Here is a 455,871-nt window from a genome sequence, read left to right as displayed (position 1 = left end):
AGCCCTTCGAGCCTTCGAGGCCGGCGAGATCGTCGTCGTCATGGACGATAACGACCGTGAGAATGAGGGCGACCTGATCGTCGCTGCCGTCCACTGCACGCCGGAGAAGATGGCCTTCATCGTCCGCCATACGTCGGGGATCGTCTGCACGCCGATGCCGCGCGAGGAGGCCAAGCGCCTGAACCTCAACGCCATGGTGGCGGAAAACGATTCCGCGCATACGACCGCATTTACCGTTTCCGTCGACTTCAAGCACGGCACGACGACGGGCATTTCCGCCGACGACCGCACGCTGACGGTGCGCAATCTCGCCAATCCGAATGTCGGCCCGACCGATTTCCTCCGTCCCGGCCATATCTTCCCGCTGGTCTCGCGGGAAGGTGGGGTGCTGATGCGCTCCGGCCATACGGAAGCCGCCGTAGACCTCTGCAAGCTCGCCGGCCTGCCGCCGATCGGCGTCATTAGCGAGCTCGTCAATGACGACGGCACGGTAACGCGCGGCCAGCAGGTGGTGGAATTCGCCGAGCAGAACGGGCTGAAGCTCATCTCCGTCGCCGACCTCATCGCCTATCGCCAGCGCAAGGAAACGCTGATCGAACTCGGCGCCAGCTTCGATATCGAAACGCCGTTCGGCAAGGCGCGCGCTCACACCTATTCGCTACCCTGGGACCCGATGCAGCATCTCGCAGTCGTCTTCGGCGACATCCGCGACGGCATCGACATTCCGGTGCGCCTGCATCCGGAAAATGTGGCCGAAGACCTGTTCGGAAAGCGCCGTCCGGTCGATTTCTACATGAAGAAGATCGCCGATGAAGGCCGCGGCATCATCGTTTATCTCCGCGAAGGTTCCGTTGGCGTCGGCCATATCGACAATGGCCGCAAATCCCGCCAGGCCGGCCATGAGACCCATGCCGAGGCCCAGGCCCGCGACAGCGAATGGCTGGAAATCGGCCTCGGCGCGCAGATTCTGAAAGATCTCGGCGTCAGCTCGATCAAACTGCTCACCAGCCGCGAACGGCACTATGTCGGCCTGGAAGGGTTCGGCATCGAGATCGCCCGGACGGAGATTTGCTGATCCTGTTAATGGGTCAGCATTCTTGAATAACCGTAGTCAGCTATCTCCAAGTCAGGCCGAACACGCGAAGCCAATTGTCATAGGCGAATTTTCGCAGGGTCAACTCATCGAATTCATTTTTGCGCATGGCGTCTATGAGATGTGGCATGCCGCTTGCCTCCTTGATTTGGCGGGGCACGACCGCGCCATCAAAATCTGATCCGAGAGCGACCCTATCCGCTCCAATACGGGTGATGAGATAATCAATATGACGAACAACAAGGTCGAGCGGCGTGTCGTCTTCAAGGTGGCCATCGGGGCGAACGTCATTGACGGCCAGGTTCAATCCGATGACCCCGTCGGTATCGCGAATGGCATCGAGCTGCCGATCGGTTAGGTTTCGGGTCGATGGGCATAGGGCATGAGCGCAGGCATGCGTGGCGACAAGCGGAGCGGTGCTCAGGGCGGCCACGTCCCAAAACCCACGCTCGTTCAGATGGGAAACATCGATCATTATTCCGAGAGCATTGCATCTTTTGACCAGGCTCTTGCCTAAATCCGTAAGCCCCGGCCCAGTATCGGGAGACCTCGGATAAGCGAACGGGACGCCATAGCCAAAAATATTCGGACGGCTCCAAACGATGCCGAGAGATCGGAGGCCCGCGTCATATAGGGCATCCAGATATCCGAAATCAGGGCCGATGGCCTCTGCCCCCTCTATATGAAGCACGACGGCAAAGGCGGCGTCCATCTGGGCAGTCCGAATATCATTCACGCTTGTGGCGAGGCGGATCTGGCCGTTGGAGCGTTCGATCAAACCCCTCATCGCGGAAAGCTGGCCATCGATTTGTCCACGGGCATAGTCCGGATGGACGGCATCGGCATAACGAACTTCGTATCCATCACGAGTGATAGTAAGGTCATCCACCGGCTCGTGTTCTGGAGAGGCATGCATTGCAAACAATCCGCCAGCCAAGCGGCCTTCACGCGCTCGCGGAAGATCAAGATGCCCCATCTCCGATCGGACCATAAAATCCCGGCCGGTAGATTTATAATCCACCATGAACTGAACCGCATCATTATGCCCATCGAATACATAAATGCTGCTCATGTGATCTCTGCCCCAAGGTTCAAGTGCAGTTTGGCCTACGCAGTCCTCTCGGAAACCAGCGGGAAATCAGGACGGAAGAACAGGCAATTTATCCCCGCCACCCCTCCAGAAACACCACCTTCTCCACCCCGGCAAAACGCGCCACCCGCTCCAATTCCGCTTCCAACTTTTCCAGCCGTCCGGCGGATGCCCGGACACTTGGTTCCAGCCACAGGCGTTTGACGTCCAGCGTGCCCGCCTTGCGGTCGGCTTTCATATCGATCCGGCCGATCAGCCGGTCTCCTTCCAGGAGCGGGAAAACGTAATAGCCATATTCACGCTTCGGCTCCGGCACGAAGACCTCGATCCGGTAGAAGAAGCCGAACAGGCGTTCGGTGCGGTTGCGGTCGCGTATCGTCGGATCGAAGGGGCTGAGGACGCGCATCCGGGCGGGAGCTTCGGGGAAGCTGTCGAGCGTAGCTGGGAAATCGGCAAAGCCGAAGGAAGGGCGCGGTTTGCCGTCCATGGCGGGCTCGATCAATATTTCGGCGAGTTCCGCGCGATGCGTGTCGACCCAGGTCTTCGCTTCCTGCGGCGTCACCAAGTCCCAGAAGGCGGCGATTTCGCCTGACGTGGCAAACCCCAGGCGCTGCAAGGCGCTGCGGCAGGCCCAATCGACGAATTCGTCGTGGCCGACTTCGGGCGTGTGGAAATTTTCCGGCAGTACGCGCTCGACGAGATCGTAGACCTTTTGGAAATTGGTGCGGCCGGCGATCGCGAATTTGCCAGTGCGCCAGAAATATTCGAGCGCGGTCTTGTTCGGATGCCAGTTCCACCAGCCGCCGGAAGTGTGATTCTCGTCCTTGATCTCACGGGCGGTGATGGCGCCGTTTTTCAGGACGCGCTCGTAGGTCTCCTCGAAGGCGGCTTCGAACCCCTCGCCCCGCCATTTGCGCCAGCGCTCAATGATCGCCAGCTCCTCGCGGCGGAACCGGTGCTTCCAATAGACGAAGAAGGCGCTGGGCAGGATGGAGGCATCATGCGTCCAGTTTTCGAACAGCGCGCCGTCCTTTTCGAGCAGTTCCGTCAGATGTTCGCGCCGATAGGTCTGGTTGCGGGAAAACAGAATCTGGTGATGCGCCCGCTCGACAGTCGAGATGCTGTCGACCTGCACGAAGCCGATATCGTGAATCAACTGCAGCAGCCCGGCCTTGGTCAGGGCACGGTTCGGCGGATTGGAAAGCCCCTGCTTGGCGAGGAAGACGCGGCGGGCATCTCGGTTTGAAAGCAGATTCGTCATGCTCAGATCATAGGCATTAATTCCCATGCTTTCAAACGGCGTTGATTTGATAATTCGTCATGATGGGCTATAGGACCGCGATATCACGATGGAACAGGGCCAGCAGCTTGGATATCCGTTTCGACAATGCCGGCGTCAATTTCGGCCCGCGGCTTGCGCTTTCGCCGCTCAGCTTGACGCTGAGCGAGCGGCGCGTCGGTGTGATCGGGCTCAACGGTTCCGGCAAGACGACATTTGCGCGGCTGATCAACGGGCTTGCCAAGCCTACGACCGGCCGGGTCACCGTCAATGGGCTCGACACCGTGACCGACGCCAAGTCCGTGCTCGGCAAGGTCGGCTATATCTTCCAGTCGCCGCAGAATCAGATCATCCTGCCGATCATCCGCGACGATATCGCCTTCGGCCTCAAGGCGCGCGGCCTCGGCAAGAGCGAGATCGAGGCGGCGGTGGACGGCATTCTCGACCGGTTCAGCGTCCGCCATCTGGCGGAGCGGCGCGCACATGAACTTTCCGGCGGCGAGCTGCAGATGGCCGCTCTCTGCTCCGTGCTCGTCACCGGACCTGACATCCTCATTCTTGACGAACCGACCAATCAGCTCGATCTCCGGAACAGGGCGCTGGTGCAGGAAACCATTGCCGGGCTGCCGGAGCATGTCATCGTCATCAGCCATGACCTGTCGCTGATAGAGGATTTCGATCGGGTGCTGCTGTTCGATCAAGGTCGATTAATCGCGGATGCGCCGCCGACGGAGGCGGTTGCCCGCTACAGGGAGTTGGCTGCCTGATGCAGACGCTGCACGTCGATGCCAGTACCTGGATGCACCGGCTGGCGCCGCGTCTGAAGCTTGGCGCGCTGGCGGCCCTCGGCATCCTGCTGTTCCTGACGGACAACCTCGCACTGCTTGGCCTCGCCGTTGCCATCGGCGCCCTCCTCTATTTCAGCACTGGCTTGCCCGTGAGCGAAGCGTTGAAGCGGCTGCGGCCGGTCGTTCTCACCATTATCGTCGTGGCGCTGTTCAGCCTGATCTTCAATCCCGTCCATGTCGCTGCTGTCACCGTGTTGCGGCTGACCGCGCTGGTGTTTTTCGCGGCCGTGGTGACGGCCACGACGTCGATCGCCGCTTTCATCGACGAGATCACGGCGCTTGCCGCGCCGTTGGAAAAGATCGGCCTCTTGAAGGCGGCCGATATCGGTCTTTCGGTCGGCCTCGTCGTGCGCTTCGTTCCGGAAATTCTAGACCGTTACCGCGCCATCCGAGAGGCGCATGAAGCTCGCGGGATCAAAATCCGCATGACAACAGCGCTGGTGCCGCTGATCATCCTGACGCTGCGCGATGCCGATAATATCGCAGCCGCGATTGACGCCAGGGGCATTCGGCGGCATTGAAAAGACACTGTTTTCGACTGGAGCCGTCATGACCACCCGCGACCTCGTTCTCTCCGCGCTTTTTGCCGCCATCATCGTGGCGCTCGGCCTGCTGCCGCCGATCTCGATCGGCATCATTCCGGTGCCGATCACGGCACAGTCGCTCGGCGTGATGCTTGCGGGCGTGGTGCTTGGCGCGAAGCGCGGCGCCATCGCGGTGTTGATCGTCGTCGTGCTGGTGGCGATCGGCCTGCCGGTGCTGTCGGGCGGCCGTGGCGGTCTTGCCGTCTTCGCCGGTCCGACGGCCGGTTTCTTCATCGGCTGGATCTTCGCCGCCTACGTCACCGGCTATCTCTCCGAGCGGCTGGTGAAGGCCGAGCAAACGGCCCTTGCCCAGGGCATCGGCTTCTTCATCGCTTCAGTGATCGGCGGCGTCGTGGTTCTCTACGCCTTCGGCATCGCCTGGCTCGCGATCGGGGCCAATCTCGGCTTCAACAACGCGTTCAAGGGGTCGATGGGCTTCGTTCCGGGTGACCTCGTCAAAGCTGTCGTCGCCGCCCTCGTCGGCCGCGCCGTCATGGTTGGCTACCCCCTGCTGCCGCAGCGAAGCTGAGCATAATGCCCGACCGAAGGGTCACGCAGCGAAAACTGTGACGCGGCTTTCGGGCAAAGAGCTGCTCAGCTAGAAATCAATCCAGGTATTTGTAGAGCCAGTCGCGGGTATCTTCCGGCAGCGGCACAGGATCGTGTTCCTCGCCGCGCACGGCGAGCCAGAGAATTTCCACCTCCGCCGCCACCTCATTGCCGGTTTCGACCAGGACCATGAAGCCGATCGACTTGCCGCCGATCTTGTTGACGCTGACCGAAAAGCGGGCGAGATCGTCATAACGCAGCGCCCGGTGCAGCGCGCACGAAGCCTTGGTGGCGATGTAGACCGGCTCGTCGCTCACCAGCGGCCGGGCGCGCCAAAAATTCGACAGCGCCGTTTCCGCCTGGGAGATGTAGGAGGCGATGAACATCTGCCCTTGCCTGTCGACATCGCGAGGCGGTACCCGCATTTCGATGACATCGGATCGTTCTAGACTCATCATCACGCAAAACCCTGGCCGACGGCTCGCACCTTAATGAAAGCTTAACATCGCGCCTCAAGAAGTAAACGGTTGGTAGCCCAACGTGGTTAAGATGGATTGTTGACATTATGGTGATACTGCCCATGTCCGGTAGCAGATGTCATATCCCGTCTGTAGATTGGTTTCATGAGCACACGTCTTTACGAGCACCCGATTTTTCTGGAACATCTAACCCCCCCGGGTCATCCGGAGAGGCCTGACCGGTTGCGGTCTTTGAATATCGCGCTGGAGCATCCGAACTTCGAGCGACTGGACCGGCGCCAGGCGCCAATCGCCAATGAAGACGCCGTGTTGCTTGCCCATCCGGAAGAGCACCTCACCTTTGTGATGCGCTCGATCCCCGACGGGGGTGACGAGGACGAGATCAACCAGCTCGAAGCCGACACCTATGCCAGCCCGAAGACGCTGCAGGCGATCCTGCGTGGCGTCGGCGGCGCAATGGCGGCAGTCGACGACGTATTCTCCGGCGCGGCCGACAACGTCTTTGTCGCGGCCCGCCCCCCTGGCCACCACGCAGAGAAGTCCAAGGCCATGGGCTTCTGCTTCTTCAACAACGTGGCAATCGCCGCCCGCCATGCGCAGAAGGCCCATGGAGCCGAGCGCGTCGCCATCGTTGACTGGGACGTGCATCACGGCAACGGCACGCAGGACATCTTCTGGGACGATCCCTCGGTGCTCTTCTGCTCCACGCATCAAATGCCGCTTTACCCCGGCACCGGCAAGAAGGACGAGCGCGGCACGCATAATACCATCGTCAACGCGCCGCTTTCGCCCAATACCGGCGGCGACCATTTCCGCGAGGCCTTCAAATCACGCGTGCTGCCGGCACTCGACGATTTTCGCCCCGACCTCATCCTCATCTCGGCCGGCTTCGATGCCCATCATCGCGATCCCCTGGCACAATTGAATCTCACCGGCGAGGATTTCGACTGGGCGACCGGGCGCATTCTGGAAGCCGCCGACCGCAGCGCCAAGAACCGGGTCGTCAGCCTGCTCGAAGGCGGCTATGATCTGGAAGGCCTCGCCGAATCGGCAGGCCTGCATATTCTGCGCATGATGAAGGGTTGATGATGAGCGAAAGCGCCAAAGTGGATGTGTCCGGCTATTCCTTCGAAAAGGCTGTGGCGGAGCTCGAAAGCATCGTCGCGCGGCTGGAACGCGGCGACGTCGCGCTCGACGAATCCATCGCCATCTATGAGCGCGGCGAAGCGCTGAAGAAGCATTGCGAGGCTCTGCTCTCGGCAGCGGAGAACCGCATCGAGAAGATCAGGCTCGACCGCGCCGGCAAGCCCCAAGGCACGGAGCCGCTGGACGGGCAGTGAAGCCCGCGCGCGCAAGATTTGAGTTTCCGACCTATTGCCGTTAGGTTGGCTTTCAACCGAATGGAGCGCTCGTCATGTCCTTCTTCCCTGGAAAAGATCCGCTGCCCGGCGATGCCTTCGCCTGCGACGCGATCGAGCATCTCATCATTCCCCGCACCAGCGATCTCGGCGGCTTCTTCGTCCGTCGTGCGCTTCCGAGCAGTCGGCGGCGGCTGGTGGGGCCATTCATCTTTTTCGACCGCATGGGTCCTGCGGTGCTGCGGCCCGGCGAAGCACTGGATGTCAGGCCGCATCCACATATCGGCCTGTCGACCGTCACCTATCTTTTCGACGGCGAAATCCGTCATAGGGACAGCCTCGGGACGGAAAAGGTCATTCGTCCCGGCGATATCAACCTGATGACGGCCGGGCGCGGTATCGTACATTCCGAGCGCACGCCGGACAATCTGCGCGGCCATCCGCTGGCGATGTCCGGCCTGCAGACGTGGCTAGCCCTGCCGGACGACAAGGAAGAGATCGATCCGGCCTTTACCCATACCGAAAAGAGCGACATGCCGCTGATCGACGACGGCGGAGCGACGGGTCGCGTGGTCATCGGCAGCTTCGAGGGGGTAACCTCGCCGGTCAAAGTCTTTTCCGACACGCTCTATGTCGATCTTCAGCTTCAGCCCGGCGCGAGGTTTCCTTTTGGCGCCGGGCATGAGGAACGTGCGGTCTATATTCTCTCCGGCTCGCTCATTGTTGCGGGCGACCGTTTCGAACAGGATCAACTCCTTGTCTTCCGCCCCGGCGATGCGATTGCCCTGGAGGCGGCTGAAAAAGGCTGTCATTTGATGCTTTTTGGTGGTGCGGCACTCAATTCAAAGCGCTATATCTGGTGGAATTTCGTGTCTTCTTCCAAGGAACGCATCGAAAAAGCCAAGGAAGAATGGCGCACCGGCCGTTTCGATATCGTGCCGGGAGACGAGGAAGAATTTATTCCTTTGCCGGAAAGCTAACGAGTTCATAACAATGCCAAATGTTTCTTGTTCAGGCACTCCTTGAATTCGTCGCCTTTTGTCGCAATCTTTTTTGAGATAAAGGCGGGCCGCTGCCCAAGAATAGTAAGAAAGAGGCTTCAGCCTTGACACATATGCCAGAGACGCCCCTGCTGGACCAGGTCCACTATCCTTCCGACCTGCGAAAGCTGGAGGACCGGGATTTGCCGCAACTCGCCCGCGAGCTCCGCGACGAGATGATCGATGCGGTATCGCGCACGGGTGGACATCTTGGCGCCGGCCTCGGCGTCGTGGAACTCACCATCGCCATCCACAATGTCTTCGACACGCCGAACGACCGTCTGATTTTCGACGTTGGTCATCAATGTTATCCGCACAAGATCCTGACCGGCCGGCGCGACCGCATCCGCACGCTGCGCCAGGAGGACGGACTTTCCGGCTTCACCCGCCGCGCAGAGAGCGAATATGATCCCTTCGGCGCCGCGCATTCCTCCACATCGATTTCCGCCGGTCTCGGCATGGCGGTCGCCGCCGAACTCGACAATACCGACCGCCGCGTCATTGCCGTCATTGGCGACGGCGCGATGTCGGCCGGCATGGCCTATGAGGCACTGAACAATGCCGGCGCGCTCGACGCGCGGCTGATCGTCATTCTCAACGACAACGACATGTCGATTGCCCCGCCGACCGGAGCCATGAGCGCCTATCTCGCGCGCCTCGCCTCCGGCCGCACCTATATGGGCTTTCGTGATTTCGGCAAGAAGCTCACCGCCTATCTGGGCAAGAATGTCGACCGCGCCATTACCCGCGCCGTCGAACATGCGCGGGGCTATGTCACCGGCGGGACGATGTTCGAGGAGATGGGTTTCTACCACATCGGCCCGATCGACGGTCACTCCTTCGACCATCTTCTTCCGGTCCTGCGCAATGTGCGGGACCATGCTCAGGGCCCGGTGCTGATCCATGTCGTGACGCAAAAGGGCAAGGGCTATCCCCCTGCCGAAGCGGCGGCGGACAAATATCACGGCGTCAACAAATTCGACGTCATCACCGGCGCGCAAGCCAAGGTGAAGCCGAATGCACCGAGCTATACCAGCGTCTTCGCCGATGCGCTCGTGCAGGAAGCGATGCTGGACGAAAAGATCGTCGGCATCACCGCCGCCATGCCGAACGGCACCGGTCTCGACAAGCTGCAGGAATTTTTCCCGGCCCGCTGTTTCGACGTCGGTATTGCCGAGCAGCATGCCGTCACGTTTGCGGCCGGCCTGGCCGCCGAGGGTTTTAAGCCCTTCGCGGCGCTCTATTCGACCTTCCTGCAGCGCGCCTATGACCAAGTGGTGCACGATGTCGCGATCCAGGGGCTACCAGTGCGCTTCCCGATCGACCGCGCCGGCTTCGTCGGCGCCGACGGGCCGACGCATGCCGGCTCCTTCGACACGGCCTTTCTCGCCAGCCTGCCCGGCTTCGTGGTCATGGCCGCCGCCGACGAGGCGGAGCTGAAGCATATGGTGCGCACGGCTGCTGCCTACGATCTTGGCCCGATCTCCTTCCGCTATCCGCGCGGCGAAGGCGTTGGCGTCGATTTGCCGGAACGCGGCGAAATTCTTCAGATCGGCAAGGGCCGCATCGTCAAGCAGGGTTCGAAAGTGGCGCTGCTATCCTTTGGCACCCGGCTCGCCGACAGCCTTGCCGCCGCCGAAGATCTCGATGCGGCCGGACTGCCGACAACGGTTGCCGATGCTCGTTTCGCCAAACCGCTCGACCACGATCTGATCCGCCAGCTTGCCAGCCATCATGAGGTGCTGATCACCATCGAGGAAGGCTCGGTTGGCGGCTTCGGCAGCCAGGTCATGCAGTTCCTCGCCACGGAAGGCCTGCTCGACAATGGTTTGAAGATCCGCACGCTGGTCATGCCCGACATCTGGATGGAGCAAGCCAAGCCCGAAGTCATGAATGCCAAAGCCGGTCTCGACCGGGCCGGCATCGTGCAGACGGTGTTCAAGGCGCTGGGCCGCAGCCGGATTATCGAGGTCGTCGGGTAAGCTCGGCTAAACTCGCCATCATCTACCGTCTGTTCGGGTCTCGATCTTCCGGCACTTTTTGCCCTATGCCTATCGATTCGGCTTGGGGCTTGGTCCCTACCCGATGTGCGTCCAGGGCACAGCGCTTTGATTTGAATGCGCAAAGGTCGCTGGCTTTGAAGCCAATGCATCCAGCCCGCTTTTGCTGATTAGAATTGAGCACGACGTTCTTCGCCCTGCATCTTGCGGCAATCAGTCATCTAACTGTCATGAACAAAGCGGAACTTGCAGCAATGCAGGAACGGGCATGTTCGCGTTTTTAAGAGCGATCATGCATCGACTGCTGTCGTTAGCTGCCATCGAGAAGCGGAGAGAACCTTGAACAATTCAGACAAAGAGCACCAGTATTCCGACTGGCTTGAAGCGGAACTGGCCGATACGCTAGACGAAGACTATGAGTTGGAACTCTCGGAACCGGCTCTTTCCGAAGAGATCCGAAAGATTTACCAGAAGGCACATCCGGCTGCGATGCCGCGTATCGACTACTTCCGCACCTTGCTGTCGCTACAGGCCGAACTGATCAAGCTCCAGGATTGGGTGACCTATCACAAGGAGAAGGTCGTCGTGATCTTCGAGGGCCGAGACTCGGCGGGCAAAGGCGGGGCAATCAAGAGGATCACCCAAAGGCTCAACCCCCGTGTTGCCAGGGTCGTGGCGCTGCCAGCGCCATCCGACCGCGAAAAGTCCCAATGGTATTTCCAGCGCTATGTGCCCCATCTGCCGGCGGGCGGCGAGATCGTTCTCTTCGACCGGTCCTGGTACAATCGCTCCGGTGTCGAGCGTGTGATGGGCTTTGCGACGGAAGATCAGGTCGCGCAGTTCTTTCACGACGTACCCGAGTTCGAACGCATGCTGGTTCGCTCCGGGATTCGGCTTGTCAAATACTGGTTTTCGATCACCGACGAGGAGCAGCAGCTTCGCTTCCTCGTGCGCATCCACGATCCCTTGAAGCAGTGGAAGCTCTCGCCGATGGATCTGCAGTCCCGCGTGCGGTGGGAAGCCTATACGAAGGCGAAAGAAGAAACCTTCGCGCGCACGAACATTCCGGAAGCGCCCTGGCACATCGTCGAAGGCAATGACAAGAAGCGCGCCCGCCTGAACTGCATCGACCATCTGCTCAGGCAGATTCCCTATGAGGACGTGCCTCACGAGGACATCACCCTGCCGGAGCGCGTCTTCAACCCCAACTATGAGCGCAAGGTGCTGCCGCCGGAGCTTTACGTTCCGTCCAAGTACTAGGGAACGCTTTCGCGGTAGCGCTGGCCAAGGGTCATAGCCACCCTCGGCAGCTACCGCTAACTGATATCTGTCTCGCCTCGAAACAGGCGAGACAGATCGCCGATCAAAACGGCCTTTCCGTCCAAGCCTCCGATGCTCGTCAGAAAGAGCATCGGAGGTCCGGCGTCATCAAGACGCCAGCCTCAGAACTCCTCCCACTCGTCCTGGGCAACAGCCGCCGCAGCGGCCTTGCCGCCAAATGCCTTGGCGACCGTGCGGCCCAATGCCCTCGCAGGCGAAGCAGCCGGTCGGGACTGGGCAGTAACGGCTGCGGGACGTTTGGATTCACGGGGCATGTCACTCAGACGGAACTGGTGCAGGAGCTCATTGAGGGAGGCTGCCTCGCGGGCGAGTGCATGGCTCGCCGCCGTCTGTTCCTCGACCATGGCGGCATTCTGCTGCGTGCCCTGGTCCATGTTGTTGACGGCAGTGTTGATTTCCTGCAGCCCGGTCGACTGTTCGCGGGTGGCGATGACGATGGCGCCGACGTGGCGGTTGATCTCCTGCACTTCGGAAACGATCAGCTCCAGCGCCTTGCCGGTTTCGCCGACCAGCGACACGCCGGTGTTGACCTGATCGCTCGAGGTGGTGATCAGTGCCTTGATCTCCTTGGCGGCGTTGGCGGAACGCTGGGCCAGCTCGCGGACTTCCTGGGCGACGACCGCGAAACCCTTGCCGGCATCACCGGCGCGGGCAGCTTCGACACCGGCATTCAGAGCCAGGAGGTTGGTCTGGAAGGCGATATCATCGATGACGCTGATGATGTTGCTGATCTCGCCCGAGGACTTTTCGATCTGCTGCATGGCGGAGACCGCCTTGCGCACGACATCGCCGGACTTCTCAGCGCCCTGACGGGCACGTTCGACGAGATGGCCGACATCTTCAGCGCGCTTGGCCGAATCGCGAACCGTCGTCGTCACCTCTTCGAGGGCTGCTGCGGTCTCTTCGACGGCGGCGGCCTGCTGCTCGGTGCGGCGGGCAAGATCGTCGGCGGCCGAACGAATTTCGCCGGCACCGGCATTGATCGCCGAAGCATTGTGGCCGACCGACTGCAGGGCGGCTTCCAGCTTTTCGACGGCATTGTTGAAGTCGACGCGGACGCCGTCGAGCTGCGGTGCGAAGGTACGCTCGAGGCGCGCGGCGACATTGCCGGAGGCCAGGGCGGCAAGCCCGCCGGCCAACGCCTCCATCGCGAAGCGGATCTCGCCCTCTTCCCGCGCCTTCTGCTCGTCGTTCATCTGACGTTGACGCTCGGCATCGCCGCGCATGCGGTCGGTCTCGCCGGCAAGACGCAGTTTCTCGATCGCCGCTTCCTTGAAGACGACGACGGCGTCAGCCATGCGGCCGACTTCATCGCCCCGGCCGATGGCCGGCACGTCGATATTATGCTCACCGCCGGCAAGGCGGGCCATGGCGGCAGTCATGCCGACGATCGGGCGAACGATGGTGCGTGCGAGCAGCCAGGCAAGCACGGCTGCAGCCAGCGAAGCGATGATGCCGCCGGCAATCAATGTCAGGCGCAGTTCGCTATTGGCATCATCCTGGATGGCTGACTGGGCATCTGCCTTGGCGCGGGCAGCCTGCTTGATCTTGGCTGCAGCCTCACGGAAACCGTCGAGCTGACCCTTCGTCTCGTTCTGGCCGATCTTGACGATCTGGTCGAGCGGCATCTCGGTTTCCTTGCGCGCCTTCATCTGCGGCTCGGCGAGCTGATGGAAATAAAGATCGGCCGCCTTCTGCATGCCGGCGATCGCGGCAAGCAGGTCCGGCTCGTCGGCGGCAACCGTCTTGGCGGCCGCCATGCTCTTCAGCATGCGATCGCGATTGGTGCCAACGTCGCCATAGGTGCTATTGCTGCGCAGCAGCAGGAAGCCGCGCAAGTTGACCGCCTGTTCCAGCATGGCCTGCAGGGAATCGTCGATCAGATTGACGAGCTGCTGTGACTTGACCTGTTCGGCGGCGGCCGCGGTCGATATTTCTTCCTTGGCGTAAACGAATGCGGAAACGCAGGCGAAGATAGCGATAAGTGCGGCAAAGGTGATGGCGAGTTTGCCATTCAAGGAAAGGTTCTTCGCAAACATGGGCAAGCGCCTCCTGAGCGCCGGTCCTGGCGAACATCGACGAACCCGCTGGGAGAGCGCAGCCGGATGCTCCAAAATTCTGGGAAGAGGCATGATTGGGCGCGAGAGCCGCGGAGCCGTCATGGCAGGCGATTATCCCCGAAAAGGACAATCGCAATCGCATGCATAACTAGATGCTACAGCTTTAAAATTATTTAACTCTGCTCAGTGCAAGAGGCGCAACAATACTCTAATTCTGAGATCCGGCATTGAGGATCAGAATATCGAGATCGTGCTCAGGAGAAAAATCCTCTGCGGTCATCTGAAAACTCGTGGGGCCGATCTTCTTGACGCCGCTGCCGCAGAAGCTGACGTAGTTCTCCGGGCTGCCCTTATCCACCGTCAGCTGAAAATGCTTGATCGGACCGGACCAGTTGGCGCCCGTGCTCAAAACGTAGGAAATCCAGCTTTCGGTATAGGCGCGGCCGCCCTTGTCGGAGGCAGCGGATAGTTTGGTCGCGGTTTTAAGGAAAGCGTCGTCCACGCAATATTTGGTCTGATAGATCTTGAGCTGCTCCTTCTCGTAGTCCTCGTCGCCGGCAAAGGTGATGGCCACCGTGCCGCCGACACTCGGCTTATAGCGATGCTGCACGCTGATCTTGGCGCGGGCTGGAAATTTGGTGCGCCACCAATAGGTCGTGTGCAGGGTCCACATCGGCGTCGAGTGATGCTTCATGCCCTGGCCGTCACTGTCGTATTCGTCATCGGCAATGAGACCGCGCGCCTTCCAGTCCTCGAGCACATCAGGCGGCAGCTTCGCAACCGCGTTGAACGCGGCTGCGCCGAGCGGTCGCAGCGGAATATTGTGCGCCTTCAGCTCGGCCGTCAGATCGATACCGGAGACTGTCACGCTCTGCTGCAAAGTCGGCGTGATCGGTTTGCCGTCCTGCGTGACGGTGAAATCGAGGAAATTGTCGGCATCGGCGTCCTCGATGGCGACCGTGCTGTCGAGGACGCCCTCGATATCCGGCATGGGGAAGGCGACGACGCTTTCGACATCCTTATCCGATGTGTTCTCAAAGAGGTAATCGACCTTCACCTCCGTCGGAGAAATGAAGAGCTTTTCGTCATCCATGCTGATATCGCCGGTGCGGACATAAGCGAGGCCGCCGGTCTTCAGCTCCGCCATGCTATCGTTCGCCAGGGCCGGCGTGGCAAGCATCGCCAGAGCCGTCGCATAGCCGCAAATCCCGCGCATCCGAGCCCCCATCTACTGCCGGTTTGCGGCGATTATGGCGAGATACCGCATAGCGTCAACGCCGACATTGGCCGCCATCAACACAAAACGCTTGCAACGCAGACCATTGCCCGGCATGGACAGCCCATGTCCGAACCGCAACGCCTCGACCAGCTTCTCGTCTCCCTCTCGCTTTTCGCCAGCCGCTCGCGGGCGCGCGACGCCATTCAGCGCGGCACGGTGACGGTTGACGGCAAAGTAGTGAGCAAGCCGGGCGCATTGTTTACCGAAGATGCGGAGATCGCGATCGACGATCCCGCTCAGGATTACGTTTCGCGGGCCGCGCTGAAGCTGGTGGCCGCGCTGGATCATTTCCAACTCGATCCGAAGGGGCAGCACTGTCTCGACGTCGGCGCCTCGACCGGCGGTTTCACCGAAGTGCTGCTGCAGCGGGGTGCGGCGCATGTCACCGCTATCGATGTCGGCCATGGGCAGGTGCATCCGCGCATATCAGCCGATCCGCGCGTGACCAATATCGAGGGACTGAACGCCCGCTATCTGACGGCCGAAGACATTGGCGAGCCCGTAACCTTCATCGCCTCCGACGTTTCCTTCATCTCGCTGAAGCTGGCGCTGGCACCGGCCCTCGGGCTTGCCGAGCCGGGCTCGCGTTGCGCGTTGCTGGTGAAGCCGCAATTCGAGGCCGGACGCGAGGCGATCGGCAAGGCCGGTCTGTTGAAGGACCCCTCCTCCGCGCCAACGGTTGCGGCGGAGCTGGAACGCTGGCTCATCGAGGACATGGGCTGGCGTAGCCTCGGCCTCATCCCCTCGCCGATCGCGGGTGGCGACGGCAATCAGGAATTTCTTCTCGCAGGGATCAAGCCATGAGCACCGAAACCGTGACCATCCAGAAGCTCGGCGCCCAGGGCGACGGCATTGCGCAAGGCGCCGACGGGCCGATCTACGTACCCTTCACGCTGCCCGGCGAGACCGTTGCCATCGCGCGGGTGAAGAGCCATGGAACGTTGATGTCGATCGCGGCGGCCTCGCCCGAACGGCAGGAGCCACACTGTCGGCATTTCGGCCCCGACGGCGTCAATGGCACCTGCGGCGGCTGTACGCTGCAGCACTATGCCGATGCGCCCTATCGCGCCTTCAAGCGCCAGCTCGTGATCGATGCATTGCGCTCCAAAGGGCTGACGCCAGAGGTGGACGAGCTCATCGCCGCCCATCCGGGCGAGCGCCGGCGCGTGGTCTTTGCCGCACGCAAGACCGAGAAGGACATGCTGATCGGCTTCAATCAGGCCGAAAGCCACCATATCGTCGCTGTTCAGGAGTGTCCGATCGCCTCGGCCGGGATCATGTCGCGACTGCCGGCGATCAGGGCTGTCGGCGCGGCTCTCGCTGTCAGCGCGGAAGCATTTCGCATCTCCGTTCTGGAGACGCTCTCCGGCCTCGATATCGCTGTCGATGAGGTCAAGAAACTCTCCGACAAACAGCGGCGCAGCGCCATCGAAACCGTGCTTGCCCTTCGCGGTATCGCCCGCGTCTCCCTGAACGGCGAGATCCTGGTTGAGCCGATGAAGCCGATGGTCGATTTCGGTGGCGTGCAGGTTTCGCCGCCGCCGGGCGCCTTCACCCAGGCGACAAAGCCGGCCGAAGAGGCTATGGCCGAGCTGGTTGCTGCCCATGTCGGCAAGGCGAAGCGCATCGCCGATCTCTTCGCCGGCAGCGGCACATTCTCGCTGCGTCTGGCGCGCATCGGCCGCGTGCATGCCGTCGAAGGCGAAGACAAGCCTTTGGCCGCCCTCGACTACGCAGCGCGCAACACGCAGGGGCTGAAGCCCGTAACCATCGAACGCCGCGACCTTTTCCGCCGGCCGCTGATGGCGCAGGAACTGAAAGCCTACGACGCCGTCGTCTTCGATCCGCCGCGCGCCGGTGCGGAGTTCCAGAGCAAGGAACTGGCTCGCTCCGCCGTCAAAAAAATCGTCGCCGTCTCCTGCAACCCACTGACGCTCGCGCGCGATCTGGCCCTGCTGGTCGAAAGCGGCTACCGCATCACAAGGGTCACGCCCATCGACCAATTCCTGTGGAGCTCGCACGTTGAAGTTGTGGCGGCGCTGGAGAAGTGACGACACGAGCTTGGGGCCGAACCACGAGGGCGGATGAGGGAAAAGAATATCTCTCACCGCTTCATGAACGCCTCAAACGCCGCCCGAGCCTCCGCGCTCTTCAACTGCGCCGCAAAGTGCCTTGCCTCTTCGTCGATGCGGGCGAGAACGTCTTCGGCGGAGCCGCGTATCAGATCACGTGCGATCCGCAGCGCTTCCGGCGGTTTGGCTGCAAGTTTGGCGGCGAGCGCCAGGGTTTCGGCTTCCAATGCCTCCGGCGTGGTGACCTTCCAGATCAGACCGGCATCCTTTGCTTCCGCGGCGGAAAAGCCCTCGCCGAGGGCGAGCAGAGCGAAGGCGCGCTGATGGCCCATGACGCGCGGCGCGATCAGGCTGGAGGCGGCTTCGGGGACAAGGGCGAGATCGACGAAAGGCGTCTTGAACAGGCTGCGGTCGGAGGCGATCGTCAGGTCGCAATGGAGATGGATCGTGGTGCCGATGCCGATCGCCAGGCCGTCGACACCAGAGATGACGGGCTTCTTCGCCGTGGCCAGCACGCCCAGGAAGTCCAGCACCTCGCGGCCCATGCTGCCGCTCATGGCGAAGGCGAGGAAATCGGCAAGATCATTGCCGGCGGAAAAGCAGCCTTCGCTGCCAAGGAAGGCGGTGACGCGGATATCCGAGGCCTCATCCGCTGCCCGCAAAGCGTCGGTCATCGTCTGATACATGGCGCGGGTGAAGGCATTTTTCTTTTCCGGCCGGTTGAAGCGGATCACCTGCACATGGGGGGCAGTCTCAGGGCGTTCGATCAGGATGTGGTCGGTCAAGTGTATGTCCTTAAGCAAGAGCGATGCGCGCAGCTTCAAGGCTGGAAGCGCCGGCGACGATGCGATCGGTGAGTGCGGTGGTTTCGGCCAGCATGTTTTCCGCAGCGAAGCGGCAGAGCGCAATGCGCTTTTCGCCCTCGCCGTCCGCAACATCCACTAGGCCGCCCTTGGCGAGATAGCAGCCCGTGAGTACGAGGCCGAAGAGCCGCTGATAGGGTGTAGCCCCCGCCAGTGCCTCCGCGATACGGCCCTCCGCCTGGCGCGCGAGAAGCCATTCACTTGCCGCCTCGAGATCGGTGATGGCGGCATAGAGCCGTGTCGCCGTGTCGCCGAAACCGTCCAGATTGGATTTGGCAACGGTATCGGCAATCTCGCGCAGTTCGTGGGTGAAGCCACGCATATGATCACCATTGGTAATTGTCAACTTACGCGTTACGAGATCAATCGCCTGGATGCCGTTCGTGCCTTCATAGATCGGCGCGATACGGGCGTCGCGCAGCAGGCGGGCCGCACCCGTCTCTTCGATAAAGCCCATACCGCCATGCACCTGGATGCCGAGCGAAGCGACATCGACGCCGGCATCGGTGGAAAAGGATTTGGCGATCGGCGTCAACAGCGCGGCGCGCTCCTGCCAGTGCCGTGCTCTGCTGGGATCGCGATGCGACATGTCGATCGCCTCGGCGCAGGCATAGCAGATGGCGCGCGACCCCTGCGTCAGCGCCTTCATCGTCAGCAGCATGCGGGCGATATCGGGATGTTCGATGATCGGGCTCATGCCTGTCGCTGTCGTACCTGGAGCCCGCCCTTGCGTGCGCTCTTTTGCGTAAGCGATGGCTTTTTGTGTCGCGGCCTCGGCGATCGCCACACCCTGAATGCCGACGGCGAGCCGCGCATTATTCATCATCGTGAACATGCAGGCGAGGCCCTTGTTCTCTTCGCCGACGAGCCAGGCAACGGCCCCTTCTTCGGTTCCGTATTTGCCGTCGCCATAGATCATCGTGCAGGTGGGTGAGCCGTGGATGCCGAGTTTATGCTCCAGCGAATGGGCGAAATAATCGTTGCGCGCACCGAGCGAGCCGTCATCGTTGACCAGGAATTTCGGCACCAGGAACAGGGAGATACCGCGCGTGCCTACAGGCGCATCCGGAAGGCGCGCAAGCACGAAATGGACGATATTCTCCGCCGCCTCATGATCGCCCCAGGTGATGAAAATCTTCTGGCCGTATAGGCGATAGGTGCCGTCATCGCGGCGTTCGGCGCGGGTGCGCAGCGCCCCGACATCGGAGCCGGCATGCGGCTCTGTCAGATTCATCGTGCCGGCCCATTCGCCCGAAACGAGTTTTGCCAGATATTTGCGCTTAAGGTCCTCGCTGCCGTGAGCGATCAGCGCCTCGACCGCACCCATGGTCAGCGTCGGCGCGAGACCAAAGGCCATGGAAGCGGAATTCCACATTTCCAGCGCCGCAACGTTCAGCATATGCGGCAGGCCCTGGCCGCCGAACTCCTCCGGTGCCGTCAACCCGTTCCAACCGCCGGCAATCCAGTCGCGATAGAGCTTCTCCCAGCCATCGGGCAACACCACCTTGCCATCGATGAGTTTGGAGCCCTGCCTATCGCCGATCTCCGCCAGCGGTTCCATCACGTCCCCGGCAAAACGGCCGGCCTCGGTCAGAATGGCGTCGACGACATCGCCGCTGAGATCGCCGAGGCGCCCCTCCTCCATCGCTTGCCCCATGCCAGCGACATGCTTCAGCGTAAACGCGATTTCCTCGACCGGCGCCTTGTACATGGTGTCTTCCTCCGTGATGACGATGCCGACAGTCTACCTCACCCAAGCTATCGGCCGCATGATGTTTATAGCTAATTGATTTTTACGTAAACGTCAATTTTGGGCAGGCACCTCAATGTATCGAGACAAATCCGCATTCACTTCCCTGAATGATTTGTGCTAACAATTATCACCTTGGTTATACGCTGGAAGAGGAATGAACATGGCTAGCAGCGCAAATCTTGGCAAGCGGCTCGAAAGCTATGTGGATGAACTCGTAACAAGTGGACGTTACAACTCCCGCAGCGAAGTCCTGCGCGAAGGCGTTCGCTTGGTCGAAGAGCGAGAAAAACGCCTCGCTGCGCTCGATACCGCGATTGCACAAGGCCTTGCGGATGTTAAAGCAGGGCGAGTGGAGCCTCTTGAAGAGGTTGCTGCCAGACTGACTGCAAAATACGAAAATATGGCAAAAGACCGCCGCTCGTGATCGTCGTTTTCTCCGCCAGAGCTCAAGCCGATGTTGAACATATTGGCGACTACATTGCTCAGGATAATCCCCAACGCGCGGCAAGCTTCATCACGGAGCTTGTCAAGCGGTGTAGGCATCTAGCGGACATGCCGTACCGCTTTCCGCTGGTACCGCGCTATGAACGCACAGGCGTCCGCCGCTTCCCGCATGGTGCCTATCTCGTTTTCTATCATGTCAGCGAAGACGCCGTAGAAATTCTGCATATCTTGAATGGCGCCCAGGATTTCGAAGCAATTTTGTTTCCCGAGACCTAAGTTACGTCGAAAACTAACTGGCGATCCTCCAATCGGCCTTGCCCCACCTGCGGCATATCCGCCTTCCTGCGCGATTGTCGCGCCATAGCCGGGACTTGCATAAACAATCGTCATGAACAATGAGTATGGCAACTCCCTTGACGATGCGAACAACTCGGCCATGAACACGATCACATCAGCCACCACGATACCTGGCCTCATCTGGGCCTATCGCCTGCGTCCCGGCGCGAATAAGCCGGAGCGGCTGTCCGATGATACCGATCGCGCCACGCTGTTTGCGGACGATGGTTTCCTGTGGCTGCATCTGAGCCTTGTCGATGCCCGTGTACCTGCTTTTCTTGAGGATGCGCCAGGTCTAAACGAACCTGCCCGTGTGGCGCTGACGACGCATGAGACGCATGCGACCATCACCGTCGACGAGCAGATGCTGTTCGGCACGCTGGTCGATTTCCAGCGCGAATTCGATCAGGATACGCGCGACATCGGCTGGCTGCATTTCGTGCTGACCGACCGCATGCTCATCACCACCCGGCTGCAGCCGCTACGCAGTGTTGAGCGGGCGCGCATGCTGATCGAAAAAAACGCAGCCAAATTCACCCGGCCGCTCGATATATTCGAGCTGCTGGTCGTCGAGTTCCAGCGCACCCTCATCTCGCTTGTTATCGAGATGACCGAGGAGCTCAATCTCATCGAGGATTTCGTCTACGAGAACGCGCCGCGGGACGAACGCCGGCGATTGGCGCCCGTGCGCCGGACGATTGTGCGCCTGCACCGGCATCTGCGCACCGTTTTGACACTGATGCGGCGCGCTGCAGCATCTGACGACGAAGAGATGCCGCTCGGGTTCGAGGATGTCGCCGGCCGATTGACGGGCCGGCTGGAGGCGGTCGATCACGATGTCTACGCGCTGCAGGAGCGCGCCAGGCTGCTGCATGAAGAAATCGACTCGAAGCTTTCCTCCGAGATCAACCGCCATCTCTATATTCTGTCGATCATGACGGCCTTCCTGCTGCCGCCGACGCTGGTCACCGGCTTTTTCGGCATGAACACGTCAAATCTGCCGTTTTCAGGCGGCGGTGCCGGCACGGAATATGCCGTGGCCCTCATCATCGCTTCGATGGTACTCGCCTGGTGGCTGCTGAAGCGGGTCAACATTCTCTGACGGCAGGGCGTTCAACCATGAAAAACCGCCCGGCGAGTGACCGGGCGGCTGGGGCTGATAGGTTCAAATCTCTCGCTCAATAGAAGGGCGAGTAGCACTGCTGCCGGGGACCGCGATTGGGCTGGAACGTATTGTCATAAGCCCGGTAGGAGCGGTAGCGCGCCTCGCACCATTCGACGTGGCGCGGGTTGATACCCCCAGCCGGAGCTACATAACGCGGCTGGCTGGCAATCGCGCCGCCGATGATGGCTCCGGCGCCGAAGGCGGCCAGCGGGTACCAATAGCCATCATAATAGCGATAACCATAACGATATCCCGGATAACCGCGGTAGCCGCCATACCAACCACGGCGATAGTACGGATAGTATCCGCCGTGATAACCGCCATAGCGGCGCCACTGAACCTGCTGAACGTCGGCAGGGGCGGCCTTGTCTGCCGCCGCAACGGGCGCGGCAGGCATCTGCATTGCGAAGGACGGGGTGAAGCTCGTCAGAGCCACAGCGGCCGAAACAGCGATAGTCGCAATTCTTGCACGGAAACCAAGCATTTATATCTCCATTCCCTGGCTTACATTGTGCTTAAGGCAATGAACGTTCCTAATTGGGGAAGGTTCCCCAAACAGGGTTCGAATACCTGCTGCGCCGCGCGTCCAATATGACGCGGCGGGACGTAGCGGCGCATAGTGTTTCCCTTAAATCGGTACAAATTTAAGGGGTTATGCGGACCCAACGGTAAATTTTTAGCGATCCCATCCTTAACCAGGGATTAACCACCGATCCTTACCATTGTTTCATGAAGGGATACCGGCAGACTCACCCTCTGATTTGCAGTTTCCTGATGGTTCTGGCGCTGCTCGGACCGGCTTCCCGGCTTGCGGCCGCTGAGAACCAACCCTGGAACGATCCCCAGAACGCCATCATCGTCGATGCCTATGAATTGAATACCATCGATTGGGATCAGCTTCTGCAGGACAAGCGCATAGCCGCTTTCATCTCCAAGGCTTCCGACGGCCTGCCCGAAAGCTTTAGCTGCACCGGCGATCATGCCGGCGACACCTTTGCGCACTGCAAGACGATGTGGCGCAAATATGCCGTCAGCCGCGAGCTGTATCAGACGCGCCGTATGCTGGCCAAGATGAACGGCCTGCTCTGGGGCGCCTACCACCTTGGACGGCCCGGCAACCCTGTCGACCAGGCCAATCATTTTCTGGATTATGCCGACCCGAAACCGGACGAATTGATGGTGCTCGATATCGACGGCTTGGACGCGACCCAGTTCATGTCGCTCGATGACGCGCAGATCTTCGTCGGTCACATCAAGGTGAGAACCGGCCGCTATCCCATTCTCTATACCAATCACAACACCGCCCGGTATATTGCCGATCATCGCGAGGACTATCCGATCCTGTCGCGGCTGCCGCTGTGGTATGCGCGCTACAAGCCGGATGTAAAAGGCACCTTCCCGCTCGGCAATTGGGACAATTATGCGCTCTGGCAATTCTCCTCATCCGACAATTGCTCGGAGAAGGCCTGTCCTTACCGCGTGCCGGGGACGCTTACCGATATCGATGTCAATGTCGTGGCGATGACGAAGGTGCAGCTCGCCAAGATCTGGCCGCAGGGCGATCTGCTGCCCGCAAAGCCGGAACCTGCACCCATGATCATTGCCAAGGGACCAAGCTGTACCGCGCCGTTGCAGACGCTCGTCTCGCTGATGGTCGACCCAATCGTCACCGCCGCAACGCAGCCGAAGACGGTCGAGATCAACGAGTTGAATTATCAGGATTTCTAGCGCATCCGCTATCGGGCGGGAGCCGCCCGATAGCGGATAAGTAGTCTCGATTCAAAAGGCTTAGGCTTCTATCTGCACATCCGTTTTAGGCCGCGAACAGCAGGCCAGAATGTAGCCTTCGTCGATTTCGTCGTCGAGGATGCCGCCATTATGGTTCATCTCGACCTCGCCCGACAGTTTCATCACCCTGCAGGTGCCGCAGAGACCGGATTCGCAGGCAGCACCGATGCGTACGCCGGCGCCGCGCGCGGCCTGCAGGATCGTCTGGCCTGGGGCGCAGGCGACATCCCTGCCGGCCATGGTGAAGCGGATCGAGGTCGCCGCGTCCGTCGACGCGTCATCGCTGACTTCGGCCAGCGGCGTTGCCGCCTGCGCCGGCTGGAAGCTTTCCTGATGGTAGCGCGCCATGTCGAAGCCGTGGGCTTCCAGCATGGAGCGGACGGCATCCATGAAGACTTCAGGGCCGCAGCAGAAGATGGTGCGTTCCATGAAATCTGGCGCGAGCAGTCCGATCTTTGCCTTGTCGATGCGGCCCTTCAACCCCGACCAGAGATCGGTGCGGCCGCAGCCCTCGACGATGAAGCCGAGATCGAGGTTCGGCATGAAGCGGGCGAGATATTCCAGCTCCGAGCGAAAAATGATGTCGGCGGGGCTGCGCGAGCAATTAACGAAGGTGATGTCCGACAACGGCGCTGTGTCGGCCATGTAGCGCGTCATCGCCATCATCGGCGTGATGCCGGAGCCGGCCGAAACGAAGAGATATTTTTCGCCGGGATGACGGATGTGGCTGAAATCGCCGAGCGGGCCGAAAGCCTTGATGCGCATACCGGGCTTCAGGTTCTCGAACATCCAGCGCGTGCCGATGCTGTCCTTCTGCGCCTTCACCGTGACGGCCACGGAAAAGGGCCGCGACGGCGTGGACGACAGCGTGTAGGTGCGCATGACCGGCTCGGGCGCCGTCGGCAGTTCCAGGGTTACGAACTGGCCCGGCAGATAGCGGAACCAATTATCCTTGTCGGAGCGGAATGTGAAGGTCATCACATCGGGCGCTTCCGGCGTTGCCGACAGGCATTCGAGCAGATGCTGCCTGTCGCTCCATGGCTGCATCTGGTCCAGGTGCTGATGGCGGAGAGAGATGGTCATGTTCATACTCAGGCAACCGCCGACAGCTTGGCCTGGTCGCCCTGCAGCCGGTTGATCATGAAATTCGAGTACCACTCGACGAACTGCATGACGCCCCCCTCGTGGAGTTCCGAATAGGGGCCGGGCTCATAGGCCGGCGAGCGTATGCCGAAGGCATTTTCCTCGACGATGCGACGGTCCTGATCGTTGGTTTCCGTCCAGACATGGGTCAGTTCCTCGAGGTCATAGTCGACGCCCTCGACCGCATCCTTATGCACCAGCCATTTGGTGGTGACCGCGGTTTCCTCGGCGCTGATCGGCAGCACGCGGAAGGAAATAGCGTGGTCGCCGAGAAGATGGTTCCACGTTGTCGGGTAATGGAACAGGATCATCGCACCGATATTGTTGATGGTCACGTCAGGCGATAGCGGCCGCTTGACGGCGCGCTTGCCGGACATGGTGTAGCTTTCAGCCCCTTCGATCAGCGGCATGCGGGCGGCGCGGAACTGACCATCGGGTGCGATCTTGAATTGGCTCGGCAAGCCGGCGGCTTCGCAGCGCTGCCAGTGCTCAGTGATGAGGGGATCGTTCATCGCACCTTGTACACCCGTGATGGTCGGCGCTTCCGGGTAGGTACGGCAGAGCTCCGGATGATTGGCGGCGCAGTGATAGCACTCGCGATTGTTCTCCCATACCAGCTTCCAGTTGCCCTTTTCGATGATGGTGCTCTGGAAGGCGATCTTCGTCTCGCCGATGCGATGCGGCGCCATGTAAGGCTCGATCGCGGCGCGGACCGGGGAGAAATCCGGGGCATTCTTCGCCAGGCAAATGAAGATATAGCCACCGACGCTTTCGCAGTGAATCGGCTTCAGGGAGAACTGGCTCTTGTCGAAATCCTCCGCCATCTGCCGGGCGAAAAGCAGTGAACCGTCGAGCTCGTAGGTCCACTGGTGGTAGGGGCAGACAAGCTTGGCCGAAGAACCGCGCTCGGAGGCGCAGACACGCGAGCCGCGGTGGCGACAGCTATTGTGGAAGGCGCGGATGACCTGATCCCGGCCGCGGACGATAACGACGGGATAATCACCGACCTGGACCGTGAAATAATTGCCCGCCCGCGGCACTTCGCAATCATGGCCGATGAACAGCCAGTCGCGATAGTAGATCATCTCCATGTCGAGCTTGAAATAATCGGGGTCGGTATAGAAGGCCTGCTCCAGGCTGAAACCCTGGCGGCGGTTCTTCAATTGTCGCAAAACGTCGGTGCCGATATCCATGTGTCTATCCTCGTGCAATACCAGGCAGTAGGCAGAGGACATGCACCGGCCGGCCTTAAACGGCCCAACGCATTACCCCCCGACTGCCCGCCGCGGTCAGTGAAATCTATCGTCCCCAAGGCTGGTTTCCGGGCTCTGGAGCGGTCCCCAAGGGGACCCCATGGCGCCTTCCCAGGTTGTTCTCGACCCAGTGGCTTTATCTGCCATGCCTCACTCCACCACCGTTGCGGGGGCAGCGCCGGATTTTGACCGGCTTCCCAATTCTCCGCCTCCCTAATAGACGGCACCTTGAGATTGAGGTCATCATAGCTCCCGCCTCATGCGTCGCTCTGCTGCAATGCGACATCGGCTTCGAAATTGGCGACAGATGAGATGAAGCTTGGAAATGACGCGAATTTTGTCGCGATAATACGAACAAATTCAAGCTATTAGCTTGGTGCCGGCAAAATGCGCGTCCGCGCGAACCATTCTGCGCTCCATGACGCTTTATCTTGATTGCGACAGAGCGATGGGCGATGAATTTTAGGGACGATCTTGTCCGGCGGAGAGCGCCTTCAATGCCGCTATGGCACGCTCGGCATCGGCGATCGGCACGAAGATATGGTCATGATAATAGGCCGCAACGACATTGGCGCTGATGCCCTCGCTTCCGAGTGCCATAGCAAAGGCGGCCGTCAAGCCCACGGCCTCCAGCGAGGAATGGACGTCTAGGCTAATCATTCGCATGGCGGGTTCAGCCGGAAGCCCCGCCTGCCGGGCGGCCTCGATCGGAAGGATCAGCGTCATTCCCTCTTTTTCGTGGAACATTCCGATCGGCTTCAAATGGATATAGTCTGTCAGCATTGAAGGCGGCACGCAGCAAAAGACGAATTCGCCTTCAATGAGATTTGGCTTCATGCTCGCAATCAGCAGTTTGAGTTCGGTGATACCCGGCATGGCTCTGATCCTTCCAAACATCCCAGCGTGGCGCGCTTAAGCCCGGCTCAAGCTAGGCGATCTATCAACTGCTATCCATACCCATACCGTGAGTGCCGCCATGGCCAAGCTCAGATATTTCGACGCCAAGAAGCCCGCCGAACCGGAACCAGAATTGCCGGCGGCCTCCCATAGCGAATTCCTGCGCACCGGCCGCATCACCCGCGACAGGGCGCATTGGCTGGCCGAAGAGCGGCGCTATCTCAGCTATGAGGAAGTGGCCGAGCGCACGGCGAATAAGCTGCGGAATGCTGGCGAAAAGACCCACGATCGGCTGAACAGCTTTCACCAATCGATTCGTTTTCCGAAGCTGATCTTCCATCACACGCTGAAGGACACGCCGCATCTCGGTTATTGCCATGTCACTGCGGCGCGAACGCAATTTGCGCAGTATGAAGAGGTGAGCTGGGCCTTCTACATCGCCAATTTCTTTGCTCGCATCGGGCAGAACGACAACTTCTTCGAAAATATCAGCCTGAGATATTCACGAATGTATTTTGCCGTCGCCGTTTTGCCGGATCAGGAATCGCCGGAAAAGAAGCTGACGATCAACCGCGAGATCCGAGGCAACGGCGTACTCTTCCACACGCATGATCCGCAGATCGCCATCCGCAATGTGCTGCTGCTTGGCGCACGCAACGAACAGCTCCGCGACATCATTCGCCAGCTTTGATCATTGATCCCCAAACTTGAAAAGCATAAGAACGGCCTGAACTGCAACGGTCAGGCCATGGCGCGACACATAGACATTCTCCAGGATCCCGAAACGGCTATAGCTGCGGCGTCGGAAACGCTTGCCGAGGGGCTGCCGATCGGGTTGCCGACCGAGACGGTCTATGGGCTTGCCGCCGATGCCACCAATCCCGCTGCTATCACCCGCATCTATGAGACCAAGGGGCGGCCCCGCTTCAATCCGCTGATCTGCCACATGAGCGATCTTGCCATGGCGGAACGCCATGCGATCTTCGACCCGATCTCGCGGAAGCTGGCCGAAGCCTTCTGGCCCGGTCCGTTGACCCTTGTGCTGCCGCTGCGGCCGGAAAGCGATATCCATCCGCTGGCAACCGCGGGGCTTGATACGATCGGCATCCGTGTGCCGCAGGGTTTTGCTGGCGAGCTGATCCGCGCCTTCGGCCGGCCGCTCGCCGCCCCCAGCGCCAATACGTCCGGCAAGATCAGCGCCACCAGCGCCGATCATGTTCATGACGATCTCGGCGAACGGATTACACTCATCCTCGATGCCGGCGCTTCGGTTGTCGGCGTTGAATCGACGATCGTCAAGGTTGAGGACGGGGAGATGCGCCTGCTGAGGCCGGGGGGCCTCGCGGCTGAGGAGATCGAACGGATCGCAGGTCAGCCGCTCAAGCGCAAGAACGGCGCCTCGCCGGCCATTGAAGCGCCAGGCATGCTTGCCTCGCACTATGCGCCGGGTGCTGCGGTACGGCTCGATGCGACTGCTGTTTTACCGGGCGAGGCGTTGATCCGTTTTGGCCGGCCGGATATTGCCGGTGCGGAGAACGCGGCCATGGTGCTCGATCTCAGCCCGTCCGGCGATCTTGCGGAAGCCGCCGCCAATCTGTTCGATTTCATGAAACGCGCCGATGGCAGCGGCGCGGCAATGATCGCCTTTTCCAGCATTCCCGACGAAGGCCTCGGCGAAGCCATCAACGACCGCCTGCGCCGCGCGGCCGCGCCCAGAGAGTAAATCCGGTCAAAGACACATCGGCAAAGGACACGCCATGAGCAGCTCCGCCCCCTCCTCCGCCCTTCTGGATCGCTTTGCCGCGATCGTCGGCGAAAAGCATGCCGTGCAGGACCCTGCGGAGATCGCACCGCATCTTATCGAAAATCGCGGGCTCTATCACGGCGCATCGCCCCTGCTCTTGAAGCCGGGCTCGGTAGAAGAGGTTTCGGCAATCCTGAAGCTTGCCAGCGAGACCGGCACGGCCATCGTGCCCCAGACCGGCAATACCGGCCTTGTCGGTGGCCAGACGCCACGCGAGGGCGGCTCCGACATCATCCTCTCATTGGAGCGCATGAACCGCATCCGCGACATCGACCCGGTCGGCAATACCATGATCGTCGATGGTGGTTGTATCCTGGCTGACGTACAGAAAGCGGCGGAAGAGCATGGCCGCATGTTTCCGCTGTCGCTCGGCTCCGAGGGCTCCTGCCGCATTGCCGGCAATCTCTCCACCAATGCCGGCGGCACGGCCGTTCTTGCCTATGGCAATATGCGCCAGCTCTGCCTCGGCCTTGAAGTGGTGCTGCCGACCGGCGAAATCTGGAACGGTCTTCGGCGGCTGAAGAAGGATAATACCGGTTATGACCTGCGCGACCTCTTCATCGGCGCCGAGGGAACGCTCGGCGTCATCACCGGCGCAGTGCTGAAGCTTTTCCCGCAACCGCTCGGTCATCAGGTGGCTTTTGCCGGTATCCAATCGACCGAAGACGCACTGACACTGTTCAAGAATGCGGCCAGCCTCTGCGGCCCGGCGCTGACCGGCTTCGAGCTGATGCCGCGCATCGGCGTCGAGTTCACCGCCCGCAACATTCCGGGCGTGCGCGATCCGCTGGAAACAGTGCATCCCTGGTATGTGCTGATCGATATCTCCACATCGGATTCGGCCGAGACCGCCGAGAGGATGATGACGACGCTGCTGGAGCAAGGTTACGAGGCCGGCCTGATTCAGGATGCGACCATCGCCAATTCCGAGGCGCAGCGAAAGACGCTGTGGCACATGCGCGAGAGCATGTCGGACGCGCAGAAGCCGGAGGGCGGCTCGATCAAACACGACGTCTCCGTTCCGGTCGCGCAGATTCCGAAATTCATGCACGAGGCGGAGAAGGCAGTGATGGCCGCCATGCCCGGCGCCCGCATCTGCGCTTTCGGCCATATGGGCGACGGCAATATCCACTACAACATCTCGCAGCCCGTGGGAGCGGACAAGGCGGAGTTCATCGGCCGCTGGCGCGAAATGAACAAGATCGTGCACGGGCTGGTGCTGCAACATGGCGGCTCGATCTCCGCCGAACACGGCATCGGGCAATTGAAGCGCGACGAACTGGCTTCGATCCGCCCTGAAATCGAGATGGATCTGATGCGCCGGATTAAGACGGCGTTCGACCCTGCAGGGATCATGAATCCGGGAAAAGTCCTCAAGATCTGAGAGCCGGTTGGCTGCCTTCAACGGGTAGCAACACGCTATGGAAGGGTTCGGCATGGGCGACAAACGCGTATATGTGACGTCAGTCAGCAGCAGCGGCGTGCATAGTTTCAGCAAGCAGAACAAGGATCACATTCAACTGCTGACGGGGCTCGGCGTGGAAGGCGACGCGCATATGGGGGTGACGGTAAAGCATCGCTCGCGCGTCGCGGTCGATCCGACGCAACCCAATCTGCGTCAAGTGCATATTATCCACGAGGAGCTGTTCGACGAACTCACAGAAAAGGGATTCTCTGTTGCTCCGGGCGACATGGGCGAGAATATAGCGACCCGAGGGATCGACCTACTTTCCCTGCCTCGAGGGGCGCGCCTGCATATCGGCGAGGAAGCGATCGTGGAAGTGACTGGGCTTCGCAACCCGTGCAAGCAAATCGACGATTTCCAGAAGGGCCTGCTGCATGCGGTGCTCGATAAAGATGCCGATGGCGGTCTGATCCGCAAGGCTGGCATCATGGGTATCGTCTCGCAGGGTGGCCGCGTGCAACCCGATGACGCCATCCGCGTCGAGCTGCCGCCGCTGCCGCATATCAAGCTCGAGCGCGTCTGATAAAAAAGAAGCGGCCTTCCGTTGGAAAGCCGCCTCGTTATGCCGCTCTCATGTCGCGTTAGCTTTGCAGCCTGCTTGATCAATCGAAATCGTCTTGGCCCGAATTGCCGCCGCCATTGCGGTTGCCCGAGATGATCTCACGCTTGCCGACATGGTTGGCGGGGCCGACCAGACCGTCCTTTTCCATGCGCTCGACGAGCGAGGCAGCGCGGTTATAGCCGATGCCGAGGCGGCGCTGGATGTAGGAGGTCGAGCACTTCTTGTCGCGCATGACCACCTTGATCGCCTGTTCGTAGAGATCGTCGCCGTCTTCCGAGGCGATGGCGCCCTTGTCGAAGACAGCCGTGTCTTCTTCCTCGTCGTCTTCTTCCTCGTCGGCGGTGACCGTATCGAGATATTCCGGCCGCCCTTGAGTCTTCAGATGTGCGACGACCTTTTCGACCTCTTCATCCGAAACGAAGGGACCATGGACGCGCGAGATGCGCCCGCCGCCGGCCATATGCAGCATGTCGCCCTGGCCGAGGAGCTGCTCAGCGCCCTGCTCGCCGAGGATGGTGCGGCTGTCGATCTTCGAGGTCACCTGGAAGGAGATGCGGGTCGGGAAGTTTGCCTTGATCGTGCCGGTGATGACATCGACCGAGGGACGTTGCGTCGCCATGATCAGATGGATGCCGGCGGCGCGCGCCATCTGCGCCAGACGCTGGATCGCGCCTTCGATTTCCTTGCCGGCAACCATCATCAGGTCGGCCATTTCGTCGACGATGACGACGATATAGGGCATCGGCGTCAGGTCCATTTCCTGCTGTTCTTCGATCGGGGCACCCGTGCCCTTGTCGAAGCCGGTCTGGACCATGACATGGATCGTCTCGCCCTTTTCACGGGCGGAAGCGACGCGGCTGTTATAGCCGTCGATATTGCGCACGCCGAGGCGCGACATCTTGCGATAGCGATCCTCCATCTCGCGCACGGCCCATTTCAGCGCCATGACGGCCTTCTTGGGATCGGTAACGACCGGGGTCAGCAGATGCGGGATGCCGTCATAGACGGAGAGTTCGAGCATCTTCGGATCGACCATGATCAGGCGGCATTGCTCCGGCGTCATGCGGTACAGCAGCGACAGGATCATGGTGTTGATCGCGACGGACTTGCCCGAGCCGGTGGTGCCGGCGACGAGCAGATGCGGCATCTTGGCGAGTTCGGCAATGACAGGCTCGCCGCCGATCGTCTTGCCGAGGCCAAGCGCCAGCTTGTAGCCACTCCTCTCGAAATCCGCGGACTCAATCATTTCGCGGAAATAGACGGTCTCCCGGGTGACGTTCGGCAGTTCGATGCCGATGACATTGCGACCGGGAACGACGGCGACGCGGGCTGACAGAGCCGACATCGAGCGAGCGATATCGTCGGCGAGATTGATGACGCGCGAGGATTTGACGCCGGGGGCCGGCTCGAATTCATAGAGCGTTACCACAGGACCTGGACGGACATGGATGATCTCGCCCTTGACGCCGAAGTCTTCGAGCACGCTTTCTAGAAGGCCGGCATTCTGCTCCAGCGTTTCCTGCGTCATGATCACGCCGGTCCGGGCGGCAGGCTCCTGCAGCAGTTCGCGGGGCGGGAGCTCATATTCACCCTCACCGCTGCGGGCGATCGGCCGCCATTCCGGAAGAGCCAAGGCATTAGCCCTGCGCGGCGTAATCTGCGACGGCGGCGGATCGATCAGACGCTGTTTGGCGGCTTCGACGGCGGGAATGACCGGCTTTGCTTCAACCATGGGAGCGGCCGCAGCCGGCGCCGGCGTGCGAACCGGTATCGGCGCGACGACCATGACCGGAGCCGGAGAAGGCAGGCTCGGAGCCGCAGCCGGCTGAACCTCGACAATGGCCTCTGCCTCACCGGCAAATACTGCGGTGACGAAGGCGGGCGGGATGAACGCGACAGGTTCCGTCACCTTTGCGTCCGCTTCGACCGGCGCTGCGGCCTCGATCGAGGCCGGCACAAAGGGCGCCAGTACCGCAGCTTCGAGCGCGGCAAGCTCGTCCATCACGAATGCGCCGACCGGGGCCGGCTCCATAGCCGGAGCAGGTGCGGCGGAGGCAACGGCCGTTAAAATTTCGGTCTGTAGCGGTGAGTCTACGGCAGGCGACGGGCGGCGGCATTCGACGACGCGGAATTTCGCGACGATCGATTCGACCTCAGATTGGATCTCAGGAACGAGCATCGGCTGGACCGGCTTGCCCTTGATGGCGGAGAGGAATTCACCATCGAAGGGCATGGCGTCCCAGAAGGCGAAATCCGAGAGATGGGCAAGCCGCGATTCGACCACAGGCGCGGCGACTGATTCTTCAACTTTCGGCAGCGACGAGAAGGCATCCAGCGCGATCGCGGGAGCTCTATGGAATGCGGTAGCGATGACGGTCATCTCCAATGCGTCCGGCTGCATCGCCGGAGATTTCTGAATTGCGGTAGGCTTGAAGGTCTCACCCACGAACGGCATGTCTTCCCATGGCGGCAGTTGGAATTCTGCCGACTGGTCCATCTGCGGACGATCGATAGAGCCATGTGATTCGGGCACCGGCGGCTCAATGACGCGCATTGCGGCGTGATTGACGGCTGCGGGCGCCAAGGCGGGCGCAGGTTCCACGGGCGGACGCCGGCTGATGATCTCGGTCTCGCGCGTGCGGGTGAAACGGACGTTCGGTCCCATCAGGAAGGCGTTTTGCCAGCCGGGCGAGGCAAGCTCCTCTGCGGAGATCCCGTGGGGCGTGACAGGCATGATGGGGCCGCTTGCCGCCGTGCTGGCTTGCAACGCCTCCACGACAGGTTTTGGCGCCGCGGCGATTCGCAGGCGAGCTTCTTCGGCAAGCCGCAATTCCTCGGCGCGGCGCTGTTCTTCCGCGCGCCGCTTTGCTTCGCGCGCATTGCGGATCTTTTCTTCCAGGAATGCGCGGCGGGCAGCGATCTGCTCGGCCCGGCGGGCCTCTTCTGCGACCTGCTCCGGGTCCAACTCGCCCTCCTGCTGGAAGCCGGTTGCCGCATTCGAAATGTTCGTTCGAGAAAGACGCATGAGACCTGCAACCCAGTCATTGATATTGCCGATGGCTTCTCAAATCGAATAGGGCAAGGACGGTTAATAAGTTCCTTCTTATCGGCCTCGAACGCACTTATTCCGCCTCTCCAGAACCCGAGGGCGACCCATACCGGCACGGCTGCAACAGGCATGCCGACGGCTTTCGCGCCGCACATCGAAGCGGCGCGAGGCGATCATCATTTTTGGCGCTGTTCGTTATTTATTGGAAAGCTGGGCGATCGAAAGCAGCGTATCGGCACTGATGCCGACGCTCGAGGAACCCGACAGAATCGATAGGGCGGGCGATGTCGACGAAGTGGTGTTGTTCTCGATATCGTACATGGCGGAGAACCGCTGCAGAAGCTTGTTGACCTTGTCCGGGTCCTGCAGGTCGGTGACATCAAGATAGCTGCCCAACACCTTGGCCTGCTGATCGACATCCATCGAGGAGATCGAGCTCGGCAGGTTAAAGGTCGTCGTCATGACCGAATAGAGCGCGCTATCGCCCATGATGTCGTAGATGGAATGGATGTCGGGCGCCTTACGCTGGAAATAAAGCGCCAGGCGAACACCAGGATTGGTCTCTCCCTGCTGATCCTCGAGGGTCTGATGCAGGAAGAGGTCGTTCGTCTGAGAGATCGCGCCTTGGTTTTGCGCCGTACCCTGTTTCGCGTCCGTCAGGTTTCCGTCCGTGTCGAAATTGAACGCCTCGACAATGCTCTTGAACTGAGCGCCATCATCCGTGTTGACGAAGCTCTTGGAGTCGGTCGTATCGGAGGCGAAGGCCTTCTTCAGCGTGGCGGTGGTGACCTTCTTCGGGTCGATGCCATTGGCAGTCAGGATGAAATCGGTAAGCTTGCTGTCAGCGAGAAGGTCACTGACACTGGTGATCTTAACGATATTGGTCGCGAAATAGGTAGCGGCATCCTTGGCGTCGCTGGTGGCCTTCGTGAGCTGAGCGCCCGTCAGTCCGGCGCGCTTGTCGCTGGAATATTCGGAAATGTAATTATTGATCTGCGTCTCCGACAGAGCCTGGACCGGCTGCTTCAGCTTGCCATCGCTGCCGAAGTTGAAGGCCTTGGCGAGATCGGTGAAACGCGAGTCCTTGAGCGAGCTGACATAGCTTTTCGAATCATAGGGATCGCTTTCAAGAACCTTCTTCATCTGCGTCTTCGACATCTCATCCGAGCTGATGCCGTAGGCGCGCAACGCCATTTGGTAGAGCTCGGGAAGATCGTCATTGGAATCGTCGCTGTCGGCGGCCGCATTAGTGGCGAAGAAGTCGTCAATATCCTTCACGCTGGCGATGCGGGTCTTGTAATTGTTGACCGCATCGGTCGTCAGCGACGTCTGCGACGTCGCATAATTATTCATATAGCCGGTCGACGCCGCATTGATCTCGGCCTGAGATTGCGCAACGTCGCCCGACGCCAGCGTACCATCCGACTGAAAGTTGAACGCCGCAACAACGTCGGTGAGGCCAAAAATGGAGGCAGTCTTGGAGTCGGCGAACGCGTTTTTGAATACGATAGCAGGGGTGCTCGCATCGACCCCATACGCTGTCTTGACATAATCGAAGAGCCGCGTGTCCGAGGTCAGTTCGTCGACCGAAGTGATGGAACCGATGTGATCCTTGTAATAAAGATCGTTATCGGTAGCGCCGACCTCGGTCGTGTATGAGGGAACGGTGGAATTGTAGGCGCTCATGACCTCGGCCGTCTGGCCGAGCGTCTGCGGACCGCCCGGATAGTTGGTTGCGTAGGCGGCCGTCGTCGTGCTGAGCTGAGTGGAGGACTGCGCTTGCGAGCCGCTGGCAACCGTGCCGTCGGCCTGGAAATTGAACTGCGCCATCACATCGGTCAGCCCGTTCGTCTTGGCAACACCCGCATCCTCGGCCGAGGCATTGAATTGGTCGGCCGTGATATAGGTCGGGATGTCGAAAGCGATTTTGACATAGTCGAACAGCTTGGGATTGGAGGTAAGCTGGTCGACGGAGGTGATCGAGCTGATCTGGTTCTGATAATAGGTCGTATCGGCGTCCGCCGTCGACGTCTTCACGCTTCCGTCGGAATTGAAATTGAATTCCGCGACGAGCGCCTTGTCGGCGGCGCTGCCGTTCTGATTCACAAAGCTGGTCGAATCGCTGACATCACTCGTCAGCATCTTTTTCAGAGTTGAATTCGACACGTAGGTCGGATCGATCCCGTAGGCCTGCAGCACGTAATTGCGCAAGCGCGTATTGCTAAGGAGATCGTCGACGGTTTTAACGCTGCTAATGTTCTGGCTGTAATAATTGGTTTCAGTCTCGGCGTTGGTTTCCTCAGTCGTAAAGGACTGCTGATAAAGACCGACCAGATCGCCTTCCTGTTCACTGGTTTGCGCCGTCGTATCGCTGCTCGTGCCGAAATTGAACGCGGCGGCGAATTCCTTGTAGCGCGAATCCGTCAGCTTGTTCGCGAAACTAGTGGAGTCGCTGAGGTCGCTGGTCAGCACCTGTTTCATAAAGGCCTTGGCATAGGTCATGTCCGAAAGGCCGTAAGCTTCCATAGCGTAGCTATAGAGCTGATAGTCGTTCATGAAATCGTCGACGCTGGTGACTTTGCCAATATTGGCATTGTAATAGTCGATCGCACGCTTGTTCTGCGTCTGCGATGCCACCTGATTGAGGGTCGTCGCCATGCTTCGGGTCGCGATCGAATAGCCAAGATAGGTGGATATCATCAGCGGGCGTCCAATAAATCTCTAATATATGGCGGCGAATCTATCGGCATTCTCGCAGATAAACCTTACCTGAGACTTACAATACTTCGGCCGCCGCGTGCACCAAATCGGCACGACCGGTTGCGCGCTCCCATTCACGTTATGGAAACCCTGATGCATTCGACTTTGCTAACCATTTGAGGACGCAAAGTTTTCTTAACCGCGATTTTTAAGCTGTCTGGAAGGGGGGCCGCCTAATCTGCACCCAACGAGAGGACATGACGTTCTCCGTAAGAAGACCGGAAAACCGGCTCTCAGGTAAAGCAAGGGTAGAGATTAGATGACAAATACCGTCCTGAAGCCCGATTGGGCTGGAACCACACTGCGGCTGGATCCGACGCGCTTTCCGCAACAGGTCAGCTATGCCATGCGGGGTGCCGCGGGTGATGTCACCATCACGATCGACGAACGCGGCGCGGTGCTGCGCAAGATCTTGCCGTCCAGTGGCCTGCCGCTGTCGGTCGCATTGCCGAAGCGTGCCTTCAAGGGCGTTGCCGCCCGCGCCATCGACCATGGCGACGGCGAAGTCACGGTGACGCTGGAATTGCATCATGAGGATCCCGATCTCTGCATCCCCCTCCTCGTCGCCCATGATTTGAGCGACATCGCCGCCGACTGGCGCTCCTGGTCGGAAGCCTTCCGCATTCCGATGATGATGATCGAAGCCGACGGCGTCGCCCGTCCGCTGGAAGAGCATCTGGGCGGCGTCGCCACCCGCGACATCCAGCCCCGTCGCCGCCACTCCTATTTCGCCAATCGCCGCCCGCGCTTCCTCGTGCGCCGCTCGACCGGCAAGCTCGGCGTCAAGATGAAGATCGAAGGCCGCGAGATTATCGCGCGGCGCTGAGGCGCATTCGTTCGCTTACTAAATTCTCAAGAATCGGCCGCGGGAGAGGCAATCCCGCGGCCGAAATCTTTATGGCGTCAGTGAGCGCTCCATGATGATGGTTCGTTCGTCGCCGTAGAAACTGTCTGAGACACTGTTGAAGCCGAGCTTCTCGTAAAAGCCCTGTGCAGTGATGGACGACGGCACGGACAAGGTGGTGATGCCGCCTGTGATAGCCGCCTGTTCGATTTCAGCCATGAGGCGGGCGCCAATGCCGCGCCTTTGTGCGGAAGGAGCAACGAACACCGTGCGGACAACGGCGCCATCGAGGCTGGCAGTACCAACGATGCTTCCGCCATCGATCGCCACGAAGACCGTTCGGCTGCCTAACAGCTTGCGCACGGCAGCGGGACTGAAACTATCGGCAACGCGATCGATGATATCGGGAGAATAGTCCTTCGCATTGACCTCCCGAAGTGCTGCAAGGATCACGTCGCTGATTGCTTCAGCGTCTACCTTGGCAGCAGGGCGGATTTCACATGCCATGACGCGCCCTTGAGAACCGCATGTGGCAAACCCCCTCCCCTCACGGGACGAGGAACAAGAACGACAGAAAGAGGCCGGCAAAGACGATCAGGCCGACCCGATTGTTGGACTTGAACAGGGCAAGGCACTGCGCGCCATCGTTGATATCAAGCACGGCGATTTGATAGGCGAACATGCAGCCGGCGACGATCAGGCCGAGATAGGCAAGCCAGCCTGCTCCCGCCAAGGCGAAGGACACCAGCATCAGAAACAATGTCGCGCCATAAAGGCCGATCAGCCAGAGGCGGGTCTGATCACCGAAAAGCCGCGCGGTGGAGCGCACGCCGATCAGCTCGTCATCCTCCTTGTCCTGATGCGCGTAGATCGTGTCATAGCCGATCGTCCAGAGAATGGAGGCGGCATAGAGCACGATCGGGGCAAAGGACAGGCTGCCGAAGAGGCCGGCCCACCCCATGAGAGCGCCCCAGGAGAAGGCGAGGCCGAGGAAGAATTGCGGCCAATCGGTAAAACGCTTTGCAAAAGGATAAAGCGCGACGACGGCTAGCGACAGGATGCCGAGAACGACGGCGAACCAATTGAATTGCAGCAGCACCAGCAGGCCGACCAGAGCCTGCAGCGCAATGAACATCTTGGCCTGCCAGCGCGTCACCCGGCCGGACGGCAGCGGACGTGAGCGCGTGCGGGCCACTTCCATGTCGATCTCATGATCGACCAGATCATTATAGGTGCAACCGGCGCCGCGCATGGCGACGGCCCCGATGAAATAGAGGATGAGGTGGTAGATCAGCAGAAAGCCGGGCGAAGGCTGGCCCGCCGCAACAGCAGCATTAGCCGCCAACGCGGCCGACCAGAAGCAGGGCCACATCAGGAGCTGCCAGCCGATCGGCCTGTCCCAGCGCGCGAGCTGCGCATAGGGCCAAAGCGCCGCAGGCAGGATGCGATAAACCCAGTTGCCGGATGATGCGTCTGCGACGCGCCCGTTAATGTCGCCTGTCTTTTGCATAGACGACTAGTAGTGACATCTGGCGGGCGCGGTCAAGCGGCAGGGCTGACGCCCCGCTCTTTTCAGTTCAGCGTGAAATTGAACTTGTAGCTGGCGGAAACGCCGACCAGCAACTGGTTGCGGTCGCCGCGTTCTCGCACGAGGCTGCTATCGGCAGCCGGGCCGGTCAGGCGGGAATATTCGACGAAGGCGCTCGTGGTCCAGTTTTGGCTGGCCTTCCAGGTCAGCGCACCGCCAGCGCCGACGGACTTCACGCCGCCGCCCGGATTATAGCGGCTGAGGCCGGAGGCTGCGGACTGCTTGGCGTTAACGCCATAATAGGTGTCGAAATAATCAGGGGAAGCGAGCGTCATGCGCGGGCCGCCGGAGAGGCGCAGTTCCGGCGTGATGTCGGTGAACGCGTCAATGGCAGCGTCGGCGACGACACCGCTATGCGCGCGAATGCCCTGGCGGACTTCGACACGGGCGCGCAGCCAGTCGGTCGGATAGGCTTCGACGAAGCCGCCCACTTCGGCGCCCCACTTGACCTTCTTCAGGCCCTTCAGCTCGTGACCGTCGCTGGAATCCCGGCTCGGCACGAATTTGCCTACGATACCGGCGCGGATGCCGTCATTGTCGATGAACGCGAAAGAGGGATTATCGTTGCGCGAGGAGAAACGCGGGCCTGGGCCTTGCTTGCCGACGGAGATCAACGGCGCCCATTGCAGCTTGTTGTGTTTGCTGCCTTCGAATTTCGGCGCGGTGAAACCGGCTGCACCGACGCTTAGATACCAATCACCCGACCAAAAGTGCTGACCGTCCCCGGCCGAAGCGGCGCCCGCAGAAACAGCGAGCAGGCCGAAGGTGAAAAACAAACGCGATTTCACAAACACAATCAACTCCATAATACGCAATGCAAAGGGCCATACACGCCCTTAGAGTTGCCGCAAATTATCCCGATCGCGTTACCGCTCTCTTAACCAAATGCGACTGAATTCGGGGGATAAGGCGAAACTTAAAAAGGCAATTTCACCGGCTCCGAGCCTGCGCCGATGTGTCGCGGTGATTTAATTCCGGCACAGGTTACTCAATCATTGGTATTGCCTACGCCGCTATTGGAATTCCGATATCGGCAATTCAAAAAGAGAGCGGAATGAATACTATATCTTTGATTTCTCTCAGTGCATTTCTCGGTATCGGCTTGACGCTTTCAGGCTGTGTCGGCACGCCAATCGATGGCACCAAGCAGAACCAATATTCCCACAGAGCGATCTCCGGCAAAAAGACCGCGCTTGGCATGGTCGCGTCCGTGAAGCGGGATTGTACGTTCGACGCCTACCCCTATACGGGGATCATCAAGCAACCTAGCCACGGCAAGGTTCGGGTTAAATACGATAAGGACAGTGACGCCTATGTCTGCAGCGGCAAGCCGGTCGAAGGTACGACGGTATATTACACGTCCGATCCTGGCTTCACCGGCACGGATCAGTTCACCCTGCGCATGACCGTGTTGTATGCAAATAAAGTCAGCGACGAGAATCTGACCATTCAAGTGGTCAAATAACGGACACGCCGCCCTGTCCGGATGGGCCAAAATCAAAACGCCGAGCCATGGCAATCCACGGCTCGGCGCAACCTCAAAACAGCGGCGGATGTTTAGAACGTCACCTTTTCCAGCGGCGCACGGGTTGCCTCAAATAGCCTGAGCTTCGCTTCCCGCTCGGCAATGTAGTTGCGATTATCAGGAACAGCGAACTGGTTCTTGGCAATCTGGATCTGCATGATGAAGAGTTCATCCCAGCGGAAGCCCATTTCCGAGCCGGCCAGATAGAATTCCCACATGCGGAAGAACTTCTCGTCATAGAGCGCGACAGCCTCGGCCTTGCGCGCCACGAAGCGATTGCGCCAATGCCGCAGCGTATGGGCATAATGCATCGGCAGGATTTCGACATCCTTGACCAGCAACCCGGCCTTTTCCAGCGGTGCCACGGTCTCTCCGACGGATGGAATATAGCCGCCAGGGAAAATATACTTCTCGATGAAGGCGTTCGTTCCAAAACTCGGCTTCGGACGGGCGATGGAGTGCAGCACCATGACGCCGTTGTCGTCGAGCAATTCGTGGACCTTGCGGAAGAACTTGCCATAGTCGCCGATGCCGACATGCTCGAACATGCCGACCGAGACAATGCGGTCGAACTTCCTGCCGGTCATATAGCGATAGTCCTGAAGCTCAAAGCGCATGCGGTCGGACAGGCCGCGCTTGGCGGCGCGATCGCGCGAAACCTTGAGCTGCTCTTCGCTGAGCGTGATACCGGTGAAATCCAGGCCGGGATTGGCTTCGGCTAGATACATGCCCATGCCGCCCCAGCCGGAGCCAATCTCCAGAACGCGCTGCCCTGGCTCGACCAGCAGCTTGGCGGCGATATGGCGCTTCTTGGCCACTTGGGCTTCGTCCAGGCTGATGCCAGGCGGCACGAAATAGGCGCAGGAATATTGCCAGTCCTCATCGAGGAAGAGATCAAACAGCTTGGCCGACAAATCATAGTGATGCGCAACATTGTATCTGTTGCGATTGATCGGCGAGCGGCTTTTGATCTGCTGCCAGGCAATGCGACCGATCAAGAGCGCCGCCATGCGCAGATCAAAGATTTCGTTGGTCGTATTCTGCTTCACCAGCGAGAGGAATTCATAAATATCCCCCTGCTCCAGAATGAAGCGGCCTTCCATGTACATTTCGCCGAGCTTCAAGGTCGGATCGCGGGCAATCGCGTCCTCAGCCTGTTGATCGGCGACGCGGACGGCAACCGTCTCGCCGGACCCATCCCCGATCATATGCGTCTCGCCGGATGCGAGCGTAAGTCTCAGGGAGCCTTTACGGACGATTTTTTTAACAATCGAGAAGAGTGCCGACGCCATGGACGCCTCGCCTATGATGACATGACATTAGCACGGACTTTAACGCGTCACATCAATGTGGCAAGCGCACCTTTTCGCACTCGTTGGCACTCCGGCAACAACTCTGCCAGAGTGTGACATTCTTGCACTGAGTCTCGCTAAGCCCTTATTTTCGCTTGAGTGCATCCGCCAGAGCGGCACCGAAGCTGCCGTGCTGCTCCGGCTTCGGGCCGCTATCACGCCTACCGCCAGCGTTGTGCCCCCCACTTTTTTCGCGCAATTGATGCTGAGGCGCCGCAGCCGCAGTGCTGCCATCCTTGCGCATGGAGAGGCCGATTCGTTTGCGCTTGACGTCTACCTCCACAACTTTCACTTTTACGACGTCGCCGGCCTTGACCACTTCATGTGGGTCCTTGACGAAACGGTCGGCGAGCTGCGAGACGTGGACAAGGCCATCCTGGTGGACACCGATATCGACAAAGGCGCCGAAGGCGGCGACGTTGGTTACTGTGCCCTCCAGCAGCATGCCGGGCTTGAGATCGCCTATCTCGTTGACCCCCTCGGCGAAGGTCGCCGTTTTGAAGCTCGGGCGCGGATCGCGGCCGGGCTTTTCCAGTTCCGCGATAATGTCGCGCACTGTCGGCAAACCGAATTTTTCGTCGATGAACTGGCGCGGATCGACCGCCTTCAGCGCAGCAGCATCACCCATCAGATTGCGCAGATCACGGCCGCATGCCGCCACGATCCGCTTCGCCACGCCATAGGCTTCCGGATGCACCGATGAGGCGTCGAGCGGCTCCTTGCCATCGGGAATGCGCAGGAAGCCAGCGCATTGCTCGAAGGTGCGCTGGCCGAGACGTGCGACCTTCAGGAGGTCGCGGCGGGTCTCGAAACGTCCCTCCCCGTCGCGATGCTTGACGATCGCGTCGGCAATGGACGGGCCTAGACCCGAGACGCGGGAGAGCAGTGGCGCGGAGGCCGTGTTGAGATCGACACCGACCGCGTTCACCGCATCTTCGACGACGGCATCGAGCGAGCGCGACAGCTTCTGCTGGTCGACATCGTGCTGATACTGGCCGACGCCGATCGATTTCGGCTCGATCTTGACGAGTTCGGCCAGCGGATCCTGAAGACGGCGGGCGATGGAGACAGCGCCGCGCAGCGATACGTCGAGACCGGGGAATTCCAGCGCCGCCGTTTCGGAAGCCGAATAGACGGAAGCGCCTGCCTCCGAAACAATCACCTTGGTCGGTTTCGGTGCCGGCAGATCCGCCAGCATGTCAGCCACCAGTTTCTCCGTCTCGCGGCTGCCAGTGCCGTTGCCGATTGCGATCAGCTCGACCTGGTGCTTGCGCACGAGCGCAGCCAACGTCGCCTGCGTGCCGCGCACATCGTTTTTTGGCGGGAAGGGATAGACCGTCGTCGTTTCCAGCAGCTTGCCCGTGCCGTCGACCACGGCAACCTTGACGCCGGTGCGGATGCCGGGATCGAGGCCCATGGTCGCACGCGATCCGGCCGGAGCCGCGAGCAAAAGATCCTTCAAATTGCGGGCGAAGACGTGGATGGCCTCCTCTTCCGCGCGCTCACGCAGCTCTCGCATCAGGTCGAGCGACAGCGACATGGAGAGCTTGACCCGCCAGGTCCAGCTTGCCACCTCCATCAGCCAGCGGTCGCCGGGCTTGCTCGTGCCGATCTCGTAAGCCGTCGCGATCATCCGCTCTACCGGCTTGTTCGGCGAGACGGCCTCGACGTCGACCTCGATGGTGAGCGTCAGCATCTCCTCATTCCAGCCGCGCAGCATGGCAAGCGCGCGATGGCCGGGAGCGGTTGCCCAACGTTCCTGATGATCGAAATAATCGGCGAATTTCGCACCCGCCTCCTGCTTGCCGTCAACGACCCTCGCTTTCAGCAATGCATTCGTTTTCATATAGGTGCGCAGCTTGCCGAGCAGATCGGCATTTTCGGCAATGCCTTCGGCGATGATGTCGCGCGCCCCTTCGAGTGCCGTCTTCACGTCGGGTACGTCAGCGGTGATGAAACCCTCGGCAAGGGAAGCCGGCTCCCTGGAGCGATCGGCAACAATGGTATCGGCAAGCGGGCCAAGGCCGCGCTCTCTGGCGATTTCAGCGCGAGTGCGGCGCTTCGGCTTGTAAGGCAGATAAAGATCTTCCAGCTCAGCCTTGGTGGCGACCACGGCGATCTTGCGCATCAGCTCGTCGGTCATCTTGCCCTGACCGGTAATCGACTCGACGATAGCCGCCCGGCGGGCTTCCAGCTCGCGCAGATAGACGAGGCGCTCCGCCAGCGTACGCAACTGACCGTCATCAAGACCGCCGGTCACCTCCTTGCGATAGCGAGCAATAAAGGGCACCGTGGCGCCTTCGTCGAGAAGCTCGATCGCGGCCTTGGCCTGATCCGCACGCGAATTGATTTCAGTGGCGATGGTTGCGGCAAGGGAGCGGATGTCGGCGGCCATAGGATTCTCTGAACTGAACAAGGGTGAGGAGACCATAAGCATGATCCCAAAAAGTACGAAGCGGTTTTCGGATCAGATAGTGCCGATCCAAGCAACGAAAGCGGACCGACGATTCGAAAACCGACGTCTCGCATTAGCGACATAAAAAGGCGTTGCAATGTTGTAGCCTGCGCCTCCACAGGATTTGCCGCTTGACCTTTGGTCCAGCGGCCCTTAACCGCGCAAATGGACGCAAGAAAAGGGCAAGCCATGAAAGTTCTGTTGATCGGATCGGGCGGACGCGAGCATGCGCTCGCCTGGAAACTGGCGCAATCGCCGCTGATGACGGAATTCTACGCCGCGCCGGGCAATCCCGGCATTGCCGACCATGCCACACTTGCCGCCATCGATATCGAAGACCATGGTGCGATCGTCGCCTTCTGTAAGGAAAAAGCCATCGACTTCGTCGTCGTCGGCCCGGAAGCGCCGCTGGTCGCCGGGCTTGCCGACCGCTTGCGCGCAGAAGGCATCGCCGTGTTCGGTCCATCCGCCGCAGCCGCGCAGTTGGAAGGCTCCAAGGGGTTCACCAAGGATATCTGCGCCCGCTACGATATCCCGACCGGCGCCTACCAGCGTTTCAACAATGCGCCAAAGGCGAAAGCCTATATTCGCGCACAGGGCGCGCCGATCGTCGTCAAGGCCGATGGGCTTGCCGCCGGCAAGGGTGTCACCGTTGCCATGACGGTCGAGGAAGCGCTCGCCGCGATTGACGACTGCTTCGAAGGCGCATTTGGCGCGGCCGGAACCGAGGTCGTGATCGAAGCCTATCTCGACGGCGAGGAGGCGAGCTTCTTCTGCCTTTGCGACGGCAAGCATGCGCTGGCTCTTGCTACCGCCCAGGACCACAAGCGCGTCGGCGACGGCGATACCGGCCCGAATACCGGCGGCATGGGCGCCTATTCCCCCGCTCCGGTCATGACGGCGGAGATGGTCGAGCGCACGATGAAGGAAATCATCGAACCAACGATCCGCGGCATGGCGGAAAGCGGCCATCCCTTCTCCGGCATCTTCTTCGCCGGGCTGATGATCACCGCCAAGGGACCGGAGCTGATCGAATACAATGTCCGCTTCGGCGATCCGGAGTGTCAGGTGCTGATGATGCGGCTGAAGAGCGATCTGCTGCCGCTGCTTCTCGCCTGCGCCAACGGCACGCTGGATCAGGTCAGCGCCGAGTGGAGCGACGACGTGGCGCTGACCGTGGTCATGGCCTCGAAAGGCTATCCCGGCTCCTACGCGAAGAATACGCCGATAGCTGCCCTGCCCGCCGACAGCGAAGGCGCCAAGGTGTTCCATGCCGGCACAGCGCTGAAGGATGGCGCGCTGGTCGCGACCGGCGGTCGGGTGCTGAACATCACAGCGACCGGCAAGACCGTCAGCGACGCGCAAAAGCGCGCCTATGCCCTTGCTGGCGAGGTGCAATGGAAGAATGGTTTTAACCGCAGCGACATTGGCTGGCGCGCAATCGAACGCGAAAAGGTTTGAGGCGAAAAACGTCAGCCTGTGCCGATTTCTGCGGTTCCGCTAAACTTTTATCGAATCTCCTGACAGGATGGAAACAAAGGGACGCTAATCTCTCCAACATGTAAGACGGAGTGGTTTTGTTATGCGTCCCTTTTTCCTGACTTTGGCATGTGTGCTGGCCGCCGGCTCGGCCATGGCTTCGTCGATCCAGCCCATCGACAGCAAGACGGAAACCGGTGGCGATAGCATCATCGACAGGGTCTGCACAGATTGCCCGGCGATCAAGCCGCCAATGGTCAAGAAGGACTACGTGGTGCCGGACCTGGCGCCGGGCACGCAGTCCGTCGTCGTGCGCGACATCGATGGCCAGAGGAAGGTGGTGCGCACCGAGGCCTGGATGGGCGGCTCACCGGTCGTCTTCATTTCGAAACCGACGCCCGAGGCGCTGGCGGCCGCCAATGTTCCGATCGACGGCATCGACCTCACCGCAAAAACCGCTGCTTTGCCCCAATCCGCCAAAGCGAAGACACCCCCGCCACTCGATCTCTCCGGCTTTGAACTTCGCCAGTAACAATAGCTGTTCGACCCCGTTCCCTGCCCCGCCCCGGCCAAAGTTTCGGTCGACGGGGTCTGCCGCAAGGCGGACCAATGCGCCCCTGAAGAGAAGCAGGGGCGCATTTGTTTTGCATAGCAAACTACAGAATTTTTCCCGTCCGCTCCGGATAGTCTTGAAAGCGAGCCTAGTATTATTTATTGCGAGGCAACAAAGTTTACCTCGAGAGTTTTTTAATTTCCGATCACGCTGTTTTGATTAAATCTTTATTAGATATAAAGCGCCACTTTGCTTGCACCGGACAGCAGCATGTCATTTCGAGCAGCGGCAAGCGTATTGGGGTTTCTCCCAGGCGATCGCACAGGCGGTAGGATACCGCGCCGGTATTCATCCTACCCTGTTGCGAGGCATTATGAAGAATCTCAAGATCGCCCATCAACTCTTCGCCCTTCTGGGCGTGCTTATGGCAGCTTTTGCCGTGGCGACCTATTTCGAGATCCGGTCGCAGGCGGACTCGATCTATGACGACCGTTTCGATATGCTCCGCACGCAGGTCGAGTCCGGCATTTCGGTTCTGAATCAATATTATCAGCGCGAAAAATCCGGTGAGATGACACATGAGGCCGCCCAGGCCGAAGCCTTCAAGCTCCTCTCGCATGTCAGCTTCCAACCGGCGGGCTATCTCTTCGGCTTCGACTACAGCGCCACTATGCGCTTTCATCCCAACCCAGCCAATGTCGGCAAGGATATGTCCGGCCAGGTCGACAAGAACGGCACGCATTTCAGCAAGGAAATGGTCGAAAAGGGCATCAAGGGCGGCGGCCGCACCGTTTATTACTGGGTCAAGCCCGGTCATCCTGACAGCGAGCTTTTCCTGAAGGGCAGCTATTCCGCCGCCTTTGCACCATGGCAGATCGTTCTCGGCTGCGGCGTCTATATGGACGACCTCGAAGGCCAGATCCACGCGGCAATGTGGCGCGCGCTGCTGATCTGCGGCATCGTCTTTCTCGTCGGCATTGGTGCTGCGTTCTACTTCATTCGCGGCATCACCAAGCCATTGGCCGATGTCCATACCGCTCTCAAGGCCGTGGCTGATGATGACGTGAAAATCATCATTCCTCACGCCGAGATGCGCAACGAAATCGGCCTGATGGCGCAGGCGACCCGGTCGCTGCAGGAGAAGGTCCGCGAACGTCACGCCCTGGCGGATCGTCAGGCCGCGCAGGAGCTGGAAATCAGCAGTGAGCGCGAACAGAACCTTCGCCAGCAGCAGGACGAGGCCCAGGAACAGGCCCGCGTCGTCGCCACCATCGGCAGGGCGCTCGAAGAGCTTGCCCAGGGCGATCTGACCGTGCGCTGCGGTGATATCGGCATCGGCTATGCCGGCCTGCGCAACAACTTCAACGAGGCGCTGTCGCATCTGGAAGCCGCCATGGGCCGCGTCAATGCCAAGGGCAACGACATCGGCGTCAGCAAGGAAGAGATCCGCCGCGCCTCCAACGAGCTTTCGCAGCGCACCGAACGCCAGGCCGCCAGCCTGGAAGAAACCTCGGCTGCCCTTGACGAGCTTACCGTTGCCGTGCGCCAGACTGCCGAGGGCGCGCATGAGGCCAGCAAACGCGTGCATGCCGTCTCGACCGAGGCATCGCGCAGCGACGCCGTCGTCGCACAGGCGATCGATGCCATGAGCGGTATCGAGAAATCATCCGAAGAGATCAGCAAGATCATCGGCGTCATCGACGAGATCGCCTTCCAGACCAACCTTCTGGCGCTGAATGCCGGCGTCGAGGCGGCGCGTGCCGGCGAATCCGGCAAGGGCTTTGCCGTCGTCGCCCAGGAAGTGCGCGAACTGGCGCAGCGCTCCGCCGCTGCCGCCAAGGAGATCAAGGACCAGATCGCCCGCTCCTCGGGCCAGGTCGACCAGGGTGTCCGCCTTGTCGGCGAGGCCGGCGAAGCGCTGAAGCGCATCTCCGACCAGATCAAGGCCGCCAACGAGATCGTCTCGAAGATCGCCCACAGCGCCTCCGAACAGGATACGACGCTGCGCTCGATCTCGTCTTCGATGAACCAGCTCGACGCCGCCACACAGCAGAACGCCGCCATGGCGGAAGAAACGACGGCATCGGCCGAAACGCTCGCCGCCGACACAGAGGATCTGCTCGGCCTCATCCGCGGCTTCCGCGTCAACGACGGCCGGCCGCTGGCACAACAAAACCGCCGCGCCGCTTAAACTATAACGTAACAGCATCATGAACCGCCGGGCACAAACCCGGCGGTTTTTCTTATGGGGGTGTCGAAGGCTTCAGTCGGCCGCAGCAAGCCGCTCGATCAGACGGTCAATCTCACCGCCGGAATAAACCTCGATACCGGCTTGCTTCAGTAGCGCAGCCGTAACGCCATTGCCCGCATGCCGGCCGCCGGAGAAGGTGCCATCATAGATGAAGCCTGAGCCGCAGGACGGGCTTCCGTCGATCAGGAGAGCGTAGCGGCAGCCGGTTTCTTGTGCGAGCGCCAGAGCATTTTCGGCCGCCTGACGAAATTCCGCCGTGACATCGCCGCCGGTGATCTCCATCACGCGTGCAGCGCCGGCAAGCACATCCTCGCCGGTCGCACCATCGGCAATTTCGGCCGGCGGTCGCGGCACGACCATGCCGGCGGACATTTCCGGACAGATCGTCACCAGCCGCCCCTCCTCGCGCCAACGCTCGATGGCCGGATGCACGAGCGGCTTGGAACGGCCGTCGTAACGGACGGCATGGCCCATGAGGCAGGCGCTGACGAGGATCTTTCCGGTCATCGCGCCTCCATGCTTTATCCCGCGATCTTCGAGAAGTCGGCCACCGTTCCCGTCGCCTCGCGGATCAGGCGCAGCAGCGCCAGGCGATTGGCGCGGATGGCGGCATCTTCATCGTTGACGAGAACATCTTCGAAGAAGCGGTCGACGGGCGCGCGCAGCTTGGAGAGGGCTGACATGGCCGAGCGGAAATCTTCCTTGGCGATCGCGTCGGAGGCTTCGGCGGAGGCTGCCTTGATGGCGGCGAAAAGGTCCTTTTCGGCATCGAGCTTCAGCAACGCTTCCGAAACGCCGTCGGCAACGACGGTGCCCTTTTTCTCCTCGGCTGCGAGGAGCTGCGTGGCGCGCTTGGTACCGGCGAGGAGGTTCTTGCCGTCTTCCGAGGTGATGAAGGCGGTCAGCGCCTCGACACGACGGGCGACCATCAGGAGGTCGTCGGCTTCCGGCGTCAGCACCGAGTCAATAAGGTCGTAGCGGGCGCCCTGATCGCGGAGATAGACCTTCAGGCGATCGTGGAAGAAGGCGAGAAGATCGATGTCTTTTGTCGTCGCCAGCAGCGGCAGCCAAACCTTGCGCTCCAGAAGAATTCTCACCACGCCCAAAGCCGCGCGGCGCAGCGCGAAAGGGTCCTTAGAGCCTGTAGGCTTCTCATCGATCGCCCAGAAGCCGATCAGCGTGTCCAGCTTATCGGCCAGCGCGACCGTGATCGCCACCTTGTCTTCCGGCACGCGGTCTGACGGGCCTTGCGGCTTGTAGTGATCCTCGATCGCAGCGGCGACAGAGGCGTCTTCGCCCTGCAGCACCGCATATTTGCGGCCCATGAGGCCCTGAAGCTCCGGGAATTCGCCGACGGCTTCGCTGCGCAGGTCAGCCTTGGCGAGGACCGCGGCGCGGTCGACCTTGGCCGGATCGGCGCCAGTTATTTTGGCGAGTTCAGCCGCAAGCACGCGGATGCGGGCGACGCGCTCGCCCTGGCTGCCGAGCTTGGCATGGAAAGTGACGTTCAGCGCATCGAGCTTCGCCATGCGCTGATCGAGCGGCTTCTTCAGGTCGAGGCCGAATTTTTGGGCAGAGGCTTCCAGCGTTTCAAGGTCCGGCAAATCGCCCTGGTCGCGCTTCCAGAAATGCAGCGCATCGGAAAGACGGGCGCGCACGACCTTGCCGTTGCCGTGAATGATCTCCTTGCCGCCATCCGTCGCCTGGATATTGGACACGAGAATGAAGCGGTTGGAGAGCGTCTCACCGGCCTGCGGACGGATGACGAAGCATTTCTGATTGGTCTTGATCGTCAACCGGATGATTTCCGAGGGGATAGACAGGTAATCCTCTTCGAAGGAGCCCATCAGCACCTGCGGCCACTCCACCAGGCCAGAGACCTCTTCGAGCAAGCCCTCGTCCTCGACCAGTTCCAGGCCGTTGGCAAAGGCGACGTCGCGGGCATCGTGCAGGATGATGTCCTTGCGGCGCTCGGCGTCGAGAATGACCTTCGCCCTCTCCAGGCTCGCCACATAGTCATCGAAGCGCTTGACGATGATTGCCTGCGGCGCATGGAAACGGTGACCATAAGTCACGTTCGAAGCGACGATGCCGTCGATCTCGAAGGGAATGACGGCGGTCTCCTCGTGCTCAGTGCCGAACAAGCAGACGATCGACTGCAGCGGGCGCACCCAGCGCAGCGAGCCGGGCTTGGCCGACGCCTTGCCCCAGCGCATGGATTTCGGCCAGGGAAAATCCTTGATGATCCCAGGCATGACGTCGGCAATGATTTCCTCGGCGGCGCGGCCGGGCTTGGAAATGACCGCGACGTAGAAATCGCCCTTCTTCGGATCGCTCTGCACTTGCGCTTCCGACACGGAAGACAAGCCGGCGCCGCGCAAAAAGCCTTCGATCGCTTTTTCATTGGCGTCGGTGCGCGGACCCTTGCGCTCCTCGCGCACATCGGCGGAGCGTGCCGTCAAGCCGCGAATGTCGAGCGTCAGGCGCCGCGGTGTCCAATATTCGCGCGCACCCTCATAGGAAAGACCCGCTTCGACCAGCGCGTCGGTGACGAGCTTCTTCAGATCACCGGCAGCCTTGCGCTGCATACGGGCGGGAATTTCCTCGGAGCGGAGTTCGAGAAGGAGATCGGGCATGGGAGCTGTCTTTACGTTGAGGCAAAATGATCCGGGCGGACTTAGCAAGCCCGGCGGCAAAAGTCATCCCGCCAAACGGCGAAATTACCATCCGCCGCCGCCACCGCCGCCTCCGCCACCGCCGACAGCACCACCGCGCTGGTTCGGTGGATCATCGGAAGAATCGTTCCGGCTGGTCGACTCCGACGATTCGTTTCCAGAGAAGGCAGAAGCGGTGGCCGAAACCGGGGTTGGGGAAATGGTGGATGGGATGAATGCCGCGACGGCCGACGGCAGTGCGGCGACATCGCTCACCCAGCCCAACCCATGGTGATGGTGATGGTGATAGTGTTCGTGTCGTCTGCACCATGATGGTTGGTAGGAAGATGCCCGCTCCAGCCCCGCCGAACCGCCGGCAGCCTTCGTGATCCACGTCTCGAACACCTGCGACCACTTCTTTTCCACGCCGAGGGCAACCGCATAAGGCAATAGCTCCTCAAAATGCTCCGGCGACGTGCGGATATCGTCCTGCACCACCATGCGCCCTTCATCGACCAGAGAAAGATACTGCCGCAAACCCTCGATCTTCCCGATCGCCCTGGCACCGAGCTTCGTCCATGTTTCGATGAAGGGAGCAAAGACGAAATTGACACCGACTATGGCCATGATCAACCCGGCCAGCAGAATTCCTTCCGGGCGCACCGTCCCGGGCCGGTCGGACGCGATGGCGCCTACAAACACCAACGCGATAAAGCCGAACAGGACCACAAGGCACCAGATCGCGGAAAGGCGCGTCTGCCGACTGACGCCGCGCCGACGGAGAAACGTGGTGAATCCTCCGATCGTTAATGCAAACAGGCCAAATACTAGCGCCATTGCAAAACCGCCGCTATCCCGGCCGCTCATCGAGACGACACCAAGCGCCGCTAGCGTCAATAGAAGGCTCCCTCCCATATACGAAGCGTTGGACTTGAAGTATCGCCCCTCATGATCCCGCTCGATCACCTTTCGAAACGCCCAGGCGACGCGCTTTACTTCGGCGTCGTTTTTGCGATCTAACACCAGCGGATCACGCGGTCCGACAGCGTTCATTAGTACGAATTCGGAGTTATCAAGCGCTTCCGACAACGGCTTTCCGGTGGAGTGCACCAAAAGCCTCTCGCCGAGATCATCGAGCTTTACGTAACCCTTGACGGCAAGGCCGAGAAGAGCGGCCGACATCGCCGCTCCCACGCCATTGGGGAAGCCCTTGTTGTCGATATAGTTTGCAACGGCAGGCGAAACATTCTCCGGCGGGTCCCAACCCGGCACGAGAACTCTAGGAGAAGACTTTCGCCCGGCGCGGCGCCAGGCCACGAGGTGGTATGCGACGAGGACAAGCAGGCCGAGCGCGGCAGCCGCAATCAGCGCCGGTGCATCGTCCGGCACCACAATAGAGCCTTTCGGCAGCATAACCGAGACCGTCAACCCCTCGCCTTTTGCCAGAGGACGGGTTGTGGAGAAGACAATCTTATCCGGCTGCTGAACTGCCGTTGCGTTCTTGCCGGTCGCATTGGCAACGCCGGTGAAATAGGCAAGCCTCTGTGGCTTCACGCCATCAGGTAGGATGATCGTTGCCGATGCCTGCAGTATAGGAAACTGCCAGCCATTGCCGGTAACGTTCCAATAAAGCTCATCATAATCATCGAAGAAGCGGAACTGCCGGTCCGTCTTATAGGTGACACGGAATGTGTGCTTGCCACGGTCGAGCAAGAAAGTCTTACCATCCTTGTCGGGACGTCCGATGTAGATGCGCGTGCCGCCGTCGATCTCTTCCTCACGCCACTCCTCCGGCTGACCGTCGCGCTCGACGGATATCACGCTGAAATCGACTCGCCTTTTGCGTCCGGCGGCATCAACGAACTCCAGTGGAAAGTCACGAAAATGCCGCGCCGAATGGCTTTTCCCTCAGCGTTGGCAGTGATCGTCTCGACAACCTGCAACGCGCCGCTTCGCGCGACAGTCATCGTCTGATCAAAACAGACAATTGTTTCGGCCGCTATAGCGGCGTGCCACCAACAGACCGACAGAAGTGCAACGAGCAGGCTTCTGACCGAAAACGATATTCTCATGCCCCACCCCGCAATGACGGCTCACCCCCGTGAAGCCGATTTTTAGATAACTACCATCCGCCGCCGCCCCCGCCTCCTCCGCCGCCGCCGGAGGACCCGCCGCCCCCACCTCCCCGCCGTCGAAGGCGGAGGACGAACTCGATACGGGTGCTGGAATCGTGGACGCGATGGTGGATGCCATGGAGGAGGAGAAATCGCCGATCGTTCCGCCGATATTGCCGGGGTGGAAATCGCCGGAGTACCAGACCGGCGCATAGGCTGCCGCTGCCGCGCCCGCAGCGGTGGCAAGCCATGCCTCGAAGGCACTCGACCAGGGCTTTTCGACGCCGAGCGCGACTGCATAGGGCAGCAGTTTTTCGAAATGCTGCGGCGACATCTGCGGTGCGCCCTGCATGTTCATCCGGTCGCGTTCCGCGAGCGTCAGATATTGCCGCAAACCATCGATGCCATCCGTCATCTTGCGTCCGAGTGGCGTCGGCGCGCCCATCAGGAAGAAGAAGACAACATTCAGGGCGAAGATGCCGACGATGCCGGCCACCAGCGGGAGCAAGCCCGCCTCCCATAGTGGCACGACCGCGGCGGCAAAGCCGCTCACGGCAATGGATACGAAGACGAAGCCGAAAAAGGCGAAGATCAAGACCGAAAGAATGCGCCGGGCGAGGCCGGCATCTCGTCTACGGAACCTGCGGCCGATCGAGCTGGCCAAGAGCGTCACGAAAATCGACAGCAATCCCGGCACGATGATGAGCGGCAGGGCATTTTCATGCAGGCGCCCGAAGATGACAATGGCAGCCAAAATCAGGATCGACAAGGCGATGCCGGCAATAACGTAGAGTGAATTCGCCTTGTAATATTCACCGCGATGGTCGCGCTCGATCGCGCTACGGAATTTCGAGCCGAGTGTCTGCACCGCCTCGCCGTTTTCCTTGTCGATGACAAGCGGGGAGAATGGCCCGACGGCCTGCATGAGCACCTTGTCGCCGCCGCTGAGATCACTGCCTGCCTTACCGGTTGGGCGGATGACCACTTTTTCCTTCAGGTTGTCGAGAATGACATAGCCGCGCACCGCAAGATCGATCGCCGTCGCCGACAGCGCCGTCCATCCGGAGCGGACGAAACCCCGGTTGTCGATATAATTGACCAGCGCCGGCGAAATACCTTCGGGCGGATCCCAGCGCGGGACCATGACGCCGGGTGGAGGGTCGCGGCCGACTGCAATCCAGCTCCGCATGTAATAGGCAAACACCAGGATCAATCCGCCAATGGCGATGGTCGTATCGAGATGATCCCGGAGGAACCAGCCCCATTGCTGGCCAGCACTCGGCGGCGCGATCGCCCCCTTCGCGAGCTTGATGGCGATCGTCAGGCCTTCGGCTATGGCAAGCGGCCGGGTCGTGACGAAGGTGACGATGTTGGCCTGCGCGCTGGTGCTGGCGTTCTTGCCGTTGGCGCCGAGCGGCCCGGTGAAGACGGCTAGCTGCTGAGGCTCCACGCCATCGGGCAATGTGACGATCGCCTTGGCATTGAGGATCGGGAACTGCCAGCCATTGCCGGTGACGTTCCAATAAAGCTCGTCATGATCGTCGAAATAGCGCATCTGACGATTGGTGTCGTAGGTGATGCGGAACGTGTGGGCACCTGGGTTGAGGCTTTGGTCGGCCTTGCCGATATAGATGCGCTCGCCGCCCTTGATGCGCTCGCTGTGCCAATCCTCCGGCTGCCCATCCCGCTCGACGGAAACGACCTTGAAATCCACCTCGTTCTCGCGACCGTTGGCATCGGTGAATGTCAGCGGAAAATCCCGGAAGATGCCACGGCGGATGGCACGGCCTTCCGCATTCACCGAAATCGTCTCGACGACCCGCATGGAGCCGTCGCGGTGCAGGGCGATTGCCTGATCGAAATTGGTGATGAGTTCGGCCGCCGTTACTGTCGTTGCGCAAAGCAGCAGGCACAAAGCCAGGAAAAACCCGCAAAGCCGTGTCATCACTCCCCCAAGAGATACCTGCAGCGCCGTTACCGGCGCCGCTTCGCGTCAAGAATGTTTCCGCGCCCAGGCCTCTCTTGAGATGGCAGAGCGTCAGTCTTCGTAGGCAACACCCAGCGAAGCCAGCACGTTCCAATAGGACGGGAAGGTCTTGGCGACGCAATCGGGGTCGAGAATGGTGATGCCGCCGATTTTCAGACCGGCCAGGGCGAAGCTCATGGCGATGCGGTGATCCGCGAAGCTGTCGATCTCGGCCGGCAGGACTTTACCGACCAGGCTTGGATCGGAAGCGACGATAAGATCGTCCCCCTCTTCCGTGCCGAGATTCGGAACGATACGCGACAGGCCGCTCGACAGCGCCCGGATACGGTCGCATTCCTTGACGCGCAGGTTCTCGATGCCGACGAACCGCACCGGCGTCTCGTTGAAGGCGGCGAGAACGGCGAGCGTCGGGATAGCGTCCTGCATCTGCGAGCCGTCGATGACGGCAGGAAGATGCGGGAACTTCGAAATCAGATCATAGGCACGCGCATCCGGCTGCGAGAACTCCGTCGCCGGCGTGCCGAGATCGATCTTGCCGCCGCTCAGCACTTCGGCTGCCCAGAGATAGGTTGCGGCGGAGGCATCCGGCTCGATCAGGAAATCGGCCGCATGATAGCCGGTGGGCTCGACGCGCCAGGCGACCGGGCTGACACGCTCCACCTTGGCGCCGAAGGCGCGCATGGCTGCAACCGTCAGATCGATATAGCCGAGAGCGCCAATATGTTCGCCAAGCAGTACGACATCGACCGGGCGGTCGCCGCCGGCGGCCATCATCAGCAGCGCCGAGACATATTGGCTGGAGAGGCCGCCATCGATCTCAACACGGCTCGCCTCGAAGCGGCCGGTGCCGTTGATGGTCACGGGCGGGCAGCCGGTTTCCGCCGAAGCATCGATACCGAGAGAGCGGAGCGCATCGACCAGCGGACCGATCGGTCGCTTGCGCATGTGGGCGTCACCATCGACGACAACCTTGCCGTCGACCAGCGCAGCAGCAGCCGTCAGGAAGCGTGTCGCCGTGCCGGCATTGCCGAGGAAAAGCGGTGCAGCCGGCGGCTGGAGCTTGCCGCTGCCGGTGACGATGAACGTGGTGTCGTCGGGCTCGTCGATCGTCACGCCCATGGCACGAAGCGCTTCGGCCATATAGCGCGTGTCGTCGCTCTTGAGCGCACCGGTCAGGCGGCTGGTTCCCTTAGCGAGGCCGGCGAGCAGCAGCGCGCGGTTGGTGATCGACTTCGATCCCGGCGGCATGGCGCGCCCGGTCAAAGGCTTGCCCGGCGGGATAATCGTGAGTTTGGCTCTACCCATCATCAATCTCTTTGGTCAGTCCAGAAAGCGGCCAACGGCCTGCGGTCGGCTTCCTTTACCGCCTGGAATGCAAAACCGATAGGAGGAATTTTAGAACTTGACGGACGGAACGGCGCGATCCGCCTCGTTGGTGATTTCGAAGAAGGCGCGCTTGCTGAAACCGAAGGGGCCGGCGAGCAGATTGTTGGGAAAGCTCTCGACCTTGACGTTGAGATCGCGGGCCGCACCGTTGTAGTAGCGCCGCGACATCTGGATTTCGCCTTCGATACCTTCGAGAGAGCGCTGTAATTCGAGGAAATTCGTGTTGGCCTTCAGATCGGGATAGGCTTCGGCAAGCGCGATCACACGGCCAAGGGCCTGTGAAAGCAGGCCTTCCACCTGGCCGCGGGCTGCAATATCGCCCGACGGCACCGCCTGCGCCTTGTTGCGCAGCTCCACGACCTCATCCAACGTCTGACGCTCATGGGCGGCATAGCCCTTCACGGTTTCGATCAGATTGGGGATCAGATCGGCGCGGCGCTTCAACTGCACGTCGATACCAGACCACGCCTCCTCGGCCACCTGTCGGGCACGAACGAGGCCGTTATAAACGAAAATAGCGTAAAGTGCGGCCAGTATGATGACCGCCAAAATAATATACATGGCGAACCCCCGCTGGGACTACAATCGAGGGTACACTATGCGGCTTCGCGGATGTTGTCATCCGCTTTCGCTATTCCGCCAATGTCTTACGCTGCCTGCTTGCCCCAGTTCGCACCGCCGGCATCCGTGAGCAGGAAGGCTTCACCACAGGCTTTCGCCAAAGTGCGGACGCGCAGGATATAGCTTTGGCGTTCGGTGACAGAGATCACGCCGCGCGCATCGAGCAGATTGAAGACGTGGCTGGCCTTGATGCACTGGTCGTAAGCCGGGAAGACACATTTGTGCAGGAGCTGATTGGCATTGTCGCCCGGCGCACCGGCGGCGAGCAGCGCCTGACATTCCTTCTCGGCGTCGATGAAATGGCGGTGCAGCATTTCCGTGTTGGCATATTCGAAGTTATGCCGGGAGTATTCCTGCTCGGCTTGCAGGAAGACATCGCCATAGGTGATCTTCTCGTCGCCTTCGAGACCATTGAAATTCAGGTCATAGACGCTGTCGACGCCCTGGACGTAAGTGGCAAGACGCTCGAGACCATAGGTCAGCTCGCCGGCAACCGGCGCGCATTCGATGCCGCAGATCTGCTGGAAGTATGTGAACTGAGACACTTCCATGCCGTCGCACCAGCATTCCCAGCCGAGACCCCAGGCACCGAGCGTCGGGCTCTCCCAATCGTCTTCCACGAAGCGGATATCATGCAGAAGCGGATCGAGACCGATCGCCGCCAGCGAGCCGAGATAGAGCTCCTGCAGGTTCGGCGGATTGGGCTTCAGGATGACCTGATACTGGTAATAGTGCTGCATACGGTTGGGATTTTCGCCGTAGCGGCCATCGGAGGGACGGCGCGACGGCTGCACATAGGCAGCCTTCCACGGCTTCGGACCGAGGGCGCGCAAGGTGGTCGCCGGATGAAACGTGCCGGCGCCGACTTCCATGTCGTAGGGCTGCAGAACCGCACAACCCTTGTCGGCCCAATAATTGTGCAGCGTCAGGATCAACGCCTGGAACGAGCGCTTCGGATTCATGTTATCGGGCGGGGTCGCGGTCATGGAGATCAGCTACTATCTGCTTGGTGTACGTTGGCGCGACAGGTGCCACGATGGAAGACAAGGGTCAAGAGATGACGTATCGATCGGAAGTTTGCGTCCGAATGATTTCGGTTTCGCTATCATTCATCTTCCCGCTTCACCCGATACTCGCCCGTCTTCGGGTCCTTCACCAGCGTTCCGATGGCGCCCGTGCGCCGTTCGCTTTCGGCGCGGCGTGATTTCTCGGTGAGTTTTCGGGCGTCGCGCAGGAAGCGTCGATAAAGAAGCCAAATACCGCCGACAGCAACGATGAAGAAGATGATCTGCGGCATCACGCAGCGCTCCCGATTACAATCCGTACCGCCCCCACAATGCCTTTTCCTCTGCCACCTCTGCAAGTCCGGAGGCAAGGCCGGCGCCGATGCCGTCCATGCCTGAAAGGGAAATGCCCGGCGCGCGACGGCCGAAGAGGCTGCGCGGCGTGGTGACCAGCTCGAGCTTGATCTTGTCGCCGAAACGCTTCTTCAGCTCCTGGCGCATATCACCGAGCCCGTCGATGAGGCCGAGTTCCAGACCGCGACCGCCGGTCCAGAAGAGGCCGGAGAATACGACCTCATCCGCCGCCAGCTTACTTGCCCGGCGTTCGCGCACCATGTCGATGAAGACCTTGTGGATCTCCAATTGCAGGCTCTTCAGATACTCGATGTCCTTTTCCTTCTCCGGCTGGAACGGATCGAGGATCACCTTGTTTTCGCCGGCTGTATAGACGCGGCGCTCGACACCGAGTTTCTTCAAAAGCTCCGGAAAACCGAAGCCGCCGGAGACGACGCCGATGGAACCGACGATCGAGGTGGCATCGGCAATGATCTCATCGCCGGCGAGCGCGATCATATAGCCGCCGGATGCCGCCACATCCTCGACGAAAACCAGCACCTTCTTCTCTTTCTCGCGGGCAAGATCGCGGATGCGGTTATAGATCATCCGCGATTGCACCGGCGAACCGCCGGGAGAATTGATGACGAGCGCGACGGCCGGGGCTGCCTTCATGCCGAAGGCCTTTTCCAGCGCCTGAGACACGCCCGCAAGATTGAGCGATTGCCGGAGGGGACCGCCGCCGGAGGCGATGACACCACTCAGCCGGACGACGGGAATGACCACCTTTTCCTTGCGAAACCGCTTCGGAAGCATGCGCCTAAAAAATCCAGCCATTCGTCGTCCCTGATTCATGATGTTTGCTGCAGGTGATGTATGCATGGAAACGGCAAACGCAACATCCATCATTGCATTTCGCGCCCGGTTCCTGGCTGGCCACCATGTTTTTTGCCGATCAGCAGAAGGGCAGAGGAAGAGAGTACGGGCTTTCGCTGCAAGAACGGCAGCCGGGAAAAACATTTCTCCGTGTCCGTCAAGATTGGGCGCCACTCCCTCTACATTAGTCGATCAAAAAAATAGATTTATGGGACTGTGATCAGGAGTTCCGTATGTCCGGCCAGGCTGCCAACGTCATCGATTTCCAAGCTTATCGCGATGCCCGCGCCAAAAGTGCGCCGACGCAGCAGGTTCCCGTTTCCGCATGGCCCGCGCAGCCTTTCCTGATGTGGATTCCTTTCATGGGTTTCGTCCCGGTGATGCCGCTTGGTAATCCAAGCTATGGCGCTTGAATCGGTCGAACCCCTGCATGTGGTCTCAAGAGTCGAGACAGTCGACGAAATCTCGGCATTGACCGGCCAGAATCTTCGCCGGTTGCGCACGCGCCGCGGCTATTCGCTGGATCGGCTGGCAAAAATCTCCGGCGTCAGCCGCGCCATGCTTGGTCAGATCGAAACTGGCAAAAGCAGCCCGACGATCAGCATCCTCTGGAAGATTGCCGCAGCGCTGGATGTCCCCTGCGGCTTCCTGATCGCTGAGCCGAACGACACCACCTCGCTGCAGGTGCTGACCCACGCCAAGACGAAGGTCCTGTCCGCCTCCGAAGGCAAATTCCAGACGCGGGCGCTCTTTCCCTATGAAAGCGAACGCAAGGTCGAATTTTACGAGCTGCGCATCGCGCCCTATCACACGGAGACCGCCGAGGCGCATCATCATGGCACGATCGAGAATCTTGTCGTCTCGCGCGGCACGGTGGAAATCGTCGCGGGCAAACACCCGCCGCAGCTCCTTGGCGAAGGCGACGCCGCAATCTTCGACGCCGATGTCGCCCATAGCTACCGCAATATGACCAGCAGCGAAGCCGTGCTTTATCTTGTCACCACCTATGTCGAGGAAGTCCGGGGCTAAGGCAGCGGGGCCAAGATGCCAGCGAATAAAAAGAGGCCGCCCTTGCGGGCGGCCGGAGGCAGATGGAGGTCTGCTTGTTATTCCGGGTTGCGACCGGATGAATCAGGCCGCTTCCATCGTGCAGCACATCATCATGTTGCCGCACATCATCATCATCGGCATGCCGGATGACATCATGGACATTATGCGCTTGCAGCATTCCATGAACATGTCCTTGTCCATGCCTTCCATCGGCATCATCTCGCAAACCATGCCCTTCGGCGTCATTTTGCACGTCATCTTGCTCATCATCATCTGCATCATGGGCATCATCATGCCATTCATCATCGGCATCTGGCCCATCATCGGCATGCCGCCCATCATGGGGTTCATCATCGGCATCATCATACCGTTCATCATCGGGTTCATCATGCCACCCATCATCGGATTCATCATCGGCATCATGTTCATGGCGGGGTTCATATCGGTCATCTCCGGTGCTCAGCCGCGTTTCGGCTCTCGATGTGAGTTTGGATAGAAGAACCAAAAATAGCGTTCAATATAAAAAATTGTTCCAATTATCTTTCCTCCAACAGAATGGAGATGCATCCGCCGCCATATGAAACAATCGTCACTATCGCGGATTTTTCTCCGCTATTACGGATTGCAGGAATGCCACAGCCGAGGCGAATGCGAGCGGGAATGGTTTTTCCTGTTGCGAATGAATTGCATTATCATTCTAAACCGCATACCTCTCGCAGTATCGAAGCCTGCGGAAGCCCTATGGATCTTATGAAACCCAAGCCCGATGCCGGCTGGCGCCATGACCGACAAGAGGCCACTCTTTCCGATGTCTATCGCTCGGTCGAAACCGCCAAGGGTGGCTCGGTGCTGCGTCGCGTCGCGGCCTTCGCAGGTCCGGGCTATCTTGTCGCGGTCGGCTATATGGACCCCGGCAACTGGGCGACCTCGCTCGCCGGCGGATCGAAATTCGGCTATGCCCTGCTGACCGTCGCATTGCTGTCCAACATCATGGCCGTTGTGCTGCAGGCGCTCTGTGCGCGTCTCGCAATCGCCACCGGCCGCGATCTGGCTCAAGCCTGCCGGGACGCCTATCCGCGCTACGTCTCAGTGCCGCTGTGGGCAATGGCGGAGATTGCCATCATCGCGACTGATATCGCAGAAGTCGTCGGCACCGCCATCGGCCTCAATCTCGTTTTCGGCCTGCCGCTCGAACTCGGCGTGCTGGTCACCGCCTTCGACGTGTTTCTCATTCTTTTCCTTCAGCGGCTGGGCTTTCGCTGGGTAGAGGCGCTGATCATCACCCTGCTCGGCGTCATCGCCTTCTGTTTCGGCATCCAGCTCTTCCTTGCCGATCCCAATTGGGGCGAGGTCATCAAGGGCTTCTTCCCGACGACCGAGATCGTCCGGGATCCGAACATGCTCTATCTCGCGCTCGGCATCCTCGGCGCGACGGTCATGCCGCACAATCTCTATCTGCATTCCGGCATTGTGCAGACGCGTGCCTTCGGCCATACGCTGCCGGAAAAGAAAGAGGCGCTGACCTATGCCACGATCGATTCGACCGTTGCACTAACCTTCGCCCTGCTCATCAACGCTTCCATCCTCATTCTCGCCGGCGCGGCGTTTCACGCGCATGGCCACACCGATGTCGTGGAACTCGCTCAGGCGGAATCGCTGCTGGCTCCGCTTCTCGGCCTGGCGATCGCGCCGACACTGTTCGGGATCGCGCTTCTCTGTTGCGGCCTCAACTCCACGGTGACGGCAACGCTTGCCGGGCAGATCGTCATGGAAGGTTTTCTGCGGCTCAAGGTGAAACCGTGGCTGCGCCGCATCGTGACGCGCGGACTGGCGATCGCTCCGGCCGGGGTCGTCACCATATGGTACGGCGATTCCGGTACGGCGGATCTGCTGATCTTGACCCAGGTCGTGCTCAGCCTGCAACTTTCCTTTGCCGTCTTCCCGTTGGTCATGTTCACCGCCGACAAGACCAAAATGGGCGATCTCGTCGCGCCGCGCTGGCTAAGCACCGTCGCCTATATCATCGCCTTCGCCATCGCGGTCCTGAACGTCAAGCTGATCTTCGATGCGTTCCAAGGCATGGCCTGATTTCCGACGACCTGGTCGAAAACCGCGTCATGCTTGCGGGACGGCACACTACTTTCGGGAATAGGCGGCGCGGCCATTGTTGAGGTCGTCGACGAAGTCGGAGAATTTGTGCGTCCCCTCGCCATGCATGATCAGCGGCGCCCGCAGCGCCAGCCGCGCCCGTGAGCCCTTGATCGCCGTCACCAGGATGCGAACGGCGTTTTCACCGTCCCGCGGATGGATGGGCGTGATCTCGATACCGCCGAACCGACGGCCGCAAGCGGCGATGATCTCGCCGATCGATTGTGGCCGGGCGATCAACGACAGTTGACCGCCGGGAATCATGATCGCGCCTGCCGTTCGCACCCATCTTTCGAACAGGCCATCGGTCATGGCATGCGCCTGCGCTTTCAACGCATCCGGTGTCAGCCTGTCGCTGGCATCGTTGAAGGGCGGGTTCATAATGACATGATGGAAGCTGTCATCGATCAGGCCGGCGTCGTTGCGGGCCTTCGCGGTCAGGGTCACATCGGCCTCGACAACAGCGACACGGCCGGCGAAGCGGGCATTTTCCGAAAGCGCCAGGCTCTTGCGGGCGAACTCGGCCATTTCCGGCGAGCGCTCGAACAGCACCACCTCCGCCCGTTCAAGCCGGGAGGCCACGGCCATGCCGGCTGCGCCCGCCCCCGCACCGAGATCGGCCACCCTTATGCTGCGGTCATCGGCCACGAGAGCAGCGAGCAACATGGCGTCCATGCCGGAGCGATGGCCCCTGCCCTTCGGCTGGACGATATGGAACCCGCCGCGATGGAAGGCGTCGATGGTTTCGGAAAGGTCATCGGCCATGACGAACCTCAGCCGCGCGCTGGGCGCAGCTCGTCGCCGAGGCCGGCATCGATGAGAATACGCCGGGCCTGATCGGCGCGCTCATCCTCGACCATGAAACGACGGGGCAGCATGCCGAGCGAGCCCTCGAGAACACTCATGGCCTGATCCGCGACGAAGCAATGAATCCCGGCGTCCTTCATCAGGCTCTCGGCGAAGGAGAGTAAAACGGGATCATTGGTGCGTATCAGCTCGTGCATAAGCCTTGGGTTTCCTGTCAAATTTGCGAGACGAGACAAATCGCCTCTTGCCGCCTCTTTCGCCCCTTCTTATTGTGCTTTGCAGAAAATGAACAGGAGTCCGGATCGTTGGGCGTCGTGATACCGCTTGAAGAAAGCAAGAATAAACTGGCCTCCATCAAGCCATTGGTGGACCTGACCAAGGCGGATATGGAACGCGTCAACCAGCTCATCCTGTCGAAAGCCGGCTCCGATGTGCAGATGATCCCCGAAGTTGCCGAGCACCTGATCTCTTCCGGCGGCAAGCGCCTGCGGCCGATGCTGACCATCGCCTCGGCCGCGCTCTATGGCTACCAGGGCGACAATCACATCAAGCTCGCCACCTCAGTCGAATTCCTGCACACGGCGACATTGTTGCACGATGACGTGGTGGACGAAAGCGATCTGCGCCGCGGCAAGTCCACCGCCCGCATGATCTGGGGCAACCAGGCAAGCGTCCTTGTCGGTGATTTCCTGCTCGGCCAGGCTTTCCGCATGATGGTCGAGGTCGGCTCGCTCGATGCTCTCGACGTCCTGTCCTCGGCTGCCTGCGTCATCGCCGAAGGCGAAGTGCTGCAGCTCTCCGTTTCCAAGAACATGGAAACGACGGAAGACGATTATCTCTCCGTCATCCGCGCCAAGACGGCGGCGCTGTTTGCCGCCGCCGCCGAAGTCGGACCGATCGTCGCCAATGCCGGCAAGGCCGAGCGCAATGCGCTGAAGTCCTACGGCACCAATCTCGGCCTCGCCTTCCAACTGGTCGACGACGCGCTGGACTACGGCGGCAAGGCCGCCGATCTCGGCAAGAATGTCGGCGACGATTTCCGCGAGGGCAAGATCACGCTTCCCGTCATTCTCGCCTATCGCCGCGGCACCGAAAAAGAGCGCTCTTTCTGGCGCGACGCGATCGAGACCGGCAACAACAGCGACGAGAACCTGGAAAAGGCGTTGGGTCTGATCACCAAATATGGTGCGCTCACCGACACCATCGCCCGTGCCGTTCATTACGGCACCATCGCCCGCGACGCACTGGCGCCGCTACCGGAAACGCCGTGGAAATCCGCGCTCATGGAAGTGATCGATTTCTGCATCGAACGCGTGAACTAATCGCCGCCGGCCGAATTTCTTGCAGGAGCGCTTCAAAAAAGCCATCCTGTTGTGAATCAATTGACACGAACGCGTGCCGCCGGCGCTCTCACCGGCAAATCCCTTGATGAAAGGCTTACTAATGCGGCAGAGACTTGCCATTCGTTTCCTCTCGGGCGCAGCCCTGGCGGCGATCCTCTCGATGGCCGCGTTGAACAGCGCGCGCGCGGTGGATGCCCCGGCAACGCCGGAGGCCAGCGCCCCGGTGACCTTCGATGCGGAAAATGTCGATACCTTCGCAGGCGCCTTCCTTGCTGCCCGTACCGCCGATGTAGACCATGACTATGAGACCGCGATTTCGCTTTATAAAAAGGCGCTGATGATCGAACCGGGCAACCCGGAGATCCGCCAGCGGCTGATGATCTCTTTGCTGCTCAACGGCAATCTCGAAGAGGGTGTGAAGTACGCCAACGAGCTGAAGAACGATCCCTCGGTCGAACGCGTCACCACGATCGTACGCGGCATGGACGCCATCCGCCGGCATGACTACAAGGCCGCGCAGGACATTCTCAAATATGACGGCCCGAACGATCTCGACCGCATGATGGCCGGTCTTCTGCTGGCCTGGGCCCGCGCCGGTTCCAACCATGGCAAGGAAGCGATTGCCATGATCGACAAGATGAAGGGGCCGGATTGGTTCAACATCTTCAAGAATTACCATGCCGGTGCCATTGCCATTACCATTGGCGATACGAAGTCCGCCCGCTCGCACCTGAACGACGCCATTCTCGACAAGGCGGGCGGCGCCACGGCCCCCGACACATTCATGCGCGCCGTGATGGCGCTTGCAGCGCTTGAAGCCAAAGCCGGCGACAAGCAGAAGGCGTTGGATGCCGTTTCGGTCGGCGACAACCTCATCAACAATTACGCGCCACTGAACGCGCTGCGCGACAGCATCAACAAGGGCCAAACGCCGGACCAGCAAGTGACCGACAGCACGCAGGGTGCAGCCTCGGTTCTCTTTACCGTCGGCGCGGCGCTCAACCGCGACGGCGCCGAAGATGTCGTTTCGCTTTATCTACAGATCGCCAATACGCTCGATCCCAAGAGTGCCGACACGCTGGTTCTGCTTGGCGGACTTGCGGAGAAGCAGGAGCAGATGGACCGCGCCATCTCCTTCTACAAGAAGGTGCCTAATACCTCGCCGATGGCCCGCATCTCCGAGCTGCAGCTCGGCCTTGCACTCGCCCAGTCCGGCAAGGTCGACGATGCGCGCAAGCATTTGAAGGCGCTGATCGATTCCGACCCCAACGATATCCGCAGCTACCTCGCCTATGGCAGCGTTCTCTCGGACGCCAAGGACTTCCAGGGCATGGCGGATAATTACGACAAGGCCGCGGAAGTCATCGGCGCCGTGCCGAATCGCGGCGACTGGGCCGTGTTCTTCCAGCGCGGCATCGCCTATGAGCGGCTGAAGAAGTGGGACAAGGCCGAGCCGAATTTCAAGAAGGCGCTGGAGCTGAACCCCGACCAGCCGCAGGTTCTGAACTATCTCGGCTACTCCTGGGTCGATATGAACATGAACCTCGACCAGGGTCTGAACATGATCAAGAAGGCTGTCGATCTGAAGCCGGATGACGGCTACATCGTCGATTCGCTCGGCTGGGCCTATTTCCGCCTCAACCGCTTCGACGATGCCGTGAACGAGCTGGAGCGTGCCGCGCAGTTGAAGGCCGGCGATCCCACGATCAACGACCACCTGGGCGATGCCTATTGGCGCGTCAACCGCAAGCTGGAGGCGGTTTATCAGTGGAACCGCGCTCTGGCCTCCAAGCCCGAGGACGTGGATATTCCGAGGATCAAGGAGAAGATCGCCAACGGTCTGCCGGCGCTCGACAACGATCCAAGGACGGTCGACAAGACCAAGCAGCCTGATCCGGCTCCGGCGGTCACCCCGTCGCCCGATACGACAACGCCGCCGCCAGCCGATAAGAAGTCCTAAGACGTTCGATGACGGTGATCTTTGCGGCTGACGATTTCGACGTCACGGAAGAGGCGCCCGCCAAAATCAATCTGGCCCTGCATGTGACGGGCCGGCGGGCCGATGGGTATCATCTGCTCGACATGCTCGTTACTTTTGCGCGGCATGGCGATTGTTTAGGTTTTCGCGCAAGCGAGCGTGACGAATTCAGCCTGTCCGGGCGCTTCTCCCCTCTTCTTACCGATGGGGATGCCGGCGGCAATCTGGTGCTGAAGGCACGCGATCTGCTGCGGCAGGCGGCTCGTGCCGCGGGTTTCGAAGCGCCGCCCGTCCACATCCATCTCGAAAAGAACCTTCCCGTCGCCTCCGGCATCGGCGGTGGCTCGGCGGATGCGGCGGCGACCCTGCGTGGGCTGATGCGGCTCTGGGGGCTCGCCTTGCCTTCCGATGAGGTGACGGCGATTGCACTGAAGCTCGGCGCCGATGTGCCAATGTGCCTGGCCAGCCGCCCGCTGATCGCACGCGGCATCGGCGAAGTGATCGAACTTCTGCCGGACTTTCCATCTTTTGCTATGGTGCTCGGCAATCCCCTCGTCGGCGTTTCGACGCCGGAGGTGTTTCGCATGCTGGCCCGAAAGGACAATCCGCCATTCGTACTCCCCTTGCAGGCAACAAATGGCCGCATGCAATGGATCGAGACCATTGAGGGGTTGCGCAACGATCTGGAGCCGCCGGCACGAATGCTCTGCAACGAAATCGCCACGCTCTCGCAATTGATCGAGAGCCAAGGGGCGCTCGCCACACGCATGTCCGGCTCAGGCGCCACCTGCTTCGGCCTGTTCGATAACCTCGAGCGGGCGACAGCGGCGGCGGCATCGCTTCACAGCTTAAGGCCGGACTGGTATTTCCAGGCGACGGAAACGATCAAGGGAGGCGCGTGATGACCGGTTCAAGTGAAGCAAGGTCCTTCATCCCCGTCGGCATCGCGGTGCTGACCGTTTCCGATACGCGCACGCTCGCCGACGACAAGTCCGGCGATACGCTGGTTGCCCGTATCGCGGAAGCCGGTCATAGGTTGGCTGCGCGCGCCATCGTTCCCGACGACAAGAAGCGTATTCGAAGCCAGGTGGAGGCCTGGACGCAGGACGAAACCATCGACGTCGTCATCACCACCGGCGGCACCGGCTTTACCGGCCGCGATGTCACGCCCGAAGCGCTGGAGCCCTTGTTCGAAAAGCGGATGGACGGGTTTTCCGAGGTGTTCCATCGCATCTCCTACGACAAGATCGGCACGGCGACGATCCAGTCGCGTGCAACCGGCGGCGTTGCCAACGCCACCTTCATCTTCGTGCTGCCGGGCTCCCCTGGCGCCTGCAAGGATGCCTGGGACGGCATTTTAAAGGCGCAACTCGACTACCGCCATATGCCCTGCAATTTCGTGGAGATCATGCCGCGGCTCGATGAACATCTAAAGCGCGGTGCCGGCTCAAAATAAGCTGGCGCTTTATGCCTTCGATCCAGGCAAGGCAGGAATTGATTCCCAATTCTGACCCGTGAGGATCACGCAGCTTCGGCCGGAGACACCGGTGATCATCATTGTCCAACTGCCGCTTTCAGCAGCGAAGACCTCGATAATATTCCTCGGATCGAGCTGACCAATGGCCGAGAGCTTTTCGGAATAGTGCGCTCCCAGGAAAGCGACCATATCGGCGCGTTCAGCGCATGCGAACATCGCTTGCGAAGCTGCAGTACTCGGATGAAGGATTGCCGTTGCCACAAGGGCCGTTCCGATGAGGCGGCAGAGCATCGTGCGTCCCATGACGCACCTCCTTTCGCCGGAAATCCGGCGGAAGAGGAGAGTTCCGCTGACCTGCTCTGCCGCATACCGGCATCTTCATGGTCGGCCGCCTGACGCGACACGCGAGACGTGCCGCCATATGAAAATTATGACAGAAATTCTCTTATTTTCAAATGGAATCTGGATTGATTACAATGCGCTACCGTGCCGCGCGTGCGACCCAAGAGGGAATCAGCTCGCTCGACAGTTTGCGGCTCTTTTGCCCCCTGGCGAATTCGGCAAGCCGCATGCCCGTTTTGGCGGCGGCGATGGCCTGTCGCTTGGAGAGGAGCAAACCCAGTTCCAGAGGCGGCAGGCTGCGGCCGATGCGCTGCAGCAAAGGCCGTCGATAACCCCGCGACGCGGTGAAGCGCGCCGGCACCTTATTCAGCGAGACATATTCGGCAATCTCATCGATCCAGCCGGCTTGCGGGCGGGCGCCGGGCTCGACGAAAAGCAGCCATTCGCCGCGCGCCGAATGCAGTATGTCTCTGATATCCCACTGCGAATAGAAACGGCAGCCGGCAGCGTCGGCCACATGCGAGGTGCCATCACGCGAGCCATGATCGAGCACGACGACGTCGCACACCAAACCTTCGATCGCGCCCGCTACCAGGGCCGCCAATGTCTGCGCCAGCTCAGGTTCTTGATCCTGGCATTCGATGATTACTGTCAACATTGCCCATTTATAAAGCGCCGCACAATTTATTGCCAGCACATAACCCTTTAAACCCGAAGGTTTAGACAAGGCTTATGTGCAGGTTCACAATGCCACCGGGACCTCTGCTCGTCGGCATGTACACGCTGCGCGGCGGAGCGTAATCGCGCATTTTGTTCTTGCAATGTTCTCGTTTGTCGGATAGGAATTTAATCATCTTAGACGCGGCATGCGATGCCATGAACCGCCCCGGAGTTACCGATGAACGAGCAGTCCCTTGCAGGGCAGGTCGCATTTGCGCCTGCCAATACGGCAGATGTTGCCAATGCTTTGATCGCCGACACCGGTCTCAGAGTCGAGATCGACCGCCGGCGCGGTCGCGGCGCCGGGCTGAACCCGAGCGGCCGATTCGAACCGCTGCGACGTGAGACATTCGATGACGGCTGGCAAACACTCGAAGAACTGCCGCCTTTCAAAACCGAAGTCCAGGTGGAGAAGCCGCGTACGGCAATCACACGCAACGAATCGCCCGATATATCCTTCGATCGTTCCATCAATCCCTATCGTGGCTGCGAGCATGGCTGCATCTATTGTTTCGCACGGCCGACGCATGCCTATATGGGCCTGTCGGCGGGACTCGATTTCGAATCAAAGCTCTTCGCCAAGCCGGACGCGGCGCGGCTTCTGGAACGGGAGCTGGCCAAGCCCGGCTACAAGCCGCGCGTCATCGCCATCGGCACCAATACCGACCCCTATCAGCCGATCGAGAAGGAATGGCGCATCATGCGGCAGATTCTCGAAGTGCTGAACAAGGCAAACCATCCGGTTGCGATCGTCACCAAGTCAGCGCTGATCATGCGCGATATCGATATTCTCCAAGAGATGGCCGCCAAGAACCTGGTTCGGGTCGGTATTTCCGTGACCACGCTCGACCGCAAGCTGGCGCGCACCATGGAACCGCGCGCGGCGACGCCGCAGCGGCGGCTGGAGGCGATCCGGGTGCTCAGCGAGGCCGGTATCCAGACGGCAGTCATGGTGGCGCCGATCATTCCGGCGCTCAACGACCACGAAATCGAGCGCATCCTCGACGCCAGCAAGGCCGCCGGCGCCCTGGAAGCAACCTATGTCATCCTGCGCCTGCCGCTGGAGGTCAGCCCGCTCTTCCGCGACTGGCTGCTGCAGAACTATCCGGATCGCTACCGCCATGTCATGTCGCTGATCCGCTCCATGCGCGGCGGCAAGGATTACGATGCCGAGTTCGGCAAACGCATGAAGGGCGCAGGCCCCTATGCCTGGCAGATCAGCCGCCGTTTCGAAATGGCAACCAAGCGGCTGGAGCTCACCCGCCGCAGTATCGCATTGCGAGACGACCTGTTTGTGCCGCCGGATGGCAGCGGCGTGCAGCTTTCGCTGCTCTGAGCGGTTCAGCTTTCGCGGAATCTTAGAACCGCTCTATCTTTTTGTTTTTTCGCAATTCCGGACGGAAAGCGGCTCACGCACTTTTCCCGGAATTGCTCTGACCCTTTCCCGCGGGTTTCCCTACCCGTCGGAAGAGCCCCCTGGTTCGCCGCCTTGATCCACCGGGGGCTTGCAGGAGATCGGATGGTGTGCGAGCTTGCCGCATGCCACGCAGCACACCATCCGATTCTCCCATGCTTTTCGACGAGGGCCCGATCGTTCCAACCTTCGAGTTGGAGCTGATTGCCCGCCGCGCTGGACACTGGCCTGTCGCAGGTGCCGATGAAGCCGGGCGCGGGCCTCTTGCAGGTCCAGTCGTCGCGGCCGCAGTCATTCTCGATCCGGAACGCATTCCCGAGGGATTGAACGATTCCAAGCAGCTTTCGGCCATCAGGCGCGAGGCGCTGTTTGTCGAAATCCTCTCGACCGCGACCGTCTCCATTGCTTCTTCGAGTGCGGCCCGTATCGATATCACTGATATTCGCAAGGCGAGCCTTGATGCCATGCGTCGTGCCATATGCAGCCTGGCCATACCGGCAAGCTACGTCCTGACGGATGGGCTGGACGTGCCTGGCGGCCTCGCTTGCCCGGGAAAAGCCGTGGTCAAGGGCGATGCCCTCTCCTTTTCCATTGCCGCAGCCTCGATCGTCGCCAAGGTGACGCGCGACCGGATGATGGCCCGCGCCGGAGATGTCTTCCCCGCATACGGCTTTGCCGCCCATGTCGGCTACGGGACGCCTGAGCACCGCGCCGGCATCGAGAAGCACGGCCCCTGCTCGCTACATCGCATGAGTTTCCGGCCGCTCCGACGCGATGAGGCCTGACGCCAGCTCTCCTTATCCTGCAAGGCCGGCTGTAATCTCGCTTCGGTGCTCGCTGATATAGGCAACATCGCGCCGATAGATATCAGCATGGCCCTCTTCAATGTTGCGGCGATATCTATCCACACCATTGGCCGCCTCGCTTTCCATGAAGCCGACCAAGGCATTCAGACGGTCGATGATCATCCCCGGCAATGCCGATCGTTGCTCCGAGTGCAAGCCGTAGGCATCAAGGAAACTGCGAGCGCGGAGGATTTGCGTATCGAGCCCGCTGAGAACCTTGACCTCGACGCCAGCGGACAGAGGCGCCCAGCGATAGATGGCGTAAGCGAGATCCCAGCAACGCGGGCCGGGATGGGCCGTCTCGAAGTCGATGATGCCCGTCGCCTCGCTGCCGGTAAGAACAACATTATAGGGCGCGAAATCGCCATGGCAGATCACCTCGAACGGCGGCCGCGGCGACAATTGCCATTTCTGGTCCTCCAGCATCGGCCGCATCAACAGAGCGGTGCAATCGTGATAGCGCCGCAGCAGGCGCGCCGCGGACCGCAGAGCTTCCATCGACCTCATATTCTCATTGTCGTCCAAGTCACCCGTCTCACCTGGGAGAAAGCTCACTCTTTCCCACGCCGCGTCATATCCGGCTGATAATGGCGCATTGGCAAAGCCATGGGTGTGAAGTGTGGTGAGAAGGGCGTGAACACTCGCTGTCCAAGGACGAGTCCGCCGATAGATGAGATCACCCTGGCGAAATGGTCCCTCGCCGCTCTCCCCGTTCGGTATCACCATTTCTCCCCCTAAAACGAGGTCGAAATCTAATTTAGATCCGGAGCTATCGTCAAATGTCACCGTCGCCGAGCGATACCTTTAAAAACAAAAAGCCCAGCCGAAGCCGGGCTTTTCCAAAGATCGATTGCTTGCGCGCTCAGTTCAACCGCGACTTCACTTCGCCAACGGCGTTGCTGAAGAGTTCGGATTGAACCTGGCCGTCGGCCTTCTTGGCGAGCACGGATTCAGCAGCAGCGATGGCCAGATCGACGGCGGCGGAACGGACCGCCTTCATCGCATCGGCTTCCGCCTGCTTGATCTTCTGCTCGGAAAGCGCCGTACGGTTGGCGACGAATTCCTCCGTCTTCTTGCGAGCTTCCGTCGTCAGCATTTCAGCTTCGCGTTCGGCGGCCGCAACGATATGGGCTGCCTCGGCTTCGGCTTCCTTCCGCTTGCGCTGGTATTCAGCCAGAAGATGCTGGGCTTCTTCACGCAGGCGCTTGGCTTCAGCCAGATCGTTACGGATCTGATCGGCGCGGTCGTCCAGCGACTTGGCCATCATGCCCGGCACCTTCAGATAGACGATGAGGCCGAGGAAGATGATGAGAGCGACGAATGCAAAGAAAGTTTCGTCGAGACCGAATTCCATGGATCAACCCTCCCGCTTGGCGGATGCTTCGGCGACAGCCGAAGCGACGTCTGCCTGGCCGGCGACGTTGCCGACGAGCTGCTCGACAACGGCAGCGGCCGTTTCTTCAGCAATGGCGCCGACATCGCCGAAGGCTTTCGCCTTGATCTCGCTGATACGGACCTCAGCGGCCTTCAGCTTTTCCGAAAGGCTTGCTTCGATCGCCTTGCGATCTTCCTCAGCCTTTGCCTTGGCGGCGTCGCGGGCGGTGGCGCCGATCGAATTTGCCTTGGCGCGCGCTGCGGCCAATTCGCTTTCGTAGGTCGCAACGGCAGCATCGGCTTCGGCCTTCAGACGCGAGGCTTCGTCGATATCCTGGGCGATGCGATCGTGCCGGCTTTCCAGAATGCCGCCGACGCGCGGAATAACGATCTTCTGCATGGCCACGTAGAAGATGACGAAGGTGATCACCAGCCAAAGGAGCTGTGACGGATACGTCGTATGGTCAAACGGCGGGAATACGCCTGCGTGATGGCCCTGATCGGGCGCACCCGTCTCCGTATGCACCGCGCCGGCTGCCGGCGGTGCTTCTTCAGCATATGCCGGGGTCACAAACATGCTCACCTCCAGGTGGTCTGCAAATACAAAGAATCACGGCCCGCTGTCCCGCGAACCGTGATCTATCATGCCGTTGATATCAGACGGCGAAGAGCAGGAGGAGAGCGATGAGCAGCGAGAAGATGCCCAGAGCTTCCGTAACGGCGAAGCCGAATACCAGACGGCCGAACTGGCTGTCAGCGGCAGACGGATTGCGAAGTGCGCCGGACAGGTAGCTGCCGAAGATGTTGCCGAGGCCGAGAGCCGTACCGGCCATACCAAAGCAAGCCAGACCTGCGCCGATGAACTTTGCTGCTTCCGCTTCCATGTTGAACTCCTTTGAAATGGTTGTTGCGGCGAATGACTGACGCCCTGCAGACGTCAATGTCGGTAATCCTTAGTGGCCACCCGGATGGATTGCGTCATTGAGGTACATGCAAGTCAGCACCGCAAAGACGTAAGCCTGGAGGAAGGCGACGAGGAACTCGAGACCGGTCAGGGCGACGGTCATGATCAGGGGAAGAATGGCGCCGCCGATGCCAAGCGCACCAAGGGCTCCGAGCGAGGCAACGAAGCCTGCGAACACCTTAAGCGTGATATGGCCTGCCAGCATGTTGGCGAAAAGACGAACAGAGAGTGAAATGGGCCGCGACAGGAAGGAGATGATTTCGATGATCACCACCAGCGGCAGAAGAATGCCGGGAACGCCCTGCGGCACGAAGAGCTTGAAAAAGCCGAAGCCATGCTTGATGACGCCGTAGAGAATGACCGTCAGGATGACCAGAAGCGCCAGTGCAAACGTGACGATGATTTGGCTGGTGACGGTGAAGAAATAGGGAACCATGCCAAGCAGGTTCGCCGTCAGCACGAACATGAAGAGTGAGAAGACCAGCGGGAAGAACTTCATCCCCTTGGTTCCCGCCCCTTCTTTCAGCATCGAGGCGATGAACTCATAAGACATCTCCGCCACCGACTGGGCGCGGCTCGGAATGACGCTGCGATGCGAGGTGGCGAAATAGAGGAAGCCGGCAGAGATAACTGCCGAGGCAACCATGAACAGCGAAGCATTGGTGAACGAAAAATCAATTCCGCCGATATCGATCGGGATAATCTTGAAGATCAGGAACTGATGGGTAGGTCCGTTTGCCACCGCTTGTTCTCTTTCATTTTCCCGCTCGTCAAAGCGGATGCCTCTCACCAGGAAACTGCACCGTAGCGCCGCTTCCGCCTCATTTCTTATCTAGCCCGTGCTTTTCAAGCATCGGTGTCGCCACCTTGCCTGCAGAGCGCAGAACATTCAGAACGCCGGCACAAAATCCGAGAAGCAGAAGAATAATCATGCCCCACGGCGTCGTGCCGACAAAACGGTCGAAGAAATAGCCCAGAACAGCGCCAACGATGATGGCAGCGATGAATTCACTAGAAAGCTTCATCGCCTCGGCATAGCCTTTGCGGCTCTCCTCGGCGCGAACCTCCCCTCGTTCATCCTCTCCCAACGCAGAACGCTTGCTCGCCAGCTCGGCTTCCAATTGCTCTCGTCGCTTTTCCAGACCTTCGTCGCGGTCATCCACCATGGTGATGTCCTCCCATTTTCGTTGCGCGCTATCCCATTACCCCGGTCAACGCATAAACGAACGGCAGGTTTCGCCACCTTTTCGGCCCGTTTGAAGTCGCGCGCAACATAGTTTTAGGAAAAAGCATAGTCAAGGCGTAGACGTCATCTGTCCAGCCATAAATTAGCCGAATTAAATCATAATCTTAGGGCGAATATGCGATGCCGGCGTAAAACTGAGCCGAAGAATCCTCTTCAGGCCGGGTTTTTCTGTGGCCTTTTTATCGCTCACTGGGCCGGATCAGTCCCGCCGCGCAATCGACCGTCAGCTCCAGCCGCCGCCATAGGTCCGATAGAAGATGTGCATGCCGATGCGGCCGACTTTCACCATCTCGGCCGCCCATTTCGGCCGGACGTAGACGGCGTGATAGTGCGTGGCGGAACCGACTTCCGGCAGCCAGATTTTGCCAGCGGTCACCGCCATGGCGACCTGGCGGGCGACCTTCCAATGTTCGGGCGAATTGACCCGATCCTTGACGTTGTCGCAGGCAAAGGAGAACTGGCATGCATTACGCCAATCGTCGTTCTGATAGACGACGCCGCAAATGGTTTTCGGATAGGCTGGATTGCGGACGCGGTTGAGGATGACCTGCGCGACGGCCGCCTGTCCCTTCACCGATTCCCCACGCGCTTCAAAATAGATGCCGGTGGCAAGGCATTGCTGTTCGTCCGAGGAAAAGACCGAGGGCGGCAGAACATTCGCGGCCCAGGCGTGATCCTGAGGACCGATCTGCGGTACGAAACGGCCTGCGTTGTCCTGATCCTTGGCAAGAATCGAATCAAAGGGCGAGACACGGGCGTAGTCCGGTGGCGGCGACGCATAGGCGGCAGCGAGCACATCGGCATCCTGGCTTGTTACCAGGCTCGCAAGATAGGACGGCACGCTATGGTCCGGCTTCGGCGGCTCCTTTCGATAGAAGGCCGTCGCGATCTGAATTTCCTTGCCGCCGATCTTCGGCTTCAGGAAAGCGGTCTTGTCCTTGGTATCCAGTTCCGGGCGCAACAGCATGCTTTCACGCTGCAGCACGGAACCAGCGGAAAAATCCTTCGGGGGCTGCATCGGCGCGACGGCGACTATCCTGCCCTTCTTGTCCTGGCGATTGATGCGGTCTTCGTCCGGCCTGGGATCGCTGCCCTTTTCTTCCGACCGGAACGCAACGCGGCGGCCATCGGGCAGGACGAGACCGGCGTCGCCAATGGCAGCAGCGGTCGAGGCGTCGCCGAAGGCAAGCTCGGCCTGATGAGTCGAACCTGCCGGTGAATTGGTAATGACCATCCGCCAGTTGCTGCTCCCCCTGTCGATGCCCGCCAGCAGACCGGCAAGATCGGCATAGGCCGCCGTCGACGGAAAGATCAGCCATGCGCAAAGCCCGAAGACGGCTGGCGAAGTCCAGTTTTTCGGCACGAGGCCATACTTGCGGGGGACACGACTCGGACGAGACAATACCGGACTCCAAACGGCACTCGGGATAGGAGCCGAAATAATCTCGCATTAACCTTGATGGATGGTTAATTCTGGCCGCCGCTCGGTACGGCATCTATTCATGAACCTACAAGCAAAAGGCCCCGCGGATATCCACGGGGCCTTCGATGCAAGCAAGCTGACTGACCCGCGTCAGATGATGACGTGCGAGCCCAATTCGACGACACGGTTGGCCGGCAGGCGGAAATAATCCGAGGGGTCGGTCGCGGCATTGGCGAGGGCGATGTAGAGCCGGTCCTGCCAATGCGGCATGCCCGATTTGGCGTCCGGAACCAGTTTGCGGCGGCCGAGATAGAAGGAGGTCGACATAATATCGAACTTCAGTCCGGTCTTGCGCAGGGTCGCCAGCGCCTGCGAAACATTTTGCGATTCCATGAAGCCGAAGCGCAGTTCGACGCGCGAGAAGCGGTCGGAGACTTTCTCGACCGAGTAGCGGTCCTCCTGTACGACACGCGGCTTGTTGATCGTCCGGATCGTCAGGATGACGTTCTTGTCGTGCAGAACGTGATTGTGCTTCAGATTGTGCAGCAGCGCCGCCGGTGCCGATTCCGGATCGCTGGTGAGGAAGATCGCCGTTCCCGGGACATGCGCCGGCGAGTGGTCGCTCTTGCGCTCGATCGAGCTGACGAAGGACGACAACGGAATATCCGTATGCCGCGTCTTCTCCATCAGAATCGCCGTACCGCGGCGCCAGGTCCACATGATCACTGTGAAGGCGGTCGCGATCAGCACCGGAACATAGCCGCCGTCGTGAATCTTCAAAAGGTTGGCGCCCAGGAAGACGAATTCCAGCAACAGCAGCGGCGCCAGCACGCCCACCGCCATTGGCAGCGTCCAGTTCCAGCGAACACGCACGAATTCGAAGGCCATGATCGAGGTGACGACCATCGCACCGGTCACCGAGATGCCGTAGGCCGTCGCCAGCGCATCCGAGGTCTTGAAGCTCAACACCAGGAAGATGACGCCGAAGAACAGCACGGTGTTAACCGACGGCAGGAAAATCTGGCCAGTATTGGTCTCGGAGGTGATGAGGATTTCCATGCGCGGCAGGAAGCCGAGGTGAATGGCCTGCCGCGTGAGCGAGAAGGCGCCGGTGATGACAGCCTGACTGGCGATGATCGTCGCCAGGGTGGCGAGAATGACCACTGGCAGGATCGCCCAATGCGGATACATCAAGAAGAACGGGTCGGACATGGCGAGCGGCTGGCGCAGCACCAAGGCACCCTGCCCCAGATAATTCAGCGTCAATGACGGAAACACCAGGGCAAACCAGGCCCATTGGATCGGACGGCGGCCGAAATGCCCTAGATCGGCGTAAAGTGCCTCCGCGCCGGTGACGGTCAGGAAGACCGCGCCAAGCACGACGACACCGAGAAAACCCTCGTTGATCAGGAAGTTGATCGCATACCAGGGGTTCAAAGCGGCCAGAATGCCGAAATCATCCGAGATATGCATGATGCCGACAGCGCCCATGACGATGAACCAGAGGGCCGTGATCGGGCCGAAGAAGCGCGCGACCGCGCCGGTGCCATGCGACTGGATCGCGAAGAGCAACGCCAGGATCGCGACCGAGATCGGCACGATGTAGTCCGCCAGCCTTGGCGTCACCAATTTCAGACCTTCGACAGCCGAAAGAACCGACAGCGCCGGCGTGATCATTGCGTCGCCAAGGAAGAGCGCCGCCCCCAGCAGGCCCAACAGCATCAGAACGGCGGTGTGGCCATTCGCCGTCTTCATCAGCAGCGCCAAGAGCGACAGCGTGCCGCCTTCGCCATCATTGTCCGCTCGCAGCAGAAAAAGGACATATTTGATGGTGACGATGATGGTGAGCGCCCAGAACATCAGCGAAACGAGGCTGATGACTTCGCCGCGCGTCAGGCCATCGGCGGCTACCGGTTTCAGCGCCTCGCGAAAGGCGTAAAGCGGGCTCGTACCGATATCACCATAGACTACGCCAACCGACCCCAAGGCGAGGTAGAAGAGTTTGCGTGGATTCATTTTCCCGTCGGGAGAATGATGGGTTTCGTCAGACATTCAGGATCACTAGACTCTCAGAGCCAGCCTTTCCAGCGAAAAAAGAAAAATGGAACGACGGCAGACACCACCATCAAAAACAATGATGCCGGATACCCATAGGCAAAATGCAACTCCGGTATGAACTCGAAGTTCATGCCGTAGACCGAGGCAACAAGCGTCGGCGGCAAGAAGACTACGGAGGCAATCGAGAAAATCTTGATGATGGCGTTCTGCTCGATATTGATCAGGCCGAGCGATGCATCCAGCAGGAAGGTAATGTTACCGGCGACGAAGGACGCATGTTCGGATAGAGATTGCACATCCCGCGAGACATTGCGGCACAATTCCTTGGCCTCTCGGTCCTGCTGCATGGCGGGGATGGTTTGGAGGAAGGTCAAAACCCGCGACAATGAACTCAGGCTGTCGCGCACCTTGCTGACCGCGCGGTGATAGCCTGCAATGTCTTTCAGCTTCTCTTCCAGATAGTTCGACGGACGACGGATTTTTTTCACACGGTCGCCGAACACATGCACTGACAATATATCGATGCTGGAAACCGTCTGTTCAAGGACCTCGGCCGTGCGGTCGACAATGGTTTCCAGAAGTTTCGCCAGAAGCGCGACACCGGTGCGCCGCTCCTGCGGAATGCGCTGCAGCGCTGCAATGAACAGTGCAAAGGATTTCGGCCGCGCGTAGCGGATGGTGATGAGGCGATGACCCGTCAAAATGAAAGCGACATCGGTCAGCGTCGGCAGGTTGGTATCGGCCTTCCACAGCAGCGAAGCCGTCAGGAAAACCGCGCCATCGTCGACATAGAGCCTGCTTGAGGGCTCTATGTCCTTCATATCCTCGCGCGTCGGCACCTCGAGCCCCAGCAGGCGCTCGATGTTCGTCTCTTCTTCACGCGACGGTTCGACCATATCGATCCAGATGGCGTTGTCCGGCAATTGGGCAACGGTCGAAAGATCTGCCAATTCGAAGGACTTGCAATCGGAGCAATAGGCCGTGATCAACGGATCGTCCTCGGCACACAGGCAAAGCTATAACCACGGCGCCTTGTGCGCTCTCGCCGCAATTTTGCCGATGGCCCTTGAAAAAAATTCATAAAACTCCGGCCGTATCCCGCCGGTCCGGCCGGGAATGCGTGTCCATGCTCCATTGCGCTGCTGTACCAATCCTTCGTCCGTCATGACAAAGCCGATTGCTCAGGCGAGACGAAGTCACCATTTGGCGGATGGCCGTCATCGGATATGGCCGACCAAATTCTCACCGGCGGCGCATATGCAGCAAAGCTCGCAAAGAATCAAGTCACAACCCCTCTAATGCGCGCTTTCACCGCAGATTCACAATCCCGCGAAGTCATAGCACACGGCACGGCCAAGGCAATCGTGCCGATCGCCGCTCAGGTCACGCCATTGTGAATTATTCGAAGACGATGGAGGGTGCGGCGCGCTGAGGTGTGTTACTGACCTGCGCCCAGACTTTGGCGGCGATATCGCGATAAATGCCGGCGATCGTGCCATTGGGGTCGGAAGCGACCAGCGGCGTGCCGGCATCGGACGTCTCGCGGATGCCCATGGTCAACGGCACTTCGCCGAGGAAGGGTACACCGATGCGCTCCGCCTCCTTGCGCGCCCCACCATGACCGAAGATATCATAACGGGTGCCGGTGTCCGGAGCGATGAAATAGCTCATGTTCTCGACAATGCCGAGAACGGGTACTTCCACCTTCCGGAACATGTTGAGGCCCTTGCGCGCGTCGATCAGCGCCAGATCCTGCGGTGTCGAAACGATGATGGCGCCGGCGAGCGGCACCTGCTGCGCCATGGTAAGCTGCGCGTCGCCGGTACCCGGCGGCATATCGACGACGAGAACGTCTAGCTCGCCCCAGGCGACTTCTCGCAGCATCTGCAGCAGCGCCGACTGTACCATCGGCCCGCGCCAGATCATCGCCGTCTCTTCTTCGACGAGGAAGCCCATGGACATGACCTTGAGGCCGTAATTCTCCATGGGGTTGATGATGCGGCCGTCGATCTGGGTCGGCCGGCCGGAAATCTTCAACAGGCGCGGCATGGAGGGGCCGTAGATATCGGCATCCAGAATACCGACGCGCAGGCCATTGGCGAGCAGACCCAGCGCGAGATTGACGGCCGTCGTCGACTTGCCGACACCGCCCTTGCCAGAGGCAACCGCAATGATGGCGCCGATGCCGGGTACGCCGATCTTGCCGGCGCGAGGCGGCTGCTGCGGCGCATGGGCGTGGGAATGGGCATGCGGCTGAGCGGGAGCCGGGCGTGCCGGAGGCGCACCAGCGGCATTGGCCTTCTTGTCCGCGGTCAGCGCGACTAGGGCGCCTTTGACGCCGGGCAATTCCTTGATCACGCGCTCGGCCGCAAGTCGCATCGGTTCCAGCTCCTTGGCGCGCTCTGCCGGAACCGTGATCGAGAAATAGACCTTGTTGTCGGAAATGAAGACATCCGAGACCATGCCGAGCTCAACGATATTGTGCTCCAGGTCGGGGCCGCGAACGGTCCTCAGCGTCTCCAGAACCTGTTCCTTGGTGATGTCTGCCATTCCATCCTCACTGCACGATTTCCATCCGGATGGCGGCGCATGCACGCCCACGCAGCAAACGCTCCGGATCTCTTGAGGCTTAAATAGTGGAGTGAGAGAACTTCGCCAAACGAAATTAAAGGGAATATCGACACGATACTGCCGTTGCGGCCGGCAGGTCCGCCGGGCTTTATAGCCCTACCAGCCGCAACGCTCCCTTGGAGACCAAAATGTCAGCGGCCGCACATAACGCAAAGCTTTGAAAGGAGTAGGGCGAGCGCACGAAAAATCGCTCCTTAAAACCCGTTGATTTTGCGGACGTGCCAAATAAGCAACAGCCGCCACCGATATTGCCGCTGGGAGAAGCAACGACTAAAATATCAGCAGCGGCTGCCCGATCCGCGCGCGTTTATCGGCGCTGTTATCAAAGTCCCCTCTGGACCTCTGCTTATGGAAATGCAGAAAGCGTGCCAGTTTCGCGAAATTAGAAAAATTGTTATTTTTCAGTTCGTTATAGGTTTTCGCAGTCACAGCCTGAAGTCAGTGCGGGATATATCGGCAAATTTTATGTGCAGCGCACAAAATTCACGCAGAAAATTGCCTGGATTTCGCTCGCACTAGCTGCCTGGACTGAACCTCAGCCCGAGGCCGCTGCGGACCGGGATGGTGTCTTATTTTATCAGCCCGACACGCAGCGCCTTGGCGACTGCCTGGGTACGGTTGACGGTATCCAGCTTCTTGGTGGCTCGGTTCAGGTAGTGATTCACCGTATGTTCGGAGAGGCTCAGGATTTCCGCGATTTCGGCGCTGGTCTTGCCGGCCGCCGTCCAGTTCAGGCAATCGATCTCCCGGTCGGTCAGCGCGTCGATGACGCGCACGTCCATATTGCGGATTTCGGCAAGCCTGTCGAAAACATAGATTGCGACATAGCTGAGATCCTTGATCTCTTCCTGGGTAAATGTCTCGCGGTCGCCGGCAAGCGATATCGCGCCGCGAAGACCGGATGCGTCGTGGGTGGGCAAATAGACGCAGCGCGTCATACGAAAGCGTTCGAACAGGGCCGCGATGAGTTGCGCCCTGCTATCGTCGCGATTAGTGCCCACCGTTGTCTCGTGAACGAAAGGCAGCGTGGAGCTGCGCAGGCGTCGCAGCACAGGGCTGTTCGCCATCAATCCTTCCTGGTCGTAGGTCGCCAGGAGTTCGGCAGGCCAGTTGTTGATGACCGAATTGCTCTGCAGTTCGAAGGATGTCACCGGCGGCAGGTTCAGAACCATGAAAGCCCGGCAGCGATAGGCTTCAGTCAGCCGCTTCATGAAACGAAAAACATCAAACTGTGTTTTCAGACCGCTAATTTCATTAATGTAATCTTCCCCCCGAGGGGGCTTTCCCGCCTGCACCAATGCTGCCATCATTAGTCTTCTTTACATAAGGGAGGGGCACAACGCGAAAACGCCGCCTCCAGGCCTCCGGGTCACCACATGAACGCCGACAAACCGGCGTTTGATCAATATAATTTTTTAAAATCTCGCCTGCTGCGACACCATCTACTACGGCGCCGGGTGATCGGGCCGCCATTCTCCTCCGGGCATAGCAGCAGGTACCAGGGAGAACGGCAGTTGGTCCGCGATTCTCACAAGCTTCTCAGAATAAACGTGTAAGTTGGCCAAGGTCCAGCGCACGAAAGGCCAAATTGGTGAATTTCACATGACAGCCGAGAAAAACAGGCGCTTTTAGCGTCTTGGACCGAGCCGACTGTGCATGTCCTGCATGATCGCGGCCGCCGCTGCTTTTACCAATGGCGCCCATTCCTGCAATTTTTCCGGCGTAACGCGGTAGGCCGGGCCTGTCACCGAGACGCCGGCCAGCATTTCATTGTCGTCCGAGTGGATCGGCGCGGCGACACAGCATATGCCGCTCTCGTGCTCTTCACGATCAAAAGCACAACCGCACCTCCTGATGGCATCGATATCGGCCCGGAGATCTGCCACGCTGCGATGGGTATGCTCGGTATAGGCGTGAAACGCGAGCCCAGCGACCCGCGCTTCGAAGCTGACATCGTCGAGCGCGGACAAAGCCGCCTTGCCGACGCCGGTGCAATAGGCCGGCGAGGCATTGCCGATCTGCGAATACATCCGCACGGACTGCCGGCCCTCGACCTTGTCGAGATAGATGACTTCGGTGCCGCGCAGGACGCCGAGATGCACCGTTTCCCCGGTCTGCGCCTGCAGCAGACGCAGATGCGGCTCAGCGACGGTCCGAAATTCATTGCGCGCCCAACTGCGTGATGCGAGGCTCAGGAGCCTGATGCCGGGCAGATAGCATCCGTCGCGATCGGTCTCCAGCAGCCCTTCTTCGACGAGGTGAGACAATTGCCTGTGCAGCGTGCCGCGCGGCTGATCGGAGAGAGACAGGATGTCGGTGAAACGCATTGGACGATCGGCCAGCGCCACGAGATCGATGAGCGCCATCAGTTTGCCGAGCGTGCCGGTCTCCCGGCCGCGACGGATTTCCCTCACCTCGCCCTTCTTCGAATTCACGACTGCCTCGCCCGCGTTGATGTACCTCATGTCCTTGACACGACCGCAGGGTAATCGGATAATTCCACATAGTCAAATTTAGTTCCAAATAATGGAACAAACTGTGTTTTTCAATTCCGGGAGGAAAAGAACTTGACCGAGGCACAGGCACAATTTCCCGATCTTAGAGATCGCACCGTACTCATCACCGGCGGTGGTTCCGGCATCGGCGCTGCACTCGTCGAAGGTTTTGCGCAACAGGGCGCCAAGGTCGCCTTCATCGACATAGCCGAGGAGTCAAGCAAGGCGCTTGCCGCCCGGCTTTCGGCGCAATCGGCCCATCCCGTCTCCTTCTATCATGCCGACCTGCGCGATGTCGGCGCCATCAAAAGTACGGTCGCCGCCGTCGAATCCGATCTCGGCGCCATTCGCGTCCTCGTCAACAATGCTGCCTGGGACGACCGGCACGAGATCGACACCACGACCGAGGAATATTGGGACAACAACCAGGCGATCAACCTCAAGCAGGTTTTCTTCGTCTCGCAGGCGGCAGCGCCGGGCATGCGCGCGGCCGGTGGCGGGGCGATCATCAATTTCTCCTCGATCGTCTTCAAGATGAACCCGCCGCTTCTTTCCGCCTACGCGACCGCAAAGGCGGGTGTCATCGGCCTGACCAAAAGCCTTGCCGGTCGCTTTGGACCGGAAAATATCCGCGTCAACGCCGTTCTGCCGGGCATGGTGGTCACCGAGCGGCAGATGGAGCTTTGGCTGACGGAAGAAGGCATCGCCAAAACGGTCGAGCGCCAATGCCTCAAGCATGTTCTCAAGGCTGCCGATCTGGTTGGCCCGACGCTTTTTCTTGCATCCAACTGCTCGGGCAGCATCACCGCACAGACCATCATTGTAGACGGAGGTATTCTCTAGTGAAAAACCAAGGGTATTTCGATTGAAAAATCAGAGGAATTTTTAAATGGCCCGGCCCGCATACATAGCAGTCGATTGGGGCACCAGCAGTTTCCGGCTGTGGCTGGTCGGCGAAGATGACAGCATTCTCGGCGAGCGCCGCAGCGGCGAAGGCATGACTTCGGCGGCTCAGACGGGCTTTGCCAAGGTGCTGCAATCGCATCTCGATGCCCTCGCGGTGCCGGAAGACCTTCCCGTCATCGTCTGCGGCATGGCCGGAGCGCGCCAGGGCTGGGTGGAAGCCGGCTATATCGATACGCCGACGTCGCTCTCCGCCATCCTGACCGGCGCCGTCTCCGTGCCCGGTCAATCGCGCAACGTCCGCATTCTGCCGGGCCTTGCGCAACGCGACAGGCAAGCGCCCGACGTCATGCGCGGCGAGGAAACGCAATTGCTCGGCACGATCGCTGCCGACGTCAAGGGCGAGCAAGTCGTCTGCATGCCCGGCACGCATTCGAAATGGGTGCGTGTCGCCGACGGCCGAGTCGCCGGTTTTTCGACCTTCATGACCGGCGAACTCTTCGACGTCATCACCAAACACAGCATCCTGTCCCACGCCGTTGCCGGTGCGGCCGACATGCCCGCGGACAGCGCCGCCTTCGCCTCCGCCATCAAAGCTGCCTTCGAGAAGCCTGCCCTCGCCACGAACCTTTTGTTTACCGCCCGTGCCGGCCAGCTTCTGCATGGCCTGACGGCGGCCGGGTCGCAAGCGTTGATCTCGGGCACGCTGATCGGCGCCGAAATCGCCGGCGCTTTGTCGTCTGCTGGGCAAGGGGCCGCGATCACTCTGGTCGCCTCCGGACGCCTGCAGGCGCTCTATGAAGACGCGTTCCGCATCCTCTCCCTTACCTATACGACTGTTGATGCCGATGCCGCCGTCCGCCGCGGGCTCTCCGCCGCAGCGAAGGCGATCTGGCCGAATGATGAAAGAAAAAGCTGATGACGACCCGCATCCCCTTCCCTGCCATGAAGCGCCCGCTCATCGCCATTCTCCGCGGCATCAAGCCCGAGGAGACGGCTGACATTGTCGGCGCGCTGATCGACGCCGGTTTGACGGCGATCGAAATCCCGCTGAACTCGCCGGAACCCTTCCGCTCCATCGAGATCGCCGCCAAGGTGGCGCCCGCCGACTGCCTGATCGGCGCCGGCACGGTGCTGACCGCTGAAGATGTCGACCGGCTGGATGCCGCCGGCGGCAAGCTGCTTGTGACGCCGAATGTCGAGCCCGCCGTCATCAGCCGCGCCCGCGACAAGGGCATGGTGACAATGCCGGGCGTGTTCACCGCGACGGAAGCGCTTTCGGCCACGCGCGCCGGTGCGACGGGGCTTAAATTTTTCCCGGCCGGCGTGCTTGGCGCCTCTGGTATCACCGCCATCCGCGCCGTCTTGCCACCCGAACTCGTCATCGCGGCGGTCGGCGGCGTTTCGGACAAGAATTTCGCCGATTACATCAAAGCCGGCATCCTGGCTTTCGGTCTCGGCACCAGCCTTTACAAGCCGGGAATGACGACAGCAGAGGTTGCCGAACGCGCCAAGGTGACCATTTACGCCTATGATGCTGCCGTAGGAGCCTGACCATATGACCGACATTCATGATTTCCAGGGCAATATTCTCTGCAACACCGCATCTGTCCTGGGCGAAGGACCGACCTATGATCCCGATACGGATACGGTCTGGTGGTTCAATATCCTCGGCAAGGAGCTGCATGAACTGCATTTGTCGTCGGGCAAGAAGGAAGTTCACCCTCTGCCGATGATGGCGAGCGTGCTCGCCCGCGTCGATGCAGAACGGCAATTGATCGCCACCGAAGAGGGGCTGTTTCTTCGCGATATCAAATCCGGAGAATTGACCTTTTATGCTGCGATCGAGGCGGACAAGCCGGAGAACCGCTCCAATGACGGGCGTACACATATCTCCGGTTCGTTGTGGATCAGCACGATGGGCAAGCGCGCCGAATTGCAGGCCGGCGCGATCTATCACGTCGCCGGCGGCAAGGTGACGAAGATCTTCGATCAGCTCAGCATTCCGAACTCCATCTGCTTTTCACCCGACGGCACGATCGGCTATTTCACCGATACCCGCCTCAGCCAGTTGATGCGGGTGCTGGTCGACCCGCAGACCGGACTTCCGGTCGGCGAACCGATCGTCATGGTCGACAGCATGGAGGACCCAGGCGGTCTCGACGGCTCCGTCTGCGATGCCGATGGCTATATCTGGAACGCCCGGTGGGGCTCGGGGTTCGTTGATCGCTACAGCCCCGACGGCTTGCGCATCGAGCGCTACCGTGTGCCTGCCATGCAGCCCTCCTGCCCGGCCTTCATCGGTCAGAACGGTGATCGCCTCGCCGTGACCACGGCTTGGGAAGGTCTCGACGAAGACGCCCGCTCGATGCAGCCGCAAGCCGGTGCGCTTCTCGAACTCGGCCCCACGGTCAAGGGCGTCTTCGATCCGGTCTACAAGATCTGATTGTATTTTATTTTCTTCCCGCGCCGAGGGAGATAATGCGGCCGGCAAAACTTTGCCGGCCTGCTTGGGATCACGCCGTCGTCCTGCGTTGAATGCCGCCCGTTCGTCGTTGTAACCGATCTGCAGGATCAATGGCTTCGGTTGCACAAGGCAGCGTCTCATCCCTTAATTTTTCGCGTTATTTTGGCCCAACCAAAGGCGATATGCAGCCGTTTCCCGCAACTCTTGCCGGAACTAAACCCCCGTTCGACCATTTTCCTTAACGAACCGGCACGGTGATGGTCAGCCAAAGGAGTGGCGCCGCCCGAGCTGGTGAACATGCCCATCAGAATGGAAGGTAGGTTCACGATGACCGGCAAATTGTTCACTTCCGCTGCTGTTGGCGCAATCTTTGCCACAGCATCGGTTCTTTCGCCGATGGCTTTCGCTCAACAGCAGCCGTCAACCGATAATAATGCCGCGCCGATGACGAAGACCGCTCCGGCAACGCCTGACACCACCAAGCCGGCTGTCAAGACGCCGGAAAACGAAGCTAAGGCTCCGGCCCCGGCACCAACGACAAATACGGCTCAGGCCGGATATCTGACCGAGCAGTCGGCCGATCAGATGAGTGCCAAGACCTATATAGGCCAATCGGTCTATAACGGTGAGAATAAAAGCATCGGTAGCATCGACGACCTTATCCTGCAGAAGCAGGGCGGTGTTGTCGCTGCGATCGTTGGCGTGGGCGGTTTCCTTGGCCTCGGCCAGAAGAATGTAGCCGTTCCCTTCGACAAGATCACCGCGACGCAGAACGCCCAGGACGGCAGCATGAAGCTGACGACCACGGAAACGGCTGACTCGCTGAAGGCCGCGCCTGAGTTCAAGACGCTTGCTATGCAGGCTTCTGAGAAGGCCGCAAAAACCCCGGCAACGGCCGCAGTGCCTGGAACGGACACCACGACGACCTCGTCGACGACCAACAAATAACGAAGCTTATCGAGCAACCTTGAAAAAACGGCGGTCTTTACAGGCCGCCGTTTTCGCATCCGTCGCGGCGGTCACGTTCAGACGTGTTCGCGCTCACCGGCAAGTTCATAGTCGTTCTCGTGGAGATATCGCAGCGTCGCGAGACTGTCGGCGGGTTTGCCGTAGTAATAGCCCTGCCCCATGGCGCAACCGAGCGACCGAAGCTTCGCCGCCTCGGCATACTCCTCGATCCCCTCGGCAACCACCTGCAGATCAAGCCCTTCGCACATCGCAAGGATCGCCTTGATGATGTGTTCGGAGGCCCGGTCGGAATTGATGCGCGAGACGAAGGCGCGATCGATCTTCACCTTGTCGAAGATGAAATCGCGCAAGCGGCCGAGGCTGGATTGGCCGGTGCCGAAATCATCCAGCGAGATGCGCACGCCGGCCGCTCTGAGATCGGCGATGATGCGGTTTGCCGTGTCGGCGGAACTCATAACCGCCGTCTCGGTGATTTCCAGTTCCAGGCGATGCGGATCGAAGCCGACGCGGCCGAGAATGGCGAGAATGCTGCTGCTCGTGCCTGGATCCATCAATTGCACGGATGAGAGATTGAAGGAGAGGAAAAGCTCGCGCGGCCACGACAGCGCGGCCTCCGCCGCCTTTCGCAGCAAGGTCTCGGAGAGCGCATCGATGAAACCGCGCTCCTCGGCGAGCGGCACGAAGACCGCGGGCGAGACGAAGCCGAGATCGGCGTCGTTCCAGCGCGCCAACGCTTCGAAACCGACGATCACATTGCTGGTGAGCGAGACGATCGGCTGGAAATGCACGTCGATGGCATTGGAAATGATGGCATTACGCAGCGCCTGTTCAAGCTGCGTCGCACGCTTCATCTCCTGGTCGATTTCCTTGGAATAGACGGTGATCTGGCCACGCCCGCGCCGCTTGGAACGATAAAGCGCCGTCTCGGCGCTTTTCAGCAGATCTTCGAATTCCTCGCCGGCGAAGGGATAGATGGCGAAGCCGAAGGAGGCGGAAAGGCGGACGTTGCGGTCGCCGAGATCATAGGGCGCCGACAGCACTTCGCGGATCATCTGCCCGAACTTTTCCGCACCGACGCGCTCAAAGACGAGCGGCAGCACGAAGGCAAATTCGTCACCGTCATGGCGGGTGACGGTGGCGCCGTCGGGAATGCAGGCCTTCAGGCGGTGTGCGACCTGGCAAAGGATCTCGTCGCCGGCTTCGACGCCGAAGAGGTCATTGATTGGCTTGAAGGAATCGAGATTGGCGATACCGATGGTGAAGGGTGCAGGATCGCTCGCGCGCTCGGCGGAAAGCACGCGCGCGCGGTCGCGCATGCGAAAGCGGTTCCCCAAGCCGGTCAGCGGATCGGTATAGGCCATCGCCTGCAATTCATTGTGACTGACTGGCGCAAGCGGTATTTCAGCCGATTTCATATTCAGTCCCGACACCTTCCTCCACCCGTGAAAGAGAATGACGGCGAAGTCTTAACAAAGGATGGCGGGACGACAGTCATTCCATGGGAGGAAAATCTATTCATTAGAAGTTATATAAGTATGAAATTTATTTGATTTGAGCTTTACGGCTGCTGCGCATGTATTTCTGAAACACAGTCTCAAGAATATCCGGGCTGACAGGCTTCATGATGATATCGTCCATACCGGCATCGAAGCATTGGTTGCGGTCACGCTCGAAAGCCTGGGTGAGCACGCCGATGATCGGGGTGTGCGATCCGCCCCCTTTCTCCGTGCGGCGGATCAGTCTTGCGGCTTCGAAACCGTTGAGGCCCGGCAGAGAAATATCCATCAGGATCAGTTGCGGGCGGTATTCGCTCCACAGCCGCACCGCCTCGTCGCCGCTGGTGGCGATCATGTAGCGATAACCGAGCCCTTCCAGGATCTGCGAGAAGACGATCTGATTGATATCATTGTCTTCGGCAACAAGGATCTGGAAGCCGCGATCCTCGCCGCCGGTCGCGATCTGCCAATCCTCCGCGCTGCCTTCGAGGGGTTCGCCCGGCTTGCCGAGGATATTGCGGTTGAAGTGCCGTGCGATCAGGAAGGTGAGTTCGGTGGCAAGCTGCGAGCCGTCCAGCGACAGAGCCGGCACATTCTGCCGCTCGGCCAATTCCAGGCCACGGTTTCCAAGCTGGTTGTCGATGATGACAAGATCGATCTTGATGCCGAGTGAGCTTGCGACATCCAGAAATGCCGCCTCCTCGCTTTCATTGTGGACCGAACATGCCTCGAAGCCGTATTTGGCGAGCATCTTCAACGCCGCCGATTCCGCTGCAACATCGCTGGTGACCACGAGAATCTTCCGGCCGGAGAAATTCTCGGGAACGAAGGTCTCCATTGTCGGCGCACGACGCGAGGCGGTCTGAAGTGCTGCCATCGGGACGTAGGCGCGCCGATAGGACCGATTGCTGTTTTCCTTGATCTCCGAGACAAGAGCGAATTCGTCGAAATCCGCGCCGTCTTTCGGCAGGTCCTGGATGGTGGCGACCAGGAAATAGCGGCCGGGCTTACCGATACGCTGTTTCCTGGTGACCACATCGCGCTCTATGCCATCGCGGGCGATCTGCCGCTGGCGCGAGATCGATATTTCGCCGGTTTCAATGACATGCCGGTCGTTCTCCTCGAAGCGGTTGGCAATATCCGTGGGGAAGAGATCGATACCCTTGCGGCCCAGCACTTCATCCGCCGAAGTTTGGTATTTATCGCAGAACGCCTTGTTGACCGCGACGTAAGCCATGTTGCGGTCTTTGACGAAGAGTGGAAACGGCAGGTTATCGAGAATATCCTCGGTGAGCTGCACGCGCTCCATGTCGAGGCGCCATTGCTCCTCCCGCTTCTTCACCTCCGAAATATCCGAGAGGATGCAGACGCCGAGACCCGACGGCAGCCGGCGCTTGACGAAGCGAACCCAACGATCCGCGCCGAAATGTTCCGTCGTCTCAAAACGCTCGCGCCAATGCGAGGCAATCCGCTGCGAGATCCAATCGTCGCGTGTTGATGCCGATTTCGTACGAACATCGTGATGCCGGACGCCGCTGTCGAACACAGCGCCGAGAAAATCGCGGAGCCGTGTCGACGGCTGCAGAAATTGCGGCGGAATCGGATAGAAATTCAGGACCTGGCGGCTGGCGAACAGCAGCAGATCGTTCTTGTCATAGATAAGGAAGGCACTGGAGAGCCCATCGCAGACGGCATCGAACAGCGCCGCCTGCAGATTGCCATCAGACGGCACATCCTCGGTCATTGCTGCAAAAGCTGCCTTGTCAATCTCGGCAGTCATTCGTCCGATTCCTACATCTATCCGGTGCTGCGGCACACGGGGCTTGAGAGCGGCGGCAGCTCTCGCGGTAAATTTATGGAAATATCATGCTGGCCTGAACACTTGAAACAGGCGGAAGCCGGCTCCTGTACATGACGGCCGCCAGCCTGCCGCCAAAAGCCGAGACATACGCCGAGCGCGCCACCTGCAATCATTTCAAGTTTTGTGAATGCAACCTGTCATCATTCCCTTAAGCTTTGATTAAATTTCTAAACAAAGTCCTGCTGAATCGGGTGGATGACGAAAGGCAGGCTGCGTTTTCTCTTTCCACCCGCTCACGAATCCACGAAAATGCAGATATGGCCATCAAGCAACTCTCCGAAACCCTGATCAACCAGATCGCCGCCGGCGAAGTCATCGAGCGACCGGCGAGTGCTGCCAAGGAGTTGATCGAGAATGCTTTGGACGCCGGCGCCACACGCATCGAGATTGCGACCGCCGGCGGCGGCAAGGCGCTATTGCGGGTCAGCGACAACGGCGCCGGCATGGAGCAGGCGGATCTGGAGCTGGCAGTCAGGCGGCACTGCACCTCGAAGATATCGGACACGCTGGAGGATATCCGCACGCTCGGTTTCCGCGGCGAGGCCCTGCCCTCTATCGGCTCGGTGGCGAAGTTATCGATCGCCAGCCGGAAGCCCGGCAGCGATGGCGGCGCCGAGATTGCGGTCGCCGGCGGCAGGGTCCTGCACCTGCGTCCGGTAGCGGCCAATCCCGGCACGATCGTCGAGATGCGCGACCTGTTTTTCGCAACGCCGGCGCGGTTGAAATTCCTGAAGACGGAGAAGGCCGAGGCTGCCGCGATCAGCGAAGTCGTCAAACGTATGGCGATCGCCTTTCCGCAGGTGCGTTTCGTGCTCTCCGGCAGCGACCGTTCGACACTGGAATTTCCGGCCACCGGCGACGATCACCTCGCCCGCATGGCGCAGGTGCTCGGTCACGAGTTCAAGGACAACGCCATCGAGCTCGACGCCCTGCGCGAAGATGTGAGCTTGACCGGCTTTATCGGCGTGCCAACCTTCAATCGCGGCAACTCGGCGCATCAATATGCCTTCGTCAACGGCAGGCCGGTGCAGGACAAGCTGATCCTGTCAGCGATCCGCGGCGCCTATGCTGAGACAATACCTTCGGGGCGCTATCCCGTCGCCGTTCTTTCCATCAGGCTCGACCCGGCCCTCGTCGACGTCAACGTGCATCCGGCGAAATCCGATGTCCGCTTCCGCGATCCGGGCATGGTGCGCGGCCTGATCGTCGGCGCCATCCGCGAGGCTTTGGCGCGTGAAGGCGATCGGGCCGCAACGACGGGCGCCGACGGCATGCTTCGCGCCTTCAGCCCCGGTCGTTCAGGCTTCCAGCCCGCATGGCGGCCGTCAACATCAAGCGCGCCATGGACGCCGGAGGCTTCGCCTTCGCGGCCCTATCAGCCCGCGGCAACGAACGGACATGGATTCGGCGAGCGACCTCAGGCCGCCTTCGATGGCCTCGCCATGCCGACCGCACGTGCCGAAACCGCCGCACCCATTGAGCCTGCACGGGCGGAGGAGCCGGCTCGGTTCCCCCTCGGTGCGGCCCGGGCGCAATTGCATGAAAACTACATCGTCGCCCAAACTGACGACGGCCTCGTCATTGTCGACCAGCATGCAGCGCATGAGCGGCTGGTGTTTGAGGAAATGCGCAAAGCGCTGCATTCCAAGCGGCTGTCTTCGCAGGTCTTGCTGATCCCGGAGATCGTCGATCTGCCGGAAGAGGATTGCGACCGGCTGATGGTGTTTGCCGACGAGCTTGGCGAACTTGGCCTTGCCATAGAGCGGTTTGGTCCCGGAGCCATTGCGGTGCGTGAGACGCCGGCGATGCTCGGCGAGGTGGATGCTCAAGGGCTGATCCGACAGTTGGCCGATGAGATTGCCGAGTGGGAGACCGCCTCGGGCCTTGCCGCCAAGCTGGAATATGTCGCCGCCACCATGGCCTGCCACGGTTCGGTGCGCTCCGGCCGAAGGCTGAGGCCGGAGGAAATGAACGCGCTGCTCCGTCAAATGGAGGCAACGCCCGGCTCGGGCCAGTGCAATCACGGCCGGCCGACCTATATAGAGTTGAAGCTCTCGGACATCGAACGGTTGTTCGGACGAAGCTGAGAGCAGATACGATCGAAAGAGCTGGAAAAGTCCAGCCTGCCGGGGTATGGCAAACAGATGACAGAGATCGGGGACGGCATCAGATGAATCTTTTTGAGGGACATGGAAACCGCGAGGCGAAGATTCGCTATCTCGACGGCGACTTCCAAATCCTCATGCCCGGCTCCTATGTCGTCTGCGCCATGACCGGCAAGCACATCGCGCTTGATGAGCTGCGCTACTGGAGCGTCGCCCGGCAGGAACCCTATGCCGACGTCATATCTTCGCTGGAAGCCGAAAAGCGCGCCGGCGCGCTTCCGAACCAGAAGCGCTGATCGCTACGATCGCTATTTCAGTTTCCGTCCTTCCCGTAACCGCCGTTCGCGGGCGGCTGCGATCGCGCGGTCGATGATCAAAGCCGGCGCGCGGCGATCGTCGAAGACCATGTCGATCTCGATGACACGGCTCGCCCGTAACAGCTCGTCGGCCCGGCCGTGATGGCCGATCAGGCGGACATAATCCTTGGAGGTGCTGACGATCTCCAGGCCTTCCCGGGCGGCGATATCGAGAATATCGGCTATCTCGTCTTCGCCCAGATGTTCATGATCGCCGAAGGTGCGACTAACGGCGATGCTGCCCCCCAGCGACTCGACCGTGCGGAAAAACTTGGTGGGGTCGGCAATGCCGGCAAAGGCGAGGACATTGCGCCCGCTCAGATCCTCCTGGCCGCGCACCTTGACCGATGCCGCGAAAAACGGCTTTCCAGCCCTCGCCGCCATGCGCACGAGCCGGTCGGCGGCATTGCCTTGGCCGACTTTCAGCAGCGCCGAGGCATAGCGCAACTGTGTCCTCAACGGCGCACGCACCGGCCCACCGGGAACGAGATGGCCATTGCCGATGCCTCTTGTGGCATCGATGACGACCAGAGCATAGTCGATGGCAAGTTGCGCGCTCTGGAAACCGTCGTCCATGATGATGAGATCCGCGCCTTCGCGCACCAGCCGCTCCGCCCCGTCCAAACGGCGGCGCGAGATCACCGTCAATGCCTCACGGGCAAGCAGCAGCGGCTCGTCGCCGACTGCGGTGGCGTGATGGTGGTCTGGATCGACCACCGTCGTGACATCCAGCGAGCCGCCATAACCACGGCTGAGGAAGCCCGGCTTCAATCCCTTTGCCTTGGCGGCACGGGCTATCGTCAGCGCTGTCGGCGTCTTGCCGGCGCCGCCCACCGTGAAATTGCCAACGCAGATGACGGGTACGGGAACGGAAGCGCGGCGACCATGCGCCATGCGATAGCCGGCGATGCGGCCGTATACAAAGGAAAAGGGCGAAAGCCCCCAAGCGCGCCAATCCGGCTTCCGCCACCAGAACGGCGGTGCTTCCGATACCATAATCTAATCCCGCCTCGCGCCTCTTATGCCCATGCGATATCAGCAAGGCGGCAAGAAAAGGCAGATCGGATGAAAAAGCAAGCCTTCGCCTTGGTTAGACCGGCTGGGGAACGGGCAACAGGCTTTCCAGCTCGGTAATGTCATTGAGGCAATAATCGGAGGCGGCGGCAAGCGATTCACGCGAACCGGTGCCGGTCAACACCCCGATCCTCAGGCCTGCACCGGCATTGTGCCCCATGTGCAGATCGTGATTATTGTCGCCGACGACGGCGATTTGCGCGGGGGAAAGCCCCGTCGCCTCGCAGAAGCCGAGCACCATGCCCGGCTCCGGCTTCGTTCCGAAACCGCTGTCGTAACCGGCGATATAATCGAGATAATCGAGAAAGCCGAAGCGGCGTGCCGTCTGGCGAATAGAGCGCTCATTGTCGCTGGAGGCAACACCGAGCCTGTAGCCGCGCCCGTGCAGGCGATGGAAGAAACCGGCGAGATCGGTGACCGGCGCGGAGAAGTCGGCGGCGTGCGAAAACAGCGCATCGAGTTTTTCCGTCAGCTCCACCACGTCCATCGCAGAGCCGGCGGCAACAAGGCCTTCCGAAATCTGGCGAGTATTGCCGGCGGCGAGCAAGCTGTCGGGAACGATATGGCCGGTGACCGGGTCCATGCCGCAGGCCAAAAGCAAATGATCGGCAAGGACGAGGTCACCCTGGGCCGCAATGCTGGCAAGTTCGCGATTAACCGGCAACCAGCTCGCGTCATAGTCGAGCAGCGTGCCGTCCTTGTCGAAGAGAATGCCCGCGATCGCGTCTAGTTTGAGTGACGTCATGTAGTGCCCTTATCCCTGCGCCATCGTCTTCGGCAGCAACCGTGCCTTTACCGTCAGTGGGTTGATGTAGGGTTCCAATCCCTTGATGGTCGCCGCCAGCGCCCCGCGCATCTCGTGCACGGCGGCGTAACCGGCGTCGATCATGCTGCGCCGCGCCGGATCGTTGGTCAGCAGGTAATGCACGCCCCTCGCCAGCATCTCGGTGTCGCGCACCATGCGGGCGCTGCCGCGGCGGGCGAGCAATTGATAGGAGTCGCGGAAATTCTGGACATGACCGCCGGTCAGGATAGCGCAACCGAGCATGGCCGGTTCCAGAGGGTTTTGTCCGCCCTCATTGTACAGCGACTTGCCCATGAAGGCGACTTCGGTCATGCGCAGATAGAGGCCCATTTCGCCGATCGTGTCGCCGAGGAAGACATCGACATCGGGCGACAGCACATCGTTGCGGGTGCGGCGCGCCACTTTCAGTCCCTGCTCAACGAGCATTGCTTCGATCGCGTCGCAACGTTCGGGATGGCGCGGCACTATGATGGTCAGTTGGCCGTTATGCTCCTTCAGCGTCTTGTGGACGATGCCGGCAGCATTCTCTTCGCCCTCGAAGGTGGAGACGGCAGCCCAGGTCTTGCGCCCGCCGATCTGCTTCATGTAGCGGGCAAGGGTCGGCGCGTCGTAGGGCGGGGCGTCGGTATCCACCTTGAGATTGCCGGACTTGAGCACCTGCCGCGCACCGAGATCGCGATAACGCTCGGCATCAAGATCGGATTGCGCGACAACCAGCGCCAGGTTTTCGAACAGCGCTTCCGAGAGCGACGGATGCTGGCTCCAGCGGGCAAAGGAGCGATCCGACAAGCGGGCATTGACGAGGATCTGCGGGATGCGCCGGCGGCCGAGCTCCATGATGGTCATCGGCCAGATCTCGGATTCGGCAATGATGGTGCAATCAGGCTGCCAATAATCGAGGAAGCGGCTCACGGACGGCTTCAGGTCGAGCGGCACATATTGGTGGATGACCTCGTCGCCAAGGCGCTCCTGCGTCACCTTGGCCGAGGTGATGGTTCCCGTGGTCAAAATAACGTGGATGTCGCGACGGCGGATTTCGCGGATCAGCGGAACGACCGCCGAGGTCTCGCCGACGCTTGCGGCATGAAACCAGACGAGCGGCCCTTGTGGACGATTGGCGCTGGCATAGCCGAAACGCTCCAGCCGACGGGAGCGGTCTTCCTTGCCCTTGGCAGCTCGGACGGTGAGGTAAGTCCCGACAAGGGGATAGACCGCAATCCCGCCAAAGCGATAGGCACCCAAAGCGAGGCGCGCCCTAGCGCTGCTCATCTCGATTGCCTCCGATCCAAGGTGATCGTCATCGATGCCAAATCCCAATTATTTCTCGGCCGAATGTTCGGCCGATTCTTCGTTCTGATTGCGTCAAAAATACTGCGCCATAGCCGGATTAAAAAACGACGATGCCCGTCCGGACGGGAATATCAAATATTAAATGCGACCTCAGGAGGAAGCCTTGTCCTGCGGATCGAGCAAACGATGCAGATGGACGATGAAATAACGCATGTGGGCGTTGTCGACGGTCTGCTGCGCCTTCGACTTCCAAGCGGTCAGCGCACTCGCATAATCGGGATACATGCCGACAATGTCGAGTTCGTTCAGATTGCGGAACTGTACTTCCTCGAGGTTTTCCAATTCCCCGCCGAAGACGAGGTGCAAGAGCTGCTTTTTGTCGCTGGTATCAGTCATTTTCGTCTCTTTCTGCTGTCGTCCCCCTCCACTCTTCCTGTGCGGGATTTTGACCAAAAGGTCAACCGTTTCGTCTGTGGGAGAGCTGGCGTAGGAATTGCGGCAGCCGCGCCGCCGGAGCGCCGCAGAGTTCGTCATGCGAGACCTCGGCGCGATTGTAGTTGAGCGGATGGCCGAAGAGATCGACAAGCGCCCCGCCTGCCCGCTCCAAAATGAGGTCGGCGGCTGCGAGATCCCAATCATGGGAGTTGCGTTTGACGATCGTCCCTTCCAGCCGGCCGTCGGCCACCATGGCGAGGCGATAGGCGAGCGACGGCACATGCTTTGCCCGTTCGATCGTCTTGCGGAAATCCGGATCGAAACCGCTCAACATATCCTCACCGGCGGCGAGCCTGTGGATATCGTGTTCCGGCCTGGCGGAAACCGCGATCGGTTCGCCGTTCTTCAGCGCCGGGCCATCGGCCGTTGCAACGAACAGTTCCTCCAGTGCCGGCGCGTAGAGGACGCCCGCGGTCGGGCGCCCGGCGGTCACCACGGCAACACTGATGCACCAAAGCTCAAGCCCCGACAGAAACCCGCGTGTGCCGTCGATCGGATCGACAACGAAGACGGTCGAATGCGACAGCCGCTCGGCGTCGTCGTCGGTCTCCTCCGAAAGCCAGCCATAGTCCGGTCGCGCGGGACGCAGGATGGAGGCGAGCTTTTCGTTGGCCGCGAAATCGGCGGCGCTGACAGGGGAGCGCCCCTCGTTCTTCCACCAGACCTCAGGCGATTGGCGGAAGAAGCTGAGAGCGATATTGCCTGCCTGGCGTGCCGCTTCAACGATCAGATCGAGATCGCTCAATTGGCCGACTGCGTCTCTATCGCTCATTCCGAATTCCAATCTCCGCCTCAGCGCCCAGCCAGCGTCATGCCCTCGATGGCGAGCGTCGGAGCCGCGACGCCGAAATCGCGGTCAATATCGTTTGCCGGCGTCAGGCGCATGAACATGTCCTTGAGGTTGGAGGCGATCGTCACCTCCGACACCGGAAACGTCAATTCGCCATTCTCGATCCAGAAACCGGTAGCGCCCCGGCTGTATTCGCCAGTGATCATATTGACGCCGTGGCCGATCAGTTCGGTGACGTAGAAACCATTGCCGACATTGCGGATCAGCTCTTCCGGCGAAATATCACCAGGCTCCAGCGCCAGATTGGTGGAGGACGGAGAAACGGCCGTGCCGCCGCGGGCACCGCGCCCATTGGTTCTGAGACCGCCAATCTCGCGTGCCGCCGACGTGGACAGGAACCAATGCTTCAGCACGCCGTCCTCGATCATCACCAGGCGCTTGCCCGAAACGCCTTCGCCATCGAAGGGACGCGAGGCCGGGCCGCGCACGATCAAGGGATCGTCCGTAATCGACAGGCCGGCCTTCAGCACCTGCTCGCCCATCTTGTCGCGCAGGAAGCTGGTCTTGCGTGCGACGGATGCGCCGTTGATCGCGCCGGCGATATGACCAACGAAGCCGCGCGCCACGCGCGGATCGAAAACGACCGTCACATCCTTGCCGGTCGGCACCTGGCGCGGATTGATGCGCTTGACCACCCGCTCGCCGGCGCGGCGACCGATATCCTCGGCTGCGTCCAACTCGGCGAAATAGAGGCGGCTGTCAAAATCGTAATCACGCTCCATGCCGGTGCCTTCACCGGCGATGACACTGACGGAGCGGCTGAAGCGCGAACCCATATAATGGCCGGCGAAACCATGGGACGTGGCAAGCACCATGCCGCCCATGCCGGCGGATGCGCCTGCGCCCGAGGAATTGCTCACGCCGGGAACGGCGAGCGCTGCCTCTTCCATCGCAAGGGCTGCCTCGCGCAGTTGAACCGACGAGACCTCGGTCGGATCGAAGAGTTCGAGATCGGGATAGGTCTTGGCAAGATCGGCTTCATCGGCAAGGCAGGCGAACGGATCTTCCGGCGAGACCTTTGCCATGGCGACGGCGCGTTCAGCCAGCGCCTGGAGGTCGAAGCCGGGATTGGCCGAGACGTTGGCGACACGGTTGCCGACAAACACCCTCAGTGAAAAATCGTCGCTTTCGGAGGATTCGGTGCCTTCGAACTTGCCGAGACGGACGCTGACGGATTGTGCCCGCGAGCGCACGACGACGGCATCGGCCGCATCCGCACCGGCTTTCCGGGCGAGGTCGATCAACTGGCTGGCGCGGGAAAGCAGAGTGGCGGAATCGATTTCTGAAGACATGATTTGGCCTTTCCTTCGCGTTCCATTTATTGTGCACTACATAAAGCATCAAGGGCGGCCACGCCGATTCTTGTCCGAATGTCTTCACGCATGGTTGTTTCTGATGACTATGCGCTGCAACACCGCCTGCCCACAGGAAGAAACAGACGATGTCCGCGCCGAATGCCCTCTTTACCGAAACCCTGATGCTGCTCGGAGGCGCCGTCGTCACGGCGCCAATCTTCAAGAAATTGGGGCTCGGCACCGTACTCGGCTATCTCGCCGCCGGTGTCGTCATCGGGCCGGTGCTGCACGGCATCGGCGATGGCGAATCTGTGTTTGCCGTCGCCGAACTCGGTGTCGTCTTCCTGCTATTCATCATCGGCCTGGAGCTGAAGCCGTCGCGCTTGTGGCAGATGCGGCGCGACATTTTTGGCCTCGGCACCGCGCAGGTGGTCCTGAGCGGACTGGCGCTGACGCTCGCCGCTTATCTCGCTCACATCGCCGGCTGGCGCGGCAGCATCATCGTCGGCTTCGGCTTGGCGCTCTCCTCCACGGCCTTTGCCATGCAGATCCTCGAGCAAGAAGGCGACGTCAACACGAAATACGGCCAGCGTTCCTTCTCGATGCTGTTGCTGCAGGACCTGGCGATCGTGCCGCTGCTTGCCCTGGTCACGGTTCTTGGCGGACCGACGCAGGCTTCCAATCCGGTCCTGGACCTTGCCATCGCCGTCGGCGCTGTCGCGGCAATGATCATTGCCGGCCGTTACCTGCTGACGCCCCTGTTCCAGGTCATCGCCCGCACCGGCGCGCGCGAGGCGATGATCGCCGCCGCCCTGCTCGTCGTCATGGGCTCGGCGACGCTGATGCAGCTTGCCGGCCTCTCCATGGCGATGGGCGCCTTTCTCTCCGGCGTGATGCTGGCCGAATCCTCCTATCGCCATGAGCTGGAGGCGGATATCGAGCCTTTCCGCGGCGTGCTACTCGCCATCTTCTTCATCGCCGTCGGCCTGTCGCTGAAACTGGATGTCATCGCCGACAATTGGGCGCTGATCGTGCTCGCCGTGCCGGTCGTCATGGTCATCAAGGGCGTGATCATCTATGCGCTCTGCCGCGTGACCGGTTCGTCGCATGACGATGCCATCCGCATCGCCTGCCTGCTTCCCCAGGGGGGTGAATTCGGTTTCGTGCTGTTCAGCGCAGCCAGCGTTGGCGGCGGGCTCTTCTCCGCTAGCACCGCCTCGCTGCTGATCGCGATCGTAACGCTCTCCATGGCGCTGACGCCGCTCGGCGCAGCGCTTTCGAAGCGCATGCTGACCGGCGATGGGCATGAGGAGCTGGACGAGGATTTCGAGGGTGCCGGCTCCGACGTGCTGATGATCGGCTTCTCGCGTTTCGGCCAAATCGCCGCGCAGATCCTGCTGGCCGGCGGCCGCGATGTCACCGTCATCGACTTTTCCGCCGATCGCATCCGCCAGGCCTCCAACTTCGGCTTCCGCATCTATTTCGGCGACGGCACCCGCAAGGATGTGTTGCGTTCGGCCGGCATCGACCGCGCCAAGCTGGTCGTCGTCAGCACGCATCAGCGCGAAATCACCGACAAGATCGTCGAACTCGTGCAGACGGATTATCCGCATGCCCGCATCTTCGTCCGTTCCTACGACCGTATTCACTCGATTGCGCTGCGCAACAAGGGCGTCGATTTCGAGCTGCGCGAAACGCTGGAATCCGGCCTGCTCTTCGGCCGCCGCACGCTGGAAGCCCTCGGTGTCAGCGAAGCCGACGCCTTCGAGATCGGTGAGGATATCCGCAAGCGTGACGAACAGCGGCTGGTGCTGCAGGTCAGCGAAGGATTGCAAGCCGGGCGCGACATGCTCTATTCACGGCCAGTCAGGCCGGAACCGCTGGTCAAACCAAAACGCAGCGCCGATATTTTCAGCAACGACGACGATCTCTCCGTGCCGGCGGAGGAGCCGGAGCGGGCTTAGTTCTTCGCAGTGATCACCCGGTCGAGGGCGAATTTGAGCTCTTCCTTGACGCTGGCGGACATGGCGAGGATATCGCGGGCCTTCAAAAAATCGAGCACGCCGGTGCGGCCGATTGGCGGGCGCAGGAATATCTGCGGTGAAAGCAGCCGCAGCTTCAGCGCGATATTGGACTGCATCGTCAGTTGTCCAGCACCGAACAGGCTCTCGATACGGTTCGGGATATGGGTGCCGTCGCCATCCGGCCCACCGACAACGTCGATGCCGATGATGATGTCGGCAAGTCCGGCCAGATGCTCGTAGGGAACCGGATTCATAATGCCGCCATCGATCATGACGCGGTCGCCGACCTTGACCGGCATGAAGACGGCGGGGATGGCGGCGGAGGCAGCAAGGACCGGGAAAAGCTCGCCTTTTTCGGTCACCACCTCGGTCTGGTCATAATAGTCCGTCGTCACCACCTTCAGCGGAATATGCAGCTCGGAGAAATCTTCCGGAAAGGTTGAAGGCAAGAATGCGCGCAGGATGCGTTCGAGATTGAACTGGCCGATCCGGAAGCTGCGCATGTTCGGGGGTCGCAGGCTCCACATCTTGTTGAGCACAGCCGGGCGGTTGCCGACCGTGGCGAGCGTATAATCGCGGATTTCCGCGCCGCTCATGCCAGCCGCCATGGCGGCGCCCATGATCGAGCCTATGGAAGCGCCGGCGATCGCGACCGGGCGGATGCCGAGTTCATCTAGCGCCTCGATGATATGGATATGGGCAAGTCCGCGGGCACCGCCGCAGCCGAAGGCGACCGCGACGCTCGGCGTGCTGGATGTCGCGAGCGTATAATCGCTCCCAACAAAATCGGCATAATCGCCCATGATCCTCTCCTTCCGCCACTAGGCCTGTCGAGGCTGATAACGGAAGAAATGCATCTTGCTGTCGCCGAAGGTCCGCTCTTCCAGGAAGAGAAAATCCGGCGCGACGGAAACCGTGACGTCGGCGCGTTCCTCGAGGATTGCCAAGGCTCCCGGTACCAGCCAGCCGCCGGCAGCGGCAGCGGCGAAGGCCTTCTCGCCCAGACCCTTGCCATAGGGCGGATCGGCGAAGAGAAAATCGAAAGGCTCCAGATTGCCGACGCTGCCGAGATCGGTGGCGTCCCGCCGCAGCATGCGCGTGCGGCCGTGCAGGCCAAGCGCGTCGATATTTTCCCAAAGCAGGCCACGGCCCTCGACGCTGCTTTCGACGAAAAGCACATGGCGGCAGCCGCGCGAAGCGGCTTCGAGCCCGACCGCGCCGGTGCCGGCAAAGACATCCATCATCCGCGTGCCATCGATGGCCTCGGGATAGGCATGGCTCAAGATATTGAAAAGGCTCTCGCGCGTGCGGTCCGCCGTCGGACGAATGTCGTTCGACTTCGGCACCGCAAGCGACCGACCGCGAAATTCACCGCCGACGATCCGCACCGCGCGTCAACCTCTTCCGCCCTTGGGGCCACCCCTGCCGGGGCCGCCACGACCGGGACCGCCGCGACCCGGGCCGCCAGACGGACGGCCTGTGCCACCGGGTTTACCGCCAAAGCCGCGCGAGCCGCCAGGCTTTCCACCCGGTTTGCCGCCAAAGGACTTGCCGCCGCCCGGCTTCTTGCCGAAGGGCTTGCCGGCCGGCCGGTCCCCGTAGGAACGCTCGCCCTGCGGACGGTCACCCATGGGCCGATCACCGCGCGTGGGCCGATCACCACGCGGCGGGCGATCCCCGAACGGGCGATCGCCGCGAGGACGTTCGGAGCGCTGTTCGCCGCCGAAAGACTTGGCCCGCGGACGCTCGTCTCCCTCAGCACGCGGCCGCCGGTCGCCGCGGGGTTTATCGCCATATGGACGATCGCCACGCGGTTTGTCGCCGAAAGAACGCTCTCCACGGGGCGGACGATCTCCGAAGGAGCGTTCGGAACGGCCTTCTCCCTGGAAGGATTTCGTACGGGGGCGATCACCGCCCTCGGGACGCGAGCCGCGTTCACCGCGCGGACGATCGCTAAACGGGCGCTCGCCGCGAGGACGGTCGCCAAACGAACGATCCCCGCGGGCGGGACGGTCGCCCTGCGGCCGATCACCTCGGGGACGATCACCAAAGGTTCGGTCATCCCGGGAGCGCTTGCGATCAAAGCCCTCGTCGTCGCGCGACTTGCGTGGTGCGACCTCGCTCGAACGGATCCACTCGCCATCCCCCTCGTCGACGCGGTTGATCCGAACGCGTGGGCCTTCGTCCGGGCGATCGAAGCCGCTACGCTGCGGGCGTTCCACTTCGCCGCGCTTTGCGGCGGTCCTTGCATTCTTGGCAGCCTTTGCAGCAGCCTTTTCGCCGAGCGGACGGGCACCAGGCGCCATCCAGACATTCGCGCTCCGACGCGGACCCAGCGGCTGGCGCTTCGGCCGGTCGTCGTCCTTGTGGCCGGCTTCGCGGCGCCCCTCATCCCGGCGGTCATCGCGCTTGGTGTCGAGACGGCTCAGGGCGCGCTCGCGCTTATCCTCGGGGCGCTCGCGACGCGGGCGCTCTTCCTTGGCCGCGCGAGCAGGCTTCGCCTCCGGCTCATCCTCGGCGGCAACGGCCGAGCTATTGTAAAGCGGCGCGTCGAAATTCGCCTTGGCGTCTTCCACCAGGCGGGGACCGAGCTGATCGCGCAGCGTGCGCCCACGCACTTCCAACACCCTGCCTTCCGGCAGCTCGCCGAGCTGGAATGGGCCGTAGGAGATACGGATCAGGCGGTTGACCTCGAGGCCGAGCGCGCCGAGCACATTCTTGATTTCGCGGTTCTTGCCTTCGCGCAAGCCCATCGTGATCCAGACGTTGGACCCTTGGGTGCGGTCGAGCGTCGCCTCGATCGAGCCGTAGAGCACGCCGTCGACGGCGATGCCTTCCCGCAGCTTGTCCAGCGCTTCCTGATCGATCTCGCCGTGGGCGCGCACGCGATAGCGACGCAGCCAGCCGGTGGTCGGCAGTTCCAACACGCGGGCAAGGCCGCCGTCGTTGGTCAGCAGCAGCAGGCCTTCGGTGTTGATGTCGAGGCGGCCGATCGACATGACGCGCGGCAGCTCTTCCGGCAGGTTGTCGAAGACGGTCGGACGTCCTTCCGGATCGGCATTGGTGGTCACGAGGCCCGCCGGCTTGTGATAGAGCCACAGGCGCGTGCGCTCGATGCCGCGGATCGGCACGCCATCAACTTCGATCTTGTCGGCGAGCGTCACGTTGACCACCGGCGTATCCAGCAGCACGCCGTTCAGCTTCACACGGCCGTCCATGATCATGCGTTCGATGTCGCGGCGCGACGCCACGCCGGCGCGCGCCATCACCTTGGAAATGCGTTCCGCTTTTCCATCCCCGCCTTCTGCCTCTGCCGCCACTTTGGCGGACACAGCCTTCGTCGGCTTGGCGTCATCGCGCGTCTTCGTCTGCTTGTCGCGGGTAAAGGGTTTGGACCCAGGCCGCTTGGGCTTGTCATTCATTGTCATTTGTTGTTTGCCTGAATTTTTAAGGCGTGTTCCTATCAGGTCACGCCCCCGCGGTTAAGTGGAAAATCTTAAATGGTGAATACAAATCACTTCATGGAGCTGGCGCTCGCCGAAGCGCGAAGCGCCGGCGCGCGCGGTGAAGTGCCTATCGGAGCCGTCCTCGTGGTCGACAATGCCGTTGTCGCCAAGGCCGGCAACCGCACCCGAGAGCTCAACGACGTCACCGCGCATGCCGAAATCGCCGTGATCCGCATGGCCTGCGAGGCACTCGGCCAAGAGCGGCTGACGGGTGCAGATCTCTATGTAACGCTGGAGCCGTGTACCATGTGCGCGGCCGCCATCTCGTTTGCCCGCATCCGCCGCCTTTATTACGGCGCGGAAGATCCGAAAGGCGGCGGCGTCGACAACGGCGTGCGCTTCTATCGCCAGCCAACCTGTCATCACGCGCCGGAAGTCTATTCGGGCATGGCCGAGCGGGATGCGGCCGATATTCTCAGGGAATTCTTCCAACAAAAACGCGTGGAAGACTAAAAAGCGGCTGATTTAACCGCCGCTTCAGCTAGAAAGGCTTATTGGAAAGGCTTCCACCAACTGCTGTTGCTGGACTGCTGCGCGGCCTCGGCGTCCTTCTTGCGCTGCTTTTCCTTCTTGCTCTCGGGGGTGCCGAGATCGTTGAGAGCAGCCTCGTCGGAGACCTGGCGGTATTGCTGCGGCGGATCGATCAGGTAGCGGCGCTGATCGATATAGGTGCCATCCTGATCCTGGCGTGCGGCCCGATAGGCGGCCGTCTGCTGCGCTTCGCTCACCCGGTTGCGGCCACTGTCGGCCTGAGCGAGCGGAGAGCGATAGTTGACGTTGTTCTTGTTCTGATCGGCTTCCTCCGCCAGGCGCTTGCGCGAATCTTCCGGCGATTCCAGCCAGGCCGGATTATCCTTGCTGGCCAGCGACTGCTGCGGCGAGGTCAGGTTTTCCCTGTCGTTCTGGGCCGGAAGCACCAGGCCCGGGCGGTTCGGATATTTTACGCCCTTGTCCTTCGGCGTGGCCGCCGAAACGGATGCGATGTCGCTGATATCATCGAAGAGCTGTTCGCCGGCGGTCTTGTCCGTGCCGTAGCGCGGGCCGCTCATGCAGCCGGACATCAGACCGCAGCCAATCACGAGTGCCGCCAAGCTGACGCCGACACGAATCCTATGTATCGCTCTCATGAATACCCTTCCCAGCTACGCCGGTGCAACTATCGCAGAACCCCATTTCACGGCAACTGCCGCAAAAATCGGGCCATTTTCAGGCAGCTTTTACCGGATGAACGCCTCAAAGGCAATTCACCCGGTAATTTTCTTCAGTTGACAGCCATCAACTCGCGCAGAGCGGCCGCATCACGCGCAGAGACGTCGGGATATTCCGGATCGGAACCGACATCGGTGGTGATGCGCCAGGAGCGGGCGCACTTGCGGCCTTCGGCCAGCTTCGGCACGACACTTACCTTGGCGGCATCATCCAGGCGGAAGGCATCGGCGGGGCCTTCGCCGCCATTGATGGCGATATCGGAGGTGATGCAGATTTCCGAGAAATCCTGTCCTTCCAGCACCTTCAGTAGCTCCGGATCGGCGATATAGACGACGGGCGCGGCTTCCAGCGAGGAGCCGATGCGCTTGTCCTTGCGCTCGATTTCGAGAGCTCCGGTGACGACGCTGCGCACTGCGCGGATCTTTCTCCACTTCTCGGCCAGCGCCTCGTTCTTCCATTCGCCGGGAACGGTGACGAACTGTTCGAGATGCACCGAGACCGCCTGTGGATTACGCGACAGCCATGCTTCTTCCGTCGTGAACGGCAGCATCGGCGCCAGCCAAGTCACCATGCAATCGAAGATCGTGCGGATGACGGCAAGCGCTGCGCGGCGGCGCAGGCTCGACGGCGCATCGCAATAAAGCGCATCCTTGCGGACATCGAAATAGAAAGCCGAAAGCTCGACATTCGAGAAATCGATGAGGGCGCGGGCGATCCGCTTGAAGTCGAAGGCATCATAGCTTTCGCGCACGAGCTCATCGAGTTCCGCAAGACGGTGCAGCATGAGCTGCTCGAGCTCCGGCATCTCGGCACGGGCGATCACCTCGCCCTTGTCATGCGCGAGCGTGCCGAGCATCCAGCGGATGGTGTTGCGCAGCTTGCGATAGGCATCAATATTGGTCTGGATGATCGTCTTGCCGACGCGCAGATCCTCGGCATAATCCGACGTCATGACCCATAGGCGCAGGATGTCGGCGCCGGCGTCCTTCATCACCTCCTGCGGCGAGGTGACATTGCCCTTGGACTTCGACATCTTCTCGCCCTTCTCGTCCATGGTGAAACCATGGGTAAGAACGGTATCGTAAGGCGCACGGCCGCGCGTCGCGGCGCTTTCGAGCAGCGACGAATGGAACCAGCCGCGATGCTGGTCCGAGCCTTCCAGATAAAGGTCCGCCGGCCATTTCAGGTCCGGACGGTCTTCCAGCGTGAAGGTATGGGTCGAGCCCGAGTCGAACCAGACGTCGAGGATGTCCATGACCTGCGTCCAGGGCTCGTTGGCCTTTTCGCCGAGGAAGCGCTCGCGCGCACCTTCGGCGAACCAGGCATCGGCGCCTTCCTTTTCGAAAGCATCGAGGATGCGGGCATCGACGCCCTCGTCTTGCAGGATTTGGCCCTCGTCATCGACGAAGATGCAGATCGGCACGCCCCAGGCGCGCTGGCGCGACAGAACCCAGTCCGGCCGCTGCTCGATCATGGCGCGCAAGCGGTTCTGGCCCGCGGCGGGCACGAAACGCGTATCGTCGATCGCTTTCAGGGCGCGCGAACGCAGCGTCGTGCCGTCAGCAAGGTCCTTGTCCATATAGACGAACCATTGCGGCGTGTTGCGGAAGATGACCGGCTTCTTCGAGCGCCAGGAATGCGGATAGGAATGCTTCAGCCGTCCGCGCGCAAAGAGCGTGTTCGTCTCGATCAGTGCCTTGATGACCAGATCGTTGGCATTGCCCTTCTTGCCGTTGTCGTCCATGACGCGGCCGCCGTCGAAGCCGGGGGCGTCGGCCGTGTAGAAGCCGGCATCATCGACCGGGAACGGGATGCGGGAGGAGATCCCACGCGCTTCAATCTGGCGGGCATGGCTCGTCCAGGCGTCGAAGTCCTCGCGGCCATGGCTTGGGGCGGTGTGCACGAAGCCGGTACCGGCATCGTCGGTCACATGATCGCCATCGAGCAACGGAACCTTGAAGTCGTAGCCGAGCGACGCCAACGGATGGGCGCAGATGCTCGCACCAAGCTCATCAGCGGTCACATCGCGCAGGCGCTTGAACTGCAGCTTCGCCTTGGCGAAGGATTCCTCGGCAAGCTTGTCGGCAAAGATCAGCTTTTCGCCTGGGCGCGGACCGAAATCATTGGCGGCTTCCGTCACCTCGTACAGGCCGTAGGAAACCCGCGACGAATAGGAGATCGCCCGGTTGCCGGGGATCGTCCAGGGCGTCGTGGTCCAGATGACGACGAAGGCATCGGCGAGCGCCGCCGGACCTTCGACGACCGGGAACTTCACCCAGATCGTATCGCTCTCGACATCGGCATATTCGACTTCGGCTTCCGCCAGTGCCGTACGCTCGACCACCGACCACATGATCGGCTTGGAGCCGCGATAGAGCTGACCGCTGCGGGCGATCTTCAAGAGCTCGCCGGCGATGCGGGATTCGGCGTGGAAGTTCATCGTCAGATAGGGATTGTCGAAATCACCGACGATGCCGAGACGGCGGAATTCCTCGGACTGGATCTTGATCCAGCCTGAGGCGAAGTCACGGCATTCCTGGCGGAATTCGTTGACCGGGACTTCGTCCTTGTTCTTGCCCTTCTCGCGGTATTTTTCCTCGATCTTCCATTCGATCGGCAGACCGTGGCAGTCCCAACCCGGAACATAATTGCTATCATAGCCGCGCATCTGGAACGAGCGGGTGATGACGTCCTTGAGGATCTTGTTCAGCGCGTGGCCGATATGGATGTTGCCGTTGGCATAGGGCGGACCGTCATGCAGCACGAATTTTTCGCGGCCGGCGGCGGAAGCGCGCAGCTTCTTGTAGAGGTTCATTTCCTGCCAGCGCTTGACGAGCTCCGGCTCCTTCTGCGGCAGGCCGGCGCGCATCGGGAAGTCGGTCTCGGGCAGGTAAAGGGTTTTCGAATAGTCGATCTTTTCAGCGGTATCGGTCATTGTTCTGACAATTGCCTCGGCGTCTCGGGCGTTTCGCGCCGGAAAGGCGCAGCCATATGGGGATTTTTCGGCGGCGGAAAGCGCCTCGGGAACAGGCGCCCAAAACCCGGACCTTCCGGCCGCTTAAAGCGCGCGGAAGGCCGGGCCAATAATTCGTATCGATAGGCTCAGCCGAAATTGGGTCATGGTTGGCGGTTCATAGGCGTTTTTTGCATGGAAAGAAAGAGGGATCAGCCGCCGCAGGGCATAGAAACCCGCTGATGCTTCCACCCGCGGCCAATCGGAGCCCGCCCAATCAGGCCCGTGCCGCGTGACAATCAAGAAAAGGCGATGAACCGGTCGATATCCCCGAGCGGGCGGACGCCGGCGAGCAGCGCCCTCGCCTCCTCTTCATCCTTCCTGATCTGCGCCACCAGCGGGTCGAGGCCGTCGAACTTCAGTTCGGGCCGGAGATAACCGAAGAAAGAGACGGAACAGATCTGACCATAGAGATCGCCGCTGAAGTCGAAAACGAAGGTTTCGAGCAGCGGCGCCCCGTTGTCGGTCACCGTCGGGCGCCGGCCATAGCTGGCGACACCATCGCGAATGACGCCATCGGCGGCGCGAAAGCGCACGGCATAGATACCAGCCTTCAGCTCCGCTTCCGGTGGCAGCCGCATATTGGCGGTTGGGAAGCCCAGCGAGCGGCCGAGTTTTTCGCCGCCAATGACCTCTGCCTCGACCGTATAGCGATAGCCGAGCAGACCCGCAGCCTCCGCCACCTCGCCTTCCACCAGCAATGCCCGAATGCGGCTTGACGAAACCACTTCGGCATTTTCATCGCGAAAGGCGTCGATCAGCGTCACGCCGAAGCCGTTCTTGCTGCCGGCATTCATCAGGAAGGCCGGACCGCCCTGGCGATCATGGCCGAAATGGAAATCGAAGCCGGTGACCACTTCGGAAGCATGCAGCCAGTCGATCAGAATCGAATGGACGAATTCATCGGCGGAACGCTGCGAAAAGGCCCGGTCGAAGGGATATTCAATGACGGCGTTGAAGCCGATCGCCTCGAGAAGCCGCGCCTTCAGCGGCGCCGGCGTCAGGCGGAAAACCGGCTGATCAGGCCTGAAGACGGTCCGCGGATGTGGCTCGAAGGTTAGGACCAGCGCCGGCACGCCGCGCTCCCTGGCAATCTCCAGCGCGCGATCGAGCACGGATTGATGGCCGCGATGCACGCCGTCGAAATTACCGATGGCAATGACGCCGCCTTTCAGATTGTCCGGCAGCGGTTCGCGGGTCTCATTGCGATGGAAGACGGTCATCGGCTACCACTCTCCTCAGACAAGGCGCGGCATCCACCACTTCGGCGACGCCTGTTCGCGCGCCAGGAAGGCGCCAAGCGCTGCCTCGTTGGTGTGGCCGTCGACGACATATTCGCGGGCATGGATACCATGGCTTATATAAAGAAGATCGAGTCCGTAATCGAGCGCGCCGCGCACATCGGTCGGCATGCCGTCACCGATGGCGACAACGCGCGACATCGGGAATTCGCCGCGCGCTTCGCGGGCGGCTGCGATCGAGGCATCGTAGATCGGCTGATGCGGCTTGCCGGCAATCCGCGTCTCGCCACCGAGCCGATCGTAATAAGCGGCCATGGCACCGGCGCAGGGGATCATGCGGTGCCCGCGCTCGACGACGAGATCGGGATTGGCGCAGATCAGCGGCACATTACGGGCCGACCAGGCCTTCAGCATGTCGGTATAATCGTCGGGGGTCTCGGTTTCGTCATCGAAGAAGCCGGTACAGACGATGCTCTCAGCCTCATCGGCCTCGACGCGCACAACGTCCAGCCCCTCGATGATAGCGATATCGCGCTCAGGACCGAGCAAAAATACTTTCTTCGGGCCCTCGGCAATCAGGCGGCGGGTCACGTCGCCGGAAGTAACGATGCGGTCATAGGCGCTGTCGGGAACGCCGATCTGGCGCAATTGCTCGACCACTTTCGGCGCCACGCGGGGAGAATTGGTGATGAGGACGACGGTCAGCCCGTCGCCGCGCGCAGCTTCCAGCGCAACCGGCGCGTCCTCATATACCGACACGCCGTTGTGCAGCACGCCCCAGACATCACAGAGCGCGACATCATAAAGTTTGCCGATCTCGCGGAAGCTTTCGATACGCTTGCCCATGCAGTCCTCGTGGTCAAAGAAATCACGGGCTGACATTGCAAACCGGCCGGCAAATTACAAGAGCGGAGTGCAGGTTTTTGCACCGCACATAGACCGCTTCCGATTCATCCGGCGAAGCGCAGCAGGCAACCGGCCAAGGCAGATATACCGAGTACGGTTGCCACCCCTGCCCGATGACGGAAGACCAGCACAATGGCGAGAATGAAAAGCAGCAGTGCGGAAACATCAAGCGTAGACCAGGTCGGCCAGGCTATGCCCGCGATCGGAACGTTGGCATAGTCGCCACCCTGAATCTTGACGCGGTGGCTCAAAAGAACGAGCCGCCCGGTATCGGCGAAGAGCACATGCAGGCCAAACCAAACCGACAGATTGGCCATGACGCCGACGATCGCAGCCGTTATCGCGGCAAGAGCCGCCGACAGACCGGCGTGACCGCGCAGACGCTCGATGAAAGGGGCGCCGGCGAAAATGAAAAGAAAGCTCGGTGCGAACGTCGCCCACGCCGCGAGGCTGGCGCCGAGGAACCCTGCCGTCAAAGGATCGAAGCCGAAGGGATTGCGGAAGCCGGCCATGAAGCCGACGAAACAGAGGACCAATACTAGCGGTCCCGGCGTCGTCTCCGCCAGCGCCAGACCATCCAGCATCTCGCCCGGCCGCAGCCAGGCGTAATGCTGGACAGCGGTCTGCGCGACATAGGCAAGCACGGCATAGGCGCCGCCAAAGGTAACCACTGCCATGCGGGAGAAGAAGGAGAAGATGGCGCCGAAGACATTTGTGCCGCCACTTAGCGTTTCGGCGACAATATCCTTGGGTCCATTTATGACATGGATCAGCAACAGCGGCGCCTGCCAGATCGCCAGCCAGCATAAGAGCGTGACCGCAGCAGTCCGCAGGCGGCCACTTCGCAGCGCTCCGATGCCGATATTGGTAATGGCAAGCCGAGGCAGTCGCGGCCGCCAGTGATCATCATGATAAGCGCGATAGAGAACCCGGCCATAACCCGAGAGGCCGGCCAAAAGCACCACCAGCGGAAATGGCAGATCGAAGACGAAAAGCAGAGTGAAGCTTGCGATCGCAACGGCAATATGAAAGCGGGTTTTCAGCGCCCGGCCGCTCAGCCGGATCAGCGCCTGCAGCACGATCGCCAGCACACCGGCCTTAATGCCAAAAAAGACCGTCGCAAGCAGGGTGGTATCGTGAAACAGGGCGTAGAAGGCCGATAGCGCCAGGATAACGGCGAAGCCCGGCACGATGAACAGAAGCCCCGCGATCAGGCCGCCACGGATGCCATGCAGCAGCCAGCCGATATAGGTGGCGAGCTGCTGCGCCTCCGGTCCCGGCAGCAGCATGCAATAGCTCAGTGCATGCAGAAAGCGCTCTTCATCGATCCAACGCTTCTCATCGACGAGGATGCGATGCATCAACGCGATTTGCCCGGCCGGGCCTCCGAAGCTTAATACGCCAACGCGCGCCCATACACGCGTGGCCTCACTGAGGGATGGGGTCGCGGCGAGATCGTCAACCAAAACGGTTTCACTCACGATTTTTTAGCTCCATGCGATACCCAGTCATGCTTTTCCTGCGTCGCGTCGCGCGCCCAGCGATAAAGCGCGTCATAACACAACATCCCTGCATCCAACTGTTCAATATCGTCAGCATACATGCGCGACAATCCGAGCGAGACGGCAAGCAAGCCGGCCGCCTGCGGTTCGAGGTCGAGCCTGTTGGTATCGGCGCCCCTGACGATGCGGGAAAGATGATGAAGCGCCGGGAGTTCGAGCCGGAATTCCTTTACCATCGTATCGAAAGTGCAATCCTCGTCGCGATGGCTCCAAAATACCCCTTCCACGTCGAAGGGCGTCGCGCCGAAACGTTGGGCGACGCCGTCGACTTCCTGAGGCGTGACAAAGAGAAACGACGCATCGGGATCGACGAAGCGGCGGATCAGCCAGGGGCAGGCGATGCGATCGATCTTCGGCCGGGCGCGGGTCACCCACACGGTCGCACCCGACGCATTGGCCCCAGGCAGAATCGAAACCGGGATCAGCGGCAATCCCGCCGCCCGCCAGGCATCGAGGCCACCATCGAGGATTTCCGCCGCAGTACCGGCCAGCCGCAGCCAGGCGGCGACACCTTCGCTGAGCTTGCCGCCATGCTGACAGAGGCAGACGACATTGCGGCCGCGAAATTCGGCGGCCCAAGCCTGAACGTTCTCATGATCCCGACGTCGCGAGGCCGGCAGCAGATAAGGATCGGCCTCAAAATCATCGGCGTCTCGAACATCGAGTATTGCGGGCGCTTTCGGCGTACCCAGCAGACGAAGAAGCTTTTCGGGAGTGATGGCGTTGAACGAAGTCATGTTACGTCCCTTCCAAAAGAGATGGACGCGAAACTCCGGCATGACGCCTCGTGGGGTATTCGCAAACCCCATATTGAAGATTTTCCGGCAAAAGCTGCGGCAAGTCAACGAAGAGCTGTCCGAAAAAATTCACGGACACATTCTTGACTCGTTTAGCGCCCAATCCTAAATCACCGTCCGCTAGCACTCGCTGAGGCAGAGTGCTAACAAAGCCCCATACGGATCCCCCGCTGATCCGTGAATGTCATTTGATCGAGGGATTAGACAATGGCAAGCACCAATTTCCGCCCCCTTCATGACCGTGTCGTCGTTCGTCGCGTCGAGTCGGAAGAAAAGACCAAGGGTGGCATCATCATTCCGGACACCGCCAAGGAAAAGCCGCAGGAAGGCGAAATCGTCGCCGTCGGTTCTGGCGCCCGTGATGAATCCGGCAAGGTCGTAGCACTCGACGTCAAGGTTGGCGATCGCGTTCTGTTCGGCAAGTGGTCCGGCACCGAAGTCAAGCTCAACGGCGAAGACCTTCTGATCATGAAGGAAGCCGACATCATGGGCATCATCGGCTAATCCAGCCGATTTCCCCTTTTCCGATAAAGCTGACGGGCCATAAACCCGGACAACGCGAATTCAGGAGTTTCAAACATGGCAGCTAAAGAAGTAAAATTCGGCCGCAGCGCCCGCGAAAAGATGCTTCGTGGCGTCGACATCCTCGCTGACGCAGTGAAGGTCACGCTCGGCCCGAAGGGTCGTAACGTCGTTATCGACAAGTCCTTCGGCGCTCCGCGCATCACCAAGGACGGCGTCACCGTCGCCAAGGAAATCGAACTCGAAGACAAGTTCGAAAACATGGGCGCACAGATGGTCCGCGAAGTTGCTTCGAAGACCAACGACATCGCCGGCGACGGCACCACGACCGCAACCGTTCTCGCCCAGGCCATCGTTCGCGAAGGCGCCAAGGCCGTTGCAGCCGGCATGAACCCGATGGACCTGAAGCGCGGCATCGACCTCGCCGTTGCCGAAGTCGTCAAGGATCTCCAGGCCAAGGCCAAGAAGATCAACACCTCGGAAGAAGTCGCACAGGTCGGCACGATCTCCGCAAACGGCGAAAAGCAGATCGGTCTCGATATTGCTGAAGCCATGCAGAAGGTCGGCAACGAAGGCGTCATCACGGTTGAAGAAGCCAAGACCGCCGAAACCGAACTCGAAGTCGTCGAAGGCATGCAGTTCGACCGCGGCTACCTCAGCCCCTACTTCGTGACCAACCCGGAAAAGATGATCGCCGACCTCGAAGACGCGTTCATCCTCCTGCACGAAAAGAAGCTTTCGAACCTCCAGGCCATGCTCCCGGTTCTCGAAGCTGTCGTGCAGACCGGCAAGCCGCTCCTCATCATCGCTGAAGACGTCGAAGGCGAAGCTCTTGCTACGCTCGTCGTCAACAAGCTGCGCGGTGGTCTGAAGATCGCTGCCGTCAAGGCTCCTGGCTTCGGCGATCGCCGCAAGGCCATGCTGGAAGACATCGCCATCCTGACGGGCGGCACTGTCATCTCCGAAGACCTCGGCATCAAGCTCGAATCTGTCACCCTCGACATGCTCGGCCGCGCCAAGAAGGTTTCGATCTCCAAGGAAAACACCACGATCGTCGACGGCTCGGGCGCTAAGTCCGACATCGAAGGCCGCGTTGCCCAGATCAAGGCCCAGATCGAAGAAACCTCCTCCGATTACGACCGCGAAAAGCTGCAGGAACGTCTTGCCAAGCTCGCTGGCGGCGTTGCCGTCATCCGCGTCGGCGGCTCGACGGAAGTCGAAGTCAAGGAAAAGAAGGACCGCATCGACGACGCTCTGAACGCGACGCGCGCTGCTGTTCAGGAAGGCATCGTACCGGGCGGCGGCACGGCTCTGCTGCGCTCCTCCGTCAAGATCACCGCAAAGGGTGAAAACGACGACCAGGAAGCCGGCATCAACATCATCCGCCGTGCTCTGCAGGCTCCTTGCCGCCAGATCGCTGAAAACGCTGGTGATGAAGCCTCCATCGTTGTCGGCAAGATCCTCGACAAGAACGAAGACAACTGGGGCTACAACGCTCAGACGGGCGTCTATGGCGACATGATCTCCATGGGCATCGTCGACCCGGTCAAGGTCGTTCGCACGGCTCTGCAGGACGCAGCTTCGGTTGCTTCGCTGCTGATCACCACCGAAGCCATGATCGCCGAGCTGCCGAAGAAGGACGCTCCGGCTGGCATGCCAGGCGGCATGGGCGGCATGGGCGGCATGGACATGATGTGATAGGCTCGCGCCTCATTTCATGATCTATTCCGGCATCCGGAATTGACGAAGGGCGGCCCTCGGGTCGCCCTTTTCATTTATGATGAACCTGCTGCCGCGCAAGGTTCGACAGTTTTTGTAACTGCGCAAATTTACGCAAATTGCCCCATTGCCGTTTTTGTAAAAGCTCCTATAAATCGCAGCGCAATGACGTTCGGGGGGACTGTTGCAGAGCACACAAATTTTACTTGATTTCGGCCCGCCTTATCCGCGAGCAGGCACAGTCATAACCTTTTGGATAGATAGTTCAGGTAGAATCATTACTTGAAGTGACTTGAAGCATTCAATTGACGATCCGGAAGCACGCCCGGGGGGATGGGTTCAGCGAGGATGCCTTCGCGATCCGTAGCTGTGCAATATACGGAGCCACGCTCTGATCAATAAGGCATGGAATTCGATTGAAGCGCGCGCAGGGGAACCCGCGCCTCAAGCTGGGGAATATCTTGTTCAAGATCGCCAAAGCCAATCTTGCTGCACCGTTCGCTCCGGGGTCGTTGGAGTTCAGTGGACATGACCCTGATCTTCTGGCGCAGTTCTGCGTCTCCGAGGAATGGACCGGTGATTTATCGAGCGGCATCATCAAGCTCGGCCAATGGGGCACCATGCTGCACGGGTTGACCTCGTCGGAATGCGGCCTGTTGAGCCTGATGCATTGCTACGACGCCCATGACCGCGCCCGCATCCTCGACCTGTTCGAGCAGGCAGCAACCGCCTCGTCCAGCTTCTGCTACTCCACCACCGCACTCGGCGTCGGGGGCCACCGCCAACCGATCTTCTGCGTCGGCGAATCCATCGGCACGGAAGGAAAACACGCCGGCAGCATGGTGGGCGTCTTCCTGTTTCCGCGTTTCAAGCTCGAGCCGGGCAGCCAGTTGGCGAGCCGGCAGTAGATCCTAAACGCAAAAGGCCGATCCTTTCGGACCGGCCTTGCATCTTGCGCGGAAATACTCGCGATCAATCCCGCTTCGGGATGTTCAGCCCGCGCTGGCTCGCCGGGCGGGCGATGGCGCGTTCAAGCCAATCCGTGACCGACGGGAAACTTGCGAAATCGAGAACTTCCCGGCCGCCGTAAAAGACATCGACGCCCCGGACCCACGGGAAAGTGGCAATGTCGGCGATGGTATATTCGTCGCCCATGATCCACTGACGGCCCTGCAGGCGGCTTTCCAAGACGCTCAACAGGCGCTTGCTTTCATCACGATATCGCTCGACCGGATAGGCGTTGTTGGCGACCTTGTCGGCGGCGAATTTGAAGAAGTGGCCGAACTGTCCGAACATCGGGCCAATGCCGGCCATCTGGAAGAACACCCACTGCAATGTTTCATAGCGCCCGGCCGCATCCCGGGGCATCAGCTTACCTGTCTTTTCGGCGAGATAGACGAGGATGGCACCCGATTCGAACAGGCTCATCGGCTTACCGTCAGGACCGTTGGGATCGATGATCGCGGGAATGCGGCCGTTGGGATTGAGCGAGACGAATTCCGGCGACTTCTGGTCGTTGGTGCTAAAGGAAATCAGATGCGGCTCATAGGGAAGGCCAAGTTCTTCGAGCGCAATCGATACCTTGACGCCGTTCGGCGTCGGCAGTGAGTAGAGCTGGATAATATCCGAATTGCTGGCAGGCCAGCGCTTGGTAATTGGAAACGAAGACAGATCGGCCATGGGGCTTCCTTCTGAAAATCATGATTTGGCGAATGAATTCGCGCCAACATAGTCGATATGGAGCATATGGGAAGATGTCGACCGCAGGGAGATTGTTCAACAATTGTGAACTAATCGTGCGCACTTGTTTATCTTTCCAATCGCACTAAAATCGCGAATAACGGGTTTCAGAAATTGTCGCTCGCGGCACTCACCACCTTTACAGGAGACCGTCATGTCCAACACCAATAACATCATCATCCTTGTGGCGCGCATCCTGCTCGCCTTCATGTTTATCTTCGCCGGCTTCGGCAAGCTTGCCGATCCGTCAAGCACCGCAGGCATGATTGCCGGCGCCGGCATGCCTGCCGCCACGCTTCTCACCTATCTCGCTGGTGCCTTCGAATTCGTGACCGGCGTCTGCGTTCTCGTCGGCTTCCAGATCCGCATCGTGGGCTGGCTGCTCGCCCTGTTCTGCGTCTTCACCGGCATTGTCTTCCACCTGCCGACCGTCAACGTTCCGGATTTCCCGGCTGCCGCCAATGGCTGGATCAACGGCCTGAACTTCGTCAACTTCCTGAAGAACGTCACGCTCGCTGGCGCCTACATCATGCTCGCCACCAATGGCCCGGGCGCCTATTCGCTCGATGCACGCCGCGGCGCCTACGCAGCCGCCTGATCGCTCAAGGCCTCCCAAGCATCAAAAACCCGCCGGAATTTCCGGCGGGTTTTTTGTATCGTCAAACAGATCGGCAAATATCAAAGCGCGCCGCGTACGGCGACGATGATGCGCTGAACCAAGGGATCGCTCTCATGGCTTTCCTTGCGCGCCCGGACGAGGCAGGCCTCGGAGCGCAAGATGATCCCATCAGACAGAACCTTCAGATGGTTCGCCCGCAAGGTCGAGCCGGTGGAGGTGATGTCGACGATGATGTCGGCCGAGCCGGAAGCGGGTGCTCCTTCGGTGGCGCCGAGGCTTTCGACGATGCGATAGAGCTGGATGCCGTGCTGGCTGGAGAAGAACTGCTGCGTCAGCCGCCAATATTTCGTCGCGACCGTCAGCCTGCGACCATGACGGGCGCGGAAATCGGCGGCGACGTCGCCGAGATCAGCCATGGTATCGACATCGAGCCAGATATCCGGCACCGCGACGACGACATCGGCATGACCAAAACCAAGCCTTGCGCAGAATTCGACACGGCGATCGGCCTCCGCCATGCCTTCACGCACGAGATCTTCGCCGGTAATGCCGAAATCGACGCTGCCGTTGCCGATCTCGCGCGAGATTTCCGAGGCCGACAGGAAAGCGATCTCGACGCCGTCCCAGCCTTCGACACGGCCGCGATAGGAGCGATCATTGCCGACGGCGACGATGGGCATGCCGGCGCGCTCGAAGACCGCCGAGCAATCGTCCTTCATGCGGCCCTTGGAGGGAAGCGCTATGGTGATGGTCATCAGGCGGCCCTCGCGGTTTCGATGCGGTCGAGCCAGAGCGCGAAGCCGACGGCCGGAATGTGGTCCTTGGCGCCGAGCAGTGTCAGCAGCCGGTCAAAACGGCCGCCGCCGGCGAGCACTGCCGGCGATCCTTCCACCATCACCTCGAAGACGAGGCCGGTGTAATAGTCGAGCGGACGGCCGAAGGCGGCGCGATACTCGATCTGGGCAGCGTTGACGCCGGCCTTGGCAAGGGCCGCAACGCGGGCATCGAAACGCTCAAGCGCAGTTCCGAGCTTCAGCCCGGCCGCATCGGCAAAGCCGGCCAGCGCGGAAGATGCCTCGGCGAGCGGCAGGCGGAGCGACAGGAATTCCTCCAGGACACCGAAAGCGGCATCATCGAGCCGCGTTTCCGAGAGAACCAGCTTTTCGCGAAGACGGCGGGCGATCTCCTGCGGCGAGCGGCTGGCATTGGTGGAATAGCCGGTCGCCTTCATGGTGCTGTCGATATGCTTGACCAGCCCCTGCTCGTCGCCGCGCGTCAGAAAATCAAACACATGCGGATCAAGGCCAGTGACCGGCTGCGGGCTTGCGAGCCGTGCCAGCAGCGTTTGGAGCTGCGTCATATTGCCGAAGGCATGCACCAGGCGCTTCTGCCAGCCGGAGGGCAGACCGAGCGCCTGCACGACGGCCTCGAAAACGGCTTGATCGCCGAGCGTCACCGATAGCGCCCTGCCCGGCACCAGCCGATTGAGAATGCCGATGGCATCACCGATGAGGCGGGCGTCGGCGCCGGCGATATCGCGGTCGCCAAGATCTTCTATTCCCGCCTGATAGAATTCATTGCCGCCTTCGCGGCGCTGGCGGAAGATCTCGCCAAGATAGGAATAGCGCTTCGGCGTACCGGTCGCGGTCTCGATATGACGCAGGCAGACAGGAATGGTGAATTCGGGACGCAGGCAGAGGCTGGCACCGGTCTCGTTCTCCGTCATGAAGATACGGCGGCGCAGGTCTTCGCCCGCCATGTCGAGAAAGGGCTCGGCCGGCTGGATGATCGGCGTATCCACCCGCTCCGTTCCGCGGGCACCGAACTCGGCTAGGAGATCGCCGGCAAAATCTGGGAGGTTGATCAGGGGCATGGGAGTACCTCCTCCTTCTCCCCGGCGGGGAGAAGGGAATAGACGCATCTTCCATCGCCCTTCAACCTCGTGAAGATCGACAGGGCGCGACACAAGAGGTCGTCCCCTCGCCCCGCTTGCGGGGAGAGGGCTAGGGTGAGGGGCAAGGCCGCACACTCAGACATTGCCGGCCGCCCTCTTGCGGTCTTCCGCCTGCGCCGCCAAAATCTCCTGCACCTTGGTCACCAGATCGGCTTCCGGCGCGGTTTCCTGCGCGACGCGGGCCTCGCGCCAGCTCGCATTGTCCTCGATCTCGCCGGAGAGGCGCTTGCCCTCGATCAGATCCTTGAGTTGCACGACACCTTGCGCGCGCTCGTCGCCGCCCTGAATGATGGCGATCGGGCAGCCGCGGCGATCGGCATATTTGAGCTGATTGCCGAACTTCTTCCAATTGCCCTGAAACATCTCGGCGCGGATACCGGCGGCGCGCAACTGCTGCGTCATCCGCTGATAGCGGCCCATCGCCTCGACATCGCCGTCCATGACGGTGACGAGGACGGGTGCGATCACCTCGTCCTGACCGAGCTTGCCAAGGTTCTTCAAGGCCGTCATCAGGCGCGAGACGCCGATGGAGAAGCCCGTGGCCGGAACCGGCTGCCCCATGAAACGCGAGACGAGTCCATCATAACGGCCGCCGCCGCCAACCGAGCCGAAGACGACCTTTTCGCCCTTTTCATTGGTGACGTCGAACAGGAGCTCGGCCTCATAGACCGGGCCGGTATAATATTCGAGGCCGCGCACGACGGACGGATCGATCTTGATGCGATCGGAATGATAGCCGGCGCTGGTGACGAGCGAGCCGATCAGGTTCAGTTCCTCGACGCCTTCGCTGCCGTTGGACGTGCCGGCGACAAGCTCAGCAAGCCGGACGGCACTTTCGGCATAATCCTTGATGCCGACAAAGAAGAGCACCTTCTCGATCTGGTCAGCGTTGAGGCCTGCACCCTTGGTAAAATCGCCGGACTCATCCTTGCGGCCCGGCCCAAGCAGCAGTGCCACACCTTCGGGACCGAACTTGTCGAGCTTGTCGATGGCGCGCAGCACGTTCAGCCGCTGGCCAGCCTTATCGTCGCCGCCGAGACCGATCGCCTCGAGCACGCCATCCAGAACCTTGCGGTTGTTGACGCGGACGACATAGTCGCCGCGCTTGATGCCAAGCGACTCCAGCGTATCGGCCATCATCATGCACATTTCGGCATCGGCCTGCACGCCCGGCGCGCCGACCGTATCGGCGTCGAACTGCATGAACTGGCGGAAGCGGCCCGGGCCTGGCTTCTCGTTGCGGAAGACATAGCCGGCACGATAGGTGCGGTAGGGAAGCTGGATTTCGTTGAAATTCTCCGCGACATGACGGGCGAGCGGCGCCGTCAGGTCGTAGCGCAGCGACATCCACTGCTCGTCGTCATCCTGAAGCGAAAATACGCCCTCGTTCGGACGATCGCTATCGGGCAGGAACTTGCCGAGCGCATCGGTATATTCGAACAGCGGCGTTTCGACGGGATCGAAACCATAATGCTCATACACGGCCCGGATCTTGGCGGTCATTTCGTTGACGGCGCGAATATCGCTCGCCGAACGATCGACAAAGCCACGCGGCAAGCGGGCCTTGAGCTTCTGCGGTTTCTTTTGTTTATCGCTCATTTGCAGGATAATCCGGTACGGGAACAGTGGCGGTTAACTAGCGGATAGCGCGGGATGCGGCAAGGATTGTGTATGTTCTCATCTGACAAAACTGACAGTGACAGACGGACCTGAAGCATCTATATTTGGGATACACGCATCCCGACTGTTACAGGGACCAACTTTAATGAGCAAGCAGACAGCTATCCGTTTGCCAGATGAGACCTATGAGCGCCTACAGGCTCTGGCCGAACGCACCGGTCGTACAGCAACCTACTATATCCGGCAGGCGATTGAAGCACATCTGCAGGACCTGGAGGACGTGTATTTGGCTGAGCGGGCCATGGAGCGGATTAAGAAGGGCGAAGACGAGATCGTAAGCTCCGAGGAGTTCTGGCGTGGTCTGGACGATTGAGTACGCCCGATCTGCTCGCAAATTCGTTGAAAAACTCGACCCAAAGACACGCAGGAGAATAAGGGACTTTCTGGAAGAGCGTCTTCCGAGCCTGCACGATCCGCGCCAGGTCGGCGACGCTTTGCAAGGTGCAAAACTCGGAAACTATTGGCGTTATCGGGTTGGCGACTATCGGATCATTTGCGATCTGCAGGATAGCCGGCTGGTCGTGTTAGTCGTCGAAATCGGCAACCGTCGCGACATCTATCGTTGAGCGCCCCTTACTGCGGTGTGCGTGGGAATTTGAGCGGACGACCCGGACGTGGAAACCATGCCCTATGCGATCAGCCTGAAATCCACCAACAATACGGCGTTGCCTGTCCTCGATCTCTGGCGGCAGGCCAGCGCCTTTGAAACCGTACCGTCGATGCAAGGGCTGAACTATCCTCCGCATCTGACCTTTGCCATCTACGAAGATATCTCGCCAGACCGTCTCTGCGAGGCCGTTCGCAAGGCTTTTCACGAGATTCCGGCAATGTCCGTGGAATTCTCAGGCATCCGGCACTTCAGGCATGACGTGCTGGTACTTTGGGCGCGTCCCGTCGATGATAGCGCCTTGCGACACGCCCACGAGGCTGTTCACCGAGAAATCGATCCTATCCTATGTGATGAGCACTATCGTCCCGACCATTGGCAACCTCATTGCACGATCGCGATGAAAATCCCGATGGCATCGGCCGAAACAGCGCTGACCTGGGCTGCGGAAACGCCGGCCAGGTTTACCGTGACGTTCGATGTTGCCGATTGCGTGAGATATCCTCCCGTCGAGATCCTGAGCGCGGTCAAACTGGCGCCTCGCTATGCTGCCGGGGGCCCTTGAGCCCAATCAAGTACGGCAAGTAAGTCAGAGAGTGGAGGCGGCTCTATGCCGCTTCTTTCATTGTTCGAGATGCGTACGGCGAAATACAGTATCCAACCAATCGGAAACGGCTCGGATGCGAACGAGGTGGCGAAGCTCGGCGTGTATGAGCAGCCATATCCCACGCGTCGGCGGGTTTCTGTCGCCGCTATCGACGCGACAAAGCCCATCGACATTGTCGGCCAGAATTTTCGGCAGGAGCGCGCGCCCTAATCCTGCAACAGCAGCCTGAAGCAGAGCTTCGGCATCGTTGACCGCAAGCGGACTGGAACGGCCGGATTTTTCCGCCTGCACTCAATTCATAATATCAGGCAGGCGTGCCGCCAGGAGGTCTATGACCGCACGCATCTTCAACGAGAGCTGCGGCACCTGCGGCCAAACCGCGTAGACATTGACGGCTCGACTGGAAACATTCTTCAGCGCCGGCGTGAGCGTGCCGGCAGCCACGTAGTCACGCACCAGCCAGCAAGGCAGCCACGCGATCCCCATCCCGGACGCCGCCGCGTCGGCAAGGACCTCCAGATCATCGAAGCGCAGACGCGTTTCGGGAAAATAATCGACGGCCGTGCCGTTCTCCTGCAGGAAGGTCCATTTCTTCGTTTCGCCCGATCTCGCATAGACGATGAGGTCATGGCCGGCGAGGTCGTCGATGGCCTGCGGCGCACCTCTTGCGGCAAGATAATCCGGCGACGCGCAGAGCGTCATGCGATGAAGGGCGACCTTGCGGGCGGCAAGGCCGGCTTCATCGCGCAGCACGCCGTTGCGAATGGCCAGATCGAACCCCTCCTCAAAGAGATCGACCACCCGATCACTGAAGGAGAGATCCAGTTCGAGCTTGGGATGCATGCGGGCTAGTTCCAGCAGCAGCGGCGCGGCACAGCGGCGGCCAAAGAGGACGGGCATGGAGATGCGCAGGCGCCCCGTGACCTCGCGCTTTCCCGATTCCAGCATGGCCTCGCCCGACTGTATCTCGTCCAGTGCCCGGCGGCAGCGCTCGTAAAAAGCCTGGCCTTCATCTGTCAGGCTCTGCATGCGCGTGGTGCGATGAAACAGGCGAGTGTTCAGGCGCCTCTCCAGTCTTGCGATGGCCTTGCCGATCGCCGAGCGCGACAGATTCATGCGCGCCGCCGCCGCCGAAAAGCCGCCGGCTTCGACTGCCTCCACGAATTCCGGAATGCCGTTGAGCATGTCATTCATGACGATTGCTTCCTCATAGGAACCAGTTAGCGGAATTTATATCGCCACTGACGATCAAGAGGCAACGATATAGTGGCTCCATTGCTTCCAATTCCTCACAGGAGATCATGATGACGAAGATTATGAAGCGCTGGACCCTCGAGACAATCGCCGTCGGCGCCCCCTTGAACCTCACGGAAACAGCGGTTCCCACGCCTGCCCGCGGCGAAGTCCTCGTGCGGGTCAAGGCGGTTTCGCTGAACTATCGCGACAAGCTCGTTCGCGAGACCGGCATGGGCCTGCCGATCCAATTTCCCTTCGTGCCGGCTTCCGACATGACGGGCGTCGTCGAAGCGGTGGGAGACGATGTCACCAGATTTTCGACCGGCGATCGTGTCATTTCGACCTTCCACCCGGGCTGGATCGACGACAAGCCGCTCGGCGATGCCCGCAATCCTCCTTATAAGACGCTTGGCGGCTTCTATCCCGGCGTTCTCTCCGAATATATCGCCGTGCCGCAGGACTGGCTCGTCTCGGCGCCCAAGAGCCTCGATGACGCCGAGGCAAGCACACTGCCTTGCGCCGGTCTGACGGCATGGTTCGCCTTGGTGGAACGCGGCAAGATCAAGCCTGGCGATCGCGTGCTGGTGCAGGGAACCGGTGGCGTGGCGCTGTTCGGCCTGCAGATCGCCGCCGCCCAGGGAGCCGAGGTGTTCGTGACCTCATCAGGGCCGGAGAAGCTGGCACGGGCAAAGGCGCTCGGTGCCCATCACGGCATCGACCGCAATACCAGCGATTGGGTGGAGGAGGTCTATCGCATTACCGACGATCGCGGCATCGACCATATCATTGAAATCGCCGGCGGACCGAACTTCGCTCAGTCGCTGAAGGCGGTGACGCCTCATGGCCGTATTTCCGTCATAGGTGTTCTGGAGGGCTTCGACATTTCCGGTCCGGCGGCGCCGCTGCTTTTGAAGTCTCCCGTCGTGCAAGGCATCAGCGTCGGCCATCGCCGCTCGCTTGAAGATTTCGTACGTGCGGTGGACAGCATCGGCCTGAAGCCCGTCATCGCCCACCGCTATGCTTTCGGCGAGGTTCCGGAGGCCTTCGATCATCTCGATCGCGGTGCCTTCGGCAAGATCGTCATCGAGCTTTGATAGCAGCCGGGCCGCCGCGAAGGGCGGCACGGCCTTCGCAGGATATCAAGCCTTCGGTTCAAAAGGCTGCGGCCGGCGGGCGGCGCCTTGGCGGGGGATCATCCAGCCGGGATATTCCGCAGCCAGCGCGCTGACCTCGTCCAGCTTGGCGAGATCGTCTGCATCGAGCTTCAGCTTGACCGCTGCCAGATTCTGGTCGAGCTGGTCGAGACGCTTGGCGCCGATGATGATGCTGGTGACGAAGGGTTTCGCCAGGATCCAGGCGAGTGCCACGGTCGCGACGCTCGCGCCGTGTTTTTCGGCCACTTCGCGCATGGCGGCAACACAGGCCCAGGCGCGATCCTTGTCGACGGGCGGGAAGTCGAAGCTGGCGCGGCGTCCTTCGCCGTTGCCGGGTGCACCCGGACCATATTTTCCGGAAAGAAGACCGCCGGCAAGCGGCGACCAGACCATCAGCCCAAGCTTCTCCTCAGCCATCAGCGGCACGATTTCGCGCTCCAGATCGCGGCCGGCGATGGAGTAATAGGCCTGCACCGTTTCGAAGCGGGCAAAGCCGCGACGTTCGGAAATGCCGAGTGCCTTGGCGATGCGCCAGGCCTGCCAGTTGGATACACCGACATAGCGCACCAGACCGCGAGAGACGAGATCGTCGAGCGCACGCAGCGTCTCATCGATCGGCGTCACCGAATCCGTGGCATGGATCTGGTAGAGATCGATGTGATCCGTCTGCAGCCGCTCCAGGCTGGCCTGGACCGAATCCATGATATGGCCGCGCGACGCGCCGCGGTCGTTGGGCTTGTCGCCCATGACGCCGTAGACCTTGGTGGCGATGACGACGTCCTTGCGCGGCACGCCAACATTCTTCAAGGCCTGGCCGAGCAGCTTTTCCGAGTTCCCGAGGGAATAGACGTCAGCGGTGTCGATGAAGTTGACACCGGCGGCGAGCGAGTTTTCGACGATCTTGTCGGCCGTCGCCTGATCGACATCGGCGATGGCACCCCAGGTGCTGTTAGGATTGGCTTCGCCGAAGGTCATCGTACCCAGGCAAAGTTCTGAGACGAACATGCCGGTATTGCCGAGTTGGTTATAACGCATTTGAAGAAATCCCTTGTGATCCGCCGGAAGGCGGCTTCCGGCCGGTGAATTCTTGTCTCTTGGCTATTGACCTCGGCATGACAGCCGCTCATCCGCGCTGCCTTGGGGAGGTCCGGAGAAGGTCATCGAGGAGCGGTCTTGGCGCCGCCGTCATCAAGACAACATCGACATAATGCACCGGAATCCGATTTCAACGCGATACCCGGCACCGATCACGATGCAGTTACCAGCGCTTCACTCTTGCCTCCGTTTCGACGCGCGATAGACTCTCACATCCATTTAATCGGCAAGAGCAAGAATTTCGATGACGCAACGACCCTTGACCACGATCGGCTTCGATGCCGACGACACGCTCTGGCAAAACGAACAATTCTATCGTCTGACGGAACGGCAGTTCATCGAACTGCTTGCCGACTATGCCGAGAGCGAGAATATTTCCCAAAAACTGCTGGAAGCCGAAAAGCGCAACCTGCACCGTTACGGCTTCGGCATCAAAGGTTTCACGCTGTCGATGATCGAGACGGCGATCGAGATCACCAAGGGCGAAGTGCCGACGGCAGTGATCGCACAAATCCTCGATATCGGCCGCATTCTGCTCGCCCATCCCGTCGAAACGCTTCCCAATGTGCGGGAGACATTGGAAGCCCTGACTGGCAATTACCTGCTGGTGCTGATCACCAAAGGCGATCTTTTTGATCAGGAGCGCAAGCTTGCGCAATCGGGCCTCGGCGATCTCTTCGATGCCATCGAAATTGTCTCCGACAAGAATGCCTCCACCTATCGCCGTATTTTCTCCAAGGTCGGTGACGGGCCGGAGCGGGCGATGATGGTCGGCAATTCGCTGAAGTCAGACATCGTGCCCGCGCTCGCCGCCGGCAGCTACGGCGTCTTCGTGCCGCACGAACTTACCTGGGCCTTCGAACACATCGACGAACCGACCGAGGCGCCGAGATTTCGGAAGATCGGACATCTTGGAGAATTACATGGAGTGATCGAGGGGCTGTCCTAATCATCCTTCACCACCCCTTATTTTGCCTTCGGTGGAAACAACACGGGCGCTTGACCGGCCGGCTTGTTCGTTTGTTGTGTGGCCGGCGGGTTGGGATCGATGAGGATTTCGTAGGGTGCGCCGAGGCCGCGGCGGCGGGTGACGCGGGAGTAATAGGGCTTGATCAACCAGGTCGTGTCCTCGTTGACGGTGACATCGGCGACCATGCCGTCTTCATCGGTGCCGAAGAAGGATTCGTCATCATTCGAGGAGAGATCGAAGATCGCCATATAGGCGTATTTGCTCTTCGAGCTGAAGGTGATGCGGACGTGCTGGCCCTTCTTGAGCGGCAGCGTGTAGACCTTGCCTTTGCCAAACTTCGTCCAGCCCGTCAATTTCTCCACGACGGCAGGGAAACCGAGCTTTTCCACGGTTTCGCCGCGATCGAGTTGCGGAAGCGGTGTCTGCTCAGCGCCCTGGGTGCTGTCATCGTCCTGAGTATCCTGCGCATAAGCGGCTTGACCGCCGAGCAGGGCGAACGCGAGCAAGGAAAAGGCAAGCATCACGCGTTTCATGGCCGTACCAATGCACTGCGCATCGCCTCCACCTCTTTCCGGCAATAGCAGCCTTCGATGTGATCGTTGACAAGGCCCATGGCCTGCATGAAGGCATAGACTGTGGTGGGGCCGACGAAAGTCCAGCCGCGTTTCTTCAGATCCTTCGAGATGCGCACCGACACTGGCGTCGTCGGATTGGCGACGAGGGTCGGATAATCGACGAAGGCCGGCCGCTCTTCGGCTGATGGCTCGTGGCTCCAGAAATATCGGGCGAGCGAGCCGAATTCCTGGCGCAGCTCGATGGCACGGCGGGCGTTGTTGATGGTGGAGACGATCTTGCCGCGATGGCGAATGATGCCGGCATCGCCGAGGCAGCGTTCGATATCGGCCTCACCGAAATCGGCCACCTTCTCGAAATCGAAACCGGCAAAGGCGGCGCGGAAATTCTCGCGCTTGCGCAGGATCGTCAGCCAGGACAGGCCGGATTGAAACCCCTCCAGGCAGATCTTTTCGAAAAGCCTGATGTCGTCGATGACCGGCCGGCCCCATTCCTGATCGTGATAGCGCTGATACTCCGGCAGATTGCCGTGCCAGAAGCAGCGGTCCTTGCCATCCTCACCGGTGATGATGCCTGTTCCGGCCATTGTTGCAGTTCGTCCCCTGTTTCAGAACCCGATCCCGAAAACTGGCGGGCAGCTCTCGGATAAGATCATGCCAATCAAATACTTAAGATCGAGAGAACGATTCGAAGGCAAGTCATCCCGATTCACGGTTTACCACTTGCAAACCGTCTTTCCAAACCAAGCGGTAACCCTGACAAAGGTTTATCGGCTTCGCGGCATTTTGATGAATAGATGTTTACCATTCGCTGGCGCGCAAGTGGCACCATGTTCCGGACCGGGCGCAATTACGCCCATCCTCGGCCCGTTTGTAGAGAGTTTGTCCGATGATGAAACAATGCATTTTATTTGCCGCCGGCGCTTTGAGCCTGTTCGCCTCCAGCGCTTTCGCCGACGACCGTTACCAGTCGCGCCCGCCTGTCATCGTCAGCCCTGATCTGACCGCCCCTTGGGTGATGCAGCTCGGCGGCGCCGATGTGCAGCCGGCGGTCTATCCCTCTCGCCGCATGGTGCGCCAGGCCGTCAATCCCATGAACAATCCTGCGGAGGACCAGGCCGTCAATCCGCAGGTACGGCGGGTGATCCAGCCGCGCGGACTGTTTTCGCGTCCCGTCGTGCAGCAAGTCGCAGTCGTGCGGCCGCAATATCCGGCGGTCCGCGGCCAGATCGACCCGCAGTTCCTGCCGCAGATCGTCGACTACCCGACCAAGGAAAGGTCGGGCACCGTCGTCATCGACACCAACGATCGCTTCCTCTATCTGGTGATGGACGGCGGCAAGGCGCGGCGCTACGGCGTCGGCGTTGGCAAACCCGGCTTCGAATGGGCCGGTGCCCATATCATCACCCGCAAGCAGGAATGGCCCGATTGGACGCCGCCATCGGAAATGTTGGCGCGCGAAGCCGCAAAGGGCCACTATCTGCCGGCCCATATGGAAGGCGGCGAAGCCAATCCGCTCGGCGCCCGCGCCATGTATCTCGGCTCGACCCTCTACCGCATCCACGGCACCAATGCGCCCTGGACGATCGGCAATGCCGTGTCATCCGGCTGCATCCGTCTACGCAATGAAGACGTGATCGACCTCTACGATCGTGTAAAAGTCGGGACACGCGTTATAGTGATGTGATTGCTACCAAGATTGCTGCGCACGGCACGATCGGGCGCAGCAACCCTGTTGTAAGCATTGATATAACTCGACAATAGCGCTCTTTCGGATGCTGGAACGGGCAGCCGCTCCATCGGCTCGATCTTTGTCATCCGCGATTTCATCTTGATCCTATCGCAAGTTTCGTTAGTTTCCTGCCGGCTAACTCGAGAGGGGAATGACGGATGAAATCAATACTACCGGTCGTGGCGGCGGCGGGCATGGTTATGTCGTGCCTTATGGCGGCATCGGATGCGGCAGCTTTTAGCGCCTCTGCACCGCATGTCGCACAGCTAACGCGAACCGATGTGGTCCGCGTGGCAATGCAGCCGCAGGGACAGGTCAAGCCGCAATTTCAGCGACGGATCGTGCGGCTTGTGACCAATGAGGCACCGGGCACGATCATCATCGATACCAACAATAAATATCTCTACCTCGTCGAAGGCGACGACCGGGCGCGGCGCTATGGCATCGGTGTCGGCCGCGACGGCTTCGGCTGGTCCGGCGTCGTCAAGATCGGCCGCAAGGCTGAGTGGCCAGGCTGGACGCCGCCGCCGGAGATGATCGTTCGCGAAGCCAAGAAGGGCCATAAGCTGCCCGCCTATCAGGAAGGCGGCGAAGGCAACCCGCTCGGCGCCCGCGCCATGTATCTCTATCGCAACGGCAACGACACCGCCTTCCGCATCCACGGCACCAACCAGCCCTGGAGCATCGGGCTCAACATGTCGTCCGGCTGCATCCGCATGATGAACAAGGATGTGGTGGATCTCTACGACCGCGCTCCCGTCGGCACCAAGGTCATCGTCGTCGGCCCCGGCAACAAACAGGGCGAGGTCAGCTACGACGATCGCGGCATCGACCTGTTGCGGACGATATTCGGCGGCTGAGCAGCGCGCACTTCCCAATCACGACGTTTCGGCATGGCGGGACGTCTGATCCCCCTCTATCACTATCGTGACATCTCCCCCACCTCGGGGGGAGATGGTGACGTATGTCGCTCCCTTGTGACCGAAACGTACTCGTCCGACAACACGCACTGTGGCGCAGGTGTAACATCCCCAAACTTATCGCGTCCGGCGCCCGGCAAACTGCCCTTTTGGTTCAGTTTGGTGTCAGCTTTCCCGCCTAAGCCACTCCGATCAGGCGACGTTGCAATAGAACTGTCACATAAGCACGTTTAGATAGCGACACTTTGCCAGTTGGGGATTTTACATGCATCGCGCATTTCGCATCAGGCAGCCGGCTGTGGCCGCGCTTGCGATTTCAGCTTTCGTCTTTGCCGCCGGCTCGGCTTCGGCAGAGATGCAGTTTTCGGCTTACGGCGGCTTCCAGGGCGCAACCGGCAACAACGTCAAGACGTCTGACGGGGCTGATTTCGATCCCAACTGGTCCGGCAAATCCTTCAAGATGCCGCCCTATTTCGGTGTCCGCGGCATCTGGTGGCTGGACGAATTCAACCAGTCGAACTGGGGTGTCTCGCTCGACTACACCCATGCCAAGGTCTATGGCGATCTTGGCAATACGCCCGGCTGGTCGCATTTCGAGTTCACCGACGGCCTCAATATGCTGACGCTGAATGCGCTCTATCGCTTCCAGGATCCGAGCCGCAAGTGGACGCCCTATGTCGGCCTCGGCGCCGGCATCAACGTGCCGCATGTCGAAGTGACCCGCGCCTCCGGCCGCACCTTCGATTACGAGTTCGGCGGCGCATCGCTGCAGGCGCAGGCTGGTATCAGCTACCAGCTCAGCCAGCATTGGGCGACCTTCGTCGAATACAAGGGCAACTACAACTTCGTGAACGTCCCGATCGACAGCGGCGCCAACCTGAAGACCGATGTCTTCACCCATGCCATCGATTTCGGCGTGTCATTCAACTTCTAAATAACGTGGCCACTATTGTTGCCGAAACCCCTAAATCTGTTCCGATTTAGGGGTTTTTGTAGTAGACAATAGGGGCATGAGCTTTTCCTATTACCGATGTGACTGGATCCATCCGGAAAGCGCGGAGCCGGTCGTTGTCTATTACGAAGTCGACACCGAGGGAGACGTTCCTCGGCTTATCGACGTGTTTGCCGACGGCAGCAGGGAATGTCTCTCCATTGCGGATCTCTCCGGCCGGACGTGCGATAGAGCGGGCGTCAGCAGTCTCGTTGAAGGTTCATTCTATGACGGCGTTGCCGGATTGGTCGACGGTGTCTTTATTGAAGAAGGGCAGGACCGAATAAGCCTGACGCTTATCGGCGCCGACAAATTCGAGATGGAATGGCGAGCATATCGGCCGTCGCCGTCGAGCCGGCTACACTAAGCGCCTCGGCTTTTCACCGATCGATCGGCGGGCCGCTTCCCACTTTTCCTGTTGTTGTCCTAACCGGCCGTCAGCTTGAACCCTTTCAGCTTTGCCGGCATCTCGCCGCCATAGGCCCAATCCAGCAATTCGACCGTGTGCAGGATCGGCATGTCCGTTCCCGTCGCGATCTGCGTGATGCAGCCGATATTGCCGGTGGCGATGATATCAGCCTTTGTCGCCTCGAGGTTCCTGACCTTGCGCGCCTTCAGCTCGCCGGAGATTTCCGGTTGCATGATGTTGTAGGTGCCGGCCGAGCCGCAGCAGAGATGCCCTTCCGCCGGATCGCGCACGGTAAACCCCGCTGCCTTCAGCAGCAGTTTCGGCGCCATGGTGATCCTCTGGCCGTGCTGCATCGAGCAGGCGGAATGATAGGCGACGGTGATGCCGCGCGGCATATGCGAGGGCAGATCGAGGCTTGCGAGATATTCGGTGATGTCCTTGGCGAGTGCGGAGATTCGTGCGGCCTTGTCCGCATAGGCCGGATCGAGTCGCAGCATATGGCCATAGTCCTTGATCGTCGTGCCGCAACCTGACGCCGTGATAATAATCGCATCGAGCCCACCGGCTTCGATCTCGCGCATCCAGACATCGATATTGGCGCGGGCACCGGCCAGCGCCTGTTCTTCCCGGCCCATGTGATGCACCAGCGAACCGCAGCAGACCTCGCCCTCCGGCACCACCACTTCGACACCGAGACGGGCGAGAAGCCGTATGGTCGCCTCATTGATGGCGGGATCGAGCACCGGCTGGGCGCAACCGGTCAGGATCGCCACCCGCCCACGCCGCTCCGCCTGCGGCTGGTGCCGTCCGGGCTTGGCAAGAGGTGACGGCGCCGGGATGGAGCGTGGTGCAAGATCAAGCATGGCAACAAAGGGGTTCAACCCCGGAATGCGCTTCATCAATCCCTTGAAGGGTTGGCCCATGCGAGCAAGCTTGAGCGCCAGGCGGAACCGGCCGGGATACGGCAGGACCGCGGCCAGCACGCTGCGTGTCAACCGGTTCATCACCGGTCGCTTGTAGGTCTTTTCGATATGGATGCGGGCGTGATCGACCAGATGCATATAGTCGACGCCGGAGGGACAGGTGGTCACGCAGGCAAGGCAGGAGAGACAGCGGTCGATATGCGTTACGACCTCGGCGTCGGCAGGCCTGCCGTTTTCCAGCATGTCCTTGATGAGGTAGATCCGGCCGCGCGGGCTGTCGAGTTCATTGCCGAGCGTCACATAGGTCGGACAGGTGGCGGTGCAGAAGCCGCAATGGACGCATTTGCGCAGGATCGCCTCGGATTCGGCGACATGTGGATCGGCAAGCTGGGCGGGGGTGAAGTTGGTTTGCATCAGGCTGTCCCTACCTTCGCCCCAGCGGGGAGAAGGGGAAACGTGCCTTCCTCCCTCGTTTTTGCCGGCGAGAGAATCGAGGAATCGCTGCAAACAAGGTCATCCCCTCTCCCCCGCGGAGAGAGGGTCAAAGTGAGGCGGTGCCGAGCAAAAGATTCCATCCACATCATCCCATCTTCCCCGGATTGAAAATCCCTGCAGGATCGAACTTCTCCTTCACACGCGCCGACAGCAAGGCCACGGCCTCGGGCTGCGGCTGAAAAGACGGCGTTGTCGCCCGAGCGGCCGGTGTTGCGCGCAGCAGCGTGGCATGGCCGCCGCCGAGCGCATGGATATAGCGACGCACCAATTCACCCTCCGGCTCTGCCTCCATGCGCATCCAGACCAAGCCGCCTTGCCAATCGTAATAGGCGTCGATGCCGGCTTCGAGGCGCAGCGCCGCGACGAGCTGATGGCCGATGCTTGGAGCGACCGAAACGCGCCAGACAGGGCGCATCGTGTCGTCGGCGTAGGGCTTCACATTGCGGATTTCTCGCCACAGACGGTGGCTCTCCGCTTCGGCAAGCCGCGTCACGGAGCCAAGCCGGCGCATGGCGGAGGCCAGTTTCTCCGCCCTCACCGCGACGGAGCCGGCCAAACCTTCCACGCGCAATACCGTCGCCGCCCCTTCCGGCAATTGGTTGTCCAGAAACGTCCAGGAGACAGTCAGCGGCAGATGCGCCGCACCGGATACGTCGACCGGCAGCGCCATGGCCGCCGCCATGATGTTTGCGGCCTCGGCATCGTTGAGGCCGGAAACGATGATCGTCTCCTCCGTCTTCGGTCGCGGCGGCACGCGGAAGGTGACTTCCGTCAGCAGGCCAAGCGTGCCGTGCGAGCCGGCCATGAGCTTGACGAGATCGAGGCCGGTGACGTTTTTCATCACCCGCCCGCCGGCCTTGACGATCTCGCCTTTGCCATTGACGAAGCGGACGCCGAGCAGGCTATCGCGTGCGGCTCCGCTTACGAAACGCCGCGGACCTGAGACATTTGCGGCGAAGACGCCGCCGATCGTCGGCTCGCCATCGGTCGCCATCAATGGTCTGTGGTCCATCGGTTCGAAGGCCATCATCTGACCGTTTTGGACCAGCGCCGCCTCGATTTCGGCAACCGGCGTCCCCGCTCGTGCAGTCATCACCATCTCACCGGGATTATAGGCAACAATACCGGTAAGCTCACACGAACGTAGCGTGGCCTCTGCGGCGAAGGCATTGCCGAAACCGGCACGGGTGTTGCCGCCGACAATGGACAATGCTGCGCCACGGGCGGCTTGATCGCGGATGATGGCTGCAGCCTCGCCTTCCGTCTTCGGCAGAAATTCTCTCATACGGCGTTGCGCCCATCCAGCGGGAAGACTTTAGAGGGATTGAGGATCCAGCCGGGATCGAACGCCGCGCGCACGGACATCATCTGGGCGAGATCGGCCTCCGCATATTGGTGTCGCATCAGGTCACGCTTCTCGATACCGACGCCATGCTCGCCTGTCAGGCAGCCGCCGGCATCGACGCAGAGCCGGAGAATATCGTTGCCGGCTGCTTCCGCCCTGGCGGCGTCCTCGGGATCATTGGCGTTGAAGAGGATCAGCGGATGCATGTTGCCATCGCCGGCATGGAAGACGTTGGCGACCCGCAGGCCATAGTGATCGATGATTTCAGACGTCTTCTTCAGGACATAAGAGAGCTGGCTGAGCGGCACCGTGCCATCCATGCAGATATAGTCGGCAATGCGGCCGGTGGCGCCGAAGGCGGATTTGCGCCCCTTCCAGATCAGCGCAGCCTCGGTCGCCGACTGGCACTCGCGTACCGTCTTCACCTCATGCGCGCGGGCGATCTCGACGATGCTTTTCAGCATATCGTCCATCTCCGCTTCCGAACCCTCGACCTCGACGATCAGCAGCGCGCCGACATCCAGCGGATAGCCGGCATGGGCAAAAGCCTCGCAGATCTCGATCGCCGGCTTATCCATGAACTCGATGGCGACAGGAATGATGCCGGCAGCAATGACGTCGGCAACGCAGGCGCCCGCCTGCTCCGAGGTGTCGAAACCGAACAGAACCGGCCGCGCGCCTTCCGGCTTGGCAATCAACCGCACCGTCGCTTCGGTGACGATGCCGAGCTGACCTTCCGAGCCGCAGACCAGTCCCAGCAGGTCATAGCCCGCAGCGTCCAGGGCTTTGCCGCCGAGATCGATCACCGTGCCGTCGGTCAATACCAGTTTCACGCCCAATAGATTGTTGGTGGTGACGCCGTATTTCAGGCAATGCGCGCCGCCGGAATTCATCCCGATATTACCGCCGATGGTGCAGGCGAGCTGCGAGCTCGGATCAGGCGCATAGAAGAAACCATCCGCCGAGACGCTTTCGGAAATATGCAGATTGGTAACGCCAGCCTGCACCGTCGCCGTGCGGTTGGCGAGATCGACGTTGAGAATGCGATTCATTTTGGAAAGGCCGAGCACGACGGCATCTTCCTGCGGAATGGCCCCGCCGGAGAGCGATGTGCCGGCACCACGCGGCACCACCGGAATACCATAGCGATGACAATATTTCATCACGGCCGCGACCTCGGCCGTCGAGCGCGGCAGAGCGACGGCGAGCGGCATGCGGCGATAGGAAATGAAAGCGTCCGTTTCGAAGGGCATGAGCTCGCGCGGCTCATGGACCAGACATTCCGGGGGCAGGAGATCAGCGAGGTCTGCGACGATCTCGCGGCGACGGGCAAGGACATCGGCGCGCGGCGCCAGAAATGAAATGGCCTCTGCCATGGCGTTCTCCTCTTGCACCCGAATATGGACGCCCCTCTTTTTAACGCCATATCACGCTTACCACTTACCCGAAATTGGCGTAAATGATAAGCATTTATGCCAAAATAGGAACAAATAGCGCGATGACCAATCTTGGCGATCTTGAAATCTTTGCCAGTGTCGTCACGACCGGCAGCATGTCGCTCGCCGGCCGCGTCCTTGGCTTTTCGCCGGCCGTGATTTCCAAGCGAATCAAACGGCTGGAGGATCGGCTCGGCACACGGCTCTTGCAGCGCACGACGCGGCAGATTTCGCTGACAGAGGCCGGCCAGGGCTTTTACGACCGGGTGCTTGCCATCCTCGCCGGACTGGAGGAAGCCGAGGCCTATATTGCCGGCCGTTCCGCGCAGATGCAGGGCACACTGAAGATTTCCGCCCCCACCTCGTTCGGCCGGCTGCATATCGCTCCGCATCTCAAGGCATTCATGCAGACGCATCCAGATCTCGCGATCAATCTGGTGCTGACCGACGAGTTCACCGATATCGTCGGCGGCGGCTTCGATCTCGCCATCCGCATTGCTGAGCTCACCGATTCCAGTCTCGTGGCACGGCGCCTGGCGCTGGTGCGCCGCGTGCTCTGCGCCTCGCCAGCCTATATCGCTGCCCACGGCATGCCAGAGGATATCGATGATTTGCGGCGCCACACCTGCCTGCCGCCGCACAATAACGATCCCTGGCGGCTGGATGGGCCGAAGGGCGCGCTGACCTTCAGGCCCGAAGGCAAGCTGATCACCAATTCCAGCGAAGTGATCCGCGAAGCCGTCATTGCCGGCCTCGGCATTGCGCTGCGCTCCACCTGGGATGTCGGCCCCGAGCTGCGGGACGGTCATCTGATACAGGTGCTGCCGGCCTATGAAGGCTCGCACAGCGTCACGCTCTCGGCCGTCTATCCCAGCCGCCAGTTCCTGCCAGCAAAGGTACGCGTCTTTATCGATTTCCTGGCGGAACTTTACGGGCCGGTTCCCTATTGGGAGCGATAGGCAATTACTACCTCATTCCAGGAGAGCGTCATCATGCCCGCTTTTGAAACCATCCGCTCCGATCTTTCCGCGGCTTCGAATACGCGCTTCACCATCATTCTCGGCGACATCACCAAGCTCGACATCGATGCCATCGTCAATGCAGCAAACAGCAGCCTGCTTGGCGGCGGCGGTGTGGATGGCGCGATCCATCGTGCCGCCGGACCGGAACTGGTGGCGGAGTGTCGGACGCTGAACGGTTGCAAGACCGGACAGGCAAAGATCACTAGGGGATATCGCCTGCCGGCAAAGCATGTGATCCACACGGTCGGCCCGGTCTGGAACGGCGGCGGGCGCGGCGAAGACGATTTGCTGGCAAGCTGCTATCGCAACAGCCTACGCCTTGCCACCGATCACGGTCTCAAGACCATCGCCTTTCCGGCCATCTCGACCGGCGTCTACCGTTTTCCCGCCGAGCCCGCAGCCATGATCGCGACGCGCAGCGCTGTCGCCGAGAGCATGAGCGGCGATTTCGATGAGATTATCTTCTGCTGCTTTGGCGACGAAATGGCTGAGATCTACGACCAGCTACTGCCTGATGCGCTGGCGAAGACCTAGAGCGGTTCAGCGTTTCGTAGAATCGATTTCCCGCTCTATCCTTTTATTTTACCCATTCCGGACGGGCCCCGGCACTCATCGCGCCAGATCGAGATAGGCAGATGCCACCATGGCGTCGATATCGGTCGGCACGGGAATGACGCAGGCTTCCTTGCCGAGACCGCCCTTTGCCACGCGTTCCAGGCAACGGGCCTGCAGCGCGAAGCCGAGATCCATGGATTCGACTGTATTGCCAAGGGGGCGCGGGCCGGCGAGGTTGGCCATGTGGCCTGCACCGAGGATGTGGAAGGCGCGCCCGTCCCGCATGCGGACGGTCTCGATATGCTCGGCTTCGTAACGATCGATGCCGGCGACATCGGGACTGGTGCGGAAGGCTTCAACATCGATCTCGTGCGGGAAGTGACCACCGTTCATCAGGATCGCGCTATCCTTGATCAGTGGCAGGTCAGCCGCGGTGACGATGCCGGGATAGCCGGTGACTGTGATGAGGATATCGGCAGAGCGAATGGCTTCGGCGCGCAGGGGCGTGACGAAGCCGTCCAGATGCGCTTCAAGCGTCGTCACCGGATCGATATCGACCACGCTGACGGTGGCATAGGCGTTGCGGAAACAGGCGGCCGTGCCCTTACCGCAGGCGCCATAGCCGAAGACGGTGACACGCTTGCCATTGGTCGAGCGGTTGGTGAAGCGCAGATAGCTTTCAAACAGGCTTTGGCCGACCGCATGCTTGTTTTCGGCGAACTGCTTAATCGGACTATCATTGATGACGAGGATCGGCATGGCCAGCCTGTCGCGCATCGGCAGCAAGCGGGTGCGACCTGACGTCGTCTCCTCCGTACCGCCCACGAGCTTGGCATAGGGGCGCTCAGCGGCCCGCGCAAAGAGATCGCCGCCATTGTCAAGCAGCAGGTCCGGCTCTTCCGCCAGGATGGCATCAAGGCTGGCGCCGTGCTCGGCGGCATCGGTGGTCTGGGTGGCGAAAACGGTGGTTCCCTGCGCACGCAGATAATCCACGGTTTCCGGCTGGGTGCTGTTGAGATTGCCGGTGCAGACGAGGCGGGCACCGCCGGCATGCAGCGTCATCAACAGCGCCACCGTCTTCGGCTCAAGATGGATGCCGGTTCCGATCGTCAGGCCGGCAAAGGGCCTAGTCTCTCGGAATTCCGCCGCCGTCGCCGCAAGCAGGCGGCAGCTTCGGGCAACCCAATCGATACGGGAAAGAGAGGAAGGCTGGTTCATAACGCACTCCTGACGGCGGTCTGTCGTGCCTCGATCTCTCATGGGAAATGACAGGCTGTCTATGGACATTGGAATGCGCGATAGGGCAGAAAAAGTGCCATATGCACGAGGTTTATCTCGCCCCTGCTCCAACCAACCAGTCCGCCAGCCTGACAAAAGCCGCGCCCTTGGCGTCGCTACTGCGGATGCTGAGGCTGTATCCGGCGGGTCTTCGAATGAAGCCATAGGGTGCCACCAGCGCGCGGCGATCGATATCGTCAACAACGGCCGTGCGCGGGGCGATGGCGACACCAACGCCGGAGCGGGCGGCGCCGATCGCCAAAAGCAGATCTTCGAATTCGCGAGTGCGGGCGAAGCGAGCTGGCACATGGCCGCTCTCGGCAAACCAATCGTCCCAAAGGCGGGACGCGGAACGGCTGGTCAGGGCGACGGCTCCGGCGAGAGCTTCCACGCCGACGGCAAGGCCGAGGCGGGCGGCAAGGTCCGGCGTCGCCACCGGGCCGAATTCATCTTCCATGAAGCGGATTGCAGTGATGTCCCGCGCCGGCCGATATTCGCCGCCCATGATCACGGCGTCGAAATCCGGATGGAGCGCCAGCGATTCGACTGTCGCCATGGGGATGATATCGACATCGACGTCGGGAAGAGCGGCTTGCAGGTCGGCAATGCGTGGCATCAACCACCAGACGGCGAAGGCGGAGGGAACGCCGAGGCGAAGGGTCCGGCGCTCACCGGCCGCAAACTCGGCTGACGCTCGCGCCAAAATGCCAAAGGCGATGCCGACGGAGTCGGCAAAGGCCCTGCCCTTCTCCGTCAGCACCAGGCGGCGGCCATCACGCTGGAACAAATCAATACCAAAAAATGTTTGAAGTACGGCAAGTTGCTGGCGTACAGCGCCGCGCGCGACACCGAGTTCGTCAGCGGCCTTCAGAATGCTACCGCGACGAGCAACGGCATCGAAGGCGCGCAGTGCGTTCATCGGCGGGAGACGTTGCGGCGGAGAACGTTCGGACATAACGGAGATTTAGCTTATTTGCCGGTATGATAGGAAGAGTTATAGAGCGATTACGCCATCTGCGGCATGGGAATAGCATTCGATGTCGTTTACAGCATAATCACTGGCGAATATCAGGGACCGATTCCTCATATTTTTATCTATTGAGCACTCAACGAAAGTGTGTGGAAATACCATATAAAGTCATATGGAATGCACAATTTTTCCATGTAATGCTAATATGCAGATGATTCTAAACTCGAACTTTTAAAGGTGACCCGACCCTTGGCCATTCTCGCCCGTATCGCAAATGATGTGCAGCTCATGTTCCGGCGTCCGCCGCGACAGCAATATGCCGCGCTCTGCTATCGAGTGAGAAAAAAGACGGGTGAGTTGGAACTGCTGCTGCTGACCAGCCGCGATACCGGCCGCTGGGTCATTCCCAAGGGCTGGCCGATGCCCGGTAAGCTGTCGCATGAAGTGGCCGCCCGGGAAGCCTTCGAGGAGGCCGGCGTGCGCGGCACTGTGGAAACCGAGCCGCTGGGCGCCTTCAGCTATGACAAGGTGCTGAAGGACGGCATCCAGGTGCCCTGCCGGGTTCAGGTCTATGCGCTCGATGTCAGCGATCTCGCCAAGAATTTCAAGGAAAAGGGCGAGCGTGCGATCGAGTGGGTTTCCTGCAGCGAGGCGGCCCAGCGCGTGCGCGAGCCGGAGTTGCGCGACATCATCCTCGCCTTCGAGCGGCGGATGACGGCAAGACTTGTCACAGCAGCGGCCAAATAGGCCGTAACATACTCCCATCACACTATACTGAAATAATTACCAGACATTGCGCGGCCTGCCGGGCAGCGTAAAACTATATATTTCGACTCAGAGAATGGCATGCCCGACCGACCGGCGAAACTGACAAAAAGGACGCTAGACAAGGACCTCGACAAACTCACCTATGTCGAGGATGCGGCCTATCATGTCACGAAACGGCTGGCCGCTCCCGGTATCGGCCTGATCTTCCTCGGTCTCGCCATGATCTTCGCCGGCATTCACGTGCTGAACCAGCCAGGCGCGACGCTGGCCATCGCCGCCGTGGCACTCGCCGGCTACATGGCTATGAATATCGGCGCCAAGGACGTCGCCAACAATGTCGGCGCGGCAGTGGGCGCGCGTGCCATCACCATGACGCAGGCCCTGATCATGGCGGCGATCTTCGAAATTCTCGGCGCCGTCATCGCGGGTGGACCGGTCATCAAGACCATCTCCTCGCATATCATCGATACCGACCGCATCATCACCAGCGGCAAGCTCGCCTGGCTGATGATGGCAGCGCTGCTGGCCGCCGCGCTCTGGATCAACTTCGCCACCTGGCTGAAAGCACCGGTTTCGACCACCCACACGATCGTCGGCGCCGTTGTCGGCGCAGGGGCGGCCGCCGTCGGGCCGGAGATGGTCAATTGGCGCGTGTTGGGAGCCATCTCCGCCGGCTGGGTAGTCACCCCTTTCCTCGGTGGCACGATCGCCGCCGGCATTCTGTTTTTCATCAAGACCTTCATCATCTATCGCGACGACAAGATCGCGGCCGCCAAATACTGGATTCCCATTCTGATCGGCCTGATGGCCGGCGCCTTTACCGCCTATCTGGTGCTGCAGCTCGCGCCTAAAGACACCGTCGCGGGCTTCTCGACCATTGCGATCGGCGTCGTTGTCGGTTTGGCGATCTGGTTTGCTGCAAGGCCGCTGGTGGCGGCGCAGTCCGTCGGTTGCGAAAACAAGAATAGCTCGCTGCGCAAACTGTTCCGCCTGCCGCTGATCTGTTCGGCGGCGCTGATGTCCTTTGCGCATGGCGCAAACGACGTCGCCAACGCCATCGGGCCGCTGGCGGCGATCATACGCAGCGTCAGCCTGGGAGGCAGTCTCAGTGTCGTCGGGGGCGCTGCGGGATATACCGCGCCCTATTGGGTCGTGCTGATCGGTGGCTGCGGCATTTCCGTCGGGGTGCTGCTTTACGGTCCGCGTCTGATCCGCCTCGTCGGCGAGCAGATCACCAAGCTCAATCCAATGCGGGCCTATTGCGTGGCGCTGTCGGCCGCTCTCACCGTCATCGTCGCCTCTTGGTTCGGCCTTCCCGTCAGCTCCACCCATATCGCTATTGGCGCGGTCTTCGGCGTCGGCTTCTTCCGCGAATGGTACACCAGCCACTCGAAGCGCCGCCTCGCCTATATGCGAAGGAAGGCGGAAACCTCGGGCATCGCATGGGGCGAGATGGTAGAAGCCGACGAGCATAATCCGGACGAAATCCATCGCCGCCGCCTCGTGCGCCGCTCGCATTTCATGACCATCATCGCCGCCTGGGCCATCACCGTGCCGGTCTCGGCCACGCTTGCGGCCGCGGTATATTGGGCTATGGTCGCGCTCTTCATTTAAGGGATTACCCATGCGCGCCAATTTCCGCATGCAGCGGCTGTACGTGGTTTCGGATATCAAAGCGAATGCCGGCATCGAAGCCGACCGGGATCAATACAACTATCTTGCCAATGTGCTGCGCATGGAGGACGGCGCCGAGCTGTTGATCTTCAACGGCCGTGACGGCGAATGGAAGGCCGGCGTCTCCTTTCCCTCGCGCAAGCGCATCCTGCTGACGCCGATCGAGGAAACGCGGCCGCAGCCAGCCCCTTCCGACCTCCACTATCTCTTCGCGCCGCTGAAGGTCGGACGGCTCGATTATCTCGTGCAGAAGGCGGTGGAAATGGGCGCCGGCATGCTGCAGCCGGTGATGACGCAGCATGTGCAGGGCAAGATCACCAATCTCGACAAGCTCAAGGCCAATGTCATCGAGGCGGCCGAACAATGCGGCATTCTCGGCATTCCCGACGTGGCGGAGCCCATAAAGCTTGCCGATCTTCTGGCACGCTGGCCCAGGGAACGCCGTATCATCTATTGCGATGAAGGCGATGCCGGACAGAACCCGCTGCCTCTCCTGGCGGAGATCAAAGAGAAACATCTCGCACTGCTGGTCGGCCCGGAGGGTGGATTTTCGGAAGAGGAGCGCGCGCTGCTGCACAGCCTCGATTTCGTCACCGCCATTCCCTTGGGCCCGCGGATACTACGCGCCGATACGGCGGCGGTAGCGGCCATGGCGGTCATTCAGGCGGCGATCGGGGACTGGAACTAGGACCTCTTCGGGTCCAGATCGGCCGTTCAGCCGGCCAGGGCAAGCGCGGTCGTGACAATCAGCATAGCCGCCAGGAAAATGTTTACGATGCGCGAAATGGTCGGGTTCTGAAGAAAGCGCGACAGCGAGGTCCCGACCAGAAGCCAGCATAGATGAATGACGACAATCATCATACTGAGCAGCGTTATCTTGATTACTACGTCGAGCGTGCGCTGATCCTTGAAAAGGCTGACGCCGGCAAAGACGGCGGCGATCGCCAGATAGGCCTTGGGGTTGGCGACCGCCAGCAGAAAGCCGCCGGTGAAGGCAGGCGTGACGGCCGGATCACCGCGGCGGGCGAGCGGCGGAGCCATGGCGATCCTCAAGGCCAAATAGGCAATGTACAGGGTGGAGACGACTGTCAGTGCCGACGCGCCATACGGCACCGAGAACAGGATTGCGACGACGCCGACCGCGACAGCTAGCAGCACGACGACCGTACCGGCAATGAGACCGCTGACGTAACCGATCGACCGGCGGAAACCATAGGCGGCGCCGACTGCCGTGGCGCTGATGGTGGATGGGCCAGGACTGCCCATAATCACCAGGGACGCCAGAAGCAGCGTCAGGATCGGATAAAGGCTGGTCAGCTCGAACATCGATATGCCCTCAGTCATCAATGGAGGGGCAAGACTATTTCCGATGTGGCTAGGCGTCTTGAACGCTTGTGCAAGCGTGTCTGATATCGGCTACCGCTCGAGCTTCACTTCCAGGCCCCAAATCCTATTTTTTTGAACTGCTCTTGAAAGAAATTCACTTGCACCGTACCTCATTCCGCGTCAATCACCCTTCCTATTGGCCTGCGGCTTGCGCGGGCCTCCTTCCGAGATCAAGGTAATACCATGGCGCGCGATACCACCGACCAGACTCCGCTCTCTTCGGTCTCGGACATGACGGCCTATTTGGCGGCCGGCAGCAAGTCGAAGGAGCAATTCCGCATCGGCACGGAACACGAAAAATTCGTGTTCTTCCGTGCCGACAACAGCCCTGTGCCTTATTTCGGCGATGCCAGCATTTCCGCGCTCTTGAAGGGCCTGCAGGAAAAGTCCGGCTGGGACCCGATCATGGATGGCGACAATATTATCGGGCTTGGCGAGCCGACCGGCATGGGTGCGATCTCGATCGAACCCGGCGGCCAGTTCGAACTGTCGGGCGCGCCGCTCGAAACCATCCATCAGACCTGCAAGGAATCGAACCAGCACCTGGCGACATTGCGCGAAATCGCCGAGCCGATGGGCATCCGCTTCCTCGGCATCGGCGGCAGCCCGAAATGGACGTTGGCCGAGACGCCGCGCATGCCGAAATCGCGCTACGACATTATGAGCCGCTACATGCCGAAGGTCGGCACGAAGGGTCTCGACATGATGTACCGCACCTGCACGATCCAGGTGAACCTCGATTTCTCTTCGGAAGAGGACATGCGCCGCAAGATGCGCGTATCGATGAAGCTGCAATCGCTGGCGACAGTGTTGTTTGCCTCCTCGCCCTTCACCGAAGGCAAGCCGAACGGCCTCTCCTCCTGGCGCGGCGACATCTGGCGCGATACCGACAACCGCCGCAGCGGCCTGCTCGACTTCACCTTCCGCGACGATTTCGGCTTTGAAGACTACGTGAAGTGGGCGCTCGACGTTCCCATGTATTTCGTCGTCCGTGACGGACATTATCACGACTGCACCCATGTCACCTTCCGCCAGTTCATGAACGGCGCGCTGAAGGGCGAGATCGCCGCCTGGGAGCCGACGATGGGCGACTGGACCAACCATCTCTCCACCCTTTTCCCCGACGTACGCCTCAAGCGCTTCCTGGAAATGCGCGGCGCGGACGGCGGCCCCTGGCGCCGCATCTGTGCATTGCCGGCCTTCTGGGTCGGCCTGCTCTATGACGATGCAGCCCTTGCCGCCGCCGATGAGCTCACCAAGAACTGGACTTTCGAAGAGGTCAACGCACTGCGCGATGTCGTGCCGGTGCAAGGCCTGAAGGCCGGCATCAAAGGCCAAAGCCTGCTGGATGTGGCACGCGAAGTGGTCGGCATTTCCCGCACCGGCCTGAAGAACCGCGCCCGTGTGAACGGCGATGGCCAGGACGAAGCCGTCTTCCTGGCGCCGCTCGACGAAGTGCTCGCCAAGAAGGGCACGCTCGCCGATGATCTTTTGATGCTCTATCACGGCCGCTGGAACGGATCGGTCGAGCCGGTCTTCGAGGAATATCAATACTGACAGCCGGATTCGGCTTGGATTGTTGCGGCGCACACCGGCAGAAACCGGTATGCGCCGTCTTTTTTCCCGCTATACTATCAGGATTGCATGCCTTCTGATTCCGAAGCGGCATGATTGCGAGGAAAGGGACTTCGATGCTGCCACTCTTCGACATGATGATGCAGGCACAGAACGGCGCCGCCACGGAGGCGATGGCCAAGCAGTTCAATCTCGCGCAGGAACAGGCAGCGAAAGCCATGGCGGCGCTAATGCCCGCCTTTTCCTCGGGCTTCAAGCGCAGCGCGACGAACCCCTATAATTTTATGGGTGTGATGCAGGACATCACCTCCGGCAGCTACGCCAAATATTTCGAGGATATGAGTAAGGCCTTCACGCCTGAGGGCGTTGCCGACGGCAACACCGTGCTGGCCCGCCTGTTCGGCTCCAAGGACGTGTCCCGCGCCATTGCCGAGCAGGCAGCGCAGATGACCGGCATCGGCCAGGAAATCTACAAGCGGATGCTCCCCGCCATGGCCGACACGCTGATGGGCGGCCTCTTCAAGGAAACCAGCGGCCAGATGCCTCAGATGGCCAATCCTTTCCTCAATACGGCGATGGGCGATATGATGCAGAATTGGCTGCAGACCATCGGCTTTGCACCGAAGCAGCAGCCGACGCCGCAGGCGAGCATCTTCGACAACCCGTTCACGCAGGCGATGGAACTGATGTTCGGCGCGCAGCAGGTCGAGCGCGAAAAGCCCGCCGCCGCCAATCCTTTTCTCGACAATCCCTTCGCCAAGGCATTCCAGGATATGATGCGCAACTTCCCGATGCCCTCCGAGCTGCCGAAGGAAGCGCCAAAGGCCAAGCCCGCCACACCCGGCGTCGACATGGCCGCCTATACCGAGATGTTCAACGCCATGTTCGACAGTGGCCTGGAAGTGCAGAAGAGCTATCAGAAGAACATGGAAGCGATCTTCGATCACTATATGCCGGCGAACGATAAGCCTGCACCGAAACAAGGCTGAAGAGCGAAACCCATTCGTAGGCGATCCGTTCGCCACTGTTCGCAATTCCGCACAACCCGTGCGGATTGCACCCCGTTTTCATACACTCCGAGGGCATCTATTTCTATTTCATCTTGAAAGGAGATAGTCATGTCAAACATCGAACGATCTGGCAGCTTTACCCTCGGCGACCGCCGCGTCAAACGGCTCGGCTATGGCGCCATGCAACTTGCAGGCCCCGGCGTGTTCGGCCCGCCGAAGGATCCCGCTACGGCTGTGGCGGTATTGCGGGAAGCGGTTGCTTCCGGCGTCAACCACATCGACACAAGCGACTTCTATGGCCCGCATGTCACCAACCGGCTGATCCGCGAGGCGCTCCATCCTTACCGCGACGATCTCGTTATCGTCACCAAGATCGGTGCCCTGCGCGGCAGCGATGCATCATGGTTTCCGGCCTTTTCCCGCGAAGAAATGACCCAGGCAGTGCACGACAATCTCCGCAATTTGGGGCTGGACGTGCTCGACGTCGTCAACCTTCGCATCATGTTCGATATTCATCACCCAGCCGAAGGATCGATCGAAGCGCCATTGACGATCCTGGCGGACCTGCAGCGGCAGGGCCTGATACGTCATATCGGCCTGAGCCACGTCACGGCCAAACAGGTGGCGGAAGGCCAAGGGATTACCGAGATCGTCTGCGTGCAAAACCAATATAATCTGGCGCATCGCGACGACGACGCCTTCATAGACGAACTTGCCCGCGACGGCATCGCCTATGTGCCGTTCTTTCCGCTCGGCGGCTTTACCCCGTTGCAATCCTCCACCCTCTCGGATGTCGCCGCCCGCCTCGGCGCCACACCCATGCAGGTGGCGCTGGCCTGGCTGCTGCAACGCGCGCCAAACATCCTTTTGATCCCCGGCACCTCCTCTCTCGAGCACCTGCGGCAGAACCTTGCCACCGCCGAGCTCGTGCTGCCGGATCATGAGATCGCGGAGCTGGACCGGATCGCAAGCGTCGGCGCCGCGTGACGGGCAGTGGGAAATGGTTCGGGGACGCCCTCGCTCGTGGGCGGAACAAGGGCGTCCCTACGCCAATCCCACTTCCTCATTCTACGACCGAGATCTCCCTCGACAGTCCCGCAGGCAGTTCCAGCCGCCGCGATATCTTAATGCCCTCCAAAAAAACCTCATCGTGACTGACCACGAGAAGCGCGCCGTCATAGGCGCGCAGTCCGGCTTCGACCGCGGCGATCGAATCGATATCGAGATGATTTGTCGGTTCGTCGAGGATCAGCAACGACGGCGGCGCCGGTCCGCCGAGGACGCAGGCAAGCCCGGCGCGTAGCAACTGCCCGCCGCTCAGAGTGGATACGATCTGAAGTGCGGCATCTGCCCTGAACATGAACCGAGCGAGCGCCGCGCGGCAGGCATTTTCATCCGCTTGCGCGTTTATCCGCCGGAAATTGTCGCGGATCGACAACAACGGATCGAGAAGGCTTACCCGTTGGTCGAGCATGGAAACGGAGGTCATGACCCGAATCGTCCCGGCCCATGGCTGTAGCTCACCCGAGATCAGCCCCAGCAATGTCGTCTTGCCCGAACCGTTCTGACCGGTGACGGCGATGCGATCCGGGCCTGTAATGTCAAAAGAGAGATCGCTGATGATCGGCTGGCCTGGGCGATAGCCGGCGGTCACGCCGTCCATCTTCAGAACGACCTTGTTTGCGGGAAGTCCAGTCGGCGGAAGCCTGACGGACAGGGGCTGGAGGATTTCAATGCGCTCGCGGGCAACAGCGGCGTCTTCGAGCGCCTGGATGCGCCGCCGTTCCGCGAGGCGGGCATTTTCACCACCCGTCATCTCGCTCCGTTCTTGCAGTCCGCCCAGCATGATACGCGGAATGCCGCCCTTGGCAGCCTTCCTTTTACCGGCACCGTCCCTTCGCGTCTGCCGTTCCAAGGTTGCCTGCGCGCTGCGGGCAACCTCGGCGACCCGCTTCTCGGCATCGGCGAGATCGTGTTCGGCCGCCGCAAGCTCCAAGGTTTTGCGCTCGCGATATTGGCTCCAGTTGCCGCCATAGCGCGTAGCGCCGAGCGAGGTCAGCTCGACAATGGCATCCACCGTGTCGAGCAATTCCCGATCATGGCTGACGACGATCGCGCCCGCCCGCCAATTTGCGAGCAGCTCGATCACGGCCTTACGGCCGTCGCGATCCAGATTGTTCGTCGGTTCATCCAGAATGAGAAAATCGGGATTGGTGAAGATCAGCGCAGCAAGACCAGCGCGCGTACGCTGGCCGCCTGATAAAGCTTCGAGGCGGGTCTCGGGTGCGGCAGCAAGACCGGCACGATCGAGGGCGGAAGCGATGCGGGTCTCCAGCGTCCAGTCTGCCGCAGCAAGCTCCTCCGCAGTCGCCTCGCCTGCTTCGGCACGGCAAAGAACCGCCAGCGCTTCGGTCGCCCCGAAGAGATCCGCCACCGTTTCGCCGGCCTCGACCTGGACGCTTTGGCGCAGGATGCCGAGACTACCGCTGAAGGATATCGCCCCGGATTGAGGCTGCCATTCCCGGCCAATAAGCTTGAGAAGCGTGGTCTTGCCGACGCCATTGCGGCCGATGAGGCCCGCACGCTCGGCGCCGAAACTCAGATCAAGATTGGAGAAAAGCGGCCGGCCATCATGCGTCGACCATGAAAGATTGGACAGAGTGATGGATGCAGGCATGGATAGGATATTCCCCGATGGCAAGGCGAGATGACGTTGCGATCGGGTTGAAATCCATTATGGCACACATCCTGTTGGTATGGCTGACGGGAGATAACCTAAGCAGTAACCGCTTCCGGTTCAAGGTGGAGCGTTAGAGAGCGTCGAGGAAATGAATAACGCGGCTCCATGTAAGGTCGGCCGCCTTGGCATCGTAATCGGGCAGGCTGGCGTCGGTATAAAGGTGGCCTGCGCCGGGATAGGTGAAGACATCGGCCGCGAGTTTTGACCGCGCGGCTGCGGATCGCCACGCGGCAACATCTTCCGCAGGCTCGAAACGATCCGGATCGGCAAGATGGACCTGTATGGGCGAGCCCTCGCGGGCGTTTTCCGGGATTTGGGCGATGCTGTGAAGGAAGAGCACGCCGGCGGTCTGGAGCTGCTTCGGCCAAAGACTTGCCGCAACCGCCGCACCCATGGAGAATCCACCCAGAACCGTTGATGGCGGCAGGCCGGCCATTGCCCATTCTGCCCGCTCGCAGATGGTCGGCCAACCGATCTCATCCTTCAGCTCGAAGCCTTCGTCGATCGAGCTGGCGACCCAGCCGTCATAGAGATCGGGCGCGAACGCTTTGTGCCCTGCCGCCTGTAGGCGCTCGACAGCGTCCAGTTCGAGCGGGCGCAAACCATAAACGGAATGGAAGAGGATCACCGTTGCCATTACCACAGCCTCGCATTTTAGCTCGATCGTAACATAAGGCATTCGAAAGACATGGCAATTTCCCCGATCATCTTTCGACGGGGCGAAACAATTCTCCAAAAAGAAAAAACCCGGTGTCGGTTGGGAACCGAACACCGGGTAAGAGGCAGGGCTTATTGGCTATCACCCTGCGGGGAAACGTTTAACCGGCCTCAGCGAGTAAGGCCGAAGAAGCGCGTCCGGCGACGCGCGGAGTTGGTCAGATGGCTGGACGGATCTTCAAAGAAGGTCGACGTGTTGAGCGCCAATGTGACGTCAAGGCGCGTCAAGCCGATGTCCATCAATTGGCTGTCGTTCAGCTCACTCAGATAATTGATCTCGCGGCGGTTGCGGAGCGCGCGCCAGACGGATGCCATCTTATGGAAAGCAAGCGTCAGGCGTGCCGTCAAAGGCAGCGACGGCCTTGCGTGGCCGAGATGTAATGTCTGATCTGTCGTGCGCATTTCCATGGTCCTTTCGTTCAGGCACACGCTGGCCAAGCCCCTTCCCGGAGACCCGGAGAAGGAGCGAGGTTGGGAGGAATTCGGCAGGAGGTCTGTCGATTGGTATGCTGATTTGCATTGGGAAGATGCCAAACCCCTATTGATCAGTCCAACGAATGTTTCTAATGATAATTATCAAACTCTTTTATAGGTGAGATCATGGCCGCGCCGCTTGATATCGATCAGTTGCAGACCTTCATCGCCATCGTGGATTCCGGCAGCTTCACCAAAGCGGCTGACCGGGTCTTCAAGACGCAGTCGGCGGTCTCCATGCAGATGCGCCGGCTGGAGGAGCGCGTCGGCAAGCAGCTTTTCATCAAGGACGGCCGCGGCAACCGGCTGACGGCGGAAGGCGAAAAGCTGCTCAACTATGCGCGCCGCATCATCCGCCTGAACAATGAGGCGATCGCCGCATTCGACGACAACAGGCTCGAAGGCACGCTGCGCATCGGCACGCCGGACGATTATGCCGACCGCTACATGCCCGAGATCATCGGCCGCTTCGCCAAGACGCATCCGAATGTCGAGCTCTATATTGTCTGCGAACCTTCGGTCGATCTCGCCGAACGCATGCATCGCGGCGAGCTCGATATTGCGCTGGTGACCCACAATCCGCGCGAGAGAATGTCCGATGTCGTGCGCACCGAGCCGCTCTGCTGGGTCGGCTCGGCCAACCATCCGCTGCGCGACGATGCGCCGATTCCGCTCGCCGTCGGGCGGCGCGACTGTCAATGGCGTCAACTTGCCTGCTCGGCGCTCGATGCCGGCGGCCGCGACTATCAGATCCTGTTCACCAGTTGGTCCTGCACAGTGGTTGCCGCAGCCGTGCTTGCCGGCATGGCGGTCTCGGTCATGCCGGAATCGGCGCTACGCACCGGCATGAAGGTGCTGAGCCAGGCAGATGGCTTCCCGCCGCTGCCGCCGGTGCAGATCGGCATCATGAAGCGGCCGGGCCTTTCGGTGTCGCTGATGAACGCCATCACCGCCCACATCTCCGCCTGCCTCGACAACATTACGCCGGCAGCGGTCGATGACGATCTCGAGGGCGACGTGAAGACCTTCACGCGCTACTATCCGCGCCTGCGCGCCGGACATATTCTGCCGGGCTGGTGATTTTGGAAGCTGGCCGCGTGCCCTGAGCTTAGTCCAGTAATCGGATGTCCCGCGCGACATCGCTCATATCGTTGTCGAGCTGGTGATCCCTGCCCTCGAACACGCGGACCACAGCATGCGGAAGTGCTTTCGCATAGAGATGAACATGGGCGGTTGGCACGATGTCGTCGTCCGCACCGTGATAGAGATAGACGGGAATGCCGGGCGGGAGGCGTTCTGAGAAATCCTTGCGATCGTCCATGTCATCGCTCGGCCACCCTCCTTCACCGATAAAGGGCGCTGCGATTAAAAACAGTCCGCCAGGCCTGAATTTCGGCGGCTGCTCGGCAAGCACATGGATCAAGATCGTCCCGCCGATCGAGTGGCCCACCAGAATTGCTCCGTCCTCCAATAGGTCGAATTCGCTTATCAGCTCAGCCCGCCAGGCCGCGTAGTCAGGATCGTCCTCTCCAGGCATTTGGGGATAGCGGACGGCATAGCTTTCACCGAGTTCGCGCTCAAGGCTCGCCACAAGCTTGCTGTCCCAGCGAGCGTGAACGCCTTCGCCGGCTCCCTGAACGAAGATGATCTGCTTAGCCATGAAGGTATTTTATTCCTCGGACGCAGACCCGCGCAAGCCGTGTTGTCGTATTCCGAGGAATAGCTTGCCTAGTGCCTCTTGCCCATCGGCTCACCACTCGGCTCGGCAAATAGCGTCGCGCGGATCACCTGTTTCCATTCACTCAGCATGCGGATGGCAAGGCTTCTGTCGCTCATGATCGCGAGGCGAACGGAGGCACCGATCAAGTGGCTGAAGAGTTGGGCGCGAGCCTGCAGGTCGATCTGACTGCCAGCCGGAATGTGGGGTTCGATGCCCTTCAGGAAGATTTCGGCAACGCGGTTGCTGTGCTGAATATTCAGCCTCAAGAGATCCTGGTCCATCTCCGTTCCCAGCCACACGCCCATATAGGTCGGATCGCCGCGGAATTCGCGATAGTACCAGTCGATCACGCCGCAGACGAGATCGATGGCGTGATCAAGAGACTTCACGGCGACAAAAACTTCCGCCGTCTTTTGCTGAACGAGATCGGCGTGGCGGTCGAACAGCGCGGTGACGATCGCAGCCTTCTCGGGAAAATATTGGTATACGGAACCGATCGGCACGCCGGCGACAGCAGCCAGTTCCGTCATCTTCATGGCGCTCACGCCTTTTTCCGCAATCAGTTGGGCAGCGGCCGACAGGATGACATCGACGCGGTGGATGCTGCGTTCCTGCTGGGGTTCCTTGCGGAATTTGATACGGTCGGGTTTGTCCGGGCTCATGCATTTCCCATTTTATTGTCATTCGGAACGACGCCGGGTACGTACGCCAGCTTTTATGCCACAGCCATATTCAATGCGCGTAAATGGGAAAAGTTCAATTTTAAGTGTCATATATTGGGTGCGGCCGCGACAGGCGTCAACGGCCGAAGGAATAGCTGCGGCCGCTGTCTCGTTCAGTCCTTCGTTACCAGCCGCTAGGCCAGATATTTTTTCAGGAAATCGACCGTCCGGCCCCAGGCAAGATCGGCAGCCTTCTTGTCATAGCGGGCAGCCGAGGTGTCATTGTTGAAGGCGTGGTTGGCACCGTCATAGACGAAGATCTCGAACGTCTTGCCGCTGGCTTGCAGCTCTTTCCGATAGGCATCAATACCCGCATTGGTGCGGTCGTCGAGGCCGGCATAGTGCAGCATCAGGGCGGCTTTGATATCGGGTACATCGGCAGCGGCCGGCTGCATGCCGTAATAGGCGACGCCGGCCTGCAGCTCCGGTGATTTGGTGGCGAAGCGGTTGATGACGCCACCGCCCCAGCAGAAGCCGATTGCGCCGACCTTGCCGTTGGAGCCGTCGAGCTTGGAAAGATAGGCCAGGCTCGCTTCGGCATTGGCAACAGCCAGCGCCGCATCGAGCTTGGTGAACATCTCGCGCGCCTTGTCCTCATCTTCCGGCGTGCCGCCGAGCGGCGAGAGGAAATCCGGCGCCAGGGCAATGAAACCTTCCAGCGCCATGCGGCGGGCGACATCGCGGATATGCGGGTTGAGGCCACGATTTTCATGGATGACGATCACGCCGCCAAGCTTCTCGCCCTCACCCCTGGGCCGGGCGAGATAGGCTTTCATGTCACCGCCGCTGCCGGGATAGGTGACGTCCTTCGTGTCGAGACGGCTGTCATCGGCGGCAATGATCTCGGCGCTCGCCTTGTTGGCGGCAAGCAAGGGCACGATCATGGCGGCGGCCCCGGCCGAGCCTGCGAGCTTCGTCAGCTTTTCCATGAAACCGCGGCGATCGAGCGTCAGATGCGTGTATTCGTCATAGGCATTGATCATCGCCTGCGTCACGACGGGCTTGTCCATGCTCATAATGTGTTCCTCCTTGTCTTTCCCCGGCGGCCAGCATCCCAAGGCAGGGCCGCCCGAGGACAAGATAGGTCAAGCGAGCGCTGAGGGACCGTCAGTCAGGAACACAAATACGTTATCGCAGGTTGCTTTCCGCGAAAATGCAAGTCCCGTTAGGAGAACGTCATCCAGATGGCAAGCCAGACCCACATCCCGGCAAGGGCCACATAGCCGAGCGCGAAAAGCGGGCTGCGGTAGCGCAGGTCGTTGCTGGTGACATGTATGTAGGCGTGGGCATAGCGCGAGGCGACAAAGATCCACGCCAGAATGACCGCGGCCAGATTGTCTGCCTGGGCGACGAACAGCGCAATGGAGCAAGCATAAAAGAGAATGGGAAGTTCGAACTGATTGGCGAGGCTGTTGCGCACAACCAGGCTTTCCGCCGGCTCATCGGCAGCATGGTTCTCGCGAAACTGCGATCGTTTGACCTTGCCCGCCTTCACCGCACTTTGGCGGCGCAAGCCTAAAAGCGCGTAGAGAATATAGACAAGCACCGCATGGGCCACCATGGGCCAGAACATTTCATAGCCGGTCACGCCGCCAACTCCTTAGAGCAATTCCAGGAAAAGTGCGAAGCGGTTTTCCGTCCGGAATTGCTTAAAAACAAAGGGATAGAGCGGGAAAGCGATTCCATGAAACGCTGAAACCGCTCTAAGGATTGCTGCGCGGCAGAACCACCGCTCAGGACGGCTTGGAACCGTCCGCAGACAGGTAGCGAAGAATTGCGAAACGGGCCAGTAGAATGATCGTGACGACCAATGAGAGGAATTTTAGCCGCACGACAATCGGCAGCAGACCCGAGAGCAGCGTCACGGTCCCGTCCGACGGCGTGGCCGGCGGATAGAGCAACAGGCCGGCGATATTTTCGGCATAGTCCATCACGCCATAGAAGACCGGTAGAGAAAAAATCAGGCTGACCGCACCAGGCGGGATCGGCCGCCCGAAGAAGATGCCGCTCGGCCGAACCAGCCGCAGCAGGCAGAAGAGCAGACCGCCCAGCACCAGCGGAAAGATGAGCTCCGGCCCGAGATACATGGAATGCAGGATCGCCGCCGGATCGGGATGATCCTTGAGGTAGCGCAGCATGGCTATGACGTCGTCGCGCTCATAGCCGCCGATGCGGACGTCCAGCATTTTCTCGCCGGCTGCGGCATCGCTGAATGCTCTGACGAAGCCGGCATAGATCCAGGCAAAAAGTGCCAGGGACAAGGCTGCCAGGATCGCCGTCAGGCCCTGCAAGGACCTGACGTTGCCCTGAACGCGATCTGCCATCGATCAGCCGCCTGCACCGGGATAGTTCGGGCTTTCGCGGGTGATCGTGACGTCATGGGCATGGCTTTCGCGCAGGCCGGCGCCGGAGATGCGTACGAAGGTGGCGCGCTCCTGGAACTCCTTGAGGTCGGCGCCGCCGACATAGCCCATGGCCGCCTTGAGGCCGCCGGCGAGCTGGTGCAGCACGCCCGAGACCGAACCCTTGTAGGGCACCTGGCCTTCAATGCCTTCCGGCACGAGCTTCAGCGTGTCGCGTACTTCCGCCTGGAAGTAGCGATCGGCCGAGCCGCGCGCCATGGCGCCGACGGAGCCCATGCCGCGATACGCCTTGAACGAACGACCCTGGTAGAGATAGACCTCGCCCGGGCTTTCATCCGTGCCCGCCAGCAGCGAACCGATCATGGCAGCGGATGCGCCGGCGGCGATCGCCTTGGCGAGATCGCCGGAGAACTTGATGCCGCCATCGGCGATAACAGGGATGTTCTGGTCCTGCGCGGCCTGCACCGCCGACATGATGGCAGCAAGCTGCGGCACGCCGACACCGGCGACGATACGGGTCGTGCAGATGGAACCGGGGCCGATACCAACCTTCACGGCATCGGCACCGGCGTCGATCAGCGCCCGCGTGCCGTCATAGGTGGCGACATTGCCGGCCATGATGCGAACCGAATTGGAGAGCTTCTTGACCCGGCTGACGGCATCGAGAACGCGCTGCGAATGGCCATGGGCTGTGTCGACGACCAAAAGATCGACGCCTGCATCGATCAGGCGCTCGGCACGCTCGTAGCCATCGTCACCGACACTGATGGCGGCTGCGGCACGCAGGCGGCCCTGCGCATCCTTGGAAGCGTTCGGATTGAGTTGCGACTTCTCGATGTCCTTGACGGTGATCAGGCCGACGAGGCGGCTATCGCCATCGACCACCAGAAGCTTTTCGATGCGGTGCTTATGAAGCAGACGCTTGGCTTCCTGCTGCTGAACGCTCTCCGTTACCGTCACGAGATTTTCGCGGGTCATCAGCTCGTAGATCTTCTGCGAGGGGTCGGAAGCGAAGCGTACGTCGCGGTTGGTGAGAATGCCGACGAGGCGGTGCGACTTTTCAACGACCGGAATGCCGGAAATGCCGTGCGCCTTCATGAGGTTGAGTGCTTCGGCGAGCGTTGCGTCGGGGCCGATCGTGACCGGATTGACCACCATGCCGCTTTCGAACTTCTTGACCTGACGGACTTCCTCGGCCTGCTGCACCGGCGTCAGATTGCGGTGGATAACGCCCATGCCGCCAGCCTGAGCCATGGCGATGGCGAGACGGCTTTCCGTCACCGTGTCCATGGCGGCGGAGAGGATCGGCAGGTTGAGTTCGATGTCCTGGGCGATGCGGGTGGCGATATTCGTCTGGCCGGGCATGACCTCGGAGTGCCCCGGCTGCAGGAGCACGTCGTCGAATGTCAGAGCATCCAACCCGGTTGACGTTTCAATGATGCGTGCCATGGCCAAATTCCTTCGTCTGTGAAAAGCAGGATGGCTCCGGAACGAATCGTCCGCCGGGCGATCTTGCAAGTGTTGCTTGGAAGTTGGCGAGGGCTGGTAACACGTCTATGACAGGAAGGGAATAGGGAAAACGCTGACATAAGCTTCCCGTCACTAAGCCGGATACCCGACTAATCTCAGCGCTCTTCCGTAGAGGAGGCAATGGACCCGACCTTTCGCTCGAGCGCCTCTACGATGCGCGCCGATAGGGCGGGGTCGGAAACAGCGCGCGCCATGGTTACGCCACCGGACAGAAGCGCCAGGAGCGCGATTGCATTTTCTTCGCGTTCCTCGGCCGAGTTACCAGTCAAACCAGAAGCCGCTTCCTCAATGACCCGGCGCAGTTCGACTTCGTAGGCAATCTTCGTATCGGCGTCGGCACGCATGACGTCGGGGGACAGACTTGGCAGGGCGCAGCTCTGGCCGAGCGCGCAGGTGCGCTTCGGCCCGAGATAGTAGCTTACGAAGGCCGGGAGCCAATTCTTGCCCTTTTGAGCTTTCAAAGTCGATATGCCCAGCCGCAGTTCATCCAGTCCCGACTGAACCGCTGCCCTGAAAGCTTCGCTTTTCGATTTGAAATGCCCGTAGAAGGCGCCGTTCGTGACGCCTGCAGCCTTGGTCAAGGCATCGATGCCGGAACCGCCGTAGCCTTCCTGGCGGAAGAGTTCGCCGGCCGCGTTGAGAACGCGCATCCGCGTTTCGATCTTGTGTTCCGTGCTGTAGCGCATATCAACTTTCTTTAAGAGCGATCACTCTTTATGTTTGCATAGAGAGCGATCGGTGTGTATCAATAGAGAGCAATCAGTATTTATGTAGCATCGCCAACCAAGTTTTCAAACGAGAGGATTTCCCGTTATGCCTATCACACTCACTGTACCCGAAGGTTTGCTGTCGAGCGAAGCCGAGGCCCAAACCTTCGCCGAATTGACCGATGTTCTCTTGAAGGTTTCGCAACTCTCGGGCAACGCGTTCATGACCCCGAACGTCGTCGGCACCATCAATGTTCTGCCGCAGGGACGCGTGTTCTCAGGCGGAAAGGCGGCCGCGGCCGCCTTCATAGAGCTGAAACTGCCAGAGATCGCGCTCGCGACGGACGAGGCCAAACAGGCTTTTATCGAGGCGGCCACAACCATAGTCGAACGCGCTTCGAATGGTCGGATATCCCGCGAACATATCTGGACCAACATCGTTTATGCCGCGGAAGGCTCCTGGGGTATCGGCGGCCAAGTCTACGACAATACCCAGCTTGTCAGTGCGATCCAACGAGCGGCCGCGCTGTAAAACGCTTGCCAAGCGATACGGTCAGTTCCCACCCACTCGTAGCCCGTGACCAGAGCGAGTCTCGCTATGCGACTTTCCAATTATCTATTTTTCACGACGCGCTGCGAGCAGGCGCTTAATTTTTACGAGACCTGCGGCCTTGGAAAAATCGTCGAAATCACGCGCTACGGCGTGAATGGAATCCCGACGCCGCCCGGATTTGTCCAGGGCCAGATCATGCACGCGAAGTTCCAAGGTCCCGGCGTACTTTTCTACGCTTCGGACAATGACGATGCCGAGCCGATGCGCGGATCAGCACATCTGCTTGAGTTCGAAGATACGGAGCGGACGAAAGAGTTATTCGCCCGCTTGGCAAAAGGCGGCACGATTACGACACCGCTCGGCAAACAGCCTTGGAGCAATCTCTACGGGAAGCTCACCGATCAGTTCGGCGTACAGTGGATGCTTAATTGCGTTATCTGAGTCGATTTCGTTTCACTAAATTGATCGAGTCTCTGCCTTACAAATCGAACTGATAGGTTTTCGGCACATAGCGGAACCCCTCGGGCTGCTTTTCGACAAAGCCAACGGCGGGGAACGGCATGTGGAAGCCGAGGAAAGGGATGCGGTCGGTGGCGATCATGTCGAAGACACGGCGGCGGGTCTTGGCGGCCTGCGCCTTATCGGCGTCAAAGCGCACCTCCCAATCCGGGCGCCCGAGAGAGAGGAGATAGTGATTGGCCGTATCGCCGGTCAGGACCAGTTGCTTGCCATCCGATTCGAGATGGAAGACGAGATGACCGGGCGTGTGGCCGGGCGCGAGCATGGCGGTCATGCCGCTGACGATCTGATCTCCGTCCTTGAGGAAGGTCATTTTCTCGGCAAAAGGCGCGACATTGGCGAGCACAGCCTTGTGACCGCCTTCGGCCGGCGTCCCTTCGCGTGACGTGTCGGTCCAGAATTCATATTCGATTTCGCCCGTGACATAGCGGGCGTTCGGAAAGGCCGGAGCGCCGTCCTCCATCAACCCATTGATGTGGTCGCCGTGCAGATGCGTCAGAGCGACGACGGTCACCTGCTCCGGCGCATAGCCGACAGCCATCAGACCGTCGCGAAAACGGCCCAAGCCGCGGGCGCGGCCGGCGGCGCCGAAGCCGGTGTCGACGACGATCACGTCGGCACCTGTGTCGATGATCGCAGGCGCATAGCTATTGAGGAGCTTCTCCGTCGGCAGGAAGTTCTGCGCCAAAAGCTTCCGCACCGTTTCCGGCGTCTGGTTCGATCCGAAGGTTTCCCAGGGATTGTCCAGAATGCTTGCGCCATCTTTGACGACGATGACAGTGCAGGACCCCAGCTTGAATCGATGGGTCTCGGGCGACAGAACTGCGACGGTCATAATCTCATTTTCTCCAATGGGTGCCATCGCCCTCGGCAGCGACACAGCAGATATGACCTTTCATGATCGATAATTTCGCCATGACATATCCGTCCAATTCCGCTAATACACCGAGCGACATTTTATGCGTTTAGCATTTCCATGCGTTTAGCACATGTCAAACTTGGTATCCTATGCTGGGCAGCAAGCGGCATCACGAAGACGTGATCCTCGCGAAGCCAAGGGGCGGATTCGGGGATTGGCGGAGGTTGCGCACAGGACTACAGAGCGGGTGCCCGTCTCAGGCGGACCCCCTTCCCCGAAGACACGACCCACCAAGGCATATGCCTATGAACCGCATCGTTCCCCTGATTCTTGCTGTTGCTCTCTTCATGGAACAGATGGACTCCACCGTGATTGCGACCGCGCTGCCGGCCATCGCGGCGGATCTCCATGTTGGTCCGATCACCCTGAAACTGGCGCTGACGTCCTACATGGTATCGCTTGCGGTGTTCATTCCGATCAGCGGCTGGATGGCGGATCGCTTCGGGGCGAAGAACATCTTCCGGCTTGCCATCTGTGTCTTCGTCATCGGTTCGATCATGTGCGCCGCCTCGGGCGGCCTCTGGGAATTCGTCATTGCCCGTTTCCTGCAAGGTCTCGGCGGCTCGATGATGACGCCCGTCGGCCGCCTTGTGCTGGTGCGCACGACGCAGAAAAGCGATTTGGTCTCGGCCATGGCGCTGCTTACCATTCCGGCCCTCGTCGGCCCGCTTGCCGGACCGCCGCTCGGCGGCTTCATCACCACTTACGCCTCCTGGCACTGGATCTTCCTGATCAACGTGCCCGTAGGCGTTCTCGGCGTCATCCTGTCGACGATCTTCCTGCCGGCGGTCGAAGCATCCAAGCCGCCGAAGCTTGATTTCATCGGCTTCGTGCTGACGTCCGTCGCGGCGGCCGGTGTCGTTTTCGGTATGTCGGTCATCAGCCTGCCGGCCCTGCCGCCGTTCATCGGCATCTCGGCCATCGTCATCGGCTGCATCTGCGGCTACCTCTATGTCGGCCACGCCCGCCACCATCCGGCGCCCATTCTCGATCTGTCTCTGCTGAAGAATATTACCTTTCGCGCTTCCGTCACCGGCGGCACGCTGTTTCGCATCTGCATCGGCGCCATGCCCTTCCTGACGCCGCTGATGCTGCAGCTCGGCTTCGGCCTCAATCCGTTCCAATCAGGCCTGATCACCTTTGCCGGCGCCATCGGCGCCATTACCACCAAGTTCATCGCCCGCCGCGTCTTCACCGCCATCGGCTTCAAGACGGCACTGCTGTCGGCGGCGGGGGTCACGACGATAACGACGATCTGCACCGGCCTCTTTCAGCCCTGGACGTCGCATCTCATCATCGTCGGCGTTCTGCTGATCGGCGGCTTCTCGCGTTCTTTCTTCTTCACCGGCATCAACGCGCTCGCCTATGCCGATATCAGCGACAAGCAGGCGAGCCAGGCCACGTCGATGAGTTCGGTCATGCAGCAGATCAGCCTCGCGCTTGGCGTTGCCGTCGCCGCAATGATCCTGGAAACCTCGACCTACTTCAGCGGTACGGAGCTGCAGGTTCGCGATTTCCATATCGCCTTCTTCTGCATCTCGATCCTGACCGTGGTCGCCACCATTCCCTTCATCCGCATGGACCGCAGCGCCGGCGCCATGGTTTCCGGCCATAAGGCCGGCCTGAAGCGCGTGGCCGCGATGCAGCCGCAGGTACCCCAGCATCAGCAGCCGATGGTGAAGTAGATCGTTCAGGAACGCCGAAAGGTTTATTCGGGCCGCTCGCAGACGGCGCTGAGCTTGTTACCGTCGGGATCGCGCACGTAAGCCGCATAGAAATTGGCATGGAAAGAGCGCAGGCCGGGCTTGCCCTCATCCGTGCCGCCATGGGCAAGGGCTGCGGCATGAAAGGCGTCGACATCGGCGCGGCTTTCAGCATGCAAAGCCACCATCGAGCCATTGCCGATCGTCGCCTTGCGATGATTATAGGGAACCACCACCCAGAAACGGCAGCGCGTGTCGCCATCGGCGGCATAGCCGATTTCCTCATCCGATTCGCGTTGAAGCCGATAGCCGAGGACCGGCAGAACCGCATCATAGAAGCTGCGTGCACGCGGAATATCGTTGGAGCCGAGAGTGACGTAAAGAAGCATGAATGCGCTGCCTGCAATGCCGATGGAACCGTATCATCGGACAAAAGCGACAGCTAAATCAAGCGCTCGTTGCTTCCTCGTCCGTCTTGCGTCCCTTGAAGCCCTTTGCCAGCAGGAACATCTCCACGGATTCTGCCCTGGATGCGCCCGGTTTCACATGAATGACCTGGCGAAAATTCTGCTTCAGCAGCGTCAGCAGGTCGCGCTCCGTGCCACCCTGGAAGGTCTTGGCGAGGAAATGCCCGCCTTCACCCAGGACCTCGACGGCAAAATGTGCGGCAACCTCGCAGAGATGCATGGTTCGCAGATGATCGGTGCGCTGATGGCCGGTCGTCGGCGCGGCCATGTCCGAAATCACCAGATCCGGCGTGCCGCCGACGGCGTCGATCAGCCGCTGCGGTGCGTCCGGATCGAGAAAGTCGAGCTGCAGGATGGTGACGCCCGGCAATGGCGCCATTTCCAGGAAGTCGATTGCCGCAACGCGGATATCCTCCTCCGTCGATCCTGTCACCTTGGCGGCGATCTGCGACCAGCTTCCCGGCGCGGCGCCAAGATCGATGATGCGGCGCGCACCCTTGAGGATATGATGCTTCTCGTCGATCTCCAGCAGCTTGAAGGCGGCACGAGCGCGATAGCCCTCAAGCTGGGCGCGCTGCACATAGGGATCGTTGATGTGCCGTTCCAGCCATTGCCGCGAGGAGGCCTTCAGCTTCTTTTTCTTGACGCGCTGGCCGAGCTTGCGCCCGGTGCGGTTGCCAGCGATCGTTGGCTTGGTCATGCCTGCGGCCCCTTCATATCCTTGGGTCGATGGCCGCGGCGCGAGCGGCCCCGCCGCCACACACCGTCATCCGCCATCATATCGGTCAGCAGTCCTTCGCGCAGACCGCGATCGGCGACACGCATGCGCGGGCTCGGCCAGCGGCGGCGGATCGCCTCGAGAATGGCGCAGCCCGCCAAAACGAGATCGGCGCGGTCCGGCCCGATGCAGGGATTGGCGGCGCGGCCGGCGAAATCCCAGGAAAGCAGCTTCGATTGCATGGCCGTCACCTCATCGTCGGACAGCCAGACACCATCGACCCGGCGCCGGTCGTAACGCGGCAGATCGAGATGGACGCCGGCAAGCGTCGTCACCGTTCCGGACGTGCCGATCAGATGAAAATCGCCGCTGTCGCGGGCAGCGCCCTGGACCGGCGGGCAGTCGAAACGTTCGAGCATGCCCTCGACCTCGCGCACCATGGTCTCGAACAGTTCCGGCGTGACGTCGCGGCCGCCATGGCGTTCGGAGAGCGTCACGACGCCAACCGGCAGCGAGGTCCAATGGGTGATATGATTGGCAAGACGGCTGGAGCGGTTTTCGCCAATGCGGATGACGGCGATTTCCGAGGAGCCGCCGCCAATATCGAACAACACGACCGAACGCGCCTCGGGGCCGACCAGCGACGAGCAGCCGGAGACGGCAAGCCGCGCCTCGGTCTCGCGGTCGATGATTTCGAGCCGCAGGCCGGTTTCTTCGGTAACGCGGGAGAGGAAAGCTTCGCCGTTCTCCGCCGCGCGGCAAGCTTCGGTGGCGATCAGCCGCATGCGGCGGATCTCGCGCGTCTTCAGCTTGCCCGCGCAGATGCGCAAAGCCTCGACGGCCCGGTCCATGGCATCGCTCGACAGCCGGCCGCTGGCGCCGAGTCCTTCACCGAGACGAACGATGCGGGAAAAGGCGTCGACGACGCGGAACTGGCCAGGCCTCGTCGGCTGGGCGATCAGCAGACGGCAATTATTGGTGCCGAGATCGAGCGCCGCGTAGAGATCGACGGGACGGTAATCGCCATCGGCATGATGATGCGGCGCATGGCCGTCACGGCGCTGCGGCGACGCATTCCGGTCGTGATGATCATTGCGGGCAGGCGCGTGTTCAGCGGTGACGGGAGCGGCGGGGGCGACGATCTGCGCCGTCTTTTCATGCACCAGCGGGCGGCCCTGCAAACCGCGCTTGCTGCGGTGCTTGCGCCTGTTCTTGCCGCTCTTGTGTGACGACGCATGGCCGTGTTCGGCTGCGGCGCGGCGTTCCTGCGCGCCGGATGCCTGTTGCTGAGTTGGAGAAGCATGCTGCGCACCATCATGCGTTCCGCCACGGGCACGGCGACGGCGCTTGCGCTTTTTGGCCGGAGAGCCGGCGTCGTTGTCTATTGGGCGTGTCGCCACCGGACTGGACGAACCGGTCTGGTTGGCCTCCGCAGAATAAGCGTTCGGACGGGCGGGACCGCCACGCTTACGCTTACCACGCCGGGAGGATTTACCCTTCCTGCGCTCTGCTACCGACGCCCCGTTTGCCTGCGGCGCTCTGCCGCTGTCGGGGTCACTCACGTATCTTTTCCACCGCGCCGCGCAAGGCCCCAGGGCATGCTGCAGGCGCTCATTCGATTTTCGTTGGGCGGAGAATATCAGCAGGAAGAGTTTTCGCCAAATTCTTTTTGAATCGCGTTATTTGCGGGAGCTAACCCTTCCTGCTCGTTGGAGAAAGCCTCGATCTCAAGCCGCCAAGCTTTGCCGAACACCATCCGCCAGCGCCTTCATCCGGTCGATCGGCGAATGGCCGATCAGCATGAAGGCGTGGGTGGCGTTCGACCAATAGACGACATTCATGCCGCGGCGGTTTTCCATATCCGGTGCGGAAGCGCCCTTGGTCGAGGGGATGATGCAGAGGGCCATCGGACCGCTTTCGGGATCGAGATAGGCGATCTGCGCCAAAGGCTTGCTGTCATAATTCAAGACTTGGGCGCGCTTGAAATCGACACCCGGCAAGGCAATGGTTTCGGGCGTCAGCGTGAGCCCGAGCTTGGAGCCGACTTCGCTCAGTTGCGCGGTCTGTTCCGCCAGATCGCCAGCCGGAGCGCTCAGCGTGTCCGGCGTATAGAGCGACAGATATTCGGCGACGACGGCGCGCCAGTCGCTGCCCTCTTCGGGCTTGGTGAGGCGATGGCTGATGCCGATCGCGGCGCGGTCGATGGCAACGCCCGCGACAAGGCAGGCGGCGAGCGCCGACAGGAAGCCACGGCGGCTGACGCCGGAAGCAGCCTTCTTCTGCTCGCTCGTGGAGGGGATGGCGGCGAGCATAGCGTTCAGCCTGGCGCTTGGGGCGGCGGCAAGCACGGGCTCGAATGCCTCACGAAATGGCAGATCGCTGCGCGACAGGAAATCGAAGCGTTCCGCCACCTGGGCGTCGCTTGCGATCAGTTCTTCTATCCTGTCGCGCTCGGTCGCATTCAGCTCGCCGTCGATGAAGGCGGTAAGCAGCTCGTCCGAGGGCATTTTTTTGTTGTCCAATTCACTCATTCCCGTTCCCCAGTCGCCCACCTCCGGAAAGCCGCGCGCCATCCGCCGACCCGGCACCATCGGCAAGCTTCGCACGCGCTGCCGCCAGCCGGCTCATCACCGTTCCGATCGGCACATCCAAAACCTCCGCCACCTCGCGATAGGAAAGCCCTTCGACATAGGCGAGGAACACGGCGGTGCGCTGCGCTTCCGGCAGCGCCTGCACCTGTTTCAGCACCTGACCAGCGAGAATATGCGTCTCCGTCTCGCGCGCACCATCAAAGACCAGCGTCTCGTCGGCATCGACAAAACCCTGGCCCATGCGCACCCGGCGCGATCGGATCTCGTTCAGCCAGATCGAATGCAGGATCGAAAACAACCATCGATCGAGCCGCGTACCGGCTGCGAACTGACCCGCCCGCTCCAACGCTCTGACGCAGGTCGCCTGCACCAGGTCATCCGCAACATCGCGTTGGTGCGACAGCACCACTGCATAGCGCCAGAGCCGCGTCAGATGCTGTGACAGACCCGCCCTGATATCCTCTTCGCTGGTTATGGCACCCTCCGCGAGGTTCGCGTTTTTGGGAATCGCCGGTCGTGCCGGCGGTTCCGATCTTACCCGACTATAAGCAGAAATTGTGGAATGAGCGACTGACACTCGAATATCCTTTTGAATGCTGACTGCTTATGCCGGCCATCTTAGGTCCGACGCCGAAATCAGAGGCTCGACGGATTCTTGATGGCGTCGTTCAGGTCCTGATATTCCTCGCAGGACGTGTTGCCGCAGAGCGTTTTGATCGTGCTCAACTGGTCCTTGGCGAGGTCGATCTGACCCTTGATGACGTAGGCTTCGCCGAGATATTCGCGAACCAACGCGTATTTCGGGTCCATTGCGACCGACTTCAGGTAATAGGAAATGCCTTCATCCGTGCGGCCAAGCTTGCGGGTGGCATAGCCGCGATAGTTCAATGCTTCTGCCGTGTCGGGGTTCTGCATGGTGTCGAGAACTTCCAGCGCTTCTTCATAGCGGTGGTCCTTCTTGGCGAGCGAATAAGCATAATCGGCGCGATTTTCATCGGTGATATTGGCGCCCTGCTGCTTTACGCACTTCTTCGTCTTCTTGTCGTAGATTTCGCCCTTCTTGCAGGTCGGCGTCGAGCTGCTGTCGTCGCCCATCGCGAAAACCGGAACGGTAAAGGCGCCGAGGGTGAGGCAGGCGCCGAGCGCGACGGAGGCCAGGCGGAAAGCGGTAGTCGTCATGGGATTGCTCCTTGGCAAAAATGAACGTTGCGACGGGAGAACACGCCATCCGTTCATTTTATTCGCGAGCGAGAGATATTTTCTGGCGCTTTGCCCTACGACCGGCCGTCACTCTTTCGTGACCGGCGTCCTGCCGAATAATTCCTGATGCTGGCGTGTTTCTACCTGCGTACCCGCCGAGGGTTACAAGGAGAAACAAGTGTCCGATACCGTCAAGCTTGTCAGTCTGGCCGTCGCCACGCCCGACAACATCATCTATCAATCCGAGGCTGCCGAGACCGCCGGCCGCCTGTTTTCCGATCGCTTCCGCGATTTCAAACATCTCGCCCGCGTGTTCGATAGCGCCGGCATCCGCAAACGCTATGCCGCGCGTCCGCTCTCGTGGTTCGAACAATCGCATGGCTGGCAGGACCGCATGGACGCCTATGCCGAGGTTGCAAGCCAGCTCTTCAGGAAGACTGCTACCGATGCGCTGGAACGCGCCGGTTTGAAGGCAGAAGATGTTGATTGCATCGTTACGGTGTCGTCGACGGGCATTACGACGCCAAGCCTGGAGGCGAGACTTGCGGCTGAGATGGGCTTCCGCTCCGATATTGAGCGCGTGCCTGTCTTCGGTCTTGGTTGCGCGGCCGGTGTTTCCGGCCTTGGCATCGCCGCGCGCATGGCGAAAGCCCGCCCAGGGGCTGTCGTGCTCTTCGTTTCCGTCGAACTCTGCTCGCTGGCCTTCCGGCTGGACGAGCTGACGCGACCGAACATCATCGCGACAGCGCTGTTCGGCGATGGTGCCGCCGCCTGTATCCTGCGCACCGGCAAGGATGGTCTCGCGGAGATCGAATCGACGGGCGAGCATCTCTTTCCCGATACCCTTGGAATCATGGGTTGGAAGATCGACGATACCGGCTTCGGCATCATCCTGGAGCAATCGCTGCCACCCTTTGCCGAAGCGAATATCAAGCCCGCCGTCGCCGGCATTCTCGAACGCGCCGGCCTGGCCATATCCGATGTCGACCGCTTCATCTGCCATCCCGGCGGCACCAAGGTGCTGGTGGCGCTGGAGACTGCCTTCGGTCTCGAACCCGGCTCGCTGGATATCGAACGCGAGGTGATCGGCGATTATGGCAATATGTCATCGCCGACCGTGCTCTTCGTACTGGAGCGAGCGATCAATGCCGGCCTGCCGCGGCGTTCGGCTCTCATCGCCATGGGCCCCGGCTTTGCGGCAAGTTGCGTCACGCTGAAGAGGGCCGCCTGATGCTCTGGCCATCGATCGCGCTTCTGACCTTCGTCACCCTGCAGCGGCTGGCCGAACTGCTGCACGCCCGGCGCAACACCGCCGCGCTCCTTGCGCGTGGTGCCCGCGAGATTGCGCCGGAACACTATCCCTATATGGTCGCGATGCACGCGGCCTGGCTCGCCGGTCTGTGGCTTCTCGCCGCCGGCCGGCCGGTCAATCTTCTCTGGCTCGCCATCTTCATGGTGTTGCAGGGCTTGCGCGTCTGGGTGCTGGCGACGCTGAAAGGACGCTGGACAACGCGGATCATCGTGCTGCCGGGTGCAGCCTTGGTGGCAAGCAGACCCTATCGCTTCCTCAGCCATCCGAACTATGCGGTGGTCATCGGCGAGATCGCCGTGCTGCCGCTCGCCTTCGGCCTGCCGCTCTACGCCTTGGTCTTTTCGCTGCTCAATGCCGCCATTCTCACCATACGCATTCGCGCCGAAAATACGGCTTTGAGACAGGCCGTGGCTTGATTGCATTTTTCATTTGCGCCGCAGCATTTTGGCAGGCATTTTCGATGCTTGAGCATGGTTTCCGGACGGGATCGTGCGCAACTAAAAGAAGAATGCGGATAGCAGGGAACATGACAAAAGACGCAATCGTGCTCGGCGCGGGCATCGTCGGCATATCGACGGCCATCCACCTTCAGCGGCGCGGGCGGCAGGTCATCCTCGTCGACCGCAAAGCTCCCGGTAAAGAGACCTCTTTCGGCAATGCCGGGCTGATCCAGCGCGAAGGCGTCGTACCCTACGGCTTTCCGCAGCAGTTCGGCCTGCTACTGCGCTATGCCTTCAACAACCGCATCGACGCGCATTACCATCTGCGCGCCCTACCGGGACAGATTGCCTTTCTCGCCCGCTACTGGTGGAATTCCAACACCAAGCGGCATGAGATGATCTCACGCGCCTATGCGCCGCTGATCGAGCATTCGATCAGCGAGCACAATGATCTGATTGAAGCGTCGCATGCCGAGGAATTGATCCGCAAGAACGGTTGGATGGAGATTTTCCGCACGAACGAGAAACGCGATGCGGAATTCGCCGAGGCCGAACGTCTCAACCGCGAATTCGGCGTCGCTTACGATGCACTGACCGGCGCTGATATCGCGACACTGGAGCCGCATATCAGGGGCAGCTTCTCGGGCGGCCTGCGCTGGCGCGATCCCTGGTCCGTGCTCGATCCGCATGGTCTGATTGCTGCCTACCGCAACTACTTCGAAAGCATTGGTGGGCGTTTCGCGACCGGTGATGCCCTCTCGCTCGGCCGGTCCGGCGCCCACTGGAAGATGGTGACGTCGGAGGGCTCGATCGAGGCCGAGGATGCCGTCGTCGCTCTCGGCCCCTGGGCTGATCTCGTGACGAAGCGTCTCGGCTATGCTTTTCCGCTGGGCGTCAAGCGCGGCTATCACATGCACTACGCCGCCGAGGGCGATGCCATCCTCAACAACTGGACGCTGGATGCCGAGCGCGGCTATTTTCTGGCGCCGATGAGCCGCGGCATCAGGCTGACGACCGGGGCGGAATTTGCGCTGCGCGATGCGCCGAAAACACCGATCCAGCTCGACCGTGCCGAAGCCGTCGCCCGCACCGTCTTCCCGCTCGGCGAGCGACTCGACCCGGAGCCCTGGATGGGCGCCCGCCCCTGCACGCCGGATATGATGCCGATCATCGGCAAGGCGCCGCGCCACAACGGCCTATGGTTCGCGTTCGGCCACGCCCATCACGGACTGACGCTGGGACCCGTCACCGGGCGCGTGCTTGCCGAGCTGATTACCGGAGAAAAACCGTTCATCGACATCTCGGCTTACGCACCAGACCGGTTCGCGCCCTGATATCCTGGATTTAGCGGATCGCGTCGAGACCCTTGAGTGCGGCCTCGACGATGCCGTCGATCGTATCGTCGATGCCGACCGTAACGACGCCGGGTTCCCCCGTCGGCACTTCCAGCGTTTGTAGCTGGCTTTCCAGCAGCGACGGCGGCATGAAATGGCCCTTGCGCTCGCCCATGCGCTTGGTTAGCAGCTCCTTCGAGCCGTCGAGATAGACGAGATAGAGGTGCCCGCCGGCGGCGGCGCGCAGACGCTCGCGATAAATACGCTTCAGCGCCGAGCAGGTAACGGCGACCCCCTCGCCTTTCGCAAGGCTCGCCGCAATTTCCTGACCGATCTTTTCCAGCCAGGGCCAGCGATCCTCATCCGTCAGGGGAATGCCCTTGCTCATCTTCTCGACATTGGCGGCAGGATGCAGCGCGTCGCCTTCGATGAAACGGATGCCGAGCTTGGCCGCGACACCCTCGCCGATCGAGGATTTGCCGCTGCCGCTCACGCCCATGATGATGACGGCAAGGGGGGATTTCGATACGTCGCTCATAGTGCTTCCAGCCATCAATCCAGCGGAAAGAAACAGGCGAATTTATGCGTGCCCTCGCCGAGCAATTCCGGCGTCACCTGCCGGCACTTGTCCTGCGCACGCCAGCAACGCGGATTGAAGTGACATCCGGTTGGTGGATTGAGGGGAGACGGCAATTCGCCCTGCAGGCGGATGCGATTCTTCTCGCGCTCGGGATCGGCGATCGGCGTCGCCGACAGCAGCGCGGCGGTATAGGGATGGCGCGGACGGGTAAAGACTTCCTCCGCCGTGCCGGTTTCGACCGGCCGGCCGAGATACATCACCATCACATCGTCGGCGATATGGCGAACGACCGAAAGACCGTGGGAGATGAAGAGATAGGCGAGACCCATCTCTTTCTGCAGGTCCATCAAAAGGTTCAGCACCTGGGCCTGGATCGACAGGTCGAGCGCGGAGACAGGCTCGTCCAGCACCAGCACCTTCGGCCGCAGCATCAATGCGCGGGCGATGGCGATGCGCTGGCGCTGGCCGCCGGAAAACATGTGCGGATAGCGGTCGTAATGTTCCGGGCGCAGACCAACGCGCGCCATCATCTCCTCGGCCTTGCGGCGACGCGTGGCGGCATCATCATCGGTGTTGATCTTCAGCGGCTCCTCGAGGATGGAGCCAACCTTCTGGCGCGGATTGAGCGAGCCGTACGGATTCTGGAAGACGATCTGCACGGCGCTGCGCAGGCTGCTGTCGCCAAGCTTAGCCGGCTTACCATCGATCAGCAATTCGCCCGCCGTCGGGTCTTCGATCATCGTCACCAGGCGGGCGAGCGTCGACTTGCCGCAACCGGATTCACCGACGACGGCGAGCGTGCGGCCGGACTGCAGGCTGAAGCTGACGCCGTTCAACGCCTTGACGGTCGCCTCCGGTTTGAAGGCGCCGCGCCTGACGGTGTAAAAACGGGCGAGATCACGCCCTTCGAGAACAGCACCCGTCATCAACGGCCTCCTGCTGCTTGCGTGGCGGCAACGCCGGGATGGCCTAGCGGCTTGCCGTGTTCCAATGGATAGTTGCAGAGTGCCACGCCGAGCTCCGCGCCCTGCCGCTTCACGCCGCGGTCGCAGGCCGGCGTTGCAAACGAGCAGCGTGGCGCGAAAAGACAGCCGGTGGGGCGGTCATGCTGGCCGGGCACGACGCCGGCAATCGACGGCAGGCGCTCGCCGACCACGGCACGCTCCGGCAGAGCCGAAAGAAGTGCCGCAGTATAAGGATGATGCGGATCGCGGAACAGCGCCTTCACCGGTTGCTCCTCGACCTTCTGGCCGGCATACTGCACCTGCACGCGCTCGGCAGTTTCAGCCACCACGCCCATATCGTGGGTGATCAGCACTAACGCCATGCCCTGTTCTTTCTGCAGGCGCGCGAGAAGATCGAGGATCTGTGCCTGGATGGTCACGTCGAGCGCGGTGGTCGGCTCGTCGGCAATCAGAAGCTTCGGATTGCAGGCGAGCGCCATGGCGATCATGACGCGCTGGCTCATACCACCGGACATCTGGTGCGGGTAGTTCGACAAGCGGTCCGCGGGCGCCGGGATACCGACCAGATTCAAGAGCTCGATCGAGCGCTCACGACGCGCCTTGCGGTCGAGACCCATGTGGATGCGCAGGGTCTCGCCGAGCTGGAAGCCGACCGTGAAGCACGGATTGAGGCTCGACATCGGCTCCTGGAAGATCATCGCCATGTCCTTGCCGATGATCTTCCGGCGCTGGCGGGACGAGATGCCGCGCAGGTCTTTGCCGTCGAATGTCATGCGATCGGCGGTAATCTTCGCCGTCCAAGGCAGAAGCCCCATCATGGCGAGCATGGACACCGACTTGCCGGAGCCGGATTCGCCGACAATCGAGAGGATTTCACCCTTGTCGCAGGTGAGCGATACGCCGTCCACTGCCCGGAACAGGCCCGACGCGGTCTGAAATTCAACGGTGAGATTTTCAATATCGAGAAGCGGCATCACGACCTCTTCAGCTTCGGGTCGAAGGCATCGCGCAGGCCGTCACCCATCAGATTGATGGCGAGAACCGTGATCAGGATGCACAGACCGGGAAAAGTGACGAGCCATGGATTGCTCTGGAAGAATTCACGCGAATCCGCGAGCATCGTGCCCCATTCTGGTGTCGGCGGCTGCGCGCCCTGGCCGAGAAAGCCGAGGGCGGCGGCATCGAGAATTGCTGCCGAAAAGGCGAGCGTCGCCTGCACGATGAGCGGCCCCAGACAGTTCGGCAGGATGGTCTTGAACATCAGGCGAAGCGGGCCGGCGCCGGAGACGCGCGAGGCAATGACATATTCCTTGTCACGCTCGGCAAGCACCGAGGCACGTGTCAGGCGGACGAAATGCGGCTGGTTGACGATGGAGATCGCGATCATGGCGTTGGTCAGGCCAGGCCCCAGGATCGCCACCAGTACCAAGGCGAGCAGCAGCGAGGGAATGGCAAGGATGATATCCATGATGCGCATGATGATCGTATCGGTACGGCCACGAACATAGCCGGCAACGAGGCCGATCAGGATGCCGGCGAGCGCCGAAAGCGAGGCAACCACCAGACCGATGAACAGCGAAAACCGCGTGCCGTAGATCAGGCGCGAGAGAAGGTCGCGGCCATTGGCATCCGTGCCGAGGAGAAAGCTGCTATTGCCGCCTTCGGCCCAGGCGGGCGGCAGGCGCTGCATGGCGCTGCCATAGGCGGCATCCGGATTATGCGGGGCGACCACACCGGCGAAGATCGCCAGGAACAGGACGAAGACGAAGATCGCCAGCCCGATGACGGCGCCCTTGTTGCGCGAGAAATAGTACCAGAACTCCGCAAGAGCGGAGGGGCGGTCGGATTTGAGACTTACCGTGCTCATGGGCCGCTCCTAGTGACGAATGCGTGGATTGATGAAGCCGTAGAGCAGGTCGACGGCGAGATTGACGAGCATGACAATGCCCGCGATCAGCAGCAGACCGCCCTGCACCACAGGATAATCGCGCTTGAAGACGGCGTCGATCATCCACTTGCCGATGCCCGGCCAGGAAAAGATGCTTTCCGTCAGGATGGCACCGCCGAGCAGCACGCCGACCTGCAGGCCGATGGTAGTGACGACCGGGATCATGGCGTTGCGCAGGGCATGCACGGAGACGACGCGCAGCGGCGCGAGGCCCTTGGAGCGCGCGGTGCGAACGTAATCCTCGCCCAGAACTTCGAGCATGGCCGAGCGCGTTTGCCGCGCGATGACGGCGAGCGGAATGGTGCCGAGCACGATGGTCGGCAGGATCAGCGAATTCAGAGCAGACCAGAAGGCGCCCTTTTGACCGGACAGGAGGCTGTCGATCAGCATGAAGCCGGTGATCGGCTTGAAGAAGTAGATGAGCCCGATGCGGCCCGAAACCGGCGTCCAATGCAGATAGCCGTTGAAGACGATGATCAGCAGCAGGCCCCACCAGAAGATCGGCATGGAATAGCCGACAAGGGCGACGCCCATCACGCTCTGATCGAACCATGTGCCGCGCTTGACGGCGGCGAAAACGCCGGCCGGAATGCCAAGACAGATCGCCAGGATCATGGCGCAGATCGACAGTTCCAGCGTTGCCGGGAAGAAGGTCAGGAAGTCGGTCAGCACATCGCGCTTGGTGGTGATCGAAGTGCCGAGATCACCGTGCAAAGCACTCCAGATATAGTGGCCGTATTGCACGACCAGCGGCTGGTCATAGCCGAGATCATGGGAGATCTGGGCGTGACGCTCCGGCGACATGACGCGCTCGCCTGACAACAGCATGACGGGATCGCCGGGAAGCAGGCGGATGAAAGAAAAGGCGACGATCGATACGCCGAGGAATGTCGGGATCAGCACTGCAAGGCGGCTGAAAAGAAATCGCAACATGGCAGATGTCCAAAGTTTTCCGGCGGTCAAGCATGTTGCCTGACCGCCGGTTTCACCCGGCTTTCGACCGGGTATTTCAGAGCGTGTCCGTTATTCGGCGATATCAACGCCATCGAAGCGGTGAACGCCGACCGGATCCTGCACGTAGCCGGAAACCTTGGAGCTCATCGGAATGAACTCTTCGGAATGGTCGATGGTCATCCACGGAGCTTCGCGCTTGAAGACGACCTGCGCCTGTTCGTAGAGCTTGGTGCGCTCCTTGACGTCGGCAGTCTGCTTGGCCTTCTTCACGAGATCGTCGAATTCCTTGTTGCACCACTGGGCACGGTTGTTACCGCCGACTGCGTCGCAGCCGAGCAGCGTGTCCAGGAAGTTGTCCGGATCGCCGTTGTCGCCGGTCCAGCCGAGGATGGCCGCGCCATCGCGGTCCTTGGCGGAGGAGAGCTTCAGGTACTGAGCCCAGTCATAGGTGACGATCTCGACCTTGACGCCGATCTTGCCGAGGTCAGCCTGCATCAGCTCGGCAGCGCGGCGAGCATTCAGCATGTAAGGACGCGAAACCGGCATCGCCCAGATTTTCATGCTGAGGTTCTTGACCCCAGCCTTTTCGAGCATCTTCTTGGCTTCTTCGGGGTTGTACGGATCGTCCTTGATGTCCTTGTTGTAGGACCACATGGTCGGCGGGATCGGGTTGGTGGCGACCGAGCCGGAACCCTGGAAGACGGCGTCGACGATCGCCCGCTTGTCGACGGCCATGTTCAGCGCCTTGCGCACTTCGGCCTTATCGAAGGGAGCGACCAGCGTGTTGTAGGCGAGATAGGAGACGTTCAGGCCCGGCTGTTCGAGAACCTTCAGGCTCTTGTCCGTCTGGAGATCCTTGATGTCGGCGGCGTTCGGATAAGGCATGATCTGGCATTCGCCGGACTTCAGCTTCTGCGCGCGAACCGATGCGTCCGGCGTGATCGCGAAGACGAGATCGTCGATCTTTTCCTTGCCCTTGAAGTAGGTTTCATTCGCCTTGTAGCGGATGACGGCATCAGGCTGATAGGCGACGAAGGTGAACGGACCAGTGCCGAGCGGCTGCTGGTTCATCTGTTCCATCTTCTTGTCGGCCTGCAGCTTGTCGCCGTATTCCTTCGACAGGACCGATGCGAAGTCCATGGCGAGGTCGGCGATGAACGGCGCTTCCGGACGGTTCAGGACGAACTTGACCGTGAGGTCATCAACCTTCTCGATCGACTTGATGAGCTTCGGGAAGCCCATGCCCGCAGCGTATTCATAGGAACCGCCGGCGACGTACTTGGCCCACGGGCTGTCTTCCTTGAGCTGACGCTCGAACGAGAAGACGACGTCGTCGGCATTGAGATCGCGCGTCGGGGTGAAGAAATCAGTGGTCTGGAACTTCACGCCCTTGCGGAGCTTGAAGGTGTATTCCTTACCGTCAGGGGAAACAGTCCAGCTTTCGGCGAGGCCCGGCTCAACCTCGGTGCTGCCGTGCTTGAACTCGACGAGGCGGCTGTAGACCGTACGCGAAGAGGCATCGAAGGTGGTGCCGGCGGTATAAATCCCCGGATCGAAACCTTCCGGCGACCCTTCCGAGCAATAGACAAGCGTTTTGGACCAGGCGGACGTCGCCATAACCGAAGTCAGGGCTGTCACTGCCAGCAGGACAGAGATCTTTTTCATGATATCGTTTCCCAGGTTTGTTATTCTTTTGAAGCCGTGGATCCCCATAGGTTCCTATCCGGATCGCGCCGATGGAACGCTATTTAATGTATGAAAGCAACACGCTCCGCCTAAAATTTTTCCAAATTTTGGAGTTTGGAAATTTTAAGCTAAAAATGGTCTGGGATTGGTAATAATCTGACGAAATCGCGCCCCTTTTTGACGCAATCTGGATAATTTTGCGCTTGCCTCTTCGAAAAATATTAAGATTGGCAGCGAATTCCCCTACCCTACAAACGAAAAATCCGCGGTCCGCTCGAAGCGGGCCGCGGATTGAAGAATTGCGCAAATTCAGGCGTCAGGCGGCCGGCGCCGCAATCGCCGGCTTCTTGGCGATCGCCCTATGATCGTTCTCGGTCAGACCGAGCAGGAAATTGATCTGCGGACGAGCCTTGACGAGATCGTCGATGGAATATTCCGTCAGCACGTCGAAGAAGGCATTGAGTGCCTTGCGCAGCGCCGAATTCAGGCCGCAGCTATCGACCAGCGGGCACTCCACGACACCTTCCTCGAAGCATTCCGCCATAGCGAAACTATCTTCGGTCACCTTGACGACGTCGAACAGGCTGATGTTGGCCGCCGGCTTGCCGAGACGCACGCCGCCATTGCGGCCACGCACGGTCTCGACGAGACCAGCCTTGGTGAGCGGCTGCAAAATCTTGAACAAAAACAGCTCGGAAACACCATAGGCTTTTGCGATTTCCGGGATGCGGCTCAAGTTGCCTTCATTGGCGGCGCAATACATGAGCATGCGCACTGCGTAGTTGGTCTGCTTGGTCAAGCGCATGCCGATCTCCTGGAATCAAGGCCGTATGGGACGGTTCGACTGGTATATAGTGCCTTTCGTAGTTTTGAACAATTCCAAAATATGAAAATCACATTCACGTTATTCTGATGGGGATATTCGTCGCCAGTCGTCTTACGGCAAATGCGTATCCGTCGCTCCCTGCCCCGCCCGCAGCTCCCTGGCGTAATCGAGGATAGCCTGCTTGCGTTCCGGCGTGCCGGGATGGGTCGACAGCATGCTGGTGCTGGAATGATCGTCGAGTTTGGTTTCCAGAATGTCGAAGAAGCGCGACAACGCTGTCGGGTCCATGCCCGCTTCCTGCATCAGCTCGACCGAACGGCGATCCGCCTGGGCTTCTGCCGAGCGGGAATAGGAAAGCGCCAATAGGCCACCGCCTTGGGTCAAAACATCCTGCACGCCGGAACCGACATCGCCGGTAATCAGCAAGACCAGACCGGCGACGCCAGCGGCGCGGTAAAGCTGGCGGAGGCTGTGCTTATATTCGACGTGGCCAATCTCGTGGCCGAGAACGGCGGTAATCATTTCCGTATCGCCGTCGGCAAGGTGCACCAACTCGTCCGTCAGGACCAGATTGCCGTCCGGCAACGCAAAAGCATTCGGGCCGATGACACCACCGTCGCGAAAATTCAGCTTATATCGCCCGACGCCGCCTTCCGCATGGGTGGCGATCTTTTCGAATTGATCGGTGATTTCCTTACGCTTGGCTTCCGGCAGCCTGCTCGCGCTGAGCGTTACCTGATCCAGCGTCTTCAACGTGCCCGCAGACATCATCTCCGGCACAACGGGCGGCGTCACCAGCACGGCGACCTCCACCAGCGCCGGCAAGGCGTAGTGGTAGATGGTCGATGCCAGCACGACCGTCGCAACGGCGAAAGCAATCATACGCGGGCGAACGATCTCCAGCCGATGCACGAAACCGCTGCGCCCTTCGCCGCGGCTTTGGAGATAGGCGTCGACGGCATCGTTATCGCGCGTTTCGAACACCGACTCGTTGCCGAAAACGATGCGTCGCGGAATGGAGCCGACACGCGGGCTGATTTCAATATCGGAACGGATGCCCCAGGCGAGGCGCTTGTCCTTCTCGTCATCCTCGTCCGAGAGCACGGTGAGCGAACCGCCGATATCAACCAGCCGGGCGGCAACCGCCCGGCTGGAATGGGGCGGATGCCAGGTGCCCGTGGCAATTGATGCCGGATCAGAAACCAAAGTCGAAACCGTCGACATCGAGATATTCCGCGCTGATGACGCCGCCGGTCGAGCGGATCTGGTCGAAGACGACGCCGATATCGCCGTCGACATGAATGGCGGTGTGCTCGGCCAGATAGCGTTGCAGGCGCACCGCCGCCCAGGGACGCATCAGGCCGAGGGTTGCAAATGTGACGATCACATTGGAGATCGCAATCCACGCATAGCGTCGACGACCGAGATCGCTTTTGAGTTGATGGCGATGATCGACCATTGCGGCCGACCAGATGATGTTGCGCACCGCCGCGCGATAGTAGACGCCGGCGATTATGTAAATCGGGATAATAAGCACAATCATCCAATGCCACAGGCTGATGCTACCCATTCCCCGACCCATCGAGTTGCCGCCGAAACCGGACGCGACAGCACTAAAAAGCCCCAAGATTACGATGCCCGCGATCACAATCGCGACTACGGTGACGAACGCCTCGTAGAGCGCGCCCAATCGCGGCTCGGTGGAGAACTGTCGATCGCCATAGCGCAGATTGTCGAAGATATATTTGTAGAACCACCGGCTTGCTACCGGAGACAGCAACCCAAGCGAGATTATCGTTACCAGAGCACCTAAAAAGATCGCCTTCAATGCGCCGCCATAGGTCCCGACGAAATCGAAGCGCACGTTGCGATAGCTCGTCACACGCGCATTGAACTTCAGGCCGCGCATGAGAAACCATGGGAATACCACCAGCATCACCGGCCAAATCGCCAGGACCGCCAGCGGTGCTACATGCGAAAGGATATTTAATGCGACGAGAAGGCCGAAGACGATCAGGCGGCCGATAAAGATCTGCTTGCCCTTGGCGTGATATTCGAATGTGTGCCCGAGCAGCGCGGTGTTGCCATAGAAATAACGGTTTCGCCGGACTTTCGCCCAGGCCGAATAGATGCCCAAGGTAATGATCGTCAGCAAAACATTGACGATCCAAATACCGAAATACTCAGCGGCACGGCCGGTGAACGATGCACGCTGGAAAACCCGGCTCTCCCCGATCGGATAGCTCTTTTCAACAACTGCCATGCTGAAATCTCCCTGCCCATTATTGCAGTATCGTCGGCTGCATCACGAGGCAAAAAATTCGCCTCATAGCTGCATTTGAGAGCAGGAAAATCAGCGGTAGGCAATGAGAAAATAGACGATCAGAACGGACAGCGCCGGCTCGCCGCAACTAGGGCCAGAACTGCGACTTCAATGCCACACCCAACGGCCCGCCTTCAGCTCACCGAAACCCAGACCGCCATCTCGCAGCCGCCAGGCTCGCGGAAGTGAAAGCGCCGGCCGCCGGGGAAGTCGAAGGCGGGCCGGGTGACGACGCCGCCGGCGAGTTCGACGGCGCGCTGTGCCGCTTCCAAATCCGTCGTGCGAACGACAGGGAGCGGCGCGTCGGTGGCCTCTGCCGCGTTGCCCTGAATGCCGGCGTCAATGCCGGCCGCTTCGATGGCGTGATAGGTCGGACCATAGCTGACGAAGCTCCATTCGAAAGCTTCCTCGAAAAAGCGCCGGGTCTTCAGCCCGTCGGTCGATGGAAATTCGAGATAGTCGATCTGATAGGTCACGGACATCGCTCCGTCCTCCGGTTGTTCTCGTTTTGTTCTAAAACAAAACGCACCATCCAGCAAGATGACTCAGCAGAAAATAACCGCAACAAAAAACCGCCGCCCAAATCTGCCTCAAATCGGCAATTGAGCGGCGGTTCGTATCAGGCGAGACCGGAGAAGCTTACTTCATCGTCGGCATGACGAATTCAGCGCCACCCTTGATGCCGGACGGCCAGCGGGCTGTGATCGTCTTAGTGCGGGTCCAGAACTTGATCGAATCCGTGCCGTGCTGGTTGAGGTCGCCGAAGCTGGAAGCCTTCCAGCCGCCGAAGGAGTGATAGGCGAGCGGAACCGGGATCGGAACGTTGATGCCGATCATGCCGATGTTGATGCGCGAGGCGAAATCGCGGGCGGCATCGCCGTCGCGGGTGTAGATCGCGACACCATTGCCATACTCGTGCTTCATCGGCAGATCGAGCGCTTCTTCGTAGTTCTTGGCGCGGACAACGGAGAGGACAGGCCCGAAGATTTCGGTCTTGTAGATATCCATCTCAGGCTTGACGTGGTCGAACAGCGTACCGCCAACGAAATAACCATCTTCATAGCCCTGCAGCTTGAAGCCGCGGCCATCGACGACGAGCTTGGCGCCTTCTTCGACACCGCGGTCGATGAGGCCGTTGACGCGGTTATACGCATCCTTAGTAACGAGCGGGCCCATATCGGCCTTGTCATCGGTGTAAGGCCCGATGCGCAGCGACTCGATCTTCGGCACCAGCTTTTCGACCAGGCGGTTGGCGGTCTCCTCGCCCACCGGAACGGCAACGGAGATCGCCATGCAGCGCTCGCCGGCCGAACCGTAACCAGCGCCCATCAGGGCGTTGACGGCCTGATCCATGTCGGCATCGGGCATGATGATCATATGGTTCTTGGCGCCGCCGAAGCATTGCGCGCGCTTGCCGTTCATCGCCGCCGTGCCGTAGACGTAGCGGGCGATCGGCGTGGAGCCGACGAAGGAAACGGCAGCAATATCCGGATCGGTCAGGATGGCGTCGACCGCACCCTTGTCGCCATTGACGACGTTGAGGATGCCGGCCGGCAGGCCTGCTTCGATCATCAGTTCGGCGAGGCGAAGCGGCACGGACGGATCGCGCTCAGACGGCTTCAGGATGAAGGCGTTGCCGCAGGCGATCGCTGGTGCAAACATCCACATCGGGATCATCGCCGGGAAATTGAACGGCGTGATGCCGGCGCCGACGCCGACTGGCTGGCGAATGGAATACATGTCGATCGCCGGGCCGGCGCCTTCGGTGAACTCACTCTTCTGCAGATGCGGAATGCCGCAGACGAATTCGCAAACTTCCAGGCCGCGGAGAACATCGCCCTTGGAGTCCTCAACGGTCTTGCCGTGCTCCTTGGAGAGCAAGGTCGCCAACTCGTCCATATGCTGGTTCAAAAGTTCGACGAACTTGAAGAAAACGCGGGCGCGGCGCTGCGGATTGGTGGCGGCCCATTTCGGCTGTGCGGCCTTGGCGTTTTCGACGGCAGCGCGCATTTCCTCGACGCTGGCGAGCGCGACCGTCGCCTGAACTTCGCCGGTTGCCGGATTGTAGACATTGCTCGTGCGGCCGCTGGTGCCGGCGACGTGCTTGCCGCCGATGAAATGACCGATCTCTTGCATGGATGTGCCTCCTCGTTTTCTGGAATGATGACAGGATCGCACTTCAATTTGCACAAATCAATGAGCTGTTATAAGCAACCGTTGTGCAGAAATTAAAGTCCTGGATGTGCATATGGATTGGGATGACGTCCGCATGTTCCTCGCGGTTGCCCGCACGGGACAAATCCTTGCGGCCTCGAAAAGGCTTGGGGTCAACCACGCGACGCTGTCGCGGCGGGTGACGACGCTGGAGGAACGGCTGAAGACGCGGCTGCTGGTGCGCCGCACCAACGGGTGCGACCTGACCTCCGAGGGCGAAATCTTCCTGCATGCGGCAGAGCGCATGGAAACCGAGATGCTGCGCGCCCAGGCGAGTGTCGGTCATCTCGACAGCGCCATCACCGGCACGGTGCGCATCGGCGCGCCCGACGGTTTCGGTGTCTCCTTCCTCGCACCCCGTCTGGGACGGCTGATTGCGCGCTATCCGGAACTGCGCATCCAATTGGTGCCGGTGCCCCGCTCCTTTTCGCTGTCGCAGCGCGAGGCGGATATCGCCATCACGCTGGAGCGTCCGGAACAAGGTCGCCTGATCTCGTCCAAGCTGACGGACTATACGCTCGGCCTTTATGCCTCGAAGGCCTATCTCGACCGTGCGGGCCTGCCCGACAGTGTCGAGGCGCTGAAATTGCACCCCCGCATCGGCTATGTCGAAGACCTGATCTTTACCGCATCGCTGAATTTTTCCGGCGAGATCATGCGGAGCTGGGATGCGTCATTCGAGATTTCTACCTCCATCGGCCAGACGGAGGCGGTACGTTCCGGCGCCGGCATCGGCATCCTGCACGACTATATCGCAAAGCAATATCCGGAGCTGACCCGCATCCTTCCCGATGTCTCCATCAAACGCGCCTATTGGACGACCTATCACGAAAGCGCCCGCGATCTGGTGCGGGTACGCACCGTCGCGGACTTTCTGCAGGAGCTGGTGAGCGAGGAAAGGCGTATGTTTTTCTGAAGCCGCGTCGGGCCTCTAAAGCTCGTCGCGATCTTTCAGATTCGCTCCCACGCTTTAGCTCCTTGTTTTTGCATGTCGTTCGCAAAACCGCCGCACACTTTTGCGCGACATGCATTAGGCGTGCTTCGGCGGCTCTTCGTTCTCATCGGGATTGGGAACGGGAAATTCATCCGGCAGCCTATCGGGATCCGGCTCCTCTATCGGCGGCTCCGGTGTCCAGCCGGGACCCGGCATCGGCGGCTTGTCGGGAATCGGCTCGCGTGGCACGGACATGGCCAGTTCCTTCCGTCTTGTTGCTGACATGAACAGAACGGCGGCGAGCTGGCACGGTTCCAAAGGAAATCCCGCCACTCATCAGGAAGGACGCGACCGGTCTCTCCGGCTCGGCCTGACTGCCGCTTCATTTGCGCATGGCGCCGGTTCGTGCATAAGTAGAGCGGTAGACTTTCGTTTTCATCCAGGCAGAGTCCGAGGGGCGCTTGATGTTGAAAGCCGGAGTATTCTTCGCGGCGCTTGCCGTCGGTCTCAGCGCATGCACGACCATTGATTTTTCTAAGCTCGCTCCGGCAACGCTGACCGGCAGCCTGTTCGTGATGTGGGTCGGAGAGGGAAATTCCAGCGGCGACGGCAAATTCGTTTTCGTGCCGGATCCCGCCGATCCCCTCACCTTTCGCCGCGCTGACAGCTCCCTGCCGGGCGCCGAGATCCAACCCGGCCTGATGTATACGGACGGCGGCTCCATCCCGAAGATCGCCCAGGTCTTCAAGGGCCTGTCGCCATGGGGATATGCCCCGGCCTACATGATCCACGACTGGATGTTCACGGCGCACCATTGCATCGTCGATGGCGAGAACGACAAACGGTTCGACCAAGTGGGCAACGTGTCGTTCAAGGATTCAGCGGAGATCCTCGGTGAAGCCATCCAAGGGATGGTGAAAGCGAACAAGGTTCAGCGCAACGATGTGGCCGGCACGGCCATCACCGCGGCGGTCGGCAGCAGCATTGCCGAGAACCTCTGGAACAAAAAGGAGGCCTGCGCCGCCTCCAAGGTCAGCGCCGAGGATGTCGCGGCAGTCGAAAAAGCCATCCCCGGCGCGGCCCGGCCTGCCGCCAGAAGGACATTCAGGGTTTCCCCCGAGACTCCCGCAATACCACCCCGCGGCCGCGCCACGATCGTATCCCGGATCACGTTCTAGGAACGGGGTGAGGCCGCGCTGGACAAGGGCGGGCCTTGGCCTAGTATTCTTGGAACGTCGAAGGAGCGAAGGTCATGAGCGAGAAGAAGAAGCCGAATCTGACCGAGAAGGAACGCAAGGAACAGGACGATTATCTCGAGGAGGCGCTTGAGGAGACTTTTCCGGCGAGCGATCCGATCTCACCGGGACATGTCGCAAAGAAACCTCAGGACAAGAAATAGCCTGCGGCTAATGTCCGGCTTCCTGCTTTCGTCCAATCAATGGGGAGAAATGGTACGGTTGGGGGGTCTCGAACCTCCGACCTCAGGTGCCACAAACCTGCGCTCTAACCAACTGAGCTACAACCGCACATGCTCGCGTCGCCGCGAACGGGGGTGACATACGAGGACTTTGAAATTATTTCAAGTCCTATCTCCCCGCAATATGAAAAAGCTGGGTATGACGTGTTTCCAAAGATCACATCGCATTCGGACGAATGCACCATGACCCTGAAATTAAAACGTCCCGCTTTCAGTGTTTCACCGAAAGCGAGACGTTCTGGTCTTGGGAGGCTTGGAAAGATTAAGCAACCTTGAAGGAGGACATGGCCTTTTCAGCGGCGTCCTTGGCCGGCTTTGCCAGCTTTTCGGCGACCTTCTTGGTGGTTTCCTGAATGGACTTGGCCTGCTCGACGGTTACTTCAGCCTGCTTGCGGATGAAGGAGGTCTGCAGTTCGAAGAGTTCGGCGACGGACTTGACGCGAAGCAGAGCTTCCATGTGCGCCAGCGAGCTTTCGGCATTGGTGCGCAGGACGTCGATGGTCTTGAGGCCGATTTCCACGGAGCCGGCCTGGGCGGTCTGCACAGTGGCTTCGAGGGTCTTGCCAGCGTCTTCGGCAGCCGTCTTCATCTTGGCGAAGGCTTCCTTGGACTGGGCAGCGCCTTTTTCCGCGAAGTCGCGGAAGGATTCAGAGAGCTTGGAAGGGTCGAATGCAGCCGTTGAAAAAACGTCGTCTTTCTTTACAGTAGCCATGATAGCGCTCCTATATGGGCCCTCCTCAGAGGCGCCCTTGGTGAATTGATTGAGCCCTATATAATATAAACTATTGTGCAGTGCAACATATTTTTTGCGATGCACAACACGTTAACCCTTCCAGTCAAAAACCTGGGCGTTCGCTGGACCTGAAACCGGGGCGCCGTTATTAATAAAGCGTTAAAGTAAGAGAGGCGATCACGCCCGCAAAACAGGTCGGAACATGCCCGCAATTCAGTACCCATTCATTGACATTGCCGTGCACCCCCGCGTTCGGGAGCGTTTTGCGCGCGGCGAAGCCATGGTGCTGTTTTCGACCGGCATGGATCGCGTGCTCTGGGCCAACGGCGCTGGCGCTAATCTTTTCGGCTACGATATCATCTATGATTTCCTCGACCAGGGACCGAAGGCCGGCGACGTCTCCTTCCGCCAGATCGAGGCGACGGCGCGCGGACTTGGCGCGGTCGGCGACCAGCGCACCTTCCTGATCCGCATGGCCTCCGGCTTCCAGCGCGCGGTCGTTAACGCCGCAGTCGAAATCATCCAGGTTCAGGCGGGCGAAGAGGCGATCCTGTTTTCCTCGCCGGTTTCCTCCAAGCCGCTGGCCGCGGCGGAAAGTGCGAAGCGGATGATCGACGGCTTCGACGACCCCGATACGCATATGGCCGTGATCGGCCGCGACGGGGAAATTATCGCCGCTTCCGCTCGCTTCGATGCGTTGGGCGTGACGCCGCAGACCGCAAGGATGTTGACGACCATGGCGGGCGCCCAGGCGGAACGGCTGATCAAGCGGCCGATCCCGACCGGCCACGGCTATCTACCCGCCGCCGTCGGCAAGCTGTCGGAAATCCCTGCCCTGCATCTGCTTTTCGTCGTCGAGACCGCAGCCGACAATCTCGATCCAACGGCAAGCCTCGTGGCTGACGCATCTGCCGCCTCAGCCACAGGCGGCGCGATCGAGCCGGAAGCGGAAGAGGCGCGGAAGGAACTCGAGACAGCCGCGGCTGACGAAACACCTATTACCGAGGCTGCGCCTGCCGAGCATGTGCCCTCCCCCGATGTCATCGATGCGGTGGCGGATATCGAGGAAGTCGAGCACACGCCGGAAATGTCTGGCGCCGACCATGAAGTGGTGCATGCGCACCCCGATGCCCTCGGTCAGGACATCGACGCGTTGGTGACGATGGACGGCGCGACGCCCGAACAGATCGAGGCGGCTGCGCATGCCGACGAGCTTGTCCCGGAGGCCGATGATGATCTGCTGCGCAGCGCCGGAGAAAGCCAAGCGGAGGACGCGGTGGCAGGCACTGAGCCGGTGGCGGCCGAGGCTGACGCTCCGGAAATCGACCAGTCGGAAGAGTTCACCTTCAAGCGCAGCGGCCGCGCTACGCGTTTCGTCTGGCGGATCGACGCCGAAGGCCGCTTCAGCGAAGTCTCGCGCGAGTTCGCCGAAGCCGTAGGGCCGCATGCCACGAAAGTAACCGGCGTTGCCTTCGCTGACATCGCCAGGCATTTCAATCTCGATCCGGACGGCAAGATCGCCGAGCTTCTGGCGCGGCGCGATACGTGGTCGGGCCGGACGATCTACTGGCCGGTGGAAAATACCAGCCTAGTGGTGCCGGTCGATCTGGCCGCATTGCCGACCTATACGCGCAGCCGCGAATTCGACGGCTTCCGAGGCTTCGGCGTCGTGCGCCTCTCCGATGCCATCGAAGATCCGATGAAGCTCGGCCTGACGCTGGACGGCGACGAAAAGCAGGCAGCGCCGACGCCGGGCTTGGCTGAAGAGCCAGCAGTGGAGACGGCTGCGCCGGCGATTGCCGAGGAAGCGCTGCAGGACGCGATGGAGGAAAATGTTGCCGCAGACGAGGAGACTGCTCGCGAAGCAGGATCCGGGGCAACGGAGGAGTTCTCCCCCCGGGATGAGGAGCCGCCGGCCCTGACGATCGCCGAGACGCCGAACCGCCGGGAATCCGACAAGATCATCCGATTGCACGAGCGCCGCGCACAGACGCCAGGCAGCTTGTCGCTGAGCGAACAGGCAGCCTTCCGCGAAATCGCCCGTCAACTCGACCCCTTCGGCAAACGTGCCGAGACATCAGGTGGTCAGCCTGAAAGCATGGAACAGTCCGAAGAGGTGGTAGACATCTCTCCGCAGCCGAATGCGGCGGATGAGGTTTTGTCCGATGCCGTCGAAGCGCCGGCCGACGACCATGCAGCCGAAGAGCGGCCGCATGCCGAAGATCAGCCGGAAAGCGACGAAACCGCACAATCCGAAGCGAACATGCCGGCGGCTACGGCCAAGACGGAAGAGGTTACTGGTTCCGACTTGCAGGAATCGAAAGCTGCCGGCGAGCCGAAAGGGGACGTCGATCCGCTGGAAGTCTTGAGCACCGCCATTCCGCCCCGCGTGAAAATGCGCGATGGGCTGTCGGCCGAGATCGTCGATCAACTGCCCCTCGCCATTCTCATCCATGCCGGCGACTGGCTGATCCACGGCACTCCGGAATTCCTGCGGCTGACCGGCTATGAAAGCCTCACGGACCTGGAGCATGTCGGCGGGCTGGATGCGCTGCTGCAGCGCCATGACCTCGAAGGCAAGGCCGAACGGCCGGGGACGATGATGGTAGTGCGCGCCGACGACACGCTCGTGCCCGTTACCGCGCGGCTGCAGTCAGTCCGTTGGGAAGACGGCACCGCTTTGATGCTGGCGCTGATGCCGCTCGAAAAGAGCGAAGCCCCCGCGCCCGAGCCCGTGCCGGAAGAAGCGCGACCGGAACGCATGGTCGAAAAACTCGCAAAGCTGCAGGTCGAAATCGAAGAGCTGCGTTCGACGCTGGAAACGGCAACGGATGGGGTCGTCATCATTGGGCAGGAGGGCGAGATCCGCTCGATGAACCGCTCGGCCAGCGCGCTCTTCAACTATGACGACCAGGAAACCCGCGGCAAACCATTCGTCATGCTCTTTGCGCATGAAAGCCAGAAGGCGGTGCTGGACTATCTTGGCGGCCTCTCCGGCCATGGCGTGGCAAGCGTGCTGAACGACGGGCGCGAAGTGATCGGCCGCGAGGCATCGGGCGGCTTCGTACCCCTGTTCATGACCATGGGGCGGTTGAATTCCTCGAACGGCTATTGCGCCGTCATCCGCGACATCACGCAATGGAAGCGCACCGAGGAAGAGTTGCGCAACGCCAAGCGCGCGGCAGAGACTGCAAATGCCCACAAGACCGATTTCCTCGCCCGCGTCAGCCATGAAATCCGCACGCCGCTCAACGCCATCATCGGCTTCTCCGACATGATGGCCGGCGAACGCTTCGGGCCAATCGGTCATTCCCGCTATATCGAATATGCCACCGATATCGGCCGCTCGGGTCGGCATGTGCTCGACATCGTCAACGATCTCCTGGACATTTCCAAGATCGAAGCCGGTGAGATGGACCTGGAATTTTCCTCGGTCGGCCTCAACGAAGCGATCGCCGAAGCCGTGTCGCTGGTGCAGCCGCAGGCCAACAGCCAGCGCGTCATCATCCGCACGGCGCTGTCGCAGTCCGTACCGAACGTCGTCGCCGACCTGCGTTCGATCAAGCAGATCGCGCTGAACATCCTGTCGAATGCCATCCGCTTCACGCCGTCGGGCGGCCAGATCGTCGTCTCAACGTCTTACGAGGGGAACGGCAGTGTCGTCATGCGCATCCGCGATACCGGCGTCGGCATGACCCGCAGCGAGTTGGAACAGGCGATGAAACCCTTCCGCCAGGTTTCGACCAATGCCCGCAAACGCGGCGACGGCACCGGCCTTGGCCTGCCGCTGACCAAGGCCATGGTCGATGCCAACAGGGCGACCTTCTCGATCAACTCGGCGCCGAATGAGGGCACGCTGGTCGAGATCACCTTCCCATCGCCGAGGGTGCTGGCGAACTGAGAGAGATCGCCCGCCCTCAAAACCAGAGATCGCGCACGCAGCGCCCTTTGGAAGGAAGGTCTTCAAACGTATCGAGCCCATCGAAATGATCGATCGGCAGGTCAGCGACGAGGTCCGGCGGCGCAAGCCGCAGGTTCACGGCGATACGTCGGCGGCCATCCTTTTGCAGCCGTAGGCCACGCCAGCTCAATACGCAGGCGCAGGACGGGCAGAACAATATTTCGAGAGAGGGATTGTCCCTGCCGGCGCGCGTGTAAGACGAAGTCCGTCCGGTGACGGAAATCCGCTCCCATTCATAGTCATAGGCCCATAGCGCGCCATAACGCCGACAGAGCGTGCAATTGCAGGCCGTGATCGAGCCTGGATCGCCCTCGAGCGTCCAGCCCGCCTCGCCACAGTGACATGAGCCGATCAGCATGTGTACGCCGCTCCATTCCGGTGCCTGTTCGAGGACGGCATTCTGCCTCCAATCAGCTCAACTCGCCAGAGCCAGCCCTCCGTAACGGCTGATTTCGCTTTCGATCTCCGCCACAAGGGTATCGAGCGCGGGATTTCTCACCTTGCGTCCGCGCCGCACCACATAGGCCAAGGCGGGGGGTGCCGGCAGGCCGTTGGTGACGATCTCCATGTCAGGCTGCAGGTGGCGGCCGTTCAGAAGCGCCACGCCCAAGCCTGAGGTAACGGCCGCAATAATCCCAGCCGCGCTCGCACATTCGAACACAGTTTCGAGAACCACGCCGCCATCCTGTCCGATGTCGAGCGCCCAGCGGCGATAGAAGCACTCATCGTCGAAGGACAGAAAAGGAACCGGCCCGTCTTGCGGCAGCGATAGATCAGGATGCTTGACCCAATGAAGCTGTTCCCGAAACAGAACGATATCGGTCGGGCGGACTTCATGCGCGAAAACCTGCACGATGGCGGCATCAAGCTCTCCCCGCTCCAGCATTCCCCGCAGGACCAAGCTCATGCGGACCTTGGTGCGAACAGAGACGTTCGGATGCAGGCGGCGAAATCGCCCCAATATGCGCGCGAGATCGGTGCAGGTGGTATCCTCGGTCAAGCCGAGGGCGACGCGGCCGGCGAGCGACGTCTTCGAGAGGCTCAAGAGCGCCTCGTCGTGCAGGCCGAGGATGCGTCCCGCATAGTCCAACAGATCCTCCCCGGCGGCGGTGAACATCGACGCTCCAGGCTTGCGGCTCAGCAGATCGCAATCGAGGCTCGTCTCGAGCCGCTTGATCTTATGGCTGACGGCGGATTGCGAGAGGCTCAGGGCCTCGGCCGCACGGGTGATGCCCCCGTGATGGCGGATCGCCCACAATGCGCGCAGCGCATCGATTTCCAAACGCCGGCTGGTGAACTCGGTCATGGCAAACTCGGCTTATATGATGATCTTGCAGAGAGAATGCATATTCCGGCGGTATTTGGCAAATATTCATTAGTTTTAAGATTGAGATGTCATGCCATGATCGATATTTGTCATGTGTAATCGGATGGGTCCTGACCTATGGCTGAGGGATAGGTGACATCCAACCGAGAGCCCAATGACCGACCAATCCCTGTCCCGGCCCCTACTGAACAACAGCCGCTTCCTTTGGCCCCTGATGGCTACGCTGCTGATCTTTAGCTGGAGTTCCGGCTTCGTCGGTATCCGCTATGCCAGCCAGGAAGCCAGCGTCATGTTGGTCCTGTTCTGGCGCACGCTTCTGTCGGGACTGGTCCTGCTACCCTTTGCCTTGGCGATCGGGCCGCGCATGCGGCTGCGTGCGATAGCGGAACAGATGCTGTTCGGCGTGATGTCGGTCTTCCTTTATCTGGGCGGCTTTGCACTGGCGATCGAACAGCGGGTGCCGACGGGGCTGGTGGCGCTGATCTCCGACCTCTTGCCGCTGGCGATTGCCGCCCTGTCGCAGCCTGTTTTGGGCGAGCGGCTGAGCGCGCGCCAATGGCTGGGAACGGCGATTGCGGTGGCGGGCGTATTGATCGTCTCGATAGACAGCCTCAGCTTCGGCGCGGCTCCAATCTGGGCCTATGGATTGACCGTCGGCTCGATGCTGGTCTTTGCCTTCGCATCGGTTCTGCACAAGCGGCGGCGGACCAAGCATATGCCCGTTCATCAAGGCCTTTGCATTCATACCCTTACGGCCTCGGTGCTCTTCGGCATCTGCGCCATGATGCAAGGCGATCTTGCGCCGCCGCTGACGCGCGGTTTCGCTATCGGCATGATATGGCTGGTGCTGATCGCAACCTTTGCCGCCTATTCGGTCTATTACACCAGCCTGCGCCTCTTCCCGGTCGCGCAGGTCAGCGCAGCCATCTATCTCAGCCCGCCCGTTACCATGTTCTGGGCCTGGGCCCTGTTCTCCGAACCGCTGACGACGGCGATGTTCGTAGGGTTGGCGGTGACGCTGGTGGGAGTCTGGATGACGTCGCGCAGTCCCTTAGCGGAAAAGGTCTGACCTATCATATTGCCAGAGGCAGACATTCTCTGCCTCTGCTCCACGCGCCACTATACTTTAGCGGTAGCAAACTTACTTTTGGTTGCCTTTCGTGGGATAGTTCCTCCGTGGAGACCGGCTATCCTGGTCGGTCGTTGGCGCATGAGGGGGCTCCAATGTCATCGACGGCAGCAGAAGCAGGCACAGGCGAGATTTCACCCAATCTGATAGTTGACGCGATGTTTGCGTGCCGAAAAACGGCCGCGATCAAGGCCGCCATAGAACTCGATCTTTTTACCTTGATCGGTGACGGCCGCAACGCTGCGTCGTTGGCAGCCGCGACGAATGCGGCCGAACGCGGTGTGCGCATTCTGTGCGACTATCTCGTTGTAAACGGCTTTCTGACTAAGAAAGGCGATCAATATGTTCTCACGCCATCCAGCCGCGTATTCCTCGACCGGCATTCGCCGGCCTATATGGGCTCAGCCATCGAGTTCATCGCCGCGCCGGAAATCCTCAAGCAGGTGCTGGACGACCCGACCTCCTATGTCCGCAACGGCGGGTCCGTTGGATTGGCAAATATGTCGCCGGACAATCCCGTGTGGGTGAAGTTTGCCCGCGGCATGGGTTCATTCACCGGCAGCAGCGCAGTCAGCCTCGCAGCGGAAATGGCCAACCTACGGATATCGCCGAAGAAGATTCTGGACATCGCCGCAGGACATGGGCGTTTCGGGATCGAGATGGCGAAGACTTTTCCTTCAGCCCAGATTGTCGCGGTGGATTGGAGTTCAGTTCTGGAATTGGCTAAATATAATGCGCGACAATTTGGTGTCGCAGAGCGCTACAAGGTCGTTCCCGGCAGCGCATTCGAGGTCGATTGGGGCACGGACTACGATCTGATCCTGCTTCCGAACTTCCTTCATCACTTCGACATAGAAACCTGCGCCGAATTGCTCAGAAAGGTCCGGGCCAGCCTGAGTCGCGACGGCAAGGTGGTCGGGGTGGAATTCGTGCCCAACGACGATCTTGTCTCGCCTCCCTTCCCAGCCGCTTTCTCATGGGAAATGCTCGCCAGCACGCCAAAGGGCGAGGCCTACACGCAGAAGGATCTAGCCGAAATGGCAAGGCGCGCCGGTTTTCAAGACGCCAGGGTCAAACCACTGCCACCATCACCGGCGAGCTTGATCTTTTTCGAGTAACGACGCTTTGGATGGCGATCTCCTCTTGCCGGGATATATGGGGATGGCGACAAGGGGACTGTTCTTCCTTCGATGCCATCCGCCGAAGGTCGAGTATTCGATTACTGAGGAAGGTCGCCTCCTCGCTCCAGTCCGATGAGTTTGCGAGATTGGGAGGATGGATGGATGACGCGACGCAACCTGGTTACTAAGCCGGCGCTTACTTCACGCCGGCCCGGGATGCAACAGACGGGCTTGCTACTTGAGGTGCTCTCGCAGTCCGGAGTTGATTTGGTCCAGCGCAGCCTTCGTCGTAGGCTGGTCGCGCAAAGCGTTCAGCAATACGAAGTCGTGGATTGTGCCGTTGTAACGCGTGGCAGTGACTGGCACACCAGCATCCGCGAGTTTTCGTGCATAGGCCTCACCCTCGTCGCGGAGCGGATCGTTTTCGGCGGTGATCACCAATGCCGGAGGCAAACCCTTCAACTGTTCGACAGAGGCACGAAGCGGTGCCGCATAGGGATTGCCCCGGGTCTTTTCGTCGGGAGCATAGATGTTCCAGCCAAATTCCATGAACTCGCGGGAAAGAAACCGTCCTGTTGCGAATTCTCCATAGGAGTTTGTGTCGAAATTCGTATCCACCGCAGGGATAAGCAGTGCTTGATAGCGGAAGCTGGGGCCACCCCGATCCTTCGCCATAATTGTCAGGGCCGCGGACATGTCGCCTCCGACAGAGTTGCCCGCCACTGCCATCCGAGATCCGTCGACGCCGATTTCATCGCCGTGCGCAGCGACCCACTTGGCAGCCGCATAGCTCTCCTCGATCTGGGTTGGGAAAACGGCATCCGGAATCGGCGTGTATTCTACAAACACCACGGCCGAACCCGAGCCGACGGCGATATCTCGGACGAGCCGCTTGTGGTTTTCAAAGTCGCCGGCGATCCACACGCCGCCGTGAACGAAAAGAACCACCGGAGGCCGGCCTTTCACGTGGTCAGGCTTGACGACATACAGCTTCACGTTCCGTCCGTCTTGCGAAATGGTCTTTTCGGAAACCGCTATCCCGGAAACATCGACCTGTGTCTGCTTTTGCAAGCCAGTCAGCACCGCGCGGACCTGGGGGCCAGGCAATGTCCAGAACGGGCTTGCATTCTTGTTGAGCTCCCCGACAAAGGTACGGACAACGGGTGCCAGGCGATGATCGGTGGCGGCGTCTTGAGCAAAAGTGGTTTGGGTCATGATGCTAACTCCAGCGATAACAGTGGTGAGTTTCAGAACATGCGTAGCGAAAGTCTTCACATAAGATGGTGCGCGGGAACCGACGGTTTCCGGATCGGAACAGGTAGGATTGGCTCTCGGGATCATGGTGTTTCTCCTCTTGGTCGACGCCGTTGTGGCGTGATCGATTAATAGACAGACAGGTCTGTATATGTCAAGCGAAGGATCAATTTTTTATTTCGCCAGGGCACTCGCCGGAGCTGTTGCGTCCGGCATGCTTCTCCGATATAGAAAGACAGGTCTGTCTTATATTGGATAACACGATGACAAAACCTTCAAAGCGCGACGAGCTTGTCGACACCGCCCTGCGCCTGTTCTACACGCGGGGCTTCCATGCCACTGGCATCGACACGATTCTCGCGGAGGCGGGGGTTGCCAAGATGACTCTCTACAAGCACTTCCGCTCTAAAGACGAACTCGTCCTGGCGGCGCTTCATCGACGCGATGAGCTATTTCGGACATGGCTGGTTGGCTCGATCGAACAGGCAAGCGATAGGCCACGCGAGCGACTTCTTGCGCTTTTCGATGCACTCGATGACTGGTTCGGCGAGCGCGCACTGAATGCTCTGGGTTTTCATGGCTGTGCTTTTGTGAAAGCAGCAGGAGAATATGATTCACCTGACCATCCGGTGCACCGGGCTTCGGCCGAGCATAAACAACTGATCGTCGACTATCTGACCGAGCTCGCGGCAGCAGCCGGCGCTGTCGATCCAAAGGCTCTTGCTGAGGAGCTCTCACTGCTGAAAGAAGGCGCGATCGTTACAGCTCAGGTGCGGAATATGCCAAACGCGGCACAGCCCGCGAAAAATATCGCAAAGATACTAATCGACGCTGCTTGTGAAGCGCCTATTCAATGACTTCATATGTCGCAATTTCTGATCGATGGCCAACGTTGAACGGGACTTGAATTTATGCGCCGTCCTTGGTGGCTGCATTGGGCCGCAACCAGACATCTTCAAGCTTCGAAGCTGCCCGGCCAAATCGAGCACTGCACCATCACAGGAACCGGTCTGCGACCTAACTGCACTTTTCCAGAATCTCATCCACGACGCGTTCAATCGGCGCAGTGGCATCGATGACGATACCACCTTTCGGGATATCTTCTTTCGTTGCGTGCAATCGCCTAATAAATTGCCGTTCGGCAGGTCTTCCGCCCCACTCGGTTTCCGGCCTCTCGGCAAGGCGTTGGATCAGCGTCTCCAGATCGACCTCGAGAATGAAAACCCGGTCGAACAAAGCAATGAAGCTGGAGAAATTCCGGGAGCCGCCGCAGAAGAATGACGCAGCATGGCTTTGATCGGCCACCAGCGCTTTCACCTTATCTACGCTCCAAATATGGTGCTGATGGGCAAGGCCATCCACGGGTTGTCCCGTCTTTGGATCACCCTGATAAGCCAACTCAGTATCACCATTGATGGCATGGAAACCGCGCCGCCGCAGTTCATGGCAGACGGACGTCTTTCCGGTGCCGGAAACACCTTCGATCAAATAGTTTCTGATGCCCATCCCATTGCTCTTTCGCAGAAAAACCCCTCACCGCGAAGTTGGGGGAACCCTACGGCAAGTCGGTCGCCTAAGGTGGGACGGCGCGTGCATGGCTGTCGCGGCGACGTACCTTCGGCAGCGACGGGCGCCGCGCTGACGTTGAGCGCGGCGGCGGGATTACTCCCCGCGCGCCTTCGCAGCCTTGCGCTTGGCCCTCGAATTGGGCTTGCCTGCTGCCGGGCCGGCGTCTTTCTTGACGAAATTCGGTTTGCCAGGCTTCTTTGCCCAAGGCTTCTTGTCCGGACGTTCGGAAACACTGCCCTCGCCGGCCTGCGCCCGTTCCGGCTTGCGGTCGGACTTCCATTTCGGCTTGGCGGCGTCGTTCGGGCGGACACCCTTATCCGAGAAGGGCTTCTTCTTGCCGTAGGTTCCTTCCCGCTTGGCCTGCGAAAAATCCGGTACGCCGGCCAGCGGCTTGACGCGGATGCCGCGCTCCAGGCTCTTGTCCGGGCCGATGGTCGACAGGAAGCGTTCGGCGCCTTCTTGCGAAAACTCGACGAAGGTTTCTTCCGGCATCATCTTGATCGCGCCGATGTCGCGCTTGGTGAGGCCGCCGTTGCGGCAAAGCATTGGGATCAGCCAGCGCGGCTCGGCATTTTGCTTGCGGCCGACCGAAAGCGACACCCAGACGCCGTCGGTAAAGTCGTTGCGCCCCGCGGACGGCCCGTCGTGGTGAGTAACGGGGAAATCGTCGTGGCGTGGCTTTCTGCGCTCGCCTTCGGCAGGCACGTCCTGCAACTCCTCAGGCGCGGAGTGGCCGGTTCGATATTGCCGCAGGAATGCAGCGGCGACCTGCTCGGCGCCATGGCGCTCCAGCAACTGCCGCACGATGGACTGCTCGTCTTCGGCAAGGGGGGCCGCGAATACCGGATCGGCGAGAAGACGTTCATCGTCACGCTGGCTCACTTCGTCAGCCGACGGCGGCTTTGCCCAGGTGGCGCGGATGCGTGCGGCTTCCAGCAGGCGTTCGGTGCGACGGCGGGCACTCAGCGGCACGATGAGGGCGCTGACGCCCTTGCGGCCGGCGCGGCCGGTGCGACCGCTGCGGTGCAGCAGCGTTTCCGGGTTGGTCGGCAGGTCGGCATGAACCACCAGCTCCAGGCCCGGCAGATCGATGCCACGGGCGGCGACGTCCGTTGCGATGCAGACACGGGCGCGGCCGTCGCGCATGGCCTGCAGCGCATGCGTCCGCTCGCTCTGGCTGAGCTCACCCGACAGGGCAACGACGGAGAAGCCTCTGTTGTTGAAACGTGCCGTCAGATGGTTGACGGCCGCACGCGTCGAGCAAAAGACGATGGCGTTCTGCGCTTCGTAATAGCGCAGAACGTTGATGATCGCATTTTCCCTGTCGCTCGGAACGACCGTCAGGGCGCGATAGTCGATATCGACATGCTGCTTGGCTTCCGAGGCGGTGGCGATGCGCACGGCGTCGCGCTGGTAGTTTTCGGCGAGCTTTGCGATCGAGCGCGGCACGGTTGCCGAAAACATCAATGTCCGCCGCTCGGCCGGCGCCGTTTCCAGGATGAATTCGAGGTCTTCACGAAAGCCGAGATCAAGCATCTCGTCGGCCTCGTCCAGCACCACGGCCTTGAGCTCGGAGATATCAAGCGAATTACGGCGGATATGGTCGCAAAGACGGCCCGGAGTGCCGACGACGATGTGCGCGCCGCGTTCCAGCGCCCGCTTCTCGGTGCGCATATCCATGCCGCCGACGCAGGAGGCAATGGTCGCGCCGGTCAGTTCATACAGCCATTCCAGCTCGCGCTGCACCTGCAGCGCCAGTTCGCGGGTCGGCGCGATCGCCAATGCCAGCGGCGTGCCGGCGGGGCCGAAGCGCTCGGCACCCTCCAGCAGGCTCGGCGCCAGGGCCAGGCCAAAGGCAACCGTCTTGCCGGAGCCCGTCTGGGCCGAAACCAGTGCGTCCTTGCCGGCCAGGCCGGGATCGAGCATGGCCTTCTGTACCGGCGTCAGCGCTTCGTAACCGCGCTTTGCCAAAGCCTGGGCGATCGCAGGAACGATGCCTTCGAATTCAGTCATTATCCGTGTCTTTCGGAATTCTTCGCGCGCCAGCCGGCGCGGATCATCGTGGCCCGCACGTCGCAGGCCTCTTCTTCAGGCGTGCACATACTTGGTCGGCAGGCCATTGTACAGAGCGGGCGCGTATTTGTGCGACGCACAACGAAAAAAAGGCAGCGAATAGCGCTGCCTTGGAAGTTCATGCTGCCTAACGAAGCTCGAGTCGGTCAACTTCATGTTTCGGGAACCTTTCGGCTCCAAGCCGCCCAAAGTTCAAACGAACGGCCTCAAGTTGGATTTTACCTTTGACCAATCTCTCTTAACGCCAAGTTACCGCCGATAGGCCAGCCTTTGCCCCTCAGTTTTAAGAGGGCATCAGTTCTTGAGCTCCTCCAGCCCGGCAAAGAGGTCCAGCGCTTCGGGATTGGCAAGCGCTTCCTTGTTCTTCACCGGCCGGCCATGCACGACGTCGCGAACGGCGAGCTCGACGATTTTGCCGGACTTGGTGCGCGGAATATCGCGGACGGCGATGATCTTGGCCGGCACATGGCGGGGCGAGGCGCCGGTGCGAATGCGGGTTTTCATCGCTTTCACCAGATCCTCCGTCAGTGCCGCGCCGGCCGCGAGGCGAACGAAAAGCACGACGCGCACATCATCATCCCAATCCTGGCCGATGCAGAGCGCTTCGAGAACTTCGGGCATCTGCTCGACCTGATTGTAGATCTCCGCCGTGCCGATGCGCACGCCGCCGGGATTGAGCGTCGCGTCCGAACGGCCATGGATGATCAGGCCACCATGCTCCGTCCACTCGGCAAAATCACCATGGCACCAGACATTGTCGAAACGCTCGAAATAAGCGGCGTGATATTTGACCCGGTCGGGGTCGTTCCAGAACATCACCGGCATCGAGGGAAAGGCTTTGGCACAAACAAGCTCGCCCTTTTCGCCGTGCACGGGCTTACCCTCCTCGTTCCAGACATCGACGGCAAGGCCGAGCCCGGGTCCCTGGATTTCGCCGCGCCAAACCGGCTGCAAGGGATTGCCGAGCACGAAGCAGGAGACGATATCGGTGCCTCCCGAGATGGAAGCGAGCTGGATGTCGTCCTTGATGCCCTCATAGACGAAGGAAAAGCCTTCCGGCGACAGCGGCGAACCGGTGGAAGTCATCAGCCGCAGGCTGGAGAGATCATGCGAAGTTTTCGGCGTCAGGCCGCTCTTGCGCACGGCGTCGATATATTTGGCCGAGGTGCCGAACAGAGCGAATTTCTCCGCCTGCGCATAGTCGAAAAGGATATTGCCATCCGGCGCGAAAGGCGAACCGTCGTAGAGGCAGAGAGTGGCGCCGGCGGCAAGCCCCGTCACCAGCCAGTTCCACATCATCCAGCCGCAGGTGGTGAAGTAGAAGACCTTTTCGCCGGGGACCACGCCGCAATGCAGGCGATGCTCCTTCATGAGCTGCAGCAATGCGCCGCCGGTCGAATGGACGATGCATTTCGGCACGCCCGTCGTGCCCGAGGAAAACAGGATGAACAGCGGGTGTGAAAACGGCAGCGGCTCGAATTCTACCGCCTTCGCCTCGAAAGATGCAATGAACGTGTCCAACGCCTTTGCATCCGGTGTCGCCGCCGCGACCGCATCGGCATCGCCGGCATAGGGAATGATGACGGCAGGTGCACCGAGGCGCTGCGCGATGGCGCCGACCTTTGCCGTCACATCCTGCAATTTGCCGCCATACCAATAGCCGCTGCAGGCGATGAAGAGTTTCGGCTCGATCTGGCCGAAGCGATCCAAAACGCCCTGCTCGCCGAAATCCGGGGAGCAGGAGGACCAGATAGCGCCGATCGAGGCGGCGGCCAGCATGCAGGCAATGGTTTCCGGCATATTCGGCATCATGGCGGCGACACGGTCACCCCGGCCGATGCCGAGAGCGCGATAGGCCTGTTGCAGGCGCGACACCATGGCCGAGAGCCGGTCCCAGGACCAGCGGTCGCGCACCCTGTCTTCGCCCCAGAAGACCAACGCATCGCCCTCGCCGCTTTTCGACAGCAGGTTCTCGGCGAAATTCAACTCGGCATCGGGAAAGAAACGCGCCTCCAGCATCTGGTCGCCGTTGATCAGCGCCCTTTCGCCACGTTTTCCCTTGATGCCACAGAAATCCCATACTGCCGTCCAGAAGGTTTCCCGGTCGGCGATTGACCAGGCATGCAGGCTGGCGAAATCGGAAAGCGATAGGCCGAAGCGTCGGTTGCAGTCTTCCATGAAGACAAACATCGGGCTTTGCCGGCGAAATTCATCCGATGGCGTCCAGAGCGGCTGAGTATCTCGCATATTATCTCCTCCGGTTTTCGGCTTATATACCATGCTGCAGCGCATTATAAAGTCACTGAGTTGTCGGCATTCCTGCTGTACAATGTTTGCATCCGCCAATCATTTCCTATATCCGGCAAACGGAGGCATATCAGCGCTATCAGTATGAAAGTCTGAGTTGGATCATGAGAGCGTCGAGGAATAAAAAGTGGTGGTTGACGATGCGATCGGCCTCGCGCTGGCTACCTGCCGTTGCGCGCACCACTGGCATCGTCCTTCTCACCATCATCATCGTCTTCGCCGTTTTCAGGGCAACCGCTCCCTTCCTGATTTCCAGCGGCCTTGTGCGTGCCGGCATCGAGAATGCGCTATCGGACTGGACCGGATATCGCGCCCAGATCGAGGGTGCGCCGACGCTGGAATTCTGGCCGACGCCACGCGTGACGCTCAACCAGGTTACCATCCGCGAACCGACGAAAAACGGCAAGGTGCTTGGCCATGTCGACAGCCTTTCGGCGGACTTCTCGCTGTTTGCGGCGCTGCGCGGGCGCGCGCATTTTCATGAATTCCATTTCCTGCGGCCGGTGATCTACATCCGGCGTGACGAGACCGGTCTGATCGACTGGACGAATGAGGGGCTGCTGTCCAAGGCAATCGAGCGGGTGGAGACGTCCTCCAACCAGGGCATGCCGATCAGCAAGGATCAGGATGCCGTCATCGGCATGCTGACGATCGAGGACGGTCGCGTCGAAATGACGGACGATCGCAGCGGCAATCTCTACAAGATGAGCAGCATAAATGCGGACATCTCCTGGCCGCGGCTGTCCGGGGCGATGACTGCCGTCATTCTGGCGCGGCTCAACGGTCAGGACGTCAAGATCGATTTCAATTCTGCCCAGCCTCTGCTGCTCTTTGCCGGCAAGAGCGTCGATGCGAAGATAAGCTTCTCCTCGCCGCTGATCAACTGGACCTATGCAGGCGCCACCAGCATTTCCAATCTCTCCGCGCTCGCCGGAAATCTGGATCTGAGCGTGCCGAATGTGCCGTCTTTCCTGGCCTGGAGCGGAGAACATCTGCCGGCCGCCGATACGCTACGCAACGTCTCTCTCAATGCCGACGTCGCCGCGATCCCGAATGGTCTGCGCTTTAACAATCTGAACTTCAAGGTCAACGAATCCGCGGCGTCCGGCGTCATGGATCTGAGCTATACGACAAGCGGCAAGCCGAAGATTTCCGGAACGCTCGCCTTCGACCAGATGAACCTCAATCCGTTCCTGGCGGCCTTCTCCATGCGGCTGGCCGCGGATACGGCCATCGACGCATTGCTCAACGGCAATCCGCTACAGCGCCTCGATTTGGATATGCGGCTCTCGTCGAACAAAGCCGTGCTCGGTCCCTTCCAGTTCGATAATATCGGCGCCAGCCTGCTGGTTGCGGGCGGCAAGGCAAAATTCGATATCGGCGACAGCGGCTTCGAGGGTGGAGAGCTCACCTCGCATCTGGAGGTCACGCAAGGCGACTTCGATGGCGGCGGCAAATTGCAGATCTCCATCCACGATGCCGATTTCGGCGGGCTTTTCACCAGGCTCAACCTTGCAGGACCTCTACCGCTGACGACCGGATCATTGGATCTTTCGCTCAGCACGTCGAAGCCGATCTGGGCTGCCAATCTCAGCGATGTCGCCGGCAAGATGCATTTCACGTCGGCCACCGGCTCCTTCCGGCAATTCAACATCTCAGCCTTCCGTGCGCTTGCGTCCGAAAAGGCCTTTTTCCGGATGAGCGATATCGCCGACACGGCCTTCGATTTCGACAGCCTCAACGTCGATGCTAGCGTTGCCAAGGGATCGGTCGAGGTTCACAGCGCCCAGATCGTCGGGCGCAACGAAACGGTGATGCTGAACGGCGTCGTTCCCTTCCGCAGCAACGCACTGGCGCTGTCGGGCACGATGCAGGCGAGCAATCCGGCCAATGCGACGGAGCTGCCGATGCTGCCGTTCTTCATCGGCGGCACCTGGCCGGACCCGGTGATCTCGCCGGTCACGACGCTGCTGAAGAAGCCTGACCAGCAGACGCAGCAATAACAGGTTCCGTCTGCGGTTGGCTCTGACCTATGCCGCGGCAGCCGCCTGCTCGTCCCTTTGGCGCTGCACTTCGCGGCGCTTGGTGACGACGGAGGCGCAGATGACGCCGATGGTGACGACGCCGATCAGGATGGTGCAGATGGCGTTGATCTCAGGCGTCACGCCGAGCTTCACCTGGCTGTAGATCAGCATCGGCAATGTCTTTGCGCCAGCCCCCGAAGCAAAAGTGGCGATCACCAAGTCGTCTAGTGACAGCGTCAGCGCCAGCACCCAGCCGGAGAACACGGCCGGCGCGATGATCGGCAGCGTGATCTCGAAGAAGGTGCGCACCGGCGGCGCGCCGAGATCGAGCGCCGCCTCCTCGATCGAGCGATCGAAGCTCAGAAGCCTGGACTGCACGACGACGGCGACGAAACACATGGTCAGCGTCGTATGCGCCATGACGATCGTCCAGAAGCCGCGATCGAGGTCGGCGGTGACGAAGAGCAGCAGCAGCGACAGGCCGGTGATGACGTCGGGCATGACCAGCGGTGCATAAATCATGCCGGAAAACAGGATGCGGCCGCGGAAGCGCGTGTAGCGCACGAGCGTAAGCGCCGCCAGCGTGCCAAGGACGGTGGCGATCGTCGCCGAGAGCAAGGCAATGCGCACAGTCAGCCATGCGGCGTTGAGCATGCTGTCGTTGCTGAGCAGATGGCTGTACCACTGGGTCGAGAAGCCGCCCCAGACTGTGACCAGCCGCGAGGCGTTGAAGGAATAAATGACCAGCAGCAGGATCGGCAAATAAAGGAATGCAAGGCCGAGCGTTACGGAGACGATGTTGAAGCGGGACCAGCGAATCATGACCTATCTCCCCTTCTCATCGGCTTTTGCCTGTATGTGCTGGAAGAAGACGATGGGTATCACCAGCACAAGCAGCAAGATGGTCGCCACCGCCGATGCCAGCGGCCAGTCTGTATTGCCGTAGAACTCGCTCCACAACACTTTGCCGATCATCAGCGTTTCGGAGCCGCCAAGCAGGTCTGGGATGACGAACTCGCCGACCGCGGGGATGAAAACCAGCATGCAGCCGGCGATGACGCCAGGGATCGACAAGGGGAAGGTCACGCGCCAGAAGGCGCCGATCGGCGTGCAGCCGAGGTCCTGTGCCGCCTCGATCAGCGTGCCGTCCATCTTTTCCAGCGAGGAATAGAGCGGCAGCACCATGAAGGGCAGATAGGAATAGACCATGCCGATATAGACGGCGGTATTGGTATTCAGGATCACCAGCGGCTCATGGATGATGCCGAGCGTCATCAGCAATTGATTGAGCAAGCCCGTCGTGCTCAGGATCGACATCCAGGAATAGACGCGGATCAGGAAACTCGTCCAGAACGGCAGGATGACCAGCATCAACAGCGTCGGGCGGATGCTGCGCGGCGCCTGCGCCATACCGTAAGCAATGGGATAGGCGATGATCAGAGTCAGGATCGTCGATATGCCGGAAATCTTCAGGCTTTGGAGATAGGCGTTGAAATAGAGGGGATCGCCGGCCAGCCAGGTGTAGTTGTCGAAGGACATGCTCTGCAGCTTGTCCCACCAATCGCTGAAACTGTCCGACCAACTGAAAGCCGGATCATAGGGCGGAACCGAGAGCGCCTTCGTCGACAGCGAAATGCGGAAGACGATCAGGAAGGGCGCGAGAAAGAAAACCAGCAGCCAGGCATAAGGCACGATGATGACGAGGCGCTGGTAGATGGAAGAGCCGAGCGTCCTCATGATCAATCCTTCAGCAGCACGCCGGCATTTTCATCGAAGGAGACCCAGACGCCTTGATCATAGGAGAAAGGTTCCTCCACTGCGCGCACTGCATTCAGCGACGAAGCCTTGACGACCTGTCCGCTCTTCAGCTTGACGTGGAAGACCGTCATGTCACCGAGATAGGCAATATCCCAGATCTCGCCCTCGGCGGCATTGACCGAGGCGTTGGCCGGCGGGCGCGGCGTGACACGTAGCTTTTCCGGCCGAATGGCGAAGCCCGCGCGGCTGCCCTCAGTGAGCATTTCGCTGGCTGCCGTGCGCAGGGTGAAGCCGTTGTCGACGGCAATCTCGACCGTGCCGCCATTTGCGCGCGTGACATTGCCGTCGAGGATGTTCACGTCACCGATGAAGTCTGCGACGAAGCGGGAATTGGGAGCCTCATAGATCTCCGCCGGCGTCGCCACCTGCACGACCCTGCCATGGCTCATCACGGCAATGCGGTCGGCCATGGTCATCGCCTCTTCCTGATCGTGGGTGACGACGACGAAGGTGAGGCCAAGGCTCTGCTGCAGGTCCATGAGTTCGAACTGGGTCTCCTCGCGCAGCTTCTTGTCGAGCGCGCCGAGCGGCTCGTCGAGCAGCAGCACCTTCGGCCGCTTGGCGAGCGAGCGGGCGAGCGCCACGCGCTGGCGCTGGCCACCGGAAAGCTGGTTCGGCTTGCGATTGGAAAATTGCTCCAGCTTGACGAGCTTCAGCATCTGCGCAACGCGCTCGGCGATCTCCGCTTTCGGCATGCCATCCTGGCGCAGCCCGAAGGCGATATTCTTTTCCACGGTCATATGCGGGAAGAGCGCGTAGGATTGGAACATCATGTTGACGGGGCGGCGATAGGGCGGCGTGCCGGCAAGATTCTGGCCGTCGAGAACGATCTCGCCCGTCGTCGGCTGTTCAAAGCCCGCCAGCATGCGCAGCAGCGTGGACTTGCCGCAGCCGGACGCGCCGAGCAGAGCGAAGAATTCGCGGTTGTAGATATCCAGCGAAAGATTGTCGACGGCGGTGAAATCGCCGAACTTCTTCGTGACGTTCTTGAAGGAAATATATGGCTTTGCCGAAGGATCCGTCCAAGGAGCAAAGGAACGCCGGATATTACCGAGAGACTTCATCATCTATCCCCGAATTGATTCTGTGTCGCTCCGGCTTTCCCCACCCGGTAGCGTTTCAGAATTCGTATTACCCCGTCCGCGACCGCTCAGCGATCTGGACGCATGGTCTAAGGAAAGGCCCGGACGTTTCCGTCCGGGCCTTTGTCTGACTTATTGACCGGTAACAACCTTGGTCCACAAGCGCGTCGCCAGACGCTGCGTCTTCGGATCCCACGGCGTCACCGTGAACAGGTTTTTCATGATCTCATCGGTCGGATAGACCGCCGGATCCTCGAGGACTTCCTTATTCACGAACTGCTGCGAAGCCTTGTTGCCGTTGGCGTAGGCGACGAAGTTGCTGGCCTTGGCGATGACTTCCGGCTTCATGATGTAATTCAGGAATTCATGCGCCTCGGCCACATGCGGCGCATCGGCCGGGATCGCCATGACGTCGAACCACATCTGCGCCTGCTTCGGCATCGAATAGTCGACATGCACGCCGTTCTTGGCCTCTTCGGCGCGATTGCGCGCCTGCAGCACATCGCCGGAATAGCCGAAAGCGATGCAGATATCGCCGTTGGCCAGCGCATTGATATATTCGGACGAATGGAACTTGCGGACGAAAGGCCGGACCGATGCCAGAAGAGTCTCAGCCTTCTTGAAATCCTCCTGCTTGGTCGAGTTCGGATCGAGGCCGAGATAGGCCAGCACTGTCGGGATGACGTCCTTCGGCGCATCGAGCATATAGATGCCGCAATCCTTGAACTTGGCGGCGACCTTCGGGTCGAAGATCACATCGAGCGTCGGCTTGTCGTCGGTGCCGAGGATCTGCTTCACCTTGTCGACATTGTAGCCGATGCCGTTGGTGCCCCACATATAGTCGATGGCATATTGGTTGCCGGGATCGTAAGTGGAGATGCGCTGCATCACCATGTCCCACATGTTGGAGATGTTCGGCAGCTTCGACTTGTCGAGCTTCTGGAACACACCGGCCTTGATCTGGCGTTGCAGGAAGTCCGCCGTCGGCACGACGATGTCGTAGCCGGTCTTGCCCGCAAGGAGCTTGGTTTCCAGGGTCTCGTTGGAATCAAAGGTATCGTAGACAACCTTGATGCCGGTTTCCTTGGTGAAATCGGCCAGGATCGAATCATCGATATAATCCGACCAGTTGTAGATATTGACGACCTTGTCTGCAGCCTGGGCTGCCGTCACCAGCGAAACGGCTGCGAAAGCCGTTGCTGCAAGCCGTGCGAACATGGACTTCATGGTCTCTCCTGTTTTGTTCAAGGGCATCGCGGCGATACCCAACCCTCTGTTTTTCCCGTCAGACTAGAAAGGAATTCCGAAGGCCACAAGGGGGAAAAGCAAGGCAGTATGAGCTTTCACGGATTTGCTGAAAAAGGGAAAGGTCCCGCAGCGGAAACCCCGACGGGCGAGCGCACGCGATTGTGAACGTGAGGCCCGCTTCCTGCGTGAATGCCCGGATGGGCTTTGCTAACATCGCACCGTATCATTCCCACCAATAAACTCCTGCCCTTTTTTCACCGCCCTGCGTCAAGGGCAAACGCAACCCGCCTTTCCAAGGGTTTCCACCATGCAGTATCAAAAATTCGGCAATACCGGTCTCAGCGTCTCGCGCCTCTGCCTCGGCACCATGACCTTTGGCCTGCAGATCGAGCAGGAAGACATTGCGCATGCCATTCTCGACAAGGCGACCGACGCCGGCGTCAACTTCATCGACACCGCCGACGTCTATCCACTCGGCGGCGGCGAAGAGCTTGCCGGCCGCACCGAGGAAATCGTCGGCCGCTGGCTGAAGGGCAGACGCGATCGCTTCATCGTCGCCACCAAGGCGGTCGGCAAAGTCGGTCCCTCCCCTTGGGATCAGGGCGCGTCGCGCAAGCACCTTCTCGACGCCATCGATGCATCCTTGCGGCGTCTCGGCACCGACTATGTCGACCTCTATCAGCTCCATTCCGACGACCGCGACACACCGATCGACGAGACCCTGGAGGCGCTCGACGTCATCGTACGCTCGGGCAAGGCGCGCTATGTCGGGGTATCGAATTTCCTCGCTTACCGGCTGGCTCTAGCGCTCGGCCGCGCCGATTTCCTGCGCACCGCCCGCTTCGTTTCCGTGCAGCCGCGCTACAATCTGCTGTTCCGCCAGATCGAGCGCGAACTGCTGCCGCTTGCGGAAGAACAGCGCCTCGCCGTCATTCCCTACAATCCGATCGCCGGCGGCCTTCTGACCGGCAAACACAGGCACGACGTCGCGCCGACCGAAGGCCGCTTCAGCTCGCAACTGCGCAATGCCGGCACGAACTATCTGCAGCGCTACTGGCATGAACGCGAATTCGCGACGATCGAGAAACTGCGCGGTATCGCCGACGAGGCCGGCCATTCGCTTACCAAGCTCGCCGTCGCCTGGGTGGCCGCCAATCCGGTGATCACCTCCGCCATTATCGGCGCCAGCCGTCCGGAGCAACTGACCGACACGCTCGCCGCCATCGATCTCAAGCTCGATCCGGCGCTGAAGGCGAAGCTGGACGACGCGACAGTGGAATATCGCTGGGGCGACGCTGCTCGCTGAAAAGGATCTAACCGGCAGCCGCTTTGGCTGCCGGTTTTTACGCGTAGGTCGGGCGCTTGCCCGCAAACAGTTCCGCATGGCTTTTCAGCAACTTGGTCATACGATCGACCACGGTGCGGATATCCCGTCGATGACGGTCGGCATCGTTCATGACGATCCACTGCCGATGGCGCAGGGGCACGATCTCCTCGCCGACCCGTTCCAGCCTCGGTTCCTGATCGCCGACGAAGCAAGGCAGAACAGCGATACCTGCTCCCGCGAGCACGAGATCGTGAAGCGAGCGCGGGCGGCTTACGGTGAAGGCGATCTCTTCGCGTCTGTTCTGATGCGGCCAGCGCAGATAGGCCGATACCGCCTCCTCCTCCGCCACCGCGATCCAACGCTGCTGGCCGGAAAAGCGCATGTTGCGCGCCTGATAGGCGGCATAGGCGACGTCGCCGGTCTTGATGGCGGCGAGATTGGTCTCCTCCGGTTCGAAGGCGCGGATGCCGATGTCACTTTGGCGGTGGGCAAGGCTGGCGCGGCGCTCGCCGAGATATAGATCGATGCGGAATCCATCCCGCTCCGAACAGATTGTCGGCATGTTCTGGCTGAGCAGCCAGCCGACCCAGGTTCCGGCGGCAATGCGAACGACGGACATCCCCTGGGCGTCGCGCTGCCAGCTATCCACCTTGCGGGCGGCGGCCTCCATCTCCAGAAGCTGGTCGAAGAGCGCTTGCCCGTCGCCCGTCAACGCATATCCCGTCTGGCTGCGCTGGAAGAGCGTGCGCCCGATCTGGCTTTCCAATTCCAGCATGCGCCGGCCGATCGTCGCCGGGCTCAAACCGCTGGAAGATGCAGCCCCCGTCAACCCGCCGCCGCGGGCGACGTCGAGGAAAAGCTGATAGGAATCCCAGGTCGCGTTTTTCATGATTGAAAAACATATGGCGAAAACGGCTGTTTATAAAGAAGATTTCTCTGCGTAATTGAAGGGATGCTTTTCAATATGGAGACCTCCCATGATCGACTGCATCGCTTTGGCCAGAATTATCGAACTGGAGAATGACGCCCGCCATGCGCTATGGCGCCGCAACGAGGACGCTTTCTACCAAGAATATGGCCGTGATCCCTGGCCACTGTTTACCTGGTTCGGGAACGCTCTCGATATTAGCTATGCATGGCTCAAAACGAAAAAAGCGGACCGGCCCGATACGGACCGATCCGCCTGTGATAGCGACGATTGCAGCGGTCAGGCGGCTTGCGCCCGCATATAGCCCGCACCCTGCCCGCCTTCGATCTTGAACTGCTGGATGAGATAGAGCAGCGCGTCCGCTTCGGTGGCCAGTTCGCGGCTTGCCGCCGTGGTTTCTTCGACCATGGCCGCATTCTTCTGTGTCATCTGGTCCATCTGGTTGACGGAGGAGTTGACACCCTGCAGCGCGCTTGCCTGATCGTGGCTGGCGCGCGCGATCATTTCCACATGCTGGCTGATGGTAACGATCTGACCACTGATCTGGGCGAGCACTGAGCCGGCTTCCTGCACGAACTGCGAGCCGGAATTGACCTCGTGGGTCGATTTGTTGATCAGCCCCTTGATCTCCTGTGCCGCGGCGGCGGAGCGCTGCGCAAGCTCCCGCACCTCCATGGCGACGACCGCGAAGCCCTTGCCGGCCTCGCCGGCGCGGGCAGCTTCGATACCGGCATTCAACGCCAGAAGGTTGGTTTGGAAGGCGATCTCGTCGATGACGCCGATGATCTGCTCGATCTGGCGTGAGGCATCTTCGATACGGCCCATCGCATCGATGGCGTTACCTACGACGACGGAGCTGTCGTCGGCGCTGCGCTTGGCTTCGCGCACGATCGCATCCGCCTCCTTGGCGCGCTCGGCGGACGAGCGAACGGTGACGGTGATTTCATCCACGGCGGCGGCGGTTTCTTCCAACGCGGCCGCTTGCTGTTCGGTGCGCTTCGACAGGTCCTCGGCGGAAGCTGCCATCTGGCTGCCGTTGCTCTGGATCATCTCGACATTGTCGCGCACCTGGCTGAGCGTTTGCTGCAGACGCGACAGCGAGCTGTTGAAATCCTGGCGAAGTTGTTCGAGGCGGCCGATGAAAGGCGTCTGGATGCTAGCAGAGATATCGCCTTGAGCCAGCCGCTCGAGGCCGGCGGCAAGTTCGCTGACGGCGAAGTCGATCTGGCGGTCTAGCTCGCGCTTTTCGGCATCGTTGCGCTGGCGCTCGTGCTCGGCTGCGGTGCGTTCCTCGTCGCTCTGCTCCTCGATGCGGATCTTCGAAAGCGCGTTTTCCTTGAAGATGCCGAGCGCGCGGGCCATGTCGCCGATTTCGTCGTGGCGCTGCTCGCCGGAGATCGCAGTTTCCAGCATGCCGTCGGCGATACGGCGCATGGCGGCGGTGATCTGACCGATCGGACGCTGCAGGGTCAGGACCAGAGCGATGCCGCCGGCGACCGAGAGGATAATGCCAAGCGTGGTGGCGAGGATCGAGATGTAGTTCGCCTGATCACGCTCCGTGCCGGCGCTCTGCTTCTGGGTTTCGGCAAAGGCGGTGAGCTGACCCCAGACCTGATCGAGCTGCTGGCGGGCGCTGGCATATTCGGCGATGCGCTGGGTGATGGTATCGACCAGCTTGCCGCCGGCTTCATCCATCGACTTGATGGCCGGGCGGATGGCCTTGTCGATATCGCCGGCGAAATCCATGTCCTTGGCACTCTGGTTCAGCGTATTCATGTCGCCACCGAGTTTGGCGATTTCCTGGCGCAGACGGACGAGATTTTCCTTGGTGGTGTTGGCGGTGAAGTCGGCAAGCACGAGCTGCAGCGAATAGATCGAACCTTCGAGACGGCGGGTGTCCTGCAGAACGGAATTGGTCTGGACGACACGGGCGTCCAGTTGAACGAAGGTCGTGGTCGCCTGGCGCATCATCTGCGTTGCCGTGAGCTGCGTATAGGTCGACATCTGCCGGAAGCGGGAAAGCAGCCGTCCGATGGCGGTGACGGTATCGTCCGTTGGAACATCAGTGCTTTCGGTGAAAGCGCCGAGATCCTTGATGGTGCCGGCCAGCGACTGCACGACGCTTTTCTGGTTCTGCGGCACGGCGAGATCGATCGCCCGTAGCGCCTTGTTGAGATCAGGCAACCGGTCCTTGAGCAGCTTGACCTTGTCGGCCGGCGTTGCGGCCTTGTTGAAATCTTCGGCGACGGAGACAAGCGCATCGCCGCCCTTCAGCAGGCGGTCGGCGGCGCGCAGCGTCGCGGTCGCGTCGGCCTGGTCCTTGCGCATCTGGTCTTCCAGTTGCTGACCATCGAAATCGACATTGAAGCGGGCGCTGATCAGCGCTCTCTGCGCGTCTTCGATCACCTTGCGAAAGGCGACTTCCTGCTCGTGCAGCGTCCAGAGCTTGGCAACCAGGTTTGCCGTGTCGGCAGTCTTGGTCGTCGCATCCGTCAGATTATCGCGGCCTTCCGCATCCTTACCGAGCTGGTCGAGCGTCGCGTTCAGGACACCCTGCTGCGATTTGATGTCCTGATAGAGCTTGTCGCGCTGCTGTTCGTTGGTGATGCGCAGGAAGTCATCCATCGAAGCGTAGAGGTTCTTGAAGCCCGTCAGCGATTGCAGCACGCTGTTGGAAATTTCCATGCGCCCCTGCAGCAGGCCCGAAGCGTAGAGCCCGGTGAGGCCGACGGCGGAAATGCTGATGACGAAAGGCAGCACGAAGATCAGAACCTTCGTCTTGATCTTGAAACGAGACAGGATCTTGTCAATGAACATGGTGGCTCTGGCCTCTCATACACCGTACTACCCCTGCCGACGCCGCCACGGCGCTGACCGGATGCATAACCATCAAACTTGAGATGTTCGCAGACGGGGTCCCCAACCATGTCGGGAGGCAATCATTGCTTCGGCTCTACGTTGTAGAAGCACGCCCCAGAAAATCTTCGCGGATTGTGAGTCCGATTAATTAATTTTCGGATAAGGCGCCATGGCAATGACCTACAAGGCCATCGATAACTCGGGAAAAGCCTTAAAATGCAGGGAGGTAAGGCCGCGGGCGAGAGGATGCCGGGCGTATGCGCACGTGCTGGCCGCCGGCGAACGGCGGCCGAAGCCGATCAGGCCGATGATATCAGAAGCTGCGCACCGCAAGGTAAGCAATGCAGGCCGCCGTGGCGCCGGTTGCCAGCATCAGCAGCCGAATGGCCACCAATTTGGCATTGTCACGGGTTTGAGCAATTGCAATGGCGCGAGCGCGATGTTGTGTTCTATTCATGAGCCTAAATCCCATTTTCGCACTGACACGATAACCGGCAAAAGGTCGTTCCGGCAACTGCCAATGTGGACAATAAAGATGTAGGAAAGGAAAACGCCGGCACCAGAGCCTAGCCACAATTGTCGCACCCGGCGAATATTTATCCAAAAGGCGTAGGACTTTGCGGCTGGCAGTTCCACTTCCATAGCGGCGCGAGCAAGGGCTCCGTCGCTATGTGGAAATAAGTGTTTTAAGCCGCTTCGCCGGCGACATGGCCCGAGGCCCAGGCCCATTGAAAATTGTAGCCGCCGAGCCAGCCGGTGACGTCGACGCATTCGCCGATGAAAAAGAGGCCGGGGATGGTTTTCACCTGCATCGTCTTTGAATCGAGGCAGGCGGTATCGACGCCGCCAAGCGTGACTTCCGCCGTCCGGTAACCTTCGGAACCCGACGGCTTGACCGGCCAGGCCTGGACGGCGGCGGCAAGCTGCTGCAGGCGCTTGTCGGGCTGATCGGCCATATTGCCCGCTATGCCCTCTCCGTCGGCGAAATGCTGCGCCAGTCGCTTCGGCAATATCTCCGCCAGAGCCGTCTGTGCCGATTGCCGGCCATTGGCTTGCCGGGCCGTCTTGAGCGTGATGAAAATGTCGATATCGGGCTCGATCGCCACCGTGATCTCGTCGCCTTCCCGCCAGTAGGAAGAGATCTGCAGGATCGCCGGGCCGCTCAAGCCGCGATGGGTGAAGAGCAGGGCTTCGCGGAACGCGGTCTTGCCGTGGCGGATTTCGGCAGGCGCGGCGATGCCGGCAAGCGGCGCCAGGCGCTGGAGAAGCTGGGGATCGAGGGTCAGCGGCACGAGGCCGGGACGCGTCTCGACGAGCGGCAGGCCGAATTGCTCGGCGATGCGATAGGCAAAGCCGGTGGCGCCCATTTTCGGGATCGACTTGCCGCCGGTGGCGATGACCAGAGACGCCGCCTCCAAGGTACCCTCCGACGTGGCGACCTTGTAGCCCCCGCCCGCGACCGGCTCGATGGCGCCGATTTCGGTGCGCAGCCGCAACTCCACGCCGGCTGCCCGCATCTCGTCGGTCAGCATGCGGATGATGTCTTTGGCGCTGTTGTCGCAGAAGAGCTGACCGAGCGTCTTTTCATGCCAGGCGATGCCATGGCTCTCGACCATGGCGAGGAAATCCTTCGGCGTGAAGCGCGCCAAGGCCGACTTGGCGAAATGCGGATTGGCCGAGAGGAAGTTCTTCGGGCCGGCATGAATATTGGTGAAATTGCAGCGGCCGCCGCCGGAAATCCGGATCTTCTCCCCCGGCGCTGCGGCGTGGTCGAGCACGACGACGGAACGCCCGCGCTGGCCGGCGCGGATAGCGCACATCATGCCTGCGGCGCCTGCGCCGAGGACGATCACATCATATCTGCCGGCCACGTTTCATTCCTTTATCCATTGCTGCGCCGCACTGTCGTTTTTCCATCATATGGCGAAAGTCCGAACGGTTTTCCCCCTCGCCAATTGGCAAACTGCCGTTATGATGAAATCTTCGATCAACGCAAATACGGTGTTTTATGCCCGCGAAAAAGACCCCGCTGAAAGCTTCCATGCCGGTCTCGAAAATCGCAACAGTTCCCCCAAGCTTACGATCAGCGCGCGGCGTGGCAAATTGGAAGGAAGCGGCTCAGTGGCTGCGGGCGCGGGGAATCGAAGACATAGAATGCATCACACCGGACCTTGCGGGTGTGCCACGCGGCAAGATGATGCCCACCTCGAAATTCACCTCCAACACCTCGCTCGCCCTGCCCTCGGCGATCTATCGTCACACGATTTCAGGCGAATATCCGGAGGAGACCGAAAGCTTCCGTTACGAGCCGCGCGACAGTGACCTGAAGCTGGTGCCCGATCTTTCGACGCTCTCGGTCGTGCCCTGGGAGAGCGATCCGACGGCACAGGTGATTTGTGACATCGTCAATTCCGATGGCGATGCGGTGTCCTACACGCCGCGCAATCTGTTGAAGCGGATCATGGGCCTCTACCGCGAGCGTGGATGGAAGCCGGTGGTCGCGCCGGAGATCGAATTCTATCTCGTCGCCAAGAATGACGATCCGGACTATCCGTTGCATCCGCCGAAGGGCCGTTCGGGCCGCTCGATCCTCGGCGGCCAGGGTTATTCGATTGCCGGCATCAACGAATTCGACGAATTGATCGACGACATCTATCATTTCTCGGAGAAGCAGGGCCTGGAGATCGACACGCTGATCCATGAAGAGGGTCCGGCGCAGCTCGAAATCAACCTGCGCCATGGCGATCCGATCGAGCTTGCCGACCAGGTGTTCATGTTCAAGCGCACCATTCGCGAAGCGGCGATGAAACACGGCATCTATGCTACCTTCATGGCCAAGCCGATCCAGAGCCAGCCGGGCTCGGCGATGCATATCCACCAGTCGGTGGTCGATATCGTGACCGGCAAGAATGTTTTCACCAATCCGGACGGCAGTCCCTCGCCGGAGTTCTTCCACTTCATCGGCGGCATGCAACGTTATGTGCCGAATGCGCTGGCGATGCTGGCGCCCTATGTGAACTCCTATCGCCGCCTGGCGCCGAACATGTCCTGCCCGGTCAACAACGCCTGGGGCTATGACAACCGCACCACCGCGTTCCGCGTACCGGTCTCCGATCCGCAGGCGCGCCGCGTCGAGAACCGGTTGCCGAGCTCTGACGCCAATCCGTATCTGGCGCTCGCGGCCTCACTCGCTTGCGGCTTGCTCGGTATCATGAAGAAGGTGGAGCCGACCGCACCGACCGAGGATTCGGCCAACGAAGGTTCGATCGATCTGCCGCGCGGGCTTCTCGAAGCCATTGCGCTCCTGGAAGGCGAACCGGCTTTCCAAGAGGTCCTCGGAAAGGACTTCATCGACATCTATGTCGGCGTCAAGCGCGGCGAATTCGAAACCTTCATGCAGGTGATCAGCCCCTGGGAGCGGGAATTCCTTCTGCTCAACGTGTGAGGGAGGCCCGCCCATGACATTGCAGGAAGCATGGCAGAGCCCGATTGCGCCGGGCCTTTCCTGGTATCAGGCAACCATCGGCCCTCGCCCCGCCTATCCGAAGCTCGACGGCTCCCGCCGCGCTGACGTTGCCATCATCGGCGGCGGCTACACTGGCCTGCAGGCCGCCTACAATCTTGCCAAGGGCGGCGTCGATGTGGTGCTGATCGATGCCAATCGCTTCGGCGACGGCGCCTCCGGTCGCAATGGCGGCCAGCTCGGCACCGGCCAGCGCTCCTGGCCCGAGGAGCTGGAAGAGAAGATTGGCTACGAGCGCTCAAAGGCACTGTTCGATCTCGCCGAGGACGCCAAACATCACCTTCTCGACTTTGCCGCAGAATATGAAATCGACATCGACTTCATGCCCGGCCAGATGAATGTCACGCATAAGCGGAGCTACAAGCGCGCCTATATGGAGAACGCCGAAATCGCAGCGACGCGCTATGGCTATCCGCATGTGAGCTTCATGGATCAGGCCGAAACCCAGGAGCGGCTTGGCTCGAAGCTCTATCTCTACGGCGTCCGGGATATGGGCACGGGCCATATCCATCCACTGAAGCTGCTCATCGGCCTAGCGCGGGTAGCGCAGGCCGCCGGTGCTTCGATCTTCGAAATGACACCGGCGAAGGCGATCCGGCAATCCGGCGGCAGGACGCTGATCGAGACCGACAGCGGCACGATCACCGCCGACCGCGTGCTGATTGCCTGCAACGGCCACATCGGCAATCTGGAGCCGGTGACCGCGAGCCATGTCATGCCGATTCGCTCCTTCATCGGTGCCACCGAACCGCTCGACAGGTTTCCCGATGTCCTGCCCGGCGGTGAAGCGGTGGCGGATTCGCGATTCGTGGTGCGTTATTTCCGCAAATCGAAGGACGGGCGCCTACTGTTCGGCGGGCGCGAGGCCTATACCGCCGATAACCCGCGCGACATAACGCAGCACATCCGCCGCCAGATCGCCGAAATCTACCCTGCCCTCGGCAATATCAACATCACCCATGCCTGGGGCGGATCTGTCGGCATCACTATGCCGCGCCAGCCTTTCGTGCGCGAGGTCATGCCCGGCGTCACCTCCATCGGCGGCTATTCCGGCCACGGGGTCATGCTGTCAAACTATTGCGGTAAACTCTATGCGAAAACGGTTCTCGGGAACGCCGACGACCTTGCGCTTTTCAAGGCGTTGAACATCCCGCCCTTTCCCGGCGGCGCCCGCATGCGGGCGCCTCTCCTATTCCTGGCGCTCTCGTGGTTTGCGTTGCGCGACAGGTTCTAGAAACAGAACGGATTTCCTCTTCCGGCAATCCGCTCTAAAAAGCCGAGTCTGATTTTTGCGATGCACACTGGCCTTTTTAAATCGATTAGATTAAAAGGGGCCTTAACCAAGACTGATTGAGAGATAGCTCATGAGCAGCCAAATCATTCCCGTTGAACCATTTGACTATGTCGTTTTCGGCGGCAGCGGCGACCTTGCAGAACGCAAGCTTCTGCCCGCCCTCTATCATCGCCAGGTCGAAGGCCAGTTTTCCGAGCCCACCCGCATTATCGGCGCATCCCGCAGCGCGCTCTCGCATGAAGAATACCGCAAATTCGCCGAGGCCGCGCTGAAAGAGCATCTGAAAAAGGGCGAATTCGACGAAGCGGAAGTGAGGAAATTCTGCGCGCGCCTATTCTACGTACCGGTCGACGCCAAGACCGATGCCGGCTGGGATCAGCTCAAGAAGATTCTGGACGAAGGCAAGGACCGCGTGCGCGCCTTCTATCTCGCCGTCGCTCCGGGCATTTTCGGCGACATCTCGCAGAAGATTTCCGATCACAAGCTGATCACCAAGCAGACCCGCATCGTCGTCGAAAAGCCGATCGGCCGCGACCTCGCTTCCGCGCTGCAGCTCAACGACACGATTGGCAAGGTCTTCAAGGAAGAGCAGATCTTCCGCATCGACCACTATCTCGGCAAGGAAACGGTGCAGAACCTGATGGCGCTGCGCTTTGCCAACGCGCTTTATGAGCCGCTGTGGAACGCCAACCACATCGACCATGTACAGATCACGGTTGCGGAATCGGTCGGCCTGGAAGGGCGTGCCGGTTATTATGATACCGCCGGCGCGCTGCGCGACATGGTGCAGAACCACATCCTGCAGCTCCTCTGCTTGACCGCGATGGAAATTCCGTCATCGATGGACTCCGAAGCCGTTCGCGACGAGAAGCTGAAAGTTCTGCGCGCGCTGAAGCCGATCGACGCTTCCAACGTCGAGCAGGCGACCGTTCGCGGCCAGTATCGCGCCGGCGCTTCGGCAGGCGGCCCGGTCAAGGGTTACCTCGACGAACTGGAAGGTGGCGTCTCCAACACCGAGACCTTCGTCGCCATCAAGGCCGAGATCGGCAACTGGCGCTGGGCCGGCGTTCCCTTCTACATCCGCACCGGCAAGCGTCTTGCCGGCCGGGTGTCGGAAATCGTCATCACCTTCAAGCCGATCCCGCACAACATCTTCGATCAGGCCGCCGGCCGCATCGTCGCCAACCAGTTGATCATCCGCCTGCAACCGGACGAAGGCGTCAAGCAGTCGCTGATGATCAAGGATCCAGGTCCGGGCGGCATGCGCCTGCGCAACGTCTCGCTCGACATGAGCTTCGCTTCGGCCTTCAACGTCCGCAATCCGGACGCCTACGAACGCCTGCTGATGGACGTGGTCCGTTCCAACCAGACGCTGTTCATGCGCCGCGACGAAGTAGAAGCCGCGTGGGAATGGGTCGATCCGATGCTCAAGGGCTGGGAAGCCACCAGCCAGCCGGTGCAGGGTTATACCGCCGGCACGTGGGGTCCGAGCCAGGCCATCGCGCTCATCGAGCGTGACGGCCGCACATGGCATGACGATATCTAAACTGGGACGACGACGATGACAGCGAACATGCATGCTTTCGCCAATGGCGCCGAACTCGCCGGCAAGCTCGCGGACAAGGTGGTCGAGGTTCTCACGGCCGCCATCGCCACCCGCGGCTCTGCAAGCATTGCGGTCTCCGGCGGTTCGACGCCGAAGATCTTCTTCCAGACGCTGTCATCGCGTTCGCTCGACTGGAGCAAGGTGACGATTACCCTTGTCGACGAACGGTTCGTGCCGGCAGACAATCCGCGCTCGAACCACCTGCTCGTTCAGGAAAACCTGTTGAAGGACAAGGCGGCGTCGGCACAGTTCTTTCCGCTCTACCAAGCCGCGGCTTCCGTCGAGGAGGCCGCCGTTATCGCCACGGAAAAGACCAAGTGCATCGGCTTTCCCTTTGACGTCGCCATCCTCGGCATGGGCAATGACGGCCACACGGCCTCGTTCTTTCCGGGCGGGAGCAATCTCGCTGCGGCGCTCGATTCGAACAGCCCGCGCGGCATCATCACGATGGAAGCCGAAGGAGCCGGCGAACCCCGGCTGACCTTCACCTTCTCCAGCCTTCAGGATGCCGGATTGCTGGTGCTCCATATCGAAGGGGCAGGCAAGAAGGACGTTCTCGCCAAAGCGGAAGCGCCAGGCGAAGAGACCGAGATGCCGATCCGCGCCATTCTGCGCCGGGCCGCCTCTCTGGTCGAGATTTACTGGGCTCCCTGACAGGCCGGACGGCCGCCATCGGACCCTGAACGACACAGCAATCACCGCTGCGCCTCACGCCCCGAAAAGGCGTGCCGGCATAGCAATGACATTTGAAGTCTGCGCCTAGCCCTTTCCCAAGACGGATCACGTTGATCTTTCGGGGTTATGCGCAAAAACAGACGGAGGCAGATCGACCATGGCCGCTGACGCCCGCATTTCGGCAATCACCACACGTATCATCGAGCGCTCGAAGCCGACGCGCGAGCGCTATCTGGACCGCCTGCGCAATGCCGCAACGGTGGGTGCACAGCGCTCCGTGCTCGGCTGCGCCAATCTTGCGCATGGCTTCGCCATCTGTTCGCCCTCCGAGAAAGAGGCATTGGCGGGGGACCGCGTGCCCAATCTCGGGATCATCACTTCCTATAACGACATGCTCTCGGCGCATCAGCCCTTCGAAACCTATCCCGCCATCATCCGCGAGGCGGCGGCAGAGGCAGGCGGCATCGCCCAGGTTGCCGGCGGCGTGCCTGCCATGTGCGACGGCGTCACGCAGGGCCAGCCGGGCATGGAACTCTCGCTCTTCTCGCGCGACCTGATCGCCATGTCCGCCGGTGTCGGCCTGTCGCACAACATGTTCGATGCGGCCGTCTTCCTCGGCGTCTGCGACAAGATCGTACCCGGCCTCGTCATTGCCGCGCTCTCCTTCGGCCATCTGCCGGCCGTCTTCATCCCGGCCGGGCCGATGACCTCTGGCCTGGCGAACGACGAGAAATCGCGCGTGCGCCAGCTCTATGCCGAAGGCAAGGTCGGCCGCGCGGAGCTGCTGGAAGCCGAATCGAAGTCCTATCACGGCCCCGGCACCTGCACCTTCTACGGTACGGCCAATTCCAACCAGATGCTGATGGAGATCATGGGCTTCCACATGCCCGGCGCTTCCTTCGTCAATCCCGGCACGCCGCTGCGCGAAGCGCTGACCCGCGAGGCGACCAAGCGGGCGCTCGCCATTACCGCCATGGGCAACGAATTCACGCCCGCCGGCGAGATGATCGATGAACGCTCGATCGTCAACGGCGTCGTTGGCCTGCATGCGACCGGCGGCTCGACCAATCACACGATGCATCTCGTCGCCATGGCGCGCGCGGCCGGCATCGTGCTGACCTGGCAGGATATTTCCGAGCTTTCGGACATCATCCCGCTGCTCGCCCGCGTCTATCCGAACGGACTTGCAGACGTGAACCATTTCCATGCCGCCGGTGGCATGGGCTTCCTGATCAAGGAGCTCCTCAAGAAGGGGCTGCTGCACGACGATGTGCGTACCGTCGCCGGCCAGGGGCTTTCGGCCTATTCGATCGAGGTGAAAATCGGCGCCGATGGCGGCGTCGTCCGCGAACAGGCGCCGGAAAAGAGCGGCGACCCCAAGGTGTTGGCGGGCATCGATGCACCGTTCCAGACCACTGGCGGCCTGAAAATGCTGCGCGGCAATATCGGCAAGGCGGTGATCAAGATTTCTGCCGTCAAGCCGGAGCGCCATGTCATTGAGGCGCCCGCCGTGATTTTCCACGACCAGCTCGAGATCCAGCAGGCATTCAAGGACGGCAAGCTCAACCGCGATTTCGTCGCCGTCGTCCGATTCCAGGGCCCCAAGGCGAACGGCATGCCGGAGCTGCACAAGCTGACGCCGGCACTCGGCGTGCTGCAGGATCGCGGCTTCCGCGTGGCGCTGTTGACCGATGGGCGCATGTCCGGCGCGTCCGGCAAGGTACCGGCCGCCATCCACGTCACCCCGGAGGCCGTCGAGGGCGGACCGATTGCCCGCATCAAGGAAGGCGATATCATCCGCATCGACGCGATCGCCGGTACGCTGGAAGTGCTGGTCGACGCTGCCGACATGGCCGAACGCGAACCCGTCGTCGCCGACCTCTCGGCGAACGAATTCGGCATGGGCCGCGAACTCTTCGCCTCGTTCCGCCACGGCGCCGGCCCGGCCGACCAGGGCGCCAGCGTCCTGTTCCATCATTGATGGTTGCGTCGCCGGAATTCGGCAAGACGACGTCGAACATTGATCAGGGAGTGTTCGACGCCGTCTTTTCCGCATTCGCCGGAGCCTTGTCCGTCCACCCCGGCGGGAGGCCGATGCGTGCTCCTATGAAGCCCGTCACGCCCGGCGACTTCCCAAATGCTTTGCAGGCCTCATACTTGGGCGCTCGGCCGACGAGAGCCGCCAAATTCGCTCTGGAAGGGAAAGAGGGCATCGATCCGAAGGGCGTTTTGCCCTTGACCAACAACTTGCTGAAGTCGCCGCCGAATTTGGCGGCGAGACTGTAGGCATCTCCTTCCCTGGCAACCGTTCCTGAATCAAGAAACGCGTTTGCCCCACGTCCCCAGATCATCACAGCTCTCTGCACGCCCTGAGGATTAAGGGCCTCCGCCTCGAGAGAGAGACTGCCCATGCCGATCGGGATGCGGGGGATGGGCACGGGTACATTCGGCAGCAGCACGCTCTTGCCGACAGATGCGACTTTCGAAACGCCGACGGCTGTAGCGTTCGTTGCCTTGACCTGCGTGACGACGGCGCGAACAGTCAGATCCGCCTGATGGGTTAGACCGACAACGACGAATCGTTCACTCAATCCGGAACAAAGCGCCCTGTCGACGGCATTGGTGACGAGGTTGCGCTGCTCGGGCGTGAAGGCGGCGCTTTCAGCCCGCAATGAAAAAGCAGTCGGAATAATCTTCACGGTCTTCGCCGTCAGAACATCGTCCCTGCTCACCCGAAGAAGCGAGTGGGCAACCAGCCCGTCCGATCGGGTCAGGCCGTCATAAGATCGCAAGGATCCCGCGCGATCCAGGGGCGCTGCCGCGCACCCCCCCAAGAAACTTAGCAAAACAGCCATCGACCAAATATCGGACCGCCGACGCCCAGGGGTTTCGGCGGCATATGAACCGTAAGTCTCGCAATTATCGTGATTTGAGATTGCATTGGCTGGCATGGACGTATCGCTCTCCTGCGTTTGGTTAGGGCATCTCGTATCAACATTAAATATTACACTGGATGTAAAAATTAATGTTGGCTACTTTGCGGCAATCCAAAAATGGCGCGCTGGAATTATTTCACCGGGAATTGAGCAGGGTGCGGGACAAGCTGATGGTTTGAGTGGCGCTGCGACTTATGACAGTATGGAGCGATGCATGATCGCCCCTTAAAACCGGAAGGCCTGCGCGAGCAAAAGCGACGCCTGACATTTCAACGCATAGCGGAAGTCGGACTGAAATCCTTTCTAGCGAAGGGTTATCAGGAAACGACGATCGACGAGATTGCGGCCGCGGCTGGTATTTCCCGCCGGACTTTCTTCTATTACTTCAAAAGCAAGGACGACATTCTTCTGGCGCATCAGCGCGGATATATGGACGCTCTCCGGGCAAGCATCACAGAGAACGCATCAGCCGGACGACCGCTCGATGTCATTCATCAGGCAACCCTGAGACTTGTAGCACGCCTTCAGGCTGAGGCTCCTCAGCTTCTTGAGACGGCCCGGCTTCTGCGTCAAAGCGAGTCCCTGCGCGCACGCACGCGCAGCAACTACCTGCAGCTCGAACAGGTTGCCTACGAGACACTGTGCGAACTGTTTCCGACGAGGGACCGCGACGGACTACGGCTGGTTTCAATGATTGCCGTAAGCCCTCTTCGCCTCTCGGTCGACAAGTGGCTGCAGGAAGACGGCAAGCTACCGCTGATTGACTACATGGAGGATGCGCTCAAGAAGTGGCAGGCGGAAATTTGATCCGTCTCTAAATCAAAAAGATAGAGTGGGATGTCGCCCGAAAACCGCGCACAGTCTTCGGCATCCCGCTCTATCCCTTTGTTTTTACGCAATTCCGGACGAAAAACCGCTTCGCACTTTTCCTGGAATTGCTCCAGCGCGTGGATCGTCGCCCAAACCTATTCTTGGCGACGAGATTTAATCAAGCACGGATATCGAGCACGCGGTCGCGGTGCGACGGATGGGTGCTGTAGACGAAGATCTTGTTCATCTCCTTCTCCGACAGCAGGCGCAGGAAACGGACCTCGATGGTGTTGTTGGGGAAGATCTTCATCAGGATGCAACCGACCTTGGTGATGCGGGCATCGGGGATGTCGAGATAGAACTGTTTTGGCAGATTATACTGGGTGAGGATCGCCAGAATCGCGCTGCTCTGCGAGATTCGGATGATATCGCAGCGGCGTGACGCCAAGTTCATGACGCCTTTTTCGGTATATTCGATCCGTGCCGCGTTCATCGTGTCCTCCATTCTGTACCGCACCTCGCGGTCGTACATGAAGGACTCTTCCTTGTTGAGGAAATGCTGGCCTGGGTGAGCGGTGCCGGAAGCTGCCATTATCGTAAATCCCTGAAGTATATTACGAAGCTCAGGCTACCAGCGGGTATTTAACAGAAGGTTTGGAAGCGCTAGACCAAGTTGCATTTTATTGTATTTCTACACCTGGACTAGCGCTCCCGCGCTCTTGGGAGGATGCCTTATTGCTTGCGATAGGTGTGGCCGTCAGCATCGAAAAGATGCAGCTTCTGCCTATCGGCCGCAAAGCGCATCTTCTGCCCGCGCTTAACGTCTGCGATGCCGGGTATCTTGACGATGATCGGCTCACCATCCACCAGGCCCTCGATATAAAGTTGCGTGACCTCGCCGAGGGCTTCCACGATGGAGACCTCGCCTTCGAAGAGGTAGTTCTCGTCCGTCGCGATCCGCAAGTCTTCCGGGCGAACGCCGAAGCTTGCGGTTTTGCCTTGCTCGGATGCCGCCGTCGCAATGTCGAGCGTCACCGTCTTGCCGCCTGTCAGAGTCACTGTCGTCATCGCGCCGGTGCCAGTGACCTTCGACGGGATGATGTTCATGGCCGGCGAGCCGATGAACTTCGCCACGAAGAGGTTGGCCGGATGCTCATAAAGCTCTAGCGGCGCACCGACCTGCTCCACACGACCGGCCGACAACACCACGATGCGGTCCGCCAAGGTCATGGCTTCCACCTGGTCGTGGGTGACATAGATCATCGTCGTCTGGGGCATGGAATCGCTGAGCTTGGCGATCTCGATACGTGTCGCCACGCGCAACGCCGCGTCGAGGTTCGATAGCGGTTCGTCGAACAGAAAGACCTTCGGGTTGCGGCAGATGGCACGGCCGATTGCGACACGCTGGCGCTGACCGCCGGAGAGGGCCTTTGGCAGGCGCTCAAGATATTGCGTGAGCTGAAGGCTCGCGGCGGCGGCGCGAACGCGGCGGTCGATCTCCTGCTTGCTTTCCCCGGCGATGCGCATGCCGAAGGCCATGTTGTCGAAGACCGTCATATGCGGATAGAGAGCATAGGACTGGAAGACCATCGCGATGCCGCGCCTTGACGGCGGCACCTCGTTGACCTTCTGTCCCGCGATGAGCATGTCGCCGGAGGTGATGCTCTCGAGCCCGGCGATCATACGCAGCAAGGTGGATTTGCCGCATCCGGACGGGCCGACGAAGACGATGAATTCGCCCTCCTGGATATCCAGATCGATGCCATGCAGAACATGCACATTTCCGTATGATTTTCGGATGTCCTTTAGAACAAGCCCTGTCATCTATGCTCTCCTCCTCCCAAACACTCAGGCGAGACGCGCGAAGTAAGCGCCCCAGGCCGGAATATCGATCTTGTTGCCGTAGTTGTTGCTTGCAAAACCGTGACCGGCAAGAGCCTGCCAACTCCCCTCAGGCAGGGTTGCGGTCGCCTCTGTCGCGCTCATGTTGAATACGCAGAGAATAGTCTCGGTGCCGTAGTGACGCGTATAAAGCAGCACGTCCCCCTGCGGTTCGGTAAACGCAATCTCGCCCTTGGCGAAAGCCGGGTGCTGCTTGCGGAAGGCGAGGAAGCGGCGATATTGCTCCAGCACCGAACTCTCATCTCCATGCTGCACGCTGACAGCGCGCAGGATATGCTCTACCGGCACCGGAAGCCAGGGTTTCACCGTCGAGAAACCGCCTTGTGCGACCTGGCTGTCCCAGACCATCGGCGTGCGGCAGCCGTCGCGGCCCTTGAATTCCGGCCAGAATTGGATGCCGTAGGGGTCCTGCAGATCCTGATAGGCGAGATCGGCTTCCGTCAGGCCGAGCTCCTCGCCCTGGTAGAGGCAGACCGAGCCGCGCAAGGTCAGGATCAAGGCCGCATATTGCTTGGCAAGCGCATCACGATCGGCAACCAGGCTGCCCCAGCGGCTGACATGGCGCACCACGTCATGGTTTGAAAACGCCCAGCAGGCCCAGCCGTCCGGCGCGGCGGCGGCAAAATCCTTCATGACGTCTTCGACGCGTTCCGGCGACAGCGGGTCCGGCGCCAGGAATTCGAAGGCGTAGCACATATGCATCTTGTCGTCGCCGGACGTATATTCGCCGACGATCTCGAGCCCGCGCTGACTATCGCCGACTTCGCCGACGGCGGCAATCGCCGGATATTCATCCAGCACGGCGCGGAAACGCTGCAGGAACTTCAGATTCTCTGGACGGTTCTTGTCGTAGAGATGCTCCTGGAAATTATAGGGATTGACCGCCGGCGCGGTCGAAGCATTGCGGCGGGACGGCTCCAGCGCGGGATTGTCGCGCAGTTCCCGGTCGTGGAAATAGAAGTTGATGGTATCGAGGCGGAAGCCATCGACGCCACGGTCGAGCCAGAAGCGCACGACGTCCAGCAGCCGGTCCTGAACCTCGGGATTGTGCAGGTTCAGGTCGGGTTGCGAGATCAGGAAGTTGTGCATGTAATATTGCATGCGAGTCGGATCCCAGGCCCAGGCAGAACCGCCGAAGATCGAGAGCCAGTTGTTGGGCGGCGTGCCGTCCGGCTTGGCGTCGGCCCAGACATACCAGTCCGCCTTGGGATTATCCTTGCTCGAGCGGCTTTCGACAAACCAGGGATGGCGGTCGGAACTGTGTGACAGCACCAGATCGATCATCACCTTGATGCCGAGACGATGCGCTTCGGTCACCATCACATCGAAGTCGGCAAGCGTACCGAAGATCGGATCGACATCTTCATAGTTGGAGACGTCGTAGCCGAAATCACGCATGGGCGAGGTGAAGAACGGCGAAATCCAGATCGCGTCGACACCGAGGGCTGCAATATGCGGCAGGCGGACGGCGATCCCCTTGAGATCGCCGATGCCATCGCCGTTCGAGTCCTGATAAGAGCGCGGGTAGATCTGATAGATCACAGCGCCGCGCCACCAGTCCTTGTCAACAGCCGAAATCGATTGAGGGACAATGCTCATGCTAAGTGGGTCCTGTATGAATGGGATAGTCTTGGATCAGCCCCCCTTCACCGACCCGGCGAGCAGACCGCGCACGAGATAGCGCTGCAAACCGAAGAAGACGAGGAGCGGGATAAGGATGGTGACGAAGGCGGAGGCCGTCAGGATTTCCCAATTGCCGCCACGCGAGCCGAGTAGGGCGTTCAAGGCCGCCGTCAGAACCAGATGGTCCTTGTCGGTGCCGAGGAACACCATGGCGATCAGAAGGTCGTTCCAGACCCAAAGGAACTGGAAAATCGCAAAGGAGGCGAGCGCCGGGAAGGACAGCGGCAGGATGATCTTGACGAAGATGTCGAAGTCGCTGGCACCGTCGACGCGGGCGGATTCGATGATTTCCTTTGGCAGACCGGCAATGTAGTTGCGCAGCAGGTAGATCGCGAGCGGCAGGCCGAAGGCGGTATGCGCCATCCAGATGCCGGGATAGGTCTTCGACGGCACACCGAACACCTGGCCGATTTCGTTATAGATGCGCAACAGCGGGATGAGCGACATCTGCAGCGGCACGACGATGAGGCCGACGACAAGCGCGATCAGGAGCGCGCGGCCTGGGAAATCCATCCAGGCAAGTGCATAGGCCGCGAAAGCCGCGATCAGGATCGGGATGATCGTCGCCGGAATGGTGACCGTCAGCGAGTTGATGAAGGACTGGCCGATGCCTTCGCCCGTCAGAACGGTGTGATAATTCTGCAGGGTGAACTGCGGTGGGGCGGAAATGGTCAGATAAATGCGTTTGCCGCGCGTATCTGCGTCGAAAGCAGCATTTTTCTGATAGCGGTAGCTGCCATCGGCATTGACGGTCAGCGTCTCGCCATTGCCGATATCCGCAGGCGCACCGGCCTTGAAAGCGGCCGGGTCCTGCACACGCAGGCCGAAGGATTCGATCTTGCCGTTACCGCCGTTACCGTCGCCGGAGACATTCCCGGTGATCACGTAATTGGGACCATCCTGCGTCGCCTTATCGTTGCCAGCGAGGCGCACTGCCGTCGTCCGCGTCGAGCCGGCGAAGGCCGTCCACCAGCCGGAGACGACGATCTGATCCTTGTCACGCAGGGCCGTGATGAAGATACCGAGCGTCGGCAGCAGCCAGATGACGACGATGAGCACAACCGCGAAATGAACGAAGAGGCGAGCGGGGCCGATGCGGCCAAGGTTTCCGATCATCTTAGCGACCCTTCATTTCTGCGTTTGCACGACGGATGTTCCAGATCATGATCGGTGTGACGGCGACCATGATGACGAGCGCGATGACCGCGCTTCGGCCGGAATCGCCGCCGCCGCGGAACAGCCAGTTGAACATCAGATTTGCAAGGACCATCGTGTTCCACTGACCGTTGGTCATGGTGAGCACGATATCGAACACCTTGAGGACGAGGATGGTGATGGTCGTCCAGACCGTGGCGATCGTGCCCCAGACCTGCGGCACCATGATTTTCCAGAAGATTTGCCAGCCATTGGCGCCGTCGATAACGGCCGCTTCGATGGTCTCCTCCGGAATACCGCGGAGGGCGGCCGATAGGATGACCATGGCAAAGCCGGTCTGGATCCAGATGAGCATGACCATCAGGAAGAAGTTGTTCCAGAAGGGGATGGTGATCCAGACTTCCGGCGTACCGCCGAAGAGCTGCACAACCGCATTCAGCAGACCGATCTGCGTGTCGTTGCCGCCGCGATATTCGTAGATGAACTTCCAGATGACCGATGCGCCGACAAAGGAGATTGCCATCGGCATGAAGATGACCGCCTTGGCGATGTTACCCCACCAGATGCGATCGGTCATGACTGCAATGACGAGACCGAAGAAGGTGCAGGCAGCCGGCACGACGGCAAGCCAAAGGATGTTGTTGAAGATCGACTGGCGGAATTCGGTGTCGTTGAACGCCCAGACATAGTTGGCGCCGCCGACGAATTGATTGCCGTCAGGCCCGTAGAAGGACAGGATGAGCGTCGCCACCACCGGATACATCAGGTAGACGGCGAGGAGGAAAAGCGCCGGTCCAAGGAAAAGCCAGGGGCGGATCAGGCTGCGGCGACGCAGATTGACGGCGGCGCGATGAACATCGCCACCTTCTTTCGCCGGAAAAATCAGGTCCAGCAGCTTGTTGGAAAACAGAAAATAGGCGGCGCAAACGGCAACGCCGAATATCATGGCTCCAATCGCCGTCAGTATCTGCGAAATCATCCTTCCCTCCCGAATAATTGCTTGCACGAAGCGACCTGTCCGGCGTCGTCGGCACCTCCCAAGGCGTCGGCTACGACAGGGTAGAGCGGCGGCGCCGGGAGATACCGGCGACGCCATTCTGCGATGTTATGATTACTTGATGGAGTCCCAAGCCTTCTGGATTGCGTCGGCGGAGTCCTGAGCGGACTTGCCACCGACGAAGTCCACCATGCCGGTCCAGAATGCGCCTGCGCCGATCTTGCCCGGCATCAGGTCGGAACCGTCGAAGCGGAAGGTGGTGGCGGTCGTCAGAATTTCGCCTTCCTTCCTCAGGGTGTCGTTGGCATAGGCCGCCGTGTTGACGCCCTTATACGGGGTCAGGAAGCCCGACTGTGCCATCCAGACTTCTTGAGCGATCGGCGTCTGCAGGAACTCGATGAAGGCGCGAGCGGCCTTCGAGTCCTTGGTGATCGTTGCCAGCGTGCCGGCGCCGAGAACCGGCTTGCCGAGCTCCGGATGCGATGCATAGGGCGGGAAGTAGAAGAAGTCTGCATCCTGGCCGAGCTTCGTGCCCTCAGGGAAGAAGGATGGGATGAAGGATGCCTGCTTGTGCAGATAGCACTTGGGCGGAACCGTAAAGAGGCCCTTCGGGCTATCTCGGAAGTCGGTCGACGCGACCGCAGCGACACCGCCGTTGACGTATTTGGCGTTCTTGGCGAACTTGCCGAATTCATCGATGGCGTTGACGACCTTGTGGTCGTTGAATTTCAGGCTATTGTCGACCCAGCCGTCATAATCCTTCGGAGAGACGGTGCGCAGCATCAGGTCTTCGACCCAGTCGGTGGCCGGCCAGCCGGTGGCTCCGCCAGAACCGAGGCCGATGCACCAGGGAGTGCCACCATCCTTGACGATCTGGTCGGAGAGCTTGATCAGGTCTTCCATGGTGGTGGGGACCTTATAGCCGGCTTCCTCGAAATTTTCCGGCACGTACCAGACGAGCGACTTCAGGTCAGCCTTGTACGGGAAGGCGTAGAAGGCGTCCTTGCCGTCCTTGCCCTTATAGGTGCCGTAGCCAACCCAGCTATCGCCGGCGCCATAGTTGGTCTTCACCCAGTTTGCCAGATCATCGCCGAGCGGCGTCAGATAGCCCTTGCTGGCAAGGTTGGCGAGAAGGCCCGGCTGCGGCAGGATCGCAACATTCGGAGGCGAACCGGCCTGGGTGTCGATAACAATCTGCTGCTCGTAGTTTTCCGAGGACGAATACTTGGCATTAACGCCGGTCGCTTCGGTGAAATAATTCAGGACGCTCGTGAACAGCGCCTCGTCTTCGCCGCGCCATGGGCCGAAGATCGTCATCGTCTCGCCTTTCAAGTCCGCATGAGCGGCCTTGAAGTCGTCATAGCTCTTCCAGTTGAACTTGGAATCCTGACCGGGCTGGAACTTCAAATCTGCAGCCAGTGCGCTACCAGCCGCCAAGGCGGCAACGGCAACGGTCATCAAAAGCAATTTCTTCATGTGGTTGTCCTCCCAAATACAAATCCCACGAGCCCGAACACGCGGCGCGTGCTGCGCGCTCATTTCTCAAAGCGCTTTGGCTACTCACTCATTCCATTGCGGGCAGAGCAAAGTCAAGCGAATTTGTGAATTCGGCTAATATACACCCAAATCTCGCATTGCAGCATTGAATGACATCAATATTTCGCAAATTGTCTTGTTTCGCATGCACCGCCTGCTACATAGTCTAAAGCGCTTTGGAAGCCAGTCGCATGGCAGGAGGAAGCCTTTGCGCGACTGGAATGGGCAGATGGAGGAGCGGAGCCACGTGAATCTGAAGCAGCTATCGCAAATGTTAGGCCTGTCGCAGACCACGGTCAGCCGTGCTTTGAACGGATATCCGGAGGTCAATCGCGAAACCCGCGAGCGAGTGCTCAAAGCGGTGCGGGAGACAGGCTATCGTCCGAACAAGGCCGCGCAACGGCTGGCGACCGGCAAAGCCGGCTCGATTGGCCTGGTCATGCCGACGGCGCCCGGCCACCCGTCCGATCTGCATTTCGGCGAATTCCTGACCGGCCTCGGCGAAGAGGCATTGCGGCATGATTTCCATTTCGTCCTGACGCCGGCCGATCCGAACGACGAAGTCGGTGCGCTGAAGCGGCTTGCCGCCAGCGGCAATGTCGATGCCCTGTTCATCACCTATATGCGCGGCCATGATCCACGCCTCGAAATGCTGAAATCATTGTCCATACCTTTCCTGGTGCATGGACGGTCCTTTGGAACGGAGCCGGATTACCCCTATCTCGACATCGACAACGAGGCCGCCTTCTACGACGCCACAAAGCTGCTGCTGCAGCTCGGCCACAAACGTTTTGCGCTGCTGAACGGCCCGATCTATCTCGATTTCGCCATCCGGCGGAAAAAGGGCGTGGTCGCAGCCCTTGCCGAACGCGGCCTGATGCTGGACGAGGCGTATGTCAGCCATACCGCAATGACCGATGAACAGGGCCTCTATGCCATGGAGCGCATCCTGCAGCTCGACGTGCGGCCAACCGCCATCCTCTGTTCCAGCACAGTACTGGCGCTCGGCGCGGTACGCGCCATCAACCAGGCGAAACTGAAGCTCGGCGAGGATATTTCGCTGATCGCCCACGACGATGTGCTGACACTGTTGAAACCGGAGAATTTCACCGTGCCGCTGACGACCACGCGATCGTCGCTGCGCGCCGCGGGCGTGCGCGTCGCCGAGCGGCTGATCGGCGAGATCAAGCAGCTCGAGACATTTCCCGAGCAGGAGCTTTGGAAGACCGAGCTGATCGTGCGTGCCTCGACCGGCGTGGCACCGGCCGATTGATATGATTTAGGTGGTGTGATCTCAGAACCGCGGCGCTGGCTTGCCGGCAGCACGATGGGCGGCGATCACCGTATTGGCCATCAGCATGGCGATGGTCATCGGCCCGACGCCGCCCGGAACCGGGGTGATGGCAGCGGCCACTTCCGCCGCCTCGGCAAAGGCGACATCGCCGACCAGCCGGCTCTTGCCCTCGCCGCGTTCCGGTGCGGCGATGCGGTTGATGCCGACATCGATCACCGTCGCTCCCGGCTTCACCCAATCCGCCTTGACCATTTCCGGCCGGCCGACCGCCGCCACCAGAATATCGGCACTGCGGGCAACCGCCGGCAGGTCCTTGGTGCGGGAATGGGCCGTCGTCACCGTCGCATTGGCATTGAGCAGCAATTGCGCCATCGGCTTGCCGAACAGGTTCGAGCGGCCGATGACGACGGCATTCAGACCCGACAGGTCCTCGCCATGGATGCGGCGCACCAGCAGCATGGCGCCGGCCGGCGTGCAGGAGATCAGCCCGGTGGCAAGATCGCCGGTCGCCAGCTTGCCGGCATTGACCACATGCAGGCCATCGACATCCTTGTCCGGCCGGATCGACTGGATGATCGCGTCGGCATTCAGATGCTTCGGCAGCGGCAGTTGCACCAGGATGCCGTGAATGGCGGCATCCTCGTTGAGGGACTGGACAAGCTTTGCCAGCTCGTCCTGCGTCGTCTCGGCCGGCAGCGTGTGCTGGATGGAGGTAAAGCCGCATTCCTTGGCCATGCGGCCCTTGGCGCCGACATAGGTGTGGCTCGCCGGATCATCACCGACGATGACGACGGCAAGGCCGGTCTTAACACCCGTCTCTTTTTCCAGTGCTGCGGTCGCCGTCTTCACCGCATCAATTACCGAAGCAGCCACCTGCTTGCCATCGATCACAGTCGTCACGAATATCTCCCGACATAATTTCGGCGGCAATCTACAAGCCATCGGCCCGGCGGATTTGCCTGCCAACGCCCTATGGTGTCTGAAAGCGGTAATTGCAAGGAGAAATCGGCGACACGATCAGCCGCGCCCCGTCTGCCGGCGTGAAGCATAGGTCTGCACCTTCGTGCGCAATAATGCCAATTCGCGCTGGATCTGCGTCAGCTCCTCGGTAACCACTGGACGATCATTGGCGACGGGAATGGTGGCATCGAAGCGCGGTTGCGGCAGCTCGGGCATTGGTCGCCGCAGTGGGCCCGGCTCGGCGACACGGCTGAAAACCGGCTCGGGCGAAACGAAGCGCCCGGCTGTCTGATCCTCCGAAAGCGATCCGCCGCCCATCCATTTCCGCAGGAAGACCAGGCAAAGTGCTGCACCAAGGCCCATGACGAAACCCGCCGCCTGGCTACCCGCAAGATTGTCGTCGAGGGGAGCCTTGGCGGCGACGGCAGGGGCGATGACGGCGATCGGAACCTCGACTTCGGGCGGAGCCGTATCGGCGTTCTGCAGATCGGCGTCGTAGCGGCTCTGGGCGGCCGCGACATCATCCTGAAGCTGACCAAGGCGGGCCATATCGACATCGATGCTTTTCTGGCTGAGAGCGGTCATCCGCGCGGAAAGCGCCGTCCGGTTCTCAAGGGCAGCCTTCAGGACCGTATCGCTGCTGGCGATCAGTCGCTGCAGTTGATTGCGGATATCGGCGGCCAGCCCATCGACCGTCGCCTGTTGCGCCAGCAGACGGGGATGGCGCGGGCCGAGCTGCGTGGAGAGCTGGGACAGAACGACCTTGGCGGCGCTATAGCGGCTGCGCAGATCGTCGAGCCCGGCAGATGACAGGTCGCCCGACAGCGCGCCACTCGTGACGCTGGCGGGCGTGGCGGATTTGGCGGCGAAGACGCGGGCCTTTGCACTCTGCACGGCAGCCTCGGAGGCCTTCATCTCCTCATCCAACTGACGGCGCTGCCGCTGAAGATCGAGCGCAGCTTCGATCTTGCCGTCGCCATACTGCGCCTTGAAATCGGCGAGCGCGGCCTTCGCTTGATCGAGATCCTTGCGGCTCCGGTCGGCAAGCGAGCTGCTTTTGCCAGGGAGGCCAGCGCCTTGCGCAGCGGTGGCGTCATAGATCGTCGCATCGGCCAGACGATTGGCGATCTCGGCCGACTTTGCCGGATCGCTTGTGGTAACGGCAAGATGCAGGGTGCCGCTCGGCGCATCGGTGGTGACGGCGATATCCCCGCGAAGGGCTGCCTGCGCACGCGACGGCGCGTCGGACGCATTGCCGCTGCCGGAGAGCAATTCCATGGCTACGCCGAAAGCGCCGGCCCGATCACCGGTGAATTCCGGATCGCGGTCGAGCTTCAGCCGGGCGACCAGATCGGAAAGCAAGGAGGGCGCGGCGGCGCGTTTGGCGGTGACATCCAGAAGCGCCTGTCGCGCAGCCCCCTGCCCTTTTATCTGCAATACGGTGTGGGAGACATAGCGCGGCGGAGCTGCCAGCATTGTCGGGAGAAAGGCGCCCGCCAGTGCGGCGACAATAACGAAGGCAATGGAGCCGAACCCGAACACCCAGCGCCGCGGCGGCGTAGGCGTCACCGCTGAAACGGCGTGCGGTTCAACCGGAGGCGAAAGCTCGATTTCGACGACTTCGACACTGGGCGAAGCCAATGATTGATCTGCGATCGGTTCCGGCTGCCCATACATGATCGTTTCGCGGGCGACTGGATGGTCTCGCAGGATGCCGCGGATGCGGTCGGGCAACGGTTGAGCCTCTGCAGCCTCGTCCACATCAGGCTTTTTTCGCCCGGAGACCGGATAGGGATCGCCGTCCAGCATCTTTTGAATGAGGGCCAGCAACTCCGCATCGCCCGGGGTCCGGTGGCCGGCAGGCTGGGCGTTGGCGGCTATCAGATAGCCGTCTGCCCCGCGATCGAGATGGGCATGCCGACCTACGCCGCGGTAAGCTCCGAAGGCTTCCGCGTCGTCAGGAAGGTATCTCGTCCTGGCCTTGCTTTCGAACATGGCGGGTTGTCTCGCGCGCATGGTCAGTGACCGATGCCGATGGTTAACCCACTCTAAATTTTCATGGCAAAGAAAAGGTTAACGACAACCGCAATCTGGGGGCGCAATCGGGATCAGCCGGCGAGCTTATCGGGCGAAGGAAGCCGCAGCAGAGGCGCGGGCTGCGGTTCGGCGGCGCGCAGAATGCGCTCCTTGCGGCCGAATTGGTGCCGAACGACCTGGTAGAGGAAGAGCGGCACACCGAGAATATAGCGCCGCCACAGCCTGCTCGGCTCCTGAAGCAGGCGGTACATCCATTCAAAGCGCGTGGCGCGCACCAGCGCCGGCGCACGCGGCACCGTGCCGGAGACGAAATCGAACAATGCGCCGACCGTCAGCACCAGCCTTGCGTGCTGCGGTTCGATATGGTCGGCGACCCATTTTTCCTGAAGCGGCGTCCCCATGCCGACAATCAGAACGTCGATCTTCTGACGGCTGACCTCCGCCGTCACCAGATCGCTTTTCTCCTTGTCGAAAAAGCCGTCCGCAATGACGATGAATTCATGCCATGGCGCATGCTTGCGGAAATTTTCCGCGGCCTTTTCAACAACATCGCGGCGGCCACCAATCAGACCGACACGCTTCGGCCGATCCATAAAGGTCAGCAGAGCCGGCACGAAATCGGTACCGTTCAAATTGGCCGGAAAGGAAACGCCATGGGCGACCCGCGAGGCGATATCCAGGCCGACGCCATCGGGCAGGACAAGATTTTGCGCCAGCACATCGCGATACCTGCCGTCACGCAGCATCATCAGCATATTATGGGCGTTGACGAAGGAGATGACCGTCTGGCCGACCGGGAGGGACGCCAGCTCGTTGATGAAGTTCAGCGCGTCTTCCCAATCGAGGTCGCAGACCGGCAAGTCGAAAATCATTCGACGCGACGTGAGCACGGCAAAATTTGCGACTAGATTCACCCTAGACCTCCTGCCGCAGACGCCTTCATACGCGCGTCGCCGGCAAACTTCTCGACGCAAATCCTCCACCGTCTGTCCGTTCGGTGACATCGGACGCATCGCTGAGGATGCTTATAGCAAGGCGATCCCAAGCTTCCGTTAGGAAAATCGATTGGAATTGCGAAAGAAAAACAGGGATTTGTTAACGCTGTTTCGGGCGACAAACGCAGCAGGCCGCTCCATAAGGGGAGCGGCCATCACCGGTCTCAGCAGGTCTAATGTGCCGGCTTCGGCTCCGCGTCGGGCGCTGCATCGCCCTGGACGATCTTTACCGGCTTGACGGTTCTCTTGCCGCCGCCATCGCCATTGTTGATCTCATCCTTGGAGAGATAGTCGAGCTGTTCGACCAGAACGTCGGCGACATAGTCGCCGCCGAGGCGTTCGTTCATGTTCTTCTTGATATCGCTGCGGAAACTGGCGACATCGAAGCTCCCGGTATGGCTGATGTCGATCGCCTTATTGCCCACCAGCAGCGAATAGAGCTCGTCCGTCGTCAATTCCGTCAGCGGCGTCTGGAGCTGGTTCGCCTTGCCCTTCTCCATCATGAAGGAAATGCGGGTGATGAAATAGCCGTTCACCTGACCGTTGGCGATGACGGGCACGTTGATCGATTCGCCCTTGACGAACTCCTGCTGCGCCTTTTTGGCGTCGTCAGGATTGATCGCGGGCGCCGTCGCCATCTGCACCGAAAAATAGACCGAAGCCAGCGTTACGGCGCAGACCCAGAGGCCGGTGAGGACGAGCTTGATCATCCGGCCTCACGGACGCGGAACTGCTCCTGCGAATAAGTGCCGTCCGCATCGGCGTTCTGCACCGCATTCTTCAAGATATCGGCGACGGCACGCACGGCCTCGAGATGAGCTTCGACGCGCCGTGCGTTCAAGATCAGCTTCTTCTTCAGCCCGTGCAACTGCTCGATATGGGAGATGGCAAGCTCGGCCGGATTGGTATCGCGAAACAGCATCGACAATTCGTAGAGGCAACGGCTCTTATGCGCATTCGATACTTTGAGATCGAATTCCGGATCTTTGCCGATGCGGTTGTTCTCGTTATCGATGATCATTTCCAGGCGGCCAAGGACCGACTTTATCCGGTAGTCATTCGAAATTACTTCCATGTCCTGCCCCCGATCATACTTTCTTGGACGTCAGCGTATCTTGATTGGTGACGGTCGTATCGCTGTCACCATTGGTCTCGGCCGCGGCAAGCGTCTTTCGCTGAAAATCGGTAATTGCACTCAGCGCCATCTTCTTGTCGTTCTCATCGGTCGCCGCATTGACGGCGCCGGTGTTGCGCATCTTGGAAACCTGTTCCTTATACATTTGCTCGGCAATGCCGACGCCGCCATTCTTGGCGAGCGTATTGCCGAGCTGTTCGGCCATCATGCCCTTCCAGATTTCACCGGCGGAGCCCTTGCCGTACAGCGTTTCGCTGTTCGGCAGCATGTTCTTCACGAAGTTCTGCAGCACCATCGCTTCGAACTTATGATAAGTCTGCGGCACCTTTGTCGGCGCCGTATGCGTGTTGGCGTTGCTGAGCCCGGCCTTCGTTGCGGCGCTGTCCAGCGCACTCACGGTCGAGGCGAAACCATTGCCGTTTTCCGCCAGGCTGGTGGCCGCAAAGGCAGCCCTGTTGGCCGCGAGCTTTTCCTGGGCTGCCTGAACGTCGGCCGGATTGGCGGCCTTGACGACATCCAGGACCAAATCACTCGGAGGCGAGATAGCCACGTCACGTTTCCTTTCACTAGAGCATGATCCCGCGACGCGTGAAGCAGCCATCGAGCAAGGTCATGCCGAATCGAGCGGTTAGAGCGTCGTGCATTCATTTGAACGCATGAAGATCGGTCTAATCTTTTGAATCCGGAGCAAGGCGGCGATTCGGGGATATGCCGTCTTGTTCTGAGATCGCGAGGATTATGGTTTTTGAACCTTGCTGGAGGCTGGCGTTGCACCCGCGAAGCGCTGATCGATGATGTCGTAAACGGCATTATCGTCCGCCTCGCGCATTTCCAGTTCGCGGGCGTCCTTCATATGCTCTTCCAACCGCTCCGCCTTGGTGCGCTCTTGCAGCACTTTCGTCTCAATCAGCTTTTGGATGCCGTCAAGCTGCTGATCCTTAAGCGTCAGCCGGCCATAGCGCCCGGCATAGTGCACCGAAAATGCCATATGTATCGGATCGGCCGAGCTGATCGCGTCGATCAGTTTTTCCATCGACTGGCTGACCTCGTTGCGCTGGCGGGTGGTATCCGCAAGCTCGTTTTCCGCTATCCGCTCGAGATGGCGCTGTACGGCGACGAGGCGCTTCAATTTTTCGGACCGGCTTTTTTCCGCCATCGCTTCTGCCCTTAAGCCCGCTAATGCCCGTTGAAGACGCTGAGGAAGGCGCCGGAGAACTGACTGACGATCGCCGCGATACTGAGATAGAGCATGAACAACCCGCCCATCAGCAGATAGGGCGTGGAGATGAAATAGATCGGTATCTGCGGCGCCAGCTTATTGATGAAGCCGATCGACATCTGGAACATCAGACCATAGAGCAGGAAGGGGCTCGCCAGCCGCAGCATGATGAAAAAGGTGGCCTCCAGCGTATCGGCCACCGACACCAGCGAAGCGCGCGCATCGATATGGCCGCCGAAGGGAACGACCGAATAGGAATCGACCAGCGCCTGCAGGACGTGGTGGTGAAAATCCATAATGAACAGCATCATCAGTCCGCAGAAGCTGATCAGGCTGGTGAGCGACGTCTCGTTCGATTCTTCGATGATGTCCATACCGCCGGGCGCATTGAAGCCGATGAGCATCGATATGGCCGTGCCGGCGAATTGTAGCCCGAGCGTATAGAGCCGCGCCATCATGCCGTACATCAGGCCGATCACCGTTTCGGTGAAGATCAGGGCGATATAGGTGGCGCCGCCCTTGGACACTTCCGGATAGATCGTGTTCCAAAGCAGCGGCAGGATTGCCATCGACAAGGCCGCCGCAAGCAGGATCCGAACCTGTTGCGGCACGCGGCCCGACGAAAACCCCGGTAGCACCATGATGCAGCCGCCAATGCGGCAGAAGGCGAGAAACAACGCCAGAATGGTGCCCTGGGGGTCTGTTATCATGAAATGGAACCTAGAATCTTGATCTCGATCCCCTTGGCCAATTCCACATGCGACAAGACCGGCAGAGTCGCGAACAGGCGTTCGATGATCATGCGCACATAGGAGCGCGTTTCCGGCGATGTGACAAGCACGAAGGGCAAGCCGCGGTCCATGTATTCACGGATAACTTTGCCTGCCTGCTCGCTGAATTCTTCCAGATTGCGCGGATCGATGTCGAACTCGACGATCTCGCCCTTCTGGTCGCGCTTCAGCGCCTGATGGAAGATAAGATCCCACTTGCTGCCGAGGCGGAGAACACGCAGCACGCCATTGTCGGCAAGGTCGCCGCAGAGCTGCTGCGCCATGCGCACGCGCACATGCTCGACGATCTGCTCCGTCTTGCGCACATGCGGCGCAAGTTCCGCAACGGCTTCAAGAATGAGGTGCAGGTTGCGGATCGAGACACGTTCGGCAAGCAGCAGCTTGAGCACCGCCTGCAGGCCGGAATAGGACATATGCGACGAGCAGATCTCGTCGGCGAGCTTCTTGTATTCCGGATCGAGGCGCTCGATCAGGATCTTTACATCCTTGTAGGAAAGAAGCGCCGGCAGGTTGTTGCGAATGACTTCGCTCATATGCGTCAGCACGACGGAGACATTGTCGATCGGCTGGAAGCCTTCGCGCTTCAAATCCTCGGTGAAGGCTTCGAGGACCGAGACAGCAGGCATGCCGAAGGCTGGTTCGCGAATCTCGTCGCCCGGAACGGTCGGCTTGCGGCCGGAACCGGTGACGACGAGCACTTCGCCGACACGCAGCATGTTGGAGGCGACCGTCGTGCCGTGAATGCGGATCTGATAAGACTTGTCGGCAATGGCGATGTCGTCCGTCACCTTGATTTCCGGCACGACGAAACCGTATTGCGTCGCGAATTTCTTGCGCATCTTGCCGACACGGAAAGCCAATTCCTGATGCGCGCCGAGCAGGCGGGTGGAGACGATCTTGCCGAGCGCCAATTCGATTTCCGAGGTCGTCAGAACCGACTTGACCGAATCCTTCTCCATTTCCTTCGACTGCATCACCTTCTTTTCCTCCGCATCGCGGCGAAGCTTGTTTTCGGCTTCGGCCTGCCGCGGGATGAACCAGGCGCCGCCTGCCATCAGGCCGCCGAGAATGAGGAAGGGAACGAAGGGCATGCCCGGCATGACGGCCAGGATGCCCATCAGGATCGCGGCAACGGCGAGCGCGCGCGGATAGCCGCTCAACTGATTGATAACGGCCTGGTCGGTGGAGCCGGCGGTGCCGCCGCGCGAAACGAGAAGACCGGCCGCGAGCGAGACGATGAGCGCCGGCATCTGCGACACCAGACCGTCGCCGACCGAAAGCTTGACGAAGACGTCAGCCGCCTGGCCGATCTGCATGCCATGGCGGAAATAGCCGATAATGATGCCGCCGAAGATATTGATGCAGGTGATGAGCAGGCCGGCGACGGCATCGCCGCGCACGAATTTCGAGGCACCGTCCATGGCGCCGAAGAAGGAGCTTTCCTCTTCCAGCTCGCGGCGGCGGCGCTGCGCTTCTTTCTCGTCGATCAGGCCGGCCGACAGGTCGGCGTCGATCGCCATCTGCTTGCCGGGGATAGCATCGAGGGTGAAACGCGCGCCGACTTCGGCGATACGCGTCGCGCCCTTGGTGATGACGATGAAGTTGATGGTGATCAGGATCATGAAGACGATCAGACCGATGACGAAGTCGCCGGACATCACCAGGCTGGAGAAACCGGCGATCACGCCGCCGGCCGCATCATGTCCCTCATAGCCGTGCGAAAGAATGACGCGCGTCGTCGCAATGTTCAGCGATAGACGCGTCATGGTCGCGATCAGTAGGATGGTCGGGAAGGATGAGAATTCCAGCGGCTTCTTGATCCACAGCGCCACCATCAGAATCAGCACCGAGAGCGCGATCGAGAAGGCCAGGCCCATATCGATGAGGAATGGCGGGATCGGCAGGAAGAGCACGCACAGGATGACCATGATACCGAGGGCGAACCCGATATCACGCATGCTGGGATTGGCTTTGGGAAGTGCTATTGCGGGTGGTTGCGCCATCGACCGGTTCCGTCTCTTCATGAGAGGGGGCAAACGGCTGACCCGTTTGCCCTATTCGGTCAGATCATTAAAAGGCGAAGCTTGCGCGAGAATGGCCTCGGGCCGACGCCACCGTCCTAAAGCGCATCGCGATCCCTGGGATCAGCTCTTTGCGCTTTAGCTCTTAACTTGCACATGTCGTTATCGCAAAACCGCTGCGCAGTTTTGCGCGTCATGTTTTAGAATCCCGACTGAATTCGGGAAAAGACGAGGTTGGTGAAGATCGAGATCTGCGAGCCGACGAAGGGGGCCGTGATGCCGACCGTCACCATGACGGCGACGATCTTCGGCACGAAGGTCAATGTGGCCTCCTGCACCTGGGTCAGCGCCTGGATCAAGGCGATGACGAGGCCGACGATCATGGCCGCGAGAACTGCCGGGCCCGCGGAAACGAGCACCGTCCAGATCGCCGCCTGGAAGATATCCAATGCATCGGCTTCATTCATAATATCTTCATCCCTTAGTTCAGCCGGCTCCTCATGAGCTGCTGGTCGAGTCGGTACTGTCAGACGAATCGGTCGTAGTATCGCTCGTTGACGTCGTCGTATCAATCGTCGTGCCTGCCGGCGCGACTGTGACGCCCGCCTGCAGAAGCACTTTGTCGCCGTCTTCGGTTTCGGCAATGATACCGTCCGAATAGACGGTTACTTCCTTGATCGTGCCGGTGACCGTGCCGTCGGCACTCATGATCTCCTTGCCGATATAGTCCGACGCGTTCGAAATCCATTGATTCTGCAGCACTGTTTCCAAGTGCGAGTTCGTCTGGATCTGCTGTTCGACCTGGGAGAAGCTGGCGAGCTGCGAAATCTGCTCGCTGGCATCCATCGGGTCGGTCGGATCCTGTGTCTTCATCTGCGCGATGAGGAGCTGCAGGAAGTCATTGTAGTTCACCGTAGCGCTTGCCGAGGCTGTCGCCGCGTTACTCGAACTGCTGCTGGTCGAAGACGTGGTGCTGGTGACTGCATCTACCGCCACGGCGCGATCTCCCGGCGAATATGCTCGATCGTCGCGGCCGGCATTTCCTGGTTGTGAAGAATGTTGTCTTCGACCGGGTAAAGCCCGCGGATCGCCTTGAGCGCGTCGAAGGCACGGCCGGTGGCGACGAGACCGTCGATCCGCTTCAGCTCGGCCAGCACTTCCTCATTGCGGAAGCAGGAGAGCAGCATGACAATCGACTTGCGGAACATCGCCGTCGATTGTTCCTTGCCTTCCGGATTGATGAGGATCATCTGCGCAATGAAATAAAGCTGGCGCAGGGGTGTCGTCGCATCTTCCGGCTGGAGAACGTGGTTCTCGAGCAGGAAGGTCACATCATTCAGGAATTCCAGGGCGACCTTGCGGTCAACACGCAGCACGGCCCCGTTGATAAAAATTCTTTCCCCGGCTTTAAGCGATATGCGAAGCGTACTTTTCATTTAAGTCCATCCCTGATGATGGTGGTGACATCGATGATGCCTTGATAATTTTCCGACTGGCGCCTACGGATCCGGTCGCATTCCTTCAAAATCCAGATTGCGATGGAGATAAGATTGGCGCGCAGTTCGACGTTAAGCTGGTTCTCCGGACTTTTTAGATCCTCGATAAAGCTGATCCAGACACGTCTTGTGTAGAACAGTGCCTCGATCGCTTCGCGGCCGTACTTCCCCTTGTCACGGGCCGCAGAGAGAAGAGCTACCGACCGGTCCAGAACTTGACGTTCTCGCTCCTTGGCGTCGGCCACTGCATCCTGCATGACTTCCGCATATGAGAACTGATACATTCATGCATCCTTCTTGGTCATTACATGCCTTTGATCATCAAAGGTAATTTACAAGGCTCAGCTGCTGTATCTTGGAGACGATAGTATATGCCGTCTCAAGCTGAGTTTCGAGGCTGTTGACCTTGGTCGAAGCCTCATAAGGGTCGACTCCGGTAAGGTCGCCGATATTAGTGTTAATGATATCCTTCTGTGCGTTCAGCGATGTGTTCGCATCTGAGAGACGCGATTGCGACAGACCGAGCTGGCTCGACTGGTCGTTGATTCCATCGATCGCCTGACGCGTATAGCTGGTTGCCTGGTCGTTGACCGCGTTCAACGCGTCCTGGTTCAAGCCCAAACTCGAATCCATCAGCGAGTTGACGACGGTGGTTGCAAGCGCCAGGTAGCGCATGCCGGGTTCATTGGCGTTGGTCGAGGAATCGATCACTTCCGAGTTGCTGATGCGGCTCGACATGTTCTGATCCGAAGCGGCCGACCAGCTTGCCCAATTGTCCGGCGCAGAAGCAGAGTCCGACGTGAACATCGGCTCGACCTCAGTGGTGATGAAATCCGTCATCTGGTCGCCGGTGAGATCTTCGACGGTCGTGCCGTTGTCGCTGGCATATTGCGCCAGCGCCGTCTGGATAGAGGTCGTCGCATCGGCGGTGTAGTCGGTCATCGGCTGCACGTCGGTATTGGTACCGGCGAAGAGATACTCGCCGTTGACCATGGTATTGGCATCGGAAATGAAGCTCGAAAGCGTCGCACTCGCCGTCTGCTGCGTCAGCGATACGCTGCTTCCATCGGTGTTGCCGCGCAGCGCCACCAACTGATCCATCAGCTTCTGAGACTGGGACGACATGTCGCTCAGAGCCGTCTGTGACGACGACATGCGCTGATCGGCGATCGAGTTGCTGCTGAGCAGGGAATCGATGCGTGTGACTTCCCGCGTGAGATTGACGCTAAGTGCAGTATTGCTCCCCAGCGCGACGCCGATATCCGCATAGACGCCGGTCGTCGCTTCGGTCGAAGCATCCGTCATCTCATTTTGCGACTGACGGATCGTCTGACGCATAGCGTTCTGAATGGCTGCGCTTGAAATGAAGGAAAGTTTCATGGCTTAGCTCGCAATATCCAGTACCGATTGAAGCATCTCGTTCACGGCGTTCAATATCTTCGTTCCCGCCTTGTAGGATTGCTCGATGTCCATCATCAGCGTCAGCTCTTCGTCGAGATTGACCCCGGTCTCGTTCGAATAGACTTCGGATGAGCGCGACAGCGCCGCGGAGGTATTTTCCGCCGCCGTATTTGCCGAGCTGCGCTGGTCTTCCAGCCAGCCGATGGAATCGGACGCGTAATCCATGATGCTGGCCGTCGTGTCGGAGCCTGCCTCGGGATCGAAGTCCATCTTCGTGTCCATGCCGGTGACGTAGGAGTCGAGCAGATCGGAATAGCCGCTGTCGCCGCTGGAATTGACGACATAGTCGGAGCCGTTGATGCCGCCATCGCGCAGAAGGGTCGGATCGCCGCCTTCTGAGGTAATCAGCGCCGGATTGACCGCGATCGTACCGGCCATGCCGGCGACAGCGGTGGTATCGGTCTCCACGGTACCGCCGCTCCAGGTGAAAAGGCCTGGCAACGCATCCTGAGTGGAGTCAGACTGGTTCTTCTCCGAAAACATCGACACGAGGCCGCGTGCGATTTCGTCGAGCTGCTTCTGATAGGTCGGAGCAACGTCGTCACGAACTTGGAGCGCCGCCTGAAGGCTGCCCTGCGCCGTCGTGTCCGCGCCCTCGCCGGGATCGACCGCTACGCCGTCGATGTAAACACTGTTGCCGACGGTGCCATCGGTATAGGAATTCGTTGGCGTGAAGGTGACCTGACGCGGTATCGTCTCGAACAGCGTCGTGCCGCCGCTGGTATAGAGCGCCATGTCGCCGTTCGATCGTGTTACCGTGGTGACACCGACGATCTGGGAAATCTGTTTCAGGACCGCATCGCGCTGGTCCGTCGCATCCGACAGCGCAGAAGACGTGGGACCGGCGGTCGCAGTCGCGGTCTTGACCGCATCGTTCGCCTGCTCGAACTGCGCCAGCAGGCTGTTCAGCGAGTCGACATCCGAGCTGATTTCCTTGTCGGCATCGGTACGAATTCCGTTGACGGCCGTGGTGGCGTTGTTCAGGGAGTTTGCGAGATCCTGGGCAGCGTTGACGGCCGATTGCGCGGCGGTGGTGCTGGCCGGCGAACCGGCATAGGTCTGCATTGCCGTTTGCAGGGCGGCAAGATAGGTAGACGGCGCGATCTCGTTGTCGTTGCCGCCGATCGTTCCGGACTGGATATCCTCATAACCCTTCAGCAGGCGCTGCTGAGCAGCATCGTCAGACGTGCTGCCCAGGAAAGCCTTTTGCAAGGATGGCTCGTCGGCGCGGGCGATCTTTACGACCTGCGCGCCACTCATGTCCGTCGTCAACATCGCCTGGCGGCGGGTGTAATCCGCGTTGCCGGCATTGGCGATATTGTTCGATACGACACTGCTCTGCGTGCCGGTATTGTTGAATATCGCTTGCGCGTTATTGAGTGCTGTTGTGAGGGACATGGCTGGCTCGCTACCCTATCGTACTTATTAACGTTGCAGGTTGACCAGAACGTCCAGAAGGTCGGAACCGGCTTGGAACACCTTGGAGTTCGCGGTGTAGCTTTTCTGCGCCTCGATCATGGTCGTCAGTTCGGTCGCAAGGTCGACGTTGGATTCTTCCAGCGCGCCGGACTGAAGATAGCCAAAGCTGCCGGTCTGCGGGAAACCGGTCACAGTAACGCCCGAGTCACCATTGGCCGAATAGACGTTGCCGCTCTCGAGCGTCAGATTGTCGGGGCTTGCCACCGTGGCGAGCGGGATAACATAGAGGGCCTTGGTGGAGCTGTCCTTATAGACCGCATTGACCGTCCCGTCCTTGCCGATCGTGACGCTCGTCACCGGGTTCGGAGCCTGGCCGTTCATGCTGCCCACCGCGTTGAAGGAGGTGGCGACCTGGGTGAAGCCCGTCATATCCATCGAGATGGTTTGCGTCGTCGATCCGCTGGTGAAGCTGAGATCAAACGTTCCGCCTGACGTCAAAGCGCCGGTATCGTCAAAATCCAGCTCCGTGCTACCGACCGGATCACTGCTATAAAGAGCGGTGCCCGACGTCGGATCGGAGACCAAGTCTGCTTGATTGTAGACCGTTACATCCCAGGTGTTGTCGGCTGTCTTGGTATAGTAGACGTCGAAGGTGGTGGCGTTGCCCTGGCTATCATAACCGGTGACCGAGACCTTGTTCGTGTCGTCGGTTACCGGCGCCAGATTTTCGGACGGCAGATAGCCCGTGGAGCTGCTGGTCGCGATGGTGGCATTGGAATTGAGGTTGCCTGACATCTCGCCGGTCGTCGTGGCGACGGCGGTCACGCCGTTCTGGCTGATATTGACCGGTTCCAGGCCGCTGAAGCCATTGACGACCACAGAAGCCGTCCCGGAGGAGTCTGCGGGATAGCCCATCAGCGTGAAGCCGGCGGAATTAACGAGGTTGCCCGAGGAGTCCGCAGAAAAGTCGCCGGAGCGGCTCAGAAACGTCTGTCCGGACGAGCTCTGGACGACGAAGAAGCCGTTGCCCTGGATGGCGAGGTCGGTGCTGGAGGTCGTGTAGGATATGGTGCCCTGCTGCGAGATCGCGCGGTGCACCGACGTCTGGACGCCGCCGGAACTGTAGCTGCCGGCCGAGGAAGGCAGGACGAGGGAGGAAAAGCTCGTCGACGCTTCTTTGTAGCCGGTGGTGCTGGAGTTGGCGATGTTGTCAGAAACAGTACCCAAACGGTTTGCCTGGGCGTTCATCCCTGAAACCGCGGTTTTCATGCTGCCGAAAATGCTCATCTGGAATCCTCGTTTTCCTCGTAAGGCTGAGAGTATGGGGCGGGCCTTGCGTGAAGCTGTCTGAAAAGAGGAAAAGCCGGTCATCATGAAGCAGCTTTTCGGAGATTGCTGCGACGCGTCATTAGGAGCGCTCGACGGTCGCAGTAAAGGTAAGAGTTGGCGCACCTTCGCATTCGAACACCGCGATCGATGTTCGGGGCCCGCGTATAATCCTGGGAATTTGAAAGAAATTTTGGGAGGGAATTACACGCGGGCTAGCGTTGCTACGCCAAGTCCCGGTCGAAGCATCAATTCCAATCGATGCAGTAGCCAAGGAAGCGCTTGGAATCGACGGGATCGAAACCGAGCTTCTTGCGCAACTTCTTGCGCAGCTTGGAAATATGGCTTTCGACGACGTTCTCTTCGACTTCCTCGTCGAAGATGCCGTAGATCGCGTTGAAGATCTGCGTCTTGGTCACGCGGCGGCCACGGTTGGAAATCAAATATTCCAGAATGCGACGTTCGCGCCGCGGCAGGGCGAAGACATCGCCGTTAATCTCCGGGTCACGACCGTCGGCGAAGACGCGAATCGGGCCGATGTCGGTGTAGCTGGTGATCGCCTTCAGCCTCCGGCGGATCGCAGCCGCACGGGCCAGGATTTCGCGCGGATGCACCGGCTTACGGACAACATCATCGACGCCGCAGTCGAAGAGCGCCAGCGTCGATTCCAACGAGGGCTGATCGCTGACGGCGATGACGGGAGCTACCGACCGGTCGCGAATTGCCCGCGGCAATTCGTGCACATGCTGTCCCTGTCCGATCAGAAACGCCTCGACGGCGGCAATATCGCCGTCCGCAGCGGTCGTGACCCATTCGCCGAATTCCCGGGGATCGAACCCCGTTGACGGGATGCCCTCGCGCCCAAAGAGAGAAGTATAACCATCCTTAACGAGCTCTCGCTCATCAACCACTACGATCATTCGTCCGCCTCCGAATCAGTGTGGTGTTTCGATGGACTATGGGTACGAATCGGGCGAATCACGAACAACTGTCGGAAATGAGTGACGGGAATTAATAATTGATTAAGAATTGGGGGCCGATTTGCACTAGATGTAGTGGGTACCCTTGGTTTTACACCGATAAAAAATTGGTTAGTTAGTATATTACGAATATACGTAGTTCATGGCATCTTCGTGTTGTCAACCATGCCAAATAGGTTAGCGACCGCCTACGAAGAGCCAAATACAACTTTTGGTTAATTCAGTTCTGACAGAAGGTCGCCGCGTTCGGCGTCCATTTTCCATATCCGGTGGCGACCAGATTGGCGATGACGCGGCAAACATAGACCTTTTGGGCGGGGTCGTTGTTCGGGCCGGCATGGTATCTAGCTACCGCCATCGTCCAGGTCTCATGCCTGTCATGGAGGTCGCGGAGGAACTTGGCAGCGTATTCGACATTGCGATGGGGGTCGAACATATCGGCAACGGAGGCGAAGTTTTCGCCGTGAAAATACTGGTTGATCTGCATGCAGCCGATGTCGATCAGCTTCGCTCCGCTCTGTTTGGCCGCAACGAAGGTCTGCAAGGCGGCGCCTTCGGAAGGCGGGAAGATTGGCTTGCCTTCGACATTGAGGGCGTAGGGATACAGCGAGCCTTTGCGTCCGGTCTCCGTCAAACCGACCGAATAGAGGATGCCTTCCGGTATGCCGAATTTCGCCGCTGCCGACTGGATTTCGCGCTCGCACAGGCCGGCTGCGCCGTTATCGGGCGGCGCGCCGTTCGCGGTGGCAAGGGCGTCAGAGGTAAACGTCGCCAGAGCGTAAACGCTGAGCACTGCCAGCAGTGCCGTCTTCCAAGCCGCGTTCGCCCGTGCTGCGATTACCATCATTGCCATTTGCCTGCTGCCCCGAATAGCTCTGCCCCTTTGGTCGTGCGTCCCCACCCTGCCCCTGATTCAATAGGGATTGCTGGGACTGTCCCTGGGAGCCGGATTGCCTGCCGCTATCCGATTGTTGATCCGCGTTCGAGGCCAGGGTCACGGTGATATTGTCGACCTGATATCCTTGGGCGCGCAACGCATCGACCATGTGACTCTGATCGGCATGGAGCTGCCGATAGGCCTCGCTGGTCTGCACCTTGAGATCGACACTCAATTGATCGCCGGAAAGCCGCATGGTCGCGGTGACTTGGCCGAGATCGTTGGGATGCAGTTGGATCTTGAGCGTATTGACGACCTTGCCGGTGCTCGTCCAGCTCGCCGCGTTGGAGAGCGCCGAACTAGGCTGCATCGCACTCGACCATTCTCCATCTCCAGCGAGAGCGCCGGTGACGAGCGTCGCGTTGGAATTGGCCGCAAGACCGAGGTAGCGACGGGAATCGAGCACCGTAACGGTCTCCGCATTGCTGCTGCCCGATGATGCCTTGACGTCGACCTGCGCCGCATCGTCGCTGCCGGTTTTGCTGATCGACATGTCGAGCGAGCCGCCGCGTCCATCGGCACGCACCAGCCTGAACGTCTGCGCCGTGGTCGTGGCGTCGCTGCTTGTCCCAGAAACTGCCGATCCGGTATCCGTGGCATCCGCCGACGCATCCTTCAGCGTCACATCGGCAATTTTCGGCAAAGGCTGATCCGGCTCCGTCTGCGTCTTTGTGTCGGCGCCGGCAAACACATTCGTTGCGCTCTGCGGCGCAGCCGCAACCGCGTTGGCCGCCTGCGGCACGTTCAAAAGCGATAGCGCATCCGACGCTGCGCCGCTGGTCTGGGTGGTTTGCGTCGCCGAAGACTTACTGTCGTCATCCGCTGACGTCGTCTTACCCGTCTTCCCCGGCGCTTGCGTCTTGCCGTCGCCATTGCCAGCGCCTTGTACCGGCTGATTGCCCGCGATCGCGTCCGCCAGTTGCTGCGCGATGTCGTCGAGCTGATCCGAGGTCTGCGCCTGAGCCTGATCTAGAACCTGGGCCGCATCCGTCTTGCCGGCCGGATCAGTCGCCTGAGCCTGATCGGCAGATGCGCCATCTACCTGGGTCGACTTCTGAAGATCCATCAACGATTTTGAAAGATTTGCCGCGTCCGCTCCTTGCGGGAACTTGGCACCGCCGGGCTGCTTGGAGCCTTTGGCAAGCTCAGCGAGGGCGGCAATATTGGCGACGGACGGATCGATCATGCCGGCTCCGGCGTTGCTGCCATCATCCACGACCGGAGCGGTTGCCGTCGGATCGCCAGCCGACGTTTTCGCCGGATCCGCATTCGCATTTGCGTCGGTATCGATATCGGTCGCCGTATCGGTGCTGTCCGTATCGTCGTTCGCGGCCGTGTCAGATCTTCGCCCGTTGCCGCGCGAACTGGTCAATGCATCCAGAAACCCTTTGCCGTCACCATCATCCTGCTTGGCCGAACGCCCGCCTTTGGCAACAGCAACCAGATCGGCCCCGGGCGGGGCACTGGCAATACCGATATCCATCATGATCAATGACTTTCCTGCTTCAACAGGCCGTCGATGGCGTCAAGCTTCGAGCGGCTCGTCGTGACGAATGCTTTAAATGAAGAGTCGGCCTCCTGCCTTCCTTCATCCGGGGCGTGAGCCGCCTTTGCCGGGGCTCCCTCCTCAACACCCGCCGTGCCAGGGGACTGGGCCCCAGGTTGGTTCGTCACAGCAGCATCGTGTTCAGTACTTTCTTGATTAGGCAGATTAGGCGGTGAGACTTGCGTCAGGCTTGTCGGCTCCGGCTCACGCAGAATTTCGTCCGCCACCGCCTTGGCGGCATCGCGCAGAGCGCGATCCTGCGCGTTCAATTCGCCGGCTGGCATCTGGTCTATGTTGCGCACTGCCGCCCCTAAATCGGGTGTCGACACGCCGGCAACACCGCCATAGAAGCCCGCCAGCGCGCCGAACGCATCGCCGCCGTCGTTGGAGATCGCCTGGGCGCGACCGGACGCGAGCGCGGCGAGATCGGCCTTGCCGGCGATCGCGGCGCGGCGCGCCATTCGCAGATAGATTTCCCGCTGCCTCGGCGGATCCATGAACGCGAGGATATCGATAATATCCTGCTGCTTGACGTCGGTGTCATGATCGACGACGAGCTGCACGAAGAGGTTGGCGAACTGGCTGGCATAGGGCGAGTGCAGGAAGCGCCTCGTATACCGCTGCGCATAATCCAGACCCTCCCGCACCATCCCGGTGTCGGCGCACAGCGCAAGGGAGCGGCGCAGCGCCGATTCCTCGACGATAGTGCCTGGCGACGTCAGGCGCGCCCAGTCATAAAACTTCAGCGCCGCCTTCGGGTTTTTGGCGGACATGACGTTGGCGGCAACGAGCGAAAGATAGGGGCCAATCTTCTTGTCGCGATATTCCCTGGCAATATCGGCGAGCGTGTTGACCACCAGCAGCCCTTTGCCGTTCAGATATTTCCTCAAGACGTCGGCGACGCGATTGTCGAAATTGCCGTTGAGGTCGCGCGACATCAGATATTCCAGCGTCGCGGGATTGCCGCCGCTCATCGCGTAGATCAGCGCGGCATCGACATTGCGGCTGTCGTCGAAAGCGGACTTATCGGCGGTACGCAGGCGCTCGTCGATGGTCGAGAGCATGAAACGCTGCATCTCGCCGGCCGAACTATCGCCTGCCACCACGGAGTCCTGAATGAATTCAAGCGAACGCAGCATCTTGTAGGGCGGCAGGCTGTCCGGACCCTCCGCACCAGCGATCCCCGGCATGACCATGCCGAGGGTCAGAGCAAGCGCGACGCGATGACGATGCTGAATGCGCGCCATGGACTATCCCTGTTTGCCTTGGCTCGGCTTGCCCTGGCCCTGTTTACCCTGATTTTGCTTGCCTTGGCTCGGCTTGACCGGGTCCTGATTGCTGCCATCGGTCTGGTTCTTGGCGGCTTGGCTTGAAGCGCCCTGGATCAGGATCTCGATGCGGCGGTTGGCGTCGTTGAAGGGATCGTCAGGCAGCTTCAGCCGGCGGTCGGCAAAGCCCGAAACCTGCGCGATCCGCTTCTCGTCCAGCCCGCCGTTGACGAGCATGTAGTAGGCGCTCTGGGCGCGGTCGAGCGACAGGCGCCAATTGTCGTTGTGGCCATCGACCATATAGGGACGCCCGTCGGTATGGCCGCGGATCAGGATAGACCCTTTCCGATCCCCAAGGATCTTGCCGATCTTTGCCATCGCCAGCACCATTTCCTGACGTGGAACGGCCGAGCCGATGTTGAACATCGGGTCGTTGGTCTGGTCGGAAATCGTCACAAGGAGACCACCCTCTGCCGGCATGACCTGAAGACCCTCGGCGAGCTGACCGGCAACGCCGCCGATCTGCTTCTGGATCGCCTCCTGCAGGTCCTTGGCGTCCTGCTGCTGATCTTTCGTCGGCGCGACGTCCTTGTTCTGCGCCGCCGCAGTATTGTCTTCGGATGTCGAAGCTTCGCTTTGCTCGGCGGCAGCGGCGCTTGCGGTCTGCTGGTTCGGCGTCTGCTTTGCAGCCTGCTTGTTCTGCTGGTCCTTGGTCTGCTGATCCGTCGACGCCTGCGGATCGCTCAGGGTCGGCTGGTCCTCCGGATTCTGCGGCTGGGTGGCCGGCTGACCGGTATCGGCGGCGGTCGCCTTGGAAAGGGCAATGACTTCGCCCTTCGGCGATTTGTCGGATTTTGCGTCCTGTTCTTCGTTCGCCTTCTTCGAGGCGCTGGAGACTTGAACCTGCTTGGTCCAGAAATCCGGATCGAAGGGATCGCGATAGGCCTGGCCGCCATCCGCACCGGTGGCGGGACCCGACTGGGCAGCGCCCCCCTCACCCTTGGCGCTGACATTGGCCTGCTGACCGACCTGCTGAGCGATCTCGGCAAGGACCGAATAGGGATTTTCAAAGAAATCCGCTTCGGAATAATTCGTCTGGTCACCCGACGTCGAGGTCTGGTCCTCGCCGGTCTTGGCGGACTTGCCGTCGTTCGGATTGTCTTCCTTGTTCTTCGACTTCGCCTGGTTCTTTTGCCCGTCCGCCTTGTCGACGGGTTTCTTCAGCCCCTTCTCGGTTGGCTTTTCGTCGGCGAGCTTGATCGGATTAAAATAGGAGGCGACGGAGGCCTTCGTCTCCTCGTTTGCGGCGTTCACCAGCCACATCACCAGAAAGAAGGCCATCATCGCCGTCATGAAGTCGGCATAGGCGATCTTCCATGCACCGCCGTGGCCGCCCTCATGGTCACCGCCGCCGTGCCGCTTGACGATGATGATCTCGTGTTTGCCCTGATTTTGATCGCCGTCGCTCATTTCAGAATCTCTTTCAGGCTAGCGGCCCAGGCAGACATGCGGGTTACGAGCACGCTCTCGCCGATCGTTACGGTGAGATCGACATCGCGAGCCTCGACGTGGCGCAACAAGACGCCGTTTTGGCCGATACTGGCATGCAGGGCCTCGAAGAGATGACGGGGGCCACTGACCGTAATGGGACCTGCCGCGCCATCGAGAATGGCTGCCGTCACCCGTTCGGCGAGATCGGCGACGGCCCTGGCCGTCAGCGCTTCCGTCATGATCGGCGCAAGTGCGACGGCAGCTTCCGCGCTGATCGCCTGTCCGAGCATCGTGGCGACTTTTTTCAATCCGTTGACGATCTTCTCCGCCGCGCGCTCCTCATATCGGGCGCGCAAGGCATCCATTTCGCCTCTATGCGTTTCGGCGATAGTCTCCAGCTCGGCCTGATGCTTTTGCGTCAATTCCTGCGTTGCGGCTTCGTGCCCCTCTGCATAGGCTTCGCGGCGTTCCGCCTCGATATCAATCGGCACCACCACGGGACTTTCTGGAAAGTCCAAAGTCTCTTCGAACGGCATATCCGGTATGGCGGCGGACGGAGGCGGCGGCGGCTCGGCGCTGAAATCCTTGAGATAGCGGGATAGCGTCGGGCTCATGCTGACATCCTCCCGTTTTCATCCGCAGAAGACCGCGAGCTGATTTCCCGACAGGCCCCTTGAATTCCCATGCTCAAAACGTCGATCATCACGCTTCCGGTTTCCGTCCTGCGACCACGCTTTCCGGGCGTGACGCCGAACGTCACCGGAAATAGCGCAGCCATGCCATTGCGATGGACCGTAGGGGGTCAAACTTGTGCGAGGATGAATGCGGCAGGAGCGACCCTCCTGCCCACACGACATGAAATTCACTTTGCCTGCAGCAGGATCAACACCTTGCTCGCCATGGTGTTGGCGATGGACAGCGCCTGAATGCCCATCTGCTGCGCCGTCTGCAGCGCGCTTTGGCGCGCCGATGCCTCTTCCATGTTGGTATCGACAAGGTTACCGACGCTGGTCTTGACGGCATCGCTGAGGTTGGAAATGTAATCAGTCTGATCGTCGATACGCGATTTCATCACGCCCAGCGTCGAATCGGCTGAAGTAACCGACTTCAGGATCGAGTTCGTCACATTGATCATGTCAGTGATTTCATCGTCCGTCGTGCTGTCGGAAATGGAAATTTCGGTGCCGTCGTCAGGCGGCGTACCGGAATCCGCAGCCAGGAGATAATAGTTACGCTCCGTCGACGTTCCACTGCTGTCGAACGTGCTGGCATCGATATTCTTCGTCAGCAGTCCGCGGCTGGCATCGGCCGTGTCGATCATCAGGGTCTGCGAACTATCGTAATCGATCGTCACCAGATTGACTTGACCGCTCGTGCCACGCGTAAAATTGCTGATGACGGATTGCTCGGTATCGGGCTGCGCATCGGTGTTGTAGAGCCAGTTCTCACCGGAAAAGGACGCGGATTGCGTGACCGACTGCAGTTGGTTCTTGAGCTGCTCAATATCCGCATTGACCGCGCTCTTGTCGGTGCCTGGCTCCTTGGCCGAAACCAGTTTGGCCTGGATCTGGGTCACGAGATCGACGACCGAATCCATGGCGGTGGAGGCGGTATCGACCTTCGAGGCCCCGAGGCCGAGCGCGTCGGTAATGGTGGAAAGACTGCTCTGGTCCGACTGCATCGTCTTCGACATCGACCAATAGGTCGGATCGTCACCCGCGTTCTCGACGCGCAGGCCGGATGAAACCTGTTGTTGCACGACACCAAGATCTTTGTTGACGCCGCGCAATACCGTCAGCGCGGCCAAAGAGGCGGGGTTCGTCGTTACACTGCTCATCGGGAGATCCGTAATTCTATTGGAAACGGCAGGCCGGACGGGTCCGGCAGCAACGAACGGCCTCATGCCCGCCAGCGGGAATGATCCCAACGCGGCTCGTCGCTAGATCAAGCCCTCAAATCGGTTCCGACGAAATTGATCGAACACCGGGGCTCTGCGCAGATACTGCAAATCAGTTACCCCGGAACGTTAACAAAAGCTTATGCGCGGCGGCAAGAAAGAAATGCCGCCGCGCTTTCCTAACGTAAGCTCCGGTCAAGGCTCACTTGAAGAGCGCCAGAACGTTCTGCGCGCTGTTGTTGGCGATCTGCAGCGACTGGATCGCCAATTGTTGCTGGGTCTGAAGCGCCGAGAGCTTGCTCGATTCCTCTTCCATATTCGCATCGACCAGCTTGCCGACGCCGGAGTCGATCGTGTCGCTCAGCGTTGAAACGAAGCTTGTCTGCAGGTCGATGCGGGTCGACAGCGAGCCGAGCTGCGAAGCGGTGCTCGTCATCGCGTTGAGAGCCAACTGCACCAGGTTCATCGCCTGGCCGATGCCGCCGCTCGTCATGCCGGTAATGTCGAGACTGAAGACGGAATAGGCGGTGCCGTTGATATTCTGCGTGGTGCCAAGGATACCGGAGCTCGTGTCGATCGTACCATCGGCATTGGCGCCGAACATCACGTTGCCCTGCGATCCCGTATCGAAGCTATAGCTGGTGCTGTTGACCTCGACCGTGCCATCATTGTTGCGGACAAAGGAGGACACGACCGATGCGGAAGCGCCGTTGGCTCCAATCATCCAGTTCTGTCCGGAGAACGAAGCGGACTGCGCAATGCTCTCAAGCTGCTGCTGAAGCTGTGAAACTTCTTCCTGAACATCCGCCTTGTCGACGCTGTTTTCGGTGGCCGCGACAAGCTTGTCCTTGATCTGCTCGACGACATTGATGGAATTGTCCATTGCCGTATAGGCGGTGTCGACCTTGGCGGCACCGAGGCCCAGAGCGTCGGAGACGGCCGAAAGCGCGCTGTTGTCGGAACGCATGGTGGTCGCGATCGACCAATAGGCGGCGTTGTCGGAGGCCTTGGCGACACGATAGCCGGAAGAGACCCGGTTTTGGGTGTCTTCCAAATTATTGTTGATCGAGCGCAGAGTCTGGAGAGCAGACATTGCTGCATCGTTGGTCAAAATGCTGGTCATGGAGAGGTGCCCCTTGTGGCTGAAATTGGAAGGGACATTCCGGTCTTCGGCCGGGAACGGCAATCAGCGTCATGCCTGTTAACTGGCTCTTAAGAGACGTTAACCAACCGTTGCGTTAGCCGCAGATGACACTACTAGGCTTAATAAAAGGTTAACAACAAAACCGGAAAGTTAACAAAATCATATTTCCTGCAGGAGGCCATCGGCGCGTCAGGTCAGCTTCGCGCCACCTTGGGCGGCATAAGATTGTCATGATCGGGCGACTGTCCGGCCGGAATCGGCGTGGTTACAACGTCGGTATATCAGCCCATGCGGGGTCGACATGTTAAGTTTACAAGATGGCGGATCACCGTGGGATGGACCGCGGCAACGGACAAGCCTCGACCCCGACGACTGGCAAAGCCTGCGCAAACAGGGTCACCAGATGCTGGACGATATGTTCGACCATTTGGAAAGGCTCTCCGAAAAACCCGTCTGGCAACCGGCACCGTCGCCTGCGCGCGCCCTGTTTGACGCGCCTCTGCCGGTCGAACCGACGGACCTGGCGGATGTCCATGCCACATTCCGCGACAATGTTCTTCCCTATGGCAGCGGCAATATCCACTCAGGATTTATGGGCTGGGTGCAGGGCGGCGGAACGGTCGCCGGCATGTTGGCGGAGATGCTGGCCGGCGGTCTGAACGCCAATCTTGGCGGACGCGACCATATGCCGATCGAGGTCGAACGTCAGATCATCCGATGGACGCGGCAAATATTCTCATTTCCGGATACCGCTGGCGGCCTGTTCCTGACCGGCGCCTCGCAGGCCAATTTTGTCGCCCTCCTGCTCGCGCGCAGTAGAAAGCTCGGTGCAAATGCCCGCGCTGAGGGTCTATCGAACGAGCCGCGGCTCGTGGGCTACGCATCGAGCGAAGTGCATGGTTGCGTGCCGCGCGCATTCGAGATGTCGGGTGTCGGCAGCGATCAGCTCCGGCGAATCCCGGTCAACGCGGCCGGGCAGATCGATATTGCGGCCCTCGAACGTGCCATCATGCGCGACAAGGAGGCCGGGCACACGCCGTTCCTCATCATCGGAAGCGCAGGGACGGTAAATACCGGAGCGATCGACGACCTCATCGCTTTGCGCGGTATCGCCGACGCCCACGACCTGCATTTTCACGTCGACGGTGCGTTGGGGGCGCTGGGTATCCTTTGCGATGATCTGGCGCATTTGTTCGCCGGCATCGAAACCTGCGATTCGCTGGCCTTCGATTTCCACAAATGGGGCCAGGTGCCATACGACGCAGGCTTCCTCCTCGTGCGCGACAGCACATGGCAGCGCCAGACGTTTGCTTCGGAAGCCGCCTATCTCAGCCGTGCCGCCTCGGGTCTGGCCGGCGGTGACTGGTGGCCTTGCGACTACGGCCCGGACCTGTCACGCGGCTTCCGCGCGCTCAAAACCTGGTTCACCCTCAAGACCTATGGCGTCAAGGCTTTGGGGGATTCGATGGCTGCCAACTGTGTCCTGGCACGCGATCTCGCACGCCGGATCGAACAGGAACCCGCCTTGCGGCTCTTGGCGCCGGTTGCGCTCAATATCGTTTGCTTTGCCTATGTCGGCCCCGACGGTGACGCGCCGCCGCAAGTCAATGCCCGGATCATCGAACATCTCCACGCCGAGGGGCGCGTCGCCCCGTCCCTCACCCACATTAACGGACAACCGGCAATCCGCGCCGCGATCGTGAACCATCGCACGCGGCAGATGGATATCGACGCGCTGATTGACGGCGTTCTGAAACTCGGTTCTCGACAGGATTTGCTCCAATGCTGATGACATCCGGCCTCGTGGCCGCTCGCGCCTCTGACGAAATCGGAGGCGCCAGGCGAATCCTGGGCATGCAGAGGATCGTGTCGCTCATCTATGCCGGCGCCGACGTGACGCCGCTTTGGAACGAGCTGATGCAGCGGATCGGAGCCAATGGCAAAGACGCGGCGGCGATGTTCGACCTGGGGACGATCCTGCAGACGCTTGGCCGCTCCGAAGAGGCTCATCAGGTCCTGCGGGGCGCGGTGGAGCTCAGCCGCAACTTTTGCGTCGTCCACGGGGATGGACAAGGGCCCCGGCTGTTGGCCTTCGTGACGCCGGGCAACTTCATGGCGAACACGCCGCTGGATTTTCTGCTGGCGGATAGCAATTGTGTTCTTTGGCTGCATTACGTGGACGCGGAAACGACCGCGCTCACGGATTTGCCGGACCACGACGTTGCGTTCATGGCGATCGGCGAATCGACCGAAAACGCCCCCGTGCTTGAACGGATGCGGACGCTGCTGGCCGATTTTGACGGCCCGATCATGAACGACGATCCGGAACTGATCAGCCGGCTGACGCGCGATGGCGTCAGCGGCATGCTGGCCAATGAGCCCTCCATTCTGTCGCCGAGCACGTACCGCGTTCCACGCGAGGACCTTGTCGCAGTCGGTGCGGGCACAAAAGCCCTGGACGAATGCGCGCCGGGCCTCTCATTTCCGCTCGTCGTTCGTCCGATCAGTACCCATGCCGGCAATGGAATGGAACGTATCGCCGATATTTCGGGACTGTCCGCATGGCTGGCCACGCAGTCGGCTCCCGAGCTCTACGTCGCGCCTTTCATCGATTTCCGCGGGCCGGACGGGCTCTACAACAAGCAGCGCATCGTATTTATCGAAGGCAAGGCCTTCGCCAGCCATATGGCGCTTTCCGAGCATTGGATCGTGCATTATCTCAGCGCCGGCATGGCGGAAAGCCCGGCGAAGCGGGCTGTCGAACAGGCTTGGATGGAGAATTTCGATACGGATTTCGCGGTCCGCCACAAGGAGAGTTTCGAAGCTCTCTATCGTCACATAGGGCTTGATTATTTCGGTATCGATTGCGCCGAACTTCCCGACGGACGTCTGCTGGTTTTCGAGCTCGACGTGGCGATGGTCGTCCACAACATGGATAGCGCCACCATCTATCCCTACAAGCAGGTTGCCATGCGCAAGTTGTTTGATGGCTTCATCGATGCTGTGCGCCACCGGAAGACCGGTGGAATCTGAAAGATCGCGACGCGCTTTAAGTGGATACCACCCTGAAAAACAAAACCGCGCCTCTTGGAAAGGCGCGGTGAATTTGTTGTTTCGAAATTTGAGCCGGCGCGCCAGGCGCCGGTTCTTCCTATTAACGGAACAGCGACAGGATGTTCTGCGAGGAGGAGTTGGCAATCGAGAGCGACTGGACGGCCAGCTGCTGCTGCGTCTGCAGAGCAGAGAGCTTGCTCGATTCTTCTTCCATGTCGGCGTCGACCAGCTTGCCAACGCCCGATTCGATCGAGTCGGACAGCGACGAAGCGAAGGTCGTCTGCAGGTCGATGCGGGTCGAGATCGAGCCGAGACGCGAACCCATGCTGGTCATGGAGTTCAGAGCGGTCTGAACCATGTTGAGGGCGGTGGAGATCTGGCCGCCGGTCATGCCGGTGATGTCGAGGCTGAATACCGAAGCGCCAACCGTGGAGTCCTGGGTACCAAGGATACCCGCAGACGTGTCGATCGAGCCGTTAGCCTGCGTGCCGAACAGAACGTTGCCCGTTGCGCCGGTGTTGAAGGCGTAGGACGTCGTGCTGACCGAAACGGTGCCGTTGGTGCCGCGGATGAAGGACGAAACGACCGAGGCGGAATCGTTGTTTGCGGCCATGACCCAGTTTTCGCCGTTGAACGAAGCGGACTGAGCGACGCTCTCGAGCTGCTGCTGGAGCTGGCCGATTTCTTCCTGGACCTGGCCTTTGTCAACCGAGCCTTCCATGGCGGTTACAAGCTTGGACTTGATCTGGCTGACGATGTCGAGGGCGCTGGTGACTGCGGTGGTAGCCGTGTCGACCTTGGCGGCACCGAGGCCGAGGGCGTCGGAGACGGCGCCGATAGCGCTGTCGTCAGACTTCATCGTGGTGGCGATCGACCAATAGGCGGCGTTATCGGAAGCCTTGGAGATGCGCAGGCCCGAGGAAACGGCATTCTGCGTGGACTGCAAGTCGCTGTTGATGCCGCGCAGTGTCTGCAGTGCGCCCATTGCAGCGTTGTTGGTAAGGATGCTCGTCATAATATTTGCCCCTTTGGCAGCGGTTAAATAAGGGACATTCCGGACCTAAAAACCGGTAACGGCACTCAGCATCATGCCTGTTAACCCATTCGGTTAAGGTTAACTCGCCGTTTCAATGGTGTTAGAAAACAGCAATATGGTTAAGAAAACCTGAACCGACCCCGGTCTAAAAATATAAAAAAAACCGCGCCTTAGACAGGCGCGGTTAACTTGGTGTTTAGAAATTTCGGCTGGCGTCGAGCGCCAATCCTTCTTCTTAACGGAACAGCGACAGGATCGACTGCGTGGAGGAGTTGGCGATCGAGAGCGACTGGATAGCCAGTTGCTGCTGCGTCTGCAGAGCAGAGAGCTTGCTCGATTCCTGTTCCATGTCGGCGTCGACCAGCTTGCCAACGCCCGATTCGATCGAGTCGGACAGCGACGAAGCGAAGGTCGTCTGCAGGTCGATACGGCTGGAGATCGAGCCGAGCTTCGAACCCATGCTGGTCATGGAGTTCAGAGCGGTCTGAACCATGTTGAGGGCGCTGGAGATCTGGCCGGAGGTCATGTTGGTGATGTCCAGGCTGAAGACCGAAGCGCCAACCGTGGAGTCCTGGGTACCAAGGATACCCGAAGACGTGTCGATCGAGCCGTTATTCGCGCCGAACAGAACGTTGCCCGTTGCGCCGGTGTTGAAGGCGTAGGACGTCGTGCTGACCGAAACGGTGCCGTTGGTGCCGCGGATGAACGAGGAAACGACCGAGGCGGAGTCGCCGTTTGCAGCCATGACCCAGTTTTCGCCGTTGAACGAAGCGGACTGAGCGACGCTCTGGAGCTGTTCCTGAAGCTGGCCGATTTCTTCCTGGACCTGACCCTTGTCAACCGAACCTTCCATGGCGGTGACGAGCTTGTCCTTGATCTGGCCGACGATGTCGAGGGTGCTGGTGACTGCGGTGGATGCCGTGTCGACCTTCGCGGCACCGAGGCCGAGGGCGTCGGAGACGGCGCCGATAGCGCTGTCGTCGGACTTCATCGTGGTGGCGATCGACCAATAGGCGGCGTTATCGGAAGCCTTGGAGATGCGCAGGCCGGAAGAAACAGCGTCCTGCGTGCTCTGCAGGTTGTTGCTGATGCCGCGCAGAGTCTGCAAAGCGGCCATAGCGGAATTGTTGGTTACGATGCTGGTCATAAGTGTGTCCCCTGGAAACTGAATACGAAAAGGAGGACATACCGGACTTCAAATACCGGCGATGACGGAGCGGCTTCATGCTCCTCGGTCCCATTTCCTAGAGGACCAAACCCGTCATGTCGCAGGTAAACTCGCATGCATTGCTTGCGAATTCCTTAAACGCGGAACCCGCAAAAGCATCCGACAACAACGTAGCTAACGATGCGTAAAGGGGTTCAACCATTGCTTCGGTTTCAGGCAAGCTACGCGCGCGATTATCCCCCGAATCCATGATGACGGACTCCGGCCTTTGCCGGAGACCGTCCAAAGTTCGCTCGGAGTTCTCGCTCGTGAATACGAAAAACGCCTATGGGACAGCGTCCAGCTTTTATCAAAAGGGACAATATACGCGCGCGCTCGAAACACTGAACGGGCTGCTCAATGTCGATACATCGCCGAAGACCTATGCCCTGCTGGCAAAGACGCTGCTCAAACTCGGCTTCAGAGCGGACGCGGCGAGATCCTATGAACTGGCGGGCCGGCAGAAGCCTTATCGCGAAGACTATCTGCGGGAAGCCCTGCTGCTGCACTTTGCCTGCGGCAACGAAGATGCAACGCTTTCGATCGGTAGCCTGATTCTCAATCGGGCGCTCAAGGATCCGGATCTTGCCTTTGCCCTTTCCAGCATCTTTCTGAGCCGTCAGCAAAGGGACCTGCTGGCCGGCTTCAGGACCGTGCTCGTGGAAGGGCCGGAGCTCAAACATCGGTTGATGGCGTCAAAACTGTTGACCGATGACCTTTACGACGACGGCAACCGGCACATCGTCGCCACCCTGTTCAAGAAGCATCCCGACAACATCATCTTTCGCACGCTTCATTTGATCTTCGCCCGCGAACTGTCCGATCTTGCGACAGTGGACAAACATATGGCGCCGATCCTGGCGGCGACGGCTGCCGGAAACCTCGACTATATCAGGCCGGACAATCCCTTCTTCCATCTGCACTGGTGCGGTGACGAAGCGATCAACAAGTTCGCGGTGCACGATACGGCACCGCTGCCGGCCGGGCACGCAGAGGCGCGCCGCAAGGCGCCGCATACATGGGGCGACAAGATTCGCATCGGCTATCTATCATCGGACTTCTGGCCGGGCCATGCGACGATGAAGCTCATGCAGCGGACGTTGGAACTGCACGACAAGGATCGATTCGAGATTGTCCTCTTCGACCATTCCAAGCCGTCATCTCAGCAAGAGGAAGAATTCGATTATTCGAAATTGGGTACCATGGTCGATGTCCGCAGCCTCTCCGATCAGGCGGCGGCAGAGGCGATCCGTGCCCATCAGATCGACATCCTGGTTGATCTGAAAGGACATACCAAGGATAGCCGCGTCCGCATCCTCAACCACAAGGCTGCGCCGATTCAGACGGCATGGCTCGGCTTTCCGGGCTCCGCCGTCAACATCGACCTCGACTACATTATCGGCGATCCCTACGTTCTGCCGGATTATTCCAAGCCGCATTTCCACGAGAAGTTCTGCCGCCTGCCCGAATGCTATCAGCCGAACGATCCGATATATCGCCCGAAGCCGCGGCCGACGACCCGTGCGCTGCATGGCCTGCCGGAGGATGCTTTCGTCTTCGCCTCGTTTAACGGCAACCGCAAGATCACCTCGCACATGATCGATATCTGGTGCAACATACTGAAGCGCACCAAGAACAGCGTGCTCTGGCTGCTTTGCAACCCGCGCGCCGAGGCCAACCTGTGGACGCGCCTGGAGGCGCGCGGCATCAGCCGCAAGCGCATCATCTTCACCACGCGTATCCGCTATGAGGATCACATCGACCGCCAGCAATTGGCCGATCTCGGTCTCGATACCTTCCCGGTGAATGGCCACACGACGACCTCGGAACAGCTCTGGGGCGGTTTGCCGGTGTTGACGATGAAGGGCACGAACTTCGCCTCGCGCGTCAGCGAAAGCCTGCTCAACGCCATCGGCGTGCCGGAGCTGGTGGCGGCCGGTGTCAAAGCCTATGAAGACATGGCCGTCGAGCTCGCCAGGCAGCCGGAGCGCATTGCCGCGCTCAAGGAGACATTGGCGGCCAATCGCTACATCAAGCCGCTCTTCGATGCCGAACGCCTTACCCGTTACGTGGAAACCGCCTACGAAATGATGGTCGCACGCGCCAAGCAGGGCCTTGATCCGGATCATATGGACGTGCCGGCACTGCCGGCGCGAGCCGAACCGTTCCTGGTCGAAAGTCAGGATGCTGCAGCGATCGCCGCAGAATAAGGACCTCTCTTCATCGGAAGCTCCGCTCCCGATGACGGTCCCACCGGCTGCAGGCGATTGGAGCATTCCGCTCAGGTGACATCACCTGCAAGCGGATAAGATGCTCTAGATTCAAAAGACTACAGCGACCTTTGTGCGCTCATATGAACGCACGGCGCTCTATCCCTTTGCTTTTACGCATTCCGGACGGAAAGCCGCTTCGCACTTTTCCCGGAATTGCTTTAGTGGAAAGAGCGCACAAGGCTGCCGACCAGCAGGTTCCAGCCGTCGATCAGCACGAAGAAAAGGATCTTGAAGGGCAGCGAGATCGATGTCGGCGGCAGCATCATCATGCCCATCGCCATGACGATGGTCGAGACGATCAGGTCGATGACCAGAAACGGCAGAACGACCAGGAAGCCGATTTCAAAACCACGGCGGATTTCCGAGATCATGAAAGCCGGGATCAGCACGCGATAATCGATCTTGTTGTCGACCACGACCGTTTGCCCGCGCTCCTGCGCCAGATCGACGAAGAGCTTAATGTCCTTGTCGCGCGTGTTGTTGGACATGAAGGTGCGGAAAGGCTCGGCGATGCGCTGAACGGCATCGGCCTCCGAAATCTGATTGGCCATCAGCGGCTGCGCGCCATCCTTCCAGGCCTGATCGAAGGTCGGCGACATGACGTAGAAGGTCATGAACAGCGCGAGGCTCAGCAGGATCGTGTTCGACGGCGTGGTGGACAAGCCCATGCCCGAACGCAGGATCGAAAACGCGATGATGAAGCGCGGAAAGCTCGTCACCATGATGAGGATGCCGGGCGCGATCGACAGGATCGTCAACAGCCCGAAGGTGCGAATGATCCAAGCCGCGACCGAGCCGTTCACCGGGACATTGAAGAGATCCGTCGGGAGCTGTTGCGGCAATTGCTGCGCCATCGCCATTTCAGGCGAAAACGCAGCGAAAACCAATATAAGTAAAGCAAATAATAATCGAATCATTCGATCACGAAAGTTCTGAACATAACTTTCGATACCCGCCCTTCCGAGCGAAGGTCAACACGTTCCTGAACGTCATCCCGAAGATATTGGAAGCCGCGCGGGCCTTCGACCTGCTGCAGCGAAACGGTGCGAACATAGGCGAGGATATCCTGATGGATGGCCTCCGCAAGCTGCGCGTCCGGCTTGCCCTTGAACATCAGCGCGATTTCGAGCCGGATCCAGTTTTGCGAGGGATAGGCAAGATTGGTCGTGATCGGATCGAGTTGAATGATGCCGTTTGCTTCCGCGGCGGCCGCTGCCTGCTTTTCGCCGGTCGGGGTCTGCTCCGCAGCCTTTGCCACGGCCGTCGCCGTCTTGATCTTCGGGGAGACCATGGTGCCGAGGAACCAGCCGCCGCCGCCGCCGAGAACCGTCAGGATCACCAGCCCGACAATCATCATGATCAGCGGCGATCCCTTGCCTTTTTCCGATGCGTCTGCCGCTGCTGCCATGTCTCTGTCCGCCTGTTAGCAAAATACCGTGTGGCTGCCCGGCCGTCAGAGCGGCGACAGCAGGTCGACCGCCTGCTGGCCGCGCGGCGGCTGCTGAATTTCCGTCAGACGGCCGCGGCCGCCGTAGGAGATACGCGCTTCGGCGATCTTGTCGTAGGAGATCGTGTTTTCCGACGTGACGTCCTGAGGCCGGACGATACCGGCGACGTTCAGGATACGAATCTCCTGGTTCATCCGCACTTCCTGCGAACCGCTGATCATCAGGTTGCCGTTTTCGAGAACGCCGGTGACGACCGCGGCAACAAGCAGAGTGATCTGCTCGGAACGCTGCATCTTGCCCTTGGCGTCAGTGCTGGTGTCGGAGCCGGAGGTTGCGTCAGCATTGGTGCTCGGCTGCCAGCCAAAGATCTTGGCGGTGATATCCCAGTTCATATCGCTCTTGTTCGTGCGACTGCGATTGGTCTCGTTATCCCAGTTCGCCTTGTCGTTGATCGAGATATTGACCGTCAGGATGTCGCCGACATTGAGGGCTCGCGAATCCTTGAAAAGGGCCGCCTGCGAATCGTTCCAGAGCGAGTATCCCTGCGCCACCTGATGCGGCCGCTTCGGATACTGCAACATCTGCGGCGTCTGCGCATATTGCAGGCCGCTGCCGATCGGGCTCATGGCAGGCGCCCTGCCGATTTCCTTCAGAGCCTGCGACTGACAACCGGCGAGGAAAACGACGACTGCGCACGTGGCCGTAAGACGCATGTTCATGAGGGGTCCTTCGACTTCGATGTATTCGGATCGGACGCGCTGGAGATGATGTTGGTGACAACAGCGGCCTTCTGCGCGTCCATCTCCGCCAGAATGAGGCTCGACTGGCGCGGTGAGAGTTTCATGATGATCGCAGCCGCTACGGTGACCTTGACCTCATTAAGGCTTGCCGCCGCCGCATCGGGCTTCATGTTTTTGTAGATGTCGACCAGGCCGGAATCGGCGGTCTTCAAGAAGTCGTCGCGCCGCTTCAGCCAGTCTTCGTATTCCGCCTTGCGCTTGTCCATCGTGGCGATGCGCTGGTCGACATCGGCCTGCAGTTTCTCAAGCTCCTGCTTCTGCAGCAGATAGCGCTGGTCGCGGGCCGGGTCCGCGATGTTCGTGCAGAACTGTTTGATCTCGTCCTGGCTCGAAGCCGGGTCGACGACCGGCTTCGGCGCTTCCTGCGCCGTTGCGGCCGAGACCGACAGCAGCAACGCCGTCGCCACGCAGCCGGCGGTCAGCAATTTCCTGGCGATGGCGATCGATGTCATTGCAGCACGAGCTCCGCTTGCAGGGCGCCGGCCGATTTGATGCCTTGCAGGATGGCGATGATGCCGTCCGGCTTGACGCCGATATTGTTCAGCCCGGAGACCAGCGTCTTCAGATCGGGTCCTTCGAGCACAGCGACGCGGCCGCCGCTCTTGCTGGCGGTGATATCCGTCTGATCCTGAACGGCCGTCTCACCGTTCGAGAAGGGCTCCGGCTGCACGATCTGCGGGTTTTCACTGACCTGAACCGTCAAGGTGCCGTAGCTGACGGCGACCGGCGAGACGCGGACATCGGCGCCGATGACGATCGTTCCGGTGCGTTCATTGATGACGACCTTGGCAGGCGTGTCTGTCTGGACGTCGAGATTTTCGATATCCGCCATCAGCCGCGTCAGATCCGCCATCTTCGGCTTTTCGATCGCAACTTCCTGGGAATCCTTGGCCTCGGCGATCGGACCGCCGAAATGCGAGGTCGCCCAGGCATTGACCGTATCGGCGATGCGGATTGAGGTGGAGAAATCCGGATTGCGCAACTGCAGGACAAGATTGACCGAATCCTTGAAACGCGACGGCAGTTCGCGTTCGATGATGGCGCCGCCCGGCACGCGGCCGGCGGTGGTGGTGCCTTCGGTGACGCTCGCGGCCGCCCCCTGGGCCTGGAAGCCAGAGACGATAACCGAGCCCTGCGCCACGGCGTAGATCTGCCCGTCGGCACCGCTGAGCGAGGTCATGATCAGCGTACCGCCGCGCAGCGACGTCGCATCGCCAAGCGAGCTGACCGTGACGTCGATGCGGCTGCCTGGGCTTGCGAAGGGCGGCAGATTGGTCGTCACCATGACGGCGGCGGTATTCTTGGCGGCGGACTGGCCGCCCTGCGTCGAAATGCCGAGGTTTTGCAGCATCGCGCGCATGGACTGTTCAGTGAAGGGCGAGGAACGCAGGCTGTCGCCGGTTCCCTGGAGACCGACGATCAGGCCGTAGCCGATCAACTGGTTGTCGCGGCCGGCCTGCAGCGAGGCTATGTCCTTGATGCGCGATTGCATCGCCAGCGCCGGATCGGCGACGATCAGGCTCGGCAATGCCAGCAAAACCCCGAGGAAATGGCGAAGGCTTCTCATTTTGCGACCACTCGGATCGTGCCGTTTTCGAGAACAGTACCGTTGACGATGATGCCGGAGTCCAGATTGCGGGCTCGTACGCTATCGCCGACCGCGCCGTCATCCAGCGGCGTTCCAGCCGCGGTGATCGTCATGCTGCCCATGTTCATCACCAGACGGATATTGGAGCCACGTGTCACGGCGAAGGGCTGGCGTAGCGCCGAAATGGAGATGGTTCGGCCAGGCAAGAGCGTGCGCTTCGACACCAAGCCGGTTACATCCCGGATCCGCTTGGCGTAATCGCCGGTCAGATTCGGATTGGTGACGTCGACCTCTTCGAGCTGACCGCTGCTGATGATATCTCCTGGATAAATCGTCTCGGTCGGCACGACGGCGGTCCCCAGGCTGGTGCCATCGGTGCCCGTTGCGCCGGCGGGAGCGGCCGACACGAACATGACGGAGAGGCTCGCCGCGGCGAGCCAGGCCATTGCTAAGCTTTTCATCCGGCGAACCCTCATGTTCGGCCCGTCCTCTCGTTACTTCAGATCTTTGCTGACGATCTGCGCCATGTCGTCGGCGGTGGTGATGACCTTGGAATTCATCTCGTAGGCACGCTGCGCGCTGATCAGATCGGTGATTTCCTTGACCGCATCGACGTTCGACGATTCCAGATAGCCTTGCTTCATGTAGGCGAAGCCGTTGGTATTGGGATCGGAGACGACGGGATCGCCGGAGGCCGGCGTCTGGGTGAAGAGGTTGCTGCCCATCGGCTGCAAACCGGCTTCGTTGACGAAGTTGGCGATCTGCAACTGGCCGAGAACGGTCGGCGTCGTCGCGGTGCCGATCGTCGCCGAGACCTGACCGGATTCGTTGATAACGATGTTGCTGGCATTGTTCGGGATCGTGATCCCCGGCTCCAGCACGTTGCCGTCCGCGGTCACCATCTGGCCCGTATCGCTCTTGTTGAACGAACCGGCGCGCGTATAGGCCGTCGTGCCGTCGGGCATCTGAATCTGGAACCATCCGCGGCCGACCAGCGCGACGTCGAGATCGTTCTGCGTCTGCGACAGTTCGCCCTGGATCTGAATGTTGCGCACGGCCGTCGTCTGCACGCCGAGACCGATATTGGCGCCTTCCGGCACCACGGCCTGGTTCGGCCGGTTGGAAATGCCCTTGGCGCGTTCGGTCTGGTACAAAAGGTCCGAGAACTCGGCGCGGGAACGCTTGTAACCCGTCGTATTGATGTTCGCGATGTTGTTCGCGATTACTTCGAGGTTGGTCTGCTGGGCGTCCATGCCCGTCGCGGCAATAGCGAGCGCTCTCATGTCTTCGTCCTTCGAGCTAGAGCGTGATCCCGAAAGCCGCAAAGCGGCTTTGAACAAGATCGCGCCAAATCAAATAATGGGAGCGGGGCCACCCGCCCTAAATCTGCATTTTCGTAATATCGAGAAAGGCGGAGACCATCTTGTCGCGCAGCGCGATCGCCGTCTGCAGCGTCTGATCCGCCTGCATGACCTTGTCGACCACTTCGCGGGTGCTCATCGTGCCCTTGATGCCGGCGAAGGAGGCGTTTTCGGCTTCCTTCAGCGTATTGACCGTGTCTTTCGCCACGTTGGACATTACCGAGGCGAAGCTTGCGCCGGTCGCATTTCCAAGCGTTGTTCCAAGCGTCGGCGCCAGGCTGTTGGACGAAGAGGAGCTTTCGTCGGTGGTAATGTTGCCGAGACCGCGGACTGCGGAAAGGGAGGAGACATTCTTGATAGCGTCAATCATTGTGCATTCTTCAAGAGATCGATGGTGGAATTGATGAGATCGCGCGACTGCTTGATCGTTTGCAGATTGGCCTCATAGGAACGATTGGCTTCGCGCATATCGGCCATTTCAACGAGGACGTTGACGTTGGGCATCTTCACATAGCCCTTCGGGTCCGCCGCCGGATTGTCTGGGTCGTATTCCTCGACGAACTTGCTGGTGTCCTCGCCCAACTTCTTCACACCCACCGTGGTCAGGTTGTTGGCGCGATCGAGCTCGGCGCCGAACGTCACGGTCTTGCGGCGATAGGGATCGGAACCGGGGGTGTCGCCCGTCGAACGGGCATTGGCGATATTTTCGGAAACAACACGCAGGCGGGTCGATTGGGCCTCCAGGCCGGAGCCCGCAATCTTCAACGCGGCTGATAAAGGGTCCATAACATCTTCACTTCATCTATTGTTTTACGGTCATCAACATCATGCGATGAAAGGAGCTGACCAGCGCGGTGTTCAAACCGTACTGGCGCTGGATGTCGCCGGTTTTGGCGAGCTCGTCTTCCAGGCCGACGGTGTTACCCGACTCCTGGACGCCGATTTCCTGATTGAGCGACGCTTCCTCGACGTTGACGTCGCCGCTCTCACTGAATTCATTGCCCGAAAAATGCGCCGGGTTGGTCTTCGCCATGCCGACATTCTCGTTGTCGAGAACGGCTTGAAACGGCGTGACGTCCTTGGCGTGGTACTTCGGGGTATTGGCATTGGCGATATTGCCGGCAACGACCTCCTGGCGAACCTGGAGCCACTCGGCTTGCCGCGAGGCCAGGTCAAAGAGCTGAATGGGTTGCATGGGCTTCTCTCCGTTCTTACAGCAGGACCCTAGAGGGATAATCTTGCGTGGGACTTGCGGGGGATGCGTTCTTGCTAAAGTCTTTACTAAGCCTGATACGCAGGCGATTGCGGGCTCTCAATTGTGGCCGTAGACGTCACCGGTGGAAGTGACGATGACCCACTTTCCGTCGCGCTGCTCGATCGTCGCCAAGCGGCTGTTATCGGGCAGGATCGAGCCGACACGCACGACATACATGCCGGTGTCATCCTCGATGAGCGCCCGGCCGTTTGCGACGTGCAGCAAATGGAACGGCGACTTGCCGGGAAACGGCTGATCTTCGGCCGGCTGGCCCTTGTCGTCCTCGCGTCCAACATTGCTGACCGTTGCCGTCGTCAACGGATCGGGAGCGAAATCTTTCGGCCCGTCGGGATTTTTGTTGACCATGGCAAGCGGCGAGACGTTGACGATCTCGCGTCCGGGCCAGTTCGGCAGATCGCGGGTGCGCTCGCCCTCGGCAACGTGAATGCCGAACTTGTCGGGGTTCAGGAACACATACCAGGGGAAGAAAGCCGAAATACCGGCGAGCAACAGACCGGTGCCGGCCAGGGCCTTATCGGTAAAGGTCCGCCTTTTTGCCGGTTTCAGCGGAGCGACCGGTTCGTCTGCATCGGATTCTCTCACGTCTGGCCTCTCCCTCGGCATAGTCCGAAATGCGTGAAGCGGTTTCGGACGGGATGATGCGAAATCAAATGGTTGGAGCGAACGACATTTCGTGGAAACGTCATTTCGCTCTCGGCTGGATGTTTGCGGCCGAGCCGTTTTTCAACGCGGTCGCAAGGTCGGTGAAGGCGTCGGCCGAAGGCCGTTCGCCGGGGGTCTGTTTCAGAATGTCGTAGATGATCGGCACCTGGCGGACGGCCATGTCGAGATCCGGGTCGCTGCCCTGGCGGTATCCGCCGATCAGGCGCAGGTCGCGGGTTTCTTCATAGCGGTGCACGAGTGCCTTCAGGCGCGAAACCAGCTTTTCCTGATCCGGCGTCCAGGCCTTGCGCGCCAAGCGCGACACCGAGGCCAACGGATCGATCGGCGGATAGCGCCCCTCTTCCGCCAGGCTGCGCTGCAGGACGATATGGCCATCGAGAATGCCGCGGGTGGAATCGGCGATCGGGTCGTTGTGATTGTCGCCGTCGACGAGGATGGAGATGATCGCGGTGATCGTGCCGGTCCCTTCCGGACCTGGTCCTGCACGCTCCAGAAGGCGCGGCAGTTCGGTGAAAACCGAGGCCGGATAACCACGCGCGATCGGCGGCTCGCCGGAGGCCGTCGCCACTTCGCGAATGGCATGGGCAAAGCGGGTGACGCTGTCGACGATCAACAGCACATTGTCGCCCTGGTCGCGGAAATGCTCGGCGATGGTGATGGCAGACAATGGCGCCATCTTGCGCAGCATCGGGCTCTCGTCGCTGGTTGCGACGATGGCGATCGACTTCTGCATGTGCGAACCCAGCGTGTCCTCGATGAATTCGCGGACTTCACGGCCACGTTCGCCGACAAGCGCGATTACCACCTTGTCGAAAGCATTGGCCCGGGCGAGCATCGACAACAGCGTCGACTTGCCGACGCCGGAACCGGCGAAGATGCCGAGACGCTGGCCAAGGCAGAGCGGCGAGAAGATGTCGATGGCGCGCACGCCGGTCTTGAAACCCGTCTCTACGCGTTTGCGCGTCATCGAAGGCGGCGCGGTATTGGAGATCGAGCGCGAATCCAGACCTGCCGCCAGCGGCCCCAGGCCATCGATCGGCTCGCACAGCGAGTTGATCGTGCGCCCGCACCAGCTATCCGTCGGCGCGATACGGAAGGCGCCCTTGCGGATGATGACGTCGTGGATGCCAATCGGCTCGCCCGGCTCGATCGGGCAGACATAGGTCAGCTCCGGCTCGACGCGGACGACTTCGCCGAGATGGATGCCGGTCGGGGAACGGTGGGCGACGAACTCGCCGAGGCGCACATGCCTGGAAAGGCCGGCGACGGTGTAGTGCCCGGCCGCGATGGTGCGTACATGGCCGCCATCGGCAACCGTGTTTTCCGCCATCAAATATTGATCCGCCAAAGCGGCCATCCGCGAGAATCTCGGCGACATCGCGCCCTCGGGCATCCCATCCTCGAACATCATCCGACCCTCTTACTGGCTGCCGCCGAGGGTCTTGATGGCGTCCGTGAGCGTGCTTTCGCTGCTGCTGGTAAGCGTCGAGATATTGTCGAAGGCGCGGCTGACTTCGATAAGCTGGGTCATTTCCCGCATGCCGTTGACGTTGGAATTTTCGAGATAGCCCTGGGCGATACCGATATGGGAGTGGTCGACGACGGACTGCGGGGAGTCCGTCGGTAACACGCCGCTATTGTCATAGCGCAGGAAGCCCTTGCTGATATCGGAGCTATAGAGCCCGATCTTGCCGACCTGCTTGCCGTTTTGAGCGATCGTGCCATCCGAGGAGACGCTCGGCGCGCCGCCGCCGGGGTCGAGCTGGATCGGTGCGCCGCCGGGATCAAGCACCGGATAGCCTCTGGTGGAGACCAGGGCGCCGCTCTCGGTCATGGTAAAGCGGCCATCGCGCGTCAGAACCATGCCAGCCGGCGTGTTGAGACCGAACCAAGCATCGCCCTTGACCGCAAAATCGAAGAGATTGCCGGTGTTTTCCAGTTCGCCGTTGTCGGTAGAGAGATAGTCGTTGCCTTGCGAGACGAAGGCGACTTTGGCGTTGAGCTTGTTTTCGGTATTGCTGAGGACTTGATTGAACTTGACCTCGGTGCCACGAAAACCCGTGGTATTCACGTTGGCCATGTTATCGGCGATCGTCGTCAGACGCCGCTCGAGCGCCATCTGCGATGACAGCGCCACATAAATACCAGACTGCATTTTTCAAGCCCTCCGGACATTGGAGAATAACGGGAAAGGAAACGCCAGATATCGCGGCGCTCCGACATGTCGTTAGCCGGGCATGAATGCCCTTACCCGATACTCTGCCAGCACTGGCTTGTGCGAAGCTGACACGGCGAAAGGCCGCTTCGAAGCGCGCCGAACAGCCTCACGCAAGGCAGGTCTCCTACTTCAACGGAGGAAGCAACGTTCAGGTGTGGACTGGCGATGAATATTATTATCGGATTTGTAGTGACCTGCGGCTGCATCATAGGCAGCTTCATGGCGATGGGCGGGCATGTGGACGCGCTGTTCCAGCCCTTCGAATTTGTCATCATCGCGGGCGCCGGCATCGGCGGCTTCATCATGGCCAATCCGATGAAGGTCGTGAAGGATTCCGGCAAGGCGCTGGGCGAGGCCTTCAAGCATTCGGTTCCGAAGGAGCGCAACTATCTCGATACGCTCGGTGTGCTCTATGCGCTGATGCGCGATCTGCGCACCAAGTCGCGCAACGAAATCGAAGCCCATATCGACAACCCGGACGAATCCGTAATCTTCCAAGCCGCCCCGACGGTGCTGAAGAACAAGGAACTGACGGCCTTCATCTGCGACTACGTCCGCCTCATCATCATCGGCAACGCCCGCTCGCACGAGATCGAGGCGCTGATGGACGAGGAAATCAACACCATCCTGCACGACAAGATGAAGCCCTATCATGCCATCACGATCATGGGCGATTCCTTCCCGGCCATCGGTATCGTCGCCGCCGTTCTCGGCGTCATCAAGGCCATGAGCCACATCAACGATTCGCCGGAAGTACTCGGTCACCTCATCGGCTCGGCGCTGGTCGGCACCTTCCTCGGCATTCTCCTTTCCTATTCCGTCTGCGCGCCTCTCGTGTCGCAGATCAAGATCGTGCGCAGCAAGCAGCATCGCCTCTACGTGATCGTCAAGCAGACGCTGCTGGCCTACATGAACGGCTCCGTGCCGCAGGTGGCGCTCGAATACGGCCGCAAGACCATCTCCTCCTACGAACGGCCGTCGATCGATGCCGTCGAGCAGGAAATGATGAATCCCGGCGGTGAGAGCAAGGCGGCCTGACGACCATGAGCCAGCAATCATCCGCCAAGGCGCATACCATGGACCGCGCCCTCTTCGCCAAGCTGACCGGCGGCCTCGGAGACCAGGCAACCGTCGGAAAGCTCGCCGCCGCCTTCGGCCAGGTCTACGGCGAATTCCTACCCGACTTCATCAAGAGCGAAACGGGCCTCGACGTGTCCGTCGCCTATGCCGGCTGCCAGTCGGGACTGATGAACGATCTCATCGCCGGCCTCGGCGGCAACTGCGCGCTTGTGAACGGTTCGCTACGCAACTGGGCATCGAAATTCGTTCTCGGCTGCGGCACAGGCTTCATAATGACCCTGATGGAGCACATGCTGGGCGCGCTGCCCGAGACCATCGAGGCACCCCTTCCGCGGCCGCTTTCGATCATCGAGCTCGACCTTGCCGTCATGGTGTTCGACAAGATCGCCAACGTGCTGCGCTCGGCGGTCAATGCGGCTGGCGGTTTCGAACCCAATCTCGATCCGCCGTATAATATCGAGAATCGCCCGAAGCCGGCTGCCGACCAGGTCGATGAATTCGCCGCTGCCATCACCATGATGATTTCGCTCGGCAAGACCGTCTCGGAAATCGTCGTCATCATACCGCAGCAGGTTCTGCTGCGGACCGTCGTCAGCCCACCGCGAGCCAAGAACCCGTCCGCAGCGTCGGAAGCATGGACGGAGCAGCTCAGCGAACAGGTGCGTCGCTCGCAGGTGACGCTCGAGGCCCGCATCCAGCTGGAATCGCTGACGCTGAACACAATTTCGAGACTCGCCGTCGGCGATGTCATTCCCTTCATGGACGCAGGCGATGTCCGCGTCGAGGTCAGCGCCAACAGCAAGGACCTCTACATCTGCGAATTCGGCCGTTCGGGCGAAAATTACACGGTGCGCGTCAAGGACAATGTGAATTCCGACGACGAGCTTCTTCGACACCTGATGAATTGACCGGCTGGCGGGTGACTGGGGCACCCACGGCAGCTTGAGGCAAGTTTCAACTGGAATAGTGATTTCATGGCTAGGAAGACGACACAGAAAAGCGGCGAGGAATCGCTGGAAGTTGAAAACAGCGACGCCGCATTGGATGAGGCCATCGACGGCCTGCGCGGCGTGCTGAAGAAAGACACCGACGGTGGCATGCCGGATTTCGGCGCCGATGCATTCGGGGCCGAACCGGGCACGGATCTTTCGGCCTTCGGCGGCGATTTCGGGGACGACAATGCAAGCTCGGCTTTCGGCGCCAGCGATTTCGGCGGTTCCTCCTTCGCCGAACCGTCAGCTCCGGGCAGCGCGCTGACCGCCAATCTCGACCTGATCATGGACATCCCGATCGACGTTCAGATCGTGCTCGGCAGCAGCCGCATGCAGGTCTCCGGCCTGATGAACCTGACCGAAGGCGCGATCATCGCCCTCGACAAGAAGATCGGCGAGCCCGTCGAAATCACTGTGAACGGCCGCAGAATCGGCCGGGGCGAAATTACCGTGCTGGAACATGATGACACCCGCTTCGGTATCAAGCTCATCGAAGTATCGAATACGAAGAAAAACTGAACTCTGTTCAGAATAAGCCCACTCCCTGTTCGGGACGGAGACGAAGACCATGATGGACTTTGACGATTTCAGCGGCGGCGCCCTCGCCGAGCAACCATTATCTCAGGCTGAGAAGGCTGCTGCTGTTCTCCTTGCCATGGGTAAACAGGTTGCGGGACGGCTGCTGAAATATTTCACGCAGCATGAATTGCAGCTCATCATCGCGTCTGCGCAGTCGCTGAGGGTTATTCCGCCGGACGAGCTGGCGCAGCTCGTCGCGGAATTCGAGGATCTCTTCACCGAAGGCGCGGGTCTGATGGACAACGCCAAGGCAATCGAAAGCATTCTCGAGGAAGGCTTGACACCCGACGAGGTCGACAGCCTTCTCGGCCGGCGCACCGCCTTCCAGGCTTACGAAACTTCGATCTGGGATCGCCTCGGCGAGGCGGATCCGATTTTCGTCGCCAAGTTCTTCCTGCGCGAACATCCGCAAACCATCGCCTATGTGCTGTCGATGATGCCGTCCTCCTTCGGCGCCAAGGTTCTGCTGCAACTGCCCGAGGCGCAACGCGCCGACATCATGAACCGCACCGTCAATCTCAAGGATGTCAGCCCGAAAGCGGCGCAGATCATCGAAAACCGCGTGCTGGGGCTGATGGCGGAAATCGATGCCGAACGCAATGCTTCCGGCTCGACGAAGGTGGCGGAGCTGATGAACGAGCTGGACAAGCCGCAGGTCGATACGCTGCTCACATCGCTGGAAACGCTCAACAAGGAATCGGTCGACAAGGTGCGTCCGAAGATCTTCCTCTTCGACGACCTCACGCTCATGCCGCAGCCGAGCCGCGTCATGCTGCTCAACGACATCGCGGCCGACATTCTCACCATGGCGCTGCGTGGTTCCTCGTCCGAAATTCGCGAGATCGTGCTCAGTTCGATCAGCCCGCGCCAGCGCCGCATGATCGAATCCGACCTGCAGATCACCACCGGCATCAATCCGCGCGAAATCGCCATCGCGCGGCGCGCCATCGCCCAGGAAGCCATCCGGCTTTCCAATTCCGGCCAGATCGAACTCAAGGCAAAAGACAAGACGCCTGTGGAAGAAGCCGCGTGATCTCAGCGCGACTCACCTAAATCGTCTTAGACTGTTCAGAACAAGGCCGTGCATGATGCACGGCCTCTTTCCGTTTCATGAAGGACGGCTGCTTTGGCTGACGAAGACAAGGACAGTAAAACAGAAAAACCGACGGAGAAAAAACTCCGCGACACGATGGAGAAAGGCAATGTGCCTCACTCCAAAGAAGCGACGCTCTTTGCGTCGATGCTCGCGACCGTCATCTACGTCACCTTCTTCCTGCCGGAGCGCGTCGGGCGCATGGGCGAGGTACTGCGCGACCTCTTCGAAAAACCCGATCAGTGGCAGCTCGAGACGGGGTCTGACGTCATTTCCTTGTTCATCCGCATCGGCTGGGAAGTCGGCAATCTGCTGCTGCCCGCGGTCGTGCTGTTCTTCGCCTTCGGCATCGGGTCCTCGATGTTCCAGAACCTGCCGACACCCGTTCTCGACCGCATCGCGCCACAGTTTTCCCGCATTTCGCCGGTGGCGGGCTGGGGCCGCATCTTCAGCACGTCGGGTCTGGTGGAATTCGGCAAGTCGCTTGCCAAGATCGTCTTGGTCGGCGTCATCATGTTCTTTGTGCTGCGCGGCCAGTTCTTCCATGCGATCGATTCGCTGGTTTCCGATCCGCAGACGATCTTCGTGCGGCTGACGACCATCATCCAGAAAATTCTGACCATCGTGCTGCTGGCAACCGCCGTCGTCGGCATCGGCGACGTGCTCTGGACCCGCTACCACTGGGTCGATCAGTTGAAAATGACGAAGCAGGAGGTCAAGGAAGAGCACAAGCAATCCCAGGGCGACCCGATCGTCAAATCGAGGCAGCGCTCGATTGCCCGCGACCGTGCCCGCCGGCGCATGATGAAGCAGGTGCCGCGTGCCACGCTGGTCATCGCCAATCCGACCCATTTTGCCGTGGCGCTGCGTTATGTCCGGGAGGAAAACGACGCACCCATCGTCGTCGCCAAAGGGCAGGACCTCATCGCCCTCAAAATCAGGGAGATCGCCGAGGCAAATGGCATCCCCGTCTTCGAAGATCCGCCGCTCGCGCGCTCCATGTTTGCGCAAGTCTCGGTAGATAGTGTCATCCCGTCAGTGTTTTACAAGGCCGTCGCAGAGCTGATCCATAGGATCTATGCCACGCAGTCGAACAGAAAACGGGTACGATAAATCGAATGAAAAAATCCCCCTACTCTGCCCAACGTGAACAAATTCTCGCGGAAGCCATCAGCCCGGTTGCCAGCGAATTGCGGCTCCTCGACGCGGCCGATCTGATTTCGCTGCTGCGCTTCGAGCGCTATGGCAATCTTGCCGACCTCGTGGCGTCGGCGGCCGAGCTTTATTTCCATCCGGGCACCGTCAATTTCGGCCTTGGGGGCGACTACAAGCTTGAATGGGGCGGACCGGCGGAAGTCACCATCGACCTCGAAATCAAACCGCGCGGCGTCACCGTCTATGCCAAGCTCGCGCTGGCCGAACATCATGCCGGCATCGAAATCAACCATATCGCCTTCGACAAAGCCTCGGCCGATCCGGACGAGAACACCGCGCTTCTCGCCCGCAGCCTGCGGGACGCCCGCTACGCCATCGGCGGAACGACGCGCGCAGCCTGAACAAGGCTCAAGCCATCCCCACTTTCATGATGAAGGTCCGCTGAGGCAGCTCGGCATTAGTGCGCTTCGGCTTTCAGTCAGGCGCGGAACCGCTCGCCTTTTGCTTTCTACAATTTCTGGAAGATCTTATCCGCTGGGAATAGCCGATAGCGGATAAGATGCTCTGGATCCAAAGAAGCGCTTTAGCTGATGTAACCGAAACGGATCGCTTTTGCGATTGCCTGAATGCGGTTGACGCTGTCGAGCTTGATCGTCGCTGAACCGAGATAGGCGTTGACGGTGTGCACCGACAGCCCCAGCTTTTCGGCTATTTCCTCGCTGATCCGGCCATCACCTGCAAGCTGCAGGCAGGCGATCTCGCGTTCGCTCAGCGCTTCGGCGGCCGGCGACCGCCGCTCGTCGAGCGACAGGAGATCCATCATGATCTGGCAGCTACGGCCATGCAGCTCGACGATCATATCGCTCGTCAGATCCATGAATTTTGCGGCGAACACGACATAGCCGTTGCCGACCGATCCCAGGCGCACCGGAAAGGCGACGCCGGCAAAAGGCAGGAGATGCGGTTTCAGGCGCTGGGTGAACGAGGCAAAATCGGGCGTCTCGGCGGTGCTGTCGCTATCACGGCCGTTCCACATCAGCGGCAGCAGCGACTTTTCGATATGCTCGATCATCGCCTCGCCATAGGCTTCGACGAAGGCCTTGTTGAGGACGGTATTGGTCGAGCCCCAATTTTCCAGCTCGCAGACTAGGCGCTGCTTGCTCGGCAGGCCGGAGCCGCTGAGGCGATATACTGCAAAATTCTGCGCGTCGATCAGCTTCTGCATCGACACAAGCTTCGGGAAGAGATCAGAACGGCTGGATATCCGATGCGAACGGCCGAGCCTTCCTTCGCTTGGCGTGTCCGTCGTCCTAACCGGCTGATATCGCATTCATCGAGCTTTCAAACGAGGTTGTTTCTGACAGCAAAGGCGATCGCTTCCGATCGCGTCTTGGTCGCGGTCTTCCGCATGACGCTGGTGATATAGTTGTTGATGGTGTTGCGCGAGATGCCGAGGATCATGGCGATCTCGTCGCTTGTCTTGCCTTCGGCAATCCAGAACAAGCATTCCAGCTCACGCTCGGTGAGATCGAAATCGCGCTCGGACTTGCCTTCCACGCAGCGCGTGAAGCTCGCGAAGTAACCCGACAGCAAGCCGGCGTCACGCAGCCGCTCCGGCGACAGCAACAGACCATCATGGGCAAGCAGCATCAGCGAGAAGCGCGTGCGGCCAACATTGAAGGTCAGCGAGCAATATTGGCGGCTGACGCCTTCCGGCAGCTCGACATCATCCGGCAGGAACGCAAAATTCGGCTGGAACAGCGACATGCATTTCTCAAGCTCGCCCGTGCGGCCGTAGCCGCTCGTGAGCTCGGAAGCAAGACGGCGGACAAGATCGAAGGGCCAATCGGAGGACACGACGAAGTCGAGACCGCTTTCCTGGATCAGGTCGCAGCGGGCCAGAAGATAGTGGGAGGCGCCGACATAGTCCGTCAACACGCGCAGGCCGGATTGGAGATAGGCAGGGCCGGCAATGGCGCTCAACTGCTGAACAAGTTGATCGCGCGACATGGCATTGGCGGACGCGGCCAATCGCACATCCTTGTCGCCCTTGCTCCCCTGCAATATCTGCACGTCCATTTTTTGCATTTCCTGCCGCTGTTAGGCGCTCGAACGCCAACGAGAGCATTGCTCGGTCTGGACCCGGCGCATAACCATCGAAGACGGCATCGATCTTCGCAAAAGTGTCTGCACCAACTCAACTTATTGCTCCGCCCCATACGACTCCATACGGACGTATGACGCGATAAGCGCGCTAATATATAAATTCGATTTCGGCAAGCGCATGCGAATCGCCCAAATCGCAATCAACCAACTATAGACTGATTTCTCCGCGTGCTGGCATCTCCAAATTCGCTGAATTCACCAAACACGGATCTCATGCTCTGATTCGCGCCGCTTCGACGCAACTCCGAATAGGTATGATGATTGTAAGTCGATTCTTTCTACCCAGCAACGAAATTTCCGGCCGGGAAATGTCTTGCCAACAGGTTCGGTCACTCGATTTCGGTACGCATACGTGAAGCAAATATTTGCGAAAACCCAGAGTTGGCATGATCAAGCGGCGTTCTTTCCGATGACATGAAAAGACCGGGAATATCTCCCGGTCTTTTCATCAGGCAGCGTTGTCGACGGCCCATTTTCTGAGGATCTTCGCGGCGCGTTCCTCGCTGATTTCCACCATGCGCGAGAGGCGGCGTTCCGGCCCTTCCTTGACGCGGCGGTTGAAGGTGCCGCCGTCTTCGCCCATCGTCAGCAGATCGTCGGTGCTGTCGAAGCCGAAGTCCGAGCCAAAGCCGTCCATCAGGGCGGCACCCGGCCCGCCGACGGCGGGAGCGAAATCCGGCAGTTCCAGGCCCGCCGCTTCCGGCAGAGCCGCGCCACCGGCCACACCGCCGCCGAGCGAGCGGATCAGCGGACGGAAGCCCATCCAGACGATGAGGAAGGCAACCGCGACGAAGGCAGCCGAGTTGATGATGCCAGCCATGTTACGGCTCAGCATATCCATGATGTTGAAGCTGGAAGAGGTGTCCTCGAGCAGTTGATTGTCGAGGAAGTCCATCGCATTGACGGTCACCACGTCGCCGCGGGTGGTGTCGACGCCGGCAGCGGTCGCGACAATCTTCTGCATCTCGGCGATATAGGCGTCGACCTTCGCCTGATCGGCCGGCTGACCGACCATCTGGGCGATGCGGCCCTTGTTGACCACCACGGCCACCGAGAGCTTCTCGACCCTGTAGCTGTTGCGGGTCGTCGCGGTCGTCTTGCTGTTGATTTCGTAGTTGGTCTGTTCTTCGCGCTTGTCGGACTGGTCGTTCGATGTCGGTCCGCTGCCACCAGACTGCGGGGCAGCCTGCGGAATGTTCTGCTCAACGGTCGCTGCCGTATCCGACTGGCGCTGCTGCGATTTCTGCGCTTCCTTGGTGGTGCGTACCGAGCGCTCGACCTTCGAATCCGGATCGTAGGTGGTTTCCTGCACCTGCTGGCTATCGGTATTGAGCTGCGCCGTCACGCTGGAGCGGAAATTGTCCATGCCGAGAAATGGAGCAAGCGCCTTGTTGATGTTCGATTCGACCTCGTCCTGAACATTCTGCACGATGCCGAGATTGCGGTTCAGCGCGCCATTGCCGGGATCGTCACCCGAGGCGAGCAATTGGCCGGTGGAATCGAGGATCGTAACATCGTCGACTTCCAGGCCTGGAACGGCAGAGGCAACGAGATGGCGGATGGCCTGGGCCGCTTTGCGCCCCGCTTCGGCGTTCGCCCGGATCATGACCGAGGCCGTCGGCTTCTGGTCCGCTTTGCGGAAGTTGCCGACATCCTGCATGACAATGTGGACGCGTGCCGCGCTAATGCCGGTGATCGAGGTGATCGTGCGGGAGATTTCGCCTTCGAGCGCACGCACGCGGGTCACTTCCTGCATGAAGGAGGTCAGACCGAGAGAGCCGACATTGTCGAAGAGTTCGTAGCCGGCGGTGGTGCTGTTCGGCAGGCCGCGCTCGGCGAGAAGCAGGCGCGCCTTGCCGGTCATGCCCGCCGGCACGGTGAGGCTGGTGCCGTCCGTACCCACCTGGAAACCGATGTTGGCTTCGGCAAGCGCAATGCTGATCTGGTTCAGATCGGTTGCATCCAGGCCCACATAGAGCGTTTCCTGGGCAGGCTTATTGACGTAGAGAGCTGCAAACAGAATCAGCGCCATGGAAACGACGCCGACGCCCGCCATGATCAGCAGGCGTGTCCTCCCCAGGTTCTGCAGATTCCTGAACAAGGGAACTAATTGATTTAACAGATTCATTCTGTTCTCGCACGATTCGTCAAAGACCTGATGGCTTTGTGCCCTGCAGCGAAGATAGAAATCGAAACTTGTGCGAGCGTTTCGTCCCGGGCAGGAAAAATGAAGAACTCGAAAAATTTATCCGAGATAATATAAGAAAAACAATATCAGGCGCCGGCGCTCCGATCAGAAGAAATCGAAGTCGCCGGCGGCCTTGGCCAAGGGTTGGGAATGTCCATGGCGACCGCCGCCGCCGAGAGCTTTCTGCATTTCGGCGAGCTTCACCAGGCTCAGGGCCGTCGCAACATCGACCATCCAGCCATCCGGTATGTCGCCGGTGATGGTGTCGATGAACTCGGCAATGCCCCGCGTCTTCTGCACGGCGAGATCGATGCCCTGCATGACCTTCATAGAGTCGGGCGATTCCAGCACGTTGACGCCGCTGAGATCGAGCAGTTGCGGTTCGATGCGCTCGATCAGGTAGGCGACGTCGTGCAATTCCGAGACTATGCGCATGAGGATGGCTGGGAGAGCTTCCTGCATGGCGATTGGTTCGGGACGCGGAATGGTGGTCATGAGGTAGTCCTCGTTGATCAGAAAAATTCGATCGTGTTGTCGACCGGCTTCGGGGCGGCAACGGGGCGCTGTTCCAGAGCCACGGTCTTCTGCGTCTCGGCGCCGGTCAACGGGTATTGCCGGGCGCGGCCGGAGATCGGCCAATATTCGATCTTGCGTCCATGCTCGCCGCCGGTGCTGGAGCCGACGACCGGAATGCCTTCATCCCGCAGGAACTGCATAGCGAAGGCAGCGTTCTGTTCGCCGACATTGGAGAAGGTGGCAATCGTCTTCGCACCGCCAAAGATCTTCGCCTCCAGCCGGTCACGACGCGCGCCCTGCTTCAGGAGGCCGTTGATCAGAAGCTCCATCAGGTGCACGCCGTAACGCGTCGCATCACCACCACTCGTCGGCGAAGCAGCCGTTCCCGGCAGCAGAAAATGATTCATGCCGCCGACGCCCGCAATCGGATCACGCAAGCATGCCGCCACGCACGAGCCGAGAATGGTCGACAGCACCACGTCCGGGTCGTTGATGACCTTGTACTCGCCCTGAATGATGTGCACGCGACGGGCAGCACCCTCGACGATCATTTCAATGCTCCGAACACGGCCTCGATCGCCGCTTTCATCTTTTCAATGGTGAAGGGCTTGGCAAGAACGTTGTTGGCGCCGAGCTGGGCGGCCTTCTGCACCAACGCACGGTCGCCCTGCGCCGTCAGGATGATGAAGGCCGCTTTCTTCGTCGTCGGATTGGTGCGCACGGCCTGCAACAGGCCGAGACCATCCATCTTCGGCATGTTGAAGTCGGAGATCACCAGATGATGTGGTTGCTGCTCCATGATCTTCATGCCCTGCTCGCCGTCACCGGCGGCAGTGATTTGCTTGAAACCTAGTTGCGTCAGCGCGTCGCTCAACAACAGACGACTGGTGACCTGATCGTCGACGATCAGAACTTTGATTTTCTCCGCTAGAGACATTATTCGCTCCCTTCCTTGCGGGCGGCTGTTACTTTCAAAATTTCCTCGCCAATGGCGTTCAGCGGAAACTGCTGCTCGACTGCACCCAACTCGAACGCAACCCTCGGCATTCCGTAGACCACGCAGGTCTTTTCGTTCTGACCGATGGTGCGTGCGCCGGCATGGCGCATCTTCAGAAGGCCGGCGGCGCCGTCGCGCCCCATGCCGGTCAGGATCACGCCGACCGCGTTGCGGCCGGCGAGCTCGGCGACTGAATCGAAGAGCACATCGACGGATGGACGATGGCCGTTGACAGGTCCGCGGTCGACCAGGCGGCAATGGGGTGCCGATGTATTGGCGACCTGCAAATGCCGATCGCCGCCGGGCGCCAGGTAGATCTTGCCGATTTCCAGCCGCGCACCATCGGTCGCCTCCTGCACCACGGGTGCGCAGAGGCGGTTGAGCCGTTCGGCAAAACTGCGGGTAAAGCTTGGCGGCATGTGTTGGGTGATGACGGTCGGCGGGCAATTGGCCGGGAATTTCTGCAGGACCGCGATCAATGCCTCGACGCCGCCGGTGGACGAACCGATCGCGACAATCTTGCGGCCGACGCGGAAATCCGCGGTCGCCGGCGGCTGTGCATTGTTGGCGGTAGGCTTGCTATATTGCCGCTGCGAACGGGCGGCCGCCTTCACCTTTTCCGCCAGATCGCCGAAAGGACGCGGCTCGCCCGGAGCAGGTTTACCGACGCAATCAAACGCGCCGATTTCAAGGGCCGTCAGGGTCGCCTCGGCGCCGCGATGCGTCATGGTCGATACCATGATGACCGGCATGGGCCTCAGCGTCATGATCTTTTCGAGAAAATCGAGGCCGTTCATGTTCGGCATCTCGATATCGAGCGTCACGACGTCCGGATTGAGTGCCTTGATCGCCGCACGCGCTTCCATCGCGTCGCCGGCCTGACCGATGACGTCGACCTCCGGATCGGAGCTCAGAACGGCGGTAATCAGGCCGCGCATGGTTGCGGAGTCGTCGACAACAAGAACACGGGCGGGAGCGCTCATGCTTTCCTCCCGGTGGAATTGGCAATGCGGCGATAGGTGGTAATGCCAATATTGTCGAAGACGTGCTTGGCCTCGCCGGAGACGCGCTCGGAATGGCCGATATAGAGATGGCCGTTCTCCGGCAGCAGGCCGGCGAAGCGCGACCAGATCTTCGTCTGCGTCGGCTCGTCGAAATAGATGACGACGTTGCGGCAGAAGATGACGTCGAACAGGCCCTTGAACGGCCATTGCGCCATCAGGTTCAGCTCGTTGAAGGTGATCAGCCGCTTGACGCGATCGTCGATCTGGAACTTGCGGCGCCCCTGGACCTCGACTTCCTGGAACCATTGCTTGCGCATGGCGGGCGAAACCGTCTCGAGCGACGTCTCGTCATAGGCACCCGCGCGAGCAAGGCCGAGGATCTTCGGATCAATGTCCGTTGCCAGAATCTTGAAATCGAGCTCGGCGACGTTCGGCAGCAGTGACAGAACCGTGAGCGCGATGGAATAGGGCTCCTGTCCGTCGGAACAGGCAGCCGACCAGATGCGAACGCGACCGCCACTCTTGGCGCGCGCCAGAAGGCCGGGGAGAACCTCGTCGCGCAGATGATCGAAATGATGGTTCTCGCGGAAGAAGCGGGTGAAATTCGTCGTCAGATGCGACAGCATCTCGCGTCGCGCCGCCGCGCCCGCCGGCGAGGAGACCAGTTGGCAATAATCGCGAAAGCCCGGCAAACTCAGCGCGCGGATATGCTTCGACAGCCGCGAATAGACCAGCGAAGCTTTGGTCTCGTTGAGAGAAATCCCGGCGTCCGAGTAGATCATGGCGGCAATTTCAGAGAGATCGCGCCGTGTCAGCGGATATTCGCCGCTGGCCAGCACCTCGTCCGGGGATGCCCTGAAATCTGTCGCTCCCATAATGCTCATGCAGCTTCGCTTTCGCTGTCCGGGAACAGGGTTTCGAGTTCGATAAGGCAGATCATGCGGCGGTCGATCGCCAGGATGCCGCGTGCAAACTGCCGCTCATAATCGGAAGAGATTTCCGGTGTCGGCTGAATATTGTCGTCGGTGACCGTCAGAATATCGGACACGGCGTCGACCAGCAGGCCGACGACCTTACGCTTGACCTGCGCCACGATGATCACATGACGCGCGGTCGGCTCGGCGCGCTTCATGCCGAGACGGGCCGAGAGATCGACGATCGGCAAGACGGCGCCGCGCAGGTTGATAATGCCAAGGACATGGGCCGGCGCATGCGGCATGGCCGTCGCCGGCGTCCAGCCGCGGATTTCACGGACCGACATGATATCGACGCAGAATTCCTGATCGCCGATGCGGAAGGCGATCAGCTCACGGGCACCCTGGGTCAGGTTCTTGACGGCATATGACATAGGCTCAACCCGCCGCTGCGTACGATATTTCGGCCTTCAGCGACTGCCCGCGGGAGGCGCCGACCACGGCATCAACGTCGAGGATGAGAGCAACGCGCCCATCGCCAAGGATCGTTGCCGCGGCAATCCCGGGCACATGCGTGTAGTTCGCTTCAAGGCTCTTGATGACCACCTGGCGCTGGCCCTGGATGGCATCGACCATCAGAGCACGCTGTCCGCCGCCTTCCGATTCCACCAGCAGCGCAACACCATCGACCGGATTGGCCTGCGTGGCGCGGAAGTTCAGGATGCGGCCGACATCGACCAGCGGGCAGAAGCTGTTGCGGATCGAGATCAGGCGGTGGTTGGCGCCGAAGGAGTGGATGGCGGAAGCCTCGGGCTGCAAGGTTTCGACGATCGCCGTCAGCGGCACGACCAGGGTCTGGCCGGCGACCGTCACCACCATGCCGTCGAGGACGGCCAGCGTCAGCGGCAGGCTCATGGTGAAGACCGAGCCGTGTCCGGGCTTGGAGCTGATATTGATGCGGCCGCCGAGCGCCTGGATCGAGCGCTTGACCACGTCCATGCCGACGCCGCGGCCGGAAATGTCGGAGATTTTATCGGCCGTCGAAAAGCCCGGCAGGAAGATCAGGTTGTCGATCTCTTCGTCCGAAAGGTTGGCATCGGCGGGGATGAGATCGTTGTCGATCGCCTTCTGACGCACCTTTTCACGGTTGATGCCGGCGCCGTCGTCGGCGAGTTCGATCAGGATGCGGCCAGAGCGATGCTTTGCCGTCAGGCGAACCGTGCCTTCCGGGTTCTTGCCGAGCGCCGTGCGCTTTTCCGGTGTTTCAACGCCGTGGTCGACGGCATTGCGGATCATGTGGGTCAGCGGCTCGGCCAGCTTGTCGATGACCGTCTTGTCGACTTCAGTGTTTTCGCCCTCGGTGATCAGGCGGATCGACTTGCCGGTCATGTCGGCGATTTCACGGACGATACGCGACATGCGCTGGAAGACCGGCTTCACCGGCTGGGCGCGGATCGCCATGACGCTGTCCTGGATCTCGCGTGTGAGCTGCTGCAGCTCCTCGAGGCCCATGTTGATCGAGGATGCGCCATTGTTGTCATTCTCGATGACGCTCTGCGACAGCATCGCCTGGTTGATGACAAGCTCGCCGACGAGGTTGATCAGCCGGTCGACGCGGTCGAGATCGACGCGGATGGTCTGACCGGCGCCGGCGGCGGCATTGTTCTGCGCGGCGGCGTTGGCAGCGGCAGCGGCGGCGGCTGCCGCTGCTTCCTTCTTTTCGACACGAGCGGCGGCAGCGGCAAGCTGCGTGACATTGCTGGCCGTTTCGGCAGCGGCAACGGCGGCGGCGGCATCGCTTTTTGGTTTCGGCGCTTCGGCAGTTTCCACAGCCGGCTCGTCGCCGTCCAGAGCGGAGAGATCGAAGGGCACGGGGATCATCGGCAGCTCTTCATCCCCGCCGACAGGCGAGGCAGCATCTTCGATCAGCCGGATATCCAGCTCGCAATCCCATTCGGCAAATTCGAAGACCGTGCGGATGGCGTCTTCGCCCTTGTCCGTCTTGACCGAGATCGTCCACTTGAAATAGGCGCCTTCGGGGTCGAGCTGATCGAGGCCCGGCAGGGCGTCCATGTTGCAATGGATGCTCATTTCGCCGACGCGCGAGAGATCGCGCAGCAGCAGCGTGGCATCGTTGCCCTTGGCGTAGAGGTCGGAGCGCGGCTTGAAGCTCACTTCGTATTCCGGCATGCCCGAAGACGCTTCGTCGCCACCGAAATCATCGTCGAAGCTAAAGGGGATCGGCTGAAAACCGCTGTCATCCGTGGGAGCGGGTGCGGCTTTGACAGGAGCAGGCGCCGGTGCGGGCGCTGCCGCCTTCACGGGCTTCGGCGCAGCTTCAGCGGCTGACGATGCCGAGGGCAATTCGCCATGGGCCAACGCTTCCAGTTCCTTGACCAGGCCCCTGCTACGGGCCTGATCGACACTGCCGCCGTCACGGGCGGCGTTGGTCAGGTCCGCCAGAACATCGGCGGCCTTAAGCATGACCTTCAGGACATCCTGGGTCGGCTCCAGCTTGTTGGATCGAACGCAATCGAGCGTGGTCTCGAAGACATGGGCAAAGGCGACAAGGTCATCCAGACCAAAGGCCCCTGCCCCACCCTTGATGGAATGAACGGCACGGAAGACAGCGTTGACGGTTTCCGGATCCCGGTCGCCATCATTCATTTTCAGGAGACCGGATTCCAGTTCGGCGAGCTGCTCCTCGCACTCCTGGAAGAAAATCTCTTTGATTTCGTTCATATCCATAGGAACAGATCCTGTTTAAGCGGTTACACGCTCGATGGCATCGATCAGCTTGGCGGGATCGAAGGGCTTGACGATCCAGCCCGTCGCCCCGGCCTGACGGGCACGGTTCTTCTTTTCGGCGTCGCTTTCGGTCGTCAGCACCAGGATCGGGATGGCCCGGTACCGGTCGTTGCGACGGACGCCCTCAATGAAGCCGAAACCGTCGAGGCGCGGCATGTTGATGTCCGTGACGATGACGTCGGGATTGGCTTCTTCCAAAACCTCGAGACCCTCGACGCCGTCTTCGGCCTGAATGGTCTCAAAGCCGGCGTTGTTGAGGGTGACGAGAAGCATGTTTCGAATGGTCCGTGAATCATCCACGGTCAGTACTTTTTTCTTCATTGCCGGATCTCCTTGGCAAGCAGGTGATCGATGTCGACGCCGATCAACTGCATCGTTTTTTGAAATGCATCCGACACCTTCGAAAAGGTGAAGGACAGCTTGTCTTCATCCCAAGTCTTGGCGGCTGCCATGATGACCTGGACGCACAAGGCGCCGATCCTCTCGACGCCGGATGCGTCGATCACGACATTGCTGCCGCGCAGCCCCACCAACTTGCCGCGAAGCGTCGAGGCTTCATTGAGGTCCAGCACCGCAGCCAGACTGATTGTCTTTTCGCCCTTCCTGCTCGGCATCGCTTTATTCCTTGTTGCCTAAAATCGGGTCCCACAGCCCGCATGCGCATAAAATAGAGATGTCAGTAAACATTCCGTTCGCCCCCAAGCCCGGCCCTGCGAAGCGGAAATTCGAATTCGGCAGCACTGCCCTCGTCACGCCCGGCAGCCCCTTCGTCGCGCCAGGCGATCGGCAAGCGTTGCGCTGCGGTCACCGGCCGGGGCACAGCCGCGTGGCGGCGCTCGCGCTCGAGGCGGAACTCGCGGATCGTCTGGCCAAGTTCGAGGATGACGGTATGAAGATGATCGGCGCCTTCGTTCGAGCGACGGGCGAGACTTTCGGTAACAGCGGCGCGTTCGCCGAAGCCACCGATATCCGTCGTCACCGTGCGAAGGCCGGCTGCCTGTTCATCGGTGGCGGCTGCGATGCCGGAGATAGCGTCGTTTATTTCGGTCACCTGGCGGACGATGCCGCCGATCGCTTCCTGCGTGCGGCCGACCATCTGCACGCCGGCATCGACCTGCGCCTTGGTGCCTGTCACCAGCACCTTGATCTCCCGGGCCGCATCGGCGGAGCGTTGGGCGAGCGCGCGGACTTCCTGGGCGACGACGGCAAAGCCGCGGCCGCTATCGCCGGCGCGCGCGGCTTCGATACCGGCGTTGAGCGCCAAAAGATTGGTCTGGAAGGCGATCTCGTCGATGACACCGATGATCTGGCCGATCTTTTCCGCCGACGTTTCGATATCGGCCATGGCGGAAATCGCCTGGCCGACGACCCGACCACTGTCTTCGGCTGCAACACGGGTGGAGGCGGCGGCGCGCTCTGCTGACCGGGTGCTTGCGGCATTGCTGCGAACCTGATCGGCCAGTTCGGCAAGCTGCCTTGCCGAGGCGGCAAGCCCCTGGGATTGCTCCATGGAATTCTCGGCGAGAGAACGGGAATCGCGTGCGATGGCATCCGTCGCCGCATCGGCCGCCTGCACTCTGCCGGACAATGCCGCAAATTGCTGGTGGATATCGTCCAGGGCGGCATTCAGCGTCTGCGCCAGTTCGGCATAAGCCTCCGGACCATCGGCAGGCAAGCGGGCGGTCAGATCGCGCTCCGCGAGGCTGCTGATAACATCGGCAAAGAGGCCGGCGGCTTCGGCATGATCGGCGCTGCGCTGTTCGGCAAGCGCCCGCTGATGGTTGAGCCGCAGCTCGTTGAAGCGCAGCGACACGGCGATTTCGACATCGACCATGACGAGGCGGACGGCGGCGGTAATCAGCTCGCTCAATTCACGAGCCCGGCGCTTGGCGCTTGGCAGGATGGCGCGGCCGCCCATCTCGCCGACGATGCCGGCAAGGACATGCTCCAGAACCACGCCATGACCGGCAACATGCCAGCGCGGGTCAAGCCCCATCTTGCTTTCGCTGTCGGAGAGAACCTTGACGCGTTCGGCATAGAGGCTGTCGAAACGAGCGTCTGTCAGTACGCCCCAATGCGAGGATTGCAGGTCCTGCAGCCGTTCGAGCTGGCTTTCGCTGGTAAAATTGCGGGCGGCGTCCGGAAAAGTCTGGAGACGGTGGAAGAGATCGCGCAGGCCGGCTTTCAGATGCGCGTCCAGCATCGGCCGGTTGCGGCGCACGATTTCGCACTGCTCGGCATCGAGACCAGCAAAACGCAAGCGGTCGCGAAGGCTGCCCGCCTGCGCCCGTCCTGCCTGATCTGATGGCGAATCCTGCGCCAAAATCGTCCCCACCGAACTGCCGGGCGTAGACAACGCCGGCGAAACCACTGAATGATCCGGTTCAGATGCGATGAGGAGACGAGGAAAGGCGCACGCCGCCGCCGGTCCGCTATTGACCGGGACGCTGAAGCTCGCTCGTTCATCACAGTCTGTGTTCGGACCGTTTGATGACATGGATACCGGATCTGACCCGGTACGACGGGGCGGCTTCATGCCTGGTGAGAACGAGTGACAGTTTTCCCATTCCGACGTGCTAGTTCAATGTTTATGGTTAATTCCTTGCTTGAAGGTTAATAAGCCCCGTCCGCTATCCCGTTTTGATTTAAACTATTTCGGGTTCGAATTCTGTCGGCGGCCGTTTTGAGTAAAAAGCGAAGTAGCCGCAAGTCACAGGCAAGCTTCATGCTCTAATCCGGTAAGTAGAGACACCTTCGATGTCGATACGGAGAGAGCAATGATTGTTCTTGGTTTGACTGCTTCGTTGACGGCCGGCATGACGCTTGCTGCCTTCGTGTTCCTGAGCCTCATCAACGAGGCCCGCAGCAAAATCGCTCCGCGCGTACTCTGAGCATCCCGCCTCAGCCGTCTACAGACGACCTAATATCTTGTGAAGATACTTGAACGCGCGGTATCGGCCGCGCTTTTACCGTCGTTCTCTCTGCGAGAACTAGCGTCGGGCTCGATACTTCCGTATGAAGCCTGACGACCCGGCACCGAGATCGACCTGTTGATGTCCGACACCACCTATACCGAAACGAGCCACAAGACACTTTCACTGCGGCTTGGTCTTACAATCATCTTCGGCGTCACGCTTTGGCGTGTGGTGATGCTGTTCTTCAATAGAACGGACCTTTTCGTCGACGAGGCTCAATATTGGTTCTGGGGCCAGAACCTCGACTTCGGCTATTATTCGAAGCCGCCGATCATCGCCTGGGTCATTCGCTTCTTCAATGCGATATCGGGATCGGACTCGACTTTCTGGATCCGCGTTTCGGCGCCTCTCTTCCATCTCGCCACCGCCCTGATGCTGATGCGCACGACGCGGCGGCTGATCGAGGGGGATGCCGGGCGGGAGATCGAGCCCTGGGTCGGTGTCATCTTCGTCACCCTGCCGGCGGCCTCGCTTTCGGCCGTGCTGATGTCGACGGACACGATCCAAATCCTGTTCGTCACCATTGCCATCTGGGCCTTTCTCGGCCTCACCAAGCGCTCTTCGATCACCGAGGCGCTGATCCTCGGCGTGAGCCTCGGGATCGCCTTCCTGACGAAATATTCGGTGCTGTTTCTGCTGCCGGGCGTCGGCATCGCCATGCTGACACTGCGTTCGGCACGCATTGCCTGGCGGGACGTGCTCATCGCCGCCATCGCTGGCGCGATCGTCGTTTCCCCGAATCTCTGGTGGAATTTCGCTCATGATGCAGCAACGGTGCGCCACACCGAAAGCATTGCCCATTGGAATGGCGATGGAAAAGGCGGCGGATTGGTGAAGCACCTGCTCGCCGCGCTCGGATTCGTCGGCGCGCAGTTCGGCGTCGTCGGTCCCGTCATCTTCTATGGCATGCTCTGGGCCGCCTGGCGGATGATCCGCGGGCAAAGCGACGACAGGGAAAAGCTGCTCGTCTGGCTGTCAGTTCCGGTCGTGGCGTTGATCACGCTGCAGGCGCTGTTTGCCAAGGCCTATGCCAATTGGGCGGTTACCGCCTATGCCGCCGGCACGATCCTCGCCGTCTGGCTCCTCCACCGCCTGACGAAGAAGGGTCTCGTCGTTTCGCTGGTCATCGGCTCGGTCGTTGCCTTCCTGTTGCCGGTCCTGACCGTGTTTGCCTATGACATCAAGCTGCCGAACGGCGATCTGGTTATGAAACGATATGTCGGCCGCAGCGCCATCAGCCTGGAGATCGCCGATATCGCCGCGCGGGCGAATACCTCAATCATCGTCGCCGATAACCGCGATATTCTCGCCGATCTGTTCTACACGCTGAAGGGCAAGCCCTATCATATCTACGCCCGCAATTCCGGCGGTTTCCCGAAGAGCTATTACGAGCAGAATTTTTCGCTGCCACCCACCGTGACAGACGAGGTGCTTTATATCGACGACGAACCGTTCGATTGCACCGCGGGGCGCTCGGAACTCATCAAGAATTGGTCGCCGGATTTCGGCAATATGAAAGGCAGGGCGCTCTACGCCTACCGTCTCTCGCCAAGCTGCCTGGCGCCCAAGCCTTAGAGCAATTCCAGGAAAAGTGCGAAGCGGTTTTCCGTCCGGAATGCGTAAAAAACAAAGGGATAGAGCGGGAAAGCGATTCCGTAAAACGCGAAACCGCTCTAACCGCGGTCGGAAGCCGGACGGAGGCAGACGCCCCAACCAAGTTCCGGCATTTCCACGAAGACGACCCCGCCATCTTCGAAGGCTAGACGCAGTTGCGCCTCGGTCGCCCGGTGAATGTCGTGGCGCCCGCCCTCGTAATCGCGGATCGTGCTCCGTGACACGCCAGCTCTCTCGGCTATATCCAACTGTGTCCAGTCGAGCAGCCCGCGTGCCGCGCGGCAGAGTGCGGGTGTAAGAATCATCGGGTAGCGGCCTTGATTCACGATAAAAAGTCACCCATATTGGTCAACATAAGCCAAATATGTCATAAACCGCACGGGATTTCCAGTATCGAAGGAGACAGCGATGCCGCACGACACGCCTTTGATTTCGACCATTGTCATGGGCCTTGTGCTGGCATTCATCTTCGGCGCCATCGCCAATCGATTCAAGCTGCCGCCGCTCGTCGGCTATCTCATCGCGGGCGTGCTTGCAGGTCCGCATACGCCCGGCTTCGTGGCCGACCAGAGCCTTGCGCCGGAACTCGCCGAAATTGGCGTCATCCTATTGATGTTCGGCGTCGGCCTGCATTTTTCACTGAAGGACCTGCTGTCGGTGCGCGGCATCGCCGTTCCCGGCGCGATCGTCCAGATCGCCTTCGCCACCCTCCTCGGCTGGGGGCTTGGCGCCTTGATGGGTTGGCCGCTGGGTGGCAGCCTGGTCTTCGGCCTCGCGCTCTCCGTCGCCTCGACGGTCGTCCTTCTGAAAGCCTTGCAGGAGCGGCGGTTGGTCGAAAGCGACCGCGGCAAGATCGCGGTCGGCTGGCTGATCGTCGAGGACCTGGCCATGGTGCTGGCGCTCGTCCTCATCCCGGCTGCAGCCAGCATCTCGGCCGACGGTCATGGCACGGCCGAGCCGCTATCGGCCGGCCTCAGCCGCTTGCTTGGCCTCGATCTCGGCATCACCGGCATTATCGGCATGACGTTGCTGAAGGTCGCCGCCTTCGTCGGGTTGATGCTGGTCGTCGGCCGGCGGATCATTCCCTGGATCCTGCACCGCATCGCCCATACCGGCTCGCGTGAACTCTTCCGCCTCGGTGTCCTCGCGATTGCGCTCGGCGTCGCCTTCGGGGCTGCGAAACTCTTCGGCGTCTCGCTGGCGCTCGGCGCCTTCTTCGCCGGCATGATCCTGTCGGAAAGCGAGCTCAGCCACCGAGCCGCGCAGGAAAGCTTGCCGCTGCGCGATGCCTTTGCCGTGCTGTTCTTCGTCTCGGTCGGCATGCTGTTCGATCCGAACATCTTGATCGACAATCCGCTGCCGCTGCTGGCGACCGTGTTCATCATCGTCATCGGCAAGTCGGTTGCCGCCTTCTTCATCGTGCTCGCCTTCCGCAAGCCGATAAGCACGGCGCTGACCATCTCCGCTAGCCTGGCGCAGATCGGCGAATTCTCCTTCATCCTCGCCGCGCTCGGCTTCGATCTCGGCCTGCTGCCCGGCGAAGGCCGCGATCTGATCCTTGGCGGCGCGATCATCTCGATCATTCTCAACCCGCTTGTCTTCATTGCCTGCGACTGGCTGCGCAAGACGCAGGAAACCAGGCCGCAAAGCGAGATGCCGGAAGGCACGGAGCCGGCGGTGCAAGCAGAACGGTCGACAGCGGGCGAAGTCTCGCCTGTCTCCGCGGATCAGCCAATGGCCCACGAGGTCGGTGAGGAGCTGCACGCCGTTACACTGACGGGCCATGCGGTGCTGATCGGCTATGGCCGCGTCGGCAGCATCGTCGGGGAGAGCCTTAAATCGTCCGGTACGCCCTTTGTGGTCATCGAAGATTCCGACAAGCGGATCGGCGACCTCACCCGGCAGGGAATCGAGGCGATCTACGGCAATGCGGCCTCCGCGGAGGTTCTGGCATATGCCAATATTTCCGGCGCCAGCAGCCTGGTCATTGCCATTCCGAATACCTTCGAAGCTTGCAGTGCCGCCGAGCAGGCACGCGCGGCCAATCCATCGATCCTGATCGTCGCCCGCGCTCATTCCGACGCCGAAGTTGATGTGCTCAAGCAATATGGAGCCGATACGGTGATCATGGGAGAGCGGGAAATTGCGCTGGGCATGGTTGACCGGCTTGCGCAAGTGCATCATGACAGGCCGTACTATGAAGACGCGCAGCGTCCTGATATCATCACCGAACCGTCGGAATCCGCTCCGGCAAAGGAATGAAGGCCTTTTGAACCGTTGAACCCGTTCGAATTCGGCGCTGCCGACAGCGAAGAGAACGATAGCAGGATGACGCGACGCGCCGGAGCGCGTGTGATCGCCTCGCTGTTCGTCGCTTTTTTCGCCTACCTCGGACTGGCGCTCGGCGGCGGCATCAATCTTGCCGCGCGGGCGGATGCGGAGGCCTTCTCCTCCGGCAGGGACAACCCACCGCTTTATGTCGCCGTGCGCGATCCGGTGCGCGGCATAGTCGTCGCCGACCGCACGGTCACGCCGAAAGCCACCTGGCACGATATCGGATCGGCAACGCTTGCGACCCTTCCCTCGCTCGGACTTCTGAGCAATCCGCGGCAGCCGCGCGAACGCGGCACAGCCGCACGGCACGAATCGCTTCCTTTCCGCGCCTATCTCGCCCGCGCGCCGCCGGCTGCATTCGTCTGACCGGTTCCCGCGCTTAACGGCGCATCTCCGACATGACCCCAAGTTCACCAGCGGCAAGCTCCGCTGGCATTAGCGTATTCAAGGATAATATTCATGCGCACCTCACGATGGCTGGTGCTCACCTATACGGTGATCATCGTGCTTGGCTTTCTCATCGCCCTGCCGAACGTGCTGCCGCAGTCGGTCTTAAGCAAAATGCCGTCCTGGCTTCCGCACAGCCAGGTTTCCCTCGGCCTCGACCTTCGTGGCGGTTCCTATCTCGTCCTCGAAGTCGACGAGAAGGACCTGACCAATGGCCGGCTACAATCGCTGCTGCAAGACTCGCGCCGTGTCCTGCGCGACAAGAACATCCTGACCCGTTCGATCGTTCGCAATGGTGATCAGATCGTCGTCACTCTGACTGATCCGTCGCAGAGCGGTGATGCGGTGACTCAGTTGCGGACCCTCGCCAATACGATCGCGTCCGGCCTTTCCGCCGGCCAGTCCGATCTGACGATTACGCCGAATGGCAGCGCGATTGCCATGTCCTTCTCGCCGGCCGGCATCGCCGCCAACGTCGATTCCGCCGTCCAGCAGAGCCTGGAAGTCATCCGCAAACGCGTCGACCAGGTGGGCGTCGCCGAACCGACCATCCAGCGCGTCGGTCCCAACCGCGTCCTCGTGCAGCTTCCGGGCGCACAGGATCCGTCGCGTCTGCGCGAACTGCTCGGCTCGACCGCGAAGATGTCCTTCCATCTGCTTGCCGACAATGTCGATCCGAACAATCCCGGCCCCGGTGTTACCATCCTGAAGGATGACAAGGGCAACAGCTATCCGGTTCTCGATCGCATCGAGCTTGCCGGCGACCGCCTCACCGACGCCCGCGTCAGCTTCGATCCGAATACGCACGAGCCACTCGTCACCTTCCGCTTCGACAGTGCCGGCGCCAACCGCTTTGCGGAAATCACCCGCGAAAACGTCGGCAAGCCTTTCGCTATCGTGCTCGACAACAAAGTGCTGAGCGCGCCGAACATTCGCGAGCCGATCACCGGCGGTTCGGGCCAGATCTCCGGCAATTTCACCGCCGATAGCGCGACGACGCTTGCAGCCCTGCTGCGCGCCGGCGCCCTGCCGGCCAAGCTCACCGTCATCGAAGAACGCACTGTTGGCGCCGACCTCGGCAGCGACGCGATCCAGAAGGGCATCTATAGCGGCCTGATCGGCTTCGTCTTGGTTGCCGCCTTCATCTTCGTGCTCTACGGCGCCTGGGGGATTCTTGCGAATGTTGCACTGCTCATCCACACGGTCCTGACCTTCTCGGCCCTGACGCTGGTCGGCGCCACGCTGACGCTGCCCGGCATCGCCGGCGTCGTCCTTGGTATCGGCCTTGCGGTGGATGCCAACGTTCTCATCAACGAGCGCATCCGCGAAGAAACCCGCAAGGGCCGCGGCGCCTTCGCCGCCATCGATAACGGCTTCAAGAAGGCTTATTCTACGATTATCGACGGCAACATGACGGCCCTGATCGCCGCCGCCATCCTGTTCTACTTCGGCTCCGGCCCGGTTCGCGGCTTTGCCGTGACCATGGGTCTCGGCCTCATTATCTCGATGTTCACCTCCGTCGCCTTCGTGCGCGTCGTGATGATCGCCATCACCCGTCGCCGCAAGCTGAAGGTGCTCAACATCAGGCCGCTGATCCCCTTCAGCCCCTATGACAAGCACATCCAGTTCATGAAGGCCCGCTTCTTTGGCGTCACCGTCTCGGCAATCCTGTCGATCGCCTCGGTGGTCCTGTTCATTCATCCAGGCCTCAACTACGGCGTCGATTTCCGCGGCGGCATCCAGATGTCGGTCAAGACCAAGGACGCGGCCGATCTGGCGACGTTCCGCGAGGGCCTGAACACGCTCGGCCTCGGCGAAATCGCACTGCAGTCCTTCGGCGACAACAGCAGCCTCCTTGTCCGCGCCCAACGCCAGGACGGCGGCGAAGAGGCACAGACAGCCGCGGTCACCAAGCTCAAGGCAGAAATCGTCAAGATCGACCCAACCGCGACCATCGAAGGGACGGATGTCATCGGTCCGAAGGTTTCGGGCGAACTTGCCTGGGCCGGCATTCTGTCGGTCGTGATCGCCAGCCTGGCGATGCTGTTCTACATCTGGTTTCGTTTCGAATGGCCGTTCGCGGTCGGAGCCATTGTCACGCTGGTACTCGACGTCACCAAGGCGATCGGCTTCTTCGCGATCACCGGCCTCGATTTCAACCTGACGGCTATCGCCGCGATCCTGACGCTCGTCGGATATTCGGTGAACGACAAGGTCGTGGTCTATGACCGTATGCGTGAAAACATGCGTCTCTATAAGTCGATGCCGCTGCGCGACATCATCGACAAGTCGATCAACGAGACCCTGGCGCGAAGCCTCTATACTAACGCCACCGCCTTCCTGGCGCTGGTGCCGATGGCGATCTGGGGCGGCAGCGCCGTCTCCAGCTTCGCGATCCCGATGGTGTTCGGCATACTCGTCGCTGGCGCCTCGTCGGTCTTCATCGCCGCTCCGATCCTGCTGTTCCTCGGCGATTGGCGCCGCCGCCATGCCAAGGCGGTCGCCAACGACGCCGAGTCGGACGACAAGTCCGGCAAGGACAACAAGCAGATTCCTGCTGCCGAATAAGCGCGAACGGATATGAACGAGGGCATGCCCAGCTTCCGGGCATGCCCATTCTGCCTCCGGATCAGATGGACGGCATATGCAGCGGCAGCCCTGGGCGCGGCGCCACTATTCTCTCCAAAACACCGTTTTCCTGCTCTGTGATGAGCGCATATTTACCATCGAGGGTGAAAGCGATGTTGCCCGGCCGCGTGCCATTGGTGCGGATACGGCCGGCGATCTTTCCGGCGGGATCGACCATGCAAATCTCGCCTTGCCCATAAATCGTGCAATAGAGCGTGCCGTTGCGATCAAAGGCCATGCCTGCCGGTCCACATAGCGCCTTCACAGCAGGCGCCGGCATCACCTGCGCAAATAGTTCCTGCCGCCCGCCGACGATCTGGCGATAGATTTTCCCGGTCAATGTCTCGCTATAATAGAGCAATCCGTCCGGCCCGAAGGCTATGCCGTTGGCATAGAGCAGACCGGTCGCCAGCACGCGCTGCACCCGGCCTTCCGCCGGATCGATCTGATAGACACGGCCGTTATAGGGCGCCTGGAAGAAACCGGGATTGATATCGGCGCCTTCGAGCAGATCGGAGATACGGACGCCTGAATCGGTCATGTAGAGCAGGCCGTCAGGGCCAAAGGCCAGATCGTTCGGGTAGAGAAACGCGCCGTCATTGCCGCCTTCTATCACCTGCAAGGTGCGGCCTTCCGGAGACAGCCGGACAAGGGAGTTTTCCGGGCCGCCCGCCACCCAGAAACAATTGTCGCCATCGACGGCGAGCCCGGTCGGCCGGCCGCCGGTACGGCAGATTTCACGGCGGATGCCGCCCACAATCATCGTCAGGCAACGACGACTGTCGTCAGTCTCCACAAGCGCGATGCGACCATCGGTCAGGGCAACAGGCCCCTCCGGCAGACGCAATCCGGTGGCCATCGTCTCGTTCATATTCGGGAACCCTACCCAGCGCACCGAAACCCCAAAAATCGTGTGTCACAGATGGTAAATAAGTACCCCAAAAGCTTTTTCGAGCCGGGTATTCGTTAAATCTGAACCAAATTCATGACGGGAGGGTCACATCTTTGTGCAGATCCGCCCGATCTTGACAGTTTTAGCCAATTCAGAACATTCATCGAACATTCGGATATTATTGCGAACATGATTCGTCGCCGATTCCGTGTTCGTGCGCCCGCCGTCCGAAGCCTTCAGGAGAGCCCATGACCGCCGCCTATCTGGAAAAGCTGAACCCGGAGCAGCGGCAGGCGGTGGAGCACGGCACGACGGTCGAAGGCAGCCATATTGCCGGGCCGCTGCTGGTGATCGCAGGCGCGGGCTCCGGCAAGACGAATACGCTGGCCCACCGCGTCGCGCATCTCATCGTCAAAGGCGCCGATCCCCGCCGCATCCTGCTGATGACCTTCTCCCGCCGTGCGGCGGCCGAAATGGGCCGCCGCGTCGAACGCATCTGCCGGGAAGTGCTTGGCGCCAATGCCGGCATCATGGCCGATGCGCTTGCCTGGACCGGCACGTTTCATGGCATCGGCGCGCGGCTCCTGCGCGATTACGCCGAACAGATCGGCCTCGACCCGGCCTTCACGATCCATGACCGCGAAGACAGCGCCGACCTGATGAACCTCATTCGCCACGAACTCGGCTTCTCCAAGCTGGAAAACCGCTTTCCGACCAAGGCAACCTGCCTCGCGATCTATTCCCGCGCCGTCAATTCGGAAGCGCCGCTCGAAGAGGTGCTGCGCGATTTCTTCCCCTGGTGCGCCGCCTGGGACAAGCAGTTGCGCGACCTCTTCGCGGCCTATGTCGAAGCCAAGCAGGCGCAAAACGTGCTCGATTACGACGATCTGCTGCTCTACTGGGCGCATATGCTGCACGAGCCGCTGATCGCCGAGGATATAGGCGGCCGCTTCGACCATGTGCTGGTCGACGAATATCAGGATACCAACCGGCTGCAGTCGTCGATCCTGCTGGCGCTGAAACCTGACGGCCAGGGGCTGACCGTGGTCGGCGACGATGCGCAGTCGATCTATTCCTTTCGCGCCGCGACCGTGCGCAACATTCTCGACTTTCCGACCTCTTTTACGCCCGCCGCCAATATCGTCACGCTCGACCGCAACTACCGCTCGACGCAACCCATTCTCGCCGCCGCCAATGCGGTGATCGATCTTGCCTCCGAGCGTTTTACGAAGAATCTGCGCACAGAACGCCAGAGTGCCGAGCGTCCGCGGCTGGTCACGGTGCGCGACGAAAGCGATCAGGCGCGTTATGTCGCCGATCAGGTGCTGGAAAATCGGGAGAGCGGCGCCAAGCTCAGGCAGCAGGCCGTGCTCTTCCGTACCTCAAGCCATAGCGGACCGCTGGAAGTCGAGCTTACCCGCCGCAATATTCCCTTCGTCAAATTCGGTGGACTGAAGTTTCTCGACAGCGCCCATGTGAAGGACATGCTCGCTGCCCTCCGCTTTGCCCAGAACCCACGCGACCGTGTCGCCGGCTTCCGGCTGATGCAGCTTTTGCCGGGCGTCGGCCCTTCGACTGCCCAGCGCGTGCTCGATCATATCGGCGAACAGGCCAGTCCAATGGCGGCCCTGGCCGATTTTCCGGCGCCGCCGCGCTCGGGAGAAGACTGGACGGCCTTCGTTGCGACCATGCAGGAGTTGAAGGCCGGCAAGGCGGGATGGCCGGCAGAAATCGGCCTCGTACGGCAATGGTACGAACCGCATCTGGAGCGGGCGCATGAGGACGCAGCGACGCGCCAGGCGGACCTGATCCAGCTCGAACAGATCGCCAGCGGCTATGGCTCGCGCGAGCGCTTCCTCACCGAACTGACGCTCGATCCACCCGATGCCACCAGCGACCAGGCCGGCACGCCGCTGCTTGACGAGGATTATCTCATCCTCTCGACCATCCATTCCGCCAAGGGCCAGGAATGGACGAAGGTGTTTGTCCTCAATGCCGTCGATGGCTGCATTCCGGCTGATCTCGCGGTCGGCTCCTCCTCCGAGATCGAGGAGGAGCGGCGGTTGCTCTATGTTGCCATGACACGTGCCAAAGACAGTCTCGATCTCGTCATCCCGCAGCGCTTCTTCATCCATGGCCAGCATGCGCAGGGCGACCGGCATGTCTTTGCCTCGCGCACGCGCTTCATTCCGGCGACATTGCTGCAGTTTTTCGAGGTTTGCGGCTGGCCACAGGCCCGCGCCGAAAGCGCCGCCGCCATCAGGGCGCGGCAGGTGAGAGTCGATGTGGGTGCGCGCATGCGCGGCATGTGGCGGTGAATTGGGGCCTATTTGTCGAGGCCGCTTTTCCGGCGTCGGAGCTTCAACTCACTCGATCATCACGTGTAATATTCAGTCCGCCTCCCGAAACATCTCAATAATGGCCGAAAAATCGCGGCCGCCATTGCCGAGCTTTTCAAAGAGTGCGTAGAGCTGCGCCGCTTCGGCACCCAGCGGCGTGGATGCGCCGGTTGACAGCGCTGCCTCCTGTGCCAACCGCAGATCCTTCAGCATCAGTGCTGCCATGAAGCCCGGTTTGTAGTCGTTATTGGCCGGCGAGGTCGGCACAGGGCCGGGCACCGGGCAATAGGTATTGATCGACCAGCATTGGCCCGAAGAGGTCGAGGCGACGTCGAAGAGCGCCTGATGCGAGAGGCCGAGCTTTTCGCCGAGCACGAAGGCCTCGCAGACGCCGATCATGGAAATGCCGAGGATCATGTTGTTGCAGATCTTCGCCGCCTGCCCGGCGCCTGCGTCGCCGCAATGGACGATCTTCCGGCCCATGACTTCCAGCAGCGGTTTGGCGCCTGCAAAACTTTCCGCCGAGCCACCAGCCATGAAGGTGAGCGTTCCGGCTGCCGCACCGCCGGTGCCGCCGGAGACCGGCGCGTCGAGCGACAGGCAGCCGGCATCGCCTGCCATGGCATGGGCCTTGCGAGCGCTGTCGACATCTATGGTCGAGCTGTCGATCAGCAGAGTGCCCTTCGGCACGGAGCGCAGAATATCGGTCCAAACCGTTAGAACATGCTGCCCCTTCGGCAACATGGTGATGACGGCTTCGGCATCCGCAAGCGCTTCGCTCAGCACGTTTGCGGCCTTGACGCCCGTCGCCTCGGCGGCCTTCAGCATATCATGCGAGAGATCGAAGCCGATGACCTCATGGCCGGCCTTGACCAGATTGGCGGCCATGGGACCACCCATATTGCCGAGCCCGATGAATGCGATCCGTGTCATGATGCTCTCCTCCCATGATCATTTATGCTTCGAAAAGCGGCGGTCGCGCCGGCACGAAGAAGCAGTCGATATCGCTTGCCGCGACCTCGGCAAGGCTTGCCGGCGACCATTTTGGATTGCGGTCCTTATCGATGACGGCGGCGCGGACGCCTTCGTAGAAGTCGGGATTATACAAGATCCGCATGCAGGCGCCGAGTTCGCGATTCAGGCATTCGGCGAGGCTTGCACTGCTGCGTCCGGCACGCAGCAGCCGCAACGTCAGCTTCAGGCTGGTGGGCGAGCGCGTGCTGATTATCTGCCGCGTTTCGGCGGCGAAATCGCCTGCTTCTCGCGCCAGCGCCTCCTGAATCTCCTCGACGGTATCATATGCCAGCGCCCGATCGATCATGTCGCGGTTGGCGGCCAGGCGGCTTTCGCCTACAGCAACCGCCATGCCCGCAATCACCGTATGCACATCGGCCGGCGATGCGGCAACCGGCAGCGCGCCGATCGCCTCGATCAGCGCCGATAGATCAGAAGAAGCAACGCAATGATCGGCCAGCCGCGCGTGAATCGCATCTGCGGCGTTGATGGCAAGGCCGGTCAAGCCCATCCAGGTGCCAGCCTCGCTGGGCGCGCGCGGCAAAAGCCAGGTGGCACCGACATCGGGAAAATAACCGATGCCGGTTTCCGGCATGGCGAAGCGGGTGCGTTCGGTGACGACGCGATGGCTGCCATGGGAAGAGAGCCCGACGCCGCCGCCCATGGTGATGCCGTCCATCAGCGCCACATAGGGTTTGGGATAATCGGCAATGGCGTGGTTGAGGCGGAATTCCTCGCGCCAAAAGGTCTCGGCGTCTGAAGAACCCTGTTTGCCGCTCTCATGCAACAGGCGGATGTCGCCGCCGGCGCAGAAGGCCCGGTCACCCTCCCCCCTGACGATGACGCTGGCGATCGATGGATCGGCGGCGAATTCACGAAGAGCCGCTGCTATCGCCCGGATCATTGGCAGCGTCAGGCTGTTCAGTGCCTGCGGCCGGTTGAGGCGGATAAGCCCCGCCGATCCCTGACGCCCAATGATGACCTCGTCTATGCTCTGCATTCGAAAACTCCCCATACCCGCCTTCCTCAATCAATAGGCGCTCAGCGGTTGTCGGCAAGGATCATCTCGGCGGCTTTCTCGGCAATCATGATGGTCGGCGAATTGGTATTACCCGAGGTGATCGACGGCATGACTGAGGCGTCGGCGATCCGAAGCCTTGCCAGCGCCCGAAACCGCAGGCGCGGATCGACCACGCTTTGCGGATCGCCGCCCATGCGGCAGGTGCCGACCGGGTGAAAGATCGTCGTGCCGATATCGCCGGCGGCGCGCTCGAGGTCGGCATCCGTCTGATAGGACGGGCCTGGCTTGAATTCTTCCGGCTTGAACTTGGCGAAAGACGGCTGCTCAACAATCCGCCGGGTCAGCCGGATGGAGCGCACGGCAATCTCTCGGTCGCGCGGTGCCGAAAGATAGTTTGGGCTGATTGCCGGCTGCATGGCAAAATCAGGGCTCTGGATGTGCACCGAACCGCGACTTTCCGGCCTCAGATTGCAGACGCTTGCCGTGATCGCCGGAAAGGGATGGACGGGATCGCCGAATTTGTCGAGCGAGACCGGCTGCACATGATATTGCAGATCCGGCGTTTCCTTGTCGGGGCCGGAGCGGGTGAAAATGCCGAGCTGGCTCGGCGCCATCGCCATCGGCCCGGAGCGGCGCACGAGATATTCCAGCCCGATCGCCGCTTTGCCGAAGAATTTCGTCGCCTTTTCGTTCAGCGTCGGCACGCCGGTGACTTTATAGGCCATGCGCAGTTGCAAGTGATCCTGCAGGTTTTCGCCGACCGCCTTGACTTCCCGCACCACTTCAATGCCGGCCTGGCTCAACACCTCGCCGCGACCGATGCCGGAGAGTTCGAGAATCTGCGGCGAGCCGATCGCGCCGGCGGAAAGCACAGTCTCCTTGTCGGCATAAGCGCGTTTGGTCACGCCGTCATGCTGGAACTCGACACCGGTGACGGCATCGTCCTGGATGAGCAAGCGACGAACCTGTGCCTTGGTAAGCACTGTGAGATTGCCCTGCTTCAGCGCCGGTCGCAGGAAGGCCTTCGCGGTGTTCCAGCGGATGCCCGAGCGCTGGTTGACATCGAAATAGCCGGAACCTTCATTGTTGCCGCGATTGAAATCCGCAGTCTCCGGAATGCCGGCTTCGCGGGCCGCCGCCTGGAAGGCGTCGAGCACGGCCCAGCGCACGCGGGCTTTCTCGACTCGCCATTCGCCGCCCGCGCCGTGCATTTCATCCTTGCCCCTATAATGGTCCTCGGACTTCACGAAATAGGGCAGCACGTCGTCCCAGCCCCAGCCGGCACAGCCGAGTTGCCGCCAGAGATCGTAATCCCGTGCCTGACCGCGCATATAGATCATGCCGTTGATCGAAGAGCTGCCGCCGAGCACCTTGCCGCGCGGATAGTTCAGCGAGCGGCCGTTCAGCCCCGCTTCCGGCGCTGTGGTGAAGCACCAGTCGGTGCGGGGATTGTTGATGCAATAGAGATAGCCGACCGGGATGTGGATCCAGTGGTAATTGTCGCTGCCACCTGCCTCCAACAGCAGCACCCTGTTGTTGCGATCCGCCGACAGCCGGTTGGCAAGCACACAGCCGGCACTGCCGGCACCGATGATGATGTAGTCGAAGCGATCCATTCCAGAGACTCTATCGTCCCCTCTCCGCGCCTGCGGGGAGAGGGTTAGGGTGAGGGGCTCGAAGGTTCGGCAAATTCCGTATTCGCTGGAAGTCCGTGCAGCCCCTCATCCGCCCTTCGGGCACCTTCTCCCCGCCCCTTCGACAAGCTCAGGACGGGGAGAAGGAAAGTCAAGCAGTCAGCGCCGATACTCGAACCCCAGCTTGCGCCCCAGCCGCGAAGCATAGAATTCGCCGATAATGCCGCGACGGAAGAGCAGGACGCAGACCATGAAGACGATGCCGGTGATGATCGTCACTGGGAATTCCGAGGTTGCGAGATAGTTTTCCAGCGTTGCCACGAAGCCGGCGCCGAAAAGCGGGCCGACCAAGGTGCCGATGCCACCAAGCAAGGTCATCAGGATCACCTCGCCCGACATCTGCCAGGCGACATCGGTGAGCGTTGCGAACTGGAAGACCAGCGCCTTGACCGCACCCGCAAGCCCGGCAAGCGCCGCCGACATGACGAAAGCACCGAGCTTGTAATGGGCCACGGAATAGCCGAGCGAAATGGCCCGCTGCTCGTTTTCCCGGATCGATTTCAGGATCATGCCGAAGGGCGAATTGATGAAGCGCCAGATGATCAGCACGCCGACGATGAACACCGCCAGCACGAAATAGTACATGTTAAAGGAGTTGCTGAGATCGATGACGCCGAACAGGGAACCTCGCGGCACCGACTGAATGCCGTCTTCGCCCTGGGTGAACTTCGCCTGCAGACAGAAGAAATAGAACATGTAGGACAGCGCCAGGGTGATCATGGCGAAATAGATGCCCTGCCGGCGAATGGCGACGAAGCCCATGATCAGGCCGAGCAAGGCTGCACCCGCAACGCCGATCAGGATGCCGAGTTCCGGCGGCACGCCCCATACCTTTACCGCATGCGCGGTGAAATAGGCCGCGCCGCCGAAGAAGGTGGCATGGCCGAAGGACAGAAGACCGGTATAGCCAAGCAGCAGGTTGAAGGCGCAGGCGAACAGCGCGAAGCAGAGCACCTTCATGACAAAGATGGGGTAGATGAAAAACGGTGCCCAGATCAGCAGCACCAGGCCGACGACCAGGAAGCCCTTCTGAACTGATGATGACGGGCGGCGGCTTTCGGACTTCAGCGTTTCGGTCATATCAGCCATGTCACGCATCCCGGCCAAAGAGGCCCGCAGGCCTGAGGAGCAGTACGATCGCCATGATCACGAAGATGACGATGTTGGATGCTTCCGGGTAGAACACCTTCGTCAGGCCTTCCGCGACGCCAAGCACATAGCCGGTGATGATGGCGCCCATGATCGAGCCCATGCCGCCGACGACCACCACGGCAAAGACGATGATGATCATGTTCGATCCCATCAACGGCGAGACCTGATAGATCGGTGCGGCCAGCACGCCGGCAAGGGCGGCAAGCGCGACGCCGAAGGCATAGGTCAGCGTCAGAAGCACCGGCACGTTGACGCCGAAGACCTGTACAAGCACCGAATTTTCCGTTGCGGCACGCAGATAGGCGCCGAGCTTGGTCTTCTCGATCAGCAGCCAAGTGCCAATACAGACGATAAGCGACACGACGATCACCCAGCCGCGATAGATCGGCAGGAACATGAAGCCGAGATTGACACCGCCCACCAGCGCCGTCGGTACGGCGTAGGGCTGACCGGACGAACCATAGAGATAGCGGAACGTGCCTTCGATGGTCAGCGCCATGCCGAAGGTAAAGAGCAGGCCGTAAAGCGGATCGACTTTGTAGAGCCGGCGCAAGCACAGGCGCTCCACGACCGCGCCGAACAGGCCGACAATCAACGGCGCGAGCACCAATGATGGCCAATAGCCGATGCCGGCATAGGCAAGCAGCAAATAGGCGGTGAAGGCGCCGAGCATGTAGAGCGCGCCATGGGCGAAATTGATCACCCGCAGCATGCCGAAGATGATCGCGAGCCCGAGGCTCAAGAGCGCATAGAAGGAGCCGTTGATCAGCCCGATCAGCAATTGTCCGAGAAGCGCCTGCAGCGGGATCCCAAATATCATGGTCATGGCGTCAGACCCCCAGAACCTTGTGCAGCATGCCCATCCGCTCCGGCAATTCGCCGACCGGAAATTCCGAGACCATCTGGCCATGATCCATCAGATAGAAACGATCGGCAATACGGCTGGCGAAGCGGAAATTCTGCTCAACCAGCAGAATGGTCATGCCGCGCTCCTTCAGCTTCTTCAATACCTCGCCGATGCGCTGGACGATGACGGGTGCCAGTCCCTCGGTCGGTTCGTCGAGCAGCAACATTCGCACGCCGGTGCGCAGAATGCGGGCCATGGCGAGCATTTGCTGCTCACCGCCGGAGAGTTTCGTGCCCGGGCTGTTGCGGCGCTCGTATAGGTTCGGAAACAGTTCGAAAATCTCGTCGACCGTCATCCCGCCCTGCGCGACCACCGGCGGCAGCATCAGGTTTTCATGAACGTTGAGCGTCGAGAAGATGCCGCGCTCCTCCGGCACGAAACCGATGCCCCTGTGCGCCGTCTTGTGCAGCGGCACCTGCATCATGTCGGCGCCGGCAAAGGCGATCCTGCCCTTGCGCGCCCGGACGATGCCGACGATGGTGCGCAGCGTCGTCGTCTTGCCGACGCCGTTGCGGCCGAGAATGGTGATGGTCTCGCCCTCGCCAACGTTCATGTCGACGCCATGCAATATGTGGCTTTCGCCATACCAGGCATTGAGACCCTGAACCTCCAGTAGCGCCGCCATCCTATGCCTCCTCCGTGCCCATATAGGCCTCGCGGACGCGTGGATCGCGGCTGACCGTCGCATAGTCGCCTTCGGCGAGGATTTCGCCGCGCTGGAGGACGGTGACGTGGTGGCAAATATCTGCGACGACGGAGAGATTGTGTTCCACCATCAGCACCGCCCGGTCGCGCGCCACGTCGCGAATGATGGCGGAGACGGTGTTGACATCCTCGAGCCCCATGCCGGCCATTGGCTCGTCGAGCAGCAGCACCTTGGGATCAAGCGCCAAGGTCGTCGCAATCTCCAGCACCCGCTTGCGGCCGTAGGAAAGATCGGCAGCGATGGCATTGCGCTCCTTCGTCAGACCGACGGCTGCCAGCAATTGTTCGGCACGATCGTCCAGGCTCGCCAGCGCCGAGATCGGCCGCCAGAATTGATGCGCCAGATTGTTCGGCCGCTGCAGGGCGACACGGACATTGTCCAGCACGGAGAGATGCGGAAAGACCGCCGAAATCTGGAAAGAGCGCACCAGCCCCATGCGCGCGACCTTGTCCGGCCTCGTCCTGGTGATATCGGTGCCGAGAAGCGTGATCGTACCATGCGTCGGCTGCAGGAACTTGGTCAGAAGATTGAACACGGTCGTCTTGCCGGCGCCGTTCGGGCCGATCAGCGCATGCACGCGCGCATGATGCACATCGAGATCGACATTCTTGACGGCCGTGAAGCCGCCAAAATCGCGCCGGAGGCCGCGGGCGGATAACACCACCCGTGGCTCTTCTTGTTTCTCTGCCGCAGAGATCGCCATCGGCTGATCGCAACCTTACTGCTTGACGAGATCGCAGCCGCTCTTGGCCGGATCGATATAGGCTTCCTTGCCGGGAATCGTTGCCAGCACGTTATAATAATCCCACGGCCCCTTGCTCTCCTCCGGCTTCTTGACCTGGAGCAAGTACATGTCGTGGATCATGCGGCCGTTGGGGCCGACAGTGCCGCCGCGGCCAAAAACGTCGTCGACCGGCATTTCATGCAGTTCCTTGGCGACCGCTTCGGTATCGTCGGTGCCGGCCTTCTGCACGGCCTTCAGATATTGCAGCACGGCGGAATAGGTACCGGTGTGGATCATGTTCGGCATCTTGCCGGTGCGATCGAAGAAGCGTTTGCCGAATTTGCGGCTTTCGTCGTCGCGGTTCCAATAGTAGCCTTCGGTCAGCGTCAGACCCTGGGCCGCCTGCAGGCCGAGGCCATGAACTTCGGCGAGCGTGAAGAGCAGCGCCGCCAGATGCTGGCCGCCCTGGGTGATACCGAATTCCGACGCTTGCTTAATGGCGTTGGAAGTATCGAGGCCGGCATTGGCAAGGCCGATGACCTTGGCACCGGACGATTGCGCCTGCAGCAGGAAGGACGAGAAGTCGTTGGTCGACAGCGGATGGCGGACGGAACCGAGAACCTTGCCGCCGTTTGCCTTGACGAAATCAGATGTCTGCTGCTCCAGCGAATAGCCGAAGGCATAATCGGCGGTCAGGAAGAACCAGGTATCGCCGCCCTGCTTGACCAGTGCGCCGCCGGTGCCGACGGCCAGCGCATGCGTGTCATAGGCCCAATGGAAACCGTAGGGCGAGCATTGCTTGCCGGTGAGATCGGTCGTTGCCGCGCCGGTGACGATATCGATCTTCTTCTTTTCCTTGGCGATCGCCTGCACGGCCAGCGCCACCGACGAGGTCGTCAGCTCCATGATGGCGTCGACCTTATCGGTGTCATACCATTGGCGAGCGATATTAGAGGCGATATCGGGTTTATTCTGATGGTCGGCATCTACGATCTCGATCGGCACGCCCAGCACCTTGCCGCCAAAATCCTCGACAGCCATCTTCGCCGCCTCCACCGAGGACTTGCCACCAAAGTCGGCATAGACGCCCGACTGGTCATTCAGGATGCCGATCTTCACCACACCGTCGGACGCGCCAGCGGCGAATGCTGCGGTGCTGCTTGCAAGCAGAAGTGCCAGGGACGCAATGAGACTCTTTCGCATATCCTCTCCTCCCAGAGATTTGGCAAAAATGAATCTGTTCAAAATTGGCCAGTCGTTATCCTCAAAACGACTTTGCTATCCCTCAAGATCATTGAAATCGCGCATTGACGCAAGTGAAGTTTGCAACTAATTCCAAACAGTGTCTGTTCATTTTTGAACAGAAAGGGAGGCATGAAGACCGCGCCGCACTTCACCTGGGACGACCTGCAGTTCTTCCTGGCGGTGGCCCGGACCGGCCAGCTTTCGACCGCCGCGCGGCAGTTGCGCACCAGCCACGCCACCGTCTCGCGCCGCATCGACCGGCTGGAATTTTCGCTTCAGGTCAAGCTCTTCGAGCGCAATCCACGTGGTTATATGCTGACCGGCATGGGCCAGCGCTTCATCGACACAGCCGAGCGAATGGAGCAGGAAACCGAGCGGCTGCGGTCAGACCTGAGGGTCGGCTCGGCGGCACAGCGCGGCGTGGTGCGTATCAGCGCGCCGGAGGGCTTTTCCAATTTCTTCTTCACCACCATGCTTTCGGAGTTCACCGCGCGGTATCCGAACATCTCGCTGGAATTGGTGACGATCCAGCAGATCATGTCGCTGTCGCGCAAGGAAGCCGATATCGTCATCGTGCTCGACCCGCCGAAGGCCGGCCCCTATTTCACCGAGAAATTGACCGACTACCACCTGCAGGTCTATGGATCGCGGGATTACCTCGCCAGCCACCCGCCGGTGGAGAGCCGCGACGATCTGCCGGAGCACGCGTTCGTCGGCTACATCGAGGACATGATCTTTGCGCCTGGTCTCGATTATCTCGGCGACATCCATCCGCGCATCAAGCCGCAATTCCAGAGTTCCAGCATCTTTGCGCAGTTGACGGCGACCAAAAGCGGGCTGGGGCTCTGCGTGCTGCCCTTCTTTATCGCCTGCCGGCATCCGGACCTGCAGATGGTGCTGCCCGATGAAGTCGACCTGAAACGGCACTACTGGATCACCTGCCACCGCGACCTCAGGCAGTCGCCGCGCGTGCGCACCGTCATCGACTTTCTGGTAGAGGCCGTGCATCGTAACGCACCGGCCTTTCTGGGGCATGCATCGGTTTAGGCGCTTGCCACGCGCCCCGCCGCGATGCCGCTCTCGCTCGCCTCGGCAAAGGCGATCGCATCATGCAGACGCAATGGCCTGGAAAAATGATAGCCCTGCGCCAACCGCACGCCGAAAGCATGCAGCGCCTCGGCAATTGCAGCACTTTCGACGCCTTCGGCGACCGATGTGATGCCGAGATTGCGGCAGAGACTGGCGACGGACCGGGTGATATTCATGCAGCGGACATCGCGATCGAACCGCATGACGAAGCTCTTGTCGATCTTGATCTTGTCGAATTCCAGCCGGTGGATATGGCTGAGGCTGGAAAAGCCGGTACCGAAATCGTCGAGCGCGATGGTAATGCCGGCGCCGCGCAGCAGGCCGATGACTTCATAGGCGGTGTTGAAATCCGACAACAATGCCGTCTCGGTGATCTCAAATTCGATGCGGCGCGGATCGATCCTGGCGGCATGGATCATGGCAAGAAGAGCCATCGACGTTTCATGGTCGCAGATATCGCGGGCCGAGAGGTTGAAGGACATGCGCAGCGGAGGCGGCATGATCGACAGCGCCTGCAGCGCCTCCGCGAAGAGGATGCGGGTCATCTTGCCGATCATCGCGGTGCGTTCGGCGGCGGGGATGAAGGCATCGGGGCTGACGCGGCCGAGGCGGGCGCTGTTCCAGCGCGCCAAAGCTTCGAAGCCGACGACATGTCCGTCATCGAGATCGATAATCGGCTGATATTCCAGCGACAATTCCCGGGCGAAATTATCGCCCTGCAATTCCAGCTCGATCAGGTGCCGTTGCTGGAGGATTTCTTCGAGATCGTGGGAGAAGAACTCGACATTGCCGCTGCGGCGGCTCTTGACCTGATAGAGGGCGAAGTCCGCCTTTTCATAGAGCTGCTCGGCGGTGTGGCCGCCGCCCTCCGGAACGACGATACCGCAGGAGCCGGAAATGCGGATGGAGCCGCCGGGCACATCATAGGGTTCGCGCAGCGCCGTACAGAAAGCTTGCCCCATCTCGGAGACACAATCACGGCTGAGATCGCTTGGAAAAATCACACCGAATTCGTCGCCGCCAAGGCGCGCAATTGTGCCCTTGCCGCCCGTCAAAGCCACAAAACGTTCGGCAGTCTGCTTCAACACGAAATCGCCGGCGGCATGGCCAAAGACGTCGTTGACCGGCTTGAAGCCGTCGAGATCGACAAGGCCGATGATAGGCGGCGTCTCCGGCCGTTGCTGCAAGAGATCCTGCAATTCGCGAAAGAAGCTGCGGCGATTGGCGAGACCGGTCAGTTGATCCTACAGCGCGTTGCGGCTGTTGACCAGGTTCAACCGTTCGGCTTCCGCCTGCTTGTCGCCGAGTTCTTCCGTCAGCCGCACCAGCCCGGCAAAATTCCGGAAATAGCTATTGATTACACGAACGAAGGGAAACGACAGGAAGATGACGCTGGTCGCGGTCGCCACGAACACGGAATTGCCCGAGAACATGAAGGTGACGACCATGAAGGAAAAGGTAATGGCCGTCGTCAGAAGGGCTGCGGCCGGCAGATGCATCAGACAGAAGACGCAGGAAATGCCCGTCACCACAAGGAAATAGGAGATTTGCCCCTGCTGATAGGCATTGCCGTATTGATAAAGTGCGACTGCCCAGATGCCGAAAGCAAGGGTCAGCGCGCCGGCGAGCACGACGGTCCGGCGCATCACACTATAGGCTCGATCCGCATCGATGGGATCCTGCCCATGCAACTGCCACCAGACGATACGGAAAACGCAGAGGATGCTCAGGCTGACCGGCACATAAACCGCCAGCCACATCGGCGCGGTGTGGATATGGGTGATCACCACGGCCAGGGCGTTGATGATCAAAAGAATATAAAGGACCGGTATCTGTGACGCCAGCGCCTTGTATTGCGCCACCAGAAACGTCGGATTCTCTTTCTGCAGGCGCAAGCCTGAAAGCAAGTTCCTCATGGCTTCCTTCCCCCACCCACACAAAACCACAAAAAACTTGATTTTCAGTTATTTTTATTGGGAAATATTACCGATGATTGTTGTATACTTTGAGTTTCACCCAAATATCGAAATATATTCATGCATTCCAGCATCAGATGCTGGGTGCTGCGAACACCTTATGCAGGCCACTGACATCGAAACCGGATCTGTGCGCGAGGTAGTTTTCCCACTCCAGTGACGAGCGCACGATCGTCTCCATGCAATTGTATTTCGGCGTCCAGCCCAGTTCGCGATGGGCGAGCGTGGCATCGGCGACGACGCTGGCGGCATCGCCGGGCCGGCGCGGCGCCATGTGAATGCGAAACGCTTGGCCGTAGACGCGCATGACCATGTTCAGGACATCGAGCACGGAATAACCCATGCCATAACCGCAATTGGCAACCAGCGGGCGGCCGCCGCGTCTCAGATGCTGCAGCGCCATCATATGGGCTTCGACGAGATCGGAAACATGGATGTAGTCGCGCACGCCGGTACCGTCGTGTGTCGGATAGTCCGTGCCGTAGATATCCACCTGGCGGCGCCGGCCGAGGGCGGCCTCGCAGGCGACCTTGATAAGGTGCGTGGCGCCGTCGGTCGATTGGCCGGTCCTGCCGTTCGGATCGGCGCCGGCGACGTTGAAATAACGCAGCGCCACATAGCTGAAATCGTAAGCGGCGGCGGCATCGCGCAGCATCAACTCCGACATTAGCTTGGATTGCCCATAGGGTGTTTCCGGCCGCAGCGGCGCGTTTTCCCGCACCAGTTCGTCGGAGGGCTGCGGGCCGTAGACGGCGGCGGTGGAGGAAAAGACGAAGTGGCGAATACCGGCCTTGATCGCCGCGCTCATCAGGATGCGGGTTTTGCCGGCGTTGTTGTCGTAATAGGCTAGCGGATCTTCGATCGACGCCGGCACGACGGCGGAGCCGGCGAAGTGAACGACGGCGTCGATATCATTTTCCGCGAAGATCTTTTGCAGCAACACTTCATCGGCGACATCGCCGAGATAGAAGCGTGCAGCCGGCGCGACTGCCCAGCGAAAGCCGGTGGAAAGACGGTCGATAACCACCACATCCTCGCCAGCGTCGAGCAATTTCCAGACCATATGGCTGCCGATATATCCCGCGCCGCCCGTCACCAACACTGTCATTCTTCGCGCCTCTGCAAAGTAATATGAGAAGCATATGAAGCCCGCTTTCTTACGGATTTGATTAAAAGCAGGGGTTGAGCGGGGTACCGCGCAGGGAAGATTGTTCCTATGGTTAGGCGGAGTTTTCAGGGATTGCTCGAATTTTATCGATCCTAGTCTCACGGACGAAAAACCCGGCACAGAGGCCGGGTTCAGTCAATATATCAGCAAGGAGTCCTGCTCTTACAAACTCAGGATATAGCGGCTTAGGCGTTCAGCGGCATCCGCTACCTGCGCGGGATCACGCAGGAAACAGGCCCGCATGAAGAGTTCGCCGCCCTTGCCGAAGGCCGTTCCGGGTGCCAGGCCAACACCGGTCTTGTCGACGATATCGAGGGCGGCCTTGCGGCTGTCGGTGACACCGTCGATCTTCAGGAAGGCATAGAGTGCGCCATCCGGCTTCAGCGTGTGAACGCGATTCGTCGCGATCAGCGCGTCGCAGAGGATATCGCGTGAACGGGCCGCCTTAGCGATGTTGGCGCGGACGAAATCATCGCCTTCATTCAAAGCGGCAACGGCGCCCTTTTGCATGAACTGCGCCACACCGGAGGTCGAGTACTGCACGAGATTTTCGATGACCTGGCCAAGCTCGGCGGGCGCCACGATCCAGCCGACGCGCCAGCCGGTCATCGACCAATTCTTCGAGAAGGAGTTGACGAACATGATCCTGTCGTCAGCTTGCCGGACCTCGAGGAAGGAGGGCGCCCGGCCGCCGGCATAATAATAGAGCGCATAGATCTCGTCGGCCATGATCCAGAGGCCGTGCTCCCTGGCTAGTGCCAGGATATCGCGGAGGTCCTGATGCGTCGCCGTCCAGCCGGTCGGGTTCGACGGCGTGTTGATGAAGAGGCCTTTGGTTTTCGGCGTGATCGCCGCTTTCAAAAGCTCAAGATCGAGCGTCCACTTGCCGTTTTCGAACTGCAGCGGCACGGCGACCGAGCGGGCGCCGGCGATCTCAAGCGCGGCCGCAATATTCGGCCAGGCCGGCGAGAGATAGATCATCTCATCGCCGGGCGAGGTGATCGCCTGCACCGAAAGCTGGATCGCCTGCATGCCCGAACCGGTGACGTAAAAATGCTCCATCGGCAGAGAGACGCCGAAATGCCGCCCATAATAGTCGGAAAGCGCCTGGCGCAGCTCCGGTATGCCGCGCTGCCACGTATAGAAGGTTTCGCCGGCATTGAGCGAGGCCATGGTCGCACGATTGATGAAATCCGGCGTCGGCAGATCCCCCTCGCCGACCCAGAGCGGCAGCAGGCCATCACGGCCACGGGCATAGTTCACCACTTCCACAATCCCGCTTTCGGGCGCGGCCAGCGCACGCGGGCTGAGGCTATCCAATATCGACATGCAAAGTCTCCGGTTTTTGCTTTCTTAGAGCAATTCGGCGGGCAAATCCCATGACTTTGACTGAGCGACCAATCGATTTTCGTGATGAATGACCCCCGACCGTTGGTAGGCCGGGGGCAGAAAACAAGGGCGGAAAACGGACCTCAGACGGCGGGACGCCTGGCCAGGAGATCGCGGATTTCAGTGAGCAATTGCACGTCGGCCGGCGGCGGTGCTGCTTCCTCGATCTTCTGTTCCTTGCGCTCGACCTGCTTACGCAGCGTGTTCACGCCCTTGACCATCAGGAAGATGATCCAGGCGAGGATGAGGAAATTGATGAGGACGGTGATGAAATTGCCATAGGCGAAAACCGCGCCTTGGGCGCGGGCGGCAGTGAGCGTCGGCGCGTTGACCGCCGAGGAAAGGCCGACGAAGTAGTTCGAAAAATCGAAGCCGCCGAAAATGGCGCCGACGATCGGCATGATGATATCGTCAACCAGCGACTTGACGATACCGCCAAAGGCGCCACCGATGATCACGCCGACCGCGAGATCCATGACGTTGCCGCGGGCGATAAATGCCTTGAATTCATTCAGCATCGAATGTCCCCTTTGCGTTGCCGTTGAATCTATTCAGCAACCATTAGCATCATCTTTAGCTCTGTTCTTCAATAGCGAAATGGCGCGATAGAGACATCGATGCTGCATATCCCAAGGGATTCAGTGGCCGCAGCATTTTCCAAATGTGATCGCCAGCTTACTTGTTGGCCGGTTGCGGCGTAGCGCGACCTAAACCGGCGGAAGAAACAAGCCCGTCGAGGCATCGTCAGGCGCCGGACACATCGGGCGTTATTTCCGCAGTTTTGCGACTTGCCGCATCTTGTGGTATGACCCGCGAGATCAGGCCATGAATATAGTCGCTGCTCGGCACCTGATCGAAGAGAATGCGGTACATGATCGGTGAGATGACGAAGTCCATCACCTCGGTGAGCGTCGGAAAGGCCTCGCCCCGCTCTTCAGCTCGGGCGACGATCATACGCACTTGCTGCTGCGTATAGCCCGAGCACTTCTCCGCATTCGCCGTGCCGGACACTGCCAGGATATCGCGGATCATCTGCCGGCCGGCGCCGGAAGACATTTCGTCAGCATATTGCTCGGCCCAGGCCTGCAGGTCCATCCTGGCGCTACCGATTTTGAGCGGCTCCGTTTCCGGCTGCAGCCGCGAAGCGGCGACATCTGCCAGCAATTCCTGCAAGTCGCCCCAGCGGCGATAGATCGTCGATGGCGTCACATTGGCGCGCTGCGCAATAAGCGGGATCGTCACATCGGCGCGGTCCATCCCGGCCAACATCTCACGAACCGCCTGATGCACAGCGGCCTGCACCCTTGCGCTGCGCCCGCCGGGGCGCGGGTTTTCCTTTGAATTCATTATCTTATGCCAATCTTCCCTTTATTGCGTCTCTTGCATCACAGGTAGCAGCGCGCCACTAACGCAAATTATTTGCTTTTAGCGATACGGCACACTACATGTGCTTAACGCAACTTTTTTGCTTTAAGCCAGGATATAGTCGATGACCGCGATCGAATCCACCGACAATTCACTGCTGCGACGTGGCCGCCGGTTGGCGCCATTTTTCCATGCCGCCACCAGCGCCACTTTCTTTGCCGCCTCGTCTGCGCCGACGCCGCTCTATCGAATCTATCAGCAAGTCTTCGCCTTCTCGCCGGTGCTGATCACGGTGATCTTCGCCGTCTATGCCTTCGCGCTCCTCATTTCGCTTCTGATCGTCGGTTCGATCTCCGATCATCTGGGACGACGGCCGGTGATCTTTGCCTCGCTTATCCTCAATATGGTGGCGATGGCGCTGTTTTTAACGGCCGACGGCCCGAATTGGTTGATTGCCGCGCGCATCGTGCAAGGCTTCGCGACGGGTGCCGCGGCAGCCTCGATCGGTGCCGCACTCGTCGATCTCGATCCGGCCAGGGGTTCGGTGACCAACAGCATCGCGCCGCTTATCGGCATGGCGATCGGCGCGTTCGGAACCAGCGCCCTTGTGCAATATGCGCCGGCGCCGACACTTCTCGTCTATGCAATCGTGCTTGCTCTTCTCGTCATACAGGCCGTGCTGATTTGGATAACGCCTGAAACCACCCGGCGTAGACCGGGCCTTATCGCCTCGCTCAGGCCCGAGGTGGCCATACCGCCGCAGGCACGCCGGACATTGCTGGCGCTGACTCCGATCAATGTCGCGGTCTGGGCGCTTGGCGGCTTCTATCTTTCGCTGGTCCCGTCATTGGTCAGCGCCACGACGGGCAGCACCTTGCCCCTCGTCGGCGGTTCGGTCGTCGGCACATTGACTATCAGTGGAGCTGCCTCCGTGTTTTCGCTGCGCAAAAGACCTGCGGCAACCGCGCTGGCCTTCGGCATATCCACCATGACGCTCGGCCTTCTCGCCGTGGTCGCCGGCGTGCATTTGGCGGAGGTGCCGCTCCTCATCGCCGGCACGATGATCGCGGGCACCGGCTTCGGCGCCAATTTCCTCGGGGCCGTGCGCAGCATCATGCCATTGGCCAAGGCCGACGAACGCGCCGGCCTGCTTTCGGCATTCTACATCCAGAGCTATCTGGCCTTCAGCCTGCCCGCCATTTTGGCTGGGTTCCTGTCGAAGGCGGTTGGGTTCACCGCAACGACGGATATCTATGCTGCCTCCATTCTGGTTCTGGTCGTCAGCGGCGTGCTGGCATTGAGGACCGGCCGGGAGAAGGTCACGGTGTCGGCGTGCACCTGAGACTACGGCTTTAACCTAAGCTCCGCCAACCCACTGCCGTCCATGGCGAAGGGGACCGATGCGTGATCGTGAGCGATCTTCCAGACACCGGCTTCCTTTCTGAGGCCGAGCGTCTCGCGGAACCAGAGGTCGACCTTGGTGCCGTCGGTCTTGGTGCCCAGCATGTGCGTCAGGCCGCTCCAGAAAGCGACATCCCCGCCGATCGTCAGCTTCTGGTCTTCGACATCGCCTTCGATCGGCCCCTGCCAGGTATCGAACCAGCTCTGCAGGCCAGGCTGATCCTTGCCCTTGTATTGCAGCGGCGGCGCAAGGGTGAATTCCACGATGTCGTCGGTCAAATGCGACAGGACGCCGGCGACGTTCTTTTCTCCGATCGCCGTCGCCCAAGCGACAAGCATGGCAAGGATGGCGTCGGCTTCTTCGCGGTTTCCGATAATTTCAGCCATCGTTCGTCTCCTCTGTTTGATGGACTGAGCAGAGGACGAATGGAAAGGGCCGCTCCCGACATGAGCGGCCCGTTATTTCGCAGAATTGTCCGGCGGCTATCTCATAGAGAAGCTCTCTTATGCCGCCGCCTTTACGCGATACGGGTCAAACCGGCCATAAAACGTCTCGCCCTTCGCCGCCATATCCTTCAGCAGCGCCGTGGGTTTAAATTGCGGACCGTAAGTTGTTGCTAACGATTCACAAACATCCACGAAGGTTTTGACGCCCATGCCGTCAATGTAGGACAGCGCGCCGCCTGTATAGGGGGCGAAGCCGAAGCCAAGGATGGAGCCGACATCGGCTTCGCGCGGGTCGATGACGATGCCCTCTTCCATGGTGCGGGCGGCCTCCAGCGCGATGGTGACGAGGAAGCGTTGCTTCAGGACGTTAACGTCGATCTCCTCGGCCTTCTTCTGCGGGTACATTTCCTTCAAGCCCGGCCAAAGCGACTTCTTGGCCGGTTTTGGCGGATAGTCGTAAAAGCCCTTGGAATTCTTGCGACCGAAGCGGCCCTCGTCTTCCACCAAACGCGTGACCAACTGCATGTGCTCGGGATTAACGGCCTTGTCGCCAAGATCGGCCACAGCAGCCTTGAGGATCTTCAGCGACAGGTCGAGGGCGACCTCGTCGTTGAGCGCCAGAGGCCCGACCGGCATGCCGGCCATCTTGGCGGCATTCTCGATCATGGCCGGTGGCACGCCTTCGATCAGCATGTCATAGGCTTCCGACATGTAGCGCAGCACGCAGCGATTGACGAAGAAGCCGCGGGTGTCGTTGACGACAATCGGCGTCTTCTTGATGGCGGCGACGTAATCGAGCGCGACGGCAAGGGCGCGGTCGCCCGTTTCCTTGCCGAGGATGACTTCGGTCAGCATCATCTTCTCGACCGGCGAGAAGAAATGGATGCCGATGAAATCGGCGGGCCGTTTGGAATCCTTCGCAAGCCCTGATATAGGCAGGGTCGAGGTATTGGAGGCGAAGACGGCGCCCGCGGGCAGCACCGCTTCAACAGCCTCGATGACGGCTTTCTTGACGTCGCGATCCTCGAACACTGCCTCGATGACTAAGTCGGCGTCCTTCAGATCGGCGTAATCGGCTGACGGCGTAATGCGGGCAAGGAGTGCCGCCGCTTCGTCTTGCGTAAACCGCCCCTTACCGATGGATTCTTTAACCAGACCTTCCGAAACCGCCTTGCCCTTGCCGGCCGCTTCCATGTCGCGATCGACGAGGGTGACCGCAATGCCGGCGGCTGCCGTGACATAGGCGATCGAGGCGCCCATGAAACCGGCACCGACGACGCCGATCTTCTTCAGCTCCGTCTTCGGCTGACCTGCCGGACGCCGGGCGCCCTTGCCGAGCTCCTGCATGGAGATGAACAGCGAGCGGATCATCGCATAGGCTTCGGTCGTCTGCAGCACCTGGGTGAAATAGCGCTGTTCGATCTTGAGGCCGGTATCGAAAGGCACCTGCAGGCCTTCGTAGACGCATTTGAGGATGGCGAGTGCGGCCGGATAATTGCCCGATGTCTCGCGGCGAAGGATTGCCGGGGCGGCCGGCCAGAGCTGCGCGGCAGCCGGCGTCCAGATGCCGCCTCCGGGCACCTTGAAGCCCTTTTCATCCCAGGGCGCGACAGGCTTCAGACCGTCCTTGATCATCTGCTTGGCGGCAGGGATCAATTGATCCGGCTCGACCACCTGATGGATCAGGTTCATCGCCTTGGCCCGTGCTGCAGTCAGCGACTGGCCCGTCGTCATCATCTGCAGGGCGGACTGCGCGTCCGTCAGGCGCGCGATGCGCTGCGTGCCGCCGGCGCCGGGGAAGATGCCAACCTTAACCTCGGGCAACGCCAGCTTGACGCTCTTGGCATTGGAGGCGACGCGGCCGTGGCAGGCGAGAGACATCTCCAGCGCACCGCCCATGCAAGTGCCGTTGATGGCCGATACCCAGGGCTTGCCGCAAGTCTCGAGTTTGCGGAACAGGCCGGTCATCCGGCCGACAAGATCGAACAGCTTTTGCGCCGCTGTCGCCGGATTCTTCGCCTTCTCGTCCTGATAGACGGAGAAGAGCGATTTGATCATCGATAGGTCAGCGCCCCCGGAGAAGGAGGATTTTCCCGAGGTAATGACCACGCCCTTGGTCGCCTTGTCGGCGACGCTCGCATCGATGATGGCGTTCAGTTCCTCCAACACCTCGCCGGTGAAGACGTTCATCGATTTGCCGGGCATGTCCCAAGTGACGAGTGCGATGCCGTCCGCGTCGGTCTCGACGGTGAAATTCGTGTAAGCCATTGGTTTCCTCCCCCTCAGACGCGTTCGACGATCGTGGCCGTGCCCATGCCGGCGCCGATGCAGAGTGTCACCAGCGCGGTGTTGAGATCGCGGCGTTCCAGCTCGTCCAGCACCGTGCCGAGGATCATCGCGCCGGTGGCCCCCAGCGGATGGCCCATGGCGATGGCGCCGCCGTTGACGTTGATCTTATCATGCTCGATATCGAAAGCCTGCATGTAGCGCAGCACGACAGCGGCAAACGCCTCGTTCAGCTCGAAGAGATCGATATCGGCGAGCGACATGCCGGTTCGCTTCAACAGCTTTTCAGTGACATCGACGGGGCCGGTTAGCATCAGCGCCGGGTCGGAGCCGATATTGGCGAAAGCCTTGATGCGGCCGCGCGGCTTCAGCCCCATGCTCTCGCCGCCCGCCTTGGAGCCGAGCAGCACGGCGGCGGCGCCATCGACGATGCCGGAGGAATTGCCGGCATGGTGCACATAGTTGATGCGCTCGATTTCCGGATGCGCCTGGATGGCGACGGCTTCGAAGCCGCCCATTTCGCCCGGCATCTGGAAGGACGGATTGAGCGAGGCCAGCGCCTGCATATCGGTGCCGGGACGCATATGCTCGTCCCTGTCGAGGATCGTCAGGCCGTTGATATCCTTCACCGGTACGACGGAATTCTTGAAGTAGCCCTTCTCCCAGGCGTTGGCCGCGCGCTTCTGGCTTTCGACGGCATAGGCGTCGACGTCATCGCGGGAGAAGCCGTATTTGGTGGCGATGAGATCAGCCGAGACGCCCTGCGGCATGAAATAGGCCGGGAAGTTCACCGAGGGGTCCATGAACCAGGCGCCGCCGGACATGCCGAGGCCGACGCGCGACATGCTCTCGACGCCGCCGGCAATGACGATATCGTCAGCCCCTTGCGCGATCTTGGCCGCGCCGAAATTCACGGCATCGAGGCCGGAGGCGCAGAAGCGGGAGATCTGCATGCCGGGCGCCGTGGTCGAATAACCCGCTTCGAAGGCAGCCGCCTTCGGAATGACAGCGCCAGCATCCATCACCGGATCGACGCAGCCCATGATGATATCGTCGACCGTCTTCGTATCGAGACCGTTGCGGTCGCGGATCGCCTCCAACGTCTTGGCGGCAAGGCGGACGGACGGCACTTCATGCAGCGCCCCATCCTTCTTGCCGCGTCCACGCGGCGTGCGCACATGGTCGTAAATGAAAACCTCGGTCATGTCTCATCTCCCTGCGGCGGCAAGCCGCCCTTTTATTCATACCCACCTTCTCCCCGTCGGGGGGAAGGTAAGTCTTGTCAAAATGCTTCCGCCGCCAGTTCCATCATCGTGTCGGCGCCGGTTTCGATGCGGGCCTTGCGTAGCGCTGTTTCCGGCATGATGCGCTCCATGTAGAACCGCGCCGTGACAAGCTTGTTCTTCAAATAGTCCTCGCGCTCGCTCTCGCCGCCCGAAAGACCGGCTTGCGCCGCCTTCGCCATCTTCGCCCACATGTAGCCGAGGACGACGAGGCCGAAGAGGTGCATGTAATCCGTGGAGCCGGCGCCGGCATTGTCGGGCTTCGCCATGGCGTTCTGCATGAACCACATGGTCGCGGCCTGGACGTCGTTCAAGCCCTTCTTCAGTTGCTTGGTGTAGAAAGCCATTTGCTCGTCATTGCGGTTCTCCTCGCAGAAATCGCCGATCTCCTTGAACAGCGCCATGACGGCACGACCGCCGTTCAGAGCCAATTTACGCCCGACGAGATCGAGCGCCTGGATGCCGTTGGCGCCTTCATAGATCATGGTGATGCGGGCATCGCGGACATACTGGCTCATACCATGCTCTTCGATATAGCCGTGACCGCCAAAGACCTGCTGCGCCATGACGGCGTGCTCGAAGCCCTTGTCGGTCATGACGCCCTTGAGGATCGGCGTCGCCAGACCAAGGATATCATCGGCCGCCTGACGCTCCTTCTCGTCCGGGGAGCGATGGGCGATATCGGATTTCAGTGCCGTCCACAGCAGGAAAGCGCGGCCGGCCTCGTTGAAGGCACGGATGGTCATCAGCGAGCGGCGGATATCGGGATGGACGATGATCGGGTCGGCCTTTTTGTCCGGCGCCTTCGGGCCGGAGAGCGAGCGGCCCTGGATGCGCTCGCGCGCATAAGCGACGGCATTCTGATAGGCGATTTCGGCAACCGACAGCCCCTGCAGGCCGACGCCGAGGCGCGCCTCGTTCATCATTACGAACATGGCGTTGAGGCCCTTGTTCTCGGCGCCGATCAAGAAGCCGGTGGCCTCGTCATAGTTCATGACGCAGGTGGCGTTGCCATGAATGCCCATCTTATGCTCGATCGCGCCGCAGGAGACCGCGTTGCGCGCGCCCAGCGAACCATCCGACCCGACCATGATTTTCGGCACGATGAACAGCGAGATGCCCTTGGTGCCCTCCGGCGCGCCCTCGATACGGGCGAGTACCATATGCACGATATTGTCCGTCATGTCGTGCTCGCCGGCGGAGATGAATATCTTCTGGCCGGAAATCTTGTAGCTGCCGTCGGCTTGTGGAACTGCCTTGGTGCGCAAGAGGCCAAGATCGGTGCCGCAATGCGGTTCGGTGAGGTTCATGGTGCCGGACCACGTGCCCTCGACCATCTTCGGCAGATAGGTCTGCTTCTGCTCCTCGGAACCATGCACGAGAATGGCGGCGATCGCGCCCTGCGTCAGGCCCGGATACATCATCAGCGACATATTGGCAGCGGATGTATATTCGCCGACAGCGCAATGCAGCGTGTAGGGTAGCCCCTGCCCTCCGAATTCCTCCGGCACCGCCAGGCCCAGCCAACCGCCTTCGTAATAGGCGCGGTAGGCCTCCTTGAAGCCTTGCGGGGTCGATACCGTGCCGTCGCCGTGACGCACGCAGCCTTCCTGATCACCGGAATAATTCAGCGGGAAAAGCACCTCTTCCGCCATCTTGGCCGCCTCGCCGACAATCGCCTCGATCATGTCGGGGCTGGCCTCGGCGAAACCCGGCAGATTGCTATAGCGTTCCAGCCCGAGCACATCGTTCAGGACGAAAAGCGTATCGTTCACCGGGGCCTTATAGACTGGCATCTTTCGAATTCCTCCAATTCGCCGCCGGACTCGCATTCCGGCCTCTGATCTAGCCTTACAAAATATTGACGTTTGCGTAAACGTCAAATTTGCGCGACAAGGCGAATTTTTAGGTAGGGTAACGGACTAAGCCGGCGATCAGGCGAGAGTTTGTTTAAGAGCCCGGCGGCTGAACATGGCATTCAGCGTTGTGCGCAGAGGGCGTTCGATGAGGTAGTAGCTTGCCACACCGCAGGCGATACCCATCATGAGCAGAAAAACGGAAGGGAGCAGATGCAAGCCCGTCAGCTTGAAAAAAGGCTCCTGCCACAGGTAGATCGAGAAGGAGCATTGCCCGAAAAAGCGGAGCACATCGCCCTCAAAACTCCTGCGGAACCATGGCGCGGAATATTCGATCCCGATAACCGCCATCGCCAACAGGATCGTCTTGACGCCGAAAAAGACCGTAGCATCCAGACCAAATATCCGCGCCAAGATCGCGCTCGCCAAAGCGCATGGCGCGATCCATGTCCAACTATCCCGATGCAGTCTCGGTCTGAGAATAAGGTAGAAGGCTGCGGAGATGAAAATCCCTGCCATGGAAACATCGGTACGCAACATCACCAAACCCGGGTCTCCCTCCGTCGTATGGAGCCGAACCACACCGTTGACCAAGGCCATTAATCCGGCCGCGAGAATGAGGCCCGAGGTGATGGATTTGCTCCGCGAGCGAGTGGCGAAAGCGATCAGGCCCAGGAGGATGTAGCTGTGCTCCTCGACGCAGAGGGACCAGATATGATCCAGCAGGGAAAGGGGGAGCCCATAAATGGTGGCATAGTTCAAGGTGAAGGTCAGCGCAAAAGCGGCGACTTTCAGGCCAAATTCACCGATGGTACCGTGAAACGCCAGGCCGGTGATCAATACGAAAACAACCAATGTCGGATAAACGCGCGCAAACCGTCTGGCGAAGAACATCGGAAGCGGCATCTGTTTGACAAACAGAATGTCCGCCATCAATCGCCCCGACAGCACGAAGAACAGATCGACGCCGAAAGTGCTGAAGCCGGGCATATATACGTCGGCTCCGAAATGGCCCATCAACACCATGATGACCGCCAGCCCGCGCCATCCATCCAGGGCCGGGATGTAATGTGCCGGATCCGATTCACGGGCAATGGATGGCGGCACGCGTTCGGCTCCCAGGGAAATTCAAGTCATTCCACGGTCTCACAACTCAATTGAGAAAAGTATAACACCCCTCAATTTTAAGGATTTGCACCGCCAGCCATCGAGCCACGACAACGCCGAGGAATGATTGACGCTCAATGCGCCCATCTCGCTCGCGACAGCGTCGTCGATTTCATAAGAACATGAGCATATTCAATAACAAGACCAAAATAAAAGGTTAAGATTTCGGCAAAACTTAACGGGTTGTTTACTACGTTTCGTGAATTGTGCGGGATGAGCAGCGATGCTTCGCGTTTCTTTCATCTTTTGCTTGATGGAGCGCCGTTTCGCGGTTCAGCCTGAGGAAAGCCTAATAAACTATTTCTTTCCGAACGGTGGGATGCGGTCTGCGCGCGAACCCGCGAAGCTGCCTTTCCACAAGCAAGATGGCCTTTGAGTGGTCCATATGTCGAAGCGAGCAAGAAGATGAGCGGATCGCGATCAAATCCTACCGGCACGGGCGACTGGACGTCGCTGGATGCGTTGAGCCGCACCATCGAGGGGCTGGAAGCGCGCATCGAAGGCCTGATGGGCACGGCTGCAGCCCGGGACACGCACCAGCGTGTGGCAAACGGGTATGCCGCGGTACCTGAGCGGGCGCCAATGCCGGAACGCGCTTCCCTTTCGGACCGCACACCACGCACTGAGCGCGAAGCCTATGCCCCGCGCCCGTATGAACGTCCGCTCCGCACCGAACGCGGGGAAACCGATCTACGGTCCGACCCGCTTGCCGAAATTCGCCAGCGCCAGCGTGCGCTCGAGGCAAGCCGCGAGCGCCTGCACACACGCCGCGAGGAAGCTCCAATTGCCGAACGGCCGCCGCTTGGCGGGCGTGTTGGCGAAAATCCGGCTTCGCGCCAGCCGCTGCCTTCGGCGCTGCGCTCCGCCCCCGAAAACTCCGTCGATATCGCCCAGGCGCTGGTCAATCTACGGCAGGACCTCAAGCGGGACATTGCCGAGAGCGTTACCCGCGAAGTCAGCGCATTGCGGGCTGAAATCCGTGATATCCGCAACAATGCCGAGGACAAGCATTTCGCCGCCGATGTGCGCGAGGACATGGCGCGGCTTGCCGACAGCATCAGCCAACTCGCCGGTCATCCCGGCCAGCCGGAAACGGCCGGCCTGAAGGCAGAGTTCGAAGAACTGCGCTCGCTGATGGACGGGCTCGCCCGCGAGGATTCGCTGCACCACGTCGAACGCCAGGTCCAGGCGATCGACACGACCGGTCTTCAGGACGAGCTGGTATCGCTCGCCTACCGCCTGGACGATATCAAGCAGCATCTGGGCAGCATGAGCGACAGCCCCGCCGTGCACGCGCTGGAAAACAAGCTGCTGTCGATCGCCACCGCCGTTGAAAGCTTTGGCGGCATGATACAGCCGCAGGATCAAGCGATGCAGCGGCTCGAAGGCCGCATCAGCGGCCTCGCCGACCAGATCGACATGATGAGCCGCGACGCGGCGCGGCGCCAGCCGACGGACGATCTTTCCGGACGCCTCGAGGCGCTGGCGATGCGCATCGATGAACTCGGCAATGCCAAAGCGGCTGCCCGGCTGGAAGAGCGCCTGGATCAGCTTTCCTACCTGATGGAGCGCTCGCAGAAGTCGGCGCCGCAACCGGAACTGATCAACCACCTCGCCGATATCTCCCGCAAGATCGATGCGCTGGAACAGGGCTCGGTCGACCATGCACTGGCCGAACGGCTGGATTACCTGGCCCGGCGCATCGACGAAATCGACTTCCATCCGCCGCATCCGGCCGCAAACCTCGACGATGGTGCCGTCCGCCGGCTGGAAGGCCGTCTCTCCGATATCGCCATGCGGCTGGAGGCGAGCACGGCAGCACCGCCGACCGATACACAGGCGCTGCGCAATCTCGAAGAGCAGATCGCCCATCTGTCGACGCTGCTGACGAACGAGCCGCGCGCCGTTGCCGACCAAATTCCCGCTGATCTCGACCGCCGCATGAGCGCGATCGAAGATTATATGGCGACCAATGACGAGTACATCATCGAGGCTGCCCGCCATGCGGCGGAAGCCGTCGTTGAGGCCTACTCGCGTGAAGGCATGCTCGGACACGGCGTAGCGTCCGCCGACATGTCGGCGATGACCGCGCTTGCGGAAGACCTTCGCCATCTCGAAGACCTCAGCCGCAGCAGCGACGAACGCACCCACCGCACCTTCGAGGCGCTGCACGACACGTTGCTGCAGATCGCCGACCGGCTGGACCATATGGAACATCGCCAGCCGGCGTCTGCCATGCCCGCTGCAAATTTCGAGAGCGACGTTTTTGCCCCTTCCGAGACGTCGGCCGTGAAGCCGCCTTTGGCAGCACCGCAGAAGGCCGGGCCGGTCATCCGTACCGTCGCGCCTGCCGAAACCGCAGCATCGCCGGAAGCCGTCGTCGCGCAAGCGGTCGATGCCGTCACCAAGGCGGAGATCAAGGCCGCGGCGAAGAAGGATGCGGGAAAAACCAGCCTGCTCGCCAGCCTCGGCAGACGTTTCTTCATGCCCGAGAAGGCCGAACCCATCTTCCTGCCCGACCGGCCCGTCATCGAGCAGGCGCCGTCGATCGATCCGGTCGACATGATGCCCGCCGAGGAAGCGAATGAGCTGCTCGAGCCGGGCTCGGGCGCGCCCGATATCAAGAAGATCCTGGAGCGCGTGCGTGCGAGCCAGAATGCCGCGCGCAATGGCACCGTCAAACAGCCAAGCGAAAACGAACGCGCCGATTATATCGCAGCTGCTCGCCGCGCAGCGCAAGCGGCCGCGATGGAAGTGGACCAGACGCAGCGCTCGGCTCCCGCCCCCAAGAACGGCGAGAAGAAACGCGGCGCGTTCTCGCGCTTCCGCCGGCCGATCCTGCTCGCCGTCGGTGCGGCCCTGCTCGCCATTATGGCCTTCCCGCTCGTCAACACGCTGACGCGCGGCCAGAAGGCGCCACCACCGGCCGAAGTCTCGGTACTGACCTCGGCTGCCGAAAGTGCGACGACAAGCGGCGCTTCCGCCAATGCAGCTCAGATGCCGGCATCGGCGGCTCAGGCGGCAACGAACACGCCCCCGACCCAGGTACCGGCGACACAGGCTTCGGTCGCCGATGCCGGAGGAGCCGCGCAATCCTCCGCAACGCCGGCAAATCCGGTCGTCGCGCCGACGAACGATCATCTGACGGCCGCAGCACCGCTCGACGGCAACTCCACCAGCGAAACCCTGACGCCGGCCAGCAGCGCCGCACCGGCTCAGCAAACCGCAGCCTTCGTTCCCGCCAACACCACGGCAACCCCGGCACCTGCCGGGGCTGAGGCATCCCCGCCGGCCACCGCGATCACCGTGCCTGACGGCATCCAGCCGCCGACCCTCGTTTCCGCCGCCAAATCCGGCGACCCCGTCGCTCTGTTCGAAATCGGCGCGCGCTACACGGATGGCCGCGGCGTGGCAACCGACCTCAAGCAGGCGGCAAGCTGGTATCAGCTTTCCGCCGACAAGGGTTTCGCGCCGGCGCAATACCGGCTCGCCAGCATGTACGAGAAGGGCAATGGCCTCGAGCGCGATCTCGCCAAAGCCAAGCAATATTACGAGCAGGCCGCCGATCAGGGTAATGCCAGCGCTATGCACAACCTTGCCGTCCTCTACGCCTCGGGTGCGGCCGGTCCACAGGATTATCCGACGGCGGCGAACTGGTTCATCAAGGCGGCCAATCTCGGCGTATCCGACAGCCAGTTCAACCTCGCCATCCTCTATGCGCGCGGCAATGGCGTGAAGCAGGACCTGCAGGAATCCTACAAATGGTTCGCAATCGCCGCCAAGGGTGGCGACAAGGACGCAGCGCAGAAGCGCGACGAAGTGGCGAACGCCATGAAGCAGGACGAGCTTGAAAGCGCCCGCGCCAAGGTCGACCTCTGGAAGGCGCAACCGCTAGACGCCAAGGCGAACGGCACGACTATCCCTGAGGAATGGACGACCGGCAAAGGCGTCAACACCGCCTCGATCGACATGAAGAAGGCGATCCGCAACATCCAGGCGATCCTCAACAATAACGGCTTCGACGCCGGCACGCCGGATGGCAATATGGGCGGCAAGACCGTCGCCGCGCTGAAGAGCTTCCAGAAATCGGTCGGCCTGCCGCAGGACGGCCGGGTGACAGATCAGGTCGTCAAGGAACTTCTGGCCCGCAACAAATAAGAAGGCTTCATTTCCGATCGAGATTGAGCCTTCGAACACGCTGACGCCGCGATGCGCGATCTCGAGCCACGTCTTTCAGGCGAAGGCCCGTTTTGCCTTGATGCTGTTCCCCTTGCGGCTGCCGATTGCGTGATCAAGTCATCGGCACATTTGCGAAATTCGGTAGCAAAATGCCACCGACCCACAAGGGCCGATCGCTTGGCGCCAGTAGCGGCTTTGCCCCGATCTAATACTGTCGTCGCCCTCCTTCGACATCGTGCAGCAACGCTGGCGGACGGTTCGCTGCAGGTCAGCGTCCAAGGCTGCCAGCGGCGGCGATGATCTCCGCCGCGGTCGGGAAGATGGAGAGGCTGTTCGGTCCGTCGAGCGCTTCGATTTGTGCCCAGCCGATGGTGCCGTTCGCATCAACCAGGAAGTGCCCGACGAGCTGGGTAGCGTGGCTCTCGAATATTGCATTATCGGCTTCATCAAGCTCGAAGCGGTCCTTGGCGTTGAGTACCGTGTTGGCTTCCATCGGGTGTAGCGGTTCTGGCAGCTCGCCTGTTGAGTTGATGCGTGCCGCTTGGAATTGTGCCATCGTTACGCGATATGGCCATTCGGGCTGCTCGCTGCTCCCATCGGGCAAGAACTCGGCATGCGGCACGCCGTAGGCGCGATGTGAGCGGCAGTCCGGGTCGCATAGAAGCATTACCGGCGTCGGCCGGTGGCGGAAATATAGCCGGGCGCGTTCCACCGGCGTGTTGATAACGGCCACGGTCTCCACCCCGGCCGCGCGCAGGGTTGGCTGCACGCTGGCGAGCTGTTCTACCTGACGCCGGCAGAACGGGCAGTGCAGCCCGCGAAAGAAGCCGATCAAGAACGGGCGACCGCGCAAGTCGGCGAGAGAGACCGTTCCCTCGAAGTTGGCCGAAGCTAGCGCGAACGCGGGCGCGGAATCTCCAGGCTGCAGCAGGCGCTTCTGGTCTCCCATGGAATAATTCCTTTTTCGTATTGTCCAGGTGAACGACCGAAATTCAACTGTATCACTTGTCGGAAGAAGGCCAAGCGCTCCGGCCACGCGCCGGCTTTGCCTTGCTGTGAAAATCGTCACACAATCGCGGAAAATGCCGCGTTAGAGTGAAATGAACAATGCGATAGCTGAATGACGCCATGGTTTTTCCTAAGGCTCTGGCAATCATTTCAGATTAGAATCGTCTGTTTAAAGGGGAAATTGTTCACAACTATCCGTTCGTTTGGGCTCGGATAGCTGCAACTGGGATCAGACCGTGACGATCTATCTGCCGATCGCAGAACTGTCGGTGAATATCTTTATTATTCTCGGCATGGGCGCCGCCGTTGGGTTTCTCTCCGGCATGTTTGGTGTCGGCGGCGGCTTTCTGATCACGCCGCTTCTGATCTTCTACAACATTCCGCCCGTCGTCGCCGTCGCCACCGGCGCCAACCAGGTCGTCGCCTCGTCAATTTCGGGCGCCATCACGCATTTTCGCCGCGGCTCGCTGGATATGAAGCTCGGCACGGTGCTGTTGATCGGCGGCCTTACCGGCGCCACTGTCGGCATCTGGATCTTTTCGCTGCTCCGGCGCATCGGCCAGCTCGATCTCTTCATCTCGTTGCTTTACGTCGTCTTTCTCGGCACGATCGGCGGGTTGATGCTGTGGGAGAGCCTGAACGCGATGCGTCGTGCCGCCCGCAACGAGCCTGCGATGCCCCGCAGGCCCGGCCATCATAGCTGGGTGCACCGCCTGCCGCTGAAGATGCGCTTCAAGAAGTCGAAGATCTATCTGAGCGTCATTCCCGTAATTGGCCTCGGTTTCGGCATCGGCATCCTGACCTCAGTCATGGGCGTCGGCGGCGGCTTCATCATGGTGCCGGCGATGATCTATCTGCTGCGCATCCCGACCAATGTCGTGGTCGGCACCTCGCTGTTCCAGATCATCTTCGTCACCGCCTACACGACCGTCGTGCAGGCCGCGACCAATTATTCCGTCGATATCGTGCTGGCCTTCCTGCTGATGGTGGCGGGCGTCGTCGGTGCGCAATACGGCGTGCGCGTCGGCCAGAAACTGCGCGGCGAACAATTGCGCGCCCTGCTCGGCCTCCTCGTGCTTGCCGTCGGCCTTCGCCTGGCGATTGCTCTGGTGGTCACGCCGGCCGATATCTATTCCGTCGTGCTCGAAGGAGCGGGCCGATGAGACGTTTCGGCCTGATGCTCGCAGCCGGTCTCCTGCTTGCACCATTGAGTGCAAAGGCGCAGGTGCTGCTCGACCAGCCGACGACCTCCACGACCGCGCGCGAGACGATGGAGATCGGCACTTCAACCAGCGAAATCGCCATCACCTCCGATTTCACCGGTGCCGACCTGACGATCTTCGGCGCGCTTTCCAACACCGACCAATTGCTGCTGGCGATCGGCCAATACGACATCGTCGTCGTGCTGGAGGGACCGCGCGAGAACGCCACGGTGCGCAAAAAGGAACGTGTCTTCGGCATCTGGGTCAATACCCGGTCGATGACCTTCGAGCATGTGCCGCAGGCCTATTCGCTGTCGAGCACGCGCGCCGTCGACAACATCACCGCGCCGCTCGAACTGAACGACCGCGGCATCGGCGTGGATCATATTCAGCTAACTCCGGTCGGTTTCGTCGGCAGCGGCGCGGATGTGCCGGAATTCCGCCAGGCCTTCCGGCGGCTGCAGGAGATTGGCGGCCTCTACGAAAGCGACCCGGCCGGCGTGCGCTTCGTCAGCTCCAGCCTGTTCAGGGCAACGTTGAGGTTGCCTGCGGACGTTCCGAACGGCGTGCATACCGTGCGCGCCTATCTCTTCAAGAGCGGCAAATTCCTGACCGATAAATCCCTGCCGCTGCGCGTCATCAAGACCGGCATCGAGCAAACGATCACCGATGCCGCCCATGAACGCCCCATCGCCTATGGCGCGTTTTCGGTGCTGCTGGCGCTGATTACGGGATGGACGGCGAGCTTCGTGTTCCGGAAGAGTTGATCAGGCGCTCCTCTTCCGCTCCACCACCTCCAGATAGGCTTCCGTCAGCCGGCCGAGCACCGACGGCGTTCCCGGCGGCAACACCTTGCCCAGGTGCTTTGCCCTCAGCTCGTCCATGAAATCCTCCCAGAGCTTCGGCCCGCCATTTTCCAGTAGTTCCGCGCGGATCGACAATTCTTCCGAGACTGGCAGATGCTTGCGGCCCCAGGCCCCCATATGGGCAAAGAGCGGCACGAGGTCGATCGCCATTTCGGTGAGGCTGTAGACGGCCTTCTGCTTGTGGGTCGGGTCGTCGTCTCGGGTCAAAAGCCCGCGCTCGACCAGCCGCTTCAATCGGTCCGCGAGGATGTTGGAGGCAATCCCCTCCTCCGAGTTCTGCAGCAGCTCGCGGAAATGCCGGCGATTGCCGAACATGATGTCCCGGATGATGATCAAACTCCAGCGATCACCCAGGATTTCCAAGGTGAGATTGATCGGGCAGCCGGAGCGATTGAGCGCGTCCATAAGGTTCTCCAAAAACTGCTTGCACTTTGCCACCAGTCGCGCTAATTTTCAACTGATTGCTTTTAGCAACCAGTTTTGATTATGATACGGTTATCACCAAGGAGGAGACCGATGAGAAAGCTTGTTGTCTGGAATCTCATGACGCTTGACGGTTATTTCGAGGGAACGAAACCCTGGGACCTCGACTTCCATATGCTCGCCTGGGGCGACGAGTTGGAAAACTACGCGAAAGAGCTTGGCCAGGAAGGCGATCTGCTGATCTTCGGCCGCAAAACCTATGAAGGCATGGCCGCCTATTGGACGAGTGCGACGGAGACACCCGATATCGCCGCCTATATGAATGGCATCGCCAAGATCGCCGCCTCGCGGACGATGGACACGGCGGAGTGGAACAATACCCGCGTCGTTCGCGACATCGTCGCTGAAGTCAGGAAACTGAAGGAAGAGCCGGGCAAAACGATGTTCGTCTTCGGCAGCGCCGAAGTGACGGATACGCTTCTGAAAGCAGGACTGGTGAACGAAATCCGCATCTGCCTCGTCCCCGTTGTTCTCGGCCGCGGCAACCCGCATTTCAAGCCGGCGGCGGAACAGATTCCGATGAAGCTGCTCGAATCCACGCCGCTGAAGACCGGCGCGGTGATCCTGCGCTACGAGCCCGCGAAAGTGGCTTAGGCAGAGAGATTGCCGAAGCGTACCGAATAGATGCGGTCGCGGCCGAGCACATGGGCAATGAGGCTTTCCCGGTCAAACAGTCCGGTCATGGCCTTGTGGCGCAGGTCCAGGCCTCCGGTCATGATGCCGAAGGCAGGCATCAGCAGGCGGGCGCCGTCGGTGGCGAAACACGGGCGGCGAACGGATCTGTCGCGACGGCGGACAGTGGCAGACGGATGCAGATGGCCGGCGATCTCGCCGGCCTGCTGGCCGCCCCTCGGTTCATGGCGGAAGGTCAATCCACCATAATGCATCTCATCGACGGAGCGACCGGGCAGATCGACCGTGCCATCCGGATCGTGATTGCCGTTGATCCATATCCATTCGCGGCCACGCGCCATATTGATGATCAGGCTGCGGAATTCTTCCGGCAGATGTGCCGAGCCGACGCGGTCATGGAAATTGTCGCCGAGCGAGACGACGAGCTTCGGATCGTAGCGGGAAATGACGGCGGTAAGCACGGTCAGCGTCGCCAGCGTATCGTAAGGCGGCAACAGCATGCCGCGCCGCGCGAAGGCCGCTCCCTTTTCCAGATGCAGATCGGAGACGACGAGGATGCCGGCATCCGGCAGATAAAGAGCCCCGAGCGGATCGCAGACGGCGGCAACACCATGAACGGCGGTCTCCACGCCCGAGGCAGGCGTCAATCCGTTCCTGACTTGGCCGTTCATCTCTCGCGCAAGCGCCAGGCGGTTCATCAACTTGGTCTGCCTTCGTTGTTTGGCATGCTTTATTCCATGGCCTCGCGGATCAGATCGTCAGCCGCCTCCGCCAGCACCACATCATGTGCCTCGCCCGGTACCGGCACCTTGCCGATTTCCAGCATCACCGGCACGGCGAGCGGCGAAATGTGGTCCAGCGCCCGGTGGGTGATGTGCCCCTTGATTCGCTTCAGCATATCCCCAAGACGGCCAATTTCCAAAAGTCCCGTAGCCGCGTCCTGCCTTGTCGCCTGCATCAGAATATGATCGGGCTCGTGGCTGCGCAGCACGTCATAGATCAGATCGGCCGATACCGTCATCTGCCGGCCGGTCTTTTCCTTGCCGGGGTGGCGGCGCTCGATCAAGCCGGCGATGATGGCGCAATTGCGGAAGGTGCGTTTCAGCAGGAAGGATTCATCGAGCCAGGCTTCGAGATCGTCGCCGAGCATGTCTTCATCGAAGAGATCGGAAAGGCTGAGATGGCCATTGGCGATCATCAGCCCCATGTCCTCCAGCCCCCAGATGCCGAGCGAATAATCCGTGGCGATGAAGCCCATCGGCTTTGCGCCGGCCCGCTCGAGGCGCCGCGTCAACAGCATGCCGAGCGTCTGGTGCGCCAGCCGCCCTTCGAAGGGATAGGCGACCATGTAGGCGCGGCTGCCGCGCGGAAAGGTCTCGATCAGAAACTCGTCGCGCTTCGGCAGCAGCGACCTGTCCTTCTGCAGCTCCAGCCAGTCGCGCACCTGATCCGGCAAACGATGCCGGCGATCGGGATCGTCGAGCATCATGCGCACCTGATCGGCAAGGTAAGTGGACAGCGGAAACTTGCCGCCGGCATAGGATGGGATTTTCGGGTCCATGGAGAAGGTTTGCGAGGCCAGGCATTCATTCTCGCGGATACCCTCGAAACGCAGCACCTTGCCGGAGAAGAGGAAGGTATCGCCGGGCGAAAGTTGTTCGAGAAAATACTCCTCGACCTTGCCGAGCGGCGCGCCGCCGCGGCCAAGCGAGCCCAACGCATTGCGCTTCACCAGCCGAATGTTCAGCATTGCCTCTTCTACGATGGTGCCGAGGTTCAGACGATATTGCTGCGCTACCTGTGGATTGGAGACACGCCAGCGGCCGTCCGGCGTCTTGCGGATGCGGGCATAACGCTCGTAGGTGCGCAAGGCATAGCCGCCGGTGGCAACGAAATCGACGATGCGCTCGAACGTCTCCCAGGATAGGTCGGCATAGGGCGAAGCGCTGCGGATCTCGTCATAGAGCTCGAGCATGTCGAAGGGTCCGGCGCAGGCCATTCCGAGGATATGCTGAGCAAGGACGTCGAGCGCGCCGGCGCCGACCGGCGGCGTATCCTGTGCACCGACATAATTGGCGTCGAGCGCCGCCTGGCATTCCATCACCTCGAAACGATTGGCCGGCACGAGGATCGCCTTCGACGGTTCGTCCATGCGGTGGTTGGCACGGCCGATGCGCTGGGCAAGGCGGGAAGCGCCTTTTGGCGCGCCGACATGGATGACGAGATCGACATCGCCCCAGTCGATGCCGAGATCGAGCGTTGAGGTGGCGACGACCGCGCGCAGCTTGTTGGCGGCCATGGCGGCTTCGACCCTCCGGCGCTGTCCGACATCGAGCGAACCATGATGCAGCGCGATCGGCAGATTGTCGTCATTGGCCGACCACAGCTCCTGAAACAGCATTTCCGCTTGCGAACGCGTGTTGACGAAGAGAAGCGTCGTCCGGTGCTCTTTCAGCTCGCGATAGATATCGGGAATGGCGTATTTGGCGGAATGGCCGGACCACGGGATATGTTCATCGGTCTTAAGGATCGAAATGTCGGGCTTGGCGCCGCCGTCGACCATCACCAGGCCGGCGTGCCGTTCCATCCCCTCCTCCTGCGCCACCAGCCATTTTTGCAGGTCCATCGGCTCGGCAACCGTCGCTGACAAGCCGATGGTTTGCAGATCGGGCGCAAGCTTGCGGAGGCGCGCAAGACCGAGCGAGAGCATATGGCCGCGCTTCGACGTCACAAGGGAATGCAATTCGTCGAGGACGATGTATTTCAAATCCTTGAAGAAGCGTTCGGCTTCATGATTGGCGAGGAGCAACGCCACTTGCTCCGGCGTCGTCAGCAGAATGTCCGGCGGGTTGAGCTTCTGACGTTGCCGCTTGCCGCTGGGCGTATCGCCAGTGCGGTTTTCGACGGAAACCGGCAGGCCCATTTCCGTGACCGGTTTCATCAGATTGCGCTCGATATCGACAGCCAGCGCCTTCAGCGGCGAGATGTAGAGGGTGTGGATGCCGGTGAAGGCGGAGCCGGGCGGGATCTTGCCGCGCCTAGTCAGATCGGTGAGCGAAGGAAGAAACCCCGCCAACGTCTTGCCGGCTCCGGTCGGCGCGATCAGCAACGTGCTCTCGCCGGCTTCGGCGCGGGCCAACAATTCAAGCTGATGGGCGCGCGGCTGCCATCCCTTTTCCGTAAACCAGCGGATGAAGGGGGCAGGAAGGGCAAGGCGGCGCTCGGAATCGATCTGGTCCACGAGGCAAATGTAGTCGAATTGCGGAGGATAGGAAGCAGGGGGTTGGTTGAGGGCGCTTTGTGTCATGGGTCTAACCCACACTCCGTCATTTTCACCTCTCTTGACTCTTCACATAATCACGGATAAAAAATATCCACGATATAAAAAGGACGTACCGATGAAACTCGGCGAAGGCGTTGAGCAGGCCATACACAGCGTCGCGATGCTGGCGGGACTGTCTGAGGGCAGCGTGCTCTCGGCGGCGGCGATTGCCGAGTTTCATGGGGTGTCGGTGAGTTATCTCTTGAAGCATCTGCAGGCGCTTTCCGGCGCCGGCATTCTTGACACCGTGCCCGGGCCCAAGGGTGGCTACCGGCTGGCGCGTTTGCCGGCCAAAATCACCCTGCTAGATATCGTGCTCGCCGTCGAAGGGCCGGCGCCTGCCTTTCGCTGCGCCGAAATCCGCCAGCGCGGGCCTAACCCGCTGTCTGGAAAATACTTCGCAAAGCCGTGCGGCATCAGCGCGGCGATGCTGGCAGCCGAGCGGGTGTACCGCGCGGAGCTCGCCAAGACCACCATTGCCGATATCCTCGCCGATGTCGCGGAGACCGACGATGGTGCCATCGCGGCAAGGGGCTGCGCCTTCCTTGCCCTCAATGAACGCAGAACCATCCGATAGATCCAGAACCCAAGGAGAAAACCATGCAACCGCGTTTCAACTTCGGCAAAGCCTCGCCCGAATCCTACAAAGCTGTCGTCGCGCTGGAAAATTTCGTCCAGAGCTGCGGCCTCGAGCGCCGCTTCATCCACCTGATCAAGCTCCGCGCCTCGCAGATCAACGGCTGCGCCTATTGCGTCGACATGCATGTGAAAGAAGCCCGTCACGACGGCCTCAGCGAACAGTGGATCAACCTGATGTGCGTCTGGTGGGAATCGCCCGTTTACGACGACCGCGAACGCTCCCTGCTGCGCTGGGTCGACTCCGTCACCAAGATTGCTCAGACCGGCATACCGGATACCGACTTCGAGCCGCTGAAGCAGCATTTCAGCGAAGAGGAGATCGTCAAGATCACCGTGGCGATCGGTACGATCAACATCTGGAACCGCCTTGCCGTCGGCTTCCGCTCGCAGCATCCGATCGATAAGGACGCGAAGGCGGCCTGACCACGACTACAGAAACGAAAAAAGCGCGGGACCGAAATCCCGCGCTTTTTTGTTTTCCTCAGTCTCGGCGAACCGAGACCGATAACGATCAAGCAGCTTCGGAAGCGAAGCCAGCCGTCGGAACTTCCGAGATGGTCTTCAGAACCTGGGAAGCGATCTGGTAGGGGCAGCCCTGAGAGTTCGGACGACGATCTTCGAGGTAGCCCTTGTAGTCGTTCTTGATGAAGGAATGCGGAACGCGGATCGAAGCACCGCGGTCGGCAACGCCGTAGCTGAACTTGTTCCACGGAGCAGTTTCATGCTTGCCGGTCAGGCGCATGTGGTTGTCCGGGCCGTAGACCGCAATGTGGTCATGCAGGTTCTTGTCGAACTGAGCCATGAGCGCTTCGAAATAGGCCTTGCCGCCGACTTCGCGCATGAACTTGGTCGAGAAGTTGCAGTGCATGCCCGAACCGTTCCAGTCGGTGTCGCCGAGCGGCTTGCAATGGAACTCGATGTCGATGCCATACTTTTCGCACAGGCGCAGCAGCAGGTAGCGTGCCATCCAGATCTGGTCAGCGGCCTTCTTGGAGCCCTTGCCGAAAATCTGGAATTCCCACTGGCCCTTGGCCACTTCGGCGTTAATGCCTTCATGGTTGATGCCTGCTTCGAGGCAAAGGTCGAGGTGCTCTTCAACGATTTCGCGGGCGACATCGCCGACGTTCTTGTAGCCGACGCCGGTGTAGTACGGGCCCTGCGGAGCCGGGTAGCCGGATTCCGGGAAGCCGAGCGGACGGCCGTCCTGGTAGAAGAAGTATTCCTGCTCGAAGCCGAACCATGCATCTTCGTCGTCGAGGATGGTGGCGCGGCTGTTGGACGGATGCGGCGTTACGCCGTCCGGCATCATGACTTCGCACATGACGAGGGCGCCGTTCGTACGGGCCGGATCCGGATAGATCGCTACGGGCTTCAGCACGCAATCGGAGCTGCGGCCTTCGGCCTGCATCGTCGACGAACCGTCGAAGCCCCAAAGCGGAAGCTCTTCAAGCTTCGGAAAATCAGCAAATTCCTTGATCTGCGTTTTACCGCGCAGGTTCGGTACCGGGGTGTACCCGTCGAGCCAGATATACTCGAGCTTAAACTTCGTCATTACGCACCTCATAAGGGTTTAACTACCCGAAGCAGAGAAAATTCGAAGGCGCCCGCCCGGAAATCTTCGCCACCTACGGCCGCCATGTGACATGCATTTGACATGCCAATTTGAGCGAGATGCGCTGCCGTTCGAAGAAAAATGCACAAATCGGAGTCAATTTTTGCCGATTTTCCATCGCCCCAGCTCGGATTCTCTCAAAATCGTGAGCAACTTGGCCGAAAGGTGCTGCCAACTTGTCGCAGTGCGGCAGATTCGAAGCAGCGCAACAATTAGGCGCCCGAAAACCACATTCCAACGCCACAAAACCTCAAAATTGCCTATAAATTCAACCTTTTGCATTTTTTTTGGGCACATCTCTCAAAAATGGCCTCCGACTCTGCTATATATAAGCTGTCTCTTGAAGCGCGCCCGCTGAACACCAAAAAGGGAGAGACATTGCAATGGCAACCAGCCCTCAACACGAAACGGCAAAGATTTTTCAGTTTCCCATCAAGACCCGAACCGTCCCGGCTGCCGGCCAACGCGATCAGGTGAACCTTGATCCCGATATCGGCCCGCGCATCGCGACGGCTGCTTTCGATAGCTGGTATCACGAAGCCGCCATTACGGAGTCCGACCAGACCCGCAAGCAATAGACGTTACCGCTCACCTATAGCGCGATATAGCGATCCGGCCATGGGCCGGTCAGGCGGATTTCTGGGTAACGAACAAAATGCCTTGCACCGGTTTTCCGGCATCCATGCGAATGATGCTGCGCGCGAGACTGAGGACAATAAAGCCACGAGCGGCCAATATCGTCCTGACATAGGCTTCCGAATGGGCAAAACGCAGGGAGTCGCGCAGAATATACCCTTGCTCTTCTCCCGCATCCTCGACGGAAAAAGCGAACACGGCCCCGGAGACGGCTAGTTCCCCGACGATTGTCATGACGCTCTGAAGATTGCCGAGGTACATCAGCACATCGGCCGCGGTGATCAGATCGGCCCGTGCCGGCGTGAGCTCGCCGTCGAAAACGCCAGACTGGGGCGGAGGCAGCGAAAGATCGGCTTGTCCCAGGTGATCATAAATCCCCTTCTCCGCTGCCCTGGCGAGCATGCCTTTCGACAGGTCGAACCCTTCCAGCCGATCGACCCGCGTGCGGATTTCCGGACCGAATAGGCCCGTGCCGCAGCCGAGATCGACGGCAAGACGGAAATGCCCGGAAATGCCGGCCGTGTCGGCGACCAAAGCCGCAAGCTTCTGCGGGACACTGTAGTCGAGTTTTTCGACCAGCGATGTCTCGAAGCGATCGGCATAGTCGTCGAAGAGGCGCTCGACATAGCGGCTCGGCGGTTGGTCGGGCAGTTCGGCCGCTCCCAGAACCGAAAGCTTCAGCCGGGCGCCGAAGACATCGCCGGCATCGAGGGCCAGAACCTTTGTCAGCGCCTCGATGGCACCCTCTGTATTTCCCGCTTTTTCACGATAAGTCGCCAGGGTGAACCAGCCTGCGGCCCAGCCAGGCGTCAGTTCCAGCGCCTGCTCCATCAATTCGGCAGCGCTTGCCGGCTCACCGCTTTCGGCGAGCATCTTCGCATAGTCTGCGCGACGGTCGGCAATGACGTCGCCGGAGGAAAGCTCAGTCGGCAGCATGATCTCAGCCCTGTTTGATACCCGCCTTTGGACGCGGCCACAAAAAAACTCAAGTCCTATTTCAGGCAGACACATGTTTCATGTAAGCACGGTTCGGTGCGCACTGTTTCGGTACGCATCGGGCAAAAGCGCTTGCGAGTCGCAAGCCGCAGCCTTATCTCAAAACCGCTCGACAGGCATTATGGAGACAGCCGCATGTCCGATCAGGTGAACAGGTTCCTCGGCGACTCGCCCGGCCGTACACTCGTGAAGCTTATCATCGTGTCGCTGATCGTCGGTTTCGTGATGAAATTCTTCGGCTGGCGGCCGCTCGACTTCCTCTATGGTCTCCGGCGCTTCCTCCTCGATCTCTGGCACAGCGGCTTTGCTGCGCTCGGCGAGTTCGGCGATTACATGCTGCTCGGCGCCACCATTGTCATTCCGCTCTTCATCATCCTCCGCCTTATCAATTACCGTCGCTGATATGATCCCCAAAATTCCGCTTTCCACGCGGCGCCCCGCGCTGCGCCTCACGGGCCTAGCGCTCGCCGCCGTCCTCGCGAGCTGCGCCACGCAGCCCACCCATGTTTCCAACACGCCGGCCAAAGACGAGACAGCTTCCGCGCTGCCGCTCGTCAACTCCCTGCGCGCCAAGAACGGGCTACCGCCACTGAAGATCGATCCAGCGGCCAGCACGGCGGCGATCTACCAGGCCAAACGGATGGCCGACGCCGGCAGGATGGAACATCTGATGGGTATCGGCGACAACTTCGGCACGCGCGTCAAGGCGAGCGGCGTCAAGTTGCCGGCGGCCGAAAACATTGCCGAGGGTCAGCGCGACGTGAACGCCGCGGTGACGGCCTGGATCAATTCGCCGAAGCATTTGCACAACATGCTCGGCAAATATAACGGTCTCGGCGTCGCCCTCGCCTACACCCCCTCTTCCAATGACAAGCCCTACTGGTCCATGGTGCTCTCTTCGAATTGAAGACGGGCTGATTGGACATGGATCATCGAGAGCATAGCGCAAGGGTTCTGCCTTTCGACGTGACGCACCGGCTGGTGCTGTCCATCGCCGTTCCGATGACGCTCGGCTTCATGACGACACCGTTGCTGGGTCTTGCAGATACCGCCGTCGTCGGGCATCTCGGCCAACCGGAAGCGCTGGCGGGGCTGGCGATCGGCGCGGTGCTCTTCGACCTCATCTTCGCAAGCTTCAACTTCCTGCGCTCTTCGACCACCGGCCTGACGGCGCAAGCCTATGGCCGCCACGACCGGCATGAGCAGCAGGCGGTGTTTTGGCGGGCACTGCTCTCGGCGCTCGGATGCGGTCTGCTGCTCCTCCTAATGTCGCCCCTATTGCTCTGGCTCGGCATCAAGCTGATGGGGCCTGAAGGCGGTATCGCCGACGCGACACGCACCTATTTCTCGATCCGCATGCTGTCCGGCCCGGCCGCACTTGCGAACTACGCCATCCTCGGCTTCGTGCTCGGGCGGGGTCAGGGCCGCATCGGGCTTTTGCTGCAGACCTTGATTAACGGCGTCAACATCATCCTTGCCATCCTGCTCGGCCTATGGCTTGGCTGGGGTGTCGCGGGTGTCGCCTGGGGCACTTTGATCGGCGAGGCTGTCGGCGCGCTCACGGGCCTTGCCATCGTGCTGCGCAGCTTTGCCGGTGAAGCGCGGCCCGCCCGGGCCGAGCTTCTGTCACGCGCCAAACTCACGCAGCTTTTTGCGCTCAACCGCGACATTCTCATCCGTACCTTCGTGCTGATCGGCGCTTTCACGCTGATGACCCGCATCGGCAACACGTTCGGCGCGGTAACGCTTGCCGCAAACGCCGTGCTGATGAACTTCTTTCTGCTTTCCGGCTATTACCTCGACGGGCTGGCGAACGCCGCCGAGCAGATCACCGGCCGTTCGATCGGTGCCAACTATCGTCCGGCCTTCGAGCGCGGGCTGAAGTTGACCGGGCTTTGGTCCTTCGGGCTGGCACTTGCCGCCGCCGTGTTCTTCTTCGCCGTCGGCCCGGCGCTGATCCGCATGCTGACGACCTCGCAGGAAGTTCGGGCCGCTGCTGAAACCTACCTGCCCTGGGCCGCCGTCACCGGGCTCACCGGCGCGCTCGCTTTTCTGATGGACGGCGTCTTCATCGGTGCCACCTGGTCACGCGACATGCGCAACCGCATGCTGATGTCGTTTGCCGGCTACCTTTTGGCACTTGCGGTCTTCGTGCCGACGCTCGGCAATCACGGCCTATGGCTGGCCATGAACGCCTTCCTGCTGTTCCGCGGCATTTTCCTCGTCATGGGGCTGAAAAAGCGCGCCGATCAGACGTTTCGGCTGGCCCAATGATCGAGCTTGCTGTCGCGCAGCTCGCGAATTGAGCCGGCACGCTCGCGGTCGAGCAGCTTCGACAGGCCGGTCACGATACGGCCCGGCAGGCCGGGGCCTTCATAGACCATGCAGGAGTAGAGCTGCACGAGATCGGCACCGGCCTTGATCTTCTCCAATGCCGTCTCTGCCGATGACACGCCGCCGACGCCGATAATCGGCAGGGCTGCGCCGACGCGGCGGCGCATCTTTGCCAGCACGACCGTCGATTTTTCGAAGAGCGGCTTGCCGGAGAGACCGCCGGCTTCCTTTGCCTGGACCTGATCCTTCAAGCCGTCGCGCGAAAGCGTGGTGTTGGAGACAATCAGCCCGTCCAGCGCATGCGCCAAAACTTCGGCGGCGATGTCGTCCATGCCCTCTTCGGTCAAATCCGGTGCGATCTTTAGGAAGACCGGGATTTTTTTGCCTGCCTTTGCCGCCTCTTCGTCGCGGGCCGCGAGGACCGCCGACAACAGCGCGGACAGGCTTTCACGCGCCTGCAGGTCGCGCAGGCCTGGCGTGTTCGGCGAGGAGATGTTGGCGGTGAAATAGCGCGCCACGGAATAGAAACGGCGGATGCCGGCGACGTAATCGGCGATGCGGTCGGCGCTATCCTTGTTGGCGCCGATGTTGACGCCGATGATGCCCTTGCCGCGGATCGGCTGCAGACGCCGGAACGCCGCCTCGTGGCCTTCATTGTTGAAGCCGAGGCGGTTGATGACACCTTCATCCTCGACCAGGCGGAAGATGCGTGGACGCGGATTGCCGGATTGCGGTTTCGGAGTCACCGTGCCGATCTCGGTAAAACCGAAGCCGAGCTTCAACAGAGCCTCGGGCACCTCGGCGTTTTTGTCATAGCCGGCAGCCATGCCGAGCGGATTGGCAAAATCCAGTCCGGCCACGGTCTGGCGCAGGCGCGGGTCGCTACCGGTCCGGCAGGCCGGAACAAGCCCGGATCTCAGCGCGGCGATCGACATTCCATGCGCTGTCTCCGGATCGAACATGAACAGACCGCGCCGGCCGAGATCGCGGAAGGCGCCGATCATTCCGGCATCTCCGGAAAGACATGCGCGCCGTCGGGGCCGAGCAATAGAGGCTTTTCCCAGAGCACGGTCGAAAGCTGGAGCGGCGCGTAGAGATGCGGGAAAAGATCGCCGCCGCGCGAGGGCTCGAATACCAGCTTGTCACCGAGCGCGTCGCCGTCGATCGCCACCAGCAGCAGGCCCTCCTGGCCGGCAAAATACCGCGCAGCCGTTTCCTTTGCCTGCGTCGCCGTCGACAAATGGATGAAATTGTCGGTCAGATCGATCGACGCGCCATTAAAAACGCCGGTTTGTCTGGCTTGCTGCCAGAGCGTATCCGGCACGATCTTGTAAACCACTGGCATCGCGGTCATCATCCTTACATGACTTTTGTCCTTGATAGGGCTTTGCACGAAAACCGTTGCCGATGTCCACGGGGAAAAGTGCAGATGGATGCACAGTAAAGCAGAAAATCCGGAGGATGACATGACGAAGGAAACGATATCGGGCCTTGCGGCCCTCATCCTGCCTGCCGCTCTTCTTCTCGCCACACCCGGCCATGCCACGGAGCCGGACCCGGCGCGCTTCCAGCTCGAGCGCAGCGGCGATCATTTCGTCCGTCTCGACAAGCAGACGGGCGCCATGTCGATCTGCGATGATCAGAACGGCAATCTGGTCTGCCGCATGGCTGCCGATGAGCGCGCAGCCTATGAAAACGAACTCGACCGCCTCTCGGATCGCGTCTCGAAGCTGGAAAAGACAGTGGCCGCAAGCAGTGGATCGAACCTGCCGAGTGACGCTGACATCGATCGAACCCTCGGCATCATGCAGAAATTCATGCGCGGCTTCATGGGGATGGCGAAAGAATTCCAGAAGGAGGCGCCTGACACTCAGGCGCAGCCGCAAAAGACCTGAAGCCACTGGAATCAAAAGCGAAAGCAGGGGGATAAAGGACCTTATTCCTACGCTCCGCTTTACTCGTAAAAAAGCCTCGGTTAACCTTTCTTTTAGGGCCAAACGCCGGACAATCCGGCTTCCGAGTGCTGAACGGCGATGCTGTCACATGAGCAGATATGGAGTGCAATCGACAGGCTTGCCGAACGGCATGCCCTCACGGCATCAGGTCTTGCCCGGCGCGCTGGCCTCGACCCCACTTCGTTTAACAAGTCAAAGCGGTTGAGCCAGGATGGGCGCCTGCGCTGGCCGTCGACTGAATCGATCGCCAAGGTTCTGGACGCAACCGGGGCCAGCATCGAGCAGTTTCTCGGCTTCATGCGGTCGGCGGATGGCGCCAGCGGCACATTCGATCGCTCCTTCCCAATGCCGGCAAGCTCCATACCGCTGCTCGGCTTTGCCCAAGCCGGTTCCGGCGGCTTTTTCGATGACGGCGGCTTTCCGGTTGGCCAGGGATGGGACATGGTGGAATTTCCGGTGCCGCCGGGGCAAAAGGGAGGCGTCTACGCGCTGGAAGTGCAGGGCGAGAGCATGCTGCCGCTCTATCGCGATGGCGACATACTGATCGTTGAGCCGGGCGCGCAGATCAGGCGCAATGATCGCGTCGTGGTCAAGACCCGCGAGGGCGAAGTCATGGCCAAGGTGCTACTGCGACAAACCGCGCGGTCGATCGAACTGCTGTCGCTCAACCCGGAACATCCGAATCGAAGCTTCGATCTTGCGGATGTCGAATGGATTGCACGGATCATTTGGGCCAGCCAATAGGAAAGTTTTCTCGTGATGCGTCGTGATATTTGGCTTGCAAGCGTCGTAGGCGTGGTCCTCGGTTCGTGGCTGACGCTGATTGCCGTGCAAGTCGAGGAGCATGGTTCTGGTTTATCGACCAAAGCCAAAGCGGAAAGCGCACCTGCCGTGAGCACGCCGGCGCCGACGGAAACTGCAAGGGCCGCCGTCCAGGCAACAATCGCTTCAGCCCAGCAACCTGCCGATACGAGCGCAGTACAATCTGCCGCCGTTGCCGCGGCGGCGGACAACAGCCATCAACCGCCTATAACTCCGACGTCGACACTGGAAGAGACGGCGAAAGCTCTTGTCGCCGACAGCGCGGCTCAAATTGACAAAGGCAGCTCCACCGCAGCCGTGCAGCCGGCAATTTTGCCGGAAAGCAGCACGTCCACCGAGTTGGCGCAGCGAAAGACGACGCCGGCAAAGTCGAACGAGACGCAATTGGCGCAGGCAACTGCGGCGGCCTCCGACCAGACCGATATAGGCCAGACGCCGACAAACCAGATGCCGGCCGATCAGGTGGACAGGGAGCGGGAGGCCGCGGCCTACCGGACTGTACCTACGGAACCGCCATCTCAGCAAGCGTCGCCCGACGGTGATCAAAAGCCGAGCGAGCAGGCAAAGCCGGTGGAACTGGTGCGGCCGTTTTCGGACCGCGCCGGCATACTGACCATTGGCGGCAAGAGCGTGCAGCTTCCCGGGATTATTCCCACCGATGTCGACCGGATGTGCACCGGGCCGAGCGGCAAGAACTGGCCCTGCGGGGCGGCGGCGCGCACCGCCTTCCGCATGTATCTGCGTGGCCGCACCATCGACTGCGACCTACCGAGCCCAACCTGGCAGGGTACGGTGATCGGCGCCTGCCGATATGTTCGCGTCGACCTCAGCGAATGGCTGGTGCGGTTCGGCTGGGCCGAGCCGGAGGCCGGATCGCCGCTGGTCGCCCTTGCCGAACAGGCAAAGCAGCAGAAACGCGGCATCTACGGCGACGATCCGCGCGTCGGCGGAAAATCAACGCTCGGGCCGGCCCCGGCCAAGGAAAACCCGCTTAATCCAATCTGACATCACAATCTGATGCCGCGCTTCCGACGCGAGCCCTTGTCATGAGAGGCGCGACTTTCTAGTCTGCTGGCAAATTGAAGGATTTTGATCTGCCATGAACAAGCCGCTTTCCGCCCACGAAGCCCTGATCTACGTCATGGTGATAGCATCCGCCGTCGATCGGACGATGAACGACAAGGAATTGGGGCGGATCGGCGAGCTGATCCACGCGCTCCCGGTTTTCGACGGTTTCGATGACGAGCGGCTGATCTCCGTTTCGCGCGATTGCGCCAAGCTTCTCGCAGGCAGCGAAGGGCTCGATATCGTGCTGGAGACGGTGCGCGACACCCTGCCGGCGCGGCTCTATGACACCGCCTACGCCCTTGCCGTCGAGGTCGCTTCTGCCGATTTCTCGGTCAAGGCGGAGGAGCTGCGCCTGCTCAGCCTGCTGCGCGACCGTCTTGGTCTCGACAAGCTCACCTGCGCCGCCATTGAGCGCAGCGCCATTGCCCGATACCGCAAGGGCTGAGAAACGTCCTCAATAGAGGCCGTAGGGAAAATAGCGCAGGTAGATTTCCTGGAGCCGGCCATCGCGTGACAATGTTGCCAGCGCGTGGTTAATCGCGGCCGTCAGATCGGCGTCCTGCTGGCGCAACATGATGGTCATGCCCTCGCCAAGGAATTGCTGCGAGAGATAGGGTCCGTCGAACAGCGCGCAGCATTTTTCGGCGGATGACGACGATACCCAGAAGGATAGTTGCAACCCATCGGCAAAGGCGGCGTCCACCTTGCCGTCCTTCACTGCCGCCAGGAGCGCGTCCTTGTCGTCGAAGGGCACTTGCTTGATGGCGGGGAAAAAGGCGGCGAGCATCGCCTCATGCGCCGTGCCCTTGACCACACCCACCGGATGACCGGTAAGGGCGGCGGCCGTCGTGCCGTCGATCGACGCTTTGAGATTGCGCACGAAACGGGCAGGCAACATCAGAAAGGGACGCGAAAAGGCAAAGCTCTTGCGCAGCTCGGAGGTCACCGCGACGCCGGCGATCACCGCATCCCCTTGCGAGGCAGCAAGCGCACTCTGCAATTCATCGAAGGGCAGCGCCTGGATCTGACATTTGTCCGATATGCCGAGCTCGTCGCAGATCTCGCGGGCAAGATCGACATGAAAGCCGGCGAGCTTTCCATTCTGATCGGCGAAATTGAAGGGCGGGAAGTCGACGGAGGTCAGGAAACGCAGCCTGACCAGCGACGAAAGGTCCGGCTTCGGCAGCCGCTCGCGCGAATCGAATAAGATCGGCAGGCCGGACGGCGGCGCCTCTTGGGCCGCCAGAGGCATGGCGCAGGACACGGAGATCAGCACCGCGCATGCCAAAAGCCTTGTCAAGGATCCCAACGACGAAAGGCAAACACGCATGATGATAATCCAGCCTCCGGTCGGTTCGCGGTTTCCGATTTCGAAACTGGTGTAACAGAGTCGTGCCGAAGGGAGAATATCCCGCCCTGTCCGTCGGTCGCGACGATCCCTTCAGGCAAAGCCGCCGACGCAATCGCATCGCAGTATTGCGATACTTGGAAAAGCGTGGATACACCGCAGAATCCGGCCTGGAAGATATCGGCGTTAGCGGTCGATTAAGCTCTATCGATTCTATTTGGCACCGACGACGTCGGCTCCGGAAGCCGATTGCATGACGCAGGTCGTCCGAACCTTGCTTGCCAAGGTATCTCATAAAATTCGGCTTCACTTGCGTGCACCGGGCAGCAAGCGCGATGTCCTTCGTTTCTCCAGGGAAAGCGGATCATTGCGCGCTGCCGTCCGGTGCGGCGCGATATCCCTCGGACGGATCGTCATGTTCAGGAACCTGAAAATCAAAACCAAGATGCTCGCCGTGATCCTGTTTTTCGGGATCATCTCCTTCGCCGGCCTGCTCTTCATCGTCAGCGAATTCCGCAAGGCGGATCAGGTCTACAGCGCCTTCCTCGACAACGAGGCGGTTGCGGCGACCCAAGGCACGCGCTCCAGCACTTCCGTTCTGGCCTCCGTGCTGCAGGCAAGCATGATGCTGAATTTCGACCCCGACAGCGACGCCTTCAAGACGGTTGCCGCCAGCAAAAGCCGCTTTGGCGAGGCCAAGGACCGATTGAAGCAGGCCGAAAGTCAGGTTCCTGCCCAAAAAGCACAGATGGATCAGATCCTCGCCGGCATAGACGAGCTGGAAGCGCTGACGAACAAGGTGATCGACCAGCGCAAGAGCGGCGACGTCAAGGGCGCGAATGCGAATATGGCCGCCATCAGCGACAAGCTGACCGCGCTCGTCGCCAAGATGCAGGCCAATAACAATGAGTTGACCGACCGGATGAATGATGGCGGCGATGCCGTGTCCGCCCACGTCAATACCACGATCAACTACACGCTCGGCATTCTCGGCACTCTGACGCTTCTGGCCATGATCCTCGGCGTCTATGTCGCGCAGACTGGCATTGCGACGCCGCTGACGCGCCTGCATCGCCGCATGGTGACGCTTGCCAGCGGTGACACGACGAGCGAGATCGAAGGTCTCGACCGTCGCGACGAAATCGGTCAAATGGCCTCGGCAGTTTCGGTTTTCCGCGACAACGCCATCGAACGCGCCCGGCTGGAAGCGCAAGCCGAAGTCGACCGTAATCTCAGCGACAGCGAGCACGCCGAACGTGAAGCGCAGCAGGCGACCGAAGCCGCGTATCTGCAGCAGGCAGTGCAGGCGCTCGGCGACGGTCTGAAGCGCTTAGCGCAAGGTGATCTAATCACCCACATCAACACGCAGTTCGTCGCCCATCTCGATCAGCTACGGCAGGATTTCAACCATTCGCTCATCAAGCTGAACGAGGCCATGCAGGCGGTGGGTGCCAATGCACGCGCCATCAACGCCGGCGCCAACGAAATCCGCGGCTCCGCCGACGAGCTTTCCAAACGCACGGAACAACAGGCCGCCGCCGTCGAAGAAACGGCGGCCGCCCTCGAGCAGATCACCACTACGGTCAAGGACGCCGCCAAGCGGGCGGAGGAAGCAAGCCAGCTTGTCGCCCACACCCGCGCCGGCGCCGAACGGTCCGGCGAGATCGTCCGCAACGCCGTCAGCGCCATGCAGCAGATCGAGAAATCCTCGTCCGAGATCGGCAACATCATCGGCGTGATCGACGACATCGCCTTCCAGACGAATCTTCTCGCTCTGAACGCCGGCGTCGAAGCCGCTCGTGCCGGCGAAGCCGGCAAGGGCTTTGCGGTCGTCGCCCAGGAAGTGCGCGAACTGGCGCAGCGCTCGGCCAATGCCGCCAAGGAGATCAAATCGCTGATCACCGCATCCAGCACGCATGTGCAGACCGGCGTCAATCTCGTCGACGAGACCGGCAAGGCGCTCGACGTCATCGTCTCGGAAATGCAGGAGATCAACCGGCATGTGCACGCGATCGCAGAGGCCTCGCGCGAACAATCGGCCGGCCTGCAGGAGATCAACACCGCCGTCAACGCCATGGATCACGGCACGCAGCAGAACGCCGCCATGGTCGAGGAAAGCACCGCCGCCAGCCATAGCCTGGCAACAGAAGCCGCCTCGCTGACGGCCCTGCTTGGCCAGTTCCGCATGACCGGAACCGAAGGCAACTATGTTGCGGCCGCGGCCCCCTCGAACCACGCGCCGCGCGCCGTCACCCGCCCCGCGCCGCGGCCGGCGGTTGCTCCGGTTCGCGCCGTCGAGGGGACGAAGGCACGCCCGGCACCCTCCCCTGCCCGCGCGCTCGGCCAAAAACTGATGAGCGCCTTCGGCGGCAGCAGCCAGACAGTGGCGGCTCCCACGAAGGACGCGGATTGGACGGAGTTCTGAGCCCGCAACGCTGCTTGACGCAATAACGCGACACGAAAACAGGCGGGATGCTTCATCGCATCCCGCCTGTTTGTTTGAGGGAGCCTATCGGTCCGCTTTTCTTTTGGAGAGAGAAAACCGTTCGAAATCCGCATGTCTGACGCTGTCGGCTTCGCCCCGCCGCCTGATCAGCTTCGCGGGAGCGCCGACATAGACGCCATAGGGGATGGTTCTGCCCTTGACGACGGAATTGGCGCCGATGACGCAACCTTTGGATATATAAGAACCGCCGAGAATTTTCGCTCCGGCGCCGATCCAGACATCGTCTTCGATGACGACGGGCTTTTTGGTGACGCCCTGCATGCGAATGGGCTGTGTGGGATCATCGAAATTGTGGTCGAACGACACCACCATGGCGTGGGCGGCGATCCGCACGTCATTGCCGATCGTGATGCCGCCGCGTCCCAGCAGAATTGTATAGTCGTTGAGGGAGACATTCCGGCCGATATCGATGCTGCCGCGTTGGGCATCGATAACGATCCCCCTGCGCAGAAAGGCCTTTGGCCCGATGCTGACGCTGCCATCCTTCCAGATGATCGTCGCGCTGCGCGGCACTTTCGTGCGGCGGGAAATCCTCAATGCACCGCGCGCGAAGATCGCCCTCAATCTGTAAAGCAGCGCAACATTGAGCATCGGCATCCCTTCCAGTCGAGGGATGATTTTTGGCAGGAATATCTGGCATTAACCTGAATGAAGATGGGTATTGTTGTGGCGATGACGCCGGCGCCAGCCGTCGTCGAAAATCAGGCTTGTGCGCCCATCGCGTTCGGACCGGACAGGCAAGTGCGTAGGCGCTCGGTAAGGCCGTCTATAAATAGCTGTTTATGAAGGAAGAACTGGAGCGGGTGAAGGGAATCGAACCCTCGTATTCAGCTTGGGAAGCTGCTGCTCTACCATTGAGCTACACCCGCCTGACATTCAGAGATGTCCAACAGTTGGCGGCCTCTGTCAAGGCCGCCAAATAGGCGATCACAGCCGGAAGTGCTTCGACAGCTTGAGGCCCTGCGCCTGATAGTTGGAACCGAGGCCGGAGCCGTAGAGGCTGGAGGGCTGTTCCAGCATGTGCTCGTAGACCAGACGGCCGACGATCTGGCTGTCTTCGAGGATGAAGGGGACTTCGTGGCTGCGCACTTCCAGCACGGCGCGGCTGCCGCGACCGCCAGCGGGGGCGTGGCCGAAGCCGGGGTCGAAAAAGCCAGCGTAATGAACGCGGAATTCGCCGACCAGGGGATCGAAGGGCGTCATTTCTGCGGCATAATGCGGTGGCACATGGACCGCCTCACGCGAGACGAGGATATAGAACTCGTCCGGATCGAGGATCAGTTCGGTGCGGCCGCGGCTATAGAGCGGCTCCCAGAAATCGAAAATATCGTGCTGCGCCTTCTTGTCGACATCGACGACCGCGGTGTGGTGCTTGCCGCGATAACCGATCAGGCCTTCCTTGTCGCCGGCCAGATCGATCGAGAGCGCTATGCCGCCGCCGGTGACGTTCGGCTTCTTGCTGGCGACCAGCGTCTCGCTCTCGTGCAGCGCCAGCAATTCCGGCTCGGAGAGCATGGCCTGGCCGACGCGGAAACGGATCTGCGACAGGCGTGAGCCGCGACGAACGACGATCGGGAAGGTGCGCGGGCTGATTTCGAGATAGAGAGGGCCGGAATAGCCGGCCGGGATCTTGTCGAACTCCTGGGCGCGGTCGGTGATGACGCGGGTGAAGATATCGAGGCGGCCGGTCGAGCTTTTCGGATTGGCGGAGGCGGACATATCGGCCGGCAGGTCGAGCCGCTCCATCAGCGGCACGATGTAGACACAGCCGGTTTCCAACACCGCGCCCTCCGAGAGATCGACGACATGCAGCTTCAGCCGGTCGAGCTTGTCGGCGACAAGATGCGACGGGCCGGGCATGAAGCTGGCGCGGACACGGAAAGCATGGGCACTGAGCCTCAAGTCAAGGCTCGCCGGCTGGATCTGATCGACATCCAGTTCTTTTTCGCTCGTCAGCCGCCCCGCTTCGAAGAGCGCCGCAATTGCGCGATCGGCCAAAATTCCAGTAGTGCGAGCCATCATGCCTCTTCCATAATTTGCCGCAGACAAAACCAAACTCGGGGAATTGACGCAAGCGGTCAACGGCAGTATTGCAACTTATCCCGTGGTGATTTGGCCGGTCGGCTTGCAGCCACGTTAAACAAGTGGCTAAAAGGACCGGGGTTAAACCGGTCTGCTTTCGCGACCGGTTTTTTTGTTTTGAAAGTGGTGATGGCATGAGCAAGACTTGGCGCCCCGCAACCCAGCTCGTTCACGGCGGAACGCTCCGTTCGCAATTCGGCGAGACCTCCGAAGCAATCTATCTGACCCAGGGCTTCGTCTACGACACCTCGGAAGCCGCGGAAGCCCGTTTCAAGGGTGAGACGGATGGCTTCATCTACGCCCGCTACGGCAGCCCCACCAACGACATGTTCGAGAAGCGCATGTGCGCTCTTGAAGGTGCCGAAGATGCCCGCGCCACCGCTTCCGGCATGGCCGCCGTTTCCGCCGCCATCCTTTGCCAGTTGAAGGCTGGCGATCATATCGTCGCGGCCCGCGCCCTGTTCGGCTCCTGCCGCTGGGTGGTCGAGACGCTGGCGCCGAAATACGGCATCGAATGCACGCTGGTCGATGGCCGCTTCATCGAGAACTGGGAAAAGGCCATCCGACCGAATACCAAGGTGTTCTTCCTGGAAAGCCCGACCAACCCGACGCTGGAAGTCGTGGATATCGCCGCCGTCGCCAAGCTCGCCAACCAGATCGACGCCAAGGTCGTGGTCGACAACGTCTTCGCAACGCCGCTGTTCCAGAAGCCTCTGGAGCTCGGTGCGCACATCGTCGTCTATTCCGCGACCAAACACATCGACGGCCAGGGCCGCTCGCTCGGCGGCGTCATCCTCTCCGACAAGCAGTGGATCGACGAAAACCTGCACGATTATTTCCGCCACACCGGTCCGGCCATGTCGCCGTTCACTGCCTGGACGCTGCTGAAGGGCATCGAAACGCTCCCGCTGCGCGTCAAGCAGCAGACGCAGAATGCCGCCAAGGTCGCCGACTTCCTCGCGGAACAGAGCAAGGTCGGCAAGGTGATCTATCCCGGCCGCAAGGACCATCCGCAGGCAGACATCATCGCCAAGCAGATGACCGGCGGCTCGACGCTGGTGGCCTTCGAGCTGAAGGGCGGCAAGGAAGCGGCCTTCAAGCTGCAGAACGCGCTGGAGATCGTCAAGATTTCCAACAATCTCGGCGACTCCAAGAGCCTGATCACCCATCCCGCCACCACCACGCACAAGAACCTCACCGACGAAGCCCGTGCCGAACTCGGCATTTCGCCGGGAACGGTGCGCTTTTCCGCGGGGATCGAGGACAGCGAAGATCTGGTCGAGGATTTCGCCCGCGCTCTGGCACAAGTTTCCGCCTGACTATATCTACCCAAACCCGCCCGAATATTGTTCGGGCGGGCTTACACATCTCGAAAACGAACCGTGCGCCTATACTTTCGACCGCCGACAATTAACCTTTAGAGTTATTCCTAACATCTGAAAATCCGAATGGTTTAATCCGTCAAAGGCGTTTTCACCAATCCATTCCTTGACGGAACAGGTCGCTTTATAGGATACCCCTAAGTATCCCGCTTTCCGTGGGATCATAGAAAGCGGATAAGGTGCCCTAGACTTAAATGCTGGAGCGTCCTTTGTGCGTTCGTTTGAGCGCGCGACGTTTCGGAGTAGTGACCAAGGTGTCAGGCATGTATCGCGCACTAACACACGACATCGAAGTTGTTGTCGAACCCTTTTATCTGGAGGAGCAATCCGATCCGGAAGACGATCGTTACGTCTGGGGTTACCGCATCATCATTTCCAACCACTCGACCGTCACCGTGCGGCTGGTGACGCGCTATTGGCACATCACCGATCAGAACGGCATGGTGGATGAGGTGACCGGGCCGGGCGTCGTGGGCGAGCAGCCCAGGCTGCGGCCCGGCGATACCTATGAATATTCCTCAGGCTGCCCGCTCGACACGCCATCGGGCATGATGTTCGGCCACTATCAGATGGAGACGGATGACGGGAAGCTGTTTCACGTCAAGATCCCCGCCTTCTCGCTGGATACGCCCAACCTGCTGCGGACGCTGAACTGAAGCTCGCTGGAGCGGTCGGCCTTTCACGGCATCGCCTCACCGCTCCATTTTGCTCTTCGCACTTTCCTGAGATTGCTCAGGCGGCCGTCACCTCGGACACCTCGAAGCGATAGGTCGTCGAGCAGAACTCGCAGGTGACGGCGATTTCGCCGTTCTCCTGGCTCGCTTCGACCTCCTCGGCGGAGAACCCCCGCAACACACCCTTCAGCTTATCGCGCGAACAGGTGCAGCGGTCAAAAACTGCCTTGGGCTCATAAACGCGCACGCCGCGCTCATGGAAGAGACGGAACAGCAAACGCTCGGTACCGACCTGCGGATCGGTCAATTCGTCGGCGTCGATGGTCTCGACCAGCGAGCGGGCTTCCGCCCAGGCGTCATCCTCGACGTGTGCGCGCAGGCTGGTGTCGCCGTCGCCGCCGTGGAAGTCCGGCTGGCGCATGCGCTCCGGAGCTTCCGGCAGAAACTGCGCTACAAGGCCGCCCGCCCGCCAGCGATGGCGCGGCTTGCCGGCCTCATCGCGATCGAACAATTCGGCGGCCCCGAGGCGGACACGCGTCGGGATCTGTTCCGACTGGCGGAAATAGGTGCCGGCGATCTCCTCGAGCGACGCGCCGTCAAGCGCGACGATCCCCTGATAGGGCTGGCTGAAGCGACCCTGATCGATGGTGAAGGCGAGGACGCCCTTGCCAAGTAGTTGTTCCGGTTCGGTCTTGCCGGCAGCCACGGCCTTGGCCAGCGCCTCGTCATCGAAGCGGGCATAGGCGCGGACGTTCTCCGGCGTCGAGAAATCGGCGACCAGAAGGTCGACCGGCCCGTCGCTCTTCGTCTGCACGGTGAACTTGCCCTCGAACTTCAGTGACGTGCCGAGCAACACGGTCAGCACCACCGCCTCGGCCAGCAGCCGGGCAACCGGGGCCGGATAGCTGTGCCGGGCGAGAATTGCGTCCAACAGCGGCCCAAGCTGCACGGCGCGGCCACGGACATCAAGACCCTCTACCTGGAAGGGAACGACATGATCGTCGCCGGCAAAATCGAATTGACCCAGCGAGGCTGCACTTTCCGCCATTGCTCTACTCCTACTGCGCCCGCGACATCAAACGCGGTTCTATATCTTCAGATCGCGCCCAGGCACCAAGCAAGAATCGACTTTTGCGCATGAAGGCGGTTTTCCGCCTCATCGAAAACAACGGATTGCGGACCGTCGATCACCTCGTCCGTCACTTCCTCCCCGCGATGGGCGGGCAGGCAATGCATGAACAACGCGTCCTTGCCGGCCTGTGCCATCAAAGCCGCGTTGACCTGATAGGGCTGGAAGACATTGTGACCGCGGGCCCGGTGCTCCTGATTCATGGAAACCCAGGTATCGGTTACCACACAATCGGCGCCGGCGACCGCACGGTCAGCATCATGCGAGAGCATGATTTCGGCGCCCTCGTTGCGGGCCCAGTTCAGATAGTGATCCTTCGGCTCGGAACCAAGGGGTACGGCCATGTTCATGCGATAGCCGAAACGGGCAGCCCCTTCGACCAGCGAATGCAGCACGTTGTTGCCGTCGCCGGTCCAGGCGATGGTCTTGCCCTTGATCGGACCGCGATGCTCCTCGAAGGTCATGATGTCGGCCATGATCTGGCAGGGATGCGTGTCGTCGGTGAGAGCGTTGATGACCGGCACGGTCGCGTGCTGGGCGAGTTCCAACAGGCGCGAATGTTCGGTCGTGCGGATCATGATGGCGTCGACATAGCGCGACAGCACCTTTGCCGTATCGCCGATCGTCTCGGCGCGGCCAAGCTGCATTTCCGTGCCGGACAGGAACAGCGTCTCGCCGCCGAGCTGGCGCATGCCGACATCGAAGGAGACGCGGGTGCGGGTGGATGGCTTCTCGAAGATCATCGCCAGCATCTTGCCGGCGAGCGGCTTGTCGGCCGCACCTGCCTTCAGCGCCTGCTTTCGCACGATGGCATCGTCGATGATGCTGCGCAGATCGGCAGCCGCGACGGCCGAGAGATCGAGAAAGTGTTTCGGTGAAGCCATGTCCCTACCTGTACTCCAAAAATGATAACGCCCGCCGTGGGGCAACAACGCCCCCGATCAGCGGGCGCTGAACTCAAGCCGACTTCTTGACGCGGGCGGCACGCAGGCTTTCGGCGGCACGTTCGATGCGGGCAATGCCTTCGCGCGCCTCCTCGGCCGTGACCACCAGCGGCGGCAGCAGACGGATGACGTTGTCGCCGGCCGGCACACCCAGCAGATGTTCGGCGCGGATCGCCTGCAGCAGGTCCGCCTGGGGAATGGCCGCCTTGATGCCGAGCAACAACCCTTCGCCGCGAACATCCTCGATAATATCCGGAAAACGATCCTTGAGCGAGGCCAAGCCCTGGCGGAACACCAACGCAACATCGCGCACATGCTGCAGGAAACCGTCTGATAGCACGACATCGAGCACGGCGTTGCCGACCGCCATGGCGAGCGGATTGCCGCCATAGGTCGAGCCATGCGTGCCCGCCTTCATGCCTGCGGCCGCTTCCGCGGTCGCAAGGCAGGCACCGAGCGGAAAGCCACCGCCGATGCCCTTGGCGACGGCCATGATGTCAGGCGTGATGCCGGCCCATTCATGGGCAAAGAGCTTGCCGGTGCGTCCGACGCCGGTCTGAACCTCGTCGAGGACCAGAAGCAGGCCATTCTCATCGCAAATCTGACGCAGGCCGCGCAGGAACTCGTTGGTCGCCGGGCGGATACCGCCCTCGCCCTGCACGGGCTCGATCAGGATCGCGGCTGTCGCATCGGTGATGGCGGCACGCACCGCGTCGAGATCGCCGAAAGGCACCTGGTCGAAGCCGGGCGCCTTCGGGCCGAAACCTTCGAGGTACTTTTCCTGGCCTCCGGCGGCGATCGTCGCGATCGTGCGGCCATGGAAGGCGCCTTCGAAGGTGATGATATGGAATTTCTCGGGATGACCCTTGTAGAACTGGTAGCGACGCGCCGTCTTGATGGCGCATTCCAGCGCCTCCGCACCGGAATTGGTGAAGAATACCTTATCGGCGAAGGTCGCCTCCGTCAGGCGCTTCGACAATTTCTCCTGACCCGGCACCTCATAGAGGTTGGACAGGTGCCAGACCTTATCGGCCTGCGACTTCAGCTCTGCAACCAGATGTGGATGGGCGTGGCCAAGCGAATTCACCGCGACGCCCGCGGCGAAATCGAGATAACGCTCGCCGGTCTCCGTGATCAGCCACACGCCCTCGCCTCGCTCGAACCGCAGCGGAGCACGCATATAGGTGTCATAAAGCGGCGCGGTTTCAGCCATGGCGCATTCTCCTCGATCACAACCTTTAGGGCCAATCGTTTCCTTCGAATGAAACGGGCCCGGAAAAATCAAAAATGCCGCCTTGCGGCGGCATGGGCACTATTGATGTTTTGCACTGCGATGTCAACAAAACTGGCGATTTAGCAGGTGCGGCAGAGCGCCTCTCGATGGATGGCATGTCTTCGACAACTTATATTGCATAAATGCCACTCACGTATAGCAAGTTGGGGAAAACCTCGAAATCGATTCCTCAAGATTCCCGCGACTCTTGTCACGGAGTCAGCCTCACACTAGGTTAAAAACCAATTACTAGACTGCATGCGGCGGAACTAGTCACCACAATTTTAAAGCGTTTCACGCCTCGACCCAATTCGAGGCAATGGTGAGGGATTCTGCCATCAGAAACGCGATAGCGGAGACAGGGCATGAATTGGACAGACGAACGCGTCGAGAAGCTGAAAAAGCTGTGGTCCGAAGGTTTGAGCGCCAGCCAGATCGCGGCACAGCTCGGTGGTGTCAGCCGTAATGCCGTCATCGGCAAAGTGCATCGCTTGAGCCTGCCGGGCCGAGCGAAGGCCGGTGGTGCGGCAACCACAGCTCGAGCGCCGAAGCGCAATACCTCGGCCCCACGCGCGCCGAATTACGCCTCGCGCGTTGCAACCCGCACGGTTACCCGCCAGCAGGGTGCGACGATGCTCAAGGAAGAGGTCGAGATCGATACGGTCAGCGAAGTCGAATATCGTCCGGCCGCCAATGTGGTCGTTCCGATCTCGCGCCGCCTCGGCCTGACGGAGCTCACGGAGCGCACCTGCAAGTGGCCGGTCGGCGACCCGCTGAAGGAAGATTTTCACTTCTGCGGCAATGACAGCCCGGACTCTTCGCCCTACTGCACCTACCATCAGCGGCTGGCCTATCAGCCGGTGCATGACCGGCGCCGGGCCGCGCACTGAACCACACCAGACAAAGGAAAAACGGGCCGAAAGGCCCGTTTTCTGTTTCCGCCGCTATGTTGGATGGCCAATCGGGTTGCCCCGATCAGGCCTCCCCCATCAGGCCTCCATGGAATAACCCGCGCCGCGAACGGTGCGGATGACGTCCTGCATGTTGGAGAAATTCAGCGCCTTGCGCAGGCGGCCGACATGCACGTCGACGGTGCGTTCGTCGACATAGATATCATGCCCCCACACGCCGTCGAGCAACTGAGACCGAGAGAAGACGCGGCCGGGGGACGACATCAGGAATTCCAGAAGGCGGAATTCCGTCGGCCCCAACCGCACTTCACGGCTCTTTCGGTGGACGCGATGGGTTTCGCGGTCCAGTTCGATATCGCCGCAGCGCAGTACCGTGGACAGGACCTCCGGGCGGGCTCGGCGCAACATCGCCTTGACGCGGGCCATCAGTTCCGGCGTCGAGAACGGCTTGACGACATAGTCGTCCGCGCCGGTGGAAAGGCCGCGCACGCGCTCGCTTTCCTCGCCGCGAGCGGTGAGCATGATGATCGGCAGGCGCTCCGTCTCCGGCCGCATGCGCAGCCGACGGCAGAGCTCGATGCCGGACACGCCGGGGAGCATCCAATCGAGGATCAGAAGATCGGGGATGCGCTCCTGGAGGCGCAGCTCAGCTTCGTCGCCTCTCAGGATAGTGTCGACCTCGAAGCCCTCGGCCTCGAGATTATAGCGCAGCAGAACGCTTAGCGCTTCCTCGTCTTCTACAACAGCAACTCTCGGAACCATGCGCCTCTGGTCTCCTTCTCTTGGTGTCTACTTTATTCCGTTACCGAACCGACGGTGTTGGCGGTATCGTCCTTCGGGCGCTCGCCTTCGGGCTGGGCACCGGTCGCCATGTAATAGATCGTCTCGGCGATGTTCGTGGCATGGTCGCCGATGCGCTCGATGTTCTTGGCGCAGAAAAGAAGATGCGTGCAGGTGGTGATGTTGCGCGGATCTTCCATCATGTAGGTCAGCATCTCGCGGAAGAGCGAGGTGTACATGGCGTCGATTTCCTCGTCGCGTTCGCGGATCGACACGGCCTTGTCAGGTAAACGGGTCGAGTAGACGTCGAGCACTTCCTTGAGCTGGACGAGCGCCAGTTCGGAGAGGTGTTCGATGCCGCGGGCGAGACGACGCGGAACGCCGGTGCCCTGCACGGCGATGACGCGCTTTGCGGTGTTCTTGCCGAGATCGCCGACGCGCTCCAGATCGGCGGCGATGCGGATGGAGCCCATGATTTCACGCAGGTCCGCAGCCATCGGCTGACGGCGGGCGATGGTGACGATCGCCTTGTCGCCGACTTCGCGCTCGGCGTGGTCGAGAATGACGTCATCGGAGATGACCTTCTGCGCAAGGCTGGCATCGCCGTTTACCAGGGCGCGGACGCTGTCGCTGACCATCTGCTCCGCCAGGCCGCCCATTTCGGAAATGCGGCGCGTCAGGAACTTCAGGTCTTCGTCGTAAGCGGAGAGAATGTGTGTTGAGACCATTTTTTTATCCTCTAGGTGAAAGATGTGAAAGGAACCGCGCGGGGAGCATCATCAGCCAAAACGGCCCATGATGTAATCCTGCGTGCGGTAATCATCGGGATTGGTGAACATCTTATCGGTATCGTTCTCCTCGACCAGATGGCCGAGATGAAACATTGCGGTACGTTGCGAAACGCGGGCTGCCTGCTGCATGGAATGCGTCACGATGACGATCGTGAAGTTTTCCCGCAGCTCATGAATGAGTTCCTCGACTTTGGCGGTGGCGATCGGATCGAGCGCGGAGCACGGCTCGTCCATGAGAATGACCTCGGGACTGACGGCGACGGCGCGGGCGATGCAGAGGCGTTGCTGCTGACCGCCTGAGAGGCTAGTGCCGGCATCATAGAGCCGGTCCTTCACCTCGCCCCACAGCCCGGCCTTCTGCAGACTGGTTTCGACGATATGGTCGAGATCGCTCTTGGACCGATGCAGCCCATGGATACGCGGACCATAGGCCACATTCTCGTAGATCGACTTCGGAAACGGATTGGGCTTCTGAAACACCATGCCGACGCGGGCACGCAGCTCGACGACATCGATTGAGTTGTCGTAGATATCCTGATCGTCGAGCGTGATTTTGCCGGTGACGCGGCAGGTGTCTATCGTATCGTTCATGCGGTTGAGGCAACGCAGGAAGGTGGACTTGCCGCAGCCGGAAGGACCGATCAGCGCGGTGACAGTGTTGGCGCGGATGTTCAGATCCACGTCGAACAGCGCGCGCTTCTCGCCATAATGGACCGAGACGGCCTGACCGATCATCTTGTAGGGGATCGTCATCATCTTCTTGGCCAGTGCTTTTTCGCTCGCGGCTTCCGTCATCATGTTCATTCCATCGCCTCCCGTCACCAGCGCCGCTCAAAGCGACGGCGTAGCAGGATGGCCCCGATGTTCATCGCAACAAGGAAGAAGAGCAGGACGATAATGGCCCCGGAGGTTCTTTCGACAAAGGCGCGCTCGGCTTCGCTCGCCCACATGTAGATTTGCACCGGCAGGGCCGTCGAAGGATCGAGCGGCCCTCTCGGATAGTTGGCGACGAAGGCGACCATGCCGATCAGAAGCAGCGGCGCCGTCTCGCCGAGCGCATGGGCAAGGCCGAGGATCGTACCCGTCAGGATACCCGGCATGGCGAGCGGCAAGACGTGATGGAAAACCATCTGCATGCGCGATGCGCCAAGCCCGAGCGCGGCACTGCGGATCGACGGCGGCACGGCGCGCAATGCCGAGCGGGTGGCGATGATGATCATCGGCAGCGTCATCAGGCTCAGCACCAGCCCGCCGACCAGCGAGGCGGAACGCGGCAGGCCCATAAAGTTGATGAAGACCGAGAGGCCGAGCAGGCCGTAGACGATCGACGGCACCGCGGCGAGATTGTTGATGTTGACCTCGATCAGATCCGTCAACCGGTTCTTCGGCGCGAATTCCTCAAGGTAGATCGAGGCGGCGACGCCGACCGGCAGCGCCAAGACCAGCACGGTCAACATGAGATAGAGCGAGCCGATTAGCGCGACGCCGAGACCCGCGGCCTCCGGGCGACTGGAATTGCCGGACAGGAACAGACCGGTATTAAACGCCTCGTGCAGGGCGCCGGCGGCGGCGAGCTGCCTCATCCAGGCGAGTTGCTGGTCGGAGACCTTGCGGTCCTTTTCGTCCGCCGTCAGGTCGATCTGTCCCTTGTAGGCAGAGTCGATATTGGCACTGGCGAGGAAAGTGACCTTCACCGTCTTTCCGATGACAGAGGGATCGGCCACGACCTTGTCGCGCAATGCAATGCGTGCGCCGTCCGATACCATTTCCATCGCCTGGCGCACGAGCGCCCGATTGGAAGGATCGATGCCCAGCGCCTTCACCACGGCGTCGCGTACCAGCGCCGTATAGTTGGCTGATATCAGGACCTTCGGATCACTGGCCCCCTTGCCTATGGGATCGATGACCTTCTCGGTGAACTCGATCGGCAGGGCGATGGAGGTCTGCACGAAGGCAGTGTAGCCGTTGCGGACAACGGTCGAGACGAGAATAATCAGGAAAACCAGTCCGAAAATGACGGCGGCCATCCCATAGGCACGAAAACGCCGCTCGGCCGCATAACGTCGCTTGATGCCGATATCCCGCCGCGCCGGAGCGCCTGGCGTCAATCCGCGCGACATATTCGGTGCCTGGGAGGATACGACATCGCTCATTCGTATTGCTCCCGGTAGCGGCGGACGACGTAAAGCGCGTAGACATTCAGGCAAAGGGTCAGACAGAACAGCGTTATGCCGAGTGCGAAGGCAACCAGTGTCTGCGGCGATGTGAATTCCGGATCGCCGGTCAACTGACTGACAATCTTCACCGTGACCGTCGTCATCGGCTCAAAAGGATCGAGCTGCATGCGGGCGGCAACGCCGGCGGCCAATACCACGATCATGGTCTCGCCGATCGCCCGTGACGCCGTCATCAGCAGCGCGCCGACGATGCCCGGAAGGGCCGCCGGCAGGAGAACGCGCTTGACCGTTTCCGAGCGCGTGGCGCCAAGGCCGAGCGAGCCGTCGCGCAGCGACCGCGGCACGGCCATGATGATGTCGTCGGACAGAGAGGAGACATAGGGAATGAGCATGACGCCCATGACGAGGCCGGCGGTCAGCACGCTCTGCGCCTCGATGAAATTGGCATAATTGCCGGTCAGCAAGCCATTGAGATCAGCCGAGATATCTCTCAGGAAAGGCCCTACCGTGACGAGCGCAAAGAAGCCATAGACGATGGTCGGAATGCCGGCCAATACTTCGAGCATCGGTTTGGCGACGGAGCGCACTCGCGCCGAGGCATATTCGGCCATGTAAATCGCGGCAAACAACCCGACGGGAACGGCGACCAGCATGGCGACGAAGCCGATATAGAGCGTTCCGGCCAGCAACGGAATGAGACCGAACGTGCCAGACGTTTGTGAGCCGGCGCCGGTGAAGCGCGGGTCCCAGACGGTACCGAAGAAGAACTCGGCAGCCGGGACTATGTTGAAGAAGCGGGCGGCCTCCGACAACATCGAAGCGACGATGCCGACCGTCGTCAGCACGGCGATGGAAGAGGCAATGATCAGGCCGCCGAGAATGACCTGTTCCACCCGGTTGCGGGCGCGAAAACGCGGCGCGATGGCACGCAGGCCGTGGATGGCACCGAACAACGAAAGAATGATGGCCGCCACGGACATGACGACATGGCTCACATGCCGCATGCCGTTATATTTATTGGCGGCGTCTATCATATAGCCGGTCGGCCGGATAGCGAGCGGGATGCCTTTCTGTGCCAGGACCAATTGCAGATCGGCCGAGCCGTTGGCGACGTTGGCAAGGTCCCGGTCATCGAGCTGGCGCATGCCATGGGCTATGCTGCGCACTATGCCGTAGGTGAGCTTAAGTTCGGCGGTCGAGAGGGATTTCACCTCCTCCGGAAAGGATTCGACCACGAAACGGTCGATAACCTGCGGGCTGACCACCAGCCAGGCGCAGATCAACGCCAACGCCGGCAATACCGCCCAGATGGCCGCATAGGCGCCGTGGTATCCAAGCCGCGAATGCATGGCCGAGGATCTGTTGCCCGACAGCGCAGCCGCTCTCGTCCGCCCCAGCACGAAAGCAAAGGCGCCGATGATCGACAGACACAACAGCAGCAGTGACAAACTCATTCCCATTCCCCGGCGAACGCCGGCACGGCGGCAAGCCGCGCCGACGGGCAGTCCTTATGCAATCACATGATCTTCCCGTCCGCGAAATCCTTGCGAATCTGGTCACGCTCGGAATCCGGCGCCGGCACCAGGCCGTATTCGGCAAGCGGGCTGTCCGGTCCGATCATCTGATCGCTCGTGAAGAAGTCGACATATTCCTTCAGGCCCGGAATGACGCCGAGATGCGCCTTCTTGACGTAGAAGAATAGCGGCCGCGACACTGGATAAGTGCCGTCGGCGATGGTTTCGCCCGAGGGCACGATGCCGCTCACCGGCGCGACCTTCAGCTTGTCGGCATTGTTCTGATAGAAGTAGAGGCCGAAGACGCCGATGCCATGCTTGTTGGCGTCGATGCGGGCGAGCGTCTCGGGATAATCGCCGTCGATATCGACCGCTGCCCCGTCCTTGCGCACCGCGACGCATTTCTTGGTCTGCTGATCGGGATCGGAGACGGTCGCCTTGATGACGTCGAGCGCACCGGAGCCCTTGCAGCCGGCGGCGAGCACCTTCTCTTCGAAGACCTCGCGCGTGCCATGCTTCTCACCCGGAATATAGGCTTCAATCTCAAAGGCCGGCAGGGCCGGATTGATCTCCGACCACTTCTTATAAGGATTGGGAACCAACTTGCCGTTCACCACGACTTCGGCCGCCAGCGCCTTATAGAGATCGGCCGGCACGAATTTCATGTCGGGATTGCTTTTGTCGAAAGCGAAGACGATGCCGTCGTAGCCGATCTTGACCTGCTGGATATCGGCAACGCCGGCAGCCTTGCAGGCCTCGACCTCGCTAGCCTTGATGGGGCGCGACGAATTGGCGATATCGATGGAATCGGGGCCGACGCCCTTGCAGAATTCCTTGAGACCGGCACCGGAGCCGCCGGATTCAACGACCGGCGTTTTGAAATTCGTGAAGGTCTCACCAAAACTCTCGGCAACGATCTTGGCATAGGGGAATACGGTGGAGGAACCTGAAATCTGAATCTGATCACGGGCCGCGGCGGCGCCAGCGAAAGCGGCGGATGCAACCAACGCGATGACAGACAGTTTCAACGTGTCCATGGTGAACCCTCCCTGACGGGCTTTGAAGAGCGCGACGGCGAACGGAGCATCCGCCTGTTCAACATCTCTTTTTAGCGGTCAAAGCACCGCCCTTTTATGTCAGGCGAGTGAAACAATTATGACAGATCAACCCCTTGAAATTTATCAATGAAGTTGCGCCGAAAAGGGGTGATTTACGAAGGCGTTCAGAAGCGGACCGTAAAGTCCGTTCCTTTCCCGACTTCCGACTTGACGATAAGCCGTGCGCGGTGACGGGTGAGAATGTGCTTGACGATGGCGAGCCCGAGGCCGGTGCCTTTTTTCGAGCGGCTGTCTTCTACATTGACGCGATAGAAGCGCTCCGTCAGGCGCGGCACGTGTTCCGCCGGGATGCCCGGCCCTCTGTCCGAGATGATGACCTCGACGGCCTGGCCCAGTTCGTTCAAGACGGAAACCTCGACCACCTTCCCTTCCTGACCATATTTGCAAGCATTCTCGATCAGGTTTTCGAAGACCTGCACCAGTTCGTCGCGATCACCCAGCACCTCCACCTTCCCCGGCGGCAGATGCAGATTGATGGTAACGTCGAGATCGTCGGCAAGCGGCAGCAGCGCGTCGCGGACATGGCCGAGCAACGGCACGAGATCGACCTTCTGATCCGGCGCGATGTGCGATTTCAGCTCCAGCCGCGACAGCGACAGGAGATCGTCGACCAGGCGGCTCATGCGCGTCGTCTGGTCGAACATGATGCCGAGGAAGCGCTGCTGCGCCTTCGGATCCGCCTTGGCCGGCCCCTGGATGGTTTCGATGAAACCGCGGAGCGAGGCGAGCGGCGTGCGCAGCTCATGGCTGGCGTTGGCGACGAAATCGGAGCGCATGCGGTCGATATGGCGGAGTTCGGAGATATCGCGGAAAGACAGCGCAAAGAAGGTGCCGGGCTCGATGTCGGTTTCCGGCAGATCGAACGGGGCGATGCGGACGACATAAACGCGCTCGGACGGCAGGCGCTCGGAATGTTCGATCTGGTTCGGCGTATTGGTGGTGATCGTCTCGCGCACCATGTCGAGCACGCCTGGGGAGCGCAGCTTGGCGGAGATATGAGCATTGAGCGGAAAGGCGCCGAACGCCTTCTCGGCGGCGGCATTCTGCATCAGAACGGACGCCTCGCGGTCGATGATCAGCACCGGCACGTCGAGCGCGGCAAGGCCGGAGAACACGGTACGAAGCACGGTTTGCGGATCGGTAGGAACCATCTCGACGGGTGCCGGCGGCGCGGCCTTCTCAATGAGCGGCCGGCGAATCAGCGCGACGATCGCAACGACCACCCAGAGCCAGAAAACGATGCCCGTATTGATACCCTCGATAAGCGCCAAAACGGCGATCAGCGTCGCCAGAATCAGCATGGCGATCTCCTGCCGCAGCCGTGCAGCCAGCTTTCTGAGGAATGACCATTCGTCTTCCAAGTGTACCCGTCCCTTCGCCTGTCATAGCGGAATCCAAGACTCCGGGTCTTAGCGGGGATTCATGACAGAAGTTTTTGGCTCTATCCACACAAGCCCGCAACTGACAACAATAAATGTAGCCGGCGAATGAGGATGTCCGCAAAAGGCTTGAAAATACTGGATAAATGACCCAACTTGCCCGTGAGGCTTTTTTTGCCGCACGGGCAGATATCGTTAAGATGGCGTAAATTGCGGAGGAGCAGAGCACATGGCAGAGGACGTGAAAAGCCGTGCGGTGGAGCTGGATATGCATGGCAAGACGCGCATATTCGATGTCGATGACCCTGTGCTGCCAGACTGGATCGACGACGAGGCGCTTGCTTCCGGCGGCTATCCCTACAAGAAGAAGCTAAAGGAAGAAGAGTATCTGGAAGAGCTGGAAAAGCTGCAGATCGAGCTCATCAAAGTGCAGTTCTGGCTGCAGGCGACCGGTAAGCGGGTGATGGCGCTCTTCGAAGGCCGCGACGCCGCCGGCAAGGGTGGTGCGATCGCGGCAACGTCGGCACATATGAACCCCCGCCTTGCGCGCGCCGTGGCGCTGACCAAGCCGACCGACCGCGAAGCCGGGCAATGGTATTTCCAGCGCTATGTCGCCCAGTTCCCGACAGCGGGCGAATTCGTGCTGTTCGATCGTTCCTGGTATAACCGCGCCGGTGTCGAGCCGGTCATGGGCTTCTGCACGCAGGAGCAATACGAGCAATTCCTGAAGCAGACCCCGCATATGGAAAAGCTCATCGTCCAGGACGGCATTTTCTTCTTCAAATTCTATCTCGATATCGGCAGGGAAATGCAGCTCAAGCGCTTTCACGACCGACGCCACGATCCGCGCGCCGTGTGGAAGCTCTCCTCCATGGATATCGCGGCCCTGACCAAATGGAAGGACTATAGCGAAAAGCGCGACCGGATGCTGAAGGAGACGCATATGGACTATGCGCCATGGACGGTGATCCACGCCAACGACAAACGTCGTGCGCGCCTCAACCTCATCCGTCACATTCTGCTAGCGCTTGATTATGACGGCAGGGACGAGAAGGCGATCGGCGAGATCGACGACAAAATCCTTGGCATGGGATTGCATGTTCTCAAATAGGCAGGATGCACCCTAGCCTTACTGCCCCGGCAGGACGCGGATTGCGTAGATGTTGATACCGCGCGCCTTGCCGTCGACATCGCTGTTGATGATCAGGCGACCCGGTGTCGTGGGCGCAAGCGAACGATCGTAGCGGACCTGGAACAGCGCATCCGTCTTCTGGCGGGTCACGTCGAAACGATGACGGCCGCAAGAGCCGAGCGAGCCGAAATCGCACTCGACGGTGATTTGCGTCGGTGTATCCGAGGTGGACTGGAGCGTAAGCGCGACGGTCGACGATTTTCCGGCCAATTGCTGCAGCACGTTTGCCGGCACTTCGACGGATGCGTTGCCATCGGCACCGCTGGTCTCAGAGGTCAGCCGCACTGCGGGGCCTTCGTTTTCCGAGACATTCTCGGCCTTGGCCTGCGGGCCGCTGGCGACCTTGGCCAAGTCGGTCGGCTTGAAGATCTCGATCCACTCTTCCGAGAAGCTGTTCTGCGGATCGATCGTCGCCAGCCCCGGATTGGCGGGGGGGCCACTGTTATCGTCGTCATCGGACGTATCGTCGGCATTGTTGTTGCCGTTGAAATCCTGGGAATCGACATGCGCGGGCGGATTGGGAACGCTGGTGTCGCGCTGGGCCGCCGTCATGAACACGCCTGAGGTCTTGATCCACCAGGCACCGACACCAAGGAAGGCGAGGAGGATGCAGAAGACCAGCAGGCGGGAGAAGAACTTGCGCGGCTTGCGGCGGACGGCGGCACGCTCGGGCTTGAAATTCATCGACCGCGTTGCGGCCGGCGCGGCGACGGCCTGGCGTTCATCGCTATCGGCGCCGAGATGATCGGCGGGGCCGGCTCGCATGTCGCCAAAATCGCTTTCCGGTGCGGCGGGTTCGACGGGAACGGAGGCTTGGCCGGCAACAGGGTGGTCGCGCGTCTCGCCGCGAACGCTCATGACAGGCTCCTGCTCCTGTCGCTGCTGCATCGGTCGCGGGGCCTGCTGTTGCGGCGGCGCGGGCGGCACATAAGGCGCCTCCACCTCGGGGGCAGCAGACGGTTCCGGCGGGCGGGCACGCTCCTCGCCTTCGATCGCCCGGATGGTCGCCTCCAGGCGTTGGCGCTGAGCCGAAATAATGCCGATATCGGTAATGTCCTGCTTGCGAAGCCCGGCTTCGAGCGCCTGTCGCGCCGATTGATAGATACGAGCCCGGATTTCCGGATTGGCGCGCTCGGATCGCTCCAACGCGCTTCTGATAGCCGTTTCTAATCCGCTCACATCAGGTCCTTTACTCTCACTCGCGATGCGCCCGCATACTCTACCGCAAAACGACCATTTCTTTACTATTCGCTAACCGAATTCGGTAACGCCCCGACCGGCAATGTGCAAGTCTCTCGAAAAGAGGCGCGAACACTCGGGCGGGGATAAATGGCAAAGACGACACAAATGGGGTGGCAGCAGGCAGCAGGGGAAGGCCTCAATCGCCGTCAATCACTATTGCCTATTGCCCATTGCCTACTGCCTGCCATCTTCCCCTCCCGACGCACATCTGCTATCCCTTTGACGTTTTTGTAAACGTCAAATACGGATGATGTTCATGGCCCTTCCCTCCGTCCTGACCGAGCGCCTGCGGCTGCCGGTCGTGGCCTCTCCCCTCTTCATCATCTCGCATCCGGCTTTGACACTGGCCCAATGCAAGGCCGGTGTCGTCGGTGCGTTTCCGGCGCTGAACGCCCGGCCGGAGAGCCAGTTGGACGAATGGCTGGCGATGATCACGGAAGATCTCGCTGCGCATGATGCGACGCATCCCGAACGCCCGTCGGCTCCCTTCGCCGTCAATCAGATCGTCCATGCCTCGAACAAGCGGCTGGAACACGATCTGATGCTCTGCGTCAAATATAAGGTGCCGATCGTCATTTCCTCGCTCGGCGCCGTGCCGGAGGTCAATGCGGCCGTGCATTCCTACGGCGGCATCGTGCTGCACGATATCATCAACAACCGTCACGCCAATTCGGCCATCCGCAAAGGAGCCGATGGGCTGATTGCGGTGGCAGCAGGGGCAGGCGGCCATGCCGGCCAGCTCTCGCCCTTCGCGCTCGTTCAGGAAATCCGCGAATGGTTCGACGGGCCGTTGCTACTTGCCGGCGCGATCGCCAATGGCGGCGCGATCCTGGCGGCCCAGGCGATGGGCGCGGACATGGCCTATATCGGCTCGCCCTTCATCGCCACTGAGGAGGCGCGCGCGGCGGAAGCCTACAAGCAGGCGATCGTCGACGGCGCGGCCGCCGATATCGTCTATTCCAACTTCTTCACCGGCGTCCACGGCAACTACCTGAAACCCTCGATCCGCGCCGCCGGCATGGACCCGGACAACCTGCCCGAAGCCGATCCTTCCAAGATGGATTTCGAAACGGCCACGACCGGCGCCAAGGCCTGGAAGGATATTTGGGGCTCCGGCCAGGGAATCGGCGCCGTCAAGGCAATCGAACCGGTGGCCGCGCTCGTCGATCGGCTGGAGGCGCAATACCGCCAGGCGCGGACCCGCCTGGCGCTCTAAGAACGCTCGAAAGCGCGGTCGCTTTTTCACAGACCCTTCGCTTTTTTTCCAATCGGCAATTTGAGCGCTTGAAATCTCGGCGCATTGACTGTATCAGCGCCATGCAAATCGCAGGGCCATACCGATCGGCCCGGAATGCCGCTTTAGCTCAGTCGGTAGAGCACATCATTCGTAATGATGGGGTCACGTGTTCGAGTCACGTAAGCGGCACCACTCCAATAAACGCAAATACTTGACCCAACTATTCAACAGCGATCATTGGCTCGATGGCGAACCTGGGGCCAAACTTGGGCGCAGTGCCCTCGACCTCGGCCAAGAACAGGTGGTTCCGGTCGTTGACGCGGAGCGCCGTCCGCGCCTTGAGTTGCGAAGTTCAAGTGGGCCCGATGAGTACCTCGAAATCGAAGATCGCCGTCTTCCTCGATTGCGAGCGTCAAATACGCGATGCCGCGGTGACGATCGGGCGTAGCGCCCACGCAGTCGCTCGGATTCGCACCGTTACTGCGATTCCTCGCGCTTTTCTGCGAGATAGAAGAACCGCGTTAATCTCCGCTCTGACGCGAGGTGAGCGGTCATATTCAACATAACCTGTCTACGTCGGAACCAGTCTTCGCCCTCTTCTCTAATCAACGCATTCGCGCGGCGCTCGCGGGCGTCGCGCCAGCGGCCAGCGATCTCGGCGGCAGCTGCAGCACGGTCGACAGTCTGCAACAGCACAAGGCCCGCCGCGGTCATGGCGCTTTCATTAAAGCCGGGCGGTACGAAAAATGCATTGGATGCATCGAGGACCAGAGCGCAACGGCCGTCGATCTCCAGCTTCGAAAGGGCTCCGGTCACGACGAGCGGATCGGTGAAGACCAGGCGCCCGCCAGCTTTCAAAAGCCGTGCCCAATCCCGCAGAGCGGAGTGCCGGTCGGGAAGATGAGAGATAGAGTCGATGCACACAATGGCGTCGAATGTGCCGTCTTCGAACGGGAGTGGTTCTCCGCCGTCGAGCACGACAAACTTGGCTCGATCCGTGAGTCCTCGTTTCACCGCTTCCGCTGTCGCGCTTGACACGCCTTCAGGCACGATGTCGATGCCCAGGAGGCGGCAGCCGGTTTGCTCTACCAAAGCAAGGGATGGGCCGCCGGCCCCGCACGCTACATCGAGAACGCACGCGTCCGGACCTAGCCTCAGGAGGGCGGCGATCTCGGCCTGCTCAGCTGGACCGCGCCAACTTTCCTGCCCGAAATCCTCGCCGAAAGCCTCTCTGCGGATTTCTGACGCAAGTTGGCCGTAGATGCGTGTGTATTGCGAGCCATAGAAGGCATCGCTACTCGCCGGATTGTGCTCGGACATGCCGGATAGTCCCCTTCGCCCGAGCGTAGGTTGCCAGAAAAACGGCTTTCCGTCAAAAATGCGTCGGTATGGATAATCGTACAGTTGTCAGCAGCCGCTGCGGCCATACCATACCCCTGCGGACAAGCCCCTACTGGTCAAGTTCAAGCAATTCGGGGCTTTAGACGGATGGTGGACGTTTGGTCTTGATGGGAGGCGTGCACGGTTTGGATGGATAGTAGTTGACTTATAATAAGCTCAACTTAATGATTTGTGATCTGGTTGGATTTGACCCCTGATCGGATCGTAGAGCAGCTCGACCGTTTGATCGGTCGGGCTGCTTGGCTTCGAGACCGAGAAACCGCGGTTCAGGCGGCAAAGGGTTTGGCGACGGCTGCTACGCCCTGATGAACAGGGCGCCCACCAAGCCAAAAACCACGATCGACTGCAAAATGAACATTGGCCATTCGGCTGACATTGGCTTTCCTCCTGTTTTTATGAACATAGGGAAGCACTAATGTTTGTCGATTGTCATGTAATCACTTTGATTACGAGAGGCAGACACCACTTCGTACGCCGCTGTTATTGTGCGTCGAGGATGAAGTTCATCGATGCATTAAAAGCGCGAAGGTGGGCGGCTTACAAAGCCGCCCTACACCCTTCTATCCTATCTCGGCGTTGCCGCCGCCGAAGCATCTTCTTACACGACTATGACTTTTCGCCATGCGCTGAAATCACGGCGCGTTTTGCCTGCTCGCCTGCTGATTTGCCCAGAGCGCCTCGTCCGTCAGACGTTGCCGAATCTCCTGCTTTTGCTCGGCAATCATCGCGGAAATGAGGAAAGCATCGACGATCCACCAGATGCCCAGCGCAGCTAGGAGGGCGATGCCGATGACAATGAATGTCGTAAGCCAACCGAGTACGAACAGAAGCAACTGCACTACCCCGCTGCCGGTTCTACCGAGGTAAAACCGGTGAGCGCCCAAAGTGCCAAGAAAGAACCAAAGCAAGTAGGCAGCGCCCACCGATTTTGCTTCATTGGTCACACGTTGTTCGACCAATATTTGCTCTTGCGTGGAAAGCCCCATTTTCCCTCTCAAGTGATTTCCGGCGCAAGCCCCCTCACGCCATAATAGATCGGCGCATTAAAACTCACGCCTAGATAGAGAATTGCAACTCCATCGAAGTGAAGTCAAGCATTCGATCGTCGTCTATTTGTGATATTCGTCGAAACCGGCGCGCAATGTGCGCCATCCATCCTTTTGCGTCACCATCATCCGATCCATTCAGAGGAACCATCATGATCCACGTTCTCGCCATCCTCACCGCGCAGCCCGGCAAGCGTGCCGCCGTGCTCGAAGCCTTCCAGGCGAATGTCCCGGCCGTGCATGCCGAAGACGGCTGCATCGAATATACCGCGGTCGTGGATGTCGAAGGCGCGGACCCGGCGTTCGGTCCCGATACATTCGTGGTGGTCGAAAAATGGGAAAGCATGGCGGCGCTTAAGGCACATGCCGCTTCGGCGCATATGGCCGCTTATGGGGAGAAGGTGAAGGACCTTATGGCCGCGCGCGCCGTGCATGTGCTGAGCCCGGTCTAAGTCGCACATTACGACAACGCTCCAACGGCGCCCTTTTGGCGCCGTTTATTATAACCCGCTTGCCTGGGTTAGCTGGTTGCCTGCTCAGTACCAGGGATCGTAGTAGCGGTCACGCCAGTAAGGGCGATAGTACCCATGGCGGTAGCCCCAATAATCCCCACCGCGCCAGTAGCGGTCGCGATAGTAGTAGCGATGGTAGCCGTAGCTTGGGCCGACATAGAAGCCGAAGCCCGGCGAGATCACGACGCTGGGACCGTAGTGCCGATGATGGTGGTAATAGTACCGACGATGAGCATCAGCATTGGTTACTGGCAAAGCGAGGATACCCAGCGCTACTAACGCCGTTGCGATGATCCTCATTTCTCTTCTCCTTACACGCATCCGTAAGGCCGGCGATACCTATGCCGGCCCGGATCACATCATTCCCGCACAAGCGGGGTATGGAGTTAAACGCTCAAGGGGAATGCATGTTCCGGAAGCTAAAGCTATGAGGTATGGGAGAAATACGGCCTGTACGCGCGGGCCTGGCGATTAAGCTCCGTTCCGTATGGACGTCAGGATGCGTCCCGTCAGTCCAAAATCTCCTAAGATGCTGGGCGACTTCGAGCAGCTTCCGTTGCGCCCACCAGCTCGCGCACCGCCTCCTGGATCAGCCGGCAGGCATCGACGGAAGCACGGCGGCCATTGTGGGCGAGGTGATAGGAAAGCGGCAAAATCTGATCCGGATTGACGATCCGCACCTTGTCGGCAATCGGCGCGGCGCTGACGCGGCCGAGAAACGAAACATAGCCATGATTGGCGACAAGGTCGACGATGACGGGAAGCGAGTCGGCCGAAGTGATGTCGCGGCCGCGAAACCGGCGACGGTCGCCGCTGTCGTAGCCGAAGGCCGTGGCCGCATTGCCGATGCCGGTGCGCGAGCTCGGCACGCAGAGCGGATGGTTTTCGACCAGCGCCGTCACCGTCTGTTCCGTGCTGCCAGGCGGCGCGATCGCTACCATGTCGGTTGCCACCAGCTCCATATGCTCGAAGGCATCGAGACCGAAGACGGAATCGACGATGGCGACGTCAATGCGACCGGATCTCAGCGCCTCACGCAAATCGTCGGCGGTCATCAGCATCAAGGACAGCGTGTTGCGGTTGCCGCTGATGTTCCAGCGCGCCACAAGGCTGGCAAGCGAGCGGGCCACCCAGCTCTCCGAGCCGGTCGGGATGATCGACCCGATGCGCACGGCCCGCGCCGCCCGCTGAAATCGCTCGTCCGCCGCCGCCTTCATCTCGTCCCAGGCCTCCGCGATACCGGCAAGGATGGCATAGACCTCGCGACCGACGTCGGTCAGCACCGAACCCTGCGCCTGTCGTTCAAACAGGCGGCAACCGAACAATTCTTCCAGATTGGCGATCTGCAGCGAAAGCTGCGGCTGACCGAGACGCAGGCGGCGGGCGGCGCGATTGATGCTGCCCTGATCGGCGACCTCCAGGAAACGTTCAATGGTGGCGATCCTCAACGGTAGCCGCGCAGCCCATTGGGGATAGTCCTGTGGTGCGGGAGGTTCTTTCGTCAGCACCGAGAGTTGCCGCATGGCGGAGAGGATCGGCTGCAGGCCCTTCTGCACCTTCGAGCTGGCAAGCAGGGTGGCGAGCTCGCCCGATGCTCGCTCGACGAGCTTTATCGCCAGTTCCGTCTCCAGTCGCCGAAGCGCGCTCGACACGGTCGAGGCCGAAAAAGAGAGCCTGCGGGCCGTCTCCCTGACGGAGCCGATCGAGAAAACCGTGTCGGCGATGAACAATGCCCCGAGATACAAACCGGCCATCCTTTCGAGCCTGCCACATACCCTGCCTCGCATGCAGCCGAACCACTATGCCGGCACGATATGATGTGTTCTCAAAAAAAGATATCCCAAACCAAAAGAGCGAGGACTATCGTTCGATGACCGCCTAACTGACCCAACAAAACCCAAGAGATCGGAACGGCGGCGAAACAGGTAGGGGGAACAAAAACAAACGCACTTACCCCCGAAAAAAGAAATCTATTTTCGCGCTTATGCCGGTCACCCTCGTCATAATCGCGCGGCGACTGCAGGTGGCGGACTGGCGTGTCATCGATTTTTCGGTGGCGAGCGCTATCTCCCAGACGCAGACAGGACTTCGCATGCGGGTTCTTCGGCCCGCAGTCATATGTGGCGTGTCCGGGGACCGGATTTGAACCGAACGGATACGCCAGACTAACGGTTCAACGGGGTACAAAGGGAAACATCATGTTCAAGAAGTTCGCACTCGCCGCCGCGCTAACGGCTTTCGTCGCCAGTGGTGCCAGCGCTGCCGACGTCGTGGTCTCCTCAAAGATCGACACGGAAGGCACGCTGCTCGGCAATATCATCTTCGCCGCGCTCAATGCCAACGGCATCAAGGCGAAGGACCGCATCGCGCTCGGCACGACGCCCGTTTTGCGCAAGGCGATCACGGCCGGCGAAATTGACATTTACGCCGAATATACCGGCAATGCCGGCTTCTTCTTCAACAAATCAGACGATCCGGCCTGGAAGAACCTGCAGCAGGGTTATGATCTGGCGAAGAAGCTCGATTACGATGCCAATAAGATCGTCTGGCTGACGCCCTCGCCCGCCAACAACACCTGGGCGATCGGCGTTCGCAACGACGTCGCCGGCCCGGCCAAACTCAAGACCATGTCCGATTTCGGCAAGTGGGTTGCCGGCGGCGGGCCGGTCAAGCTTGCGGCGTCTTCCGAGTTCGTCAACTCGCCGGCGGCTCTGCCGGCCTTCCAGACGACCTACAACTTCCAGATCAAGCCAGAGCAGGAAGTCGTGCTCTCCGGCGGCGACACGGCAGCGACGATCAAGGCCGCGGCCGACCAGACCAACGGCGTCAACACCGCCATGGTCTACGGCACTGACGGCGCCATCGAAGCGGCTGAACTGACGGTTCTCGAAGACGACAAGAGCGTGCAGCCGGTCTATGCGCCGACGCCGATCATCCGCGAAGCCGTATTGAAGGCCAATCCGAAGATCGAGGAAGTTCTGGCCCCGATCTTCAAGGGCCTGACTGCCGACGTGCTGCGCAAGCTGAACGGCCGCATCCAGGTGGACGGCGAGCCGGCCAAGTCGGTTGCCGAATCCTACCTCAAGGAAAACGGCTTCCTGAAGTAAGACTTTACCTATCACCCCTGCGGCTCCGCTTTGATAAGGTGGGGCCGCATGGATATTTGATGAGGCATGATCTTATCCAAAAACCGCCTCGCCGGTTTTGGCATGCGCTGACGGAGCTTGCTTGATGGAAGATGCGCTAGCGGTCCGCAGGGTGGACCGTCTCGGAGTGGTGCTGGTGGCCGGTGGCTGCCTCGCGGCGGCGTCGATGCCGTTCATCATCGTCAAGGCAAACCGCATCGCCGCCGGCAAGCCGCAATTGCTGACGCAGCTCCTCGCCCAGCCCGTCGCGCTGGCACTTCTCCTCCTTCTCGTCGCCACCGCCCTTGCCGCCCTTTTCCTGCGCAACCAGCTCGTCCGCCTCGCCATCGCCACGCTCGCCATTGCCCTTCTGATCGTCACGCTCGGCTTCGTCTCGACTGCGGCCACGCCTGCCGGCAGCACCGTGGCGCGCATTACGCCGGGCGGTGCCTTCTGGGTGCTGCTCGCCGTCATTGGCCTGGTGATCTCGGATGCGCTGGTGAAGCTGCGGCTTACGCCATGGCTTCGGGTCGCCTCGCTCGCGCTCTATGGTGCGATCCTCGGCATCATTCTCAGGTCCGGTCTACTCGACAACCTGTCGATCATGAAGGAATACGCCAACAATGCCGATAAATTCTGGAACGAGGCGCTTGGCCATGTGTTCCTCTCGCTCGGCTCGATCGCCATCGCCATCGTGCTTGCCCTGCCGCTCGGCATCTTCTGCTACTGGCAGCCGAGACTTCGCGCCGTCGTTCTGCGCGGCCTGAGCCTGGTGCAGACCATTCCGAGCCTCGCTCTGTTCGGCATCCTGATGCTGCCGCTCGGCTATATCGCGGCGCACGTCCCTTTCGCGGCCGCGATCGGCGTTCAAGGCATCGGCACCGCGCCGGCCCTGGTGGCGCTGGTGATCTATTCGCTGCTGCCGATCGTCGCCAACACCGTCGTCGGGCTTGCCGGCGTCGACCCGTCGGTGCGCGATGCCGCTGCCGGCATGGGGCTGACACGCCGGCAGATCCTGACCGGCATCGACCTGCCGCTCGCCTTCCCGGTCATCCTGACGGGTATCCGCATCGTGCTGGTGCAGGCGATCGGCCTCGTCACCGTCGCGGCGTTGATCGGCGGTGGCGGTTTCGGTCTCTTCATTTTCCAGGGCATCGGCCAGACGGCCAATGATCTGGTGCTGCTCGGCGCCGTGCCGACGGTCTTTCTCGCATTCTCATCGGCCGTCATCCTCGATGCGGTCATCGACAGCATCCGAGGACAACACGCATGACCACCATGATCGAGCTGAAGGACGTAACCAAGCGCTATGGCAACGCCACCGTGGTCGATAATGTCAGCATGAGCATGGAAAAAGGCACGATCACCGTCATTGTCGGCACCTCCGGCTCCGGCAAGTCGACGCTGGTGCGCATGATCAACCGGCTGGTGCCGATCTCCCTCGGCCAGATTTTGGTCGACGGCCGGGATGTCATGAGCGTGCCGGCGACCGAGCTTCGCCGCCGCATCGGCTATGCCATCCAGGGCCACGGCCTGTTTCCGCATCGCACCGTGGCGCAGAACATCGCAACCGTGCCGCAACTGCTCGGCTGGGACAAGGCGCGCATCGACCGGCGCGTCGAGGAGCTGCTCAATCTCTTCCATCTCGATCCCGGCACCTTCGCGGCGAAATATCCGAGCCAGCTTTCCGGGGGCCAGCAACAGCGCGTCGGTGTTGCTCGTGCGCTTGCGGCCGAACCGGAAGTCCTGCTGATGGACGAACCCTTCGGCGCACTCGATCCCGTCATCCGCGGCAAGGCCCAGGACGACCTTCTGGCCATCCAGAAACAGTTCGGCACGACCATCGTGCTCGTCACCCACGATATGGACGAAGCCTTCCATCTCGGCGACCAGATCGCGGTGATGAGCGAAGGCAAGCTGCTGCAATGTTCGGAACCGGGCAAGATCCTCACCGAGCCCGCCGATCCCTTCGTGCAGCAACTGACCGGTACCTCCGACCGGGCGCTGAAGCTGATGTCGCTGCTGCCGCTCAAGGAAAGCATGCAGCCGCTGCGACCGGGCATTGGCTACAGCCTGCCGCAGACGCTCAATCTGCGCGATGCACTGGCCGAGATGATCTGGCAGGGGGCCGACGAGGCGACCGTGGAAGATGACAGCAGGGTCCCAGTCGGCTCGATCTCCATGCGGCATTTGATCGAACTGGGCCGCAAAGCATGAAGTTTCTGACCGCCAACATCTTCCGGTTTCTGGCGCTGGCGTTGCTGCTGGTGCTGCTATTCCGGCCGGAGTGGCTGATGCCGATCCTGGCACCGCTCACAAAATTCGGAGCATCGCCGATCTATGCGCAGAACAGCCTGGTCGGTCTCGCCATCAGCCATATGGAGCTGATCCTCGTCTCGATCGCCGCCAGCGGCATTCTCGCCGTGCTCGGCGGCATCTTCGTCACCCGCAAGAGCGGCGCCGATTTCCTGCCGCTATCGCGGGCGATCGCCAATGCCGGCCAGACCTTTCCTCCTGTCGCAGTATTGGCGCTCGCCATCTCCACCACCGGCTTCGGCGCGGTGCCGACACTGATCGCGCTTTTCCTCTATGCGCTGCTGCCGATCTTCGAAAATACCGTCGCCGGCCTGCAGCAGGTGCCGGCCTCCGTGCTCGACGCCGCCGACGGCATGGGCATGAACGGCTGGCAGCGGCTGTTTCGGGTCGAGCTGCCGCTCGCTCTGCCGCTGATCATCGAAGGGCTGAAGATCGCCACCGTCATCAATATCGGCACGGCGACGATCGGCTCGACCGTTGCGGCGAAGGGGCTTGGAGAAGTCATCATCGCCGGCCTGATCAACGACAACACCGCCTTCATCCTGCAGGGCGGCTTGATCGTCGGCCTGATGGCGGTGCTGATCTATGACGGCATGGAATTGATCGAAACCGCCGTCACGCGCAAAATCGGTTTGCAGCCACACTGATTTTGCCTTGGCGGCTTCAAGCATGATCTTTGCCCCGGCCTTTAACGACAGGGAGGTGCGCATGGCAAAAATGATCCATTCGATGATCCGAGTGCTCGATGAAGCGCGCTCGGTCGATTTCTACAGCAAGGCTTTCGGGCTCGCAGTCGCCGACCGCGTCACCTTTCCGACCTTTACACTGATCTATCTCAGCAATGCCGAGACCGGTTTCGAATTGGAATTGACCATTAACCAGGGCCGTAGCGAACCCTATGCGCTCGGCGAAGGCTATGGCCACCTTGCCGTTTCGGTCGATGAACTCCGGGACGAGCACGCGCGCTTCACCGAGCTTGGCCTCAATCCCGGCAAGATCGTTGAGCTCAATCGCGATGGAAGACTTTTCGCCCTCTTCTTCTTCGTCAGCGATCCCGATGGCTACAGGATCGAAGTCATGCAGAGAAACGGGCGGTTTCAGTAAAAGCCGCATAAACCAAAGCCCCGTGAAAACGGGGCCAGTTTCTGGCTTTCCTTTATGTGTGCCTACATCCAGTAGGGTGGCACGCCGAAATAGTCATGGCTCTTGTGGCCACTATCCTTGTGGGCGACGATGTCGTCCTTGCTGGCGAAACGGCGGGCTTTTTCGATGTCATTCTTGGTCATATTGATACGATAGCCATCGATGCGAGCATCATAGCGTAGCTTTTCCCACGGCAGCCGGTAGTGATCCTGGCCGATGCCGAAAAAGCCGCCGAAGCTCAGAATGATGAAAGCGATGCGACCATCGCTTTTTTCCAGCATCAGGCGCTCAATATGACCGATCTGCTTGCCATCGGACCCGAAGACCTTGGACCCCTCGACCCGGTCGCATGCGACCAGCATCGACATGTCCTTGACATAGAGTTCGCGGCTAATCGTCTCGGCACTCTCTTTATGCATGTGCGCACCTCCTCTTGGATACGCTTCACATAAAACTCTTGAGCATCCGACCCCGCCCCGGAGTACCGTGCGGGCAGCACGATGCGTTCGGTGAGGTCCTCGCTCACCGCGCATTAACGCGCTGTTGTCACAAAAGTTCCAGTACTTTTTTCAAACTTATTAAAAAATAGTTAACGCTCAGGTATTATTGACGTTTACGTCAAAGTCAGTATAGCTTTCATAGTCGCCCTACGTCTTTAGGTGAGGGCAAAAGCGGCAGCGGTGCGAAAAGCGGGAGACTTTTCCACCAAGCAGTGCCACGCTACAAAGCCGCGGCTCGCCGAAGGCGGGGCGTGATGATGCGTCAAGGAGGAAGTACGCATGAATTCAGTTTCCGCTCCTTCGGATAGACCGCTGGTCAAAAAGATTTGGCTCGCATCTTACCCGGATATCGTGCCGGCCGAACTGCCGCCGCTGGAGCATGCATCGCTCGTTGAATTGCTGGAGGAAAGCTGCGCGCGCTATGGCGACAAGCTCGCCTTCACCAGCATGGGCAAATCGATCACCTATCGCGATCTCGATACGCAAACGCGCAAGATCGCCGCATGGCTGCAAAGCCTCGGCCTTCAGAAGGGCGACCGCGTCGCCGTCATGATGCCGAACGTGCTGCAAAACCCGATCACCGTTTACGGCATACTTCGTGCCGGTCTTGTCGTCGTCAACGTCAATCCGCTTTACACGCCGCGCGAACTGGAACACCAGCTTCGCGATTGCGGCGCCAGGGCGATCTTCGTGCTTGAAAACTTCGCCCATACGGTGGAGCAGGTCCTGGCGCATACGGATGTGCGCCATGTCGTGGTCACCGCACTTGGCGACATGCTCGGCATCAAGGGCCACATCGTCAACTTCATCGTTCGCAAGGTGAAGAAACTGGTACCGGCATGGTCCATCCCCGGCCATCGCAGCTTCAAGGGCGTGCTCTCCGAAGGGGCGCGACTGCCGTTGAAGCCATCCGAGGTCACCAGAAGCGACATCGCCTTCCTGCAATATACCGGTGGCACGACCGGCGTTGCCAAGGGCGCGATCCTGACGCATTCCAACCTGCTCGCCAACCAGCAGCAATTGCTGCTCTGGCTGCAGTCCGCCTACATCAACAAGCCGCGCCCCGAGCAGCTCACCTTCGTCTGCGCCTTGCCGCTCTATCACATCTTCGCACTCACGGTGAATTCGCTGATGGGCATGTCGCTCGGCGGCCATAATGTGCTGATCGCCAATCCGCGCGACATACCCGCCTTCATCAAGGAGCTGGGCAAATACAAGTTCGACATGTTCCCAGGCCTCAACACGCTGTTCAACGCGCTAATGAACAATCCCGAATTCGCCAAGCTCGATCTGTCCAGCACAGCAACGCTCGCCGGCGGCATGGCGGTGCAGCGGCCGGTCGCCGAGCGCTGGCAGAAGATGACGGGGGCCTGGATCACCGAGGGCTACGGTCTTTCCGAGACCTCGCCGGTCGCAAGCGCCAATCGTTTCGACAGTCCGGAATTCAGCGGCACGATCGGCCTGCCGATCACCGGAACTGATTTCGACATTCGCGACGAGAACGGCAAATCGCTGCCGCTCGGTGAGGTCGGCGAGATCTGCATCCGCGGGCCGCAGGTCATGGCGGGCTATTGGAAACAGCCGGCCGAAACCGCGCGCGTGATGACATCGGACGGCTTCTTCCGCAGCGGCGACATGGGCTTCATGAACGAGCGCGGCTATACCAAGATCGTCGACCGCAAGAAGGATATGATCCTGGTTTCGGGCTTCAACGTCTATCCGAACGAGATCGAAGAAGTTGCCGTCATGCATCCCGGCATTCTCGAAGCCGCGGCAATCGGCGTGCCGGACGAACATTCAGGCGAAGCCGTCAAGCTTTTCATCGTCAAGAAGGACCAGGCGTTGACCGAGGCCGATGTCAAGGCGCATTGCATCGCAAACCTCACCAATTACAAGCGGCCGCGCTTCATCGAATTCCGCAGCGAACTGCCGAAATCGAATGTCGGTAAAATCTTGCGCAAGGAATTGCGCGACTGACATAATTCGGTGTCATTATTCCCTGCCAATCGGGAAGCCGCCTGCCTCCATCCGCGGGCGGCTTTTTTCGCTTTTACCTGCGCGCGAACTTGATTTACCCCTCACAAAGCGAATAGTTTCCGCGACTAACTCAGAGTGCCCCCGCCCTCGCCAGACGGCCAGCGGCGCGAACCGCAAGGAGCCCCTCCATGAACGCCCTCGTCGAACAACTGAAGAGCACCGCAGCTGCCACCAAGGCCACCGATATCCGCGCCGCCTTCGCCGCCGACGCCCAACGTTTCTCCCGCTTCAGCACCTCGCTTGACGACCTGCTGATGGACTATTCCAAGACCGCGGTGAACGACGAGATCTTCGCGCTTCTCGAGAAGCTCGCAACCGAAGGCGGCATCGCAGCCAAGCGCGACGAAATGTTCTCGGGCGCTGCCATCAACTTCACCGAAAACCGAGCTGTTCTGCACACCGCGCTGCGCAATCGCTCCAACACGCCTGTTCTCGTCGACGGCAAGGATGTGATGCCCGACGTCAACGGCGTCTTGGCGGCCATGGGCAAATTTGCCGACGGCATCCGCTCTGGCACGCTAAAGGGCGCGACCGGCAAGGCGATCACTGACGTCATCAATATCGGCATCGGCGGCTCCGACCTCGGTCCGGTCATGGCGACCTTGGCACTAGCTCCCTTCCATGACGGCCCGCGCGCGCATTTCGTCTCCAACATCGACGGCGCCCATATCGCCGACATCCTGAAGCTCGTTTCGCCGGAAACGACGCTGTTCATCATTGCGTCCAAGACCTTCACCACCATCGAGACGATGACGAACGCCCAGACGGCGCGCAACTTCATCGCCAAGGCGCTTGGCGAAGCAGCCGTTCAGCATCACTTCGCCGCCGTTTCGACCGCGCTCGACAAGGTTGCCGCCTTCGGCATCGACAGCGAACGCGTCTTCGGCTTCTGGGATTGGGTTGGCGGCCGCTACTCGATCTGGTCAGCCATCGGCCTGCCGCTGATGATCGCCGTCGGTCCGGAGAACTTCGGCAAGTTTCTCGACGGCGCGCATGCGATGGACAACCATTTTCGCAAGGCGCCCTTCAAGGAAAACCTGCCGATGCTGCTTGGCCTCATCGGCTTCTACCATCGCAACGTGCTGGGTTACACGACCCGCGCCATCCTGCCCTATGACCAGCGCCTGTCGCGCTTCCCGGCCTATCTGCAGCAGCTCGACATGGAATCGAACGGCAAGGGGGTCACCATCGACGGCACGCCGGTCGAGGGCAATTCCGGTCCCGTCGTCTGGGGCGAGCCGGGCACCAACGGCCAGCATGCCTTCTACCAGCTCATCCACCAGGGCACGAGCATCATCCCGGCCGAATTCATGATTGCCGCCAATGCCTTCGAACCGGATCTGCGTCACCAGCATCAGTTGCTGATGGCAAACTGCGTGGCACAGTCGGAAGCCCTGATGAAGGGCCGCACCTTCGCGGAAGCCAAGGCCCAGCTCACCGCCAAGGGCATGGACGACAAGAAGGCCGATTTCATCGCGCCGCATCGCGTCTTCACCGGCAACCGTCCGTCGATCACCTTTGTCTACGACAAGCTAACGCCTTATGCGCTCGGCCGCCTGATCGCTCTCTATGAACACCGCGTTTTTGTCGAAGGCGTTCTGTTCCGCATCAACTCCTTCGACCAGTGGGGCGTCGAGCTTGGCAAGGAGCTGGCAACCGGCCTGCTGCCGGTCATCGAAGGCAAGGAAAGCGCTGCCGGCCATGATTCGTCGACACAGGGCCTGGTGGCTGCGCTGGCAAGCCGGGCGAAGTAAGTCTCTTCGACCAAAACAAGATGGCCCCGTCTGCTGCGTCAGGCGGGGCTTTTTTGTTGGTGATAGACTTACGCGGCAATCGCGATGGTTATCCCGCCCGCCAGGGGCGGGATAGGACCCCTTACAGCCCAATCTCACTCGCCCAAGGCGGATTTGCCCCTGCCCTGGAAACCGTAACAGCAGCCGCCTTGGCACCAAGCGCCAGCGCGTCCCGCAGCGCCTTCTCATCCAGCGAAGCGACCTGCGCCTTGGTCAGCAGATCATTCATCTTCAGCGATGCCAGGATGCCGGCGTCGAACGTATCGCCGGCCCCCACGGTATCGACCACGGTGACGCGTTCGCTCGGGACCGTAACCTTCAACGACTTCGTGTACCCTGTCGCGCCCTCGGCGCCCTTGGTAACGACGATCAGCTTGGCGCCCTGGTTCAGCCAGTGAGCAGCAAGCTCGTCATGGTTTCCGGGGATGCCGAACCATTCCAGGTCCTCGTCCGAGAATTTCAGGATATCGGACATGGCGGCCATGCGGCTGATACGGCCCATATGCGCGGCCTTGTCCTTGATGAAACCGGGCCGGATGTTCGGATCGAGCGAAATGACGCGGCTTTGGTGCTCGCGCTTCATCAGCGCTTCATAGGTCGCGCCGCAAGGGTTGGGGATTAGGCTGATGGCGCCGAAATGCAGGGCTTCGCAGTCGTCCCCCAAGGTCGGGAGATCGGCCTCGGTGATCATGCGGCCGGCGGAACCTTCGTCGTAGAAGGCATAGGTCGCCTGACCATTGACGAGCTTGACGAAAGCGATCGTGCTCGGACGGGGAGCGATGGCGCAATAGCTGTAATCCACCTTGGCCGCCGAGAGCGTCTCGCGCAGGATATCGCCCATCATGTCGTCGGCAATGCCGGTGAAGAAACCGGTCGGCACGCCCAGGCGGCCAAGCGCAATCGCAGTGTTGAAGATCGCACCGCCGGCATAGGGCGCAAAGGCCTTTTCACCCAGCGTCGTATCTCGCGGCAGCATGTCGATCAAAGCTTCGCCACAGCACAATATCATTCCGGCCTCCTCGAGCGCACGTCTGTCGTCTAGTTCCGTAAATCGATTAGATAACTTTGCGGCAAAAGCAAAGCGTCACTTTGTTGCCAGTTCCGATACGCCGCCGTTGCGGCCGGACCAGGCGAGCGGAGCGTCGAGAAAAGCTTCAACTTCCTCGAGCGTTTTTTCGTCGAACAGCTTTTGCGCCTTGGCGACGGCGAGCGCGTCACGCCAGGTGGCGATATGGTGAAGCCGAACCTTGCGGTTGGCGAACCGCTCCTCGGCTTCCGGGAAAATGCCGTAGTAAAACAGCGCCATGCCGTGGTCGACTATGCCGCCGGCGGCGCGGATGGCGTCGATGAAGGTGAACATGCTGCCGCCCGCCGTCGTCAGATCCTCGATGACCAGTACGCGGGCACCTTCGGGCATATGGCCCTCGATCTGCGCATTGCGGCCATGGCCCTTCGGCTGCTTGCGGACATAGATCATCGGCAGGTCGAGACGCTCGGCGAGGAAGGCGGCGAAGGGAATGCCCGCCGTCTCGCCGCCGGCAACGCAATCGAACTGCTCGAAACCGGCGTCGCGCATGACGATGCTGGCGGCGAAATCCATCACTGTCGAACGAATGCGCGGGTAGGAAATCAGCTTACGGCAATCGATATAGACCGGGCTCGCCATGCCGGAAGCCAACTTATAAGGCTTCTCGGCGCTGAAATGCACCGCCTTAATCTCCCAAAGCATCTTCGCCACCAGTTCGGCCATGACGGCGCGATCGGAAAATGTCATCTGGGTGGTCATGCAGGCCTCCTTCGCTATTTAAGACATTCCTGCGGCAATAGCAGCAAGTGGCCGAGGTTTCCAGACGGATCGGTCCTCTGCGCGCCTCTTCCAGAGGCTATTGCATCGATTGCGGCGGCTTCTCCGAAACAGCACCGATATCAGCGGGCAGCATTGCCTTAAACAGGGCGATCGCCCTGTCGCCCTCCTCCTTCTCGAGCGAAATCGCATAGCGCACGGCGGCGGCGACCAATTGCATGGTCAGTCGCGCAATCCGAGCCAGCTCCTCGGAATCACGCGCCGGCCAGAGACGATGAAGGACGGCCAGAAAAGCCTGGGAATGCCATTCCATATCCTCGGCATCGATCTCCTGCAGAAGCTTGTCCGCCTGGGTCGCATGCCAGATATCCCGCATGACCGGCTCATCGCGGAACATCGCGTAGTAACCGTCGACGATGCTGCCAAGCGCGCCCTGAAGATCGGCGGTGCTTTGCACGCGCGCCAGTTCGATCTCCACACATTGCCGCCCCTGTTCGTTGAAGCGTTCGGCCAGCACGCGGATGATGGCGGTCTTATCGGGGAAATATTGATAAAGCGAACCGAAGGAGACTCCGGCCTTTTCGACGATCTCGCCCATACGCAATGCGTCGCTGCCGTTCTTTTCGATCAGCTCCATCGCAACCGATAAGATCCGCTCGACACGCTCGCGGCCGCGCTGCTGGCTGGGGATTCGGCGCGGTGTCCCCGCCTCTTCCTTGCTGCGCCTGCGTTTCACAATCGGTTCCTGCGTCATGCCACCGCTCGCCCGTCATTCTTGACAGACGATATAAGAGAGTTTATCACATTTTGCAAATGAGAGAATTTATCACATTTTGAACGATAGGAGGTCCAACATGCAGATATCGACGATCGCTATCTTTGGCGGATTGGGAAAAACCGGCGGCCGTGTCGTCCGACAGGTACTCGGCAGGCCGCCCAGGGATTTTTCCGACTATGCGAGTGAAACCGCCGCAAGCGGCATCTGGAGTGTCCAATCATGACCTACCCGATCACGAACATCGCTCTCATTGCTGCTGCGCTCGGCAGTGGCCTTCTCGCCGGCGTCTACTTTGCCTTCTCGACATTCATTATGCAGGCCTTCGCCCGCCTTACCGTCGATCAGGGCGTCGCCGCCATGCAATCGATCAATACGACGATTGTGCGTTTACCCTTTATCGTATTGTTCCTGTTGACGGCGGCGCTCTCGGTGCTCATAGCGGTCCTGGCCATCGTGTATTGGCGGGGCGGCATCAGCATCCTAATGATTGCCGGCGCGGCGCTCTACCTCGTCGCCAGCCTTCTTTCGACCATGGTATTCAACGTTCCTTTGAATGACGCTTTGGATAAGCTCGATGGCCGTACGGCGGAAGCAGCTCAGCTATGGAGCACCTATCTCACCGATTGGACGAGATGGAACCATGTGCGCACGGTGGCGTCGCTGCTCGCCGCCTGCGCTTTCGTCCGGGCTCTCTTTTAGCAGATTATCACGACGCCGTGCGGGAAACATCCGGTGAGACGGCGTGCAGATAGGCCGTAACCTCGACGCGGTTGCGGCCATTGCGCTTGGCGGCATAAAGCGCCTTGTCGGCGGCGCTGAGGACGCTGTCGAAGCCCATGCCCTCGGGGGTGCCGAGCGCAATGCCGGCGCTGACCGTGCAGGCGAAAGACTTGCCGTCCACGGTGAACTCGCGGGCCGCAAAAGCATCGCGCACCCGTTCGGCGATCTGCTCGGCCCGGCCCGGCAAGGCATTGTCGAGGACAAGCGCGAATTCTTCGCCGCCAAGACGGGCCACCGTGTCGGAGGCCCGCAGTACGGCCGACAATTCCTTGGCAAAAAGCTTGAGAACTATGTCGCCGGTGGCATGGCCGTACTGATCGTTGACGGACTTGAAGCGATCGATGTCGAAGACGATCACCGCCATGGAAGGGCCGAAAGAGCGGTGGCCATAGAGATCGAACAGAGCCCGCCGGTTGAGCAGGCCGGTCAGCGGATCGGTGATGGCCTGCTGACGATGATGCGCCGCCTGACGCCATTGGTGTAGCGCCAGCGACAGGGCGCCGATGCCGGTCATGCCGGCAATGCAGATGGCAAGGCTGACATCTTCGGCCCAATTGTCCGGCGCATGGCCAAGCACGAGTTTGCCGTCCCAGATCAGAACCCCCGCACACAGCGCGAAGGAAATGGCAGTCAATGTGTAAAGCGCGGTGATGCCATAGAGCGGCGTCGGCGCCTCCTGACGACTGAGCCAATATTCGCGCGCCGTTAGCAGGAGGAGCACTGCGACGACGATATTGTCGCACATGAAAGCGAGGCCATCATAACCGGCGAGCATGGCCGGCACGGAAGCGGCAATACCGGTCAGGCTTCCCAACAGAGCGCGGGCCTTGGAAAACCGGCGCGTGCGGAACTGATATCCCGCCGCCCAGATGACCGAAAAGCCGATGAAAAACAGCACGAAGGTAATAATGGCGAGCGTCGGTCGCGGCTGGTCGACATAAGCACCATAGGTGAAAATCCCGACGACGATTGGTACAAGACCGGCAGAACAGGTCAGCAGGAATGTCTCCGGCCGACGGGAAAACCAGCTTCCACCCAGCGTCACCGCAAGACAGGAGGCGGAAACGCCAAGGGCCAGCAGAAGAGAATTATAATCAAGCTCCATGCTCTTCCTTCGACGGTTTCATTCCGCACCGTTAGGGATCGGCATAACGCTACCCCTCAAGGGGTATCAAATTGGTTACGGGATCCGATAAAGATCATGTATTTCAATGAAATATGCCTTCGATATTACGAAAGCAGTTTTCGAACAAAATATTTTCATCGGCGCGCAGAGTTATTTTCTCAGCCCTCGACATCCCAGTGCAAGGGGAACATCGGATCGAAGACGGTAATGGGGCCGGCTCCAGTTTCGATCCTGTCGGGAAAGGCAACCGATTCCGCGCGGCGGATCAGGGTAATGCGATCCTCGTTCGCCGCAAGCCCATACCAGGCGGGACCGTTCAGCGAAGCGAAGGCCTCGAGCTTGTCGAGCGCGCCTTCTTGTTCGAAGACATGCGCCAGGCAGCTCATGGTGTTGAGCGACGTATAGATGCCGGCGCAGCCACAGGCGCATTCCTTCAGCGGATCGACATGCGGGGCGGAATCGGTGCCGAGGAAGAATTTAGCGTCGCCGCTCGTGGCCGCCGCGCGCAGCGCCAGGCGGTGGCTTTCGCGCTTGGCGACCGGCAGGCAGTAATAATGCGGCCGGATGCCGCCGACGAGGATGGCGTTGCGGTTGATGATCAGGTGATGCGTGGTGATCGAGCCGGCGAGATTGGTCTTTGCCGACTTGATGTAGTCGATGCCATCAGATGTCGTCACATGCTCCATGGTGACTTTCAGTTCCGGCAGGCGCTGACGCAAGGGATCAAGCACGGTTTCGATGAAAACCGCCTCGCGGTCGAAAATATCCACATCCGGCGACGTCACCTCGCCATGCACGCAGAGCGGCAGGCCGATCTTGGCCATGCGCTCCAGCACCGGCATGGCCTTGTCCATATTCCGAACGCCGCCATGGGAGTTGGTCGTCGCACCGGCGGGATAAAGTTTGACGGCGGTAATGAGGCCGCTTTTCTTGCCTTCCTCGACATCGTCGGGATCGGTGTGCTCGGTGAGATAAAGCGTCATCAGCGGCTGGAAGCGGTCGCCTGCCGGCAATGCCTTCAGAATGCGCTCACGATAGGCAGCCGCATCCGCCGTGGTGACAACCGGCGGCACCAGGTTCGGCATGATGATGGCGCGGGCGAAATGCCTCGAGGTATCGCCGATCACGCCTTCCAGCACGGCGCCATCCCGCAGATGCAGATGCCAATCGTCAGGGCGGCGGATGGTGAGCTTTTGCATGGCGCGAACCTCTGAATGGTCTCAATTTGTCGCGCTTTCGATAGCACCATAAGCCACCGCAAAACAATCAGCGATGACGTGTAAATGACAGCGGAGTTCAGCCCTGCACGATATCGATGGTAAAATCGGCCGGACGGCGGTTCTCGAGGATCAGCCGGCCGTTCGGCAGGTCGTTGCCGTAGACCTTGGCACCGGCGGCCTCGTCGTCGAGGTCATAGCCCCTCCAGCGCTCCCAGAGCCGTTGCTCCAAGACCTCGATCGGCGGCGCCAGCATGATCGAATAATCGAACATACCTTCCAGCTCCGCCCATTTGCCCTGGCTGAAGAGCAGGTAGTTACCCTCGATGACGATGAAACGGTGATCGGGGGAGACGATGCGGGCCGACGCGATGGCGATCTCGCGCGAGCGATCAAAGACCGGCACCAGCACCTCCTGATCGGCCGCTCGCACCGCTCTGACGATATCGAGAAAGGCGCGGACGTCGAAGCTTTCGGGCACGCCCTTGCGCTTCAGCAGGCCCTTTTCGATCAGGACGGCATTGTCCATGTGGAAGCCGTCCATCGGCAGGACCTCGGCGCTCTCACCCTTGGCTTTGAGCGCCTTGGCCACATTGTCCGCCAGCGTCGATTTGCCGGCGCCGGGCGGGCCGGCAATCGCGACGAGAAACCGTTTTGCGCCAGCGGCGCGCCCGATGATCTCGTCGGCGATTCCCTCAAGCACGGAACTCATGCGGCGACTGTCTCTGCCGGCGGCGCCTTGGCGCCGGTCATGAAGGCAACGGCATCCGACATGGAATATTCCTTGGGATTGATCACGGTCAGACGACGCCCGAGGCGATGGATATGGATGCGATCCGCCACCTCGAAGACATGCGGCATATTGTGCGAGATCAACACGATCGGCAAGCCGCGGGCACGCACGTCCAGAATGAGCTCCAGCACCTTGCGGCTTTCCTTGACGCCAAGGGCGGCCGTCGGCTCGTCCATGATGACGACCTTGGAACCGAAGGCAGCGGCGCGTGCCACTGCCACACCCTGGCGCTGGCCGCCCGAGAGCGTTTCCACCGCCTGGTTGATGTTCTGGATCGTCATCAGGCCGAGCTCGGTGAGCTTGTCGCGGGCGCGCTTTTCCATCGCCGGTCGGTCCAGCATGCGGAACCAAGAGCCAAGGATGCCGGGCTTCCGGATCTCGCGGCCGAGGAACATATTGTCCGCGATCGAGAGCGCCGGCGACAGCGCCAGGTTCTGGTACACCGTCTCGATGCCGGCCTCGCGTGCTTCCATCGGCGATCGGAAATGGACGGGTTTCCCCTCCAGCCTGATCTCGCCTTCATCGGGCGTGGTCGCGCCGGAAATCGCCTTGATCAGCGAGGATTTGCCGGCGCCGTTATCGCCGATAACGGCAAGGATTTCGCCGGGATAGAGGTCGAAATCGGCATTGTCGAGGGCGGTCACGCGTCCATAACGCTTGATGAGGCCGCGGGCTGTGAGAAGGGGTTCGCCAGTCGTGGTCATGCCGACACCTTTCTGATCCATTGATCGATCGCGACGGCGCCGATGATCAGCACGCCAGTCAGAAGAACCTTCCACTGCGGGTCGGCTCCGAGCATGTTGAGGCCCATGGACACCACGCCGACGATCATCGCGCCGAACAGCGTGCCGAGGATCGAACCGCGGCCACCGAAGAGCGAGATGCCGCCGATCACGGTTGCGGTAATTGCCTGAAGATTGAAATCCGTCACGGCCGAGGATGGCGAGATCGAACCGTTGCGGCCGATCGAGACCCAAGCGGCAAACGCCGCGATCAGTCCCGAAACACCATAGACGGCAAGCAGCACCTTCTTGGTCTGGATACCGGACAATTTTGCCGCTTCCGGATCGTCGCCGACAGCATAGACATGTCGGCCCCAAGCCGTGTGATTGAGCACATACCATAGGCCGACTACGAGCAGCACCATGGCGATGACGCCGAGCGTCAGCACCGCGCCGCCAAGGCGGAAGCTGATGGCGAAGAAATGCAGGAGCGGCGCCTGTTCGTCGACATCGGTGTCGCGAATGGTCTCATTGGCGGAATAGATGAAATTCGTCGCCATGACGATGTTCCAGGTGCCGAGCGTCACGATGAACGGCGGCAGCTTCATGGTGGCGACGAGGAAACCGTTGAGCAACCCACAGACGCCGCCCGCGAGCATGCCGGCAAGAACGGCAATCGGCGTCGGCATGCCATAGGTTATGGCGCAGTTGCCCATGATGACAGCGGAAATGACCATGATCACGCCGATCGAAAGATCGATGCCGGCGGTCAGGATGACCAGCGTCTGGGCCGCGCCGAGAATGCCAACGATAGCGATCTGCTGCAGGACAAGCGTCAGCGTGTAGGCGGAGAAGAAACGCCCGCCGATGGCAATGCCGAAGACGATGATTGCCACCACCAATACGATCAATGGCACCGCGGCCGGCGTCGAATGCAAGAAATGCTGTGTGCGTTTGAGAAGTGTGACATCCTGGTGCTCGAACGAGGCAACGTTCTTGTCGCTGCCGTCGAGAACACGCTCGAATTCCTGTGCTCCGGTCATTGTTTTCCTCCGCAACCGCGCCGAACTACGCGGAAACCGCCGGGTGTTGAAACCGGCCGAAGCTCAAGCCCGGCCGGCGTTGGTATGACGAAGGCATAGCCCCAATCCGAAGAGCCGCATCAGTGGATGTGAATACGGCCTTCGGACAGGATCATGCCAAACCCAGGACGGGGTTTAGCCCCAGCACTTCGCGGTGCCTTCCTTGGTGTCGATGGATTTCAGGCCGGTAACCGGCTTGTCCGTCACCAGCGAAACGCCGGTGTCGAAGAAGGACTTGCCTGGGGTCGGCTTCGGCTTCTCGCCGGTGTCGGCGAACTTCTTGATCGCTTCGACGCCGAGGGCGGCCATCATCAGCGGATACTGCTGCGAAGTCGCACCGATCACGCCATCCTTGACCGACTTGACGCCCGGGCAACCGCCGTCAACCGAGACGATCAGGACCTGCTTTTCCAGGCCAACGGCCTTCAGCGCCTGATAGGCACCGATAGCGGCCGGCTCGTTGATCGTGTGGATGACGTTGATGCTGGAGTCCTTCTGCAGAAGGTTTTCCATGGCCTTGCGGCCGCCTTCTTCGTTGCCGTTGGTGACGTCATGACCGACGATACGCGGATCATTCTCGTCGCCGATCTTGTTCGGGTCCTTCGGGTCGATGCCGAAGCCAATCATGAAGCCCTGGTCGCGCAGGACGTCGACGGTCGGCTGCGACGGCGTCAGGTCGAGGAAGCCGATCTTGGCGTCCTTGGCCTTAGCGCCGAGGGTCTTGTTGGCCCACTCGCCAATCAGCTTGCCGGCGAGAAGATTGTCGGTGGCGAAAGTCGCGTCGGCAGCGTCAGCCGGATCCAGCGGCGTGTCGAGCGCGATGACCAGGAGGCCCGCGTCACGCGCCTTCTTGACCGTCGGGACGATGCCCTTGGTATCGGAAGCGGCAATCAGAATGCCCTTGGCGCCTTCGGCGATGCAGCTTTCGACCGCAGCGACCTGGCTTTCGCTGTCACCATCGATCTTGCCGGCATAGGACTTCAGCGTCACGCCGAGTTCCTTGGCCTTGGCGGTAGCACCTTCCTTCATCTTAACGAAGAAGGGGTTCGTGTCCGTCTTGGTGATAAGGCAGGCGGAAACGTTGGCAGCGTTGGCCGGCGCGGCAAAGACGACACCGATCGCCAGAGCGGCGAATGCTGCGGAAACAACTGATTTCTTCATTCAATCCTCCCAAAATTTGAATAGACCGGAACTTTTCCGGTTGCCCCGGCTCGCTCGGAGTCCGGATCGAGACGCACCATGCCTGCTTAGATTTCTTCCAGATTGGCCGCCTCCAAGGCCATGGCACGTCCTCCAACGCCCACATCTGAACCTAAAGATTTCGTCCTGTCAATAAATAAATCGGATTGAATTATTAATTGGATGTGGCATGTTGCTGAAAAATGCGGCATGGCCATGATGGAAGGAGCGGGCCAATGTCTCCCCTACAAGACCCGGCGGATACACCGACATCACCCTCGATTCTCGACCCCAGCGGGGGCGCGAACCAGGTGCGCGTGCGCGCGCATAACGAACGGCTGGTGTTGTCGCTGGTGCGCCGTCACGGCGCGCTGTCGAAGGCGGAGATTGCGCGGCGCAGCGGGCTGTCGGCGCAGACGGTCTCCGTCATTATGCGGGCACTGGAGAAAGACGGGCTGCTGTCGCGCGGTGATCCCGTGCGCGGGCGCGTGGGGCAACCTTCCATTCCGATGCGGCTCAATCCGGATGCAGTGCTCTCCTTCGGCGTCAAGATCGGCAGGCGCAGCGCCGATCTCGTGCTGATGGATTTCGTCGGCCACATACGAATGCAGCTTCACCAGATCTACCCTTACCCACTGCCGCAGGACATTATGTCCTTCGTCACGTCAGGCATTGCGGAACTTGAAGCGCGCCTCAGCAGCGAGGAGCGTCGCCGGCTTGCCGGAGTCGGCATCGCTGCCCCCTTCGAACTCTGGAACTGGGCGGAAGAAGTAGGTGCACCCGATGGAGCGATGGAGGCCTGGCGCGGGTTCGACCTGCAGGCGGAGGTCGCCGCCCGCGTGCCCTATCTCGTCTATCTGCAGAACGACGCCACCAGCGCCTGCGGCGCCGAACTCGTCTTCGGCGTCGGCCCGCGCTATCCGGATTTCGTCTATCTTTTCATCGGTTCCTTCCTCGGCGGCGGCATCGTTCTGAACTCCTCGATTTTCGTGGGGCGGACCGGAACGGCGGGTGCGCTCGGCCCCCTGCCTGTGCGAGGGCGCAATGGCGAAACTCGGCAGTTGCTCGACATCGCCTCGATCTTCGTGCTCGAAAACCTGCTAAGGGATCGCGGCTTCGATCCGAGGCCGCTCTGGTATTCGGCGGACAACTGGATCGACTTCGGCGAGCCGCTGGAGACCTGGATCCAGGACACCGCCAAGGCGCTGGCGCAGGCGATCGTCGCCGCCGCATCCATTATCGATTTCAGCGCTGCCATCATCGACGGCGGCTTTCCCGACTGGGTGCGCGAACGGGTCGTGCGCGCCACCATCAAAGCGGCCTCGGACCTCGACCTGCAAGGCGTCGTCATGCCGGAAATTATCGAAGGCGCAGTGGGGCCGCAGGCGCGTGCCATCGGCGGCGCCAGCCTGCCGATTTTCGCGCGCTATCTCATCGACCAAAACATACTTTTCAAGGAGATAGACCATGTTGAAGGGCATTGACCCGCTGTTGAGCCCCGACCTCCTGGCGACGCTGCGCGCTATGGGACACGGCGATGAAATCGCCCTCGTCGACGGCAATTATCCGGGTCTCGAACATGCCCGCCGCCTGATCCGCCTCGATGGCCACGGCGTCGTCCGGGTGCTCGATGCCGTGCTCAGCGTGCTGCCGATCGACGATTTCGTACCGCAGGCGATTTTCCGCGCGACGGTCAAGCAGGACCGCGATGCCCTCGATCCCGTGCATGTGGAAATGGTCGACGTTTGCGCGCGGCATGTTCCCGACATCAAGGTCGTGCCGCTGCTGCCGGCGGAATTCTACGAGCGGGTGAAGCAGGCGCATGCGCTTGTGCAGACCAGTGAGCCGCGGCTTTATGGGAACATCATTCTGCGCAAGGGTGTGATCTATCCCCGCTAAACTCGGCTATAGTCATGATTCCCAAAATGGAAACTACTCTTGTTTCCATTTTGGGAACACTCTATAGATGAACAATGCGAGTCATTGCCAAATCCGCACTGATCAAATTTTGCGCGCGGCTTCCGAAAGGGCAGCAAGCGACCGCAGAGGCGGCAATGGCAGATTGGCATACGACGACATCGGACGCCGACTGGAACAACTTCTCCGAGTTGAAGGCGACATTCAATTCCGCCGACTATGTGACGAATGGCAAAATCGTCTTCGATGTGGGCGGCAATAAGTATCGGATCGTTGGTCTTGTCGGATTTCGCACAAAGCGCGTGTTTATCCTGTTCGTTGGAACACATGCTGAATATGACGCCATGGACGTGGCAAAATTGTAAGGGAGGCCGCTATGATGGATCTCGGTGCCCTTCGCACCTTGCAGACTGAAGAGGAATATGAAGCCGCGCTGAAGGCGGTACGGCCATATTTCGAAAATGAACCTGAAGCCGATACTCCTGAAGCCGCACATTTCGATGCGCTCGTGCTGTTTATCGAAGAATACGAGGCAAAGCATTATCCAATCCCACGCGCCTCGCCGGTCGATGTGATCAAATCCGTAATGATGACAAACAACTACACCCGCGCGGATCTCGTCGAAATCATTGGCTCAAAGGCCAGGGTTGCCGACCTCCTGAACGGCCGTCGGGAAATCAACCTCGATCAGATCAAGAAGATTAGCCGTGCCTGGCATATTCCAGTGGGCGCGCTTGTGGGCGATCTGGTCGCGTGAGGTGATCCAAAGCGGATCGCTTCGGATCACCGGATATCCAGATATATTATCCCTTGATATCCCCCGCCGACGGCCCCCAGACGTCCGTCATGGCAAAACCGTTCGCCATTGGATCGAAGGGATCGAGCGCCACCTGGCTGAGACCGAAGGTGAAGCCGCGGCCGGTGATGGTGGGGATGATGGCAGGTTTGCCGGCAACTTCCGTGACCGCTTGCAAGCCGACCTCGAATTCCGAGCCGATGATCGAGCGGGATTTGAAGATATCGCCGACCTTGGCCTTGCCGCGGGCATGCAGCGTGGCGAGGTTGGCGGAACTGCCGGTGCCGCAGGGCGAACGGTCGGCGCGGCCGGGCCACATGGTCGTGCAGGTGCGGACCGCGCCATCGGCATCGACATCCCGGAACATGACATAGGCGACGCCGGAGATCGCTGGAATTTCCGGATGCACCACTGGGATTGCGCGATTGATCAGGTCCTTCAGGATCATGCCGGCCTGCACGAGCGATGCGGCGTTGGCCTTCTCGATCGTCAGATTGACCTGACCGACGTCGACCAGCGCGTAAAAAATGCCGCCATAGCAGAGGTCGAGCTTGATCCTGCCCCAATGCGGCGTGTCGATCTGCACGTCCAGCTCATGCACAAAGGACGGAACCATGGTAAGCCGCACCTTCTCGCAGCGGCCTTCACGGCAGGTGGCGGTCGCCCGCACCAGGCCAGCGGCGGTGTCGAGCGTGACCACCGTTTCCGGCACTTTCATCTCGACGATGCCGGATTCGAGCAACGCCGTCGTCACGCAGATGGAGTTGGAGCCGGAGCTCGCATGCGCCTGATCCGGCTGCAGGATGATGAAGCCGGCATCAGCATCGGGATGCTTGGCTGGCAGCAACAGGTTGACGGAGCCGATCGGTGCGCCGCGGGGCTCAAGCACCAGGAAGCGGCGCAATTCCTCGCCCTTCGGATCGGTGTTCAACCATTGTAGCTGCTCGGCGATCGTATTGCCGGGGATCTTCGGCACGCCGCCGATCGCGACCTTGCCGATTTCACCTTCGCAATGAACGTCGAGCAACTGGATCGTGCGCTTCCATCTCATGTCGGTAACTCCAATCAGACGTGACGGGTGATGCCGCCATCGACGCGGATATTCTGACCGGTGATATAGCCGGCGCCGTCGGAAAGCAGGAAGGCCGCGGTCTTGGCGATCTCGCTCATCAGGCCAATACGCTTCATCGGCACCTTGTCGGCGGTTTCCGGCTTGTGATTCAGGCTGTCGATGTAGCCGGGCAGAATGCAGTTCATGCGGATATTATCGGCCGCATACCGATCCGAATAAAGCTTGGTGAAGGCGCCGGCCGCGGCGCGGTAGGTGCAGGAGACCGGGAAAATCAAAGAGGGTTCGTAGGCCGCGAACGTGGTAATGTTGACGAAAGCGCCCTTGCCCTGCTTCAGCATGACCGGCGTGACCAGCCTCGCCATACGCACCAGCGACAGGATCATCATGTCGGAACCAAGCGTCCAGCTCTCGTCCGAGATATCGAGCAGATCGCCCTTCGGCGGGTGGCCGGTATGGTTGACCACGGCGTCGATGCGGCCGTAGCTCTTCATCGTCAGGTCGAAGATCGCCTGGATATCCTCGGCTTTTTCGGCGACGCCGCGCGAAGCGACACCGCCGAGCTCAGAGGCGAGCTTCTCGCAGCTTTCCGAGGGCGACATCAACGCCAGACGATAGCCGCTCGCCGAGAGTTCGCGAGCGATCGCCTCTCCCATGCCGCGGCCGCCGCCGGTGATCAGCGCAACGGGCTTTTCGGTTTCGGACATCTGTTTCCTCCTAATAGCGATTGATACGGAACGGGGTCATGTCGACCTCGGGTGTCACGCCTGTCATCATATCGGCCATCAACCTTGCTGTCGTTGCCGAAAAGGTCAGTCCCAGATGGCCGTGGCCGGTGGCATACCAGACGCCGGGAATGCGCGAGGACGGCGAGATGATCGGGATCGTGTCGGGCAGCGCCGGGCGATGGCCCATCCAGTCCTTGGCATCCTCCACCTGCAGCCCCGGCAGCGCCCGCTGGGCGTGACGGACGAGGATGCGCGGGCGGCGAAAATCCGGGGGCGCGTCAAGGCCCGCCAATTCGACATTGCCGCCGACGCGAATGCCGCCGGCCGTTGGGGTCACCATGAAGGCGCGATGCGGCCAGATGATCGAATAGCGCATGGCAATGCCAGGCTTCATAATCTGCGTGTGATAGCCGCGTTCTGTCTCGAGCGGGATCGGCTCGCCAAGCACCGACGCGATAAAGCGCGTATGGACGCCAGCGGCGAGCACAACATCATTGGCCTCCAGCCGACGCCCGCCTTCGAGAAGCACCGAGACCGCGCCATTTGCCTGGCGCTCGGCGGTCTGGACCGCGCCGGAGGTGAAGGTGACACCGAGCGCCTTTGCGGCATCCACCAGCTTGAGGACGAGCTGATAGGGATCGCGGATCGACTTGTTATCCGGCAGCAGCACCGCCTTGGCGATCTTCGGCGACAGAGCCGGTTCATAGCCGCGGATTTCCGTGCCGGAGAGAACCTTGTGCTCGAAACCATAACGCCGCATCAGCTCGATATGGCCGCGGTCGCCGGCAAACTCCGATTCGGTCTCGTAGATGGCCAGGCAGCCTTCTTCCGTCATCAGGTCCAGGGCACCGATGGCATCGAGCATCGTCCTGAAATCGCCGAGAGCGTGGCGAGACAGGCTCATGCCGGCATCTTCGATCTCCCTCAACCGAGAGGGCCGACCGGCGGCGACGAAGCGCAGGAACCAGGGTAGCATCTTCAGCGCATAGGACGGCCTCAGCCAAACCGGACCTTCCGGGTCCAGCAGCCAGCCCGGAATTTTCGCCCAAGTGGACGGGCCGGAACTGGCAGCGAAATCGAGGGCGATGCTCGCCATATTGCCGAAGGAGGCGCCCTCACCTGGCTCGCCCTTGTCCACGAGCGTCACCTGCCGGCCGCGCCGCTGCAATTCGAAGGCGATCGCCGCGCCAATAATGCCGGCGCCGACAACGACGACCGCCCGCCTGTTTTCGTCCATTCCTCAAATCCACCCGCAGAGCGTCAGCTCGATTTGACGCGATTCCGTGATATATCAGATCAGGAGGTGTGGCTATGAGGTTTTTGCTGGAGAACGACCGGCCACGCGCAAATCCATGGCCGGTGGATACGCGAGAATAACTATTGGCCGATCACCGTGCCGACGCTGCTGCCGGTCGTCTCAACGCTGTCGCCGACAGAGCCGACGGTATTGCCGGCGGATGCGCCAAGGCGGCGGATCTGCTCGCCGTAATTCTGGCGGGTGCGTGGATCGAAGATGGCGATCGGCGCACTGACGGCGACGCTGGCCGCGCTACCGACCGTCTGCGCCGCACCGATGGCAACCGCGCCGACCGCTTCGCCGATGCCGACATCGGAATCGGTGATGGTCTGTCCCTCGATCAGCCGGTCGCCGATCAGCTTGACCACTTCCGGGCTCTCGGCGAATTTGCCGTGGTTCAGACTGTCGCCGGTCTTGAGCTTGGTGAGATCGAGCACGGTGATGCCCTCTTTTTCCAGAGCGCTGCGATAGGGCTCGGCGCTCGGGTCGATCTGGCCAAGGCGGTCGACATTGCCGGAGATGCGGCGCGACAGCGAGAGCGCCCGGTCATCGCGCGAGACGAATAGGGTGAAATGCGGCCTGTCCTTGCCGAGCGCCCTAAATTGCTGGCCGAAGACATCGACGTCGAGGTCGGGAGACGCGAGGATGACATTCTTGATCTTCGGCGCGACACGGCCGTCGCGGATCGCCATCTGCCTCAAGGCCTCGACAGCGAGCCAGGTACCCATGGAGTGGGCCATGACGGTGATATCGCCGACAGAGGGATTGGAGGAGGCGCGACGCAGCAGTTCTTCCAGCGCGTCGCGGGAATAATTGGCGCTTTCCTTGTCGTAGGCATAGTCGAAAATGCTGGCCCGCGACGGCCAGGTGAAAACGACCGGCGCGACATCGGCATGAGAGTCATGGACGATCTGAGCGAAGCGATAGACCGAATCCTCATAGCGGTTGTTGAATCCGTGCACGAAAATCAGCACGCGCTTGTTCTTCGGCAGATGCGTGCGCAGCCAGGCCTGATTGTCGGCCACACTCATCAGCGGCTGGACGGAGGTGGTGACGAAATTCTTTAGGGGATTGCCGGGCAGACGGCTCGGCCATTGTACCTGACCGACCTTGCGATTGGCCTCTGGCGGGATAGAGACGCTGACCGCATCCACCTTCAAGCCAGGGCCGCGCTCTCCTGAAAACAAGATCGCCGGATCCTCATCCGGCAGGCGCGTGGTGGCGACTAGCAGATCGACCTTTGAGGTGCCCGGAATATTGTCGGCGACCGGCTGCATGACGCCGATCGGACGGCCGCCGCAGGCGGTCAGAGACAGCGCCGCAATGACGGCGATCGCCCGGAAGAGGGCCTTCCCCCATTGGCCAGCATCTTCCATGCGCTGCATCGCGCCAACCCTCTTCATCGCAGCTCCAATATCGCCGTTAACATACCTATGGAAGGTAACGGTGCAAGCGGCGTTCGCTGTCTTTGCAACGTGACGAGGCGCTAATTCACAACAGCGAGGCAAAGGCGCAACGGTGGGTTGGAAAGATTGCGGCCGTCAAGACGTCGGCGGGAACCCGAGAAACCCGGAAAATAAAAAGAGCCCGATGCGGGAGGAGGATGCATCGGGCTCTTGATCCTGATTGGCAACTGGGAGGAGGAGGAGTGTTGCCAATCGATGAAGGAGCGCTGGGAGGAGGAGGTGCGCTGCCTTCGAGGTAGTAGATATAACCGTCTGGCAGGCATTAACAGACCGGCTTTCGCAATGCAGCAATGCGCCGAACGCAAAGCTTTTATCCAGAAGGCCCGGAAATGCCGCATATCATGTGCAATTTCGCATTTCTCCGCCTATTTTGCAGTCGTAAAATGGGAACGCATGACATTCACATCGTCGTGATTCGTCACCTTACGGCACGCGCTGCCGAATTTGGTGGCATCGTCGCCGCTGAAATAGCGCGGGCGATCGCTCTCATCCGTCACTGATTCGCGGCGATGGAGCGGCGAGTTTCTACGTCGGGTCGATATGATCAAAAAAGAGCGGCCGCTTCGTCAGCGGCCGCTCTTTCATTCAGTCCAGGCAGCCATCAAGCAGCGGCAAATGCCTTCTTGCCTTCGGCATCCAGCGCCGAAAACTCTTCATCCGACAGCGTGATATTTACCGCCGCCGTGTTCTCTTCTAGATGTTTGACCTTGCCGGTGCCGGGGATAGGCAGCATGACCGGGCTGCGCTTCAGGACCCAGGCGAGCGCGATCTGGCTCGGAGCAGCGCCATGCTTCTTTGCGATGATGTCGAGCAGCGAGCCTTCCTTGGCGAGGTCGCCAGCGGCAAGCGGGAACCAGGGGATGAAGCCGATATTGTGCCTTGTGCAATAATCGAGCACGTCTTCGCTGGTGCGGTCGACGAGATTGTAGCGGTTCTGGACCGTCGCCACCTTGAAACGCTTCGAAGCGGCTTCGATGTCGGCGACCGACACTTCGCTGAGGCCCGCATGACGGATGATCTTGGCATCGAGCAGCGACTTCACGGCGTCGAACTGTTCGGCGGCAGGCACCTTGGGGTCGATGCGGTGAAGCTGCCAGAGATCGATCTGTTCGACACCGAGATTGCGTAGGCTCTTATGCGCCTGCTGAATCAGATATTCCGGGCGGCCCAGAGGAATCCACACGTCGGGGCCGGTGCGGGTCAGACCTCCCTTGGTGGCGATGACTACCTTGTCGCCATAGGGGTGGAGCGCTTCCTTGATCAGACGTTCGGAGACGTCAGGGCCATAGGAATCAGCCGTATCGATGAAGTCTATGCCGAGTTCCGGTAGGCGCTTCAGGGTGCGTATGGATTCATCGTGGTCCGCCGGCTCGCCCCATATGCCGGAACCGGTGATGCGCATAGCGCCGAAACCGAGGCGATTGACGGTGAGGTCGCCGCCGATCTTGAATTGACCGGACTTGGCTGCGTTTAAATCTGTCATGATTTTCGTCCCTATAGTCTGGTTGACGTTATTCGAAATCCGTGGAAGCCGAGACCTGTTCCCAGGCGTCGAACTCGGTCTTGAGCAGGCCGAGCTTTTCGCGAACGAGACTGATGGCGTCGCGACCTAACAGAAGATGGGTCGGTGGGTTTTCCGATGCAATGAGCTGCAGCATAACTTGTGCCGCCTTCTTCGGGTCACCGGGCTGCTTGCCGCTGCGTTCGAGGCGGCGCTGGCGCAGCGGTTCGAAGATTTCGTCGTAATCGGGGATCGAGCGCTCGGCACGCACCATCGAGCGGCCGGCCCAATCGGTGCGGAAGCCGCCCGGCTCGATGGCAGTTACATGGATGCCGAAACTCTTGACCTCTTTGCCGAGGCTTTCGGAAATTCCTTCCAAAGCGAATTTGCTGCCATGATAGAAGGAAATGCCGGGTAGCGTGATGAGGCCGCCCATCGAGGTGATGTTAAGGATATGGCCGGCCCGGCGCTTGCGCATATAGGGCAGCACCGCCTGGATGACGGCGGCAGGACCGAAGACGTTGACCTCGAACTGACGGCGCAGCTCGTCGATGGTCGATTCCTCGACCAGACCCTCATGCCCATAGCCGGCATTGTTGACGAGAACGTCGATTGCGCCGATCTCCTTCTCGACCTCAGCGATGACGGGCGCAATGGCGGCGGTGTCGGTGACGTCGAGCAGTTTGCCGAAGGCGAAGCCCGGCTTCAGCGCTTCGAATGCGGCGCGGTCGGCTTCCTTGCGCAGCGTGCCGACGACCTTGTGGTCGGCAGCAAGGGCGGCTTCGGCGAGCGCCCGGCCGAAGCCGGAGGAAACGCCGGTGATGAAAATTATCTTGGTATCGGACTTTATGTCGGACATGGCGATATCTCCCTGCTGAGTGCGATCAAGATAGGCCGAGACGACATTTTCGATAATCTCATCAATCGAAGATGACCCTTTTAGAAAAACTGATTAATCTCAGACAAAAATGGAGAGTCGTTCGGAGAGCGCAGATGCGTCAGGACGTGTTGGACGGGCTGGTGACCTTCGTCATCGTCGCGGAGGAAAGGAGCTTTTCGGCAGCCGCCGTGCGGCTCGGCGTGTCGCCCTCGGCGGTCAGCCAGTCGATCAGCAAACTGGAAGGCCGAATGCGGCTTGCACTTTTCAATCGCACCACCCGCAGCGTTAGCCTGACCGAGGCAGGCCAGCGCTATCTCGAACGCGTCGTCCCCGCCGTGCACGATCTGACGGCGGCCGCCCAGGAGCTTGGCGAGTCGGTCGACAGGCCCGCCGGACTGCTGCGCATCAATATGGCGCGCGCCGGCTATATGATCGCGCTTCAACCGATCCTGAGGGATTTCCTCGATGCCTATCCGGAAATCGAGCTGGAGGTGCGCATCGAGGGCTCCTTGGTCGATATCGTCGGCCAGGGCTTCGACGCCGGCATCCGCTTCGGCGATCTGGTTCAGCGCGACATGGTAGCCGTGAAGATCGGGCCGGCGATATCAGCCCATATCATTGCGGCGCCCAGCTATCTCGGCCGATACGGAATTCCGAAACATCCGCACGATCTGCTCAACCACAATTGCATCGGCTTTCGCCATTCCTCCAGCGGGCAGGTCGAGCGCTGGGAATTCGAGAAGAATGGCGAGAAGATCGAACTTGCGGTCAACGGCCGGCTGATCCTCAACGATTCCGCCGCGCTGACGCAGGCAGCATTGGACGGTATCGGCATCGCCTATATGATCAACGGCTATATCGACCGCTTTCTGGACGACGGACGGCTGGTGCGCATCTTGTCCGATTGGAGCCCGGCACTGGCCGGCCTGACGCTGTATTATGCCGACCGCCGCCGCGTACCGGCAAAGCTTCGGGCGCTGATCGATTTCCTGCGCCAACGGCGGCAAGTCGAACCACCGCAGACGGCGGGCGCTCTGACCTGAAATCAGCGATCGGGATTGCGTTGCCGCAACAGCGTGCCGAACTCGGCAAGCGCGGTCCAGAGCTCTTCGAACACGCGATGGGCGTAATCATGCAGTGACAGCTCCTGCGGCCGCTCATTCCAGCGCTCACCGCCGACGCGCAGCGTGCTGACGACGATCGCCGACAGCAGGCGCAGACGGAACTGCTCCTCCTCATCGCCGCCGAAGCGGGCACAAAGCGCATCCGTCAGCTTTTGTTCAAGCTTGGCATATTTCAACTGGTCGCGGGCACAAAGCGCCGGCGTCTCGCGGATCAAGGCGGCTATGGCGAAGTTCTGCTGATCCGACGAGGCGGCAAGCACTGCCGAGGTTAAAGCGCCTTCAATGACCTCGACGATCGACGCGTTCTTAGGCTGTGCGGCGATGGCATCGGCCAGTTCATCCGAGAAGCTGTCTTGCCAGGCGAAGACCACCTCTTCCTTGCTCGGGAAATAATCGAAGAAGCTGCGCTTGGAGACATCGGCCGCCTCTGTGATGTCCTCGATCGTCGTGCCGTCGAAGCCGCGCTGGAGGAACAGCGACAACGCCGCCGCTTCGATGCGCTCGCGCGTCTGGCGGCGCTTGCGTTCGCGCCGGCCTTCCTTCACTTCGCCGTCGATCCCGTTCGCGTCCGCCATGAACTACCCCGCTATGCACCCGCTTCCGGCCGTCCCAGATCGGCCGCGCCGGTTTCGGCAGCATAGGCTGCGACTCCGGCATTACCGCTCTGACATTTGGAGCGGTCGATCGAGATCTCCAACGGTTTTCTACGTGAAATCCGGTAGACGCCCGCTGGCGGAATGTTACGCACCGTGCTGCCGATGCGCACCGCTTTCAGGCCGAGACGATCGAGGATCGACCGCGACACCGGGCAACGCGGGCCGTAGGTGAATTGATAGAAAGCGCCGCCGGACCTCATAGTGGCAAAGGCGCCGCCGACGATTGCGGCGATCTTGTCGGGGGACATGGAGAGTAGCGGCAGGCCGCTGATGACGGCGCCGAAGGGCGCGTCGGCAAACAGGCCGCATTGGTCAAGCTGCGCCGCATCCATTTGCACCACGCGCGTCTCGGGAAAGCGGCCGCGCAATCGAGCGGCAAATTCTTCGCCAAACTCAATCAGCGTCAAGTCACTCTCGGAAAGGCCGCGGGCCAGCAGCGCGCGCGTAAAGACGCCGGTGCCGGGGCCAAGCTCGAGGATCGGGCCGTCAAGCGGCTCGATCTCCTGCGTCATCAGCCGGGCTAACCGTTCGCCGGACGGCGCAATCGCTGCGACACGCATGGGATCGCTTACCCAGGACCGGAAGAACTGCACGAAATCAGCGCATGTCGTCTTTGTCGTCATCCCAGGAATCCAATCTAAAGCAAAGAAATCGAATATGCCGCGATTCAGGTCCGAGCAGAGTGGCAATTCGAAGGCACAGCCAGCAATTGCGCGGCCAATATTGCCGATACGCAAACCACAATTGCGATCCCAGGGCAATGCATTTTTTTAATTATTGTATTTTTGCGTTTAGTGCAAATTTATCTGGCGGCGCCTTTAAGAAGTGAAAAAGCTCGAAAGGACTCGACCGCTTGCGCAAGTAGGAAGCGCGGGTTATGTAGATAGGTAGGAAGCCTATCTATCTTTTGGATCGTCATGCGCGACAGCGGACATCTTCCGGAACTTGAAGAGGCAATGGCGCTTGCCGAAGCGCTGCGGCCTGCCCTTCATCGCCTTTATCGACAATTACGACGCGAAAACGACGAGCCCGGCATCTCGCCGCTGCAGGCGCTTCTTCTCGTCGCCATCCTCCAGCAGCCGGGCATTGGCGTCGCGGAGCTGGCGCGGCTGGAGAAGCTGCGCGGGCCGACGATATCGGGACATATCAAGGCAATGGAACGCGAAGGCCTCGTCACCCGCTCCGCGCCCGATCCGGAAGACCGGCGGCGCAGCGGTCTAATCGCCACGGACAAAGGGCGGGCGCTGATTCAAGGCATAAAGCAGCGGCGGACCGACTGGCTCGCCTTCGAACTTGCCAAATTATCACCTGAGGCGCGCGCTGCCATCCGTGCCGCCATCGGCCCGCTCGGAGACATCGGACAATGACCCAACACGTTCAACAGGCCGCTCCGCAGCCGGCAGCCACCGAAGGCGATGCGCCTGACCGCCGTGAAATCCGTGCCGTCATCCTTGGCCTGATGATCGTGCTTGGCCTCGGCGCCATCGATCAGAGCATCGTCGCCACCGCCCTGCCGCGCATCGTCAGCGATCTCGGTGGCGTCACGCATCTCTCCTGGGTGGTCAGCGCCTATGTGCTGGCCTCGACCAGCACCATGCCGCTCTACGGCAAGCTCAGCGACCAGTATGGCCGCAAGCCGATGATCTACGCGGCAATCCTCATCTTCCTTCTCGGCTCGGTGTTGAGCGGCATGGCGCAAACGCTGCTGCAGCTCATCATCTTCCGCGCCATTCAGGGCCTTGGCGCCGGCGGGCTGCTGCCCCTGGCGCAAATCATCATCGGCGACCTCGTGCCGCCTGCCAGGCGCGGCCGCAATCAAGGCTCGATCGCCGCCGTCTTCGCTGTCTGCAGCGTCATCGGCCCGATCCTTGGCGGCCTCATCACCGATCTGCTCTCCTGGCATTGGATCTTCTACGTCAACCTGCCGATCGGCGCAGTGGCGCTCGTCATGATCGGCCGCGCCTTGAAGCGGCGGCATCAAACCCGCAGCCGCCGTATCGACTATCTCGGCGCAGTACTGCTGACCGCCTGCACCACCAGCTTCCTGCTGGCGCTCGCGCTTGGCGGCAATGAATGGGCCTGGGATTCGCCGGAAATTCTCGGTCTTTCCGCCGCAGCCCTTGTCCTTGGAATTCTCTTTGTCTTCCACATCAGGCATGAGCCGGAGCCGGTGCTGCCACCCGATCTCTTCCGCAACCGACTGTTTGTCATCGCCTGCCTCGTACTGGCCCTGACCTTCATGGGCATGCTCGGCGCGACCCTGTTCTTCCCGTTGTTCTTCCAGTTGGTGATGGGCGTCACCCCCTCGCATTCCGGCTTCCTGACGGGACCGCTGATGATCGGCTTCGTCATCTCCTCCATGCTCAACGGCCGCGTGCTGCTGCAGCGTTCCGGTCGCTACAAGCCGGCCCAGCTTTGCGGCCTCGGCCTTGCGACGGCGGCCTTCGCCACGCTCTCTTGGGCCATTGCGACCAGCAAGGGATTCGCGATCATCGAGCCGCCGATCTTCGCGCTCGGCCTGGGGCTCGGGCTGGTGATGCCGACCATGACGGTGGCGGTGCAGAATGCGCTGCCCCTTGCCCATCGCGGCGTCGGCACGGCAACGCTGGCCTTCTTCCGTTCGCTCGGCGGCCTCATTGGTGTCACCGGCTCCGGTGCGATCCTCTCCTATCGCGTGCGGCAGGTGACGGGCTCGTCCGACGGTCTATCGTCGCTGACCGAAGGCGGCCTCAAGCAGCTCGCCACCGCATCGCCGGAAGCCCACACCGCGGCCATAGCGCTTTACCGCCACGCCATCGCCATGACCTTCGCCACCGGAACCGCCATCATGGCGTTGGCCTTGATGGCGCTGTTGTTCCTGCCGGAATTGCCGCTGAAGGCGCATCACGGCGATGGCGCCCAGCCGCCGCGCTGAAACCGACGCACAAGCCCCGGGTAAGTCCTTCGTCCTATAGTCGGCGGCATCTCTGATGCGCCGCCGGTCCGGCGTGCGTTCACCGACCGTCAAAGGCAGCTTCCGGCGCGATGGCCGCCGGGCCAGCCATATTGGGAAGGAACGACTATGGTCTCCGCATTGACCACGACCCGATTACTCTCATCGCAAATGGCGCTGCAATTGCTGCAGACACCAGACGCTTCGCAGGATTCGAGCGACGACCCCCTGCTGGACGATAGCAACAGCAGCAGTGATCTCTCCAGCCTGCCGTCGCAATCACAGGCATCGCTTACGAGCATGCTCAACGGCCTGTCGGCAAATCAAACCGACAGTTCCGCTGCATCGCAATCCGATCCGGACATGACCAGCAGCTCGTTCATGGATCTTTTGAAACAAAACCTGCAGGACGCCGTCAAAAGCGAAGGCAAGGGAGGCCAGGCTCAGGCCATGCTCGACGCCCTCGACAACGGCACGCTGACGGTTTCCGATCCGACGAAGGGCTCTTCGATCCAGGCGTGGGATGTCGATGCCGATAGCGAACAGGGCACGACCAGCAAGACTGCCGACACGATCCCCACCACCGATTGGAATGACTTCCTGAAGGCTCATCTTGAGCGCGGCTCCGACGCAACCTTCGTGAAGAACGCCGACGGCAGTTTCGTCGACAAGACCACCGGCAACGAGGCCTATTTCGGCCAGGTCGGATCGCAGTACTACTACATCACCTGGCCGTCGGCATCAGCCGCTTCGGACACGAGTGCGTCGAACTCGGAAGTATCCGCGTCCGAAGAGACGAGCGCCTAAGCGTCCTTGAGGCAGGGGCGGCGTGATCCAAGGCGCATGGGGTGACCATGCCGCCGGTCATCAGCGGCGGGGGCACCGAGGACCGGGTAAGGACAAGCCTACCTTAGCCACGCCACAGAACTATTCCCCTCCCCGATCATCCGCCTGATATTCTTTAGAAAAATCGAAATGATTGTGTCAGCGCATGGCCTACACCCGATTGGGAATGAGGTGATCCAATCGAAGGATATCCGTCGCCTATTGGACTAGATGACAAAAATGTGAAGGACAATCACAGTTTTGTGAGATTTCCGAGACCTCTGTCATCCCGAAGGATTCCGATCATGCCTACAGCCGTCGTGACGAAGCCCGCTTCCCTCGATACCCGCAATATCGAGGTGAAACCGAACGCTTTCAGAGATGATTTCAATAAAAGGTCATTTCAATTCAGCCACAACTTGGTCGGTCATCGGTTGTTCTCGCTTCCGCGCCTTGCTGAACTTGCGAAATCGTTGCTTGCGGACACGAGCACGAGAAGTGTGCGCTGGCAGGCGGGCGGAGCACCGGTGGACGCCGGCTGGGCCGTGCCGCTGCACGATAAAGTGGAGAGCGTCAACGAAGCGATCTCGAATCTGGCGGAATCAGGATCGTGGGTGCTACTCTACAGCGTTCAGCGCGATCCCGAATATCGGGCATTGCTTGATCAGCTTATGACAGAAATCCTCGCCGACACGGGTTGCTCGCGGGAGGAAGTCACCTGGGAAGACGCCTACATCTTCCTGGCCTCGCCTGAGGCTGTAACACCCTATCACATCGACCATGAAGCAACGTTTCTGTTCCAGATTCACGGCAACCGAACCGCCAACATATGGGACGCAAACGACCGTTCCGTCTTGCCCGACAACGAAATCGAAAAATACTACATCGGCGATCTCAACGCCGCCAAATATACCATCGAGAAACAAAGCAAGGCGACGGTCTATGCCTTGAACCAGGGCACCGGCGTCCACCACCCCTCGAAAGCGCCGCATGCTTTCAAGAACGGTGATATCTATTCGATCGCTCTCGGCATTCATTTCTGCGTGCGCGATTGCGACAGGCAAGCGGCCGTCTACCAGATGAACTATCTCCTACGGCGCTGCGGCCTGAAGCCGACATCGCCCGGCAAGTCCCAATGGCGCGACAAATTGAAGACCTCGATCATCGGAATGTTTTCCGACAAGAACCCTAAGACCAAGCACGACATGCTGCGCTCCGGCTTCAAGAAGCTGACCGCGCCGCTGCGCATCGTTCTGAAGTAAAGGTGGAGGGGCTGGAGAGCGCCGAAGAGTTTTCGGCGCTTCCCAGCCATTCATTTCCGATGGCGTATGACGAAGGGGAATTGAATGCGGGATGAGGGCGTCGCCGCCGACCTCATCCGTTCATGGTTAAGCGGGCACAATCGCAGTATGATGAAGCGCATCTTTATTCCTCAACGGCTTTGTGAGGTGCCCCATGAGCGAAGATACGGCCCGTTTCGTCGGCGATATTCCGCAGCACTACGACACCGGCCTCGGGCCGGTTATCTTTGCCGACTATGCGGCCGATACCGCGCGACGCACCGCCGCCTGCAATCCCCAGCGGGTTCTTGAGATCGCCGCAGGCACCGGGATCGTCACACGCTGCCTGCGCGATGCCTTGCCCGCCGGCTCGTCCCTGACCGCGACTGATTTCAATGCGCCGATGCTGGACATCGCCCGCACCAAATTCGGCGCTGCCGACCAGGTAGACTTCCAGACCGCCGACGCCACGCAGCTCCCCTTTGCAGACGACAGCTTTGACGCGGTCGTATGCCAATTCGGCCTGATGTTTTTTCCCGACAAGGACAAGGCCCACCGCGAAGCGCATCGTGTTCTTTCCTCCGGCGGCACCTATCTGCTCAGCGTCTGGGACCGGATGGACTATAATCCCTACTCCGTCATCGCCCACGGGGTCCTCGGACGCTTTTTCCCCGCCGATCCGCCACAGTTTTACACCGTGCCGTTTTCCTGCGCGCAAATCGACCCGATCAAGGAATCGCTCATCAACGCCGGTTTCTCCGACATCACGATTTCCGTCATAAGAGTGGAAAAGGAAATCGCCGATATCGCCGCCTTCGCCCGCGGCCTCGTCTATGGCAATCCCGCTGCCGAACAGATCCGCTCGCGCCAAGGCGCCGAACCCGAACAGGTCTTCGACGCGATCCTGCAGGAACTTCGCCGCAGCTTCGGCAATAGCGAGCGGCGCATGCCTATGCAGTCCATTATGTTTTCGGCGAGGAAATTGTGATTTGGGCTGCGTTGCGGCTCGCATTCTCCCGTAAACCTTTGCCGGAGTTATCCGATGTCGCTTGTTTACAGACCTGCTCGAGCGGAGGATTTGCCAGCGACCGATGCTCTGGTGGTTGCCAGCATCAATGATCTTACCGTTCGGCATGGCTTCGGCCCGATGGCGGCAGCAAGCCCTCCCAGCTTTCAGATGTTTTCGCTCAAAGACGATCCTGATGGCCTATGGGTCGCAGAAGATGGCGGGGAAATTCTCGGCTTTGCCTGGAGTTGGGTTTGCGGCAATGTTTGGTTCCTCGCCCAACTGTTCGTCGATCCCGCCCGACAGGGCCAGGGCATCGGAAATGAACTATTGGAACGAACCATGGAGCACGCCCGGAAATCGGGGGCGACTCACAAGGCGCTGATTACTTTCACCTTCAATCGTGTCTCGCAGGGCCTCTACATGCGGCACGGCCTCTTTCCCAAGATGCCGATTTACTTTTTCAGTGTGGCACGCGAACGGGTGAGGCAGACGCTGCCGGAACCGCCATTGCGTGCCATCGCGATCGACAACAGCACCGCGACCATGGAAGATCTTGTCGAGATCGATTCCCATGCCATAGGCGTCTCGCGGGAGAAACACCACCGTTACTTGCTCAACGACCCGGCGACTACGGGGGTTTTGCTCTACGCCGGCAGCGATCCTGTCGGCTACAGCTATATTGCCTCCAATGGGCACATAGGGCCGCTCGCGGTCACGCGGCCCGACTTTCTTCATGATGCCTTTGCGACTGCGTTGAAGCTGGCGGCAGATGGTTCCGCTGAGAATATATCGGCGTTCCTTCCAGGCACATGCGACAGCGCCTTGAGCCTTGCGGTCAAGCAAGGCATGCGGATCACCTTTCCGATGCTGTTGATGGCTTCGCCCGGCTATGGAGACTGGACGCAGTATATGCCGCGAAATCCGGGCTTTATGTGATCCGACATCTGCCGACAGCGCAACGGATTCGATTGCTGGCGGGCAGCTCGCCACCATCATCGTGGCTCGCCGCACGTAGCCCACATCTCGGCCGCGAAGAGCGCGTCAGCTCTGCAGCTTACGCTGAGCTTCCGCTTTGCCGTCCTCGGGCAAGTCCATGTTGTGCATGACAGCAATTGACCAGACGTCTTGTTCGCGCACGATCACCATGTTGATCAGCCCGTGGCGCTCTGGCCATTCATTCCCTCTCGGATCACGCGCGCCCGTCATGCTCCAGTGAATGTCGAGCGCGACAACATCGGGCCGGATAGGACGAATTTGCGTTCCGGTTGCTTCGAGCTGACTATCCTTGAACATCGTCTCGAATATGGGCCTGTGAAACTGCTCGATCGATGACCGGCCTCTTGCCTTCATTCCAAATACGTTCGTGAAATCAGCATCTTGAGCAAATATCGCGGAAAAGGCCCTGGCATCGTGGCTATTCCATGCGGCGACGAACGCATCAACGATCTGTTGCGCGGCTTGTCCAACGTCAGGATACAGTGACATCTCAAGTCCCCTATCTTAATATGGCATCCATACTATATGGCAACCGGAATTAATTGGAAATATGGTAACGCCTTACACGCAGTCACTTCTGCTCTATGCCTATCAGGCCTCCGCACACGCGCTCACCGAGACGCTGCACAAGCGCGGCCATCCAGCCATTCGGCCGAAGCATGGCGCAATCTTTGCCAATATTGATGAAGAAGGAACCCGAGCCAGTCTGCTTGCCGAGAGGGCAGGTATGGGCAAGGCCGCGATGGGCGAACTGATTGATGATCTGGAACGCCTTGGCTATGTCGAGCGGGCGCCCGACCCTAAGGACAGGCGCGCTAAGCTCGTCACCGCCGGTCCGAAGGCGCGACAGGTGATGCAGATCGTTCACGAATTTAACGACGGGATCGAACGACGATATCGTGAGCTTTTGGGAGAGCAAGCCTATCAGATATTGCGCACCGCCCTGCGGACCATCGCGGCAAAGGACGACATGCAGCCGAGGATGCGTTGAGGCAAAGCAGCAAGGGATGACGAAAAGTGTGGGCGGTTTTCGACGGAGTTCCGCTCCAACTACGTGATCGAGATCAGGCTGATTTTGGGCCGATCGGGCTTAAAATCATCTCGATCGAGATTGATGCCCGGCTGTTCCGGAATGATGGAGAAAATGGCGCACCCGAAGAGAGACGCCTCAACGGCTCGCAAGGAGCTTCCTAACAATTTGAAATCAAAGCCATCTCGCCACGACCGAAGCAAAGCGATGTGACGTAATGTGAAGGAGCAAAGGTCAGTTGGCAAGAGCGGTTGGTAGGTTTTCCGCGAAAGTTGTGATCAGAGCATTCGCTTCAGTTGTCCACGCGGCGCAAAAATCATAACGATAAGCGGTAAATCGGGGAAAAGCGGTGAGCGACAAAGCAGAGCGACTCCATTCGTTGATAGGTAGGATGCAGACCGCATCTCAGGAGATATCCGTTAAGCAGCCCGGGGGCGGCACCAGCACCGCCTTCAACTTACCACTGTGGCAATCTTTTGGTCTGGTGGCTTCTTCGCTCGGTTATGGGGATTATGGGGAATTTCGTGAGGCGTTCCTTGCCTTGTGTTACTCAATACGCGATGACGTTCGGACTATACCGATGCAAAAGGAAACGGTTCGAGCAAGCTGGCTATCATGTATTGAAGCCTTCTCGAAAGTGTTTGATGCCAACAACTTCGGCAGTCCCACGCATCAAGTCTTTGCGAACCACTTTTCGGGAAGAAATCTCGAAATCCTAGACGCAATCTCTGAGAGATTTCAAATCACTGGCGTAAAGGAAAGCACGCCTGCCGAAATGGAGGAGGCCCTATCGGCTGTCCGAGAAGTTATAAAAGAGTTCCAGAAAGCCGAAAAGCTCGACGCTAGAATAGCCGCCGTACTCAGCCATTACTTGCAGCAAATAGAGACGGTATTCAGACACACTGAGGACTTCGGAGACGAAACCTTCTGGAAAGTCTACAAAGAAATCTTTGCGACTTTTATGCAGGTCCATCCAATAATTGCCGGTTTAGATAATGGTGATGAAATAGCGAGTAAGATAAAGGTTGTGTGGAATAAACTCGCATTAAGATCTATCGCAGGTATTTCTCTGTCGGCAAATCTCGTACAGATCGCGCAAGGTGTTTGGCCTCTCCTTCATTCGTCCCACTAAGTGTCCGTGAACTAGAAAATGGGTCGCACACCTCAGAGGTGATCACGTGGCAGCGGCGGCGAGCACTTCCCCCCGTGCCACCCCCAGGCTTCCCCTTTCTGCAATGAAGAGGCCACCTGCCCCCGGCTGCTGAGTCAAGGCACCTACGAAAGTCCAATGTTTGCTCGAAGCTGAGCGGCTAGGCCCTGTGCCTTTTCCATAAGCTCTGAAACAGCCGAGACGTGCGACCAACTATTTCCCTCAAAGTGCGCTGAGAACTCAGCATCAGCCTGGGCTTGCCGGACTCCGTTCTCAAAGGAAAGTAGCTCGTTCATCAGTGTCACGTCTATCAGCCGCCAATCACAATCGGTTGGCAGTTTTGGAGGCGAGGGTATGTTTATAGAACCTACAGCTTGGTATTGCTCATAGTTTGCTTCCATCATATCCACGAGGTCTTTGCATTCGATGGCAAAGGCTTCAAGCGCTACTGCTGCGCTGACACTTAAGTATCGGGCCTCCCGCCTTTTCTTTCTGTGTCCCTTGACGAATTCAATGAGCTCGCGAAAAGACGCTGAGACAACGCCTGTAGCGATGACTGCGCCTACCACTTTATCCGAAGTCCATAGCTGAAGGTCCAACTCACGCCCCTCCTTAGTGATGTCCATTGGGTCTCATTGCGGCAAGCCTCTCGCCTCCCGCTCTGCATGCCCTAGTCCGCACCGTCCAGCAGAGCGTCAAACACCTCTAGCAGCGCTTCACTTATCGCAGACCCCAAGGCGTTGCCCGCTGCCCTGATGGTCTCCTCATTGCCGCCTTGGGCTGCCAACGCTAGGTCAGCGCCTTCCTCTCCCATGATGGCTCTTGCGCGTTCAATGGCCCACTGCGCGAAGTCGCTGCGATTGGTGATTGTCGTGGTGTCTTCCATCGGCTTGCCTCCTTGCCTGTCGGGGATTGGCTTTAGATCGTGTCGCCCGGAAAGCCAAGCGACAGACTCTTTCTCACCTACTTCGAAAAGGTACACGTTAAGCGAATCGTCCCGCGTGCTTCCAAAGTCCACTTCGATAATACTCATTGACAACTTAAAGCGAAGCGTGAGATACCGAAGCATGTAAAACGAAGCGAGGAGCTTTTCGCATGTTCATTCGGGCATACCTCAGAGCCTCCACAAAGGAGCAAGACGCCAGCCGCGCAAAGACAGACCTCCAGCGCTTTGTTGATGAGCGGGGTCTCAAGATCGCAGCTACCTACATGGAGAACGAGAGTGGGGCATCCCTGAAGCGCCCCGAGCTGTTCCGCCTGCTTGCCGATTGCCAGCCCGGAGACGTGCTGCTGGTGGAACAGGTGGACCGACTAAGCCGCCTCAACGCAGACGACTGGGAAGTGCTGAAGAGGGAGATTGCCCTTAAGCGCGTTCGGGTGGTTGCCTTGGACTTGCCCACCTCCCACCAACTGGCCCAGCAAGGTAGCGATGAGTTCTCGGCACGGATGCTGGACGCGATCAACGGGATGATGCTGGATATGCTTGCTGCGATAGCCCGCAAAGACTACGAGGATAGACGCAGGCGGCAGGCCCAGGGTATCGAGAAGGCAAAGCAGCGAGGAGCCTTTAAGGGACGGCCCGAGGATGAGGAGCGCAATGCTGGCTTGGTGATGATGCTCAAGGCGGGCATGTCCTATAAGACCATCATTGACAGCACCAAGACCAAACGCAAGGACGGCTCAGGTTACGATATGGTCTCCAGCTCCACGCTCGCACGGCTGGCAAGGCGCATGAAGGAAGAGCAAGCCGCAGACGCTTAGCGCTTAACCAGGGAGCCCGTAACGATGGACAAAGGCCCGGCTATAAGTCGGGCTTTTCTGTCTCTTCAGCTTGGCGCTTGGCCACGCGCTCCCGCTTCCTAAGCTCAAGGTCTACAGCACCCCTAACGAGGTCCATGCGGGTCTCGCCCTCTGCCAGCACGTTGTCCATCCGCACGAAGGTCCCTTCCGGAAACCGTGCGGGCATATTGTCGTGATTGATCTTCTTTCTGGCCATTCCCCACTGCCTATCTGATATCTATTTGGGGGTCAAACTGAATTCATTTAGATATCTCCTATTGACAGCAATTAGATATCCAATATGCTGTCAATTAGATATCTAATTTAAGAAACCTAGAGCTACCCTTAGTCCACCAAGACGCGGCGGCCATTGGCTAACCCTAGACCCCCATATGACTGGCGTTAGGCCGGGCGCAAAGCTGTGCCCCGGTGAGGGGAAATCTATGTGCCTCAGGAGGGCAACAAGATCATGAAGATTTTCACCACTCTCAACGACATCCGTGCCCATAAGCCGCTACGTGACGACTTCAAGCGGCTACTCGCATATCTCGGAAATGACCACGCGGATGATGAACCTCTGGACGTGGTGACCGTGCTGCGCTGCAACGGCCTTGATGATGTCCTCTGGACCCTTGCCTGTGAACCGCAACACTGGAAGGCGTACCGAGGGCTGGCCATTCAGTTTATTTGGAGCGAGGTAGACCCCGTAACCGATGCGACGGCTTGGGACTACTTGATGGCCCTGGAGGATATCTTGGCTCAGTCTGCCACCGATGCGGATTTCAGAGCAGCGAGCTTGGCATTGGGCAACGCTCCGAGCTGGACCCAGATGGCGGCTCATCAAGGGGTATGGTCCGCAAGGTGGTCTGTGAGCAATGCCGTGAGCGAAGCGACGTTGACCGGGATAGCAGAGGCGTACCTCTCCTCATCGGCAGAGGCGGCGGGTGGGCCGCTAGTCTGCGCCACAAAAGCACGGGAAGCCTTTGCAAGGGCGGCATGAGGCCAAATCCCGCAGTAGTGGAGAGACAACACTCAATGCATACCAAGAAGCTCGGCACACAGCCGGGCTTTTTCCTATTCCCTTCGTATAGTAGATAGTTCAATCTTGAACTAATATCCTTGAGCAGATGGTATGCCTCGCCAGCTTTAGACCACATCGATTCTCGTTAAGCTGGTCGCATGGTTGCAGCGAGCTACCTTTTCGGAGCTGAAGTTACCGGCTTCCGGTCGCCGTCCGAAGATTTTTTTGCTCAACCGCAGATTTGCGAAATTGGTCTCAATTGATGGCGTTTCGTTCTTACGAAGGGAATTAGCCATTCACCATTTCCGCACATCCCCTTATGCACCCAATACGTGCAATACCACGAAATTTATATTGACACCACAACCTGTAGAATGCTGTTGTTGGCTCACAGAGAGGCGGTGGAAGATCAAAAACCGGCAGAACCGCAGCGAGATAAAGTCGCTAGGCTGCCCGCGCCGTGACCCTCTAAGCCGAAACCCGTTGCCACCAATACGTGGCCGCATCTCAACACATCGCCGCTAACCGCAAGATTTCGCGTGGCTAATCACCAGCCGATGACGCGCGTTCTGTTGCACCCATTCACCCAATTAACTGCTTCGATATTCGAAGACATCACGGAGACCCGCATGGACCCGAAGGAATTCGAGAGACTATTTCCCTCACCGCAGAACGAAACACAAGGGGAGCAGGAAGCCCCGAACACGCAGCAGCCCACCGAGCAGGCCACCCAGCCTCAAGCCCAGCCTGCAAATTCCGAGGCAATCCGCCCCCTGATTCCGAAATGATGTCGCCCCCCAATTCCGAGAAATAGTCGCCCCCTTGTTCCGAGATGATGCCGCCCCCTTGGAGGCGTCTGGCAAGGGTGGGTCTGCAGGTGTGAAGTTTCTTCCTTCGACGTTGACGAGGAAGGAACGGGATGCCAGCGGAGAGATTGGAGATGCGGCGTGTCCGCGAGATACTGAGATATCGTTTTGAGCAAGGACTTGGGCACAAGTCGATTGCGGTGCGGGTTGGAACTGCGCCCTCGACGGTGCGCGAGACGCTACGGCGTGCGGCGGTAGCCGGGCTGTCGTGGCCTCTCGGCGACGACGTCAACGATACAGTCCTGGAGGCAACGCTTTACAAGGCGGCCGGGACGAAGATTGGGCACCGTCGCGCTCCTGAGCCGGAGTGGGCACAGGTCCATCGCGAGCTGAAGCGCAAGCATATGACGCTGCAGATCCTCTGGGACGAATACATCAGCCGTCATCCGGATGGTTATCGCTATAGTCGCTACTGCGACCTCTACCGGGGCTGGGCTCTGAAGCTGCCGGTGACGATGCGGCAGGATCATATGGCCGGCGACAAGCTGTTCGTCGATTATGCCGGCGACACGGTCACGGTGATTGTCGATCGGTTGTCCGGCAAGACCCGACAAGCCCATCTGTTCGTGGCGGTTCTGGGCGCGTCGAGCCTTTCATATGCACATGCCCGGTGGAGCGAGACGCTTCCCGACTGGATCGAATGCCATATCCAGGCGCTGGAGTTCTTCGGCGGTGCGCCAGCCTTGCTGGTTCCCGACAATGCCAAGGTGGCGATCATCAAGGCGTGCCACTTCGATCCCCAAGTCAATCGGACCTATTGTGCGATGGCAACCCACTATGGCAGCGCCGTCCTGCCGACGCGGCCACGCCGTCCTCGCGACAAGGCGAAAGTAGAGGCTGCGGTTCGTATCGTCGAGCGCTGGCTGCTGGGCCGCCTTCGCCACCGCACCTTCCACAGCCTGGCCGAGGTCAATGCGGCGATTGCCGACTTGCTATATGATTTGAACGACAGGCGTGTCCTGCGCCGGGTTGGCGTCACGCGCCGCCAATTGTTCGAAGAGCTCGACCGGCCCGCTTTAAGGCCATTGCCTGTGGAACGCTATGTCTTTGCGGAATGGCGTATCCGGCGTGCCGGGCTGGATTACCACGTCGAGATCGAGCGGCACTATTACTCCGTTCCCTATCGCTTCGCTCGCGAGCAGGTCGAGGCGCGCATCACCGCCAATACGATCGAGATCTTCCACAAAGGCGAGCGAATAGCCGCCCATCGCCGCTCCAGCGGCAATGGCAAACACACGACGATTCCCGATCACATGCCCTCAGCCCATCGCCGCTTTGCCGACTGGACGATCGAACGCATTCAACGCGAGGCCTCTTCCATCGGGCCGGAGGTGGCGTTGCTGTGCGAGAAGATCCTCGCCGACAGGCCGCACCCGGAGCAGGGCTTTCGAGCCTGCATGGGAATTATCCGCCTGAACAAAAGCTTTGGCCGCGACAGAGTGAACGCTGCTTGCAGCCGTGCACTGGAGATCGGGGCCCGGACCTACGGTTCGGTGCGCTCCATCCTCGACAATCATCTTGATCGAACGGCTTCCACCAATGGACCGGCTTCGCATGAACCGATCCATCACGAAAACATCCGCGGACCTCGCTATTACCACTAAGGAGAACGAAGAATGCTTGCGCATCCAACACTCGATAAACTCAATTCCATGGGCCTGGCCGGCATGGCAAAGGCCTTCGGGGAGCTCGTCACCAACGGCGAAGCCGAACATCTCTCGCACGCCGAGTGGCTAGGACTGCTGCTCGAACGGGAGTGGAGTTCCCGCTACGATCGTAAGCTTGCCGCACGCCTCAGGTTTGCCAAGCTTCGCCACCAGGCCACCCCGGAAGATGTCGACTATCGCAGCGAGCGCGGCCTTGATCGCGCGCTCTTCATGAAGCTGCTCGGCGGCGACTGGATCAACGCTCATGACAATCTGGCCATTTGCGGACCCTCGGGTGTCGGAAAAAGCTGGTTAGCCTGCGCTCTCGGCCACAAGGCTTGCCGAGACGATCGCTCCGTTCTCTATCAGCGTGTCCCAAGGCTATTTGCCCAGCTTGCGCTCGCTCGGGGCGATGGCAGGTATGCCCGGCTGCAGCGGACTTTGGGCCATGTTCAAGTCCTGATCCTAGATGACTGGGGCCTCGAACCGCTCAACGAACAAGCCCGGCACGACCTCCTCGAAATCCTCGAAGATCGCTACGGCCGCCGATCAACCATCATCACCAGCCAACTTCCCGTATCGGCATGGCATGGCGTCATAGGAGACCCGACTTACGCCGATGCCATACTGGATCGCCTCGTTCACAACGCTCATCGCATCGAATTGAGCGGCGATAGCCTACGCCGAAACCTGCCCCGAAAAGCTTGACACCCTGCCTAAATGAACTGACAACAATCATCGCCTGCAGACCCCACTAAAAAGGGGCGAGATCATCCCGGAATCAAGGGGCGCAATCATCTCGGAACAAAGGGGCGGCTTCATCGGAATCGGCACCCAGCCCGAAGCATCTGGCGCACAGCTAGACCCTCAAGCTCTCCAGAGCCTCCTTGGCACTGTTCAGGCTGCTGCTAGTGGTGGCAGTTCGGCTCAGGGCGGGACATCCGAGCAGCCATTTGGCGCGGAGCTCGGTATCACACAGAACCCTGATGGCTCCTTTAGCGCCCCGGATGTTGCGCCGGATGACCCGCATGCTTCCCAAGAGAACGCTATGGGGATGGCCGGAATGGTTGCGCCGGTCACAGGTGGCCTCAAGTCTGTCTTTGAGACCAAGGACTTCCTGTTCGGCGATACGCCACCTGAGCGGCAGTCAGCAGCACGCCAGTTCGTAGAGGGCCTGGACCAGCACATCAAGCAGGAAAGCCCGATCATCGGGGGTCTCTCCTCAGGCATCGGGCAGTTCACCGTGGCGATGGTGGGTCTTGGCAAGCTGGGCACTCTGGCAAAGGCTGTGCCGATTGTTGGCGAGTCGCTGGCATCGGGCCAAGCCTTTGTGGAAGCCTATAAGTACGGGAAGCTTGGGCTTGAAGCTGGCAAAGCGGCCCTCGCTGGTGCCATCGCCTTCGATCCCCACGAAGCCCGCCTATCCAATCTCATCCAGGATACCCCGCTAGCCAACCCCTTCAATGAGTGGCTCTCTGCCAAGCCTGGGGATAGTGCCGCAATGGGACGCCTCAAGAACGCCATGGAGAGCCTTGGCATGGATGCGGCCATCATCGGCTCATTCACGGGGGGTCTCAAGATATGGAAGTACCTGAAGGCAGGCGATACGGCGGCAGCAAGTCGGGCTGTGAGCCAGCTTGAAGCCGAGCAGCACGCCCACATAGCGCAGGAGCAGCAAGCCAATGCAGGTGTGGGACAGCAGCCGGGGACGGTTGACCCCCAAAAGTATAACCCCGCTAATCAGAACGCCGTGGCAAGTCCTAGTGTCACCGAGGGGGCAGGCTCCGTGCCAGCAACGGCAGAGGGCAACTCGGCTGGAGCTTCTGGCCAAGAACTGACTGGAGGTTCCGAGGCCAAGCCCCAAGCCGCCTCACCGGAGCAGAGCCCACAGGTAGAACAAACGCCCGCCGCCAACCCCCCACCGTTCAAACCAGTGGTGGACTTCCAGCCCCGCGCCATGCCGAGCCTCCTGGATGAGCTGCCGTCATCCCTTGAGAATGCCCAACGAGATTGGGAAGCGATGGTGAAATTTGGAAGCTGGGAGAAGATGGCCCAGGCTGGCCAACGACTGAGCCCCGACTTGGGAACCCTTTGGGACCGCTTCAAGAATGACAGTGATGTACTAGAGGCAATGGACCTTGCCGTCCACCACAAAGCCGAAGAGCTTCAGGCTCAAGGGTTTCGGGGAACGCTGACAGACCCCAAGCTGCAAGAGCAGATCGCGGCGTTTGCCTCGCTGACTGGAACTGATCCGGCAGGGCTTGCCGGTATCCTTCAGCAGGCTGGAGAGGCATCCACTACGCTGACAGCAAAGATGATCACGGCGGGATCACTTGCGGCAAAGGCCTTTCAGGACGCCTCCTTGCTGGCCATGCGGCGCAAGATTGGGGACTATACACAGCATGGTAGCGTAGAGGCCATGGAGCAGGAGATTGCCAAGCGGTTCTCGATTGCTACCATCTTCCTCAAGATTGCCAGCGATATACGATCCCAGGCCGGTCGCTCTCTTCGCGCTAACAGGGGCAAGCCCTTTGATCCCTCGCTATTCGAAGGCGTGAGTAAGGATCGGCTGTTTGATTTGCTCGTCCAAGCCCAGGCGAATCCGAATGCTCTCAAGACGTTGGCAGACCCCGGCTTAGGCCGAAAGATCATGGACACCGTGAACTACATGCGGGTATCTAGCTTGGTGTCCGGCCCTAAGACCCAGCTCATCAACATGATGACGAACGGGTACATGCTTGGTGTTCGCCCTATGGAGCGTATCCTTGGGTCAGTCCCCGGAGCCGTAGCAGGCAGCGATGCCAGCAAGGCGCTCATCAAGGAGAACCTGAAGCAATACTCCTACATGGGGTCTGCCTTCTACGATGGCTTCTCCCAGGCTGTCAAAGCGTTCGCCAACAATGATGGCGTGCTGCGTCCCCACAATTCGGAGGCATTCGGCCCAGAGGCGAGGTGGCAGGTTCCCGGCACACAGGCCCTCGGAGCCAACTACTTCAAGCCATGGGATAGCATCCCCAATGTCCTCTACAATGCGTTCTCCATTCCGCTCAGCGTGGCGGGTGTGGCTCCTCGCACTCTCGGTGGTGTGGATGAGTTGGTGAAGCAGATTGTCTATCGCTCCAAGCTGGCCGCAAGCGCCAATATGGAAGGCACCGAGCAGGCCGTTAAGGCTGGGCTCACTGGGAAGCCTGCAAAGGATTTCGTCAAGAGCTACGTCTCCCAGCGCCTAGACAATGCGTTTGACGCCGAGGGCCGAGGGCTGGACCCCAATGCCCTCCGTGAGGCCAACATCGCGACATTTCAGCAAGACCTCCTGCCGGGAACATTCGGGAAGAACGTCCAGAACTTCATCTCCAACGACAAGACCCAGCTCACCCGTCTCATCCTGCCTTTCGTGAAGACGCCCACCAACGTCATCCGGTATGGCTGGAAGATGACCCCCGGCCTCAATATGTTCCAAGAGGAGTATCGCCAGATGCTCAGCGGGGCGCTGGGGCAGGAGGCTAAAGCCCAGGCGGTTGGCCAGATGACGATGGGGTCTCTCTTCATGGGGGCCGCTGCGTTCCTCGGTGCTCAGGGCATGGTGACCGGTGGTGGCCCTGCCGATCCGAAGCTTAAAGCCCAGCTTCTTGCCACCGGCTGGCAGCCGTACAGCATCGTGGTCCAGCATGATGACGGCACAAAGTCCTACATCCCGTTCAACAGGTACGATCCCGTGGCGCTGCCTTTCGGCATCATCGCGGACATTCAGGATGCCTACCACATCATGGGTGACGATGCTGCCGGTACGCCCGAGATCGAGAACGCTATCGGGGCTTTGACCGTCTCGCTCGCCAAGCAGTTCACCAGCAGGACATACTTGCTGAGTTTGAACCAAGCTCTGGACGCCATCACAGACCCCGATGCTAGCGGCGTTAGGTTTGCAGGCAGCATGGCTCAGAGCATGGTCCCATTCAGCGGGGCCACACGTCAGCTCTCCACGGACCCGTTCCTTAGGGACGCCCGTACGATCACAGACAAGATGATGCAAGTCATCCCCGGCATGTCGCAGGACCTTCCGCCCAAATACAACTGGTTGGGCCAGCCGGTACTCAATCGCCAAGGCTTGTGGTCTGACGACAATGGCAGCCTAGTGGACCAAGAGACCCTTAGGCTCGGGCTTGAGGGCGGAACGGCGATGGGTCCTCCGTCACCGACCCTCGCAAACAAGGTGGACCTACGCAACATCACCATGACCAACGGTGAGAACGCCTATGTGGCCTACCAGCGCTTGGCCGGTAAGCCTAGCCCCAATGCCAAGTCGCTAAGGGACACCATAGCGGATGCCATGCGGTCAGAAGCCTACCTTAGGGCACCGGACGGCCCGATTGATGTTAGAGGCACCAAGCAATGGCTACTCGCCCTCCGCGTGGAGAAATACCGCGCTGCCGCAATGGCGAGGCTGAAGGCGGACAAGAACGTGCGGGATGCCCTGATGGCGGCTCAGCGCAAAGTCGCAGACCACTATCAGCATTTGAAGGGTGACCCGCAAAGCCCAGAGCAGCGGGCAAACATACAGCGCATCATTGACGGTTTCGGGGCGGGCAACAAGTGATGGAACCCAATCCTACTTTCAAACTCTTCATCCATTCGGCGGGTATTAACTCAAGCAGAAACAGCTTTCCCCAACACGTGTGGTTGGCCTGTCTTGAAAGCTCTAATGGAGAGACCGTTTGGACCAACACGTCAGAGCCTCCCGAAGTCCTAGATGGCTCGGCATCTCATGTGTTGCACCTCGCCATACGGACGACGGTGGACCGTTGCCCCGACAATTGCACTGTCTATCTGCTCTCGCCCCAGGAGAACATTGTCGCGATATACGGGGTGACACGTGAGAGGCGTCGGCAGGATCGATACAGGGGCTCGGACAAAAAGCGCCGTCCAAGTGCAGACCTGATAAAGGACATTGACGATGTGACGGAGGCCCGTGGGATCACTCTTATAGGCCGGAAGCCCCAGGAGAACCATGAGTACGAAATGGTGGACGTAAGGTTAAGAGCGGAAGCTGAAAGCCGCTGGAAAGACGCTTGCGCCGCTGCGGATAGTGATTTCACCTGATGGACCAGCTACCCGCCAACAATAAGGGGAGGTTCCGCGCAAATGCGGAGCCCATCCCCGTGCCCAGCTCCGAAAGCCCAAGGGTACTGCACTGGGACGAATGGCTTTTCGGTGACGCTGGGCGGATCGCTGCCTTAGCTGAGGAGGTCGCCAGTCTGCTCCTACCCCCTGCTGTGACACCGGGAAGAGCGCCCCGCTCAGATGCCGCTCAGCGCCGCCGCCTCGCTGTGGAAACGCTTGTCGCCAACCTAATCGTCGTCATTCAAAGCCCCATGCGTTATGCCAGCTTGGCGGTCCCGATGGCCAGCACCAAAGGCAGCCGATACGACCGCCGCGCGTTCAGCCGGGAGGTCTTGAGAGCATGTGTCATGGCGATGCACGAAGCGGGCTTTCTGACGGTAACCGAAGCGATCTTCCGGCAACAGCGTACGACGGTCTCACCTACCGAAAGCTTCCGGCTACTCGTCCAGAAACACGGGGTCACGCTCGGTGATATCGGCAGGGTGCTGGGCTGCGAGACGATTGAGCTATGGGCGGCAGTGCCCAAACACCAACGGAAAGAGCGGATAGAATATCGCGACACGCAGGAAACCGAGCGGCTACGGGCGGCGATGGAAACCATCAACACGCACCTTTCCAGCGCAGACATTCGGTATGGTGGCCAGCCCCTCCATCCGGTCGGGCACCTCGTCCGCAAGTTCCGCGCCGGGGGCGTGGGCGAGCCGCACGGGTTCAATCTTCATGGCCGGCTCTATGGTGGCGTATGGGAAACACTGCCGAAATCACAGCGGCACTTACTGACTATTGACGGCGAGGAACTATGTGACCTGGACTTTTCCGCGATGTTCGTGAGGCTGGCATACTGTCGGCAAGGCGTGCAACCCCCAGCGGGTGACCTATATGCCATCCCCGGTTTGGCGGGCTTTCGTACTGCTCTTAAGCCTGTGGTCAACTCGCTATTCTTCCGGCAAAAGGAGGCCACGAGGTTGCCCGCTGAGGCGCGGGAAGCATTGCCCGGGGATTGGACCATGGGCCGTGTAAAGGCCGCTGTAGCCGCTCTCCACCCCGCCATAGTGCCGCTCTTTGATACCAACGTCGGCATGGAGCTTTTCGCTGCCGAAGCGGAAATCCTTGTCGCTGTGCTTCTGGCCTTATTCGCGGCGGGTATTACGGCGTTGAATATGCATGATGGCATCTTGGTGGCCCAGTCCAAGCGGAAATACGCAATGGAAACAATGCGGCGTGTGAGCTTTGAGAAGACCGGCTTTGTCTTCGAGGTCTCCGAGAAGTCTGTCATAAGGCCGCTTGGGGAATAACTTCTTGCTATTGGACTAGAGGCGGCGGCTAAGGGGCAAGCGCAGAATGCTTTTATCTCCAGACCACCATTGACGCTGAAAGGGCTGCTAGCGATCTACAAGTGCGAACGCTGTACCATACGGCTGCCCTCAAGGTGATGGACTTCATGCCAACCCCCATGCCTTCGCATATAGCTAGTTTCCGTCCACAAACGACAACTTATTGATATTATTACGTGAATCTGAATTTTGCGCGGGTAAGGCCCGGCGGTTTCAGGTATACTTTGGGCTCATGCCACTGATTCCGAAGCACAATCTGCAACCGCCGGAGCCGACAATGCGCCAAGAACGCACCGTCCAAGCCAGTATATTCGATGTTTTCGCTACGCACGAGATCGGCCACGAACTGAAGGCGATGTCGCAGTGGCTGGACGAGCATCACGATCTGTTTGGCTTGGTGGGTCGGGATCTGGGTCGGCACGGTGTCAAGCCCACCGGACGGCAAGGGCTGCCGGCCGAGGCAGTGCTGCGTTGCGCATTGCTCAAGCAATACCGGCAGCTGAGCTACCAGGAACTGGCGTTCCATCTCGAGGACTCCGCATCGTTTCGGGCCTTTGCGCGTCTGCCGTGGTCATGGAGCCCGCAAAAGTCAGTGCTGCAAAAGACGATCAGCGCGATCCGACCCGAGACCTGGGAAGCGATCAATCGGGCGCTGCTGTCGAGCGCTCGGCAGGCGAAGCTGGAGGACGGCACGGTCGTGCGGCTGGACAGTACAGTGACCTCAGCACTCATACACGAACCGAGCGACAGCAGCCTGCTGTGGGATGCCGTGCGGGTCATGGTGCGCCTGCTGAAGAAGGCAGATACCTTGGTCGGCGCCGGCCTGGCATGGCGCGATCATTGCCGCGCGGCCAAGAAGCGTGCCCGCAAAATCCAGTTCACACGCGGTCAGCCCAATCGGGCCCGGCTCTACCGTGAGCTGATCGCGATCGCCCGCGCGACCTTGGCATATCTGAAGCAGGCAACCGAGCGACTGGGCGTGGCGAGCAATCCGCTCGTCCAACTCTGGCAGGCCCAGGTTTGCCGCTATCGACCGCTGATCGAACGCATCATCAAACAGAGCGAGCGGCGAGTACTGGCGGGAGAGAAGCTGCCGGCGGGCGAGAAGCTGGTAAGCCTGTTCGAACCCCATGCCGATATCATCGTCAAAGGTAGCCGCGAGACCGAATACGGCCACAAGCTCAACCTGACCACCGGCAGAAGCGGCATGATCCTCGATCTCGTGATCGAGGCGGGTAATCCGCCCGACAGCGAGCGGCTGCTGCCAATGCTGGAGCGCCACATCGCCGTCTATGGACACGCGCCGCGGCAGGCGGCGGCCGACGGCGGCTTTGCCAGTCGCGGCAACCTGGCCACAGCCAAGACCTGGGGCGTTCGCGACATGGCATTCCACAAAAAAGCTGGCCTCAAGGTCGAGGACATGGTCAGAAGCAATTGGGTCTATCGCAAGCTGCGCAACTTCCGCGCCGGTATCGAAGCCGGAATATCATGCCTCAAGCGTGCCTACGGCTTGGCACGCTGCACCTGGCGGGGCCTTGACCACTTCAAGACCTACGTCTGGTCCTCCGTTGTGGCTTACAACCTCGTCCTCTTCACCCGCCTCAAACCGACCTGAACTCCGACTAGCTTTTGGAATTACGCCGTCGCTACCAATGCCGGCCTTCATGGCGTACGCCTCAGCGCCGCCAACTGTATACTGTCCAACAACAAGCGCCCATGATCCTGTCGGTCGCCCTAAACTACTCTCTCCTCCAAGCACAAGCCCTTGTAAACGCGCCGAAATACGTATGTTTGTGGACGGAAACTAGCTAGTTTCCGTCCACAAACGACAACTTATTGATATTATTACGTGAATCTGAATTTTGCGCGGGTAAGGCCCGGCGGTTTCAGGTATACTTTGGGCTCATGCCACTGATTCCGAAGCACAATCTGCAACCGCCGGAGCCGACAATGCGCCAAGAACGCACCGTCCAAGCCAGTATATTCGATGTTTTCGCTACGCACGAGATCGGCCACGAACTGAAGGCGATGTCGCAGTGGCTGGACGAGCATCACGATCTGTTTGGCTTGGTGGGTCGGGATCTGGGTCGGCACGGTGTCAAGCCCACCGGACGGCAAGGGCTGCCGGCCGAGGCAGTGCTGCGTTGCGCATTGCTCAAGCAATACCGGCAGCTGAGCTACCAGGAACTGGCGTTCCATCTCGAGGACTCCGCATCGTTTCGGGCCTTTGCGCGTCTGCCGTGGTCATGGAGCCCGCAAAAGTCAGTGCTGCAAAAGACGATCAGCGCGATCCGACCCGAGACCTGGGAAGCGATCAATCGGGCGCTGCTGTCGAGCGCTCGGCAGGCGAAGCTGGAGGACGGCACGGTCGTGCGGCTGGACAGTACAGTGACCTCAGCACTCATACACGAACCGAGCGACAGCAGCCTGCTGTGGGATGCCGTGCGGGTCATGGTGCGCCTGCTGAAGAAGGCAGATACCTTGGTCGGCGCCGGCCTGGCATGGCGCGATCATTGCCGCGCGGCCAAGAAGCGTGCCCGCAAAATCCAGTTCACACGCGGTCAGCCCAATCGGGCCCGGCTCTACCGTGAGCTGATCGCGATCGCCCGCGCGACCTTGGCATATCTGAAGCAGGCAACCGAGCGACTGGGCGTGGCGAGCAATCCGCTCGTCCAACTCTGGCAGGCCCAGGTTTGCCGCTATCGACCGCTGATCGAACGCATCATCAAACAGAGCGAGCGGCGAGTACTGGCGGGAGAGAAGCTGCCGGCGGGCGAGAAGCTGGTAAGCCTGTTCGAACCCCATGCCGATATCATCGTCAAAGGTAGCCGCGAGACCGAATACGGCCACAAGCTCAACCTGACCACCGGCAGAAGCGGCATGATCCTCGATCTCGTGATCGAGGCGGGTAATCCGCCCGACAGCGAGCGGCTGCTGCCAATGCTGGAGCGCCACATCGCCGTCTATGGACACGCGCCGCGGCAGGCGGCGGCCGACGGCGGCTTTGCCAGTCGCGGCAACCTGGCCACAGCCAAGACCTGGGGCGTTCGCGACATGGCATTCCACAAAAAGCTGGCCTCAAGGTCGAGGACATGGTCAGAAGCAATTGGGTCTATCGCAAGCTGCGCAACTTCCGCGCCGGTATCGAAGCCGGAATATCATGCCTCAAGCGTGCCTACGGCTTGGCACGCTGCACCTGGCGGGGCCTTGACCACTTCAAGACCTACGTCTGGTCCTCCGTTGTGGCTTACAACCTCGTCCTCTTCACCCGCCTCAAACCGACCTGAACTCCGACTAGCTTTTGGAATTACGCCGTCGCTACCAATGCCGGCCTTCATGGCGTACGCCTCAGCGCCGCCAACTGTATACTGTCCAACAACAAGCGCCCATGATCCTGTCGGTCGCCCTAAACTACTCTCTCCTCCAAGCACAAGCCCTTGTAAACGCGCCGAAATACGTATGTTTGTGGACGGAAACTAGCTAGGCCCACAGCTACACCAGTGATGAGGGATAGCCGGTAACAGCCCTAGGCACGTAGCCGAACACCCGGCTGGCCATGGTTTAGAAACTCTACGCCCTCAGCCTCAAGTGCCCGCATCACGGCTTGAATCGTATCGAGCCCGCTTGTGAGGACTTCAGCGCCACGCTTCTCCATCGCCACTATGGTGTTCTTGTTGACCCCCGCCGCCTTGGCCAACGTGGTCTGATCCATCGCGACTAACGCACGGGCTGCCCTTAGTTGATTTCCGGTAGTCAGCACGAATTGTCTCCTGGTTATCTCTTGACAGCAGTGTGTGGCCTAGAATCATATCAAGATAGTTATTAATCCTAGTTTAACAGGCAAAGAGATGACTTTCGTATTCCGCCCCACCGAGACCCTCTACACCTTTACGCCCCTTCCAGCAGCACACGGCCTCCCCAAGGGCTGGCTACTACGGATGCCCATGGCGGGACAGTATGTCAGCGTGGAGCTATTCTCCCTACAGCCGGGCGTAAGGGGAGCCTACCGCATTCGTGTGTCCGAAAAGCTCCCGGTTGATGAATGGGAGAAGGCAGCGATGGAGGTCATGCACAGCCTCGCCTGCTTCATGGTGACCGATCGGGACTCCATCACCGAGCACCTAGCGCATGGCATGGCCAGAGAGTTCCACTTCATTTGGACCACAGGGGTTATTGCCCCTGAAATTGCAGTAGTCCACGTACCATACCCAATTGAGGCAGCCGCCAAGGGGATGCGCTGGGTTCGGGCACATCGGCACCCCAACGCGCGAAACCACTACATCAGACAATAATTCCGCTGCATGGCCTTACCCTCAATACCCCCTACGGATGGCCGCAAGGTCCCACCGAGCACAGCTTCCGTCGGTCATGGGGACAGTACAATTGGCCAGCGCCCTGTCTAGCTTTGCCTGCCAAGCGGTGAAGAAGTTATCGTGCATGCTGGGTCTCCTCAAGCAGTCGCAGAAGGCGGAAAGGTTACAAGTGCACGCCAGTAAAATTCAGAGGCACTCTCTTCCAGCCACACAAAATCTCGCCAGCCAGCTCGTATGACAGCTCCTCTAGCGGCTCCTCGGCTGAAGACAGCGATTCACGCTGCTTTTCACGATATGCCTTGATAGCCCGCCATTCCGAGAGCGCTTTGTCTGGCGCAATGCGTGCCCTAATAGGGATTGTATAGGAAGGGAGAACCATAGTCTCAATCGGGCCATCGTCCCCATTAAATACAACGCCAAACAGACCCCCAAAAAGCCAATGCCGCGATATGCCGTCCCAAAAGAAGCGATAAGGCATGGGTTTATCGGTGCGACCGACCCGGAGGAACTTCTTGGACATGCGAGCCGTCATCTCAATGGTCTCATCACATTGCAGGATCATTTCGTCCCACCCAGCCGGTTTGGGTGGCATGTGCAAGCCTAGCTCCTTCACGGCCTTTAGCCGTTTTATCCAAGTCTCAAAGTCGGCTGCGAGCTCCTGCCAACGTATGTCCTTGGCCTGCTTGTCGGCCTGATACGCCTCCTCTTCCTCCATCAGCTCATTCAGCCAAGCCGCGTCTCTCCGGTCTACGGGCAGCCCACTTTCTCGCTGTCGCTCAGCCGCCTCCTGAAGTGTTCGGATGTTGAGCTGTCGTATCGCTGCATCACCCCCTGGATTTGGTCCCCAAGGCTCCTTGGGAACTACCCGCCATCCCTCGCTGCCTTCCGCAGGTTTCGCATAAGGATTTCCCTCTGCCGCTCGTTTGGCTTTCCACTTTTTCGCTACCGCTGCGGGCTGCATGAACGTTGGGCTAATCTCGGCTGAGAGCGGGACCTCTAGTTCTCTCACATCAGCGTCAGCATAGCGGGCCGCCGAAAGGCCATCCGAAAAGTATGCGGTAAGGCGAAACCCGCGCCGTTTCATTGCATCGCTCAGCTCTATCTTCAGATGGTCATCAGGCCGGGTTTCAATCTGAGCGTCAGCAAGTTCCGTGAGCCTACGCGCGATAACCAGCCGCACTTCCAAACTCTCAGCGCAAATGTCGGCAAAGCCTGATGGATACTCGAAGTAGTCTTTCCGATTGTTATAAGCGTTTGCCGCGTTACCGTTCGGCTCGTTCTCTCGGACCCACCGCGCTTTACACTGGGCATCAAGGTCTCTGACCGACTCCGGTGCAACGCCGTGGCAGCCACCGAACCGCTCAATCCAAACCGTTGCCATCACCCTGCCTCCCCCGGCTTGACCTCCATGGCATGCTTGGCCTTCCACTCTGCCAACGCCTTGACGGCCTTAGGCGCTTCGATCTTCGTGATGGCATCATGCAAAGCCCTAAGCCCGAACCCAGCGCCATAGCTCCGGCCCACGCCCCCGACACCTACGTGTCCCGTCAGGGCATCATGAAGCTCTTCGGATAGCTCAGCATCACGGGCGAGACGCTTAAAGGTGTGCCTGAAGCTATGGAACACAATGCTGGGGTCTTTGATGCCTATCGTCACCCGGAGGTAACGGTTGAACCACTTAGACCACGCCGTTGAGCGGTAGGCCGGATCGGCAGAGGTAACCTCAGGCCAGAGCGTGGCATCCTCCTTGGCCGCTTCCTTGAGGCGATGCTCGCGGTATTGCAGCAAGCCCAGCCGAATCAGGTCACCATGTAATGGCACCTGTCGGCGGGAACCGGGTGTCTTGATAGACCTACCGCCTTCGGTCCCGATATCAACGAACCAAATGCTGCTTTCGGGGTCTTGGCGGATATCCTTGATGCGGAGCTGGGCAATTTCGTTGAGGCGAGCACCCGAAAGTAGGGCAATGAGAGGGAACCAGTAAGCCGCCTCCCCGCTCCCGCCCTTGGGCCGGACACCACGCTGGTAAATCTTATCGGTGAAAAGCTTCGTGAGGTCGCCATCGGAGAACGGCTCACGGCGGTTCGGATCGTTCCGCTTATCGATCACAAGACCCAGCTTGGTGAACGGATTGGCAAAACCAGGGACGCTATCTAGCAAGCCTTCTTTCTCCACGGCGCTTACGATGGCCACCAGCAGATTTAGGTACTTGTTGACGCTGGCACCATGGACCAGCTCGCCTTTGCCTTCTGTGGCCTTCAGGAGCGCCCTGAGTGGCAATGCCCGGTGTTCCCCAGCAAGGCGAGTCGGAAGCTTGGCGAGAGCGTTGCGGAAGTCTCTGGCTTTCTCCTTCGTGATGTCAGCAAGGTGCAAATCTCCGTGCCACTCCTTAAAGTACCGGACAACGCGCTCTGCTTCTCGTACCGTGCTCGGTGCTGGCTTCTTGCCGCCGCGTGCCTGAGTGCCGCCCTGCCAGAGCTTAAAGGCTTCCGTGAGCTTCGGCCCTTTACTAATCTTCACGGGGATTGGTGCGACCACCTCCTCCCCACGCTGCCTGCGCTCCACGGCGTCATAGAACTTGACGTAGCTTCTCAGGATCGCGAGGCCCGCCTCATAGTAGAACTCTGATGATGGGTCTATCGGTAGCCGGTTCTCGCTAAGATATCGGTGGAGGTGGCTCCTTACTATCTCGGGGTCACGTCTAGCGTAGGCATCCCGGTAGTCCGGGGCGAGTTCTTCCGCCTCCAGCCCAATCACAACAAGGTGGCTGGGGAGTGTCCCGCGAGACCCAAAGGGTACGTGCTCCAGGAGGTTCCACTGTGTCCGCTCCGCTGCTGTCTGCATTGATCGCCGCGCATCGCCTTCCTTTCGGATCTTCTCGTCATCGGCTAGTAGACCTCCCAAAACTTCAGCCTCGATATCGCTGAAGGACGGTAAAGCGCTGGGCTCTATGGTGGGCGTGATAGATGGGCCGTTACGCACGAGCTCAAGGGCATCGGCAAAGAGGTCTGTCACCCTACCAGCTTCACGGAGGTCTTTGCGCTTGGCCGCGTTGTAATCGCTCGTGTGGAGTGAGATCGAAAGATACTGCTTAAAGTTCCCGGTGGTGGGATTGATCAGCTCAACGAGGCGGCCCTTAGCGTGCTCAGGGACAGGCTTCCCGGCAAGGGCCTGAGGGAGACGCCTGCGGAACTCATATATTCCAGAGGGACGGCGCTGCATGAAACTCAATCCTGCCATCTTGTGACCAACCCTTGTGCAGTAGCCATGTGAAGTACCGGGCTATTGCTAAGGCCTTGGAAGCTTAGATGTTTTGACGTTTCAATGCATTAGGAAAAAATGGCGCACCCGAAGAGATTCGAACTCCTGACCCCCAGATTCGTAGTCTGGTGCTCTATCCAGCTGAGCTACGGGTGCGTGGCCGAAACGGAAGGAACCGTTGGCGTGGGCGGTTCTCTAAAGCGTCCTTCGGGGGAATGCAAGTGGATTTGTGAAAAAGATTGCGATTTTCGCAACGAGTATTGCGAAGAGGCTGAAAACGCTCAGTTTTCGTGAAAGCTGCGGCTGCGGTAGTCGTCGAGCGAGACCGGGCGGTCGGGAATTTCGATGCGGAATTGGGTGCCGGCGGCGGGTTTTTCTACCAGCGCGATGGTACCGCCATGGGCAAGCACCAGTTCGCGGGCGATCGCCAGCCCCAAGCCGGTGCCGCCGGAGCGGGCGGAGCCGCGAAAGGCCGTGAAGAGGTTTTCCCGCGCCTTCTGCGGCATGCCCGGGCCGGTATCGTCGACGGTGATGCTGACGACGCTGCCGATGCGACGCGCAGACACCGTGATTCGTCGGATGCTGTCGGGCGAGGTCTCGGCAAAGGCGACCAGGGCCTGATGGGCGTTGCGGCAGAGATTGTGGATGATGCGGAACAGTTGCTCGCTGTCGGCATCGACCTCCAGATCCGGGCTCATCTGCACGACGAATTCGATGCCGCTATCAGGGTCGATTGCCAAGATATCGCGCACCTCGTCGATGAGTTCGAGCAGATGCACGCGGCGGCGGCGCGGGGCGGATTCGGAGGTCTGGCCGAAGGACAGCACCTCGGTCGTATAGCCGACGGCGCGGTCGATAGTGCGCAGCAGCTTTGGCGCAAAGCGCTTGACCATCGGGTCGTCGACATCGACCAGGCGGTCGGACATCAGTTGCGCGGCCGACAGGATGTTGCGCATGTCGTGATTGATCTTCGACACGGCGAGACCGAGAGCGGCAAGGTTCTTCTGCTGCTTCAGCGTCTTCTGCAACTGCGACTGCATGGAAGCGAGATGGCGGCCGGCCACGGCCAGCTCGTCGCGGCCACCGTCCGGCACCAGGACACGGCCGGGGTCTTCCGGATCATCCGAATAAGTTTGCATGCTGTCGGTCAGGCGCCGGATCGGGCGGATCATCATGCGATTGATGGCAAAGAAGATCAGGGTCGCGGTGAACAGCGAAATCAGGATCGAGACGAAAAGGACACTGCCGGAATAGGCAAGCATGGCGCTGCGCAGCCTTGTGTCCTTCAGCACCACTTCGATGCCGGTGCCGGTGTCGCCGCCAACCGGACCGAAGACGCGGATGATGCGGTTGCCGCCGAACAGCAGCGTGTCCAGCGCATCGCGCATCGCTGTCGGCAGCGAGACGTCGCTCAAATCATATTGCTCGTCGACGGAAGCCGGCATCTCGGCGGTCGCCAACAGCCGCGAGGTGCCGTCCTTGCGCAACACGATGGCACGCGTACCCGTCGCCATCAGCGTTTCCTTCTGAAGCGCGCGGGGCAGTTCGACCGGTTGCAAGCCATCGATGACAATGGCGGCGGCGGCGGCCGTGTTCAGCCGGTCCTCCAGCCAGCGCAAGCGCATGTTGGCGACGGAGGGAACAAAGATCAGCACTTCGGCAAGCAGGATGAAAACGACCGTGAGCATCAGGAGCTTGCCGGAAAGGCCGCCGAAAATGCCAGTGGGGCGGTAGAAACGCGAGTGACCCCGAGCCTCGGCCTTGCTGCCTTCGCCGACGTTTCTGTCTTGCTCACTATCCATTTCGGCTGTCCCGCTTTGTTTCAAAGCGATCTGATGACGACATATCGAAGCAGATAATAGGAGATTGTGACAGTTTTTCCAATCGCCTCTATGGCAGCACGGCGGATCGGTCATGTCAAAAGACAGGAAAGGCGCGTCGCCGCGCCCTTCCAAGGGAACTCAGGCTGGATCAGAATTCCTCCCAGCCCTGCGCTGCCGGTGCTGCTGCCGTAGCGGCACCGCCCGCAAAGGCGCCAGCGACCTTGCCGAGCATTCGGCGTGCCGGCGATGCGACGGGACGATGCGTTTCGGTGCGCGCAGCCACCGGAGCGGAGGTAGCGCCCGTGTCGACCTTGAAGCGGGCAACGAGGCTGACGAGACCATCGGCCTCGGCCGAGAGGCGATGGGTAGCTGCGGAGGTTTCCTCGACCATGGCAGCGTTGCGCTGCGTCACTTCGTCCATCTGATTGACGGCTTTATTCACTTCCGTCAGGCCAGTCGATTGTTCGCGGGCGGCCGTTGCGATCGAATGGATATGATCGTTGATCTTCAAGACCCGCGCCTCAATCGCCGCCAGCGCCTCGCCCGTTGCCTGCACCAGCTTGACGCCCACTTGCACCTGATCGCCCGACTTGCTGATCAGCGCCTTGATATCCTTGGCGGCGGTGGCGGAGCGCTGCGCCAATTCCCGCACTTCCTGGGCGACGACGGCGAAGCCCTTACCGGCTTCACCGGCACGGGCAGCCTCAACGCCGGCATTCAACGCCAGCAGATTGGTCTGGAAGGCGATCTCGTCGATGACGCCGATGATCTGGCTGATCTCGCCGGATGCTTGTTCGATGCGGCCCATGGCCTCGACGGCGTTGCGAACCACCATGCCGGAATGAGCGGCGTTCTCCTTGGCTTCCGTCACCATGACGCTCGCCTCCTGTGCCCGCTCGGTCGAGCTTTGCACAACGGCGGTGATCTGGTCGAGCGCCGCCGAGGTCTCTTCCAGGGCAGCGGCCTGCTGTTCGGTGCGCTTGGAGAGATCGTCGCTGGCGCTGCGCAGTTCGTTGGTATTGGTGTTGATGGAGCCGGTCGTCTCGCGCACTTCGCGCATGGTGCTCTTGAGGGTCGCAAAGGTACTGTTGACGTTTTGCTGCAGCTCGGCGAAGGCACCGTGGAACTCGCCTCGCATCGTCTGGGTCAGATCGCCTTCGGCGAGACTTGCAAGGACGCGGCGGACCTCGCCGACACCGGTGTCGACGCTCGTCAGAAGTTCGTTGATGTTGCCGGCAAAGCGATTGAGGTTGACGTCGCCGTAATCCTTTTCGATGCGGCGGCTGAAATCGCCGGCGGCGGCAGCGGAAACGACGAGCGACATGCTGGACTGCAGGTCGTCGCTCTTGGCGCGCATCGCGGTCTCCTCGGCATTCATGCGGCGCACGGCATTGCCGTTCTGCTTGAATACGTCGACGGCGGCGGCCATCTCGCCGATTTCGTCGGCGCGTCCGGCAAAAGGAACCTCGATATCGAAATTGCCGTCAGCCACTTGCTTGATGGTCTCGGTCACCTTGCGGATCGGCCGGCTCAGATGCGCGGTGCCGATGTACATGCCGAGGCCGGCGCCGGCGCCGATCCCTGCCACCATCATACCAAGCACGGCCCACATGACCGTTTGGCGGAAAGCCGTGACCTCGTCGTCGACAACGTCAAGCGCTGCCTTGTCGGCCTGAACGACCGCATCGATCTCAGCCTGGAATGCCTTGCGATTGGCGCGGTTGGCGTCGTTGTTGCCCTGCTTGTTGGCGGCCTCCGGACTTTCCGCTACACCGAGCCGAGCGGTCTCGGTTCTAAATGTGCGGAATTCCTTCGCGCGATCCTGCAATTTGGTGAATTCGGCTTTCTGCTCTTCGGGGACCAACGGCGACCAGGCGGCAATCACCTTGTCGATCTCGTCAAGATCTTTCATCAATCCATCGGCGAAGTTCTTGGCATCCTTGGTGGTATTGGAAGCATAGATGCCGCGCGATTCCATCACGACCGCGGTGACGTAGCGGTTCAGGCGCTCGCCCATATAGGCGCGGCTTGACGCAAGCTCATAGGCATCGAGCTGCCCGTCATATTGATCGACCGCATAAAGAGCGGTTGCGCCGATCAAAAGCGCGGCACCAGCCATCACGGATACGAGCAGATTGATTTTACCACGAATCTTCAACGATATGCTCCCTAGAAGCGGAAGACCCCCAAAAAGCCAGGGCTTTTCCCGACATATCCCTAGATATCGACTAAAATCATTAATGTTGTCTTGCGATATCTTTAATATAAATTTCGAAACACTTTCAATGAGCTAGCAAACTCCTAGCAACAACCACGTTTAATATTGGAAACTTATTAGTTAATCCGGTTGCCTGCGACTTTCATCGCGCTCACGCACTGGTTGAGCAAAGTATCTTTTGACGAGAGAAGCCGGATTCTGAGAATCTGCGCCGGTATAATTGACTTCCGGGGCCTTGATCCTTATAAGCCCGCGCACGTCCGGTCATGGAGCCTGCCTTTGCAGGCCAAGCCCGTTCGCCATAATCAACAACGCTCCTTGCTTTTAAAGCAAAGCTCAAGAAGGGCCGCACTCCGCGGTGTTTAAATAAATGAAGCGTACCTATCAACCATCCAAGCTTGTCCGCAAGCGTCGTCACGGTTTCCGTGCGCGCATGGCTACCAAGGGCGGCCGCGCGGTTCTCTCCGCTCGCCGTAACCGCGGTCGCAAGCGTCTTTCGGCCTAAGGGCCGGAATGCCCGATAAGATGGCGGGCGAATTGACGAATGAACGACCCAAAAAGACTGTCGGGCGGCTGAAAAGCCGGCCGCAGTTTCTTGCAGTCCGTGAAGGCGAAAAACGCAGGGGAAGCCTCTTCCTCATTGAACTGCTGGACCGCAAGCTCACCGACGCCGAACCTCGCGTTGGTTTTACAGTCACCAAAAAACATGGCAACGCGGTCGAACGCAACCGCATGCGGCGCAGGCTGAAAGAAGCCGTGCGGCTTCATGCGGGGTTTGCAATGCAGCCCGGACACGACTATGTGGTTGTCGCGCGGCGCGATGTGCTGACCGCACCTTTCGAGAAACTGGCGAGCGAACTCGTCAGCCGCATCGAAACCAGGCCGAAACACCGGCGGCCGGAAACGGACCGCTCCAGGAAAGTATGATGGAAAACAACCGCAATTACTTCATAGCAATTGCCCTGTCTGTGCTGATTGTTCTCGCCTGGCAGTTTTTCTACATGAACCCGCGTCTCGACGCGCAGCGCCAGGCCGAGCAGGCCGCCAAGCTGCAGCAGCAGACGCAGCAGGCTCAGTCGACGCAGACGCAGACGCAGACGCAGGCCCCGGCCGCAGGCACCCCGGTGAACGGCTCGTTGCCCGCGAACGACCAGACCGCACCGACGACCCTCAACCGCGATCAATCGGTTGCCAAAACGTCGTCCTCGCGCGTCGCCATCGACACCGCCGCGCTTGCCGGTACCATCAATCTGGAAGGTGCACGCCTCGACGATCTGCAGCTCAAGACCTATCACGAGACGGTCGACAAGAGCAGCCCGATCATCACGCTGTTCAGCCCGGCCGACACCAAGGACGGCTATTTCACCGAGCTCGGCTATATCGGCAGCGACGCGACCGGCGCCGTTCCAGGCCCCTCGACGATCTGGACCCTTTCCGGCGGCGACAAGCTGACCGAGAAGACGCCGGTGACGCTCTCCTACACCAATGACAAGGGCATCACCTTTACCCGCACCATTTCGGTCGACGATCATTACATGTTCACGATCACCGACAAGGTCGCCAATGCCGGTCAGGCGCCGGTGTCGCTGTCGAGCTATGGCCGCGTGACCCGCTACAACAAGCCGACCACGCCGACCGCCTATGTCCTGCATGAAGGCTTCATCGGCGTCATCGGCGACGACGGCCTGATCGAGACCAAGTATACCGCCGCTGAAAAGGAAGCCGTCAATCCGGCGAAGGCGACCGGCGGCTGGCTCGGCATCACAGACAAGTACTGGGCCGCAACGATCGTGCCGCCGCAGTCGACCGCCTACGACGCTCACTTCTCGCATTTCACCGACGGTCAGCCGCGCTACCAGGCCGACTATAAGCAGGATGCCATCACCATCGCTCCTGGCCAGTCGCAGGAACTGAAGAGCCTGGTCTTCGCCGGCGCCAAGGAAGTACCGGTCATCGACCGCTACGAGACGAGCTATTCGATCCCGCGTTTCGACCGCCTGATCGATTGGGGCTGGTTCTATTTCATCACCAAGCCGATGTTCAAGTTGATGGATTTCTTCTTCCACTTCTTCGGTAATTTCGGTGTCGCGATCCTCTGCACGACCATCGTCGTCAAGGCGCTGTTCTTCCCGCTCGCCAGCAAGCAATATGCCTCGATGGCGAACATGAAGCGCATGCAGCCGAAGATGGAAGAGCTGAAGGCCAAGTTCGGCGACGACCGCATGGGGCTGCAGCAGGCAACGATGCAGCTCTACAAGGAAGAGAAGATCAACCCGATCGCGGGCTGCTGGCCGGTGCTCTTGCAGATCCCGATCTTCTTCTCGCTCTACAAGGTGATCTACATCACCATCGAGATGCGCCACGCGCCGTTCTTTGGCTGGATCCAGGATCTTTCCGCTCCCGATCCGACCTCGATCGTCAACCTGTTCGGCCTGCTACCGTTCGCGGCTCCGACCATCCTGCATCTCGGCGTCTGGCCGCTGATCATGGGCGTTACCATGTTCCTGCAGATGCGCATGAACCCGACGCCGCCCGACCCGACGCAGGCGATGATCTTCAACTGGATGCCGCTGGTATTCATGTTCATGCTGTCGAGCTTCCCGGCCGGCCTCGTAATCTACTGGGCCTGGAACAACACGCTCTCGGTCATCCAGCAGTCGATCATCATGAAGCGCCATGGCGTGAAGGTGGAACTCTTCGACAATCTGAAGGGCCTGTTCAAACGAAAACCGGCGCCCTCCAAATGACGATACAAGCCCCGCTTCGGCGGGGCTTTTTCGTTATTGGGTGGCAAGTGCCGTCAACTGCGATCGCCGAGAGGGCGAAAGCGTACGAGAAAGCGCCGCGCTGGGACAGTTTATGCAGTAAAAAGCCGATGCACGTCATACAACATGGTGCTCTTCTCGTCCGCCATCCCGGCGGACGTCACATCCCGCCGAGAAGTTTGAAAGCGATCAGCCACATGACGCAGGCAATGATTGCTTCGAGAATGCGCCATGATGCCGGCCGTGAAAAGATGGGCTTCAGTCGGGTCGCGCCGTATCCCAGTGAAAAGAAGAACAGGAACGACCCTGTCGTGGCCCCTGCGGCAAACTCCGCCTGATGACCTGGAAAGCGCGTCGCGATCGTTCCGAGAAGCACAACGGTGTCGAGGTAGACATGAGGATTGAGCCAAGTCAGTGCAAGGCACATGGCCATGGTCTTACCGAAGCTCGCCGAATTGCTCTTCGCCACCGACAGAGCGCCGGTGGATCGCAGCGCGGATAACAAGCTTTTCGCCCCATACCAGACCAAGAACGCGGTCCCGCCGTAGCGCATGAGGGGATCGAGCCAGGGCAGCACGTCGACGACCTGCTTTAAACTCGTGACCCCGATGACGATGAGGACAGCGTCCGACAGTGCGCAGGCAAGGCAGACCGCGAAGACGTACTCGTGGCGCAAACCTTGGCGAAGGATGAACGCATTCTGCGCGCCAATGGCGACGATGAGACTTAGCCCCATCGTCATTCCGGTAAAATATGTCGAGAAATCCATGCCGATATTGCCCGCCTCAAAAGCCTCGCGGCTCCATAGACCCGATCGCCGATTTAGGATACTTAAACCTCCTTACACAGATTAAGCGCAGCTTATCCATGATAGACTACCCGGCTCTTCGCGTTCTCTTCGCCGTTGTTCAAACCGGCAACTTCGAAAAAGCGGCAGCGGTACTGAACGTTTCGCCGTCGGCCATTTCTCAGCGGATCAAGCAACTTGAAGAACGGGTCGGCACTGCGCTCGTCATCAGGGGGACGCCTTGTATCGCCACGGAACAGGGCGACTGGCTTTGCCGGCACATGGAAAACGTCGGCATTCTGGAAAGCGAATTGCTCGAACATCTCCCCTCGCTCAGCGAGCGTGGAAAACCTCAGCAGCGGGTCACGCTTCAGGTCGCGACGAACGCCGATAGTCTTGGAACCTGGTTTCTGGAAGCGACGGCGCGCTTCGCCAACACGTCGGATTATCTTCTCAATATCTCGGTTGATGATCAGGATTACACTGCGGACTGGCTTCAGCGCGGAAGGGTCATTGCTGCCGTCACCAGCATGGAACAACCGATTTCCGGATGCCGCCGATATTCCTTGGGCGCTATGCGCTACCATGCCACAGCAAGCCCTGACTTTATCCGGCGGTATTTTCCCAATGGCGTGACACCGGAGGCCATAGCCGTCGCGCCATCATTGATCTTCAGTCAGAAGGATCGCCTCCAAATCGATTGGCTCCAACGTGTGTTCGGAGTCCACAGTAACGTGCCAACACACTGGTTGCCCTCTACACAAGGCTTCGTCGAAGCCAGCCTGCTGGGGATGGGATGGGGAATGAACCCGGTTCATCTCATTGAAGACCATGTTCGGGCTGGGCGGCTGGTCGAACTGGTGCCGGACACGCCTCTGGATGTGACCCTCTACTGGCAGATTAGCCGCCTCGCCGCAGACCGGCTTGCCCTCCTTACCCAAACCGTCATTGACGTTGCAAAAAGATCGCTTATTCCGTCCTGACGACTGCTTTGGAACGCCAGCCGCCAACGAAGAGCTGACGATCAAAACTTGACTTTCCCAGCCAAAACCCCGAAGCCAGTCAGCCAGTTGAACCGGAAGACCGCGAGCGCATGGCAGATCAGACGATAAAAGACGACAAGCCGCTTTTCGGGCGCCCATGGATCTTCATCCGCGGCGTGCCGGCGATGAAATTCCTGCCGCCCGAGGGGCCGCTGGAAGTGGCTTTCGCCGGGCGCTCGAATGTCGGCAAGTCGTCGCTGATCAATGCGCTGGTCGGCCAGAAGGGTCTGGCACGCACCTCGAATACGCCGGGCCGCACGCAGGAACTCAACTATTTCGTTCCCGACGGTTTTTCCGGCGAAGGAACCGACCTGCCGCCGATGGCCTTGGTGGACATGCCCGGCTACGGCTATGCCGAAGCGCCGAAGGAGCAGGTGGATGCCTGGACGAAACTGGTTTTCGACTATCTGCGCGGAAGGTCGACGCTGAAGCGTGTCTATGTGCTGATCGACAGCCGCCACGGCATCAAGAAAAATGACGAAGAGGTTCTGTCGCTGCTCGACAAGGCCGCGGTTTCCTATCAGATCGTCTTGACCAAAACCGACAAGATCAAGGCTGCGGGCCTGCCGAAGCTGGTGGCCGATACGGCCGAAAAGATCCGCAAGCGCCCCGCCGCCTATCCCGGCATCCTCGCCACCTCCTCGGAGAAGGCCGAGGGCCTACAGGAGTTGCGTCAGGCGATCGGCCTGACGGTCGGCATCGCCGTCTGACAAAAGAGGCCGCCACCCTCGACGTTAGAAAAGTGGCGGCCATGCTGCCGATGGTCGTTACATTTTCGGCAATAACACCTTGTCGACCACGTGGATCACGCCGTTCGACTGCTTAACGTCGGCAATGGTGATGTGAGCGGTGCCGCCGGCCTCGTCGGTCAACGTCAGCTTGCCGCCCATTTCCGTGGCTTTGATCGTGCAGCCGCCGACCGTTTTCAGATCATATTCGCCGCCATTGCCCATCGACATTTTCCTGATGGCGGCGGCCATGTCATCGCCGGCGACGACATGGCAGGTCAGGATCTTCGTCAGCATCGCCTTGTTCTCCGGCTTCAGCAGCGTCTCGACCGTGCCGGGCGGCAGCTTCTTGAAGGCTTCATTGGTGGGCGCAAAGACGGTGAGGGGGCCTTTGCCCTCCAGCGTATCGACAAGGCCGGCGGCCTTGACGGCGGCGACCAGCGTCGTGTGGTCCTTCGAGTTGACGGCATTTTCGATGATGTTCTTGCTGGCGAACATCGGCGCGCCACCGACGGTCGGGTTCTTCGCATAGGCGAGGCCGGTCGCGGCCGAAAGCGTTACGGCCACTGCGGCGATGCGGATTGCGGTCTTCATCATGGCTTGTCCTCTTCCTCTTTTGCCCCGATCACATGGGGTCAGAGCAAGGTACGGAGGCGCCGAAGGAAGAGTTTCAGCCGCGATTCTTTTTTCGGAAGAAAGATGCTTTCAGGGCAAATGGATCGTGCCGGAGGCAATGACATCGCCCGTGGGCTTGCCCGTCGGCGAACCGCCGAAGGGCTCGACGCTGACGGCGATGATCGCGCCTTCCGTCAGCTTACCGTGGATCTCCTGCGGCAGGACGATCTCGCCCTCGCCGGTCTGCGGCAGGACGCCGAGCGCCTCGGCCGGCTCGCTGCCGCGGATCAGCCAGAGTTCCAATGATTTTTCCTGAGGCTGGCCGGCAGCGACCGGCGTCACCTTCAGTCGTCCGCTTGTGACGTCATAATCCGCCAGCAAATTGATGGGGCTGTTCTGTCCGGTAAGAGATGCGGTGAGCTGCCTGCCCGGCTGCGGCTTCGAGACGTTGTTCGTGACGGTGAAAACCAGAACGCCGGCTGCGAGAAACAAGGAACCGAAGGCGACGGACCGCCAGAGCAACAAAGAATTCCAGAGATTGGCGCCGAAAGCGGCTTCTCCAAAAATGCGCCTTTCGATCTTGGGAAAGACGGAGGCGGCCGGCGGGACCATGTCGTAATCGTCGTTGAATCCCGAAAGATTCTGCTCCCAGCGGCTGACGATGGCGGCGAACTGCCGATCGCTGCGCATGCGCCGCTCTACCTTCTGCCGATCCTCCAATGACAACACGCCGAGCACATATTCTCCGGCCAGGACTTCATCTCGGGAGCGACCTCCCTTGCTTTGATCGGGCGTACTCATCTGTCCATGCACTCTCTCAGTCTAATCAGGCTTCGGCGCAGCCAGGTGCGCATGGTATTCAAAGGCACCGCATATTGCTCGGCAAGTTCCTGGTAGCTCAGGCCATCCACATAGGCGCTGCGAACAGCCCGCGCCCGATCAGCTTCCAACTCTTCCATGCACCTGTCAATCCGCCTTCCCTCTCCCTTCACTATTGCCTGCTCTTCGGGTCCAGGTTCGGTATCAGCAAGATCATAGGCCGTATCAATTTCGTCTGCGACAGGTTTTCGGGCACGGATAGCATCGATCGATTGATTGCGCGCAATCGTGGTCAGCCACGGGATCGCCGGCCCTTCCGAGGCGATAAAGCGCTCCGCCCGCTGCCAGATTTTCACATAAACTTCCTGCAAAATCTCCTCGGCGTCCGTTCTATTGCCGAGGATACGCAGACACACGGCATAGAGTTTCGGACTCGTCTTCTTATAGAGCGCGACAAAGGCTTTCTGGTCGCGCATCGCGACCCGGCCGATGAGCGCCTCTATCTCCTCACTCGCCATCCGATCCCCCGATCGCGGCTTATTCAAGATATCTTAGGGGAAAAGCATCGGGCGGCAAGCTCACTCAAAGGATGATAAAGGGCGGGGCGCGATATGACGCAGGAAAAACTAATCCTGTCACCATTATTCCCTCTGTCAAAAACTTGAGATAAAAGGCCGCGATCAATTTTACGGGGTGCCCCATGTCCGAATCCCAAAGCGAACTTCAAGCCAGCCTGCTCGCTCAGGCCCTGCCCTATATGCAGCGTTATGAAAACAAGACCATCGTGGTGAAATACGGTGGTCATGCCATGGGCAATGCGGAGCTCGGCAAGGCGTTTGCGGCCGATATCGCGCTTCTGAAACAGTCAGGCGTCAACCCGATCGTCGTCCATGGCGGCGGTCCGCAGATCGGCTCCATGCTGACGAAGATGGGCATCGAATCGAAATTCGAAGGCGGCCTGCGCGTGACCGACGCCAAGACCGTCGAGATCGTCGAAATGGTGCTGGCCGGCTCGATCAACAAGGAAATCGTCGCGCTGATCAACCAGACTGGCGAATGGGCGATCGGCCTTTGCGGCAAGGACGGCAACATGGTCTTCGCCGAGAAAGCGCATAAGACCATCAAGGATCCGGATTCCAATATCGAGCGCGTGCTCGATCTCGGCTTTGTCGGCGAAGTGGTCGAAGTCGACCGCACGCTGCTCGACCTCTTGGCAAAGTCGGAAATGATCCCGGTGATCGCCCCGGTCGCCCCCGGCCGTGACGGCGCCACCTACAATATCAATGCCGATACCTTCGCCGGCGCCATCGCCGGCGCGCTCAGCGCCACCCGCCTGCTCTTCTTGACCGACGTTCCGGGCGTGCTCGACAAGCAAGGCCAATTGATCAAGGAACTCTCCGTCGCCCAGGCGCATGCGCTGATTGCCGACGGCACGATTTCCGGCGGCATGATCCCGAAGGTCGAGACCTGCATCGACGCCATCAAGGCAGGCGTCCAGGGCGTTGTCATCCTCAACGGCAAGACCGCTCATTCCGTGCTGCTCGAGATCTTCACCGAACGCGGCGCCGGTACGCTGATTGTCCCTTAAGGAAAAACACGCCCTCCCCAAGTTGGGAAGGCGTGGTTCTCTCATTGTCGGCAACTGCGCGTTCAACCGAAATCAGTGGAGCGCGTGTTTGCGCAGAAAAAGCCAGGATGATCAGGTCTGCTGATAGAGCGCCTCGGCCTCGCTCTTCAGCATTCCCATCACGGCCCTATAGGGCGCGGGGCCGTAGCTGATGCGGCTGACGCCGAGCCTGCCCATGGTGATGTTATCGGGCGTTGTCGGACGCACCATGATGTTGACCGGCAGAGGTGAGCGATCGCAGACGGCTTCGATGAATTCCGCGTCGACGAGCCCCGGCGCGAAAAAGCCGCTGGCGCCTGCCTCGGCAAAAGCGTCGGCGCGGCGGTAAGCCTCCTCCAGCAGAATCTGATGATGGGCCGTATCGCTTTCCTGCAGGAAAAGATCGGTGCGGGCGTTGATGAACAGCGGCATTTCCCGCCGGTCGGCCATCTCTCGGATGGCGCGGATGCGGGCCACCTGCATCTCAATCGGATGAACGCCGCGGCCGCCAACCACCTGATCCTCGAAATTGATGCCGATTGCGCCATGATCCATGATCTTTTCGACATTGGCGGCGACGGCATCCGGCTCTATGGCATAACCGCCTTCGAAATCGACGGAGACCGGCAGGGGGCTCGTGACCGAAATCAGGCGGGTAATGACCGCCAGCAGCGACAGCGGTATTGCCTCGCCATCGCCGAAACCATTGGCCGCGGCGACCGACCAACTTCCCGTTGCCAGCGCTTTGGCGCCTGCTTCGGTGACTACCTTGGCCGAGCCGGCATCCCAGATATTGAAGAGGATCAGCGGATCGCCCTTCCGATGCAGCCTGGCGAACTCTGCCGCCTTTTCCACCTGACTCATACTATCCCCCTCCTGAAAAACCTCACCGGGCGCATTTGTCCTTGGTAACCGAAGAGGCACAGACTCCCCTCTAGCCGGCAAATAGCGCAGAACCTGAAAAATCAATCGGCAAAACCATAGCCTGCATTAGGATAGCCGACAATGTCTGCGATGTTTCTCATATACGCGGCTATACGCGGCATATTTTCCTTTTCCTCAGGCAATAGCACATGCCATAAGGCCGCCATGACCCAAACAAGAACGCTGCCTCAACCCGCCGATTTCTCGGATATCCGCGACTGGGTATTCGATCTCGACAACACGCTCTATCCGCATCATGTCGATCTCTTCTCGCAGATCGACAAGAACATGACGGCCTATGTTTCCACGCTGCTGCAGATGGAGCGGGACGAGGCGCGGAAGCTGCAGAAGCAATACTACCTCGAGCATGGCACGACATTGCAGGGGCTGATGATCCATCATCGCATCGACCCCAATGATTTCCTGGAGAAGGCGCATGCGATCGATTATTCGGCGCTGATGCCCCAGCCGGAGCTCGCCGCCGCCATCAAGGCGCTGCCGGGCCGCAAATTCATTTTCACCAACGGCAGCGTCAAGCATGCGCAGGCGACCGCCGGTGCGCTCGGCATCCTCGATAACTTCGACGATATTTTCGACATCGTCGCGGCCGACTACGTGCCGAAGCCGGCAGGCAGCACCTACGACAAGTTCATGAGCCTCAATCGGGTGGACACGAAGCGCGCTGCCATGTTCGAGGACCTGCCGCGCAATCTTACCGTGCCGAAAGCGCTCGGCATGAAGACCGTGCTGCTCGTGCCGCAGAATCTCGAAGGCACAGTGGTCGAATGGTGGGAGAAGACGAGCGGCGAGGACGATCATATCGACTATGTGACCGACGATCTGACCGCTTTTCTCAAGACCCTCGTTTAATGGTTTTTTAGGATCGGGTTACGAAAGTTTCATCCGCCTTACCGATGTTTAATTGGTCGTTTTTTGCCTTCAGCCGTATCGTTTGACCATTCTTCAGTACGAAAGGAAAAACGATGAACGGGAAAAAACTTCTTCTGGCAGGACTTTCCGCAACTCTTCTGGTCGGCGCCGCCGTCCAGGCAAGTTTTGCCGCTCCGCAGGCCCATGACGGCATGGGCGGCCCCGGCGGTCGCTGGCATCGCCTGGGCTTTTCGCCGGAAGTCGTCTATGTGCGCATGCTCAAGCAGTTCGATACCAACGGCGACATGAAGATTTCCAAGGACGAGGTCAAGGCCGGCGTCGACAAGATCTTTGACCAGATCGACACGAACAAGGACGGCGAGATCACCCCCGGCGAACTGCGCGCCTATCGCAAGGAGCGCATCAAGGAGTGGAAGGCCGAACACGCCAAGGGCGCCGAGGATCAAGCTCAAGCCGATCAGGCCAAGGGGGATCAAGGCAAGGGCGACCAAGCTCAAGCGGGTCAGGCCCCGAGCGGCGACAACCAGGATTCGGGCAAGCATCACGGTCACCACCCGCGCGGCCGCTTCATGCACGAAGCTGCTCTAATGCGCACGACCCTGTTGTTCCAACGCGTCGATACGGATGAAAACGGCCAGATCAGCAAGCAGGAGGCCGAAGACGCCGCCAACAAGCTCTTCGACCACATGGACCGCAACCATGACGGCGTGATCTCACTGGACGACATGCCGAACCGTCCCCTGCTCTGAATGTTCGGTTGGGCACGATCCTATCCGAAAACCGCTTCATAGTTTTCGGGATCATTCCAGGCCATCCCCCTATGCTGAAAAGGCCCGCCTCGCAGATGCGACGGCGGGCCTTTCGTTTCAGTGGCCGTTATCGTGCTCGTAGAAGTCCGCGACGATCTTCCAGGCCTCATCGGCCGTGTCGACGAAGCTGATCAGCTTGACGTCGTCGGGCGCGATGGTGCCGAATTCGGCGAGCGCATCGAAATTGATGATTTCGCGCCAGAACTTTTCACCGAACAGGATCAGCGGCAGGCGTTCCATGCGGCCGGTCTGGATGAGTGTCAAGCATTCGAAGAGCTCGTCCAGCGTGCCGAAACCGCCCGGGAACACCGCGATCGCCTTGGCGCGCACCATGAAATGCATCTTGCGGATCGCGAAATAGTGGAAATTGAAGCTGAGTTCCGGCGTCACGTAGACATTCGGCGCCTGCTCGTGCGGCAGCACGATGTTGAGGCCGATGGAGGGCGCCCCCTCTTCTGAAGCGCCGCGATTGCCGGCCTCCATGACGCCGGGGCCGCCGCCAGTGACCACGACATATTCATGGAAGTCAAAGCCGGCGGAGTAGCGGGCGCAAAGCCGGGCGAATTTGCGGGCTTCCTCGTAATAGACGGATGCCGCCTCGAGATTGGCGCGCTGCACATCATTGCGCGCCGCCCAGGCGCTGGTGCCGGGCGCTGGAATACGCGCGCCGCCGAACATGACCACCGTCGAGTTGATGCCGCGTTCGGTGAGATACATCTCGGTCTTCAACAGTTCGAGCTGCAGCCGGATCGGCCGCAATTCCTCGCGGCAGAGGAAATCCTCGTCGGCATAGGCGAGCCGATAGGACGGCGACATGGATTGCGGCGTCTTCGGCACGGATTCGGCGCGCTTCTTGTCGGCCGAGCTCGACTTCAGAGGGTCCCATACCCCATCCTTGCGTCTCAGCCTGCCGTTCTTCCCCTTGCTCATCTACTGATGCCTTTCAAATCGATCATGACTGGCGTTCCAACAACTGACAGGAAGACCAAGCTCTTGCATATGCCCTACAATGCCTTGAATCCAAGCTCAATCGGCGCGGAAAAGACATTCCATTTTCGAGACCCATGCTATAGGACCAGTCAACTGCTTCCGGACCATTTCCGGAAATTACGATAGGCACCGACGTTTTAAGGAATTCCCATGAGCGCTACCGATCTCGTTTCTCTCGAAAAGACCCTCGAAGCTGCCTTCGAAAATCGCGATAACGTGAACGCGTCGACGCGCGGCGAAGTTCGCGACGCCGTCGAGACGGCGCTCAATCTACTCGATAGCGGCAAGGTCCGCGTCGCCGAACGTGGCTCCGACGGCAATTGGACGGTCAATCAGTGGCTCAAGAAAGCGGTGCTGCTCTCCTTCCGCCTGAATGACATGCAGATCGTCGACGGTGGCCCCGGCGGCTCGACCTGGTGGGACAAGGTGCCGTCGAAGTTCGAAGGCTGGGGTGAGAACCGCTTCCGCGAGGCTGGTTTCCGCGCCGTGCCGAACGCCGTCGTCCGCCGCTCGGCCTATATCGCCCCGAACGCCATCCTGATGCCTTCCTTCGTCAACCTCGGCGCCTATGTCGGCGAAGGTACCATGGTCGACACCTGGGCGACCGTCGGCTCCTGCGCCCAGATCGGTAAGCATGTGCATCTCTCGGGCGGCGTCGGCATCGGCGGCGTGCTGGAGCCGATGCAGGCCGGCCCGACGATCATCGAGGACAATTGCTTCATCGGCGCCCGCTCGGAAGTCGTCGAAGGCTGCATCGTCCGCGAAGGTTCGGTGCTCGGCATGGGCGTCTTCATCGGCAAGTCCACGAAGATCGTCGATCGCGCCACCGGCGAGATCACCTATGGCGAAGTGCCGCCCTACTCCGTTGTCGTCGCCGGCGCGCTGCCGAGCGGCAACACCATGGCGAACGGCCAGCCGGCTCCCAGCCTCTACTGCGCCGTCATCGTCAAGCGCGTCGACGAAAAGACCCGCTCGAAGACTGGCATCAACGAGCTGCTGCGCGACTGATCTTTAAATTTTTTGGAAGCGCGGTTGTCACATCGCGCTTCCCTTATGCTTGCCGGGTGCGCATGCCTGTGCGATTGCTGCAATCGTGGCAAAGATTTTCGACTCATCGCCGATCCTTTGCCATCGCTTTGCCATTTCTCGCCGGATAAGTTGCCTCCGATGACCGTTACCAATCCCGTCACCAATCTGCAGACCCTCATTCGCTGTGCGTCTGTCACACCCGCCGAAGGCGGCGCACTGACCGCGCTTGCCGATATGCTGCTGCCGCTGGGCTTCAAAGTCGAGCGCATGACGGCGAGCGAGCCGGGAACGCCCGATATCGAAAACCTTTATGCCCGCCTCGGCACAGAGGGTCCGCATCTAATGTTTGCCGGCCATACGGATGTCGTGCCAGTCGGCGATGCCGCATCCTGGAGCCATCCGCCCTTTGCTGCCGAAATCGCTGGTGATGAGCTTTTCGGCCGCGGCGCCGTCGATATGAAGGGTGGCATTGCCTGTTTCGCCGCCGCAGTCGCCCGCCATATCGAGAAACATGGTGCCCCTAACGGCTCCATTTCCTTCCTGATCACCGGTGACGAAGAAGGCCCGGCCATCAACGGCACGGTCAAGCTATTGCAATGGGCCGCCGAGCGGGGCGAGCAATGGGACGCCTCGCTGGTCGGCGAGCCGACCAATCCCGACCAGCTCGGCGACATGATCAAGATCGGCCGCCGCGGTTCGATATCCGGTTTCATCACGGTTCATGGCGTGCAGGGCCATGCCGCTTACCCGCACCTGGCCGACAATCCGGTGCGCAGCATCGTCAAATTGACCGAAGCGCTGCTCCATCCGCCCTTCGACGCCGGCACCGACAATTTCCAGCCGTCGAACCTCGAAGTGACGACGATCGACGTCGGCAACGCCGCAACCAACGTCATCCCCGCCAAGGCGACGGCTGTTTTCAATATCCGTTTCAACGACACATGGAGCGTCGAGACGCTGAAGGCGGAAATCCTTGCCCGCCTCGATGCCGCCGCAGCAGACCAAACGTTGCGGCCAGGTCGTGAGCCGACTAAATATGACATTGTCTGGTCCGAGCGTCCAAGCCAGGTTTTCCTGACGCGCAACAATGCCCTGATCGCTTCGCTATCGTCGGCAATCGAAAATGTCACCGGCCGCACACCGAAGCTTTCCACCACCGGCGGCACCTCGGATGCGCGCTACATCAAGGATTATTGCCCTGTCGTGGAATTCGGTCTTGTCGGCCAGACCATGCATATGGTCGATGAGCGGGTGGCGCTATCGGATCTCGAAACCCTGACCGAGATCTACGAGACCTTCATCCAGCGCTGGTTTGCGAATGCCGACCTTTAGGGAAGTCCAATACTATCTGGCGGGCCTGTGGCTTTTGATTCGGATGGACGCCCGCGGTTTCCAATATCTCGACATATCAGACCGCGGCATGCTGCGATCCTTCTGGGCGATCCTCTGGAGCCTGCCGCCGATCGGCATTTCATGGCTCTGGTGGCAGCAGGCCTATCTCACCGCCATGCCGCCGGAAACCTCGACCGGCATGGCCTTCTTCTTTCGCCTGGCGCTGGTCGAGGCAGCAAGCTGGCTGGCGCCGCTGATACTGGCCGGCGTGCTACTGATGATCTTTCGTTTCGGCGACAAATTCGCGCCCATCGTCGTGGTGGTCAACTGGCTCGGCTTGCCGACTTCCTATCTCAATTCCCTGCTGATCGCGCTGCTCGCCTTCGTACCCGGTTCCAATGGGCTGGCGGCCATCCTGTGGCTGGCGTTGATGATGGCGATCGTCTTCTCGCTGGCGCGTATCCTCCGAATGATCTGCGGTGCGCATCCGCTTTTCGTCGGCGCACTGACGCTGATACTGCTGATCCCGACCATGCTGCTGACGGATTTTCTCCAGCGCTTCCTCGGCATCTATCCGCCGGGTTGAGTGGTTAGACATCTCTGACAAAGTGGTGGACGAAAGCCGTCATACGTCGCCACGTGCCATCACTGCCGGGCGATGTAGTCGCGGCAATATATTCACGGGTCATGTCTCGATATTTTCAGTTGCGCTGAATACATTCAATATAAACCATATATTAACCGCAATCTTAATGTATCCCCATAGTAGATGGTCATTGACGCATTCCGGTTTATTATAGCTCGTCTGCATGATGCAGCGATAAATTAGAGAGCTATGATATGCTTGATCTGCCAAAGATGATGCAATTACTATTATTTGCAGCTTTGATTATTTTATTTTTCCGCTGGGTGGTTGAGGACATGAACAGGTGACGCTCTGTTGCACCTGAGGATCTCAGTGCCGCGATAACCTGCTCCCCCCACAGTCTGCTACTCAAGTCGAGTCCCTCCCAAATATTGGCATGGCGCTTGGCCAGACCGCGATGTGTGCGGCCACACTTGATGTGGACGCAATTCGTGGCAATGGCGCGCTCATGTTCAATTTCGGTGGCGCAGCTCAGACGCTGAGTGTGTCAATTGACGGAGGCGGCCGCCGCCCGATGGGCTGGATGCCGCTCTCGGGGCTGAGGAGAGGGTGGAATCGACGCAGAAATGTTGTCGAAGGATAGTGTCGTCGCTGACAGGCATCCCGAGCCATCCAACGGAGGCTAGGAATCGTCCTGTTCGTCATCGGCGTCCACGGGCCCAACGCCGTCGCGATAATCCACCTGCATGAAATAGAGCCCATCCGGCGGAGCGACGGGGCCGCATGCCTTGCGGTCTCGCGCATCCAGCGCAGCGCGCACGTCGTCCACAGTCCACTTTCCCTCGCCTGCAAGCTTCAGCGTGCCGGCGAACGAGCGGATCTGATTGTGCAGGAAACTCTGCGCCGTGGCGCGGATTTCGATGAGCTCGCCATTGCGGGTCACATCCAGCCGGTCGAGTGTGCGCACCGGGCTGTTTGCCTGGCAATGCGCCGAACGGAAGGTGGTGAAATCATGCCGGCCCACCAGCGTCTGGGCCGCCGCATGCATGACCTCATGATCCATATCTTTCGGCACCCACCAGGCACGCCCGGCCTCCAGCGCCAGCGGCGCACGGCGGGTGATGATGCGATAGAGATAGTGGCGGCGGATGGCCGAAAAGCGTGCGTCGAAGTGCTCATCAACCTCGGCGATATCGAGAATGGCGACCCGCTCCTTGGCAAGCCTCAGATGCGCATTGAGCGCATTGCGGAGCGTGTAGGTCTTCCATTCCTTAGAGAGGTCGGCATGCATGACCTGGCCCATCGCGTGCACGCCGGAATCGGTGCGTCCCGCGCCGCGAATGGAGACCTTTTCGCCAGTCAAAGACAAGATGGCGCCTTCTATCGCGCCCTGTACGGAGGGACCATTGTCCTGGCGTTGCCAACCGACATAGGGGATGCCGTCATATTCGACGGTCATGCGGTAACGAGGCATCAGGCTGGTCCCGCCGCCAACATCGTGCCCGGCACAATCGGCGTGCCGCGCAGGAAATCGGCCGCAGCCAGCGGCTTGCCGCCCGCCTTCTGCAATTTCGTCAGCCGGACGGCGCCGGAACCGCAGGCGATGACCAGACCGTCGGTCAGCACTTCGCCGGCCGCGCCCTCGCCTTCGGCAAGTTCGGAGCCGAGAACCTTGATCCGTTCTGGCCGGCCGGCGATCTCGGCCTCGAACCAGGCGCCGGGAAAAGGCGAGAGGCCGCGAATATGGTTGTGAACATCCGCAGCCGGCTTGCTGAAATCGATGCGTGTCTCGCTTTTATCGATCTTGGCGGCGTAGAGGACGCCCTCGGCAGGCTGTGCGGTTAGCGGCAGGTCATCGTGCTCCAGCTTGTTCATCGCCTCGACCATCGCCTTGGCGCCAACCAGCATCAGCTTGTCGTGCAGCTCGCCCGCAGTCATCGTGTCGCCGATCTCCACTTCCCGCGTGAGTGCGACCGGACCGGTATCGAGGCCCTTGTCCATCTTCATCACCATCATGCCGGTCTTCTTGTCGCCGGCCATGATCGCCCGCTGGATGGGCGCAGCACCTCGCCAGCGCGGCAGCAGCGAAGCATGGCCGTTATAGCAGGCGAACTGCGTACCCGAGAGGATTGCCTCCGGCAGCAGCAGGCCATAGGCGACCACCACGGCGACATGGGCATCGAGCTCGCGAAAACGCTGGCGCTCTTCGGGCTCCTTGAAATTGACGGGCGTGAAAACCGGCAGGCCGAGCAGTTCTGCCGCCCGGTGCACCGGCGACTTCTGGAGATCGAGCCCACGCCGCCCGCCGGGCCTTGGCGGCTGCGTATAAACAGCGCAAATCCGGTGTCCCGCATCGACCAGCAACCGCAAAGTCGGCACGGAAAATTCGGGCGTTCCCATAAAGATGATGCTGAGCGACATGCGATCCGTCCGGCTGAGTTCTCTCGTTTGGCATGATCTTGGCCAAAAACCGCTTTGCGATTTTTGGAGATCAGGCCCTAACCGCCTTCAAACGGGTTTACGAGCTTAAGATCAAGCCCCTCGAAGTCTTTTGTGTTCCGCGTCGCCAGCGTCGCGCCTTGTGCTAGGCAGATGGCAGCGATCATGGCGTCCTGGACGGAGATCTGATGGCCGGTCCTTTCACGCCCCGCTCGAATGCGACCGGTTTCGATGGCCGATTGATGATCGAAACGCAGGATCCTGCCGCGAAAAGAAACGAGTTGCTCGTTGAACATTTGAATGTAGCGGTACGATCCCGTTCGAAGTAAGAAGCGTTCCGCCCCATAAGACAGCTCCATCACCACAATATCACAGAGATAGAGATTCATGATGGGTTGCATCTGAAACCATGCTTCGACATTGCGGTCGGTCACAGGCTTCGTCAATTCGGAGAGGATATTCGTATCGAGCAGGATCACTCGAAATCCTCAACTGGTCGGCCGAAATCCTTTTTCCGTTCCGCTTCGATCTCTTTCATGATGCGCCCATATTCTTCGGCAGCAGCAGCATCTTCGGTATAGAAAATAGGACGCAAAACATCCCACGCAGACAATCCGCTGCGACCGGCGTTAGCATCCTCCGCCACTAACGCCGCCCGCAAAAGCTCCTTTGCCTCGTCGGAGAGACTGCGGCCAGTCTGTTTTGCCCGCTCTGCGAGATCATGCTTCATGGCATCCGGAATATCGCGAATCAAAAGGTCGCTCATTCAGCACCTCCATTTGATATCACTGATATCATAGGCCTGCCCGGATGGTTTTTCAACCTTCCCTTCAGAGCGCCTTTGCCTTCGCCGCCTTGGTGAACTTCTTGATCACCATGTCGCGCTTCAGGCGCGAAATGTAGTCGATGAATAGCACGCCGTTCAGGTGGTCGATCTCGTGCTGAAGACAGGTGGCGAGGAGGCCGTCGGCCTCGACGATCTGTTCCTTGCCGTCGCGGTCGAGATGCTTGACGGTAACGCGGGCCGGACGCTCGACCTCGGCATAATAATCCGGAATGGAGAGGCAGCCTTCCTCATAAACCGAGCGCTCATCCGAAGAGGCGACGATTTCGGGATTGATGAAGACCAGCGGTTGCTTGTCCTCGCCCTCGCGCGACACGTCGATCACCAGCATGCGGCGGGCAACGCCGATCTGGATGGCCGCAAGGCCGATGCCTGGCGCATCGTACATAGTCGCCAGCATATCGTCGGCAAGGCGTTGGACTTCGGTATCGACGCGCTCGATGGGCGCGGAGGCCTGGCGGAGCAACGGATCGGGCAAAATGATGAGTGGCTTGATCGTCATGAAGTTTCCCATAACGCATCTTGCAGTGCGATGGAATTATTTAGATGGCGGTTGGAGGGTGTTTTTTCAACGCTTGCGACTTCAGGTCGATCATAACTCCCTAAATTTTGTTCACGTTTTGATCTGGATATTCTCCAAAGTTTTGTTATGGTGCAGGCACGAGTTCCACGAGTATCCGATATCATGTCCTTTATGCTCTTCGGCCAAGAGATTCCGGCAGTTCCGGTTCTGACCGGCCTTGTCATCCTGCTGCTGATCGCCGTTATCGTCCTTGTCCTCAACAACAATGGGCGGCGGGGTGAGGAGGATATGCTGCGGGCCGAGGATGCCGAGCACAATATGGCGGCGCTTCTCCGGGCGCAGGCGGAAATGCAGGGACGGCTCGCCACCATGACCGAAGTGTTCGGTTCGCGGCAGGCGGAGTTCAACCATGCCATCAATCAACGGCTCGACGGCATGTCGCAGCGGGTGACGGCGACGATCGGCGAGCAGACGCGCTCGACGCACGAGAACCTGCGCCGCCTGCAGGAGCGGCTCGCCGTCATCGACGCTGCGCAGAACAATATTCAGTCGCTGGCAAAGGACGTCGTCGGCCTCCAGGCAATCCTTTCCAACAAGCAGACACGCGGCGCCTTCGGCCAGGCACGCATGGAGACGATTATCGCCGACGGATTGCCGATGGGCGCCTATGCCTTCCAGCCGACGCTATCAAACGGATCGCGGCCGGACTGCACCGTGCGCATGCCGAACGGCTCGCCGCCGCTGGTCATCGACGCCAAATTTCCGCTGGAGGCCTGGAACGCCATCCGCAACGCGGCAGCGACAGGCCCCGAGCAGGGCAAGATCGCCGCGCAGCAATTCCGTCGGGACCTCGAAGTGCATATTCGCGATATCGCCGAGAAATATCTCATCCAAGGGGAGACGCAGGATACGGCCTTCCTCTTCGTCCCCTCCGAATCGATCTTTGCGGAAATCCACGAGAATTTCGAAGCGAT

431 protein-coding genes, 4 tRNA genes, 3 pseudogenes and 2 riboswitches (2 of these 440 running past the window's edge) are annotated in these 455,871 nt (G+C 60.3%); of the genes and pseudogenes, 170 read left to right on the top strand and 268 right to left on the bottom strand.

Translation table 11 applies throughout. The features are described from left to right. Positions 1-1,075 carry the 3' portion of a 3,4-dihydroxy-2-butanone-4-phosphate synthase gene (ribB, locus tag QA648_RS02470; RefSeq protein WP_283049450.1) on the top strand. Its footprint begins 29 nt before the window's first position, so 1,075 of the gene's 1,104 nt are visible here — the last part of the coding sequence; its start codon lies off the left edge, out of view; the stop codon is at positions 1,073-1,075. A gap of 40 nt (positions 1,076-1,115) precedes the next feature. On the opposite strand, the gene QA648_RS02465 is transcribed toward ribB, so the two are convergent. After that, complete coding sequence (locus QA648_RS02465; protein ID WP_283049449.1) at positions 1,116-2,165, bottom strand: dipeptidase; 1,050 nt, start codon at positions 2,163-2,165, stop codon at positions 1,116-1,118. A gap of 88 nt (positions 2,166-2,253) precedes the next feature. Continuing rightward, positions 2,254-3,444 (bottom strand): winged helix-turn-helix domain-containing protein, encoded by a 1,191-nt coding sequence (locus QA648_RS02460; RefSeq protein ID WP_283049448.1) that lies wholly within the window; start codon positions 3,442-3,444, stop codon positions 2,254-2,256. 107 nt (positions 3,445-3,551) lie between these two features. On the opposite strand from QA648_RS02460, the gene QA648_RS02455 reads away from it, so the two are divergent. The 3 genes from QA648_RS02455 to QA648_RS02445 are packed head-to-tail and all read left to right on the top strand — an operon-like array spanning position 3,552 to position 5,423. Then, the gene (locus QA648_RS02455) at positions 3,552-4,229 is read left to right on the top strand and encodes an ABC transporter ATP-binding protein (RefSeq protein WP_283049446.1); all 678 of its coding nucleotides are present in this window, start codon (positions 3,552-3,554) and stop codon (positions 4,227-4,229) included. After that, a complete protein-coding gene (locus QA648_RS02450; protein ID WP_283049445.1) occupies positions 4,229-4,831 on the top strand; it encodes an energy-coupling factor transporter transmembrane protein EcfT in 603 nt (200 codons plus the stop codon). Before QA648_RS02455 ends, QA648_RS02450 begins: the two co-directional genes overlap by 1 nt. A 28-nt stretch (positions 4,832-4,859) precedes the next feature. Continuing rightward, positions 4,860-5,423 (top strand): biotin transporter BioY, encoded by a 564-nt coding sequence (locus QA648_RS02445; RefSeq protein WP_283049444.1) that lies wholly within the window; start codon positions 4,860-4,862, stop codon positions 5,421-5,423. 76 nt (positions 5,424-5,499) lie between these two features. Here the strand turns inward: QA648_RS02445 and QA648_RS02440 are convergent, their stop codons facing one another. Continuing rightward, the gene (locus tag QA648_RS02440; RefSeq protein WP_104822211.1) at positions 5,500-5,901 is read right to left on the bottom strand and encodes a thioesterase family protein; all 402 of its coding nucleotides are present in this window, start codon (positions 5,899-5,901) and stop codon (positions 5,500-5,502) included. Between the two features lie 165 nt (positions 5,902-6,066). Here QA648_RS02440 and QA648_RS02435 point away from each other — a divergent pair, with 165 nt between their 5' ends. The 5 genes from QA648_RS02435 (at position 6,067) to ppk2 (QA648_RS02415) (ending at position 11,580) form a co-directional block, all read left to right on the top strand. Then, positions 6,067-7,008, top strand: a complete 942-nt coding sequence (locus QA648_RS02435) for a histone deacetylase family protein (RefSeq protein ID WP_104822210.1) — start codon at positions 6,067-6,069, stop codon at positions 7,006-7,008. A 2-nt stretch (positions 7,009-7,010) separates the two neighbouring features. Continuing rightward, positions 7,011-7,262: an exodeoxyribonuclease VII small subunit gene (locus tag QA648_RS02430; RefSeq protein ID WP_104825003.1), complete on the top strand. Its 252-nt coding sequence runs from the start codon at positions 7,011-7,013 to the stop codon at positions 7,260-7,262. Between the two features lie 74 nt (positions 7,263-7,336). Continuing rightward, on the top strand, positions 7,337-8,260 hold the full coding sequence (locus QA648_RS02425) for a pirin family protein (protein ID WP_283049442.1): 924 nt from the start codon (positions 7,337-7,339) through the stop codon (positions 8,258-8,260). A 125-nt stretch (positions 8,261-8,385) separates the two neighbouring features. Beyond that, entirely contained in the window at positions 8,386-10,302 is a 1,917-nt protein-coding gene (gene dxs, locus QA648_RS02420) for a 1-deoxy-D-xylulose-5-phosphate synthase (RefSeq protein WP_104822208.1), read from the top strand. 357 nt (positions 10,303-10,659) lie between these two features. After that, positions 10,660-11,580, top strand: coding sequence for a polyphosphate kinase 2 (gene ppk2, locus QA648_RS02415; protein WP_283049440.1), 921 nt, complete (start codon positions 10,660-10,662; stop codon positions 11,578-11,580). A 182-nt stretch (positions 11,581-11,762) separates the two neighbouring features. On the opposite strand, the gene QA648_RS02410 is transcribed toward ppk2 (QA648_RS02415), so the two are convergent. Both QA648_RS02410 and QA648_RS02405 read right to left on the bottom strand, forming a co-directional pair. Further along, the gene (locus tag QA648_RS02410) at positions 11,763-13,700 is read right to left on the bottom strand and encodes a methyl-accepting chemotaxis protein (RefSeq protein ID WP_283049439.1); all 1,938 of its coding nucleotides are present in this window, start codon (positions 13,698-13,700) and stop codon (positions 11,763-11,765) included. Positions 13,701-13,929: 229 nt separating this feature from the next. After that, entirely contained in the window at positions 13,930-14,937 is a 1,008-nt protein-coding gene (locus QA648_RS02405) for a DUF4424 domain-containing protein (RefSeq protein ID WP_283049437.1), read from the bottom strand. Between the two features lie 126 nt (positions 14,938-15,063). Here QA648_RS02405 and QA648_RS02400 point away from each other — a divergent pair, with 126 nt between their 5' ends. After that, positions 15,064-15,804, top strand: coding sequence for a TlyA family RNA methyltransferase (locus QA648_RS02400; RefSeq protein WP_104822205.1), 741 nt, complete (start codon positions 15,064-15,066; stop codon positions 15,802-15,804). Further along, complete coding sequence (locus tag QA648_RS02395) at positions 15,801-17,051, top strand: class I SAM-dependent RNA methyltransferase (protein WP_104822204.1); 1,251 nt, start codon at positions 15,801-15,803, stop codon at positions 17,049-17,051. The genes QA648_RS02400 and QA648_RS02395 overlap by 4 nt, the downstream gene beginning before the upstream one ends. 53 nt (positions 17,052-17,104) lie before the next feature. Here QA648_RS02395 and QA648_RS02390 read toward each other — a convergent pair whose 3' ends face one another. Next, positions 17,105-17,857: a crotonase/enoyl-CoA hydratase family protein gene (locus QA648_RS02390; RefSeq protein WP_283049436.1), complete on the bottom strand. Its 753-nt coding sequence runs from the start codon at positions 17,855-17,857 to the stop codon at positions 17,105-17,107. Between the two features lie 10 nt (positions 17,858-17,867). Next, entirely contained in the window at positions 17,868-19,646 is a 1,779-nt protein-coding gene (locus QA648_RS02385; RefSeq protein WP_283049435.1) for an acyl-CoA dehydrogenase, read from the bottom strand. Positions 19,647-19,848: 202 nt separating this feature from the next. Here QA648_RS02385 and QA648_RS02380 point away from each other — a divergent pair, with 202 nt between their 5' ends. The 3 genes from QA648_RS02380 (at position 19,849) to QA648_RS02370 (ending at position 21,570) form a co-directional block, all read left to right on the top strand. Further along, on the top strand, positions 19,849-20,112 hold the full coding sequence (locus tag QA648_RS02380; RefSeq protein ID WP_104825001.1) for a type II toxin-antitoxin system ParD family antitoxin: 264 nt from the start codon (positions 19,849-19,851) through the stop codon (positions 20,110-20,112). Then, positions 20,109-20,408: a type II toxin-antitoxin system RelE/ParE family toxin gene (locus tag QA648_RS02375; RefSeq protein ID WP_283049433.1), complete on the top strand. Its 300-nt coding sequence runs from the start codon at positions 20,109-20,111 to the stop codon at positions 20,406-20,408. Before QA648_RS02380 ends, QA648_RS02375 begins: the two co-directional genes overlap by 4 nt. A 160-nt stretch (positions 20,409-20,568) precedes the next feature. Continuing rightward, a complete protein-coding gene (locus tag QA648_RS02370; RefSeq protein WP_104825000.1) occupies positions 20,569-21,570 on the top strand; it encodes a transporter in 1,002 nt (333 codons plus the stop codon). A 76-nt stretch (positions 21,571-21,646) separates the two neighbouring features. On the opposite strand, the gene QA648_RS02365 is transcribed toward QA648_RS02370, so the two are convergent. After that, positions 21,647-22,117, bottom strand: coding sequence for a BA14K family protein (locus QA648_RS02365; protein WP_104822199.1), 471 nt, complete (start codon positions 22,115-22,117; stop codon positions 21,647-21,649). A gap of 290 nt (positions 22,118-22,407) precedes the next feature. Here QA648_RS02365 and QA648_RS02360 point away from each other — a divergent pair, with 290 nt between their 5' ends. Then, the gene (locus tag QA648_RS02360; RefSeq protein WP_283049431.1) at positions 22,408-23,361 is read left to right on the top strand and encodes a GH25 family lysozyme; all 954 of its coding nucleotides are present in this window, start codon (positions 22,408-22,410) and stop codon (positions 23,359-23,361) included. 60 nt (positions 23,362-23,421) lie between these two features. Here QA648_RS02360 and QA648_RS02355 read toward each other — a convergent pair whose 3' ends face one another. The 3 genes from QA648_RS02355 to QA648_RS02345 all read right to left on the bottom strand — a co-directional run bounded on the left by QA648_RS02355 (position 23,422) and on the right by QA648_RS02345 (position 26,693). After that, a complete protein-coding gene (locus QA648_RS02355; RefSeq protein ID WP_283049430.1) occupies positions 23,422-24,510 on the bottom strand; it encodes a hybrid-cluster NAD(P)-dependent oxidoreductase in 1,089 nt (362 codons plus the stop codon). 2 nt (positions 24,511-24,512) lie between these two features. After that, complete coding sequence (locus tag QA648_RS02350) at positions 24,513-25,757, bottom strand: aromatic ring-hydroxylating dioxygenase subunit alpha (protein WP_283049429.1); 1,245 nt, start codon at positions 25,755-25,757, stop codon at positions 24,513-24,515. Positions 25,758-25,858: 101 nt separating this feature from the next. Further along, positions 25,859-26,063, bottom strand: a riboswitch (cobalamin riboswitch). Positions 26,064-26,279: 216 nt separating this feature from the next. Continuing rightward, a complete protein-coding gene (locus QA648_RS02345; RefSeq protein ID WP_283049428.1) occupies positions 26,280-26,693 on the bottom strand; it encodes an ACT domain-containing protein in 414 nt (137 codons plus the stop codon). Between the two features lie 100 nt (positions 26,694-26,793). On the opposite strand from QA648_RS02345, the gene QA648_RS02340 reads away from it, so the two are divergent. The 4 genes from QA648_RS02340 to QA648_RS02325 are packed head-to-tail and all read left to right on the top strand — an operon-like array spanning position 26,794 to position 30,506. Beyond that, positions 26,794-27,405 carry a DUF6656 family protein gene (locus QA648_RS02340; protein WP_283049427.1) on the top strand — a complete coding sequence of 204 codons (612 nt, stop codon included), beginning with the start codon at positions 26,794-26,796 and terminating at the stop codon, positions 27,403-27,405. A 57-nt stretch (positions 27,406-27,462) separates the two neighbouring features. Next, positions 27,463-28,437, top strand: coding sequence for an L-threonylcarbamoyladenylate synthase (locus QA648_RS02335; RefSeq protein ID WP_104824999.1), 975 nt, complete (start codon positions 27,463-27,465; stop codon positions 28,435-28,437). A 34-nt stretch (positions 28,438-28,471) separates the two neighbouring features. Further along, the gene (locus QA648_RS02330) at positions 28,472-29,902 is read left to right on the top strand and encodes an FAD-binding oxidoreductase (protein ID WP_283049425.1); all 1,431 of its coding nucleotides are present in this window, start codon (positions 28,472-28,474) and stop codon (positions 29,900-29,902) included. 52 nt (positions 29,903-29,954) lie between these two features. Then, the gene (locus QA648_RS02325; protein WP_283049423.1) at positions 29,955-30,506 is read left to right on the top strand and encodes an MOSC domain-containing protein; all 552 of its coding nucleotides are present in this window, start codon (positions 29,955-29,957) and stop codon (positions 30,504-30,506) included. A gap of 79 nt (positions 30,507-30,585) precedes the next feature. Here the strand turns inward: QA648_RS02325 and QA648_RS02320 are convergent, their stop codons facing one another. After that, the gene (locus QA648_RS02320) at positions 30,586-33,570 is read right to left on the bottom strand and encodes a DNA translocase FtsK (protein WP_283049421.1); all 2,985 of its coding nucleotides are present in this window, start codon (positions 33,568-33,570) and stop codon (positions 30,586-30,588) included. Between the two features lie 219 nt (positions 33,571-33,789). Then, positions 33,790-36,294 (bottom strand): DUF1217 domain-containing protein, encoded by a 2,505-nt coding sequence (locus QA648_RS02315; protein ID WP_283049419.1) that lies wholly within the window; start codon positions 36,292-36,294, stop codon positions 33,790-33,792. 319 nt (positions 36,295-36,613) lie between these two features. Between QA648_RS02315 and QA648_RS02310 the strand changes: the two genes are divergently transcribed. After that, positions 36,614-37,180, top strand: a complete 567-nt coding sequence (locus QA648_RS02310) for a DUF6101 family protein (RefSeq protein ID WP_283049417.1) — start codon at positions 36,614-36,616, stop codon at positions 37,178-37,180. Positions 37,181-37,249: 69 nt separating this feature from the next. Here the strand turns inward: QA648_RS02310 and QA648_RS02305 are convergent, their stop codons facing one another. From QA648_RS02305 to QA648_RS02295, 3 genes are all read right to left on the bottom strand, one after another. After that, positions 37,250-37,705 carry a GNAT family N-acetyltransferase gene (locus QA648_RS02305; RefSeq protein ID WP_283049415.1) on the bottom strand — a complete coding sequence of 152 codons (456 nt, stop codon included), beginning with the start codon at positions 37,703-37,705 and terminating at the stop codon, positions 37,250-37,252. A 40-nt stretch (positions 37,706-37,745) separates the two neighbouring features. Continuing rightward, the gene (ubiA, locus tag QA648_RS02300) at positions 37,746-38,708 is read right to left on the bottom strand and encodes a 4-hydroxybenzoate octaprenyltransferase (protein WP_283049413.1); all 963 of its coding nucleotides are present in this window, start codon (positions 38,706-38,708) and stop codon (positions 37,746-37,748) included. A gap of 62 nt (positions 38,709-38,770) precedes the next feature. Further along, positions 38,771-39,592, bottom strand: coding sequence for a MipA/OmpV family protein (locus tag QA648_RS02295; RefSeq protein WP_283049412.1), 822 nt, complete (start codon positions 39,590-39,592; stop codon positions 38,771-38,773). A gap of 248 nt (positions 39,593-39,840) precedes the next feature. On the opposite strand from QA648_RS02295, the gene QA648_RS02290 reads away from it, so the two are divergent. Beyond that, positions 39,841-40,251 carry a hypothetical protein gene (locus QA648_RS02290; protein ID WP_283049410.1) on the top strand — a complete coding sequence of 137 codons (411 nt, stop codon included), beginning with the start codon at positions 39,841-39,843 and terminating at the stop codon, positions 40,249-40,251. 92 nt (positions 40,252-40,343) lie between these two features. Here the strand turns inward: QA648_RS02290 and QA648_RS02285 are convergent, their stop codons facing one another. Together QA648_RS02285 and QA648_RS02280 are read right to left on the bottom strand one after the other, a co-directional pair. After that, positions 40,344-41,603, bottom strand: coding sequence for a cyclopropane-fatty-acyl-phospholipid synthase family protein (locus tag QA648_RS02285; RefSeq protein WP_104822185.1), 1,260 nt, complete (start codon positions 41,601-41,603; stop codon positions 40,344-40,346). A gap of 145 nt (positions 41,604-41,748) precedes the next feature. Beyond that, on the bottom strand, positions 41,749-44,058 hold the full coding sequence (locus QA648_RS02280; RefSeq protein WP_283049407.1) for a Tex family protein: 2,310 nt from the start codon (positions 44,056-44,058) through the stop codon (positions 41,749-41,751). Positions 44,059-44,307: 249 nt separating this feature from the next. Here QA648_RS02280 and purD point away from each other — a divergent pair, with 249 nt between their 5' ends. The 3 genes from purD to QA648_RS02265 all read left to right on the top strand — a co-directional run bounded on the left by purD (position 44,308) and on the right by QA648_RS02265 (position 48,341). After that, complete coding sequence (gene purD / locus QA648_RS02275; protein WP_283049405.1) at positions 44,308-45,579, top strand: phosphoribosylamine--glycine ligase; 1,272 nt, start codon at positions 44,308-44,310, stop codon at positions 45,577-45,579. A gap of 121 nt (positions 45,580-45,700) precedes the next feature. Next, complete coding sequence (locus tag QA648_RS02270) at positions 45,701-46,129, top strand: plant virulence effector HPE1-like domain-containing protein (protein WP_283049403.1); 429 nt, start codon at positions 45,701-45,703, stop codon at positions 46,127-46,129. Positions 46,130-46,523: 394 nt separating this feature from the next. Next, positions 46,524-48,341: a methyl-accepting chemotaxis protein gene (locus QA648_RS02265; RefSeq protein WP_104822181.1), complete on the top strand. Its 1,818-nt coding sequence runs from the start codon at positions 46,524-46,526 to the stop codon at positions 48,339-48,341. A gap of 72 nt (positions 48,342-48,413) precedes the next feature. Here QA648_RS02265 and QA648_RS02260 read toward each other — a convergent pair whose 3' ends face one another. From QA648_RS02260 to QA648_RS02220, 9 genes and pseudogenes are all read right to left on the bottom strand, one after another. Further along, positions 48,414-48,908, bottom strand: a complete 495-nt coding sequence (locus tag QA648_RS02260; RefSeq protein ID WP_104822180.1) for a DUF523 domain-containing protein — start codon at positions 48,906-48,908, stop codon at positions 48,414-48,416. A gap of 14 nt (positions 48,909-48,922) precedes the next feature. Next, positions 48,923-51,037 (bottom strand): glycine--tRNA ligase subunit beta, encoded by a 2,115-nt coding sequence (gene glyS, locus QA648_RS02255; protein ID WP_283049402.1) that lies wholly within the window; start codon positions 51,035-51,037, stop codon positions 48,923-48,925. Positions 51,038-51,121: 84 nt separating this feature from the next. Beyond that, positions 51,122-52,876, bottom strand: coding sequence for a DUF2207 domain-containing protein (locus QA648_RS02250; RefSeq protein ID WP_349254298.1), 1,755 nt, complete (start codon positions 52,874-52,876; stop codon positions 51,122-51,124). Between the two features lie 301 nt (positions 52,877-53,177). Then, positions 53,178-55,114 (bottom strand): annotated as a pseudogene (locus QA648_RS02245) (DUF2207 domain-containing protein). A 93-nt stretch (positions 55,115-55,207) separates the two neighbouring features. Further along, on the bottom strand, positions 55,208-56,464 hold the full coding sequence (locus QA648_RS02240; RefSeq protein WP_283049399.1) for a 3-phosphoshikimate 1-carboxyvinyltransferase: 1,257 nt from the start codon (positions 56,462-56,464) through the stop codon (positions 55,208-55,210). A gap of 87 nt (positions 56,465-56,551) precedes the next feature. After that, positions 56,552-57,103, bottom strand: coding sequence for a LemA family protein (locus QA648_RS02235; protein ID WP_104822175.1), 552 nt, complete (start codon positions 57,101-57,103; stop codon positions 56,552-56,554). A gap of 86 nt (positions 57,104-57,189) precedes the next feature. Continuing rightward, positions 57,190-58,149 carry a glycine--tRNA ligase subunit alpha gene (locus tag QA648_RS02230; RefSeq protein WP_104822174.1) on the bottom strand — a complete coding sequence of 320 codons (960 nt, stop codon included), beginning with the start codon at positions 58,147-58,149 and terminating at the stop codon, positions 57,190-57,192. Between the two features lie 119 nt (positions 58,150-58,268). Continuing rightward, on the bottom strand, positions 58,269-58,460 hold the full coding sequence (locus QA648_RS02225) for a hypothetical protein (protein WP_104822173.1): 192 nt from the start codon (positions 58,458-58,460) through the stop codon (positions 58,269-58,271). A gap of 16 nt (positions 58,461-58,476) precedes the next feature. Further along, entirely contained in the window at positions 58,477-59,337 is an 861-nt protein-coding gene (locus QA648_RS02220; RefSeq protein WP_283049397.1) for a S49 family peptidase, read from the bottom strand. 272 nt (positions 59,338-59,609) lie between these two features. Here QA648_RS02220 and QA648_RS02215 point away from each other — a divergent pair, with 272 nt between their 5' ends. After that, positions 59,610-59,789: a hypothetical protein gene (locus QA648_RS02215; protein ID WP_283049395.1), complete on the top strand. Its 180-nt coding sequence runs from the start codon at positions 59,610-59,612 to the stop codon at positions 59,787-59,789. Next, a complete protein-coding gene (locus QA648_RS02210) occupies positions 59,779-60,405 on the top strand; it encodes an XRE family transcriptional regulator (protein WP_283049393.1) in 627 nt (208 codons plus the stop codon). The genes QA648_RS02215 and QA648_RS02210 overlap by 11 nt, the downstream gene beginning before the upstream one ends. A 102-nt stretch (positions 60,406-60,507) precedes the next feature. Here the strand turns inward: QA648_RS02210 and QA648_RS02205 are convergent, their stop codons facing one another. Then, positions 60,508-60,876, bottom strand: coding sequence for a hypothetical protein (locus QA648_RS02205; protein WP_283049391.1), 369 nt, complete (start codon positions 60,874-60,876; stop codon positions 60,508-60,510). A gap of 291 nt (positions 60,877-61,167) precedes the next feature. On the opposite strand from QA648_RS02205, the gene QA648_RS02200 reads away from it, so the two are divergent. Further along, positions 61,168-62,514, top strand: coding sequence for an Nramp family divalent metal transporter (locus tag QA648_RS02200; protein ID WP_283049389.1), 1,347 nt, complete (start codon positions 61,168-61,170; stop codon positions 62,512-62,514). Between the two features lie 48 nt (positions 62,515-62,562). Here the strand turns inward: QA648_RS02200 and QA648_RS02195 are convergent, their stop codons facing one another. Both QA648_RS02195 and QA648_RS02190 read right to left on the bottom strand, forming a co-directional pair. Continuing rightward, positions 62,563-63,339: a methyltransferase gene (locus QA648_RS02195; RefSeq protein WP_104822167.1), complete on the bottom strand. Its 777-nt coding sequence runs from the start codon at positions 63,337-63,339 to the stop codon at positions 62,563-62,565. 8 nt (positions 63,340-63,347) lie between these two features. After that, a complete protein-coding gene (locus QA648_RS02190; RefSeq protein ID WP_104822166.1) occupies positions 63,348-63,578 on the bottom strand; it encodes a DUF2007 domain-containing protein in 231 nt (76 codons plus the stop codon). 108 nt (positions 63,579-63,686) lie between these two features. On the opposite strand from QA648_RS02190, the gene QA648_RS02185 reads away from it, so the two are divergent. From QA648_RS02185 to moaB, 4 genes are all read left to right on the top strand, one after another. Continuing rightward, positions 63,687-64,703, top strand: a complete 1,017-nt coding sequence (locus QA648_RS02185) for a polyprenyl synthetase family protein (RefSeq protein ID WP_283049386.1) — start codon at positions 63,687-63,689, stop codon at positions 64,701-64,703. 121 nt (positions 64,704-64,824) lie between these two features. Then, complete coding sequence (locus QA648_RS02180) at positions 64,825-66,684, top strand: tetratricopeptide repeat protein (RefSeq protein ID WP_283049385.1); 1,860 nt, start codon at positions 64,825-64,827, stop codon at positions 66,682-66,684. Positions 66,685-66,692: 8 nt separating this feature from the next. Continuing rightward, positions 66,693-67,604, top strand: coding sequence for a 4-(cytidine 5'-diphospho)-2-C-methyl-D-erythritol kinase (locus QA648_RS02175; RefSeq protein ID WP_283049383.1), 912 nt, complete (start codon positions 66,693-66,695; stop codon positions 67,602-67,604). After that, entirely contained in the window at positions 67,604-68,158 is a 555-nt protein-coding gene (gene moaB, locus QA648_RS02170) for a molybdenum cofactor biosynthesis protein B (protein WP_104822163.1), read from the top strand. Before QA648_RS02175 ends, moaB begins: the two co-directional genes overlap by 1 nt. 9 nt (positions 68,159-68,167) lie before the next feature. Here the strand turns inward: moaB and QA648_RS02165 are convergent, their stop codons facing one another. Beyond that, positions 68,168-68,482 (bottom strand): hypothetical protein, encoded by a 315-nt coding sequence (locus QA648_RS02165; protein ID WP_283049381.1) that lies wholly within the window; start codon positions 68,480-68,482, stop codon positions 68,168-68,170. Between the two features lie 178 nt (positions 68,483-68,660). Then, positions 68,661-69,179, bottom strand: a complete 519-nt coding sequence (locus QA648_RS02160) for a glycosyl transferase (RefSeq protein WP_283049379.1) — start codon at positions 69,177-69,179, stop codon at positions 68,661-68,663. A 240-nt stretch (positions 69,180-69,419) separates the two neighbouring features. On the opposite strand from QA648_RS02160, the gene QA648_RS02155 reads away from it, so the two are divergent. Then, positions 69,420-70,577 carry a PA0069 family radical SAM protein gene (locus QA648_RS02155; protein WP_104822160.1) on the top strand — a complete coding sequence of 386 codons (1,158 nt, stop codon included), beginning with the start codon at positions 69,420-69,422 and terminating at the stop codon, positions 70,575-70,577. A 203-nt stretch (positions 70,578-70,780) separates the two neighbouring features. After that, positions 70,781-71,440, top strand: a complete 660-nt coding sequence (locus QA648_RS02150) for a ribonuclease HII (RefSeq protein WP_283049376.1) — start codon at positions 70,781-70,783, stop codon at positions 71,438-71,440. Between the two features lie 12 nt (positions 71,441-71,452). On the opposite strand, the gene QA648_RS02145 is transcribed toward QA648_RS02150, so the two are convergent. The 12 genes from QA648_RS02145 to QA648_RS02090 all read right to left on the bottom strand — a co-directional run bounded on the left by QA648_RS02145 (position 71,453) and on the right by QA648_RS02090 (position 83,562). Then, a complete protein-coding gene (locus tag QA648_RS02145; RefSeq protein WP_283049374.1) occupies positions 71,453-71,998 on the bottom strand; it encodes a phosphotransferase in 546 nt (181 codons plus the stop codon). A 364-nt stretch (positions 71,999-72,362) separates the two neighbouring features. Next, entirely contained in the window at positions 72,363-72,854 is a 492-nt protein-coding gene (locus QA648_RS02140) for a F0F1 ATP synthase subunit B (RefSeq protein WP_283049373.1), read from the bottom strand. 3 nt (positions 72,855-72,857) lie between these two features. Further along, positions 72,858-73,451 carry a F0F1 ATP synthase subunit B gene (locus QA648_RS02135; protein ID WP_104822156.1) on the bottom strand — a complete coding sequence of 198 codons (594 nt, stop codon included), beginning with the start codon at positions 73,449-73,451 and terminating at the stop codon, positions 72,858-72,860. Between the two features lie 79 nt (positions 73,452-73,530). After that, positions 73,531-73,758 carry a F0F1 ATP synthase subunit C gene (locus tag QA648_RS02130; protein ID WP_028750571.1) on the bottom strand — a complete coding sequence of 76 codons (228 nt, stop codon included), beginning with the start codon at positions 73,756-73,758 and terminating at the stop codon, positions 73,531-73,533. 69 nt (positions 73,759-73,827) lie between these two features. After that, entirely contained in the window at positions 73,828-74,580 is a 753-nt protein-coding gene (locus QA648_RS02125) for a F0F1 ATP synthase subunit A (RefSeq protein WP_104822155.1), read from the bottom strand. 79 nt (positions 74,581-74,659) lie between these two features. Next, complete coding sequence (locus tag QA648_RS02120) at positions 74,660-75,004, bottom strand: AtpZ/AtpI family protein (RefSeq protein ID WP_283049371.1); 345 nt, start codon at positions 75,002-75,004, stop codon at positions 74,660-74,662. 303 nt (positions 75,005-75,307) lie between these two features. Next, a complete protein-coding gene (locus tag QA648_RS02115) occupies positions 75,308-76,486 on the bottom strand; it encodes a cell wall hydrolase (protein ID WP_283049369.1) in 1,179 nt (392 codons plus the stop codon). Positions 76,487-76,657: 171 nt separating this feature from the next. Beyond that, positions 76,658-78,559 carry a potassium transporter Kup gene (locus tag QA648_RS02110; protein WP_104822152.1) on the bottom strand — a complete coding sequence of 634 codons (1,902 nt, stop codon included), beginning with the start codon at positions 78,557-78,559 and terminating at the stop codon, positions 76,658-76,660. Positions 78,560-78,576: 17 nt separating this feature from the next. Then, the gene (locus tag QA648_RS02105) at positions 78,577-79,554 is read right to left on the bottom strand and encodes a magnesium transporter CorA family protein (protein ID WP_283049368.1); all 978 of its coding nucleotides are present in this window, start codon (positions 79,552-79,554) and stop codon (positions 78,577-78,579) included. 409 nt (positions 79,555-79,963) lie between these two features. Then, positions 79,964-81,115 (bottom strand): Mrp/NBP35 family ATP-binding protein, encoded by a 1,152-nt coding sequence (locus tag QA648_RS02100; protein WP_283049367.1) that lies wholly within the window; start codon positions 81,113-81,115, stop codon positions 79,964-79,966. A 650-nt stretch (positions 81,116-81,765) separates the two neighbouring features. Further along, on the bottom strand, positions 81,766-82,503 hold the full coding sequence (locus QA648_RS02095; protein WP_104824998.1) for an autoinducer binding domain-containing protein: 738 nt from the start codon (positions 82,501-82,503) through the stop codon (positions 81,766-81,768). Between the two features lie 321 nt (positions 82,504-82,824). Beyond that, complete coding sequence (locus QA648_RS02090) at positions 82,825-83,562, bottom strand: IclR family transcriptional regulator (RefSeq protein ID WP_283051454.1); 738 nt, start codon at positions 83,560-83,562, stop codon at positions 82,825-82,827. A gap of 201 nt (positions 83,563-83,763) precedes the next feature. On the opposite strand from QA648_RS02090, the gene QA648_RS02085 reads away from it, so the two are divergent. From QA648_RS02085 to QA648_RS02070, 4 genes are read left to right on the top strand one after another with little or no spacing between them, the layout of a single operon-like run. Next, a complete protein-coding gene (locus QA648_RS02085; protein ID WP_283049366.1) occupies positions 83,764-84,534 on the top strand; it encodes an SDR family oxidoreductase in 771 nt (256 codons plus the stop codon). 46 nt (positions 84,535-84,580) lie between these two features. Further along, positions 84,581-85,513 (top strand): 2-dehydro-3-deoxygalactonokinase, encoded by a 933-nt coding sequence (locus QA648_RS02080; protein WP_283049365.1) that lies wholly within the window; start codon positions 84,581-84,583, stop codon positions 85,511-85,513. Further along, positions 85,513-86,148, top strand: a complete 636-nt coding sequence (locus QA648_RS02075) for a 2-dehydro-3-deoxy-6-phosphogalactonate aldolase (RefSeq protein ID WP_283049364.1) — start codon at positions 85,513-85,515, stop codon at positions 86,146-86,148. Before QA648_RS02080 ends, QA648_RS02075 begins: the two co-directional genes overlap by 1 nt. A 4-nt stretch (positions 86,149-86,152) precedes the next feature. Further along, the gene (locus QA648_RS02070) at positions 86,153-87,040 is read left to right on the top strand and encodes an SMP-30/gluconolactonase/LRE family protein (RefSeq protein ID WP_283049363.1); all 888 of its coding nucleotides are present in this window, start codon (positions 86,153-86,155) and stop codon (positions 87,038-87,040) included. Positions 87,041-87,198: 158 nt separating this feature from the next. On the opposite strand, the gene QA648_RS02065 is transcribed toward QA648_RS02070, so the two are convergent. Next, on the bottom strand, positions 87,199-87,438 hold the full coding sequence (locus QA648_RS02065; RefSeq protein WP_283051464.1) for a hypothetical protein: 240 nt from the start codon (positions 87,436-87,438) through the stop codon (positions 87,199-87,201). Between QA648_RS02065 and QA648_RS02060 the strand changes: the two genes are divergently transcribed. Beyond that, complete coding sequence (locus QA648_RS02060; protein ID WP_283049361.1) at positions 87,389-88,009, top strand: PRC-barrel domain-containing protein; 621 nt, start codon at positions 87,389-87,391, stop codon at positions 88,007-88,009. The genes QA648_RS02065 and QA648_RS02060 overlap by 50 nt on opposite strands. Positions 88,010-88,086: 77 nt before the next feature. Here the strand turns inward: QA648_RS02060 and QA648_RS02055 are convergent, their stop codons facing one another. Both QA648_RS02055 and QA648_RS02050 read right to left on the bottom strand, forming a co-directional pair. Next, positions 88,087-89,445, bottom strand: coding sequence for an EAL domain-containing protein (locus QA648_RS02055; RefSeq protein ID WP_283049359.1), 1,359 nt, complete (start codon positions 89,443-89,445; stop codon positions 88,087-88,089). Positions 89,446-89,572: 127 nt separating this feature from the next. Further along, positions 89,573-91,306, bottom strand: a complete 1,734-nt coding sequence (locus QA648_RS02050) for a response regulator (protein ID WP_283049357.1) — start codon at positions 91,304-91,306, stop codon at positions 89,573-89,575. 338 nt (positions 91,307-91,644) lie between these two features. On the opposite strand from QA648_RS02050, the gene mutL reads away from it, so the two are divergent. Both mutL and QA648_RS02040 read left to right on the top strand, forming a co-directional pair. Next, positions 91,645-93,474 (top strand): DNA mismatch repair endonuclease MutL, encoded by a 1,830-nt coding sequence (mutL, locus tag QA648_RS02045; RefSeq protein WP_283049356.1) that lies wholly within the window; start codon positions 91,645-91,647, stop codon positions 93,472-93,474. An 83-nt stretch (positions 93,475-93,557) separates the two neighbouring features. Next, positions 93,558-93,788, top strand: coding sequence for a DUF2093 domain-containing protein (locus QA648_RS02040; protein ID WP_104822141.1), 231 nt, complete (start codon positions 93,558-93,560; stop codon positions 93,786-93,788). A gap of 12 nt (positions 93,789-93,800) precedes the next feature. Here the strand turns inward: QA648_RS02040 and lpxK are convergent, their stop codons facing one another. From lpxK to QA648_RS02010, 6 genes are all read right to left on the bottom strand, one after another. Further along, positions 93,801-94,844 (bottom strand): tetraacyldisaccharide 4'-kinase, encoded by a 1,044-nt coding sequence (gene lpxK, locus QA648_RS02035; RefSeq protein WP_283049353.1) that lies wholly within the window; start codon positions 94,842-94,844, stop codon positions 93,801-93,803. A 94-nt stretch (positions 94,845-94,938) separates the two neighbouring features. Then, entirely contained in the window at positions 94,939-95,667 is a 729-nt protein-coding gene (locus QA648_RS02030; RefSeq protein WP_283049351.1) for an HAD family hydrolase, read from the bottom strand. A gap of 9 nt (positions 95,668-95,676) precedes the next feature. Next, complete coding sequence (gene waaA, locus QA648_RS02025; protein ID WP_283049349.1) at positions 95,677-96,996, bottom strand: lipid IV(A) 3-deoxy-D-manno-octulosonic acid transferase; 1,320 nt, start codon at positions 96,994-96,996, stop codon at positions 95,677-95,679. A 171-nt stretch (positions 96,997-97,167) separates the two neighbouring features. Continuing rightward, the gene (locus tag QA648_RS02020; protein WP_104822138.1) at positions 97,168-97,413 is read right to left on the bottom strand and encodes a DUF4170 domain-containing protein; all 246 of its coding nucleotides are present in this window, start codon (positions 97,411-97,413) and stop codon (positions 97,168-97,170) included. Between the two features lie 61 nt (positions 97,414-97,474). Next, positions 97,475-98,284, bottom strand: coding sequence for a 3'(2'),5'-bisphosphate nucleotidase CysQ (locus QA648_RS02015; RefSeq protein WP_283049347.1), 810 nt, complete (start codon positions 98,282-98,284; stop codon positions 97,475-97,477). Positions 98,285-98,304: 20 nt separating this feature from the next. Next, positions 98,305-99,654, bottom strand: coding sequence for a TldD/PmbA family protein (locus tag QA648_RS02010; RefSeq protein WP_283049345.1), 1,350 nt, complete (start codon positions 99,652-99,654; stop codon positions 98,305-98,307). Positions 99,655-99,803: 149 nt separating this feature from the next. Here QA648_RS02010 and QA648_RS02005 point away from each other — a divergent pair, with 149 nt between their 5' ends. Further along, positions 99,804-101,621 carry a monovalent cation:proton antiporter-2 (CPA2) family protein gene (locus tag QA648_RS02005; protein ID WP_283049343.1) on the top strand — a complete coding sequence of 606 codons (1,818 nt, stop codon included), beginning with the start codon at positions 99,804-99,806 and terminating at the stop codon, positions 101,619-101,621. On the opposite strand, the gene QA648_RS02000 is transcribed toward QA648_RS02005, so the two are convergent. From QA648_RS02000 to QA648_RS01990, 3 genes are read right to left on the bottom strand one after another with little or no spacing between them, the layout of a single operon-like run. Then, positions 101,618-102,484 (bottom strand): patatin-like phospholipase family protein, encoded by an 867-nt coding sequence (locus QA648_RS02000; protein WP_104822134.1) that lies wholly within the window; start codon positions 102,482-102,484, stop codon positions 101,618-101,620. The genes QA648_RS02005 and QA648_RS02000 overlap by 4 nt on opposite strands. An 18-nt stretch (positions 102,485-102,502) precedes the next feature. Continuing rightward, positions 102,503-103,069 (bottom strand): 16S rRNA (guanine(966)-N(2))-methyltransferase RsmD, encoded by a 567-nt coding sequence (gene rsmD / locus QA648_RS01995; protein ID WP_104822133.1) that lies wholly within the window; start codon positions 103,067-103,069, stop codon positions 102,503-102,505. A 6-nt stretch (positions 103,070-103,075) separates the two neighbouring features. Next, positions 103,076-105,109: a pseudouridine synthase gene (locus QA648_RS01990; RefSeq protein WP_283049340.1), complete on the bottom strand. Its 2,034-nt coding sequence runs from the start codon at positions 105,107-105,109 to the stop codon at positions 103,076-103,078. 72 nt (positions 105,110-105,181) lie between these two features. On the opposite strand from QA648_RS01990, the gene QA648_RS01985 reads away from it, so the two are divergent. Next, positions 105,182-105,640, top strand: a complete 459-nt coding sequence (locus QA648_RS01985) for a nucleoside deaminase (protein WP_104822131.1) — start codon at positions 105,182-105,184, stop codon at positions 105,638-105,640. A 38-nt stretch (positions 105,641-105,678) separates the two neighbouring features. Here QA648_RS01985 and QA648_RS01980 read toward each other — a convergent pair whose 3' ends face one another. From QA648_RS01980 to QA648_RS01955, 6 genes are all read right to left on the bottom strand, one after another. Next, on the bottom strand, positions 105,679-106,314 hold the full coding sequence (locus tag QA648_RS01980) for a hypothetical protein (protein ID WP_104822130.1): 636 nt from the start codon (positions 106,312-106,314) through the stop codon (positions 105,679-105,681). Positions 106,315-106,448: 134 nt separating this feature from the next. Further along, on the bottom strand, positions 106,449-109,331 hold the full coding sequence (gene ileS, locus QA648_RS01975; RefSeq protein WP_104822129.1) for an isoleucine--tRNA ligase: 2,883 nt from the start codon (positions 109,329-109,331) through the stop codon (positions 106,449-106,451). Positions 109,332-109,648: 317 nt separating this feature from the next. After that, a complete protein-coding gene (locus QA648_RS01970) occupies positions 109,649-110,632 on the bottom strand; it encodes a bifunctional riboflavin kinase/FAD synthetase (protein ID WP_283049336.1) in 984 nt (327 codons plus the stop codon). A 15-nt stretch (positions 110,633-110,647) separates the two neighbouring features. Beyond that, positions 110,648-111,496 carry a TIGR01459 family HAD-type hydrolase gene (locus tag QA648_RS01965; protein ID WP_283049334.1) on the bottom strand — a complete coding sequence of 283 codons (849 nt, stop codon included), beginning with the start codon at positions 111,494-111,496 and terminating at the stop codon, positions 110,648-110,650. A gap of 104 nt (positions 111,497-111,600) precedes the next feature. After that, positions 111,601-113,037 (bottom strand): chromate efflux transporter, encoded by a 1,437-nt coding sequence (gene chrA / locus QA648_RS01960; protein WP_283049332.1) that lies wholly within the window; start codon positions 113,035-113,037, stop codon positions 111,601-111,603. Next, positions 113,034-113,855: a sulfurtransferase/chromate resistance protein gene (locus QA648_RS01955; protein WP_283049330.1), complete on the bottom strand. Its 822-nt coding sequence runs from the start codon at positions 113,853-113,855 to the stop codon at positions 113,034-113,036. Before QA648_RS01955 ends, chrA begins: the two co-directional genes overlap by 4 nt. Before the next feature lie 267 nt (positions 113,856-114,122). On the opposite strand from QA648_RS01955, the gene groES reads away from it, so the two are divergent. The 3 genes from groES to QA648_RS01940 all read left to right on the top strand — a co-directional run bounded on the left by groES (position 114,123) and on the right by QA648_RS01940 (position 117,064). Then, positions 114,123-114,419, top strand: a complete 297-nt coding sequence (gene groES, locus QA648_RS01950; protein WP_004109735.1) for a co-chaperone GroES — start codon at positions 114,123-114,125, stop codon at positions 114,417-114,419. Between the two features lie 75 nt (positions 114,420-114,494). After that, complete coding sequence (gene groL, locus QA648_RS01945) at positions 114,495-116,135, top strand: chaperonin GroEL (protein WP_283049300.1); 1,641 nt, start codon at positions 114,495-114,497, stop codon at positions 116,133-116,135. A 482-nt stretch (positions 116,136-116,617) separates the two neighbouring features. After that, positions 116,618-117,064: a hypothetical protein gene (locus QA648_RS01940; protein ID WP_283051452.1), complete on the top strand. Its 447-nt coding sequence runs from the start codon at positions 116,618-116,620 to the stop codon at positions 117,062-117,064. Between the two features lie 64 nt (positions 117,065-117,128). Here the strand turns inward: QA648_RS01940 and QA648_RS01935 are convergent, their stop codons facing one another. After that, the gene (locus QA648_RS01935; RefSeq protein ID WP_283049298.1) at positions 117,129-117,836 is read right to left on the bottom strand and encodes a glutathione binding-like protein; all 708 of its coding nucleotides are present in this window, start codon (positions 117,834-117,836) and stop codon (positions 117,129-117,131) included. Between the two features lie 214 nt (positions 117,837-118,050). On the opposite strand from QA648_RS01935, the gene QA648_RS01930 reads away from it, so the two are divergent. Next, on the top strand, positions 118,051-118,494 hold the full coding sequence (locus QA648_RS01930) for a DoxX family protein (protein ID WP_104822121.1): 444 nt from the start codon (positions 118,051-118,053) through the stop codon (positions 118,492-118,494). 80 nt (positions 118,495-118,574) lie between these two features. Here QA648_RS01930 and hisG read toward each other — a convergent pair whose 3' ends face one another. The 3 genes from hisG to hisS all read right to left on the bottom strand — a co-directional run bounded on the left by hisG (position 118,575) and on the right by hisS (position 122,068). Then, positions 118,575-119,270: an ATP phosphoribosyltransferase gene (hisG, locus tag QA648_RS01925; protein ID WP_104822120.1), complete on the bottom strand. Its 696-nt coding sequence runs from the start codon at positions 119,268-119,270 to the stop codon at positions 118,575-118,577. Further along, positions 119,270-120,388 carry an ATP phosphoribosyltransferase regulatory subunit gene (locus QA648_RS01920; RefSeq protein ID WP_104822119.1) on the bottom strand — a complete coding sequence of 373 codons (1,119 nt, stop codon included), beginning with the start codon at positions 120,386-120,388 and terminating at the stop codon, positions 119,270-119,272. Before QA648_RS01920 ends, hisG begins: the two co-directional genes overlap by 1 nt. A gap of 156 nt (positions 120,389-120,544) precedes the next feature. Next, the gene (gene hisS, locus QA648_RS01915; RefSeq protein ID WP_104822118.1) at positions 120,545-122,068 is read right to left on the bottom strand and encodes a histidine--tRNA ligase; all 1,524 of its coding nucleotides are present in this window, start codon (positions 122,066-122,068) and stop codon (positions 120,545-120,547) included. A gap of 166 nt (positions 122,069-122,234) precedes the next feature. Here hisS and QA648_RS01910 point away from each other — a divergent pair, with 166 nt between their 5' ends. Genes QA648_RS01910 through QA648_RS01900 form a run of 3 tightly spaced genes read left to right on the top strand, consistent with a single transcriptional unit; the run spans position 122,235 to position 123,321 of the window. Next, on the top strand, positions 122,235-122,462 hold the full coding sequence (locus QA648_RS01910; RefSeq protein ID WP_104822117.1) for a DUF6290 family protein: 228 nt from the start codon (positions 122,235-122,237) through the stop codon (positions 122,460-122,462). Further along, on the top strand, positions 122,446-122,715 hold the full coding sequence (locus QA648_RS01905) for a type II toxin-antitoxin system RelE/ParE family toxin (protein WP_104822116.1): 270 nt from the start codon (positions 122,446-122,448) through the stop codon (positions 122,713-122,715). The genes QA648_RS01910 and QA648_RS01905 overlap by 17 nt, the downstream gene beginning before the upstream one ends. A gap of 57 nt (positions 122,716-122,772) precedes the next feature. After that, on the top strand, positions 122,773-123,321 hold the full coding sequence (locus tag QA648_RS01900; RefSeq protein WP_104822115.1) for a 2'-5' RNA ligase family protein: 549 nt from the start codon (positions 122,773-122,775) through the stop codon (positions 123,319-123,321). Between the two features lie 57 nt (positions 123,322-123,378). Here the strand turns inward: QA648_RS01900 and QA648_RS01895 are convergent, their stop codons facing one another. Together QA648_RS01895 and QA648_RS01890 are read right to left on the bottom strand one after the other, a co-directional pair. Further along, positions 123,379-123,654: a LysR substrate-binding domain-containing protein gene (locus QA648_RS01895; protein ID WP_104822114.1), complete on the bottom strand. Its 276-nt coding sequence runs from the start codon at positions 123,652-123,654 to the stop codon at positions 123,379-123,381. Further along, positions 123,655-124,557 (bottom strand): LysR family transcriptional regulator, encoded by a 903-nt coding sequence (locus tag QA648_RS01890; protein WP_104822113.1) that lies wholly within the window; start codon positions 124,555-124,557, stop codon positions 123,655-123,657. Between the two features lie 110 nt (positions 124,558-124,667). Between QA648_RS01890 and QA648_RS01885 the strand changes: the two genes are divergently transcribed. Further along, complete coding sequence (locus QA648_RS01885; RefSeq protein ID WP_283051451.1) at positions 124,668-125,693, top strand: NAD(P)-dependent alcohol dehydrogenase; 1,026 nt, start codon at positions 124,668-124,670, stop codon at positions 125,691-125,693. 45 nt (positions 125,694-125,738) lie between these two features. Here the strand turns inward: QA648_RS01885 and QA648_RS01880 are convergent, their stop codons facing one another. Then, a complete protein-coding gene (locus tag QA648_RS01880; protein ID WP_283049292.1) occupies positions 125,739-126,788 on the bottom strand; it encodes an aldo/keto reductase in 1,050 nt (349 codons plus the stop codon). A gap of 304 nt (positions 126,789-127,092) precedes the next feature. On the opposite strand from QA648_RS01880, the gene QA648_RS01875 reads away from it, so the two are divergent. Next, on the top strand, positions 127,093-127,797 hold the full coding sequence (locus QA648_RS01875; protein ID WP_104822110.1) for an HAD family hydrolase: 705 nt from the start codon (positions 127,093-127,095) through the stop codon (positions 127,795-127,797). A 17-nt stretch (positions 127,798-127,814) separates the two neighbouring features. Here QA648_RS01875 and QA648_RS01870 read toward each other — a convergent pair whose 3' ends face one another. Both QA648_RS01870 and QA648_RS01865 read right to left on the bottom strand, forming a co-directional pair. Further along, entirely contained in the window at positions 127,815-128,351 is a 537-nt protein-coding gene (locus QA648_RS01870) for a hypothetical protein (protein ID WP_283049289.1), read from the bottom strand. Continuing rightward, positions 128,348-128,977 (bottom strand): DNA-3-methyladenine glycosylase I, encoded by a 630-nt coding sequence (locus tag QA648_RS01865; protein ID WP_104822108.1) that lies wholly within the window; start codon positions 128,975-128,977, stop codon positions 128,348-128,350. Before QA648_RS01865 ends, QA648_RS01870 begins: the two co-directional genes overlap by 4 nt. A gap of 302 nt (positions 128,978-129,279) precedes the next feature. Here QA648_RS01865 and QA648_RS01860 point away from each other — a divergent pair, with 302 nt between their 5' ends. The 4 genes from QA648_RS01860 to QA648_RS01845 all read left to right on the top strand — a co-directional run bounded on the left by QA648_RS01860 (position 129,280) and on the right by QA648_RS01845 (position 132,400). After that, a complete protein-coding gene (locus tag QA648_RS01860; protein WP_283049287.1) occupies positions 129,280-130,077 on the top strand; it encodes a L,D-transpeptidase in 798 nt (265 codons plus the stop codon). Between the two features lie 203 nt (positions 130,078-130,280). Continuing rightward, the gene (locus QA648_RS01855) at positions 130,281-130,982 is read left to right on the top strand and encodes a L,D-transpeptidase (protein ID WP_283049285.1); all 702 of its coding nucleotides are present in this window, start codon (positions 130,281-130,283) and stop codon (positions 130,980-130,982) included. Positions 130,983-131,307: 325 nt separating this feature from the next. Then, positions 131,308-131,976: a porin family protein gene (locus QA648_RS01850; RefSeq protein WP_104822105.1), complete on the top strand. Its 669-nt coding sequence runs from the start codon at positions 131,308-131,310 to the stop codon at positions 131,974-131,976. Between the two features lie 76 nt (positions 131,977-132,052). Further along, entirely contained in the window at positions 132,053-132,400 is a 348-nt protein-coding gene (locus tag QA648_RS01845) for a hypothetical protein (protein ID WP_283049283.1), read from the top strand. 59 nt (positions 132,401-132,459) lie between these two features. Here the strand turns inward: QA648_RS01845 and glcF are convergent, their stop codons facing one another. The 3 genes from glcF to QA648_RS01830 all read right to left on the bottom strand — a co-directional run bounded on the left by glcF (position 132,460) and on the right by QA648_RS01830 (position 136,581). Continuing rightward, a complete protein-coding gene (gene glcF / locus QA648_RS01840; RefSeq protein ID WP_283049281.1) occupies positions 132,460-133,779 on the bottom strand; it encodes a glycolate oxidase subunit GlcF in 1,320 nt (439 codons plus the stop codon). A gap of 166 nt (positions 133,780-133,945) precedes the next feature. Beyond that, a complete protein-coding gene (locus QA648_RS01835) occupies positions 133,946-135,145 on the bottom strand; it encodes an FAD-binding protein (protein ID WP_283049279.1) in 1,200 nt (399 codons plus the stop codon). Next, the gene (locus tag QA648_RS01830; RefSeq protein WP_283049277.1) at positions 135,142-136,581 is read right to left on the bottom strand and encodes an FAD-linked oxidase C-terminal domain-containing protein; all 1,440 of its coding nucleotides are present in this window, start codon (positions 136,579-136,581) and stop codon (positions 135,142-135,144) included. The genes QA648_RS01835 and QA648_RS01830 overlap by 4 nt, the downstream gene beginning before the upstream one ends. Before the next feature lie 122 nt (positions 136,582-136,703). Between QA648_RS01830 and QA648_RS01825 the strand changes: the two genes are divergently transcribed. Continuing rightward, entirely contained in the window at positions 136,704-137,600 is an 897-nt protein-coding gene (locus QA648_RS01825) for a LysR family transcriptional regulator (RefSeq protein ID WP_283049275.1), read from the top strand. Positions 137,601-137,633: 33 nt separating this feature from the next. Next, entirely contained in the window at positions 137,634-138,197 is a 564-nt protein-coding gene (locus tag QA648_RS01820; RefSeq protein WP_283049273.1) for an O-acetyl-ADP-ribose deacetylase, read from the top strand. A 75-nt stretch (positions 138,198-138,272) separates the two neighbouring features. Here the strand turns inward: QA648_RS01820 and QA648_RS01815 are convergent, their stop codons facing one another. Further along, positions 138,273-139,436, bottom strand: a complete 1,164-nt coding sequence (locus tag QA648_RS01815) for an adenosylhomocysteinase (protein ID WP_283049271.1) — start codon at positions 139,434-139,436, stop codon at positions 138,273-138,275. Positions 139,437-139,548: 112 nt separating this feature from the next. Beyond that, positions 139,549-140,451 (bottom strand): LysR substrate-binding domain-containing protein, encoded by a 903-nt coding sequence (locus QA648_RS01810; protein ID WP_104822098.1) that lies wholly within the window; start codon positions 140,449-140,451, stop codon positions 139,549-139,551. Between the two features lie 264 nt (positions 140,452-140,715). Between QA648_RS01810 and QA648_RS01805 the strand changes: the two genes are divergently transcribed. From QA648_RS01805 to QA648_RS01795, 3 genes are all read left to right on the top strand, one after another. Continuing rightward, positions 140,716-141,213 carry an NUDIX hydrolase gene (locus QA648_RS01805; protein ID WP_283051449.1) on the top strand — a complete coding sequence of 166 codons (498 nt, stop codon included), beginning with the start codon at positions 140,716-140,718 and terminating at the stop codon, positions 141,211-141,213. 99 nt (positions 141,214-141,312) lie between these two features. After that, a complete protein-coding gene (locus tag QA648_RS01800; RefSeq protein ID WP_283049270.1) occupies positions 141,313-142,848 on the top strand; it encodes an inorganic phosphate transporter in 1,536 nt (511 codons plus the stop codon). Between the two features lie 10 nt (positions 142,849-142,858). Further along, positions 142,859-143,596, top strand: coding sequence for a 16S rRNA (uracil(1498)-N(3))-methyltransferase (locus QA648_RS01795; protein ID WP_283049268.1), 738 nt, complete (start codon positions 142,859-142,861; stop codon positions 143,594-143,596). A gap of 26 nt (positions 143,597-143,622) precedes the next feature. Here the strand turns inward: QA648_RS01795 and QA648_RS01790 are convergent, their stop codons facing one another. Continuing rightward, positions 143,623-144,234, bottom strand: coding sequence for a LysE family transporter (locus tag QA648_RS01790; protein ID WP_283049266.1), 612 nt, complete (start codon positions 144,232-144,234; stop codon positions 143,623-143,625). Between the two features lie 243 nt (positions 144,235-144,477). Between QA648_RS01790 and QA648_RS01785 the strand changes: the two genes are divergently transcribed. The 3 genes from QA648_RS01785 (at position 144,478) to QA648_RS01775 (ending at position 147,866) form a co-directional block, all read left to right on the top strand. Next, a complete protein-coding gene (locus QA648_RS01785; RefSeq protein ID WP_283049264.1) occupies positions 144,478-145,851 on the top strand; it encodes a glutamate--cysteine ligase in 1,374 nt (457 codons plus the stop codon). 134 nt (positions 145,852-145,985) lie between these two features. Next, a complete protein-coding gene (locus QA648_RS01780) occupies positions 145,986-146,858 on the top strand; it encodes a DUF937 domain-containing protein (RefSeq protein WP_283049261.1) in 873 nt (290 codons plus the stop codon). A gap of 129 nt (positions 146,859-146,987) precedes the next feature. Continuing rightward, positions 146,988-147,866: an aldo/keto reductase family oxidoreductase gene (locus QA648_RS01775; RefSeq protein ID WP_283049260.1), complete on the top strand. Its 879-nt coding sequence runs from the start codon at positions 146,988-146,990 to the stop codon at positions 147,864-147,866. 76 nt (positions 147,867-147,942) lie between these two features. On the opposite strand, the gene QA648_RS01770 is transcribed toward QA648_RS01775, so the two are convergent. The 3 genes from QA648_RS01770 to QA648_RS01760 all read right to left on the bottom strand — a co-directional run bounded on the left by QA648_RS01770 (position 147,943) and on the right by QA648_RS01760 (position 150,738). Next, on the bottom strand, positions 147,943-149,556 hold the full coding sequence (locus tag QA648_RS01770) for an ABC-F family ATP-binding cassette domain-containing protein (protein ID WP_283049258.1): 1,614 nt from the start codon (positions 149,554-149,556) through the stop codon (positions 147,943-147,945). 133 nt (positions 149,557-149,689) lie between these two features. After that, positions 149,690-150,256, bottom strand: coding sequence for a dienelactone hydrolase family protein (locus QA648_RS01765; RefSeq protein WP_283049256.1), 567 nt, complete (start codon positions 150,254-150,256; stop codon positions 149,690-149,692). Positions 150,257-150,447: 191 nt separating this feature from the next. Next, on the bottom strand, positions 150,448-150,738 hold the full coding sequence (locus tag QA648_RS01760) for a DUF1127 domain-containing protein (RefSeq protein ID WP_104824993.1): 291 nt from the start codon (positions 150,736-150,738) through the stop codon (positions 150,448-150,450). Between the two features lie 198 nt (positions 150,739-150,936). Between QA648_RS01760 and QA648_RS01755 the strand changes: the two genes are divergently transcribed. Then, positions 150,937-151,890 (top strand): LysR substrate-binding domain-containing protein, encoded by a 954-nt coding sequence (locus tag QA648_RS01755; RefSeq protein WP_104822090.1) that lies wholly within the window; start codon positions 150,937-150,939, stop codon positions 151,888-151,890. 28 nt (positions 151,891-151,918) lie between these two features. Here QA648_RS01755 and QA648_RS01750 read toward each other — a convergent pair whose 3' ends face one another. The 7 genes from QA648_RS01750 to QA648_RS01720 all read right to left on the bottom strand — a co-directional run bounded on the left by QA648_RS01750 (position 151,919) and on the right by QA648_RS01720 (position 157,831). Further along, entirely contained in the window at positions 151,919-152,470 is a 552-nt protein-coding gene (locus QA648_RS01750) for an alpha/beta fold hydrolase (protein ID WP_283049253.1), read from the bottom strand. 68 nt (positions 152,471-152,538) lie between these two features. After that, positions 152,539-153,192, bottom strand: a complete 654-nt coding sequence (locus QA648_RS01745; protein ID WP_283049251.1) for a TetR/AcrR family transcriptional regulator — start codon at positions 153,190-153,192, stop codon at positions 152,539-152,541. 194 nt (positions 153,193-153,386) lie between these two features. Continuing rightward, positions 153,387-154,262 (bottom strand): dienelactone hydrolase family protein, encoded by an 876-nt coding sequence (locus QA648_RS01740; protein WP_283051447.1) that lies wholly within the window; start codon positions 154,260-154,262, stop codon positions 153,387-153,389. Between the two features lie 155 nt (positions 154,263-154,417). Continuing rightward, entirely contained in the window at positions 154,418-154,840 is a 423-nt protein-coding gene (locus QA648_RS01735) for an MAPEG family protein (RefSeq protein ID WP_283049249.1), read from the bottom strand. A gap of 145 nt (positions 154,841-154,985) precedes the next feature. Further along, on the bottom strand, positions 154,986-155,576 hold the full coding sequence (locus QA648_RS01730) for a hypothetical protein (protein WP_104822086.1): 591 nt from the start codon (positions 155,574-155,576) through the stop codon (positions 154,986-154,988). Positions 155,577-155,579: 3 nt separating this feature from the next. After that, a complete protein-coding gene (guaB, locus tag QA648_RS01725; RefSeq protein WP_104822085.1) occupies positions 155,580-157,064 on the bottom strand; it encodes an IMP dehydrogenase in 1,485 nt (494 codons plus the stop codon). A gap of 176 nt (positions 157,065-157,240) precedes the next feature. Beyond that, positions 157,241-157,831 carry a TetR/AcrR family transcriptional regulator gene (locus tag QA648_RS01720; RefSeq protein ID WP_283049247.1) on the bottom strand — a complete coding sequence of 197 codons (591 nt, stop codon included), beginning with the start codon at positions 157,829-157,831 and terminating at the stop codon, positions 157,241-157,243. Between the two features lie 127 nt (positions 157,832-157,958). Between QA648_RS01720 and QA648_RS01715 the strand changes: the two genes are divergently transcribed. Together QA648_RS01715 and QA648_RS01710 are read left to right on the top strand one after the other, a co-directional pair. Continuing rightward, on the top strand, positions 157,959-158,384 hold the full coding sequence (locus tag QA648_RS01715; protein ID WP_283049246.1) for a Tautomerase enzyme: 426 nt from the start codon (positions 157,959-157,961) through the stop codon (positions 158,382-158,384). 66 nt (positions 158,385-158,450) lie between these two features. Next, positions 158,451-158,846, top strand: a complete 396-nt coding sequence (locus QA648_RS01710; protein WP_104822082.1) for a VOC family protein — start codon at positions 158,451-158,453, stop codon at positions 158,844-158,846. Positions 158,847-158,883: 37 nt separating this feature from the next. On the opposite strand, the gene QA648_RS01705 is transcribed toward QA648_RS01710, so the two are convergent. Further along, positions 158,884-159,759, bottom strand: a complete 876-nt coding sequence (locus tag QA648_RS01705; RefSeq protein ID WP_283049244.1) for an MBL fold metallo-hydrolase — start codon at positions 159,757-159,759, stop codon at positions 158,884-158,886. Positions 159,760-160,088: 329 nt separating this feature from the next. Here QA648_RS01705 and QA648_RS01700 point away from each other — a divergent pair, with 329 nt between their 5' ends. Next, the gene (locus QA648_RS01700) at positions 160,089-161,528 is read left to right on the top strand and encodes an MFS transporter (protein ID WP_283049242.1); all 1,440 of its coding nucleotides are present in this window, start codon (positions 160,089-160,091) and stop codon (positions 161,526-161,528) included. Positions 161,529-161,551: 23 nt separating this feature from the next. Here QA648_RS01700 and QA648_RS01695 read toward each other — a convergent pair whose 3' ends face one another. The 6 genes from QA648_RS01695 to QA648_RS01670 form a co-directional block, all read right to left on the bottom strand. Next, a complete protein-coding gene (locus tag QA648_RS01695) occupies positions 161,552-161,935 on the bottom strand; it encodes a VOC family protein (RefSeq protein WP_104822079.1) in 384 nt (127 codons plus the stop codon). A 58-nt stretch (positions 161,936-161,993) separates the two neighbouring features. After that, entirely contained in the window at positions 161,994-162,713 is a 720-nt protein-coding gene (locus QA648_RS01690) for an RlmE family RNA methyltransferase (RefSeq protein WP_283049239.1), read from the bottom strand. Then, positions 162,710-164,293, bottom strand: coding sequence for a Ppx/GppA phosphatase family protein (locus tag QA648_RS01685; protein ID WP_283049237.1), 1,584 nt, complete (start codon positions 164,291-164,293; stop codon positions 162,710-162,712). Before QA648_RS01685 ends, QA648_RS01690 begins: the two co-directional genes overlap by 4 nt. A 165-nt stretch (positions 164,294-164,458) precedes the next feature. After that, positions 164,459-165,238 carry an anti-sigma factor gene (locus tag QA648_RS01680; protein WP_283051445.1) on the bottom strand — a complete coding sequence of 260 codons (780 nt, stop codon included), beginning with the start codon at positions 165,236-165,238 and terminating at the stop codon, positions 164,459-164,461. Between the two features lie 16 nt (positions 165,239-165,254). Further along, positions 165,255-165,899 (bottom strand): RNA polymerase sigma factor, encoded by a 645-nt coding sequence (locus tag QA648_RS01675; protein ID WP_283049235.1) that lies wholly within the window; start codon positions 165,897-165,899, stop codon positions 165,255-165,257. Positions 165,900-165,958: 59 nt separating this feature from the next. Beyond that, the gene (locus QA648_RS01670; RefSeq protein WP_283049233.1) at positions 165,959-166,501 is read right to left on the bottom strand and encodes a tetratricopeptide repeat protein; all 543 of its coding nucleotides are present in this window, start codon (positions 166,499-166,501) and stop codon (positions 165,959-165,961) included. Between the two features lie 199 nt (positions 166,502-166,700). Between QA648_RS01670 and QA648_RS01665 the strand changes: the two genes are divergently transcribed. The 3 genes from QA648_RS01665 (at position 166,701) to QA648_RS01655 (ending at position 169,608) form a co-directional block, all read left to right on the top strand. Next, positions 166,701-167,753: a type III polyketide synthase gene (locus tag QA648_RS01665; protein WP_283049230.1), complete on the top strand. Its 1,053-nt coding sequence runs from the start codon at positions 166,701-166,703 to the stop codon at positions 167,751-167,753. After that, positions 167,753-168,250, top strand: a complete 498-nt coding sequence (locus tag QA648_RS01660) for an isoprenylcysteine carboxylmethyltransferase family protein (protein ID WP_283049228.1) — start codon at positions 167,753-167,755, stop codon at positions 168,248-168,250. Before QA648_RS01665 ends, QA648_RS01660 begins: the two co-directional genes overlap by 1 nt. A 110-nt stretch (positions 168,251-168,360) precedes the next feature. Further along, the gene (locus tag QA648_RS01655) at positions 168,361-169,608 is read left to right on the top strand and encodes an FAD-binding oxidoreductase (protein WP_104822072.1); all 1,248 of its coding nucleotides are present in this window, start codon (positions 168,361-168,363) and stop codon (positions 169,606-169,608) included. 10 nt (positions 169,609-169,618) lie between these two features. Here the strand turns inward: QA648_RS01655 and QA648_RS01650 are convergent, their stop codons facing one another. The 11 genes from QA648_RS01650 to QA648_RS01600 all read right to left on the bottom strand — a co-directional run bounded on the left by QA648_RS01650 (position 169,619) and on the right by QA648_RS01600 (position 181,026). Continuing rightward, positions 169,619-170,146, bottom strand: coding sequence for a gluconokinase (locus tag QA648_RS01650; RefSeq protein WP_283049226.1), 528 nt, complete (start codon positions 170,144-170,146; stop codon positions 169,619-169,621). A gap of 14 nt (positions 170,147-170,160) precedes the next feature. Continuing rightward, a complete protein-coding gene (locus QA648_RS01645) occupies positions 170,161-171,114 on the bottom strand; it encodes a peptide ABC transporter ATP-binding protein (protein WP_283049224.1) in 954 nt (317 codons plus the stop codon). Continuing rightward, entirely contained in the window at positions 171,114-172,127 is a 1,014-nt protein-coding gene (locus QA648_RS01640) for an ABC transporter ATP-binding protein (RefSeq protein WP_104822069.1), read from the bottom strand. Before QA648_RS01640 ends, QA648_RS01645 begins: the two co-directional genes overlap by 1 nt. Beyond that, positions 172,127-173,020, bottom strand: a complete 894-nt coding sequence (locus QA648_RS01635) for an ABC transporter permease subunit (RefSeq protein ID WP_283049222.1) — start codon at positions 173,018-173,020, stop codon at positions 172,127-172,129. Before QA648_RS01635 ends, QA648_RS01640 begins: the two co-directional genes overlap by 1 nt. Positions 173,021-173,029: 9 nt before the next feature. Then, positions 173,030-174,034: an ABC transporter permease subunit gene (locus tag QA648_RS01630; RefSeq protein WP_283049220.1), complete on the bottom strand. Its 1,005-nt coding sequence runs from the start codon at positions 174,032-174,034 to the stop codon at positions 173,030-173,032. 90 nt (positions 174,035-174,124) lie between these two features. Beyond that, positions 174,125-175,720 (bottom strand): ABC transporter substrate-binding protein, encoded by a 1,596-nt coding sequence (locus QA648_RS01625; RefSeq protein ID WP_104824990.1) that lies wholly within the window; start codon positions 175,718-175,720, stop codon positions 174,125-174,127. Between the two features lie 337 nt (positions 175,721-176,057). Beyond that, entirely contained in the window at positions 176,058-176,546 is a 489-nt protein-coding gene (gene rirA / locus QA648_RS01620; protein ID WP_104822066.1) for an iron-responsive transcriptional regulator RirA, read from the bottom strand. A gap of 132 nt (positions 176,547-176,678) precedes the next feature. Beyond that, positions 176,679-177,791, bottom strand: coding sequence for a M48 family metallopeptidase (locus tag QA648_RS01615; RefSeq protein WP_283049217.1), 1,113 nt, complete (start codon positions 177,789-177,791; stop codon positions 176,679-176,681). Continuing rightward, positions 177,763-178,830, bottom strand: coding sequence for a YjgN family protein (locus tag QA648_RS01610; RefSeq protein ID WP_283049215.1), 1,068 nt, complete (start codon positions 178,828-178,830; stop codon positions 177,763-177,765). Before QA648_RS01610 ends, QA648_RS01615 begins: the two co-directional genes overlap by 29 nt. Before the next feature lie 194 nt (positions 178,831-179,024). Then, positions 179,025-179,372: a VOC family protein gene (locus QA648_RS01605; protein WP_104822063.1), complete on the bottom strand. Its 348-nt coding sequence runs from the start codon at positions 179,370-179,372 to the stop codon at positions 179,025-179,027. Between the two features lie 157 nt (positions 179,373-179,529). Further along, positions 179,530-181,026, bottom strand: a complete 1,497-nt coding sequence (locus QA648_RS01600; RefSeq protein WP_260303356.1) for a CoA-acylating methylmalonate-semialdehyde dehydrogenase — start codon at positions 181,024-181,026, stop codon at positions 179,530-179,532. 112 nt (positions 181,027-181,138) lie between these two features. Between QA648_RS01600 and QA648_RS01595 the strand changes: the two genes are divergently transcribed. After that, complete coding sequence (locus tag QA648_RS01595; protein ID WP_283049209.1) at positions 181,139-182,020, top strand: LysR family transcriptional regulator; 882 nt, start codon at positions 181,139-181,141, stop codon at positions 182,018-182,020. A 114-nt stretch (positions 182,021-182,134) separates the two neighbouring features. On the opposite strand, the gene QA648_RS01590 is transcribed toward QA648_RS01595, so the two are convergent. Beyond that, positions 182,135-182,293, bottom strand: a complete 159-nt coding sequence (locus tag QA648_RS01590; RefSeq protein ID WP_199773519.1) for a hypothetical protein — start codon at positions 182,291-182,293, stop codon at positions 182,135-182,137. Between the two features lie 209 nt (positions 182,294-182,502). Between QA648_RS01590 and QA648_RS01585 the strand changes: the two genes are divergently transcribed. Then, the gene (locus tag QA648_RS01585; RefSeq protein WP_283049207.1) at positions 182,503-183,216 is read left to right on the top strand and encodes a hypothetical protein; all 714 of its coding nucleotides are present in this window, start codon (positions 182,503-182,505) and stop codon (positions 183,214-183,216) included. A 74-nt stretch (positions 183,217-183,290) separates the two neighbouring features. Beyond that, the gene (locus QA648_RS01580) at positions 183,291-183,437 is read left to right on the top strand and encodes a hypothetical protein (protein WP_199773518.1); all 147 of its coding nucleotides are present in this window, start codon (positions 183,291-183,293) and stop codon (positions 183,435-183,437) included. Between the two features lie 50 nt (positions 183,438-183,487). Here the strand turns inward: QA648_RS01580 and QA648_RS01575 are convergent. Together QA648_RS01575 and QA648_RS01570 are read right to left on the bottom strand one after the other, a co-directional pair. Next, positions 183,488-183,564 (bottom strand) — tRNA-His (locus QA648_RS01575). A 213-nt stretch (positions 183,565-183,777) separates the two neighbouring features. Then, a complete protein-coding gene (locus tag QA648_RS01570; protein ID WP_283049204.1) occupies positions 183,778-184,227 on the bottom strand; it encodes a phasin in 450 nt (149 codons plus the stop codon). A 223-nt stretch (positions 184,228-184,450) separates the two neighbouring features. On the opposite strand from QA648_RS01570, the gene QA648_RS01565 reads away from it, so the two are divergent. Further along, positions 184,451-188,149: an ATP-binding protein gene (locus QA648_RS01565; protein WP_283049203.1), complete on the top strand. Its 3,699-nt coding sequence runs from the start codon at positions 184,451-184,453 to the stop codon at positions 188,147-188,149. Positions 188,150-188,165: 16 nt separating this feature from the next. Here the strand turns inward: QA648_RS01565 and QA648_RS01560 are convergent, their stop codons facing one another. Next, on the bottom strand, positions 188,166-188,567 hold the full coding sequence (locus QA648_RS01560; RefSeq protein ID WP_283049202.1) for a GFA family protein: 402 nt from the start codon (positions 188,565-188,567) through the stop codon (positions 188,166-188,168). A gap of 57 nt (positions 188,568-188,624) precedes the next feature. Beyond that, a complete protein-coding gene (locus tag QA648_RS01555; protein WP_104822056.1) occupies positions 188,625-189,515 on the bottom strand; it encodes a LysR family transcriptional regulator in 891 nt (296 codons plus the stop codon). 175 nt (positions 189,516-189,690) lie between these two features. On the opposite strand from QA648_RS01555, the gene QA648_RS01550 reads away from it, so the two are divergent. Beyond that, the gene (locus QA648_RS01550) at positions 189,691-190,605 is read left to right on the top strand and encodes a DMT family transporter (RefSeq protein WP_104822055.1); all 915 of its coding nucleotides are present in this window, start codon (positions 189,691-189,693) and stop codon (positions 190,603-190,605) included. A gap of 155 nt (positions 190,606-190,760) precedes the next feature. After that, positions 190,761-191,783 (top strand): class I SAM-dependent methyltransferase, encoded by a 1,023-nt coding sequence (locus QA648_RS01545; RefSeq protein ID WP_283049201.1) that lies wholly within the window; start codon positions 190,761-190,763, stop codon positions 191,781-191,783. A 237-nt stretch (positions 191,784-192,020) separates the two neighbouring features. Here QA648_RS01545 and QA648_RS01540 read toward each other — a convergent pair whose 3' ends face one another. After that, entirely contained in the window at positions 192,021-193,001 is a 981-nt protein-coding gene (locus QA648_RS01540; RefSeq protein WP_283049199.1) for an alpha/beta hydrolase, read from the bottom strand. 302 nt (positions 193,002-193,303) lie between these two features. Here QA648_RS01540 and QA648_RS01535 point away from each other — a divergent pair, with 302 nt between their 5' ends. Further along, positions 193,304-193,897: a TetR/AcrR family transcriptional regulator gene (locus tag QA648_RS01535; RefSeq protein ID WP_283049197.1), complete on the top strand. Its 594-nt coding sequence runs from the start codon at positions 193,304-193,306 to the stop codon at positions 193,895-193,897. Positions 193,898-194,057: 160 nt separating this feature from the next. Here QA648_RS01535 and QA648_RS01530 read toward each other — a convergent pair whose 3' ends face one another. The 3 genes from QA648_RS01530 to QA648_RS01520 all read right to left on the bottom strand — a co-directional run bounded on the left by QA648_RS01530 (position 194,058) and on the right by QA648_RS01520 (position 198,929). After that, the gene (locus tag QA648_RS01530) at positions 194,058-194,546 is read right to left on the bottom strand and encodes an AAA family ATPase (RefSeq protein WP_283049195.1); all 489 of its coding nucleotides are present in this window, start codon (positions 194,544-194,546) and stop codon (positions 194,058-194,060) included. A 156-nt stretch (positions 194,547-194,702) separates the two neighbouring features. Then, complete coding sequence (locus QA648_RS01525; RefSeq protein WP_283049193.1) at positions 194,703-196,622, bottom strand: DEAD/DEAH box helicase; 1,920 nt, start codon at positions 196,620-196,622, stop codon at positions 194,703-194,705. Between the two features lie 354 nt (positions 196,623-196,976). Further along, positions 196,977-198,929 (bottom strand): acetoacetate--CoA ligase, encoded by a 1,953-nt coding sequence (locus QA648_RS01520; protein WP_283049190.1) that lies wholly within the window; start codon positions 198,927-198,929, stop codon positions 196,977-196,979. Between the two features lie 164 nt (positions 198,930-199,093). Between QA648_RS01520 and QA648_RS01515 the strand changes: the two genes are divergently transcribed. Then, complete coding sequence (locus tag QA648_RS01515) at positions 199,094-200,992, top strand: AsmA-like C-terminal region-containing protein (RefSeq protein WP_283049188.1); 1,899 nt, start codon at positions 199,094-199,096, stop codon at positions 200,990-200,992. Positions 200,993-201,019: 27 nt separating this feature from the next. On the opposite strand, the gene QA648_RS01510 is transcribed toward QA648_RS01515, so the two are convergent. The 4 genes from QA648_RS01510 to QA648_RS01495 form a co-directional block, all read right to left on the bottom strand. After that, entirely contained in the window at positions 201,020-201,835 is an 816-nt protein-coding gene (locus tag QA648_RS01510; RefSeq protein WP_104822051.1) for an ABC transporter permease subunit, read from the bottom strand. A gap of 3 nt (positions 201,836-201,838) precedes the next feature. Next, positions 201,839-202,750, bottom strand: a complete 912-nt coding sequence (locus QA648_RS01505; protein WP_283049185.1) for an ABC transporter permease subunit — start codon at positions 202,748-202,750, stop codon at positions 201,839-201,841. Between the two features lie 2 nt (positions 202,751-202,752). Further along, the gene (locus QA648_RS01500; RefSeq protein WP_283051443.1) at positions 202,753-203,895 is read right to left on the bottom strand and encodes an ABC transporter ATP-binding protein; all 1,143 of its coding nucleotides are present in this window, start codon (positions 203,893-203,895) and stop codon (positions 202,753-202,755) included. Positions 203,896-204,045: 150 nt separating this feature from the next. After that, on the bottom strand, positions 204,046-205,140 hold the full coding sequence (locus QA648_RS01495; RefSeq protein WP_283049183.1) for a polyamine ABC transporter substrate-binding protein: 1,095 nt from the start codon (positions 205,138-205,140) through the stop codon (positions 204,046-204,048). Between the two features lie 328 nt (positions 205,141-205,468). Here QA648_RS01495 and QA648_RS01490 point away from each other — a divergent pair, with 328 nt between their 5' ends. Continuing rightward, positions 205,469-206,467, top strand: coding sequence for an aldo/keto reductase (locus QA648_RS01490; RefSeq protein WP_283049181.1), 999 nt, complete (start codon positions 205,469-205,471; stop codon positions 206,465-206,467). A gap of 37 nt (positions 206,468-206,504) precedes the next feature. On the opposite strand, the gene QA648_RS01485 is transcribed toward QA648_RS01490, so the two are convergent. After that, complete coding sequence (locus QA648_RS01485; RefSeq protein ID WP_283049179.1) at positions 206,505-207,377, bottom strand: LysR family transcriptional regulator; 873 nt, start codon at positions 207,375-207,377, stop codon at positions 206,505-206,507. An 88-nt stretch (positions 207,378-207,465) separates the two neighbouring features. Here QA648_RS01485 and QA648_RS01480 point away from each other — a divergent pair, with 88 nt between their 5' ends. After that, a complete protein-coding gene (locus QA648_RS01480; RefSeq protein WP_283049177.1) occupies positions 207,466-207,720 on the top strand; it encodes a hypothetical protein in 255 nt (84 codons plus the stop codon). Here the strand turns inward: QA648_RS01480 and QA648_RS01475 are convergent. From QA648_RS01475 to QA648_RS01460, 4 genes are all read right to left on the bottom strand, one after another. Further along, positions 207,696-210,233, bottom strand: coding sequence for a HAMP domain-containing methyl-accepting chemotaxis protein (locus QA648_RS01475; RefSeq protein WP_104822045.1), 2,538 nt, complete (start codon positions 210,231-210,233; stop codon positions 207,696-207,698). The two genes, QA648_RS01480 and QA648_RS01475, sit on opposite strands and share 25 nt — an antisense overlap. 355 nt (positions 210,234-210,588) lie before the next feature. Then, a complete protein-coding gene (locus tag QA648_RS01470; RefSeq protein ID WP_199773517.1) occupies positions 210,589-210,732 on the bottom strand; it encodes a hypothetical protein in 144 nt (47 codons plus the stop codon). A gap of 229 nt (positions 210,733-210,961) precedes the next feature. After that, a complete protein-coding gene (locus QA648_RS01465; RefSeq protein ID WP_283049174.1) occupies positions 210,962-212,146 on the bottom strand; it encodes an NAD(P)/FAD-dependent oxidoreductase in 1,185 nt (394 codons plus the stop codon). Continuing rightward, positions 212,130-212,318, bottom strand: coding sequence for a hypothetical protein (locus QA648_RS01460; RefSeq protein WP_199773591.1), 189 nt, complete (start codon positions 212,316-212,318; stop codon positions 212,130-212,132). The genes QA648_RS01465 and QA648_RS01460 overlap by 17 nt, the downstream gene beginning before the upstream one ends. Between QA648_RS01460 and QA648_RS01455 the strand changes: the two genes are divergently transcribed. The 5 genes from QA648_RS01455 (at position 212,284) to edd (ending at position 219,354) form a co-directional block, all read left to right on the top strand. Beyond that, on the top strand, positions 212,284-213,720 hold the full coding sequence (locus QA648_RS01455; protein ID WP_104822043.1) for a glutamine synthetase family protein: 1,437 nt from the start codon (positions 212,284-212,286) through the stop codon (positions 213,718-213,720). The two genes, QA648_RS01460 and QA648_RS01455, sit on opposite strands and share 35 nt — an antisense overlap. 13 nt (positions 213,721-213,733) lie before the next feature. Continuing rightward, entirely contained in the window at positions 213,734-215,032 is a 1,299-nt protein-coding gene (locus tag QA648_RS01450) for an FAD-binding oxidoreductase (RefSeq protein WP_283049172.1), read from the top strand. A gap of 130 nt (positions 215,033-215,162) precedes the next feature. Continuing rightward, complete coding sequence (gene zwf / locus QA648_RS01445; RefSeq protein WP_283049170.1) at positions 215,163-216,638, top strand: glucose-6-phosphate dehydrogenase; 1,476 nt, start codon at positions 215,163-215,165, stop codon at positions 216,636-216,638. A gap of 15 nt (positions 216,639-216,653) precedes the next feature. Then, positions 216,654-217,352 carry a 6-phosphogluconolactonase gene (gene pgl, locus QA648_RS01440; RefSeq protein WP_104822040.1) on the top strand — a complete coding sequence of 233 codons (699 nt, stop codon included), beginning with the start codon at positions 216,654-216,656 and terminating at the stop codon, positions 217,350-217,352. A gap of 178 nt (positions 217,353-217,530) precedes the next feature. Next, entirely contained in the window at positions 217,531-219,354 is a 1,824-nt protein-coding gene (gene edd / locus QA648_RS01435) for a phosphogluconate dehydratase (RefSeq protein WP_283049167.1), read from the top strand. 43 nt (positions 219,355-219,397) lie between these two features. On the opposite strand, the gene QA648_RS01430 is transcribed toward edd, so the two are convergent. Continuing rightward, positions 219,398-220,228, bottom strand: a complete 831-nt coding sequence (locus QA648_RS01430; protein ID WP_283049165.1) for a DUF3313 domain-containing protein — start codon at positions 220,226-220,228, stop codon at positions 219,398-219,400. Positions 220,229-220,313: 85 nt separating this feature from the next. Between QA648_RS01430 and QA648_RS01425 the strand changes: the two genes are divergently transcribed. Together QA648_RS01425 and QA648_RS01420 are read left to right on the top strand one after the other, a co-directional pair. Next, positions 220,314-220,538, top strand: coding sequence for a hypothetical protein (locus tag QA648_RS01425; RefSeq protein ID WP_158704417.1), 225 nt, complete (start codon positions 220,314-220,316; stop codon positions 220,536-220,538). Continuing rightward, positions 220,520-221,116 carry a TetR/AcrR family transcriptional regulator gene (locus tag QA648_RS01420; protein WP_104822037.1) on the top strand — a complete coding sequence of 199 codons (597 nt, stop codon included), beginning with the start codon at positions 220,520-220,522 and terminating at the stop codon, positions 221,114-221,116. The genes QA648_RS01425 and QA648_RS01420 overlap by 19 nt, the downstream gene beginning before the upstream one ends. Positions 221,117-221,297: 181 nt before the next feature. On the opposite strand, the gene QA648_RS01415 is transcribed toward QA648_RS01420, so the two are convergent. The 6 genes from QA648_RS01415 to QA648_RS01390 all read right to left on the bottom strand — a co-directional run bounded on the left by QA648_RS01415 (position 221,298) and on the right by QA648_RS01390 (position 228,332). After that, entirely contained in the window at positions 221,298-221,711 is a 414-nt protein-coding gene (locus QA648_RS01415) for a hypothetical protein (protein ID WP_199773516.1), read from the bottom strand. A gap of 140 nt (positions 221,712-221,851) precedes the next feature. Beyond that, on the bottom strand, positions 221,852-222,943 hold the full coding sequence (gene ugpC / locus QA648_RS01410) for a sn-glycerol-3-phosphate ABC transporter ATP-binding protein UgpC (RefSeq protein WP_104822036.1): 1,092 nt from the start codon (positions 222,941-222,943) through the stop codon (positions 221,852-221,854). Between the two features lie 24 nt (positions 222,944-222,967). Further along, complete coding sequence (locus QA648_RS01405; protein ID WP_283049160.1) at positions 222,968-224,620, bottom strand: alpha-glucosidase; 1,653 nt, start codon at positions 224,618-224,620, stop codon at positions 222,968-222,970. 36 nt (positions 224,621-224,656) lie between these two features. Continuing rightward, a complete protein-coding gene (locus QA648_RS01400; protein WP_283049158.1) occupies positions 224,657-225,820 on the bottom strand; it encodes a carbohydrate ABC transporter permease in 1,164 nt (387 codons plus the stop codon). 1 nt (position 225,821) lies between these two features. Then, positions 225,822-226,838: a sugar ABC transporter permease gene (locus QA648_RS01395; protein WP_104822033.1), complete on the bottom strand. Its 1,017-nt coding sequence runs from the start codon at positions 226,836-226,838 to the stop codon at positions 225,822-225,824. Between the two features lie 132 nt (positions 226,839-226,970). Then, complete coding sequence (locus QA648_RS01390) at positions 226,971-228,332, bottom strand: ABC transporter substrate-binding protein (RefSeq protein WP_283049155.1); 1,362 nt, start codon at positions 228,330-228,332, stop codon at positions 226,971-226,973. 307 nt (positions 228,333-228,639) lie between these two features. On the opposite strand from QA648_RS01390, the gene QA648_RS01385 reads away from it, so the two are divergent. After that, positions 228,640-229,665, top strand: a complete 1,026-nt coding sequence (locus QA648_RS01385) for a substrate-binding domain-containing protein (protein WP_283051441.1) — start codon at positions 228,640-228,642, stop codon at positions 229,663-229,665. 21 nt (positions 229,666-229,686) lie between these two features. On the opposite strand, the gene folD is transcribed toward QA648_RS01385, so the two are convergent. The 24 genes from folD to QA648_RS01265 form a co-directional block, all read right to left on the bottom strand. After that, a complete protein-coding gene (gene folD / locus QA648_RS01380) occupies positions 229,687-230,586 on the bottom strand; it encodes a bifunctional methylenetetrahydrofolate dehydrogenase/methenyltetrahydrofolate cyclohydrolase FolD (RefSeq protein WP_283049153.1) in 900 nt (299 codons plus the stop codon). A gap of 117 nt (positions 230,587-230,703) precedes the next feature. Then, positions 230,704-232,641, bottom strand: coding sequence for a succinoglycan biosynthesis protein exop (locus QA648_RS01375; protein ID WP_283049152.1), 1,938 nt, complete (start codon positions 232,639-232,641; stop codon positions 230,704-230,706). Between the two features lie 113 nt (positions 232,642-232,754). Beyond that, positions 232,755-233,597, bottom strand: a complete 843-nt coding sequence (locus QA648_RS01370) for a WecB/TagA/CpsF family glycosyltransferase (protein ID WP_283049150.1) — start codon at positions 233,595-233,597, stop codon at positions 232,755-232,757. A gap of 254 nt (positions 233,598-233,851) precedes the next feature. Continuing rightward, entirely contained in the window at positions 233,852-234,388 is a 537-nt protein-coding gene (locus tag QA648_RS01365) for a hypothetical protein (protein ID WP_283049148.1), read from the bottom strand. Further along, positions 234,385-234,753 carry a hypothetical protein gene (locus QA648_RS01360; RefSeq protein ID WP_104822027.1) on the bottom strand — a complete coding sequence of 123 codons (369 nt, stop codon included), beginning with the start codon at positions 234,751-234,753 and terminating at the stop codon, positions 234,385-234,387. Before QA648_RS01360 ends, QA648_RS01365 begins: the two co-directional genes overlap by 4 nt. 13 nt (positions 234,754-234,766) lie before the next feature. Beyond that, entirely contained in the window at positions 234,767-235,363 is a 597-nt protein-coding gene (locus tag QA648_RS01355) for a rod-binding protein (RefSeq protein WP_104822026.1), read from the bottom strand. A gap of 186 nt (positions 235,364-235,549) precedes the next feature. After that, complete coding sequence (locus tag QA648_RS01350; protein WP_283049144.1) at positions 235,550-235,969, bottom strand: hypothetical protein; 420 nt, start codon at positions 235,967-235,969, stop codon at positions 235,550-235,552. Between the two features lie 20 nt (positions 235,970-235,989). Continuing rightward, a complete protein-coding gene (fliR, locus tag QA648_RS01345) occupies positions 235,990-236,742 on the bottom strand; it encodes a flagellar biosynthetic protein FliR (RefSeq protein ID WP_283049142.1) in 753 nt (250 codons plus the stop codon). Continuing rightward, positions 236,739-238,826, bottom strand: coding sequence for a flagellar biosynthesis protein FlhA (gene flhA, locus QA648_RS01340; RefSeq protein ID WP_104822023.1), 2,088 nt, complete (start codon positions 238,824-238,826; stop codon positions 236,739-236,741). The genes fliR and flhA overlap by 4 nt, the downstream gene beginning before the upstream one ends. A gap of 218 nt (positions 238,827-239,044) precedes the next feature. Continuing rightward, positions 239,045-239,311, bottom strand: a complete 267-nt coding sequence (fliQ, locus tag QA648_RS01335) for a flagellar biosynthesis protein FliQ (protein WP_104822022.1) — start codon at positions 239,309-239,311, stop codon at positions 239,045-239,047. Between the two features lie 31 nt (positions 239,312-239,342). Next, positions 239,343-239,840, bottom strand: coding sequence for a flagellar hook assembly protein FlgD (flgD, locus tag QA648_RS01330; protein WP_104822021.1), 498 nt, complete (start codon positions 239,838-239,840; stop codon positions 239,343-239,345). Beyond that, complete coding sequence (flbT, locus tag QA648_RS01325) at positions 239,831-240,280, bottom strand: flagellar biosynthesis repressor FlbT (RefSeq protein ID WP_104822020.1); 450 nt, start codon at positions 240,278-240,280, stop codon at positions 239,831-239,833. Before flbT ends, flgD begins: the two co-directional genes overlap by 10 nt. Next, positions 240,277-240,624, bottom strand: coding sequence for a flagellar biosynthesis regulator FlaF (flaF, locus tag QA648_RS01320; protein WP_104822019.1), 348 nt, complete (start codon positions 240,622-240,624; stop codon positions 240,277-240,279). Before flaF ends, flbT begins: the two co-directional genes overlap by 4 nt. Before the next feature lie 37 nt (positions 240,625-240,661). After that, on the bottom strand, positions 240,662-241,720 hold the full coding sequence (locus QA648_RS01315) for a flagellar hook-associated family protein (RefSeq protein WP_104822018.1): 1,059 nt from the start codon (positions 241,718-241,720) through the stop codon (positions 240,662-240,664). Positions 241,721-241,723: 3 nt separating this feature from the next. After that, on the bottom strand, positions 241,724-243,199 hold the full coding sequence (flgK, locus tag QA648_RS01310) for a flagellar hook-associated protein FlgK (protein ID WP_283049139.1): 1,476 nt from the start codon (positions 243,197-243,199) through the stop codon (positions 241,724-241,726). 27 nt (positions 243,200-243,226) lie between these two features. Then, positions 243,227-244,507 (bottom strand): flagellar hook protein FlgE, encoded by a 1,281-nt coding sequence (locus QA648_RS01305; RefSeq protein ID WP_283049137.1) that lies wholly within the window; start codon positions 244,505-244,507, stop codon positions 243,227-243,229. 287 nt (positions 244,508-244,794) lie between these two features. Next, entirely contained in the window at positions 244,795-245,466 is a 672-nt protein-coding gene (locus QA648_RS01300; protein ID WP_104822015.1) for a winged helix-turn-helix domain-containing protein, read from the bottom strand. 280 nt (positions 245,467-245,746) lie between these two features. Next, the gene (locus tag QA648_RS01295) at positions 245,747-246,373 is read right to left on the bottom strand and encodes a transglycosylase SLT domain-containing protein (RefSeq protein WP_245463924.1); all 627 of its coding nucleotides are present in this window, start codon (positions 246,371-246,373) and stop codon (positions 245,747-245,749) included. Beyond that, on the bottom strand, positions 246,282-247,949 hold the full coding sequence (locus tag QA648_RS01290) for a flagellar hook-length control protein FliK (protein WP_283049134.1): 1,668 nt from the start codon (positions 247,947-247,949) through the stop codon (positions 246,282-246,284). Before QA648_RS01290 ends, QA648_RS01295 begins: the two co-directional genes overlap by 92 nt. A gap of 2 nt (positions 247,950-247,951) precedes the next feature. Beyond that, a complete protein-coding gene (gene motC / locus QA648_RS01285; protein WP_104822013.1) occupies positions 247,952-249,256 on the bottom strand; it encodes a chemotaxis protein MotC in 1,305 nt (434 codons plus the stop codon). A 3-nt stretch (positions 249,257-249,259) separates the two neighbouring features. Then, the gene (locus QA648_RS01280) at positions 249,260-250,747 is read right to left on the bottom strand and encodes a MotB family protein (protein WP_283049132.1); all 1,488 of its coding nucleotides are present in this window, start codon (positions 250,745-250,747) and stop codon (positions 249,260-249,262) included. Then, positions 250,744-251,382 (bottom strand): hypothetical protein, encoded by a 639-nt coding sequence (locus tag QA648_RS01275; RefSeq protein WP_283049130.1) that lies wholly within the window; start codon positions 251,380-251,382, stop codon positions 250,744-250,746. Before QA648_RS01275 ends, QA648_RS01280 begins: the two co-directional genes overlap by 4 nt. 248 nt (positions 251,383-251,630) lie before the next feature. Beyond that, a complete protein-coding gene (locus tag QA648_RS01270) occupies positions 251,631-252,605 on the bottom strand; it encodes a flagellin (RefSeq protein WP_104822010.1) in 975 nt (324 codons plus the stop codon). A 262-nt stretch (positions 252,606-252,867) separates the two neighbouring features. After that, complete coding sequence (locus tag QA648_RS01265) at positions 252,868-253,788, bottom strand: flagellin (protein ID WP_283049127.1); 921 nt, start codon at positions 253,786-253,788, stop codon at positions 252,868-252,870. A 322-nt stretch (positions 253,789-254,110) separates the two neighbouring features. Here QA648_RS01265 and QA648_RS01260 point away from each other — a divergent pair, with 322 nt between their 5' ends. Further along, positions 254,111-255,598, top strand: a complete 1,488-nt coding sequence (locus tag QA648_RS01260) for a pyridoxal-dependent decarboxylase (protein ID WP_283049125.1) — start codon at positions 254,111-254,113, stop codon at positions 255,596-255,598. After that, on the top strand, positions 255,592-256,842 hold the full coding sequence (locus tag QA648_RS01255; RefSeq protein ID WP_283049123.1) for a tetratricopeptide repeat-containing protein: 1,251 nt from the start codon (positions 255,592-255,594) through the stop codon (positions 256,840-256,842). The genes QA648_RS01260 and QA648_RS01255 overlap by 7 nt, the downstream gene beginning before the upstream one ends. 121 nt (positions 256,843-256,963) lie before the next feature. Here the strand turns inward: QA648_RS01255 and QA648_RS01250 are convergent, their stop codons facing one another. Both QA648_RS01250 and QA648_RS01245 read right to left on the bottom strand, forming a co-directional pair. Continuing rightward, positions 256,964-257,878 (bottom strand): flagellin, encoded by a 915-nt coding sequence (locus QA648_RS01250; RefSeq protein ID WP_104822006.1) that lies wholly within the window; start codon positions 257,876-257,878, stop codon positions 256,964-256,966. 256 nt (positions 257,879-258,134) lie between these two features. Then, positions 258,135-259,046: a flagellin gene (locus QA648_RS01245; protein WP_104822005.1), complete on the bottom strand. Its 912-nt coding sequence runs from the start codon at positions 259,044-259,046 to the stop codon at positions 258,135-258,137. Positions 259,047-259,375: 329 nt separating this feature from the next. Here QA648_RS01245 and QA648_RS01240 point away from each other — a divergent pair, with 329 nt between their 5' ends. Further along, entirely contained in the window at positions 259,376-261,316 is a 1,941-nt protein-coding gene (locus tag QA648_RS01240; protein WP_283049120.1) for a glycosyl transferase, read from the top strand. A 221-nt stretch (positions 261,317-261,537) separates the two neighbouring features. On the opposite strand, the gene fliP is transcribed toward QA648_RS01240, so the two are convergent. The 13 genes from fliP to flgF form a co-directional block, all read right to left on the bottom strand. Next, positions 261,538-262,296, bottom strand: a complete 759-nt coding sequence (fliP, locus tag QA648_RS01235; RefSeq protein ID WP_283049118.1) for a flagellar type III secretion system pore protein FliP — start codon at positions 262,294-262,296, stop codon at positions 261,538-261,540. Next, complete coding sequence (locus QA648_RS01230; RefSeq protein ID WP_104822003.1) at positions 262,293-262,787, bottom strand: flagellar basal body-associated FliL family protein; 495 nt, start codon at positions 262,785-262,787, stop codon at positions 262,293-262,295. Before QA648_RS01230 ends, fliP begins: the two co-directional genes overlap by 4 nt. Before the next feature lie 45 nt (positions 262,788-262,832). Further along, the gene (gene flgH / locus QA648_RS01225) at positions 262,833-263,546 is read right to left on the bottom strand and encodes a flagellar basal body L-ring protein FlgH (protein ID WP_104822002.1); all 714 of its coding nucleotides are present in this window, start codon (positions 263,544-263,546) and stop codon (positions 262,833-262,835) included. Then, positions 263,543-264,079 (bottom strand): MotE family protein, encoded by a 537-nt coding sequence (locus tag QA648_RS01220; RefSeq protein WP_283049115.1) that lies wholly within the window; start codon positions 264,077-264,079, stop codon positions 263,543-263,545. The genes flgH and QA648_RS01220 overlap by 4 nt, the downstream gene beginning before the upstream one ends. Then, positions 264,076-265,194: a flagellar basal body P-ring protein FlgI gene (locus QA648_RS01215; protein WP_104822000.1), complete on the bottom strand. Its 1,119-nt coding sequence runs from the start codon at positions 265,192-265,194 to the stop codon at positions 264,076-264,078. Before QA648_RS01215 ends, QA648_RS01220 begins: the two co-directional genes overlap by 4 nt. Further along, positions 265,191-265,676, bottom strand: coding sequence for a flagellar basal body P-ring formation chaperone FlgA (gene flgA, locus QA648_RS01210; protein WP_283049112.1), 486 nt, complete (start codon positions 265,674-265,676; stop codon positions 265,191-265,193). The genes QA648_RS01215 and flgA overlap by 4 nt, the downstream gene beginning before the upstream one ends. 33 nt (positions 265,677-265,709) lie before the next feature. Further along, on the bottom strand, positions 265,710-266,498 hold the full coding sequence (gene flgG, locus QA648_RS01205) for a flagellar basal-body rod protein FlgG (protein ID WP_104821998.1): 789 nt from the start codon (positions 266,496-266,498) through the stop codon (positions 265,710-265,712). Positions 266,499-266,595: 97 nt separating this feature from the next. Next, complete coding sequence (locus tag QA648_RS01200) at positions 266,596-266,946, bottom strand: flagellar hook-basal body complex protein FliE (RefSeq protein ID WP_104821997.1); 351 nt, start codon at positions 266,944-266,946, stop codon at positions 266,596-266,598. After that, positions 266,943-267,362 carry a flagellar basal body rod protein FlgC gene (flgC, locus tag QA648_RS01195; protein WP_104821996.1) on the bottom strand — a complete coding sequence of 140 codons (420 nt, stop codon included), beginning with the start codon at positions 267,360-267,362 and terminating at the stop codon, positions 266,943-266,945. Before flgC ends, QA648_RS01200 begins: the two co-directional genes overlap by 4 nt. A 16-nt stretch (positions 267,363-267,378) precedes the next feature. Continuing rightward, positions 267,379-267,771 (bottom strand): flagellar basal body rod protein FlgB, encoded by a 393-nt coding sequence (flgB, locus tag QA648_RS01190; RefSeq protein WP_104821995.1) that lies wholly within the window; start codon positions 267,769-267,771, stop codon positions 267,379-267,381. A gap of 117 nt (positions 267,772-267,888) precedes the next feature. After that, entirely contained in the window at positions 267,889-268,434 is a 546-nt protein-coding gene (locus QA648_RS01185) for a flagellar protein (protein ID WP_104821994.1), read from the bottom strand. A gap of 100 nt (positions 268,435-268,534) precedes the next feature. Next, a complete protein-coding gene (gene fliI / locus QA648_RS01180; protein WP_283051440.1) occupies positions 268,535-269,923 on the bottom strand; it encodes a flagellar protein export ATPase FliI in 1,389 nt (462 codons plus the stop codon). 12 nt (positions 269,924-269,935) lie between these two features. Continuing rightward, the gene (gene flgF / locus QA648_RS01175; protein ID WP_104821993.1) at positions 269,936-270,670 is read right to left on the bottom strand and encodes a flagellar basal-body rod protein FlgF; all 735 of its coding nucleotides are present in this window, start codon (positions 270,668-270,670) and stop codon (positions 269,936-269,938) included. 228 nt (positions 270,671-270,898) lie between these two features. On the opposite strand from flgF, the gene motA reads away from it, so the two are divergent. From motA to QA648_RS01145, 6 genes are all read left to right on the top strand, one after another. After that, complete coding sequence (gene motA / locus QA648_RS01170; protein WP_104821992.1) at positions 270,899-271,771, top strand: flagellar motor stator protein MotA; 873 nt, start codon at positions 270,899-270,901, stop codon at positions 271,769-271,771. Between the two features lie 5 nt (positions 271,772-271,776). After that, positions 271,777-272,721, top strand: coding sequence for a FliM/FliN family flagellar motor switch protein (locus tag QA648_RS01165; RefSeq protein ID WP_283049106.1), 945 nt, complete (start codon positions 271,777-271,779; stop codon positions 272,719-272,721). A 66-nt stretch (positions 272,722-272,787) separates the two neighbouring features. Continuing rightward, positions 272,788-273,324, top strand: a complete 537-nt coding sequence (fliN, locus tag QA648_RS01160) for a flagellar motor switch protein FliN (protein WP_283049104.1) — start codon at positions 272,788-272,790, stop codon at positions 273,322-273,324. 49 nt (positions 273,325-273,373) lie between these two features. Then, positions 273,374-274,417 carry a flagellar motor switch protein FliG gene (gene fliG / locus QA648_RS01155; protein WP_104821989.1) on the top strand — a complete coding sequence of 348 codons (1,044 nt, stop codon included), beginning with the start codon at positions 273,374-273,376 and terminating at the stop codon, positions 274,415-274,417. Positions 274,418-274,510: 93 nt separating this feature from the next. After that, a complete protein-coding gene (flhB, locus tag QA648_RS01150) occupies positions 274,511-275,590 on the top strand; it encodes a flagellar biosynthesis protein FlhB (RefSeq protein WP_104821988.1) in 1,080 nt (359 codons plus the stop codon). A gap of 5 nt (positions 275,591-275,595) precedes the next feature. Next, positions 275,596-276,033, top strand: coding sequence for a hypothetical protein (locus tag QA648_RS01145; protein WP_104821987.1), 438 nt, complete (start codon positions 275,596-275,598; stop codon positions 276,031-276,033). A gap of 182 nt (positions 276,034-276,215) precedes the next feature. Here the strand turns inward: QA648_RS01145 and QA648_RS01140 are convergent, their stop codons facing one another. From QA648_RS01140 to QA648_RS01080, 13 genes are all read right to left on the bottom strand, one after another. Next, positions 276,216-276,962 (bottom strand): helix-turn-helix transcriptional regulator, encoded by a 747-nt coding sequence (locus QA648_RS01140; protein WP_104821986.1) that lies wholly within the window; start codon positions 276,960-276,962, stop codon positions 276,216-276,218. Between the two features lie 11 nt (positions 276,963-276,973). Continuing rightward, entirely contained in the window at positions 276,974-277,711 is a 738-nt protein-coding gene (locus QA648_RS01135) for a LuxR C-terminal-related transcriptional regulator (protein WP_104821985.1), read from the bottom strand. Positions 277,712-278,246: 535 nt separating this feature from the next. After that, entirely contained in the window at positions 278,247-279,926 is a 1,680-nt protein-coding gene (gene fliF, locus QA648_RS01130; RefSeq protein WP_104821983.1) for a flagellar basal-body MS-ring/collar protein FliF, read from the bottom strand. Positions 279,927-280,091: 165 nt separating this feature from the next. After that, a complete protein-coding gene (locus QA648_RS01125) occupies positions 280,092-280,481 on the bottom strand; it encodes a hypothetical protein (RefSeq protein ID WP_104821982.1) in 390 nt (129 codons plus the stop codon). Positions 280,482-280,498: 17 nt separating this feature from the next. Continuing rightward, positions 280,499-281,053, bottom strand: a complete 555-nt coding sequence (cheD, locus tag QA648_RS01120) for a chemoreceptor glutamine deamidase CheD (RefSeq protein ID WP_104821981.1) — start codon at positions 281,051-281,053, stop codon at positions 280,499-280,501. After that, positions 281,050-281,439: a response regulator gene (locus QA648_RS01115; protein WP_004128537.1), complete on the bottom strand. Its 390-nt coding sequence runs from the start codon at positions 281,437-281,439 to the stop codon at positions 281,050-281,052. Before QA648_RS01115 ends, cheD begins: the two co-directional genes overlap by 4 nt. Further along, positions 281,439-282,482 (bottom strand): protein-glutamate O-methylesterase CheB, encoded by a 1,044-nt coding sequence (cheB, locus tag QA648_RS01110; RefSeq protein ID WP_283049095.1) that lies wholly within the window; start codon positions 282,480-282,482, stop codon positions 281,439-281,441. Before cheB ends, QA648_RS01115 begins: the two co-directional genes overlap by 1 nt. After that, a complete protein-coding gene (gene cheR, locus QA648_RS01105; RefSeq protein ID WP_283049093.1) occupies positions 282,479-283,387 on the bottom strand; it encodes a protein-glutamate O-methyltransferase CheR in 909 nt (302 codons plus the stop codon). The genes cheB and cheR overlap by 4 nt, the downstream gene beginning before the upstream one ends. Continuing rightward, a complete protein-coding gene (locus QA648_RS01100) occupies positions 283,384-283,851 on the bottom strand; it encodes a chemotaxis protein CheW (RefSeq protein WP_104821978.1) in 468 nt (155 codons plus the stop codon). The genes cheR and QA648_RS01100 overlap by 4 nt, the downstream gene beginning before the upstream one ends. A gap of 4 nt (positions 283,852-283,855) precedes the next feature. Then, the gene (locus QA648_RS01095; RefSeq protein ID WP_283049090.1) at positions 283,856-286,165 is read right to left on the bottom strand and encodes a chemotaxis protein CheA; all 2,310 of its coding nucleotides are present in this window, start codon (positions 286,163-286,165) and stop codon (positions 283,856-283,858) included. A gap of 15 nt (positions 286,166-286,180) precedes the next feature. Further along, positions 286,181-286,546 carry a chemotaxis response regulator CheY1 gene (gene cheY1 / locus QA648_RS01090; protein WP_104821976.1) on the bottom strand — a complete coding sequence of 122 codons (366 nt, stop codon included), beginning with the start codon at positions 286,544-286,546 and terminating at the stop codon, positions 286,181-286,183. Beyond that, complete coding sequence (locus tag QA648_RS01085) at positions 286,543-286,839, bottom strand: STAS domain-containing protein (protein WP_028751176.1); 297 nt, start codon at positions 286,837-286,839, stop codon at positions 286,543-286,545. Before QA648_RS01085 ends, cheY1 begins: the two co-directional genes overlap by 4 nt. A gap of 62 nt (positions 286,840-286,901) precedes the next feature. Then, complete coding sequence (locus QA648_RS01080; RefSeq protein WP_283049086.1) at positions 286,902-288,548, bottom strand: globin-coupled sensor protein; 1,647 nt, start codon at positions 288,546-288,548, stop codon at positions 286,902-286,904. 730 nt (positions 288,549-289,278) lie between these two features. Here QA648_RS01080 and QA648_RS01075 point away from each other — a divergent pair. Continuing rightward, entirely contained in the window at positions 289,279-290,775 is a 1,497-nt protein-coding gene (locus tag QA648_RS01075) for a glycosyltransferase family 39 protein (RefSeq protein WP_283049084.1), read from the top strand. Between the two features lie 98 nt (positions 290,776-290,873). Here the strand turns inward: QA648_RS01075 and QA648_RS01070 are convergent, their stop codons facing one another. Then, positions 290,874-291,119 carry a helix-turn-helix transcriptional regulator gene (locus QA648_RS01070; RefSeq protein WP_104824980.1) on the bottom strand — a complete coding sequence of 82 codons (246 nt, stop codon included), beginning with the start codon at positions 291,117-291,119 and terminating at the stop codon, positions 290,874-290,876. 103 nt (positions 291,120-291,222) lie between these two features. Here QA648_RS01070 and QA648_RS01065 point away from each other — a divergent pair, with 103 nt between their 5' ends. The 3 genes from QA648_RS01065 to secD all read left to right on the top strand — a co-directional run bounded on the left by QA648_RS01065 (position 291,223) and on the right by secD (position 296,163). Further along, positions 291,223-293,076 carry a cation:proton antiporter gene (locus QA648_RS01065; protein ID WP_283049082.1) on the top strand — a complete coding sequence of 618 codons (1,854 nt, stop codon included), beginning with the start codon at positions 291,223-291,225 and terminating at the stop codon, positions 293,074-293,076. 15 nt (positions 293,077-293,091) lie between these two features. Continuing rightward, positions 293,092-293,514 carry a hypothetical protein gene (locus QA648_RS01060; protein WP_283049080.1) on the top strand — a complete coding sequence of 141 codons (423 nt, stop codon included), beginning with the start codon at positions 293,092-293,094 and terminating at the stop codon, positions 293,512-293,514. 93 nt (positions 293,515-293,607) lie between these two features. Next, positions 293,608-296,163 carry a protein translocase subunit SecD gene (gene secD / locus QA648_RS01055; protein WP_104821972.1) on the top strand — a complete coding sequence of 852 codons (2,556 nt, stop codon included), beginning with the start codon at positions 293,608-293,610 and terminating at the stop codon, positions 296,161-296,163. A 61-nt stretch (positions 296,164-296,224) separates the two neighbouring features. Here secD and QA648_RS01050 read toward each other — a convergent pair whose 3' ends face one another. Further along, complete coding sequence (locus QA648_RS01050; RefSeq protein WP_283049077.1) at positions 296,225-297,094, bottom strand: SMP-30/gluconolactonase/LRE family protein; 870 nt, start codon at positions 297,092-297,094, stop codon at positions 296,225-296,227. Between the two features lie 269 nt (positions 297,095-297,363). On the opposite strand from QA648_RS01050, the gene QA648_RS01045 reads away from it, so the two are divergent. After that, complete coding sequence (locus QA648_RS01045) at positions 297,364-299,433, top strand: ATP-dependent helicase (protein ID WP_283049075.1); 2,070 nt, start codon at positions 297,364-297,366, stop codon at positions 299,431-299,433. Between the two features lie 72 nt (positions 299,434-299,505). On the opposite strand, the gene mmsB is transcribed toward QA648_RS01045, so the two are convergent. The 8 genes from mmsB to QA648_RS01005 form a co-directional block, all read right to left on the bottom strand. Next, entirely contained in the window at positions 299,506-300,387 is an 882-nt protein-coding gene (gene mmsB / locus QA648_RS01040; RefSeq protein WP_283049073.1) for a 3-hydroxyisobutyrate dehydrogenase, read from the bottom strand. Positions 300,388-300,409: 22 nt separating this feature from the next. Beyond that, the gene (locus QA648_RS01035; RefSeq protein WP_283049071.1) at positions 300,410-301,468 is read right to left on the bottom strand and encodes an enoyl-CoA hydratase/isomerase family protein; all 1,059 of its coding nucleotides are present in this window, start codon (positions 301,466-301,468) and stop codon (positions 300,410-300,412) included. Between the two features lie 41 nt (positions 301,469-301,509). Next, positions 301,510-303,105, bottom strand: coding sequence for a GMC family oxidoreductase (locus tag QA648_RS01030; RefSeq protein ID WP_104821967.1), 1,596 nt, complete (start codon positions 303,103-303,105; stop codon positions 301,510-301,512). A 177-nt stretch (positions 303,106-303,282) separates the two neighbouring features. Then, the gene (locus tag QA648_RS01025) at positions 303,283-304,272 is read right to left on the bottom strand and encodes a branched-chain amino acid ABC transporter permease (RefSeq protein ID WP_283049069.1); all 990 of its coding nucleotides are present in this window, start codon (positions 304,270-304,272) and stop codon (positions 303,283-303,285) included. A gap of 1 nt (position 304,273) precedes the next feature. Beyond that, complete coding sequence (locus tag QA648_RS01020; protein WP_104821965.1) at positions 304,274-305,161, bottom strand: branched-chain amino acid ABC transporter permease; 888 nt, start codon at positions 305,159-305,161, stop codon at positions 304,274-304,276. A 4-nt stretch (positions 305,162-305,165) separates the two neighbouring features. Then, positions 305,166-305,867 carry an ABC transporter ATP-binding protein gene (locus tag QA648_RS01015; RefSeq protein WP_283049067.1) on the bottom strand — a complete coding sequence of 234 codons (702 nt, stop codon included), beginning with the start codon at positions 305,865-305,867 and terminating at the stop codon, positions 305,166-305,168. A gap of 1 nt (position 305,868) precedes the next feature. Continuing rightward, a complete protein-coding gene (locus QA648_RS01010) occupies positions 305,869-306,651 on the bottom strand; it encodes an ABC transporter ATP-binding protein (protein ID WP_283049065.1) in 783 nt (260 codons plus the stop codon). A 15-nt stretch (positions 306,652-306,666) separates the two neighbouring features. Continuing rightward, positions 306,667-307,875: an ABC transporter substrate-binding protein gene (locus QA648_RS01005; protein WP_283049062.1), complete on the bottom strand. Its 1,209-nt coding sequence runs from the start codon at positions 307,873-307,875 to the stop codon at positions 306,667-306,669. A 171-nt stretch (positions 307,876-308,046) separates the two neighbouring features. On the opposite strand from QA648_RS01005, the gene QA648_RS01000 reads away from it, so the two are divergent. Then, complete coding sequence (locus QA648_RS01000; RefSeq protein ID WP_283049060.1) at positions 308,047-308,964, top strand: LysR family transcriptional regulator; 918 nt, start codon at positions 308,047-308,049, stop codon at positions 308,962-308,964. Here the strand turns inward: QA648_RS01000 and QA648_RS37010 are convergent. From QA648_RS37010 to QA648_RS00970, 5 genes and pseudogenes are all read right to left on the bottom strand, one after another. Further along, positions 308,961-310,922 (bottom strand): annotated as a pseudogene (locus QA648_RS37010) (EAL domain-containing protein). The gene QA648_RS01000 and the pseudogene QA648_RS37010 sit on opposite strands and share 4 nt — an antisense overlap. A gap of 133 nt (positions 310,923-311,055) precedes the next feature. Further along, on the bottom strand, positions 311,056-312,090 hold the full coding sequence (gene galE, locus QA648_RS00985) for a UDP-glucose 4-epimerase GalE (RefSeq protein ID WP_283049054.1): 1,035 nt from the start codon (positions 312,088-312,090) through the stop codon (positions 311,056-311,058). A 222-nt stretch (positions 312,091-312,312) separates the two neighbouring features. Continuing rightward, entirely contained in the window at positions 312,313-313,479 is a 1,167-nt protein-coding gene (locus tag QA648_RS00980; RefSeq protein WP_283049052.1) for a pyridoxal phosphate-dependent aminotransferase, read from the bottom strand. Positions 313,480-313,622: 143 nt separating this feature from the next. Then, complete coding sequence (mscL, locus tag QA648_RS00975; protein ID WP_283049050.1) at positions 313,623-314,057, bottom strand: large conductance mechanosensitive channel protein MscL; 435 nt, start codon at positions 314,055-314,057, stop codon at positions 313,623-313,625. A gap of 226 nt (positions 314,058-314,283) precedes the next feature. Further along, complete coding sequence (locus QA648_RS00970) at positions 314,284-314,886, bottom strand: TetR/AcrR family transcriptional regulator (protein WP_283049048.1); 603 nt, start codon at positions 314,884-314,886, stop codon at positions 314,284-314,286. Positions 314,887-315,028: 142 nt separating this feature from the next. On the opposite strand from QA648_RS00970, the gene QA648_RS00965 reads away from it, so the two are divergent. Continuing rightward, a complete protein-coding gene (locus tag QA648_RS00965; RefSeq protein WP_283049046.1) occupies positions 315,029-316,246 on the top strand; it encodes an MFS transporter in 1,218 nt (405 codons plus the stop codon). Between the two features lie 2 nt (positions 316,247-316,248). Here QA648_RS00965 and QA648_RS00960 read toward each other — a convergent pair whose 3' ends face one another. The 5 genes from QA648_RS00960 to QA648_RS00940 all read right to left on the bottom strand — a co-directional run bounded on the left by QA648_RS00960 (position 316,249) and on the right by QA648_RS00940 (position 323,284). Then, complete coding sequence (locus tag QA648_RS00960) at positions 316,249-316,692, bottom strand: nuclear transport factor 2 family protein (protein WP_283049044.1); 444 nt, start codon at positions 316,690-316,692, stop codon at positions 316,249-316,251. Between the two features lie 117 nt (positions 316,693-316,809). Further along, complete coding sequence (locus tag QA648_RS00955; protein WP_283049042.1) at positions 316,810-319,020, bottom strand: 3-hydroxyacyl-CoA dehydrogenase NAD-binding domain-containing protein; 2,211 nt, start codon at positions 319,018-319,020, stop codon at positions 316,810-316,812. Between the two features lie 14 nt (positions 319,021-319,034). Next, positions 319,035-320,243, bottom strand: coding sequence for an acetyl-CoA C-acetyltransferase (locus QA648_RS00950; RefSeq protein ID WP_283049040.1), 1,209 nt, complete (start codon positions 320,241-320,243; stop codon positions 319,035-319,037). Positions 320,244-320,320: 77 nt separating this feature from the next. Continuing rightward, positions 320,321-322,117, bottom strand: a complete 1,797-nt coding sequence (locus QA648_RS00945) for an acyl-CoA dehydrogenase C-terminal domain-containing protein (RefSeq protein WP_283049037.1) — start codon at positions 322,115-322,117, stop codon at positions 320,321-320,323. 138 nt (positions 322,118-322,255) lie between these two features. After that, on the bottom strand, positions 322,256-323,284 hold the full coding sequence (locus QA648_RS00940) for an acyltransferase (protein WP_283049035.1): 1,029 nt from the start codon (positions 323,282-323,284) through the stop codon (positions 322,256-322,258). Positions 323,285-323,749: 465 nt separating this feature from the next. Here QA648_RS00940 and QA648_RS00935 point away from each other — a divergent pair, with 465 nt between their 5' ends. After that, on the top strand, positions 323,750-327,502 hold the full coding sequence (locus QA648_RS00935; protein ID WP_283049033.1) for a peptidoglycan-binding protein: 3,753 nt from the start codon (positions 323,750-323,752) through the stop codon (positions 327,500-327,502). A gap of 289 nt (positions 327,503-327,791) precedes the next feature. Here the strand turns inward: QA648_RS00935 and QA648_RS00930 are convergent, their stop codons facing one another. Then, entirely contained in the window at positions 327,792-328,472 is a 681-nt protein-coding gene (locus tag QA648_RS00930; RefSeq protein WP_104821950.1) for a redoxin domain-containing protein, read from the bottom strand. Positions 328,473-328,767: 295 nt separating this feature from the next. Here QA648_RS00930 and QA648_RS00925 point away from each other — a divergent pair, with 295 nt between their 5' ends. Together QA648_RS00925 and QA648_RS00920 are read left to right on the top strand one after the other, a co-directional pair. After that, on the top strand, positions 328,768-329,694 hold the full coding sequence (locus tag QA648_RS00925) for a sulfite exporter TauE/SafE family protein (protein ID WP_104824977.1): 927 nt from the start codon (positions 328,768-328,770) through the stop codon (positions 329,692-329,694). After that, entirely contained in the window at positions 329,691-330,500 is an 810-nt protein-coding gene (locus QA648_RS00920) for a TIGR02186 family protein (RefSeq protein WP_283049029.1), read from the top strand. Before QA648_RS00925 ends, QA648_RS00920 begins: the two co-directional genes overlap by 4 nt. On the opposite strand, the gene QA648_RS00915 is transcribed toward QA648_RS00920, so the two are convergent. Continuing rightward, positions 330,501-331,004 (bottom strand): helix-turn-helix domain-containing protein, encoded by a 504-nt coding sequence (locus QA648_RS00915; RefSeq protein WP_283049027.1) that lies wholly within the window; start codon positions 331,002-331,004, stop codon positions 330,501-330,503. A gap of 111 nt (positions 331,005-331,115) precedes the next feature. On the opposite strand from QA648_RS00915, the gene QA648_RS00910 reads away from it, so the two are divergent. Beyond that, positions 331,116-331,676, top strand: a complete 561-nt coding sequence (locus QA648_RS00910) for a dihydrofolate reductase family protein (protein ID WP_104821947.1) — start codon at positions 331,116-331,118, stop codon at positions 331,674-331,676. On the opposite strand, the gene pdeM is transcribed toward QA648_RS00910, so the two are convergent. Both pdeM and QA648_RS00900 read right to left on the bottom strand, forming a co-directional pair. Further along, positions 331,673-332,413, bottom strand: coding sequence for a ligase-associated DNA damage response endonuclease PdeM (gene pdeM, locus QA648_RS00905; RefSeq protein ID WP_283049025.1), 741 nt, complete (start codon positions 332,411-332,413; stop codon positions 331,673-331,675). The genes QA648_RS00910 and pdeM overlap by 4 nt on opposite strands. A 32-nt stretch (positions 332,414-332,445) precedes the next feature. Next, a complete protein-coding gene (locus QA648_RS00900) occupies positions 332,446-334,956 on the bottom strand; it encodes a ligase-associated DNA damage response DEXH box helicase (protein ID WP_283051438.1) in 2,511 nt (836 codons plus the stop codon). Positions 334,957-335,113: 157 nt separating this feature from the next. On the opposite strand from QA648_RS00900, the gene QA648_RS00895 reads away from it, so the two are divergent. Both QA648_RS00895 and QA648_RS00890 read left to right on the top strand, forming a co-directional pair. Continuing rightward, a complete protein-coding gene (locus QA648_RS00895) occupies positions 335,114-335,614 on the top strand; it encodes an Rrf2 family transcriptional regulator (protein WP_104821945.1) in 501 nt (166 codons plus the stop codon). Positions 335,615-335,637: 23 nt separating this feature from the next. After that, the gene (locus tag QA648_RS00890; RefSeq protein WP_283049022.1) at positions 335,638-336,099 is read left to right on the top strand and encodes a carboxymuconolactone decarboxylase family protein; all 462 of its coding nucleotides are present in this window, start codon (positions 335,638-335,640) and stop codon (positions 336,097-336,099) included. A gap of 88 nt (positions 336,100-336,187) precedes the next feature. Here the strand turns inward: QA648_RS00890 and QA648_RS00885 are convergent, their stop codons facing one another. Continuing rightward, positions 336,188-337,228, bottom strand: coding sequence for a glutamine synthetase beta-grasp domain-containing protein (locus QA648_RS00885; protein ID WP_104821943.1), 1,041 nt, complete (start codon positions 337,226-337,228; stop codon positions 336,188-336,190). A 443-nt stretch (positions 337,229-337,671) separates the two neighbouring features. On the opposite strand from QA648_RS00885, the gene QA648_RS00880 reads away from it, so the two are divergent. Then, positions 337,672-337,866, top strand: coding sequence for a DUF2735 domain-containing protein (locus QA648_RS00880; protein ID WP_104821941.1), 195 nt, complete (start codon positions 337,672-337,674; stop codon positions 337,864-337,866). Positions 337,867-337,915: 49 nt separating this feature from the next. Here QA648_RS00880 and QA648_RS00875 read toward each other — a convergent pair whose 3' ends face one another. Next, positions 337,916-338,860 (bottom strand): methyltransferase, encoded by a 945-nt coding sequence (locus QA648_RS00875; RefSeq protein ID WP_283049021.1) that lies wholly within the window; start codon positions 338,858-338,860, stop codon positions 337,916-337,918. A gap of 195 nt (positions 338,861-339,055) precedes the next feature. On the opposite strand from QA648_RS00875, the gene QA648_RS00870 reads away from it, so the two are divergent. From QA648_RS00870 to QA648_RS00860, 3 genes are read left to right on the top strand one after another with little or no spacing between them, the layout of a single operon-like run. Continuing rightward, positions 339,056-339,322 carry a DUF6460 domain-containing protein gene (locus QA648_RS00870; RefSeq protein ID WP_104821939.1) on the top strand — a complete coding sequence of 89 codons (267 nt, stop codon included), beginning with the start codon at positions 339,056-339,058 and terminating at the stop codon, positions 339,320-339,322. Positions 339,323-339,326: 4 nt separating this feature from the next. Continuing rightward, entirely contained in the window at positions 339,327-339,827 is a 501-nt protein-coding gene (locus QA648_RS00865; protein ID WP_199773560.1) for a CAP domain-containing protein, read from the top strand. A gap of 17 nt (positions 339,828-339,844) precedes the next feature. Then, positions 339,845-341,194: an MATE family efflux transporter gene (locus QA648_RS00860; protein WP_104821937.1), complete on the top strand. Its 1,350-nt coding sequence runs from the start codon at positions 339,845-339,847 to the stop codon at positions 341,192-341,194. On the opposite strand, the gene QA648_RS00855 is transcribed toward QA648_RS00860, so the two are convergent. Next, the gene (locus QA648_RS00855; protein ID WP_104821936.1) at positions 341,170-342,258 is read right to left on the bottom strand and encodes a quinone-dependent dihydroorotate dehydrogenase; all 1,089 of its coding nucleotides are present in this window, start codon (positions 342,256-342,258) and stop codon (positions 341,170-341,172) included. The two genes, QA648_RS00860 and QA648_RS00855, sit on opposite strands and share 25 nt — an antisense overlap. Next, complete coding sequence (locus QA648_RS00850) at positions 342,255-342,611, bottom strand: DUF952 domain-containing protein (RefSeq protein WP_104821935.1); 357 nt, start codon at positions 342,609-342,611, stop codon at positions 342,255-342,257. Before QA648_RS00850 ends, QA648_RS00855 begins: the two co-directional genes overlap by 4 nt. Positions 342,612-342,720: 109 nt before the next feature. Here QA648_RS00850 and QA648_RS00845 point away from each other — a divergent pair, with 109 nt between their 5' ends. The 4 genes from QA648_RS00845 (at position 342,721) to QA648_RS00830 (ending at position 345,544) form a co-directional block, all read left to right on the top strand. Beyond that, the gene (locus tag QA648_RS00845; RefSeq protein ID WP_283049019.1) at positions 342,721-343,149 is read left to right on the top strand and encodes a hypothetical protein; all 429 of its coding nucleotides are present in this window, start codon (positions 342,721-342,723) and stop codon (positions 343,147-343,149) included. A gap of 138 nt (positions 343,150-343,287) precedes the next feature. Next, positions 343,288-343,953 (top strand): helix-turn-helix transcriptional regulator, encoded by a 666-nt coding sequence (locus QA648_RS00840; protein WP_104821934.1) that lies wholly within the window; start codon positions 343,288-343,290, stop codon positions 343,951-343,953. A gap of 15 nt (positions 343,954-343,968) precedes the next feature. Beyond that, positions 343,969-345,036 (top strand): thermonuclease family protein, encoded by a 1,068-nt coding sequence (locus tag QA648_RS00835; RefSeq protein ID WP_283049017.1) that lies wholly within the window; start codon positions 343,969-343,971, stop codon positions 345,034-345,036. A gap of 94 nt (positions 345,037-345,130) precedes the next feature. Beyond that, positions 345,131-345,544, top strand: a complete 414-nt coding sequence (locus tag QA648_RS00830; RefSeq protein WP_104821932.1) for a tellurite resistance TerB family protein — start codon at positions 345,131-345,133, stop codon at positions 345,542-345,544. Positions 345,545-345,553: 9 nt separating this feature from the next. On the opposite strand, the gene QA648_RS00825 is transcribed toward QA648_RS00830, so the two are convergent. Further along, positions 345,554-346,351: a transporter substrate-binding domain-containing protein gene (locus QA648_RS00825; RefSeq protein ID WP_245463966.1), complete on the bottom strand. Its 798-nt coding sequence runs from the start codon at positions 346,349-346,351 to the stop codon at positions 345,554-345,556. A 511-nt stretch (positions 346,352-346,862) separates the two neighbouring features. On the opposite strand from QA648_RS00825, the gene QA648_RS00820 reads away from it, so the two are divergent. Next, the gene (locus QA648_RS00820; protein WP_283049015.1) at positions 346,863-348,872 is read left to right on the top strand and encodes a methyl-accepting chemotaxis protein; all 2,010 of its coding nucleotides are present in this window, start codon (positions 346,863-346,865) and stop codon (positions 348,870-348,872) included. Positions 348,873-348,956: 84 nt separating this feature from the next. Here QA648_RS00820 and QA648_RS00815 read toward each other — a convergent pair whose 3' ends face one another. From QA648_RS00815 to QA648_RS00805, 3 genes are all read right to left on the bottom strand, one after another. Beyond that, positions 348,957-349,544 carry an acyltransferase gene (locus QA648_RS00815; RefSeq protein WP_283049013.1) on the bottom strand — a complete coding sequence of 196 codons (588 nt, stop codon included), beginning with the start codon at positions 349,542-349,544 and terminating at the stop codon, positions 348,957-348,959. A gap of 204 nt (positions 349,545-349,748) precedes the next feature. Further along, positions 349,749-349,822 (bottom strand) — tRNA-Gly (locus QA648_RS00810). A gap of 58 nt (positions 349,823-349,880) precedes the next feature. Beyond that, positions 349,881-350,975, bottom strand: coding sequence for a 2'-deoxycytidine 5'-triphosphate deaminase (locus QA648_RS00805; RefSeq protein WP_199773514.1), 1,095 nt, complete (start codon positions 350,973-350,975; stop codon positions 349,881-349,883). Positions 350,976-351,047: 72 nt separating this feature from the next. Further along, positions 351,048-351,126: riboswitch (SAM riboswitch) on the top strand. Between the two features lie 43 nt (positions 351,127-351,169). Between QA648_RS00805 and QA648_RS00800 the strand changes: the two genes are divergently transcribed. Then, complete coding sequence (locus QA648_RS00800; protein ID WP_104821930.1) at positions 351,170-352,354, top strand: O-succinylhomoserine sulfhydrylase; 1,185 nt, start codon at positions 351,170-351,172, stop codon at positions 352,352-352,354. 326 nt (positions 352,355-352,680) lie between these two features. After that, entirely contained in the window at positions 352,681-353,073 is a 393-nt protein-coding gene (apaG, locus tag QA648_RS00795; RefSeq protein WP_104821929.1) for a Co2+/Mg2+ efflux protein ApaG, read from the top strand. A gap of 76 nt (positions 353,074-353,149) precedes the next feature. Here apaG and QA648_RS00790 read toward each other — a convergent pair whose 3' ends face one another. The 3 genes from QA648_RS00790 to QA648_RS00780 all read right to left on the bottom strand — a co-directional run bounded on the left by QA648_RS00790 (position 353,150) and on the right by QA648_RS00780 (position 356,377). Then, complete coding sequence (locus QA648_RS00790) at positions 353,150-354,139, bottom strand: Hsp33 family molecular chaperone (RefSeq protein WP_104821928.1); 990 nt, start codon at positions 354,137-354,139, stop codon at positions 353,150-353,152. A 47-nt stretch (positions 354,140-354,186) separates the two neighbouring features. Next, on the bottom strand, positions 354,187-355,104 hold the full coding sequence (gene argF / locus QA648_RS00785; RefSeq protein WP_104821927.1) for an ornithine carbamoyltransferase: 918 nt from the start codon (positions 355,102-355,104) through the stop codon (positions 354,187-354,189). Between the two features lie 73 nt (positions 355,105-355,177). Then, complete coding sequence (locus QA648_RS00780; protein WP_104821926.1) at positions 355,178-356,377, bottom strand: aspartate aminotransferase family protein; 1,200 nt, start codon at positions 356,375-356,377, stop codon at positions 355,178-355,180. A 425-nt stretch (positions 356,378-356,802) separates the two neighbouring features. Here QA648_RS00780 and QA648_RS00775 point away from each other — a divergent pair, with 425 nt between their 5' ends. After that, entirely contained in the window at positions 356,803-357,327 is a 525-nt protein-coding gene (locus QA648_RS00775; protein WP_104821925.1) for a GcrA family cell cycle regulator, read from the top strand. Positions 357,328-357,426: 99 nt separating this feature from the next. Here QA648_RS00775 and phoB read toward each other — a convergent pair whose 3' ends face one another. From phoB to phoR, 7 genes are all read right to left on the bottom strand, one after another. After that, the gene (gene phoB / locus QA648_RS00770) at positions 357,427-358,110 is read right to left on the bottom strand and encodes a phosphate regulon transcriptional regulator PhoB (RefSeq protein ID WP_004128368.1); all 684 of its coding nucleotides are present in this window, start codon (positions 358,108-358,110) and stop codon (positions 357,427-357,429) included. Positions 358,111-358,142: 32 nt separating this feature from the next. Next, on the bottom strand, positions 358,143-358,856 hold the full coding sequence (gene phoU, locus QA648_RS00765) for a phosphate signaling complex protein PhoU (protein ID WP_104821924.1): 714 nt from the start codon (positions 358,854-358,856) through the stop codon (positions 358,143-358,145). A gap of 51 nt (positions 358,857-358,907) precedes the next feature. Continuing rightward, entirely contained in the window at positions 358,908-359,723 is an 816-nt protein-coding gene (gene pstB / locus QA648_RS00760; protein ID WP_283049001.1) for a phosphate ABC transporter ATP-binding protein PstB, read from the bottom strand. 14 nt (positions 359,724-359,737) lie between these two features. Continuing rightward, positions 359,738-361,072 (bottom strand): phosphate ABC transporter permease PstA, encoded by a 1,335-nt coding sequence (pstA, locus tag QA648_RS00755; protein ID WP_104821922.1) that lies wholly within the window; start codon positions 361,070-361,072, stop codon positions 359,738-359,740. Next, the gene (gene pstC, locus QA648_RS00750; RefSeq protein ID WP_283049000.1) at positions 361,069-362,550 is read right to left on the bottom strand and encodes a phosphate ABC transporter permease subunit PstC; all 1,482 of its coding nucleotides are present in this window, start codon (positions 362,548-362,550) and stop codon (positions 361,069-361,071) included. The genes pstA and pstC overlap by 4 nt, the downstream gene beginning before the upstream one ends. Positions 362,551-362,612: 62 nt before the next feature. Then, the gene (locus QA648_RS00745) at positions 362,613-363,647 is read right to left on the bottom strand and encodes a substrate-binding domain-containing protein (RefSeq protein ID WP_283048997.1); all 1,035 of its coding nucleotides are present in this window, start codon (positions 363,645-363,647) and stop codon (positions 362,613-362,615) included. 185 nt (positions 363,648-363,832) lie between these two features. Continuing rightward, positions 363,833-365,029: a phosphate regulon sensor histidine kinase PhoR gene (phoR, locus tag QA648_RS00740; RefSeq protein ID WP_283048995.1), complete on the bottom strand. Its 1,197-nt coding sequence runs from the start codon at positions 365,027-365,029 to the stop codon at positions 363,833-363,835. A 307-nt stretch (positions 365,030-365,336) separates the two neighbouring features. Here phoR and ppk2 (QA648_RS00735) point away from each other — a divergent pair, with 307 nt between their 5' ends. Continuing rightward, on the top strand, positions 365,337-366,218 hold the full coding sequence (gene ppk2, locus QA648_RS00735; RefSeq protein WP_104821918.1) for a polyphosphate kinase 2: 882 nt from the start codon (positions 365,337-365,339) through the stop codon (positions 366,216-366,218). An 18-nt stretch (positions 366,219-366,236) separates the two neighbouring features. On the opposite strand, the gene QA648_RS00730 is transcribed toward ppk2 (QA648_RS00735), so the two are convergent. Then, positions 366,237-367,478, bottom strand: coding sequence for a hypothetical protein (locus tag QA648_RS00730; protein WP_283048993.1), 1,242 nt, complete (start codon positions 367,476-367,478; stop codon positions 366,237-366,239). Between the two features lie 319 nt (positions 367,479-367,797). Here QA648_RS00730 and QA648_RS00725 point away from each other — a divergent pair, with 319 nt between their 5' ends. Next, complete coding sequence (locus QA648_RS00725; protein WP_283048991.1) at positions 367,798-368,757, top strand: nitronate monooxygenase family protein; 960 nt, start codon at positions 367,798-367,800, stop codon at positions 368,755-368,757. Between the two features lie 137 nt (positions 368,758-368,894). Further along, a tRNA-Thr gene (locus QA648_RS00720) sits at positions 368,895-368,970 on the top strand. A gap of 285 nt (positions 368,971-369,255) precedes the next feature. Here QA648_RS00720 and QA648_RS00715 read toward each other — a convergent pair. Beyond that, on the bottom strand, positions 369,256-370,098 hold the full coding sequence (locus tag QA648_RS00715) for a class I SAM-dependent methyltransferase (RefSeq protein ID WP_283048989.1): 843 nt from the start codon (positions 370,096-370,098) through the stop codon (positions 369,256-369,258). Positions 370,099-370,811: 713 nt separating this feature from the next. Further along, positions 370,812-371,165 (bottom strand): TM2 domain-containing protein, encoded by a 354-nt coding sequence (locus QA648_RS00710; RefSeq protein WP_104821913.1) that lies wholly within the window; start codon positions 371,163-371,165, stop codon positions 370,812-370,814. Between the two features lie 212 nt (positions 371,166-371,377). Between QA648_RS00710 and QA648_RS00705 the strand changes: the two genes are divergently transcribed. After that, positions 371,378-371,677: an antibiotic biosynthesis monooxygenase family protein gene (locus QA648_RS00705; protein WP_104821912.1), complete on the top strand. Its 300-nt coding sequence runs from the start codon at positions 371,378-371,380 to the stop codon at positions 371,675-371,677. An 84-nt stretch (positions 371,678-371,761) separates the two neighbouring features. On the opposite strand, the gene QA648_RS00700 is transcribed toward QA648_RS00705, so the two are convergent. Both QA648_RS00700 and QA648_RS00695 read right to left on the bottom strand, forming a co-directional pair. Next, positions 371,762-371,992: a hypothetical protein gene (locus QA648_RS00700; protein ID WP_158704415.1), complete on the bottom strand. Its 231-nt coding sequence runs from the start codon at positions 371,990-371,992 to the stop codon at positions 371,762-371,764. A gap of 269 nt (positions 371,993-372,261) precedes the next feature. Continuing rightward, positions 372,262-373,482: a LysR family transcriptional regulator gene (locus QA648_RS00695; RefSeq protein ID WP_104824971.1), complete on the bottom strand. Its 1,221-nt coding sequence runs from the start codon at positions 373,480-373,482 to the stop codon at positions 372,262-372,264. A 453-nt stretch (positions 373,483-373,935) separates the two neighbouring features. On the opposite strand from QA648_RS00695, the gene QA648_RS00690 reads away from it, so the two are divergent. The 5 genes from QA648_RS00690 (at position 373,936) to QA648_RS00670 (ending at position 378,282) form a co-directional block, all read left to right on the top strand. After that, positions 373,936-374,844 (top strand): ABC transporter substrate-binding protein, encoded by a 909-nt coding sequence (locus QA648_RS00690; protein WP_104821910.1) that lies wholly within the window; start codon positions 373,936-373,938, stop codon positions 374,842-374,844. A gap of 124 nt (positions 374,845-374,968) precedes the next feature. Next, positions 374,969-376,135 (top strand): ABC transporter permease, encoded by a 1,167-nt coding sequence (locus tag QA648_RS00685; protein ID WP_283048984.1) that lies wholly within the window; start codon positions 374,969-374,971, stop codon positions 376,133-376,135. Further along, positions 376,132-377,079 carry an ABC transporter ATP-binding protein gene (locus QA648_RS00680; protein WP_283048982.1) on the top strand — a complete coding sequence of 316 codons (948 nt, stop codon included), beginning with the start codon at positions 376,132-376,134 and terminating at the stop codon, positions 377,077-377,079. Before QA648_RS00685 ends, QA648_RS00680 begins: the two co-directional genes overlap by 4 nt. Next, complete coding sequence (locus QA648_RS00675; protein ID WP_283048980.1) at positions 377,076-377,825, top strand: ABC transporter permease; 750 nt, start codon at positions 377,076-377,078, stop codon at positions 377,823-377,825. The genes QA648_RS00680 and QA648_RS00675 overlap by 4 nt, the downstream gene beginning before the upstream one ends. A gap of 61 nt (positions 377,826-377,886) precedes the next feature. Further along, the gene (locus tag QA648_RS00670) at positions 377,887-378,282 is read left to right on the top strand and encodes a VOC family protein (RefSeq protein ID WP_283048979.1); all 396 of its coding nucleotides are present in this window, start codon (positions 377,887-377,889) and stop codon (positions 378,280-378,282) included. Between the two features lie 62 nt (positions 378,283-378,344). On the opposite strand, the gene QA648_RS00665 is transcribed toward QA648_RS00670, so the two are convergent. Next, positions 378,345-378,740, bottom strand: coding sequence for a PRC-barrel domain-containing protein (locus QA648_RS00665; RefSeq protein ID WP_283048978.1), 396 nt, complete (start codon positions 378,738-378,740; stop codon positions 378,345-378,347). Between the two features lie 360 nt (positions 378,741-379,100). Between QA648_RS00665 and QA648_RS00660 the strand changes: the two genes are divergently transcribed. Continuing rightward, positions 379,101-380,798 carry a long-chain fatty acid--CoA ligase gene (locus QA648_RS00660; protein WP_283048976.1) on the top strand — a complete coding sequence of 566 codons (1,698 nt, stop codon included), beginning with the start codon at positions 379,101-379,103 and terminating at the stop codon, positions 380,796-380,798. Between the two features lie 188 nt (positions 380,799-380,986). Next, positions 380,987-382,612 carry a glucose-6-phosphate isomerase gene (gene pgi / locus QA648_RS00655; protein ID WP_283048974.1) on the top strand — a complete coding sequence of 542 codons (1,626 nt, stop codon included), beginning with the start codon at positions 380,987-380,989 and terminating at the stop codon, positions 382,610-382,612. A 121-nt stretch (positions 382,613-382,733) separates the two neighbouring features. Here the strand turns inward: pgi and QA648_RS00650 are convergent, their stop codons facing one another. The 3 genes from QA648_RS00650 to QA648_RS00640 form a co-directional block, all read right to left on the bottom strand. Then, positions 382,734-383,660, bottom strand: a complete 927-nt coding sequence (locus QA648_RS00650; RefSeq protein ID WP_104821902.1) for a carbohydrate kinase — start codon at positions 383,658-383,660, stop codon at positions 382,734-382,736. A 75-nt stretch (positions 383,661-383,735) separates the two neighbouring features. After that, positions 383,736-384,437 carry an orotate phosphoribosyltransferase gene (locus QA648_RS00645; protein ID WP_283048971.1) on the bottom strand — a complete coding sequence of 234 codons (702 nt, stop codon included), beginning with the start codon at positions 384,435-384,437 and terminating at the stop codon, positions 383,736-383,738. Positions 384,438-384,534: 97 nt separating this feature from the next. Beyond that, positions 384,535-385,209 (bottom strand): TetR family transcriptional regulator, encoded by a 675-nt coding sequence (locus QA648_RS00640; RefSeq protein ID WP_283048969.1) that lies wholly within the window; start codon positions 385,207-385,209, stop codon positions 384,535-384,537. A gap of 100 nt (positions 385,210-385,309) precedes the next feature. On the opposite strand from QA648_RS00640, the gene QA648_RS00635 reads away from it, so the two are divergent. Together QA648_RS00635 and QA648_RS00630 are read left to right on the top strand one after the other, a co-directional pair. Continuing rightward, positions 385,310-385,456, top strand: a complete 147-nt coding sequence (locus QA648_RS00635; RefSeq protein WP_283048967.1) for a hypothetical protein — start codon at positions 385,310-385,312, stop codon at positions 385,454-385,456. After that, positions 385,453-385,932 (top strand): anthrone oxygenase family protein, encoded by a 480-nt coding sequence (locus QA648_RS00630; RefSeq protein WP_283048965.1) that lies wholly within the window; start codon positions 385,453-385,455, stop codon positions 385,930-385,932. Before QA648_RS00635 ends, QA648_RS00630 begins: the two co-directional genes overlap by 4 nt. 7 nt (positions 385,933-385,939) lie before the next feature. Here QA648_RS00630 and QA648_RS00625 read toward each other — a convergent pair whose 3' ends face one another. The 6 genes from QA648_RS00625 to QA648_RS00600 form a co-directional block, all read right to left on the bottom strand. After that, on the bottom strand, positions 385,940-387,118 hold the full coding sequence (locus QA648_RS00625) for a GGDEF domain-containing protein (protein WP_283048963.1): 1,179 nt from the start codon (positions 387,116-387,118) through the stop codon (positions 385,940-385,942). Between the two features lie 179 nt (positions 387,119-387,297). Continuing rightward, positions 387,298-388,338, bottom strand: a complete 1,041-nt coding sequence (gene pyrC / locus QA648_RS00620; RefSeq protein WP_283048961.1) for a dihydroorotase — start codon at positions 388,336-388,338, stop codon at positions 387,298-387,300. Between the two features lie 97 nt (positions 388,339-388,435). Next, positions 388,436-389,068: a nucleoside triphosphate hydrolase gene (locus tag QA648_RS00615; RefSeq protein ID WP_283048958.1), complete on the bottom strand. Its 633-nt coding sequence runs from the start codon at positions 389,066-389,068 to the stop codon at positions 388,436-388,438. Next, a complete protein-coding gene (locus tag QA648_RS00610; RefSeq protein WP_199773513.1) occupies positions 389,065-389,874 on the bottom strand; it encodes an ATP-binding cassette domain-containing protein in 810 nt (269 codons plus the stop codon). Before QA648_RS00610 ends, QA648_RS00615 begins: the two co-directional genes overlap by 4 nt. Continuing rightward, positions 389,850-390,914, bottom strand: a complete 1,065-nt coding sequence (locus QA648_RS00605) for an ABC transporter permease (RefSeq protein WP_283048955.1) — start codon at positions 390,912-390,914, stop codon at positions 389,850-389,852. The genes QA648_RS00610 and QA648_RS00605 overlap by 25 nt, the downstream gene beginning before the upstream one ends. A gap of 174 nt (positions 390,915-391,088) precedes the next feature. Further along, positions 391,089-392,114, bottom strand: a complete 1,026-nt coding sequence (locus QA648_RS00600) for a sugar ABC transporter substrate-binding protein (RefSeq protein ID WP_104821894.1) — start codon at positions 392,112-392,114, stop codon at positions 391,089-391,091. Between the two features lie 254 nt (positions 392,115-392,368). Here QA648_RS00600 and QA648_RS00595 point away from each other — a divergent pair, with 254 nt between their 5' ends. The 4 genes from QA648_RS00595 (at position 392,369) to QA648_RS00580 (ending at position 394,806) form a co-directional block, all read left to right on the top strand. Then, on the top strand, positions 392,369-393,616 hold the full coding sequence (locus tag QA648_RS00595; protein WP_104821893.1) for an ROK family transcriptional regulator: 1,248 nt from the start codon (positions 392,369-392,371) through the stop codon (positions 393,614-393,616). After that, on the top strand, positions 393,600-394,031 hold the full coding sequence (locus QA648_RS00590; protein ID WP_283048952.1) for an RbsD/FucU family protein: 432 nt from the start codon (positions 393,600-393,602) through the stop codon (positions 394,029-394,031). The genes QA648_RS00595 and QA648_RS00590 overlap by 17 nt, the downstream gene beginning before the upstream one ends. Positions 394,032-394,186: 155 nt before the next feature. Next, positions 394,187-394,414, top strand: coding sequence for a type II toxin-antitoxin system HigB family toxin (locus QA648_RS00585; RefSeq protein WP_283048950.1), 228 nt, complete (start codon positions 394,187-394,189; stop codon positions 394,412-394,414). A 14-nt stretch (positions 394,415-394,428) separates the two neighbouring features. Next, the gene (locus QA648_RS00580) at positions 394,429-394,806 is read left to right on the top strand and encodes a transcriptional regulator (protein ID WP_245463920.1); all 378 of its coding nucleotides are present in this window, start codon (positions 394,429-394,431) and stop codon (positions 394,804-394,806) included. Between the two features lie 46 nt (positions 394,807-394,852). On the opposite strand, the gene QA648_RS00575 is transcribed toward QA648_RS00580, so the two are convergent. The 6 genes from QA648_RS00575 to QA648_RS00550 all read right to left on the bottom strand — a co-directional run bounded on the left by QA648_RS00575 (position 394,853) and on the right by QA648_RS00550 (position 401,765). Further along, entirely contained in the window at positions 394,853-395,896 is a 1,044-nt protein-coding gene (locus QA648_RS00575) for a 4-hydroxyproline epimerase (RefSeq protein ID WP_283048948.1), read from the bottom strand. A gap of 14 nt (positions 395,897-395,910) precedes the next feature. After that, positions 395,911-396,621 (bottom strand): SDR family oxidoreductase, encoded by a 711-nt coding sequence (locus QA648_RS00570; protein WP_104821888.1) that lies wholly within the window; start codon positions 396,619-396,621, stop codon positions 395,911-395,913. Between the two features lie 10 nt (positions 396,622-396,631). Continuing rightward, the gene (locus QA648_RS00565; RefSeq protein WP_283048945.1) at positions 396,632-397,879 is read right to left on the bottom strand and encodes an FAD-dependent oxidoreductase; all 1,248 of its coding nucleotides are present in this window, start codon (positions 397,877-397,879) and stop codon (positions 396,632-396,634) included. A 140-nt stretch (positions 397,880-398,019) separates the two neighbouring features. Continuing rightward, complete coding sequence (locus QA648_RS00560; RefSeq protein ID WP_104824969.1) at positions 398,020-399,324, bottom strand: alpha/beta hydrolase; 1,305 nt, start codon at positions 399,322-399,324, stop codon at positions 398,020-398,022. 682 nt (positions 399,325-400,006) lie between these two features. Next, complete coding sequence (locus tag QA648_RS00555; protein WP_283048943.1) at positions 400,007-400,888, bottom strand: aldo/keto reductase; 882 nt, start codon at positions 400,886-400,888, stop codon at positions 400,007-400,009. 28 nt (positions 400,889-400,916) lie between these two features. Next, complete coding sequence (locus QA648_RS00550; RefSeq protein ID WP_283048941.1) at positions 400,917-401,765, bottom strand: oxidoreductase; 849 nt, start codon at positions 401,763-401,765, stop codon at positions 400,917-400,919. Between the two features lie 134 nt (positions 401,766-401,899). Between QA648_RS00550 and QA648_RS00545 the strand changes: the two genes are divergently transcribed. Further along, a complete protein-coding gene (locus tag QA648_RS00545; RefSeq protein ID WP_283048939.1) occupies positions 401,900-402,829 on the top strand; it encodes a LysR family transcriptional regulator in 930 nt (309 codons plus the stop codon). Positions 402,830-402,831: 2 nt separating this feature from the next. Here QA648_RS00545 and QA648_RS00540 read toward each other — a convergent pair whose 3' ends face one another. Then, complete coding sequence (locus QA648_RS00540) at positions 402,832-403,485, bottom strand: TetR family transcriptional regulator (RefSeq protein ID WP_283048937.1); 654 nt, start codon at positions 403,483-403,485, stop codon at positions 402,832-402,834. Positions 403,486-403,496: 11 nt separating this feature from the next. Beyond that, positions 403,497-404,189 carry a methyltransferase domain-containing protein gene (locus tag QA648_RS00535; RefSeq protein ID WP_283048936.1) on the bottom strand — a complete coding sequence of 231 codons (693 nt, stop codon included), beginning with the start codon at positions 404,187-404,189 and terminating at the stop codon, positions 403,497-403,499. Positions 404,190-404,483: 294 nt separating this feature from the next. On the opposite strand from QA648_RS00535, the gene QA648_RS00530 reads away from it, so the two are divergent. The 6 genes from QA648_RS00530 to QA648_RS00505 all read left to right on the top strand — a co-directional run bounded on the left by QA648_RS00530 (position 404,484) and on the right by QA648_RS00505 (position 410,548). After that, on the top strand, positions 404,484-404,933 hold the full coding sequence (locus QA648_RS00530; RefSeq protein WP_283048934.1) for a MarR family transcriptional regulator: 450 nt from the start codon (positions 404,484-404,486) through the stop codon (positions 404,931-404,933). Next, positions 404,930-406,480: an MDR family MFS transporter gene (locus QA648_RS00525; RefSeq protein ID WP_283048932.1), complete on the top strand. Its 1,551-nt coding sequence runs from the start codon at positions 404,930-404,932 to the stop codon at positions 406,478-406,480. Before QA648_RS00530 ends, QA648_RS00525 begins: the two co-directional genes overlap by 4 nt. A 147-nt stretch (positions 406,481-406,627) precedes the next feature. Continuing rightward, positions 406,628-407,305: a hypothetical protein gene (locus tag QA648_RS00520; RefSeq protein ID WP_283048930.1), complete on the top strand. Its 678-nt coding sequence runs from the start codon at positions 406,628-406,630 to the stop codon at positions 407,303-407,305. 323 nt (positions 407,306-407,628) lie between these two features. Beyond that, positions 407,629-408,585 carry a transcription factor gene (locus QA648_RS00515; RefSeq protein ID WP_104821878.1) on the top strand — a complete coding sequence of 319 codons (957 nt, stop codon included), beginning with the start codon at positions 407,629-407,631 and terminating at the stop codon, positions 408,583-408,585. A 193-nt stretch (positions 408,586-408,778) separates the two neighbouring features. Beyond that, the gene (locus QA648_RS00510; RefSeq protein WP_283048928.1) at positions 408,779-409,591 is read left to right on the top strand and encodes a class I SAM-dependent methyltransferase; all 813 of its coding nucleotides are present in this window, start codon (positions 408,779-408,781) and stop codon (positions 409,589-409,591) included. Positions 409,592-409,645: 54 nt separating this feature from the next. After that, positions 409,646-410,548, top strand: coding sequence for a GNAT family N-acetyltransferase (locus QA648_RS00505; protein WP_283048926.1), 903 nt, complete (start codon positions 409,646-409,648; stop codon positions 410,546-410,548). A gap of 105 nt (positions 410,549-410,653) precedes the next feature. Here QA648_RS00505 and QA648_RS00500 read toward each other — a convergent pair whose 3' ends face one another. After that, positions 410,654-411,097: an SgcJ/EcaC family oxidoreductase gene (locus QA648_RS00500; RefSeq protein ID WP_283048924.1), complete on the bottom strand. Its 444-nt coding sequence runs from the start codon at positions 411,095-411,097 to the stop codon at positions 410,654-410,656. A 61-nt stretch (positions 411,098-411,158) separates the two neighbouring features. Between QA648_RS00500 and QA648_RS00495 the strand changes: the two genes are divergently transcribed. Continuing rightward, entirely contained in the window at positions 411,159-411,599 is a 441-nt protein-coding gene (locus QA648_RS00495; RefSeq protein ID WP_283048922.1) for a MarR family winged helix-turn-helix transcriptional regulator, read from the top strand. 388 nt (positions 411,600-411,987) lie between these two features. Beyond that, positions 411,988-412,770: a hypothetical protein gene (locus tag QA648_RS00490; protein WP_283048921.1), complete on the top strand. Its 783-nt coding sequence runs from the start codon at positions 411,988-411,990 to the stop codon at positions 412,768-412,770. Positions 412,771-412,913: 143 nt separating this feature from the next. Here QA648_RS00490 and QA648_RS00485 read toward each other — a convergent pair whose 3' ends face one another. Continuing rightward, positions 412,914-413,414: a hypothetical protein gene (locus QA648_RS00485; RefSeq protein ID WP_283048919.1), complete on the bottom strand. Its 501-nt coding sequence runs from the start codon at positions 413,412-413,414 to the stop codon at positions 412,914-412,916. A 44-nt stretch (positions 413,415-413,458) separates the two neighbouring features. After that, a complete protein-coding gene (locus QA648_RS00480; protein ID WP_283048917.1) occupies positions 413,459-413,674 on the bottom strand; it encodes a hypothetical protein in 216 nt (71 codons plus the stop codon). Positions 413,675-413,883: 209 nt separating this feature from the next. Between QA648_RS00480 and QA648_RS00475 the strand changes: the two genes are divergently transcribed. After that, entirely contained in the window at positions 413,884-414,549 is a 666-nt protein-coding gene (locus tag QA648_RS00475) for a recombinase family protein (RefSeq protein ID WP_283048916.1), read from the top strand. 40 nt (positions 414,550-414,589) lie between these two features. Here the strand turns inward: QA648_RS00475 and QA648_RS00470 are convergent, their stop codons facing one another. After that, positions 414,590-414,784, bottom strand: a complete 195-nt coding sequence (locus QA648_RS00470; protein WP_283048914.1) for a hypothetical protein — start codon at positions 414,782-414,784, stop codon at positions 414,590-414,592. Between the two features lie 252 nt (positions 414,785-415,036). Here QA648_RS00470 and QA648_RS00465 point away from each other — a divergent pair, with 252 nt between their 5' ends. The 8 genes and pseudogenes from QA648_RS00465 (at position 415,037) to QA648_RS00430 (ending at position 427,839) form a co-directional block, all read left to right on the top strand. Further along, entirely contained in the window at positions 415,037-415,567 is a 531-nt protein-coding gene (locus QA648_RS00465) for a hypothetical protein (protein ID WP_283048912.1), read from the top strand. Between the two features lie 650 nt (positions 415,568-416,217). Beyond that, complete coding sequence (locus QA648_RS00460; RefSeq protein WP_283048910.1) at positions 416,218-416,376, top strand: hypothetical protein; 159 nt, start codon at positions 416,218-416,220, stop codon at positions 416,374-416,376. 152 nt (positions 416,377-416,528) lie between these two features. Further along, positions 416,529-418,058, top strand: coding sequence for an IS21 family transposase (istA, locus tag QA648_RS00455; RefSeq protein WP_283047244.1), 1,530 nt, complete (start codon positions 416,529-416,531; stop codon positions 418,056-418,058). A 12-nt stretch (positions 418,059-418,070) separates the two neighbouring features. After that, the gene (gene istB / locus QA648_RS00450) at positions 418,071-418,808 is read left to right on the top strand and encodes an IS21-like element helper ATPase IstB (RefSeq protein ID WP_104825865.1); all 738 of its coding nucleotides are present in this window, start codon (positions 418,071-418,073) and stop codon (positions 418,806-418,808) included. Positions 418,809-419,163: 355 nt separating this feature from the next. Then, entirely contained in the window at positions 419,164-422,694 is a 3,531-nt protein-coding gene (locus QA648_RS00445) for a hypothetical protein (RefSeq protein WP_283048908.1), read from the top strand. Positions 422,695-423,496: 802 nt separating this feature from the next. Beyond that, positions 423,497-424,513, top strand: coding sequence for a hypothetical protein (locus QA648_RS00440; RefSeq protein ID WP_283048906.1), 1,017 nt, complete (start codon positions 423,497-423,499; stop codon positions 424,511-424,513). A gap of 316 nt (positions 424,514-424,829) precedes the next feature. Beyond that, positions 424,830-426,167 carry an ISNCY family transposase gene (locus QA648_RS00435; RefSeq protein ID WP_283046984.1) on the top strand — a complete coding sequence of 446 codons (1,338 nt, stop codon included), beginning with the start codon at positions 424,830-424,832 and terminating at the stop codon, positions 426,165-426,167. Between the two features lie 335 nt (positions 426,168-426,502). Next, positions 426,503-427,839 (top strand): annotated as a pseudogene (locus QA648_RS00430) (ISNCY family transposase). 239 nt (positions 427,840-428,078) lie between these two features. Here QA648_RS00430 and QA648_RS00425 read toward each other — a convergent pair. Continuing rightward, on the bottom strand, positions 428,079-428,264 hold the full coding sequence (locus tag QA648_RS00425; protein ID WP_349254297.1) for a hypothetical protein: 186 nt from the start codon (positions 428,262-428,264) through the stop codon (positions 428,079-428,081). A 136-nt stretch (positions 428,265-428,400) separates the two neighbouring features. On the opposite strand from QA648_RS00425, the gene QA648_RS00420 reads away from it, so the two are divergent. Next, entirely contained in the window at positions 428,401-428,844 is a 444-nt protein-coding gene (locus QA648_RS00420; protein ID WP_283048902.1) for a hypothetical protein, read from the top strand. A gap of 184 nt (positions 428,845-429,028) precedes the next feature. Here QA648_RS00420 and QA648_RS00415 read toward each other — a convergent pair whose 3' ends face one another. The 5 genes from QA648_RS00415 to QA648_RS00395 all read right to left on the bottom strand — a co-directional run bounded on the left by QA648_RS00415 (position 429,029) and on the right by QA648_RS00395 (position 436,107). Then, complete coding sequence (locus QA648_RS00415; protein WP_283048901.1) at positions 429,029-430,246, bottom strand: hypothetical protein; 1,218 nt, start codon at positions 430,244-430,246, stop codon at positions 429,029-429,031. Then, entirely contained in the window at positions 430,246-432,087 is a 1,842-nt protein-coding gene (locus tag QA648_RS00410; protein ID WP_283048899.1) for a site-specific integrase, read from the bottom strand. The genes QA648_RS00415 and QA648_RS00410 overlap by 1 nt, the downstream gene beginning before the upstream one ends. A gap of 118 nt (positions 432,088-432,205) precedes the next feature. Next, a tRNA-Arg gene (locus tag QA648_RS00405) sits at positions 432,206-432,282 on the bottom strand. A gap of 125 nt (positions 432,283-432,407) precedes the next feature. Continuing rightward, on the bottom strand, positions 432,408-433,928 hold the full coding sequence (locus QA648_RS00400; RefSeq protein ID WP_283048897.1) for a HAMP domain-containing sensor histidine kinase: 1,521 nt from the start codon (positions 433,926-433,928) through the stop codon (positions 432,408-432,410). A 169-nt stretch (positions 433,929-434,097) separates the two neighbouring features. Further along, on the bottom strand, positions 434,098-436,107 hold the full coding sequence (locus tag QA648_RS00395; protein WP_283048895.1) for a methyl-accepting chemotaxis protein: 2,010 nt from the start codon (positions 436,105-436,107) through the stop codon (positions 434,098-434,100). Between the two features lie 430 nt (positions 436,108-436,537). On the opposite strand from QA648_RS00395, the gene rpmH reads away from it, so the two are divergent. The 3 genes from rpmH to yidC are packed head-to-tail and all read left to right on the top strand — an operon-like array spanning position 436,538 to position 438,914. Beyond that, a complete protein-coding gene (gene rpmH, locus QA648_RS00390) occupies positions 436,538-436,672 on the top strand; it encodes a 50S ribosomal protein L34 (RefSeq protein ID WP_041677194.1) in 135 nt (44 codons plus the stop codon). A gap of 20 nt (positions 436,673-436,692) precedes the next feature. Then, entirely contained in the window at positions 436,693-437,094 is a 402-nt protein-coding gene (gene rnpA, locus QA648_RS00385) for a ribonuclease P protein component (protein WP_283051435.1), read from the top strand. Further along, the gene (gene yidC / locus QA648_RS00380; protein WP_283048886.1) at positions 437,094-438,914 is read left to right on the top strand and encodes a membrane protein insertase YidC; all 1,821 of its coding nucleotides are present in this window, start codon (positions 437,094-437,096) and stop codon (positions 438,912-438,914) included. Before rnpA ends, yidC begins: the two co-directional genes overlap by 1 nt. Positions 438,915-439,092: 178 nt before the next feature. Here the strand turns inward: yidC and QA648_RS00375 are convergent, their stop codons facing one another. Then, positions 439,093-439,701, bottom strand: coding sequence for a LysE/ArgO family amino acid transporter (locus QA648_RS00375; protein WP_104821869.1), 609 nt, complete (start codon positions 439,699-439,701; stop codon positions 439,093-439,095). 98 nt (positions 439,702-439,799) lie between these two features. Between QA648_RS00375 and QA648_RS00370 the strand changes: the two genes are divergently transcribed. After that, positions 439,800-440,702 (top strand): LysR family transcriptional regulator ArgP, encoded by a 903-nt coding sequence (locus QA648_RS00370; protein WP_283048883.1) that lies wholly within the window; start codon positions 439,800-439,802, stop codon positions 440,700-440,702. Between the two features lie 110 nt (positions 440,703-440,812). Further along, positions 440,813-441,472 carry a ribosome biogenesis GTP-binding protein YihA/YsxC gene (gene yihA, locus QA648_RS00365; RefSeq protein ID WP_104821867.1) on the top strand — a complete coding sequence of 220 codons (660 nt, stop codon included), beginning with the start codon at positions 440,813-440,815 and terminating at the stop codon, positions 441,470-441,472. 57 nt (positions 441,473-441,529) lie between these two features. On the opposite strand, the gene QA648_RS00360 is transcribed toward yihA, so the two are convergent. The 3 genes from QA648_RS00360 to QA648_RS00350 all read right to left on the bottom strand — a co-directional run bounded on the left by QA648_RS00360 (position 441,530) and on the right by QA648_RS00350 (position 443,442). After that, positions 441,530-442,087: a fasciclin domain-containing protein gene (locus QA648_RS00360; RefSeq protein ID WP_283048881.1), complete on the bottom strand. Its 558-nt coding sequence runs from the start codon at positions 442,085-442,087 to the stop codon at positions 441,530-441,532. 108 nt (positions 442,088-442,195) lie between these two features. Further along, the gene (locus QA648_RS00355; RefSeq protein ID WP_104821865.1) at positions 442,196-442,906 is read right to left on the bottom strand and encodes an anti-sigma factor; all 711 of its coding nucleotides are present in this window, start codon (positions 442,904-442,906) and stop codon (positions 442,196-442,198) included. Then, positions 442,903-443,442: a sigma-70 family RNA polymerase sigma factor gene (locus QA648_RS00350; RefSeq protein WP_104821864.1), complete on the bottom strand. Its 540-nt coding sequence runs from the start codon at positions 443,440-443,442 to the stop codon at positions 442,903-442,905. Before QA648_RS00350 ends, QA648_RS00355 begins: the two co-directional genes overlap by 4 nt. A 182-nt stretch (positions 443,443-443,624) precedes the next feature. On the opposite strand from QA648_RS00350, the gene argB reads away from it, so the two are divergent. After that, complete coding sequence (gene argB, locus QA648_RS00345) at positions 443,625-444,512, top strand: acetylglutamate kinase (protein ID WP_104821863.1); 888 nt, start codon at positions 443,625-443,627, stop codon at positions 444,510-444,512. A gap of 111 nt (positions 444,513-444,623) precedes the next feature. Here the strand turns inward: argB and QA648_RS00340 are convergent, their stop codons facing one another. Further along, on the bottom strand, positions 444,624-445,394 hold the full coding sequence (locus tag QA648_RS00340) for an isocitrate lyase/phosphoenolpyruvate mutase family protein (protein ID WP_283048879.1): 771 nt from the start codon (positions 445,392-445,394) through the stop codon (positions 444,624-444,626). Positions 445,395-445,619: 225 nt separating this feature from the next. Here QA648_RS00340 and QA648_RS00335 point away from each other — a divergent pair, with 225 nt between their 5' ends. Then, entirely contained in the window at positions 445,620-446,324 is a 705-nt protein-coding gene (locus QA648_RS00335; protein WP_283048876.1) for a pyrimidine 5'-nucleotidase, read from the top strand. A gap of 113 nt (positions 446,325-446,437) precedes the next feature. After that, positions 446,438-447,094 (top strand): calcium-binding protein, encoded by a 657-nt coding sequence (locus tag QA648_RS00330; protein WP_283048874.1) that lies wholly within the window; start codon positions 446,438-446,440, stop codon positions 447,092-447,094. A 117-nt stretch (positions 447,095-447,211) separates the two neighbouring features. On the opposite strand, the gene QA648_RS00325 is transcribed toward QA648_RS00330, so the two are convergent. Then, positions 447,212-448,084, bottom strand: a complete 873-nt coding sequence (locus tag QA648_RS00325) for an LOG family protein (protein ID WP_104821859.1) — start codon at positions 448,082-448,084, stop codon at positions 447,212-447,214. Between the two features lie 210 nt (positions 448,085-448,294). Here QA648_RS00325 and dapD point away from each other — a divergent pair, with 210 nt between their 5' ends. From dapD to QA648_RS00310, 3 genes are all read left to right on the top strand, one after another. Next, complete coding sequence (gene dapD, locus QA648_RS00320) at positions 448,295-449,152, top strand: 2,3,4,5-tetrahydropyridine-2,6-dicarboxylate N-succinyltransferase (protein WP_104821858.1); 858 nt, start codon at positions 448,295-448,297, stop codon at positions 449,150-449,152. A 159-nt stretch (positions 449,153-449,311) separates the two neighbouring features. Beyond that, on the top strand, positions 449,312-450,505 hold the full coding sequence (gene dapE, locus QA648_RS00315; protein ID WP_283048871.1) for a succinyl-diaminopimelate desuccinylase: 1,194 nt from the start codon (positions 449,312-449,314) through the stop codon (positions 450,503-450,505). Beyond that, complete coding sequence (locus tag QA648_RS00310) at positions 450,492-451,091, top strand: hypothetical protein (RefSeq protein WP_104821856.1); 600 nt, start codon at positions 450,492-450,494, stop codon at positions 451,089-451,091. Before dapE ends, QA648_RS00310 begins: the two co-directional genes overlap by 14 nt. Before the next feature lie 682 nt (positions 451,092-451,773). On the opposite strand, the gene truA is transcribed toward QA648_RS00310, so the two are convergent. The 5 genes from truA to def all read right to left on the bottom strand — a co-directional run bounded on the left by truA (position 451,774) and on the right by def (position 454,876). Next, a complete protein-coding gene (truA, locus tag QA648_RS00305; RefSeq protein WP_283048868.1) occupies positions 451,774-452,565 on the bottom strand; it encodes a tRNA pseudouridine(38-40) synthase TruA in 792 nt (263 codons plus the stop codon). Then, entirely contained in the window at positions 452,565-453,512 is a 948-nt protein-coding gene (gene fmt / locus QA648_RS00300; RefSeq protein WP_283048866.1) for a methionyl-tRNA formyltransferase, read from the bottom strand. Before fmt ends, truA begins: the two co-directional genes overlap by 1 nt. Before the next feature lie 77 nt (positions 453,513-453,589). Continuing rightward, positions 453,590-454,009 carry a type II toxin-antitoxin system VapC family toxin gene (locus QA648_RS00295; RefSeq protein WP_104821853.1) on the bottom strand — a complete coding sequence of 140 codons (420 nt, stop codon included), beginning with the start codon at positions 454,007-454,009 and terminating at the stop codon, positions 453,590-453,592. Continuing rightward, positions 454,006-454,296 carry a plasmid stabilization protein gene (locus QA648_RS00290; protein WP_104821852.1) on the bottom strand — a complete coding sequence of 97 codons (291 nt, stop codon included), beginning with the start codon at positions 454,294-454,296 and terminating at the stop codon, positions 454,006-454,008. Before QA648_RS00290 ends, QA648_RS00295 begins: the two co-directional genes overlap by 4 nt. A 64-nt stretch (positions 454,297-454,360) precedes the next feature. Beyond that, positions 454,361-454,876 carry a peptide deformylase gene (def, locus tag QA648_RS00285; protein WP_104821851.1) on the bottom strand — a complete coding sequence of 172 codons (516 nt, stop codon included), beginning with the start codon at positions 454,874-454,876 and terminating at the stop codon, positions 454,361-454,363. Positions 454,877-455,059: 183 nt separating this feature from the next. Here def and rmuC point away from each other — a divergent pair, with 183 nt between their 5' ends. Then, positions 455,060-455,871 carry the 5' portion of a DNA recombination protein RmuC gene (rmuC, locus tag QA648_RS00280; RefSeq protein WP_283048864.1) on the top strand. The gene runs 385 nt beyond the window's last position, so 812 of the gene's 1,197 nt are visible here — the first part of the coding sequence; its start codon is at positions 455,060-455,062; the stop codon falls past the right edge of the window.

The organism is Rhizobium sp. CB3171 (assembly GCF_029714265.1).
GTDB lineage: Bacteria > Pseudomonadota > Alphaproteobacteria > Rhizobiales > Rhizobiaceae > Rhizobium.
The sequence above is the reverse complement of the archived record's forward strand: the minus strand, read 5'-3'. Positions and strand labels throughout refer to the sequence as shown.

What these genes read in the sequence shown, in the direction of transcription:
- QA648_RS02465 (WP_283049449.1), bottom strand. Translation starts at nt 2,165, where the DNA reads ATGAGCAGCATTTATGTATTCGATGGGCATAATGATGCGGTTCAGTTC.
- QA648_RS02460 (WP_283049448.1), bottom strand. Translation starts at nt 3,444, where the DNA reads ATGACGAATCTGCTTTCAAACCGAGATGCCCGCCGCGTCTTCCTCGCC.
- QA648_RS02450 (WP_283049445.1), top strand. Translation starts at nt 4,229, where the DNA reads ATGCAGACGCTGCACGTCGATGCCAGTACCTGGATGCACCGGCTGGCG.
- QA648_RS02445 (WP_283049444.1), top strand. Translation starts at nt 4,860, where the DNA reads ATGACCACCCGCGACCTCGTTCTCTCCGCGCTTTTTGCCGCCATCATC.
- QA648_RS02440 (WP_104822211.1), bottom strand. Translation starts at nt 5,901, where the DNA reads ATGATGAGTCTAGAACGATCCGATGTCATCGAAATGCGGGTACCGCCT.
- QA648_RS02435 (WP_104822210.1), top strand. Translation starts at nt 6,067, where the DNA reads ATGAGCACACGTCTTTACGAGCACCCGATTTTTCTGGAACATCTAACC.
- QA648_RS02430 (WP_104825003.1), top strand. Translation starts at nt 7,011, where the DNA reads ATGAGCGAAAGCGCCAAAGTGGATGTGTCCGGCTATTCCTTCGAAAAG.
- QA648_RS02425 (WP_283049442.1), top strand. Translation starts at nt 7,337, where the DNA reads ATGTCCTTCTTCCCTGGAAAAGATCCGCTGCCCGGCGATGCCTTCGCC.
- QA648_RS02410 (WP_283049439.1), bottom strand. Translation starts at nt 13,700, where the DNA reads ATGTTTGCGAAGAACCTTTCCTTGAATGGCAAACTCGCCATCACCTTT.
- QA648_RS02405 (WP_283049437.1), bottom strand. Translation starts at nt 14,937, where the DNA reads ATGCGCGGGATTTGCGGCTATGCGACGGCTCTGGCGATGCTTGCCACG.
- QA648_RS02400 (WP_104822205.1), top strand. Translation starts at nt 15,064, where the DNA reads ATGTCCGAACCGCAACGCCTCGACCAGCTTCTCGTCTCCCTCTCGCTT.
- QA648_RS02395 (WP_104822204.1), top strand. Translation starts at nt 15,801, where the DNA reads ATGAGCACCGAAACCGTGACCATCCAGAAGCTCGGCGCCCAGGGCGAC.
- QA648_RS02385 (WP_283049435.1), bottom strand. Translation starts at nt 19,646, where the DNA reads ATGTACAAGGCGCCGGTCGAGGAAATCGCGTTTACGCTGAAGCATGTC.
- QA648_RS02380 (WP_104825001.1), top strand. Translation starts at nt 19,849, where the DNA reads ATGGCTAGCAGCGCAAATCTTGGCAAGCGGCTCGAAAGCTATGTGGAT.
- QA648_RS02370 (WP_104825000.1), top strand. Translation starts at nt 20,569, where the DNA reads ATGAACACGATCACATCAGCCACCACGATACCTGGCCTCATCTGGGCC.
- QA648_RS02365 (WP_104822199.1), bottom strand. Translation starts at nt 22,117, where the DNA reads ATGCTTGGTTTCCGTGCAAGAATTGCGACTATCGCTGTTTCGGCCGCT.
- QA648_RS02360 (WP_283049431.1), top strand. Translation starts at nt 22,408, where the DNA reads ATGGTTCTGGCGCTGCTCGGACCGGCTTCCCGGCTTGCGGCCGCTGAG.
- QA648_RS02355 (WP_283049430.1), bottom strand. Translation starts at nt 24,510, where the DNA reads ATGAACATGACCATCTCTCTCCGCCATCAGCACCTGGACCAGATGCAG.
- QA648_RS02350 (WP_283049429.1), bottom strand. Translation starts at nt 25,757, where the DNA reads ATGGATATCGGCACCGACGTTTTGCGACAATTGAAGAACCGCCGCCAG.
- QA648_RS02345 (WP_283049428.1), bottom strand. Translation starts at nt 26,693, where the DNA reads ATGCCGGGTATCACCGAACTCAAACTGCTGATTGCGAGCATGAAGCCA.
- QA648_RS02340 (WP_283049427.1), top strand. Translation starts at nt 26,794, where the DNA reads ATGGCCAAGCTCAGATATTTCGACGCCAAGAAGCCCGCCGAACCGGAA.
- QA648_RS02335 (WP_104824999.1), top strand. Translation starts at nt 27,463, where the DNA reads ATGGCGCGACACATAGACATTCTCCAGGATCCCGAAACGGCTATAGCT.
- QA648_RS02330 (WP_283049425.1), top strand. Translation starts at nt 28,472, where the DNA reads ATGAGCAGCTCCGCCCCCTCCTCCGCCCTTCTGGATCGCTTTGCCGCG.
- QA648_RS02325 (WP_283049423.1), top strand. Translation starts at nt 29,955, where the DNA reads ATGGGCGACAAACGCGTATATGTGACGTCAGTCAGCAGCAGCGGCGTG.
- QA648_RS02320 (WP_283049421.1), bottom strand. Translation starts at nt 33,570, where the DNA reads ATGCGTCTTTCTCGAACGAACATTTCGAATGCGGCAACCGGCTTCCAG.
- QA648_RS02315 (WP_283049419.1), bottom strand. Translation starts at nt 36,294, where the DNA reads ATGATATCCACCTATCTTGGCTATTCGATCGCGACCCGAAGCATGGCG.
- QA648_RS02310 (WP_283049417.1), top strand. Translation starts at nt 36,614, where the DNA reads ATGACAAATACCGTCCTGAAGCCCGATTGGGCTGGAACCACACTGCGG.
- QA648_RS02305 (WP_283049415.1), bottom strand. Translation starts at nt 37,705, where the DNA reads ATGGCATGTGAAATCCGCCCTGCTGCCAAGGTAGACGCTGAAGCAATC.
- ubiA (WP_283049413.1), bottom strand. Translation starts at nt 38,708, where the DNA reads ATGCAAAAGACAGGCGACATTAACGGGCGCGTCGCAGACGCATCATCC.
- QA648_RS02295 (WP_283049412.1), bottom strand. Translation starts at nt 39,592, where the DNA reads ATGGAGTTGATTGTGTTTGTGAAATCGCGTTTGTTTTTCACCTTCGGC.
- QA648_RS02290 (WP_283049410.1), top strand. Translation starts at nt 39,841, where the DNA reads ATGAATACTATATCTTTGATTTCTCTCAGTGCATTTCTCGGTATCGGC.
- QA648_RS02285 (WP_104822185.1), bottom strand. Translation starts at nt 41,603, where the DNA reads ATGGCGTCGGCACTCTTCTCGATTGTTAAAAAAATCGTCCGTAAAGGC.
- QA648_RS02280 (WP_283049407.1), bottom strand. Translation starts at nt 44,058, where the DNA reads ATGGCCGCCGACATCCGCTCCCTTGCCGCAACCATCGCCACTGAAATC.
- purD (WP_283049405.1), top strand. Translation starts at nt 44,308, where the DNA reads ATGAAAGTTCTGTTGATCGGATCGGGCGGACGCGAGCATGCGCTCGCC.
- QA648_RS02270 (WP_283049403.1), top strand. Translation starts at nt 45,701, where the DNA reads ATGCGTCCCTTTTTCCTGACTTTGGCATGTGTGCTGGCCGCCGGCTCG.
- QA648_RS02265 (WP_104822181.1), top strand. Translation starts at nt 46,524, where the DNA reads ATGAAGAATCTCAAGATCGCCCATCAACTCTTCGCCCTTCTGGGCGTG.
- QA648_RS02260 (WP_104822180.1), bottom strand. Translation starts at nt 48,908, where the DNA reads ATGACCGGAAAGATCCTCGTCAGCGCCTGCCTCATGGGCCATGCCGTC.
- glyS (WP_283049402.1), bottom strand. Translation starts at nt 51,037, where the DNA reads ATGCCCGATCTCCTTCTCGAACTCCGCTCCGAGGAAATTCCCGCCCGT.
- QA648_RS02240 (WP_283049399.1), bottom strand. Translation starts at nt 56,464, where the DNA reads ATGATGGGTAGAGCCAAACTCACGATTATCCCGCCGGGCAAGCCTTTG.
- QA648_RS02235 (WP_104822175.1), bottom strand. Translation starts at nt 57,103, where the DNA reads ATGTATATTATTTTGGCGGTCATCATACTGGCCGCACTTTACGCTATT.
- QA648_RS02230 (WP_104822174.1), bottom strand. Translation starts at nt 58,149, where the DNA reads ATGACCGCGACCCCGCCCGATAACATGAATCCGAAGCGCTCGTTCCAG.
- QA648_RS02225 (WP_104822173.1), bottom strand. Translation starts at nt 58,460, where the DNA reads ATGCCGCAGATCATCTTCTTCATCGTTGCTGTCGGCGGTATTTGGCTT.
- QA648_RS02220 (WP_283049397.1), bottom strand. Translation starts at nt 59,337, where the DNA reads ATGGCTGGATTTTTTAGGCGCATGCTTCCGAAGCGGTTTCGCAAGGAA.
- QA648_RS02215 (WP_283049395.1), top strand. Translation starts at nt 59,610, where the DNA reads ATGTCCGGCCAGGCTGCCAACGTCATCGATTTCCAAGCTTATCGCGAT.
- QA648_RS02210 (WP_283049393.1), top strand. Translation starts at nt 59,779, where the DNA reads ATGGCGCTTGAATCGGTCGAACCCCTGCATGTGGTCTCAAGAGTCGAG.
- QA648_RS02205 (WP_283049391.1), bottom strand. Translation starts at nt 60,876, where the DNA reads ATGACCGATATGAACCCCGCCATGAACATGATGCCGATGATGAATCCG.
- QA648_RS02200 (WP_283049389.1), top strand. Translation starts at nt 61,168, where the DNA reads ATGGATCTTATGAAACCCAAGCCCGATGCCGGCTGGCGCCATGACCGA.
- QA648_RS02195 (WP_104822167.1), bottom strand. Translation starts at nt 63,339, where the DNA reads ATGGCCGATGACCTTTCCGAAACCATCGACGCCTTCCATCGCGGCGGG.
- QA648_RS02190 (WP_104822166.1), bottom strand. Translation starts at nt 63,578, where the DNA reads ATGCACGAGCTGATACGCACCAATGATCCCGTTTTACTCTCCTTCGCC.
- QA648_RS02180 (WP_283049385.1), top strand. Translation starts at nt 64,825, where the DNA reads ATGCGGCAGAGACTTGCCATTCGTTTCCTCTCGGGCGCAGCCCTGGCG.
- QA648_RS02175 (WP_283049383.1), top strand. Translation starts at nt 66,693, where the DNA reads ATGACGGTGATCTTTGCGGCTGACGATTTCGACGTCACGGAAGAGGCG.
- moaB (WP_104822163.1), top strand. Translation starts at nt 67,604, where the DNA reads ATGACCGGTTCAAGTGAAGCAAGGTCCTTCATCCCCGTCGGCATCGCG.
- QA648_RS02165 (WP_283049381.1), bottom strand. Translation starts at nt 68,482, where the DNA reads ATGGGACGCACGATGCTCTGCCGCCTCATCGGAACGGCCCTTGTGGCA.
- QA648_RS02160 (WP_283049379.1), bottom strand. Translation starts at nt 69,179, where the DNA reads ATGTTGACAGTAATCATCGAATGCCAGGATCAAGAACCTGAGCTGGCG.
- QA648_RS02155 (WP_104822160.1), top strand. Translation starts at nt 69,420, where the DNA reads ATGAACGAGCAGTCCCTTGCAGGGCAGGTCGCATTTGCGCCTGCCAAT.
- QA648_RS02150 (WP_283049376.1), top strand. Translation starts at nt 70,781, where the DNA reads ATGCCACGCAGCACACCATCCGATTCTCCCATGCTTTTCGACGAGGGC.
- QA648_RS02145 (WP_283049374.1), bottom strand. Translation starts at nt 71,998, where the DNA reads ATGGAAGCTCTGCGGTCCGCGGCGCGCCTGCTGCGGCGCTATCACGAT.
- QA648_RS02140 (WP_283049373.1), bottom strand. Translation starts at nt 72,854, where the DNA reads ATGGAATTCGGTCTCGACGAAACTTTCTTTGCATTCGTCGCTCTCATC.
- QA648_RS02135 (WP_104822156.1), bottom strand. Translation starts at nt 73,451, where the DNA reads ATGTTTGTGACCCCGGCATATGCTGAAGAAGCACCGCCGGCAGCCGGC.
- QA648_RS02130 (WP_028750571.1), bottom strand. Translation starts at nt 73,758, where the DNA reads ATGGAAGCGGAAGCAGCAAAGTTCATCGGCGCAGGTCTGGCTTGCTTT.
- QA648_RS02120 (WP_283049371.1), bottom strand. Translation starts at nt 75,004, where the DNA reads ATGGTGGATGACCGCGACGAAGGTCTGGAAAAGCGACGAGAGCAATTG.
- QA648_RS02110 (WP_104822152.1), bottom strand. Translation starts at nt 78,559, where the DNA reads ATGTCTGACGAAACCCATCATTCTCCCGACGGGAAAATGAATCCACGC.
- QA648_RS02100 (WP_283049367.1), bottom strand. Translation starts at nt 81,115, where the DNA reads ATGGCAGACATCACCAAGGAACAGGTTCTGGAGACGCTGAGGACCGTT.
- QA648_RS02095 (WP_104824998.1), bottom strand. Translation starts at nt 82,503, where the DNA reads ATGGCAGCATTGGTGCAGGCGGGAAAGCCCCCTCGGGGGGAAGATTAC.
- QA648_RS02090 (WP_283051454.1), bottom strand. Translation starts at nt 83,562, where the DNA reads ATGGCGCTCATCGATCTCGTGGCGCTGGCCGATCGTCCAATGCGTTTC.
- QA648_RS02080 (WP_283049365.1), top strand. Translation starts at nt 84,581, where the DNA reads ATGGCCCGGCCCGCATACATAGCAGTCGATTGGGGCACCAGCAGTTTC.
- QA648_RS02075 (WP_283049364.1), top strand. Translation starts at nt 85,513, where the DNA reads ATGACGACCCGCATCCCCTTCCCTGCCATGAAGCGCCCGCTCATCGCC.
- QA648_RS02070 (WP_283049363.1), top strand. Translation starts at nt 86,153, where the DNA reads ATGACCGACATTCATGATTTCCAGGGCAATATTCTCTGCAACACCGCA.
- QA648_RS02060 (WP_283049361.1), top strand. Translation starts at nt 87,389, where the DNA reads ATGACCGGCAAATTGTTCACTTCCGCTGCTGTTGGCGCAATCTTTGCC.
- QA648_RS02055 (WP_283049359.1), bottom strand. Translation starts at nt 89,445, where the DNA reads ATGAAATCGGCTGAAATACCGCTTGCGCCAGTCAGTCACAATGAATTG.
- QA648_RS02050 (WP_283049357.1), bottom strand. Translation starts at nt 91,306, where the DNA reads ATGACTGCCGAGATTGACAAGGCAGCTTTTGCAGCAATGACCGAGGAT.
- mutL (WP_283049356.1), top strand. Translation starts at nt 91,645, where the DNA reads ATGGCCATCAAGCAACTCTCCGAAACCCTGATCAACCAGATCGCCGCC.
- QA648_RS02040 (WP_104822141.1), top strand. Translation starts at nt 93,558, where the DNA reads ATGAATCTTTTTGAGGGACATGGAAACCGCGAGGCGAAGATTCGCTAT.
- lpxK (WP_283049353.1), bottom strand. Translation starts at nt 94,844, where the DNA reads ATGGTATCGGAAGCACCGCCGTTCTGGTGGCGGAAGCCGGATTGGCGC.
- QA648_RS02030 (WP_283049351.1), bottom strand. Translation starts at nt 95,667, where the DNA reads ATGACGTCACTCAAACTAGACGCGATCGCGGGCATTCTCTTCGACAAG.
- waaA (WP_283049349.1), bottom strand. Translation starts at nt 96,996, where the DNA reads ATGAGCAGCGCTAGGGCGCGCCTCGCTTTGGGTGCCTATCGCTTTGGC.
- QA648_RS02020 (WP_104822138.1), bottom strand. Translation starts at nt 97,413, where the DNA reads ATGACTGATACCAGCGACAAAAAGCAGCTCTTGCACCTCGTCTTCGGC.
- QA648_RS02015 (WP_283049347.1), bottom strand. Translation starts at nt 98,284, where the DNA reads ATGAGCGATAGAGACGCAGTCGGCCAATTGAGCGATCTCGATCTGATC.
- QA648_RS02010 (WP_283049345.1), bottom strand. Translation starts at nt 99,654, where the DNA reads ATGTCTTCAGAAATCGATTCCGCCACTCTGCTTTCCCGCGCCAGCCAG.
- QA648_RS02005 (WP_283049343.1), top strand. Translation starts at nt 99,804, where the DNA reads ATGTCCGCGCCGAATGCCCTCTTTACCGAAACCCTGATGCTGCTCGGA.
- QA648_RS02000 (WP_104822134.1), bottom strand. Translation starts at nt 102,484, where the DNA reads ATGGGCGATTATGCCGATTTTGTTGGGAGCGATTATACGCTCGCGACA.
- QA648_RS01990 (WP_283049340.1), bottom strand. Translation starts at nt 105,109, where the DNA reads ATGACAATGAATGACAAGCCCAAGCGGCCTGGGTCCAAACCCTTTACC.
- QA648_RS01985 (WP_104822131.1), top strand. Translation starts at nt 105,182, where the DNA reads ATGGTGAATACAAATCACTTCATGGAGCTGGCGCTCGCCGAAGCGCGA.
- QA648_RS01980 (WP_104822130.1), bottom strand. Translation starts at nt 106,314, where the DNA reads ATGAGAGCGATACATAGGATTCGTGTCGGCGTCAGCTTGGCGGCACTC.
- ileS (WP_104822129.1), bottom strand. Translation starts at nt 109,331, where the DNA reads ATGACCGATACCGCTGAAAAGATCGACTATTCGAAAACCCTTTACCTG.
- QA648_RS01970 (WP_283049336.1), bottom strand. Translation starts at nt 110,632, where the DNA reads ATGACCGTCTTCCATCGCAATGAGACCCGCGAACCGCTGCCGGACAAT.
- QA648_RS01965 (WP_283049334.1), bottom strand. Translation starts at nt 111,496, where the DNA reads ATGGGCAAGCGTATCGAAAGCTTCCGCGAGATCGGCAAACTTTATGAT.
- QA648_RS01955 (WP_283049330.1), bottom strand. Translation starts at nt 113,855, where the DNA reads ATGACTTCGTTCAACGCCATCACTCCCGAAAAGCTTCTTCGTCTGCTG.
- groES (WP_004109735.1), top strand. Translation starts at nt 114,123, where the DNA reads ATGGCAAGCACCAATTTCCGCCCCCTTCATGACCGTGTCGTCGTTCGT.
- groL (WP_283049300.1), top strand. Translation starts at nt 114,495, where the DNA reads ATGGCAGCTAAAGAAGTAAAATTCGGCCGCAGCGCCCGCGAAAAGATG.
- QA648_RS01935 (WP_283049298.1), bottom strand. Translation starts at nt 117,836, where the DNA reads ATGGCCGATCTGTCTTCGTTTCCAATTACCAAGCGCTGGCCTGCCAGC.
- QA648_RS01930 (WP_104822121.1), top strand. Translation starts at nt 118,051, where the DNA reads ATGTCCAACACCAATAACATCATCATCCTTGTGGCGCGCATCCTGCTC.
- hisG (WP_104822120.1), bottom strand. Translation starts at nt 119,270, where the DNA reads ATGACCATCACCATAGCGCTTCCCTCCAAGGGCCGCATGAAGGACGAT.
- QA648_RS01920 (WP_104822119.1), bottom strand. Translation starts at nt 120,388, where the DNA reads ATGCCCCTGATCAACCTCCCAGATTTTGCCGGCGATCTCCTAGCCGAG.
- hisS (WP_104822118.1), bottom strand. Translation starts at nt 122,068, where the DNA reads ATGAGCGATAAACAAAAGAAACCGCAGAAGCTCAAGGCCCGCTTGCCG.
- QA648_RS01910 (WP_104822117.1), top strand. Translation starts at nt 122,235, where the DNA reads ATGAGCAAGCAGACAGCTATCCGTTTGCCAGATGAGACCTATGAGCGC.
- QA648_RS01900 (WP_104822115.1), top strand. Translation starts at nt 122,773, where the DNA reads ATGCCCTATGCGATCAGCCTGAAATCCACCAACAATACGGCGTTGCCT.
- QA648_RS01890 (WP_104822113.1), bottom strand. Translation starts at nt 124,557, where the DNA reads ATGAATGACATGCTCAACGGCATTCCGGAATTCGTGGAGGCAGTCGAA.
- QA648_RS01885 (WP_283051451.1), top strand. Translation starts at nt 124,668, where the DNA reads ATGACGAAGATTATGAAGCGCTGGACCCTCGAGACAATCGCCGTCGGC.
- QA648_RS01880 (WP_283049292.1), bottom strand. Translation starts at nt 126,788, where the DNA reads ATGCGTTATAACCAACTCGGCAATACCGGCATGTTCGTCTCAGAACTT.
- QA648_RS01875 (WP_104822110.1), top strand. Translation starts at nt 127,093, where the DNA reads ATGACGCAACGACCCTTGACCACGATCGGCTTCGATGCCGACGACACG.
- QA648_RS01870 (WP_283049289.1), bottom strand. Translation starts at nt 128,351, where the DNA reads ATGAAACGCGTGATGCTTGCCTTTTCCTTGCTCGCGTTCGCCCTGCTC.
- QA648_RS01865 (WP_104822108.1), bottom strand. Translation starts at nt 128,977, where the DNA reads ATGGCCGGAACAGGCATCATCACCGGTGAGGATGGCAAGGACCGCTGC.
- QA648_RS01860 (WP_283049287.1), top strand. Translation starts at nt 129,280, where the DNA reads ATGATGAAACAATGCATTTTATTTGCCGCCGGCGCTTTGAGCCTGTTC.
- QA648_RS01855 (WP_283049285.1), top strand. Translation starts at nt 130,281, where the DNA reads ATGAAATCAATACTACCGGTCGTGGCGGCGGCGGGCATGGTTATGTCG.
- QA648_RS01850 (WP_104822105.1), top strand. Translation starts at nt 131,308, where the DNA reads ATGCATCGCGCATTTCGCATCAGGCAGCCGGCTGTGGCCGCGCTTGCG.
- QA648_RS01845 (WP_283049283.1), top strand. Translation starts at nt 132,053, where the DNA reads ATGAGCTTTTCCTATTACCGATGTGACTGGATCCATCCGGAAAGCGCG.
- glcF (WP_283049281.1), bottom strand. Translation starts at nt 133,779, where the DNA reads ATGCAAACCAACTTCACCCCCGCCCAGCTTGCCGATCCACATGTCGCC.
- QA648_RS01835 (WP_283049279.1), bottom strand. Translation starts at nt 135,145, where the DNA reads ATGAGAGAATTTCTGCCGAAGACGGAAGGCGAGGCTGCAGCCATCATC.
- QA648_RS01830 (WP_283049277.1), bottom strand. Translation starts at nt 136,581, where the DNA reads ATGGCAGAGGCCATTTCATTTCTGGCGCCGCGCGCCGATGTCCTTGCC.
- QA648_RS01825 (WP_283049275.1), top strand. Translation starts at nt 136,704, where the DNA reads ATGACCAATCTTGGCGATCTTGAAATCTTTGCCAGTGTCGTCACGACC.
- QA648_RS01820 (WP_283049273.1), top strand. Translation starts at nt 137,634, where the DNA reads ATGCCCGCTTTTGAAACCATCCGCTCCGATCTTTCCGCGGCTTCGAAT.
- QA648_RS01815 (WP_283049271.1), bottom strand. Translation starts at nt 139,436, where the DNA reads ATGAACCAGCCTTCCTCTCTTTCCCGTATCGATTGGGTTGCCCGAAGC.
- QA648_RS01810 (WP_104822098.1), bottom strand. Translation starts at nt 140,451, where the DNA reads ATGTCCGAACGTTCTCCGCCGCAACGTCTCCCGCCGATGAACGCACTG.
- QA648_RS01800 (WP_283049270.1), top strand. Translation starts at nt 141,313, where the DNA reads ATGCCCGACCGACCGGCGAAACTGACAAAAAGGACGCTAGACAAGGAC.
- QA648_RS01795 (WP_283049268.1), top strand. Translation starts at nt 142,859, where the DNA reads ATGCGCGCCAATTTCCGCATGCAGCGGCTGTACGTGGTTTCGGATATC.
- QA648_RS01790 (WP_283049266.1), bottom strand. Translation starts at nt 144,234, where the DNA reads ATGTTCGAGCTGACCAGCCTTTATCCGATCCTGACGCTGCTTCTGGCG.
- QA648_RS01785 (WP_283049264.1), top strand. Translation starts at nt 144,478, where the DNA reads ATGGCGCGCGATACCACCGACCAGACTCCGCTCTCTTCGGTCTCGGAC.
- QA648_RS01780 (WP_283049261.1), top strand. Translation starts at nt 145,986, where the DNA reads ATGCTGCCACTCTTCGACATGATGATGCAGGCACAGAACGGCGCCGCC.
- QA648_RS01775 (WP_283049260.1), top strand. Translation starts at nt 146,988, where the DNA reads ATGTCAAACATCGAACGATCTGGCAGCTTTACCCTCGGCGACCGCCGC.
- QA648_RS01770 (WP_283049258.1), bottom strand. Translation starts at nt 149,556, where the DNA reads ATGCCTGCATCCATCACTCTGTCCAATCTTTCATGGTCGACGCATGAT.
- QA648_RS01765 (WP_283049256.1), bottom strand. Translation starts at nt 150,256, where the DNA reads ATGGCAACGGTGATCCTCTTCCATTCCGTTTATGGTTTGCGCCCGCTC.
- QA648_RS01760 (WP_104824993.1), bottom strand. Translation starts at nt 150,738, where the DNA reads ATGCGCACGACAGATCAGACATTACATCTCGGCCACGCAAGGCCGTCG.
- QA648_RS01755 (WP_104822090.1), top strand. Translation starts at nt 150,937, where the DNA reads ATGGCCGCGCCGCTTGATATCGATCAGTTGCAGACCTTCATCGCCATC.
- QA648_RS01750 (WP_283049253.1), bottom strand. Translation starts at nt 152,470, where the DNA reads ATGGCTAAGCAGATCATCTTCGTTCAGGGAGCCGGCGAAGGCGTTCAC.
- QA648_RS01745 (WP_283049251.1), bottom strand. Translation starts at nt 153,192, where the DNA reads ATGAGCCCGGACAAACCCGACCGTATCAAATTCCGCAAGGAACCCCAG.
- QA648_RS01740 (WP_283051447.1), bottom strand. Translation starts at nt 154,262, where the DNA reads ATGGACAAGCCCGTCGTGACGCAGGCGATGATCAATGCCTATGACGAA.
- QA648_RS01730 (WP_104822086.1), bottom strand. Translation starts at nt 155,576, where the DNA reads ATGGCAGATCGCGTTCAGGGCAACGTCAGGTCCTTGCAGGGCCTGACG.
- guaB (WP_104822085.1), bottom strand. Translation starts at nt 157,064, where the DNA reads ATGGCACGCATCATTGAAACGTCAACCGGGTTGGATGCTCTGACATTC.
- QA648_RS01720 (WP_283049247.1), bottom strand. Translation starts at nt 157,831, where the DNA reads ATGCGCTACAGCACGGAACACAAGATCGAAACGCGGATGCGCGTTCTC.
- QA648_RS01715 (WP_283049246.1), top strand. Translation starts at nt 157,959, where the DNA reads ATGCCTATCACACTCACTGTACCCGAAGGTTTGCTGTCGAGCGAAGCC.
- QA648_RS01710 (WP_104822082.1), top strand. Translation starts at nt 158,451, where the DNA reads ATGCGACTTTCCAATTATCTATTTTTCACGACGCGCTGCGAGCAGGCG.
- QA648_RS01705 (WP_283049244.1), bottom strand. Translation starts at nt 159,759, where the DNA reads ATGACCGTCGCAGTTCTGTCGCCCGAGACCCATCGATTCAAGCTGGGG.
- QA648_RS01700 (WP_283049242.1), top strand. Translation starts at nt 160,089, where the DNA reads ATGAACCGCATCGTTCCCCTGATTCTTGCTGTTGCTCTCTTCATGGAA.
- QA648_RS01695 (WP_104822079.1), bottom strand. Translation starts at nt 161,935, where the DNA reads ATGCTTCTTTACGTCACTCTCGGCTCCAACGATATTCCGCGTGCACGC.
- QA648_RS01690 (WP_283049239.1), bottom strand. Translation starts at nt 162,713, where the DNA reads ATGACCAAGCCAACGATCGCTGGCAACCGCACCGGGCGCAAGCTCGGC.
- QA648_RS01680 (WP_283051445.1), bottom strand. Translation starts at nt 165,238, where the DNA reads ATGCCCTCGGACGAGCTGCTTACCGCCTTCATCGACGGCGAGCTGAAT.
- QA648_RS01670 (WP_283049233.1), bottom strand. Translation starts at nt 166,501, where the DNA reads ATGACGACTACCGCTTTCCGCCTGGCCTCCGTCGCGCTCGGCGCCTGC.
- QA648_RS01660 (WP_283049228.1), top strand. Translation starts at nt 167,753, where the DNA reads ATGCTCTGGCCATCGATCGCGCTTCTGACCTTCGTCACCCTGCAGCGG.
- QA648_RS01655 (WP_104822072.1), top strand. Translation starts at nt 168,361, where the DNA reads ATGACAAAAGACGCAATCGTGCTCGGCGCGGGCATCGTCGGCATATCG.
- QA648_RS01650 (WP_283049226.1), bottom strand. Translation starts at nt 170,146, where the DNA reads ATGAGCGACGTATCGAAATCCCCCCTTGCCGTCATCATCATGGGCGTG.
- QA648_RS01645 (WP_283049224.1), bottom strand. Translation starts at nt 171,114, where the DNA reads ATGACGGGTGCTGTTCTCGAAGGGCGTGATCTCGCCCGTTTTTACACC.
- QA648_RS01640 (WP_104822069.1), bottom strand. Translation starts at nt 172,127, where the DNA reads ATGCCGCTTCTCGATATTGAAAATCTCACCGTTGAATTTCAGACCGCG.
- QA648_RS01635 (WP_283049222.1), bottom strand. Translation starts at nt 173,020, where the DNA reads ATGAGCACGGTAAGTCTCAAATCCGACCGCCCCTCCGCTCTTGCGGAG.
- QA648_RS01630 (WP_283049220.1), bottom strand. Translation starts at nt 174,034, where the DNA reads ATGTTGCGATTTCTTTTCAGCCGCCTTGCAGTGCTGATCCCGACATTC.
- QA648_RS01625 (WP_104824990.1), bottom strand. Translation starts at nt 175,720, where the DNA reads ATGAAAAAGATCTCTGTCCTGCTGGCAGTGACAGCCCTGACTTCGGTT.
- rirA (WP_104822066.1), bottom strand. Translation starts at nt 176,546, where the DNA reads ATGCGCTTGACCAAGCAGACCAACTACGCAGTGCGCATGCTCATGTAT.
- QA648_RS01615 (WP_283049217.1), bottom strand. Translation starts at nt 177,791, where the DNA reads ATGTCGACGGTTTCGACTTTGGTTTCTGATCCGGCATCAATTGCCACG.
- QA648_RS01610 (WP_283049215.1), bottom strand. Translation starts at nt 178,830, where the DNA reads ATGGCAGTTGTTGAAAAGAGCTATCCGATCGGGGAGAGCCGGGTTTTC.
- QA648_RS01605 (WP_104822063.1), bottom strand. Translation starts at nt 179,372, where the DNA reads ATGTCCGTGACCTATCAGATCGACTATCTCGAATTTCCATCGACCGAC.
- QA648_RS01600 (WP_260303356.1), bottom strand. Translation starts at nt 181,026, where the DNA reads ATGCAAGAGATCGGTCATTTCATCGGCGGCAAGCACGTCGCCGGCACC.
- QA648_RS01595 (WP_283049209.1), top strand. Translation starts at nt 181,139, where the DNA reads ATGGATTGGGATGACGTCCGCATGTTCCTCGCGGTTGCCCGCACGGGA.
- QA648_RS01590 (WP_199773519.1), bottom strand. Translation starts at nt 182,293, where the DNA reads ATGTCCGTGCCACGCGAGCCGATTCCCGACAAGCCGCCGATGCCGGGT.
- QA648_RS01585 (WP_283049207.1), top strand. Translation starts at nt 182,503, where the DNA reads ATGTTGAAAGCCGGAGTATTCTTCGCGGCGCTTGCCGTCGGTCTCAGC.
- QA648_RS01580 (WP_199773518.1), top strand. Translation starts at nt 183,291, where the DNA reads ATGAGCGAGAAGAAGAAGCCGAATCTGACCGAGAAGGAACGCAAGGAA.
- QA648_RS01570 (WP_283049204.1), bottom strand. Translation starts at nt 184,227, where the DNA reads ATGGCTACTGTAAAGAAAGACGACGTTTTTTCAACGGCTGCATTCGAC.
- QA648_RS01565 (WP_283049203.1), top strand. Translation starts at nt 184,451, where the DNA reads ATGCCCGCAATTCAGTACCCATTCATTGACATTGCCGTGCACCCCCGC.
- QA648_RS01560 (WP_283049202.1), bottom strand. Translation starts at nt 188,567, where the DNA reads ATGCTGATCGGCTCATGTCACTGTGGCGAGGCGGGCTGGACGCTCGAG.
- QA648_RS01555 (WP_104822056.1), bottom strand. Translation starts at nt 189,515, where the DNA reads ATGACCGAGTTCACCAGCCGGCGTTTGGAAATCGATGCGCTGCGCGCA.
- QA648_RS01550 (WP_104822055.1), top strand. Translation starts at nt 189,691, where the DNA reads ATGACCGACCAATCCCTGTCCCGGCCCCTACTGAACAACAGCCGCTTC.
- QA648_RS01545 (WP_283049201.1), top strand. Translation starts at nt 190,761, where the DNA reads ATGTCATCGACGGCAGCAGAAGCAGGCACAGGCGAGATTTCACCCAAT.
- QA648_RS01540 (WP_283049199.1), bottom strand. Translation starts at nt 193,001, where the DNA reads ATGACCCAAACCACTTTTGCTCAAGACGCCGCCACCGATCATCGCCTG.
- QA648_RS01535 (WP_283049197.1), top strand. Translation starts at nt 193,304, where the DNA reads ATGACAAAACCTTCAAAGCGCGACGAGCTTGTCGACACCGCCCTGCGC.
- QA648_RS01530 (WP_283049195.1), bottom strand. Translation starts at nt 194,546, where the DNA reads ATGGGCATCAGAAACTATTTGATCGAAGGTGTTTCCGGCACCGGAAAG.
- QA648_RS01525 (WP_283049193.1), bottom strand. Translation starts at nt 196,622, where the DNA reads ATGACTGAATTCGAAGGCATCGTTCCTGCGATCGCCCAGGCTTTGGCA.
- QA648_RS01520 (WP_283049190.1), bottom strand. Translation starts at nt 198,929, where the DNA reads ATGCGAGATACTCAGCCGCTCTGGACGCCATCGGATGAATTTCGCCGG.
- QA648_RS01515 (WP_283049188.1), top strand. Translation starts at nt 199,094, where the DNA reads ATGAGAGCGTCGAGGAATAAAAAGTGGTGGTTGACGATGCGATCGGCC.
- QA648_RS01510 (WP_104822051.1), bottom strand. Translation starts at nt 201,835, where the DNA reads ATGATTCGCTGGTCCCGCTTCAACATCGTCTCCGTAACGCTCGGCCTT.
- QA648_RS01505 (WP_283049185.1), bottom strand. Translation starts at nt 202,750, where the DNA reads ATGAGGACGCTCGGCTCTTCCATCTACCAGCGCCTCGTCATCATCGTG.
- QA648_RS01500 (WP_283051443.1), bottom strand. Translation starts at nt 203,895, where the DNA reads ATGAAGTCTCTCGGTAATATCCGGCGTTCCTTTGCTCCTTGGACGGAT.
- QA648_RS01495 (WP_283049183.1), bottom strand. Translation starts at nt 205,140, where the DNA reads ATGAAGTCCATGTTCGCACGGCTTGCAGCAACGGCTTTCGCAGCCGTT.
- QA648_RS01490 (WP_283049181.1), top strand. Translation starts at nt 205,469, where the DNA reads ATGCAGTATCAAAAATTCGGCAATACCGGTCTCAGCGTCTCGCGCCTC.
- QA648_RS01485 (WP_283049179.1), bottom strand. Translation starts at nt 207,377, where the DNA reads ATGAAAAACGCGACCTGGGATTCCTATCAGCTTTTCCTCGACGTCGCC.
- QA648_RS01480 (WP_283049177.1), top strand. Translation starts at nt 207,466, where the DNA reads ATGATCGACTGCATCGCTTTGGCCAGAATTATCGAACTGGAGAATGAC.
- QA648_RS01475 (WP_104822045.1), bottom strand. Translation starts at nt 210,233, where the DNA reads ATGTTCATTGACAAGATCCTGTCTCGTTTCAAGATCAAGACGAAGGTT.
- QA648_RS01470 (WP_199773517.1), bottom strand. Translation starts at nt 210,732, where the DNA reads ATGAATAGAACACAACATCGCGCTCGCGCCATTGCAATTGCTCAAACC.
- QA648_RS01455 (WP_104822043.1), top strand. Translation starts at nt 212,284, where the DNA reads ATGCCCGCGAAAAAGACCCCGCTGAAAGCTTCCATGCCGGTCTCGAAA.
- QA648_RS01460 (WP_199773591.1), bottom strand. Translation starts at nt 212,318, where the DNA reads ATGGAAGCTTTCAGCGGGGTCTTTTTCGCGGGCATAAAACACCGTATT.
- QA648_RS01450 (WP_283049172.1), top strand. Translation starts at nt 213,734, where the DNA reads ATGACATTGCAGGAAGCATGGCAGAGCCCGATTGCGCCGGGCCTTTCC.
- zwf (WP_283049170.1), top strand. Translation starts at nt 215,163, where the DNA reads ATGAGCAGCCAAATCATTCCCGTTGAACCATTTGACTATGTCGTTTTC.
- pgl (WP_104822040.1), top strand. Translation starts at nt 216,654, where the DNA reads ATGACAGCGAACATGCATGCTTTCGCCAATGGCGCCGAACTCGCCGGC.
- edd (WP_283049167.1), top strand. Translation starts at nt 217,531, where the DNA reads ATGGCCGCTGACGCCCGCATTTCGGCAATCACCACACGTATCATCGAG.
- QA648_RS01430 (WP_283049165.1), bottom strand. Translation starts at nt 220,228, where the DNA reads ATGGCTGTTTTGCTAAGTTTCTTGGGGGGGTGCGCGGCAGCGCCCCTG.
- QA648_RS01420 (WP_104822037.1), top strand. Translation starts at nt 220,520, where the DNA reads ATGCATGATCGCCCCTTAAAACCGGAAGGCCTGCGCGAGCAAAAGCGA.
- QA648_RS01415 (WP_199773516.1), bottom strand. Translation starts at nt 221,711, where the DNA reads ATGGCAGCTTCCGGCACCGCTCACCCAGGCCAGCATTTCCTCAACAAG.
- ugpC (WP_104822036.1), bottom strand. Translation starts at nt 222,943, where the DNA reads ATGACAGGGCTTGTTCTAAAGGACATCCGAAAATCATACGGAAATGTG.
- QA648_RS01405 (WP_283049160.1), bottom strand. Translation starts at nt 224,620, where the DNA reads ATGAGCATTGTCCCTCAATCGATTTCGGCTGTTGACAAGGACTGGTGG.
- QA648_RS01400 (WP_283049158.1), bottom strand. Translation starts at nt 225,820, where the DNA reads ATGATCGGAAACCTTGGCCGCATCGGCCCCGCTCGCCTCTTCGTTCAT.
- QA648_RS01395 (WP_104822033.1), bottom strand. Translation starts at nt 226,838, where the DNA reads ATGATTTCGCAGATACTGACGGCGATTGGAGCCATGATATTCGGCGTT.
- QA648_RS01390 (WP_283049155.1), bottom strand. Translation starts at nt 228,332, where the DNA reads ATGAAGAAATTGCTTTTGATGACCGTTGCCGTTGCCGCCTTGGCGGCT.
- QA648_RS01375 (WP_283049152.1), bottom strand. Translation starts at nt 232,641, where the DNA reads ATGTTCGAAAGCAAGGCCAGGACGAGATACCTTCCTGACGACGCGGAA.
- QA648_RS01365 (WP_283049148.1), bottom strand. Translation starts at nt 234,388, where the DNA reads ATGATCAAGCTCGTCCTCACCGGCCTCTGGGTCTGCGCCGTAACGCTG.
- QA648_RS01360 (WP_104822027.1), bottom strand. Translation starts at nt 234,753, where the DNA reads ATGGAAGTAATTTCGAATGACTACCGGATAAAGTCGGTCCTTGGCCGC.
- QA648_RS01350 (WP_283049144.1), bottom strand. Translation starts at nt 235,969, where the DNA reads ATGGCGGAAAAAAGCCGGTCCGAAAAATTGAAGCGCCTCGTCGCCGTA.
- fliR (WP_283049142.1), bottom strand. Translation starts at nt 236,742, where the DNA reads ATGATAACAGACCCCCAGGGCACCATTCTGGCGTTGTTTCTCGCCTTC.
- flhA (WP_104822023.1), bottom strand. Translation starts at nt 238,826, where the DNA reads ATGGCGCAACCACCCGCAATAGCACTTCCCAAAGCCAATCCCAGCATG.
- fliQ (WP_104822022.1), bottom strand. Translation starts at nt 239,311, where the DNA reads ATGAATGAAGCCGATGCATTGGATATCTTCCAGGCGGCGATCTGGACG.
- flbT (WP_104822020.1), bottom strand. Translation starts at nt 240,280, where the DNA reads ATGAAAAGTACGCTTCGCATATCGCTTAAAGCCGGGGAAAGAATTTTT.
- flaF (WP_104822019.1), bottom strand. Translation starts at nt 240,624, where the DNA reads ATGTATCAGTTCTCATATGCGGAAGTCATGCAGGATGCAGTGGCCGAC.
- QA648_RS01315 (WP_104822018.1), bottom strand. Translation starts at nt 241,720, where the DNA reads ATGAAACTTTCCTTCATTTCAAGCGCAGCCATTCAGAACGCTATGCGT.
- flgK (WP_283049139.1), bottom strand. Translation starts at nt 243,199, where the DNA reads ATGTCCCTCACAACAGCACTCAATAACGCGCAAGCGATATTCAACAAT.
- QA648_RS01305 (WP_283049137.1), bottom strand. Translation starts at nt 244,507, where the DNA reads ATGAGCATTTTCGGCAGCATGAAAACCGCGGTTTCAGGGATGAACGCC.
- QA648_RS01300 (WP_104822015.1), bottom strand. Translation starts at nt 245,466, where the DNA reads ATGATCGTAGTGGTTGATGAGCGAGAGCTCGTTAAGGATGGTTATACT.
- QA648_RS01295 (WP_245463924.1), bottom strand. Translation starts at nt 246,373, where the DNA reads ATGATGGTAATCGCAGCACGGGCGAACGCGGCTTGGAAGACGGCACTG.
- QA648_RS01290 (WP_283049134.1), bottom strand. Translation starts at nt 247,949, where the DNA reads ATGATGGATATCGGTATTGCCAGTGCCCCGCCCGGGGCCGATCTGGTT.
- motC (WP_104822013.1), bottom strand. Translation starts at nt 249,256, where the DNA reads ATGGCGCGCATTCAGCATCGTCATCGCGTCGCGCTTGCTCTGACCCTC.
- QA648_RS01280 (WP_283049132.1), bottom strand. Translation starts at nt 250,747, where the DNA reads ATGAGCGACGGCGATCAAAATCAGGGCAAACACGAGATCATCATCGTC.
- QA648_RS01275 (WP_283049130.1), bottom strand. Translation starts at nt 251,382, where the DNA reads ATGAGCCCGACGCTATCCCGCTATCTCAAGGATTTCAGCGCCGAGCCG.
- QA648_RS01270 (WP_104822010.1), bottom strand. Translation starts at nt 252,605, where the DNA reads ATGAGCAGTGTAACGACGAACCCCGCCTCTTTGGCCGCGCTGACGGTA.
- QA648_RS01265 (WP_283049127.1), bottom strand. Translation starts at nt 253,788, where the DNA reads ATGACCAGCATTTTGACCAACGATGCAGCAATGTCTGCTCTCCAGACT.
- QA648_RS01260 (WP_283049125.1), top strand. Translation starts at nt 254,111, where the DNA reads ATGTTAAGTTTACAAGATGGCGGATCACCGTGGGATGGACCGCGGCAA.
- QA648_RS01255 (WP_283049123.1), top strand. Translation starts at nt 255,592, where the DNA reads ATGCTGATGACATCCGGCCTCGTGGCCGCTCGCGCCTCTGACGAAATC.
- QA648_RS01250 (WP_104822006.1), bottom strand. Translation starts at nt 257,878, where the DNA reads ATGACGAGCATCCTTACCAACAACGCTGCAATGGGCGCACTGCAGACA.
- QA648_RS01245 (WP_104822005.1), bottom strand. Translation starts at nt 259,046, where the DNA reads ATGACCAGCATCGTAACCAACAATTCCGCTATGGCCGCTTTGCAGACT.
- fliP (WP_283049118.1), bottom strand. Translation starts at nt 262,296, where the DNA reads ATGATTCGATTATTATTTGCTTTACTTATATTGGTTTTCGCTGCGTTT.
- QA648_RS01230 (WP_104822003.1), bottom strand. Translation starts at nt 262,787, where the DNA reads ATGGCAGCAGCGGCAGACGCATCGGAAAAAGGCAAGGGATCGCCGCTG.
- flgH (WP_104822002.1), bottom strand. Translation starts at nt 263,546, where the DNA reads ATGAACATGCGTCTTACGGCCACGTGCGCAGTCGTCGTTTTCCTCGCC.
- QA648_RS01220 (WP_283049115.1), bottom strand. Translation starts at nt 264,079, where the DNA reads ATGACATCGATCGCCATCGCCAGGAAATTGCTGACCGCCGGCTGCGTG.
- QA648_RS01215 (WP_104822000.1), bottom strand. Translation starts at nt 265,194, where the DNA reads ATGAGAAGCCTTCGCCATTTCCTCGGGGTTTTGCTGGCATTGCCGAGC.
- flgA (WP_283049112.1), bottom strand. Translation starts at nt 265,676, where the DNA reads ATGAAAAGCTTAGCAATGGCCTGGCTCGCCGCGGCGAGCCTCTCCGTC.
- flgG (WP_104821998.1), bottom strand. Translation starts at nt 266,498, where the DNA reads ATGAGAGCGCTCGCTATTGCCGCGACGGGCATGGACGCCCAGCAGACC.
- QA648_RS01200 (WP_104821997.1), bottom strand. Translation starts at nt 266,946, where the DNA reads ATGATTGACGCTATCAAGAATGTCTCCTCCCTTTCCGCAGTCCGCGGT.
- flgC (WP_104821996.1), bottom strand. Translation starts at nt 267,362, where the DNA reads ATGGACCCTTTATCAGCCGCGTTGAAGATTGCGGGCTCCGGCCTGGAG.
- flgB (WP_104821995.1), bottom strand. Translation starts at nt 267,771, where the DNA reads ATGCAACCCATTCAGCTCTTTGACCTGGCCTCGCGGCAAGCCGAGTGG.
- fliI (WP_283051440.1), bottom strand. Translation starts at nt 269,923, where the DNA reads ATGTTCGAGGATGGGATGCCCGAGGGCGCGATGTCGCCGAGATTCTCG.
- flgF (WP_104821993.1), bottom strand. Translation starts at nt 270,670, where the DNA reads ATGCAGTCTGGTATTTATGTGGCGCTGTCATCGCAGATGGCGCTCGAG.
- motA (WP_104821992.1), top strand. Translation starts at nt 270,899, where the DNA reads ATGAATATTATTATCGGATTTGTAGTGACCTGCGGCTGCATCATAGGC.
- QA648_RS01165 (WP_283049106.1), top strand. Translation starts at nt 271,777, where the DNA reads ATGAGCCAGCAATCATCCGCCAAGGCGCATACCATGGACCGCGCCCTC.
- fliN (WP_283049104.1), top strand. Translation starts at nt 272,788, where the DNA reads ATGGCTAGGAAGACGACACAGAAAAGCGGCGAGGAATCGCTGGAAGTT.
- fliG (WP_104821989.1), top strand. Translation starts at nt 273,374, where the DNA reads ATGATGGACTTTGACGATTTCAGCGGCGGCGCCCTCGCCGAGCAACCA.
- QA648_RS01145 (WP_104821987.1), top strand. Translation starts at nt 275,596, where the DNA reads ATGAAAAAATCCCCCTACTCTGCCCAACGTGAACAAATTCTCGCGGAA.
- QA648_RS01140 (WP_104821986.1), bottom strand. Translation starts at nt 276,962, where the DNA reads ATGCGATATCAGCCGGTTAGGACGACGGACACGCCAAGCGAAGGAAGG.
- QA648_RS01135 (WP_104821985.1), bottom strand. Translation starts at nt 277,711, where the DNA reads ATGGACGTGCAGATATTGCAGGGGAGCAAGGGCGACAAGGATGTGCGA.
- fliF (WP_104821983.1), bottom strand. Translation starts at nt 279,926, where the DNA reads ATGAATCTGTTAAATCAATTAGTTCCCTTGTTCAGGAATCTGCAGAAC.
- QA648_RS01125 (WP_104821982.1), bottom strand. Translation starts at nt 280,481, where the DNA reads ATGACCACCATTCCGCGTCCCGAACCAATCGCCATGCAGGAAGCTCTC.
- cheD (WP_104821981.1), bottom strand. Translation starts at nt 281,053, where the DNA reads ATGATCGTCGAGGGTGCTGCCCGTCGCGTGCACATCATTCAGGGCGAG.
- QA648_RS01115 (WP_004128537.1), bottom strand. Translation starts at nt 281,439, where the DNA reads ATGTCTCTAGCGGAGAAAATCAAAGTTCTGATCGTCGACGATCAGGTC.
- cheB (WP_283049095.1), bottom strand. Translation starts at nt 282,482, where the DNA reads ATGAGCGCTCCCGCCCGTGTTCTTGTTGTCGACGACTCCGCAACCATG.
- cheR (WP_283049093.1), bottom strand. Translation starts at nt 283,387, where the DNA reads ATGAGCATTATGGGAGCGACAGATTTCAGGGCATCCCCGGACGAGGTG.
- QA648_RS01100 (WP_104821978.1), bottom strand. Translation starts at nt 283,851, where the DNA reads ATGTCATATGCCGTCAAGAACCTGACCCAGGGTGCCCGTGAGCTGATC.
- QA648_RS01095 (WP_283049090.1), bottom strand. Translation starts at nt 286,165, where the DNA reads ATGGATATGAACGAAATCAAAGAGATTTTCTTCCAGGAGTGCGAGGAG.
- cheY1 (WP_104821976.1), bottom strand. Translation starts at nt 286,546, where the DNA reads ATGAAGAAAAAAGTACTGACCGTGGATGATTCACGGACCATTCGAAAC.
- QA648_RS01085 (WP_028751176.1), bottom strand. Translation starts at nt 286,839, where the DNA reads ATGCCGAGCAGGAAGGGCGAAAAGACAATCAGTCTGGCTGCGGTGCTG.
- QA648_RS01075 (WP_283049084.1), top strand. Translation starts at nt 289,279, where the DNA reads ATGTCCGACACCACCTATACCGAAACGAGCCACAAGACACTTTCACTG.
- QA648_RS01070 (WP_104824980.1), bottom strand. Translation starts at nt 291,119, where the DNA reads ATGATTCTTACACCCGCACTCTGCCGCGCGGCACGCGGGCTGCTCGAC.
- QA648_RS01065 (WP_283049082.1), top strand. Translation starts at nt 291,223, where the DNA reads ATGCCGCACGACACGCCTTTGATTTCGACCATTGTCATGGGCCTTGTG.
- secD (WP_104821972.1), top strand. Translation starts at nt 293,608, where the DNA reads ATGCGCACCTCACGATGGCTGGTGCTCACCTATACGGTGATCATCGTG.
- QA648_RS01050 (WP_283049077.1), bottom strand. Translation starts at nt 297,094, where the DNA reads ATGAACGAGACGATGGCCACCGGATTGCGTCTGCCGGAGGGGCCTGTT.
- QA648_RS01045 (WP_283049075.1), top strand. Translation starts at nt 297,364, where the DNA reads ATGACCGCCGCCTATCTGGAAAAGCTGAACCCGGAGCAGCGGCAGGCG.
- mmsB (WP_283049073.1), bottom strand. Translation starts at nt 300,387, where the DNA reads ATGACACGGATCGCATTCATCGGGCTCGGCAATATGGGTGGTCCCATG.
- QA648_RS01035 (WP_283049071.1), bottom strand. Translation starts at nt 301,468, where the DNA reads ATGCAGAGCATAGACGAGGTCATCATTGGGCGTCAGGGATCGGCGGGG.
- QA648_RS01030 (WP_104821967.1), bottom strand. Translation starts at nt 303,105, where the DNA reads ATGGATCGCTTCGACTACATCATCATCGGTGCCGGCAGTGCCGGCTGT.
- QA648_RS01025 (WP_283049069.1), bottom strand. Translation starts at nt 304,272, where the DNA reads ATGGCTGATATGACCGAAACGCTGAAGTCCGAAAGCCGCCGCCCGTCA.
- QA648_RS01020 (WP_104821965.1), bottom strand. Translation starts at nt 305,161, where the DNA reads ATGACCATGATATTTGGGATCCCGCTGCAGGCGCTTCTCGGACAATTG.
- QA648_RS01015 (WP_283049067.1), bottom strand. Translation starts at nt 305,867, where the DNA reads ATGGCGGCGCTACTGGAGGTTCAGGGTCTCAATGCCTGGTATGGCGAA.
- QA648_RS01010 (WP_283049065.1), bottom strand. Translation starts at nt 306,651, where the DNA reads ATGGCGATCTCTGCGGCAGAGAAACAAGAAGAGCCACGGGTGGTGTTA.
- QA648_RS01005 (WP_283049062.1), bottom strand. Translation starts at nt 307,875, where the DNA reads ATGCGAAAGAGTCTCATTGCGTCCCTGGCACTTCTGCTTGCAAGCAGC.
- QA648_RS01000 (WP_283049060.1), top strand. Translation starts at nt 308,047, where the DNA reads ATGAAGACCGCGCCGCACTTCACCTGGGACGACCTGCAGTTCTTCCTG.
- galE (WP_283049054.1), bottom strand. Translation starts at nt 312,090, where the DNA reads ATGACAGTGTTGGTGACGGGCGGCGCGGGATATATCGGCAGCCATATG.
- QA648_RS00980 (WP_283049052.1), bottom strand. Translation starts at nt 313,479, where the DNA reads ATGTCGATATTGGATAGCCTCAGCCCGCGTGCGCTGGCCGCGCCCGAA.
- mscL (WP_283049050.1), bottom strand. Translation starts at nt 314,057, where the DNA reads ATGCTGAATGAATTCAAGGCATTTATCGCCCGCGGCAACGTCATGGAT.
- QA648_RS00970 (WP_283049048.1), bottom strand. Translation starts at nt 314,886, where the DNA reads ATGAATTCAAAGGAAAACCCGCGCCCCGGCGGGCGCAGCGCAAGGGTG.
- QA648_RS00965 (WP_283049046.1), top strand. Translation starts at nt 315,029, where the DNA reads ATGACCGCGATCGAATCCACCGACAATTCACTGCTGCGACGTGGCCGC.
- QA648_RS00960 (WP_283049044.1), bottom strand. Translation starts at nt 316,692, where the DNA reads ATGGCTGAAATTATCGGAAACCGCGAAGAAGCCGACGCCATCCTTGCC.
- QA648_RS00955 (WP_283049042.1), bottom strand. Translation starts at nt 319,020, where the DNA reads ATGGCTTACACGAATTTCACCGTCGAGACCGACGCGGACGGCATCGCA.
- QA648_RS00950 (WP_283049040.1), bottom strand. Translation starts at nt 320,243, where the DNA reads ATGACCGAGGTTTTCATTTACGACCATGTGCGCACGCCGCGTGGACGC.
- QA648_RS00945 (WP_283049037.1), bottom strand. Translation starts at nt 322,117, where the DNA reads ATGCCAGTCTATAAGGCCCCGGTGAACGATACGCTTTTCGTCCTGAAC.
- QA648_RS00935 (WP_283049033.1), top strand. Translation starts at nt 323,750, where the DNA reads ATGAGCGGATCGCGATCAAATCCTACCGGCACGGGCGACTGGACGTCG.
- QA648_RS00930 (WP_104821950.1), bottom strand. Translation starts at nt 328,472, where the DNA reads ATGGGAGACCAGAAGCGCCTGCTGCAGCCTGGAGATTCCGCGCCCGCG.
- QA648_RS00920 (WP_283049029.1), top strand. Translation starts at nt 329,691, where the DNA reads ATGAGACGTTTCGGCCTGATGCTCGCAGCCGGTCTCCTGCTTGCACCA.
- QA648_RS00915 (WP_283049027.1), bottom strand. Translation starts at nt 331,004, where the DNA reads ATGGACGCGCTCAATCGCTCCGGCTGCCCGATCAATCTCACCTTGGAA.
- QA648_RS00910 (WP_104821947.1), top strand. Translation starts at nt 331,116, where the DNA reads ATGAGAAAGCTTGTTGTCTGGAATCTCATGACGCTTGACGGTTATTTC.
- pdeM (WP_283049025.1), bottom strand. Translation starts at nt 332,413, where the DNA reads ATGAACCGCCTGGCGCTTGCGCGAGAGATGAACGGCCAAGTCAGGAAC.
- QA648_RS00895 (WP_104821945.1), top strand. Translation starts at nt 335,114, where the DNA reads ATGAAACTCGGCGAAGGCGTTGAGCAGGCCATACACAGCGTCGCGATG.
- QA648_RS00890 (WP_283049022.1), top strand. Translation starts at nt 335,638, where the DNA reads ATGCAACCGCGTTTCAACTTCGGCAAAGCCTCGCCCGAATCCTACAAA.
- QA648_RS00885 (WP_104821943.1), bottom strand. Translation starts at nt 337,228, where the DNA reads ATGACGAAGTTTAAGCTCGAGTATATCTGGCTCGACGGGTACACCCCG.
- QA648_RS00880 (WP_104821941.1), top strand. Translation starts at nt 337,672, where the DNA reads ATGGCAACCAGCCCTCAACACGAAACGGCAAAGATTTTTCAGTTTCCC.
- QA648_RS00875 (WP_283049021.1), bottom strand. Translation starts at nt 338,860, where the DNA reads ATGCTGCCGACTGAGCTTTCCTCCGGCGACGTCATTGCCGACCGTCGC.
- QA648_RS00870 (WP_104821939.1), top strand. Translation starts at nt 339,056, where the DNA reads ATGTCCGATCAGGTGAACAGGTTCCTCGGCGACTCGCCCGGCCGTACA.
- QA648_RS00860 (WP_104821937.1), top strand. Translation starts at nt 339,845, where the DNA reads ATGGATCATCGAGAGCATAGCGCAAGGGTTCTGCCTTTCGACGTGACG.
- QA648_RS00855 (WP_104821936.1), bottom strand. Translation starts at nt 342,258, where the DNA reads ATGATCGGCGCCTTCCGCGATCTCGGCCGGCGCGGTCTGTTCATGTTC.
- QA648_RS00850 (WP_104821935.1), bottom strand. Translation starts at nt 342,611, where the DNA reads ATGATGACCGCGATGCCAGTGGTTTACAAGATCGTGCCGGATACGCTC.
- QA648_RS00845 (WP_283049019.1), top strand. Translation starts at nt 342,721, where the DNA reads ATGACGAAGGAAACGATATCGGGCCTTGCGGCCCTCATCCTGCCTGCC.
- QA648_RS00840 (WP_104821934.1), top strand. Translation starts at nt 343,288, where the DNA reads ATGCTGTCACATGAGCAGATATGGAGTGCAATCGACAGGCTTGCCGAA.
- QA648_RS00835 (WP_283049017.1), top strand. Translation starts at nt 343,969, where the DNA reads ATGCGTCGTGATATTTGGCTTGCAAGCGTCGTAGGCGTGGTCCTCGGT.
- QA648_RS00830 (WP_104821932.1), top strand. Translation starts at nt 345,131, where the DNA reads ATGAACAAGCCGCTTTCCGCCCACGAAGCCCTGATCTACGTCATGGTG.
- QA648_RS00825 (WP_245463966.1), bottom strand. Translation starts at nt 346,351, where the DNA reads ATGCCTCTGGCGGCCCAAGAGGCGCCGCCGTCCGGCCTGCCGATCTTA.
- QA648_RS00820 (WP_283049015.1), top strand. Translation starts at nt 346,863, where the DNA reads ATGTTCAGGAACCTGAAAATCAAAACCAAGATGCTCGCCGTGATCCTG.
- QA648_RS00815 (WP_283049013.1), bottom strand. Translation starts at nt 349,544, where the DNA reads ATGCTCAATGTTGCGCTGCTTTACAGATTGAGGGCGATCTTCGCGCGC.
- QA648_RS00805 (WP_199773514.1), bottom strand. Translation starts at nt 350,975, where the DNA reads ATGATGGCTCGCACTACTGGAATTTTGGCCGATCGCGCAATTGCGGCG.
- QA648_RS00800 (WP_104821930.1), top strand. Translation starts at nt 351,170, where the DNA reads ATGAGCAAGACTTGGCGCCCCGCAACCCAGCTCGTTCACGGCGGAACG.
- apaG (WP_104821929.1), top strand. Translation starts at nt 352,681, where the DNA reads ATGTATCGCGCACTAACACACGACATCGAAGTTGTTGTCGAACCCTTT.
- QA648_RS00790 (WP_104821928.1), bottom strand. Translation starts at nt 354,139, where the DNA reads ATGGCGGAAAGTGCAGCCTCGCTGGGTCAATTCGATTTTGCCGGCGAC.
- argF (WP_104821927.1), bottom strand. Translation starts at nt 355,104, where the DNA reads ATGGCTTCACCGAAACACTTTCTCGATCTCTCGGCCGTCGCGGCTGCC.
- QA648_RS00780 (WP_104821926.1), bottom strand. Translation starts at nt 356,377, where the DNA reads ATGGCTGAAACCGCGCCGCTTTATGACACCTATATGCGTGCTCCGCTG.
- QA648_RS00775 (WP_104821925.1), top strand. Translation starts at nt 356,803, where the DNA reads ATGAATTGGACAGACGAACGCGTCGAGAAGCTGAAAAAGCTGTGGTCC.
- phoB (WP_004128368.1), bottom strand. Translation starts at nt 358,110, where the DNA reads ATGGTTCCGAGAGTTGCTGTTGTAGAAGACGAGGAAGCGCTAAGCGTT.
- phoU (WP_104821924.1), bottom strand. Translation starts at nt 358,856, where the DNA reads ATGGTCTCAACACACATTCTCTCCGCTTACGACGAAGACCTGAAGTTC.
- pstB (WP_283049001.1), bottom strand. Translation starts at nt 359,723, where the DNA reads ATGAACATGATGACGGAAGCCGCGAGCGAAAAAGCACTGGCCAAGAAG.
- pstA (WP_104821922.1), bottom strand. Translation starts at nt 361,072, where the DNA reads ATGAGCGATGTCGTATCCTCCCAGGCACCGAATATGTCGCGCGGATTG.
- pstC (WP_283049000.1), bottom strand. Translation starts at nt 362,550, where the DNA reads ATGAGTTTGTCACTGCTGCTGTTGTGTCTGTCGATCATCGGCGCCTTT.
- QA648_RS00745 (WP_283048997.1), bottom strand. Translation starts at nt 363,647, where the DNA reads ATGGACACGTTGAAACTGTCTGTCATCGCGTTGGTTGCATCCGCCGCT.
- phoR (WP_283048995.1), bottom strand. Translation starts at nt 365,029, where the DNA reads ATGCTGATTCTGGCGACGCTGATCGCCGTTTTGGCGCTTATCGAGGGT.
- ppk2 (WP_104821918.1), top strand. Translation starts at nt 365,337, where the DNA reads ATGGCAGAGGACGTGAAAAGCCGTGCGGTGGAGCTGGATATGCATGGC.
- QA648_RS00725 (WP_283048991.1), top strand. Translation starts at nt 367,798, where the DNA reads ATGGCCCTTCCCTCCGTCCTGACCGAGCGCCTGCGGCTGCCGGTCGTG.
- QA648_RS00715 (WP_283048989.1), bottom strand. Translation starts at nt 370,098, where the DNA reads ATGTCCGAGCACAATCCGGCGAGTAGCGATGCCTTCTATGGCTCGCAA.
- QA648_RS00710 (WP_104821913.1), bottom strand. Translation starts at nt 371,165, where the DNA reads ATGGGGCTTTCCACGCAAGAGCAAATATTGGTCGAACAACGTGTGACC.
- QA648_RS00705 (WP_104821912.1), top strand. Translation starts at nt 371,378, where the DNA reads ATGATCCACGTTCTCGCCATCCTCACCGCGCAGCCCGGCAAGCGTGCC.
- QA648_RS00690 (WP_104821910.1), top strand. Translation starts at nt 373,936, where the DNA reads ATGTTCAAGAAGTTCGCACTCGCCGCCGCGCTAACGGCTTTCGTCGCC.
- QA648_RS00685 (WP_283048984.1), top strand. Translation starts at nt 374,969, where the DNA reads ATGGAAGATGCGCTAGCGGTCCGCAGGGTGGACCGTCTCGGAGTGGTG.
- QA648_RS00680 (WP_283048982.1), top strand. Translation starts at nt 376,132, where the DNA reads ATGACCACCATGATCGAGCTGAAGGACGTAACCAAGCGCTATGGCAAC.
- QA648_RS00675 (WP_283048980.1), top strand. Translation starts at nt 377,076, where the DNA reads ATGAAGTTTCTGACCGCCAACATCTTCCGGTTTCTGGCGCTGGCGTTG.
- QA648_RS00670 (WP_283048979.1), top strand. Translation starts at nt 377,887, where the DNA reads ATGGCAAAAATGATCCATTCGATGATCCGAGTGCTCGATGAAGCGCGC.
- QA648_RS00665 (WP_283048978.1), bottom strand. Translation starts at nt 378,740, where the DNA reads ATGCATAAAGAGAGTGCCGAGACGATTAGCCGCGAACTCTATGTCAAG.
- QA648_RS00660 (WP_283048976.1), top strand. Translation starts at nt 379,101, where the DNA reads ATGAATTCAGTTTCCGCTCCTTCGGATAGACCGCTGGTCAAAAAGATT.
- pgi (WP_283048974.1), top strand. Translation starts at nt 380,987, where the DNA reads ATGAACGCCCTCGTCGAACAACTGAAGAGCACCGCAGCTGCCACCAAG.
- QA648_RS00650 (WP_104821902.1), bottom strand. Translation starts at nt 383,660, where the DNA reads ATGATATTGTGCTGTGGCGAAGCTTTGATCGACATGCTGCCGCGAGAT.
- QA648_RS00645 (WP_283048971.1), bottom strand. Translation starts at nt 384,437, where the DNA reads ATGACCACCCAGATGACATTTTCCGATCGCGCCGTCATGGCCGAACTG.
- QA648_RS00640 (WP_283048969.1), bottom strand. Translation starts at nt 385,209, where the DNA reads ATGACGCAGGAACCGATTGTGAAACGCAGGCGCAGCAAGGAAGAGGCG.
- QA648_RS00635 (WP_283048967.1), top strand. Translation starts at nt 385,310, where the DNA reads ATGCAGATATCGACGATCGCTATCTTTGGCGGATTGGGAAAAACCGGC.
- QA648_RS00630 (WP_283048965.1), top strand. Translation starts at nt 385,453, where the DNA reads ATGACCTACCCGATCACGAACATCGCTCTCATTGCTGCTGCGCTCGGC.
- QA648_RS00625 (WP_283048963.1), bottom strand. Translation starts at nt 387,118, where the DNA reads ATGGAGCTTGATTATAATTCTCTTCTGCTGGCCCTTGGCGTTTCCGCC.
- pyrC (WP_283048961.1), bottom strand. Translation starts at nt 388,338, where the DNA reads ATGCAAAAGCTCACCATCCGCCGCCCTGACGATTGGCATCTGCATCTG.
- QA648_RS00615 (WP_283048958.1), bottom strand. Translation starts at nt 389,068, where the DNA reads ATGAGTTCCGTGCTTGAGGGAATCGCCGACGAGATCATCGGGCGCGCC.
- QA648_RS00610 (WP_199773513.1), bottom strand. Translation starts at nt 389,874, where the DNA reads ATGGATCAGAAAGGTGTCGGCATGACCACGACTGGCGAACCCCTTCTC.
- QA648_RS00605 (WP_283048955.1), bottom strand. Translation starts at nt 390,914, where the DNA reads ATGACCGGAGCACAGGAATTCGAGCGTGTTCTCGACGGCAGCGACAAG.
- QA648_RS00600 (WP_104821894.1), bottom strand. Translation starts at nt 392,114, where the DNA reads ATGAAGAAATCAGTTGTTTCCGCAGCATTCGCCGCTCTGGCGATCGGT.
- QA648_RS00595 (WP_104821893.1), top strand. Translation starts at nt 392,369, where the DNA reads ATGTCTCCCCTACAAGACCCGGCGGATACACCGACATCACCCTCGATT.
- QA648_RS00590 (WP_283048952.1), top strand. Translation starts at nt 393,600, where the DNA reads ATGTTGAAGGGCATTGACCCGCTGTTGAGCCCCGACCTCCTGGCGACG.
- QA648_RS00585 (WP_283048950.1), top strand. Translation starts at nt 394,187, where the DNA reads ATGGCAGATTGGCATACGACGACATCGGACGCCGACTGGAACAACTTC.
- QA648_RS00580 (WP_245463920.1), top strand. Translation starts at nt 394,429, where the DNA reads ATGGATCTCGGTGCCCTTCGCACCTTGCAGACTGAAGAGGAATATGAA.
- QA648_RS00575 (WP_283048948.1), bottom strand. Translation starts at nt 395,896, where the DNA reads ATGAGATGGAAGCGCACGATCCAGTTGCTCGACGTTCATTGCGAAGGT.
- QA648_RS00570 (WP_104821888.1), bottom strand. Translation starts at nt 396,621, where the DNA reads ATGTCCGAAACCGAAAAGCCCGTTGCGCTGATCACCGGCGGCGGCCGC.
- QA648_RS00565 (WP_283048945.1), bottom strand. Translation starts at nt 397,879, where the DNA reads ATGGACGAAAACAGGCGGGCGGTCGTCGTTGTCGGCGCCGGCATTATT.
- QA648_RS00560 (WP_104824969.1), bottom strand. Translation starts at nt 399,324, where the DNA reads ATGCAGCGCATGGAAGATGCTGGCCAATGGGGGAAGGCCCTCTTCCGG.
- QA648_RS00555 (WP_283048943.1), bottom strand. Translation starts at nt 400,888, where the DNA reads ATGACAGATTTAAACGCAGCCAAGTCCGGTCAATTCAAGATCGGCGGC.
- QA648_RS00550 (WP_283048941.1), bottom strand. Translation starts at nt 401,765, where the DNA reads ATGTCCGACATAAAGTCCGATACCAAGATAATTTTCATCACCGGCGTT.
- QA648_RS00545 (WP_283048939.1), top strand. Translation starts at nt 401,900, where the DNA reads ATGCGTCAGGACGTGTTGGACGGGCTGGTGACCTTCGTCATCGTCGCG.
- QA648_RS00540 (WP_283048937.1), bottom strand. Translation starts at nt 403,485, where the DNA reads ATGGCGGACGCGAACGGGATCGACGGCGAAGTGAAGGAAGGCCGGCGC.
- QA648_RS00535 (WP_283048936.1), bottom strand. Translation starts at nt 404,189, where the DNA reads ATGACGACAAAGACGACATGCGCTGATTTCGTGCAGTTCTTCCGGTCC.
- QA648_RS00530 (WP_283048934.1), top strand. Translation starts at nt 404,484, where the DNA reads ATGCGCGACAGCGGACATCTTCCGGAACTTGAAGAGGCAATGGCGCTT.
- QA648_RS00525 (WP_283048932.1), top strand. Translation starts at nt 404,930, where the DNA reads ATGACCCAACACGTTCAACAGGCCGCTCCGCAGCCGGCAGCCACCGAA.
- QA648_RS00520 (WP_283048930.1), top strand. Translation starts at nt 406,628, where the DNA reads ATGGTCTCCGCATTGACCACGACCCGATTACTCTCATCGCAAATGGCG.
- QA648_RS00515 (WP_104821878.1), top strand. Translation starts at nt 407,629, where the DNA reads ATGCCTACAGCCGTCGTGACGAAGCCCGCTTCCCTCGATACCCGCAAT.
- QA648_RS00510 (WP_283048928.1), top strand. Translation starts at nt 408,779, where the DNA reads ATGAGCGAAGATACGGCCCGTTTCGTCGGCGATATTCCGCAGCACTAC.
- QA648_RS00505 (WP_283048926.1), top strand. Translation starts at nt 409,646, where the DNA reads ATGTCGCTTGTTTACAGACCTGCTCGAGCGGAGGATTTGCCAGCGACC.
- QA648_RS00500 (WP_283048924.1), bottom strand. Translation starts at nt 411,097, where the DNA reads ATGTCACTGTATCCTGACGTTGGACAAGCCGCGCAACAGATCGTTGAT.
- QA648_RS00495 (WP_283048922.1), top strand. Translation starts at nt 411,159, where the DNA reads ATGGTAACGCCTTACACGCAGTCACTTCTGCTCTATGCCTATCAGGCC.
- QA648_RS00485 (WP_283048919.1), bottom strand. Translation starts at nt 413,414, where the DNA reads ATGGACATCACTAAGGAGGGGCGTGAGTTGGACCTTCAGCTATGGACT.
- QA648_RS00480 (WP_283048917.1), bottom strand. Translation starts at nt 413,674, where the DNA reads ATGGAAGACACCACGACAATCACCAATCGCAGCGACTTCGCGCAGTGG.
- QA648_RS00475 (WP_283048916.1), top strand. Translation starts at nt 413,884, where the DNA reads ATGTTCATTCGGGCATACCTCAGAGCCTCCACAAAGGAGCAAGACGCC.
- QA648_RS00470 (WP_283048914.1), bottom strand. Translation starts at nt 414,784, where the DNA reads ATGGCCAGAAAGAAGATCAATCACGACAATATGCCCGCACGGTTTCCG.
- QA648_RS00465 (WP_283048912.1), top strand. Translation starts at nt 415,037, where the DNA reads ATGAAGATTTTCACCACTCTCAACGACATCCGTGCCCATAAGCCGCTA.
- QA648_RS00460 (WP_283048910.1), top strand. Translation starts at nt 416,218, where the DNA reads ATGGACCCGAAGGAATTCGAGAGACTATTTCCCTCACCGCAGAACGAA.
- istA (WP_283047244.1), top strand. Translation starts at nt 416,529, where the DNA reads ATGCGGCGTGTCCGCGAGATACTGAGATATCGTTTTGAGCAAGGACTT.
- istB (WP_104825865.1), top strand. Translation starts at nt 418,071, where the DNA reads ATGCTTGCGCATCCAACACTCGATAAACTCAATTCCATGGGCCTGGCC.
- QA648_RS00445 (WP_283048908.1), top strand. Translation starts at nt 419,164, where the DNA reads ATGGTTGCGCCGGTCACAGGTGGCCTCAAGTCTGTCTTTGAGACCAAG.
- QA648_RS00440 (WP_283048906.1), top strand. Translation starts at nt 423,497, where the DNA reads ATGGCCAGCACCAAAGGCAGCCGATACGACCGCCGCGCGTTCAGCCGG.
- QA648_RS00435 (WP_283046984.1), top strand. Translation starts at nt 424,830, where the DNA reads ATGCGCCAAGAACGCACCGTCCAAGCCAGTATATTCGATGTTTTCGCT.
- QA648_RS00425 (WP_349254297.1), bottom strand. Translation starts at nt 428,264, where the DNA reads ATGGATCAGACCACGTTGGCCAAGGCGGCGGGGGTCAACAAGAACACC.
- QA648_RS00420 (WP_283048902.1), top strand. Translation starts at nt 428,401, where the DNA reads ATGACTTTCGTATTCCGCCCCACCGAGACCCTCTACACCTTTACGCCC.
- QA648_RS00415 (WP_283048901.1), bottom strand. Translation starts at nt 430,246, where the DNA reads ATGGCAACGGTTTGGATTGAGCGGTTCGGTGGCTGCCACGGCGTTGCA.
- QA648_RS00410 (WP_283048899.1), bottom strand. Translation starts at nt 432,087, where the DNA reads ATGCAGCGCCGTCCCTCTGGAATATATGAGTTCCGCAGGCGTCTCCCT.
- QA648_RS00400 (WP_283048897.1), bottom strand. Translation starts at nt 433,928, where the DNA reads ATGGATAGTGAGCAAGACAGAAACGTCGGCGAAGGCAGCAAGGCCGAG.
- rpmH (WP_041677194.1), top strand. Translation starts at nt 436,538, where the DNA reads ATGAAGCGTACCTATCAACCATCCAAGCTTGTCCGCAAGCGTCGTCAC.
- rnpA (WP_283051435.1), top strand. Translation starts at nt 436,693, where the DNA reads ATGGCGGGCGAATTGACGAATGAACGACCCAAAAAGACTGTCGGGCGG.
- yidC (WP_283048886.1), top strand. Translation starts at nt 437,094, where the DNA reads ATGGAAAACAACCGCAATTACTTCATAGCAATTGCCCTGTCTGTGCTG.
- QA648_RS00375 (WP_104821869.1), bottom strand. Translation starts at nt 439,701, where the DNA reads ATGGATTTCTCGACATATTTTACCGGAATGACGATGGGGCTAAGTCTC.
- QA648_RS00370 (WP_283048883.1), top strand. Translation starts at nt 439,800, where the DNA reads ATGATAGACTACCCGGCTCTTCGCGTTCTCTTCGCCGTTGTTCAAACC.
- yihA (WP_104821867.1), top strand. Translation starts at nt 440,813, where the DNA reads ATGGCAGATCAGACGATAAAAGACGACAAGCCGCTTTTCGGGCGCCCA.
- QA648_RS00360 (WP_283048881.1), bottom strand. Translation starts at nt 442,087, where the DNA reads ATGATGAAGACCGCAATCCGCATCGCCGCAGTGGCCGTAACGCTTTCG.
- QA648_RS00355 (WP_104821865.1), bottom strand. Translation starts at nt 442,906, where the DNA reads ATGAGTACGCCCGATCAAAGCAAGGGAGGTCGCTCCCGAGATGAAGTC.
- QA648_RS00350 (WP_104821864.1), bottom strand. Translation starts at nt 443,442, where the DNA reads ATGGCGAGTGAGGAGATAGAGGCGCTCATCGGCCGGGTCGCGATGCGC.
- argB (WP_104821863.1), top strand. Translation starts at nt 443,625, where the DNA reads ATGTCCGAATCCCAAAGCGAACTTCAAGCCAGCCTGCTCGCTCAGGCC.
- QA648_RS00340 (WP_283048879.1), bottom strand. Translation starts at nt 445,394, where the DNA reads ATGAGTCAGGTGGAAAAGGCGGCAGAGTTCGCCAGGCTGCATCGGAAG.
- QA648_RS00335 (WP_283048876.1), top strand. Translation starts at nt 445,620, where the DNA reads ATGACCCAAACAAGAACGCTGCCTCAACCCGCCGATTTCTCGGATATC.
- QA648_RS00330 (WP_283048874.1), top strand. Translation starts at nt 446,438, where the DNA reads ATGAACGGGAAAAAACTTCTTCTGGCAGGACTTTCCGCAACTCTTCTG.
- QA648_RS00325 (WP_104821859.1), bottom strand. Translation starts at nt 448,084, where the DNA reads ATGAGCAAGGGGAAGAACGGCAGGCTGAGACGCAAGGATGGGGTATGG.
- dapD (WP_104821858.1), top strand. Translation starts at nt 448,295, where the DNA reads ATGAGCGCTACCGATCTCGTTTCTCTCGAAAAGACCCTCGAAGCTGCC.
- dapE (WP_283048871.1), top strand. Translation starts at nt 449,312, where the DNA reads ATGACCGTTACCAATCCCGTCACCAATCTGCAGACCCTCATTCGCTGT.
- QA648_RS00310 (WP_104821856.1), top strand. Translation starts at nt 450,492, where the DNA reads ATGCCGACCTTTAGGGAAGTCCAATACTATCTGGCGGGCCTGTGGCTT.
- truA (WP_283048868.1), bottom strand. Translation starts at nt 452,565, where the DNA reads ATGCCTCGTTACCGCATGACCGTCGAATATGACGGCATCCCCTATGTC.
- fmt (WP_283048866.1), bottom strand. Translation starts at nt 453,512, where the DNA reads ATGTCGCTCAGCATCATCTTTATGGGAACGCCCGAATTTTCCGTGCCG.
- QA648_RS00290 (WP_104821852.1), bottom strand. Translation starts at nt 454,296, where the DNA reads ATGAGCGACCTTTTGATTCGCGATATTCCGGATGCCATGAAGCATGAT.
- def (WP_104821851.1), bottom strand. Translation starts at nt 454,876, where the DNA reads ATGACGATCAAGCCACTCATCATTTTGCCCGATCCGTTGCTCCGCCAG.